Source organism: Chloroflexus aurantiacus J-10-fl (genome assembly GCF_000018865.1).
GTDB lineage: Bacteria > Chloroflexota > Chloroflexia > Chloroflexales > Chloroflexaceae > Chloroflexus > Chloroflexus aurantiacus.
This window is the reverse complement of the sequence record NC_010175.1, coordinates 4,383,033-4,844,405: the sequence shown is the minus strand read 5'-3', so window position 1 is coordinate 4,844,405 and position 461,373 is coordinate 4,383,033. Positions and strand designations below refer to the sequence as shown.

Annotated in this window: 357 protein-coding genes, 5 tRNA genes, 2 pseudogenes, 1 CRISPR repeat array and 1 riboswitch (1 of these 366 cut by a window edge); of the genes and pseudogenes, 177 read left to right on the top strand and 187 right to left on the bottom strand. The window is 57.1% G+C overall.

All coding sequences use genetic code 11. The features are described from left to right. Positions 1-489 precede the first annotated feature (489 nt). Both CAUR_RS18995 and CAUR_RS18990 read right to left on the bottom strand, forming a co-directional pair. On the bottom strand, positions 490-1,752 hold the full coding sequence (locus tag CAUR_RS18995) for a hypothetical protein (protein ID WP_012259455.1): 1,263 nt from the start codon (positions 1,750-1,752) through the stop codon (positions 490-492). A 315-nt stretch (positions 1,753-2,067) separates the two neighbouring features. Next, entirely contained in the window at positions 2,068-2,748 is a 681-nt protein-coding gene (locus CAUR_RS18990) for a CPBP family intramembrane glutamic endopeptidase (RefSeq protein ID WP_012259454.1), read from the bottom strand. Between the two features lie 570 nt (positions 2,749-3,318). Between CAUR_RS18990 and mtnP the strand changes: the two genes are divergently transcribed. The 4 genes from mtnP (at position 3,319) to CAUR_RS18970 (ending at position 7,776) form a co-directional block, all read left to right on the top strand. Continuing rightward, positions 3,319-4,185, top strand: a complete 867-nt coding sequence (mtnP, locus tag CAUR_RS18985) for an S-methyl-5'-thioadenosine phosphorylase (protein ID WP_012259453.1) — start codon at positions 3,319-3,321, stop codon at positions 4,183-4,185. Between the two features lie 6 nt (positions 4,186-4,191). Then, on the top strand, positions 4,192-4,947 hold the full coding sequence (cofE, locus tag CAUR_RS18980; protein ID WP_012259452.1) for a coenzyme F420-0:L-glutamate ligase: 756 nt from the start codon (positions 4,192-4,194) through the stop codon (positions 4,945-4,947). A gap of 4 nt (positions 4,948-4,951) precedes the next feature. Continuing rightward, positions 4,952-5,554, top strand: coding sequence for a nitroreductase family protein (locus tag CAUR_RS18975; protein ID WP_012259451.1), 603 nt, complete (start codon positions 4,952-4,954; stop codon positions 5,552-5,554). Positions 5,555-5,862: 308 nt separating this feature from the next. Further along, complete coding sequence (locus CAUR_RS18970) at positions 5,863-7,776, top strand: monovalent cation:proton antiporter family protein (protein WP_242604982.1); 1,914 nt, start codon at positions 5,863-5,865, stop codon at positions 7,774-7,776. Positions 7,777-7,788: 12 nt separating this feature from the next. Here CAUR_RS18970 and CAUR_RS18965 read toward each other — a convergent pair whose 3' ends face one another. Then, positions 7,789-8,706, bottom strand: a complete 918-nt coding sequence (locus CAUR_RS18965) for an ABC transporter permease subunit (protein WP_012259449.1) — start codon at positions 8,704-8,706, stop codon at positions 7,789-7,791. 387 nt (positions 8,707-9,093) lie between these two features. Further along, positions 9,094-9,993, bottom strand: coding sequence for an ABC transporter ATP-binding protein (locus CAUR_RS18960; RefSeq protein WP_012259448.1), 900 nt, complete (start codon positions 9,991-9,993; stop codon positions 9,094-9,096). Between the two features lie 157 nt (positions 9,994-10,150). On the opposite strand from CAUR_RS18960, the gene CAUR_RS18955 reads away from it, so the two are divergent. Beyond that, positions 10,151-10,993 carry a hypothetical protein gene (locus CAUR_RS18955; protein ID WP_012259447.1) on the top strand — a complete coding sequence of 281 codons (843 nt, stop codon included), beginning with the start codon at positions 10,151-10,153 and terminating at the stop codon, positions 10,991-10,993. A 516-nt stretch (positions 10,994-11,509) separates the two neighbouring features. Here CAUR_RS18955 and CAUR_RS18950 read toward each other — a convergent pair. Then, the gene (locus tag CAUR_RS18950) at positions 11,510-12,634 is read right to left on the bottom strand and encodes an NAD(P)/FAD-dependent oxidoreductase (protein ID WP_015909450.1); all 1,125 of its coding nucleotides are present in this window, start codon (positions 12,632-12,634) and stop codon (positions 11,510-11,512) included. Between the two features lie 260 nt (positions 12,635-12,894). Between CAUR_RS18950 and CAUR_RS18945 the strand changes: the two genes are divergently transcribed. From CAUR_RS18945 to CAUR_RS18925, 5 genes are read left to right on the top strand one after another with little or no spacing between them, the layout of a single operon-like run. Beyond that, complete coding sequence (locus CAUR_RS18945; RefSeq protein WP_012259445.1) at positions 12,895-13,926, top strand: lysylphosphatidylglycerol synthase transmembrane domain-containing protein; 1,032 nt, start codon at positions 12,895-12,897, stop codon at positions 13,924-13,926. Further along, positions 13,923-14,330, top strand: coding sequence for an HIT family protein (locus CAUR_RS18940; RefSeq protein WP_012259444.1), 408 nt, complete (start codon positions 13,923-13,925; stop codon positions 14,328-14,330). Before CAUR_RS18945 ends, CAUR_RS18940 begins: the two co-directional genes overlap by 4 nt. A gap of 10 nt (positions 14,331-14,340) precedes the next feature. Further along, positions 14,341-15,201 (top strand): hypothetical protein, encoded by an 861-nt coding sequence (locus tag CAUR_RS18935; protein ID WP_012259443.1) that lies wholly within the window; start codon positions 14,341-14,343, stop codon positions 15,199-15,201. A gap of 28 nt (positions 15,202-15,229) precedes the next feature. After that, complete coding sequence (locus CAUR_RS18930; protein WP_012259442.1) at positions 15,230-15,700, top strand: hypothetical protein; 471 nt, start codon at positions 15,230-15,232, stop codon at positions 15,698-15,700. Between the two features lie 29 nt (positions 15,701-15,729). After that, a complete protein-coding gene (locus CAUR_RS18925; protein WP_012259441.1) occupies positions 15,730-16,728 on the top strand; it encodes a ribose-phosphate diphosphokinase in 999 nt (332 codons plus the stop codon). A gap of 43 nt (positions 16,729-16,771) precedes the next feature. On the opposite strand, the gene radC is transcribed toward CAUR_RS18925, so the two are convergent. From radC to CAUR_RS21315, 3 genes are all read right to left on the bottom strand, one after another. Then, positions 16,772-17,461 (bottom strand): RadC family protein, encoded by a 690-nt coding sequence (gene radC, locus CAUR_RS18920; protein ID WP_012259440.1) that lies wholly within the window; start codon positions 17,459-17,461, stop codon positions 16,772-16,774. A gap of 71 nt (positions 17,462-17,532) precedes the next feature. After that, the gene (locus tag CAUR_RS18915) at positions 17,533-19,245 is read right to left on the bottom strand and encodes a universal stress protein (RefSeq protein ID WP_242604981.1); all 1,713 of its coding nucleotides are present in this window, start codon (positions 19,243-19,245) and stop codon (positions 17,533-17,535) included. A 797-nt stretch (positions 19,246-20,042) separates the two neighbouring features. Continuing rightward, a complete protein-coding gene (locus CAUR_RS21315) occupies positions 20,043-20,186 on the bottom strand; it encodes a hypothetical protein (protein ID WP_162015898.1) in 144 nt (47 codons plus the stop codon). A 1,316-nt stretch (positions 20,187-21,502) separates the two neighbouring features. Here CAUR_RS21315 and CAUR_RS18905 point away from each other — a divergent pair. Both CAUR_RS18905 and CAUR_RS18900 read left to right on the top strand, forming a co-directional pair. Continuing rightward, positions 21,503-22,387 carry an ATP-binding protein gene (locus CAUR_RS18905; protein WP_012259438.1) on the top strand — a complete coding sequence of 295 codons (885 nt, stop codon included), beginning with the start codon at positions 21,503-21,505 and terminating at the stop codon, positions 22,385-22,387. Then, entirely contained in the window at positions 22,350-24,146 is a 1,797-nt protein-coding gene (locus CAUR_RS18900) for a hypothetical protein (protein ID WP_012259437.1), read from the top strand. Before CAUR_RS18905 ends, CAUR_RS18900 begins: the two co-directional genes overlap by 38 nt. Positions 24,147-24,742: 596 nt before the next feature. On the opposite strand, the gene CAUR_RS18895 is transcribed toward CAUR_RS18900, so the two are convergent. After that, positions 24,743-26,341 carry a complex I subunit 4 family protein gene (locus CAUR_RS18895; protein WP_012259436.1) on the bottom strand — a complete coding sequence of 533 codons (1,599 nt, stop codon included), beginning with the start codon at positions 26,339-26,341 and terminating at the stop codon, positions 24,743-24,745. 623 nt (positions 26,342-26,964) lie between these two features. On the opposite strand from CAUR_RS18895, the gene CAUR_RS18890 reads away from it, so the two are divergent. The 3 genes from CAUR_RS18890 to CAUR_RS18880 all read left to right on the top strand — a co-directional run bounded on the left by CAUR_RS18890 (position 26,965) and on the right by CAUR_RS18880 (position 30,680). Then, on the top strand, positions 26,965-27,756 hold the full coding sequence (locus CAUR_RS18890) for a TatD family hydrolase (RefSeq protein ID WP_012259435.1): 792 nt from the start codon (positions 26,965-26,967) through the stop codon (positions 27,754-27,756). Between the two features lie 5 nt (positions 27,757-27,761). Then, positions 27,762-30,161: a transglutaminase TgpA family protein gene (locus CAUR_RS18885; RefSeq protein WP_012259434.1), complete on the top strand. Its 2,400-nt coding sequence runs from the start codon at positions 27,762-27,764 to the stop codon at positions 30,159-30,161. 93 nt (positions 30,162-30,254) lie between these two features. Next, complete coding sequence (locus tag CAUR_RS18880) at positions 30,255-30,680, top strand: DUF4129 domain-containing protein (protein ID WP_242604980.1); 426 nt, start codon at positions 30,255-30,257, stop codon at positions 30,678-30,680. A gap of 149 nt (positions 30,681-30,829) precedes the next feature. Here CAUR_RS18880 and CAUR_RS18875 read toward each other — a convergent pair whose 3' ends face one another. From CAUR_RS18875 to CAUR_RS18850, 6 genes are all read right to left on the bottom strand, one after another. Then, complete coding sequence (locus tag CAUR_RS18875) at positions 30,830-31,324, bottom strand: Crp/Fnr family transcriptional regulator (RefSeq protein WP_012259432.1); 495 nt, start codon at positions 31,322-31,324, stop codon at positions 30,830-30,832. A 28-nt stretch (positions 31,325-31,352) separates the two neighbouring features. Beyond that, complete coding sequence (locus CAUR_RS18870; RefSeq protein ID WP_012259431.1) at positions 31,353-32,402, bottom strand: lysylphosphatidylglycerol synthase transmembrane domain-containing protein; 1,050 nt, start codon at positions 32,400-32,402, stop codon at positions 31,353-31,355. Between the two features lie 121 nt (positions 32,403-32,523). Continuing rightward, a complete protein-coding gene (locus CAUR_RS18865) occupies positions 32,524-32,802 on the bottom strand; it encodes an acylphosphatase (protein ID WP_012259430.1) in 279 nt (92 codons plus the stop codon). A 177-nt stretch (positions 32,803-32,979) separates the two neighbouring features. After that, the gene (locus CAUR_RS18860) at positions 32,980-33,384 is read right to left on the bottom strand and encodes a hypothetical protein (RefSeq protein ID WP_012259429.1); all 405 of its coding nucleotides are present in this window, start codon (positions 33,382-33,384) and stop codon (positions 32,980-32,982) included. Between the two features lie 49 nt (positions 33,385-33,433). Continuing rightward, positions 33,434-33,508 (bottom strand) — tRNA-His (locus CAUR_RS18855). A 55-nt stretch (positions 33,509-33,563) separates the two neighbouring features. Further along, positions 33,564-34,391 carry a methyltransferase domain-containing protein gene (locus CAUR_RS18850; RefSeq protein ID WP_012259428.1) on the bottom strand — a complete coding sequence of 276 codons (828 nt, stop codon included), beginning with the start codon at positions 34,389-34,391 and terminating at the stop codon, positions 33,564-33,566. A gap of 199 nt (positions 34,392-34,590) precedes the next feature. Here CAUR_RS18850 and CAUR_RS18845 point away from each other — a divergent pair, with 199 nt between their 5' ends. After that, entirely contained in the window at positions 34,591-34,779 is a 189-nt protein-coding gene (locus CAUR_RS18845) for a hypothetical protein (protein WP_083772601.1), read from the top strand. A gap of 234 nt (positions 34,780-35,013) precedes the next feature. Here the strand turns inward: CAUR_RS18845 and CAUR_RS18840 are convergent, their stop codons facing one another. Genes CAUR_RS18840 through CAUR_RS18830 form a run of 3 tightly spaced genes read right to left on the bottom strand, consistent with a single transcriptional unit; the run spans position 35,014 to position 38,158 of the window. Next, positions 35,014-35,406 carry a response regulator gene (locus CAUR_RS18840; protein ID WP_012259427.1) on the bottom strand — a complete coding sequence of 131 codons (393 nt, stop codon included), beginning with the start codon at positions 35,404-35,406 and terminating at the stop codon, positions 35,014-35,016. Continuing rightward, positions 35,403-37,067 carry a sensor histidine kinase gene (locus CAUR_RS18835; RefSeq protein WP_012259426.1) on the bottom strand — a complete coding sequence of 555 codons (1,665 nt, stop codon included), beginning with the start codon at positions 37,065-37,067 and terminating at the stop codon, positions 35,403-35,405. Before CAUR_RS18835 ends, CAUR_RS18840 begins: the two co-directional genes overlap by 4 nt. A gap of 2 nt (positions 37,068-37,069) precedes the next feature. Then, on the bottom strand, positions 37,070-38,158 hold the full coding sequence (locus CAUR_RS18830; RefSeq protein ID WP_012259425.1) for a PstS family phosphate ABC transporter substrate-binding protein: 1,089 nt from the start codon (positions 38,156-38,158) through the stop codon (positions 37,070-37,072). Between the two features lie 214 nt (positions 38,159-38,372). Between CAUR_RS18830 and CAUR_RS18825 the strand changes: the two genes are divergently transcribed. The 4 genes from CAUR_RS18825 (at position 38,373) to CAUR_RS18810 (ending at position 42,785) form a co-directional block, all read left to right on the top strand. Beyond that, positions 38,373-38,756 carry an ArsR/SmtB family transcription factor gene (locus CAUR_RS18825; RefSeq protein WP_012259424.1) on the top strand — a complete coding sequence of 128 codons (384 nt, stop codon included), beginning with the start codon at positions 38,373-38,375 and terminating at the stop codon, positions 38,754-38,756. An 83-nt stretch (positions 38,757-38,839) separates the two neighbouring features. Further along, entirely contained in the window at positions 38,840-40,168 is a 1,329-nt protein-coding gene (locus tag CAUR_RS18820) for an FAD-dependent oxidoreductase (protein ID WP_012259423.1), read from the top strand. Further along, the gene (locus CAUR_RS18815; RefSeq protein ID WP_012259422.1) at positions 40,159-41,382 is read left to right on the top strand and encodes an MFS transporter; all 1,224 of its coding nucleotides are present in this window, start codon (positions 40,159-40,161) and stop codon (positions 41,380-41,382) included. The genes CAUR_RS18820 and CAUR_RS18815 overlap by 10 nt, the downstream gene beginning before the upstream one ends. A 62-nt stretch (positions 41,383-41,444) precedes the next feature. After that, on the top strand, positions 41,445-42,785 hold the full coding sequence (locus tag CAUR_RS18810; RefSeq protein WP_012259421.1) for an FAD-dependent oxidoreductase: 1,341 nt from the start codon (positions 41,445-41,447) through the stop codon (positions 42,783-42,785). 573 nt (positions 42,786-43,358) lie between these two features. On the opposite strand, the gene rpoD is transcribed toward CAUR_RS18810, so the two are convergent. The 3 genes from rpoD to CAUR_RS18795 form a co-directional block, all read right to left on the bottom strand. Beyond that, positions 43,359-44,555: an RNA polymerase sigma factor RpoD gene (gene rpoD, locus CAUR_RS18805; protein WP_012259420.1), complete on the bottom strand. Its 1,197-nt coding sequence runs from the start codon at positions 44,553-44,555 to the stop codon at positions 43,359-43,361. A gap of 71 nt (positions 44,556-44,626) precedes the next feature. Beyond that, positions 44,627-45,775 (bottom strand): acyl-CoA dehydrogenase, encoded by a 1,149-nt coding sequence (locus CAUR_RS18800; protein WP_012259419.1) that lies wholly within the window; start codon positions 45,773-45,775, stop codon positions 44,627-44,629. 26 nt (positions 45,776-45,801) lie between these two features. Continuing rightward, positions 45,802-46,974, bottom strand: a complete 1,173-nt coding sequence (locus tag CAUR_RS18795) for a carboxylate-amine ligase (RefSeq protein WP_012259418.1) — start codon at positions 46,972-46,974, stop codon at positions 45,802-45,804. Between the two features lie 372 nt (positions 46,975-47,346). On the opposite strand from CAUR_RS18795, the gene CAUR_RS18790 reads away from it, so the two are divergent. Both CAUR_RS18790 and CAUR_RS18785 read left to right on the top strand, forming a co-directional pair. Then, a complete protein-coding gene (locus CAUR_RS18790) occupies positions 47,347-48,531 on the top strand; it encodes an MBL fold metallo-hydrolase (RefSeq protein WP_012259417.1) in 1,185 nt (394 codons plus the stop codon). A gap of 182 nt (positions 48,532-48,713) precedes the next feature. Continuing rightward, positions 48,714-49,325, top strand: a complete 612-nt coding sequence (locus CAUR_RS18785; protein ID WP_015909445.1) for a biotin transporter BioY — start codon at positions 48,714-48,716, stop codon at positions 49,323-49,325. A 469-nt stretch (positions 49,326-49,794) separates the two neighbouring features. On the opposite strand, the gene CAUR_RS18780 is transcribed toward CAUR_RS18785, so the two are convergent. The 18 genes from CAUR_RS18780 to CAUR_RS18695 all read right to left on the bottom strand — a co-directional run bounded on the left by CAUR_RS18780 (position 49,795) and on the right by CAUR_RS18695 (position 67,048). Further along, a complete protein-coding gene (locus CAUR_RS18780) occupies positions 49,795-50,100 on the bottom strand; it encodes a hypothetical protein (RefSeq protein ID WP_012259415.1) in 306 nt (101 codons plus the stop codon). Next, entirely contained in the window at positions 50,097-50,348 is a 252-nt protein-coding gene (locus CAUR_RS18775) for a hypothetical protein (protein WP_012259414.1), read from the bottom strand. The genes CAUR_RS18780 and CAUR_RS18775 overlap by 4 nt, the downstream gene beginning before the upstream one ends. A 97-nt stretch (positions 50,349-50,445) precedes the next feature. After that, positions 50,446-50,970, bottom strand: coding sequence for a CRISPR-associated protein Cas4 (gene cas4 / locus CAUR_RS18770; protein ID WP_242604979.1), 525 nt, complete (start codon positions 50,968-50,970; stop codon positions 50,446-50,448). Then, a complete protein-coding gene (locus CAUR_RS18765; protein ID WP_012259412.1) occupies positions 50,955-51,182 on the bottom strand; it encodes a hypothetical protein in 228 nt (75 codons plus the stop codon). The genes cas4 and CAUR_RS18765 overlap by 16 nt, the downstream gene beginning before the upstream one ends. Further along, positions 51,182-52,348 carry a M50 family metallopeptidase gene (locus tag CAUR_RS18760; protein ID WP_012259411.1) on the bottom strand — a complete coding sequence of 389 codons (1,167 nt, stop codon included), beginning with the start codon at positions 52,346-52,348 and terminating at the stop codon, positions 51,182-51,184. The genes CAUR_RS18765 and CAUR_RS18760 overlap by 1 nt, the downstream gene beginning before the upstream one ends. A gap of 161 nt (positions 52,349-52,509) precedes the next feature. After that, positions 52,510-53,982 carry a cellulase family glycosylhydrolase gene (locus CAUR_RS18755; RefSeq protein ID WP_012259410.1) on the bottom strand — a complete coding sequence of 491 codons (1,473 nt, stop codon included), beginning with the start codon at positions 53,980-53,982 and terminating at the stop codon, positions 52,510-52,512. Between the two features lie 20 nt (positions 53,983-54,002). Next, positions 54,003-56,813, bottom strand: coding sequence for an alpha-L-rhamnosidase-related protein (locus tag CAUR_RS18750; RefSeq protein WP_012259409.1), 2,811 nt, complete (start codon positions 56,811-56,813; stop codon positions 54,003-54,005). A 15-nt stretch (positions 56,814-56,828) separates the two neighbouring features. Beyond that, the gene (locus tag CAUR_RS18745) at positions 56,829-57,800 is read right to left on the bottom strand and encodes an alpha/beta hydrolase (RefSeq protein WP_012259408.1); all 972 of its coding nucleotides are present in this window, start codon (positions 57,798-57,800) and stop codon (positions 56,829-56,831) included. A 14-nt stretch (positions 57,801-57,814) separates the two neighbouring features. Further along, positions 57,815-58,705 carry a phosphatidate cytidylyltransferase gene (locus tag CAUR_RS18740; RefSeq protein WP_242604978.1) on the bottom strand — a complete coding sequence of 297 codons (891 nt, stop codon included), beginning with the start codon at positions 58,703-58,705 and terminating at the stop codon, positions 57,815-57,817. Then, a complete protein-coding gene (locus CAUR_RS18735; protein ID WP_012259406.1) occupies positions 58,659-59,384 on the bottom strand; it encodes an isoprenyl transferase in 726 nt (241 codons plus the stop codon). The genes CAUR_RS18740 and CAUR_RS18735 overlap by 47 nt, the downstream gene beginning before the upstream one ends. 23 nt (positions 59,385-59,407) lie before the next feature. Next, positions 59,408-59,965, bottom strand: coding sequence for a ribosome recycling factor (gene frr, locus CAUR_RS18730; protein ID WP_012259405.1), 558 nt, complete (start codon positions 59,963-59,965; stop codon positions 59,408-59,410). Next, on the bottom strand, positions 59,965-60,699 hold the full coding sequence (gene pyrH / locus CAUR_RS18725) for a UMP kinase (protein ID WP_012259404.1): 735 nt from the start codon (positions 60,697-60,699) through the stop codon (positions 59,965-59,967). The genes frr and pyrH overlap by 1 nt, the downstream gene beginning before the upstream one ends. Positions 60,700-60,771: 72 nt before the next feature. Further along, complete coding sequence (gene tsf, locus CAUR_RS18720) at positions 60,772-61,299, bottom strand: translation elongation factor Ts (protein WP_015909444.1); 528 nt, start codon at positions 61,297-61,299, stop codon at positions 60,772-60,774. A 172-nt stretch (positions 61,300-61,471) separates the two neighbouring features. Then, complete coding sequence (gene rpsB / locus CAUR_RS18715; RefSeq protein WP_012259402.1) at positions 61,472-62,188, bottom strand: 30S ribosomal protein S2; 717 nt, start codon at positions 62,186-62,188, stop codon at positions 61,472-61,474. A 198-nt stretch (positions 62,189-62,386) separates the two neighbouring features. Next, positions 62,387-62,902 (bottom strand): thiol peroxidase, encoded by a 516-nt coding sequence (tpx, locus tag CAUR_RS18710; protein ID WP_012259401.1) that lies wholly within the window; start codon positions 62,900-62,902, stop codon positions 62,387-62,389. 264 nt (positions 62,903-63,166) lie between these two features. Beyond that, a complete protein-coding gene (locus tag CAUR_RS18705; RefSeq protein WP_012259400.1) occupies positions 63,167-64,426 on the bottom strand; it encodes an MFS transporter in 1,260 nt (419 codons plus the stop codon). Between the two features lie 535 nt (positions 64,427-64,961). Further along, the gene (locus CAUR_RS18700; RefSeq protein WP_012259399.1) at positions 64,962-65,681 is read right to left on the bottom strand and encodes an RNA methyltransferase; all 720 of its coding nucleotides are present in this window, start codon (positions 65,679-65,681) and stop codon (positions 64,962-64,964) included. Further along, a complete protein-coding gene (locus CAUR_RS18695) occupies positions 65,678-67,048 on the bottom strand; it encodes an ATP-binding protein (protein ID WP_015909443.1) in 1,371 nt (456 codons plus the stop codon). The genes CAUR_RS18700 and CAUR_RS18695 overlap by 4 nt, the downstream gene beginning before the upstream one ends. A 236-nt stretch (positions 67,049-67,284) precedes the next feature. Between CAUR_RS18695 and CAUR_RS18690 the strand changes: the two genes are divergently transcribed. The 3 genes from CAUR_RS18690 (at position 67,285) to CAUR_RS18680 (ending at position 70,364) form a co-directional block, all read left to right on the top strand. After that, a complete protein-coding gene (locus CAUR_RS18690) occupies positions 67,285-67,893 on the top strand; it encodes a metal-binding protein (RefSeq protein ID WP_012259397.1) in 609 nt (202 codons plus the stop codon). 105 nt (positions 67,894-67,998) lie between these two features. Continuing rightward, on the top strand, positions 67,999-68,493 hold the full coding sequence (locus CAUR_RS18685) for a nuclear transport factor 2 family protein (protein ID WP_012259396.1): 495 nt from the start codon (positions 67,999-68,001) through the stop codon (positions 68,491-68,493). Further along, complete coding sequence (locus tag CAUR_RS18680; RefSeq protein WP_012259395.1) at positions 68,490-70,364, top strand: DUF5671 domain-containing protein; 1,875 nt, start codon at positions 68,490-68,492, stop codon at positions 70,362-70,364. Before CAUR_RS18685 ends, CAUR_RS18680 begins: the two co-directional genes overlap by 4 nt. 695 nt (positions 70,365-71,059) lie before the next feature. On the opposite strand, the gene CAUR_RS18675 is transcribed toward CAUR_RS18680, so the two are convergent. The 3 genes from CAUR_RS18675 to CAUR_RS18665 form a co-directional block, all read right to left on the bottom strand. Beyond that, positions 71,060-72,244 carry an acyl-CoA dehydrogenase family protein gene (locus CAUR_RS18675; RefSeq protein ID WP_012259394.1) on the bottom strand — a complete coding sequence of 395 codons (1,185 nt, stop codon included), beginning with the start codon at positions 72,242-72,244 and terminating at the stop codon, positions 71,060-71,062. 1,480 nt (positions 72,245-73,724) lie between these two features. Further along, a complete protein-coding gene (locus CAUR_RS18670) occupies positions 73,725-75,881 on the bottom strand; it encodes a glycoside hydrolase family 2 protein (RefSeq protein WP_012259393.1) in 2,157 nt (718 codons plus the stop codon). 18 nt (positions 75,882-75,899) lie between these two features. Continuing rightward, positions 75,900-76,898, bottom strand: coding sequence for a glycosyltransferase family 2 protein (locus tag CAUR_RS18665; protein WP_012259392.1), 999 nt, complete (start codon positions 76,896-76,898; stop codon positions 75,900-75,902). 561 nt (positions 76,899-77,459) lie between these two features. Between CAUR_RS18665 and CAUR_RS18660 the strand changes: the two genes are divergently transcribed. From CAUR_RS18660 to CAUR_RS18635, 6 genes are all read left to right on the top strand, one after another. Continuing rightward, entirely contained in the window at positions 77,460-78,347 is an 888-nt protein-coding gene (locus CAUR_RS18660; RefSeq protein WP_012259391.1) for a DUF488 domain-containing protein, read from the top strand. 16 nt (positions 78,348-78,363) lie between these two features. Continuing rightward, positions 78,364-79,197 (top strand): hypothetical protein, encoded by an 834-nt coding sequence (locus CAUR_RS18655; protein ID WP_242604977.1) that lies wholly within the window; start codon positions 78,364-78,366, stop codon positions 79,195-79,197. Between the two features lie 491 nt (positions 79,198-79,688). Next, the gene (locus tag CAUR_RS18650; protein ID WP_012259389.1) at positions 79,689-80,972 is read left to right on the top strand and encodes a nickel pincer cofactor-dependent isomerase, group 22; all 1,284 of its coding nucleotides are present in this window, start codon (positions 79,689-79,691) and stop codon (positions 80,970-80,972) included. Between the two features lie 4 nt (positions 80,973-80,976). After that, entirely contained in the window at positions 80,977-82,017 is a 1,041-nt protein-coding gene (locus CAUR_RS18645) for a peptidase C39 family protein (RefSeq protein WP_012259388.1), read from the top strand. Between the two features lies 1 nt (position 82,018). After that, positions 82,019-83,227: a glycosyltransferase gene (locus CAUR_RS18640; protein WP_012259387.1), complete on the top strand. Its 1,209-nt coding sequence runs from the start codon at positions 82,019-82,021 to the stop codon at positions 83,225-83,227. A gap of 31 nt (positions 83,228-83,258) precedes the next feature. Further along, a complete protein-coding gene (locus CAUR_RS18635; RefSeq protein WP_012259386.1) occupies positions 83,259-84,011 on the top strand; it encodes an EI24 domain-containing protein in 753 nt (250 codons plus the stop codon). Here the strand turns inward: CAUR_RS18635 and CAUR_RS18630 are convergent. The 4 genes from CAUR_RS18630 to CAUR_RS18615 form a co-directional block, all read right to left on the bottom strand. After that, a complete protein-coding gene (locus CAUR_RS18630) occupies positions 83,984-85,231 on the bottom strand; it encodes a PQQ-dependent sugar dehydrogenase (RefSeq protein ID WP_242604976.1) in 1,248 nt (415 codons plus the stop codon). The genes CAUR_RS18635 and CAUR_RS18630 overlap by 28 nt on opposite strands. 176 nt (positions 85,232-85,407) lie before the next feature. After that, the gene (locus CAUR_RS18625; RefSeq protein WP_012259384.1) at positions 85,408-86,385 is read right to left on the bottom strand and encodes an electron transfer flavoprotein subunit alpha/FixB family protein; all 978 of its coding nucleotides are present in this window, start codon (positions 86,383-86,385) and stop codon (positions 85,408-85,410) included. Between the two features lie 19 nt (positions 86,386-86,404). Next, the gene (locus CAUR_RS18620) at positions 86,405-87,184 is read right to left on the bottom strand and encodes an electron transfer flavoprotein subunit beta/FixA family protein (protein ID WP_012259383.1); all 780 of its coding nucleotides are present in this window, start codon (positions 87,182-87,184) and stop codon (positions 86,405-86,407) included. 58 nt (positions 87,185-87,242) lie between these two features. Next, positions 87,243-88,412, bottom strand: coding sequence for an STAS domain-containing protein (locus tag CAUR_RS18615; protein WP_012259382.1), 1,170 nt, complete (start codon positions 88,410-88,412; stop codon positions 87,243-87,245). Positions 88,413-88,560: 148 nt separating this feature from the next. Between CAUR_RS18615 and argG the strand changes: the two genes are divergently transcribed. Beyond that, the gene (argG, locus tag CAUR_RS18610; protein ID WP_012259381.1) at positions 88,561-89,910 is read left to right on the top strand and encodes an argininosuccinate synthase; all 1,350 of its coding nucleotides are present in this window, start codon (positions 88,561-88,563) and stop codon (positions 89,908-89,910) included. 600 nt (positions 89,911-90,510) lie between these two features. Here argG and CAUR_RS18605 read toward each other — a convergent pair. Both CAUR_RS18605 and CAUR_RS18600 read right to left on the bottom strand, forming a co-directional pair. Next, positions 90,511-91,605, bottom strand: a complete 1,095-nt coding sequence (locus CAUR_RS18605; protein ID WP_012259380.1) for an STAS domain-containing protein — start codon at positions 91,603-91,605, stop codon at positions 90,511-90,513. A 108-nt stretch (positions 91,606-91,713) separates the two neighbouring features. After that, on the bottom strand, positions 91,714-92,826 hold the full coding sequence (locus CAUR_RS18600; RefSeq protein ID WP_012259379.1) for an STAS domain-containing protein: 1,113 nt from the start codon (positions 92,824-92,826) through the stop codon (positions 91,714-91,716). 711 nt (positions 92,827-93,537) lie between these two features. Between CAUR_RS18600 and CAUR_RS18595 the strand changes: the two genes are divergently transcribed. The 4 genes from CAUR_RS18595 to CAUR_RS18580 all read left to right on the top strand — a co-directional run bounded on the left by CAUR_RS18595 (position 93,538) and on the right by CAUR_RS18580 (position 101,640). Continuing rightward, positions 93,538-95,121, top strand: a complete 1,584-nt coding sequence (locus tag CAUR_RS18595; RefSeq protein WP_012259378.1) for a hypothetical protein — start codon at positions 93,538-93,540, stop codon at positions 95,119-95,121. A gap of 218 nt (positions 95,122-95,339) precedes the next feature. Beyond that, positions 95,340-98,015, top strand: a complete 2,676-nt coding sequence (locus CAUR_RS18590) for a flagellar filament outer layer protein FlaA (RefSeq protein WP_015909439.1) — start codon at positions 95,340-95,342, stop codon at positions 98,013-98,015. Between the two features lie 1,184 nt (positions 98,016-99,199). Further along, a complete protein-coding gene (corA, locus tag CAUR_RS18585) occupies positions 99,200-100,165 on the top strand; it encodes a magnesium/cobalt transporter CorA (RefSeq protein ID WP_012259376.1) in 966 nt (321 codons plus the stop codon). Beyond that, entirely contained in the window at positions 100,159-101,640 is a 1,482-nt protein-coding gene (locus CAUR_RS18580; protein WP_012259375.1) for a nuclease domain-containing protein, read from the top strand. The genes corA and CAUR_RS18580 overlap by 7 nt, the downstream gene beginning before the upstream one ends. A 142-nt stretch (positions 101,641-101,782) precedes the next feature. Here CAUR_RS18580 and CAUR_RS18575 read toward each other — a convergent pair whose 3' ends face one another. Then, positions 101,783-102,925 (bottom strand): TolB-like translocation protein, encoded by a 1,143-nt coding sequence (locus CAUR_RS18575; protein ID WP_012259374.1) that lies wholly within the window; start codon positions 102,923-102,925, stop codon positions 101,783-101,785. Between the two features lie 1,264 nt (positions 102,926-104,189). Between CAUR_RS18575 and CAUR_RS18570 the strand changes: the two genes are divergently transcribed. The 9 genes from CAUR_RS18570 (at position 104,190) to CAUR_RS18530 (ending at position 118,905) form a co-directional block, all read left to right on the top strand. After that, a complete protein-coding gene (locus CAUR_RS18570) occupies positions 104,190-106,109 on the top strand; it encodes a PAS domain S-box protein (protein WP_242604975.1) in 1,920 nt (639 codons plus the stop codon). A gap of 230 nt (positions 106,110-106,339) precedes the next feature. Continuing rightward, a complete protein-coding gene (locus tag CAUR_RS18565; RefSeq protein WP_012259372.1) occupies positions 106,340-106,804 on the top strand; it encodes a response regulator in 465 nt (154 codons plus the stop codon). 27 nt (positions 106,805-106,831) lie between these two features. Continuing rightward, positions 106,832-108,919 (top strand): putative bifunctional diguanylate cyclase/phosphodiesterase, encoded by a 2,088-nt coding sequence (locus CAUR_RS18560; protein ID WP_012259371.1) that lies wholly within the window; start codon positions 106,832-106,834, stop codon positions 108,917-108,919. A 1,094-nt stretch (positions 108,920-110,013) separates the two neighbouring features. Beyond that, positions 110,014-110,895 (top strand): alpha/beta fold hydrolase, encoded by an 882-nt coding sequence (locus tag CAUR_RS18555; protein ID WP_012259370.1) that lies wholly within the window; start codon positions 110,014-110,016, stop codon positions 110,893-110,895. A gap of 13 nt (positions 110,896-110,908) precedes the next feature. After that, a complete protein-coding gene (locus CAUR_RS18550; RefSeq protein WP_012259369.1) occupies positions 110,909-112,945 on the top strand; it encodes a S9 family peptidase in 2,037 nt (678 codons plus the stop codon). A gap of 16 nt (positions 112,946-112,961) precedes the next feature. Beyond that, a complete protein-coding gene (locus CAUR_RS18545) occupies positions 112,962-114,656 on the top strand; it encodes a fatty acid CoA ligase family protein (protein ID WP_012259368.1) in 1,695 nt (564 codons plus the stop codon). Between the two features lie 7 nt (positions 114,657-114,663). Then, the gene (locus CAUR_RS18540) at positions 114,664-115,659 is read left to right on the top strand and encodes an NAD-dependent epimerase/dehydratase family protein (protein ID WP_012259367.1); all 996 of its coding nucleotides are present in this window, start codon (positions 114,664-114,666) and stop codon (positions 115,657-115,659) included. Between the two features lie 52 nt (positions 115,660-115,711). Next, entirely contained in the window at positions 115,712-116,731 is a 1,020-nt protein-coding gene (locus tag CAUR_RS18535; protein ID WP_012259366.1) for a 3-oxoacyl-ACP synthase III, read from the top strand. A 380-nt stretch (positions 116,732-117,111) separates the two neighbouring features. Continuing rightward, a complete protein-coding gene (locus tag CAUR_RS18530; RefSeq protein ID WP_012259365.1) occupies positions 117,112-118,905 on the top strand; it encodes a carbohydrate-binding module family 20 domain-containing protein in 1,794 nt (597 codons plus the stop codon). Positions 118,906-119,155: 250 nt separating this feature from the next. Here CAUR_RS18530 and CAUR_RS18525 read toward each other — a convergent pair whose 3' ends face one another. Both CAUR_RS18525 and CAUR_RS18520 read right to left on the bottom strand, forming a co-directional pair. Then, on the bottom strand, positions 119,156-120,664 hold the full coding sequence (locus CAUR_RS18525; protein ID WP_012259364.1) for an ATP-binding protein: 1,509 nt from the start codon (positions 120,662-120,664) through the stop codon (positions 119,156-119,158). Further along, the gene (locus CAUR_RS18520; RefSeq protein WP_012259363.1) at positions 120,657-121,340 is read right to left on the bottom strand and encodes a response regulator transcription factor; all 684 of its coding nucleotides are present in this window, start codon (positions 121,338-121,340) and stop codon (positions 120,657-120,659) included. Before CAUR_RS18520 ends, CAUR_RS18525 begins: the two co-directional genes overlap by 8 nt. A gap of 161 nt (positions 121,341-121,501) precedes the next feature. Between CAUR_RS18520 and CAUR_RS18515 the strand changes: the two genes are divergently transcribed. The 7 genes from CAUR_RS18515 to CAUR_RS18485 all read left to right on the top strand — a co-directional run bounded on the left by CAUR_RS18515 (position 121,502) and on the right by CAUR_RS18485 (position 127,205). After that, the gene (locus CAUR_RS18515; RefSeq protein ID WP_012259362.1) at positions 121,502-121,975 is read left to right on the top strand and encodes a heme-binding domain-containing protein; all 474 of its coding nucleotides are present in this window, start codon (positions 121,502-121,504) and stop codon (positions 121,973-121,975) included. Positions 121,976-122,020: 45 nt separating this feature from the next. Beyond that, complete coding sequence (locus tag CAUR_RS18510) at positions 122,021-122,839, top strand: PepSY domain-containing protein (RefSeq protein WP_012259361.1); 819 nt, start codon at positions 122,021-122,023, stop codon at positions 122,837-122,839. A 185-nt stretch (positions 122,840-123,024) separates the two neighbouring features. Continuing rightward, the gene (locus CAUR_RS18505; RefSeq protein ID WP_012259360.1) at positions 123,025-123,453 is read left to right on the top strand and encodes a hypothetical protein; all 429 of its coding nucleotides are present in this window, start codon (positions 123,025-123,027) and stop codon (positions 123,451-123,453) included. A 13-nt stretch (positions 123,454-123,466) separates the two neighbouring features. Continuing rightward, positions 123,467-124,414, top strand: coding sequence for an FAD:protein FMN transferase (locus CAUR_RS18500; RefSeq protein ID WP_012259359.1), 948 nt, complete (start codon positions 123,467-123,469; stop codon positions 124,412-124,414). Between the two features lie 22 nt (positions 124,415-124,436). Beyond that, positions 124,437-125,204, top strand: coding sequence for a ferric reductase-like transmembrane domain-containing protein (locus CAUR_RS18495; RefSeq protein ID WP_012259358.1), 768 nt, complete (start codon positions 124,437-124,439; stop codon positions 125,202-125,204). Positions 125,205-125,234: 30 nt separating this feature from the next. Next, positions 125,235-126,467: an adenylate/guanylate cyclase domain-containing protein gene (locus CAUR_RS18490; RefSeq protein WP_012259357.1), complete on the top strand. Its 1,233-nt coding sequence runs from the start codon at positions 125,235-125,237 to the stop codon at positions 126,465-126,467. 111 nt (positions 126,468-126,578) lie between these two features. Further along, a complete protein-coding gene (locus CAUR_RS18485) occupies positions 126,579-127,205 on the top strand; it encodes a hypothetical protein (RefSeq protein WP_012259356.1) in 627 nt (208 codons plus the stop codon). Between the two features lies 1 nt (position 127,206). Here the strand turns inward: CAUR_RS18485 and CAUR_RS18480 are convergent, their stop codons facing one another. Beyond that, entirely contained in the window at positions 127,207-127,911 is a 705-nt protein-coding gene (locus CAUR_RS18480) for a hypothetical protein (RefSeq protein ID WP_012259355.1), read from the bottom strand. Further along, a complete protein-coding gene (locus CAUR_RS18475; RefSeq protein ID WP_012259354.1) occupies positions 127,908-129,149 on the bottom strand; it encodes a hypothetical protein in 1,242 nt (413 codons plus the stop codon). The genes CAUR_RS18480 and CAUR_RS18475 overlap by 4 nt, the downstream gene beginning before the upstream one ends. A gap of 82 nt (positions 129,150-129,231) precedes the next feature. Here CAUR_RS18475 and CAUR_RS18470 point away from each other — a divergent pair, with 82 nt between their 5' ends. Continuing rightward, positions 129,232-130,344 carry an STAS domain-containing protein gene (locus CAUR_RS18470; RefSeq protein ID WP_012259353.1) on the top strand — a complete coding sequence of 371 codons (1,113 nt, stop codon included), beginning with the start codon at positions 129,232-129,234 and terminating at the stop codon, positions 130,342-130,344. Positions 130,345-130,448: 104 nt separating this feature from the next. Here CAUR_RS18470 and CAUR_RS18465 read toward each other — a convergent pair whose 3' ends face one another. Then, positions 130,449-131,414 carry an AAA family ATPase gene (locus CAUR_RS18465; RefSeq protein ID WP_012259352.1) on the bottom strand — a complete coding sequence of 322 codons (966 nt, stop codon included), beginning with the start codon at positions 131,412-131,414 and terminating at the stop codon, positions 130,449-130,451. 200 nt (positions 131,415-131,614) lie between these two features. Here CAUR_RS18465 and CAUR_RS18460 point away from each other — a divergent pair, with 200 nt between their 5' ends. Continuing rightward, positions 131,615-132,727, top strand: a complete 1,113-nt coding sequence (locus tag CAUR_RS18460) for a sensor domain-containing diguanylate cyclase (protein WP_012259351.1) — start codon at positions 131,615-131,617, stop codon at positions 132,725-132,727. An 8-nt stretch (positions 132,728-132,735) separates the two neighbouring features. On the opposite strand, the gene CAUR_RS18455 is transcribed toward CAUR_RS18460, so the two are convergent. Both CAUR_RS18455 and CAUR_RS18445 read right to left on the bottom strand, forming a co-directional pair. Then, positions 132,736-133,323, bottom strand: a complete 588-nt coding sequence (locus CAUR_RS18455; RefSeq protein WP_012259350.1) for a TetR/AcrR family transcriptional regulator — start codon at positions 133,321-133,323, stop codon at positions 132,736-132,738. Between the two features lie 650 nt (positions 133,324-133,973). Then, positions 133,974-135,356, bottom strand: coding sequence for an MFS transporter (locus CAUR_RS18445; RefSeq protein ID WP_012259349.1), 1,383 nt, complete (start codon positions 135,354-135,356; stop codon positions 133,974-133,976). A 131-nt stretch (positions 135,357-135,487) separates the two neighbouring features. Between CAUR_RS18445 and CAUR_RS18440 the strand changes: the two genes are divergently transcribed. From CAUR_RS18440 to CAUR_RS18430, 3 genes are all read left to right on the top strand, one after another. Then, positions 135,488-135,563: transfer RNA gene (locus tag CAUR_RS18440), tRNA-Ala, on the top strand. A gap of 5 nt (positions 135,564-135,568) precedes the next feature. Continuing rightward, positions 135,569-135,644: transfer RNA gene (locus tag CAUR_RS18435), tRNA-Ala, on the top strand. Between the two features lie 71 nt (positions 135,645-135,715). After that, a complete protein-coding gene (locus tag CAUR_RS18430; protein WP_015909435.1) occupies positions 135,716-136,615 on the top strand; it encodes an isoaspartyl peptidase/L-asparaginase family protein in 900 nt (299 codons plus the stop codon). 831 nt (positions 136,616-137,446) lie between these two features. Here the strand turns inward: CAUR_RS18430 and mntA are convergent. Beyond that, complete coding sequence (mntA, locus tag CAUR_RS18425; protein ID WP_012259347.1) at positions 137,447-137,905, bottom strand: type VII toxin-antitoxin system MntA family adenylyltransferase antitoxin; 459 nt, start codon at positions 137,903-137,905, stop codon at positions 137,447-137,449. 693 nt (positions 137,906-138,598) lie between these two features. On the opposite strand from mntA, the gene CAUR_RS18420 reads away from it, so the two are divergent. Then, entirely contained in the window at positions 138,599-138,901 is a 303-nt protein-coding gene (locus tag CAUR_RS18420) for a nucleotidyltransferase family protein (RefSeq protein ID WP_012259346.1), read from the top strand. Positions 138,902-139,660: 759 nt separating this feature from the next. On the opposite strand, the gene CAUR_RS18415 is transcribed toward CAUR_RS18420, so the two are convergent. From CAUR_RS18415 to CAUR_RS18355, 13 genes are all read right to left on the bottom strand, one after another. Next, positions 139,661-140,146 carry a CHAT domain-containing protein gene (locus tag CAUR_RS18415; RefSeq protein WP_012259345.1) on the bottom strand — a complete coding sequence of 162 codons (486 nt, stop codon included), beginning with the start codon at positions 140,144-140,146 and terminating at the stop codon, positions 139,661-139,663. A 346-nt stretch (positions 140,147-140,492) separates the two neighbouring features. Next, positions 140,493-142,193 carry a collagenase gene (locus CAUR_RS18410; RefSeq protein WP_012259344.1) on the bottom strand — a complete coding sequence of 567 codons (1,701 nt, stop codon included), beginning with the start codon at positions 142,191-142,193 and terminating at the stop codon, positions 140,493-140,495. Positions 142,194-142,220: 27 nt separating this feature from the next. Continuing rightward, on the bottom strand, positions 142,221-143,075 hold the full coding sequence (locus CAUR_RS18405; protein ID WP_012259343.1) for a retropepsin-like aspartic protease: 855 nt from the start codon (positions 143,073-143,075) through the stop codon (positions 142,221-142,223). Then, positions 143,068-144,507, bottom strand: coding sequence for a cryptochrome/photolyase family protein (locus CAUR_RS18400; RefSeq protein ID WP_012259342.1), 1,440 nt, complete (start codon positions 144,505-144,507; stop codon positions 143,068-143,070). The genes CAUR_RS18405 and CAUR_RS18400 overlap by 8 nt, the downstream gene beginning before the upstream one ends. Positions 144,508-145,325: 818 nt before the next feature. Next, positions 145,326-156,869 (bottom strand): LamG-like jellyroll fold domain-containing protein, encoded by an 11,544-nt coding sequence (locus tag CAUR_RS18395; protein WP_012259341.1) that lies wholly within the window; start codon positions 156,867-156,869, stop codon positions 145,326-145,328. A gap of 1,313 nt (positions 156,870-158,182) precedes the next feature. Next, positions 158,183-160,801 carry a hybrid sensor histidine kinase/response regulator gene (locus CAUR_RS18390; RefSeq protein ID WP_012259340.1) on the bottom strand — a complete coding sequence of 873 codons (2,619 nt, stop codon included), beginning with the start codon at positions 160,799-160,801 and terminating at the stop codon, positions 158,183-158,185. Positions 160,802-160,883: 82 nt separating this feature from the next. After that, positions 160,884-161,573: a lysophospholipid acyltransferase family protein gene (locus tag CAUR_RS18385; protein ID WP_242604974.1), complete on the bottom strand. Its 690-nt coding sequence runs from the start codon at positions 161,571-161,573 to the stop codon at positions 160,884-160,886. A gap of 302 nt (positions 161,574-161,875) precedes the next feature. Beyond that, positions 161,876-163,351, bottom strand: coding sequence for an aminomethyl-transferring glycine dehydrogenase subunit GcvPB (gene gcvPB, locus CAUR_RS18380; protein WP_012259338.1), 1,476 nt, complete (start codon positions 163,349-163,351; stop codon positions 161,876-161,878). After that, positions 163,344-164,330: a phosphotransferase family protein gene (locus CAUR_RS18375; RefSeq protein ID WP_012259337.1), complete on the bottom strand. Its 987-nt coding sequence runs from the start codon at positions 164,328-164,330 to the stop codon at positions 163,344-163,346. Before CAUR_RS18375 ends, gcvPB begins: the two co-directional genes overlap by 8 nt. 40 nt (positions 164,331-164,370) lie before the next feature. After that, positions 164,371-165,705, bottom strand: coding sequence for an aminomethyl-transferring glycine dehydrogenase subunit GcvPA (gene gcvPA, locus CAUR_RS18370; protein ID WP_015909428.1), 1,335 nt, complete (start codon positions 165,703-165,705; stop codon positions 164,371-164,373). Positions 165,706-165,728: 23 nt separating this feature from the next. Continuing rightward, on the bottom strand, positions 165,729-166,118 hold the full coding sequence (gene gcvH / locus CAUR_RS18365) for a glycine cleavage system protein GcvH (protein ID WP_012259335.1): 390 nt from the start codon (positions 166,116-166,118) through the stop codon (positions 165,729-165,731). An 11-nt stretch (positions 166,119-166,129) separates the two neighbouring features. Continuing rightward, entirely contained in the window at positions 166,130-167,233 is a 1,104-nt protein-coding gene (gene gcvT / locus CAUR_RS18360; protein WP_012259334.1) for a glycine cleavage system aminomethyltransferase GcvT, read from the bottom strand. A gap of 15 nt (positions 167,234-167,248) precedes the next feature. After that, a complete protein-coding gene (locus CAUR_RS18355) occupies positions 167,249-168,391 on the bottom strand; it encodes a CpXC domain-containing protein (RefSeq protein ID WP_012259333.1) in 1,143 nt (380 codons plus the stop codon). Between the two features lie 382 nt (positions 168,392-168,773). Between CAUR_RS18355 and CAUR_RS18350 the strand changes: the two genes are divergently transcribed. Continuing rightward, positions 168,774-169,070 carry a nucleotidyltransferase family protein gene (locus CAUR_RS18350; RefSeq protein ID WP_012259332.1) on the top strand — a complete coding sequence of 99 codons (297 nt, stop codon included), beginning with the start codon at positions 168,774-168,776 and terminating at the stop codon, positions 169,068-169,070. 355 nt (positions 169,071-169,425) lie between these two features. Here CAUR_RS18350 and CAUR_RS18345 read toward each other — a convergent pair whose 3' ends face one another. The 15 genes from CAUR_RS18345 to CAUR_RS18275 form a co-directional block, all read right to left on the bottom strand. Next, positions 169,426-169,734 (bottom strand): ArsR/SmtB family transcription factor, encoded by a 309-nt coding sequence (locus tag CAUR_RS18345; RefSeq protein WP_012259331.1) that lies wholly within the window; start codon positions 169,732-169,734, stop codon positions 169,426-169,428. A 184-nt stretch (positions 169,735-169,918) separates the two neighbouring features. Beyond that, positions 169,919-170,932, bottom strand: coding sequence for a Gfo/Idh/MocA family protein (locus CAUR_RS18340; RefSeq protein ID WP_012259330.1), 1,014 nt, complete (start codon positions 170,930-170,932; stop codon positions 169,919-169,921). An 87-nt stretch (positions 170,933-171,019) separates the two neighbouring features. Then, positions 171,020-172,174 (bottom strand): molybdopterin-synthase adenylyltransferase MoeB, encoded by a 1,155-nt coding sequence (gene moeB, locus CAUR_RS18335; RefSeq protein WP_012259329.1) that lies wholly within the window; start codon positions 172,172-172,174, stop codon positions 171,020-171,022. After that, positions 172,171-172,455: a MoaD/ThiS family protein gene (locus CAUR_RS18330; RefSeq protein WP_012259328.1), complete on the bottom strand. Its 285-nt coding sequence runs from the start codon at positions 172,453-172,455 to the stop codon at positions 172,171-172,173. Before CAUR_RS18330 ends, moeB begins: the two co-directional genes overlap by 4 nt. Positions 172,456-172,502: 47 nt before the next feature. Further along, a complete protein-coding gene (locus CAUR_RS18325) occupies positions 172,503-172,988 on the bottom strand; it encodes a M67 family metallopeptidase (protein ID WP_012259327.1) in 486 nt (161 codons plus the stop codon). 13 nt (positions 172,989-173,001) lie between these two features. Continuing rightward, positions 173,002-173,928, bottom strand: coding sequence for a PLP-dependent cysteine synthase family protein (locus CAUR_RS18320; RefSeq protein ID WP_012259326.1), 927 nt, complete (start codon positions 173,926-173,928; stop codon positions 173,002-173,004). A gap of 1,128 nt (positions 173,929-175,056) precedes the next feature. After that, the gene (locus tag CAUR_RS18315) at positions 175,057-175,449 is read right to left on the bottom strand and encodes an iron-sulfur cluster assembly scaffold protein (protein WP_012259325.1); all 393 of its coding nucleotides are present in this window, start codon (positions 175,447-175,449) and stop codon (positions 175,057-175,059) included. A 274-nt stretch (positions 175,450-175,723) separates the two neighbouring features. Then, complete coding sequence (locus CAUR_RS18310) at positions 175,724-176,575, bottom strand: sulfurtransferase (protein ID WP_012259324.1); 852 nt, start codon at positions 176,573-176,575, stop codon at positions 175,724-175,726. Positions 176,576-176,662: 87 nt separating this feature from the next. Then, entirely contained in the window at positions 176,663-176,983 is a 321-nt protein-coding gene (locus CAUR_RS18305) for a non-heme iron oxygenase ferredoxin subunit (protein ID WP_012259323.1), read from the bottom strand. A 347-nt stretch (positions 176,984-177,330) separates the two neighbouring features. Continuing rightward, complete coding sequence (gene sufB, locus CAUR_RS18300; protein ID WP_012259322.1) at positions 177,331-178,746, bottom strand: Fe-S cluster assembly protein SufB; 1,416 nt, start codon at positions 178,744-178,746, stop codon at positions 177,331-177,333. A gap of 27 nt (positions 178,747-178,773) precedes the next feature. Then, positions 178,774-179,166 (bottom strand): Fe-S cluster assembly sulfur transfer protein SufU, encoded by a 393-nt coding sequence (sufU, locus tag CAUR_RS18295; protein ID WP_012259321.1) that lies wholly within the window; start codon positions 179,164-179,166, stop codon positions 178,774-178,776. An 18-nt stretch (positions 179,167-179,184) separates the two neighbouring features. Next, positions 179,185-180,423: a cysteine desulfurase gene (locus tag CAUR_RS18290; protein ID WP_012259320.1), complete on the bottom strand. Its 1,239-nt coding sequence runs from the start codon at positions 180,421-180,423 to the stop codon at positions 179,185-179,187. Between the two features lie 120 nt (positions 180,424-180,543). Beyond that, positions 180,544-181,758: a Fe-S cluster assembly protein SufD gene (gene sufD, locus CAUR_RS18285; RefSeq protein WP_012259319.1), complete on the bottom strand. Its 1,215-nt coding sequence runs from the start codon at positions 181,756-181,758 to the stop codon at positions 180,544-180,546. A gap of 11 nt (positions 181,759-181,769) precedes the next feature. After that, positions 181,770-182,549 carry a Fe-S cluster assembly ATPase SufC gene (sufC, locus tag CAUR_RS18280; protein WP_012259318.1) on the bottom strand — a complete coding sequence of 260 codons (780 nt, stop codon included), beginning with the start codon at positions 182,547-182,549 and terminating at the stop codon, positions 181,770-181,772. Between the two features lie 32 nt (positions 182,550-182,581). Continuing rightward, on the bottom strand, positions 182,582-183,259 hold the full coding sequence (locus CAUR_RS18275) for a helix-turn-helix transcriptional regulator (RefSeq protein WP_012259317.1): 678 nt from the start codon (positions 183,257-183,259) through the stop codon (positions 182,582-182,584). A gap of 221 nt (positions 183,260-183,480) precedes the next feature. Between CAUR_RS18275 and CAUR_RS18270 the strand changes: the two genes are divergently transcribed. Next, on the top strand, positions 183,481-183,744 hold the full coding sequence (locus CAUR_RS18270) for a DUF4177 domain-containing protein (RefSeq protein ID WP_012259316.1): 264 nt from the start codon (positions 183,481-183,483) through the stop codon (positions 183,742-183,744). A 130-nt stretch (positions 183,745-183,874) separates the two neighbouring features. On the opposite strand, the gene CAUR_RS18265 is transcribed toward CAUR_RS18270, so the two are convergent. The 9 genes from CAUR_RS18265 to CAUR_RS18225 form a co-directional block, all read right to left on the bottom strand. Next, a complete protein-coding gene (locus tag CAUR_RS18265; RefSeq protein ID WP_012259315.1) occupies positions 183,875-185,089 on the bottom strand; it encodes an AAA family ATPase in 1,215 nt (404 codons plus the stop codon). 194 nt (positions 185,090-185,283) lie between these two features. Further along, positions 185,284-186,132 carry a hypothetical protein gene (locus CAUR_RS18260; protein WP_012259314.1) on the bottom strand — a complete coding sequence of 283 codons (849 nt, stop codon included), beginning with the start codon at positions 186,130-186,132 and terminating at the stop codon, positions 185,284-185,286. After that, on the bottom strand, positions 186,125-186,913 hold the full coding sequence (locus CAUR_RS18255) for a class I SAM-dependent methyltransferase (protein WP_012259313.1): 789 nt from the start codon (positions 186,911-186,913) through the stop codon (positions 186,125-186,127). Before CAUR_RS18255 ends, CAUR_RS18260 begins: the two co-directional genes overlap by 8 nt. Before the next feature lie 45 nt (positions 186,914-186,958). Next, positions 186,959-188,113, bottom strand: a complete 1,155-nt coding sequence (locus CAUR_RS18250) for a glycosyltransferase family 4 protein (protein WP_012259312.1) — start codon at positions 188,111-188,113, stop codon at positions 186,959-186,961. A gap of 56 nt (positions 188,114-188,169) precedes the next feature. Continuing rightward, positions 188,170-188,244, bottom strand: a tRNA-Cys gene (locus tag CAUR_RS18245). Between the two features lie 279 nt (positions 188,245-188,523). Continuing rightward, positions 188,524-189,003 (bottom strand): aminoacyl-tRNA deacylase, encoded by a 480-nt coding sequence (locus tag CAUR_RS18240; RefSeq protein ID WP_012259311.1) that lies wholly within the window; start codon positions 189,001-189,003, stop codon positions 188,524-188,526. Continuing rightward, positions 188,969-189,964 carry a sensor histidine kinase gene (locus CAUR_RS18235; RefSeq protein ID WP_242604973.1) on the bottom strand — a complete coding sequence of 332 codons (996 nt, stop codon included), beginning with the start codon at positions 189,962-189,964 and terminating at the stop codon, positions 188,969-188,971. Before CAUR_RS18235 ends, CAUR_RS18240 begins: the two co-directional genes overlap by 35 nt. A gap of 158 nt (positions 189,965-190,122) precedes the next feature. Continuing rightward, positions 190,123-191,259, bottom strand: a complete 1,137-nt coding sequence (gene metX, locus CAUR_RS18230; protein ID WP_012259309.1) for a homoserine O-acetyltransferase MetX — start codon at positions 191,257-191,259, stop codon at positions 190,123-190,125. A gap of 66 nt (positions 191,260-191,325) precedes the next feature. Then, a complete protein-coding gene (locus tag CAUR_RS18225; RefSeq protein WP_012259308.1) occupies positions 191,326-192,621 on the bottom strand; it encodes a homocysteine synthase in 1,296 nt (431 codons plus the stop codon). A 101-nt stretch (positions 192,622-192,722) separates the two neighbouring features. After that, positions 192,723-192,834, bottom strand: a riboswitch (SAM riboswitch). A 404-nt stretch (positions 192,835-193,238) separates the two neighbouring features. Between CAUR_RS18225 and CAUR_RS18220 the strand changes: the two genes are divergently transcribed. The 4 genes from CAUR_RS18220 (at position 193,239) to CAUR_RS18205 (ending at position 197,971) form a co-directional block, all read left to right on the top strand. Continuing rightward, positions 193,239-194,039, top strand: coding sequence for an SRPBCC family protein (locus tag CAUR_RS18220; RefSeq protein ID WP_012259307.1), 801 nt, complete (start codon positions 193,239-193,241; stop codon positions 194,037-194,039). 125 nt (positions 194,040-194,164) lie between these two features. Next, positions 194,165-194,647 (top strand): (2Fe-2S)-binding protein, encoded by a 483-nt coding sequence (locus CAUR_RS18215; protein WP_012259306.1) that lies wholly within the window; start codon positions 194,165-194,167, stop codon positions 194,645-194,647. A 44-nt stretch (positions 194,648-194,691) separates the two neighbouring features. Continuing rightward, a complete protein-coding gene (locus CAUR_RS18210; RefSeq protein ID WP_012259305.1) occupies positions 194,692-197,055 on the top strand; it encodes a xanthine dehydrogenase family protein molybdopterin-binding subunit in 2,364 nt (787 codons plus the stop codon). Between the two features lie 55 nt (positions 197,056-197,110). After that, positions 197,111-197,971, top strand: a complete 861-nt coding sequence (locus tag CAUR_RS18205; protein WP_012259304.1) for an FAD binding domain-containing protein — start codon at positions 197,111-197,113, stop codon at positions 197,969-197,971. Positions 197,972-198,618: 647 nt separating this feature from the next. On the opposite strand, the gene CAUR_RS21655 is transcribed toward CAUR_RS18205, so the two are convergent. Beyond that, complete coding sequence (locus tag CAUR_RS21655) at positions 198,619-198,765, bottom strand: hypothetical protein (RefSeq protein ID WP_242604972.1); 147 nt, start codon at positions 198,763-198,765, stop codon at positions 198,619-198,621. 86 nt (positions 198,766-198,851) lie between these two features. After that, positions 198,852-199,625 (bottom strand): hypothetical protein, encoded by a 774-nt coding sequence (locus CAUR_RS18200; RefSeq protein ID WP_242604971.1) that lies wholly within the window; start codon positions 199,623-199,625, stop codon positions 198,852-198,854. Positions 199,626-199,977: 352 nt separating this feature from the next. Between CAUR_RS18200 and CAUR_RS18195 the strand changes: the two genes are divergently transcribed. Then, the gene (locus tag CAUR_RS18195; RefSeq protein WP_012259303.1) at positions 199,978-200,565 is read left to right on the top strand and encodes a DoxX family membrane protein; all 588 of its coding nucleotides are present in this window, start codon (positions 199,978-199,980) and stop codon (positions 200,563-200,565) included. A 149-nt stretch (positions 200,566-200,714) separates the two neighbouring features. Here CAUR_RS18195 and metG read toward each other — a convergent pair whose 3' ends face one another. Together metG and CAUR_RS18185 are read right to left on the bottom strand one after the other, a co-directional pair. After that, positions 200,715-202,517, bottom strand: coding sequence for a methionine--tRNA ligase (gene metG, locus CAUR_RS18190; protein ID WP_012259302.1), 1,803 nt, complete (start codon positions 202,515-202,517; stop codon positions 200,715-200,717). A gap of 478 nt (positions 202,518-202,995) precedes the next feature. Beyond that, positions 202,996-203,970, bottom strand: a complete 975-nt coding sequence (locus CAUR_RS18185; protein ID WP_012259301.1) for a cation diffusion facilitator family transporter — start codon at positions 203,968-203,970, stop codon at positions 202,996-202,998. Between the two features lie 259 nt (positions 203,971-204,229). On the opposite strand from CAUR_RS18185, the gene CAUR_RS18180 reads away from it, so the two are divergent. Continuing rightward, positions 204,230-204,766, top strand: coding sequence for a cob(I)yrinic acid a,c-diamide adenosyltransferase (locus tag CAUR_RS18180; protein WP_012259300.1), 537 nt, complete (start codon positions 204,230-204,232; stop codon positions 204,764-204,766). A gap of 743 nt (positions 204,767-205,509) precedes the next feature. On the opposite strand, the gene CAUR_RS18175 is transcribed toward CAUR_RS18180, so the two are convergent. Beyond that, on the bottom strand, positions 205,510-206,463 hold the full coding sequence (locus CAUR_RS18175) for a response regulator (RefSeq protein ID WP_012259299.1): 954 nt from the start codon (positions 206,461-206,463) through the stop codon (positions 205,510-205,512). A gap of 66 nt (positions 206,464-206,529) precedes the next feature. Here CAUR_RS18175 and CAUR_RS18170 point away from each other — a divergent pair, with 66 nt between their 5' ends. From CAUR_RS18170 to CAUR_RS18145, 6 genes are all read left to right on the top strand, one after another. Beyond that, positions 206,530-208,485, top strand: coding sequence for a tRNA uridine-5-carboxymethylaminomethyl modification enzyme MnmG/GidA (locus CAUR_RS18170; RefSeq protein ID WP_012259298.1), 1,956 nt, complete (start codon positions 206,530-206,532; stop codon positions 208,483-208,485). 339 nt (positions 208,486-208,824) lie between these two features. Next, complete coding sequence (locus CAUR_RS21310) at positions 208,825-208,983, top strand: hypothetical protein (RefSeq protein ID WP_157866485.1); 159 nt, start codon at positions 208,825-208,827, stop codon at positions 208,981-208,983. A 227-nt stretch (positions 208,984-209,210) separates the two neighbouring features. Next, positions 209,211-210,260 carry a HAMP domain-containing protein gene (locus tag CAUR_RS18160; RefSeq protein WP_012259297.1) on the top strand — a complete coding sequence of 350 codons (1,050 nt, stop codon included), beginning with the start codon at positions 209,211-209,213 and terminating at the stop codon, positions 210,258-210,260. Further along, entirely contained in the window at positions 210,257-211,198 is a 942-nt protein-coding gene (locus CAUR_RS18155) for an STAS domain-containing protein (protein ID WP_012259296.1), read from the top strand. The genes CAUR_RS18160 and CAUR_RS18155 overlap by 4 nt, the downstream gene beginning before the upstream one ends. Before the next feature lie 497 nt (positions 211,199-211,695). Beyond that, positions 211,696-211,771 (top strand) — tRNA-Gly (locus tag CAUR_RS18150). 161 nt (positions 211,772-211,932) lie between these two features. After that, positions 211,933-212,322, top strand: coding sequence for a hypothetical protein (locus tag CAUR_RS18145; protein WP_012259295.1), 390 nt, complete (start codon positions 211,933-211,935; stop codon positions 212,320-212,322). Between the two features lie 77 nt (positions 212,323-212,399). Here the strand turns inward: CAUR_RS18145 and CAUR_RS18140 are convergent, their stop codons facing one another. Then, a complete protein-coding gene (locus tag CAUR_RS18140; protein WP_157866483.1) occupies positions 212,400-212,576 on the bottom strand; it encodes a hypothetical protein in 177 nt (58 codons plus the stop codon). A 324-nt stretch (positions 212,577-212,900) separates the two neighbouring features. On the opposite strand from CAUR_RS18140, the gene CAUR_RS18135 reads away from it, so the two are divergent. The 7 genes from CAUR_RS18135 to CAUR_RS18105 all read left to right on the top strand — a co-directional run bounded on the left by CAUR_RS18135 (position 212,901) and on the right by CAUR_RS18105 (position 219,749). Next, positions 212,901-213,725, top strand: a complete 825-nt coding sequence (locus CAUR_RS18135; protein WP_012259294.1) for a CHAT domain-containing protein — start codon at positions 212,901-212,903, stop codon at positions 213,723-213,725. Continuing rightward, entirely contained in the window at positions 213,722-214,027 is a 306-nt protein-coding gene (locus CAUR_RS18130; protein WP_012259293.1) for an ATP-binding protein, read from the top strand. The genes CAUR_RS18135 and CAUR_RS18130 overlap by 4 nt, the downstream gene beginning before the upstream one ends. Then, positions 213,994-215,262 (top strand): tetratricopeptide repeat protein, encoded by a 1,269-nt coding sequence (locus tag CAUR_RS18125; protein ID WP_242604969.1) that lies wholly within the window; start codon positions 213,994-213,996, stop codon positions 215,260-215,262. The genes CAUR_RS18130 and CAUR_RS18125 overlap by 34 nt, the downstream gene beginning before the upstream one ends. A 506-nt stretch (positions 215,263-215,768) precedes the next feature. Beyond that, positions 215,769-216,179: a DUF2237 family protein gene (locus CAUR_RS18120; RefSeq protein WP_012259291.1), complete on the top strand. Its 411-nt coding sequence runs from the start codon at positions 215,769-215,771 to the stop codon at positions 216,177-216,179. A gap of 374 nt (positions 216,180-216,553) precedes the next feature. Continuing rightward, entirely contained in the window at positions 216,554-217,555 is a 1,002-nt protein-coding gene (gene argC / locus CAUR_RS18115) for an N-acetyl-gamma-glutamyl-phosphate reductase (protein ID WP_012259290.1), read from the top strand. Between the two features lie 45 nt (positions 217,556-217,600). Beyond that, positions 217,601-218,842, top strand: coding sequence for a DNA methyltransferase (locus CAUR_RS18110; protein WP_012259289.1), 1,242 nt, complete (start codon positions 217,601-217,603; stop codon positions 218,840-218,842). A 172-nt stretch (positions 218,843-219,014) separates the two neighbouring features. Further along, complete coding sequence (locus tag CAUR_RS18105; protein WP_012259288.1) at positions 219,015-219,749, top strand: Bpu10I family restriction endonuclease; 735 nt, start codon at positions 219,015-219,017, stop codon at positions 219,747-219,749. 111 nt (positions 219,750-219,860) lie between these two features. Here CAUR_RS18105 and CAUR_RS18100 read toward each other — a convergent pair whose 3' ends face one another. The 4 genes from CAUR_RS18100 to CAUR_RS18085 form a co-directional block, all read right to left on the bottom strand. After that, positions 219,861-220,967: an ABC transporter ATP-binding protein gene (locus tag CAUR_RS18100; protein WP_012259287.1), complete on the bottom strand. Its 1,107-nt coding sequence runs from the start codon at positions 220,965-220,967 to the stop codon at positions 219,861-219,863. A 54-nt stretch (positions 220,968-221,021) separates the two neighbouring features. Then, entirely contained in the window at positions 221,022-222,041 is a 1,020-nt protein-coding gene (locus CAUR_RS18095) for a LacI family DNA-binding transcriptional regulator (RefSeq protein WP_012259286.1), read from the bottom strand. Between the two features lie 423 nt (positions 222,042-222,464). After that, on the bottom strand, positions 222,465-222,746 hold the full coding sequence (locus tag CAUR_RS18090) for a hypothetical protein (protein WP_052303790.1): 282 nt from the start codon (positions 222,744-222,746) through the stop codon (positions 222,465-222,467). Next, a complete protein-coding gene (locus CAUR_RS18085; protein WP_179944192.1) occupies positions 222,739-223,020 on the bottom strand; it encodes a hypothetical protein in 282 nt (93 codons plus the stop codon). The genes CAUR_RS18090 and CAUR_RS18085 overlap by 8 nt, the downstream gene beginning before the upstream one ends. A gap of 269 nt (positions 223,021-223,289) precedes the next feature. Between CAUR_RS18085 and CAUR_RS18080 the strand changes: the two genes are divergently transcribed. Together CAUR_RS18080 and CAUR_RS18075 are read left to right on the top strand one after the other, a co-directional pair. Further along, positions 223,290-225,200, top strand: coding sequence for a glycoside hydrolase family 31 protein (locus CAUR_RS18080; protein WP_012259285.1), 1,911 nt, complete (start codon positions 223,290-223,292; stop codon positions 225,198-225,200). A 40-nt stretch (positions 225,201-225,240) separates the two neighbouring features. Beyond that, positions 225,241-227,934: a beta-galactosidase gene (locus CAUR_RS18075; protein WP_012259284.1), complete on the top strand. Its 2,694-nt coding sequence runs from the start codon at positions 225,241-225,243 to the stop codon at positions 227,932-227,934. 332 nt (positions 227,935-228,266) lie between these two features. Here the strand turns inward: CAUR_RS18075 and CAUR_RS18070 are convergent, their stop codons facing one another. The 8 genes from CAUR_RS18070 to CAUR_RS18035 all read right to left on the bottom strand — a co-directional run bounded on the left by CAUR_RS18070 (position 228,267) and on the right by CAUR_RS18035 (position 241,437). Beyond that, the gene (locus CAUR_RS18070; protein WP_012259283.1) at positions 228,267-230,303 is read right to left on the bottom strand and encodes a monovalent cation:proton antiporter family protein; all 2,037 of its coding nucleotides are present in this window, start codon (positions 230,301-230,303) and stop codon (positions 228,267-228,269) included. Between the two features lie 453 nt (positions 230,304-230,756). Beyond that, positions 230,757-231,980 (bottom strand): glycosyltransferase family 4 protein, encoded by a 1,224-nt coding sequence (locus tag CAUR_RS18065; RefSeq protein ID WP_012259282.1) that lies wholly within the window; start codon positions 231,978-231,980, stop codon positions 230,757-230,759. Positions 231,981-232,029: 49 nt separating this feature from the next. After that, positions 232,030-233,151: a glycosyltransferase family 4 protein gene (locus CAUR_RS18060; RefSeq protein ID WP_012259281.1), complete on the bottom strand. Its 1,122-nt coding sequence runs from the start codon at positions 233,149-233,151 to the stop codon at positions 232,030-232,032. Between the two features lie 3 nt (positions 233,152-233,154). Continuing rightward, positions 233,155-235,305: a hypothetical protein gene (locus tag CAUR_RS18055; protein ID WP_242604968.1), complete on the bottom strand. Its 2,151-nt coding sequence runs from the start codon at positions 235,303-235,305 to the stop codon at positions 233,155-233,157. An 89-nt stretch (positions 235,306-235,394) separates the two neighbouring features. Then, positions 235,395-237,050, bottom strand: coding sequence for an MATE family efflux transporter (locus CAUR_RS18050; protein WP_012259279.1), 1,656 nt, complete (start codon positions 237,048-237,050; stop codon positions 235,395-235,397). After that, positions 237,047-237,904 carry a class I SAM-dependent methyltransferase gene (locus CAUR_RS18045; protein ID WP_012259278.1) on the bottom strand — a complete coding sequence of 286 codons (858 nt, stop codon included), beginning with the start codon at positions 237,902-237,904 and terminating at the stop codon, positions 237,047-237,049. Before CAUR_RS18045 ends, CAUR_RS18050 begins: the two co-directional genes overlap by 4 nt. A gap of 10 nt (positions 237,905-237,914) precedes the next feature. Beyond that, complete coding sequence (locus CAUR_RS18040) at positions 237,915-240,296, bottom strand: hypothetical protein (RefSeq protein ID WP_012259277.1); 2,382 nt, start codon at positions 240,294-240,296, stop codon at positions 237,915-237,917. A 115-nt stretch (positions 240,297-240,411) separates the two neighbouring features. Next, a complete protein-coding gene (locus CAUR_RS18035; RefSeq protein ID WP_012259276.1) occupies positions 240,412-241,437 on the bottom strand; it encodes a GHMP family kinase ATP-binding protein in 1,026 nt (341 codons plus the stop codon). Between the two features lie 457 nt (positions 241,438-241,894). Here CAUR_RS18035 and CAUR_RS18030 point away from each other — a divergent pair, with 457 nt between their 5' ends. The 6 genes from CAUR_RS18030 to CAUR_RS18005 all read left to right on the top strand — a co-directional run bounded on the left by CAUR_RS18030 (position 241,895) and on the right by CAUR_RS18005 (position 247,502). Further along, a complete protein-coding gene (locus CAUR_RS18030) occupies positions 241,895-242,950 on the top strand; it encodes a histone deacetylase family protein (RefSeq protein WP_012259275.1) in 1,056 nt (351 codons plus the stop codon). Next, positions 242,947-243,696 (top strand): CPBP family intramembrane glutamic endopeptidase, encoded by a 750-nt coding sequence (locus CAUR_RS18025; protein WP_012259274.1) that lies wholly within the window; start codon positions 242,947-242,949, stop codon positions 243,694-243,696. Before CAUR_RS18030 ends, CAUR_RS18025 begins: the two co-directional genes overlap by 4 nt. A 284-nt stretch (positions 243,697-243,980) precedes the next feature. Beyond that, a complete protein-coding gene (locus tag CAUR_RS18020; protein ID WP_012259273.1) occupies positions 243,981-245,525 on the top strand; it encodes an acyl-CoA carboxylase subunit beta in 1,545 nt (514 codons plus the stop codon). A 15-nt stretch (positions 245,526-245,540) separates the two neighbouring features. Further along, positions 245,541-245,894 carry an OadG family protein gene (locus CAUR_RS18015; RefSeq protein ID WP_012259272.1) on the top strand — a complete coding sequence of 118 codons (354 nt, stop codon included), beginning with the start codon at positions 245,541-245,543 and terminating at the stop codon, positions 245,892-245,894. 6 nt (positions 245,895-245,900) lie between these two features. After that, the gene (locus CAUR_RS18010) at positions 245,901-246,362 is read left to right on the top strand and encodes a biotin/lipoyl-containing protein (RefSeq protein ID WP_012259271.1); all 462 of its coding nucleotides are present in this window, start codon (positions 245,901-245,903) and stop codon (positions 246,360-246,362) included. A gap of 18 nt (positions 246,363-246,380) precedes the next feature. After that, positions 246,381-247,502 (top strand): sodium ion-translocating decarboxylase subunit beta, encoded by a 1,122-nt coding sequence (locus CAUR_RS18005; protein ID WP_015909415.1) that lies wholly within the window; start codon positions 246,381-246,383, stop codon positions 247,500-247,502. 328 nt (positions 247,503-247,830) lie between these two features. Here the strand turns inward: CAUR_RS18005 and CAUR_RS18000 are convergent, their stop codons facing one another. The 4 genes and pseudogenes from CAUR_RS18000 to CAUR_RS17985 all read right to left on the bottom strand — a co-directional run. After that, a complete protein-coding gene (locus CAUR_RS18000; RefSeq protein WP_012259269.1) occupies positions 247,831-248,460 on the bottom strand; it encodes a response regulator in 630 nt (209 codons plus the stop codon). A gap of 34 nt (positions 248,461-248,494) precedes the next feature. Then, a complete protein-coding gene (locus CAUR_RS17995) occupies positions 248,495-249,754 on the bottom strand; it encodes a DUF418 domain-containing protein (protein ID WP_012259268.1) in 1,260 nt (419 codons plus the stop codon). 160 nt (positions 249,755-249,914) lie between these two features. Continuing rightward, positions 249,915-252,290 (bottom strand): sensor histidine kinase, encoded by a 2,376-nt coding sequence (locus CAUR_RS17990; RefSeq protein ID WP_012259267.1) that lies wholly within the window; start codon positions 252,288-252,290, stop codon positions 249,915-249,917. A 5-nt stretch (positions 252,291-252,295) separates the two neighbouring features. Continuing rightward, positions 252,296-252,514, bottom strand: a pseudogene (locus CAUR_RS17985) (DUF8108 domain-containing protein); the annotation flags it as partial. A 243-nt stretch (positions 252,515-252,757) separates the two neighbouring features. Here CAUR_RS17985 and CAUR_RS17980 point away from each other — a divergent pair. From CAUR_RS17980 to CAUR_RS17885, 20 genes are all read left to right on the top strand, one after another. After that, the gene (locus CAUR_RS17980) at positions 252,758-253,195 is read left to right on the top strand and encodes a CBS domain-containing protein (RefSeq protein ID WP_012259266.1); all 438 of its coding nucleotides are present in this window, start codon (positions 252,758-252,760) and stop codon (positions 253,193-253,195) included. A gap of 230 nt (positions 253,196-253,425) precedes the next feature. Continuing rightward, positions 253,426-254,328: a homogentisate phytyltransferase gene (locus CAUR_RS17975; protein ID WP_012259265.1), complete on the top strand. Its 903-nt coding sequence runs from the start codon at positions 253,426-253,428 to the stop codon at positions 254,326-254,328. Further along, on the top strand, positions 254,328-255,248 hold the full coding sequence (locus tag CAUR_RS17970) for a prenyltransferase (protein WP_012259264.1): 921 nt from the start codon (positions 254,328-254,330) through the stop codon (positions 255,246-255,248). Before CAUR_RS17975 ends, CAUR_RS17970 begins: the two co-directional genes overlap by 1 nt. Positions 255,249-255,443: 195 nt before the next feature. Continuing rightward, positions 255,444-256,949: a Ppx/GppA phosphatase family protein gene (locus CAUR_RS17965; RefSeq protein WP_012259263.1), complete on the top strand. Its 1,506-nt coding sequence runs from the start codon at positions 255,444-255,446 to the stop codon at positions 256,947-256,949. A gap of 49 nt (positions 256,950-256,998) precedes the next feature. Beyond that, complete coding sequence (gene nrdR, locus CAUR_RS17960) at positions 256,999-257,499, top strand: transcriptional regulator NrdR (protein ID WP_012259262.1); 501 nt, start codon at positions 256,999-257,001, stop codon at positions 257,497-257,499. A gap of 2 nt (positions 257,500-257,501) precedes the next feature. Next, positions 257,502-258,401 carry a restriction endonuclease gene (locus CAUR_RS17955; protein WP_012259261.1) on the top strand — a complete coding sequence of 300 codons (900 nt, stop codon included), beginning with the start codon at positions 257,502-257,504 and terminating at the stop codon, positions 258,399-258,401. A 5-nt stretch (positions 258,402-258,406) separates the two neighbouring features. Continuing rightward, entirely contained in the window at positions 258,407-259,159 is a 753-nt protein-coding gene (fabG, locus tag CAUR_RS17950; RefSeq protein ID WP_012259260.1) for a 3-oxoacyl-[acyl-carrier-protein] reductase, read from the top strand. Next, positions 259,159-260,526 carry an acetyl-CoA carboxylase biotin carboxylase subunit gene (gene accC / locus CAUR_RS17945; RefSeq protein ID WP_012259259.1) on the top strand — a complete coding sequence of 456 codons (1,368 nt, stop codon included), beginning with the start codon at positions 259,159-259,161 and terminating at the stop codon, positions 260,524-260,526. The genes fabG and accC overlap by 1 nt, the downstream gene beginning before the upstream one ends. 18 nt (positions 260,527-260,544) lie before the next feature. After that, positions 260,545-261,000 carry a transcription antitermination factor NusB gene (nusB, locus tag CAUR_RS17940; protein ID WP_015909412.1) on the top strand — a complete coding sequence of 152 codons (456 nt, stop codon included), beginning with the start codon at positions 260,545-260,547 and terminating at the stop codon, positions 260,998-261,000. 30 nt (positions 261,001-261,030) lie between these two features. Then, on the top strand, positions 261,031-261,279 hold the full coding sequence (locus CAUR_RS17935) for an acyl carrier protein (RefSeq protein WP_012259257.1): 249 nt from the start codon (positions 261,031-261,033) through the stop codon (positions 261,277-261,279). Positions 261,280-261,868: 589 nt separating this feature from the next. Beyond that, positions 261,869-262,714, top strand: a complete 846-nt coding sequence (locus CAUR_RS17930) for a twin-arginine translocase TatA/TatE family subunit (protein WP_012259256.1) — start codon at positions 261,869-261,871, stop codon at positions 262,712-262,714. Further along, a complete protein-coding gene (gene tatC, locus CAUR_RS17925) occupies positions 262,711-263,496 on the top strand; it encodes a twin-arginine translocase subunit TatC (RefSeq protein WP_012259255.1) in 786 nt (261 codons plus the stop codon). Before CAUR_RS17930 ends, tatC begins: the two co-directional genes overlap by 4 nt. A gap of 631 nt (positions 263,497-264,127) precedes the next feature. Beyond that, complete coding sequence (locus tag CAUR_RS17920; RefSeq protein ID WP_012259254.1) at positions 264,128-269,032, top strand: tetratricopeptide repeat protein; 4,905 nt, start codon at positions 264,128-264,130, stop codon at positions 269,030-269,032. Between the two features lie 29 nt (positions 269,033-269,061). Next, positions 269,062-269,556 (top strand): hypothetical protein, encoded by a 495-nt coding sequence (locus CAUR_RS17915; protein ID WP_012259253.1) that lies wholly within the window; start codon positions 269,062-269,064, stop codon positions 269,554-269,556. 923 nt (positions 269,557-270,479) lie between these two features. Continuing rightward, the gene (locus CAUR_RS17910; RefSeq protein ID WP_012259252.1) at positions 270,480-270,908 is read left to right on the top strand and encodes a zinc ribbon domain-containing protein; all 429 of its coding nucleotides are present in this window, start codon (positions 270,480-270,482) and stop codon (positions 270,906-270,908) included. 298 nt (positions 270,909-271,206) lie between these two features. Further along, positions 271,207-272,877: an AAA family ATPase gene (locus CAUR_RS17905; RefSeq protein WP_012259251.1), complete on the top strand. Its 1,671-nt coding sequence runs from the start codon at positions 271,207-271,209 to the stop codon at positions 272,875-272,877. 12 nt (positions 272,878-272,889) lie between these two features. Further along, a complete protein-coding gene (locus CAUR_RS17900; protein WP_012259250.1) occupies positions 272,890-273,891 on the top strand; it encodes an AAA family ATPase in 1,002 nt (333 codons plus the stop codon). Next, entirely contained in the window at positions 273,891-274,766 is an 876-nt protein-coding gene (locus tag CAUR_RS17895; protein ID WP_012259249.1) for a DUF58 domain-containing protein, read from the top strand. Before CAUR_RS17900 ends, CAUR_RS17895 begins: the two co-directional genes overlap by 1 nt. After that, positions 274,763-275,290 carry a ribonuclease FAU-1 family protein gene (locus CAUR_RS17890; protein WP_012259248.1) on the top strand — a complete coding sequence of 176 codons (528 nt, stop codon included), beginning with the start codon at positions 274,763-274,765 and terminating at the stop codon, positions 275,288-275,290. Before CAUR_RS17895 ends, CAUR_RS17890 begins: the two co-directional genes overlap by 4 nt. Positions 275,291-275,295: 5 nt before the next feature. After that, on the top strand, positions 275,296-277,194 hold the full coding sequence (locus CAUR_RS17885) for a vWA domain-containing protein (protein WP_012259247.1): 1,899 nt from the start codon (positions 275,296-275,298) through the stop codon (positions 277,192-277,194). 204 nt (positions 277,195-277,398) lie between these two features. Here CAUR_RS17885 and CAUR_RS17880 read toward each other — a convergent pair whose 3' ends face one another. From CAUR_RS17880 to CAUR_RS17860, 5 genes are read right to left on the bottom strand one after another with little or no spacing between them, the layout of a single operon-like run. Continuing rightward, a complete protein-coding gene (locus tag CAUR_RS17880; protein WP_012259246.1) occupies positions 277,399-278,067 on the bottom strand; it encodes a Crp/Fnr family transcriptional regulator in 669 nt (222 codons plus the stop codon). Then, complete coding sequence (gene argB / locus CAUR_RS17875) at positions 278,064-278,828, bottom strand: acetylglutamate kinase (RefSeq protein ID WP_012259245.1); 765 nt, start codon at positions 278,826-278,828, stop codon at positions 278,064-278,066. The genes CAUR_RS17880 and argB overlap by 4 nt, the downstream gene beginning before the upstream one ends. A gap of 23 nt (positions 278,829-278,851) precedes the next feature. After that, positions 278,852-279,802, bottom strand: a complete 951-nt coding sequence (locus tag CAUR_RS17870) for a hypothetical protein (RefSeq protein WP_012259244.1) — start codon at positions 279,800-279,802, stop codon at positions 278,852-278,854. Between the two features lie 40 nt (positions 279,803-279,842). Then, positions 279,843-280,988: a DUF4350 domain-containing protein gene (locus tag CAUR_RS17865; protein ID WP_012259243.1), complete on the bottom strand. Its 1,146-nt coding sequence runs from the start codon at positions 280,986-280,988 to the stop codon at positions 279,843-279,845. Then, positions 280,972-281,946 carry a DUF4129 domain-containing protein gene (locus CAUR_RS17860; RefSeq protein ID WP_012259242.1) on the bottom strand — a complete coding sequence of 325 codons (975 nt, stop codon included), beginning with the start codon at positions 281,944-281,946 and terminating at the stop codon, positions 280,972-280,974. Before CAUR_RS17860 ends, CAUR_RS17865 begins: the two co-directional genes overlap by 17 nt. A gap of 94 nt (positions 281,947-282,040) precedes the next feature. Between CAUR_RS17860 and CAUR_RS17855 the strand changes: the two genes are divergently transcribed. The 8 genes from CAUR_RS17855 (at position 282,041) to trhA (ending at position 291,942) form a co-directional block, all read left to right on the top strand. Next, positions 282,041-285,343 carry an efflux RND transporter permease subunit gene (locus CAUR_RS17855; protein ID WP_012259241.1) on the top strand — a complete coding sequence of 1,101 codons (3,303 nt, stop codon included), beginning with the start codon at positions 282,041-282,043 and terminating at the stop codon, positions 285,341-285,343. 44 nt (positions 285,344-285,387) lie between these two features. Then, a complete protein-coding gene (locus CAUR_RS17850; protein WP_012259240.1) occupies positions 285,388-286,941 on the top strand; it encodes an HlyD family secretion protein in 1,554 nt (517 codons plus the stop codon). Positions 286,942-287,051: 110 nt separating this feature from the next. After that, positions 287,052-287,648: a TetR/AcrR family transcriptional regulator gene (locus tag CAUR_RS17845; RefSeq protein ID WP_012259239.1), complete on the top strand. Its 597-nt coding sequence runs from the start codon at positions 287,052-287,054 to the stop codon at positions 287,646-287,648. Between the two features lie 87 nt (positions 287,649-287,735). Next, positions 287,736-287,924, top strand: a complete 189-nt coding sequence (locus tag CAUR_RS17840) for a hypothetical protein (protein WP_012259238.1) — start codon at positions 287,736-287,738, stop codon at positions 287,922-287,924. Positions 287,925-288,011: 87 nt separating this feature from the next. Next, the gene (locus tag CAUR_RS17835; protein WP_012259237.1) at positions 288,012-288,245 is read left to right on the top strand and encodes a hypothetical protein; all 234 of its coding nucleotides are present in this window, start codon (positions 288,012-288,014) and stop codon (positions 288,243-288,245) included. Positions 288,246-288,287: 42 nt separating this feature from the next. Next, complete coding sequence (locus tag CAUR_RS17830) at positions 288,288-288,476, top strand: hypothetical protein (RefSeq protein ID WP_012259236.1); 189 nt, start codon at positions 288,288-288,290, stop codon at positions 288,474-288,476. Between the two features lie 244 nt (positions 288,477-288,720). Continuing rightward, positions 288,721-290,520, top strand: coding sequence for a S8 family peptidase (locus CAUR_RS17825; RefSeq protein ID WP_012259235.1), 1,800 nt, complete (start codon positions 288,721-288,723; stop codon positions 290,518-290,520). 774 nt (positions 290,521-291,294) lie between these two features. Beyond that, positions 291,295-291,942 carry a PAQR family membrane homeostasis protein TrhA gene (trhA, locus tag CAUR_RS17820; protein ID WP_012259234.1) on the top strand — a complete coding sequence of 216 codons (648 nt, stop codon included), beginning with the start codon at positions 291,295-291,297 and terminating at the stop codon, positions 291,940-291,942. A 56-nt stretch (positions 291,943-291,998) separates the two neighbouring features. Here the strand turns inward: trhA and glnA are convergent, their stop codons facing one another. The 6 genes from glnA to CAUR_RS17790 all read right to left on the bottom strand — a co-directional run bounded on the left by glnA (position 291,999) and on the right by CAUR_RS17790 (position 301,280). Then, the gene (gene glnA, locus CAUR_RS17815) at positions 291,999-293,333 is read right to left on the bottom strand and encodes a type I glutamate--ammonia ligase (RefSeq protein WP_012259233.1); all 1,335 of its coding nucleotides are present in this window, start codon (positions 293,331-293,333) and stop codon (positions 291,999-292,001) included. Positions 293,334-293,911: 578 nt separating this feature from the next. After that, positions 293,912-295,906, bottom strand: a complete 1,995-nt coding sequence (locus tag CAUR_RS17810) for an acetoacetate--CoA ligase (protein WP_242604966.1) — start codon at positions 295,904-295,906, stop codon at positions 293,912-293,914. 678 nt (positions 295,907-296,584) lie between these two features. Continuing rightward, positions 296,585-298,771, bottom strand: a complete 2,187-nt coding sequence (locus CAUR_RS17805; protein WP_012259231.1) for a VC_2705 family sodium/solute symporter — start codon at positions 298,769-298,771, stop codon at positions 296,585-296,587. Next, entirely contained in the window at positions 298,768-299,955 is a 1,188-nt protein-coding gene (locus tag CAUR_RS17800; protein ID WP_012259230.1) for a sensor histidine kinase, read from the bottom strand. Before CAUR_RS17800 ends, CAUR_RS17805 begins: the two co-directional genes overlap by 4 nt. Then, positions 299,952-300,656, bottom strand: a complete 705-nt coding sequence (locus CAUR_RS17795; RefSeq protein ID WP_012259229.1) for a response regulator transcription factor — start codon at positions 300,654-300,656, stop codon at positions 299,952-299,954. The genes CAUR_RS17800 and CAUR_RS17795 overlap by 4 nt, the downstream gene beginning before the upstream one ends. A 207-nt stretch (positions 300,657-300,863) precedes the next feature. Beyond that, the gene (locus tag CAUR_RS17790; protein WP_012259228.1) at positions 300,864-301,280 is read right to left on the bottom strand and encodes an EVE domain-containing protein; all 417 of its coding nucleotides are present in this window, start codon (positions 301,278-301,280) and stop codon (positions 300,864-300,866) included. Between the two features lie 83 nt (positions 301,281-301,363). Here CAUR_RS17790 and CAUR_RS17785 point away from each other — a divergent pair, with 83 nt between their 5' ends. Continuing rightward, positions 301,364-302,590: a DnaJ domain-containing protein gene (locus CAUR_RS17785; RefSeq protein ID WP_012259227.1), complete on the top strand. Its 1,227-nt coding sequence runs from the start codon at positions 301,364-301,366 to the stop codon at positions 302,588-302,590. 284 nt (positions 302,591-302,874) lie between these two features. Here the strand turns inward: CAUR_RS17785 and CAUR_RS17780 are convergent, their stop codons facing one another. Further along, entirely contained in the window at positions 302,875-304,140 is a 1,266-nt protein-coding gene (locus CAUR_RS17780) for a TolB-like translocation protein (protein ID WP_012259226.1), read from the bottom strand. A gap of 551 nt (positions 304,141-304,691) precedes the next feature. Further along, positions 304,692-310,592: a CRISPR direct-repeat array (repeat unit 37 nt; unit sequence GTTTCAAACCCCTTCATTGCGGGGCAATGCTCTGCTG). Between the two features lie 327 nt (positions 310,593-310,919). On the opposite strand from CAUR_RS17780, the gene CAUR_RS17755 reads away from it, so the two are divergent. Further along, positions 310,920-312,857 carry a helix-turn-helix transcriptional regulator gene (locus CAUR_RS17755; protein ID WP_242604965.1) on the top strand — a complete coding sequence of 646 codons (1,938 nt, stop codon included), beginning with the start codon at positions 310,920-310,922 and terminating at the stop codon, positions 312,855-312,857. Here CAUR_RS17755 and cas2 read toward each other — a convergent pair whose 3' ends face one another. The 9 genes from cas2 to cas6 all read right to left on the bottom strand — a co-directional run bounded on the left by cas2 (position 312,858) and on the right by cas6 (position 320,993). Further along, the gene (gene cas2 / locus CAUR_RS17750; RefSeq protein ID WP_012259224.1) at positions 312,858-313,139 is read right to left on the bottom strand and encodes a CRISPR-associated endonuclease Cas2; all 282 of its coding nucleotides are present in this window, start codon (positions 313,137-313,139) and stop codon (positions 312,858-312,860) included. Then, the gene (cas1, locus tag CAUR_RS17745) at positions 313,136-314,131 is read right to left on the bottom strand and encodes a CRISPR-associated endonuclease Cas1 (protein ID WP_012259223.1); all 996 of its coding nucleotides are present in this window, start codon (positions 314,129-314,131) and stop codon (positions 313,136-313,138) included. The genes cas2 and cas1 overlap by 4 nt, the downstream gene beginning before the upstream one ends. A gap of 31 nt (positions 314,132-314,162) precedes the next feature. Then, the gene (locus CAUR_RS17740; RefSeq protein WP_012259222.1) at positions 314,163-315,467 is read right to left on the bottom strand and encodes a reverse transcriptase domain-containing protein; all 1,305 of its coding nucleotides are present in this window, start codon (positions 315,465-315,467) and stop codon (positions 314,163-314,165) included. 226 nt (positions 315,468-315,693) lie between these two features. Beyond that, positions 315,694-316,089, bottom strand: a complete 396-nt coding sequence (locus tag CAUR_RS21650) for a ribonuclease HI family protein (protein ID WP_273068553.1) — start codon at positions 316,087-316,089, stop codon at positions 315,694-315,696. A gap of 53 nt (positions 316,090-316,142) precedes the next feature. After that, on the bottom strand, positions 316,143-316,331 hold the full coding sequence (locus tag CAUR_RS21645) for a hypothetical protein (protein WP_242604963.1): 189 nt from the start codon (positions 316,329-316,331) through the stop codon (positions 316,143-316,145). A 536-nt stretch (positions 316,332-316,867) separates the two neighbouring features. After that, positions 316,868-317,593 (bottom strand): hypothetical protein, encoded by a 726-nt coding sequence (locus CAUR_RS17730; RefSeq protein WP_012259220.1) that lies wholly within the window; start codon positions 317,591-317,593, stop codon positions 316,868-316,870. Continuing rightward, entirely contained in the window at positions 317,590-318,606 is a 1,017-nt protein-coding gene (locus CAUR_RS17725; protein WP_012259219.1) for a helix-turn-helix transcriptional regulator, read from the bottom strand. The genes CAUR_RS17730 and CAUR_RS17725 overlap by 4 nt, the downstream gene beginning before the upstream one ends. A 33-nt stretch (positions 318,607-318,639) precedes the next feature. After that, positions 318,640-319,995: a TIGR02710 family CRISPR-associated CARF protein gene (locus CAUR_RS17720; RefSeq protein ID WP_012259218.1), complete on the bottom strand. Its 1,356-nt coding sequence runs from the start codon at positions 319,993-319,995 to the stop codon at positions 318,640-318,642. An 11-nt stretch (positions 319,996-320,006) separates the two neighbouring features. Continuing rightward, on the bottom strand, positions 320,007-320,993 hold the full coding sequence (gene cas6, locus CAUR_RS17715; protein WP_012259217.1) for a CRISPR system precrRNA processing endoribonuclease RAMP protein Cas6: 987 nt from the start codon (positions 320,991-320,993) through the stop codon (positions 320,007-320,009). Positions 320,994-321,200: 207 nt separating this feature from the next. Between cas6 and CAUR_RS17710 the strand changes: the two genes are divergently transcribed. The 4 genes from CAUR_RS17710 (at position 321,201) to CAUR_RS17695 (ending at position 327,508) form a co-directional block, all read left to right on the top strand. Further along, on the top strand, positions 321,201-324,872 hold the full coding sequence (locus CAUR_RS17710) for a GAF domain-containing protein (protein ID WP_012259216.1): 3,672 nt from the start codon (positions 321,201-321,203) through the stop codon (positions 324,870-324,872). Between the two features lie 8 nt (positions 324,873-324,880). Continuing rightward, positions 324,881-325,546 carry a response regulator transcription factor gene (locus CAUR_RS17705; RefSeq protein WP_012259215.1) on the top strand — a complete coding sequence of 222 codons (666 nt, stop codon included), beginning with the start codon at positions 324,881-324,883 and terminating at the stop codon, positions 325,544-325,546. A 652-nt stretch (positions 325,547-326,198) separates the two neighbouring features. Then, entirely contained in the window at positions 326,199-326,642 is a 444-nt protein-coding gene (locus CAUR_RS17700; protein ID WP_012259214.1) for a PH domain-containing protein, read from the top strand. Continuing rightward, positions 326,642-327,508: a serine/threonine protein kinase gene (locus tag CAUR_RS17695; protein WP_012259213.1), complete on the top strand. Its 867-nt coding sequence runs from the start codon at positions 326,642-326,644 to the stop codon at positions 327,506-327,508. The genes CAUR_RS17700 and CAUR_RS17695 overlap by 1 nt, the downstream gene beginning before the upstream one ends. A gap of 22 nt (positions 327,509-327,530) precedes the next feature. Here CAUR_RS17695 and CAUR_RS17690 read toward each other — a convergent pair whose 3' ends face one another. The 7 genes from CAUR_RS17690 to CAUR_RS17660 all read right to left on the bottom strand — a co-directional run bounded on the left by CAUR_RS17690 (position 327,531) and on the right by CAUR_RS17660 (position 338,378). After that, a complete protein-coding gene (locus tag CAUR_RS17690; protein ID WP_012259212.1) occupies positions 327,531-328,556 on the bottom strand; it encodes a helix-turn-helix transcriptional regulator in 1,026 nt (341 codons plus the stop codon). 813 nt (positions 328,557-329,369) lie between these two features. Continuing rightward, positions 329,370-331,235 carry an MDR family MFS transporter gene (locus tag CAUR_RS17685; RefSeq protein ID WP_015909408.1) on the bottom strand — a complete coding sequence of 622 codons (1,866 nt, stop codon included), beginning with the start codon at positions 331,233-331,235 and terminating at the stop codon, positions 329,370-329,372. Positions 331,236-331,354: 119 nt separating this feature from the next. Beyond that, positions 331,355-331,822, bottom strand: coding sequence for a MarR family winged helix-turn-helix transcriptional regulator (locus CAUR_RS17680; RefSeq protein WP_012259210.1), 468 nt, complete (start codon positions 331,820-331,822; stop codon positions 331,355-331,357). Positions 331,823-332,066: 244 nt separating this feature from the next. Then, the gene (gene bchH / locus CAUR_RS17675) at positions 332,067-335,876 is read right to left on the bottom strand and encodes a magnesium chelatase subunit H (RefSeq protein ID WP_012259209.1); all 3,810 of its coding nucleotides are present in this window, start codon (positions 335,874-335,876) and stop codon (positions 332,067-332,069) included. Positions 335,877-336,260: 384 nt separating this feature from the next. Continuing rightward, entirely contained in the window at positions 336,261-336,620 is a 360-nt protein-coding gene (locus CAUR_RS17670) for a SpoIIAA family protein (RefSeq protein WP_012259208.1), read from the bottom strand. Between the two features lie 667 nt (positions 336,621-337,287). Further along, a complete protein-coding gene (locus tag CAUR_RS17665; protein ID WP_157866481.1) occupies positions 337,288-337,431 on the bottom strand; it encodes a hypothetical protein in 144 nt (47 codons plus the stop codon). A 716-nt stretch (positions 337,432-338,147) separates the two neighbouring features. Continuing rightward, entirely contained in the window at positions 338,148-338,378 is a 231-nt protein-coding gene (locus CAUR_RS17660; protein WP_157866479.1) for a hypothetical protein, read from the bottom strand. A 412-nt stretch (positions 338,379-338,790) separates the two neighbouring features. Here CAUR_RS17660 and CAUR_RS17655 point away from each other — a divergent pair, with 412 nt between their 5' ends. After that, positions 338,791-339,249, top strand: coding sequence for a hypothetical protein (locus CAUR_RS17655; RefSeq protein WP_012259207.1), 459 nt, complete (start codon positions 338,791-338,793; stop codon positions 339,247-339,249). 80 nt (positions 339,250-339,329) lie between these two features. Here the strand turns inward: CAUR_RS17655 and aat are convergent, their stop codons facing one another. The 4 genes from aat to purL are packed head-to-tail and all read right to left on the bottom strand — an operon-like array spanning position 339,330 to position 344,397. Next, positions 339,330-339,926 carry a leucyl/phenylalanyl-tRNA--protein transferase gene (gene aat, locus CAUR_RS17650; protein ID WP_012259206.1) on the bottom strand — a complete coding sequence of 199 codons (597 nt, stop codon included), beginning with the start codon at positions 339,924-339,926 and terminating at the stop codon, positions 339,330-339,332. Beyond that, the gene (locus tag CAUR_RS17645) at positions 339,923-340,633 is read right to left on the bottom strand and encodes a hypothetical protein (protein WP_242604962.1); all 711 of its coding nucleotides are present in this window, start codon (positions 340,631-340,633) and stop codon (positions 339,923-339,925) included. The genes aat and CAUR_RS17645 overlap by 4 nt, the downstream gene beginning before the upstream one ends. A 33-nt stretch (positions 340,634-340,666) precedes the next feature. Beyond that, complete coding sequence (locus tag CAUR_RS17640; protein WP_012259204.1) at positions 340,667-341,476, bottom strand: DUF1444 family protein; 810 nt, start codon at positions 341,474-341,476, stop codon at positions 340,667-340,669. Then, positions 341,473-344,397: a phosphoribosylformylglycinamidine synthase subunit PurL gene (purL, locus tag CAUR_RS17635; protein ID WP_012259203.1), complete on the bottom strand. Its 2,925-nt coding sequence runs from the start codon at positions 344,395-344,397 to the stop codon at positions 341,473-341,475. Before purL ends, CAUR_RS17640 begins: the two co-directional genes overlap by 4 nt. Positions 344,398-344,522: 125 nt before the next feature. Here purL and CAUR_RS17630 point away from each other — a divergent pair, with 125 nt between their 5' ends. Further along, positions 344,523-345,041, top strand: a complete 519-nt coding sequence (locus tag CAUR_RS17630; RefSeq protein ID WP_012259202.1) for a YbaY family lipoprotein — start codon at positions 344,523-344,525, stop codon at positions 345,039-345,041. Positions 345,042-345,052: 11 nt separating this feature from the next. On the opposite strand, the gene CAUR_RS17625 is transcribed toward CAUR_RS17630, so the two are convergent. The 3 genes from CAUR_RS17625 to CAUR_RS17615 all read right to left on the bottom strand — a co-directional run bounded on the left by CAUR_RS17625 (position 345,053) and on the right by CAUR_RS17615 (position 348,695). After that, a complete protein-coding gene (locus tag CAUR_RS17625) occupies positions 345,053-345,658 on the bottom strand; it encodes a GNAT family N-acetyltransferase (protein ID WP_012259201.1) in 606 nt (201 codons plus the stop codon). 92 nt (positions 345,659-345,750) lie between these two features. Then, on the bottom strand, positions 345,751-347,094 hold the full coding sequence (locus tag CAUR_RS17620; protein ID WP_012259200.1) for an aspartate aminotransferase family protein: 1,344 nt from the start codon (positions 347,092-347,094) through the stop codon (positions 345,751-345,753). Between the two features lie 827 nt (positions 347,095-347,921). Continuing rightward, on the bottom strand, positions 347,922-348,695 hold the full coding sequence (locus CAUR_RS17615; protein ID WP_012259198.1) for an inositol monophosphatase family protein: 774 nt from the start codon (positions 348,693-348,695) through the stop codon (positions 347,922-347,924). Positions 348,696-348,955: 260 nt separating this feature from the next. Here CAUR_RS17615 and CAUR_RS17610 point away from each other — a divergent pair, with 260 nt between their 5' ends. The 5 genes from CAUR_RS17610 (at position 348,956) to CAUR_RS17590 (ending at position 353,964) form a co-directional block, all read left to right on the top strand. Further along, positions 348,956-349,447, top strand: a complete 492-nt coding sequence (locus CAUR_RS17610) for an ASCH domain-containing protein (protein ID WP_012259197.1) — start codon at positions 348,956-348,958, stop codon at positions 349,445-349,447. A gap of 87 nt (positions 349,448-349,534) precedes the next feature. Then, positions 349,535-350,875 carry an NAD(P)/FAD-dependent oxidoreductase gene (locus tag CAUR_RS17605; RefSeq protein WP_015909405.1) on the top strand — a complete coding sequence of 447 codons (1,341 nt, stop codon included), beginning with the start codon at positions 349,535-349,537 and terminating at the stop codon, positions 350,873-350,875. A gap of 232 nt (positions 350,876-351,107) precedes the next feature. Continuing rightward, positions 351,108-351,860: a zinc-ribbon domain-containing protein gene (locus tag CAUR_RS17600; RefSeq protein WP_012259195.1), complete on the top strand. Its 753-nt coding sequence runs from the start codon at positions 351,108-351,110 to the stop codon at positions 351,858-351,860. A gap of 9 nt (positions 351,861-351,869) precedes the next feature. After that, on the top strand, positions 351,870-352,832 hold the full coding sequence (locus CAUR_RS17595) for a 2-dehydropantoate 2-reductase (protein ID WP_012259194.1): 963 nt from the start codon (positions 351,870-351,872) through the stop codon (positions 352,830-352,832). A gap of 22 nt (positions 352,833-352,854) precedes the next feature. Next, the gene (locus CAUR_RS17590) at positions 352,855-353,964 is read left to right on the top strand and encodes a M24 family metallopeptidase (RefSeq protein ID WP_012259193.1); all 1,110 of its coding nucleotides are present in this window, start codon (positions 352,855-352,857) and stop codon (positions 353,962-353,964) included. Positions 353,965-354,081: 117 nt separating this feature from the next. On the opposite strand, the gene CAUR_RS17585 is transcribed toward CAUR_RS17590, so the two are convergent. Next, positions 354,082-355,269: an AAA family ATPase gene (locus CAUR_RS17585; RefSeq protein WP_012259192.1), complete on the bottom strand. Its 1,188-nt coding sequence runs from the start codon at positions 355,267-355,269 to the stop codon at positions 354,082-354,084. Between the two features lie 746 nt (positions 355,270-356,015). Here CAUR_RS17585 and CAUR_RS17580 point away from each other — a divergent pair. From CAUR_RS17580 to CAUR_RS17545, 8 genes and pseudogenes are all read left to right on the top strand, one after another. Next, a pseudogene (locus CAUR_RS17580) lies at positions 356,016-356,804 on the top strand (type II restriction endonuclease). Further along, a complete protein-coding gene (locus tag CAUR_RS17575; RefSeq protein ID WP_012259191.1) occupies positions 356,794-357,717 on the top strand; it encodes a DNA adenine methylase in 924 nt (307 codons plus the stop codon). Before CAUR_RS17580 ends, CAUR_RS17575 begins: the two are co-directional and overlap by 11 nt. A gap of 426 nt (positions 357,718-358,143) precedes the next feature. Then, the gene (locus CAUR_RS17570) at positions 358,144-358,842 is read left to right on the top strand and encodes a histidine phosphatase family protein (RefSeq protein WP_012259190.1); all 699 of its coding nucleotides are present in this window, start codon (positions 358,144-358,146) and stop codon (positions 358,840-358,842) included. Positions 358,843-358,848: 6 nt separating this feature from the next. After that, positions 358,849-360,066, top strand: a complete 1,218-nt coding sequence (argJ, locus tag CAUR_RS17565) for a bifunctional glutamate N-acetyltransferase/amino-acid acetyltransferase ArgJ (RefSeq protein WP_012259189.1) — start codon at positions 358,849-358,851, stop codon at positions 360,064-360,066. Positions 360,067-360,081: 15 nt separating this feature from the next. Next, positions 360,082-360,834, top strand: a complete 753-nt coding sequence (locus CAUR_RS17560) for a hypothetical protein (RefSeq protein WP_012259188.1) — start codon at positions 360,082-360,084, stop codon at positions 360,832-360,834. A 12-nt stretch (positions 360,835-360,846) separates the two neighbouring features. Next, the gene (argH, locus tag CAUR_RS17555) at positions 360,847-362,232 is read left to right on the top strand and encodes an argininosuccinate lyase (protein WP_012259187.1); all 1,386 of its coding nucleotides are present in this window, start codon (positions 360,847-360,849) and stop codon (positions 362,230-362,232) included. 49 nt (positions 362,233-362,281) lie between these two features. Then, the gene (locus CAUR_RS17550) at positions 362,282-362,803 is read left to right on the top strand and encodes an N-acetyltransferase (RefSeq protein ID WP_012259186.1); all 522 of its coding nucleotides are present in this window, start codon (positions 362,282-362,284) and stop codon (positions 362,801-362,803) included. A gap of 164 nt (positions 362,804-362,967) precedes the next feature. Beyond that, positions 362,968-363,327, top strand: a complete 360-nt coding sequence (locus CAUR_RS17545; RefSeq protein WP_012259185.1) for a hypothetical protein — start codon at positions 362,968-362,970, stop codon at positions 363,325-363,327. 97 nt (positions 363,328-363,424) lie between these two features. Here CAUR_RS17545 and CAUR_RS17540 read toward each other — a convergent pair whose 3' ends face one another. Continuing rightward, a complete protein-coding gene (locus tag CAUR_RS17540) occupies positions 363,425-364,324 on the bottom strand; it encodes an NAD(P)-dependent oxidoreductase (protein ID WP_012259184.1) in 900 nt (299 codons plus the stop codon). Positions 364,325-364,449: 125 nt separating this feature from the next. On the opposite strand from CAUR_RS17540, the gene CAUR_RS17535 reads away from it, so the two are divergent. Then, a complete protein-coding gene (locus tag CAUR_RS17535; RefSeq protein WP_012259183.1) occupies positions 364,450-365,625 on the top strand; it encodes a CaiB/BaiF CoA transferase family protein in 1,176 nt (391 codons plus the stop codon). Positions 365,626-365,690: 65 nt separating this feature from the next. Here the strand turns inward: CAUR_RS17535 and CAUR_RS17530 are convergent, their stop codons facing one another. After that, positions 365,691-366,518 (bottom strand): cyclase family protein, encoded by an 828-nt coding sequence (locus tag CAUR_RS17530; RefSeq protein ID WP_012259182.1) that lies wholly within the window; start codon positions 366,516-366,518, stop codon positions 365,691-365,693. 69 nt (positions 366,519-366,587) lie between these two features. Continuing rightward, the gene (locus CAUR_RS17525) at positions 366,588-367,124 is read right to left on the bottom strand and encodes an OsmC family protein (RefSeq protein ID WP_012259181.1); all 537 of its coding nucleotides are present in this window, start codon (positions 367,122-367,124) and stop codon (positions 366,588-366,590) included. A 497-nt stretch (positions 367,125-367,621) separates the two neighbouring features. Between CAUR_RS17525 and CAUR_RS17520 the strand changes: the two genes are divergently transcribed. Then, the gene (locus tag CAUR_RS17520) at positions 367,622-370,753 is read left to right on the top strand and encodes a histidine kinase N-terminal 7TM domain-containing protein (RefSeq protein WP_012259180.1); all 3,132 of its coding nucleotides are present in this window, start codon (positions 367,622-367,624) and stop codon (positions 370,751-370,753) included. Between the two features lie 9 nt (positions 370,754-370,762). Further along, positions 370,763-371,026 (top strand): hypothetical protein, encoded by a 264-nt coding sequence (locus CAUR_RS17515; RefSeq protein WP_012259179.1) that lies wholly within the window; start codon positions 370,763-370,765, stop codon positions 371,024-371,026. A gap of 110 nt (positions 371,027-371,136) precedes the next feature. Here CAUR_RS17515 and CAUR_RS17510 read toward each other — a convergent pair whose 3' ends face one another. Next, a complete protein-coding gene (locus CAUR_RS17510) occupies positions 371,137-372,594 on the bottom strand; it encodes a leucyl aminopeptidase (RefSeq protein ID WP_012259178.1) in 1,458 nt (485 codons plus the stop codon). Positions 372,595-372,748: 154 nt separating this feature from the next. Here CAUR_RS17510 and CAUR_RS17505 point away from each other — a divergent pair, with 154 nt between their 5' ends. From CAUR_RS17505 to CAUR_RS17490, 4 genes are all read left to right on the top strand, one after another. Then, complete coding sequence (locus tag CAUR_RS17505; protein ID WP_012259177.1) at positions 372,749-373,813, top strand: homoserine dehydrogenase family protein; 1,065 nt, start codon at positions 372,749-372,751, stop codon at positions 373,811-373,813. Continuing rightward, positions 373,810-374,850, top strand: a complete 1,041-nt coding sequence (gene add, locus CAUR_RS17500) for an adenosine deaminase (RefSeq protein WP_012259176.1) — start codon at positions 373,810-373,812, stop codon at positions 374,848-374,850. The genes CAUR_RS17505 and add overlap by 4 nt, the downstream gene beginning before the upstream one ends. A gap of 78 nt (positions 374,851-374,928) precedes the next feature. Continuing rightward, complete coding sequence (locus tag CAUR_RS17495) at positions 374,929-376,461, top strand: aldehyde dehydrogenase family protein (protein WP_012259175.1); 1,533 nt, start codon at positions 374,929-374,931, stop codon at positions 376,459-376,461. A gap of 163 nt (positions 376,462-376,624) precedes the next feature. Next, positions 376,625-377,803, top strand: a complete 1,179-nt coding sequence (locus CAUR_RS17490; RefSeq protein ID WP_012259174.1) for a radical SAM protein — start codon at positions 376,625-376,627, stop codon at positions 377,801-377,803. 513 nt (positions 377,804-378,316) lie between these two features. Here the strand turns inward: CAUR_RS17490 and CAUR_RS21300 are convergent. Next, positions 378,317-378,460: a hypothetical protein gene (locus CAUR_RS21300; protein ID WP_157866477.1), complete on the bottom strand. Its 144-nt coding sequence runs from the start codon at positions 378,458-378,460 to the stop codon at positions 378,317-378,319. 614 nt (positions 378,461-379,074) lie between these two features. Here CAUR_RS21300 and CAUR_RS17480 point away from each other — a divergent pair. From CAUR_RS17480 to CAUR_RS21040, 8 genes are all read left to right on the top strand, one after another. After that, a complete protein-coding gene (locus CAUR_RS17480; protein ID WP_012259173.1) occupies positions 379,075-383,403 on the top strand; it encodes an adenylate/guanylate cyclase domain-containing protein in 4,329 nt (1,442 codons plus the stop codon). Position 383,404: 1 nt separating this feature from the next. Next, complete coding sequence (locus CAUR_RS17475) at positions 383,405-383,623, top strand: Franean1_4349 family RiPP (protein ID WP_012259172.1); 219 nt, start codon at positions 383,405-383,407, stop codon at positions 383,621-383,623. 83 nt (positions 383,624-383,706) lie between these two features. Continuing rightward, positions 383,707-387,390 carry a HEAT repeat domain-containing protein gene (locus CAUR_RS17470; RefSeq protein WP_012259171.1) on the top strand — a complete coding sequence of 1,228 codons (3,684 nt, stop codon included), beginning with the start codon at positions 383,707-383,709 and terminating at the stop codon, positions 387,388-387,390. Positions 387,391-387,410: 20 nt separating this feature from the next. Next, the gene (locus tag CAUR_RS17465; RefSeq protein WP_012259170.1) at positions 387,411-388,304 is read left to right on the top strand and encodes a R2-like ligand-binding oxidase; all 894 of its coding nucleotides are present in this window, start codon (positions 387,411-387,413) and stop codon (positions 388,302-388,304) included. Beyond that, the gene (locus tag CAUR_RS17460; RefSeq protein ID WP_012259169.1) at positions 388,301-389,086 is read left to right on the top strand and encodes an SDR family NAD(P)-dependent oxidoreductase; all 786 of its coding nucleotides are present in this window, start codon (positions 388,301-388,303) and stop codon (positions 389,084-389,086) included. The genes CAUR_RS17465 and CAUR_RS17460 overlap by 4 nt, the downstream gene beginning before the upstream one ends. A gap of 162 nt (positions 389,087-389,248) precedes the next feature. Then, positions 389,249-390,337, top strand: a complete 1,089-nt coding sequence (locus CAUR_RS17455) for a M20 family metallopeptidase (protein WP_012259168.1) — start codon at positions 389,249-389,251, stop codon at positions 390,335-390,337. Positions 390,338-390,352: 15 nt separating this feature from the next. Further along, positions 390,353-391,489 (top strand): THUMP domain-containing class I SAM-dependent methyltransferase, encoded by a 1,137-nt coding sequence (locus CAUR_RS17450; protein WP_012259167.1) that lies wholly within the window; start codon positions 390,353-390,355, stop codon positions 391,487-391,489. A gap of 151 nt (positions 391,490-391,640) precedes the next feature. Continuing rightward, positions 391,641-391,787 (top strand): hypothetical protein, encoded by a 147-nt coding sequence (locus tag CAUR_RS21040; protein ID WP_207301193.1) that lies wholly within the window; start codon positions 391,641-391,643, stop codon positions 391,785-391,787. 318 nt (positions 391,788-392,105) lie between these two features. On the opposite strand, the gene CAUR_RS17445 is transcribed toward CAUR_RS21040, so the two are convergent. Beyond that, positions 392,106-392,504: a hypothetical protein gene (locus CAUR_RS17445; protein ID WP_012259166.1), complete on the bottom strand. Its 399-nt coding sequence runs from the start codon at positions 392,502-392,504 to the stop codon at positions 392,106-392,108. Positions 392,505-392,519: 15 nt separating this feature from the next. Continuing rightward, positions 392,520-393,410, bottom strand: a complete 891-nt coding sequence (locus CAUR_RS17440; protein ID WP_012259165.1) for a hypothetical protein — start codon at positions 393,408-393,410, stop codon at positions 392,520-392,522. Between the two features lie 253 nt (positions 393,411-393,663). Here CAUR_RS17440 and CAUR_RS17435 point away from each other — a divergent pair, with 253 nt between their 5' ends. Next, positions 393,664-393,852 carry a hypothetical protein gene (locus tag CAUR_RS17435; protein WP_012259164.1) on the top strand — a complete coding sequence of 63 codons (189 nt, stop codon included), beginning with the start codon at positions 393,664-393,666 and terminating at the stop codon, positions 393,850-393,852. A gap of 127 nt (positions 393,853-393,979) precedes the next feature. Here the strand turns inward: CAUR_RS17435 and ybeY are convergent, their stop codons facing one another. From ybeY to CAUR_RS17420, 3 genes are read right to left on the bottom strand one after another with little or no spacing between them, the layout of a single operon-like run. After that, positions 393,980-394,444: an rRNA maturation RNase YbeY gene (ybeY, locus tag CAUR_RS17430; protein ID WP_012259163.1), complete on the bottom strand. Its 465-nt coding sequence runs from the start codon at positions 394,442-394,444 to the stop codon at positions 393,980-393,982. Then, positions 394,441-394,899 (bottom strand): NUDIX hydrolase, encoded by a 459-nt coding sequence (locus CAUR_RS17425; protein ID WP_015909403.1) that lies wholly within the window; start codon positions 394,897-394,899, stop codon positions 394,441-394,443. Before CAUR_RS17425 ends, ybeY begins: the two co-directional genes overlap by 4 nt. A 10-nt stretch (positions 394,900-394,909) precedes the next feature. Further along, entirely contained in the window at positions 394,910-395,461 is a 552-nt protein-coding gene (locus tag CAUR_RS17420) for an inorganic diphosphatase (RefSeq protein ID WP_012259161.1), read from the bottom strand. A 705-nt stretch (positions 395,462-396,166) separates the two neighbouring features. Here CAUR_RS17420 and CAUR_RS17415 point away from each other — a divergent pair. The 6 genes from CAUR_RS17415 (at position 396,167) to CAUR_RS17390 (ending at position 400,771) form a co-directional block, all read left to right on the top strand. Continuing rightward, positions 396,167-396,586: a hypothetical protein gene (locus CAUR_RS17415; RefSeq protein ID WP_015909402.1), complete on the top strand. Its 420-nt coding sequence runs from the start codon at positions 396,167-396,169 to the stop codon at positions 396,584-396,586. Between the two features lie 120 nt (positions 396,587-396,706). Then, a complete protein-coding gene (gene glpX, locus CAUR_RS17410; protein ID WP_012259159.1) occupies positions 396,707-397,684 on the top strand; it encodes a class II fructose-bisphosphatase in 978 nt (325 codons plus the stop codon). Further along, the gene (locus CAUR_RS17405; RefSeq protein ID WP_012259158.1) at positions 397,674-399,152 is read left to right on the top strand and encodes an O-antigen ligase family protein; all 1,479 of its coding nucleotides are present in this window, start codon (positions 397,674-397,676) and stop codon (positions 399,150-399,152) included. The genes glpX and CAUR_RS17405 overlap by 11 nt, the downstream gene beginning before the upstream one ends. A gap of 3 nt (positions 399,153-399,155) precedes the next feature. Beyond that, positions 399,156-399,638, top strand: a complete 483-nt coding sequence (gene smpB, locus CAUR_RS17400; protein ID WP_012259157.1) for an SsrA-binding protein SmpB — start codon at positions 399,156-399,158, stop codon at positions 399,636-399,638. 15 nt (positions 399,639-399,653) lie between these two features. Next, positions 399,654-400,253 carry a class I SAM-dependent methyltransferase gene (locus CAUR_RS17395; RefSeq protein ID WP_012259156.1) on the top strand — a complete coding sequence of 200 codons (600 nt, stop codon included), beginning with the start codon at positions 399,654-399,656 and terminating at the stop codon, positions 400,251-400,253. Positions 400,254-400,330: 77 nt separating this feature from the next. After that, entirely contained in the window at positions 400,331-400,771 is a 441-nt protein-coding gene (locus CAUR_RS17390) for a PaaI family thioesterase (RefSeq protein WP_242604961.1), read from the top strand. A 75-nt stretch (positions 400,772-400,846) separates the two neighbouring features. On the opposite strand, the gene CAUR_RS17385 is transcribed toward CAUR_RS17390, so the two are convergent. Genes CAUR_RS17385 through CAUR_RS17365 form a run of 5 tightly spaced genes read right to left on the bottom strand, consistent with a single transcriptional unit; the run spans position 400,847 to position 406,374 of the window. After that, positions 400,847-401,632 carry an ABC transporter permease gene (locus CAUR_RS17385; protein WP_012259154.1) on the bottom strand — a complete coding sequence of 262 codons (786 nt, stop codon included), beginning with the start codon at positions 401,630-401,632 and terminating at the stop codon, positions 400,847-400,849. A gap of 37 nt (positions 401,633-401,669) precedes the next feature. Continuing rightward, a complete protein-coding gene (locus CAUR_RS17380; RefSeq protein WP_012259153.1) occupies positions 401,670-402,473 on the bottom strand; it encodes an ABC transporter permease in 804 nt (267 codons plus the stop codon). Between the two features lie 18 nt (positions 402,474-402,491). After that, positions 402,492-403,484, bottom strand: coding sequence for an ABC transporter ATP-binding protein (locus tag CAUR_RS17375; RefSeq protein ID WP_012259152.1), 993 nt, complete (start codon positions 403,482-403,484; stop codon positions 402,492-402,494). 35 nt (positions 403,485-403,519) lie between these two features. Beyond that, the gene (locus CAUR_RS17370; RefSeq protein WP_012259151.1) at positions 403,520-404,323 is read right to left on the bottom strand and encodes an alpha/beta hydrolase; all 804 of its coding nucleotides are present in this window, start codon (positions 404,321-404,323) and stop codon (positions 403,520-403,522) included. Then, a complete protein-coding gene (locus tag CAUR_RS17365) occupies positions 404,320-406,374 on the bottom strand; it encodes a serine carboxypeptidase (RefSeq protein WP_012259150.1) in 2,055 nt (684 codons plus the stop codon). Before CAUR_RS17365 ends, CAUR_RS17370 begins: the two co-directional genes overlap by 4 nt. Positions 406,375-407,272: 898 nt before the next feature. On the opposite strand from CAUR_RS17365, the gene CAUR_RS17360 reads away from it, so the two are divergent. The 3 genes from CAUR_RS17360 to CAUR_RS17350 are packed head-to-tail and all read left to right on the top strand — an operon-like array spanning position 407,273 to position 410,911. Continuing rightward, positions 407,273-409,072 (top strand): DUF1800 domain-containing protein, encoded by a 1,800-nt coding sequence (locus CAUR_RS17360; RefSeq protein ID WP_012259149.1) that lies wholly within the window; start codon positions 407,273-407,275, stop codon positions 409,070-409,072. 29 nt (positions 409,073-409,101) lie between these two features. Beyond that, positions 409,102-410,469, top strand: coding sequence for a DUF1501 domain-containing protein (locus CAUR_RS17355; protein ID WP_012259148.1), 1,368 nt, complete (start codon positions 409,102-409,104; stop codon positions 410,467-410,469). A gap of 16 nt (positions 410,470-410,485) precedes the next feature. After that, positions 410,486-410,911: a cupredoxin domain-containing protein gene (locus tag CAUR_RS17350; protein ID WP_012259147.1), complete on the top strand. Its 426-nt coding sequence runs from the start codon at positions 410,486-410,488 to the stop codon at positions 410,909-410,911. A 33-nt stretch (positions 410,912-410,944) separates the two neighbouring features. Here CAUR_RS17350 and CAUR_RS22050 read toward each other — a convergent pair whose 3' ends face one another. From CAUR_RS22050 to CAUR_RS17330, 4 genes are read right to left on the bottom strand one after another with little or no spacing between them, the layout of a single operon-like run. Beyond that, positions 410,945-411,142, bottom strand: coding sequence for an agmatine deiminase family protein (locus CAUR_RS22050; protein ID WP_083772594.1), 198 nt, complete (start codon positions 411,140-411,142; stop codon positions 410,945-410,947). Beyond that, the gene (locus CAUR_RS17340; RefSeq protein WP_012259146.1) at positions 411,139-412,194 is read right to left on the bottom strand and encodes an agmatine deiminase family protein; all 1,056 of its coding nucleotides are present in this window, start codon (positions 412,192-412,194) and stop codon (positions 411,139-411,141) included. The genes CAUR_RS22050 and CAUR_RS17340 overlap by 4 nt, the downstream gene beginning before the upstream one ends. Positions 412,195-412,199: 5 nt before the next feature. Further along, on the bottom strand, positions 412,200-413,087 hold the full coding sequence (locus CAUR_RS17335; RefSeq protein ID WP_015909400.1) for a carbon-nitrogen hydrolase: 888 nt from the start codon (positions 413,085-413,087) through the stop codon (positions 412,200-412,202). A 24-nt stretch (positions 413,088-413,111) separates the two neighbouring features. Beyond that, positions 413,112-413,522, bottom strand: a complete 411-nt coding sequence (locus CAUR_RS17330; protein ID WP_012259144.1) for a gamma-glutamylcyclotransferase family protein — start codon at positions 413,520-413,522, stop codon at positions 413,112-413,114. A gap of 86 nt (positions 413,523-413,608) precedes the next feature. On the opposite strand from CAUR_RS17330, the gene CAUR_RS17325 reads away from it, so the two are divergent. The 3 genes from CAUR_RS17325 (at position 413,609) to CAUR_RS17315 (ending at position 417,074) form a co-directional block, all read left to right on the top strand. Further along, a complete protein-coding gene (locus tag CAUR_RS17325) occupies positions 413,609-414,538 on the top strand; it encodes an LLM class F420-dependent oxidoreductase (RefSeq protein WP_012259143.1) in 930 nt (309 codons plus the stop codon). Positions 414,539-414,588: 50 nt separating this feature from the next. Then, on the top strand, positions 414,589-415,791 hold the full coding sequence (locus CAUR_RS17320; protein ID WP_012259142.1) for an MFS transporter: 1,203 nt from the start codon (positions 414,589-414,591) through the stop codon (positions 415,789-415,791). A gap of 560 nt (positions 415,792-416,351) precedes the next feature. Next, on the top strand, positions 416,352-417,074 hold the full coding sequence (locus CAUR_RS17315) for an SGNH/GDSL hydrolase family protein (RefSeq protein ID WP_012259141.1): 723 nt from the start codon (positions 416,352-416,354) through the stop codon (positions 417,072-417,074). A 16-nt stretch (positions 417,075-417,090) separates the two neighbouring features. On the opposite strand, the gene sfsA is transcribed toward CAUR_RS17315, so the two are convergent. Beyond that, positions 417,091-417,870 carry a DNA/RNA nuclease SfsA gene (sfsA, locus tag CAUR_RS17310; protein WP_012259140.1) on the bottom strand — a complete coding sequence of 260 codons (780 nt, stop codon included), beginning with the start codon at positions 417,868-417,870 and terminating at the stop codon, positions 417,091-417,093. Positions 417,871-418,004: 134 nt separating this feature from the next. Here sfsA and CAUR_RS17305 point away from each other — a divergent pair, with 134 nt between their 5' ends. The 10 genes from CAUR_RS17305 (at position 418,005) to CAUR_RS17260 (ending at position 435,589) form a co-directional block, all read left to right on the top strand. Next, positions 418,005-419,009, top strand: a complete 1,005-nt coding sequence (locus tag CAUR_RS17305; RefSeq protein ID WP_012259139.1) for a homoserine kinase — start codon at positions 418,005-418,007, stop codon at positions 419,007-419,009. Between the two features lie 456 nt (positions 419,010-419,465). Beyond that, the gene (locus CAUR_RS17300; RefSeq protein ID WP_242604960.1) at positions 419,466-422,945 is read left to right on the top strand and encodes an Ig-like domain-containing alpha-2-macroglobulin family protein; all 3,480 of its coding nucleotides are present in this window, start codon (positions 419,466-419,468) and stop codon (positions 422,943-422,945) included. Between the two features lie 2,156 nt (positions 422,946-425,101). Further along, complete coding sequence (locus CAUR_RS17295; protein WP_012259136.1) at positions 425,102-425,836, top strand: MIP/aquaporin family protein; 735 nt, start codon at positions 425,102-425,104, stop codon at positions 425,834-425,836. A gap of 55 nt (positions 425,837-425,891) precedes the next feature. Beyond that, complete coding sequence (dhaK, locus tag CAUR_RS17290; protein WP_012259135.1) at positions 425,892-426,890, top strand: dihydroxyacetone kinase subunit DhaK; 999 nt, start codon at positions 425,892-425,894, stop codon at positions 426,888-426,890. Between the two features lie 62 nt (positions 426,891-426,952). Beyond that, entirely contained in the window at positions 426,953-427,597 is a 645-nt protein-coding gene (gene dhaL / locus CAUR_RS17285) for a dihydroxyacetone kinase subunit DhaL (RefSeq protein ID WP_012259134.1), read from the top strand. 48 nt (positions 427,598-427,645) lie between these two features. Further along, entirely contained in the window at positions 427,646-429,142 is a 1,497-nt protein-coding gene (gene glpK, locus CAUR_RS17280) for a glycerol kinase GlpK (protein WP_012259133.1), read from the top strand. Between the two features lie 86 nt (positions 429,143-429,228). Then, entirely contained in the window at positions 429,229-430,899 is a 1,671-nt protein-coding gene (gene glpA / locus CAUR_RS17275) for an anaerobic glycerol-3-phosphate dehydrogenase subunit GlpA (protein WP_012259132.1), read from the top strand. A gap of 17 nt (positions 430,900-430,916) precedes the next feature. Next, positions 430,917-432,155 (top strand): glycerol-3-phosphate dehydrogenase subunit GlpB, encoded by a 1,239-nt coding sequence (gene glpB, locus CAUR_RS17270; RefSeq protein WP_012259131.1) that lies wholly within the window; start codon positions 430,917-430,919, stop codon positions 432,153-432,155. A gap of 22 nt (positions 432,156-432,177) precedes the next feature. Beyond that, positions 432,178-433,404, top strand: a complete 1,227-nt coding sequence (locus CAUR_RS17265) for an anaerobic glycerol-3-phosphate dehydrogenase subunit C (protein WP_012259130.1) — start codon at positions 432,178-432,180, stop codon at positions 433,402-433,404. A 292-nt stretch (positions 433,405-433,696) separates the two neighbouring features. Further along, entirely contained in the window at positions 433,697-435,589 is a 1,893-nt protein-coding gene (locus CAUR_RS17260; protein WP_012259129.1) for a WD40 repeat domain-containing serine/threonine protein kinase, read from the top strand. 689 nt (positions 435,590-436,278) lie between these two features. Here CAUR_RS17260 and CAUR_RS17255 read toward each other — a convergent pair. The 8 genes from CAUR_RS17255 to CAUR_RS17220 form a co-directional block, all read right to left on the bottom strand. Next, on the bottom strand, positions 436,279-437,487 hold the full coding sequence (locus CAUR_RS17255; RefSeq protein ID WP_012259128.1) for a glycosyltransferase: 1,209 nt from the start codon (positions 437,485-437,487) through the stop codon (positions 436,279-436,281). Position 437,488: 1 nt separating this feature from the next. Further along, the gene (locus CAUR_RS17250; protein ID WP_012259127.1) at positions 437,489-438,706 is read right to left on the bottom strand and encodes a patatin family protein; all 1,218 of its coding nucleotides are present in this window, start codon (positions 438,704-438,706) and stop codon (positions 437,489-437,491) included. Positions 438,707-438,894: 188 nt separating this feature from the next. Continuing rightward, a complete protein-coding gene (locus CAUR_RS17245) occupies positions 438,895-439,422 on the bottom strand; it encodes a polyhydroxyalkanoate synthesis regulator DNA-binding domain-containing protein (RefSeq protein WP_015909395.1) in 528 nt (175 codons plus the stop codon). Positions 439,423-439,597: 175 nt separating this feature from the next. Further along, complete coding sequence (locus CAUR_RS17240; protein ID WP_012259125.1) at positions 439,598-440,077, bottom strand: phasin family protein; 480 nt, start codon at positions 440,075-440,077, stop codon at positions 439,598-439,600. 670 nt (positions 440,078-440,747) lie between these two features. Then, positions 440,748-441,176: a GNAT family N-acetyltransferase gene (locus CAUR_RS17235; RefSeq protein ID WP_012259124.1), complete on the bottom strand. Its 429-nt coding sequence runs from the start codon at positions 441,174-441,176 to the stop codon at positions 440,748-440,750. A gap of 43 nt (positions 441,177-441,219) precedes the next feature. Beyond that, the gene (locus CAUR_RS17230) at positions 441,220-442,524 is read right to left on the bottom strand and encodes a phosphoribosylamine--glycine ligase (RefSeq protein ID WP_012259123.1); all 1,305 of its coding nucleotides are present in this window, start codon (positions 442,522-442,524) and stop codon (positions 441,220-441,222) included. Between the two features lie 185 nt (positions 442,525-442,709). Then, entirely contained in the window at positions 442,710-443,567 is an 858-nt protein-coding gene (locus CAUR_RS17225) for a bifunctional 5,10-methylenetetrahydrofolate dehydrogenase/5,10-methenyltetrahydrofolate cyclohydrolase (protein ID WP_012259122.1), read from the bottom strand. Continuing rightward, on the bottom strand, positions 443,564-444,202 hold the full coding sequence (locus CAUR_RS17220; protein WP_012259121.1) for a cyclodeaminase/cyclohydrolase family protein: 639 nt from the start codon (positions 444,200-444,202) through the stop codon (positions 443,564-443,566). Before CAUR_RS17220 ends, CAUR_RS17225 begins: the two co-directional genes overlap by 4 nt. 167 nt (positions 444,203-444,369) lie before the next feature. Here CAUR_RS17220 and CAUR_RS17215 point away from each other — a divergent pair, with 167 nt between their 5' ends. Together CAUR_RS17215 and CAUR_RS17210 are read left to right on the top strand one after the other, a co-directional pair. Beyond that, positions 444,370-445,494 (top strand): ArsA family ATPase, encoded by a 1,125-nt coding sequence (locus CAUR_RS17215; RefSeq protein ID WP_012259120.1) that lies wholly within the window; start codon positions 444,370-444,372, stop codon positions 445,492-445,494. Positions 445,495-445,534: 40 nt separating this feature from the next. Next, complete coding sequence (locus tag CAUR_RS17210; protein ID WP_012259119.1) at positions 445,535-446,353, top strand: SDR family NAD(P)-dependent oxidoreductase; 819 nt, start codon at positions 445,535-445,537, stop codon at positions 446,351-446,353. A gap of 152 nt (positions 446,354-446,505) precedes the next feature. On the opposite strand, the gene CAUR_RS17205 is transcribed toward CAUR_RS17210, so the two are convergent. From CAUR_RS17205 to CAUR_RS17180, 6 genes are all read right to left on the bottom strand, one after another. Then, a complete protein-coding gene (locus CAUR_RS17205; protein ID WP_012259118.1) occupies positions 446,506-449,043 on the bottom strand; it encodes a sensor domain-containing protein in 2,538 nt (845 codons plus the stop codon). Positions 449,044-449,085: 42 nt separating this feature from the next. Then, positions 449,086-450,621: a circadian clock protein KaiC gene (kaiC, locus tag CAUR_RS17200; RefSeq protein ID WP_012259117.1), complete on the bottom strand. Its 1,536-nt coding sequence runs from the start codon at positions 450,619-450,621 to the stop codon at positions 449,086-449,088. 36 nt (positions 450,622-450,657) lie between these two features. After that, positions 450,658-450,939, bottom strand: coding sequence for a circadian clock KaiB family protein (locus CAUR_RS17195; RefSeq protein WP_012259116.1), 282 nt, complete (start codon positions 450,937-450,939; stop codon positions 450,658-450,660). Positions 450,940-450,968: 29 nt separating this feature from the next. Further along, a complete protein-coding gene (locus tag CAUR_RS17190; RefSeq protein WP_012259115.1) occupies positions 450,969-452,177 on the bottom strand; it encodes a PAS domain-containing protein in 1,209 nt (402 codons plus the stop codon). Positions 452,178-453,262: 1,085 nt separating this feature from the next. Continuing rightward, positions 453,263-454,534, bottom strand: coding sequence for a cystathionine gamma-synthase family protein (locus CAUR_RS17185; protein WP_242604959.1), 1,272 nt, complete (start codon positions 454,532-454,534; stop codon positions 453,263-453,265). 33 nt (positions 454,535-454,567) lie between these two features. Continuing rightward, the gene (locus CAUR_RS17180; protein WP_012259113.1) at positions 454,568-455,809 is read right to left on the bottom strand and encodes a DUF445 domain-containing protein; all 1,242 of its coding nucleotides are present in this window, start codon (positions 455,807-455,809) and stop codon (positions 454,568-454,570) included. Positions 455,810-455,848: 39 nt separating this feature from the next. On the opposite strand from CAUR_RS17180, the gene CAUR_RS17175 reads away from it, so the two are divergent. Then, positions 455,849-456,874 (top strand): mechanosensitive ion channel family protein, encoded by a 1,026-nt coding sequence (locus tag CAUR_RS17175; protein ID WP_012259112.1) that lies wholly within the window; start codon positions 455,849-455,851, stop codon positions 456,872-456,874. Between the two features lie 115 nt (positions 456,875-456,989). Here CAUR_RS17175 and CAUR_RS17170 read toward each other — a convergent pair whose 3' ends face one another. Then, positions 456,990-461,373: the 3' portion of a M4 family metallopeptidase gene (locus CAUR_RS17170; RefSeq protein WP_012259111.1), read on the bottom strand. 941 nt of this gene lie beyond the right edge of the window; only the last 4,384 of its 5,325 coding nucleotides appear in the window; its start codon lies off the right edge, out of view — the gene reads right to left on this strand; its stop codon occupies positions 456,990-456,992.

Genomic DNA, 461,373 nt, shown 5'->3' with positions numbered 1-461,373 from the left:
ACCATTCCTGACAACACCCGCCCTCAGCGCACGATGTACTGCTGTGCTGTCGGGAATAGAACTTACTTCATAAAAAAAGCTATACTATCGTGTTATCAGACTGTCGCACAGATACACGAACGCTTGCCAATCACCGAAGCTGTCGTTATCAGACACAAAGCTCACCATGGAAGTGACAATTGAGTCGCACAGACGTATGAACGCTTGCCAATCACCGAAGACAGTTTATCCCGCTCCTATCTTGTTGGCAGAGAGCAGCTCTGGTCGTGCCATCACGCGCTGGATTGGTTGCCTTTGCCGCTCGTCACGCACGTGGTGCGCGATGTGGAGTGCGGCAGCCATGCTGCCGCAGCAGCCGTGCTCACGATCCGGTGCGTGTCATGCCGTTGACCATGCTGGTCGCGGGGATGCCGGATGTGCTCGTTACGATCATAGAGTCGTTCAAGAATGGGCTAACTCCTGGCAGACGTTTTTTGAAATAGGCTCCAGTCATTCAGGCGATAGTACAGCCTTATTGACTGACCCGAAGAGAGAACTAAACCACGGTTTTTCACGAATAAAATCGAACAAAGGCCATGAGAGTTTCGCTTGTCGTCGTAGATTAGGACTATTATTAATCATAATACGCCTGGCTGCATCATTCTCTCCGTTCAAGATATATGCAGCCATCTGAAAAAGCCATGCGTCACTCCGGCGTAACTGGCTAATAATGGATTTGAGTTCCTGCTTCCGTCCATACTTGCGTAGTGCAACACCTTTATTCACCAGAACGAGCATACGTTCACTCTGGTCGAGGTGGAATTTGATTGCAAGTTCTGCAAGTTCAATGACCAGTGCATATTGTTTTTGGCGTAAGAGTTCGTATATCAAATCAGACGCCATCTTATCGGCGTTTTGGTTCGTTTGGCCTATAGCAAGTCCTTTTCGCCACACCAACTGCGTAAGTGTGAAGAGTAATGTAAGTGACAGGTCGAATGCTTTTTGCAGGTAGGAAGGAGAAACAAGGACTATCTGTCCTGCCGTAATTCCTGGTGGTTGATGTGCTTTCGGTGCTTGGTCTAAATAATGCTCGTCAACTCTGCCACCGTTATGGACAAGTATATTGCGACGCTGGATAATTTCCGTGTACCCTTCCTGCCAACGCTTATATTTCTCCCTCAAATCCGTAGCCTCGTTGTCGGGCAATGATGTCCAAGGATCAGACGCAAAACACTCTGTGATAACTTTATCAAGTTTGTTCCAGCGCTGCTTCCAGTTATCCTTATCTTTGTATACGCCATAAGCGTACAGCAAATTATTGATAAAATCCTCAACAGCACTAACCAGCGCAATCAGACAGCTTTGCCGCAAATAGACAGCACTGATAGGTGGACGAATAAAGAGTTCTCTCAGTATTTCCATTAACACATCACTCTTCTGTGGTTCTTTTTGCTCCCAATCAGACAAAAGTTGTTTGAATGATGGATCGTTAATATGTTTTATGACATCATGAAATTCATCATTGTTACGGACATCGGGTAAGGTATCTTTGTCTTTCCAAGAGGTAAGGTAGTTGCGCAATCCTGCCAGTACTACCTCTCTACATTCACCGAGAGCGAAGGCCAGATCACTTGCCATTTGCTGGATACGCTCCTCGTCGAACTGATCAGCACGCTCACCGATCTTACTGGCAAAGATGGAGAGTGAGCTATACGTTGAGAAAAATCCTTGCCAAAGCGAGTGAAGATGCTCATCAAACGTCGGTGTTGTCATATATGCTCCAGTCGCAGTCAGGCACATCTGCTAAAACGTTACAGCGTATGAATGCGTTATTCCTTCCTCTTCCCGACCTCATTAGCCTCACTCCTGCACCGCGAGAGCGGAGTTGGGGATGAAGGCATCCAGAACATCTCTAAAACCTTACCTCTTGCATGCACTCGCGTATTCTGTCCACTCCTGAATCTTCATCTTCCCTTACAACACCCACCCCCGACGCACCCTGCACCTATTGCACTGTAGGACATTGCCCTTCGCGAGATAATCCGACACCCTATCGATAGCTCACAAATACGATCTAACCGATGCCCCTCACTGTGGCAGGTACTGCGCGAACAATTCCGGGAGCAAGATAAACGCATACGCATCATTCAACACGTGCATCACCATACAGGCCGGCAGATTTCGCCGCCAGACATAAAGACCGGTTACAAGCAGCGACCAGACCCCGATCTGGATAGTGCCACCCAATCCCCAAAAGGGAATATGGAGCAGCACAAAAGCGAGGTAGGCAATCCCTGCTCCCCAGTACGGCTTGCCGGTCATTTCGGTAAAGCGCTCAATCGGATAGCCGCGAAAGAGTATCTCTTCGGTGATCCCGGCGGTGATCACGATTGCCACCCGTAGCGCGATTGGGGTCTGCGCCAACTGATTAATACCGGTGGTAGTTGTTCCCAGCCCCAACGCCGTCACGAGCGGGATGGTAGTAACAAACGAGAGCGCACCGACCACGAAACCTCCCAGTCCCCACAAGACATCGCGCCACGTCGTGCGCACGATCCCGATAGACGCCAACGGTCGGCGCTCCCAGAAGATCACGATGCCGATCAAAATAATCGTAACGACCCATTCCTGAGCGATGATAAGTACGGTGCGCGGAGTGTCCCACAACACCTCCGAACGTCCACCTGACACCAGGGTCAGGATGAAGGGCAAACCCAGCGCCACACATAGGCCGACCAGGGTTGCGGGTGATGGTTGCTTGCCAGACATTGTTGCCGTCCTGTTGTATACCCAACGTTTCACTCGTATTGTAGCAACGGGAGAAACTTTCAGAATGAGTACTGATGTCTGTGGAGTCCTGCACTCACGGTGCCAAGTCAATCTCTGTGCGGAGACCCGAACCTAATTTCATAAAAAGCTGTACTGTCGTGTTCTCATAACCATCTCCGGTACTATCACGCGCTGCATAGGTTGCCTTGATCGCTCATCATCCGCGTGTGGCGTGGTTTGGCGTGCGGCAGCCATGCTGCCGCGCCAGCCGTGCTCACAATCTGGCACGTGTCACGTCGTTGACCCGGCTGGTTACGTGGGTGCCGGGTGTACTCGTCACGATCAAGGAATCGGTCGGCAATGAATGAGATACCTTCATAGGAGATGTTTTTGAAACAGGTTCTCGTCACAGGTACCACCCCCTCGTGCGCACAGCTTCCCTGCCACCCACAATCAATCGTAGCCCAGCACCACCCTGGTCACGGAGCTTCACCCCGTCACCTTGTCACCCCGCGCCCCCTGCGGTATACTGCTCTATGGCGTAGTCTGCTAGACAAAGGAGCATTCCCCATGCATAGCGCAACAATCGGTGTGATTGGTGGTAGCGGTCTCTATGCCATGCCCGACCTCAAAAACCCGGAAGAGGTTCGCCTGACTACACCGTTCGGCGATCCGAGCGATGCGTTTATCATCGGTGAACTGGAAGGGCGGCGGGTGGCGTTCCTACCGCGGCATGGGCGTGGTCATCGCCTGAACCCCAGCGAAGTGCCGGCACGGGCGAATATCTATGCGTTTAAGCTGTTGGGAGTGCGGGCGTTGATCTCGGTAAGTGCAGTTGGTTCGCTCCGCGAGGATTATGCCCCCGGCCACGCCGTGATTCCCGATCAGATTTTTGATCGCACCAAGGGCATTCGTCCGGCAACCTTCTTCGAGGGCGGCGTAGTGGCGCACGTGGCCTTTGATCGTCCATTCTGCCCGTATCTGAGCAATATTCTGCTGCATGCGGCGCAGGCTGCCGGCGCGGTTGTCCATCAGGGCGGAACACTGGTGGTCATGGAGGGGCCGCAATTCTCGACCAAAGCCGAGAGCGAAGAGAACCGTCGCCGTGGTCATAGCCTGATCGGGATGACGGCGCTTCCCGAAGCAAAGCTGGCCCGTGAAGCCGAAATTGCCTACGCCACCCTGGCTATGGTCACCGACTACGATGTCTGGCATCCCGAACACGATGCCGTGACCGCCGAGCAGGTGATAAAGGTGCTGAGCGCGAACGTAAACCTCTCGCAGCAGATTGTGCGTCACGCTGTGGCCCAGATTGATGAGAACTTTACCAGCCCGGCACACGATGCACTACGCTATGCTATTGTTACTCATCCCGATCATATTCCGGCAGCCGTGAAAGAGCGTTTGGCCCCAATCGCCGGACGCTACTGGTCGTGAGGCGTTATGCAAGGTGAGATACGGATTTTGCCGTTGCGCGGGATCGGTGAGGTGCAGCCGGGTGATGACCTGGTGGCAATACTGGCTACGGCTATCGATGCCGCAGGCGGCCTCGAACAGGGCGACATTCTGGTCGTCACGCAGAAGATTGTCTCGAAGGCCGAGGGTCGTCTGGTCGATCCATCAACCATCGAGCCATCACCCTTTGCGCAAGAGATCGCCCGTACCGCGAAGAAAGATGCCCGTTATCAAGAGGTGGTGCTGCGCGAAAGTAAGCGCATCGTGAAGATGGCGAATGGCGTCCTCATCACCGAAACCCGCCATGGTCTGGTGTGTGCCAACAGTGGTGTTGACGAGTCAAATGTGGATGGTGGGCGGCGGCTGGCGTTGTTGCCGCTCGATCCCGACGCCAGTGCCGCTGCCCTGCGTGAAGGGTTGGCCCGGCGCTACGACTACGCACCAGCCGTAATTATTACCGACACCTTCGGTCGGCCATGGCGCGAGGGACAGGTGAATGTGGCGATTGGGGTCGCCGGGATGCTGCCGCTCCACGATTTTGCCGGCGTCGCCGATCCGTATGGGTACACGATGCAGGCAACGTTAATCGCTGTTGCCGATGAACTGGCTGCCGCCGCCGAGCTGGTCATGGGCAAGATAGATCGGGTGCCGGCGGCGATTATTCGTGGCTATCACTATCTACCCAGTCAGACTGCTACTGCTCGTCAGTTGATCCGCGATCCGCGGTTTGATCTCTTTCGGTAAGCCAATGGATTTTTTTACGCTTGTTCAGACCCGGCGGACGGTACGGTCGTTCCGTCCCGATCCGCCGCCGCGTGCGGCGATTGAGCAAATCCTCCACGCTGCCAGTTGGGCGCCATCGCCGCACGGTCGCCAGCCCTGGCGCTTTGTAGTGGTTGAGTCGCTCGAACGGAAACAGCTTCTGGCGCAGGCGATGGGGGCAGCCTGGCGTCATCACCTGGCCCTCGATGGTCTTGATCCGGCAACTATCGAGGTGCGGTTACAACGCTCGCAAGAGCGCGTGCTGAACGCGCCGGTCATTATCGTGCCCTGTCTCTACCTGAACGATCTCGACACCTATCCCGACGCTGACCGTCAGGCTGCTGAGACGACGATGGCGATCCAGAGTTTGGGTTGTGCTGTCCAAAACATGTTGCTGGCCGCGTTTGCTCTCGGCCTGGCTGCAGGCTGGATGTGTGCTCCGCTGTTTGCACCGGCAGCCGTGCGTACTGCACTGGCCTTGGCCGACGATCTGCATCCCCAGGCGCTGATACCGATTGGCTACCTTGCGCAAGAACCAAAACGGCGTCCGCGGCGTCCGCTGCACGAGCTGATCGTTCAGTGGTTGTAATGCTCTGGCTGGTTACGTCGCGGTCTAATGAAGATGGGGATGATCGCAGCGTACAGCTCAAACATCGTCGAAATCAGCACTGTCTGGCGTAATCACACAAACAACGTGGTGAGCAGCCAGTTCCCATGGACGTGCTACGTTACGTCTCACGGCAGCAACCTGGGTTCTCCCCATCCTCTGTGTCCTCCGTGTCTCTGTGGTGACAAAGGTAGCAACTTGGGTTATGGTAGACGCTCCACCTATACTCACCCAACATCACACGTCTGATCGTGCCCGCCGTTCAGTTTATTGCAAAGGAGGTTACCGGATTGCAGACACTGATCTACCTGGCTGGCTTTGCCCTGATTTGTCTCGCATCGCACCGTATCGGACAGTGGTTTGCGCAGATACGCCTGCCGTACATTACGGGCTATCTCTTTACTGGTGTATTGGTTGGTTCATTTGGCTTACAACTCCTGCCCTCAAGCGCCGGCGAAAACCTGCGTTTCATCGATCAGATTGCGCTGGCGGTGATTGCATTTGTTGCCGGGAGTGAGTTATTCTACAAAGACCTGCTCAGCCGTCTGCGTTCTATTCTGTGGTCGCTGGGCATGATCATTGCTATCGCACTGGGTCTCATCGGCACCACGCTCTTTTTCCTGCTCGATATAATCCCATTCACGCAGGGGCTGAATATCGGCGACAAGATCGCCGTCGCACTCCTGGGATCGACTATTCTGTTGGCGCTCTCTCCACCTTCAACCATTGCGGTCATCAAAGAGCTGCGGGCGCGTGGCCCGGCAACCCGCCTGATCCTGGGCCTGACAGTGGCAATGGACGTTGCTATCATCGTGATCTTTGCGATCAGTTCGTCGTTTGCCGTAGCGCTGGTTGAGGGCAGCGGAGTTAATCTCGCCTTCCTCGCCTTGTTACTGCTCGATCTGATCCTGTCGGGTATTGCCGGCTATGGTGTCGGTCAGGTGCTGCAAGTTATTTTACGCCAGAGCTGGTCGCGATGGGTGAAGCTGACGCTTATTGTTGCCCTCGGTTACGGCATCTTTGCCGGTGCCGACTGGCTCAAGACGGTTTCAGCAGCGAGCTGGTCGATCAAAATCGTAATTGAGCCGCTTCTCGTCGCGTTAATCAGTGGTTTCCTGATAACCAATTTCTCGCCGTACCGTGATGAGTTTGCCGAATTGCTGCACGACATCAGTCCGGTTGTCTATGTTGCGTTCTTCACCATCACCGGCCTGGGGCTTAAGCTTGATATTCTCTTGACGGCGCTGATCTTTGCTGCGGTTATCTTCCTCGTGCGCGCACTGGCAATCTTTAGCGGGAGTATGCTGGGCCTGACGATTGCCGGTGAACCGTCACGCTTTCGGTCACTCCTCTGGCTGGGCTTGATAACGCAGGCAGGCATTGCACTGGGTTTAGCGCGCGAAGCCTCGCTGCTGTTGCCGATGTCGGGCGATGCCTTTGCCACGTTGATCATTGCTGTGATCGTGCTGAATGAAATCTTCGGGCCGCTTACGTTGCGTTTTGCCCTGCAACGCCTGGGTGAAGCCAACCTGCCTGAACCCGGCATTCGCGACGATGTTCGCGATGTCCTCATCCTCGGCGTCGAGCAGCAATCTATCGCCCTGGCTCGCCAATTGAGTGCGCGGGGCTGGCAGGTACGGGTGGCGGATACGGATCGCGATCACGTGCAACGCCTGGCAGCCGAGGATGTGGACGAGCGCTACATTCCAGAGGTTAGTTTGCAGACGTTGAGTGGCCTGATTACACGCGCTACTGATGCGGTGGTGGCTCTGTTGGAAAAAGACGAAGACAATCTGCGCGCCTGCCAGATCGCACTGGAAAAGTTTGGCGTACCGCGCCTGATCGTGCGACCCAATCGCTCTGAATTGCGCGAGCAGTTCCGCGAGTTGGGTGCGATCATCGTCGATCCAGCGACGGCGATGGTGAACCTGCTAGAGCAGGCGGTACGTGCGCCCCAATCCCTCTCGCTTCTCCTGCATACCGATCCGGTGTACGACGTGGTGCAGATGACCGTCACCAATCGCGAGATCGATGGTCGTCTGGTGCGCGATCTGCGGCTACCTGCTGATGTGTTGTTGCTTGAGATCAGCCGTGATGGTCAGGCAATAGTCCCTCACGGCTACACCCGGCTACGCCACGGCGACGAGCTAACCATTGTCGGTAAGCCTGATAGCCTGCGTGAAGTAGGTCTACGAATAGGTTGACATAAAATATTTTTAGTTCGCACCACCAATATCCTGCCGGGAGAGCGTGCGGTAGGCGCTGTAGCCAAAGATAGCACTGTAGACTGCGACAATGATCAGCGCCTGCCACTGCGATGGCAGCAGACTGAGGTCGAGGGCCGAGGTCAGCACACTTTGATCGAGGCCGAACATTCGACTATTCTCGACGACCAGTCGGTTGATATTAGGCTGGAGCAAGAGATTGACCAGCGTGCGAATAAGCGGATCGACCGCGCCGATGGTGTTGAGCGAACCGGCACTCACATCAAAAGCGAGAAAGATCAAACCGCCACCGACGCCGGCGATCACCGAGCGGCCAAAGATAGCGCTGGCGCCGGCAATCAGGGTGTAGGGCAACATCACCACTAATGCCCGCAAGATACCAACCGGCAAGAGAAGCACCTCTAAGAACCCGATGCGTTGTGGCAAACCAAGTACCGCACCGAAGAGCAGTGCCAGCAGGGTGCCGAGGACAAGCGTGATAAGAATGGCGACCAGCAATGCCAGTTGCAACGCTACCAGTTTAGCCAGCAAATAGGCACCTCGATGCGGCGCTCGCGTCAACAGAATACGCAGCGTTCCCCAGTTAAAATCGCTCCCAAAAATCCCGGCGGTGAGGATAATCGCCAGGATGCCACCGGTACCGTTAATCGCACTCAGCATCGCGCCGAACACACCGGGCAGACTGAGCTGGAGTTTGATCTGTGCAATCGCTGCGTCACTGAGCAGGCTAAAGGTGACCTGCCCACCACTGAACACGCCTTCTTGCAGAGCCACAACCAGAAACCAGAGGGTCTGTTGCAGCGCAGTCAGCAGCAGAAAGATACCTAACAACAGCAGTGCCATCGGTCGGCGTGAAATTTTGATCCATTCCGCCGCCAGCAGATTCACAAACATGGTACGAGTAGTCATAAGCGATGACCCAATGCTGTATCTATCTTCATCCCGTCACTACCTGTCGGTAACGTTGTGAAATTTCTCTGACAGATGAACCCCTGTCTGAGTCCGGGCAACGTCTTGCTTGCAGCGGCATTCTCCCGTGTTGCCGATATGATCTGCGAGCCGGATACTTGCATTATCGGCGGCAGCACTGGCAACCATCACAATCACTCGCCGGCTTGCCTGCCTTGCCTACCCGTTATGCGCCTGTCGCGTCGTGTGGAGTGCGGCAGCCATGCTGCCGCAACCTGCCGCGCTCACGATCCGGCGCGTATCACGCCGTTCACCATGCCGATCACGGCGATGCTGAGTGTACTCGTCGCGATAATGTCAATGCATGAGAGATTTGACATCACACCCCTACTCAGCTTTAGTCACAGTCAAGAAAAACTCCTCTAGCGAGCTGTGACTGGCCCCGATCTCGGCTACGACAATATCGGCCCGGATCAAGAGCGCATTGATCTCTGCTGTTCGATCCGCCGGGGCATCAATCAGGATCGCGTCTCCCTGCACGGTTACGCTATTGACCCACGACAGCGTGCGCAAGAGGCTTACTGCCGGCCCTGGATCGCCTTGCACTCGCAGCCGCACCCCTTGCCCACGGCGCAGCAACGTTGCCACATCGCCAGACGCGATCAACTTGCCCTCTTTCAAGATGGCTACCCGGCTACAGAGCTGCTCAACTTCGTACAGCAGATGGCTACAGAGCAGGATCGTGCGACCACCGGCGGCCAGTTCGCGGATCAGATTGCGAATTTCAACCGTACCTGCCGGATCGAGGCCATTGGTTGGCTCATCGAGCATGATCAATTCGGGATCGGGTAACATGGCAGCCGCAATCGCCAGCCGTTGCTTCATGCCCTGCGAATAGGTTGCCACCTTATCACGGGCACGGTCACTCAATTCAACCGTTGCCAGTACCTGACCAACCCGCTCAGCCGGGATACCGCCGGCACGGGCCAGAACACGGAGATTGTCGGCACCACTGAGGTAGGGATAGAACGCTGGAGCCTCGATCATTGCCCCCACCCTGCGCAACGCCTCCGCCGGTTCACGCTGGACATCGTGTCCAAGCACGATAGCCTGTCCCTTCGTCGGTCGCACCAGCCCCAACAGCATGGCGATGGTCGTGGTCTTGCCGGCACCGTTGGGGCCGAGAAAACCGAACACTTCCCCTTTGCCGACGGTCAAATTGAGCCGATCAACGGCAAGCCGTTTACCATACCGTTTGGTGAGTTCGATGGTTTCAATCGCATTCATATGACGTGTTCGTTTGCTATCTTGCTTTGTTGCATAATAACACACTCGCACCGGAATAGTACAAAAGTAATGTGTCCGTCGATTGACGATGGCAGTTCGCGAAAGATATACTTTGTCTCGGTTAGTGCTCCCGTCTATACATATAGAAAGGAAAAGCATGAAACCGGGGCTTATCCTGTCTCTCCTGTTCCTCTTGTCGTTCGGTTGGTTGTCGTCTCCGATCCAGTCCGCTTCTCCTACCTCAACGTTGTCTGCTGTCCTTCCCGGTGATGATCCCTGTGTTTATCGCCCCTCAGTTCTCCGTTTTTTCTGTGATACCAACCGTGGTGGTGGCGATGCTGAATTTGTGCTTGTGTTCGGAATTGCCGGTGATACGCCCCTGCTTGGTGATGTAAATGGTGATGGTCGTGATGACCCGTGTGTCTATCGCCCCTCGGTGCAGCGTTTCTTCTGCGATACTGCCCGTAATGGTGGTGACGCCGAGCAAATCATCATGTTCGGGATTGCTGATGACATCCCCTTACTCGGTGATCTCGACGGTGATGGTCGTGATGACCCGTGTGTCTATCGCCCCTCGGTGCAGCGTTTCTTCTGCGATACTGCCCGTAATGGTGGTGACGCCGAGCAAATCATCATGTTCGGGATTGCTGATGACATCCCCTTACTCGGTGATCTCGACGGTGATGGTCACGATGACCCGTGTGTCTATCGCCCGTCGGTACTTCGTTTCTTCTGCGATACTGCCCGCAACGGTGGTGATGCCGAGCTGATCATTGCGTTTGGAATAGCCAATGACATCCCTTTACTCGGCGATCTCAACGGTGATGGCCGTGATGAGCCGTGTGTCTATCGCCCCTCGGTGCAGCGTTTCTTCTGTGATACTGCCCGCGATGGCGGTGATGCTGATCTGGTCATTGCATTCGGAATTGCCGGTGATGTCCCGCTCATCGGGAGCGTTGCACGTCAGTTTGGGGTCTATGTACCAATCGTAACCCGGTGAACGTCTCTTGTGCGCTTGCTGATCGGTTGGGCCGGGTAGCGATCTCTCGCTGCCCGGCCCTGGCTCTACAATGAGGATAGCCGGTTCCGACTTTATCATGGTGCCCTGGGAGCGCGAGCCTCCGGCTCGCTCATCACCCAACACCGCTCGCCGTACCTGTTGCTAGCGGCGCAGTGCATCCCTGAACCAGCGCACGACAGTGGGTGCTTGCCGGGTAAGCGAGGATGGCTAACGACCATCTCCAGTGCCATCACTCGTTTGATTGGTTGCCTTGAACGCTCATCATGCGCGTGTTGCAGCGTTTAGAGTACGGCAGCCATGCTGCCGCACCAGCCGTGCTCACAATCCGGCGCGTGGTGGGCCGTTGATCCTGCTGGTCTCGGCGCTACCATGTGTTCTCGTCACGATCATTAATCATGCCAGCGCTGGCGTCCAGCAGTGCATAGTTATTCTTCCATATTTGAGAGTTGTAGGGGCGACGCATGCGCTGCCCCTACTGTCATGCCGGTGAGCGGATCAGCCATCCATCCCCAACAAATCCAGCAACTGCGTTTGTCCACGAATAGCGGCATGCGCTACAGCTCGACCACAGATCGCACCGATCACGTTGCCGGTACCGTTGTAGGCACCGATAGCCCAAACGCCGGGGCGAACCTGGCGGGCAATCGGCAGGATGCTATCGCGACGGTACGCCACCTGAGCAGCCCAGCGCCGTTCAATCGCTGCCTGGCTACCGATCCGTTCCCGCAGTATCTGTTCGAGCGCAGACTGGACTGCCGGTGAGGGTTGTGGCGGCGCATCCCATTCGCTCTCCGCAAAGCGGTCACGACAACCGCCCAGCGCAATGCGACCATCGGGAAGTTGCTGCCAGTAGTCGTAACCCCAGCGGGTGTACACGGGCCGGGGAATAGTGCAATGCGGATCGGGGGCTGTCGCCAGCATTTGGAGGCGAGTGGTGCGCACGGTAGCGCGGAGTTCGGGCAGTAATCGCTCAAGACCACCGTCAACGGCGACGATGACCTGGCGGGCATGGATGGTGCCTTGCGAACAGTGAACCGTTGTCCCGCTGATGTCTAACGCTGGCGTGTGCGTAAACAAGAGCGCACCGCCGCGCTCGACCTGCCGGGCCAGCCAGATGCAGCGGTGTAACGGCTGGAATGCGCCATCGGTTGGTATGAGCAGACCTTCGCCTTCTGGCCCGCGATACGCTTCGACCGGCAGATCATCGGCACGCATTGCTGTCATCTGCGCTGTGCAATCGGCAAGTTCTTCTGGCGATGCGGCGATACGCAACGACCCCACCTGGCGCACAATCGTCGGCATCAGTGCTGCCATTCGTTCGATTTCACTGATTGTCAAGCGATAAATAGCAGCCACCCGCTCGCGACCAAGTTTGGCTACTGCGTTGTGATAGAACGCGGCCAGACCGGCAAGCAAAAATCCACCGTTCCGCCCTGCCGCCCCACCACCGACAGTCGAGGCATCAATGCCGGCCACACGAACGCCAAGGGTCAGCAGTTCATAAATACAGCTTAACCCCGATCCGCCTAACCCAATCACGCATACGTCAACCGCAATCTCATCGTTGAGTGCCGGAAAAGTGGGAATTGTCCCATCATTCCAAATCGGTTCGTTGTGCATCAGTGGCTCCATTGCTTCCTGCGCAGGGGTACTTCTCCCTGAACCTGATGAAAAATTATACGCGATGATGACCTGGTGGCCCGGCAACGCACTCGGTCTGAGGGTGTGCAGGCTCACCGTGGCGCGGGTTTTCAGCCCGCGTGCAGCCATCCTCGCCACCGCCGTCAGGTAATTGAATCCCGATCAATCACCCCATTTGTGCGCGATGGTATGCCAACAGCACATGAACATCATAGCCTCTATGCTATAATTGAGCCGCTATGGAACAAAAAGCACCTGCAACTTCACTGCGCACCAGCCTGCGCAAATCAATTCTCACCTCGCTCGCCATCGGCCTGGCGGTCGTGATCGTGATCAGTCTGTTCAGCGATCTACGTGCCGTCGGTAATGATCTGCTGTCATTCGATTGGATGCTGTTGCCGCTGATCCTGGTTGGCACCATCATCAATTACTGGCTACGCTGGCTGAAATGGGATTACTATCTACGCTACCTGAAGCTTGACCGCAATATCGACCGCTCGACCAGCGGTCTCATTTTTACTGCCGGTCTGGTCATGTCGGTAACACCGGGCAAGATGGGAGAAGTCTTGAAGTCATTTCTGCTGCGCCAGCGCAACGGCACCGCGATCAGCCGGTCGGCGCCGATTGTTCTGGCCGAGCGTCTGACCGATGGCATTGCCATGCTTCTCTTAATGGGATTGGGGCTGACGCTCTACCCGCCGGCGCGACCACTGTTTATCGTGCTGGTACTGCTGACGATTGCCGGGATCGTGATTGTCCAGCGTCAGGCGCTGGCGCTCTCGATCATCAGGTTCGTCGCCTGCTTACCATTTGGGCAGCGCGTGGCCCCTCGTCTGGAAACAATTTACACAACCACCGCGCAATTACTGCATTGGCGCATTCTGCTGGTTTCCACCCTGATCAGCGTGGTTTCATGGGGTTTTGAGTGTGTTGCTTTCTTCTTCGTGCTGATGGGAGTAGGTAGCGATCCCTCGTGGTTGTTGCTGTTGCAGGCAACATTTATCTTTGCTGCCAGCACCCTCTTCGGTCTGGTCTCATTTCTGCCCGGCGGTTTGGGTGCATCAGAAGTAAGTAGCGTTGGTTTACTGGTGGCCCTGGTTGGCTTAAGCGCCAGTGCCGCAACGACGGCAACGATTGTGATCAGGTTCTGTACACTGTGGTTCGGGGTATTGTTGGGAGTGATCGCACTGGCCTGGCTGAGCCGTCGTTCGGCCACAGCAGGTGTGCAAGACGATGTAACTTCGTTGAGTGATGTTTCGGAGGTGCTATGACATCGGTCTTTACGCGAATTGTCCGCGGTGAAATTCCGGCGTTCAAGCTGTATGAAGATGATCTGACCCTCTCGTTTCTTGACATCAATCCAGCAGCACGCGGTCATGCGCTGGTGATTGCCAAACCCGAATTGCCTGGTCTCCTCGACTTACCTCCTGAGTTAGTTTCTGCTGTAGCTCTCACAACGCAGCGCGTTGCACGAGCAATTGTTGAGGCACTCAAACCGGATGGTTTCAACGTCATTCAAAACAACGGTGCAGCCGCTGGCCAGGTTGTTTTTCACTATCACGTACATATTATTCCGCGCTGGGAAGGGGATCGCTCGGTCAAGCTTTGGCGTCCCGGAACAATGAGTATGGACGATCTGCGGGCCGTTGCCGACGAGATACTCGCTCATATCTGAGGTGTGACCGATGAGCGAATCTGTTTCTCCTCCGCCACCAACGACGAAAACTGAGCCGAACAGTGCTACGCCATCGACACCGGCACCGGCGGCAGAGCCTGCGGCCACCAGGCCGTTGCGGCAGCGTCCGGCCCGTAACAATCGGTTACGCACCGGTATGGTGGTGGCGTTGGTTGTGCTCTTGTTCATCATTCTGGCACTGATTATCGCCGGGATTGGTGGCGTTCGCCGTCCATCCTCTGCCCAAAACCGGCTCACACCACGCGATCTGATTTTGCAACCGACGACCTTTGCCACCACTGTTGCTCTCCAATCAAGTGCATCAACTACCGTTGTTGACATTGCCCCACGTTTTGCTGATGCCTACGAACAACTTGGCGGTTTGCGCCGGCTTGGCCTACCGATCAGCCCCGCGCTGCTGTTAAACGGGCGCGAGGTGCAGTGGTTTGAACGGGCCAGAGTGGAATACTGGCCTGAGCTGGCCGGTACGCCCTATGAGTTTCAGATTGGCCTGGTGGGAGTAGAGTACGTTGCCGGGCGCACCTTCTTGCGCCCCGAACCGTTTGAGTCGCGTCCAGATTTACGCTATTTTCCCGAAACCGGCTTTGGTGTTGGTGGTCTCTTCCTGGAGTTCTGGGAAGAGAACGGCGGTCTGATGTCGTTCGGGTATCCTATCAGCGCTGAATTCGACGAGGTGCAACCAGATGGTCGGGCGTTTCGGGTCCAGTATTTCGAGCGTGCCCGCTTTGAGCTGCATCCTGAAGCTGCCGGTACACCTTATGTGGTGCAATTAGGTCTCTTGGGTTCGGCCCTCTACTTTGGTGAGCCGCGGCCACAGACCGTGCAACCTCGTCCGACACCGGTACCGTAATACCTCTACGAGCGGGAACGGAGCAGGTATGGCGTCAGCACAACTCGATCTGGCTATTCTGGCGGCTGTCGTGCGGCAAGTGGGTGGCGAATCGAGTCAGGTTGCGCATGTGTTAGAATTGTTTCGCCACCGGCTCATCGCCGATGGTCAACAACCAGTGCAGACGCTGTATGTCTATCGTTCTGCCGGTTCGGCAGAGCGTTCATCGGCGCCTCCTGGCCCTGATGCAATACCGTCTGCCCGGCCACGGCTGCTGCTCGCGTTTCTTAGCGCCGACGCTGCTGTCGGTTTTGCCCAACGCACCGGGCTGTCACGCTCACCGCGGTTGCTGACCATTTCACCAGCACGTGCATTGGCAGTTCTCCTGCAACAGTCGGGATTGAGTGCGTTGCATATCGCATACGATGATGTGCCGGCTTCTGATGGATTACCGGTAGGCTGGCGGTTGTCGCGGACTGAGCTGTTGGCGATGTTTGCAATCGACTCAGGCGTTGTTTGAACGGTACCTCGCAGGCTAAGGAGGAAGGAATGGGAAGCCGCTTCGACGAGATGCGGATTTTTGCCGGCAATGGTAATCTACCACTGGCCAGGGCCATCAGTGAGCGCCTCGGCGTTCCGCTGGGTGATGTTACCATTGTGAAGTTTAGCAATGAGAATATCTTTGTCAGGCTTAATGAAAGTGTACGTGAAAAGGATGTCTTCGTTATTCAATCACTGTCAATGCCCGATCTCAGTGATCGGATTATGGAATTGCTGATTTTACTCGATGCCTGTAAGCGTGCCTCTGCCGGGCGGATTACCGCTGTCATTCCTTATTACGCTTACGGGCGTACTGATAAGAAAGACCAGCCCCGTGTACCGATTACCGCCCGCTTGCTGGCCGATATGATCCAGGTTGCCGGCGCGCATCAGGTGATGACGATTGACCTGCACGCCGGGCAGATTCAGGGCTTTTTCTCGATCCCGATGGATGAACTGACAGCCATGAATCTGCTGGTGCGCTATTTTGCCGATAAGGGCTGGAACGATCTGATTGTCGTCTCGCCCGATGTTGGCTTTGCCAAACGTGCCCGCAACTTCGCCGAAGCCCTGAATGCGCCGCTGGCGATTGCTGAAAAGCGCCGGCTGCAACACTTTGATCGGAAAGACGGTTCACTCACCGTTCCGGAAATTCTGAATCTGATCGGTGATGTACGCGGCAAGCGTTGTCTGATTGTAGACGACGAGATTGCCACCGGTAGCTCGATCCTCGAAGTCGTGCAGTTGCTCGAAAAGGAGGGCGCGAGCGAGATTTATGCCTGCTGCGTCCACCCGGTGTTCGCCGGGAATGCTATCGAGCGCCTGCGGGCAAGTCCGATCCGCGAGCTTGTGGTGACCGATACATTACCGGTTGCTCCGGAACGACGCTGGCCCGGCCTGACAATCCTCTCGGTCAGTACGTTGATTGCTGAAGTCATCCAGCGCATCCATAGCGGTGTGAGTGTCGATACGATATTTCAACATCGTCGCCATCCAGCATTAAGCTAGATTACAGGGTGCGACCTCATATACCGGTGTCGCACCCCTGTGCCTACTCGAACCCCAGACCTCGTTCGCGCAAACTGACGTAGCGGCCATTGCCGATAATCAGGTGATCGACCACCTCAATATCCAGCAGACGACCAGCGGAAACTAGTTGCCTGGTGATCTCGATATCTTCCATAGACGGTGTCGGTTCGCCCGATGGATGGTTATGGACAACGATGATAGCAGCGCTGTTACGCCGCACCGCCTCTTTGAACACCTCGCCGACGCGCACATTTGCCGAGTTGAGGCTGCCAATATATACCGTGGTGATCTGCTGCACCCGATTTTTGGTGTCGAGTAAGATCGTGCGCAGATGCTCCTGATCGAGATGACTCATTTCGACTAACAGCAGTGTCGCCACATCAGCCGGTGAGCGGATGGGAAACCGCTCCTCGATAGCGCTTCTGGCCAGACGACGCCCGATCTCAAGCGCGGCTTTGACGCTGGCCGCTTTACTCACCCCCATCCCATGCAGCCGACAAAGCTCTTGAAAGTCCAGGCGCTGTAGTCCTTGCAGCCCACCACTTTCTGCAAGCAGTTGTTGCGCCAGTTGTAAGACGTTGGTACCGTTGGTGCCAACCCGCAACAGGATAGCCAGTAATTCGGCGTCGCTCAACGCTCCTGCCCCCTGGCGGGCCAGCCGCTCTCGTGGTTGATCGTGGATCGGTTGTTCGTGGATTCGTAGTGAGATCATGCATCCCTCGCGCTGAAATGACGGCTCTACTATATATACCGTTGAGAGATGCCAAAAGGTGCGCACGAATTTTACTGGCAGATAATTGTCGGTAGCCGGCGGCTGCGCAGCAGAGCTTCGGTGGTCGAGCCGATCACCAGATCACTTAACGGATCGCGATGACCGTAGCCTCCCATCACCACCAGATCACTGCGGGTCTGCTCGGCAGCATGGATAATCGCTGCCGCCGGTTCACCCCGTTCGAGGATATAACCGGCGGCAATGTTATACCGTTCGAGATAGCGAAATGCCCGTAATCGCACCTGTTCCGCTTCAGCTTTTCCTTCAAGGACAGTGACCACATTGAGTGACAATTGCCAGCGTGCGGCCAGGTACGTGGCCAGGTACAACGCTTCTTCAGCTTTGCGACTACCATCATACGCCAGCAACAGCCGCTCAACATGCTCTACCGCACGCGGCACCGTTAAGACCGGGCGTACCGAGCAGCGGAGAATAGTGCGCAGACCAGACGTCAGCCTGGCCAGTGGCGAGCGTCCGGGTGGGTGATTGACCTGAATCGCTACCAGATCGACCAGGCGTGTACGCTCGCGGATGATTCGGTCGATAGTACCGACGTCAATCGCACACTCGCCGTGGACACCGGCGGCAGCACAGCGTTCGATAAACTCACGGGCCACCGCCTGAGCGGCTGCTGAATTGCGTTGATTGACACTGCGTACCACGTGGATACCGAGCGGTCGTATCGGCTCGCGTTGTGCCCAGGCCAGAATCTGTTCGAGAACCTGCCACCCATCCGGCGTGCCGTTTACCGGCACCAGCACCTCGCGAAAGAGCCAGGATGCCGGATCGAGAGTACGGTTTCGTCGCCAGACACCGGCTGGAACCGCCGGTTCGAGGTTGTCGGGGATCATCCGGTCAAGCAATTGTTCAGCCCGTCCTGGCGCCTCTGTCAGGTCTTCGATTGCCTGGGTGAGGCTAATGTCCCAGCCCAACTGTTTGCTCAGCTCATCGCGGTGATCGCAGAGCCAGAGATAGAGATCGGTGGTGCTGCGCTGGGGAAAATCGCGCAGCAGACCGCGCTCGTGGATCAGTTCGGCTATTGGCCGATAGACCTGATCGTACCAGACGCATGCCGCTTCAGAGAGCGATGGTGTGTGATCGGCTGTCGTGAGTCGCTGCTGAATGTGCTCGATCTGCTGGCGTAATTTATCGTACTGACCGGCAACCGTGACCCGCAAATCACAGCCGGGGCGTAATTCATCGAGGCGGGTCGCTTCGAGAAAATCGGCGTATTCACCGGCAATAATGATCTCTTCCAGAGTCATCGACGGGTCAACTGGCGCTCGTGCCTTCAATGGCACAACATACGCCTGGATGTGATTCATCCCCATCTGACGGGCAACAGAGACGCGGTGATTGCCATCGATAACGAAGTAGGCGTCGCCAATCTGGTAGACTTCAATCGGTGGCCAGCCGTGCAAACTGTCAACGGCTGCCATCACCCGCGACCAGCGTTGCCAGTTATCGTCGCGGCGTGGCAAAAAACTGCGGTTGAAGTCGTGATAACGACCAACACTGCCGACAATCGCATTGAGTGGAATCTCGCGCAGTTGGCGTTCACCGGCCAGTTTTGCGTGTACACGTTGACGCACCTCTTCAAACGGCAACAAATCATCAGACCGGCCTTGCAAACGGGCCAGCAGATGCTCAATATCGGCACGCCAGCGCAAGCGCTGAAAGTCGTGTAATGCCGCAACAATGCGTCCATTGGTTGATTCTTCCATAGCAGGAGATACTATACCATAGAACGTTGCTGGAGCAACCGGGTGCCGCTTATTCAGAACGTAAAAGCTGTGCGGTTGTGCTCCCAGCCGGTCATCCAGGCGCATGCACGCCTGTCAATCGCCAACGACAGTATATCTTGCTCTCAGTCTGCCGGTATCGCAGCGAGAAGTGCTACCGACTATCGTCAGTGCCATTCCGTGCCGGACTGGTTGTCTTGCTCGCTCGTCATGCGCCTATCGCCCAGTATGGAGTGCGGCAGCCACGCTGCCGCGCCAGCCGTGCTCACGATCCGGCGCGTGGCATACCGTTGACCCTGCGGGTTGCAAAGATATTGTAGGTGCTCGTCACGATCATAGCGTCGGTCAGGAATGCGCGTAGACGTTTTGTTGCAATAGGTTCTCGCCTGCGTCCCAGCAGCCACAGCCACCCATGCCGGCGATAGAGAGATTCCTCCACGCAGGCTGGAAGCCCGCGCCACGGGGAGCGCGTGCAGTCTGGCCTAATGCAGCGTGACATGTGGGTAATGCATAGCATTGAAGGAATGAGGGGGAGTGTGCTTCCCATCCTTTGCCGGGCGCTGGGAGCGCGCGCCGGAGGCGCGCATGGTGCCGGTACCAGTGCTGAAGGGAGGAGCCAGGCGCAAGCTCCCGCCCCTGGCGGTATGCACGGACGGCCAGGACAGATGATCGAACCCAACGTCTACCCTATCAGGAAGCCCTCGATCAAACGTCTGCCCTCCCCTCTCCCACCCCCAGGGGCTACGCATTACCCATACCTGGTGTCAATCACGTGCGTATCAGCGGGGATGATCGCTATGGGTGCTGTTGTAGGCGACTGGGCCGGTGGCAGTGCGCCGCTCCAGCCGTGCTATCACGTGCTGGATGGATTGCCGTAGCCGCTCGTCATGCGCGTGTCGCGCAGTTTGGAGTGCGGCAGCCATGCTGCCGCGCCAGCCGTGCTCACGATCCGGCGCGTGGCATACCGTTGACCCTGCGGGTTGCAAAGATATTGTAGGTGCTCGTCACGATCATTGTGTCGGTCAGGAATGCGCGTAGACGTTTTGTTGCAATAGGTTCTCGCCTGCGTCCCAGCAGCCACAGCCACCCATGCCGGCGATAGAGAGATTCCTCCACGCAGGCTGGAAGCCCGCGCCACGGGGAGCGCGTGCAGTCTGGCCTAATGCAGCGTGACATGTGGGTAATGCATAGCATTGAAGGAATGAGGGGGAGTGTGCTTCCCATCCTTTGCCGGGCGCTGGGAGCGCGCGCCGGAGGCGCGCATGGTGCCGGTACCAGTGCTGAAGGGAGGAGCCAGGCGCAAGCTCCCGCCCCTGGCGGTATGCACGGACGGCCAGGACAGATGATCGAACCCAACGTCTACCCTATCAGGAAGCCCTCGATCAAACGTCTGCCCTCCCCTCTCCCACCCCCAGGGGCTACGCATTACCCATACCTGGTGTCAATCACGTGCGTATCAGCGGGGATGATCGCTATGGGTGCTGTTGTAGGCGACTGGGCCGGTGGCAGTGCGCCGCTCCAGCCGTGCTATCACGTGCTGGATGGATTGCCGTAGCCGCTCGTCATGCGCCTATCGCGCAGTTTGGAGTGCGGCAGCCATGCTGCCGCGCCAGCCGTGCTCACGATCCGGCGCGTGGCATACCGTTGACCCTGCGGGTTGCAAAGATATTGTAGGTGCTCGTCACGATCATTGTGTCGGTCAGGAATGCGCGTAGACGTTTTGTTGCAATAGGTTCTCGCCTGCGTCCCAGCAGCCACAGCCTCCCATGCCGGCGATAGAGAGATTCCTCCACGCAGGCTGGAAGCCCGCGCCACGGGGAGCGCGTGCAGTCTGGCCTAATGCAGCGTGACATGTGGGTAATGCATAGCGGGGAGGTTAGGAGGAGGGTCTCTCCTCCCCCCCAGCGGGGGGAGGAATGGTAATAAGGTGATTCCCCGCTGGGAGGAGGAATTGTAAGGTGATTCCCCCGCCGGGGCGAAGGAACGGCCCGAACCTAATCACCAACCCGCCGTCTGATGCATCAGAACGCTCCAGCGCTGCTTGCCGCTCTCCCCTCGCCCGCTTGCGCGGGCGAGGGGCCGGGGGTGAGGGCGTTCTCCCACCCCCAGCGGCTTATGCTATACTATATCATGTCACATTTCATATCGAAGCAGCCAATGCGCAACCGGCGGCGGGTAGCAGTCTGCTGCGTACCACCATCCGACCCAGGCACCATCACACCTGCCAGGAGCACGACCGATGAGCACGCCATCACCTTCGCCAGCCAATTCTGCACCGGGTGGTGAACGTTCAATACAGATTAAGGGTAATGTCACACAGAGCACCCTGATTACCGGTGACAACGTACAGATATTTCAGCGCTCACTGCCGGAACCGGTACGAACCGTATTCGAGGACTTCATCACCTATTACACCGATGATGTGTTTGGTGGTCGCGAGGCGGAACTCAACGCCCTCGATGCTGTCTTGCATGACCCCAACCCCTACACCCTGCTGGTCGCGCCGACCGGGCGCGGCAAGAGCGCCCTGCTGGTGCGCTGGGTGGCCCGCCTCTTGCAGCAGGGCGACTGGCGAGTGATCTTTGTTCCGATCAGTATCCGCTTCCAGACTAACAAAGAACAACTGGTGCTGCATACGCTGGCTTACAGCCTGGCCGACCTGCACGACGACCTGGCCCAGTTCCAGCAGTACGACCGCTCATCGCCCGATGCGCTGCGGGCATTGATCAAAGATTATCTGAGGCGCCCCTTGCCCGACGGAGTACGCTGCCTGCTGGTGATTGATGGTCTGGATGAAACGGTGGGCTGGGAGGTGAGAACGCTGTTGGTCATCCCGGCGAATAGCAGGCTAAAAGTGGTGGCGTCAGCCCGCCAACGCGCCGACCGTGGCTACGATGCGTGGCGTGAACATTTGGGCTGGCACGTTCACCGTTGTCGGCACTTCCCCCTTGCCACGCTCAACCGTGCTGCGCTGACCGACCTGCTGCGGGCGCAGGGAGAGCCATTCGCAACTCGGGCCGCCGACCCGGCGTTCATCACCCAGTTCGAGCGGGTCAGTGAGGGCGACCCGCTCGAACTGCAATCTGTTGATCAAAGCCCTGCGCGCCGGCACACTGACCCCTGAGAACCTGAGCCGTCGCCCGCCGGGGCTGAGCGCCTTTCTCCGCGAGTGGGTCGAGAAGCTACGCCGTCAGCGTCAGCAGAGCCAGGCCATCCGTGAGTTGCTGGCGCTGTGTGCGATTGCCTATGGGCCGTTGAGCAGTGACGACCTGGCAGCGCTGGCACCGACGGTTTTCACCGACCAGAGCACCATCGTTGATGCAGTATACAGCGATGAGGTGGCGCGGTTCATTATCACCGTCGGCGATCACAGCTACGTGTTTAGCCACCAGCGCTTGCGCGAGGTGTTTCTGGAAGAGATTTATCCGCCTGCCGAACGCGAGCGGCTGCACCGGCGACTGGTCGAATACGGCAGGGCCTGGTGGGCGAACCGCCAGCAATCACTCCCGACCTATCTGCGCCAGTTCTGGCTGGAGCACTGCGCAGCGCTGGGGGAATGGGCGCTGAACCGCGAGGTGGTGAGCGCGATAGTGCCGACCGCCGACGGGCGGGGCGTGGAGCAGCCCTGGCAGGTGGCGCGCTACGCCGCCGAGGGCAGCGACAGCGGCTACCTGGGTGACCTCGACCGCTTATGGCGGTGGGCGGAGGAGCGACGGGACTGGGGGCTGGCGCTGCGTTGCGCCGTGATTGCAGCCAGCCTGCGCAGCCGGAGCGGCAACCTGCCGCCGGCATTGCTGGTGGCGCTGGTGCAGGTGGGAACGCTGGCGGGCAGATGGAGCGCAGCGGCGGCACTGGAGCACATTGCCCACATGCCCGGCAGTGCGCGACAGGCCGACTGCATTGAGGCACTGCTTGAAGCCGGGGTGGAGCTACCGTGGGAACGAGCGCTGGAGGTGGCGCGGGCGATAGGGGGTTCAGGGGCACGGGCGCAGGCGCTGGCCTATCTCGCCCCCCACCTGCCGCCGGCGCTGCTGCCCGAGGCCCTCGCCGCCGCCCGTGAGATTGAGGACGCCGCTGACCGGGCAACAGCGCTGGCCGCCCTCGCCCCCCACCTGCCGCCGGCGCTGCTGCCCGAGGCCCTCGCCGCCGCCCGGACGATTGAGCGTGAATATTGGCGCAGCCAGACGCTGGCCGCCCTCGCCCCCCACCTGCCGCCGGCGCTGCTGCCCGAGGCCCTCGCCGCCGCCCGTGAGATTGCCGATGGGGTGTGGCGCAGCAACGCGCTGGCCGCCCTCGCCCCCCACCTGCCGCCGGCGCTGCTGCCCGAGGCCCTCGCCGCCGCCCGTGAGATTGCCGATGGGGTGTGGCGCAGCAACGCGCTGGCCGCCCTCGCCCCCCACCTGCCGCCGCCGCTGCTGCCCGAGGCCCTCGCCGCCGCCCGTGAGATTGCCGATGGGGTGTGGCGCAGCAACGCGCTGGCCGCCCTCGCCCCCCACCTGCCGCCGGCGCTGCTGCCCGAGGCCCTCGCCGCCGCCCGTGAGATTGCCGATGGGGTGTGGCGCAGCAACGCGCTGGCCGCCCTCGCCCCCCACCTGCCGCCGCCGCTGCTGCCCGAGGCCCTCGCCGCCGCCCGTGAGATTGCTGATGATTGGAGTCGCAGCAACGCGCTGGCCGCCCTCGCCCCCCACCTGGCTGCGTTACCTACACCAGACAACGAATTCGCGACTACCCTACGCATCCTGGCCCGCCGTGGCCGTCCTGCATTGCTTCACGATTTGAACGCCTTGCAGCCGTGGCTGGAGGCGCTGGCGAAACGGCACGATCCGACGCTGCTGTCAATGCTAGCGACGGCGATTATTGAGGCGGGGCGTTGCTGGCCGTGAGGGAACGCCCTCACCCCCGGCCCCTCGCCCGCGTGCGCGGGCGAGGGGAGAGCGGCGAGCATAGCTGGCGCGTTCTGATGGAATATACGGTAGGTTCGTTCTTGTGTTCTGTCCGTTCCTCCCCCTAGCGGGGGAATCACCGTACAATTCCTCCCCCCAACGGGGGGAGGTCAGGAGGGGGGCCGGGATTAAGGTGAACGGGAACATTACGGAGCGCACCCATCTCCACGCCCCCGCTGTGATGGAGACACCCCCCCACCCCACCCCGCCCCCGCTGGGGGCGGGAGTTTGCCTCCCCCCAACGGGGGGAGGCCAGGAGGGGGGCGGGATTGCGGTGATCGGGAACCAGTAAGGAGCACGCTCCTCATCACCCCCGCTCCTCTCCCCTGACGGGAGAGGAGCGGGGGCTGGGGGGTGAGGTGAGGGTCCGGGATTGCGGTGATCGGCGATCATTGCGGAGCATGCCCATCCCCACTCCCCCAACGGGGAGCGGAGAAACACTCCATAAAAAAACCACCCTCTCCCAGTGGGGTATCGCTACATAAAAAACACCCTCCCCCAGCGGGAGAGGGCAGGGGTGGGGGCGTAACGTACCTCTACCACCCATTCAACTGGGCTGCGGCCTGCACTGCCGGCGTCAAAGCGTCAACCAGACCCTGAACAGAACCGGTTGTACCACTCAGCAGCAGGTTGGGGAACAGGCCCAGAACAACCATTGCCGCCGCCAACACACCCAGCGTCAGCAATTCACAGCGCTGCAAATCCGGCAGATCGAGATGAGCGGTATTGCGGACTTCACCCATAAAGCCCATGTGGAACACCCGCAGCGCGTAAACCGCAGCCAGAATGATCCCAATTGCCGCCCCGATGGCAAACGGCCATCCCAACAGAGGCGAGGTAAAGATGCCCTGAAGCATCGTGAACTCACCGACAAACCCGCTCAGACCGGGCAGACCGGCCATCGCCAGCAGGGTCAGTAATGTCAAACCGGCGTAGACAGGGGTCACCTGCCACAAACCGCCAAGGGTGCTGAAATCGCGGCTATCGCGGCGTTCCTCAATCACAGCCACAATCAGCAAGAGCGCAGCCATCATAACACCGTGGGCAACCATCTGGAACAACGCTCCGTTGATACCAATGGTATTCAGTGCCATAACGCCGAGGGCTACAAAGTTCATGTGGCTGATCGAGGCATACGCGATCATTCGCTGCATGTCGCGCTGCGTGAAGGCGATCAGTGCGCCGTAAATGATCCCGATCACGGCCAGTACAGCGACAACCGGGGCTACCCAGGACATCACTTCGGGGAACAGGGTGGCATTGAAGCGGATCAAACCGTAGACGCCGAATTTTGCCATCAAACCGGCCAGAATAATTGCGACCGGCGTCGGGGCCACGCTGTATGCGTCAGGCAGCCAGGTGTGGAATGGCCAGAGCGCCAGTTTGATCGCAAATGCCACAAAGAATGCCCCGAACAGCAAACGGGCAACCAGCGGGTCAAGCGTGAAGAGACCGGCCCGCAGATCGGCCACAATCTGGTTCAGCGCGAACGTACCGGTGTAACCCGGTTCAACCGCTGCTATCGCGTTGCGATGCAGGATGTGCAGACCGATAATCGCCAGCAGCATCAGCAGTGAACCGCTGAAGGTGTAAAGGAACAGCTTCAAAGCCGCTGCGGCTCGACCGTGACCACCCCACATCCCAACCAGAAATACCATCGGGATCAGGGCCAGCTCGTAGAAGACGTAGAAGAGCAGCATGTCCTGGGCAAGAAACACACCCAGAAACGCAGTCTCGGCCAGGAGCAATAGTGCCAGAAGCAAGCGCAGGCTGCGCGTTTGTCGTTGCCAGGTCGCTGCAATCGCGAATGGCGCCAGAAATGCAGTCAGACCGACCAGCCACAAATTGATCCCATCAACGCCAATGAAATAGCTGGCGCCAAATGCCGGTAACCATGCGATTGAGTCGACGAATTGTAGTGGTGGGCCAACGACGACACCGGAGACCGGGCCGTATGGGCCGGTATAGAAGAGACCAATAACAATTCCCGCAACAACGAATGTCGCCAGAGCTGCACTCATCGCTGTCCAGCGATAAAGCGCAGGGCGACCAGCCGGCTGCAACAGGATGATAAGAGCGCCAAACGCCGGTAACCAGAGCAACAGTGACAGGATGGGTAGGCCGAGCAGGTTCATGACGCCAGACCTTCTTTCTTTTACATAAACAAAGTAAACCTACGCTGCGACCAAAGTACGATGTCGCAAGTCAACAGCTAACGCAGCTTCGTTACCTCTTATGACAGCTTCGTCGAGGGAGGAAATTGTGTTGTGTGTAGAACAGTGTTGTCAATCCGGTACTGCCATCGAGGTACCAGGCTCTTTGTTCTACCACCGTGACATGAGGCTACACCAAGGCAGTCACTCCCTTTTGTGATAAATATCACGTTTGCATTCTGCCTGTAGTGTTATACTCCAATTCTGCTTTCTTGTCAACTACCTTTTTTTCGGTTCTGTATGGTTCTTTGAGAAAGATATGGTGTCAAGACGTAATTTAAAGGGTCAGAACGGTTCATTAAATTGTGACCGTTGTCACAAAAATCTTGCGAAAGATTAATGTCTTTGTGAGATATACGCCACTGTCGCTGTAGCATGACTATACCGGCTATCGGTGCATCTGCTCACGTTCGTGTAATCATCACGATTCGGCGCAGTTGCTTATGTGCCCTGGGTCCGGCTGTGCTTCTGCACGTCTCACCGTCTCCCGTTATAATACACCTGACCTGGTATGGGCATGTATGCTACAATGATGTGGGATGCCTATGAAATCTACACTACGCTTAATTGACACCCATCTCCATCTCGCGTCGGAACAATTCAACGAGGATCGCAGTGCGGTCATCTTGCGGGCCATCGATGCCGGGGTCGCAGCGATGATCGAGATTGGCTACGATCTGGCATCCAGTCACGCGGCAGTCGCGCTGGCGAATGCGCATCCGGCGGTATTTGCGGTTGTTGGGATTCAGCCCAATCATCTGCACGATCTGCCAGGCGATTGGATTGACCAGATACGCAGGCTGGCCGCCCATCCGAAGGTGGTCGCGATTGGTGAGATTGGTCTCGACTACTACTGGATGAAATCGCCACCAAGTGAGCAGGATGCGGCGTTTCGTGCCCAACTGGCGCTGGCCGGTGAGCTGGGCTTGCCGGTTGTGATCCACTCGCGAGATGCGATGGCCGAGACGATTGCCGTGTTGCGCGATGCCGCCCGTGGGCCGGGGATCATGCATTCATTCTCAGGTGATTGGGCTGCTGCACAGGAGTGTTTGGAATTGGGCTTTTATCTCTCGCTGTCAGGCCCGCTGACGTTTCCCAAATCTGTAGCCTTACACGAAGTAGCTCGTCTGGCACCGGCGGATCGGCTGTTGATCGAGACCGATAGCCCCTACCTCAGTCCCCATCCACACCGTGGGCAGCGCAATGAACCGAGTCGACTGGTATATATCGGGCAGAAACTGGCTGAACTGCGTGGGCAGACGCTGGACGCTCTGGCACCACAGCTCTGGCAGAATACGTTACACGCATTTCCCCGTCTGTCCACTGCTTTAGGATAGCAAGTATGAACCGTTCTTCGTTGTCAGTTTCAACCAGTTCGCTGAACATCTGGTGGATGCTACCGGGTCTTGGGCTGATTGGGCTTTTAACCGGTGCGGTTATTCGTAGCCTGGCTATCTCCGGCTGGGCCACAGGTCTGTCGATTTTGCCCGCGGTCGGCACGATGGCGTTCGTGGTTAGCCTGGTGTTGGTAAACTGGCAACGTCTTCATCGCTGGGCGGCCCACACGGTCTCGTTCCTGTTGGCGTGGGTCTGGATTGTGCAACAGGTCGGCCCCTTGCTCGATGAGCGCCTGACCAGTTGGCGCGATCAGGCTGCCGAGCTGGTGATTCGGATTATTGGCTGGGTCCGCGTGCTCGCCAGTGGTGGTCGTGGCGAAGATATTGTGCTGTTTGTTGTTGCACTTGCCTTTCTTTCGTGGTGGCTGGTCTACGCAACAGTGTGGGCAGTCTTTCGCCAACGCCGTCCCTGGCTGCCTGTCATCGCGAACGGTACGGTATTTCTGGTTAACTATACCTATGTCCTGCCTAAACCGGATACAGAAGCACTGGTGTTGATTGCCTGTGCTTTGTTGCTGCTGGTGTATCACCACGTGATGCAGCGTCGAGCTGCCTGGGAAGCTCAACAGATCAATTATCCAGACCTGTTGCCCCTCCGCGCAATGTGGGCAGCAACAGTTGTGGGGGTAGTGCTCATCCTGCTAACGGCTTTTCTTCCCTCAACCATTACCAGCGAACGTGCAGCGCAGACATGGGAGACGCTACGCATCCCGTTTCGCATGGCTCGTGCCGCGTGGGAAGATGCCTTTAGCACCATTAATGCCCCACCCGGTGCCGGGAGCATCTCGTTTACTGCCCGCACGGCGCCGCTCGGTGGGGCGCGATCACCGGGTCTCGATCTAGTGATGACGGTACGCTCATCACGCCTTGAATACTGGCGAGCCGTTGCGTTTGATCGCTACGACGGTTCGGGCTGGGTTAATACGACGGGGGAATTGGCTCGTTCGGCCCTGGGTGTCGCTACTGCCGAACAGGCGCGGACGCCACTGGCTGCCGGTGAAACGCTGCCGGTGACTGATCGGCGAGCGCGGCGATTGATTACTCAAACGATCACGCTGGCCCAAGAGCGGAATGATGATCTGCTGTCTTTTGGTGGAACACCGGTGCAATTCAGCTTGCCGGCTCAGGTTGAGCACCTGGTTGGCCGTGACGAGAATGGCGGTATCACGCCGATTTACGATGATGTATCACTGGTCACCTCGCTGACGCCACTCAGTGCAGAAACGACCTATACCGTGACGGCGTTGGTTTCGGTTGCTGATGTGCAGAGCCTGCGGAATGCCGGCACCGATTACCCGCAGTGGGTTCGGGAACGCTACCTGCAATTACCGCCTGACTTGCCGGCACGCGTGCGGGCTGAAGCAGCGCGGGTGATTGCCGCAGCTAATGCCGAAACACCCTACGATCAGGCGATTGCGATTCAGGATTACCTACGCCGCCTGACCTACAGCGAGGACATCCCTCCTCCACCCAGCAATGTTGATCTGGTCGACTGGTTCCTCTTCGAGCAGCGAGCCGGCTATTGCGACTACTTTGCCTCGGCGATGGTGGTGATGCTGCGTTCGGTTGGGGTTCCGGCGCGGTGGGTGCGTGGCTACGCCAGTGGTGATTATGACCCAGAACAGGGTATCTACCTGGTACGCGAGAACGTTGCGCATAGCTGGCCCGAAGTCTACTTCCCCGGTATTGGCTGGGAACGGTTTGAGCCAACAGCGGCGAGTTATACCTCGCTTCCAGAGCGGCCTTTGCAATCAGCATTCGGTGAGGAAGAAGAGGGAGTTGCCGGCAGCTTCGGCGGCACCGTGCCCGACCCAGGTCGCTTCGAGGAGCTTGAGGACGATCTCACTGCCAGCGGTGTGAATAGTGGTGCTGCCAGCTCGACAGCAGCGAACAATCCCTCTGCGGCTGGCAGTAGCCTACTGACCGGCTGGTTCTCTGTGGTATTGGTTATACTGATGGGGATTGGCCTGATTATGCTCAGTGTCCGGTTGTGGCTTGCGCACGAATTGCGCGGTCTCCGCCTGTCTGCTGCGGCCTATGCAGAGATGGGCTGGCTGGCCAATATTGCCGGTCTGCCTCAACACCCCGCAGAGACGCCGGCGGAATATGCACAACGTCTGGCACACCTGTTTCCTGAACACGCAACGACCATTCACGGTATCGCAACCGCCTACATTGCCGAGCGTTATCGCCGTGGTGCGGTGACCCGCGTGCCAACCGAAGACCGTCGTCAGGCATTGCGACGGGCACTGACTCGTTACGCCATCCAAACCGCCTTCCAACGCCTCTGGCTGCCACTACGCCGGGGAGATCGCGTAGGGGCGGGTTCCAAACCTGCCCGGTAGGGGCGGGTTCTCAACCCGCCCAGGGTTCTAAACCCACCGTGGGGTCTAAACCCGCCCAGGGTTCTCAGCCCGCCCCTGACCGGCTGGTTTTCGGTGGTACTGGTTATACTGATGGGGATTGGCCTGATTATGCTCAGCGTCCGGTTGTGGCTTGCGCGCGAATTGCGCGGTCTCCGCCTGTTTGCTGCGGCCTATGCAGAGATGGGCTGGCTGGCCAATATTGCCGGTCTGCCTCAACACCCCGCAGAGACGCCGGCGGAATATGCACAACGTCTGGCACATCTGTTTCCAGAACACGCAACGACCATTTACGGTATTGCAACTGCCTGCGTTGCCGAGCGTTACCGCCGTGGTGCGGTGACCCGTGTGCCAACCGAAGACCGTCGTCAGGCATTGCGACGGACATTGACCCGTTACGCCATCCAAACCGCGTTCCAACGCCTCTGGCTGCCGCTACGCCGGGGAGATCGCGTAGGGGCGGGTTCTCAACCCGCCCCTACGGCACCTGTCTATCTGTAACATACAGGTGATCCCCATCATCGTTACGTTAGATTGGTGATCTTGCTCGTTTATCATGCGCACGTCGCAGTTTTTGGAGTGCGGCAGCATGGCTGCCGCACCAGCCGTGCTCACGATCCGGCGCATGTCATGCCATTCAACCATGCCATTCAACGCTTACCAAGCTCACCCTGCTGCCAGCGAATATTGCCGCGGAGAAGTAAATTCGATGAGCGGAGTTTATACGCGAGATCGGCAGCCATATTGCGCATCACCAGATACCCGATCCGCGGGTTGCGTTCGCATAACGCGGCAAAATCGCGTTCACGAATGACCAGTAATACGCATGGATCAACACAGACCACCGTTGCGGAGCGAGTAGCACCACCGAGGAGCACCATCTCACCAAAGCTCTGGCCGCTGTAGAGCAGATTGATGGTTGAAGGCGTGAATGTTCCGTCAGGGCCACGAGTGTTGATCACAATGCGCACACAACCCTCGTGAATGACGAACAGCTCGTCACCCTCATCACCTTCGTTAAATACGTGCTGGCCGCCGGCAAGCCGTCTCACCTTGCAGATAGTGGCAATCTGCAACAACTCTTCATCACTCAGACCGCTCAACAGCTCGACCCGTCGCAGATTCTCGACGACACTTTTGTTCATAACCCCCCCTTGTGCGTCGGCTGGTCATTTAGTCGTGCGACGATGCCTCTAACGAGCTGGTGCGCACTTTTGAACTGCGTACCAGTGGTGTTACCGGCTCGTGCATCAGCCAGTGGTAACAAATTGCGGCAATAGGAGCGGCCAGCCAGTAGTTGAAGAGACGGAAAATAATCGCAGCCGGCACTGCTGCCGGGCCTACTCCCATCTGGCTCAGCACGGCTACCAGCGCAGCCTCAACCGTACCACCACCACCGGGCAAAACATTAAATGTAGACGTTACCAGTGCCACCCCGAACGCTGCCAGCACCACCGCAAAACTGACATCAGTCCCCAGAGCGTGCAACACGATCAACATCGCCAGGCTATGACCGCTGAGGGCAGTTAACTGTATCAAAACCAGCATCATAACATCACGGCGACGATGAATGAGCAGGCTACGCCCACGGGCCAAATCGGCAACAATGCGATCAATCCAGGCACTACTCCACTGCTTACCGATGAGGCGGCCAACCCGAGATTGCAGACCACCGAGCCATTGGCGTAGCGTCTGCTCACTACGGCTCAGGACAAAGATCGCAATACCGATCACTGAAAGACCCACCAGACCGGCGATATAGCTGGCACCGGTCGCTTCAAGGCCACGCCAGGCAAAATAGCCGAGGCTAAACGAGAAGACCAGCAGCATGGCAACCACATAACTCAGCGTCTCCAGGGAAGCCAGTAATGCCGATTCGCCGGCACGAATGCCACGGCGATTGAAGTAGCTCATAAGAAACGCATAGCTACCAACGCCGCCGGCAGGTACCGACTGACTGATGATAATCGCAGTGAGAGCAGTTGCCCAAAGACGGAGAAGACCTATGCGGTAGCCAAGTGAATGGAGCACGAGATTAAAGACCTGTGCGCTCATCAGATAACTGATGGCTATCAACACCAGCGCCACCAGGAGCCAGCCATGTTTGGCTTCATTCAAAAGGCTGAACGCTTCTACTATCCATTCACGGTTAAGGATCGCCAGAGTAGCGATACCGATGCTAATCAGGGCACTGGTAATCAGTTTCCACCGTTTGACTCCCATATGTGTCCTTTCACGCCGCGGAGTCTCTGTTTCGATGCTGACAGGAGTAACAGCACTATGCGGAGAACGCTTTTGTTTCTGCACAATCGCTCTTCCCCGTTTTATTGTGCGGCGTTTCTCTCTACCAGACAATGGTAAAGATCCCTTCTTTACCAGTCGGCTCTTCCCAGTGAACTTCGACCCGTTCGACTTGCGCCTGACTGGGGCCACTGTAGCACCAACTGATGAGTTTTTGAACGGCTGGTCGTGTTCCTTCAAAGACTGCCTCCACGCGACCATCGCTCAGGTTCCGTACCCACCCTTTGACTTGCGCTTCCCGCGCCCGGTCGCGTGTGTACGCCCGGAAACTCACCCCTTGTACGCGACCGGAAATAAAGACATGAGCACGAACAAGATCCACAAGCCACCTGTCTATAACTATACGATACGCTTTTTACCGGCTATTGCTGAGTATATCGCACTCGCAGCCGCTACGCAACTGAACCTGGGTAAAAAGTTTGTCAGAGTGGGGTGTCTACAGGACACCATGACCGGTTTTGCCCGGGTTTCGTGCGTATCGCACAGTTCGCGCAACTGTTTATCTGACGTTGTCGGAGAGGATGCAGGTTGCAGCTTCCTGTACCGATAGGTGCATGCGTACACCACGTGCTGCCGCAGCCTGGTTGAAGGCACTGACCAGGCCATTAGCCCACGTGTCGGCAGCATCACCGATACGAGCGCTGGTGTGAGCAACCGCGATTGCCGGAACACCAGCGGTATCGAGTAGCTCCAGGCCGGCAATACCGGCCTGATCTTTGCCAATGCCGGCATCGTTGAAGACAACACCTCTCAGCGACACCGCGAGCGCGTAACGGGCCGAGCTGATACCACCGTGCGAGCCGCTCACCACGAATGCCCCCTGATCGTGTTCGTTGAGGTATGAGATGGAGTCCATTAATACGACCAGGGCATTCTGGAAAGGAATAACGGTTTTGTGGGCCATAGCGTCTGGTACAAAAAAAGCCGGGATAACTCCCAGCTTTTCATTCGTGTGGGGTGCCTGATGGGATTCGAACCCACAACTTCCTGATCCACAGTCAGGCGCTCTGCCGTTGAGCTACAGGCACCGTACAACGATTATGAATATAGCATAACCGGCCCTTCTCGTCAAATAGATGAGCATTACTGGAGCACACTAAACACCACAATCCCGTATTGCCACTGGGCGCGCAGACGCAGGCCGGCAGCGGTGAAGTAGTGGTTCAGTTCAGCAAGCGAAGGAAACTGAAGCCCACCACTTGCCAGGAGCTGCTGAATCCCCTGGCCAATCGGTGTGGATGCTGCAACCAGGCTCATCATTACACCGCGTCCTTGCGGACTCAAGAGCCGTCGCCATTCTGATAGTGCTGCCGGAATATCGCCGATTTCATTCAAGCTGCCCCCCATAACCAGCGCATCGACGGTTCCATCGGCAAAGGGCATGGCCTGGGCACTGGCACGAATAAAGCTGATCGACAGCCCCTCGTGGCGAGCACGCCGTTGTGCTTCCTGGAGCATTGCCATACTCAGATCAATGCCAACCACAAAACCACCGGCGCCACGCTGACGGCGGACATGTTCCAATGCACGTGCGTATAGACCATTGCTACAACCAACGTCAACCATCAGCCCTCCCCGCTCGGCACCCGCCAGACCGGTAATCAGTTTGAGTTCGCGGGTAAGGGGAAATTGCTCACCGCTGAGTAAGCTGAGCGCGAATGGTCGCCAGGTGCGTTCGTAAGCCCATGCGGCAACCGGCACCTCGTTGACCACCTGCGCAGCACTGGTTGGCCGGTGTTGACCGATCATGTCGAGAATACCGTCTTTGATCAGGTATGTCGTGGCGCATACCGGACAGCGTAGCCGTCCAGACACAATCGCACCGTTGACTACACGTTCAACCTGTTCTACTGTCAACGTCACTGTTGGGTGGCGTGGACAGCTAAGCAAAGGTAAGAGTCGAGGGTCCATAACTTCATCGTACCATAACTAGCCAACCGCTGGACGGCAGCATTCATCTGGATAGACTTCCTGAGTTTCGTATGCTAGAAGTTATCTCATTCATTATTGACAGACGACATGATCGTGACGAGAACACTCAGCATCCCCGTGACTGGTCGGGTACACAGCGTGACACGCGCCGGATCGTGAGTACGGCTGCTGCGGCAGCATGGCTGCCGCACTCCAAACGATGCGACACGCGCATGACGAGCGGGCAAGGCAACCAATCCAACGAGTGATTGCCCTGGCGATGGTATGGTTATTAGCGCTCCTCGTTTCCATACCGGCAGCCTGGGAACAGGAGATACTGTCGTTGGTAATGGGCGAGCGTTCAGGAGTCTGTGCGACAGGCTGGTAGCACGACAGCACAGCTTTTATGACATAAGCTCTACGCGCTACGTCGTATGGTGCCGGGGACGAACTGATGGGTAGGCGTAAGCGTGTCTTTGCCTACCTGTAGCCTTGAACGTTGTTCATGCCAGTTCACCGGCTTTCAGACTATCCCTAGAGCATGGCCGTGCAATAGGACGCTTGCAGGCCACGGCTCCGCCTCGTCGCGGTCGGTCAGGCATCGCCTGACCGACCGGTACGTTCATGATGTGTGTGAAGATGAACGAGATGCCTGCCCGGTGTAGCGACGGGCAACCTCAATCAGATGTTCGTAGTCAATCGGTTTGGCTAGAAACTCGACACATCCCGCGCGCTTTGCCCGTTCAATATCGTTGCGGGTGACATGACCACTCACGGCGACAATCGGGATTGAGTGTAATTCTGGATCACGCCTGACGTATTCAGTTGCCGTCCAGCCATCAAGACCGGGCATCGATAAATCCATCAAGATAAGACCTGGACGCCGCGTGCGGGCGATCTGAAGTGCAGAATGGGCATCAGCAACCAGCTCAACGGTAAAGCCACTGAATTGCAACATCTGTCCAATAATATGGCGATTATCGAAATTATCGTCTACAACGAGAATATAGCTCATGCGGGTTCTCCTATCAGGTGTGGTTGCGATGGTAACGATGTGGAGTCTGCCGCAGCAAGAGGTGCAGTGGGCAGCCAAACGGTGAAGGTTGAGCCAACACCAAAGTCGCTCTCTACGTCAATTGTGCCACCAAGGGCCAGCACGATCTGCTTACTGAGCGCCAGACCGAGACCGGTGCCTTCATAACGGCGGGTGACCGACTCGTCGATCTGGCTAAACGGTTTGAAGAGTTTGTCCTGCTTATCACGGGGGATGCCAATCCCCGTATCGATAACGTCGAAGCGAATGCCGTCGATCCCGTGGCGCTGCTCTCGCACAACATTAAGCCGAATTGTTCCCCGTTCGGTAAACTTAGCTGCATTACCGAGGAGATTGATCAAAACCTGACGCAAGCGGCGGTCATCGGTCTCGATAGAGCCAATGTCCGCCGGGTAACAGGTGATCACCTGATTGTGGTTGCGTTGCGCCAGGGGCAGCGTCATTGTTGCCACATCTTCGACCAGTGGTGCGATTGCAACCTGGCGGTACTCCAGTTCGAGTGCTCCCTGTTCAATACGGGCAAAATCGAGTACGTCGCTGATCAAGGTGAGTAAATGACGGCCAGACGAGAGAATGCGCTCCAGATAGTCAGCGTGCGGTTCACTCACGGCATTACTCAGATGCAGCAACTGCGCGTATCCGAGAATGGCATTGAGCGGAGTACGTAGTTCATGGCTCATTGTCGCCAAAAAGGCGCTCTTGGCCTGACTGGCGGCCTCTGCGGCAGCGCGCGCCCGTTCTGCTTCAGCTTCGGCCTGTTTGCCACGCACAATCTCTTCCATCAACTGCGCCTGACGCGAGAGACTCTCTTGCAGTGCGCGGTTGCGTTCTTCCAGTTCGGCACGTTGTGCCCGCAGGCTGCTCAACATCTGATCGAATGCGCGGGCCAGATCGCCAATCTCATCACGAGTCCGCTCATTGATGGAACCGACAAAGTCACCGGCGGCTACGCGATTAGAAGCATGGGCCAGTCGTCGCAACCGACGTGCAATGCGGGCAGACAGGAACAAGCCAATCGCCGCCGAGATGATAATCGCAACCGCTGTATCGAACAAGATGAAGGTACGCGCAGTCGCATAACTGCTGGCGACAACATCGAGTGATGCCCGTGCCTGTTGCTGATTCTCTTGCACCAGAAGGTTCATTTCCCGATCAAGCGTGGCGTAAACGGGGTTCATGCGTGAATAGAAAGGCTGCACACTGCCATCGCTCACCAGGCGTACAGCCGGAATGAAGCGTTCGTGATTGGCGCGCACCACCTCGTGCCAGGCTGCTTCAACAGCATTTAATTGACGACGTTCGCTCTCGGAGTCAACTAGGGCACGGTACGCCTGCACGTAGCCGGCCATTTCGGTTTCAATCACACGCATCTGATCAAGGATGCGGGCACGGTCGCCGTTGTTGGTATAAATCAGAAATTCGAGCTGGCGAGCACGATAGCGATTGATCGCTGCTGTCATATCGCCAACCGTGTCGAGCGATGGGATTGTGTGACGTTCAATGAAGACGGCACGTTCATTCATGACGGCCATCTGATGCATGGCAAAGACGCCAAGGATCATCATCAACAGGAGGTCGATGGCCAGTGCTCCCAACAACTTTACGCGAATCGGAAAGCGCATCGCTAGCGATCCTCTAGTTGCAACAGTTGCTCGATTGATAGACCGACCTGCGACCCGCCGGAAAAGACGGAACCGGTGATCCGTCGCTCCACCCGCTGTAAGGCAAGCTGATAGACAGTTTCCGGTAGGGGAACGTACAGGGCTTGCTCAGCAAACATGGCACCATTTTGTACGTAGAATCTGACAAATGCTGCAATCTCTGGTCGATTTAGACTGTCGGCGCGCACATAGATAAAGATTGGGCGCGAGAGCGGTTGATAGCTTCCATCAACAATTGTTTTAACTGTTGGCGCAACACAGCCCTGACCATTATCGATGGCGACCGCACGTAATTGATCGGCATATTCAGCGTAATAGGCATAGCCAAAAAAGCCCAAACCCAGCCGGTCGGCGGCAACATCCTGGGCCAGGAGATAATCGTCTTCGCTGGCAGTATAGTCGCTTCTACTCACTCCCTCTGCGCCAACAATTGCCGAGGTGAAGTAGTCATAGGTTCCGGAGTCAACACCGGCACCGTAGAGATGCAAAGGCTCAGCGGGCCATTCGGCGCGAATCTGATTCCAGCGCGTGATCCGGTTGGTTGCCTCTGGCGCCCACATCAGATTCAGCTCAGCGACGGTCAGACAGTCGACCCAGGTGTTTTGCGGATGCACAACCACCGACAGGCCATCGAACGCGACCGGTAATTCGATAAAGGTGATACCAGACGCCGCGCAGGCGTCGATTTCTTTCTGCTTGATGGGCCGCGAAGCGTTCGAGATGTCGGTCTCACCGGCGCAAAAGCGGGTAAATCCACCCCCTGTACCGCTCACTCCCAGGCGGATTGTAACATCAGGAGCCAGGTCGCCGAATGCAACTGCTACCCGTTCAGTGATTGGAAAGACGGTACTCGATCCGTCGATCTTGATTTCGCCGGCAAGCCGGGCGAGATCGGTATCCGGCAAGCGAAGCGCCGCTGTGGGCGAGAGCAGCGGCGCTTCGGAGGTTGGAGAAGGGGTAGCTTCTGGCTGTGCGGTAGGTGATAAACCTGTACCGCAGGCAACAAGCAGGAGCGTGATCAAACTGAAGTAGATGATACGCAATAATCGCATACGTGGCTGTGTTTATGCTTTAATGCCGTCATTCTGTTGTACCGCACAACCTGTCTTATTATAGCGTTCTGACGCTATGTCGTTGGTTAAGGAAATATTAAGAGTAGCTGAAGTTCTGGCACGCAGGCTTTACGCTAATATCACCACGCACAGTATATTGACAATCTTCAATATACTGCTATACTACCTGTGTCGAAGATTTCGGGGAGGTAGTATGAATGCACAGCCTACAGATCAGGAAACACCAGCCGTGCAGGTGATGTCTTGCTGTGCACCGGCGATCACGGTCACGCTCAGCGATGCTGAGGCTGCGCAGCTTGCCGATGCATTGTCGTTGCTTGCGCATCCGATCCGTCTGCGCTTGCTGGCCATTCTGGCCCGCAATGCCGGTCACGTCTGCGTTTGTGATCTTGAAGCGGCCCTTCCTGTCAAGCAGCCAACCGTTTCGCACCACCTGCGATTGCTGCGCGATGGTGGTCTGATCGAGGGCGAGCGGCGCGGGCAGTGGATTTATTACGCGATTCGCCAGGATGCACTGGCAACAGTGCGGTTGTTGATCGATCAGTTTTTTGCCTCTCTTACGCCGGATAAGGCTTGATCTGGATGGGGTGATGGAGAGGCGTTTTTTTGTGGTTTGTATATCGATGATCTTCGATATAATAGCTGAAAGGAAGACACGTCATGACTCTCCCAATCGCGATTATCGGTGCCGGTCCGGTTGGTCTGGCTGCGGCTGCCCATCTCGCTGAACGTGGTGCATCGTTTATCGTTCTGGAAGCCGGTGACCAGGCTGGTGCTTCTGTCTCACGCTGGGGGCACGTGCAGATGTTTACGCCATGGCGCTATTGCGTCGACGCCGCAGCCAATCGTCTGCTCTCTGCTGCCGGCTGGCAGATGCCGTCGGCTGATACATTTCCGACCGGTTCCGAACTGGTTGCGCACTATCTGATGCCGCTGGCTGATCTGCCGGCGATTGCACCGCATATTCGCTATCGCCGGCGGGTCGTGGCTGTTGCCCGTCGTGGCCATGACCGGCAGCGCGGTCGTGATCGCCAGCGTGTGCCCTTTCAGTTGACAATCGTTGACGATAACGGGCAAGAGTCGTTGTTGCTGGCACGGGCCGTGATCGATGCTTCGGGTACCTATCTCTCGCCCAATCCATTAGGTGCAGCCGGGGTACCGGCGCCTGGTGAACGCGACGCCGCCGACAATATCTTTTACGGTATTCCCGATGTGCTTGGTCGGGATCGGGCGCGCTACGCAAACCGGCGAGTGCTGGTAGCCGGGAGTGGGCATTCGGCGTTCAATACCCTGCTCGATCTGGTCAGGCTCGGGAAGACCGCCCCAGATACCCAGGTGACCTGGGTGGTGCGGCGTGATGCGACTACGCTCGAACGGATTTTTGGTGGTGGTGAGGCCGATGCGCTGGCGGAACGGGGGCGACTGGGCCAGCAGGTACGGGCACTGGTCGATTCGGGGCGGGTGAGTCTGGTCACGGGCTGGCACACCGATCAGGTTCAGCGTACTGCCGATGGGTTGATTGTGCGTGATGGCGAACGTACTCTGCCGCCAGTCGATGAGATTGTGGTTTGTACCGGGTTTCGACCCGACCTGGCACCAGTGCGTGAATTGCGGCTGGCGCTCGATCCGATTGTTGAGGCTCCGGTCGCGCTGGCCCCATTGATCGATCCCAACCTGCACAGTTGTGGGACGGTACCACCGCACGGGGTGACAGAATTACAGCATCCAGAACCGGACTTTTTCGTGGTCGGGATGAAGAGCTACGGGCGGGCGCCAACCTTCTTGCTGCTGACCGGCTACGAACAGGTGCGTTCGGTGACTGCGGCGCTGTGTGGTGATTGGCAAGCTGCGCAGCGACTTGAGTTGACGTTACCGGAAACAGGGGTTTGTAGCGGGCCAGATGCTGATGGCAGTGTGTGCTGTTCGCCAGTGCCAAATACGTTTTCCGCCACGATTGAATTGCAGCCAACATCACGCTCATGCTGTTAAAACGTTTACACTCCGGTCGTATCTACTACGGCTGGATCATGCTCTTGACCGTTTCGATCACGGAGGTTATTTCGTGGGGCATTTTGTACTATGCCTACAGCGTCTTTATCTTGCCGATGAGCCGTGATTTAGCGGTTGATCAACTGGTCGTCGCTACCGGTTATGCGGTGGCGCTGCTGACCAATGGTCTGGCAGCGCCACTGGTGGGCTGGTGGCTCGACCGGGCCGGTAGTCGGTGGTTGATGACGGCTGGTTCAAGTCTGGGATGTGGTCTGCTGGTCGTGTGGTCACAAATCACGACGCCAGGGCAGCTCTACCTGGTGATGGCTGGGATTGGTTTGGCGAGTGCTGCTGTGCTCTACGAGCCGGCCTTTGCGATTGTCGCAACCTGGTTTCGCCGCGAACGGGGTCGGGCCTTGCAGATTTTGACCTTTTTCGGGGCGTGGGCCAGTTTCGTCTTCATCCCGCTTTCCGGCTGGCTGGTCGATTGGCTGGGCTGGCGTTCGGCCCTGATCGTCCTGGCGCTGATACTCTCTCTGACAATACCACCGCACGCGCTGATACTGCGCCGCCGTCCGGCGGATCTTGGGCTGGAACCTGATGGTGTATCTCAAAACCCCCATCTCAATCATCCACCTGAACCTTCATTACAATGGCGAGCGGTGGTTGCCAGGTCGCGCTTCTGGCTGATCAGCCTTGCGTTTGCGATCAGCAGCTTTGCGACGGTCGCTATGACCGTTCATCTCATTCCGTACCTGATCAGTCGCGGTGAACAGCTTACCTTCGCCTCGGCAATGGCCGGCCTGCACGGTTTGATGTCGCTCCTCGGTCGGCTGTTGATCGGCCCTCTCGGCGAACGCTGGCCGCGCTGGCTGGTGACCGGCGGTCTGTTTGGGTTGCAGATGATTGGCCTGGCGATTCTGACGCTCTCAACCCACCCTATCGCTGTGCTGGTCTATGTGGCGCTGTTTGGAGCGGGGGCCGGTACCCAAACGATCATGCGGGCAGCGCTGATTGCCGAACAGTACGGGGTGGCAAACTACGGTGTGATCAGCGGGCTGCAAAATGCGCTGCTGACCGTGGCCCGCACGGTGGCGCCGGTGGGTGCAGGGGTGCTGGTGGGATGGATCGGGTATGATGGGATGGCGTGGTGTCTGATCGGGTTGCTGGGGCTGGGGGTGCTGGCGCTGGTGGGGAGCGGAAACGTAACCTGAGCGGTGACAAGTGCATCTTTATAGTCAAAGGTGTTTTCTGTTCAGCAACCCGGAGGATTTGAATGGGGCGACGGGTGGTCGTGATCGGTGGTGGGGCGGCAGGCATGAGTGCAGCGGCCAAAGCCCGCCGCACCGATCCAACGCTTGAAATTGTGGTGTATGAGCGGTCGGGATTTGTGAGCTACGGTGCCTGTGGCTTTCCGTATGCCATTAAGGGCGAGATTGCGCGGGTTGAAGACCTGATCGTGCGCACGCCAGAGCAATTCGCCAGGCAAGGCATTCAAGCCCTGGTGCGACACGAAGTGCTGGAGATTGATCCAGACCGGCAGACGGTGCGTGTGCGGGATTTGCGCAGCGAACGCGAGTTTGTTGACCATTGGGACGACCTGGTGGTGACGACAGGTGGGCAACCTGGTCGTCCGCCTTTACCGGGGATTGATCTGGCGGGTGTCTTTGCGCTGCGTCAGGTTGAGGATGCGCTGGCGATCAAGGAATGGTTGAACGAACAACGACCGCGTAGCGGCGTGATTATCGGGGGTGGGTATATCGGGTTAGAGATGGCTGAAGCGCTGGCCGCGCATGGCATATCGCTCACCCTGATCGAACGGTTGCCCCAGGTGCTACCGGCTATGGATGCCGATCTGGCGAGCCAGATCGAGGCAGAGCTGATCCGACAGGGGGTGGATCTGCGTTTGAACCAGACGGTGCAGGGGCTTGTCGGCGATGAACGGGTACGTGCGGTTATCGCTGAAGGGCAGACTATCCCGGCAGAGATTGTGATTCTCGCCGTTGGGGTCAAACCAGGTGTTGCGCTTGCCCAGGCTGCCGGGATCGGGTTGGGGCCGACCGGAGCGATTGCCGTCGATGATCATCAGCGGACCAACCTTCCGCAGGTGTGGGCAGCGGGTGATGTGGCTGAAGCGTGGCATCGGGTGATTCAGAAACCGGTATGGATGCCGCTCGGTACTACGGCCAACAAGCAGGGGCGTGTGGCCGGTGAGAATCTGGCGGGTGGCGATGCCCGGTTTGGTGGTATTGTCGGTACGGTAGCGGTCAAGGTCTTTGCGCTAGAGGCCGCAATGAGCGGGCTGTCACTGGCACGGGCGCAGGCCGAGGGGTTTGCCGCCGAGGCGGTGCAGGCCACAGCTGGCTCACGGGCACACTATATGCCGGGCCATCAGCCGATTACCGTTTCGCTGGTATTTGATCGGAATACACGCCGTTTGCTAGGCGGTCAGATGGTTGGTCGCGAAGGTGTGGCGAAGCGGATTGACACGATTGCGGCTGCGCTGCAAGCCGGCTGGACGATTGATGATCTGGCTGAGCTTGATCTGAGCTATGCGCCGCCATTTGCGCCGGTTTGGGATCCGATCCTGGTGGCGGCTAATCTGGCACGGAAGTAATCCGGCGGTGGCGGGGATGGCTGCGCGCGGGCTGGAAACCCGCCATTACTGACCGACCCCATGATCGTGACAGGCAAACACGGCATCCCTCAAACCAACAGGGTCAACGGCCTGACAAACGCCGAATCTTGAGCACGGCTGGCGCGGCAGTATGGCTGCCGCACGCCAAACGCCGCGCCACGCGCATAACAAGCGATCAAGGCAACCAGATTCAATACTAACCGAGTCTATGCTTGTGTCAACGGTGGGCTACGCGCTGGATCGTGAGCATGGCTGCCGCACGCCAAACGCCGCGCCACGCGCATAACAAGCGATCAAGGCAACCAGACTCAATACTGACCGACTCCGTGCTTGGGTCAACGGTGTGCCACGCACCGGATCGTGTGTACGGCTGGCGCGGCAGCATGGCTGCCGCACGCCAAACGCCGCGCCACGCGCATGATGAGTGGGTAAGGCACCCAATCCAGTGCGTGATGGTCATACTCTGCGCTGCCATACCGGCAGGCTGGGAGGTTCTAGCCTGTCAATAAAATATGGGCACGTCGCGACGTGCCCCAACGTACCCGCAAACCCTCAAATTTGATCGAGGTAATCCTTCAGCAGCTTGCCCAACCGTGGATGGCGCAACTTGCGCAGCGCCTTGACTTCAATCTGCCGTACCCGCTCGCGGGTAACGCCAAACGCTTTACCGACCTCTTCGAGCGTGCGCGGCTGACCATCAACCAGGCCGTAACGCAACTCAAGCACCCGTCGCTCACGTTCGCTGAGCTGATCGAGAGCAGCCGTAATCTGCTGGCGCAGCATGCCGCTGGCAGCAGCATCATCGGCATCGAGCGCGTGCGGATCGGGAATGAAGTCGGCCAGCGTACTGTCGGCCTCTTCGCCGACCGGTGTAGCCAGCGATACCGGGTCTTGGGCAGTACGGCGCAGCTCGCGCAGCTTCTCTTCGCTCATCCCAAGATGGTTCGCCAGCTCAGTATCGGTTGGTTCACGACCGAGCGATTGGGTGAGTTGCCGACGGGCCGACTGAATCCGGTTAAGGGTTTCGCCAAGATGCACCGGGAGTCGTACCAGGCGTGACTGATCGGCGAGGGCCCGGGAAAGTGCCTGCTTGATCCACCATGTGGCGTATGTACTGAACTTGTAGCCTTTGGTGTAATCAAATTTTTCGATGGCACGCAGTAATCCGAGGCTGCCTTCTTGAATGAGATCGAGGAGGGGCAGGCCACGGTCACGGTAGCGTTTGGCAATACTAACCACGAGGCGCAGATTAGCGGCTGCCATTTGCTGTCGCGCCTCTTCACCCTTCGCCTTCAATTGTTTCAAGCGGGCTGCTTCCGGGCTATCGGGTGGCAGCGTCGCCAGCTTGCGCTCGGCCTCCTGGCCCTGCTCGATCAACTGCGCGAGTCGCTTCTCTTGTTCTGCGGTGAGCAGGGGAACCTGACCAATTTCGCGCAGATAGAGGCGGACGCTATCGCTGAGCAATGCGTCTGACAACTCGTCATCGAGATCGAGGTCCATTGTGGCAGGTGATGACGGCTCATCGTCCAGAGCTGTTTCATCACCTTCCTGAACCGGAACACCGGCCTCGGCTAATGCGGCATAGATGGAGTCGATCAATTCAATCGACTCATCAGGGTTGGGAACCAGCCGCTGAATATCCTCAAATGTAACGAAGCCTTGTTGCCGTCCCTGCGCGATCAGTGCCTGCAAATCTGCGGGATTAATAGCAGGAGCGGCGCGGTCGGTCTCGGGCTGGCTCTGCGTCATACTACTTCCTCGTCTGAGACCTCACAGGCAATAGCAAGCTATCGTTCGTTCCTCCATTGTAGCACAAGCTGCTATCCGCGCAGGCCAAGAACGGAATGGGCGATAACTCCACGCAAGATTTCCGACGTTCCTTCGCCAATGGTCAACAGGCGGGTATCACGGTAGAGACGTTCCACCGGATACTCCTGGCTGTAGCCATAACCACCAAAGACTTGAATGGCATCGCGACAGATACGCTCTGACGCTTCCGAGGCAAAGAGTTTGGCAATCGCTGCCTCGCGGGTATAGGGGCGACCGGCATCTTTCAGGCGGGCCGCGCCGTAGACCAGCGCACGTGCTGCGGCCAGATCAACCGCCATATTGGCAATCATATTCGCAACCGACTGATGAGCGCCAATCGGTTTGCCAAACGCCGTTCGTTCGCGGGCATAGGCTACCGCAGCCTCGTAGGCGGCCTGAGCCAGGCCGATCGCCATCGCCCCGATCCCAATCCGACCACCGTCGAGAACCTGTAAAAACTGGATGAATCCGCGTCCGCGCTCACCGAGCAGATTTTCCCGGGGAACACGCACATCGTCAAGCATCACCGCAGTACTTACCGAACCACGTAACCCCATCTTCGGTTCGTGCTTGCCGAAGCTTAGCCCTGGGGTGCCACGGGGAACGATAAACGCCGAGATACCCTTCTTACCCAGATCGGGGTCGGTCACGGCGGTCACGATGATGTGGCCGGCGATGGGGGCATTCGTGATCCACATCTTCTGGCCGTTGATCACCCACTCGTCGCCGACCAGGCGGGCAGTGGTGCGTGTGGCACCGGCGTCTGAACCGGCGTGCGGTTCGGTCAGACCGAACGCTGCCAGATACTCACCTTTGGCAGCCGGTACGAGAAAGCGCCGTTTCTGTTCTTCAGTGCCGAACATCGCAATTGGGGCACTACCCAGACCGAGATGGGCAGCGTAGGCAAGCGCCGTGCTGCCACAGCAGCGAGCAACTTCCTCGATGGCGATAGCGGTGCTGACACTATCGGCACCGGCACCGCCGTACTCTTCGGGAAAAGGCAGCCCCATCAGGCCGAGCTGGGCCATTTTGGCGAAGGTTTCGCTTGGAAATGCACTATGCTCATCGACATATCGCGCTTTCGGCGCGATCTCTTTTTCGGCGAATTCACGCACCGTTTGCCGAATAAACTGCTGTTCTGGGGTTAATTCAACGTCCATGTTGAAATCCTCTCTAGTATGCTGGCCTAGCTATGCGCTGCCTGGCTTTGCACATCCGCCTCAAATGCCATCGCCGGCACACCTTCCATCGTCTCCACCATCAAATTATCAACCACTGCCTTGAGATCATTGGTTTCGGCGAAGACACGCAACTGTCGATCAGCACTGGTGCCGTTTTCGACGATCTTGAGCAGATATTCTACCTCACGTCGCGACCCCAGCATGTCAACCACATCGTCGACCAGTTCGACGATTTCGTGCACCAGCGCCTTTGCCTCAACCTCTTTTCGTTTGCCGAAATCGATCAGCTTCCCGTCTAACCCCCAACGCTGAGCGCGCCACTTGTTCTCGTTGATCAGGGCGCGGCGATAGACGCGGAAGGTCGTGTTCTCTTCAAACATGGTATAGAACTTCACGATCAGGGCCTGCATGGTTGCGGCAAGGGCCAGACACTCTTCGACTTTCGTGGCAATGTCGCAGACGCGGAATTCGAGTGTGCCAAAGAAGGGGTGCGGGCGGAGATCCCACCAGATCTTCTTGCCGTTATCGATACAGCCGGTATTGACCAGCAATTGAACGTACCGTTCAAACTCGCTGGCTGAGTGGAAGGTTGGCGGAATCCCGGTGCGCGGGAAGGTGCTGAAGATAACACTGCGGTAGGACTTAAAGCCGGTATTGCGTCCCATCCAGAACGGTGAAGAGGTGCTCAGGGCCAGTAAGTGCGGGCAGATGTAGCGGGCCACATTCATCAGCTCAATTGCAACCTCGTTATTTGGCATCCCGATGTGGCAGTGCATACCGAAGATCAGCAGTTGTAACGCTGCGTCTTGCATCTCGCCCACGACCATATGGTAGCGTTCATCGGGCGTGATCTCTTGCTGCATCCACGAGGAGAAGGGATGGGTACCGGCAGCGACAATCCGCAAGTTATGACGTGCTGCCAGGCCGGCAATCGCACTCCGCAGACGAACAATTTCCGCTCTTGCCTCACTGATCGTGCGGCAGGGACGTGTGCCTACCTCAACGATGCTCTGGTGCATCTCTGGCTTGATCTGCTCGCGTAGAATGGTACGGCCCGGCTCAAGAATTTGCGTAATGTAACTGCGTAACTCGCGTGTTTCGGGATCAACAATCTGGTACTCCTCTTCGATCCCAAGCGTAAACGCAAAATCGGCATCATTGGGATTATAGACGCTCACCGCGCACTCCTCACTGGTTATGAGACTGACCTCCGGTACTTTGTATTATATCGCGTCTTTGCGATATATGGGGTGACTGCGTGAGGGGCTGGCAGGCTCTAGGCTGGAACAGGTATAGGGTTGTGCAGCCATTCTGAGCGGTGGATTGTGATCAGGCGAGGTATGCGGGCGGCCTGAGTCGCAGTCTTGCCGGGTATGGTATGGCGACGGGTTCAAAACCTGCTGAGCCGGTGCGCCTGCCCAATGATATATTCGAGAAACAAACGACAACTCAGGTCACCTGGATTGTACTTGTTTCACCGTGTTGCAACCTCTACACTCATCTTAACGTTGTATTTGCCTGCACAATCAACCAACGCAAAGGAGCGTACAATGACAACTCTCAACTATCCGCCATCCGGGCTTAGTGTCTTAGAACCGGCGGAATTGTATGCCGAACTCCTGGCCGGACAACCCCTGTTTATTCTTGATGTGCGGAATGAACTGGAATATGCCCGCAATCGGATACGTGGGCGATACCCGGTACCAACCCTCAACATTCCGTACTTTGCGTTTATCGAAGATGAAGAGAGTGCGGTAGCCCAGGTGCCGACGGATCAACTCCTGACAGTTATTTGCGCTAAAGAAGGTTCATCGCAGTATGTCGCCGAACTGTTAGCCGCTCGTGGGATTGCCACCCGCTACCTGCGTGGCGGATTTCAAGCCTGGCTTGATTTCTACGATGTTCGCGATGTGGTTAATGCCGGTTGGGGACGCATTATCCAGATCATCCGCCCGGCGCGTGGTGATCTCAGTTATGTGATCATCAGTGCCGGTGAAGCTGCTGTCGTTGATCCTGGTCGCCATATTCACCTGTATCAGGAGGTGGCTGCTGCGGCTGACGCCGACATAACACGGGTATTGTTAACCCATCTCGCAGCAGGGCGGCTGTCGGGTGGAGCAGCGCTGGCCGGTGAGCGGAAGGCGTTACTGGCGATGCATCCCTACGATGCCCTTCATCCACGAACCCTATCGCCGGCTCATCTGACGTATGTCCCCTTGCTTGGCGGTGAACGGGTAGCACTGGGGCAATTATTGATCGAAGCCCACTGGTTCCCCGGTCACACACCCGGTCATCTGGTCTACCGCGTGATCTCGCCAATGGGTGATCGCTTCTTGTTGACCGGTGATGCCCTGCTTCTGAATGGATGTGGTCGTACCGACCTCGGTGGTCATGCCCAGGAATGGACAGCGTTGCTCTTCCGTAGTTTGCAGGAAGTTCTGCCGACGCTGGTCGATGATCGGACGCTGATACTACCATCTTCATTCCTGAGTCTGGCTGAAACCCGATCCGATGGTGTAGTAGCCGCACCGTTTGCTGCGCTGCGCGCACAGCATCCGGCGTTGCAGGTTGACAGTGCAGCGTCGTTGCTGCCAATGGTGACCACGCCATCATCAGAGCTGCCGGCAGCGGTCGATACCTTCTGGCGTGTCAATTTGGGGCTGCAACCTCTGACTGATGAAGAGGCTTTGGAACTGGAGGTTGAGCCATCATTGTGTGGATTAAGCGGGTATTGATCCAGGAACCTGATCTAACGCTTCTCTCGTGGTAGAACGCCTGTTACTGCACCGGTACAAGATCGGATATACTATCAGCACCGATGTGATGTACCTGGTTAGCGGTGGTCATGGATAGTGTGCCATCGGATCATCAGGTCTTTCAGAGAGGGAAGAAGTACGCTGTACTGAGTGGAGGTGTCATGAATCAGACATTGACCACAACGGGGACACTGGCGCAGGCGGTTTTACCACGTCGAGGCTGGCTGGCAAAGGCCTGGGTCGCTGATACGCTGCTGGTTGTGCTGGGAAGTCTGCTGGTAGCACTGAGTGCGCAGATTCGTATCTCGCTGCTGCCTTTCTCGCCCGTACCGATTACCGGTCAGACATTCGGTGTCTTGCTGGTCGGGAGTCTGCTGGGGCCGCGTTTGGGATTGCTGGCGCTCTTGCTCTATCTGCTTGAAGGTGTCATTGGCTTGCCCTTCTTTGCCGGTGGTTCAAGCGGGTACACGCACCTTGTGGGGGCGACGGGTGGCTATTTGATTTCTTTCCCGTTGGCGGCAGCACTGTGTGGCTGGCTGGCCGACCGTGGCTGGGATCGTCGCTTTATGCCGGCAGTGGCCGTCATGGTGTTAGCGAACTTGTTGATCTACGCGATTGGCGCAACGTGGTTGGGCTTCTTCATTGGGTTTGAAAATGCCTTGTTGAAGGGTGTATTGCCGTTCCTGCCTGGTGATGCGCTCAAGATCGTCCTTGCTGCGATTGCACTGCCGGGTGGCTGGCAGATGGTCAAGTGGCTCCGCAAAGGGGAATAAAGCTGTCTCGACGCTGTACCGGCTGTTACGCTGCTATGCATCGTGGTGATGGTATGACAGCAAATCTTGAGTGATAACATCACTGCCTGTCACCGAATATGCGGTGAATGATGACAATTCATCTTTTCCGCAACAATCCGTAGGTGTCATCTACATAATACGGATGAGCAGGTTTCCGTAGGGGGCGGGTTCAAAACCCGCCCCTACGGATTGTTCGCATTACCATACGAGAGATGTGGCGAACGAGGGAGTAGTGGAAGAGCACGTTTTGAATTGCGGGCCATGCACTGTATTTTTAGATTTGATACCAGGCAACCTTCGCTCACGTTGTGTTGGCATACGTGAGTTTGATGAGAACAATGCCAGATTCCTATACCCGCAATAGGGCAGGTATCTCAAGGACCGCAACCATGCCCACTCTGACGATGGTGCTGGTAGAGGGGTAGATTGCGGAAATACCGCGGCGTTCTCATTCTGCGTCAGGCGGCAAACACTGAACGCACACCCGAAAAGGAATGCCCCGGTCACTCACCACCCGCACACCGTCACGTGTACCACAGTAACGGCAAACCGACAAATTCTCGATTTCATCGGCTCGCCACAACTGTGGTGTGTGACTCAGCTCCATCGGTGATTCGGTGGAGAGGACACCGATCCGAACACAGACAGCGGCTGGAAAGATATCGGCTACTTTTGCAGCCAGATTGTAGTGGTATGAATAGACTTCGTCGCCGACCATCATGCCGCGTAAGCGGGGATGTGGTTGGATTTTCATACCTGTGCCAATCGTTCCATCAACTGTTGTAATTCATGGGCCGATAACGAACAAACATCGCTATCGGCAAACATCAGCTCGTCCAGCACCTCGCGGATAAGCGACTCCTCACCTGCCGGAACAGTCACTTCACCCTGTTCGAGGCTGTAAAAGTGATCGAACGCCCATTCAGCTAACTGCTCAATTGATAAACGTCCGGCAAGATGCTCGGCAATTGCCGCCATGACATTATCACTGGTGAGATACATAGGGTTACCTGCCATTGACTATATATACTGCGCTTCATGGTAGCACAAAGTCAGCCAAAAGGTGGTATCTGATTGTGAGGAATTAGCCCGCTATTCGTTAGACAAGAGCGTCCTCGCATTGTGAACGAAAACCGCATCCCCGACAACGAGCGGCATCATCGTGGTTGCGCGCAACATCGACCGCCGAAAGCAGATCACGCATTTCGGTCAGGGTGGCTAATACCTCTGCACGCACCGCCGGCGTGTAGCGAAGACTGAACGTTTCCTCTGCATAGCGGAGCAGGCCGTAGGGAGGCGCAACACCGGTTGTTTCTTCAAGTAATACCAGATACGCAGCCAGTTGCATCAGATCAGAGGGGTATGGTTGTGGAGCACGCCGATGAGGCTTCACTTCAACCGGGATGAGGTAATCTCCCTGTTGCAAGATGTAATCTGGCTTACCGGTCAAACCCAGGCGGGCACTGAAGAGCGGGCGAGTCAGCGTCCGTGTCTCGCCGACATCGGTGCTGACCACCCGCGCCCAGGGTAAGCCGCTGCGTTGACGCAGGATGATGGCTATCAGTAATACGCCCAGCGCACAAAGAATGAGAGCAATGCCCAATCCCATCATCGGATTGCCCACCAGACTAGACCTGCACCGCCGAGCAGGAGAACAACTCCTATCCAGAGCAGCCGTTGGCTGGCGTTCACCAACCGACCGTGTCGTATATGGCCTATCGTACCGAGGGCACGACGCTCTGCACCGTCCGGCTCAATGCCTGCCACCCGTCGCAGCCACCACGACCGTGCACAGTAGTAGTATTCACCTATTTCACTGGCCCGAATGATCTCCATCAGCGTCCAAAGATCGGCGTTCCCTGCACCGCATTCAACACATCATTCACTGTCAATAGCGCCATCAAACCCATCAGTGCCATAAACCCGAAGGCGTGAACCAGGGCTTCCTTTTCTGGTGGCAGCTTCTTCCCGCGCACCCACTCGATCAGCGCAAACAGAATATGGCTCCCGTCGAGGGCCGGGATTGGCAGCAGATTCAGGATAAAAAGGTTCAGGCTCAGCACTGCCGTGAGTGACCAGAATGAGACGAAGCCGTCAGGTTGCCGAATCACCTCACCGGTGGCACGGGCGATTCCAACTGGCCCTAGAGGCTCTCCGGTTGGGGGTGGTGTTGGACTGAATAGTCCGGCCAGGGCTGCCGGCAGGTCGGCCAGCATCATCACCATCCGACCGGTCAAATCAACGCTGTGCATCAAACCGGCACCAAATGCAGCAAGCGGATTGATCGGCTGATTCTCCACTTGTGGGCCGTAACTGAAGCCAAAACCGGCACTGAACTCTCGTCCGTCAGGAGCCGTCCAGGGGCCAGGGGTGACCTGTAGCGTAACCTCTGTCCCGTTGCGCAGGACAACAGCCTCGATTGTTGTACCCAGGCGGCGTTGGGCAACTGCACGGATGGTCGTTTCGTCGTACACCGGTTCACCATCAAGCAAGATCAGCTCATCCCCGGCCTGGAAACCGGCCACTGCTGCGGGAGTACCGGGAAAGACATTGCTAATCAGCATCCGACCGGTTGGCGTTGGCACACCTACGGTTGCGAAGAGGATGCTGAAGATCACAACGGCCAGCACAAAGTTCATCACCGGGCCGGCCAGCATGACCGGAATTTTACGCCACGGTGGGGCAGCGGCCAGACTGCCGGTACCGTACACCGCATCTTTCTCGCCATCCATTCCGGCAAAGCGCACAAAACCGCCGAGCGGGAGCCAGTTGAGGGTATACTTAATCCCGTTTCGCTCAAACAGCACCAGAGCGCGGGGTGGGAATCCGATCCCGAACTCCTCAACTTTGATCCCCATTCGCAGGCCAACCCACAGGTGTCCCAATTCGTGGACAATCACCAGCAGGCTGAGCATCAGGAGAAAGACTAACACAGTCAGTAAGGGGTCAAGAAAACTTCCTGCAACCTGTTGCCAGATAGAAGTCACATCTGCTACGAGCATAGTTCGCTCCAATGGTAGAGTAATAACGGCGACGAGCCAACCGCCCGCCGCCGCTCGTGTGCATAGGTAGTGTACCGGATCGATCTGGTCGCGTCAAGGGATTCGACCCTGTTTCAGCACACCCTAGCACGACAACCAGAGCAATAGATCCTCGCGTCTACCTATGGCTTTCGTTTCAGATAGATATTCTCAAAACCGACGTTAAGTGTTGCGGTACCACCTGATATGGTAGGTACAATTGGTGCGCCATCACGGGTATAGGCGGCGATAAACGAACTGGCCGGTAGCGTAATCTGGCGGAGCGTATCATCAACCGACCAGACCACATCGAGCACAAAGCCATTGCCGCTGAAGCGGTAGGCTTCAAAACCGGTGCCGTACCCGGTGAAGGCTTGCGGCGGAATGCGTACCTCATTGAGACGCTCAATGGCCGTTTTCATCGCAATATATGCCGGGCGTGGTTGTTGGCTTCCGTCGAGCAAGCCTGCGTGACGCCACCCTGGCCCTTGCAAGGTATACCAGATGTACGTCTCAACACCGGCCGCTATCGCACGCATTGATGAGCGGATCAGGTGATTGGCTTGTGCCTGCTGAAGGGTCGGGGCTGCTGCATTACAACTACCGGAAACCGGGACATAAGAGGTGTACCTGTCATCACACAACAAACCGGTTTCATTGAGGAACAGAGGTTTATTGATGCCATAACGCTGCATTACGTCGCGCAAGAAGTTTATCTTGCCCAGCGTGGCCCCGCCACGCGATGCCCATGCACCACCGAACGTTATCGGATGTTTGTCGAAATCGACATGGGCATTATTCACCCCAATTTCTTCAAAGTAGGTCGGGTAGGAGTGAAAAGCAAGGATATCGAAATAAGGTCCCGCACCCGCTCGTAATGCCCCTTCGAGAAAATTGAATGGCTTACCGTCGTTGTTATTTGGGCCGTTTTGCGGTCTTGCCAGTAATAAACCGCCAAAAACGACTTTGGCTCCCGGATCGGCAGCACGGATTTGTGGCGTCACTGTCATCAACATCCGTCCATACCGTTCACCGCCGTAGTATTCATCCTCAATGACACCCCAACAGCCAAATGGTGAGTTCTCGCCAACCAGTCTGGGATCGACATCTGGCTCGTTGCCCAACTCCCAATAGCGCACGTAGTGTGGTGCCTGACTGTATTTTGCAACCACGGCTCGGACAAAGGCTGCGAATTCATCATGATATTGATCGAGGATGGCGGCACAGATGTGATTACTCCCTGTCGCCCACGATGGATGGTCATCGATGATGGCCATAACTTGCAGGCCAAGGGCATTGGCAGCCGCTACTTCGGCTTCAAAGCGCGTAAAGCTGGGCGCACTCCAATTAATCGATGATCCCATGGTAGGCTGAGCTTCGCGCCAGCTCAGGGTATTGAGCCGAACCCAATGGGCATTGAGGTTGGCAGCCTGGGGATAGACACTAGATGCAGAGAGCCAGCCAGTGTTTGTTTCAAAACCGAGTGGACGAATGGTGTTTGCCGATACCAATGGGAGATAGATGGTTGAGATGTTGGTTGGGGTTTGGGCCGCTGCGGGTAATGCAATGGCGATCAACCACATTACCAGGACAAAGATGAGACGATGTCGATACAAGATGTCACCTCACTGTGCAGCTAACGTTGAATCATCGGTAACCAGATGTTCGTGCATGTCTGGCGCTGTTCGATTGTATAGATGCCTCCGTGTGAGATGGTGATTTGGAGACGATTGTTACTGTCTTGAGCAATGATAGGATCACGATATGTTGCAGACCAGATCTCAGCTCCATTCAGCGTGACAATAGTCGAAGCTGTGGGTGGGGGTAGCCAGATACTCCCCTGGGTTCCCGTCGGTGCCTGGATTGTCACTCGTCGTAGCGCGCAATCCGGCTGTTCCCATGTTACACTGAGAAACCCGGATGACAAGGGAATTTTTCCCGAAGCTGTGCTGACGCCTTGCCATGCCGGAATTACTTCCCAGGTTGTTGTACCAATCTGACGTGCCCCCACGATAACGGTGGAAAGAAACCAGGTGGGGGCACCACTCCAGCTATGTGATCGACTGGCAAACCAGTATTGGTCGGCGAACAGATGCTCCCACCATGTCGTTGCGCCCTGCGCCAGTTGCCAGCCGTAGAGCTGCTTGATTAAAGCAAGTGCATCCTGTATGCGTCCGGCATTGCTCAGTCCCTGCAAGACCCAGAACATGCCGTAGAGTTGAAGATTCGCTCGTGTTGGATCGCGAACAATGAGGGTAAGTAACGCATCAGCTACAGCCGGTACTTCACTGTCCGGTACTACCTCATAAGTCAGTGCCAGGGCCTGGACATGTGGGCCAGGAGGAACCGGTTGACCGGCAATGATGGTGGTAATGTACCGACGTGTGGTCTGGTCATAGAGGTAACGGTTGATCTGAGTGCGCAATGTCGCTGCTGTACGTTCCAGACGTTCGGCTGTTGCCGTTTCACCGAGAGCTGTAGCAATGGATGCAGCCGCTCGCAACGTTCCGTAGTACATTGCGTTTACCGCCGTTGATTGACCGTAACGGGCATTGGTCGCGCTGCTGTCAAGATAGGTGGTTTGTGACCATAGGCCAACCGGTAGATCGAGCAGTCCGGTGGTTGGGTTATGGTAGGTACTGAGATGATCGAGAAAGCGGGCAATGGTTGGCCATTCCTCAAGGGCCAGTTCCAGATCGCCGGTGAGGCGTAGATCATCGGCAATCGACTGCACCCACAACATGCCGTAGTCAAGCATTCGATTCGATCCCGGATTGGGGGCAAGCGCTGCCGGAACACCTTCGGCGGTAAACGCATCGCCTATCTGACGTATGCCACGTTGTCGTAAAGCGTGATCGCCGAACGCCACGCGATTGATATGATCGGCAACATACGCATCGCCCCACCATTGTCCCCGTTCACGCCAGGGTGTATCGGTGTAGGCGTCGGTCATGTTGGGGAGTAGACTATCAACACCTACCTGCCAGATGTGATTGAGCAGTGGATCATCGCTGGTGAAAGAACCGATTTGCGTAACCGGGTAGCGTTCTTCAACAACCTGAAGATTGTGCAATTCTACCGGTTCACTGCTCCAGACAGCAATGAGAATATAGCGTCCGGCTCGGGTATCAATGGTGGTGATGGTATGTGAACGGCCATCGAGCCGCCACGAGTCAACCTGGTTCCATTCTGAGTGTAATGGGCCGGGAAACGGAAGTGGTATAACGTTTTGCCATAACCGTTCGTCCCAACCGATATCGATGATACTGCCTGCCGCTCCCCTCACTCCGACGCTTAATCGCCCATGGACGGTGCGACCAAGATCGAGTACGAGATACCCACCTCCCGGTTGGAAGCGCACTGTTTGCCAAGACTGGCCGATCATGCTAACTACGTGTAGGTCTGGTTGAGGAGGTGCCAGCAACAATCGTCGTCCGGCGTGTGCGCCAAAGGTCAATGGTGGGATGTTCGTCAAGCCATCTCTGGAAATAAGGATCGTCCAGCCTTCCGGCTGGTTCTGTAACCCGTTCAGACGCAGGATATGGCTACCGGCTGAGAGCGGGTACTGGGCAGTGACGATACCCGGAGGGCGACCGATTGCCGGCTGCCAGCTCAGGGATTGACCGTTTACAGTCAGTTGTCTGGTAAGTGCATCGTCGAGACCCAGGAAGGTCAGTACGACCTGGCGATTGACGGTAAGTGGTACAGTCGCTGCTTCCACGCCACCCGCAAACTCTATTGGGATGAATGCAGGATCGAATCGACCAGTACCGATCACGTCAACCGGGACAGGAACATCAACCAGTTGCGGGATCGAGCGGGGAGCAAATGTGGCTGGTGATGGACTTACCGGTACTGCAGAGCGCCAGGTTCCGGTACCGCCGTTTATTTGCCAGTCGGGCGGGAGAAGGGCCAGATCAACCAGTTCGGTCGGACCGATCAGGTTCCAGCGATGAATCGGGGCGGCATCGCTGCGGTAGGCGGTGAGCAGTTGCGCCTGCCAGTCTGATCCGCTTGCAGTCAGGGTTCGGGTGCCGCTTTGTAACAAAGTCCAGAGAAAGGGTCGTTCCGACTCGCTGCGACGGTTGTTAGGTGCCCATTGCACGCGCACAACGAGCACATGCGATCCTGCTGATAATGTGCCGACCGGTAGCAGATCATACTCACGATGCTGGCGAGAGAAACGAGCCGGCCCGCGTCCGATAAGCTGACCATTGAGATACGCTTCATAGCGTGTGTCGGCAAAAATGGCGAGCGTGACATCAGTTGCCGATGTAGCGAGATCGAGTTGGCGGCGAAAGAGCGCGACTTCGTGTTGGGCCGGCGGATCAGTGTGAACCCAAATAGGGGTGGCCTGACAGAAACAAAACTCTGGCGGCAGTGGATAGGCTGGAAATGGCAACAGGCTGGTCAGGATAATCGTGAACGCGATGAGCCACTGCCGCATGAAGTACCCTCTGCTTTACGTTACCGGTTGACGCGCCGCTACCTCTGCCAGCCAGGCCATCATCTCACGAAAGTAGTGTTCGCGGACAGGTGGAGGAGAGAGGGCCAGATCGTGCAGTCCACCATCAATTGCGATCATGGTCACATCATCCCCCAGGCTTGGGCCATCACGACGCATATGGGCCACGTCGAGAACCACATCGGCGCGTCCGACCTCTGGACTGCCGGCGATGGGCCAGGCCGAGCGTGCTGAATGCGCGATCAGAATCGGGCAGCGAATGCCTAATCCACGCCGCAAGCGGCGTTGAGCCAGCAGGACGGCCCGGGCTGTGCCGGCTCGCATAGGAATTCCCTGCACCGGTTTCCAGCGTTGATCGAACTCCCATTCGCCACCGGCGCCGCGATAGATGCTCTCGCCATACACCGGGGAGAGCTTGCCGACGACGCGCGTTGGTTGGATACGCCCAAGCCACATCACCAACGGGATCGATGCCCGGGTCACCCGATCAATAAAAAAGTCGAAGAATGGACTATTGAGCACCAGGGCGCCGATCCGTTCACGCTGCTGACCTTCGGCGGCGTACAGGGCAGTGATCAGTCCTCCTGCCGAATGGCCGTGCAATACCAGCCAGGGTTGCTGCTGTTCGGCATCGATCAGGTTTATCGCGGCGTCGAGGAACGGGTAAAATTCGGTGATGTCGCGGTAGAAACAGGGAATCTGACCAGTTTCAATTGCACGACCGTGGCCGGGTAGATCAATGGCGTAGAATGCGTAGCCGTGGGCACGGAACACATCGGCCAGATGGGCCTGGAAAAAGTAGTCGGAGTAGCCGTGAACGTACAGCACGGCTCGGCCCTGGTTTGGCGGGTTGATCTGGCGGATCAACACTGCCCGGCCACTGCGCAGATTGATCGACCTCGTTTCAAAGCCGGCCAGTGCCGTATCGGGAGTCCACTGTTCCCGGCTGGTCGTGATGGTTGTAATCATGACCCGTTCCTGCCTTACCTTGTAAACAATACGATCATGTAGTAGACAACCGGCCCGGTGAAGAGGATGCTATCGATGCGATCCAGAATCCCACCGTGACCAGGAATAATATACCCTGAATCTTTGACGCCGACCTGGCGTTTGATCAGCGACTCGGCAAGATCGCCGAGCGGACCAAAAATACCGGCGATCACACCCAGAATAGCCGCTTCAAGCAGCGTAATGGGGAGTCCCAGCAGGGGAACGCAGAACAGGGCAGTCGCGATAGCGGCAACCATCCCGCCGGCAAAGCCCTCCCAACTCTTTTTCGGGCTGAGGATAGGTGCCATTTTGGTGCGTCCGAAGGCACGACCAACAAAGAATGCGCCGGTATCTTGCAGCCAGGTGATGGCCAGGGTGAAGAAGACCCAGGCCGCGCCAGGGGGGATGTTGGCGAAGGCCAGCCAGCCGTTCTGCAACGGCAATTCGAGTTGACGTAATAAAAGATAGCTGCTGAGCAGACCGCTCACGTAGTACGCACCGGCGAACGTCAATGCCCAGCTAAGCAGGCTAGTTTGCCGATCTCGGCGCGCAATTTCGGCGATCAGGGCACCGAGGATCGAAACGACCAGCGCCACCAGGACCAGATCGACAGTTGTGAGCGGTTGAAAAAAGGTTGCCGTGCAGATCAGCCAACCGATGGCAATTCCTTCTATCAGGCGCGGCTGATAACCACCCTGACGAAAAATGGCAAACAACTCGCTGATTGCCAGTGCAATGACGAGGCCGGCCAGCAATGCAGTGGTCGGCGGCCACCAGACACCGGCAATAATCAGTGGTAGCAGGACTACCACACTTGCCACACGAATTGCCAGCGTATTAGCCCGGCTTGGGGAGTCCGCCGAAGCGGCGTTCGCGCCGTCCATAGTCAAGAATTGCCTGATGCAGATGCTCGGGTCGAAAATCGGGCCAGAACACCGGCGTGAACCAGTATTCGCTGTAGGCCGACTGCCAGATCAAAAAATTTGAGAGGCGACGTTCACCACTGGTACGAATAATCATATCGGGATCGGGTAATCCATGCGTCGAGAGATGCGCACTGATCACCTCATCAGTAATCTGGTCAGCAGGGATACCACTGGCAACAATAGCCCGCACAGCATCAACAATATCGGCACGGCCACCGTAATTAAACGCGATTGCCAGGGTCAGGCCGGTGTTGTGGCGGGTAAGTTCAATGGCGTAGTTGACCTTTTCCCGCAAGTGAGGACTGAGGCCACTGAGACGACCAAGGTGACGCAGATGGACATTTTGGGCGTGCAAATTTTGGATCTCGCGGTCGATAAACTCGCCCAGGATTTGCATCAATCCCTGGACTTCGAGCGATGGCCGATTCCAGTTTTCCGTCGAAAAGGCGTACAGGGTTAAGACCCGTACTCCAATTCGGGCACATTCGGTCACGATTGGCCGAATATTTTCTGTTCCGGCGCGATGGCCGGCGATGCGCGGCAGACCACGTTGCTGCGCCCAACGTCCATTGCCATCCATAATGACCGCAATATGTTGCGGAATAGCTACGCCGGCCAGTACATTATCCTCGCTCATACGACAGTGCCTCTCAGTGATGGCTAAACTGCCATCACTTCTGCCTCTTTTTCCGCACCGATCTGGTCAAGCTCACGGGTGCAGCGATCAGTCAACTGTTGGATGCGTTCCTGACCACGATGTAGCTCATCTTCACTGATCAGCTTTTCAGCTTCCAGCTTCTTCAGATCATCAATGGCATCGCGGCGTTGATTACGGACTGAAATCTTCACCTCTTCGACCCGGTGTCGCACCATTTTTACCAGCTCACGGCGGCGCTCTTCGGTTAATGGTGGCACCGGCAGCCTGATCACGCGTCCATCGTTGCTGGGGTTCAAGCCAAGGTCTGATTGCTGGATCGCTTTTTCAATTGCCTTGATCATATTGGCATCGTAAGGCTGAATCACAATCAGACGTGGCTCAGGCACACTGATGTTGGCCAGTTGATTGAGCGGCATGGTCATACCATACGCTTCAACGTGAAGATGCTCAACCAGCGCCGACGAGGCGCGGCCAGTGCGAATCGATGCCAGGTGATGTCGCAATGCTTCAGTGGCCTTTTTCAGGTGCGCCTCATATTCAGAGATTACATCGTTCAGCATTACGCGCCTCCTCGCTGATTACTCACAAGCGTCCCGACATGTTCACCCATCACAATCCGCTCGATAGTACCGGGTTCAAGCGCATTGAACACGATAATTGGCAGATTATTGTCCATGCAGAAGGTCAATGCCGTACTATCCATAACCGTCAGCCCACGATTCAGAGCTTCGAGGTAGTGGATATGATCGAAGCGGGTGGCTGCCGGATTGCGACGGGGATCATCATCGTAGACGCCATCAACACCATTTTTTGCCATCAGGATGACTTCAGCGTGAATTTCGGCTGCGCGCAGAGCGGCTGCCGAGTCGGTCGTGAAATAGGGGTTGCCGGTACCGGCGGCCAGAATGATAACGCGCCCTTTTTCCAGATGGTGGGTCGCCCGCCGGCGGATATACGGCTCAGCCACCTCATCCATCTTAATAGCAGTCATTGCGCGCGTGTCGAGGCCATGGCGTTCGAGGGCATCTTGCATGGCCAGAGCATTAATAATCGTGGCCAGCATGCCCATGTAGTGCGATTGGGCGGCATCCATCCCGCGCTCAATGGCTCGATGACCACGCCAGATATTGCCACCACCGACAACTACGGCTACTTCTACACCGTGGCGATGAACGCGACCAATCTCCTGGGCGAGGAAGTCAAGCATATCGTAACTGATAACCTCGCCATCGTTGCCTTTGATCTGTTCACCGCTGAGTTTGATTAAAATCCGGCGATATTTTGGCTGCTGCATGGAACAACTCGCAGGTAGCAACGAGCCGGGCAATGCTGGTGTTGTCCCGCAACTGCCCGGCTCATCTGATTCTTATGCCCCAACCTCGTAGCGGATAAACCGCCGGACCACGATGTTTTCACCCAGCTTTGCGATGGCTTCTTTGATCTTTTCTTCGATGGTGCGTGCCGGGTCTTTGATGAACTTCTGTTCGAGCAGTACCGTCTCCTCAATAAACGCCTGGCGTGACTGACCACTCTCGGCGATCATTTCATCGGTCACTTCATTGACGCTGATAAAGCGCGGATTGAGCGCGACGATGTGCTGGGCCAGGTCGTTGGCCAGTTGGCCAAATTCAGCAGTGCGGGCAACAAAGTCAGTCTCGCAGCTCAGCTCAACCATTGCCGCAATGCGCGAGCCATAGTGCACATACACGCCAATCAGTCCCTCGTTTGCTTCGCGTGAAGCCTTCTTAGCAGCCGCCTCGATACCACGCTCGCGAAGAATCTCGATTGCCTTGTTAATATCACCGCCAGTCTGCTCAAGAATGTCCCGGCACTCCTTAATGCCAGCACCGGTACGCTCGCGCAATTCCTTCACCAATTCAATTGATACTGCCACAGTTGTGCTCCCTCTGCCTGTAAACCTGTATTTTCTGCTGTTGATCCAAATACAAGCGATGTGGATCGTGCGACGGAGGGGCATGCGCCCCCCCGTACACGTCGGTTTGCGCGCGCTCGACCGATAGTATTATGCCACGTCTCCGGTCAGGCGCCAGGCCGTCCCCAGGAAGTTACTCCTGAGACATCTCGCGTCGTCGTGTGCCTTCAATGGCGGCATCGGCAATCTTGCCCGCCATCAGGCGAATACCGCGGATCGCGTCATCGTTGCACGGGATCACGTAATCGATTGGATCGGGGTCGCAGTTGGTGTCAACCATTGCGACAATCGGGATACCCTCTTTGACGGCTTCGCGTACTGCCAGCTCTTCCTTGCGCGGGTCGATAATAAACACTGCACCCGGCAGACGATCCATACCCTTCAAACCGGCGAAGACCCGGTTGAGGCGGACAATCTTCTCTTCGAGCTTGGCAGCTTCTGCTTTGGTCAGGCGGGCAAAATCACCGCGATCACGCTGCTCTTCCAGATCGCTCAGCAGCTTGAGACGGCGTTTGATGGTTGCGAAGTTGGTGAGCGTGCCACCCAGCCAGCGCTGATTGATGTAGAACTGTCCAGAGCGCACGGCCTCTTCCATCACCGCTTCCTGCGCCTGCTTTTTGGTGCCAACAAAGAGAACCTTTTCGCCGCGCGCGGTAAGTTCGGTGATGAACTGATACGCCCGGCTTAGCCCGGTAACCGTCTTTTGCAAGTCGATGATGTGGATCCCGTTGCGGGCGGTGAAGATGTACGGCTTCATCTTCGGGTTCCAGCGGTTCGTTGGGTGTCCGAAGTGGGCGCCCGCTTCCAGCAATTCGCGAATTGTGACGACGCGCGGCAATGCCTGTGTCATACCTGTTTTGCTCCTTTTCTGGCTAAAACCACCTCCACCCGTCGTGTCTCACAGTCTGGGCCGGCAAATGCCGGAGGAGCGACTGTGCCTCAGGGTGTGCGTATTTGGCATTTTGCTATGCCGACGGGCAGTATAGCATAAGGGAGCGCTGGCGGCAAGCGCTCCCTTACAAAACAGTTGCGAGGGTTGATTGTCAACCTAGAGAAGTGATTTCAGTACTTCAAGGGCTGCATCGTAATTGGGTTCCTGCCCGGCCACCGGGACGTATTCGCTATATCGGATCACACCGTCACGGTCAACCACAAATACAGCCCGCTGCTCAATCCGATAAGCTGGTACATACGTGCCATACGCAGTGCCGAAGCTCATATCCCGGTGGTCGGAAAGGGTCTGAATTGCATCGGCGTTATTGGCGCCGCACCAGCGCGCCTGGGCGAAAGGTAGATCGGCGCTGACGGTGATGAAGTTGGCCTGGCCGGCCAGGCGGGCCGCCTCTTCGTTGAAGCGGGTTGTTTGTTTGCTGCACACACCGGTATCCAGCGAGGGAACCACACTAATCAGGAGGGGCTTGCCGGCAAAATCACCCAGCGTTACCTGCTGCATTTTGCTGTTGATCAGCGTAAAATCGGGGGCTTTGTCTCCCGGTTTTAATTCAGGGCCGACAACTGTTTGCGGGCCGAAGAAGACGAACGCATCCGGGCGCTCGATAGTCATAGTGATGTACCTTTCTATTTCAAGATAGCTCCTGCAAGAGATAGTGTAGAAAAAGGATCGCTGTCTGTCAATACGTGCAGGTTTACCGCACGGAGGTGATGTCAGGTTGGTGAGGTGCGATTTGTTGGATGTTGTTACAGGTAGCCGGGTTCGCTGCAAGCGGGTTGGCAATGGGCAGGCCGAAAGCCTGCTCTATAGAAATGATACCATCCAGCGCAACACACTGCCTGATTGACCAGATCTACTTCAATTGCCGCCAGTACGTTACGAAGCTGCCGCAACCGAGGTTGACTCTGCCAGTGAGCGCCGTCCGTTGGTGTAGTTGCGTAACACCGGCACCTTTGCTGCGACAATCCCGGTCATGATCACACACGCCAGGCCACCAAGGGCTACCGAGAGTTGGGTGCCGAGTAGGCGAGCGGCAATACCGGCTTCGATCTCTCCGAGTTGTGGTCCTCCGGCGAAGAAGAGCATGTTCACCGCGACCATGCGGCCTCGTAACTCGTCTGGAGTTTCCAGGTTGCGAATGTTGCCCCGCACCACCATGCTCACCGTGTCGGCAGCACCATTGATGGCCAGCATGAGGAGCGATAGGGCAAAATTGGTGCTCAGGCCGAAGATAACAGTGCTGAGACCGTAGATTGCCACTGCCCAGAGCAGTAGTGGCCCCTGGCGATTACCGGCACCCCAGATCGAACAGATAACACTGGCAATGACGGCACCTACCGATGGTGCGGCGTAGAGCATTCCCATCCCCTGCGGTCCAACGTTCAGAATAGATTGGGCGTAAATGGGCAGCAGGGTCGTGGCGGCACTGAAGAAGGTGGCGAGAAAATCGAGCAGCATTGTGCTCCAGATGAGTGGTGTGCGCCAGACAAAGCGCAACCCTTCAATTGCCGCCTGTAAGCTAATATCGCGCTTCTCGGCAGCAATTGGGCGTGGACGCATGAGCAGGAGCGCCAGCAAGATAGCAGTGAAGCTGACGACATCAACCCAGTAGACCAGTCCTACGCCACCATATTCGATCAGCAGACCACCAATCGTTGGCCCAACAATGGTTGCCAGTTGCCAGGAGACAATGTTGAGGCTGAGCGCACCGGCCAGGTGTTCACGCGGCACCAGCGATGGAATGAGGGCCTGGCGAGCCGGGATACCGAGGGTGTTGGCGGCTGCTGCCAGTGCAGTAACCGTGTAGATCGTCCAGAGCGCTGCCAGGCCAAGATTCGCTGTGAGGGCCAGGGCTAACGAGCAGAGCATCATGGCAATCTGCGCACCGATCATTAACCGCCGCCGATCAATGGCATCGGCCAGGACACCACTGCCGAGCGCCAGCAGCACCAGCGGGACCAGACGTGCCGCCCCGATAGCCCCCAAAGCGAGGGGATCACCACCTGACAGTTCGAGGATGTGCCAGCTTACCGCGGCCCGCGTCATTTCGGTGCCGGTAAGCGATACAAAGTTGCCAAACCAGAGCAGGCGAAAGTCACGTGAACGAAATGCAGCAAACGGAATGGTGGTGGTCATACAAGCGGGAACCCTGTTAAAAGTTGGTCGAGTACATATTTGATAATACAATAATACCAGAAAGTGAAACTATGCGCTCGTATTTGAGGTGGATAGCCGGTAAAGACTCTCCTGCTCTGCTTCCAAAGGGCTGTTATATCAATCTGGCAGAATAGAAGTCATGACACACCAGCCAACGATGATCCCGATACTGCATCTGAACGATGCACCGCTGGTCGTCAGTAGGGCGACGCATGCGTCGCTCCTGCCTGGTATGACAGGAGTCGTAGGGGCACGGCATGCCGTGCCCCCACGACCACGCCGACGATAATCCGCCAGCGCCTCGCCTGTGATCGGTGAATGCAAGCGTTGCACGTACCCGGAGTACGGTGAGTGCACAAGTATGGCTTCCACACTCCAAACCGTTCACGTAGCGACCCCTGCAATCTGTATCCCCCTCTTTCCTATCTCCTATCTTCTATCTCCTATCTCCTATCTTCTATCTCCTATCTTCTATCTCCTATCTTCTATCTCCTATCTTCTATCTCCTAACACCCTACCTCCTCTCCAACTTCCTCAGCACCTCGCGTAGCAGTGCCGTCAGCACGGCAGCATCGCGCTCGCTGAGGTCGGCGCGGGCAATGATGGTGCGCAGGCGCTGATGCAGTGCCTGTCCAGTGCCACTCTTGACAAAGTTGGTGGTGCTGATCAGATCTGCGACAGCGGTATACAGACTCTCACGTGCGGCCAGGGTAGCCGGGGGTTCACCAGGCGGGGGAGGTGGCGCAAGAGGAGTCGTCACCTGTTGTAGTTCATACAAGACAAGCAAAACAGCCTGCGCCAGGTTGAGGACGGGATAGTCAGACGCCATCGGCAGGCCGAGAATTTCTTGACATAAAACTAATTCGTCCCGACTCAGGCCATTCCCTTCGCTACCGAAAAGAATGGCGACCGGGCCGGTACTGGCAGCGCGTTGACGGGTTTCGTTGGCCCATTGCCGGACATCGTTGCGCCACGGCAGACCGGGGTGGGGGCGGTCGCTGGTGCCAACCAGGTAGCGTATATCGGCGATAGCTTCCGATAGATGTGCGTGGACGGTGAGATTCGCCAGCACGGGATCGGGGCGATGGGCAACTGCGCTAATCGTCGCGGGATCGAACGGGCAGGGATCGACCAGGCGCAGGTGGTGGCAGCCGGTGTTGAGCATTGCCCGTACCACTGCGCCGATGTTGCGCGGATCACGCGGTTGATGGAGAATGACAATAATGTCGTTCATTTGAGAATGTAGTAGGTGGCCCGTTTATCGCCGACTTTCAAGAGTAGGCCACGGCTGACCAGATCGGAGAGATCGCGGCGAATGGTTTCGGGGCTGACATCGGGATGCATCTCTTGCAAGTCGCGGTTGGTGATCCGCTCGTGTTCGACCACGAACAGCAAGGCATCAATCTGGCGATCATTAAGCCCCATGCGGCGCCAGGCTGCGGTATCGACACCACCGGGAACAGCTTCGGCCATCGGCTGCCCTGGTAAGATGACCAGAAAGCCGGCAGCAGTCTCGCGGAATGTGGCCGGTGGCAAGCCGGCAGACGCTAACTGGCGGAGCATGCGGTCGATGCCGTAGCCAAGCCGTTCGACCAGGCCGAGGTCGGCCAGTACCTGCACAATTGCCGGGTTGCGTGAGAAGCGTTCAGCCCGGATATTGTCGAGGGTGACGTGACCGGGCAGCCGGCCCGGCGAATAGACTTCAAGCCGGTCACTGAACATGGTGATGCGAATGCCCTCGCCACGTGTGGCATAGTCACGGTGGGCCACTGCATTGACCAGTGCCTCACGCACCGCGCCGGGTGGAAACTGCGTCCAGTCTTCGCGTTCGAGGCCGATCATGCGCGAACCTTTACGCATATGCTCGTTGAGCCAGCGTTCGGCGCGGCGGATTGCCTCTGGAAGGGGAGCGCAAATATCTTCGCGCTCGAAGGTGTCTGCCGGTTCGCGACCACGATAACTCACCAGGGTTAGTTCGGCCTGGGGAAAGCGGGCAGCGACATCGCGGCCAAACAGCAGCAGGCCGGCATTGGTTGGAATGCCATCGATCAGACAGCCGCGCCGGGTGAGTAAGGCGAGCGGGTCGTCGCCTGCCGGCGGGCCAACCCGGCGGGCATAGGCGGTGATGAGGTCGGAATCCAGTTCCTGCAACGACGCGCCGGGGGGCGTCTGCCGTTCCCAACCGACATCAGCCCGTTCGCTAAACAGACGATGCAGCGCCGCCGGCGACAGCGGTACATTATTTGCCCCCTCACGCCGGAGATACCGCCCCTGCACGGCGTAAACGTAGGGCAGGCCGCTCGGCACTTCAACGGCGAGCAGTGACATGCCCTGGTGTTCGATGATCTGGGGGAGGGGAATGATGAGTGGTGGCGTACACGAGAGGGCTGCCGCCAGCACCATTTCAATCGCTGCTGCCGGATTGTGGAGAGCCGCCAGGCTTGTTCCGCGTCCGCCACTGACGATCAGGGTACCACCGTGAGCGTTGGCCAGGGCGGCCAGGGTTTCGGCAAGCCCGGTAGTGCTCTCACGCTCGCTGGCATACGCGAGCCGCGACCCGGCTGGTTGACCGGGGAATCCGGTGAGGGATGGCATGTCCATACAAACCTCCGCCATGGCACGAACACACGTGCTATTATACCAGAAGTGCTGTGCGTTGTTGGTTGTGGGTGGGGCAAGGGTGGTCGTTGCTGAGTGTGCGCCGGAGACGCGCGTTTCCGGAGACTGCACCCGCGCGTCTACCGCACACAGGGAAGAAAAGGCTGGTAGAATGCGGGATGATACCATTCACCGACCCTTCAGCAGCGAATGTATCTTTTGTTGAATACAGGTTATCTATGCCGTCTGCGCGAACTCACGATCTGATAACGGTTGTCAGTGGTATAGCATTGACACCGGTGGTATACCATGCCTGTCTTGAGTATGCCCAATTTAGCCCGCCAACGGCACTTGCCTGTAGTCTCTGGTTTGGCGGTGCGCATCTGGTATCGGGCATTATGTTTTCACCCGATCTTGACATCGACTCGGCAATTGATAACCGCTGGGGCATCTTTTTCTGGATATGGCGTCCCTACATGTGGTTGATCCCGCATCGTGCCTTCTGGAGTCATAGTCTGATTATTTCCCCGCTCTTGCGGCTGGGCTACTTTGCGGCTGTTGTGTACGGCTTATTGCTCGGTATCGGGTGGTGTCTCGGCCAGCTCGGTTTTGCACCACCGGCCTATCACCGTGAACTGGCAACGCAGGTTAACGTTCTGATCGAGACCTATCCGCGTGAGACGTGGGCATTTATCATCGGCTTTTGCACCGGCAGTGCTGCTCACACCATTGCCGATTGGTTGGTGACGAAGGGGAACTGGCTGCTGGGAGGGTATGGTCGTCGGTTACGACGGCGCTATCGCAATCATGACCAGTGGCTCCCACGGCGAGAGCGTTTGCGGCAATGACCGAGAACTTTTCGCACCTGTCACACGTCTTTACATGGTGGTACACAACACAGGCTATGACGTGTCTCTTGAATGGCAATACGATACCAGAGAACAGGGTGCTTTATGCGTCTGCAATCAAGTGATCGGTTTTTACTCGCGATTGTTGGCGGTTCAATCCTCTTAATTCTTGTGGCCGTGGTGATAGTGCTAAGCCGTGCTGAGCCGACCTATCGTAGCGGTACTGAACCGGGTGATGTCGTCTTCAATTATCTGTTGGCTCTGCAGCGCGGTGATTACGAACAAGCGCATAGTCTGCTCTCGCCTACCCTGCCGGGCTATCCACGTGATGCACAGGTGATGCGTTCCCAGCTCAGAAGTCTCGCTGTCACGCAGGAAGAGATTAGCTATGCGGTAATCGATAGCCGGCAGAATGGTGATCGGGCAACAGTAACGGTACAGGCGACGACATTCTTTCGTACCGGCCTCTTCGGCAGCAGCACGTCGAGTTATACATTTACTGTTGAGCTTCTGCAACACGAGGGTAGCTGGAAATTAATTGCGAATGACGATTGGCGCACGTGGCAGTGGTGCTGGGGGCAAGAGGGAGGCTGCTCATGATAGCGGTGAGGCGCTGGTATCTGTTTGTGAGTGCCACGATTGGCCTCCAGGGCTTCACATGGTCGTTGATCTGGTTGCTCTACGGAATTCTGGTTGCCGATGAACAGCCGGTTATCGAGGCGACAGCGCTGCAACTGGCGGCCATACTGGTCTGTTTGCCGCTCTGGTTGGGGCATTGGTTGTGGGGTGAACGGCTGGCGCGACGTGATCGGGACGAACGAGCTTCGGCGATACGAAAACTCTATCTCTACGGCAACCTGACCCTGTTTTTGATTGCACTAATTGGAAGTGTTTTCGATCTGCTGACAGCAATACTGCGGTTTATCTTACGCATCCCAGGCGGCGACCGCGTTGGGCAGTTTGAATATGGGATCATTGCGTCATCGATCCTTGGTGTGCTCTTTGCCTACCACAGTGTCGTTGCCCGTAACGATCTCCATCAGGCACCGTTGACCGGTGGTGGTGCATTGGTGAGGCGTCTCTACCTGTTGTTTGCCGCCGGGGTTGGTCTGGCTGTCTGGGCAAGTAGTATTACGACGTTGGCTCAGCAAATAGCCAATGCCTTCGGCGGTTCCCTTTCGCTGCCGATCTTGCCCGAACTCATCGCCTCCACAATCATCGGTCTGGTCGTCTGGCTTGGTCACTGGTGGCGTGCGCAACAGCTTTTTGCCAGTGCGGAAGAAGATGAACGGGCATCAGTGTTGCGCAAGTTTTACCTCTACCTGGTGATTGTGGTGAGCAGTCTGGCAGCAGTGACAAATGCAACCATCCTGCTGGCCGGGGTGTTTCGCCAAATGGTGGGATTGACGGTAACCGGTAGCCCGCTAGATGTGCTGATCTCATCGGTTGTCTTCCTTGTCATCGCCCTGTATCACAGTCAGGTCTTGCGGGCCGATGCAGCGGTCATTCCCGAAGCTCCCCGTCAGGCCGGGGTGCGGCGTGTGGCATGGTACCTGGTGGCAGCCGTCGGGCAACTGGCTCTGGTTGGTGGTCTGGGTGGAATGTTGAGTGTGATCATTCGAGGTGTGGCCGGAGCCGAGACAACATCCGATCTCCGCGAACCACTGTCCTGGTTTGGGGCGATGCTGATTGTCGGGCTGGCAGTCTGGGCAGTGTGCTGGCGTCGGATACAGCGCATATCCAGCGCTACGGGTGAGGCAGGTGTGGCCGAGCGTAGCTCACTCACACGCCGTATCTACCTCTTCGGCTTCTTGTTCGTCGCCTCATTGACGCTTTTGCTGGCGATGATGTACATCCTCTTCCGCATCATCAGTATCGCACTGGGTGAGCCGTTTGCCGGTTCGCTGCTGGCCGACATTGCCCAGGCGTTGGCCTTCGCGCTGATTGCTAGTGGTGTGCTGGCAACTCACGGGCTTGCGCTACGATCTGACACGCGGGTGCGTGAGGAAGCAGCGCTGGCGAAACAGGCGCAGACGCGGGTCGCTGTTGTCGCCGATGATGGTCTGGCCAATCAGATTGCCACTGAATTGCGCGCACAATTTCCACAACTGGTCATCTACGTCAGGGATCAGTCTGCCGAAGCTGAACAGCAACTAGCGAACGCTAACCTGATCGTTGGCACGTGGCGCCAGACTGAGAATCCACAGTGGTTGAATCGCTATCCGGCGCGTAAATTGCTGGTACCGCTGACCGATACGAACTGGATGTGGGTGGGAGTGGAGCCGATGACGGGGACTGAGATTGCCCGTCAACTGGCAGATGCTGTGCGTCAGGTGCTGGCCGGTGAGTCATTGCGCCCCAAACGCGCAGTCACTGCCGGTACGATTGTGGCAGTAGTGGTTGGAGTAGTTTTGGTGGTTTCGTTGTTAAGCGGATCACTGGTATTTCTGATCGCCCTGTTCTCGTTTTGAGGAGAATCTGTGTCAACTATGGACACCGGGGCATGGGTAGGAGCGACATACGCTTCATCTCAATGCAAACGTCTGTCAAATGGTGAGGACGGAAGCAAACTTTCCACTCCCAACATCCTGTACGCCTGGGTAAGGCCGTTGCCCACCCTACGCGCAGGGTTGCGAGAGACGCTTAGGCCGTTCGAGCTGTGGCTCCAGCGGTGACGGACATAGATGGACATAAGAGAAGCGCTCATATCACATCGTGGCCTGTCACGCTCAGGCACAGTGCCAGCGTAATGGGTGACGAGCGTGTCGTGGTGCGGTGCCGGATGGCTCGCGCTGTTGCGAGCTGGTTATGGCTTGCGATGCCGCGCTGGACGAAGTCCCAGCAGGTTGTTGCAGGTAGTAAGTGCACCGGAGGTGCGCGCTCCCAGGTGAGCGAGCGAGGTAAGCGCGAGCTGGAGTCGTGCGCTCCCAGGTGAGCGCGTGAGGTAAGCGTGAGCTGGAGTCGTGCGCTCCCAGGTGAGTGCGTAAGGTGCGCTCTCACTGGTCTACCGGCGCTCGCGCACCGCAGCGTGGCGCTCAGGTGACACCAGATAGTGTACTATGACCTCTATGAAATCAGATTTGATGTAACGCTCCGGTGGTAGCGAGTGCCACCTCGCTCCTCTCTTCAAAGACGAGGAGCGAGGTTGAGGGTTAATTAGAGGACGTTATACAAATGCGGCAATCCCGGTAATCTCGCGCCCGACAACCAGGGTATTAATCTCGTTGGTGCCCTCGTAGGTATAGACAGCTTCAATATCGGCAAAGTGGCGTGCAATATGCCGGTCGAGCAGAATCCCGTTGCCGCCGAGTACTTCACGGCCCAGGGCAACAATCTGGCGTGCCTTGGCTGCACAGTATTGCTTGGCAAGCGACGCCATACCCTCGGTGATCTGGCTTTCGTCCTCGTCGCGGAGCTTGCTCAGCCGCCAGGCCATCAACTGGATCGCAGTGAGATCACCGAGCATATGAACCAGCTTCTGCTGCACCAACTGGAAGCCGGCAATCGGACGGCCAAACTGCTCGCGCTGGAGGGTGTACTCAAGTGCCAGTTCGTAGGCAGCCTGAGCGTGACCAACTGCTTCCCAGGCGACCCCATAGCGGGTGTTCTTCAAGATATTCGCCGTATCACGGAACGAGCGGGCCAACGGCAGGCGATTCTCTTCCGGCACGAAGACGTTCTCCAGGGTAATGTCGGCATTGATGACCGAACGCTTGGCAATCTTGCCTTCGATCTTGGTTGCCCGATAGCCGGGGGTGCCCTTCTCGACCAAAAATCCGCCAATCCGACCAGTCTCTTCATCCTGGGCCCACACCACGATCACGTCGGCAAAGGTAGCGTTCCCGATCCAACGCTTGGCGCCGTTGAGCAGGTAGCCGCCACTCACACGTTTGGCAGTGGTGCGAATGTGAGCCGCATCGGAACCGACGTAAGGCTCGGTGAGGGCAAACGCACCAATCTTTTCTAGCCGGGCCATCGCCGGTAGCCAGCGTTGCTTCTGCTCCTCTGAACCGCAGGCAGCGATGGCACCCATTGCCAGACCACTGGTTACGCCGACAAATGTGCCGACACTGCCATCACCGCGGGCCAGCTCGGCAGCGATCAGCCCAACTTCAACACTGGAGAATCCCGGACAACCGTAGCCCTGGATGGTGCCACCGACGATCCCTAATTCGGCGATCCGGGGAATCAGCTCGAAGGGAAATTCGGCTCGCTCCCAGTAATCGTTGATGATCGGCAACACGTGCTCGTTACAAAATGCGCGCACCTTATCGCGAAGTGCGCGCTCGCGCGGGGTGAGGAGTTCGTCGAAGTGGAAGAGATCGATACCGCGCTCGCTTGCGATCGTCATTGTTCGCCTCCTGAGATAATACGTGTATGACGCACTGCGTAATAATTATAACACAGAATATCATCATCGTGATCAAGTCTGGCCGGGCGCAATTCTGGTAGTATGCAATGCACGGCCCACAATCCAATGCCCATCCTTCAGCCCGCTCTGCCAACGACCGATCCGCGTTCATCCGCCCAATCCGCGTCTATCCGTGTCCCCGCCAAATGCTGCCCACGGCTGCTGGTGGATATGCCAATGGCCCTTCCTTCAACCTGCTCTACAGACAACCTATCCGCGGTCATCCGCCTAATCCGCGTCTATCCGTGTCCCCGCCAAATGCTGCCCACGGCTGCTGGTGGATATGCCAATGGCCCATCCTTCAACCTGCTCTACAGACAACCTATCCGCGTGCATCCGCCTAATCCGCGTCTATCCGTGTCCCCGCCAAATGCTGCCCACGGCTGCTGGTGGATATGCCAATGGCCCATCCTTCAACCTGCTCTACAGACAACCTATCCGCGGTCATCCGCCTAATCTGCGTCTATCCGTGTCCCCGCCAAATGCTGCCCACGGCCGCTGGTGGATATGCCAATGGCCCATCCTTCAACCTGCTCTACAGACAACCTATCCGCGTGCATCCGCCTAATCCGCGTCTATCCGTGTCCCCGCCAAATGCTGCCCACGGCTGCTGGTGGATATGCCAATGGCCCTTCCTTCAACCTGCTCTACAGACAACCTATCCGCGGTCATCCGCCTAATCTGCGTCTATCCGTGTCCCCGCCAAATGCTGCCCACGGCCGCTGGTGGATATGCCAATGGCCTATCCTTCAACCTGCTCTACAGACAACCTATCCGCGGTCATCCGCCTAATCTGCGTCTATCCGTGTCCCCGCCAAATGCTGCCCACGGCCGCTGGTGGATATGCTAATGGCCCATCCTTCAACCTGCTCTACAGACAACCTATCCGCGGTCATCCGCCTAATCTGCGTCTATCCGTGTCCCCGCCAAATGCTGCCCACGGCCGCTGGTGGATATGCCAATGGCCCATCCTTCAACCTGCTCTACAGACAACCTATCCGCGGTCATCCGCCCAATCTGCGTCTATCCGTGTCCCCGCCAAATGCTGCCCACGGCCGCTGGTGGATATGCCAATGGCCCATCCTTCAACCTGCTCTACAGACAACCTATCCGCGGTCATCCGCCTAATCTGCGTCTATCCGTGTCCCCGCCAAATGCTGCCCACGGCCGCTGGTGGATATGCCAATGGCCCATCCTTCAACCTGCTCTACAGACAACCTATCCGCGGTCATCCGCCTAATCTGCGTCTATCCGTGTCCCCGCCAAATGCTGCCCACGGCCGCTGGTGGATATGCCAATGGCCCATCCTTCAACCTGCTCTACAGACAACCTATCCGCGTGCATCCGCCTAATCCGCGTCTATCCGTGTCCCCGCATATGGAGCTGCAAGGGCGTGTAGACTTCAACGTCCAGATCACGTTTAGGGTGTCTTCTCTTCCGCAGTTAACCGATAGCGATTGGTAAACTCCGGCCCGGCTCCGATCAGGCGCAGCACAATGGTGTACTCGCCGGCACGGATTGGTGTGAGGCGCAGGCGATCAACTTCGGTTGCCAGAGAGTCGGCAGGGAGATCGAGGTAGCGAACAACGGTAGCCAGTTCGGTATCGGTGGGGTCGTACAGGCTGATGGTCAGTTGCGCACCAACCAGCGGCTCGCGGGCATCGTTGACGGCGTAGATAGGAAGATCAATTGCTTCGCCAATGGTAAATGTGCGCGGCTCGATCAGGGTAAAGACATATTGTGGGCGAAAACAGTCGCGCAGAGCGTAGTACGAACGTTTGGGCACCCGCCAGTAGTCGATCACGCTCCACAAAACAGCGGGGTACGGATCGACGAAGAGAAAGGCGATGATACCACCGGTTGGACGATATTTATGGTAGCGAAGGCGATCAATGTAGAAGCGATTCAGTTCGGCCTGATAGTTCTGTGACATCTCGATCACTTCGGCCAGTGATGTTGCCTGCCGCCAGGGATACCAGGCCGACATGATCTCTGCCTGTAGACCATGCCGTTCTATCAGGCGATTGATCGCAGCATCGTCGAGCGGATCAGGCATAAAGCGCAGGCTGCTCTCGAGGTTGGGAAAACTCTGCGCACCGAACTCGGTCACGAAGCGCAGGTTTCCCGGAAAACGCGCCCGTACCGCTTCTCCATCGGCCAGCGAACCGTAGGTGCGATACCAGCCGAAGTAGGCATGGGCGTCGGTGCCGGTACGCACGTAGGGAACATCTGGCTCACCCGACGAACGCACTACCGGTCGGGTTGGGTCTTCTTCTTCGACGATCTGCTTCAACTGCACATCCATCACATCACGGTTCCAGCTAAAGACAAATGCCGATTGATAGGTACGTAGCCGCGCCGGGAGCGATTCATCGGCAGTATCTTCGAGGTGGATCGCTTCGTTGTGCATGCACCAGATCGCAATACTGGGATGATTGCCGAGCAAGCGTACCATAGCCCGGGCCTGGTGACGGGCTGCCGGTAGCACGTCTGGTCGATACAGCCACTGGAGCGGAAAATCTTGCCAGAGCAGTATCCCGGCGGCATCAGCCGCATCGTAGAAGGCCGGATGGTCGATGTGGGCATGAACGCGGAGCATGTTCATGTGGCAATCGCGTGCCAGGGATAGATCGCGCTCAGCACGCTCGCGATTCATCGTCGCAATCCGCATATCGCCGGGCGGGTAGTTGTTTCCCTTGGCCAGAAACCGCTCACCGTTCAGATGGGGAATCCAGTCGCGCAATTCAAAGGTGCGCACACCATACGCAAATGATTGCTCATCGCTCAGGCAGTCATCAAGCCAGATGCGCACGGTCACCTGATAGAGATCGGGGCGGCCCAAATCATGCGTCCACCAACGACGCGGTTCGCGCAATTTTAAAAGACCCTGCACGGTTTGTTTGCCGCCCCGCAAGCGACGCTGAACGGTAAAGACCTGTGTTTCACCGTGGAATGTCAGCGGCGCGAAGATCAATTCGCTGCGGATGGTCACGGCCTGGGCAGCGTCGAGGTCAAGGGCAAAACGCAACTGCGCCAGCCGGGCGTCACAATGTTCGGTGCGCAGGCGAGCCTGGTGGAGGCGCACAGGGCCACTGTAGTGCATCTCGACCGGCAACCAGATACCTCCCGGATTAGCCTGGGGGTCGAAACAATCCCAATGCGAAAAGACCCCCGTAATCATCCGTTTGCCGATTTTGTTGTGTTCATCAGGACAATCGAGTTCGATGATTAAGGTGTTCTGGGCACGCAGCAAGGTAGTGATGTCGTGCTCAGTCGGCTCGAAATAGCCCTCGTGGGCACCCAGATCGATCCCATTAAGATAGGTGTGCCGATAGTAGAACGCGCCGTTAATGCGCAACCAGCGCCGTTCACCAGAGACACGACTCACTTCAGGCGGGTTGGGGAAGCGACAGCGGTAGACCACCTTGCCACTGTGGGTTTCCAGCCCTGGTAATTGTTGCCAGTGAGCCGGAACGATGGCTGGTAGCCATTCGCTATCGTGACGCGGGTAGATGCCGTGCGAAAATTCGTTCAGCGGGCGAATCTGCCAGTTATCCTGCAGGGTAACGAGATACATATGCTAATTCGGCAATGACTACCGGGTATTATTCAAGGTATACAACACCTGCTGATAGAGCACAATCCGCTGCCGCCGCAGCTCTGGCCGATGACCGAGCGCCAGTTTGAGTGCCTCGATGATCAATTCATACTGGTACCCCAGACAAATCAGACGACGCAAGAGGGCTGCGGTAACCCAACCGTACCACATGCGAGCCAGCAGGAGACGGCTCTGCTGAAAGTAGCGATGGCGAACGAGTGGCACCTGTTCGCTGCTTTTTCCTTCATGATGGATAACCACAGCATCAGGAAGGTACCAGATTTGACTGCACACTTCCACATGCTCGCGCCGGGATCGATCAGGTGCCGGCGCGACTGGGTTTTGCCACTGCAAACGCCACTGCCATTCGAGTTCCTCGCTGTACATAAAAAACCGCTCGTCGAGCAAGCCTGCCTGACGGATAGCCGTTGTCCGTACCAGCAGTGCGGCACCAACCAGCCAGCCCACCCGTTGCACCCGGTCGGCAGACCGGTCGGCGCAGTGGTAAGCGCGTGCCCATGGATTACGCGGCCAGAGGCGCTCCCACGGCGTACTCTCCCAGATCATGGTCAGCGGCGTTGGAAAGCGACGGCGCGAGGATTGTTGACTTCCATCGCTGTACAGTAAACGAGGGCCGACAGCGATAGCTGCCGGATGCTCTTGCAGAAAACCGACCAGGCGCGGAATCGCGTCAGCCTGTGGTTCGGTATCCGGGTTGAGGAACAAGATAAACTCCGGCCCGCCATCCGGTCGCGCCAGCAGCGTGCGCAGGGCCAGATTGTTGGCGGCGGTAAAACCGAGATTGGCACCGGCTTCGATCACATGCACGGCGGGAAATTCCTGACGGATCATGGCCGCTGTACCATCATGGCTGTCATTGTCAACCACAATGATCTCAGCAGAGAGATTGCCCGCAGCCAGCGCTGCCTGAACAGCGCTCAGGCAGCGTCGCAGCAGATCACGCACATTCCAGGATACAATGATGATTGCCAGCATAAGTTGCTCTGTATTCCTCACCCTTACTGTGCATAGTGTACCATAGCTGAGGCGTGGTGGTCATCGGCGAGAGAGAAACTCTCATTATGGCTCTCATTGAAGAAGAGGTATACAGGCTAGTATCAAATCCGGTTTACTAAAAATCATCGCTCAGCAGGGTTACCGGTGTGCCACGCCCCAGATCGTGAGCACGGCTGCTGCGGCAGCCATGCTGCCGCACTCCACACTGCGCAACACGCGGATAACGAGCGGGTAAGTTAACCAATCTAGCGCGTGATGGCATCAGAGATGGTCGTCAGCCATCCTCGCTGCTATACCGGTAGCCTGGGAGTAGGATATGCTGACGTTGGTCATTGGCAAGCGTTCGTGCGCCTGCGCGACCGTCTGGGAGCACGACAGCACAGCTTTTGTGAAATAAGTTCTTGTCCGTATGTGATATAATAGAAAAAACGTTCTGAAGAGCGCAATCACAAGAGTTGACGTAGAACAACCCCCATGCAGTGAGAGCACAGACTAGATACATTGCTATCGAGAAACTGAGGTCACTTTCAGGTGTAAATAATGCTATATCGTCAAAAAGTACTGCTCGCCTTAATAGACGTATTTGGTGGAACAATAGATAGGCTATACCTGCAAAAAATGCTCTTTCTGCTTAGCCAGCGCCAGGAAAAACCTATCTACGAATTTGTTCCTTACTATTATGGTGGCTTTTCGTTTACCGCTCAGTGGGACATAAACGCATTATTTAGAAAAGGTTTTCTGGCGGTAGATAAACATACAGTAACACTTGTACAAAAACATCCACAGTTGTTCGATAGTGTTACTGAGCGTGATATGCATTTTCTGCATGAACTTTGTCAGCAATATCGATATAAAGCCAGAAATGATCTGCTTAGAGAGTTATACGAGCAATATCCTTACTATGCTCAGCAGAGTAAAATCCTTGATGAGATTTTGGATGACGAAGCAAAACGACGAATAAAACAATGTCAGGATGAAGAATCAAGGATTGTATTATTTACTATCGGTTATGAAGGTCGCTCTTTGGAAAACTACCTTAATACATTGATTAGAAATGGTATTAAAATCCTGGTAGATGTGCGCAATAATCCAGTGAGTATGAAGCCAGGTTTTAGTAAGAGCCAGCTACGAACATATTGTGAGAATCTGGGTATCGGGTATATTCATATTCCAGAAGTTGGGATTGTCTCGGAACTGAGAAAGAATTTGAAATCGCAGGAGGATTATGAAGAACTGTTTGCCGCTTATCGTCGAGAGATTCTGCCCACGACCGTATCGTTTCAACAACGCATTTTGAACATTCTTCTGTGTTATCACCGTATCGCTCTTACCTGTTTTGAAGCTGAGAGCCAGCGCTGCCATCGCAGTCATCTGGCCGATGCAATCAGCAAATTGCCCGAATTTTCCTACGAAGTAGTACATCTTTGAGGTGAGGATAATGCTGATGAAGGTCTTGGTTACAGTTAAAACCTATCCAACCATTTCGGTTAAGTACGACGAACTGGTTTGTACTGCCGGTTTTCGTGAGGATGGCTCATGGATCAGGATTTACCCTATCCCCTTTCGTAAAAAGACCTATGAAGAGCGATACCGAAAATATGATTGGATTGAAATCGAACTTGAAAAAAGTCAACAAGATTTTCGTCCAGAGAGTTATAGACCAGTTCCTGGAACGAAGATAAGGGTTGTGGGAAGTATTGGTACAGAAAATAACTGGGAAGAACGTAAGAAAGTTTGTTTGAGGAAAGTGTATGATAATCTTGATGAGTTGATTGCCGAGGCTAAGAATCCAAATATTTGTACATCCCTTGCCACTTTTAAGCCTACCGCAATTCTCGACTTCTATGCAGAAGCAACTGAAAGAGAGTGGGATTTTCGCGAAGTGATGCAAATTCAGGCAAAACGGCGGCAACTGAAACTTTTTCCCGATGATGAAGAAGATTTGGGTGAAGAGTTTCGGATTGTAAGAAAACTTCCCTATCAATTCAAGTACCGCTTTGTAGACAGTGCCGGTAGAGAAAGTAATCTTATGATAGAAGACTGGGAAACAGGTCAACTGTTCTGGAATTGTCTTGAACGCCACGAGGGTGACGAGCAAAAAGCAATTGAGGATGTGCGTAAAAAATATCTTGATGATTTTGCCAGAACAAAGGATTTGTATTTCTTTTTAGGTACTACAATGCAGTACCACAAAAAAGCTCCTAATCCCTTCGTTATCATTGGAACGTTTCATCCAAAACGAGAAAACCAGTTGCGGCTTTTCCAGGAGCTGTCTTGAATATTGTACGTGTGTTAACGTATTTCGCACGAGAACCTGTTTCATTAATCCACTCGGCAATCACTCCATCGGATTGCAATCAGTTCCGTGCTAAGTAGTGCATATCGCTCATCACGGGTGATCAAACCAGACGCACGTGCTCTGTACGCACGTCGCCCACATAACCGGCGGGAAAGCCGCTCCAATTCTGTGCCTGATCGTGAGTGCGGCTGGTATGGCAACGTGGCTGCCGCACTCCCTACGACGCAACACAGGCAACTCTGGCTGAAAATGGTATCCTCTCCAAAACGTGATCCCGATGCATGCGTCGCGGCAACGCTGGTGTTGTGCATAAACACTCAGGTTATGCCCACTCTCTGTGTCCTCCGTGTCTCTGTGGTGACAAAGATAGCAACCTGGGGTATGACACCAGATTTGGTATGACAACCCACTACCGGCTTATGGTACAATCCAGCATGCCGTGATAGATTACTTCACAGCGAGGCTAGACGATGCAGATCACGCTCAACATTGAGCACATTCGGGCCGATACGCCACTTCCTCCGCTCTTTCGTGTTCGTCAGCGCTGGCAGACATCGCCCATAGCCGATGTCGCAGCAGTCGTCTATGCTGAACTCGACAAAATCGGGCTGGCCGGCCACATCCAGCCTGGTATGCGGATTGCCGTGACTGCCGGCAGTCGCGGGATTAGCAATATCGTGACGATTACAGCGGCGGCAGTGGCCTGGCTGCGTGCCCACGGTGCTGAACCCTTTATCGTGCCGGCGATGGGAAGTCACGGTGGAGCAACGGCGGAAGGTCAGGTGGCCCTCCTTGCGTCGCTCGGCATCACCGAACAGTCGGTTGGTTGCCCGATTCGGGCAACGATGGATGTGGTCGAACTGGGGCGGATCGCCGATGGTACGCCGGTCTACATGGATCGGTTCGCAGCCGAAGCCGATGGGGTGTTGGTGATCAATCGCATCAAGACCCACACATCGTTTAAGGCCCCGATTGAGAGTGGTCTGGCGAAAATGTGTGCCGTCGGTTTGGGAAAACGCCAGGGTGCCGAGATTGTGCATCGTACTGCGGTCTACGGCCTGAAAGAGCAGTTGGTGCCGATGGCGCGGATGGTGGTTGAGCGGGGGAGAGTGCTGGCCGGGCTGGCAATCCTGGAAGATGCCCGCGATCAGACGGCGGCAATTGTGGCTCTGCCACCCGCAGAGATTGGTGGCGCCGGTGAAGCTGAGTTGCTGCTGCGCAGCAAAGAGATGATGGCCCGCTTGCCCTTCGACCGTCTGGATGTGCTGGTGGTTGATCGCATCGGTAAGAACATCAGTGGTACCGGCATGGATACGAACGTGATCGGGCGTTTGCCTATTCCCGGTGAGCCACCACCTGATCGTCCGGTGATTAATGTGATTGTGGTGCTTGATCTTACCCCCGAAACACACGGGAATGCGAATGGGATCGGCCTTGCCGACATTACGACGGCGCGTCTGGCTGCGAAGATCGATTTTCACGCCACCTATGTGAATGTGTTGACGGCTGGTTTGGTTGGTCTGTGCAAAGGTGGATTGCCGATAACCCTGCCTACCGAACGTGATGCAGTGGCGATGGCGATCAAGACGTGTGGTCAGCCTGATCTGGCGGCAGTGCGGCTGGTACGCATTCCCGACACGCTTCATCTGGAAGAGTTGCTGGTCAGTGAAGCACTCTTGCCGGAGGTTACAGCTCACCCCAATCTTGAATTACTCGGCCCCGCTGAATGGGTTCTCGATTGCGTTGAAGGATAACTTCATGACACCCCACCATCTCCTGTACCATTGGGACGAGGCGGCCATTGACACCTGGGAACGGGCAGCACCTGTATCGGCTGATGATCCGCACGCCCGCATTGCAATGGTTAGCCCTCCACTCGTGACGCACGATGCGCTCTCGATCATTCCGAGCTGGATTGCCGATACGCCTTCGGCAAGCTGGATTGAGCTTCAGCTTCGCGTACAACAGCATGGCACCTGGAGCACCTGGTTTCGGTTGGCTGCCTGGGATAGCGACGGCACTCACCGTACCAGTTTTGCTGACCAACGACATGAGGCCGGCACTGTTGCTACCGATACGCTGCAATTGCACACACCAGCACAGGCTGTTCAGGTGCGTGTGTTGCTCTGCGGTCTCCCCGGTGCTGATATGCCGGCAATGAGTGAGCTGTTTCTTTGCATTACCACGACTGCGCAGCCGGTGACTGCTTCTACGCAACCATCCCTGTCGGCAATTAGTCTGCCGCTGCTACTGTGTCAGTACGATTATCCTGGCGGCGAGGGATGGTGCAGTCCCACAACCGTACAAATGGTGCTGGCATACTGGCATGCTCAGGTGGCCGATCCGCGTCTCGCACCGTTTGCCGAACGCACGACATTACCCGATCTGACGGTGGCCGGTATCTTCGATCCAGGCTGGGATGGCACCGGCAACTGGTCATTCAATACGGCGTTTGCAGCTCAATTCGGTTTGCGGGCATACGTGACTCGTTTCGACACCCTGGAACAGGTTAGCCGTTGGACGGCTGCCGGTGTGCCGGTGATTATAAGCGTGGCCTGGGAGCACGGTCAGGTTGATGATGCCCCCGGTCGCACCAGCGGCCATCTGACCATTGTCCGCGGTTTTACCGACACCCACGCGCTGATCGCCGAACCAGCCGGGCGCGAACGGATACTGCGCGCATATCCGCAATCCCAACTGGCAACAGCGTGGCAGGCCAATTCCGTCGGTACCGTGTATCTGATCTACCCGCCTGATTGGCCTCGTCCCGAACCCGGCCCGACTGATGCATGGGTGTGAGATGCAGATACTTGTCCTGGCTCCATACCCGCCCTATCCGCCACGGGGTGGTGGCGCACTGCGCATCTTCCATCTGCTGCGCATCCTGGCCCAACATCATCGGGTGACGCTCCTTACCTTTGCTCCTGATGCTGCCGCAGCTCAGGCGCTATCGTCACTGCGGGATTGGCTGGAGCTGCACATTGTCATGGGGCCGCCACACCGTTCGCTGCGTCAGCGTGCATTCACGACGCTGGTTAGTCCACTCCCCGATATGGCCCTGCGGAACGCCAGCCCGGCGTATGTCACCACCCTGAACAACCTGTTAGTCAGTGGGCAGTTCGATGTCGTGCTGGCCGAAAGTATCGAGATGGCGCCATATCTGATACAGGCGCAGCGGCATGGTCTACGAACAACCCTCGACGAGTTTAACGCCGAATACCTGCTGCAACGACGCGCAGCCATCAATGATTTGCGACACGTGTTCCGCCCCAAAGCGCTCGTTGGTGGCGTCTACTCACTCATTCAGTGGCTGAAACTGGCAGCTTTTGAGCGGCACATCCTTCAGACCGTGGATCGCGTGCTGGTTGTCTCGGCAGAAGATGAAGCTGCACTGCGTCGGTTGGCGCCTCGTGCCTGTCTACATCTCGTACCAAACGGGGTAGATTGTACGTATTTCGCGCCGCCTGTTGAAGCGCCGCACCCAACCAATGATCTGGTCTTTGTGGGGACACTTGACTATCGGCCCAACGTTGATGCGGTGCTCTGGTTTGTGCACGAGGTATTTCCGCTTGTCAAGCGGATGCATCCCGCTCTACGCCTGCGTCTCATCGGGCGGCGCCCTCATCGGAGTCTGCTCTCCCTGCACGACGATCGGCATATCGTGGTAACCGGTGAAGTTGCCGATACCCGTCCGGTGCTGGCGGAAGCTGCGGCGGTTGTGATTCCGATGCGGATCGGCGGTGGCTCGCGGCTGAAACTCCTGGAAGCACTGGCAATGGCCACCCCAATTGTCAGTACCTCGCTGGGGGCGGAAGGGATTCCCGGTCTGCGCAATGAGGAACATCTCTTGCTGGCCGATACCCCGTCCGCGTTTGCCCACGCTGTCTCGCGCCTGGTCACCGATAGGACGCTGGCGCAACACCTGGGTCGTAACGGCCGTCTATTCGTCTGTGCCGGGTACGATTGGTCACAAATCGCAGCACGGCTGGAAGCAGCTATCCGTTGGTAGTGACATCGGTATCAACAGGAATCTTTGAGGTATGCAAGCATTTATTGACGGTTTGAGTTTTCCACTGCGCGCCGTACGGTTCATCGCTAGCCAGCCGATGCTCTGGCGCTACATCGTCATCCCGATTGCGCTGAATATTTTGGTAGGGTTCGTGCTCTACGCCACCCTGTTATGGGCCGGCGTTCGGGCAATCGAGGCGCTGCTCGCCGATTGGCCGGAGTTGATCGCGTGGTTCGTCTGGCTCTTACTGATCATTGTCCTCTTCGTCGGAATTGGCTACCTGATGGTACGCTTTGGCGTTGTCATCGGTTCGCCTTTTTACAGCCGCTTATCGGAACTGATTGAAGAACAGTTGCGCGGTGTTGCCAGAACAACGTCACCGGCTTCCCCGGCTTCTATCGCATACGATCTCTTCCGCGCCTTGCTGTTCGAGCTGAAGAAGTTGATCTTCTTGCTGGCGTTTGGGATACCCGCGCTATTGCTCAATGTGCTGCCTGGCGTCGGCACGATGCTGGGAACGGCAGCCGGGATCGTCATTGGCGTCACCATTTCATGTCTCGACTTTTTCGATCCACCGCTTGAGCGACGCCGACTGTCGTTTCGCGCGAAACTCGGCTATATTCGCCACCATCTCCCAGCCAGTGCCGGTTTTGGTTTGATCTGTCTGGGACTGGTGAGTGTGCCGTTCCTTAATCTTCTCGCTGTACCGGTCTGCATCACCGCAGGTACGCTCTTCTTTTGTGAGAGATCGCCTGTCTATCTCGACGATGGCACAATGCGGTAGATATTTCCGTTGCGGTCGTCCGAGACAAAGATGGTGCCATTGGCGGCTACGGTGACTCCTGCCGGTCGGCCCCAGGCACTGCCACACTCCTGCTGGGGATTGTCGCGGAACCCAATCAAAAATGGTTCGGAACTCACCGGTGTACCATCACTGACCCGGATACGCTGTACCCGACAGTCGCGTGGTGTCTCGTCGGCATTCCACGAGCCGTGGTAGGCGATCAACACATCACCATCGGCCAATCGGGCGATACCGAGTGGTGCGTAATGGGCCAGGTCGGTAAAGCGTGCCGGTGTAGCCTGGGCACAACTGGAGAAGGTGGCGTCGAGCGGTACCCGTTCATCGCGAACCTCCTGCGCGCCGGCGGGCACTGCACCTATCTCTGCCGTATAGCAATAGGGCCAGCCGTAATGTCTGCCCGGCTCAACCTCGATAATCACCTCTTCGGGTGGGAGATCGTTCCCCAGCCCGTCGCTACCGTTGTGCGTTGCCCACAGCCGGCCATCGGGTAAAAAGATGAAATCAACGCTGTTGCGCAAGCCTTCAGCCCAGACAGCACGCCGGCGTGGATCGGGATCGTTAGCGAAGGGATTGTCGGCGGGAATACCGCCGTCTAACGTGTAACGGAGAATCGCTGCCCGTCGCGGATCGCCTTCGCTACAGCCAACGGTGATATTGCACTTAGAGCCAACGGCAACGTAGAGCATTCCGTCCGGGCCAATGCGGGCGGTGCGGGTTGAATGACCGCCATCGTTCGGAAGCCCATCAACCACAATCGCTAGTTCGGAACCGCTGAACTGACCATCTTCATCGCTATCCCGCAGCCGCCAGACCGTGGCATTACCGGCGGCGTAGAGATCGGTGCCGTACCATTCCAGGCTATGCACGCCGGGTAGATTGGTGGCAACAGCGATCACCTGATCGGCCTTCCCATCGCCATCCAGATCGGGCAGACGAACAATTCGGTTGGCACCACGCTCTGCCACGTAAAGGCTGCCATCGGGGCCGATAGCCATGAGCCGTGGCCGATTGAGGCCGTTTGCGTAAAGACGCACCGCGTAATCCATGGCTACCTGCAAACGAGTACCGGCATCGTCTTCCGGCGGAATAGCCAGTCCCTGCTGGACAACCGGCAAGAACAGGCGATAGGTGACCTGGGCAAGCCCTATCGTGGCAATGACAAGCGTTATCACCGACAGAAACAAGATGCGTTTGTTCATGTTGTTCATGATGGTTTTAGCGCGGCGACAGAGCATAGTCTGGTGGGGCAGGGATGCGGTAAAAGCTCAGTCGCAGGGGTAATTTATAAACCAGATGCAATCACGAATCCGTGATTGGCAGGTGGAGGAGGGAGATCAATGTTTGTTGCTCCCTCCCCGTGCGCATTCGTGGTAGCCTACCGATTGAGACGAGCCTTGATCTCTTCGGTAAGCAGCGGCAAAATCTCGTTCACATCACCAACCACACCGAGGGTCGCGATGCGGAAAATAGGTGCTTCGGGGTCTTTGTTAATGGCGACAATCGTGCGGCTGGTGCGCATGCCGGCCAGGTGTTGGATAGCGCCACTCACCCCGGCGGCAATATACAGCTTCGGGCTAACCGTCTTCCCGGTCTGCCCGACCTGATGCTCGTAAGGCACCCAACCATCATCAACAATTGCCCGTGAAGCGCCGTATGCGCCACCGAGAGCCTCGGCCAGCGGTGGAATGAGCCGGTAGTAGTTGTCCTTGTTACCCAACCCACGGCCACCGGTCACAATAATCGCGGCGTCGGTCAGATTGACGGCCCCCGCCTTCGGTTTTACCTCTTCCACGGTGGTGCGTGGATTGAGTTCGGCTACCGCCAATGCCGTCACCGGGGCACTGCGATCCGGCTGCGCTGCCGCTTCGGGGAAGCTCTGCTTGCGTACCAACGCGACAACCGGCTTCCCGGCGGCAAAGCGATAGGTATTGATAACATTCCCACCGTGCGATGGCCGGGTCGCCTGAATCGCGCCATCAACCACCTTAAGATCGGTCACGTCAACCGACAGCCCGGCATTGAGATCGGTTGCCAGTGCTGCCCCAAAATCGCGCATCTGGAAACTCGTACCGGCCATGATCAGAGCCGGGTTGAACGTCTTGACAGCCGCCATCGCTGCTGCTACATACCCATCGGTCGTATACTGGCTTAACGCTGGTGCTTCGACCGTAAAAATCTGGTCGGCTCCAAAATGAGCGGCGCGGGCAGCCACGGCTGTGGTCGGCCCGATAGCCAGTGCAGCCAGAGAGCCTCCCAGTGCGTCGGCCAACTGCCGCCCCTTACCGAGCAATTCGCGCGAAATAGCGGCCAGATCATCACCAACTGCTTCCAGAATAACCAGTACGCCGTTCATGATCTGCTCCTTTCCGCGCTTAAATCACCTGATACTCCATCAGCTTATCAACCAGTTTGCGAACTTTTGTGGCTGCATCCGGGCCATCAATCATCTCACCCTTGGGCCGGGGCGGTGGTGGTACCCGTTCGGCCAGTTGAGCAGTGGGAGTCAAATCTGCGGCATTCAACCCCAGATCGGCAGCCGTCCAAACCGGCGGCTCCACTTTGGCAACCCGCTTGATCTTCAAGAGGGATGGATAGCGTGGCTCGTTAATATCCTTAATCACCGACATCACTGCCGGTAAGCGGCACGAGACCGTCTCAATCACACTTTCGAGGTGGCGCTCAACCCGCAGCGTTCCACCGGGTTGCAGTTCCAGCACCTTCCCGACGTAGGTCACCTGGGGCCAACCGAGCAGGCGAGCCAGAGCCGGTGCAAATGCCCCGGTTTCATCGTCGGTGCTGTTACGACCGGTAATTACCAGATCAACATCACCGAGCTTGCGGATCGCCGCTGCCGCTACTCGTGCGGCGGCAATCGTATCGAGCTGCGCAAATGCCGGATCACTCAGCAACAAAGCATCAGTTGCACCCATTGCTAGTGCCCGGCGCAGTTGCTCGACCCACTCTGACGTGCCGATAGAAAGCGCTGTCACCTTCCCGCCGTGTTGCTCATTCCAGCGAATACCCTCTTCAAGGGCATACTCATCGAAGAGGTTAATAATCCGCTCAATGCCCTCGGCGTCAATCGTCAAATCCGGTCGAATCTTGACCGAATTATCGCGAGGGACTTGCTTCAGACACACAACAATGTGCATATGGCCTCCTTCGTACCACAAAGCGGTAACGCACTGCATTATAACAGACTGTTCGTGCTCATGTGTTCATTGTGAGGGCCGCCGGAATATCGCGCGCATAGGTGAACAGACCGGAGGGTAGCTGCGTGAAGTGCAACGCTTGATCGGCGCGCACGCCGACCAGAATGCTCTGGGCACCGAGCAGACGGGCACCCTGACCAACCCGGATCAGGGTTTGCAGGGTCTCCTCTTCAAAGGTAGCCAGACCGCTGACATCAATGACCACCTTGCGTGCACGCCGTTGCTGAATGGCATCGAGCAGGGTCTGTTCAAGTTGTTTACCACGTTCAGCGTCAAGATGTCCGACCAGCGGCAGAAAGATCGTATTTGCACCTAACGGTGTCACCGGCAGACTCAATGCTCTAATCGTTGCCTGCAATTCCAGCTCTCGCGCCAGTTGTGCCTGTTGTGCTTTCAGCGCAGTGGCAAGCTGCTGCTGTCGTTGACGGTTAACATCGAGTAAATGCTGAAACGCATCACGTAGACGACGAAGTTGATTGATCGATCCAACCGGGCTGAGTTGCCCATCAGTCTCGGTTTGGGTCAATCGTTCAGCATCTGCCGTCAGGCTATCAACATGCCTGCCAATCTGCCAGATGAGCGCTAAAGCAAGGGTGATCGCGATGACTGTAGCCACGCCGGTTACTGTTGCCCCAAGCCAAAATCCCTGGTTGACAATCTGCTCAAGCTGACTGATCGCTTGTAGATACTGTATCTCATACTCGCGTTGTGCCCCGATAACCAGGCTATGAATCGCCCGGATATTACGGTGGTAATCGTTGCTACTAATCATTGCTAGCGCTTCTTCACGATCACCACGATCAAAAACGGTCAGTGCCGCATCGTGCTGGGCAACCATCACCTCAAAACGGGCGGCCAGCTCAAGTTCAACGAAACTTCCGTTTCCTTGATCGGTATACTCAGACAGAAAGGAGCGGATAGTTGCCCGTTGCGGTTCTATCATGCTCCGATCACTCTGCCGACCGGCGATAATCTCGCTCACATTGTACTGTTCGAGAAAAATGAGCGACTCACTCTGCGCGACTTCTATCAGATCTTTGGATGCCCGATTCACCTCGTCGACAGCCTGAGTCACACGCTGTCGATTGAAGAACGCCACTAGACCAAAGAGCAGGAGCGCGATAATCAGTGGTGAGAGTGCAAGAATGAGACGAGTGCGCAAATCCATAGGCGTATGAGAGAACTAGGCTGTATCCCTGCTTACATATTACCGCAAGACTCGCAGATTGGCGAATTGAGCGATCCTGCGCTGTTCGTCACTACTCATCGTATAATACAACGGCAAAAGACACCCTTCCTTACTGAAGAGGAGTGCTATGGCTAAAATTCTGCAACACCTGCCGGTTGGCGAAAAGATCGGGATCGCTTTTTCCGGCGGCCTGGACACCAGTGCTGCAATCCACTGGATGCGCGCCAAAGGTGCTATTCCCTATGCATACACCGCCAATCTCGGTCAGCCCGATGAACCCGATTATGAGGATATTCCCCGCCGGGCACTGATGTACGGCGCCGAAGCAGCCCGCCTGATCGATTGCCGCCAGCAGTTGGTCGCTGAGGGACTGGCTGCCCTACAGTGCGGTGCATTTCACATCTCAACCGCCGGTTTGCCCTACTTTAATACCACTCCACTCGGACGTGCAGTAACCGGTACCATGCTGGTCGCGGCCATGCGCGAAGATGGGGTTCATATCTGGGGGGACGGCAGTACCTACAAAGGGAACGATATCGAACGGTTTTATCGCTATGGCTTGCTGGTCAACCCCGATCTGCGTATCTATAAACCGTGGCTGGATCAGGCGTTTATCGACGAATTGGGTGGTCGGGCCGAGATGTCTGCCTACCTGAGTCGGGCCGGTTTTGAGTATCGCATGCCGGCGGAAAAAGCCTATTCAACCGACTCCAATATGCTGGGTGCCACTCACGAAGCGAAAGACCTGGAGTTTCTCGACCGCAACATCACGATTGTCAAGCCAATTATGGGCGTGGCCTTCTGGCAGCCGGATGTGCATATCGAATACGAAGAGGTACGCATCACCTTTGAAGAGGGCTTCCCGGTTGCGATTAATGGCATGACCTTCCCCGACCACGTCGCCCTCATGGCCGAAGCCAACCGCATTGGTGGACGACACGGCCTCGGTATGAGTGATCAAATCGAGAATCGGATTATCGAAGCCAAGAGTCGGGGTATCTACGAAGCCCCTGGCATGGCGCTGCTCTACATTGCCTACGAGCGGCTGGTAACCGGCATTCACAACGAAGATACGATTGATCAATACCGTGAGTACGGGCGAAAACTGGGGCGTCTCCTCTACGCCGGGCGCTGGTTCGATCCACAGGCGATGATGATCCGTGAGTCGTTGCAGCGTTGGGTTGCCCGCCTGATCACCGGTGAGGTGACGATTGGTCTGCGGCGTGGTAACGATTATTCAATCCTGGACACGACCTCACCTAATTTAACCTACGACCCGGCCCGGCTGACGATGGAGAAGGGGGAAGCCAGCTTCACACCCCAGGATCGGATTGGGCAGTTGCACATGCGCAACAACGACATTGCCGATACGCGCAAGAAGCTCATGGTTTACCTGCGCACCGGTCTCCTCGGCGAGAGTGGCGTATTGCCGCAACTTGCTCCGCCGGATGATGAGGATGTAGGAGAGAGGAAATAGGGTTTAGGAGATAGGAAATAGGAACTAGGATTTAGGAGATAGGAGATAGTGAGGTAGGATTTAGGAGGTAGGAGATAGAAGGAGATAGGAAATAGGAGGTAGGATTTAGGATTTAGGAGGTAGGATTTAGGATTTAGGAGGTAGGAGAGCGGAGAGGGTAAGTGAAGTAAGAGATGAAGGCTCATGTTCAAACTCGGTGCAGTAGGGTACACTCATACGTGCCCTTGCGCCACAGTAAACCCCAATGATTGACCGGCTGCACCACTTTTGAACATGAGCCGAGATGAATAATTGTGCCTATTTCCTACCTACCTATTTCCTACCTACCTATTTCCTACCTACCTATTTCCTACCTACCTATTTCCTACCTACCTATTTCCTACCTACCTATTTCCTACCTACCTATTTCCTACCTACCTATTTCCTATTTTCTCCCTCTCGCTACCTTCTACGCTCCGATTTTCTCAGTCTGTATTCTCTACATTCTCCTGCCTCTATTTCCTATTTTTCTATCTCCTATTTTCTTCCTCTTTTCTCCGTCTCTATTCTCTACATTCTTTACCCCTATCTCCTACTTTTCTATCCCCTATTTTCTATTTCCTACTTCCTCCCTTCCCCCAATGCAGCCTGCAAGGTACTAAAAGTACGAATTGAGCGCAGGTCAATGCCCAGCGTGACCAGGGTTTGGGCGACTTCTGGTCGGATTCCGACCAGGGTGACCCGTGTGCCCATCAAGCGGGCAGCTTCGACTACCTGGATCAACCCCTTGGCTACCTGCGTATCAATCACCGGTACCCCGGTTACATCGATGAACAGGTCACGGGCATTGGTACGCGCAATCTGTTCGAGGGCCTGCTGTTGCATATCGGCCAGGCGGGCAGTATCAAGGGCACCAACCAGCGGCATCACCAGCGTCGTCTCGCGGATGGGCAGTACCGGTACACTCAATTCACGGATGGCCTGCCGTTGCTGTTCGTTTTCGGCCAGCAACCGGGCCTGTTCGGCAGCTCGCTGCTCAAGCTCGTGCAGGGCTTGTTGTAAGGCGGCGGTGCGCTGGGCGACCTGCGCTTCAAGGGTGGCATTCAGGGTTGCCAGTTGACCGGCGATCTGACGGGCTTCTTCGCGGCGCTGTCGTGCCTCGTGCAGGGCGGTTGCGGTAATCTGCCCGCCGACAAACGTGAAGAGCGCTGTACCAATCTGTAGGAAGATGGCAGCCGCACCGAGCGAGGTTCCCAGCGCATCGGCAAAAAGGTTGATCCCGGCAATATTCCAGGCAACAAACAGACCGACCAGATTGATGATCAATACTGCCCAGGTCAGGATCGGTCGCAAGGTTAATCCGGCCACTAACGTAGACAAAATGAGGTAGAAAGGCGACGTAAAGGGGCTGGTTGGTGAGGTTTGGGCGACAATCGGTGTCAGTATTGGTAGGGTAACAAAGCTGATCAGAATGAGGCCACCAATATTCACCCGGCCAGCCTTCGTAACAGCTATGGAAACGGTGTAAGCAATAATACCTACAGAGATTATGGTGATGCCGCTGGTGGGGTTGTTTTCAGCGAGAAAACTGATAGGAATCGCCAGTATTGCCAATATGATCATGACCAGTGAAACGATAATGTTGGTGCGGCCGCGACGGAGATCGTCTTCATCAGTGGTCTGAATCTGAAACAACCAGGTGGTAAATGCTCGCATGACCTCTCCTATGATCAGAAGGGGTGATTGCTTTCTTCAGTCTTGATTATATACATTGCAGACACAACATGGGGCAGAAGTTATAAGGCAATCGGGATCTTTTTTGCGTCACTGCCCGGATGCCTGTCGTTCACTCCTCAATGCAGCCTGCAAGGTACTAAAAGTGCGAATTGAGTGCAGGTCAATACCCAGCGTGACCAGGGTTTGGGCGACTTCCGGGCGAATGCCGACCAGGGTGACCCGTGTGCCCATCAAGCGGGCAGCTTCGACCACCTGGATCAACCCCTTGGCTACCTGCGTATCAATCACCGGTACCCCGGTTACATCGATGAACAGGTCACGGGCATTAGCACGGGCAATCTGTTCGAGGGCCTGCTGTTGCATATCGGCCAGGCGGGCAGTATCGAGGGCACCAACCAGCGGCATCACCAGCGTTGTCTCGCGGATGGGCAGTACCGGTACACTCAATTCACGGATGGCCTGCCGTTGCTGTTCGTTTTCGGCCAGCAACCGGGCCTGTTCAGCAGCCCGCTGCTCAAGTTCGTACAAGGCCTGTTGTAAGGCGGCGGTGCGCTGGGCGACCTGCGCTTCAAGGGTGGCATTCAGGGTTGCCAGTTGACCGGCGATCTGACGGGCTTCTTCGCGGCGCTGTCGTGCCTCGTGCAGGGCGGTTGCGGTAATCTGCCCACCGACAAACGTGAAGAGTGCTGTACCAATCTGCAGGAAGATGGCCGCAGTCTGAAGTGTTTGTTCAAGCTCACCACTAAATAATGGTATTCCAGCCAGCCACCAGCTAACCAGAAGACCACTTACGTTGAAGATCAGCACCGCCCAGACCCAGATCGGTCGTAATACCATTCCGGCAACGAGAAGTGTAAAAATGAGAAAGAAGGGGGAAGTATAAGAAGTGATTCGGTCTGTTTGGATGCCAAAGGGGATTGTAAGAATCAGACTGGTAATGGTAATAACAAAAAGCGCACCACTCCAGTAGACTTGACCGATTCTGCTGAGAACGATAACGGCGGTATAGATAACGAATCCGGCTATATTGATGAATAAGAGCGGTAACGCCGATTGTGGGGTGACGATAAATACCAGCGGTGTTGATAATATGGTGATGATATTTATGAGTAATGCCAGCACTATAATCACCTGCCCACGCCGCTGCTCATCTTCATCAACGTTGGGGATGTGTAATAGCCATGGTACGAGTCCGCGCATAATTTCGTCCTCCGCCTGGTTTCCGTTCTAAACCCACTAGAATCTGTTTCAAACAGCATCTACCAGAAGTTATCTCAATTCATTGCCAACCGTTTTCAGGAGCGTGACAGGCACACACCGTATCCGCGTGACCATCCGGGTCAACGGCGTACCACGCACCGAATCGTAAGTAGTAAGCATGGCTGGCGCGGCAGCGTGGCTACCGCATTCCACACGCTGCGCCACGCGCATGCCAGGCGGATAAGACACCCAATCCAACGTGTGATGGCGCTCGCGATGGTCGACAACCCTCCTCCCTGCTATCGGCAGCCTGCGAGCCAGATGTTCTGTCATTGGCGATTGGCAAGCGTTCATGCGTCTGTGCAACAGCCTGGATCACGATAGCACGGCTTTTGTGAAATAGGCTCTGCATTCTATACTCCTACCTCCTACCTCCTACCTTCTATCTTCTATCTTCTATCTTCTATCTTCTATCTTCTATCTTCTATCTTCGTATCTCCTATCTCCTATCTCCTATCTCCTATCCCCTGTAAGAGTTATCCGGGCCAACTCTTAGTACAACGTTCCTACCTATCATAGTTCCCATCTAGTTATACCGGTCTCGCCACAACGGGACTCTTTCGCCCCTGGGCATATACCCCTTTCCGATGTACCTTGACATTGAGAGAACGGCTTTGCTCTTCATTCTCATCCTAGCCAGGCGAGGCCGCTATGCGTACCAGATTTCTATTCAGCCTTCTATTCTGCCTGTTGGTAGCGCCACTGACTGCACTTTACGCAGCTCCTGGCCCTCAGCCAGAATTACCATTACCTGCAGGTGATGCGCTGATAGCTCCGCCACCGGCTACCCTATCATTTGCGGTGGACGATGACCAACTCTCGCCTCGTTTGCCGAGTCAGTATCTGGCCGGACGGGTTGCTGTTCAGCTTATCTTGCCGGAAAGCACCGGTTCCTTCGATCCTTCCACCGAAGACTGGAACGCTGCGCAAGTAGATCAGATTGTGAATGAGGCGCAGGCCGCGCTCGACTGGTGGCGCGAACGATTGCCGGCTGCCCGGTTGGAGTTTGACCTCTCCGTGCGGGTTGTACCAACACGATATGAGCCAATTCGCTATGGACTGGCGCAGGAGGGTCTCTGGATTAGTGATGTCTTAGGTGAGTTAGGTTATATCAGCGCAAACTATTTCGAGCAGGCATACATGGCCTTGTTCGATGTGCGTGAACAGCGTGGCACTGACTGGGCAGCAATCTTCTTCATCGTCAACAGCGCAAACGACGATGGCTACTTTGCCGATGGCCGCTTTGCCTATGCTTACCTGAACGGCCCGTTCAGCGTCATTACCTCCGATGGTGGGCCATATCAAACACATTGGCTCCGCTCGGTTATCGCTCACGAATTTGCCCATCTCTTCGGTGCGCTCGATCAGTACAGTGTTGCCGGGGTTAGCTGTGATCAACGCAGTGGCTACCTGTTTACCCCAACCACGAACAGTATGTTCAACAATTGTGGCACCAATGAGCCAAGCATCATGCGCGAATTGATCAACAGCTTTGTCACCGGTGCAGTTGACACCTCGGCCCGGCATCAACTCGGTTATCGCGACAGCGACGACGATGGCGTGATTGATGTGCTTGATACGACACCTGCGCTTTCGCTAACGGTCAATCTCCAGGCGGTCAGCCAGCGACCGGTTGTTGAACTGACAGCCCGTGATCTGCCATACCCTTCACCGGTCCAACCTGATGCAAGCGTTAATCAAATTACGGCCATTGAGTATCGGGTTGGCGATGGCGAATGGCAGTTGGTATTGCCGACCGATGGGAGCTTCGATAGCCGCCGCGAAACAGCGCAGATCGAGTTGCCGTTGTACGATGGAACGTATGAGGTTGAGTTTCGTACGTTTAATACGGCGGGTAATGCCGCAACCCCGATCACGCAGACCTTTACTGTCAGCGGATTAGGGCCGATGCCCGACTATCACATTCCGGCTCCCGCTCAACTTGATGATACAACGCTGATGATCCAATTGCAAGCACCGGCGGACACTCAAGCCATTGAATTGAGCATTGCCCGTGATTTTCACAATGCACTCCGATTGCCGTATCAACCAACCCTGGTACTGCCGCTAAGCAGCGAATTGTCACTCATGACAGTGACGACAACAACGACGACGCCAGCGATGTATGTACGTTTTGTTGATAGTGCCGGTCGCCTCTCGCTGGCCTACACTCTCCCCGTCGAGATTCCGTCACCGTCCTATCATCAGGTGATGGTACCGCTGGTATTACGCTAAACCGAAAACACACTCTCCGCCTGGTTAAGTACTGGGAGAGGGAACACTACCGTCCCTCTCCCGATTTGCATGTGTAGTTTGCTCTGGACAAATCCCTGATCTGATTAGCTGCGTCCATTACGGCGCAAAAATAGTGGTAATTTTTTACCATTTTGGGTTCGTCAACCATGTATACTGCTTTCGTCAGGTATGTTTTGCTTAAAAGGGAGAGTCTTTGTATGCATCATGCCCGTTATCTCCACCTTCTCCTGTTGTTGAGCCTTTTCCTGGCGGGTTGGCCCTCTGTACCAGCAGCCGTGCAATCGGCCAACCCCTCAGCTTTTGGCGCTAATACACATATCGCCACGACCTACCCATTCCCCGACTCCCTGCACCAACCGGCAGACGTAATCGCTCAAAGTGCGCTGGGCTGGGTGCGTGAGGAGTTTCAGTGGGGACGCATCGAACCGCGTCCCGGTCAGTATGACTGGACGTTCACCGACCGGGCGGTCAATGAACTGACGCAGCGCGGGATCAACATTGTTGGTCTGTTTAATCCGGCAGTCGGCTGGGGCACGCCAAGCCCGGCAGATGACGGTATTCCACCAGAGCAGGGCAGTTTCTACCCGCCAGACCCACAACTCTTTGCCAGCTTTGTGGCGACAGTCGTAAATCGCTACAAAGATCGGATACGTTACTGGCAGGTTTGGAATGAACCTGACAATCCGGTCTACTGGCGTCCGGCACCCGATCCGGCTGCGTATGCGGCGCTGCTCCGTGCGGTTTACCCGGCGATCAAAGCCGCCGATCCCGGTGCAACCGTGCTGGCAGCCGGGATCGTCTCCCCCGAACCTGCCGGATCGTTCTTACAGGCACTGGCCGATAACGGTGCCTGGAATTCGTTCGACATTATTGCCCTTCACCCCTACACCGATCCACTCGGTCCTGAAGCCGGTTCGATTGATAGTGTTGGAATTGGTGCGATCCAGACCCTGGCTGCCCGCCTGGGGCCAAAGCCGATCTGGGTCACTGAGTTCGGCTGGGCCGATAGCGAGAGTGATCGTACCGGTGCGCAGTCTATTGATGGCGAGACGCAGGCCAATTATCTGATCCGGGCGATGGCGCTGCTGCGTCAGGCCGGCGTCGAACGGGTCATCATGTTCCGCTTTAAGGACATGCAACTGCGCAATGGCGTGCCGTACAACGCTTACGGTTTGCTTCGCTACGGCAATGGTCAGGCCGACTACAGTCAGTTCAAACCGGCTTTCAACGCATTCCGCACGCTCAACCAGCAGGTAGGTGGACGCCAGCCACTCGGTGTGCGCAGATTGAGCGAGGCACGGATTGCATTCGATTTTGAACGGTCGCTAAACTGGCAGACCTTCCCGGTTGGCAATGGTTCGATTGGACAGAGCAGTGCCCAGGTACGTAGCGGTAGCGGTGCAGCCGAGGTGCGCTATCGCTTTACAACCGGAGGGAATGACTACGTAAGTTTTACCCCTCGTGAAGCTATCAGCTTTCCCGCCGGCACAACCCAGATTGGCGTCTGGGTGTACGGTGACGGAAGTAGTTTCGATCTCAAGGTGCAACTGCGCGATATCCAGGGCGAGATTCTCCAATACCGGTTGGGGAAGATTGGGCCAACCGGCTGGCAACAGCTTGTTGCCGCCATCAATGGCCCGGTTGAGCCGGGGAACCGCATCCGTTTTGTTGATGGCAAGCTCGATGGCGAGATCACCTTGCAGGCAATCGTGATCGACGATGATCCAGACAGTCGTACCGGCGAAGGGGTGATCTATCTCGATGATCTGACCGGCTACAGCGGGCCGGAAGCCTACGCAGCTCGTTTTGCTAGCGACAATGGCGTAGTCGAGGTTGTCTGGGCAGTCGATGGTGGTCAGGTACGGATTCCCAGTGCCGATGCCGTTGTGACGGTTATTGACCGTGATGGTACACAGCGACAACAGGCTACGTCAGGCGGTTTCTTGACACTCGATGTTGGGCCGCGACCGGTCTACCTGATCTACCGTCCAGGAGCTGAACAGCCGGTATCGCCATCGCAACCAGCGGCCAGCGGTGGATTCGTACCACCCAACGGTGCCTTCGCCGACGATGCGATGCGCAATGTCTGGCAGCGCACCGATCAGCCGGTGGCCGGCGGCGCACCCGGCTTGCGACCACGCTCGTGGATCTGGGGGCCACAGCCGATCAGCGGTGCGATGCGCGAACCGTATGCCCAAAGCCCCGGTGGGAGTCGACTGGTACAGTACTTCGACAAGAGTCGGATGGAGATCAACAACCCAAATGCACCGCGCAATCAGTGGTATGTCACGAACGGCCTGCTCGTGGTTGAAATGCTTACCGGACGAATACAGCTTGGCGATGCCCAATTTGAAGATCGCACCCCGGCAGATGAAGCTGTTGCCGGCGATCCGGCAGCGGTGAATCCCAACGCGCCGACCTACGCCACTCTGCGCAGTGTAGCCTTCCCGGTACAGACGAGCCGCGCCCCAGATCGGAGCGGGCAGGTAGTGACCGCCTTCCTCAACCGCGACGGAAGCGTGAGCGAACGTCCTGACCTGGGACGGTACGATGTCCGCATTGGTAGCTACGAATCAACCCTCGGTCACAACATTCCCCAGGTCTTCCTCGACTACTTTGCCCAGCAAGGGGTCGTGTTTGAAAATGGCCGCTACGTCAATCGCCAGATCATTGACTGGGTCTTCGTCATGGGCTTACCGATCAGCGAACCATACTGGGCCAGGGTAAAAGTTGGCGGGGTCGAAAAAGATGTCCTGATCCAGGCCTTTGAACGGCGTGTACTCACCTACACCCCTGACAACGATCCCAACTGGCGGGTCGAGATGGGCAATGTCGGACAGCACTACCTGCGCTGGCGGTATGGTGGGCAATGAGCATGAGACCTCGTTGAGAGGGTATCTGCGCCAGGGCCTCCGAAAGGGTGCCCTGGCGTATTGGAGATGAGTATGCTGCGCAGAATCGTGTTTCTACTCCGCACGCAGTGGTCTCACGTTTCAGCGCGAATACCGTTGACAGGCAGGATTATTCGGGTCGCGAGGTAATACAGCAGCGTGGCTGCCGCAGCAGCCGTGCGATAGAGGCAACCCCCTCACTGGACTGATGAACACCTATGAGGCCATTCACGACAAACCGTAGGGGCAGGTTCAAAACCTGCCCCTACAAAACCCACCAGCCCGTCCGTAGGCTATGCATTACCCACATGTCACGCTGCATTAAGCTGGACTGCAAGCGCTCCCCGTGGCGCAGGCTTCCAGCCTGCGTGGAGGCATTCCTCTCCACTGCTGTCAGGTGCTGACCGTGGCCGATGGTGTGCAGGCACGAACCTGGTACAACTAAACATCTACGCGCAGGTATCGCATGCATGCCGGACCGACTCGATGATCGGGATGAGCACATTCAGCACCCCCGTGACCAGGATGGGTAACGGTATGCCACGCGCCGGACGGTGAGCGCGGCCGGCGCGGCAGCATGGCTGCCGCACGCCATACGAGGGCAATCCGGGCTGGAAGCGGTATCCCTGCCGGTGTGCGGGATGGGAACGAGATATAGCTATTTGTTCGTGCTATGACCATCCGGGGCACCGCTCCGCCACGCGCCGGATGGTGAGCGCGGCTGCTGCGGCAGTGTGGCTGCCGCATTCCACACTGTGCGACACGTGCATGATAGGCGGGTACGGCAACCCATCCAGCACATGCCGGCACGGCTGGGTCGGCGCACTGTCACCGGGCCAGTCGCCCACAACAGCACCCATGGCGATCATACCCGCCGATACGCACGTGGTTGACACCAGGTATGGGTAATGCACAGGTCCGTGGGGGCGGGTTCACAACCCGCCCATCTGTATCATGCAGGCGACACCCACGGATCGTTGCGGAGAAGACGAATGATCACGATTCACCACATATTCGGTGACAGGCAGTGATGCATTGTATCAGTCAAGATTTGATATTATACTTATCAAGCGATCATTCTCGCAAATACAAACGTTCATCTCGCTGTTCACTGTGCATTTTTCGGGGATGCGAAAATCTCTTTATCTAGGAAAGACCACAAATCGATGGTAACACTGCACACCTTTCAACGTCAACAGGTGCAACAGCTCACCGATTTCGATCAGATCAGCGAACTCCTTCTCCAACCACGCACCATGATCTGGCTCGATCTTGAACAACCGACAGACGCAGAGATTGCCCTGTTGCGCGAAGAGTTCGGTTTTCATCCGCTCGCGATTGAAGATGCGCTACAGATGCACGAACGACCGAAGATTGAAACCTACCCCGGTTACTACCTGATCATCTTCTACAGCGTTGAATACGATGCGAAGCAGCGAACATTACAGTTTCTGCCGGTGGCGCTCTTTGTCGGGGCAAATTATCTGGTCAGTATCCGCAGCGGCCCGGTGCGCCATGTGCAAGAGACGCTGGCGCGCTGGCAGAGTAATGGCTATATGCCGGGCTATCAGGTGAGCAGTATCCTCTACGCGCTGATTGATGCGATTGTTGACGATTACTTCGTCGCGCTGGATGCCCTCGGTGAACAGATTGATGACATCGAAGACGAGATTTTTCAACGCGGTCGCCACGAAGTAGCCAGTGACATCTTCACCCTGAAGAAAGACCTTCTGTTGCTACGGCGCATTGTCGCACCTGAGCGTGACATTCTGAATGTCCTATTGCGCCAGGAAGTGCGTATCTTCCACCCCCGTGAGTTAACCTACGTTCGCGATGTCTACGATCATCTGGTGCGGATCACCGAGTCGATTGATCTCTACCGCGACCTGCTCTCAAGTGCGCTGGATAGCTATCTTTCACTGCAAGGCAATCAACTCAATCAGTTGGTAAAGGTCTTAACCCTCTGGTCGATTATTTTGATGTCCTGTTCACTGGTTGCCGGTATCTACGGGATGAACTTTGCGCTCATGCCCGAACTCGAACAGCCGTGGGGGTATCCGTTTGCACTTGGTTTGATGCTAACTATTGCCGTTGGACTGGCAATTTACTTTAAACGGAGGCGCTGGTGGTAGATATACCACTACTGCTAATCGACGGTGTGCCACCGTCTGCCGCCATTATCATCGAACACCAGATAGTAGAATGGTCGTGTTCTGTACCGGTCAATGCGACAGCACAACTAACAATTGACGGTACCGTTCTGGAGCCATTTCTGCGACCAGGAGAAACTGTCTGGCGCTGGCACTGGCAGGTACCGGCAGGTGCCGGCGAGTATGAAGCTCATCTCACTATCACCTCAGCGACGACGCACAGTGAATGGCGTGACCTTATCCGGGTGGCCCCGTCGCTCCTCGATGCTCGCCGATATGCCATGTTGCTCAGCGATCTAACCCGCATAGCTCCGGCACTTGTGCATGCGCTGCGTGGCGGAAGGCAGACGGCTGGCATAATTGGCCCCGGTCATTCAGACCCGGCGGCACTACTGGCACTCTTAACCGGATCAGCGACGCAACGTTTTATCACCGTGCTCGAACAATATCTGCGCCGTCCGCCGAAGCACCGTCTCCAACCAGATCGACCGCAGGAGCTGGGAGCCTGGCGTGAGCGACCCGATCCGGCCCGCTGGTGGATTCCTGCCGATGCCCATCCCATCCCAAAGACCAACTGGCCAAATCGAATTCGCCCCCTCCGTCCGCGATCTGATCCTGCTGAACGAGGTCTTCACGTAGCGGTTGCCGTGCTGGATCGGCTGATCGTCACTGTGCAATGGCTCTTATTCGCCGACCTGCCATCTGACACCCGCACCCGCCTCGTGGCTATCAGTGGACGCTTGCGCGCCTTGCGTGCTGACATCCCTGTTCCACAATCCTCTCCGCCAGTACTGGCATCCTGGACGCCACGTACTCGCGAAGAGCGGATCATCCTGGCTTACCGGCGACTCTTGCGCCGCCGTCTGGGTGTCGGATGGGAACCCGACCTGCTAACCATCCCGGTGCGTGATGTCGCCAGGTTGTACGAAGTATGGTGTGCTGTCCAGGTTGCGCTGTGCCTGGCACAACACCCAACCTGGCAACTCAACGCACAATCGTTGTGCGAGGACGATCACTATCTTCGTCTGCCAACCCAGCGCCCACTGCTGTCGTTCACCAACTCTTCCGGTACAACCGTGCAACTTCGCTACCAGCCACGGTACGCACCCGACAGCCGGCCTTTTTGCTCACTCGACCATCGGGTGCGCGTTCCCGATCTGGCGCTGGAGATAACACCAGTGTATGGTCAACCCTCGCTGATCTTGCTCGATGCCAAATACCGTAGCAACTCCGACGAATTACCGGCAAGCGCACTCGATGAGGGCTACAGCTACCTGGCCGGTATCGGCGATAGCCACGGGCGGCGGGTGGTGACAGCCATCGCCTTGCTCTTCCCAGCTACCGGTACACCGGTTACCTACCCCAGTGGCGTGACGCTCTTACCCCTGTTGCCGGGTGAACCGCTGACAGCGTTGCGCGACTGGCTGGTGGGGTGGGTGAGGGAGGTGAGCGTTTAATGTGCTACCCGGTTCGTTAGGCTTTCTACTAAGCAAAACCGGGATTGCATACGTGCAGGTAAACGTACCTGCTCTGCTCCTCTGTACCATTGTTAGGCATTGGCTGATAGATCATGTGGCGAGTTACCACATCCCCTACACCCTACCCCCGCTCCGGTATCACACCCCAAACCAGCCATGAAACTCCTTCGTCGGTTTGTGGCAGGGCGACGGCTGGTTGATTGCCGATGGGGTACCAGCGCAATGCGGTGCCGCTGTTGGTTTGGACAACGGCAACAATGCCGCTGCCATCAGGTGCCCAGCGGATGAGAAGCGGTATCTCGCGGAATGGTGGCCGTAGGGGGGTGCGGGTGCCATCGGGTGATTGGCGGGTCAGGGTGAAGCTGAAGCCATCGTTGACCCGCTCTACGGCAACAAATAGCAGGTCGTTGCCAATCAGAAAGGGGGCACGAGCGAGGATGCCGTCATTGCTCAGCGCTGTGGCCTGGCCGGTTTGCGCATCTACCTGCCAGACGCCTGGGCCAGTGTCTGGCCCGATCAGCAAGAGCGCGGCACTGCCGTCACCACGCCAGACGGCCTCGCCGCAGAAGCTGTGCGTGCCTTCAGGGGTAACAGGACGGCGGAGGGTTTTGTCCTGTGGATGCCAGAAAACCAGTTCACAATCATCGTAGAAGGTGGCAAATGATTCGATAAGGAGTGTGGTGCCGGTCGGATCCCAGAGAAATGGGGCGTAACTGCGTACTGACCGGCTGGGATTTAGCGGATCGTCAACCGGATCGTCGGCGAGTAGTAATTCGAGTGTACCGCCGCTAGCGGGTATACGGTAGAGACCATCAGGAAGATCGCGTGGCTCGCGGTTGTTTTGGAAACGAAGATAGATGGTGCTGCCGTCAGGTGACCAGCGCACGGCACTGAGCTGATGTCCGGTCTCGCTATAGATGACTTGTGGATTGCTACCGTCGAGGGCAGCGCGCACCAGCCGATCTCCGGTAGCTGCACCTACGACATAAATCAGCCCGGCAGTAGGATGCACATCCATATCGCTAATTGGGGGAATACCGGTCTGTTCAATCCGTTCACGGGTAAGCTGGCGGCGGGTTGCACCATCACTCTCGATCCGGGCAATCTGACCACGGTCGAGAACGTAGAGTGGCGCCGGTAAGACGCGCAGACCCGGTGTTGGTTGCACGACTGCCGGCAGCGGCGATGGTGTTGGTGGTGGGAGAGGAGTGCTACAGGCGACGAGGCTGAGAATGAGCAGTGTCGAATAGAAGAGATGGCGCATAGCGATTTCACATTTCATGTAGAACTGGGAATTGCTGGTTGGACTGAAACTTGCTTCGTGTATCAAGAACAAAACCCTACGCCAGATAGTGAGGAGTCTCATATATCCAGTGCAAATGCTCCCTGTACACTTACAGAGAATGACAGGTGCATTGTAGCTTGAATTTCATAAAAATCTCAATGGCAACACTTCACAATGACTAATGCGGCGACGACACATCAATGAGCCGCCATCTTGGGTCTTAAGCTTGCATAGGACGGTGCTTATCAATCCTGGTATGTATACAGCCAGATGATCGTCTGGTCGATACGCACAACATGCTTACTAGAGCCTGTTTCAAAAACGTCTACTAGAAGTGATCTCATTCATTCCTGACCGAACTCTATGATCGTGACGAGCACACCCGGCATCCGCGTGATTGTCAGTGTCAACGGCGTGCCACGAGCCGGATCGTGAGCACGGCTGCTGCGGCAACCATGCTGCCGCACTCCAAACGGTGCGATACGGGTATGACAGGCGGGCAAGGCAACCAATCCAGTGTATGCCGGCACAACCAGAGCTACTCTCTACCAACAGGCCAGGAGCAGGATAGGCTGTCTTTGGGGTAATTGGCAAGCGTTCATGCACTTGCGCGATAGTCTGGAAGCACGATAGCACAGCTTTTATCAAATAAGTCCTATTGTACAACTTTTCACAGATGTAAGGTTCATTCTTCACTCTCTACGCACGTTCGATGTTCCATAGCGAATTATCTGAGGTGCACACGTCATGCTTTCATACCTGGTAGGTTCATTACTGGTAGCGTGATAATTATGCCATCCCTGACATGATTGAGGTGTTTGTTAAGCGATGGATGCTATATGTCAGGTCATATCTCATACGTACTGGTAATGGCTATCGGATATGCTGGTACACAATGTACTATCGAAGCAATTCAGCATCGCTTCTGTGCGCTACCCTGATACGTACAATATACATCATTTCAGGTTTTGCATTGAGGATGGTCTGGACAGGTTATAATACTTTCTATCTGGAATATCATGTATTTTAGGCCACTTCAAAATGTATGAATCTGCACCGGTTTCTATCAACGATCTGGCCGGCTGACCGACATCTTGAGTTGCTGTCTGGCAATGAGCGACAGCGAGTGGCTTTTCTTTTATCCCCGATCTTTGCCGTTTTTACTATTATTACAGCCATATATAGTATCATCACACCCTGGATTTACAGTACACCTGCCATCCCTTTAATAGCTTCTGCGATCATGATCATCGTTTTTGCCACCGGTGCGTGGCTGGTACAACGTGGTGCTATCTACGTCGCAAGCGGATTGGTGTGTAGTGTGATCTGGCTGATTGTTACCTTCATAGTATTTTTCACCGGCGGTTTACAGAGTTCTGTACTTTTGAACTACGTGATTGTCATTTTATTAGCCGGGGTAGGATTTGGTTGGAGAGGCATTATTAGTGCTGTGCTGGCAAGCGGGACAGCTATCAGTGCAATATTATTCTTGACGATCACCAATCGTCTGCCAACAACAACTCCGCTTTTAGAGTCACCACTGGCGTATGCAGTAACGATGCTGGTTATTCTTCTGCTGGCCGGTACTATTCTGTCGGTTGCTGATATTCAACTGGTCACTGCAATAAAGGCGACTCGCGCGAAGAATATTGAACGTGAGCGCGCCGAGCAACAACTTCGGCAGGCGTTGCTGGCCGCACGGGCCGGGGCCTGGGAATGGGATGCAGTTAACCGTACTATTCGCTGGTCGCCGGAAAATTATCCACTGCTTGGGATGAATCCAGATCAGGATAGATTGAACTTTCGCACCTGGATTGAGCGGGTGCATCCCGACGACCGGCAAGCCTTGCAGGAAGCTATCGACCGCGCTATCCATGGTCGCCAGGAGTTTGCTGTCGAGTTTCGTGTGATCTGGCCGGATGGCTCTATTCACTGGTTGCGGGGAATTGGTCAGCCGTTAGTGCAACCAGATGGCTCCGTTCAGGGAATGTATGGTCTTCAGATTGACATTACTGCACAGAAAGCGATTGAAATTGAACTTGCACGCAGCGAACTCTACTACCGTACACTGGTCGAAGATTTACCGGCGCTGGTGTGCCGGTTTCGGGCTGATGGCACATTGACATTTGTCAACGATCTGTACTGTCAGACCTTTCAACGTTCGCGGGATGAGTTAATCGGTTTTAACTTCTATGAACTGATCCCGCCTGAACAACGTGAACGGGTAGCGGCAGATATTGCCCTGCTTAGCCGTGAGCAACCGACGATAGAACACGAGCATGAGGTCATTCATCCAGATGGCTCGATTGGCTGGCAGCGCTGGGTCAATCGCCTGCTCTTCGATGAGTATGGGGAACCATTTGAATATCAGGCAGTGGGGATGGACATTACTGTACGTAAGAGGGCGGAAATCGAGCGTGAGCATCTGTTACGCGAGCTGACAGCCAGAAACAGTGAACTGGAGCAATTCACGTATACAGTGTCACATGATCTGAAGAGTCCGTTGATCACGATCAAAGGCTTTGCCGGATATATTGAGCGTGACCTGGCTGCCGGTCGTTTGGAACGAATACCGGCGGATATTCAGCGGATCAAGGTCGCTGCTGATCGGATGTATCAGTTGCTAGAAGATTTGCTCAACCTGTCACGAGCCGGACGCCAGTTAAATCAGCCCTCGCGGATCGGATTAGGGTTACTGATTAGTGAAGCCGCAGCCGCGGTGAGTGGTCGCTTGGCCGAACGGAATGTCTATCTCCATCTGCCGCCCAATCTGCCGGAGATTTACGGTGACCGCACACGTCTGCGGGAAGTGTTTCAGAATTTGATCGACAACGCAGCCAAATTTATGGGTGATCAGCCGAACCCACAAATCTGGATCGAAGCACGTCGCGCCGATCTGCCTGGATTTGTACTAGTGAGTGTTCGTGACAATGGAATTGGAATAGAACCACGTTATCTCCAGCGGGTGTTCGGTCTCTTTGAACGCCTGAACGCTCAGGTTGATGGTACCGGCATTGGGTTAGCCCTGGCGCGCAGGATTGTGGAAGCACACGGTGGTAAGATATGGGTGGAATCGGAAGGTCTGGGCAAAGGAACCACCTTTTATCTGACGTTGCCGGAACCTCCGCGCCATGAAGAGAGGGTGCAAGGTCTTATTGAGTAGAATGTATCGTATCCGTCAAAGGCTATGTGAATGAGTTGCATATAACAAAGAGAGATCATCTCATGAACGTGTTCGCATGATAGACTTATGCTATACACACTGACCGGTGGTGGTTGCTCAATGTACACGTGGCAGCGATGACGGTTGGGTAAGGAATGATAGATGTAGTGATGCGCTTTCTGCCTGTCTAACTTCCGGTGCTTCACGAATTGATATACAAGAGGTGTGACATGTCAACCAGCCCTGATCCGGTCGTTGTCTTGCTTGTGGAAGACAATCTCGATCACACCGAGTTAATTACTCGTGTCTTGAATGATCACCGTATTCCTAATCGAATTATCCATGTTGCCGATGGTGAAGATGCGCTGAACTATCTGCGCCGACAGGCTCAATTCGCCGATCCGGCAATCAGCCCGCGCCCACATGTAGTATTGCTCGATTTGAATCTGCCGCGTTTGAGCGGTCTGGAGGTGCTTCAGGCGATGAAGACAGACGCAGCCATTAGCCATATTCCGGTGGTTGTGGTCACCACCTCGCGTGCTGAGAGCGATCTGCGCCTGGCCTATCAATTTCATGCCAACAGTTATCTGGTGAAACCGGTTGATTTTGAACAATTTAGCCGAATGCTGAACGATTTGGGTGACTACTGGCTGGAGTGGAATCAGCTCCCCTACAGCCCTCAGTATGTCGCCTGATAACATATTCTATACAGGTGGTTGTGCGTGACTCTCCAAATCCTACTCATCGAAGACAATCCAGATCATATCGAGTTGGTGCAACGGGCATTTGAGCAAGGTAATCATCAACTTATTGTCGTGGCATCGCTGACAGAAGCACGACAACGCCTGGACGAACGGTATTTTGATCTGATCATTTGTGATTTGCTCTTGCCCGATGGACGGGGTGATGAGCTGTTGGTTACCGATGCCGATGGCTTAACGTTACCGGTTGTGTTGATGACGGGTTACGGTGATGAGCGGGCTGCAGTATCTGCCCTGAAAGCGGGTGCACTAGATTATGTTGCCAAAACGCCGGCCACGCTGCTCGACCTGCCACGTATTGCCGAACGGGCATTACGTGAACGACGACTCATCATCGAGCGGCAGCAGGCTGAACAGGCCCTACGGCGGAGTGAGCGCCTCTTTCGGGCGATGATTGAACGGAGCAGCGATGCGATTTCGATAGTGGATCGCGATGGCTTTATTCGCTATGCCAGTCCCTCAACGCAGACGTTGCTCGGTTATCCGACTGAAGGCTTTCTGACCCAGCCCGTCGAGGGTTTCGCCTTCATTCATCCAGCCGACCGTGAGCGGGTTCAGCGGCTATTTTTGGATATTATCCAGCAATCTGGCGCCTCGGCAATGGTTGAGTTTCGCGCACGCCATGCCAATGGTGGTTGGCGTTGGATTGAAGCAACGGCCTCGAACTGGCTCGATGATCCGGCAGTGCAGGGGGTGATTGTTAACTATCGTGACATTACCGAGCGCAAGCTGATGGAATTACGGCTTCAGCACGGGGTGTTGCACGATGCGTTGACTGGCCTGCCTAATCGGGTTCTGTTGAGTGATCGTCTGGCCCAGGCGATCAAACGCAGCCAGCGTAACCCACAGTATCACTTTGCTGTGCTCTTTCTTGATCTTGACCACTTTAAGGTGATTAACGACAGCTTCGGGCATCCGGTTGGTGATCGCTTTCTGGTAACCGCAGCTTCGCGATTACACAGTTGTCTGCGTTCGATAGATACCTGTGCCCGTCTAGGTGGCGACGAATTTGTTATTTTGCTCGATGATATTCACTCACTTGACGCTGTGGTGCAGGTCGCCAGACGCATTATTCAGCAATTGAGTTTGCCGGTTGAAATTGATGGTCAGATGCTTCACTCATCGGTCAGTATTGGGATTGTGTTTGGTTCAGCGGAATACAATGATCCGGCGGAAGTATTGCGAGACGCCGATATTGCGATGTATCGGGCAAAAGCGAGTGGTAAATCGCGTTACGAGGTCTTTCATCCGGCAATGCGTGAAGCAGCTCAGGCGCGTTTAGCACTCGAAAATGAATTACGGCGAGCGGTTGCCCAGCGTGAGTTTATCGTCTATTATCAACCTATTATGAACATCAGTTCAGGAGGTTTGATCGGGTTTGAGGCGTTGGTGCGCTGGCAACATCCAACACGCGGTATCCTGACCCCAGCCGCTTTTCTTGATGTGGCTGAGGAGGTTGGGTTGGGAGATGCTATTGGCTGGCAGGTGCTTGAACACGTTTGCCAGCAATTGGCCACGTGGCAACACACCTTTTCCCACGCTGCCCATCTGTCGGTGAGTGTCAATCTCTCGGCGCGCCAGTTCATGCAACCCGATCTCTATGCGCGCATTGTTCAGTTGTTGACGCAATACAACATCCCGCCGAACTGCCTGAAGCTGGAGCTAACTGAGAGCGCCTTGATGGAGTACAGCCAGGAGGCTGCCGCAGTGCTGGCGCGTTTGCGGTCATACGGCATTCAGATTGCGATTGATGATTTTGGAGTGGGCTATTCTTCTCTGAGTTATCTGATCCAGTTGCCAATTGATCAAATTAAGATTGATCGCAATTTTATCATTCAGCTTGACCAGGCCCATCATTCGCAGGCGATTGTGAGTGCTATCGTCAATCTGGCCCGGAGTCTTAATCTTGAAGTGGTAGCCGAAGGGCTAGAGACTGCCGAGCAGGTTGACCGTATGCGTACAGTCGGTTGTCATTATGGGCAGGGGTATTTGTTAGGGTATCCATTGCCGGCAGCGGAAGCGAGTCGGTTGTTGCAAGGAGGCGGGTAAAGGCTTGAACTAACGACATAGCAGATCCGGTAAGGCTGAAGGAGTATTTCGGTAATGAAGAAGCTGGTACAGTAGAACCTATTTCAAAAAAACATCTACGAGAAGGTATCTCTTTCATTGCTGACCGGTTCCATGATCGTGACAAACACACACCGTCCAGCCGGTTCAACGACGTGACACGCGCCGTATCGTGAGCACGGCTGGTGCGGCAGCATCGCTGTCGCACTCCACACGCTGCGACACGCGCATGACAAGTGGATATGGCACCCAATCCAACGAGTGATGACACTGACGATGGTCTTCATCCCTCCTCGCTTCCATACCGGCAGACTGGGAGCAGGGCATAATTGCTGATACTATCAGTGTACGGTCATACATCTAGTGCCTCCTCGCTTCCATACCGGCAGACTGGGAGCAGGGCATACTAGAGCCTGTTTCAAAAAACATCTACTATGAAGGTATCTCATTCATTGTCGACCGATTCCTTGATCATGACAAGCACATCCGGCATCCGCGTGACCAGCCGGGTCAACGACGTGACACGTGCCAGATCGTGAGCATGGCTGGCGCGGCAGCATGGCTGCCGCACTCCAAACTACGCCACACGTGGATGATGAGCGAGCAAGGCAACATATTCAGCATGTGATGGTACCGGAGATGGTTATTAGAGCGCGACAGCACAGCTTTTTATGAAATAAGTTCTAGCTTGCCCCGTGCTGACCAGGTAGAAGTTTCAACCCGCTGGGTTGTGGGCTGAAGCCATTCCTGGCATCGTGCACGCCCCGGTAGGGCAAGAGGATCACTCCCGCCGTCAGCCAGCCTTATAGAGGCTTCCACACCGTGAAGCAGGTTTTCAACCCGCCGCTGTCATGCGGGCTAACGCCCTGCCTGACAGCGTGCACGCCCCTGCGGGGTTAACATCAACACACCCGACACCCACTCCTCGCCGGCAGGTCAGCCCCGGAGGGGCTGCTACACCGTGAGGTAGGGGTTCAACTCGCCAATGAGTCGTCCCCGAAGACACAACGCACAATGCGTAATCGGTGTATACTCACATATAGGCAAACGCTGTGTTATTGGAGCACGTGTCTCGCATGGTGATACATACCGAAGTACCGGCACCGATCCGCGCACTCTTCCCGTTTCACGTACACGAATATGCTCTGCCTGCCGGTGTGATGCGCTACGTGGATGAAGGCAGTGGGACACCGGTGGTTTTGCTGCATGGCAATCCGACATGGTCGTTCTTCTATCGTCGCCTGATCCCGCTGCTTCGCACACAACGGCGGGTGATTGCGCCTGATCACCTGGGATGTGGATTGTCGGATAAGCCGCAACATTATCGCTACTCGCTCGTCAATCATATCGCCAACCTGGAGAGCCTGCTGACCTGGCTTGATGTTGGGCCGGTTGATCTGGTTGTGCATGATTGGGGTGGTGCGATTGGAATGGGGTGGGCGGTACGCCATCCCGATTTGGTGCGGCGGATCGTTGTGCTGAATACGGCAGCATTCCTCTCGCCCCATGTGCCGTTGCGAATTGCCGCCGGCAAGTTGCCCAGGCTGGGAGAATGGGCCATCCGGCAACTTAATGCGTTTGCCATCGCAGCAACCACCATGGCAGTTACCCGCCCGTTACCAGCAGCGGTGCGCGAGGGCTATCTCTGGCCTTACCGGACGTTCGCCGACCGGATTGCGATTGCTCGTTTTGTACAAGACATTCCACTGCATCCCGGCCATCCAACATGGCCTGTAGTTGATGCGATTGATCGTGAGCTGGTACATCTGCGTGATAAACCGGTGCGAATTTTTTGGGGTGGACGGGACTGGTGTTTTGATGATCGGTTTCTGGCCGGCTGGCTACACCGGTTTCCCTCTGCCCACGTTACCCGTCTCGATGATGCCGGGCATTATGTGTTAGAAGACGCTTCCGCTGAGATGATTGCGCTGCTGGCGCACTGGTTGTTGTCAGAGTAAGAGGGGAATGTGTATGCGCGTAGAGTTACCTCAACCTCCCGTGGCTGATCGTAAGCCGGTGGTGATCCGGATACAGGGTGATGAGATTGTTGATGAGTTTGCCTGGCTGGAAAACCGTGATGATCCCGCAGTGATTGCCTATCTTGAGGCGGAAAATGCGTATGCCGAAGCAGTGATGGCGCCAGCCGCCGCCCTCCGTGAGCGCCTCTACCACGAGATGCGTGGTCGCATCAAAGAAGATGATCGCTCGGTGCCGGTGCCGCATGGTCGTTATCGCTATTATTCACGCACGGAAAGTGGTGCCGAGTATCCACTGATGTGTCGTACTGAGGGTGATGAGGGGCCGGAAGAGGTGCTGCTCGATCTGAACGCGCTGGCTGTCGGGCATGCGTTCTGTCGGCTTGGCCCATACGAGCCTTCCCCGGATCATCGTCGTCTCGCCTATGGTATCGATACCACTGGTGCGATTATTTTTACGCTCTACATTAAAGACCTGACGACGGGTGATCTTATTGATGCGCCGATTGAACGGGTTGACAACGTGGCATGGGCTGATGAGCAGACACTGTTTTATACGGTATACGATGAGGCGCATCGTCCATACCGTCTCTATCGCCACGTTGTAGGTACGTCTCCCGCTGATGATGTGCTGGTGTACGAAGAGACGGACGAGCGTTTCAATGTGAGTCTGCGCCGGAGTCGTTCGGGTGCGTATCTGTTTCTGACGTGCTACAGTCACGGTGGCACCGAGGTGCGGTATGTGCCGACGGCGACTCCGTTTGCTGAGTGGCGGGTGATCTATCCGCGCCGACCGAAGATTGAGTACTTTGTCGATCATCACGGGGATCGGTTTTATATCAGGACGAATGATGGGGCCGAGAATTTTCGGCTGGTGAGTGCGCCGGTAGACCATCCGACAGATGTGGTTGAGATTCTGCCGGAACGTGCCGATACGCTGATCGATGGTGTTACCTGCTTCGCCGACTATCTTGTCGTCTATGAGCGACGGGCCGGGTTGCGTCAGATTCGGATTAGTGATCCGGATGGAAACAATCCGCGGTATGTTTCATTCCCCGAACCAGTCTATACCTGTACACCTGATGCAAATAAGGAATTCGTTACCGACCAGCTTCGGCTATCGTACAGCTCGTTGGTCACGCCGCCGTCTATCGTCGCCTACGATATGCGTCGGGGAACCTGGCAGGTGCTGAAACAGGAAGAGATTCCTTCGGGCTACGATCCGTCGCTCTATGTCAGTGAGCGGCTTTGGGTTTCAGCACCGGATGGGGTGCAGGTGCCGATGTCGATTGTCTATCGTCGCGACCGACCGCGGAACGGTGGCCCCTGTTTGCTGGTTGGGTATGGCGCGTATGGCTACAGTTACGATCCTGCGTTCGACAGTAAGCGTTTGAGTCTGCTTGATCGCGGCTTTGTCGTGGCGATTGCCCATATTCGTGGTGGGCAGGAGTTGGGGCGGCAGTGGTACGAACAGGGACGGATGCTCCACAAGCCGAACACGTTTAGCGATTTTATTGCCTGTGCGGAACATTTGATCAACGAGGGTTACACCTCGCCGTCACACCTGGCGATCAGTGGCCGCAGCGCCGGTGGGTTGCTGATGAGTGCCGTGGTGAATGCCCGGCCTGACCTCTTCCAGGCCGTGGTAGCCGGCGTGCCCTTTACCAATGTGATTATCGCCATGCTCAAACCCGATCTGCCGCTGACCGCTACCGAATGGGAGCAATGGGGGAACCCGGCAATTGAGGAAGAATATCGGGTGATGCGCTCGTATGATCCGTACCTGAACCTGAAACCGGGTGCGTACCCGCATATCCTGGCGACCGCTGGTCTGCATGACCTTCAGGTGCCGTATTGGGACCCGGCCAAGTGGGTGGCAAAATTGCGCACCGTGAAGACAAATGACACGATGCTGCTGTTGCGCACCAACCTTCAGGCCGGGCACAGCGGTCATTCGGGGCGGTTCGCCCGACTCGAAGAGTTTGCCTGGGAGTATGCGTTTATCTTAACCGCATTGGGCATCCATGCGTAGAGAAGCAGAGGTCAGGATGCGCAACGAAGAACAGACCGCTGCGCGCGTCACCTTCACAGTGGTGGCCGGCGCGAACGTTGCCCGCCACCTGCCCTTGATGGCCCGGGAGCGTCCGGATCAGACCGCTGTTGTCAGTGGGGTTGGACGGGATCGGGCAGGGAAGGTCATCTACCGTAGACAGAGCTTTGCCGGTTTACACGCGGCCAGTGATCGGCTGGCGTGGGGGCTGACGGCTTATGGGTTACGGAAGGGAATGCGGGTTTTGCTGATGGTTCCGGCGGGTGTGCCGCTGATCAGCCTTACCTTTGCGTTGATGAAGGCCGGTTGTGTGCCGATTCTGATTGACCCGGCAATGGGGCGGCGGAATCTGGCTCAGTGCATTGCCGAAGTCGAACCAGAGGCATTCATCGGGGTACCGCGGGCGCATCTGTTACGGCTGATCTTTCCCCGCTCCTGTGCGACCATTAGATATGCCGTCTCGGTAGGGCCAGCCTTGCCCGGTGCTGCTGCCTTACGCGAGCTTGACATACCGATGAAGACAGCGTTTCCGCTGGCGGATATGCGATCTGATGATCCGGCAGCAATTGTCTTTACCAGTGGTAGCACCGGTACCCCGAAAGGTGTGCTCTATACGCACGGGATGTTTGAGGCGCAGATTCATACGCTGCGCGATCTGTTTGGGATTGCCGCGGGTGAGGTCGAGATGCCGGCCTTCCCGCTCTTCGCCCTGTTCAATGTTGCCCTGGGGGTGACATCGGCAATTCCGCCCATCGATCCGACCCGACCGGCGCAGTGCGATCCGGCAGCCGTGGTTGAGTTTATCCGTGATCTCGGCGTAACATCGACCTTCGGTTCACCGGCAATCTGGGAAAAGGTGACAGCGTATTGCCTGACCCACGGTATTCAACTACCGTCGCTCCGGCGGGTGTTGATGGCGGGAGCACCGGTGCCAATCCATCTGCACGAGCGTTTGCATCGCATTCTATCACCTACGGCTGATAGCTTTACCCCTTACGGAGCCACCGAAGCGTTGCCGGTAACTTCAATCAGCGGTCGTGAGGTACTGGCAGCGCATACCGAATACCCCTCACCACTGGCCGGGACATGTATTGGCTATCCGGTTCCCGGCGTTGAGGTCGCGATTATTCCGATCACCGATGAGCCAATTCACGCCTGGCAGGATACGCACCGCTTGCCGCCCGGCGTCATTGGCGAGATTTGTGTGAGTGGTGCCACCGTCACCCATACCTACGTCGGGCGGCCCCAGGCGACCGCGTTAGCCAAAATCAGTGATGGCAACCGCATCTGGCACCGCATGGGTGATCTCGGTTATTTCGACGAGCGAGGGCGGCTCTGGTTTTACGGGCGTAAAAGTCAGCGCGTGATTACGGCGCATGGAACGCTCTTCACCGAGCCGGTTGAGCGCCTCTTCAACCAGCATCCGGCAGTTGCCCGTTCGGCGCTGGTGGGGATCGGGAAGCCCGGCACACAATTGCCGGTCGTCGTTGTCGAACGGCGGCGTGATCGGGCCATTTCAACCTCACAACTGATCCGTGAGCTGCGCCAACTGGCGACCACAACCGAAACCACAGCAATCATCCAGACCTTTCTGATCCATCCGTCATTTCCAGTAGACATTCGCCATAACGCAAAGATTTTTCGCGAACAACTGGCCGATTGGGCCGCACGTCGCCTGTGTATACCTGTGTGAAAAAGCTATGATTGCATTAGTTACCGGGGGGAATGGGTTTGTCGGTCGTTACATCGTCGAGCAACTGCTGGCACGTGGTGATCATGTGCGCGTGATTGGACGTGGTGCCTATCCTGAATTGCAATCACTGGGGGCTGAGACCTATCAGGCCGACCTGACCTTACCTGAGTCGGCGCCGGTGCTGGCACGGGCAATGCGCGGGGTAACGACCGTATTTCACGTTGCTGCGAAAGCCGGATTATGGGGTAGCTACGACGACTTCTACCGGGCCAACGTCAGTGCCACCCAGCGGGTGGTCAAGGCGGCCATTCGGGCCGGCGTGCCAAAACTGGTCTATACCTCAACCCCTTCGGTTGTGATTGGACACGAGGACATCCACGGTGGGGACGAACACCTGCCATACCCCAGGCGGTATCTTGCACCGTATCCGCACACCAAGGCGATTGCCGAACGGTACGTGCTTGCCCAGACCGACATTGCGACGGTTTCGTTGCGTCCACATCTGATCTGGGGGCCACGCGATCCCCACATTCTGCCGCGGCTGCTCCGACGCGCACGACGGCGAATGCTCTTCCAAATCGGTGATGGAACAAATCTAGTTGACGTATGTTACGTCGAAAATGCTGCCACTGCGCACATCCAGGCAGCTTCAGCGCTGAACGAACGCTCGCCGCTCCGTGGTCGCGCCTACTTCATTGGTCAGGAACGTCCGGTCAACCTCTGGCAATTTATCGGCGAAATTCTGAAAGCGGCCAACTGTCCACCGGTACGCGGTCGGATATCAGCGTCAGCAGCAACAATCCTGGCTACCGGCTTAGAATTGCTTTACACCATACTCCGCCTTCCCGGCGAGCCACCACTCACGCGCCTGATGGTACACGAACTCAGCCATTCGCACTGGTTTAGCCATGCTGCTGCTGAACGAGATTTTGGGTACACGCCGCGGATCAGCATTGAGGAAGGTTTAGAGCGCACGTTTGCCCTGACAGGCAGCCAGCCGTAAACGAGAGCACCGTTTCAGCAATCTCCAATCATTACCGAACAGGGAGGATTTCGTGCTATTCAGGCATGTCATGATCGAAGCAGTCAGTTATGTGTTAGCTCCTCATCGGATCACATCCGATTGGATCGAGGATCAGATTGCCGAAACAATGGAGCGTTTACGCTTCCCACGCGGCAAATTAGAGGCGCTATCGGGTATTCGCGAGCGTCGCTTTTGGGATGAAGGAACGCTGCCCAGCACGGTTGCAACTATGGCGGCTGAGCGTCTCCTCGATCAGGTGGCGATTGATCGCGAACGCATCGGGCTGCTGATCAATACCTCGGTTTGTCAGGATTACCTCGAACCATCAACCGCGTGCTTCGTGCATCGTAATCTTGGCCTTTCGCCGCGAGCAATTAACTACGATGTGCGCAATGCGTGTCTGGGTTTTCTCAACGGCATGGCGATTGCCGGTATGATGATCGAAGCCGGAACCATCGAATATGCGCTGATCGTTGATGGCGAGGGTGCGCAGGATGCAGTCATGGCAACGATTCGGCGACTGCGTCGCCCAGAGACAACCAAACAGGATTTGCGCGATAATTTTGCGACCCTGACGTTGGGGTCTGGTGGTGCAGCAATGCTGCTCACCCACGAACGCTTTGCCCGGAATGGTCACCGGTTGAATGGGGTGGTGACCCTGGCGGCAACGCAATACAACCACTTGTGTTTGGGGCAGCCGGACTATATGAAAACAGATGCCGGCGCGCTGATGCATGCCGGCGTAGAGCTGGCCGTAGATACCTGGCGTCTGGCCCAAGAGGTCTTGCCGAACTGGAGTGACCGGCAGATTGCCCTCTACGCACCGCACCAGGTTGGTGCACGCCACATGGCGGCGGTGACGAAAGCGCTCCACATCACACCTTCCAAGCTCTTTCTCAATTTTCCGACGTTGGGCAATGTCGGTCCGGCAGCATTGCCGATTTCGCTGGCGCAAGCGGCAGAAGCCGGACGGCTGCGTGCAGGAGATCATGTCGGGCTGCTCGGCATTGGTTCCGGCTTGAACTGTTCAATGATGAGTGTGACGTGGTGAGAGCGATCCTTGAGTGATGCAGTGCATCATTGGCTGGCACCGGATATGTGGTGAACGGGGCGGGTTCTAAACCCGCCCCTACACGTTCATGTTGCCATAGAAGGCGGGTTTGGAACCCGCCCCTACACGTTCACATTGCCATACAACGTGGCGAAGGCACAGCCCATACAACATCATAGTGAGCATCATCGTATAGGGGGGTTGTGATCGGTTGATTGTAGATGCTCTCAATCCCGGCACTTGACATCTCGTCAAAACCTGCTAAAATAGTTCTATCAGCAACAAATGCAAGAAAAACAGTTCGGTAAGCATCATTCCACTACTCACTGTTGTTGAGTCTGGTCAGCGTTGGCCGCTTCCTGGAGCAAAGGAGCCTGTTTATGCCCGGCACTCGCTTTCCCTCGCTTCGTCGGCTCGTCCTCGTTGTCGCCCTTCTCATGGTGGTAAGTAGTCTTCCGTTCGGTCCGGTGCACCATTCAACCGCACGTGCCCAAACCTCATCACCACGTACCGTATTTGTTCATCTCTTTGAATGGAAGTGGACGGACATTGCCCAGGAATGCGAGAACTTTCTGGGGCCACGCGGCTTTGCGGCAGTGCAGGTGTCGCCACCGCAAGAGCACGCGATTGTTGCCGGTTATCCGTGGTGGCAACGGTATCAACCGGTCAGTTATCAATTGACCAGTCGTAGCGGGACACGGGCTGAATTCGCCAATATGGTTGCCCGTTGCAAAGCGGTCGGTGTTGACATTTATGTTGATGCGGTCATCAATCATATGACCGGCGTCGGCAGCGGTGTCGGATCGGCTGGCTCAACGTATAGCCCGTACAACTATCCGGGCATCTATCAATATCAGGATTTTCACCACTGCGGCAGAAATGGCAACGATGACATCCAGAATTATGGTGATCGGTACGAAGTTCAGAACTGCGAACTGGTGAATCTTGCCGATCTCGATACCGGATCATCGTATGTGCGGGATCGCTTAGCTGCCTATTTGAACGATCTCATCAGTCTGGGAGTTGCCGGTTTTCGGATTGACGCAGCTAAACACATTGCTGCCGGGGATATTGCCGCAATTTTATCCCGTGTGAATGGGAGTCCGTACATTTACCAGGAAGTGATCGGTGCGGCTGGCGAACCGATTACACCGTGGGAATACACAAATAATGGTGATGTCACTGAATTTAAGTATAGCAACGAGATCGGGCGGGTCTTTTTGAATGGTAAGCTGGCATGGCTGAGTCAGTTTGGCGAAGCCTGGGGGATGCTGCCAAGCGACAAAGCGATTGTCTTCGTTGATAATCACGACAACCAGCGCGGGCATGGCGGTGGTGGGACTGTGGTCACATACAAGAATGGTGTGCTGTACGATCTGGCAAACGTGTTTATGCTAGCGTGGCCGTATGGGTACCCCCAGGTGATGTCAAGTTATGAGTTTAGCAATGATTTTCAAGGGCCACCGAGTGATGCGAACGGCAACACGCGCAGCGTCTATGTTAACGGCCAGCCCAATTGCTTTGGCGAATGGAAATGCGAGCATCGCTGGCGACCAATTGCGAATATGGTAGCGTTCCGCAATGCCACAGCGAGTACATTCAGTGTGAGTGATTGGTGGAGTAACGGCAACAACCAGATCGCCTTTGGTCGTGGCGATAAAGGGTTTGTCGTTATCAATCGTGAGGATACAACGCTGAATCGCACGTTTCAGACGAGTATGGCGCCTGGGGTCTACTGCAATGTGATTGTTGCCGATTTTACAAACGGTACGTGCAGTGGGCAAACCGTCACCGTGGACAGTAATCGACGGATAACGGTCTCTATTCCGCCTTTCAGTGCTCTTGCCATCCATGTAGGAGCGAAGTTGTCTACGCAACCGGCAACTGTTGCGGTTACTTTCAACGTGAATGCGACGACCTACTGGGGGCAGAACGTGTTTGTGGTTGGGAATATCCCGCAATTGGGCAACTGGAACCCGGCGCAGGCTGTGCCCCTTTCAGCGGCTACGTATCCGGTCTGGAGTGGTACCGTTAATCTGCCGGCAAATACCACCATCGAATACAAGTACATTAAGCGTGACGGATCAAATGTGGTGTGGGAGTGTTGTAATAATCGCGTTATTACGACGCCAGGTAGTGGCTCGATGACGCTGAATGAGACGTGGCGTCCGTGAGGTGATGCCAGTATTCGCCGAGAGAGGGGCAAGTATCGCTCCTCTCTCGGTTTATTTTGCCGTTATGTCGCCGCTTACTCCATGCGGTGCATCGTTTGGGATGCAACCTGTACTGATCACCACCAGCGGACATCGAGTGAGTTGTCGCAGGTGCAAGAACATTGGTGTGCGCATCCGTGATCAGATGCGGTGTCGGGGTGATTGGTATAAAGCGGGTTACGATACCCCTGGCGATGTTCGTCATGCCACATCACCCGGTTGCCGCCACCGGTAACGTAAACCAGACCCGCGTGCCGCGATTGACCTCGCTCTCAATACCGATGGCGCCGCTGTGTGCTTCAACCAGTCCTTTGGCTATTGCCAGCCCAAGGCCGGCATGCCCATCACTCCGATTCCGTGCCACATCAACCCGATAGAAGCGCTCGAAGAGGTGAGGGAGGTGTTCCGGGGCAATTCCGCAGCCGTTGTCGCTGACACTCAGACGAATCTGTTTTCCTGCCGGTTCGGTGGCGATGGTAATAACGCCTCCAGATGGGGTATAGCGCAGGGCGTTGTCGATCAGGATTAATAACACCTGCCGTAAGCGATCCGGATCGGCGAGTACAGTGCCGGTGATTGGCGCAAGCTGAATTGCGATGCCCTTTTCCTCTCCCAGGCGCCGTACCTGCCGGTGGAGATCGGCGAGGAATGATGGGAGCGATACCGGTTGGCGCTGTAAGACCAGGGCACCGCTGTCGAGACGTGAGAGGGTCAGCAGATCATCGACCAGACGCCGCATGTGATCGCTTTCACTCAGCACGTCAGACAGGAGTTCGCGTTGATCTGGATCGTCGGCGTGGCGCAGTGCAACTTCGGCACTGGCCCGAATCAGGGTGAGGGGCGCCCGCAATTCATGGCTGGCACTGGCAATAAAGCGCGTCTGGCGCACCCAGGCTTCTTCTGCCGGGCGGAGTGATCGTCCGGCCAGCCACCAGCCGGCAAAGCCGATAATCACGGCGCCGAACAAACCCAGGCCGATGAGTCCTGATACCAACTGTCGCAATACCTGTTCCTGATCGGTCAGGAGACGCCCCAATTGCAGGGCTGCCGGGCCGTCAGGTCGGGTGAGGCGATAGGTGAGCAGACGGACGCGCTGGCCGGTGGTGGTCTCGATGGTGCGGATGTCAGAGCCGTTACGTAACGCAGCGGCTAACGCTTCTTGATGGGCCGGCATCGGTAGTGCTGCCGGATTGGGGTTGAATAGAATCCGACCCTGCTCATCGAGGGGCAGAACAAAGATTGATGCCAGCTCGGCATCATACGCGGATGGCAGAGCTGGACTGGTAGGGATGGTCGTCGTCGCCTCGCCTTTGAGCTTGATTTCGATGATCTTGCCGCTGTATGCATCAATCTCGATCTCGCTGCCGTCACGCAGTTTGACTTCGTAGTATGAGTCATCTAATTTGACCTCTCTGATCTCGCCACCACGCACGCTCAAGGCAATCTGCGCCGCCTCATCTGCGGACAGTCGCCGGTTGCGGTTCGTGGTGTTGGCCGACCGCAAAAGTGACCAGTCGGCGTCGGCGTGGGCCAGTTCTGGTGGCAATGGGGCATTGAGCGCATGAAATTCGTGTACCATCTTGTGCTGGAGGGCCAGATCGGTGATGCGCTCGAAGTAGCCGGCAACGCTCACGTAGGTGCCGCCGCCGATCAATGCGATGATAGCTACGGCAGCACAGGCGTAGAACAGGGTAAATTGCCAGCGTAGTCCCCTAAACACGTTCAGCCTCCAATCGGTAACCGATCCCTCGAATGGTGTTGATCGGGTCGGTCTCGCCCGACGCATTGAGCTTGCGGCGCAGGTATGAGATGTAGACATCGACCATTTGCGGTTGTACGTCGTGTTCAAATGACCAGACATAATCGAGAATTTGCTGGCGAGTCAAGGTCTGGCCGACGTTACGCATCAGATATTCCAGCAGACGCCACTCGGTGGGGGTCAGATCAAGCCGACGCTCGCCCCGGCGTGCCGTGTAATTTCGTAGATCGAGCACAATGGTGCCGACCCGCAGTTCATCGTTCGCGCTAAGATTGGGGTGGAACCGTCGCCCCAGCGCTCGCACCCGTGCCAGTAGCTCCTCGAAGGCAAAGGGTTTAACCAGGTAATCATCAGCACCACTCTCGAAACCGAGGACTTTATCTTCGATCTGACCACGGGCCGTTAAGAGGAGGAGAGCGGTTGGCAGGCGAGCAGCGCGGGCTGCGCGACACAACGATGGCCCGTCGCGTCCCGGTAGCATCCAATCGATAATTGCCACATCGTAGACCCCCTGCATCAGCAGATCAAGCCCGCTCTCACCATCCCAGGCCACGTCAACCGTGTGTCGTTCTTCACTCAAGACCCGTTCAATCAGTCGGGCCAGGCGCTTGTCGTCTTCGACAATCAAAATCCGCATCGCTGTTGTCTCTCCCTCACCTGACAGGCTATGCCTCTGATGTTTGTTATACCTCAAGAACCTTGGAAAAAGATTGGAATGTTGCGCGGCGGTTTTAAGGGTGTTTTGAAAAAGCCACTGTACTGTTGGATGCGAAGGCACGTACTGCACACGGAGGCGTTATGCTGAGACGATTATTGAAGCCGCGCACAATCGCGGTTGCGCTGATGGTTCTGTTTGTCGGTATGCAGGCCGTCCCGGTCTGGCTGCGCCAAACCAATCCACCGGTTGTTACCGATGTGGCCTGGACGACGCCGGAAGCGGCGAGCATTGCTCGTCGCGCCTGCTACGACTGCCACAGTAACCAGACGAACTGGCCCTGGTATAGCCGAATTGCCCCGGTCTCGTGGCTGGTGACGTATGACGTGGTGAAAGGACGGGCAGAACTCAACTTCTCGCTCCCCCTGCGTGAGCCAGAGGAGCTGGCAGCCGAGATTGCTGAAGTGCTGCGTGAGGGTGAGATGCCGCCACGGGCGTATGTTCTGCTCCATCCAGAGGCCAATCTGACACCCCAGGAAATGGAAACCCTGATTGCCGGCACCCCCGGCGCTACCGGCCTACGTTCAGGAGAGGGGTACGGTGACGACGATGACTGATTCGATGTGAGGTTCAATCTTCGAGATAAAAAAGGAGACGTTGCTATGAATCGCACCATGTTTCTGATTTCAGCCGCATTGACCGCTTTCGTACTGGTGGTGATTGGCGGAGTCGCGAGCAGGTTAAGTGTGAGTGAACCGGTAAGCGAGGTGCCAACTGAGATCGTGATCGAGTCAACCCCAATTACTGTCCCAGCCATTGATCCAACCGTCGAAGCCCTGATTCGCGAGCGGGAAGCGGCGTATCAGGCGGCACTGGCCGAAGCGCAACAGCGACTGGCGGAAGCGAATCAGCGCTTGAGCGCTGCTCAGCAGCAGCTCGATGAGGTGACTACGGAAGCGCAGGCTGCACCTGCTGTGGCAGTGCCGGCGGCGGCGCCAGCGGCGGTGCAGGCACCCGCAGCACCACCGGCACCAACCTACGCTGTTTCACCGGAACAGGCACAGGCGATTGCCCAGGCCGCCGCCGGCAACGCGACTCTGATGCGAGCACCAGAACTGGTGAGTATCCAGGGCGCACCGGCCTACGAGGTGATCTTTGATCGCGGTGCGATATATGTGGACACCCAAACCGGGGCGATCCTGGCGAACACAATCGCCGAGATTGCGCAATCTGCTAATCCCATCAGTGAAGAGCAGGCTATCGCGGCTGCCGTAGCGTATCTGGGCGGTGGTACGGTCAGGGAGGTTGAGCGGGAATACGAGCACGGGGTAGACGCTTATGAAGTGAAGTTCAGCGATGGCAGTGAAGTCTACGTCGATGCCTACACCGGTCAGGTGGTGTACGCGAAAGTGAAAAATGTGTATGGCGATGATGGTGATGAGCACGAAGATGAGAAGGAAAAGGATGATCACGACGATTAGGCGTTATCTCACCTTAGTACGCCGGTGCAGGTATTAGACATACATCTGTGCAATAAAGAAGCACTCCCGCAAGGGGAAACAGGAATCTGCGATGGGTGTGGTTTGAGTAATTGGTATAGGTTCGCATTGTCTTGACGTGTAGCACTACCATCTCGCTCAGGCCACACCACAAAAGGAGAGACGTTATGGAGAAACAGAAGCGCAAACCAGGCCGTTCCGACGTTTCCGGTTTGAAATGGGCAATCAGCACTGCGGCATTCGCGGTAACGATTGGCGGATGGGGGTGGCTGGCGGCGCAGAACCCGCCAGAGGTTGCTGCCGGTGAGCCGATGATAACCATTGTCCCACCCTCTGTTGCCTATCAACCACTCCCGGACTGGTTAAGCCAATCACCGGCGTTGCCGGTGTTGCCGACCGTGGCACCACTCAATGTTCCAGATATGCCGGCACGTCAGCCTGCGGCTCAACCAGCCCCAGCAGCCGCTCCGGCTCCAGCAGTCGCTCCGGCTCCGGCAGCCGCTCCGGCTCCGGCTCAACCGGCCCTGCGTGAGGTGACCGTACCGGCACCGGCGCCTCGTCCGGCACCCGTCGCGCGTACTCGTTCATCGCGTTGATACGGAGACAGCTATGCAGCAGATCAGTTTTCGGGCGATGGGTTCGACGATCACCATTATCGTGGATAGTGCCGATCCAACCGCCCGCAGTGCGCTTACATCGGCACGAAAAATCTTTCTGCACCACGAGCAGATCCTCAGCCGGTTTCGTCCGCAGAGCGAATTGAGTGTACTCAACCGTGCCGCCGGGCAAGGGCCGCGCCGGGTTGGACGGACACTCTGGCAGGCGGTTTGTCACGCCCTGCGGATTGCCCGTCTGAGTCAGGGCCTGGTGACGCCAACGGTCGGTGCAGCGTTGATCGAGGCCGGCTATGACCGTGATTTCGGTATGCTTATTGCATCGCACAGGCAATCTATTCAGACCCCGGTTGCGATCCCCTCCTGGCAGCGTATCACGTGTGATCCTTACCGACGTACCATCGCGTTACCGGCAGGGGTACAGCTTGATCTGGGTGGCAGTGCCAAGGGTTGGACGGCGGCCATCGTTGCGCGCCGGCTGGGAAAACGTTTTCCCTCCCTGGTTGATGCCGGTGGTGACATCGCACTCAGCGGGCCGCGCCGCGATGGTACACCCTGGCCGGTAGAAATTGCCGATCCACGGCAGCCTGATACCGGCATCGAGCTGCTGCTGGTTCGGCGCGGAGGAATTGCGACATCGGGGATAGATTATCGGCGCTGGCAGCACAACGGGCGCTGGATGCACCATGTGATTGACCCATGTACCGGTGCACCGGCGCAAACCGACGTGCTGGCAGCCACGGTCATTGCGTCCAGCCTGCCGCTTGCCGAGATGGCGGCGAAGATGGTTGTGATACTCGGAAGTGACGAGGGTTTGCGCTGGTTGAATGCCCGACCTGATCTCGCCGGCCTGCTGGTAACTACCGACGGTACAGTGATACGCACTGCTACCCTCACCCGCTGCTGCTGGCGTCCGGCTGTTGAATCGGCTGCAAGCCTCTAGTATCAACTTAGTGAGGTGTTCCATGACAAATCCAGCTTCCTCATCTGAACTCACAGAAGCCAAAAAGGTGGCTCCTGGCCGTCCTGCGCGGATGGTGACACCGATCACCGAACTCGCTAATCTCCCCCCGGCAATGCCGCTGGGTGCGGTGTTGACCCTGCTGCTCGGTGCGATTCTGGGTGCCTTTGCTGCGGTGATCGTCCTGCCCACGTGGGCACCAAACCTGAGCGCATCGCTATTGGGTGATGAACCGAAAGCCTACTGGTATCTCTCGCGCAGCAGTGCGGTGGTCGCGTATGGGTTGCTCTGGCTGTCGATGATCTTTGGCCTGCTGATGACCAATCGCATGGCGCGCTTGTGGCCGGGTGGGCCGGGGGCGTTCGATCTCCATCAACACACCAGCCTGCTCGGATTGGCCTTCGCCATCTTTCACGCCCTGATCCTGCTCGGTGATCGCTATATCAGCGCCACCCTGCCGCAAATACTCGTACCTTTTGCGTACACCGGCTACGAACCGCTCTGGGTCGGCCTGGGACAACTGACCCTGTACGGTATGTTCATCATTGCCTTCAGTTTCTACGTCAGGCAGCGGATTGGACAGACGATGTGGCGCCTGATCCATTTTCTCAGTTTTGTCATCTGGCTGCTCAGCCTCCTACACGCGCTGTACAGTGGGAGCGATACCGATCTCCTGACCGGATGGTACTGGGTGAGCGGCGGCAGTGTGCTCTTGCTGACGATCTATCGGGTGCTGGTGACGATGGTGCTGAGGAAAAAAGAGCGATTGTAATCATTTCCTTTAGATGTGGAGGTGCCATCCATGAAAGCGTTCCATCACGTGTCAACCCCCACGCTCATTGAAGAGAGCATTTATGGTACGTTTCGTGCCCGATTTGCACTTGAGCTGTTCAACAACACATTGTATTTTCCTATCACCAATATCCTGTACGAATTGCTCATGGGGCACCCCCTTGACTATCTTCGATCATCAGACCCTTACATCATCATCGTTGCTGCGCTTATACAGGCCTATTGGCTAACCTGTCAGGCCGAAAAACGGCTTCATCGACTGTTTGGACATTTAATAGGGCCAGCTATTTATACGTTCATCGAAGCATCTCTGGAAGGTGCCCAATTCTTTACCGAGCCTAACCACCTGGCGTATTGGTTCTTTTCGATAGCGATTGGGATTGTGCAGGAATTAAAGCTTTACCTGCCGCGCTTTTCTTCGCTATTTACCATCATCGAAAATGCTACTCGTGTCTCTATCCTCTTTTTTATGTATGGAATATTTGAAACCCATGTAAATCATGATCAGACACTGTCGTTAATGTCGTTCTTTGCCGATCCCAGCCATGTGTTTGTTGGCATGTCGGTAATGATCATTGGTTTAAGTATTGGTTTGGCTAATGTTACTGCTGATACCTATCTGAAAAAGCTACGGCATACGTCGCAGATGCTAAAAACGTATTCTGAATGGCTTCTTGGAAGAGACCTTTTGGTGCGATCCCTGAGTGATCCAACAGCTTTACAAACTACACGTCGTGAACGAACAATTTTGTTTATGGACATCCGGGGATTTACTGCCTGGAGCGAAGTTCATACACCTGAAGAAGTAGTTGATCTTCTCAATGAGTATTATCGTCGATCCGAGTCGATTCTTCTCCAACACTCGGCAATCAAATGGAAATTCACGGCTGATGAAGTCATGGCTATTTTTCCCCACATCCAGGCAGCAATTGCCGCTGCGAACAGGATGATCGACGAAATCCATCGATTTTTGACCGATAAACAACTTGGCGTAGGGATTGGCATCGACGTTGGTCCGGTTGTTGAAGGGTTGCTGGGTGGTGCGAACGTGCGTTTCTACGATGCCATGGGTGATACTGTAAATACGGCCAAACGAATCGAGAATCACGCTCAGGCAGGTGAAATTCTGATTTCCGAACGAGCGCAACAATACCTTACTGCGACAATACCAGTGGCAAATCGTCGTGAACTGCGTGCTAAAGGTAAGTCACAAGCTATTATCACCTACTTGCTGAATGCCTGAACGTAGCCGTAGACAAGAGATCGACCTTTTTCGGCTACACCCTGGTTGCCATCGTTGTCAGACTACGGTACAATCAAGAGGTTAGATACCGAACTTTAAGGAGTGGCATTGATGGTAACCTACGACGATCTCGTGATGGCGCTCGAAGATGCGTGGCTGAGTGTTGGCCTGCACGAACATGCGCTGGTAGAGAGCGTCATCCCGGCAACGCATGATCGCACGTGTAAAATAGAACTCTTTCCCGAACACGCCGAGCCGTTGACGCTGGCAACGATGCCGCCGTGGCTGGAGCTGAATTTTACCTGGTCACCGGTACATCAATTAATTAGCGAAGGGCGCGATTTGCCGGCTGACCCGCTTGAGTTAACGCTGACGTACACGGTTACCCTGGTCAACCATCGTGATCGGAGCGATATTGAGCTGGTGCGGATGTTTCAACGTGCGGTTCGCAGCGCTTTCGAGCGCCTCTTTCCGGCGGATTTGATGGAAATGGAGTCGGTATCGGTTGAAGTGCGCCGAATTTACCAGCCTGTTGGGCAAAAAGTGGAGCTGGAAGCGGTGCAGTTGGTTAGCTCGACTATGGTCGATCTGTTTGAGCAGTGGGAAGATCGGGATGTACAGAGCCTGCGCCAGCTTCTACGTTCGGAGATGAATCTGGCCCGCACGATCATTGCGAACCTGAGTGAGACCTTCCATCCACACGGGAATGGTGGTTATCGCTCGGTCGATGCCGCATAGCTTATCCTATCGCCAGACCACTCGCCAGCAGTGTTGCACCGGCTATCAGATAGCGTATCCAGCGCGGAAGATAGCCGGCGCCGATGGTGATAACCATCGCGATAACCACACTTGCGAACACAATTCCCCATCCCGCTATTTCGCCAGGAACAGGCAGGGCCTGCAATCCAGCACTCAGCGGCAAAACACCGACCATCACGAACCCCAGCTCGCTACAGGCGGTTGCCAGATTGGGCCTTGTTGACATAATTTGAGATGATCCAACAAACCATGCCACGATGCCCAGACTGTAACCGATCTGCGGCAGTGGTTCTGCCGGCCAGCGGAGCAGGCCACTGAGGCTGAGGGTGTTAGTGATACTGGCAAATACCATGGCCGCCATGATGATGGGGAGATATTGATTGATCACGTCGCGGGGATCACGCCGTTCCTGAGCGGCCTGGTGCATAACCGGCCACATGAGCAAGAGTAATGTGGTCGCCAGATCAAGACCGTAGGCAAATGAAGCTGCCGGTGCCAGTGGGAGAAGTGTGAGGACGCACAGTGGCGGCAAGGTGTCGATGAGCGTTGTGATATGACGGTCGCGAGTAATGGTCACACCCCGCAGACGAGCAAACATAACGACGGCCAGCATTGCACTGAGGCCACCTGGATAGAGGAGTAGCCGTGGCCAGGCCTGACCCAAAGCACCGAGGAGATCACTCATACACCTCTCCGCCAGCGCAACATCAGCCAGGCCAGAGCACCGATCAAACAGATCAGGGCCAGCAGTGCCAGACCGGGTGCAGTCGCAGCAGTTCGTGATCCGGCATCGAGGGCCAGCAGACCGGCCCACCCCCACGGCTCGATTGCCCCGTAAGGTGTCAGCCCGCCTTGCAAATGATCGCTCAGCGGACGCAACAACCAGCGTGCCAGCCACGGCGATGCAAGTCCTCCGCCCAGACTTATCAACGCGACGATACTGCTCCGCTGGTGATGCTGACCAGCGATGTTCCTGCCGGCAGCCAGGATAAGCAACAACGCAACCGTCCAGACCACAATCGCCAACACGGCAATCCTGGCGGCCATCGCAGCGGCACTGACCGACCAGAAGGCGATAAATCCCAGCGTTCCCGGTACCGCTCCACTCAACATCCAGCCGGCCCAGGGCGCTGTGCCGGACACTGGATTGCCCAACCGTCGTACAACCAGATGGAGTAAGAGCAGACCGGCAGCCACAACGCCGGCTGGGGTGGCGCATCCGACCGCGACCATCGCCAGACCACTGATAGCGCGTTGTAACCACGACTCGGCGATCTGCGCTGCTTCAGCCGAAACCGCACGCCACACTGCCCCCAACGCCAGGGCACTACCTGCCAGCAGGGTCGCGAATTGCCAGCCCAGGTTCCACGGCCCAACCGAGTACAGGCGTAGCAGGGCAGTCAAGCCGATCAAGGCGATCAGTGGATCAAAAGGAGATTCACGCCGGCTTATAGTCTCGATACCACCCACCGCGATCACAGCGCCGGCCAGGAGCAGCACGAAACTGATACTATTCAGACCGGTACCACTGAATTCGAGCCACCACGAATCGGCACCGGCCCCGATCAGCAGATAGCCGGCAGCCATCCCTGCTCCGCTAAGGTAATAGCGGCGGTCTTCAGACAGCAGCGTCCCGATCAGCGACCCCAGCGCCAGCCCGATCAGATGCCCGCTCAGGAGTGCGATGCACAACGCACCCAGTTGACCTATTCTTCGCCAGGAAGGCGGAACCGTTAGCCCGATCAGACCGGCCAGCACCATTGTCAGAGCACTCAAGCCGTCAATGCGTAGGAAGCCATGGCCGACAATAAGGGGGCGTTGCTGGATCAGGCCGAGGAGACCTATCCCGGTCAGCATGACAATAGCTGCGCCAAGATAAGGCAAAACAGATCGAAACGGGATCGGTTGTGGTTGATCTGACATACTGCGATTGATGAAAGTTGTCAAAAAACCGTTAACCTATTATAATCATTGTCTGGTCAAAGATACAAGCAACGGTGTTTCTATGTTCAACTCGATACGCACCCTGCTCAATGTCCGTCACCCTGATGAAGAGGTACGCCAGCGTGGGCGAAATATCATTGTTATTGCGCTGGGTTTGCTCGGTATCAACCTGGTGGTGGTAATTTCGCTGCTGTTTAATCTTTCTCAAGTCACAAGATTGTTTGCTACTTCTGCGGTCAGTGTTATTCTATACATTTTTGTGATCTTTATAACGTTTAGGGGTTTTGTTGAGCTTGCCGGATGGCTGACGGTCATGATCTCGCTGGTCGGCACTTTAGCCGCACTGTTTGTTACGCCCAATGGGTTAACAATCATTTTTCTGGCAGTTCCTCTGGTGCTGGCGGCAACCGTTTTAAGTCTGCGTAGTCTGATCCTCGTCTTCTTGCTTACAGCATGCAGTTTAGCAGGTATTGCTTTTTTTCTCGAACCGACGCCACTCAGCCTTACCACACGCGACTTTTTAATTCCTGTGAGTTTGCTCTGTGCCTTTCTCGGCATTGTCAGTTTTGTGCAGAGTGCCGGGAATGAGGCACTTCATCGGCGGTTGCAGGCGGCGCTCCAACAGGCAAAGCAAACTGCCGATCAGTTGCGGTTGTTGAACGACGAGCTTGATCGACGGGTTGATGCACAGACAGAAGCCTTGCAGGAGGCGCTAAGCGAGTTAGAGGAGCGTACTTTACAACAAGATCGCCTGCTCGCCGAGGTAATTGCACAACGTGACGTGATTCGGAACCTGAGTGTTCCGGTGTTGCCGGCTGGAACCGATCTGCTGGCTATTCCATTAGTAGGAACGATTGATCAGGAACGGCTGGCAACCATTCAGCAACAGGCCCTGACTGCCGTCGAACAGCGACGGGCACGCTGGTTAATTCTCGATGTCACCGGTGTACCATTCATCGATACCGGGGTGGCTGGTGGATTGATTCAGTTGGTACAAAGTGTTCGCCTGTTGGGTGCCGATGTGGTGCTGGTCGGTGTACGCCCGGAAGTTGCGCAGACGATGGTGAGTCTAGGTATTGAGCTGCCAATTACCCATGTATACAGCGATCTGGCCGGTGCGATTGAAGATTTGCATCATCACACAGACCACTCTCGCCAGAATAATCGACGGTGATTGCTGTACGCTATGTTATTACCGGCGTCAGTCCGGTCAGGGGGTATTGCCAGAGCTTGCTGGTGAACGTATCACTCGTAGTACCGGGTGGGTATGGGTGTTATCTACGGTTCACCACGGATTAGCTCTTGCCGGCGATACCGGCAGTTGGTGCAGTAGGTAATACGATAGCCGGCGACGGTAGCACGCTGGAGCCGATGGTTGCAGTTGGGGCAGGTGTCGGTTTGTACCTCTCCGCCCCCCGTTACCAATGGTGCAAGTGGTGAAGCCGCTGACGATACGGTCGGCGATTGTCCTGCGTTTGGGGTGGCAACCAGGCGAGCCGGGCGAAAATCCCAATCCTTACTCAATAGTTCAACAATCTGGGCATAGTCGAGAGCACCGCGTGAACGAGGATCGTGCTCGTAGATCGTCTTACCAACGGCAGAGGCTTCGGAGAGCCGTACATTCACGCGCACCGGTGGCAGAACCAGTCGTCCGTAGGTGCGATTCAGGTAGGCAAGCAGTTCTACCGATTGCCGCATACGCGGGTCTACCATGGTTGGGATGATGGCCCGCACCACGGCGGTGCCACCTTTCACTCGACCGATCTGAGCGATCAGCTTTTCCAGCCCTTTCACCGCAAACGGCTCAACCGTCGTCGGGATAATCACATCAGTGGCTGCGATCAACGCATTTTGATTGAGCACAGTGAGAGAGCCACCGCAATCGAAGAAGATAAAGTCGTACTCGTTGCGTAGCGGGCGTACCAGGTGTTCAAGCACCCGTACCCAATCCGCACGCCCGGCAATGGCCTGGTGCGCCAGCAACAGCGTTTCGTTTGCGGCAACCAGATCGAGATTGGGACGGGCAGTGATGCGCAAATCGGTGAGCGGCTTATGTTCAACAATCGCCTCGTAAAGGGTGCGGCGCGGTTGGACACCGAGCGCCATCGCCAGGTTGCCCTGGGCATCGATGTCAATGAGCAAGACGCGCGCACCTTTCAATGCCAGACCGGCACTGACATTGACGACGGTTGTGGTTTTGCCAATACCACCCTTCAAGTTGATAACGGCGACGATCCGCGCCATGCCTTGCTCCTGATATTGACGCTCTTTAATGCGTTGCCAGTGTAGTAGAGCAGCGATTGCTTGTCAAGCTGAGGCACTATGAAGTTCTTCAATCGGGTGTTCCTTCAATTATTGTGACAGAATTGGATTTTCGATCACATTTGTGTTTTCTTATACAATATCTACAGGAGACAGTCTATCCCCCGCTGAGGTTGTAACTGATGACTGAGGAACAGCCAGACAATACCGATGATCAGATCGTTCTACCCCCAATCCCGCCGAATGAAGAAGAACGCCTGCGTGAACTGGAGAGCTTTCAGATCCTTGATACACTCCCTGAGCAGATCTTCGAGGACATTGTACGCATCGCGGCGTACATCTGCCAGACCCCGATTGCCCTGGTGAACCTGGTTGACCGCCATCGCCAGTGGTCGATGGCGCGGTTGGGGTTCAGCGATGGCGAAGTCGAGCGTACTCTCACGTTTTGTGCATTCACAATCAATGATCCTGATCACGTGATGGTAGTGCCAGATGCAACCCGTGATCCGCGCTTTGCCAGCAATCCCTATGTGCGCCGCGAACCGTACATTCGCTTTTACGCCGGTGCGCCACTCGTAACTTCACACGGGTATGCCCTTGGCACGGTTTGTGTTATCGATCTTCAGCCGCGTCAGCTCTCGCCGGAACAGCTTGAGATGCTGCGCTTACTGTCACGGCAGGTTGTGACTCAGCTTGAAATCCGGCGTGATCTGTTGCGCCTCGAACAGCGTCTGCTACAGCGCGAACAGGAGTATCTATCGCTGAATGCGTACCTTCAGAGTCTGGAAGACAAACTGGCAGCCGCACAACAGCAATCGCTCACCGATCCGTTGACCGGTGTGTTCAACCGGCGTGGCTTTGCGTTGCGCCTCAGCGAAGAGATTGAGCGGGCGCGGCGTTACCAGGTAACTCTGGCGCTGCTGTTGATCGATGTCGATCATTTCAAGCAATACAACGATACCTTTGGGCATCTTGCCGGCGATGAAGTGCTCCGCATGATTGCCCAACTTCTCAGTGAAGGTTGCTGCAAACACGACATTGTCGCCCGGTATGGTGGTGAAGAATTTGCTGTTATCCTACCGGCAACTGCCGGCGACGGCGCTCAGGTCTTGGGCGAGAGGTTACGCCGGTTGGTGCAGATGGCGGCCTGGCCGCTGCATCCATTGACAATCAGTGTGGGTGGTGCAGTCTTACAACCTGAGATGACCGATGAGCATGACCTGATTGCACGTGCTGACAGTGCGTTATACCAGGCAAAAGCACAGGGTCGTAATACGTGTGTCATCATTGCCTGACCCGCAGGCTATGGTTGCGCTAACCCATCGAAAAAGGTCGTAAGGATCAGGTCTGCAATTACGTGACCCTGCTCGCCAGCCGGTGCCTGATCGGTGTGAAAAAACGGGTAGAGCATCCCCAGCAGCAACCAGGTTGCAGCGTGCGGATCAACCGGTCGTAACTCCCCACGTTCGATACCATTCCGAATCATTGTTGAGATTGGTTCAATCAACCCATTGGCATAACAGCGCTCGACGCTGGCGCGAGCAGTTGCGCTCAGGCGAGGGAGATCGTGATTACTCAACCGAACCAGGGCGCGTTGAGCCGGCGCTTTTGCAAACAGCCCGTGGATCAGCGTGGAAAGCCGGCTACGGGTGTCAGGCTGACGTTCCGCAGCCGCTACCAGGGCAGCCATCTCATCGGCCCAGTTGGTGAGCACTGCCACCAGCAAATCTTCTTTGTCGCGAAAATGGTGATAGAGACCGGCCTTCGACAAACCCACTGCTTCAGCAATCTCGCGCATAGCAATGCCATCGTAGCCGTAAGCCACAATCAGGCGTGCTGCCTCATCGATAATGCGATTGCGAATCTGTTCTGAATGTTGTTGTCGACTCATATCATTGTCCGTAAAGCTGACACCAGGGTTTCCTTCATCTTAGCGCATCCTGGTGGCAGCGTGTGTAGAACTTATTTCATAAAAAGCTGTACTGTCGTGCTCTGATAACCATCTCCAGTGCCATCACGCGCTGCATTGGTTGCCTTGCTCGCCCATCACCCGCGTGGTGCGTCGTTTGGAGTGCGGCAGCCATGCTGCCGCGCTGGCCATGCTTACGATCCGGTGCGTGGTCCGCCGTTGAACCGGCTGGTCACGCGGATGCGGTGTGCCTGTCACGATCCTGGAGTCGGTCGGTAGAATGAGATAACTTCTGGTAGCTGTTTTTTGCAACAAGTTCTAATGTCACATCTTGATCGATACCGGCTGCTGCGCTGTCAGCGAGGCAGCGATGCTGCTCTCCGTGGGGCAGGCTTCCAGCCTGTGCTGGTAACAGACAATGGTGATCAGGCTTCCAGCCTGCCCTATCCTCACATCCCTCAGCCATCTCCGATTCATGCGCCACGAGCAACCCTGTCTGTAACCAGCGTCTACTCCGTCGGATCATCCGCAGCAGAAATGCCGGTGCTGCGCAGCTATACTCAGAGACGATGCCGGCGTGATCGGGGGATAGCATACGATGACCACGATCACGCCAGATTGGATAAACCTGATCAATGGGCGTGCGCCATCGCAGTTGCCCGCTCGGCACTACGGCTCTTGAGGGCCAGTGCGAACGGTGTGAGCAAGAGCATCACAATCCCGATCACGAAGAAGGCCAGCGCATAGCCGGCAACAGCGCCACCTCCGGTTGCAGCCAGCACACCTACCAGGACGGCTCCCAACAATTGACCACTCCCCATCGTAACGGTGAGCAGTCCTTGAGCGGCAGCCCGCTCGTTTGCCGATACTTCATTCAGCAGAATATACCGCAAGGCGGCCCCAAGCAAGATCGCCAGACCTAAACCGCTGACGACCGCTGCGAGGTAGAATGCCACCAGACTCGTTGGCCATGTGCTCAGGATCAGCATCCCGATTCCACTCAGCGCGACACCAATACTCACCACAATCCGCGAGCCGAAGCGGTCGAGCAGGCGACCCGAAACCGGTGACCCAATCGCCATCGCCAGCACCACCGGTAGCAACATGAAACTGGCCGTCGAACTGCTGACACCGTAGGCCGCCGTGAGCAGTGCCGGCACAAAGACAACGGCAGACTCGGCAATCCCCGCGCCGATTGCCAGAACTGCCGTTATCCAGATTTGGCGTGAACGAAAGATGGCCGGTTGCAGGATGGGTTCACCGGCCCGTTGCTCGATAGCAATGAAGATCGGTGCCAGCGCGAACGCCACGATCAATGCACCAATTGCCGGCAGCGGTAGCGATCCGTTGCTCAATCGCGCCGGATCGAGTTCGGTCAAACCATACGCCAGACCGGTGAGCATCAGTCCGAGCACAATAAGGCCGGCCAGATCAAAGGTTGCCGCAGACTGGCGCGTGCGACCCGGCAAAAGGCGCAGGCTGAAGATGATCAGCACTGCGGCCAGCGGCAGATTGATCAGGAAGAGCCATTGCCAGCCGATCAAGAGGAGCAATCCACCGATAATTGGCCCGATCAAGAACGCAATCCCAAACACAGCCCCGATCAATCCCAGGGCCGAGCCGCGCCGTTCAGGGGGAAACGTATCACCGATAACGGCACTGGCAACCGGAATCACGCCACCGGCACTTACCCCCTGCACCAGACGGCCTAAGAGGAGCATGGGAAAAGAGGGGGCAATGGCAACGAGCAGTGACCCCAGTGCAAAGCCACTCAGGCTCACGACGTACAACGCTCGCCGACCAAACCGATCCGATAGTGCGGCAATGGTCGGGGTGCCAACCAGGTTGCCCAGGACATAGATCGAAAAGACCCAGGACAACGCCCGCTCATCAACCCCAAAGACGCGCTGGATCGCGGGCAATGCCGGCCCGACAATCGCAATATCGAGCGCGGCCATCAAAACACCAACAAAGAGAAGACCCAGGATTTGATTCCGCCGACGTTCATCGCTCATAATCAGCGCTCCTTGACGTACTTTGTAATACCAACCGACCGGTCGGTAAGTATTATAACACAGTCGAGTGACAGCGTTTCTGGTTTGACATTCCTCTCTATTCGTGGTAAGATAACGCGGCGTGAGGGCGCGGGGGTGTAGCTCAGTTGGAAGAGCGCGACAATCGCACTGTCGAGGTCAGGGGTTCGAATCCCCTCACCTCCACCAGAGAAGGGGCCATAGCTCAGTTGGAAGAGCGCAACACTGGCAGTGTTGAGGTCAGGGGTTCGAATCCCCTTGGCTCCACCAGGTATCAATCGCCGCCGAAATGGCGGCGGTTTTGTTTTCGAGGTCGTTGTAAGATGTGCAGCAGGTGAATGATGACAGCAGAACCAGTGCAGGCACTTATCGTCCACGGTGGGGCGTGGGCCATTCCCGATGATCAGGTCACCGCTCATATTGCCGGTTGCATCGCAGCGCGGACTGCCGGATGGCAGGTGTTGCAGAACGGTGGTAGTGCGCTTGATGCGGTGGAGGCGGCGGTGCGGGTGATGGAAGACGATCCGATCTTTGACGCCGGCACCGGATCGGTGCTGACCAGTGCCGGCACTGTTGAATTGGACGCGGCATTGATGGATGGTCGCACGCTGCGTTACGGTGCAGTTGCCGGTCTCCAGCGCATTCGCAATCCAATCACACTCGCCCGCCACGTATTGAACGGGCCGGCGACGATGCTGGTTGGCCCCGGTGCTGAAGCATTTGCGGCGACAGTGGGTATACCTTTCTGCGATAATGCAGAGTTAGTCGTAGAACGTGAACGCCAGTTGTGGCTGGCCTGGAAAGCACAGGGATCGCCACCACCACCACCGGCCAGCGGTCACGACACCGTCGGGGCGATTGCCCTTGATCAGTCCGGCCAGCTTGTGGCTGCCAATTCAACCGGTGGCACACCTTTCAAATTGCCTGGCCGGGTCGGTGATACGCCGCTCATTGGTTGTGGTCTCTACGCCACTGCAGATGGGGCAGCGGTATGTACCGGTTGGGGCGAGTCTATTACTCGTGTGGCATTGGCCCGACGGGTCGTCGAATTGCTTGAAGACGGTATGCACCCCCAGGAGGCTGCCGAACGCGGGATCAAACTGTTGTCTGAACTGGTGCCAGATGGACGTGGCGGCGTGATTGTCCTGACACCCCGTGGTGAGGTTGGCCTGGCCTGGAACACACCACGGATGGCCTACGCCTACATCACCAGTCGCGGTGCCGCCCAGGCCGGGGTGTGATAGCAAATCTTGAGTGGTACTGTCGATCACCTGCGGAACGCGGATGCACGCGGGTCTGGCGGATGGACGCGGATGGATATATGTGCTGGTGATCCGTCCCTGACGGGGCATATCGCTGCGAAGGCGAGGTTAAACCTCTGCCACACACACCGTACACTTGCCAACGGGGCAATCGTTGAGGGTGGTACTGTCCCTCACGACACGTCACTGGTAGGGTCGATCACCTGTGGCACGCGGGTCTGGCGGATGGATGCGGATATGCTATGTACACTGGTGATCCGTCCTTGACGGAGCATATCGCTGCGAAGGCGAAGTTGAAGCTCTGCTACACACACCGTACACTTGCCAACGGGGCAATCGTTGAGGGTGGTACTGTCCCTCACGACACGTCACTGGTAGGGTCGATCACCTGTGGCATGCGGATGCACGCGGGTCTGGCGGATGGATGCGGATATGCTATGTACACTGGTGATCCGTCCTTGACGGAGCATATCGCTGCGAAGGCGAGGTTAAACCTCTGCCACACACACCGTACACTTGCCAACGGGGCAATCGTTAAGCGACGATCAAATCAACGTCGGATGGGGGCAGGCACAGGACCTACCCCCATTCCTGATGTCTGGTGAGCGGTTAGCAGGTAATATCAAATCTTGATGAGTGCTACGAATCTGCGCCCGGCACTTGACCGTAAGCACGGCTGGTGCGACAGCAGGGCTGCTGCACGCCAGAGAGGTACTAACAGGGTAACAGGGTGGCGTGTTAATTTATGGACTGATTGAACGGCGATTCTGTGACTGTACAATGTCGCGTAAGTACGGATCACTCAGAAACTCAGTCTTCGTTCGAGTACGGAGTGGCGTCAGACGTGCCAATTGTTCGCAGAGTTCGTTCAAGCGCCACTCGATACCGCTGAACGCGACGTTCATTACCGGTTCCTTTCAAAATATCTTGTTGCTGGGACTGCAAGAACGGGAGGTAATCACCGTAGCGACTCATGACCTCCGCTTCATACTCAACCCGTTCGGCAAGAGAACGCTGGTAGATGATCATGCCCTGTGCGATAACGGCATAGGCCAGTTCAATGTGTGCTTGATTGAGGATGACCAGATCGACCTTTCTCCCATCCAGGATCACCGCGAAACGATGTTCAAGTTCAGCCAGCGCTTGCAGTGTTGAAGTACCGTGCGTCAACAAGACAGCCAGATCAACGTCGCTGAGCGGATCGGTTGTGCCGCTCACCTGTGACCCAAACAGGTAGACGAGGCGCACGTTGGGGCGCGTGGTCATCATTACTTCGACCTGCTGCCGGAGGTGTTGTATATCCAGTTCTGATATGATCGTCTCCCGGCTGAACCCGCCGGCCCTTCAGGTTCGCACGTTGTGAGGAGCAGAGAGTGTGCGAATCACCATATCGTCACCGGCCAGAGAGTTGCTCCTCTGTACGTAAGTGCGTGAATTATATCAAATCTGGTAGAGTAGAATCCACGACACACCAGCCAGGGAATACCCTGATCTGCCCCTGAACGATGCACCGCTGGACGGTAGGGTGACACATGCGTCGCCCCTACTGATGCTAACGACAACCAAACGACTCGCTGGTGGTACGCTTGAACAATGCACGGGTGGTCAGGCCAGTTGCAAACGACGCAACTGCTTGTCATCGCCATCAGGTTGACCTCTGCCATCAGGCGCATATCACGCTGTTTATTCTTCTGGTCACGGAGATGCTGTGTGTACTCGTTATGACATACCTGCTTAATCTGAAAACACTGTTGTATTCTGGCCGGAAACCAGATATACTAAGACACAGGCTCAAACGCATTGTGAATGTCAATGATCTGGGATAGCTGTCTTACACCGACCGATAGTAGTGGGAGTATGTGCTGAGAGCCTGGCGCACCATCAAAAAAGGCTTCCTGCAATCGATCTCTATGCTGTCAGATCATACCCAGAACTACTCGAAGAGTCTCAAGGTTCGCGGATATGCTCACCCAGGAACAAATTCTGTCTTTGCTCAGACGAAACAAAGCCTATCTTTGTCATGAATATGGCGTAAAAACAATCGGTATATTTGGATCGTATGCAAAAGGTTGTGCCACCGAAGAGAGTGATGTTGATGTTCTCGTAGAGTTTGAGCGACCAATCGGCTTTCGATTTGTTGAATTTGCTGAGTACCTTGAGAAGCTGTTGGGTCGGCATGTGGATGTACTGACACCGGCCGGTGTTCAAGGTATCAGGATGGCCGCCGTTGCCATGGACATTGCCGGGAGCGTTGTTTGTGTCTAGTATCAAACAAATGCAATGCATGGCACGCGATTCAAGACCTGTCCTTCCGCCCCCCCCTCGTTCATCACATCCCTGGTATGGCAATGTGAACAGGCATGTGTATCGTCCGTAGGGGCGGGTTCTAAACCCGCCCCTACGCAACCATCGTTGCCGCGACGCAGATAATGAGATCACGTTTCGGAGAGGATTCTGTTGCCAGACAGGGTTGCTCCTGGTGCGCGGTGTGGAGTGCAGCAGCCACGCTGCCGTAGCAGCCGTGCTCGTGCCTTAACCGTACCGTAACCGTACCGTGATGCGTGGACAGTGCGTGAGCAACGGTGCGGATTATGGTGCAGGCTTCTAGCCTGCCCATCATTTTCCGTCGCCAGCACCCAGCGGTTGCAGAGGTGCGTTACAAGCGCGGGCCGGAAGCCCGCTCCACATGGTATGGTACAGGTACCTCACTGCCGACGCAGTATATAGAGCGCATGACCTATCTCACCCGCTGTCGTGCGCTGGTGCAGGGTGTACGACACTCCTGGTAGCAGGTACAGCAGGCGGTGTCAGGTGATGAGCGAGCCGGAGGCTCGCGCTCCCAGGGGATGCCAGCACGTATGCAGCACGACGGAGCACTAACAGGTGCTGCTTGAGGGTAACGGTTGAGCGCGGGCGATGATTGAACCAGATTTGACATAATGCTGCTGACACGGCACCCGCATCCTTCAAAACCAACACACAGTCAGCACACCCACATACTCCCTTCTCCCTGTCTCGTATGAGCTATTCTCCCCCAATCACCAGCCACGCATTCGGGTGCGCGTAGAGGCTGTAGGCCAGCCAGGTCGTATCTTCGGGGAAGGCATTACGGGTGGCGACACGCGCCTGCCAGACTGCTTCGCCCAACGTCATCCCCGCTTGCTGACAGGCAGTGTAGAACGCTTCGGCGAAATGGCGGGCAGCGCCGTCGTGTACCGACCAGAGCGGCGCAATGAGCGCACCGATCCGACAATGACCAACCAGCGTGGCCGCCCAGCCCCCCAGTCCGGTCAGCGTCAGACCACCCTGACCGACCCGGCAGGCGTTCAGAAAGACCAGTGGTCGGTCGGTGCGCAGGCGGGTTTGCGCCCTCCCAACCAGATCGTCGGGCCGCAGGAAGTATCGGTCTTGCAGGATGAGCGGTGAGTTGTTGGGGGCCTGAGTGTCGAAGTTGCCGTGGCAGGCAAAGTGCCATAGTTTGATCGCCAGCACGGCTGGTGCGGCAGCCATGCTGCCGCACTCCAAACGACGCGATACGGGCATCTCTCGCGGGCAATGGTAGCCACGCCGAAACGTGTTTGTGTGACCACATGCCGGTAAGGGAGTGCGCTGCACGCCGCGCCTGATCGCCAGCACGGTTGGCACAGCAACATAGCTGCCGCACTCCAAACGACGCGATACGGGCATCTCTCGCGGGCAACGGTAGCCACGCCGAAACGTGTTTGCGCTGCCATCAGGGTCGCCTGGCGGTTATGAACCCTATGACACCAGATTTTGATATAAGCTGTAGTCATCAAATGGGAGCACCCTACTCCCCACTCCTCACTCCCTACTCCACACTCCCCCTCCCCACCCCTCACCGGCACCAGCGCGCCATCGCTGCATGCCAGTCGGCTTCGGCGGTTGCCAGGTCTGGCCAGCCGGCCAGCCGAGGCCAGTCGCTTAAGCGGTAGGTCTGGTTGCGCCACGCATCGGCAAGCGCGGCCACCGCCTGTGGACGTTCGCTGAGCAGGAAGTGCAGCAAGGCCCATGCCGCCGGGTAGTCGAAGGTGCCGTAGTGGTCGTAGCCTTCGCGCCGGGCCAGGAGATCGGCCAGCACCGGTTTGTAGGGTGCTGCGCAGAGGGTTGCCAGGTGGCGTTCGTGGAGCTGGAGGGGGCCGTTAGGGTTGCTCTGGGCCGTTACTACCTCGGCCAGTCCTTCGTCGAACCAGCCCTTTGGTTCGTTGTGGTAACCGGGGCTGAGCCAGTGGCCCGGAAAGACGTAGGCGGCAGTCACGGCATGACTCGTCTCGTGGCGCAGGGTTTCGGCGAGTGTGTTGGCAGTCTGGCCAATGCCTCGCCGGAAGCTGTAGAGGGTGCCCGTCTGCGCATCATAAATCCCATCAACGTCAACTGTGAACGGGGTGAAGGCGCGCATGTAGTCGCGATAGGCGGCTTGCGAGGGGAAGATCAAGACCCGTAAGGTGGCCGGTTCCTCGCCGGGAATGGCGGTTTCGCCACTCGCTCCCAGGAACTGGCGTGCCTGCCGGTACGCACTGGCAACGATTGCCAGCAGCTCCTGGCCGTCGGTCACGTTCGCTGGGCCGGTACGCAGGGTGATGGTCGTCGTTGTGATTTCAACCGGCAAGGCCAGCTCTTCATACGCCGTTTGCAAGGCCTGGAAGCGGGGCGCCGCTGCCCATTCGCCGGCCAGCCGGTCGGCAGCCCGCGCCAACGCCGCCCGTGCGGTCAAAGCGGTTGGACTACTCTCTACAAAGGTGAACAGCCGTGCCCCACGCGGGTCGCCGTCGTCGGCAGCGACGGTCAATGGCGGGGCGGCAGCGATTGCATCCTCTACCATTTGTTGCCAGAGTGCGAGTGCGCCAAGTTGTTCATCACGCAGGAAGCTCAGCGCCTCGGCGGCGGCAGTGCGGGCACCGGGATCGGTGCTGTGCAGAGCATCGATCAGGAACTGTCGGGAGTCGGCACGCAGGTAGCCCGGCTCAGCCGCGATCAGGCGGGTACGGGCACGGGCAGCCCGGTAACGCAGGGCCGGTGCGTAACTGTCGCTGAGGGCGATGTGCGCCAGCGCCGGTGCCGCATCCCAACTGGGGTAGTAGAGGCTGTCGAGCAGCCAGACGGCATCCTGCAGGAGAAAATTGTCGGTTTCGCGTTCGAGCAGGTTGATGGCCAGCGTCCTGGTGGCGACTGCCTGTTTCTGCTGCATCAGCTCGCCGGCGCGCGTGGCCCGGCCACTCTCGGCCAGCCGACCCAGGATGCGCAGCGCATTGCGCCGGGTGCGGGCATCGAAGCCGGTGTCGGCAGCAATCGTCAGCAGGTGATCGATATGCGATAGCTCGACCCGTGGTCTGAGGGCGACCGCGATCTGTTCCGTGCAGTCGTAGCCGGCCTGGGGTAAGATGCTCAGCAGCGCATCGGCATCGGGGTATGTCGGCTGAGGACAGTCCGGAGTGCGGATCGGCGGAGGCTGCGCCGGGTTGACGGCCAGCTCTAACCGTGAGCCGGTCAGCGTGAGGAGAAGCAGGCTGGTAAGCACAATGGCGATCCACAACCGCATACATTCTCCGGGCAATGGTCTCGCGCCTCAACGATCCAGGATACACACTTCCCGCCGGTAGTCGAGCGTAAGCCGTCGGAAGCGGGAGAGGAGCCGGTTGCCGACATTGGCCCGTCCCTGTCGCCCCAGATCGCCGTGGCTGGTCGCCGGCACATCAACTTCGACTGCCGGCAGGCGGAATGGCCCAAGCTGGAGATCGACGGTGAATCCACGGCTCACCGGTGTTGCAGCAGCGAACCCGTGGCCGGTTGCCGCCTGGACGGTGTGCAGATCGAGATGCAGACTGGCGGCAAGATCACGGCTCACGGTCAGCGCACCGTTGGAACCGGTGTCAATTGTCAGGATGACGTCGTGCGTGGCTCCGCTCGGCGCGATGATCTGGGCTGGTAACGCGGGAAAGTGCTCAAAGAAGCGGAGTGGCACGCTTGCGCCCTCCGCGCCCGGCGGCGGCGGGGCCAGGTCGGGGTGGCACAATCGTACCGTTTGACCAGCATAATCAATCGTTAGATTGAGACGGTGCAAAACGTTGTATCCCAGCACCAGATCAACCGGAAACGGCATCTGCCGCAAATCAACGGCCATCAGATAGAGATTGCGCAGCATCACCTCACCGAGGCGCAACCAGGGCAGCACGGTTTCGGTGAACGGCACAGTGTCGCAGGTTGCATCAGAACCGAGCGCAAAGTCGCCGAGGCGCAGATCGAGCCGCCGCGCCAGCGTCAGATCAATCGCCGAGGGGTCGGTACCGGTGTCAAGTAAGACGAGCAGCGGGCGACCACCAGGGCCGGCAGCCTTGCAGCGGATCACCTGCGGTTGCCAGATGAGCGGCAGTTCCGTCATGCCACTGGCCGGAAATTCCAATTGGGTGTGATCGTCAAGCATACTGTTCTGCTGATGAGTCGTTATGGCGCGTTGCCGCCCGATAGAGTTCGAGCGCTTTGGTGCGCTGCGTGGCGTGATCGACAATCGGCGCCGGATAGTCCCGCCCGATTAACACCCCGGCTTTGCGCTGTTCGGCGAGCGACATCTTATGCGGTTCGTGGATGTAACGGGTCGGCACGTTGACCAGTTCGGGCACGTAACGCCGCACATACGCACCTTCGGGATCGAACTTCTGCCCCTGACTGACCGGATTGAAGATGCGAAAGAAGGGTTGAGCATCAGTGCCGGTACCGGCTGCCCACTGCCAGCCGCCGTTGTTGGCCGCCGGATCGCCATCAATCAGCAGATGCATAAAATGGCGTTCACCCCAGCGCCAGTCAATCAGCAAATCTTTGGTGAGAAACGAGGCCACAATCATTCTGGCCCGGTTGTGCATCCAGCCTTCGCGCTGCAACTGACGCATCGCCGCATCAACGATTGGGTAGCCGGTCAGCCCCTGTTGCCAGGCGGCGAACAGCACCGGATCGTTCGGCCAGTCAATCCGGTTATACGCCGGTTTGAAGCTGCCGCGCAGGGCGTGCGGAAAATGGTAGAGCACCTGCACGTAGAAATCACGCCAGATCAATTCACCGATCCAGCTCTCCGGCCCCGGCCCTGGTGGCGCTGCGAGGGCTGCGGCGACACACTGACGCGGTGACAACACACCCAGACGCAGGTACGGCGAGAGCCGCGAAGTCCCGGCAACGGCCATCAGATCACGCCCCTGCGCATAACTGGCCAGTGGGCCACGCACGAATCGTTCGAGCGCTTCCAGCGCAACGGCTTCACCGGCGGGAAAGCGGGGGAGTGTCGCCGGCGCATCCGGCAGCAGGTCGGTCAGATGAGGCAGCGGCTCACTGACCGGCAACGGAATCGTCGCTAGCCGTGGCATATCCTGCACTGTAACCGGTTCGGCGGCCAGGCGTGATCGCCAGCGTTTCGCATACGGGGTGTAGACCGTATACGGACGGCCATCGGCAGTCGCCACTTCCTTCATCTCAAAAATGACCGTATCCTTGAAACTATGCGCTTCATAACCGGCCTCACGCAGCGCCTGCTTGATCGCGGTGTCACGGCGAACCGCGTATGGCGTATAGTCACGATTCCAGGTCACCCCGCTCGCACCACTCTCGCGCAGCACATCAAACAGCGTTCGCAGTGGGTCACCCCGGCGCACCACCAGATGCAACCCAAACGTGCGCAGTTCTGCGTCGAGCGCCGCCAGACAATCGAGCAAGAACTGCGTGCGTGCCGGGCTGGCAAAGCGCCCACGCAGAATAGCGTCATCGAAAATAAAGACCGGCACCACCGCTCCACCAGCAGCAGTTGCCGCTGCCATCAGTGCCGTGTTATCGCGCAAACGCAAATCACGGCGAAACCAGTGAATGTACATATGGTTTGGTTGAGTTATAGCTTCATATCCACACCTTACATTATACGCCGGATACGCCCCTGGCCCGTATGATACCGCCTTACAGGTAGAGAGTGTTTGATCGCGGTGATCCGCATCCACTGGGGGGCGTGGGGAATGGGGCGTGGGGAATGGGGCGTGCTCCATATGGCTTCCGTACACCTTATTCTCGCCCCCTCCTGGCCTCCCCCCGCTGGGGGGAGGAACCGAGCGCGATTCCCTGCCCCCACTCACACCGGGTGAGAGGAGTAGGAAGTGGTGTACCCAATCCTTATTCTGGAACGCTGGGTGCGCGCGCCTCTGGCGTGCACGGTGTCGGTACGATTCCCTCACGCGCCAGCCATGCACGTGCTCGTGGTATGGAATGCGGCAGCCATGCTGCCGCACCGACTGCGCTTATCGCCCCACCGCTGAGGAATCGGTTAGACTGCCGGTCGCTGGCGGCGGGCAGTGCCCTCCAGCTTCCGATAGCACAGCGTGCTGGACACGGCGCATCGTTCATCACGCACACCAGGCGGTCATGCGCTCCGCTGCGTCCTGCTGCGCTATCAGCACAACCTCGCTACCGTTCCCGTGGCACGGGCTTTCCGTCCACGGGCCGGCATTCCCGTCACCACTCCCCGCCATCAGGCCAGCTCCGCAAGGGGCTTCCACGAATTGAGGCAGGGTTGTACCCGCCAACTCGCCGGCCATCACCCCCGGTTCCTCTCCTGCACGCGGGCTATGCAGTATCCGAGTTATGGGTAATACATAGCCGCTGAGGGGAGAAGCCGAACGTGATTTCCCTCCTCCTCTTTGATCTAACGTTGAATGATCGGCAGGTGAATGCGGTATGGGCCACCCACCACAATTGGCCCGATAACCCGCACGTTCCCTGCCGCGTCACGCGCTTCGACATACACGCGATGTGTACCAGCTCCTATCAAAGGCACTATAAAACGCCACTGACCGGATTGCAATTCGGCAGCACCATTTGTTACCAAACCATCAGGGCGCTCGACCCGTACTGTGATGGCTGTGACGCCTACCGCATCGTTGTATGTACCCCCAATCAGTACACCATTGCTCAAGAACACTGGAGTCTGCTGCGGTATTGCCTGCAACTGTGTCGGTTGCAACAGGCTATTGCTCAGTGTTGGGGCAATAGTGTCGATCACATAATCGAACTGTTGAGTGCTGCCACGATTACCGGCCTCGTCAATTGGCGTCAGGCGCAAGCGTTGTGTGGATTGGGCTGTTTGCTCGCGGATGGGTAGGGCATAGCTCCAGCCATTTGTTTCGTCTACCGGTACTTCCGTACATTGGAAGCCTCTCCCGTCATTTTGATCAACACACACCTCGACCGCAGCCGCAGATCGCTCATCATTGACCTGCCCATCCAATTGCAGAGTCCCCACTCCTACTGACCCCAGACCCAAACGAGCGATAGTTGCATCGCTCAGGATGAGCTGTGGTGCCTGAGCATCAACAATCAGGTTCAGAGGATCGCTCCAGGTGCTGGTCAATCCGGCTCGATCCGTGGCCCGTGTCCGGATGGTTACCGGCGTATCATGCGCGGGCGTACCCAGATTGACCGGACACTGCCATTCACCATCATCGGGGGTTGTGTCGGTACACGAGACAATGGAGGGCAATGCACTACCAACCGTTACCTCTAGCTCTATCTGTGGCACATCCGACTCGTCCCAGACCAGCCCGTACAACGTTGTTGTTCCCGGCTTGATGTATGAGAGTGGTTCATACACCTCGACATACTCCGGTGGTGTAATATCAACCGGATGATCGATGAAGAACCAGTCCAGGGCAGCATCGAAACCGGTCGTGTCATCGTGGAACGAAATATCTACTGTTGCCCAGTCTTCGTCTTCGCCGGCATCACGGGCGATTTGCCGATCAACCACACCGGTAAAGGTGGCTGTGCCACTCGTCCCAGGGTTAATCGTCCCCAGGTTAATGAACTGCTCGTAGTACGGCACTCCACCTGTGATCAGTGTGCCACCCGGCAACATCAGTGAACCCCAGTTGATGATCCATGCCTGTACATTGGTTGCCGGCGCTTCACCCACATTCTCGTAGTGAATCGTGTAGGTGATCGTCTGGCCTTCAATCAACGGTGGGTGGTAGTTATCTAGTTCCGCTATCTGCTGTCCGTCAACCTGGCTGTTATCATCGAGCAGTTGAGATTGATCGTCAATCAATTCATCAGTGAATATCGAGTAGACGGCCCCAACCGGTTCAACGGTAATGCGGAAGCGTACATCGGCGATCAATTGTCCCTGGCCCGGACAGCTATTTGCACCAAGGTTATCCCAGGCAATAACGTTTGTAAGCGCAACTGTGTTGTCGATACCCTCACCGCTCTGGCTGTTGAGGACTTTTGGACTGGTGAGCGGATTGTTGGCCGGCATCACAGCCCAGGTTCTCAGGCTGTCCTCGTCAGTCGCGTATGCCAGCATCTGTACAGGTGTTGTCGCCGGCGCAGTGATGTTGAGTATCGTAAATGGGATGTAGATTTCGAGCAGTGTCGGATCCATCGGATCGCTCCACACCTGCCAGTTACCACTCACAGATGTCCAGCTTGTGCCGTTCCAGCTCAGCAGGCTCATAGTCGTGCTGTCGTCAATACGTATCAGGTAATTGGGCGAAAAGCCGGTTGGTAAGCGCAAATCAGGCTGGCCACTGCTCATCCCCTGGCTATACGGTGCAGTGGTACCACCAGTTGCGGTGTCGAGGTAGAGGTATAGATCGTTGCTGTTATCCCAGATCGCGCCGTGCCATGCGAGACGGATTGCCCGGTCGCCCCAGGCTGCGTAGAGCCGTTGTATATCGTTGATGGCTGCCAGCTCACTGGCACGTCGTGACAGCGCACTGTTTTGACCGACCAGGCTGCACGCACCATTACGCCACTGGCTGTCGATGGCGCGCTCTGGTTCGTTAGCACCGGTTTGCGAAATGACAGCCGGCGTCAGTGGTGGATCGTAGATGATCGGTCCGAAGGTCTGGACTTGACGGTTTCCGTTCGCATCTTGTTGTACCAGATGAGCGTAGAGGATGGAACCGTCTGTCGGTGTCAGATCATGGCTGCCGGCACCAGCTCCATACCCGGTTAAACCGGCAATGTTCGGTTCGGCGTCGGTATTCCATCCGGCGAAGAAGGTGACTGGTCCGGCACCATCGCTGCCGGCATTCCACTCCATCCGTAGCGATAATCCGGGCGTCACAACCACTGTTCCATCGCTCAGGATATGACCGCCAACGATGCGTAATGTTGCATTCTGCACTGCCGGCGGCACCACATCAACGGTGATTGTCTGTGACGATGCTATGATCTGGCGTCCGGCAGCATCAGTGGCTCGCAATACCATCGTGAAGAGCTGGTTGTCGAGGTTACCGTTGTCGTCAGTAACAGGCAACCACCAGCGTCCACTGACCATCGGGTCGGCATCGGCCTCAATCCAGATGCTGCCATCAAGTGACGCTTGCACACTGGTTATCACGCCGGTATCGGTGACCTGAACAGGTAGCGCCAGCGTATTTGTCAGCGTATTGCCGGTTGTGATGACTGCGCTGGCAAAGCCGATTGCAGTTGGTGCTGCGGTATCCACGAACAGGGTCATCTCTTCGACAAGCAGTTGTCCATTCTGGTCCTCAACCCGGAATTCCAGCTCGTAACGTCCTTCACCCGGTGTCCAGGCCGCCAGACTGAAACTGGCGTTTGGTGTGCCTGACGGCCAGGTCTGATTATGAATTTCACTACCGTCTCGTAAAACGCGCAAGCGCTGTAAGCCGGCGTTAGCACTAACTTCACCCGCCAGTACAATCGGATCGAGCGTCGTTCGTATGTTGCCGGACGGCGAGGTAATAAGGATGTCAATCGGGCGTGTCGATGGTGTGACCGACTGTGGGGTGCCGCTACCATTGCGGCCCAATGTATCGGTAGCAGTGGCGGTAGCGCTGTAGCTGATATGCCCTGCGACAACATAGGTAATATCGCGACCGTTCAGCAGCTTCAGATCACTGCTCTGTCGCCGCCAGGCAGCCGGTTGGTAGAACACCGACAGGTCGCTACGTTCGAGGATAGTCCCGGTTGGTTCTGGACACACGACAGTTGGATAGTTCAGGTTGATGTCGCGAATCTCACAGGTGATTGTCGTGCGGGCCAGCGAACCGCTCCCTTGTTGTGTCACACGCACAGTGACTTGTGGGCCACGAGTATCTACCAGTCCACGCCAGATCAGCTCGCCGTCGCGCACAGTGCGATTGGCAAGCGCATCGCTTGCCCGCATCATCAGCGCATATATCCCGTCGAGATCGTTGGGAACGGTCAAACTCCAGGTGGTATTCGTTGCGCCGGGTGTCGCCAGTGTGACTGCCTGCCAGGTACGGTCTGCGGCGGCGCGTAAATTGTCTACTTCGTCGGCTGCCAGTGCATAGTCGTAGAGATACATCTCGTCTATCCCACCGGTAAAGCCGCCACCAATCCGGGCTGTTGCGGCGGGCAGATGTCCGGCGCTGCAGGGAGTTGATACAATGGTAACTCCTTCACGATACACGTTCAGGGTTGTACCGTCATATGTGGCGGCAAGATGCTGCCATCCGCTACCGGCAGGGGTAAACGATGCCGTGCAGGTTGCACTGCTACCCTGCAACTGCACGCTGTTTGTGGTTAATTCGACATAACCGGGCTGACCGGCCAGTCCACGCTCGTACCATCGACCACTACCGCTAATCCAGGCAGCAACGCTGAAGCCACTGCTCAACGTTCCCATCGTATCGGTGATACTCAGCGTCTGGGTTGCATTCAATATGATACCTTGTTCAACGCGACCACCGGCAAGTTGTGGACAGCCTGCACCGCTACACGTTGCAACCAGTGCAGCATCAGCCGCATTGGCAAAGACCTCGCTGCCGTTCGCCTCTTCAAACAGGAGGCGAACACGTGCGGCGGCCAGCACATCAGCCTGCGCTTGCGGTACCCAGGCTGCTGCCATTGCCTGAACACCACTCGCCACCGAGCCAGTATCAGTGACAACGCCAGACAGTGTGAGCGTGGTGGTGATCATGTCGCCGGGATTGCTATTCATCTGGAACGATGGCGAAGTGGCGTCGAGATGGAGCAGGGTCGGATGGGTCATTGTCGCCAGATTGCCTGCCAGATCAACGGCTCGCAGGGTAATAGTGTACACACCGGTTGGCGGTGTAATCCGGCCATCAACGCCACCACCAGTAGTCAGGCGATAGCTGTGCTGCCAGTTGCCACCACTGGCGGTAATCTCCTGTGGTATGCCGGTTACAGCGTCGCTGCTCGCCGGCAACAATTCGAGCGTGACCGTCGTGCTCCCACTACCCGCACTTGTACCGGCTACTGGATCGGTGAGTGTACCGGTGAATGGGAAGACCCATCCACCGCGGGTGTCGAGACCAGGTCGCACAGGGGAGGCAGAGAAACTGCTGATGGTGATCGCTGGTGACTGTCGATCAACGATGAACGTCACTGGTGTGCTCGCCGCCCCTTGATTGCCGGCAACATCACGCGCTCGCGCTCGTAACGAATGCTGCCCTTCTGCCAGTGCGCTTATATCCAGTGTCGCTGCCCAGGTTGTGCCAGACAGAGTCGTCGCTTGCCAGGCACCACCATCCAGACTGATCTCCACCAGTTCGATTCCATTCGTATCGGTCACGATCCCGCTCACAACTAGGCCACTGTTGACATTGGTTGCCGGTACATAGCTCCCATCCACCAGCGAAACAATCTGGGTCGCTGGCGGAGTGTTATCTACTATCAACCGCAACGGCGTTGGCAACGTGCCGCTATCGAACAATCCATCCGCTTCGCTGACGATCTGCGCCGATAGTGTGCCGATTTGGGTGCCACTGCTGCCACTGAGTCCGGCTGGGGTGGTAACACATGGTTGACCACTGGCACAGGCCAGGCCAACCGTCAGTGTAGTTGGGGCGTCAACCAGCCAGGCGAAGCGTTGCGGACTGCCGAGTAGCCGGCTATTCCCATCTATTGCCTGATATAGCAGGTTAGCGCGATTGGCTACTCGTGTACCAGCAGCAACGATGAAGTGATTGCTGGTAGCAGCAACGGCAGGTCGATATATATTCGCGCCACCATCCGAGAGCAGCAACATCTCCTCAAGTGGGTTACTACCGGTCAGCAGCCGACCGAAGACCGAACCATCGCGCAGATAGGCGATCAGGGTGCGGCCAAAGGCAGGGCTATACGCCAGTGCCGGCCCCGACTCATCGGTGGTTGTAGCCGTCAGTTGGACTGGTGCTGTGTTGCCGGCATCATCAATCCGTACACTCCAGATGTCGCGCTGGCCGGTTGGTCCGCGCTCGTATACAGCGAGATATGCCGTTCCCACGGCAGCCAGTGCAACCGCGCTACCGGCCTGTATCGCATTGTCAAGGGTTAACGACGCACCGGAAAGTGTACCGTCAGCGGCCACCCGTTGCGCACGCAAGATACTGCCATCCAGCCAGGCGATCAGGAAATTGCTACCGTTGCTCGCTACTGCCGGTGCTGAGCCGGTGCCGACGTTGATTGCCGGGGCGACTGTGTTGCCGGCAACGCGCGTGATACGAATTGTGGAACCGTCCTGCCAGGCCACCAGACATGCAGCGGAGAGACAGGCTAACGTCGGGTTCGTTCCTGATCCTACTAGCAAAGGTGTGCCGGGTGTTGCAGGTTGTGTGGGTAGGAATTGCACCTGACCACCACCGGCTGTGACGATGGCGTATGGCGTGGTTGCACCCGGTGTAGCGGCGAGTGCAACAGCACTGACATCGGCGCTGGCTCGTTCAACGAAGGTTGGCTGTGCCCAACGTGCTGTGAAGTCAGCGCCAGGGCTGTACTGGGTGACAGCGTTGAGCACGAATGGCCCTTCTGGGGCGCTGGCCGGAATGGTTAGATTGGTAACAAAGCTCTGGGTCTGGCCCGGCAATAACTCAAAGGATGTGGATGGGAAGCCAGTCTCAGGTGTATTGAGCCAGACTGCTCCACGCAACGGACGGCCCTCTGTGAGGTTGTGTTGCAAGGTAACCGTGTACGTCAGCGATTGACCTGGCTTCACCGTCAGATCACCGTCGTTAATCTGGGGGAAGACCCCAATCGGGGTAACCGGCGCAGAAAGTTCGTTTGTCGTACTGCTCAGGAATGTGCCAGTATCTCCCATACTAAGACTGGCTGGTGCCGATAACAAGCTGGCAATGTCGCTCGCCGACAGCGCACGGGTGAAGATACGGGCCTGAGCCAGGACACCGGTAAATGGCTGCGGGAATGAGCGATTGCCAAGCCGGAATTCGTTATTGTACGGATCGATGTCGGTGATCGAACCACTCCCGTTGTAGGTGTGGATGGGATTGCCATTGATGTAAGTCACGACAACGCCGTGCTGATAGGTCACGGCAACGTGGGTCCAGGTATTCAGGGGGGCAATGTAACCAGTGTTGACCCAGGCCCAGCCCGGATGAGCATTACTAAATGCCCATTGAATAGAACCATCGGGAAAGCGCGCAACTTCGTACTCACCTTCACGATTAACCAGAATACCGCCGCTGTCGGCAGTTGGATACATCCAGACCGCAAATGTCATAGCATCGCTCATTCGGAAGCGCTCATCGGTACCGGCGCTAAGATAATCGTTGCCGTCAAAGCGTACACCGGTACGACCGCCGATGGTGATCCCGGCATCGGGACAGTTGGGGGCAACACAGGTCAGAGTCGTGCGATTGATAGTGTCGTAGAAGACACTGCCACTGACTTCAGTGAGCGGCCACGAGGCCAGTGCTGAATATGCAGTTGTCGGCCCACTCTGGTAGAGCCAGACCGCATCTGCGCTACCGCTCCCACGCGAGTCGACAGCCAGTGGGCTGGTGCGCAACCAGAGACTCTGGCCCTGCACACTGACCCGAAAACCATCTACCTCTTGTTTGTCACTCAAGCCGTCGCCATCAGTGTCGCCACGGGTAGGATCAGTTCCCCACAACCCCTCATCACGGTCGTTCAATCCATCACTGTCGGTGTCGGCGCTGCGAGGATTCAGGCGGATGCCTTCACTGGCCCGCTGGATCTCAAATGCGTCACTCAACCCATCGCCATCAGTATCCCAGGTGGCATCATTTGGATCACTATGGCGGGCAACACCATCTAAATCGCCATCTGATCGGGCGGGGAAGGGAACATTGCCGCCCCAATCCATCCGTACAAATTCGTTGAGTGTTGCCGGAAAAACATCAAACACGATGCTATCGGCCAGGCGCGTGTTATGGCGTTGCACATCGTCATACGCCCCACACCAGAGAAAGATGCAGCGTTTGTAGGGGAGATTGAAAGCCGTATTTAACCAGAGCGAGGTGGCCTGATTGACCCCGGCGGGGAAGCTGAAATCGAGCCAACGGCTATAACTGCCTTCGATGGGTGGCCAGCCGGGCCAGGTGTCCAGTCTCTGTTCACCTGTTGCCAGCGCAACCACACCGGAAACGCGCTGACGGGCTTCCCAATCGTTCCATGGCCGACCAAACCAGCGGTTGCCGATCCGATTGGGATTCCACTCCAGATTCGGGTACACGATGGCGCTGAAGCGGAGTGTACTCCACGCCGTCATCCCGGCTGCTGGATCGAGTAAGCCAAGACTGGTATTGCCAACCGAGGGTTTTACAGTCAAATAGCGTGACTCGTCGACGATAAAGCGTGCTATCTGCTGGAAAAGCCAGGTTGAGAAGGTCGTGGCGCGGCCCAGAATAATTGAGAGGAAAATTGAGAGGACGGCATCAATGATGGTCAGCACTGCTACAATAATCGGGCCAACCTTCGGTACAAAGGCCATTGCGGTTAAAAAGACAATCCATGCCACCTGTAGCACAGTGGTGATAATCAATTGCGCCAGGGCCACGCCGGACAACTGGTTGGCAACCGCCTCGTAAATGGCCAGGCCAACCGTTGCCAGCACCAGTACTCCCCCAACGAAGATGGTGAAGGCGGCTGAGGCAGCAGTGATCTTTTGCAGGCCGAATTTCGCAATCAGGATCAGGTCAATCCCGTTTTTAATGATAGTGGCTACCGAACTGGTCACCTGTTGCACCAGCTCCATCCCACCGGTTTGTAGCCAGCGATTGAGTTCAGGGGACAACGCACCGATCTGCGCAGTAGCCGCCAGCACCAGACCGGCGACCAGCGCACCAATGATCGCTCCTCGAATCGCATCACCGGCTTTTGCTTTAAAACTGGTGACAAATTGAGCCGAGATGGCCCAGGCTGATCCGCCGCCGCGTGCCGCGCTGATCCCCACTGTTTTGATTACCTGCCCCATCTGCTTTAGCACTGCACCGGTCTCCGATCCCTGCGCCGGGCCTAGTGCGTTCAGAGCATGCTTCAACGCACCGCTGCTCTGCGCGGCAAGCGCACTATTGATCTGCGCCATTGATGCATCAGGAGCTGCCAGATCGACCGTCGGTTGTTGCTGTCCGTTGGTAACCGTCGTAACGATACCCTGGATCAAAACGGCCAGGTAGTTGCGCAAGATCGTAAGCTGAGCCGTTTTCAGCTCATCGTCGGTACTGGCCTGCGACTGGTGGCGATCTACGAACCGTTGCACCGTCTGCTCGGCGGAGAGTGCCCGCCAGTCGCCACCGGAAAATTCGTAGCCGGTCAAACTGAGGTGGGCGGTTGTTTGGAGGTGAACGGCGTTGGGGCCTCCATTTGCCAGATTCAGACTAAGCACTGTATCTGACCACGAGGCATTACTCCCCAGACTGTCAAAATTGAGCGCCCGGAAGGTCTCGTTCCGTACATTCAGAATCAGTGGCTGATATTGCGCAGGTATCCAATCAGACAGTACCGAGCGATTCCGGGTTGCCGCATTACGGGCCAGGCTCAGGGTGTCGGGATCGCTGTAGGTGCGCACCCGGAAGATGTCGGGGAGTCCCCAACGCTGCTGATCGGGAACACTGCTATTATTCGGGTGATCAAACCGGTTCGCGATGGCAGCAGGTGAGAGATCGGTACGTCCTCGCAAAAATGTTTGATCAAGGTTATTGATCAACGCAAACAGGCCATCATCACGCGCAACGGCATCGCTCTGAACTGCCGGGTCGGCAACCACCAATGCCCCGGACACACCGTGATCTTCGCGTATCTGCAAGCCGGTCAGTGTCCAGCTTTCACCGGCATAGACATGAATGACACCGGCTTTGTCAAATCCGTCCACATCATTTTTCATCTGGACGGCCCACACCAGGCGTACCCGATGGGCATTCCCCCATGAAGGCACTCCCTGATAGAGCATCCGACCTGAGAATGCCACCCGTTCACCGGTCTGCTGGTCGGTCATCAGGCTCAACGGCACATACGCGACAATCGTACTGGCATCTGCCTGGCGCAGCGTAATTCCCTGCGCACTCAACACTGGTGAGGAGAGGTTGCCATTGCCATTGTTGGTGTATGCTGGCAATGTTGCGAAAGAATTGGCCGGAATACTGATTTCAAGCAGCGGAATGAGCTGGAGATCATCAGTAGTGGCATTCCGATCCTGCACCTGACCGGCCCCGTCATTTGGCCAGTCGAAGCGACTCTGGGTATACCAGAGCTGATTTGCGTCTTGCGGACGAACCTGAAAATCGACTGCAACCAGGGTATTGGCGTACAGATTGTCCAGTTTCAGCCAGAGTGCGCGATTGCTGTTGAACGCTCCCTGACTGCCCGAATGTGTCAGTGGCGAGAGATCGAGGGCATCGGCAACACCATCATTGTCATTATCGCGGTCTAAAGCATCGGGCACCGTGTCGCCGTCAGTGTCGCGTGCTTGTAGCGTATTGCCGTTCCGAATGACTTCCAGACTATCAATAATCCCATCACGACTGCTATCCAGGGCCAGTGGATCGAGGAACCAGTCCCTTCCGCCGTAGGAAAAGCCTCTTGCCTCGGCGAAATCACTCAGACCGTCGCCATCGGTGTCACTCTCAAAACGGCTTGTGCCCAGGAACAGCTCTTGAAAATCGCTCAAACCATCACCATCAGAGTCGCGACTGTCATGCACCAGGCTGGTCGGGGCGATGGGTAAGGCCGGTGCCGCTTGCGCAATCAACGACTCCAACCGCGCTTTGCCATCGTTTGTGTGGTATGGATCGGTACCCAGCATGTGCTCCTGCACGTCACTCAACCCATCGTGGTCATAGTCATGGGTGCTTTGACCACGTGCTTCGCTGAGTAAGACATCAGCCACAACCCGGGCGGCGGCAAACTCTGCCGGCATTTGTGCGTCACGTTCTGATGATGTCTGGGTTGTGGCCTGTATCTGTTGCCACGCAGCACGCCGCTCCGCTTCAGATGCCTGTGTTGCCTGAACACGCTGGGTAGTGAGGAGAGGGCCGCTAACCAATGTCACCATGACAACCATCGAGATCAGGCTGTTGAAACGTAATACAGCACGTCGCTGCATCAACAGCACAATCGCGATTAGAGCAGAAACACATGCGCCTGACCAGATTGCGAACGGCGCCACCATATTCAGCGCATTCAAGATGTTCCAGAGCAAGTGTTGCCAGGTAAACGGTAGACTAACCGGCAGCGGCCCGAATCCGAAAAAGTCCATCGCAATCTGGGCGCGACTGAGCCGTTGGGTACTCCCTGTCGGCAGGGTCAGGTCGATAATCTGACGTGCCGGCAAACCGTTTTCATCGATCCAGACCTCACCGCTACCCCGTAGATTGACATACTCTTCGGCAGGTTTAAGTTCGGCACCAGGTGGTAGCCGGTTAGCACGCACCAAAGCCTCTTGCTGGCGTTCTCGCAAATAGCGTTCGAGCGCCGGGCCATCCAGACGAAAACGATAACGGGTCACCGTTAGGCCATTCACTACGTGCGTACCCAGCGTCTCTACATCGCGCACCGCTGTCAGGTACCCCATCAGATCGCCACCAGGAGCGTAGAGATCGGCCAGTCCAGGATACTCTTCCCATTCACCGCCTGCCTGTCGCACCCAGGTTTGACCATCGGTGAGTCGCATCGTAACGCTGCCTTCACCGTTGGCCACTGTGCCACCCTGCGTCCACAAGCGCAACTCAGTCGTATTAGCCTTCACATCGGTCTGTCCGTCCAGGAACATCTCCTGACGCTCAGGAGCCTGTCCAGCAGTAAGTGGTGAGGGTTGCGGATCGGTGAGCACCGTAACACTGGCGCTAAACTGATACGCACCAGTACTGATGGCGCGTTGCCAGGCTGCCCGTAGGGGATCGGGGGCAACCATCGGCTGAATCCGCACCACGATTAACAGCAGGAAGATACCGGCGAGTACGATGGGTAGGAATGTCCTCAAGAGGCGATGTCGGTACTGCATCGGAATGATTCCTTCCGGACAAACAAAGCTTCAGGCCACGACAAGCACGCGAAGAGTGAAGAGAGTGGTTAGATGTGAGGTGCAAATACGTCACTTACCTGAAGACAGCCTGCGTCGGAGGAATTCATTCCTGAGCAGCAGGTGTAGTGTGGTAAGAAAATGTTCTGCTACTCCTAAAATCTTTCTTTCCGATAGCTCAAAACACACTCGCATGTTTGATTGACCATCATATCATACCCGTGACCACTTGCCAAGGCTTTGTGTCTGACGAATCCGAACAACTCACTAATCAACTCCTATCGGGGAAATTGGGAATGGGGGAGCGTGCTCCCTACCTTCTCCGCGCGAGCTGGGAGCGCGCGCCTCCGGCGCGCTCCCGGTGCCGGTATCATTCCCTCACGCGCCAGCCATGCACATACTCGCGGTATGGAGTGTGGCAGCATGGCTGCCCCACCAGCCACGCTCATCGTCCCACCTCTGAAGAATCGGTTAAACTGCCGTTCGCTGGCAGCGGGCAGGTCCCTCCAGCTCTCGCTCCGCCCTCACCGCTATGCATTCCCATAACTGGTGTCAACCACGTGCGTATCAGCGGGTATGATCGCTATTCGTGCTGGTTTGAGCGACTGGCCCAGTGGCAGTGCACCGCTCTAGCCGTGTCAGCACGTGCTGGATGAATTGCCTTACCCGCTCATCATGCGCGTGTCGCGCAGTTTGGAGTGCGGCAGCCATGCTGCCGCAGCAGCCGCGCTCTCGATCCGGCGCGTGGCATACCGTTACCCATCCTGGTCACGGAGGTGCTGGATGGGATCGTGCCGATCATCGAGTCGGTCAGGCAGGCATGTGATACCTGCGCGTAGACGTGTTGTTGCACCAGGTTCGTGCCTGTACACCAACGGCCACGGCCAGCACCTGACGGCAGTGGCGAGGATGCCTCCACGCAGGCTGGAAGCCTGCGCCACAGGGAGCGCTTGCAGCCTGGGCCTAACGCAGCGTGACATGTGGGTAATGCATAGCCGGGAGAGTGGTACGTGCTCCCCTCTCTGGAATCGCTGGGAGCGCACACCTCCGGTGCGCACAGTGTCGGTACACACCGGACGCTGGGAGCGCACGTCTCGTGCGCACGTCTGTGCCATTCCCTCACGACTGGAAGCGTGCGTCTCCAGCGCGCACGGTGCCGGTACCACAGCGGACGCTGGAAGCGCGTGCTTCCGGTGCGCACGACACCTCTCCTATCTCCTCAGGGAGCGCACGCCTCCGGCGCGCATGGTGCCTGGCACCATCCTCTGCACGCGGAAGCCACGTTTGCCCAGACCTCAACTACCGTGGATACGCAATGCCGCTACTCGCTGTAACAACGTGCTCATTTTTTCCAGCAGATCGCGTGACCGGTACGGTTTGGGTAAAAAATCGGTGTAGTGATCCAGAGGCAAGTTATCTTTCGTCACTTCGCCGGCATTCCCGCTCATCAGCAAGACCGGTAATTGGGGCATACGGCGACGAATCGCTGCCAGCAGTTCCAGCCCATTCATACCCGGCATTGCCAGATCAACCAGGGCAATGTCAATGCTCAGCGCCGACTCGGTCAGCATACTCAGCGCTGCCTGACCATTGGCAGCCTCCGTGGTGACCATGCCGGCCCGTTCCAGGATGCGGTTCAGCGTGGCCCGTATTGCCGGATCGTCATCGACGATCAGCGCGGTGCCGCGCAGTACAATGGGCATCGTTGCATTGGTCGTGACTACCGGGGTAGCCTGGTGGGCTGCCGGGAGATACACGGTAAAGGTTGACCCCAATCCTGGCGTACTCTCAACCCGAATCGCGCCATTGTGGCGTCGGACGATTCCCTGTACAGCCGCAAGGCCAAGACCATGGCCCTTCGGTTTGGTACTGAAGAAGGGATCGAAAATGCGCCGCAGGGTTGCTTCGTCCATACCTATGCCGGTATCGCTCACCGTTAGCGTTACGTAGTCACCCGGTGGAATTGTCGGCATTAGCCGCAGCCGGCGCAGGTCTGCTGCACTGAGACTCGCGACCCCAGTCCGCAGCGTAACCGACCCACTACGCTCACCAATCGCCTCAATCGCATTGGTGAGCAGATTAAGCACAACCTGCCGAATCTGACTCGCCTCAACCAAAATCGGTGGGAGATTGGTGTCCAAATCGTAGTGAATAGCGACCTGATGACTCCGGTTTGTCGGTAAACGTAGAATATTCCCCATTTCGCGCACCAGATTCGAGAGGTCTACCACTTCAAGCGAGCGTTGGCCGCGTCCAGCATAGACCAGTAATTGATGACACAGCTCAGCCGCTCGCTGTGCAGCCTGGTCGATGGCCGCCAGATGCGGTTGTAGCTCGTGGTTCGGAGGGAGATCGATCAAGGCCAGACTGGTATGTCCCATAATGCCGGTTAGCAGATTGTTGAAATCGTGGGCAATCCCACCGGCCAGCAAGCCTAGACTTTCCAGCTTTTGCGTCTGAAGCATCTGGCTCTCGATCTGACGTCGCTCCTGTTCGGCGTGGAAGCGCTCCAGGGCAACTGCCAGCACATTTGCCACGCTGCGTAAGAAGAAGATAGCCTCAGCATCAAGCGCCGTCGATGTGTACACCAGCAGAGCACCAAAGAGACGCTGGTGCCCGCCGATCAGCATCACAGCACCGTGCTGCGCGACATCGGCAGCCCGTTCCGCTAATGGAGCCGGCAGATTACTCCAGCCCGGATGATCCACCGTCAGCCCTTGAAAGAATCTCTCCGGTACAGGTTGGGCGGGTACCTCGCCCCAGGTGTTGCGGATGGTGATGTTTCCATCAATATCGACATCGATGAATTCAACACCGCTTATCGGCAACGCCTGTACCATTTGTTCGGCTGCCACCGCAAAGAGAGTATTCAAATCGGTACTCGCGAGTGCTTCTCGTGCCAGCGTTGCCAGTTGTTCTTGCTGGCTTGCCAGCTCAATCAGTCGTTCATTGGCACGACGCAACGGTGTTACGTCTTGAAATGCGACGACCGCACACAACCCTTCCTGTAATTCGACAATCTCGGCAGTCAATTGGGTGTAGCAGGTTGAGCCATCGCGCCGACAAAAACTGAATTCAACCTCACTAACCGTTCCTTCCTGGCGTAATGTATCGGCGATAGCCTGCCAGCGGCTGGGTAATTGTGACCAATCGAGGCGGTTAATGTGTTGCTTAATGATTTGATCACTACTTAACTCAAAAAATTCGCGGCAAGCGGCGTTAGCATTCAGGATCAGATTGTCATCCAGCCGTACAATAAGCATCGGAAACGGTGCTGAATCAAACAAGCGGGCAAATTTTTCTTCTGATAGACGCAATTGCTGCTCGACAGCCTTTCGTTCGCTCAGTTCTTTATCCGTCTCTTGCATAGACTGATAGAAGTGAGTAACAATCTGGCTAATCATGCGGGTTGCCAGCAGTAGGTAGAGAGTATAGGTAATAAACCAGACCAGAGGAGAATGGAATACCGGTGGTGGTGGCAGGAGATCGGCAAAGCGCACGAAGAGGGCACCGGTACCGATTGAAAGTAGCGCAATAGTCAGAGCACCACACCAGCCGAGTAAAATCCCGGCCATGATCACCACCAGTGGGATGCCGGCAAACGCCGGTGCTTGCAGACCACCACTGATGAACGCCGAGAATGCCAGTACCAGCCAGAGTATGCTAATCACCAGGATACTTGCCAGTCGCAGGTATTGGCGTTGGATAAGCCACCAGGCCCCCAACAAGCCCAGGATCAGCGGTACCACCACAACCATCCGCTGTGGCATCAATGATGGGTCAATCGGGCTGAAAATGGTGTAGGCTAGTGCGGCTATCAGACTTATCCAGATAAGATCGCGCAGGAGCTGGATTGAGTGATCGCGAAGGTAGGTCTTCGCGGAAGGTGAAGGTGGATCGGAAACGGCAGCCATGAATACCCTCCTGCATGAAGCAGCGGAATATCGTGATGCAGACTGCCGTCGATCCACCTTCAGTGGTGATCGGTTGGGTAACCTACGTGTCTTGTTCAGAGACCGGATTCAGGTTGTGCGCAACATCCATACCACTCAACTGAATAATTGCGTCACGAACCTCATCGGCGGCAGTCTGCCAGGTTGCTCGCAGCTTCGGGTGCGCTTTCAAATACAGCGGTTCGCCGAAGCGCACGGTCACCCGATACGGGCGCGGAACAACTTTCCCCTTCGGCATGACCCGGTTGGTACCGCCTACATACGTCGGGATTACCGGTGTACCGGGAAATTCTGCAATCAGACGACCAACGCCGCTGCGGAATGGGCCTATTTCACCAGTTTTGCTGCGGGTTCCTTCAGGGTATAACAAGAGTGCGTACCCCTCACGCAGCGCACGGGCAGCATGGCGGAGTGGGTCTTGACCACCACGTCGGTCACGGGCAACCGGGATGGCGTTAAACAAGATGCGCGAGAGGAATTGCATCACTCCACCCTGAAAGAAATAGTCCTGTGCAGCGGCTGCAACGAACCGTTCACGAGCTTCACGCGGCAACACCGAATAGATTACCGCAGTATCGGCATGGCTGGTATGGTTGGCGGCAATAATGAACGCACCTTCTCTTGGAATGTGTTCGATACCTTCGACCCGCGGTCGGACGTAGAGACGGACAAACAATCTGAATAGCGTCGGCGCAAAGCGGGCCGCGACGTGGCGGCTGCGGTAGAGACTCATAGCCCCTTCCCCGTACCTTAGTTGTTCTTGCCCCATGGAGCAAGAACTCCTGATATTGAGAACAGGTATTCAATTCTTTCCGTTATTATACCGCTCTCCGCTCTTCTTGGCGAGAGGATTTGTTCATGGTTTCAGACACCTTTTTGTGGTACGAAAAGAGGTTGATTTTCCTTGAACCTGCTTCGGGCATGCCTCTCACTCCCAAAAACCCGGAACAGTGCGCACTTTGACAGGACAAAACGCTGTAGCACAGGTCTGGGCCTGTGCTACGTGTTTAGAGCGAAGGATAAGTATGATGCGTCCTACTCACCCTGCAACCGTGCAATTGCGGCGGGATCGTAACGCAGGATCGGCTGGCGCGCCGCCCGTACTTCGTCGAGACGACGTACCGGCGCTTTGGTTGGTGCAGCATGCAGCACGTCCGGCGTTTCGACGGCTTCGCCGGCGATTCGGCGCATGGTGGCAATGAAGTGATCGAGCGTCTGCTTGCTCTCGGTTTCGGTCGGCTCGATCATAAGCGCTTCCGGTACGATCAGCGGGAAGTAGATCGTCGGCGGGTGGAAACCGTAGTCAATGAGCCGCTTGGCAATATCGAGGGTGCGGACATCTTTGGGAGCGCCGGCAATCTGTCCACGCAATACCACTTCGTGCATGCAAATGCGATCAATCGCCTGTGGGTAGATGTCTTTGAGCATCACCCGCACGTAGTTGGCATTCAAGACCGCAGTTTCACTCACCTCTCGCAATCCGGCAGCCCCCATTGAGCGGATATACGTCCACGCCCGTACCAGCATCCCGAAGTTGCCGTGGAATGCCTTCATGCGCCCGATGCTCTTTTCAGGGGTGAAGAATTCGTAGCCGCCGTCTTCCCGCTGCCGTACCCGCGGGCCGGGCAGGTAGGGGGCCAGTTCTGCTGTACACCCCACTGCACCTGAACCAGGGCCACCACCGCCGTGCGGGGTGGTGAAGGTCTTGTGCAGGTTGTAGTGCATGAAGTCGAAACCCAGCTCTCCCGGTTTGGCAATGCCCAGAATCGCGTTGAAGTTCGCGCCATCGCCGTACATCAGGCCACCGGCATCATGAACGAGACGGCAGATTTCGACGATGTGCTCTTCAAACAGGCCCAGGGTGTTCGGGTTGGTGAGCATCATGCCGGCTGTGCGCGGCGACAATTTCGCCTTCAGGTCGTCAAGATCGACATTTCCGCGTGCGTCGCTCTTCACTTCAACGACCTTCAGGCCGGCCATGGCCGCAGTGGCGGGATTGGTGCCGTGCGCCGAGTCGGGTACCAGCACTTCGGTGCGCTGGGTGTCGCCACGGTCGAGATGGCACGCCCGGAACACCAGGATACCGGTCAGCTCACCCTGGGCACCGGCTGCCGGTTGCAGACTCACTGCCGCAAAGCCACTGATTTCGCCAAGATAGTTTTGTAATTCGTACATCAGTTGCAGCGCCCCCTGGCTGAGCGCTTCATCTTGCAGGGGGTGGGCACCGGCAAAACCCGGTAGCCGGGCCGCTTCTTCGTGTAGCTTCGGGTTGTACTTCATCGTACACGAACCGAGCGGGTAGAAGCCGGTGTCGATGGCATAGTTGCGCTGACTGATCCGGGTAAAGTGACGAATCACTTCCGGCTCGGTGAGTTCGGGAAAGCCGGCCAGATCGTCTTGCCGTAGCAGATCGTCGGGTAGCGGGGTTGGTGCCACGCCGGCTGCCGGTAGATTGACGCCAATCTTGCCCGGCTGCGAATAGGTAAAAATCGGTGGTTCCTCGTTATTCATCGCTGTTCTCTCCAGGTGTATCGGGTGTCGCTACGATAGGTGGTGCCTGTACGGTATCCAGACCGGTGGCGATGTTGAGCGCCAGATCGACACATTCACGTTCGATCAACAGGGTGAGCCGGTAGGGAAGGAGGGCAAACTCGCGCACCTGATCGTAGCGACGGTCGGTGGTTTCGTTGTAGGCTGCGCCGTAGCCAACGCGCAGACCGAAGTACTCAGGGTCGGCAAAGTTGAGATGGAGCGTCGCGTGATCCCAGGCGGGTCGCCAGGTTTGGGCGAATCCCCATCCCACCACCCCAACCAGACGCCAGTCCCGTTCGCGCCGGCGCACGATCAGCCGCCGCGGGTGCAGATCGCCGTGAACCAGGCAGGCCGGGCGGGCGGTGGTGGTCAGCCATTCGCCAAGCCGACGCTGGAGCCAGTCGCTCTGGTCGGGTGTCATGCGGCCCTGGGCAACGGCGGCATCGATGGCAGTGGCTGCCCGCTGCCGCAGATACGCCACGTCAGCCCCAGGGGCAGGTGATTGTGGGGTCAGCGTCGGCAGGTTGTCGGGGTGGATTTGACCGTACTGTGGGGCCTGATAGCTGTGGATACGAGTCATTACCGTTGCCAGCGCCTCGCCGATTGCAAAGCGCGCGTCCTCCTCAACGGCGGTGATTATTTCAGAGAGTGGGGTACCGGCAAGATAACTCAGGGCCAGTGCCGGTGGATCATCGGCAACAGCAGGGGTCATCCCCAACACTGATGGCAGGGGAAGATCGATCTCGGCCTGTAACGAACGGAGCGCGAGCGCTTCAGTTTGCAACGCTTCCCCTGCCCACTGATCTACCCCGACCGGTAACCGTAGCACAAACTGACGGTCAGTCGCCGTGATCAGCAGGCTCCGCGCACCGAGTGGTGCAGCATCGCGTACCCGCGTTCCCGGCAGGATGCGGGTGACAATGCGTTCGATTTGGGGGAGTGACAGGTCGGTGACCATACGCTTCAACTCAGTCGCACACAGGCCAAAGCCTGACCTGCTATATGGCAGCCAATGCGGCTACAAACCGATCAATCTCTGCCGGTGTATTCATCTCGGTCACGGCAACCAGCATGGCGTGGCCCAGATGTGGTTCATCGGCGCTGAGATCATAGCCGCCAATGATTCCCTGTTCACGCAGGGCAGCATTGATCTCGGCGACCGGTCGCGGGCATTGCACCACGAACTCGCGGAAGAAGGGTTGGTCGGCAAGTACCCGATAACCGGTCAGTTCGCTGATCCGCTGCGCAGCGTAGTGTGCCCGATGGTAGGTAATCTCGGCCACCGCACGCATCCCGCGCTTCCCCATCAGCGACATGTACACCGCCGAGGCCAGTGCCATCAGACCCTGATTCGTACAGATATTGCTCGTTGCCCGCTCACGGCGAATGTCTTGCTCGCGTGCGCGCAGGGTCAGCACGTAGGCCATTCGCCCATCGACATCTTTCGTCACTCCAACAATCCGTCCGGCGATCTTGTGGACGTACTTCTGGCGTGTGGTGAAGATACCGAGGTACGGGCCACCGAAGGCCAGGCCGAGACCCAGGGGTTGGCCTTCACCGGTTGCAATATCGGCCCCGGCCTCGGCTGGGGTCTGGAACAGCCCCAGAGCGATGGGGTCGAAATGCACGGCGAGCAGGGCACCTCGTGCCTGCACCTGGGCACCCAGGCCGCGTAGATCGTGGATGCGACCGAGGAAATCGGGATTCTGCACGATCAACAGCGCCGTGTGATCGTCAACCTGGGCCAGGGCGTCGGCGATAGTGGCACCCGGATTCTCATCACCGACAATCTCGACATCCAGACCTTGCATATAGGTGCGCAGCACTGCCCGGTACTGCGGATTGACGCTACGTGCCACCACGATTTTGCGCCGGTTACGCACCACATTGAGCGCCATAATGGCCGATTCGGCGAGTGCGGTTGCGCCATCGTAATGCGAAGCGTTCGCAATCTCCATGCCGGTCAGGGCACAGATCAGGCTCTGATATTCAAAGATGGCCTGCAACGTTCCCTGGCTGATCTCCGGCTGGTAGGGGGTGTAGGCCGTGTAGTACTCACCCCGGCGAATAATCTGATCGACTGCTGCCGGTACGAAGTGGTTGTACGCACCGGCGCCAAGAAAGATACTGTACTTGCGGTTATGGGCATTGGCTTCACTCAGCCGATTGAGTTCGGCCATCAGCTCCGGCTCCGACAACGGTGGTGGCAGTTCGAGCGGCGGAAAGCGATGACTGGCCGGAACATCAACGAAGAGGTCTTCAATTGTTTCAACACCGATTGCCTGTAGCATCGCCTGGCGGTCGGCATCGGTAATCGGAATGTAGTGGGTCATACCAGCTTCCATCTAGCTAACGTTTAATGATCGATTTCGGCAACAAACGCAGCATACGCCTCGGCATCGAGCAATTCAGCCGATTCGCCACTGGGGCGCACGCGCAACATCCAGCCCGCACCATACGGATCACTGTTGATCGGCGCCTGATCGCTTTCGAGCGCAGTATTCACCGCCACCACTTCGCCACTTACTGGGGCGTACAGATCTGAACTGGCCTTCACCGACTCGACAATCCCGAAGCTCTCGCCGACGGTAATCGTCGAGCCGACTGCCGGCAGTTCGATGTACACCACATCGCCGAGCGCGTGCTGGGCATAATCGGTAATCCCAATCACGACCTCATCACCCTCCTGTCGTACCCACTCGTGGGTTTTGCTGTACCGTAGATCGGATGGAGTGTTGTAAGCCATGTCGAACTCCTCTAGCGCTTGTAGCGCGGCTTATAGAAAGGCATCTTTACCACGCGCGCACGTACCGGACGCTCGCGCACGATGACATCAAATTCACTACCTTCGCTACTGAGATCGGTTGGCACATACGCCATTCCCAGTGGACGACCGAGGGTCGGTGATGGCATACCACTGGTAACAAACCCGACCGGCTCGCCGTCTGGCCGATGTACCGGATAGCCGGCGCGGGCGATTCCCTTTCCAACCATCTCGAAACCAACCAGTCGTCGGCTTACCCCATTCTGCTTGATCGCCTGCAACGCTTCCCGACCGATAAAGTCGCCCTTATCCAGTTTGACCACCCATCCCAAACGGGCTTCGTAAGGATTCGTCGTCTCGTCAATTTCATGACCGTACAACGCCAGACACGCCTCAAAGCGCAGGCTATCACGTGCCCCCAGGCCACAAGCCTGCACCGCATTGCCGCCGAGCGCGAGCAAACCGTGCCAGAACTGTTCGGCGTGGACAGCCTCAAAAAAGATTTCAAACCCGTCTTCGCCGGTGTAGCCGGTGCGGGCAATCAGTGCATTTTGCCCGAAGATCGTCGTCATGGCCACCCCGTGAAACGGCAACGAGCCAATGTCAGCGGTTGTTGAACTCTCTGCCCCAGCCAGCAGTTGTTCAGCCTGTGGCCCCTGGAGCGCCAGCATCGCCCAACGCTCGGAACGATCTTCAATCTCCACCTCAAATCCAGCCGTATGCTGCTGGAGCCAGTCCCAGTCTTTTTGCCGGTTGGCCGCATTCACCACCACCATAAACTCGTCGGGGAGATGGTACAGGAACACGTCGTCCACAATCCCACCATCAGGCCGACAGAGCAGACCGTAGCTGGCGTGGCCGAGCGGGATGGCCCGCACGTCACAGGTAACCATCTGCTGGAGAAACGCCTCGGCATGCGCACCACGCACCATAAACCGCCCCATATGACTGATGTCGAACAGACCGGCCCGGTTGCGCACAGCGTGGTGCTCTTCGATGATGCCGCGATACTGCACTGGCATCTCCCAGCCGCCAAATTCGACCATGCGCGCGCCCATTGCCAGGTGCGCATTGTAAAGAGGAGTTCGTTTCAGCATACCCATTCCCATCAGCTATGAATGGCCTTCTTCCAATCCGGCGCGCACACGGCGCAACATTTCACGACAGGCAATCGCGTGGCGAGCCAGCTCGTCATCGCCACCGGCCCGTGCTTCAGACGCAAATTCCCAAAGTGCCTGTTCGGCAGCCTCGCTCAACAGCAGCGGATATTGATCGAGCACCTGTGCTATCGTCTCTTCGTCGTCGGCAACCAGCAGCGCCTCAATCGCTTCCTCCAGATCGGCATCCGGCGTTGGTGCAGTACGGAATGCCACCAGCATCTCGCGCCGACTCGCCAGCAACTGTGCCAGCCGATCCGCACCGGATGCCAGGGCTGTTTCGATCTCACCTTCCAGCAACTGATCGATTTCGGGGCGCAGCAACAGTGGATGGCGGGCAATCACCTGTTCGAGTTCGGCATCGCTGTGCGCATTAAGCAGCTCTTGCAGCGCAGCAGGTGGGATCGCCGTCAACTGTTCAGGTGCCGGGCGTGGCTGCATGCGGGCCAGCAACTCACGGGCGTTGCGTAAGCCCTGCGCGATCTCGTGCTCACCCTGGGCAACCGCAACCTCGGCCAACTGGGTGAGCGTCGCCAGGGCCGACGGTTCGAGCAATTCCGGGTGCTGCGCCAGCACTCGTTCCAGTTCGGCATCGGTGTCGGCGGCCAGCAAGGCTTCGACCGCAGCGAGGAGTGGTGGCGGCTCTGCCGCTGGCGATGGTGGCGGTGTTGGCGGTGTTGGCGGCGGTGGCGTCGTAGCACGACGGGCATCGAGGCGTCGCAGCAGCAGGGCCAGGCCGCTCATATCCTGGGTAATATCAACATCGGTGAGGTACGGACGGCGCTGCTCCTGGTCAATCGAACCGACCAGCAGGGCGTGCAGATCGCGTGCCTGATCGCGAATCTCATGATCGGTTGAGCCGGGGGCAGGTGTAAAGATCACCCGGCGGGCACGGGCATCGTGGTACAGCAGCGGCGCTCCCGCCGGCCCACGCGCACCGCAATGCGGACACTCCACCAGATTCAGCTCTTCGCGTCGCAGCGCCGCTGCCGCTTCCGGCTCCTCATCAGCATCAACAATCAACCAGACTTCAGCATCAAAATCACCGCCACAGTGTGGGCATGTTAATTGGGCCTGCTCGCGGTACGAGATGGGCATAATCTTCTGCACCCTTGCCGATCAGCACATATCCTTCTCGCTGTATTGTACCATCAGTCACGCAGTCGAATGGCGAGCAGGCGCCTGCCGTTTTGCGGTGCGAACATGTGTGTTGTTAGAGAGGGTTTTTTCGGGGGTATGGCGTGTCGGTCAGATAGACGGTTTCCGTAGGGGCGGGTTCTGAACCCGCCCCTACGGACGGTGCACGCCGTTCACCCTGCTGGTCATTGGGATAGTGACAAAACACACCTGGTAGTCATCCATACCACGTATCCTGAAGTAGCCCGAAGAATATCGTCTTTTGGTAGAATAAGAGCACGTCCAACACGTGCTTGCACCTGACGCCACTCCGCTCCTGCCACGACTCCAGTAAGAGGAAGAGATGATGATGACCGCAAACGACATTGTGTCCAGGTTAAGAGAATTGAAACCTATCATCTCAGCTCATTACAAGGTAAAGGAGCTGGGTCTCTTCGGTTCTTTTGTTCGTGGAGAACAGGGTGCGAATAGCGATATTGATATCCTGGCGGAGTTTGATGACGAAGCCGATCTGTTTGATTTGGTTGGTTTGACGCTGTATCTGGAAGAGATGCTCCAACGCCAGGTGGACATTGTGCCTAAACGTGCTCTGCGGGCAGAGTTGCAAGCAGCGGTTCTCCGCGAGGTCATTACCGTATGAGAGACTATACCCTCTACCTGAAAGACATCCTGGCGGCGATAGACAGCATTGAGAGATTTACCACAGGACACATTTCAAGCCGATGATAAGACCAGCAGTGCTGTTCCCGAATAGACGTTCCGTAGGGGCGGGTTCTGAACCCGCCCCTACGGGCGGCACATGGGCTGTTCACATTGCTTACGAGGGACATGGTGAACAAGGGGGTGCGGAAGGATGCGTCTTGAGCGGTCGCCAGTCCACCAGATTTGATATTACATCTCAACCCTTCGCAAATGAGGAGTACCCCGACAGTCGCTATCGGTAAGCATAAGTGCAGGGTCATCTCCCAACAGACATCTTGCTGGCTGTTACCCCCTCACAACTGCTCCAGGTACTCGCGTAACCAGACCAGACTGTCAGGGTTGACATAATGACATACGGCGGCACCGTCGTCATACGTCTCAAGCAGGCCGGCCTCGCGCAGGACACGCAGGTGCTGGGAGATGGTCGATTGGGCATGGGGGCCGTCTTCGGGCATATGGAGGACAATCTGGTTGACGATGCAGCCGGGGTGGCGCAGGACGTAGCGGAGGATTTGCACACGCACAGGATGGCTTAACGCCTTACAGATCAGGGCCAGTCGCCTATCATCTTGTTCGAGAGCGCGTTGGTGTGCCGTGGCCATCGTTGGCCTCCTTTCCGCGTGTGCTCTACTGTACGATAAAGAGGGGATACCTGTCAAGAGGGGAGATGAAAACTGTTGAGGCGATAACAGCCACTCTGGTTTTGTCGGTCAACGCCGGTGTCGCCATGCACGTTGGCGTGCGGCAGCCATCATACTGCCGCACATACCGATCATTCACCAGGTTCTAACCGGCAATTGCGTCAATCACGCGCTGAATCGCCAGGCCATCGCTGAAGGTCGCCGCCGGGCTGATCGCGTCGCGTTCACCGGAAAGCGCGGCGCGCAATGCATGCCCAAGATACACGGTACCCTGCGGAAATTCGCCGCTCAGTGTGGCCGGTATCTCAACCGTGTGCGGCGGCGTGATGTCGCGAAAGGTGTCACCAGTCCCGATGGCAAGCTGTCCACCACTGAAGCGCAAGGTACCCTCACTGCCGTACACTGTGACGGTCAGTGGTTCGTTGGTGCGGGCAACGACAGTTGCGGTCAGGGTGGCTACAGTACCGCGGGTGAAGTGGAGGATGGCTGCGGTGTAATCGTCACTGGTGACCTGGCGTAGGGTTCCAGTTGCGTCTGGACGCTGGCCGATCAAGGTGCGAATAGTGCCCTGCGCCGTTGCGACCTCGTCGGCCAGGATGTAGCGCAGCAGGTCGATCTGGTGCGAGCCGATGGCACCTAGCACACCACCGCCGGCGGCCCGATCACTCCACCAGTCCCAAACCCGCTGCGGATCGGCCCGCCCGGCAGCGAAGAAGCGGACTTCGGCGGCCCGAATGTCACCAATATCGCCGGCGGCTACCCGTGCTCGCGCCGCCTGCACTGCCGGCAAGAAACGCAACTCGTGGTCGATCAGAGCCAGCCGGTCGCGGTAGCGCTGTGCCGCTGCCAGCATCGACTCCGCCTCGGCTGCGTTCAGCGCCGTTGGCTTCTCGCACAACACATGCTTGCCGGCGGCCAGCGCAGCTTCGGCCATCTCGCGATGGAGGTACGGCGGCGTCACGATGCTCACCAACTGCACATCCTGCCGTTCGAGAATCTCACGCCAGTTGGCGGTAGCGAATGGTACGCCCAACTCCTGAGCCACCCATGCCGTTTTGTCGGGATTGCTGCCGGCCAGTGCCGTCACGGTCAGCCCTGCCGCCCGAAAGGCCGGAACCTGTACCCGTGCCCCCCAGCCGGTACCGATAATACCAATCATCACGTCCTCCTGATACTACACAAAGCACCGCCAACGCCGGTTCATCGCAATCGATGCCAGCGGGTGACGATGCTTTGCTTCGGCATGTCAATACTTCGGTAGCGACGGATCTACGTCGTCGGCCCAACGTAAAATACCGCCGACCAGATTTTTCACTTTGCGAAAACCGGCTGTTTTCAGCAGTTCTACGGCCCGCCCGCTGCGCACACCGCTCCGGCAGTAGACCACCATCTCGCGTGCCGAATCGAGTTCGTTGATTCGTTCTGGCAACTGATCGAGCGGGATCAGCTTGTCGGTGCCGGGGATAGAGGCAATCGCCACTTCGTAGGGATTGCGCACATCGAGCAGGAAGGGACGGTCAGGCCGTTCCAGCCATTCCGCGAGTTCGCGCGGCGTGATCTCAAATTGGTTCGACAATGTCGGCTCCTCTGGTGCAATGCCACAAAATTGTTCATAATCGATCAGTTCGGTGATCGTCGGATGATCACCACAGACCGGGCACGACGGATTGCGGCGGAGCTTCAGCTCGCGGAAGCGCATGCTCAGCGCATCGTAGAGCAGGAGGCGCCCAATCAGTGGTTCGCCGATCCCGGTAAGCAATTTTATCACTTCTGTGGCTTGAATGGTACCGATCACCCCAGGGAGCACGCCCAGCACGCCACCCTCCGCGCAGCTCGGTACCAGCCCTGGCGGTGGTGGTTCGGGGTAGAGACAGCGGTAGCACGGCCCGCCATCACGGGCCGAGAAGACCGTAGCCTGACCTTCAAAACGGAAGATGCTGCCGTAGACGTTGGGCTTGCCCAGCAACACACAGGCGTCGTTGGTGAGGTAGCGGGTCGGGAAGTTGTCGGTGCCATCCACAATCACATCGTATGGCCGCATCAGATCGAGAGCGTTCTGCGAGGTGATCTGCGTTTCGTAGGTTGTGATCTCAATATACGGATTGAGATCTTGCAACCGCCGCTTCGCCGACTCGGTCTTCGCCACACCGACGGTGCTCGTACCGTGAACAATCTGACGCTGGAGATTGGACGCATCCACCACATCAAAATCAACCAGGCCGATATGCCCGACCCCGGCTGCGGCCAGATAGAGGGCCAGCGGCGATCCCAGACCACCGGTACCGATCAGCAACACACTGCCCTGTTTGAGCCGGCGCTGACCGGCCATCCCCACTTCGGGCATAATCAGATGACGCGAATAGCGGGCGATCTCTTCATTCGAGAGGGTCACCTCACTCATGGCTGTCCTCCTCCGGCGATTGCCGGAATAATGCTCACCGTATCGCCATCGCGCAGGGGTGTCGCCTCGCCATCGAGATAGCGAATATCCTCATCGCCAACGTACAGATTGACAAAACTGCGCAAACGGCCCTGATCATCGAGCAGATGGCGACCCAACGCCGGATACAGCTCGACCAGACCACGAATCAGGCCACCGACATCGCTGGCCTCCAGACTCACGCTCGCATTACCGCCGGCATACTGGCGCAGAGCTGTTGGAATTGTCACTGTCACCGCCATTGCAAGACTCCTTTGCACATAGATAAAGAGACGCAATACTTCAGATGTTATTTGCCATTCCCGGTCGTGATGATGCGCACCTCTTCTGCAATAAATCGTGTTCCTTCATTCACCAGCAACCAGGAATGTAAGGCCGTTGCCACACCGTTATGTACCGATTGGATGACAAATGAAAATCCTGACCCACCGATAGCCTGGGCGCCTATGCGATCTCGTTCCGATGGCACGGCCTCGGCATCGGGGTGAGAGTGATAACAGCCGATAATTTCATAACCGGCGGCACGTGTTTCGCGATCCACCCGCAAGTAATCACGTGGATCGAGGTAAAACCGATCCCGGCGCGAATGCGGATTATCGGTTGCAGCCAGTTGAACCTGGCCGCTCCAGCGATTTTCCAGGGTTACAACCTGTAGGACAGTTTTCTTTTCGCCATTGAGGGTGCCCACCAGCAAGCCCACACATTCATCGGGATACGTTGCTTCAGCGTGGGCAGCGATTGCTGCTGCGGCCTGATCAGGAATAATGAGTGTCATACGCACCTTAAACCTAAATACCGGCGCCTTCGGCGAAACCCGGTTCTTCCCAAAAGCGCTCACTGAGATAGCGATTCGCACTATCGCAAAGAATGGTCACAACCACACCCTGACCGACTTCACGAGCGACCCGTGCTGCGGCCACCACATTTGCGGCTGCTGAAATTCCCACCAGCAATCCCGCCCGGCGCGCCAGATGCCGGGCCATGGCAAAAGCGTCTTCGCTCCGCACTTCCACAATTGCATCGGCCTGTTCGGGCCGGTAAATCGCGGGCACGATCCGAGTGGAAGCCATATGCTTCACTCCCTCCAGTGCGTGGTACGGGCTATCAGGCTGAACGGCGATCAGACGAATGGCGGGGTTATACTCGCGCAATCGTCGACTGGTACCCATAAACGTACCACTGGTGCCCAATGCTGCCACAAAATGGGTGACACGGCCATCAGTCTGTTGCCAGATCTCCGGGCCGGTTGTCTCGTAGTGCGCCTGGGGATTGGCCGGATTGCTGTATTGATCGGGGTAAAAGTAGCGGTCAGGATGTTCGGCCACCAGTTGCCGGATGGTCGTGATCGCAGCATCCATTCCCTCAGCCGGATCGGTCAGGATCAGTTCAGCGCCAAGCGCACGGAGAATCCGCCGTCGTTCGATGCTGGCATTGGCCGGCATCGCCAGCGTCACCCCATAGCCGAGCGCTGCGCCAATCGTAGCGTAAGCGATCCCGGTGTTACCGCTAGTTGCATCGGCGATGCGAACCCCCGGTCGCAACAAACCGCGCCGCTCGCCGTCGCGAATCATCCATAGCGCGGGCCGATCCTTTACCGAACCACCGGGATTGTACCACTCCGCCTTGCCGTACAGCTCAACGCCAGCCGGCAGATCGAGCACGTGGTGGAGCGGCAACAACGGTGTTTGACCAACAAGATCGAGCAGAGTCGTCATATATACACTCGTTGGATATCAATCCTACGGATTGGCGATAATGTCAAATCTGGTTTAATAACAGTCATTGCACCCTATCATCCCCGCCCCCGGCGATGCGGGTAAGTGTGGGGTCTATCCCCTGGAAGCGTGCACATCCGGCACACTTCACCACCTGCACCAGCTCGCGCCAGCGGGAGCCACCCTGCACTGGTGATCCCCGCCCCCAGCGGGGGCGGGTGAGGGTGGGGGCTATCCCCTGGAAGCACGCGCTTCCGGCGCGCCCCACAGCCCACCGCGCCTGCTTCCACCCGTGTACCGCAACTTTGCACCAGCTCGCGCCAGCGGGAGCCACCCTGCACCGGTGATCCCCGTCCCCGGCGGGAGCGGGTGAGGATGGGGCTATCCCCTGGCAGCGTGCGCTTCCAACTCGCTTCACCCACCACGCCTGCTTCCACCCGTGTACCGCAACTTTGCACCAGCTCGCGCCAGCGGGAGCCACCCTGCACCCGTGATCTCCGCCCCCGGCAAGGCGGGTGAGGGTGGGGGCTATCCCCTGGAAGCATGCGCTTCCGGCGCGCTCACCACCTGCTACGACACCCTGGGAGGGCGCACCTCCGGCGCACTTTACCACCTGCACCAGCTCGCGCCAGCAGGAGCCACCCTGCGCCAGTGATCCCCGCCCCCAGCGGGGGCGGGTGAGGGTGGGGGCTATCCCCTGGAAGCATGCGCCTCCAACTCGCTTCGTCCACCACGCCTGCTTCCACCCGTGTACCGCAACTTTGTACCAGCTCGCGCCAGCGGGAGCCACCCCTGCACCGGTGATCCCCGCCCCAGGCGGGGGCGGGGTAGGGTGGGGGCTATCCCCTGGAAGCATGCGCCTCCAACTCGCTTCGTCCACCACGCCTGCTTCCACCCGTGTACCGCAACTTTGTACCAGCTCGCGCCAGCGGGAGCCACCCCTGCACCGGTGATCCCCGCCCCCGGCGGGGGCGGGGTAGGGTGGGGGCCTGTCAGCATCCCCTGGGAGCGCGCGCCTCCGGCGCGCCCCACAGCCCACCGCATCTCCTGGGAGCGCGCGCCTCCGGCGCGCCCCACAGCCCACCGCACCTGCTGCCGGTAATGCACAGTGTCAATCAGGATGTCCCATTACGCCTGACGCTCGACCAGTCGTGCTGCGGCCTTTAACGTTCTGAATATCAGGGTAGCACAATGGGGCCGGGCCTGAAAGACCTCACTTCCCACAATCTGCACTGCTGCTGTTTCGTCGAGTGCCAGCAGATCGGCTACCGTTGCCCCCTGCAACTGCTCGATCAGGATTGATGCTGTGCCAACACTGACACTACACCCCTGACCGGTAAATTGCAAATCGGTAAGCCGGCCGTTGGGCGCAACCCGCAGATAGACGGTGAGCGTATCACCACAATCAGGTACACCACCGCTGTAGGTTATCGCATCGGGCAGCTCGCCGTAGTGACGAGGCTGGCGGTAATGATCGAGCAGACGTTCGATTGCATCCTGGTGTGAAACTGGTTCAGACACCGATTGTCATCTCCATGGTAGCAGCGATTTCACTCTGCCGTTACTCTTCATTGTACGCCGATTACGACGTGGTGTCGTATCAATAACTCCGGCGTGCGTACTCTCATTGCGCGAATAGCCTGTGAGTTGCGGGGACACGCCGGTCATTCTTGTGGTTGCCTGCTGCAACTTTCGTTGTGCGACCCTTACACCTACCTGAGACATTGCAGGGGCGACACATGAGTCACCCCTCACCCGCTGAGACGATCTTTAGTAGAGCTGTTTACGCTACGCTCTACACATTCTTCTCGATGGGCAGACCAACGCTGTTGCCCCACTCCGTCCAGCTCCCATCGTAATTGCGGACATTGGGGAAGCCCAGCAAGTAGGTCAGCACAAACCAGGTATGGCTGCTCCGCTCACCAATCCGGCAGTAGGCGATAACCTCTTTGTCGGGGGTAACACCCTGAGCGGCGTACAACTCGCGTAGCTCCTCGACGCTCTTGAAGGTGCTATCCTCATTCACCGCCCTGGCCCAGGGAATGTTGACCGCGGTGGGAATGTGGCCGCCGCGTAGCGTGCCCTCTTGCGGATAATCGGGCATATGGGTGCGTTCGCCGGTATACTCTTGCGGGCTACGGACATCGACCAGAACACCTTTGCGCTGACGGACAAACTCCAGCACCTGATCGCGAAATGCCCGAATTTCAGCGTCATTGCGCGGTGGCGCGACATAATTTCCTGGTGGATACGAGGGAACTTCGCGCGTCAACGGACGACCCTCAGCAATCCACTTCGCCCGCCCACCGTTCATAATGCGCACATCACGATGACCGAAGAGTTTAAAGACCCAAAAGGCATAGGTTGCCCACCAGTTGTGCTTATCACCGTACAGAACGACCGTAGTATCGTTACTGATGCCCTTTACCCGCATCAGTGCGGCAAACCGATCAGAGTCAAGATAATCACGAACAACCGGATCGTTCAAGTCTTGCACCCAGTCAATCTTCACCGCGCCGGGAATGTGACCGGTATCGTACAGCAACAGATCTTCATCGCTCTCGACGATGCGAACATTGGGATCATTGAGGTGATCGGCGACCCACTGGGTCTCGACCAGTGCTTCGGGATGGGCGTAACCGCTCATAGAAACCTCCACCTTAGCAAATAGCAGTGCCTGTAGCGACCTACCGACACTGCCATTGTAGCGTGTTTTACTCCATTAGTCAAGTTGTTAATCAGAAAACTCAACAAATACCCGGTTGTCACGTACCTCACTGCGGTAAGTGGCGACCGGGGCAAACGCGGGCAGGGTGCGGGGTTTGCCGGTGCGCAAATCAAACAGTGAACCGTGCATCGGACACTCGACGCACAACTCTTCCGTATCAAGGTCACCCTCGCTCAACGAAGCTTCGTCGTGTGAACAGAGATCGTCGAGCGCGTAGACATCGTGCTCTGCCACCCGAAAGATGGCGATCCGGCGCCCGCCAACGGTAAATGCGCGACCACTACCTACCGGGACATCGTCGAGTGTACAAACCTCAACCAGTTGCATGGCCTACTCCGTGTTGGTTCAAAGCAGGTGAAGGTTCCAGGTATTTGACATAACCCAAGTTGCTCCCTTTGTCACCACAGAGGCACAGAGGATTGGTACAATCCGGGTTGTTACCGCGAGGCGTGACGTAGCACGTCCATGGGGAACTGGCTGCTCCCCACATCGTCCATGCAGTTACGCCATACGATGTTGCGGACAACGTCGTGCTGTGCATCCTGACAGTCAGTCTCTATGGTCTGCTCACAGCATAGGTGTCAACTTGAGTTGACATAATTGAATGTTCGCGAAACAATCTGAGCGCTCCCGATGAAGGGGAGCGCTCTTCTCCACTCATCTCACCCAGTCAATTAGCCGACCGACCCTTCCATTTCGAGCTGGATCAGGCGGTTCAGCTCAACCGCGTACTCCATCGGCAGTTCGCGGGTGAATGGCTCCATGAAGCCGAGCACGATCATCGAGAGGGCATCCGACTCGGAGATACCGCGGCTCATCAGGTAGAAGAGCTGTTCGGCACCGATCCGACCAACGGTTGCCTCGTGGGCCAGCGTGCAGCGATCCTCTTCAATCTCGATATACGGAATCGTATCCGAGGCTGAATGCTCGTCCAGGATCAGCGCGTCACAGTTGACGTTGATCTTCGCGCCGTAAGCGCCGGGTGCCACCTTCGCCAGCCCACGGTAGGTTGTCTTACCACCATCCTTGCTCACCGACTTGTTGGTAATGCGTGAGGTGGTTTCCGGGGCCAGGTGTATCATCTTGGCACCGGCGTCCTGATGCTGACCACGTCCGGCATACGCTACCGAGAGCACCTCGCCGCGTGCCTTGCGTCCCATCAGGTAAACCGACGGGTACTTCATGGTCAGCTTCGAGCCGATATTACCGTCCACCCACTCCATGCTGGCCTCTTCGTAGGCCACCGCTCGCTTGGTGACCAGATTGAAGATGTTGTTGGCCCAGTTCTGAATCGTGGTGTAGCGGAACTTGCCACCTTTCTTCACAATCACCTCGACCACTGCCGAGTGGAGCGAGTTGGTGCTGTAGATCGGTGCTGTACAACCCTCAATGTAGTGCGCCTCGGCTCCCTCATCGATAATGATCAGCGTTCGCTCGAACTGCCCCATGCGCTCGGCGTTGATGCGGAAATAGGCCTGGAGCGGAATATCAACCTTCACTCCCTTTGGCACGTAGACGAACGAGCCACCCGACCAGACCGCAGTATTGAGCGCAGCATACTTGTTGTCTGCCGCCGGCACAATCGTCCCGAAGTACTCTTTGAAGAATTCGGGGTACTCTTTCAGGGCTGTGTCGGTATCGAGGAAGATCACACCCTGCTTTGCCCACTCCTCACGCAGCGAGTGATAGACCACTTCCGACTCATACTGGGCACCGACACCGGCCAGGAACTTCCGCTCGGCTTCGGGAATACCCAGACGCTCGAAGGTGTTCTTGATCTCCGGCGGCACGGCATCCCAGTCGGTCTGTGGACGCTCGTTGGCGCGGACGAAGTAGTGAATATCGTCGTAGTTCAGTTCGGCCAGTTCAGGATTGGCCCAGGTGCCCACCAGAGGTGTAGGCTTCTTGTTGAAGATCTCGAGTGCGCGCAGACGGCGCTTGAGCATCCACTCCGGTTCACCCTTCATCCCGGAGAGTTCGCGCACGATCCGCTCGTTGAGACCTTTCGGTGCTTTATAGACATAGCGCTCTTCCTGACGGAAACCATAGCGCGAGTAATCGAATTGCAAATTGACTGCTTCAGCAACCACGGTGCTACTCCTTTTCCAGGTATCTGACTACATATCTTCATCCATCTGGCTCACCCCGTAGAGGCCGGCCTTTAAGGCTTTCAGCGAAAGCAAGGCGCATTTGAGCCGGGTTGGGTTGTGAGCCAGCGGTATCCCGATTAAATCGAGTAGATCATCCTTACTAAACTGTTTGGCGGCAGCGACCGGCATCCCCTTGATCGCTTCGGTCAGGAGTGACGCACTGGCCTGGCTGATCGCACACCCTCGCCCGCTGAAGCGCACATCGGTAATCACATCATCGGTAATCGCCAGTTCCAGCCGGATTTGATCGCCGCAGAGCGGATTACGCTCCTCGCGGATAACCGTCGGTGCCGGTAGATGACCGAAGTTGCGCGGATGACGGGCATGTTCGAGAATTTGTTCGCGATAAATGTCATCCATGGTCGTTTCCTGCCTCTATCAGGCAAAGAGCTGTCGTGCCTTGTGCAACCCGGCAACCAGCCGATCAATCTCTTCGGGCAAGTTGTACAGGTAGAAGCTGGCCCGCGTGGTTGCCGGTACCCCTAATACCCGATGCAGGGGCTGGGTACAGTGATGGCCGGCACGTACTGCAACCCCTTCCTGATCCAGAACCGCCGCCACGTCGTGCGGATGGACGCCTTCAAGGCTGAAGCTGATGGCACCGCCGCGATCTGGCCCGGCCGGCGGCCCATAGATCGTTATGCCGGGAACGGCGGCCAGCCGTTCAAGTGCATACGCGGTCAGTTCCTGTTCGTGCTGATGAATGGTCGCCAATCCCACCTCTTGCAGGTAGTCGGCTGCTTCGCCGAGAGCGATTGCTTCGCCGATTGCCGGTGTTCCTGCCTCAAACCGTGCCGGTATCGCGGCGAAGGTACTGTGATCAAGCTCGACCAGGTCGATCATTGAGCCACCACCCAGAAATGGCGGCATCGCCTGCAACACCTCACGCCGGCCCCACAGCACGCCAATCCCGGTTGGGCCGCACATCTTGTGGCCGCTAAAGGCCAGAAAATCAATACCCAACGCCTGTACGTCAACCGGCATATGCGGCACACTCTGGGCAGCGTCGAGCAAGACCCGTGCTCCGACTGCTCGCGCCCGGGCGACAATTGGTGCCACCGGGTTGATCGTGCCCAAGACGTTCGATTGGTGCGTAAAGGCAACCAGCTTTACCCGTTCGTCGAGCAGACGGTCGAGATCATCAAGTACCAGTCGTCCCTGCCCATCGAAGGGCAGATAGATCAGCTCGGCACCGGTACGTTGCGCCAGCAACTGCCAGGGCACAATATTCGAGTGGTGCTCCATCATAGTCAGCAAAATGCGATCACCAGCGCGAATATTTGCCCCACCCCAGGCATAAGCAACCAGGTTAATCGCTTCGGTGGTATTACGAACAAAAATGATCTCGCGTTGACTGGCAGCATTGATAAAGCGTGCCAGCTTTCCCCGTGCTCGCTCGTAGGCAAAGGTTGCCTCTTCGCTCAAGCGGTAGACACCGCGATGAACGTTGGCATTGTAGCGCCGGTAATAATCTTCCAGCGTCTCAATCACCCGGCGTGGTTTTTGTGACGATGCGGCACTGTCGAGAAAGGCCAGTGGCTTGCCGTGAACATGCTGTTGCAAGATCGGAAACTCTCGTCGCAGTGCAAGCACATCGAACTGAGACAGGATAGCCATATTCTATGACCTCATCTGTCACCGCCAGGATTGTCGGCGACAGTCTATACGGCAAGGCGCTCTCCGACGACCGTATCCGGGGGCTTGCCGCAGGCTAACCCAACCTGCGGCAAGATCACCCTAGATTTTGGCTGCAATCTCTGCCGTCAGCTCAGCCCGCAGCTCTTCCAGCGGCACCGTTTCAAGTGCCGGCTCGAAGAAACCCATCACGATCATGCGTTGCGCTTCTACCCGTGGAATACCGCGGGTTTGCATATAGAAGAGCTGCTCTTCGTCAATATCACCGCTGGTTGAAGCATGGCCACCCTTCAACACGTCATTCGTGCTAATCATCAGGCCGGGAATACTGTCGTTCCGTGCCTTGGGACTGAGGTGAAGAGCATGCTCTTCCAGCCGGGTACTGGTAGCCGCCGACTCGTGCTCGATCTTGATCATGCCGTCGAACACACTGTACGCGGTATCGTTGACCACCGTCTTAAACTGCATAAAGCTCTCGCAATTGTGTCCGACGTGGCGCATCCAGGGCGCGATAACCAGATGCTGACTATCGGCAGCAAATGTTGCCCCAAGCCAGTTCAGCCGCGAGCCATTGCCCACCAGTGTCGTTTCAGCTTCTATATGCTGCACCTGCCCGCCGAGTTGAATGGATGTCCACTCCAGGCTGGCATCGCGCTGCAAGATTGCCCGCTGCCCACCCAGATGGTACACACCGGTGCCCCAGTGCTGAATGCTGACAAAGCGCACACTGGCGCCATCACCGACAAAGATTTCGGTAATGGGGCCGGCAAACGAACCGGCACGCAGATCAGGCGAGGTAAACTCCTCGATGAGGGTAACACTTGCCTGCGGTTCGACAATCACCAGCGTGCGCGGGAAGATTGCCACCCCGTCAGCGCCCAGCGTGTAGATCAGACGCAGTGGCACTTCGATTGCCACACCTTTGGGCACGTACAGCAACGCACCGTCTTGCCAGAGCGCAGCGCGCAGGGCGCTAAACTTATGCTTCAACGGCTCAACCGCCGTATCCATGTAACGCTGAATCAGTGCCTCATGGCTGTGCAAGGCGGCAGCCAGCGTGGTGAAGATGACACCCTGGCTACTCAGGGCCGGGTCCCACTGGATCGCAGTTGCATGCGCGCCATCGGCAGGGGCAATCGTCGTCGGATCGAGCTTGCTCAGATCGGTACGTCGCCACTCTGGTGGATTCATCTGCGCGAATGCAGCCCATGCCTCACGCCGGCGCTCGGTCAACCAGGCTGGCTCGCCGGCCGCTTGCGAGCGGGCCACAACAAACTCAGCACTGATTTCGTTTAGGGTTGGGAGTGTTGTCGTCATCTACATTCCCCCTATGCTGCACCGGTCAGCTCTTCGCGGAGCCAATCGTAACCCTTCTCTTCCAGCTCCAGCGCCAGCTCAGGACCACCCTCGCGGACGATCCGGCCATCCATCATCACCGAGACCACGTCGGGCTTGATGTAATTCAGCAGGCGCTGATAGTGGGTAATCACCAGGACCCCCATGTGCGGCCCTGCCAGCCGATTGACACCATTGGCAACGATCCGCAACGCATCAATATCAAGACCTGAGTCAGTCTCATCAAGTACAGCCATTGTTGGCTTTAACAACATCATCTGCAAAATCTCAAGCCGCTTCTTTTCGCCACCGCTAAAGCCATCATTGAGATAACGACGGGCGAAGCTCTCGTCCATATCGAGCAGATTCAAGCCCTCACGCAACAGTTTGCGGAACTCGGCGGCGGGAATTGCCGTCTCTTTGGGGTCTTTGCCCTCCTCGGCACGGTGCGCGTTAATGGCCGAACGCAGGAAATTCGCCACCGTCACACCCGGCACCGCTACCGGATACTGGAATGCGAGGAAGACACCCAGGCGGCTGCGCTCATCCGGCTCGAGTTCGAGCAGATTGTGGCCTTTGTACCAGATTTCGCCCCCGGTCACCTCATAGGATGGATGACCGGCGATGATGTATGACAGAGTGCTCTTGCCACTGCCATTCGGCCCCATAATGGCGTGAACTGTGCCCTGGCGCACGGTCAGATTGACACCGCGCAGAATCTCTTTGTCGCCAATCCGGGCGTAGAGATCTTTGATGATCAGATCGTTGCTCATGGACTCCTCGATACAGATTTACTACAACAGGCTTATACCTCAGTCGTCGGATCAGCAGCCGGAGGTGTCATGGTCAGCGGAATATCTTGTGGACGCAGGACGAAGCGGCAATTATGCGCTCCGGCTCGAATCGTATCTTCGAGCACCAGCTTCTCGCCCAGGACATACTCGATCATCCGCCGCTCCATTGAACAGACCTCGGGATAATCGGCTGCCACATCGTAGTACGGGCAGGCGAACAGGCGTAACACATCGCCTTCCGGATCAATTTCCGCCGGCACGCCACGCTGTTCAAGTAATGCCCGCAGCTCATTCAGGCGTGCAGCTACATCTGAGCCTGCCATACGGTCGGCATACTCACTCGCCAGGCGCTGGCTGACCCGATCAAGCAACTGCTCGACCTTGCCCTCCCCTTCCAGCTCGATCAGCTCGCGCAGCAAGGTGCTGATGAGCCGATCATACTGCTTGGGGAAGGATTTTTGAGCCTTTTCAGACAAGCTATACACCAATCGCGGACGACCCGGCCCACTTCGCTCACTGGTAACCTCGACCATGCCTTCGGCCTGTAAATGCACAAGATGATCGCGAACGGCTGTCGTACTGACACCGATCAAATCAGCAAGTTCTTTTACTGTGGCCCTGGCATGACGCTGTAAGTAGCGTAAGATGATGCCGGCTGGACTGTCGGACGGGTAACGTGTGGTATCCATAGTCGCACTACTCCGAACTACTACTGTACAGTCTACCAGCATTTCAGTCTATTGTCAATAAAAAAACCAAAAACCTTTTTTATTTCAGATGTGTAATTGTGTAATTGACATTACGTGAAATCAGTACTACACTGCATGTGTGCCCGACAGACCGGGGCACGTCGGACGCAACGGGCGACCGGCGCCACGGTCACCCGTTGCCTAACACAGGAGCAGATAGTATGCGCTGGGAGTACAAGGTGGTGTTTGTCGAGGCGTGGCAGCGTGTTTCCGTTGAAGGTCAGGAGAGTTACCCGGAAGCAGGCGAGCGTAATACCGGGTTTGCCCGGCGTTTCCTCAACGGTTTGGGCGCTGATGGCTGGGAGGTGTGTGGGGTACAGGCAGTGATGCCGGGACGCAGTTACGTCATTCTCAAACGACCTCTGGCCGATGGTGCTGAACCCGATCTGTCAGTCGCCCGTCGTCCTAATCCGAATGCGCCGTGAAAGTGGACGTTTATCGGTCGGCGCGACGGGGTGTATCGGTGATCTGAACCATACGGTGTCGCTCAAGCACGGTTGTACTGAAGAGGGCAGGTTGTCAGCCTGCCCTCTTCAATGTGCTGCGATACTGGACTCATTTGTCGCCAAAGTGAGGATCGCGGCGTGGTGTGACTCGTGGGCCGCGTGTGGTGAAAATACCCCCTTCGGCTGCATTACTGCGTTCGTGGGTCAGGCTGATACTTGGTGGTTGGGGGCCGTCACTCTGCCCAACAGCGATCCGTTGCAGGTCGCGCTGACGCAGTTCTTCCGCACGCTCAATCAATTCTGGTGCTTCGGTATAGTAGAACTCCAGCGCCTGCCCGTGCTGATCAATGCCGGTGTAGCGCAATTCGACCAGGCTACCGGCAGGGATACCGCCCGAGGCAAGAAGATCGGACAGGGGCGACTCTATGTCTTTCAAGATGCGTTGTCGCAGTGGCCGAGCGCCAAAACGCGAATCAAACCCTTTATTGAGGAGATACTCCTTTGCTTCGGGTGTGACGCGCAATTGAATGGCATAGCGGAGATATTGTTGATTGCATTCGGCAATCATCCGGTCGAATACATGGCTGAGTGTTTCGGCAGAAAGCGGGCGGAATGCAATAATCTCATCGAGCCGGTTGATCCATTCCGGCTGAAAGACCTTTTGCAAGGCTTCAAACCCGATTTGATAGATTTCACGGCCGGTCGCTTCAACATCTTTATGGGGGGTACGGAATCCAATTGTGCGCCGATCAAGAAAATCAACCATCTCTTTAGCACCGACATTGGTGGTGAAAATAACAATACTCTGCTGAAAACTCACCCGTCGGCCACCATTGAGCAGAAGAATCTCGCCATCTTCCATCACTTGCAACAGGAGGTTCCACAGTTCAGGTTGTCCCTTCTCGATCTCATCGAATAGGACAACACTGTTCTCTTGTTCGATAATGTCGGGATTGAGCAACGGTTTCTGGTCGCGCCCTACATAACTCGGCGGCGCACCAACCAGTGCACTCACCTCGTGGCCCTGGCTAAAGAGCGAGCAGTCAATCTTGAGAAATGCACTGCCATCCGGGCGGAGCAGTTCGGCCAGTGCCCGGGCAGTAGCTGTTTTGCCAACGCCCGTCGGGCCAAGGAAGAGGAGTGTCGCCCGCGGACGACGGCTATTGCCTGCTGAAAACCCGAACCGTGAACGGTTTAAGACGCGAATCACGCTTTCGATGGCGCGTTCCTGGCCAAAAATCTGTTCGCGTAGACGTTTCTCTACCAGATCAAGAGGATTTTTATCACCGCGGATGGCCAGTTTCATGGTGCGCTCTTCTGTCATAACGCCTCCCCTGACAGCTACCGGCTTTTGCTGATGCACCTGTGCCAGTGCCGGGTGAAGCGCTGCCTTGTGCCGCGCAATACTGGGAATCGGCTCTCACCCGCGCAGGGCCAATGTTCCTACTCTTAAACGATAATATGTAGCTTTATTGTACCACTATCCCCTGCGTTTGGTTGATGATGAGGAAATTGTTATCAACGCAGCCACGCCAGCGCTGTGGTTACCACAATGATCGAGTAGAAGAGCAAGACGAGTGGAAAACCTCCCAATAAGATGATCAGTCCAATGTACGGCAGTGAACCGCACGAGTAAGCGACGCTTACCACAACCATGAGCAGGCGGCCTCGCTTACGTCCGGTCGCCCAGTCGATCAGGCGAGCAAGCGCATTGCCGGTCATCGGGCCGAGCAGGAAGGCGACAATGAAGCCAAAAAATCCAGCCCAGCCAATCACGACCCCGGCAACAAAGGTGACGATCACCCCGTACAAAAGCGCAACAATTCCGGCGATCAGTAACTGTATGGGAGCTACCTGATAGTTCACCGGCATCCGCTCTCGGGCACAGTCCGGGCAGATCTGGCCGACCGGCGTAGCGCGGGCACACTCTGGACAAATCGGACGACTACAACTAATACAGCGCAACCCGGTTTCGCGTTGCGGATGGCGATAGCAGAATAGCGTCTCCGTTTCAGGCGGTGCTGGTGATTCAGAAGGTTCTGTAACGACCGCGGTCTCACTCTGCTCACGCACCTGTACGCCGGTGGGTGCGAGTAATTCACCCGCTGCCAGTCTTGCCTCTACCTGTTCCAGAGTTGCTCGTGCTTCGGCCAGGTTGGGATCAATTGCCAGTGCGCGCAGAAGGTACTCACGCTTGTCGCGATATGGCCGCACGGCGGCGGCCATCCCCAGAAGCGCTTCCACGTAGTTGGGATCAATTTCGAGCGCTTCGCGAAACCGCAACCGTGCAGTTACGGTGTCGCCGGCGATTAATGCCGCTCTTCCGGCAGCAGTCAATTCAGCAGCCGTCATCGTCGATTCAGTCATGACGCCTCCGCAGAACAAAAAAGTAGCATGGTGCATCGGCTGGCGCAGGTGCCTCATAAATCCGACGCAGGATCGGTTCCCACAGGAGATTAGGCGTAAAGGGTGGTGCTATCAACCAGCGCCCCGTTAGCGCACGTGTGATCAGGCTCGGCGCACCGTAGTAGTGACTGAGATCAAACAACTTTAGGGCTGCATCACTCATATATGGTCGGCAGACCTCTACGGTGAAGCCTGCACGGGTAAAGCGTTCTGTCCATTCAGCTCTGCTGAGCGTGTTGTAATGATATGAAATACGGTTGAACCAGCGTCCATAGATGCTACTACCATCAAATCCCAACCGATCAAGCAGCCACGTGCCGAGTAATTCCCGTGGGAAACGATCACCCACGACTGAGGCAACAAACGGGGCTCCAGGACGAACAACTCGTGCCACTTCCCGTAGGGTTTGATCAAGCGGCTGTACGTGTTCAAGCACACAATTTGAGATTGCCGCAGCAAACGATTGATCAGCGAACGGTAGGGCAGCACCATCGGCCACACACAATGCTGCATAAACACCTCGCCGTGCCGCTTCGTGCGTGTCGGCTTTGCGTGGATCAATACCAATGATCCGCTTGTTGGGCAGAGAAATCTGAACAAATGTTCCGTCACCGGAGCCAATATCAAGGATGGGTTCCGGCAAATCAGGTGCCAGTTCAGCAAACAGTCGTGCTTCTATAGAACGGATCATCGCCCGATGTATGGGCAATGTGAGCAAATGTGGTCGTAAGTAGTCAGGCATATCAGCAACCTTCATCGAGAGTCTATCGAAGGTATTGTACCGCGTTCATACCCGGTCGGCGACTCCTAACTGGCGGAAGAGGTTCTCGTATTCAATGACGGTACGCTCTGTACTGAAGAGCGCTGCTATTTCTTCGCGTGGCCGTACATAAGCGGTGCGATTACCAATAATCTCAAGAATAGCTTCGGCCAGCGCAGTTGCATCGCCAATTGGGACGACCTTCCCCATACCGGTCATCAGTGGTGGCTGGCGTACACCGGGTAGGTTACTGGCAACCGTTGGTGTGCCGCAGAGCATTGCTTCGACCTGTACCAGACCAAAGGTTTCGGTTGAGTTGAGCGATGGCACGACCAGTACATCGAGATTTGGAAAAAACGCTGCCATCTCCCGTGGATCGAGGGTGCCGAGAAATGTCCAGTGATCGCGAAATTGGGCAAATAGCGGTGCCAGCCGTCGAGCGTATGCCTCTTCGCCGAGGACATGTTCGTGCGGCCCGGCAAAGAGAACACGTGCCGTCGGATACACGGCCAGGATGCGCGGGAGTGCTGCCAACAGCACTTCAACCCCTTTTTCAGCCGCCAGGCGGGCAGCCATGCCGATCACCGGCCCCTGAAGATTCCAGCGTCGGCGAAATGCGTCAATCTCTGACTCCGGAATCTCGGCTACCTCAACCGGCGGCGGGATGATAGTCACTTTTGTGCGCCAGCGCCGAAGATACGGTGAGTGATCGGCGAAGTCCTGCGTATACGCTACGATGCGAGTTGCCAGTGCAGCAGCCGCCTGATTGGCAACGTCAACCACGCGATTGGCTACCCGGTTCAACATACCGGGGGGTAATTTCAGGTCACTGTGGTATGTCAGCACAACCGGCTGTTTCAAGAGACGACCGCGTAACGCCAGTCCCGGTGCATCAAACTGCGGCAAATGGAGACTCATCGCATCATGTTCGAGAGCGAGTCGGGTTGCCAGCCAGCCAAATGTTGGCATCAGCACACCCTTGCTAATCCGGGCCAGGACTGGGGCACGAATCACACGCACACCATCGAGCCATTCAAGCTTTGGCAGACTCGGATCGTACTGCGAGGTCAGCACCGTCACCTGATGACCACGACGGGCCAGGCCACGAGCCAGTCGTTCAACATAGATGGTAAGACCACTGGTGTAGGGACGATAGTAGGTCAGGGCACAGAGTATTCGCATGTTCTGTCGTGAAACAAAGAACGAGAGGCAATTAACCTCTCGTTACGGACTTCATCTGGAGGCGACGGCGGGAATCGAACCCGCGAATGGCGGTTTTGCAGACCGCTGCATTACCACTTTGCTACGTCGCCATCGCCCGTATTCTAGCACAGGCCGGCTATCCGTGCAACTCGGACATCAGTCCGGCAAAGACTGTTCCAGTGTACCAGGGTGATTTGGAACTTGTATAGGACTCTACGCATCACCACGCAGCCGACGCAGTTCTGTCTCGACCAAAGCCCCAGAGAGACTTGATAGAATTGAGGCGGCATCGTAGCCGATTGCCCCGCAGGTATCAACTATCGATACCAAACACATCCTCTTCTGCAAGGGCCTGAACCAGACCGAAGTTCCGGCAGGAAACTCCCTCCCTATCCTCGTTCAGCAATTGCACCAACCTTTGCCCCTACCACGCGCACCAGTTCGGTTGGTGCTAATCCGAGAAGTATGCCCCGCTTTCCGGCATTGACATACACGACCGGATATTGCAGTGCAGACTCATCGAGGTACGATGTCCACCCTTTTGCGGTTAACGCCAACGCACCAATCCCGCCAATTTGTAAGCCGGTCAGACGCTCGACGTCGGCGCGCGGGAGTAGATCAAGCGATTTGACGCCGATCAGCGCTGCCAGGCGCTTCAGTGACAGTTGTGCGTCAGCCGGAACCATTGCCAGAATTGGTCGCACACCGGCACCACCAACAACGAGGGTCTTGAATACCTGACTTGCCGGCACCCCGATCATCCGGGCAATTGTTTGCGCGTCGTATGCATCGTTGTATTCGTACTCATGCACAGTGTACGCGATGTGATGACGTTCAAGAAGACGCATTGAGTTCAGTTTGGTAGTCATAGGTGTCACTCAGGGTGTCAGTCTGATCAGAAGGCAGGGGAAGCGTAATCAAGAACGTTGTACCGCTACCGGGCTGACTGGTAACGGCAATCGTTCCATTCATTAGGAGACATAACCGGTGAGCAATGGCCAGACCGATACCGACACCACTGGATCGCTGCGTGAGTGGTTCATCGAAGCGGGTAAACGGTGCAAATAGCAGATCGAGTTGTTGTGCAGTCATGCCGACACCGGTATCACTGATGTTACAGATCAATAATTCAGTTCCATCATCACTTCGCCGAATTGTAACGATGAATTTGATTTCGCCCTGCCGGGTGAACTTTACGGCATTATCCAGGAGGTGCAACAACACCTGACGAACCTTTTTACGGTCGATGTGAACAACCATCTCAGGGTCTGGTTGTACATCAACCACGAGGCGATTCTGTTGCTGTTCTACCAGTGGCTCAATCGTGGCGCAAACCTCTTTAATCAGTAACCCGATTGGCCATGGTTCATAATTCAACGGAACATCACCGGCCTCCAGCCGCGCCAGTTCGATGATGTCGTTGATCAGGCTCAACAACTGCCTGGCCGCAGCCTGAATGCGCTCCAGCCGCTCACGCACCTCATCAACGGCGAGTCGCTCATCAAGCACATCTTCATGTAACAATTCACTATAACCAATAATCGTGTTTAACGGTGTCCGTAACTCGTGGCTGATGTTTGTCAGAAACGCACTTTTGGTACGGGTTGCGAGAGCAGCTACAGCCTGAGCATCTGCCAATTCTTGCTCAAGTTCGCGGATGCGCTGTTGCTGGATTGTGATCCGATGCTGGAAATATTGCCACAACCCGATCATCAGAATGATGGTAAGGATTGTTAGTACTACACCCCACCCTCGATATTCCCATACCACACCATACACGAGAAATAACATAATGAACGGCGTTCCTGCAATGAGGAGCCGTTTAGCCACAGGCAACCGCAACCACTGTGTCAGCAGCCTTCTGGAACGTTTCAAGGGTGCCCTCTATCCGGTGCCGATGACGCCTATACATTATATGTAGTAGATCAGTGCATGCGCAACCGGATGAGTCATAAAAAAACTATTAAAAAAACAACCCATACGCCATACTATTCTGTCATCAGTCTGTTCAGAAAATCGCGGATCAGCTCGCTCTGCGCTGCGACATCGGTCAGGAATGCGTCATGCCCGGCATCGGTGGTAATCAGATGGGTTGTGAATGAACGACCGGCAGCTTGCGCGGCTGCCGCCATCTGATACGTTTCTGCCGGTGGGTAGAGCCAATCGCTGCTGTACGCCAGGGCCAGAAAACGGGCACGGGTCAGATCAAAGGCGGCTGTCAGCGATCCATACCGTGCTGTCAGATCCCAGTTGTCCATCGCCCGCGTGATCACCAGGTACGAGTTGGCATCGAAGCGGTCGTTGAAGCGCGCCGCCTGATGTTCGAGGTAGTGTTCGATAGCAAACCGTGGCCCTAAATCGAGCGCATCACCATCAACCCGACGGCCAAACCGCTGTTCCAGTTTTTCTTCGCACAGATAGGTGATGTGACCGAGCATGCGGGCTACTGCCAGCCCATCACGTGGCGCATCGCTATCGTAGTAATCACCGCCTCGCCAGCGCGGATCGGCCATAATTGCCCGCCGACCGATATAGTTCCAGGCCACAGTCTGGGGGCTAGAGCGGGCACTGGTAGCCAGCAGGATGGCGCCACGCACCCGTTGCGGATACTCTACTGTCCAGGCCAGTGCCTGAAATCCACCCATCGAGCCACCCGCCACGGCAAGCAGGGTATCAATGCCCAGCGCATCGATCAGACGCTGTTGCGCATGCACCATATCTTCAATGGTGATAAGGGGAAAGCGTGAACCGTAAGGTCGTCCATCAGACGGGTGTGGACTTGACGGGCCGGTTGAGCCACGGCAGCCGCCGATCACATTTGAGCAGATCACGAAGTAACGATTGGTGTCAAACGGACGACCCGGCCCGATCATTGCGTCCCACCAGCCGGGTTTGCGGTCGGTTGGACTGTGAAACCCGGCAGCGTGGGCATCGCCAGACAGAGCGTGCAGAATCAAGATGGCATTCGAGCGATCCGGAGCCAGTTCACCGTAGGTTTCATACGCCAGAGTGATCGGACCTAACGTCGCTCCGCTCGTAAGGGTCAGGGGGGTTGTCCAATGCATCCGTTGAGTACGCACAATGCCAACCCCCTCTGGGGTTGGCGCCTGCACAATTGCTTCCATATTGTCGTTGCTCCTTGCCGGTATCAGAGAGCAGCGACGCCGTTGTCGTTGCTCTCTGATCCAACACTATGATGGGGTTCCTGCCAGGGCATGATCAAGATCGGCCAGAATATCGTCAATCGTCTCCAGGCCAATCGAGAGCCGGACATAATCGTCGGTCACGCCGGTCAGCAATTGTTCTTCCGGCGTCAACTGGCTGTGGGTGGTGGTTGCCGGATGGATCGCAAGGCTCTTGGCATCGCCAATATTGGCGAGGTGCGAGAAGAGCCGTAACCGCTCAATGAAGGTACGTCCGGCGGCACGCCCACCCTTCAGGCCGAAGCCAACAATCCCACTCTGCCCACGCGGCAGATATTTCTGAGCCAGGGCATAGCTTGGATGGCTGGGAAGACCGGGGTAGTTGACCCACGCCACTTTGGGATGCTCACTCAGATAACGGGCCACTGCCAGCGCATTCTTGCTGTGTCGTTCCATCCGGAGTGGCAACGTCTCCAGCCCTTGCAGGAACAGGAAGCTGTTAAATGGGCTAAGCGCAGCCCCAATGTCGCGTAGCCCTTGCACTCGTGCCTTGATAATGTACGCCAGGTTGCCGAAAGCCTGGGTATAGATCAGGCCGTGATAGCTCGGATCGGGATTGGTAAATTCGGGAAAACGGCCACTGGCTGCCCAATCAAACTTACCACTGTCAACAATGATGCCTCCGATAGCCGTGCCATGACCACCAATGTACTTGGTTGCCGAGTGAATCACAATATCGGCGCCGTGCTGGATCGGTTGCCACAGGTACGGTGTGACCGTGGTCGCATCGACGATGACCGGCACACCCTGCGCATGCGCAATTGCGGCAATGCGCTCCAGATCGAGCACATCAAGCCGTGGATTGCCGACTAATTCGAGGAAGAAGGCTTTGGTACGCCCATCAATCGCAGCGGCAAAGCCATCGTAATCACGGGCATCAACAAAGCGAGTCGTAATGCCTAACTTTGGTAATGTATGACGGAAGAGGTTGTAGGTGCCGCCATACAGGTCAGAGGATGCGACGATATTGTCGCCACTTCCGGCCAGGTTGAGAATAGCCAGCGTTTCAGCGGCCTGCCCCGATGCCAGCGCCAGCGCACCTACTCCGCCCTCCAGTGCCGCCATCCGCTGTTCAAAGACATCGGTGGTCGGATTCATAATGCGAGTGTAGATATTACCAAACTCTTGCAGATTGAACAGGCGTGCTGCATGGTCTGTGTCTTTGAATTGATAGGATGTGGTGGCGTAGATAGGAACAGCTCGCGACCCAGTGGTCGGATCGGGGGTTTGGCCGGCATGCAGGGCGAGAGTTTCAAAACCGGTGAAGCGCGGAGCATCAGACATAACAACCTCCTCAAAACAGATAAGCCAGATTGCAGGCAACAAAAACGCCCTCAACGTGCGATGAGGGCGTGAAATCGTTGCACTAAGCCGTTCTTCCACGTCGCTCATCTTCCAGAACACCTCTGCCGGACTTAGCACCGTTCGTATGCGGCGACGCATACGAGGGTTGCTGCGGTTTCAACGGGCCGGTCCCTCCACCGCTCTGGATGAGTGCGTGTGTGTTGTTGAGGTACATTGATGGTGTCGCCTGCACCATACAACGGTATCCAATATAAACTATGCGACGTATCTTTGTCAAGTATTTTGGGGAGCGTATTCCCGATGCGCGACCAGATAGTTTTTGGACGATGCGTGGTTCACGGTTTTGCAAACCGTATCACTTCGTAAGCAGGCACCAGCATCGCCATTCTTTTGCCTTGACAAAGCATTTACTATTAGGTAGGATAGATATGGAACCCATATCTGAAGCTACATATAGTCACCGTTGCACGTATACCGAATTATTGCTGCAACCCTGATCGCCGTCACTGTGTCTGTTGTGAGGTGATCAGCAGGGATCGCTCTTCGATAGAGGTTGTCCGGCTTGGTGCATCTGAACCGGTCAACAAGGAGTGAGTGTGAAGATCGCCGGTAATTACACATTTGCCGCCAGTCGTGAGGAGGTGTGGGCCGCACTGAATGATCCAGAGGTATTGGCTCGCACCATCCCCGGTTGTCAACGTCTCGAACAGGTCGGCGAGAATGAATATGAAAGTACGTTGAAGATCGGTCTGCAAGCCGTTCGTGGTGTGTACAGTGGACGGGTCAAGATCGACAATCTGCACCCACCTGAGTCATACGAAATTCATGTTGATGGAAAAGGAAGCAATGGCTTTCTGAAGGGTTCTGGTAGTATTCAGCTTCGCGAAGAAAACGGCCACACGATCCTTGACTACGGTGGCGAAGCACAGATAGGTGGCACAATTGCGAGTGTTGGTCAGCGGTTGCTCGATGGTGCTGCCAAGACGCTTATCTCGCAGAGTCTGAAGGCGCTGGCAGCGCAGATCGAAGCTCGCCGCGCCGGTGGATCGGGCAGTGAAGCTGTTGCCGAGCCGGCGGCAGCACCTGCTGCACCTGAGACACCTCCGGTGGCAGCACCTGTCGAATCGGCGACGGAAACGTCAACCACTACATCTGCACCGGCTTCAGCGCCTGCTGCATCGACATCAGCACCTGCCGCCGAGGTAAGGGAAGCACCGGCCTCAGCCCAACCGGAAACACCATCGTTCCGCCGCACGATTCACGTGCCGGCAGGAGAAGGGCTTAGCGAAATTGATGTCGCTCTAGGAGTAGTAGAGGATTTTCTGAAAGAGCGCCCATGGGTGCCCTGGGTGATCGTCGCCTTCTTACTCGGCTATCTACTCGGTCAACGACGCTGACCAGGTGACACCATCACAATAGCTTACCTGATCGGGCGGCACCACTCACGACGCTGTCCCGCCGTTTTCGCCCGTCATAACATTAGTCTGGTTGTTCGTTTCGCAGACAACGAGGAGGTTGGAGAGTGACAACGATTACGGTCACGGTCAATGGTGTTCGCCATACCAGCGAGGTCGAACCCCGCCTGCTGCTGGTTCATTACCTGCGCGAGCATCTGAATCTGACGGGTACCCACATTGGGTGCGACACCAGCCAGTGTGGTGCGTGTGTGGTTCACATTAACGGGGTCAGTGTGAAGTCGTGTACAACGTTGGCCGTTCAGTGTGATGGTGCCGAGATTACCACCATCGAAGGTCTGGCTCAGGATGTTCAGTTGCACCCGTTGCAAGAAGGTTTCTGGGAGAAGCACGGCTTGCAATGTGGTTTCTGCACCCCTGGCATGATCATGGCTGCTGCCGATCTGCTCAAACGTAACCCCAATCCCTCCGAAGAAGAGATTCGCCACGGTCTTGAAGGTAATCTCTGTCGCTGCACCGGGTACGAGAATATTGTCCGTGCCGTGCGCTACGCTGCCGAGAAGATGGCAGCAATGCAGGCCGCTGATTAATCCGTCCGACAGAAGTTCACACAGAACCTAGTGAGGAGTCAAGGATGACCGCTACCGAAATGAAGGAGCGATTGGTTGGACGGGCGCTCAAGCGCCGTGAGGATCCGAAGCTGATTACCGGCCACGGCAATTACCTCGACGACATCAAGCTGCCGGGAATGCTCCATATCGCGCTGGTGCGTAGCCCACACGCCCACGCGAAGATTGTCTCGATTGATGCCAGTCGCGCTCTGGCAATGCCGGGTGTTGTTGCGGTGTTCACCGGCAAGGATATGCTTGACATAAATCCAATGCCGGCAGCATGGCAGGCGGCTGGGGTGAAGAATTATCCGGTTCCGCCACGTGCCCTGGCAGTCGATAAGGTAGCACTTGTCGGTGATCCGGTGGCGATGGTGGTTGCCGAAGATCGGTATATTGCACGTGACGCTGCTGATGCAGTTGAGGTCGAGTACGAGCCGCTGCCGGCAGTTGTCGATGCGCGTAAGGCGGTTGAACCCGGCGCCCCCCAGATTCACGAAGCAGCTCCCAACAATATTGTGTTTGAATGGGAGTGTGGTAACAAGGCGGCAGCCGATGCGGCGATTGCCAGCGCTGAGGTGGTTGTTAAGGAAGAGATTATCAACCAGCGCCTGATTCCCACCCCGATGGAGACTCGCGGTTCAATTGCCCGTTACGATGCTACGACCGGCGAGTGGACCGTCTGGATGACGTCGCAGGCTCCCCACGTGCACCGCCTGCTCTTAACGGCGTTTGTCTTCGGGGTGCCGGAGACCAAGCTGCGCTGTATTGCGCCAAACGTGGGTGGTGGCTTCGGTCAGAAGATCTTCTGCTACAACGACATGGCCTTCACCATGTGGGCTGCCCGTAAGCTGGGCCGTCCGGTGAAGTTCGTTGAAGATCGCTCTGAGAACTATAAGTATTCAACCCATGGTCGTGACCATATTACTGAAGCTGAGCTGGCCGGTACGCGCGACGGTAAGATTACCGGTCTGCGCGTGAAGACCTGGGCAAATATCGGGGCGTACTTCTCGACCGTTGCCGCCGGTATTCCAACAACGCTTTACGGGCGCATTATTACCGGTGTCTACAAGATTCCTGCCGCGTATGTCCACGTGACCGGTGCGTATACCAATACGGCAATGGTGGACGCTTACCGTGGTGCCGGTCGCCCTGAAGCCAGCTATCTGATCGAGCGGATGGTTGACCGCTTCGCCGCCGAGATCGGGATGGATCCGGCTGAAGTGCGCCGCAAAAACTATATTCAGCCTGAAGACTTCCCCTACGATAACGGTCTCGGTCTGCTACCCTACGACAGCGGCAATTACGAACCGGCCTTGAACAAGGCGCTCGAAATTGCCGGTTATGCCGAGTTCCGCAAGCAGCAGGAAGAGTTGCGCAAGCAGGGCCGGTATCTCGGTATCGGCATCTCATCGTATGTTGAAATCTGTGGCATCGCCCCCAGCGCCTGGATGGGTGGTCAGGGTTGGGGCGCCGGCCTCTGGGAGAGTGCGAATGTCCGTGTCCATCTGACCGGCAAGGTCGTGGTTACGACCGGTTCTCTCCCCCACGGCCAGGGTCTTGAGACCACATTCGCCCAGATCGTCGCCGATGAGTTAGGTGTACCCTACGAAGATGTTGAAGTGCAGTGGGGCGATACGCAAGGAACGCCATTCGGGTACGGCACCTACGGCTCACGCTCGCTGGCAGTCGGTGGGGTGGCGATTAAGCGCAGCGTCGATAAGATTAAGGAGAAGGCGCGCAAACTGGCTGCTCACCTGTTGGAAGCGAATGAAGCGGACATCGTCTTTGAAAATGGCCGGGCTTACGTCAAGGGTTCACCCGACAAGGCCAAGACGATTGGCGAACTCGCTGCGGCAGCGGCGGTTGCTTACAACTTGCCACCTGGCATGGAGCCGTTCCTCGATGAGACCAGCTACTACGATCCGCCGAACTGCACCTTCCCGTTCGGTACCCACGTGAGTATTGTCGAGGTCGATCCGGAGACCGGCCATGTCAAACTGCTGCGTTATATCGCGGTCGATGACTGTGGCAATCAGATCAATCCGCTGATTGTCGAAGGGCAGATCCACGGCGGTATTGCTCAGGGGCTGGCCCAGGCGCTCTATGAGGGTGCAGTCTACAACGAGGATGGCCAGTTGCTGACCGGTACGTTGATGGACTACGCAGTACCGACCGCGGCGATGGTACCTCATATCGAAACCGACCACACCGTAACTCCGTCGCCGGTCAATCCACTGGGCGTCAAGGGTGCGGGTGAGGCCGGAACGATTGCGTCGGCGCAGTGTGTGATGAACGCCATCATTGACGCACTGGCACCGTTTGGGGTGAAGCATCTCCAGATGCCGGCAACGCCGGAACGCATCTGGAAGGCAATCCACGGGAAGTAGGTGTATGCCGGCAGGTGCAGGATTCCCCTGCGCCTGCTCACCATAAGGAGTAGCTATGATTCCAGCCCCATTTGATTACTATGCGCCAACCAGTCTGGCTGAGGCGCTGACCCTGTTACAGCGCCATGGTGATGACGCGAAGATTCTGGCCGGTGGTCACTCGCTGCTGCCGGCAATGAAGCTACGTCTGGCATCACCGGCTGTCCTGATCGATATCAACAAGGTTGCCGAGTTGCGTGGCATCAAAGTCAACGGTACCGTCGAGATCGGTGCCATGACCACCTGGAGCGCGATTGAACACGATGCAGCGCTGGCGAAAGCATGCCCGGTGATGGCCGAAGCGGTCAGCCTGATCGGCGATATTCAGGTACGCAACCGGGGCACGATTGGCGGATCGCTGGCCCATGCCGACCCGGCTGCTGATATGCCGGCGGTGGTGCTGGCGCTCGATGCCCAGATTCACGTCGAAGGCCCGAACGGCCCTCGCGCAATCGCGGCTGCCGATTTCTTCACCGATATGCTGAGCACGGCGCTGGAGCCGGGTGAGATTATCACCTCAATTACCTTCAATAGCCTTGGCGCCGGTGAAGGGGCTGCCTATGCGAAATTCCCCCACCCGGCCAGCCGCTACGCGATTGTCGGTGCAGCCGCCTACGTCAAGATGGAGAATGGCCAGGTAACCGCCTGCCGGGTTGCTATTACCGGGGCCGGCCCCAAAGCCGAGCGTCAGCCGGCAGTCGAGCAGGCCCTGATTGGTACCGATGGCAGTGCTGATGCCATTGCCGCTGCTGCTGCGCACGCCGGCGAAGGAATGGACATGCTCGGAGATATTCACGCCAGTGAAGAGTACCGCCGGGCAATGTGCAAGGTGTATACGAAGCGAGCATTGCTGAAGGCGGTTGAGCGGGCGCGGTGAAGTAAAAGCTGGTCAGCCTTAAGAAGAGTGAGGGGTAGGTTTTTTAACCTTCCCCTCACTCTGTTTTAGAAGTTATCTCTTTGTGATCGTGACGAGCGCACACCGCATCCCTGTGACCAGCAGGATCAACGACGTGATATGCACCTGCTTGTGAGTATGACTGCTGCGGCAGCCACACTGCCGCATTCCAAATGAAATATGTTTTAACGTATCAAAGGATTGCTTTACCTGAGCATAGATGTGCAGAGTCGGCGTTCCCGCTGCGTGCGCAGTAGAACCTGTTTCAAAAAACATCTACGAGAAGGTACCTCATTCATGCCGACCGACTCAATGATCGCGACGCGCACACACAGCATCCTCGTCTCCAGTCGGGTCAATGGCATGACACGTGCCGGATCGTGAGTACGGCCAGCGCGGCAGCATGGCTGCCGCACTCCAAACGACGCACCACGCGGATGATGAGCGAGCAAGGCAACCTATCCGGCGCGTGATGGCACTGGAGGTGGTTATGAGAGCGCGATAGTACAGCTTTTTATGAAATAAGTTCTAGTCTTACACACTGAGTGGAGACCATCCTGCCAATACATCAAACACTCCCCACGCACCGGTCGCCTGCGTGGGGAGTATGAAGGCTACAACACTACCGGCTATACCCGCTTGAAGTAGACGATAACCTTAAAGCCCGACTGTACCCCTTCCATGGTGAGCGCATACAGTCCCTTCGGTAACAGGTTTGGCCCGAGGATTATCAAACCGTAGAAGCCATCGGCATCGGCTGTGTTATCGCCTACCACCTCAAGGCCAACTACCTGACCGGTTTCTACCTGCGTGATATACGTGCCTACCCGTTCACCGGGGGTAAAGCCAAAACCACCGGCAGCTATCTCGGTAACGTTATCCGTAATACAGGCAGTGGTGATCTCGCCATTGATCGGTGCCGGAATATCGGCGCAGGGATCGGCTGGAGCCGGTGGTGGCGCTGGTTGTGGGGTTGCGGGGCAAATGCCTCGCGGCCCAACAAACCAAGCAGGACAACGTCAGGCCCAAGATTGGTGTGTAATTCAAAGCGCGCCCGCTCGAACCACTGGGTCAAGACCGTATCGCCGGAAGAGTTGGTCTCCAGGCGTGGCTCGGTGAGCGGCAATCCAAACAGGGCCAGACTCTCAGCTTCGCTAAAGCCACGCCGTCCGTCGAAGTCCAGGCCATGCGATTGCCAGTAGCGCAGGAATGCATCGCAGACCAGGTGTTGTGTCTGTGCGAAGTAGCGACAACCGGCCTGTGATGTGGTTGGAGCTTTGGGTTCGTTTTGCCAGGGTGTGCCCCTCCGCTGCAAGAGATCGTCACCCAGCCGACCGAGCAAAACGTCATATGGGCGCGCGTTCTCTGGATGCAGCTCAAAGCGATTGCGCTCAAAGATTTGCACCAGCCGCACCTTGCCTTCAACCTCTTGCTGGAAAGCCGGTGTTATCGGAAAACCAAACACTGGCAACCCACCGTTCTGCTGCCAGTATTCGGCAAATCGTCCCTCAATACAATCGGGAACTTCATTAAAGCAGATGCGGTTCTGCGCCTGAGCTGGCACAGCCGGCATCAGCGCGGTCAATAACGTCGCTACAACTGCCATGAACAACAGGTGCAGCCAGCGCGACCTCATAAAAACCTCCATGCAGTTTCAAGAGCATACAACGGTGTGACCGGCTCTTGTATTATACCTGAGGCAGGTTGTACAGTCAAACATGTGTTCACTAGTTAAAAATTTGTTAATAATGATTAAAAAATAAAATGTTTTTATTGTATTGAAAACCACTTAAACAAAGCAAATGCCTTGCGGTAAGCCGGCATAGTGGGTTCGCAATCCGGTGCTGTTAGTCTCGGACAGGTGGTGAACAGACCCTGCGCAACTATCTCTTAACCGACAATTGTCATGTGTTTCGTTTGTAAAGCCGTCTCTTTTGTTATAGTAATTACAGGAAATATTTCACAAGTAACAGGCAAGGAGGCCAGTTATGCTACCCAAAACCCCGGTTAACGAGCGCGGTGAAGTACAATTTCCCGATCCACCGTTCGTGCAAGCGCTCTTCAGCAGTACGAAGTTCGCGTGGTTGTTCCTGATCATTCGGCTCTTCTTAGGCTATTCGTGGTTGACATCCGGTTGGGGTAAGTTGAACAATCCTGCCTGGATGGAAAGTGGCGCGGCTATTCTGGGTTTCTGGAAGAATGCAGTCGTTATTCCCGAAACCGGTCGCCCGCCAATCGCTTATGACTGGTATCGCTCGTTTATTCAGTTTCTGATCGATACCGAATCGCACACCTGGTTTGCGAAACTGATCGTCTACGGTGAGATTCTGGTCGGTATCGGGCTGATCGTCGGTGGTCTGGTCGGCTTCTCGGCCTTCTTCGGCGCACTGATGAACTTCAACTTTATGCTGGCAGGTACGGCCAGTACCAACCCGGTGATGTTCACCCTTGCCATTATTCTGATGCTGGGTTGGAAAGTTGCCGGTTACTACGGCCTTGACTATTACCTGCTCCCACTGTTGGGTACGCCGTGGGGACGCAACAAACCGGCACAGGCCAGTCCGGCGTCTGCGTAAGTCCATAGCACTCGTCGTAAGCGAAAGAGCAATAGGAGCACTGGTGTCAACCAGTGCTCCTGTTTTATGGTGTAGCGAACGATAGTTATCGATCCAGGGGTTAATGCTCTCTCCAATGGCGACGTGCGTTGTAATGGCGACCACGCCGCCTATGACGCCCGACTCTGCATCCGCGCCAGTTCTTCATCAACAACCTTTTCATCAAGTTTCTTGAAGAGTGGCTGCGGTTGGCGGAGCGCCTGCCCCACCGGTAACGCTGATGGTTGCCAGCGCCCAACCCATTCGGCATAATTGCCGGTCAGTACGCGATGAACGCGGCCATCGGCTTCGGTGACATCGCGGAAAGAGAGCGGGCCGGCGATGTAACCGTCATACCCCAAATACTCGTGCAGGCGCTGGCTGGAGAAGGGCAGGAACGGTGTGAAGATGATCTTGAGTGTGTCAACACAGCGCAGCGCGACGTACCAGATGGTTGCAGCACGCTCGCGATCACTCTTGATCACTTTCCACGGCTCCTGTTCGCTCAGGTAGATATTCACCTGCGCGGCCAGCCGCATCGCCTCGCTCAGCGCGGCTTTGAAGCGAGCTGTAGCCAGCAGATCGCCCACGGTCTCCAGACCGCCGTTCACCTCTTGTATCAACTGCTCGTCGGTTGCGGTCAGGGGGCCGGGTTGGGGGACGCTCCCAAAATTCTTGTAGACATTGGTCAGCGTGCGGTTGACCAGATTGCCCCACGTTGCCACTAATTCGTCATTGTTCCGGCGCACAAACTCGGCCCAGGTGAAATCGGTATCCTGGTTTTCAGGCCCGGCGATGGTCAGAAAGTAGCGCAGCGCATCGGCATCGTACCGGCTGAGAAAATCGTTGACGTAGATAACAATCCCACGCGAGCTTGAGAACTTCTTCCCCTCCATCGTGAGAAATTCACTCGATACAACGTTGTACGGCAATTGGAGGGGAACGCCCTGGTAGGTTCCACTCGGATCGGTACCAAAATCACCACCTGCACCATAACCGAGCAGCATCGCCGGCCAGATAACCGTGTGGAAAACGATGTTATCTTTGCCCATGAAGTAGAAATGGCGGGCAGCCGGATTTTGCCACCAGGTACGCCATGCATCAGGTTGACCACTATTGCGTGCCCATTCGATGCTGGCCGACAGGTAGCCGATCACCGCGTCAAACCAGACATAAATCTTTTTATCGTCACGATGGACATATTCCGGCAGGGGAATGGGTACACCCCACTCCAGATCGCGCGTGATAGCCCGTGGCTTCAGTTCTTTCAAGAAGTTGAGCGAGAAGTTACGCACGTTTGGGCGCCAGTGGGTTTGCCGATCAATCCAGGCGTGCAACTGTTCGGCAAATGCCGGCAGATCGAGAAAGAAGTGTTCGGTAGGTTTGAACACCGGTGGCTGTCCATCCACCTTCGAGCGCGGATTGATGAGGTCGGTTGGATCGAGCTGGCTGCCACAGTTATCACACTGATCGCCACGTGCTTCATCGTAGCCGCAGATTGGACAGGTGCCTTCGATGTAGCGGTCAGGCAGAGTACGGCCAGTCGTGGCCGAGAACGCACCCAGTGTCTCCTGGCGAATAATATAGCCCCGCTCGTAGAGCGTGCGGAAGATGTCCTGGGTTACCGCATAGTGGTTTGCGGTTGTCGTGCGCGTGAAAATATCGTAGCTCAACCCAAGATTGTAGAGATCGTCGCCGATGATTTTGTTGTAGCGATCAGCAATCGCCTGGGGCGTGGTTCCTTCTTTGTCGGCAACCAGCGTAATCGGCGTACCGTGCTCATCAGTGCCCGAAATCATCAACACGTGGTTCCCCCGCAAACGGTGGTAACGGGCAAAAATATCAGCCGGGACACCAAATCCGGCAACGTGGCCGATGTGACGCGGCCCATTGGCATACGGCCAGGCAACGGCAACCAGGATATGTTCAGGCATTGTATCACCTCAAACGTCAATCAATAACAACTGACGAACGTGCTTCCAATGAATCTTGCGGCAGAACACTGTGAGTATATCTGTGGTAGAGGGGAAAGGCGGTCAGGCCGCCATGTAACCGCGTGCAGTCAGGCGTAAACCGCACCAGCGGGCGGGGAAAAAACCGTTTTGCGTTACAGGGTCGCGCGATTGGTATACCATGGTAGCTCCACGTGCAATGATTGCTGGTAATCTAGTATAACAGATTGTAGCGCGTCTGTTGTGCGTTATGCGTTCGTAATGTACGCAAAACGTGGAACGCTGTTGTGACTCCGGGCCGGGCTGGTGGGGCAAGTATACACAATTGACGTAGGGAGCTGATGAGGATGAGCAATCCCACGTACCAGGCATACTGGTGTTAGCTGTGTTCTGCAAGGGGTGGCCAAGCATCTCTACTGGTGGGAAAGATGAGCAAGCCGGGGAAGGTGGTGCAAGCGATTTACCACCTTCCCCTCTCTGCCTGCTCAGCCGCGAGGAAAGGAGAGTGAGAGTCGGCAAGCACACACGCTTCATCTCGATCCAGCCCAACATCGGCAAGTGCGGTTGGATCGTTGCGCGGTTCGAGATGGGTGAAGACCGTGCTGTTTGGCACCGCAGCCCGCACTGCCGCTTCGACCTGCTCGGCCATCGCGTGCGCCTGTTGGATACTCCAGGTGTCGGGTACAAGAAGGTGAAACGAGATAAAGCGCCTTGCGCCTGATTGACGGGTACGCAGAGCATGGTAATCGCACCCGTAATTGTTGAGATCGGCGAGCGCATTGTGGATTGCCGCCAGCTCGCTCGCCGGCAAAGCGGTATCCATCAGCCCCAGGACAGCACGGCGTACCAGCCCGATTCCGGTGAAGGTAATATTCACCGCTACTGCCAGTGCAATCAGCGGATCGAGGACATACCAGCCGGTGAGAGCGACCAGACCAATGCCGGCCACCACTGCCAGCGATGTCCAGACATCGGTCAGCAGGTGTTGACCATCAGCTTCGAGGGTGAGCGAGTCGTGGCGCCGTCCGGCCCGCAACAGAACGATGGCTACGCCACCGTTGATCAGGGTAGCAATACCGGCGACCAGCAAACCGGCGACGGTATGATCGAGTGGTTGTGGAGATAAAATGCGCTGAATGGCTGTCCAGCCAATCCCCATGGCGGCAATAATGATGAAGACACCTTCCAACGCACCGGCAAAGTATTCGGCCTTGCCGTGCCCGTAGGCGTGCTCTTCATCGGCGGGGCGCGCGGCAATCGTTAACATAATCAATGCAATAACAGCCGCAGCCAGGTTCACCAGCGATTCGAGGGCATCGGCCAGAATACCGATTGAGCCGGTCAACCAGAATGCGCCTGATTTAAGACCAATGGTCGCGATGGCAGCGCCAATTGCGAGCCAGGCATAGCGGGTTAGCGTTTGTCGTTGACTCACCGTTGTGCTCCGCGTTAGTTCCACGTTTCACCAACCAGAATAGCCGGATCATGGCGGTTTTGGCAAGATCGCAGCCGAATCTTCGGGAAGCGCAATCGGTAATTTTGTGAAGGCGAAACTTTCAGATACGGGGCGACATGCACCTCTGTGGCCTCTGTGTCTCGGTGGTGAAACATCCTCTCGCGCTATCACGCTCTCGTGTATACTACGAGTAGTATGGACAACAAGAGTGCAATACCTGGCATAAGTGAGTAACGCTATGAAAATCTACACACGCACCGGGGATGCCGGTGAAACAGGTCTGTTTGGCGGTCAGCGGGTTCGGAAAGACGATCTGCGAGTGCAGGCGTATGGCACAGTTGACGAGTGCAACGCAGCGCTTGGTGTGGCCCGTGCAGCCGGCCCTGATCCGGCACTCGATGCTGTACTGGCTGTTGTGCAGAATCAGCTTTTTGTGGTTGGGGCAGACCTGGCGTCACCCGGTGAGTCGCCGTACATTCCGCGCGTCTCTGCTGAGCTAACCTCGTTTCTGGAAGAGCAGATTGACGCAATGGAAGCCGAATTGTCGCCGCTGAAGCAGTTCATCTTGCCCGGTGGGCATCCGGTAGCAGCGCATCTCCATCTGGCCCGCACGATCTGCCGGCGGGCCGAACGGGTGGTGGTGACGCTGGCTACCGAGGAAGAGGTGCGGCCTGAGATTTTAACCTATCTCAATCGTCTGTCGGATTTTCTGTTCGTGGCAGCACGGATTGCGAACGCCAGGGCTGGAGTGAGTGATGTGCCCTGGCAGAAGTGATGATGGGAGCAAGAGGGTATCTCTGCTCGCGGATCGTTGGCGTGGGTGGTAGTGGGGCGGGTTGAGAACCCGCCCCTACGGTAGCCGGGTACGCCGGGTGGGTTGCGATACACCCCCACCCTAACCCGCCCCCGCTGGGGGCGGGAATGTTCATCAGGACACGGGCACGACATGCGGTCATGGATGACGAGCGCGCCGGAGGCGCGTGCTCCCAGGGGATACCCCGGCAGCAGGTGTGGTGATAGGGGCGGGTTGAGAACCCGCCCCTACGGTAGCCGGGTCTGCCGTGTGGGTTGCGATACGCCCCCACCTTAACCCGCCCCCGCTGGGGGCGGGAATGTTCATCAGGACACGGACACGACATGCGGTCATGGATGACGAGCGCGCCGGAGGCGCGTGCTCCCAGGGGATACCCCGGCAGCGGGTGTGGTGGTGGGGCGGGTTGAGAACCCGCCCCTACGGTAGCCGGGTCTGCCGTGTGGGTTGCGATACGCCCCCACCCTAACCCGCCCCCGCTGGGGGCGGGAATGTTCATCAGGACACGGACACGACATGCGGTCATGGATGACGAGCGTACCGGAGGCGTGCGCTCCCAGGGGATACCTCAGCAGCGGGTACCAAACCGCAGACAATTCACTCCACCCGTTGTAGACATAACAAATGGACGGCGCAAACCGTCCATTTTCCTCCCTCCTACCTTCTCACTTCTATCTTCTATTTTCTATCTTCTATTTTCTATCTTCTCACCCACCCAATATCCGACTAAAAAACATCGGATCGAACAGATAGATCGCTCCTCCCGCAATGGCAAGCGCCAGCACAATCGCCAGCACGACGATCAACCAGCGCGGCGGCGTTCGACGCAAGACACGGGTGTTGACATTACCAACGGTAAATGAAAATGAGGGCGACTTCTCGTCAACCTGATACCGTTTCCGATATTCGGCTTCGGCTGCCGACGAATCAATGCCGAAGAAAGAGGCGTAGGCGCGCATCATCCGAACTGCTGCCGGGCCGCGCGGTAGCAGCGACCACTGCTCATCTTCAATGGCCTGCAGGTAGTACATACGAACCTTAATTTCATTTTCGACCTGCACCAGCGTCAGGTGTCGCCGCTGACGTTCGGCGCGTAGGCGTTGCCCAAAGCTGGCCTGCTCTTCACTTTCAGTAAGCTGGCGAATGTCAGCCGTGCCTTCAGTGCTGCGCAACAGAGCCAGCTCTTCCGCTTCGCTCATAAACACCGATTCGCTCTCCTCATCGGCAGAGCGACGTCGTGTTGGTTGGGACATTGTTTGGGTTGCTCCTTCTGTATCGATTTTCGGTTGGGGTGGCGTCAGCACCGGCGCTTCCGGTAACATCCGCGCCTGAATCCGGGCCAGTAGTTCGCCAGTGCGGTATGGTTTGGCGACGTAATCGGTCGCGCCGGCGGCAAATGCACGCATCACGTCTTCTTCCAAACCGGCCTTACTGAGAACGATAACCGGTTGCAGTGCCGCCAGTCGCGGCAGGGCATCCCAGCCGGCCCCTTGTTCTGTGCGAACCTCTAACAGCACCAGATCAGGCTGCTCACGAACGCAGGTGTGCTCTGCCGATTGCAGAATATTGCTGGTCAAGACCCGATAACCGGCCTCTTGCAATTGCTCTTTCAATTTTGCCATGAAGGCAACATCATCGTCTATAATAAGGATGGTGCGCATATGATGATGAGTGATCAATAGCGAACGAACGTCTTCGCACGTTGCGTCATTATACCACGTCCGCCTATGCAAACACGTTACGATGTCATTGTGGTGGGTGCCGGCCACGCCGGATGTGAAGCCGCGCATGCTGCGGCCCGGTTGGGTTGCCGGACCCTGTTGTTGACTATTGATCTGGACAAGCTGGCCCATATGTCGTGTAATCCGAGCATTGGCGGGCCGGCGAAAGGCCATCTGGTGCGCGAGATCGATGCGCTGGGTGGTCTGATGGGTCGTATTACCGACCGTAGCGCAATTCAGATTCGGCTGCTCAATGAGAGTAAAGGGCCGGCGGTGCAATCGTTGCGGGCGCAGTGTGATAAGCGGCTGTACGCCCGCCTGATGAAAGAGACGCTTGAACGGGTGCCCAATCTCGATCTGCGCCAGGCGATGGTTGAACGGATCGCCCCACCGAACGCCGACACCCAATGTTTCACGGTGACGACCCACACGGGCTGGCGGTATCTGGCACCGGCAGTGATCCTGACCACCGGTACCTTTCTGCGGGGCCGGGCAATCACTGGTGAAGCGATGTGGGGTGCCGGTCGCGCCGGTGAAGCGCCGGCCATGGCGCTCAGTGAAGACCTGGCGGCACTCGGTTTTCCGCTGGTGCGCCTCAAGACGGGGACGCCACCGCGCCTTGCTGCGGCGACGATAGACTTCTCGCTGACCGAATTGCAACCCGGCAGTGACACACCGTTGTCGTTCGGCCACTACTATCCCGAACTTGGTGAAACAATTCCGCCCCCTGAATACCACGGCCCGCCAGCACCAGTCTACCCGCACCCACAGCTCGACGGCTGGCGACCGCAGTTACCCTGCTATCAGGTGCATACGACGCCCGAATTTCACGCAATCATCCGCGAAAACCTGCACCGTGCCCCCCTCTTCAGTGGGATCATTGAAGGCGTCGGGCCGCGTTATTGTCCGAGTATCGAAGATAAGATTGTGCGCTTCGCCGACAAGGAGCGGCACGGGCTGTTCCTGGAGCCGGAAGGCTGGACAACGTCAGAGGTCTATGTACAGGGGTGCAACACCTCGCTGCCTGAAGACGTACAGTGGGCAATGCTGCGTTCGATCCCGGCGTTACGCAATGTCGAATTAATGCGGATCGGCTACGCTATCGAGTACGATGCAGTCGCGACCGGTGAGATTACTGCCGACATGCAGACGCGCCGGCTACGTGGATTGTTCTTCGCCGGGCAGATCAACGGCACCACCGGCTACGAGGAGGCGGCAGCGCAGGGATTGATGGCAGGGATTAATGCGGCCCACTATGTGCAGGGTAAGCCGCCGGTGATTTTGGGGCGAGCCGAAGCGTACATTGGTGTCTTGATCGATGACCTGACCACCAAAGAGATTCGTGAGCCGTACCGCATGTTTACCTCGCGGGCTGAGTATCGGCTGCTACTGCGTGGAGATAACGCCGATCTGCGCCTGACGCCACTGGCGTATCGGCTTGGACTGGTTGACGGTGAGCGGGCAGCGGTCGTGGAAGCGCGACGACAGCAGACCGAGCATGCATTGCAGCAGATGCGTGAACGTCGCATCTTCCCTTCAGCAGCGGTTAATGCCAGCCTGGAAGCACACGGGATCAAGCCGATCAGTCAACCGGTTACCGTTGCCGAAGTTCTGGCCCGACCCGAAGTCCGGTACACACAATTGCGCGATGCACTTCCTGACTTACCGGCGCTCAGTGATGCGGTGATCGAGCAGGTGGAAATCGGTTGCAAATACAGCGGCTACATCGCCCGTCAGGAGCGTGAAGTGGCACGCATGCAGAAGATGGAGCATCGGCGGATTCCACCTGATTTTGACTACACCTCATTGCCGGGTTTACGTAATGAAGCCCGACAGGTGCTGATGCGTTTCCGTCCGGCGACGTTAGGCCAGGCCGGGCGGCTGGCCGGAATCAATCCGGCAGACGTAGCCATTATTCTGTTCGCGCTTGAGCGCCGGCAGGGAGATCAGGTGGCGAGATGATACCCTCCCCCTGACACCCCACCCGTGTCGTGCTATGCATTACCCACATGTCACCCTGCGTTAGGCCGGACTGCAAGCGCTCCCCGTGGCACGGGTGGCGTGGCGCAGGCTTCCAGCCTGCGTGCAAGCATCCTCGCCACTGCCGTCAGGTGCTGGTCGTGGCCGCTGGTGTGCAGGCATAAATCTATTGCAACAAACCGTCTACGGCAGGTAGCTCATGCATGCCTGACCAACTCGATGATCGAAGCGAGCACATCCAGCTCTCCTCCAGCTCTCCCGTGATCAGGATGGGTAACGGTGTACCACGCGCCGGATCGTGAGCACGGCTGGCGCGGCAGCATGGCTGCCGCACTCCAAACCTTGCGCCACGCGCATGAAGAGCGGGTACGGCAATCCATTCAGCATGTGATAGCACGGCTGGTGCAGCGCACTGCCACCGAGGCGGTCGCTCACAACAGCGCCAATAGCGATCATACCAGCCGATACGCACGTGGTTGACACCAGTTATGGGTAATGCATAGCGTGTCGTAGGAGTGGGAATTGCACCTCAGAGACACTGAAAACACAGAGATATTCTGAGTCCTTGCACTGGTGATCATTCCCGGCGCAGTGTGGTGAGGGAATTGCACCACAGAGCCACAGAGAACACAGAGATGTTCTGTATCCTTACGCTGGCGGTTATTCCCGGTGCAGTGTAGTGAGGAATTGCACCACAGAGACACTAAGTGAACAGAGATAGTGAATGTGAGCATTGTTTCCGTAAGGAACTGCTCAGCAATGTCGAGTCGCTGATCCGATCTTTACGTAATGCGCATGAACGCTACAGTCTGCTTCAAGTATCCGATCAAGATATGATTGTCCGCCAGACCGAAACCCTTCTGAGTCTGACGCAAGCATTGCAAGAACAGATACCCCCTGACGTCCAATCACTGACTGAAGCGCAAGCCGACGTCTTATACGAAACAATTGAGACGATTGAAGAGCAACGTGAACAATTCTCAGCCCAGGCAATGGAGTATATTGCGGACATGAAGGCGGCTACACAGCGCCAGATAGCCATCGAAGTGATGGCAACGTTTACCGGTATTGGGGTAGCGCTGGCAGGCATGGGGGTACTTACGCTGTTCCTGCTCTGGCTGATCGAGCGCTCGATTGTCCGCCCCTTGCGGCATCTCTCTGCTGCCGCAGCAGCGCTGGCCGAAGGGCGCTCTGATCAACCAATCACCATTACCAGTGAAGACGAAGTCGGTGCACTACAACGAGCGTTCAACCAAATGACCGACACAATCCGGCGGCAAACTCGCGATCTGGAACGGCTCTACCAGCAGGCAATTCAGTCCCGCGATGCAATCGAAGCCGCACACCGACAGGTGTCGGAACAACTGGCAATTATTCAGCAGCAACGCGATGCTATTCGCGAACTAAGCGTACCGGTGCTACCGATCAATCGCGACACCCTGGTGATGCCGCTGGTTGGAGCGCTTGATACGGCACGCTTGAGCCAGGTACAGGAGCAGGCGCTTGGACGGCTTGCCGCGACCGGCGCCCGTCGATTGTTACTCGACGTTACCGGTGTACCGGTGATCGATACCCAGATAGCGCAGGGGTTAATCCGGGTAGTACAGGCTGCACGCTTGCTTGGGGCACAGGTCGTCCTGGTCGGTATCCGCCCTGAAGTTGTGCAATCAATTGTTGGCCTTGGTGTGCATTTGAATGGTATTCGTTCGTTTAGTGACCTGCAGAGCGCTCTGAAATTGTCAGGAGATCAGGGATGATCCGCCTCACACAGCAACAGATCAACCACGGCGTTTTTGGCTTCCTTACCGGATTGGCCGTCATTGCACTTTTTCTTGCATTCTTTCCCGAACCACTATTGTCAACCATTGTGTCAGTGCTTGCAGGTCTGGTTATTAGCGGTGGCCTGTGGTTTGCCTACTGGCGTGGGTGGGAGCCGGCACGTCCATTGCTGATCATTCTACTCACGGTGATTGTCGCATTTGGAACCGATGAAATATTCATTGATGCACGATTCCATCATTTGCTCTACACTATTCCGGCACTGGCACTGGTGTTGACCAGTCCATTCTGGATTGCAGCAAGCGCACTAACACTACTGGTCACATTTGCTTACCGGGCGGGTGGTGGTCCCTATGTCAATCCTTTCGAGCTGGTAACGTTTGCGTTTATCGTCGGCGGCATGATCTTCAGTCGTTTGGCGATTGATAATGCTCAGCACCTGGAGGCGGCAAGACGCGAGGCAGAAGAAGCCCGTGCGTGGGCTGAACAACGGGAACACGAACTGGCTGCGCAGGCGGAAGAGCTGGCGCAACGTAACACCGAACAGCAACGGTTGCTCGAACTGGTATCCGTGCTTGAGACACCAACCATCACGCTGGCGGAGGGTGTGCTGATGGCCCCGATTGTGGGCGCACTCGATAGCCGACGTGCTCAGGCGCTAACGACGCGCCTGCTTCAAGAAGCCAATGCCCGGCGTGCCCGTCGTGTCATTCTCGACATCAGTGGGGTGAGCGCAGTTGACACCCAGGTTGCGCAGGCGCTGATCCAGACTGCGCGGGCGCTGCGTCTGCTCGGTTGCCAGGTGATCCTTACCGGTATTTCGGCCACGGTAGCAATGACGCTCACGCATCTGAATGTGGCTATGGAAGGTATGATAACGACCCGCTCGCCGCAAGAGGCGCTGGCAATGCAGTAGCAGCAACATCTGGAACGCGAGGGGGGCGCTGAGGTCATTGCACCACAGAGGCACTGAGAACACAGAGATGGCGGATGTATGCCTTGTTTCCGTTCGGTAGGGGCGCACGGCTGTGCGCCCCGATCCTGTTAACTTACAGAACATGCTCGTCCCTGGGAGCGCGAGCCTCCAGCTCACACGTAACAAGTTGCACATACGCCAAGAGCTATACAGCCGCTGTTATACACCAGCACTGCCCTGGGAGCGCGAGCCTCCAGCTCACACGTGATAAAATGTACATACCCTAAAGTCTCCTACATCCTATACCCTAATATCCTATATCCTATTTTCTCTATCCTATTTTCTCTGTCCTATTTTCTCTGTCCTATTTTCTCTGTCCTATTTTCTCTGTCCTATTTTCTCTGTCCTATTTTCTCTGTCCTATTTTCTCTGTCCTATTTTCTTCCCTCCCCTCACCACTTGCAGACTCCGCCATTTTGTGCTACATTAAAGGCCGTGCGGGCGTAGCTCAGGTGGTAGAGCATCTGCCTTCCAAGCAGATGGTCGCGCGTTCGAGTCGCGTCGCCCGCTCCACTGGCGAACTGTCCCACCTGTTGCGGTGGGATGTTTTATTTGCGGTGATAATCCGGTTGTCGATGTGCGACAACGGAATGAAGACGGACGGTGGTTCCCTCGTGTAGCAGGCACTTAATTTGACATAAAACTCTGTTCTATTCTCAATTGTGGAGGTTACAATGAACCGAACTCAGCAGAGCCGACTATTTCCAATCATTGTTGGTGGGTACGGCGTGCTGTGGGCAATCTTCGGGCTGATCGCTCTTGTTTTTGGCCTGATTAACCTATCAGGGCGTGGGATGGAGGGGCTGGCTGCACAGGTCGGGATTGTGTTCTTCGGTGTGCCTTCGCTGGTCTTCGCTACTCTGCTGCTGGTGTGTGCGGTTGGTCTCTGGCATGAACGACGCTGGGCGTTGATGATGGCGCTGCTGCTCGCGGTTATTCAGTTGCTGGTTGGTGTTTTGATCAGTTTCGTACCTGCTGAGATAGCGTATGCCGGTATCGCCGGCGCACTGATGGCCGCGGTAGCACTGTGGTATATCGTCAGACGGTTGCGGGCTGGTGGGTAGGATGCAGCACGCCCTCCTGGTCACGGGGATGCCGGATGTGTTCGTGACGATCATCGAGTCGGCCAGGCATGCATGAGCTACCTGCGCGTAGACGTTTGGTTGCCCCAGGTTCGTGCCTGCACACTATCCGACGACCACTTACCGGCTCCTGGCCCGGCGGCAATGTGCCGCCCCAGCCGTGCCAGCACGTGCTGGATGGAGTGCCGTACCCGCTCGTCATGCGCGTGTCGCGCGGTTTGGAGTGCGGCAGCCATGCTGCCGCGCCAGCCATGCTCACGATCCGGTGCGTGGTAGGCCGTTACCCATCCTGATCACGGGAGAGCAGGATGTGCTCGTTTCTTATTTCGCCCCACCACCACCCTGCACTGCGCCCCGTGATGTGATATACTTGTATTACTCGCTTCGTGTATCTCACTGTTGACATAACAACAACGATGCCTGCCGTCCTGACCCTTGAACTTACGCCGACCACCGATCAGTGTTACGAGCTGCGGTTGTAACTGGAGAGCGATGACCAACGTCATCGTCCACCTCAGACCTTCCCCTGTGGGCCGCTCGATGCCGATGCGCTGCGTGCCTTGCTGGGCAGTGACCCCGATGCCTACGGTGCAGCACTGTGCCAGGCGCTGTTTGCCGACCCGCAGGCGGTTGCCAAATACTGTGAGTTGCGGGCGGCAGCGCTGAATCGGAACAACAGCCGCGCCGTGTCGGTGCAGCTCATTGTGCCCGCTGCGTTACAGGGGTTGCGCTGGGAGTTGCTGCGCGACCCGGTGAGCGGGCAGCCGGTTGGGTGCGATGCTAACGTCTGGTGGTCGCGCTTGTTGCCGGTTGACCACACGATACCACTCCCACCTGCCCCGACCAGTGTCCGGCGGGTGTTGCTGGCAGTGGCCGACCCGGTTGATGTGGCGACCTATCGCCTGCCAGGGATTGACGCGGAATACACCGACCTGCTCCGCAGGGCACTGGCCGATTGGGAGACGTCAGTGATCAGCGCACATTGGGATGAGGTGCGGTACCAGTTGTACGCCGGCTACGATGTGCTGGTGCTGGTGGCCCACGGGACGCTGGTTGAGGGGCAGCCCTGGCTGTTCCTGGTCGACGAGCAGCAGCGGGTGGCACGGCGATCCGGTGCCGATCTGGTGGCGATGCTCAAGAGTCTTGGTGAGCGTTGCCCACGGCTGGTGGCGTTGATCAGTTGTGCCGGTGCCGGCGACGATGACCGACAGCCGTTGACGGCGCTGGGGCCGCTGTTGGCCCGCAGCGGCCCACCGGCAGTGATTGCCGCGTATGGTAATCTCTCACTGGCGACGGCTAAGCGCAGTACGGTCAGATTGACCGTGCCCTCAACGCCGCCCGCCTGGCCGCCCGCAATGATGACCGCTCCGACTGGTGGGCATTGACCCTGTTCAGCCGGTTGCGCAACAGCCGGCTCTGGGTGTCTGCGCCGGCCCACCAGCCCGACAGCGCACCGTTTATGGTAGCCTACCAGCGCAACCGACTCTTCCGGGGGCGGGATAAAGAGCTGGCCGACCTCGAACGATGGCTGTGCGGGGATGAGCAGGTGACGGTAGTGATCAATGGCATGGCCGGCGTGGGCAAGAGCCAACTGGCCAGCGAGTGTGCCTACCGGCTCCGTGACCACTTTCCCGGTGGGTCTTCTGGCTGTCGATGGCTAACCCTGAGGACATCCAGGCCCAGGTAGCACTCTGCGGCGGGCCTGAGGGGATGAACCTGCCCGGCTGGGACGGGTTAAGCCTGGAGGATCGGGTGGCTACCGTCAAACGGGCGTGGGCGATGCCGGTACGTCGCCTGCTCATCTTCGATAACCTGGAGGACAGGGAACTGCTGGCGCAGTGGCGGCCAAAAACCGGTGGTGGGCAGGTGCTGGTCACCAGCCGGCGCGGTGACTGGCGGGCAACTGATGGTGTCACCGAATTGCCGTTGCGTCCGCTGGATCGGTCGGCGAGCTATCAGGTCTTGCTGGGACCACGGGCGTATGAACAGGAACGACCGGTTGAGGCGTTGCTGGCCGATCCGCAGCAGCAGGCGGCTGCCGATGCGATCTGTGACGAACTGGGAGACCTGCCCCTGGCGCTGGCGCTGGCCGGTGCTTATCTGGCTGACAATCCCCGGCTGGCGCTGGCCGACTATCACCGGCGGTTGCAGGAATTGTTACTGGCCGACCCGGCGCTGACTGACGCGATGGCGGCTGAAGCTGGCCTGCCAACCAGATATCAGCGCGGCGTTGCTGCCGCACTGACCCTGAGCTATGCGCAGCTTACCCCAGAGAAGGATGCCGCAGCGCTCAGCCTGTTCCACCGGCTGGCCTGGCTGGCCTCGCTACCGATTCCAGAGGCGCTCCTGACCGCGCTGAGCGATGGTCAGGCCCCCGATCCGGCCCTGCGTCGGCTGCGGGCAGTTGGGCTGATCGACCGCCGCGAAGTACAGCTCCACCGCCTGATTGTTGCCTTTGGCCGTGAGCGTGATCCGGAACTGGCAGTGACTCTCAGTGACACTGTGACGGCAGTGCTGGCGGCGATGGATGACCAGGACCTGGATCGGATGCCGCTGGCGGGGACACCCTACCGGCCACATCTGGAGGAGCTGTGCTGGCATACGGATCGGCTGGCGGATGTGCTGGCGGCCCGGCTGCTTATGCAAACAGGCCGGTTGCTCGATATTCAGGGGGAGTACGCGGCAGCCCGCCCGCTGTTGGAACGGGCGCTGGCGATCCGAGAACGCAGCCTCGGCCCCGACCACCCCGATACGGCCACCAGCCTGAACAATCTGGCACTGTGCTTACAGGCGCAGGGGGCGTATGCAGAGGCCCGCCCGCTGTTGGAACGGGCGCTGGCGATCCGAGAACGCAGCCTCGGCCCCGACCACCCCGATACTCGCATCATCCGAAAAAATCTGACAGACCTGAACAAAGAGTAAGCAGAACTTGTTATCACATCCCTGGCGGTAATAGCTCTAGTGCAACATAGCATCCGATATGTTGCACTGAAATATACCCGACAGAACAGCCAGAAACCTGCGTTTGTAGAGTTACTGTTTCACTTTTTTTGGTGCCTTATCTTGAGCAGCGTAGGGCGAAACGCTAGAACCTAATCCCCGTGACCAGCACAGTCAGCGGTGGCCACGCGCTGGGTCGTGAGCACGGCTGGCGCGGCAGCATGGCTGCCGCACTCCAAACTTCGCGACACGTGCATAATGCGCGGGTAAGGCACCCAATCCGGCGTGCGCTGGCGACGGCAATGGTTGTCAGTTCTTCCCACAGCTTTTAGGAAATATGTTCTACAGCGCTGTTACCTGCTCTGCTATTGAACGACCGGCTGGTGGGCCACACGCACGCTGTTTGCTGGTACCATGAAGGAAACGAAGGTATTGCGATATTCACCCTAACCATACAGCAGATGCTCATTGTTATCCAGGAGTTGTTTATGTCAACAAATGGCAGGGAACCAGCAGCGGCTCGAAATGTGTTGGGTGGCCCGCTGGTACTGTGCAGTCAGCAACCGCTGACCGGTTTTTTCCGGACAGGCTGTTGTGACACCGGCCCGCACGACGCCGGTTTGCACGTCGTCTGTGCGCAGGTCACGGTGGAGTTTTTGCATTTTAGCCGTGCCCGTGGCAATGACCTGATCACGCCCCGACCCGAATATCGCTTTCCAGGGCTGAAGCCGGGTGATCGCTGGTGTCTCTGCGCGCTGCGCTGGCTGGAAGCCTATGAGGCCGGCGTTGCGCCGCCTGTGATCCTCGCGGCAACTCACGAAGCTGCGCTGACGGTGATTCCACGCGCAGTGCTGCTGGCACATGCGTTGGATGTGCAGGAAGACGCGGGCACGGTGTAGTCTGATCGCCGCGTTAACACATCTCTACCTTTCGGCTGATGCCGGTCTAACGGAGCTATGCTATGCTGTAAATGGCGCATCAGCAGAGAAGATGACCGTCCATCCGCCGGTTCTGTCCGGCTTGCGGCTGCGTGAAGCAGCGTGTGCGAGCGATGACTTCCCGTTGTGGATTGATGCGCCTTGGGGAAGCGTCACGCACAGATGTACGGTTGTCGGTGAGAGGAGCATGTGTATGTTTACCCGTTTTCTGAAGTTCTTGCGTCGGCTTGGCCAGATTCACCCGGCTGTGATCGCTATCGCGCCTGATCGCACGTGGTAGAGAGTACGGTACAATGAACGAGATGGTATTCGTTCATTGAACAAGGAGCGCACCAATGGCCCGTGTCGGTATCTATGGCGCAACCGGGTACACCGGGATTGAGCTGATCAAACTGCTCTCCCGCCACCCGGAGGTTGAGATAGGCTTTGCAACCGCTCGCTCTGCTGCCGGGCAGCGCCTGAGCGAGGTCTTTCCGATCCTGAGCGATCTGCGATTGACCGCGGTGGAGGAGGTCGATCCGGCGACGGTTGATCTCGTCTTTACCTGTCTCCCCCACAACACCCCCGATTTGATTCCCATCGTGCAACGAGCGCTGGCTGCGGGTGCCAGAGTGGTCGATTTCTCCGACACCTTTCGCATCAGTGATCCGCAGGTCTACGCTGCGCGGCGCGGAAAGGAACATCCGGCACCGGAGTTGCTCGCCCAGGCCGTGTATGGATTGCCTGAGCTGCATCGCGAGCGAATCCGGCAAGCGCGGTTGGTTGCCAATACCGGCTGTTACCCATTGACCGCCATTCTGCCGCTGGTGCCACTGGTGCGCGCCGATCTGCTCGCCGACTCGACGGTGATTGTTGATAGTAAGTCAGGCGTCTCTGGCGCCGGTCGCTCGCTGTCGCTCAAGACCCACTTCGGCGAAACCCACGAAACGTTCAGTGCCTACAATGTTGGGCGTGTCCATCGCCATCTGGCCGAAATGGAGCAGGAGACCGGCCTGCATATCATCTTCGCCCCCCATCTCCTGCCGGTCTTCCGTGGCATCCTTTCGACAATTTATGTCAACTTAAAGCCGGGGGTTGACGAGGCAACGCTGGCCGCAGTCTATGCCGATGCCTATGCGGCTGAGCCTTTCGTCCATGTCTTGCCGGGCGGACGGTTGCCGGAGCTGCGCCACGTGCAACACACGAATCACGTGGTGATCGGTTATCAGATGGTTGAGCCAGGGCGGGCGATTCTGGTGGCTGTGATCGATAATCTGGTGAAGGGGGCCGCCGGTCAGGCAGTGCAGAATATGAATTTGCTGCTGGGGTTTGCTGAGACGGTGGGGTTGATGGGGTAGGGGCAGGTTATATGTCTACCTGCCCTGTACAGCGACGCTGAAACTATGAAGACACCGATAGCATACCATCCACAACGGAGAGAGGTCCTGCCGTTCGATGCGCCACTCCCGCAAGAGGTTTTGAATATTGCTACCAGATCGCGAAAAAACCTTCTACCATGGCGTGGTCAGTTCTCCCCCCAACTCGTGGAGGTACTGTTGCAGTCATACGCTCCCCAGGGTGGAACGGTTCTCGATCCCTGCATGGGAAGTGGAACTGTGTTGTACGAAGCTGCTCATCTAGGGTCACCCGTTTACGGTATTGACGTTAATCCTGCGGCTTACGTACTTGCCCGGCTTTACGAGTGCTGCACACTGCCGGTGGCTGAACGATATAATCTTGTGCGTAACGCAGAAGACCTGCTCGCACGGGCGCATCCGAACGCTTTTGTGATGCCGTTGTTCAGACACCCTACTCATCAACAGATGCATAGTTTCGATTGGGTGCGGACAATTCCAGATGTTCAGATAAGAATTCTGCTCGACGCTCTTGTTGTCATGCTCAATGGGGATGCATCTGATGAGAATGCACTTCACCAGGCATGGACATCGGTCCGTCGCATTATTCTGAACCTACCTTACAGTAAGACGCCGATCAAAGCGCTATTTGGCGACGCTCGCCGAATAGACCTTCCCGACGAATCGGTTGATTTCGTACTCTCTTCGCCGCCCTACTTGAACGTGTTCAATTATCACCACAACGCCCGGACCGGTATCGAGGTACTCGGTTGGAATCCATTGGTTGCTGGACAATCAGAAATCGGTGCCAATCGGAAATTCAGGCAAAATCGTTTTTTAACGGTCGTCCAGTATTGTATTGATATAGCGCTCATGCTTGCCGAGATATGCCGTGTGGGCAGGAGAGCTGCTCGCATTATTCTTGTCCTCGGACGGGAGTCACGTGTGCAAAAGACCCCCTTTGCTAACGGTTACATTGTCGAGCAGATTGCGGTTCGTGCACTGGGCATGCATATCCATTTGAAGCAGGAACGTTTTTTCAGTAACAGATTTGGGCAACGAATCTATGAAGATATTCTCCATCTCACCCCGCCTTCGGATCGGAAACTACCCTCGCAAGACCTGCTCATCCAACAGGCACGTTCCATTGCCGGTGAGGTTCTGAATGAAGCGCTTGAGCGTACTCCCGCTGACCGGAGGATATTTCTCGCTGATGCAATAAACCGCCTTTCTGAGATACTTCCATCACCAGTGTTGGATCCAACGAGAATCAGAGAAGTACCGTTATGATGTATCCTGCTCCGCATGGCAATAAGTTACGTGCTCTTTTACAGAATGAAAAGTTACCATCTGGTGACAGAGATCGCATTGAACGAGCTATTAGTCGTTATCAGACATGGCGCCAAACTCTGATTAACTTACCTCGCGGTACCAGCGATGTTGTGAAAGAACAGTTCGCTTATTGAATGAATATCGGTTATTTCTTGATCTCGATATTGTATTTGATAGCGAAAATGACTTTTTGTACCGACAAAAAGGTCAGCTTAAGCTTGACAACACTGTTATTGAAGAGTTTTTGCCGGTTTTGGTATCGATAGCGTTTCCTGATTTTCCAGATACTCTCGATCTGGGAATGAAATCGTGCTTTGGCGCAATATATTTTACATCGACCGCAGGAATAATAAGCACATCACCCAAAGCAAGAATACGAACGAAGGATCATGACTTTACTATTTCCAGGCAAATGTACCTGAAAGCATCATTCGATCCTCGCTACGCTCAGGGGGTTGATCAACTTGAGGTGAACCTTGCTTATCTCTGTGCTGAATGTAAGACAAATCTGGATAAAACAATGTTTCAAGAAGCCTGTGCCACAGCGCATGATGTCAAAACGGTGGTTCCAGGCGCAAAATACCTGATCATTTGTGAATGGCTTGACATGATCCCGGTAAGTACAGCGGGTACAGACGTTGATGAAGTTCTTATTCTCCGTAAAGCCAGACGTTTGGGAGCGCAGACTCGTAGTCTCTTTGCGTCATATGCAGGACGTGTAGCCGGACGGGAGTTGTATGCCAGGTATCTCAACGATAATCCCTTCGCTGTGGATGTGTTCGAGCGATTTTTGACACATGTGAGGTTGCTCCTTGAAGACCGCAGTCCCGATGAACGTGATGTGCTTGAGCGCGGATGGTTTTAACGCAGTGTAGACACAAGAACTGCCCCGTCGGGCACAGAGGACTGTTGTGAGGTAGGGGCTGCGAGGTAGGGGCAGGGACAATCCCTGCCCCTACCAGATTCTTCAGTACAATTATGTCAACGCCTTCTCGGTTTCGCGGTCGAAGATGTGCATCTTCTCCATGTCGAAGACCACTTCGATGGTATGGCCGGTGCGAGCGTTCGAGCGCGGATCGAAGCGACCGATAAACTCTTTGCCGCTGTTCTCGACGTAGGCGTAGATTTCTGCTCCCATCGGCTCAACCACGTTAACCGCTGCGTGAACCTTCGCCCGTTCGTCAACACCACGGGGCACGAAATGCGCATCGTGCAGGTCTTCGGGGCGGATGCCGAAGTAGACGTTCTTGCCGATGTGGCTGCTGACGTGATCGAGCTTGCTTGCCGGCACCGGCAAGACGAAATCTTTGCCGACGACCACACTCACGCCGCCATCGGTGCGCTCCAGGCGCGCCTCGAAGAAGTTCATCGCCGGGCTGCCAATGAAGCCGGCCACAAACATGTTGGCCGGGTGGTCGTAGAGGTTCTGGGGTGTGTCGAGTTGCTGCAAGATACCATCACGCATGACGGCAATCCGTGACCCCATGGTCATCGCCTCGGTCTGGTCGTGGGTCACGTAGATGAAGGTGGTCTTGAGGCGCTGGTGGAGCTTGCTGATCTCGGCGCGGGTCTGCACGCGCAGCTTGGCGTCAAGGTTGGAGAGTGGCTCGTCCATTAAGAAGACGGCGGGATCGCGGACGATGGCGCGGCCCAACGCAACACGCTGGCGCTGACCACCCGAAAGCGCTTTGGGTTTGCGGTCGAGGAGGTGGCCGATGCTCAGCATCTCTGCCGCTTCCTTTACCCGGCGGTCGATTTCGGCTTTGGGAACGCGACGGAGTTTGAGACCGAAGGCCATGTTGTCGTAGACGCTCATGTGGGGGTAGAGCGCATACGACTGGAAGACCATCGCGATGTCGCGATCCTTGGGTGGAACGTCGGTCACATCACGGTCACCGATGAAGATGCGGCCCTCGGTGATCTCTTCCAGACCGGCCAGACAGCGGAGAGCGGTTGACTTTCCGCAGCCCGAAGGACCCACCAGCACCAGAAATTCACCGTCGGCAATGTCAAGGTCGAGATTCTTGAGCACGGTTACTTCGCCGAAGCGCTTCCAGACGTGGTCATACTTAATCGAGGCCATTTCCTGACTCCTTTTGTGAGGCGAGACGCCTCGCCACAAGAACCGATATATTCCTCAACCGGCTGCACGCACCGGCGCAGCGGTGGAGTGACGAACGATCAGGCGTAACGGCAGGAGGGTTACATCCGGCACGTTGCGCCGTTCAACCAGCCCGATCAGATGCCGGGCAAGCACCGTACCAAGCTCGCGATGTGGAGCGTGGAGCGTGGTAAGCGGCGGATAGGTGTGGGCGGCCAGGGGTAAATCATCACAACCAACAACCGAAACATCCTTCCCCACCGTCAAACCGGCATCGCGGATGGCGTGCATGGCTCCAAAGGCGAGCGTATCAGACGCCGCCAGCACTGCTGTCGGTGGTGTCCGCATTGCCAGCAGCTCCTGCATCGCATTGACGCCATCGTCTTCACTGCTTCCGGCTTCGATCACCAGCGCCGCTTCACGGCGGAGGCCATGGGCATGGAGTGCTGCCCGATAGCCAGTGTAGAAATGTTCGCTCACACTGAGATCAGAGGCGGCAGTGATGAGGGCAATGCGACGATGACCGAGCCGCGCCAGGTGATTGACGGCCTGTTCAGCGCCGGCACGGAGATCAAAACCGGCAACCGGGCAGGAAAGACCGGGGGTCGGCGCGCCGATGGCAATGGTGGGAACGCCGGCAGCCGCCAGACGCGCCGGTCGCTCGTCGTTGCGACGGAGATCGAAGATGACCAGACCATCAACCCGACCACTACGGGCCAGCCGCAACGCCAGTTCGTCTTCGGATTCGGCAGGAGTGGGGGATGCGATCAACAGGCAATAACCGGCGGTGGTAGCTGCCTCGCTCAAACCGGCCAGGAGTTCGGCGGTCGCCGGGTCGGCCAGACGACCGGCAATGCCGGGAGCGACAATGCCGATGGTGTGCGAGCGGGTGCGCAGGGCACGCGCGCTGTGGTTGGGCTGATACCCCAGCTCGGCGACCGCAGCCAAGACGCGCGCCCGGGTTGGTTCACTGATCACACCGGTCCCGTTGAGGACATAGGAGACGGTTGCGGTTGATACCTGTGCCCGGCGCGCAACATCTTTGATCGTAGCCACGGTCTTCTCGCTCGTTAGTTAAACGATTAAGCGGTTAATCGATTAAGTGGAGTATAGCACGCGGATGTGTTGATGTCAAGGGATGAGTTCACCACAGAGACACGGAGGACACAACAGAGGATGTGGCGGTAGAAGTTATCTCGTTAATCATCTCATGATCGTGACGAGAACAAACAGTATTGCCGTGACCGGCAGGGTGAACGACGTGATACTCGCCAGACACCAAGCACGGCTGCTGCGGCAGCATGGCTGCTGCACGCCAAACGCCGCGACACGTGCAGGATGCGCGGGAAAGGCAATCCATCCCGCACGTGCTGGCGCGGCTGGAGCAGCATACTGCCGCCGGGCCAGGAGCCGGTAAGTGGTCGTTGGATAGTGCGCAGGCACGAATCTGGTACAATCAAACGTCTACGCGCAGGCAGCTCATTCATACCTGACCGACTCGATGATCGTCACGAACACATCCGGCATCCCCGTTACCAGGATGGGTAACGGCCTGCCACGCACCGGATCGTAAGCACGGCTGGCGCACGCCAAACGCCGCGACACGTGCAGGATGCGCGGGAAAGGGAATCCATCCCGCACGTGCTGGCGCGGCTGGAGCAGCATACTGCCGCCGGGCCAGGAGCCGGTAAGTGGTCGTTGGATAGTGCGCAGGCACGAATCTGGTACAATCAAACGTCTACGCGCAGGCAGCTCATTCATACCTGACCGACTCGATGATCGTCACGAACACATCCGGCATCCCCGTTACCAGGATGGGTAACGGCCTGCCACGCATTGGATCGTAAGCACGGCTGGCGCACGCCAAACGCCGCGACACGTGCAGGATGCGCGGGAAAGGCAATCCATCCCGCACGTGCTGGCGCGGCTGGAGCAGCATACTGCCGCCGGGCCAGGAGCTGGTAAGTGGTCGTTGGATAGTGCGCAGGCACGAATCTGGTACAATCAAACGTCTACGCGCAGGCAGCTCATTCATACCTGACCGACTCGATGATCGTCACGAACACATCCGGCATCCCCGTTACCAGGATGGGTAACGGCCTGCCACGCACCGGATCGTAAGCACGGCTGGCGCACGCCAAACGCTGCGACACGTGCAGGATGCGCGGGAAAGAAGTACCCCCTCACCTTGTGCTCTCTGTGCCTCTGTGGTGCAACCACCCCAGCGCTCTTCGGAGTTTGCCCCATACTTGCCGCTATCTGGTATCATCAGTGCGTGTACTGAAGTGATATGGAGATACGGTCATGCAACATGTCATTCACAGCCCAGCCGGTACCGCCACGTTCGATGGTCACGGTCAGATCGTTTTTACTCACGAAGGCCGCACGGTCTTGTGCTGTCGAGGGGCGACGGCGTATGCCTACGGTACGGATATACCGACTACCGGCGTTGTAAGTGCTGATGTTACCGACCATCAGGCTCGTCTTCACTACGCGACCACGCGCCCAGAGGTGATACTGCGCCTGACAATTGAGACGACTCCCATCGGCTTTCGCTTGAGCTGGTCTGGCCCGCCCCATCTGCCGGCACTGCGGGTTGAATGGCAGCTTGAACCAGGACGCCCCTGGTACGGTATGGGTGAGCGCGTGTTTCAGCATTGGCCGCTCGACCGTGGTGTGGTGATCTCCGATCCGTTCGAGCCAATTGACCATGGTCGTGACGGTACGCTGAATATCGCGACTCCCTTTTGGGTAAATGCTGCCGGGGCTGCGATTTGGCTGGAAGAGGGTGATGGAGAGCTGGCAGTGACGATGAACCGCGACGGTGATGGGTTGTTACGTATCACTGCGCGCGAGGCACCACCGCCGCCTACGCTCGGCTTCGATGAACGCTATGCCGCGCCTGGCCCGGCCCTGGTTGCCCAGGTGATCCTGGCAGCCAATGCGCCGGCTGCGTTTTACACGGCACTGCCACTGTTGGGCCGACCGTCCGCTGCGCCACCGCTGGAGTTGTTTAGCCGCCCGATCTGGACGACCTGGGCACATTATAAGATGCCGGTCACGCAACGGGATGTGTCCGATTTTGCAGCTCAGATCGTTGCCCGTGGTTATCCCTACTCGGTGCTGGAGATTGATGATCGCTGGCAACGGGGCTATGGGGCGTATGTGTTCGATCCGCGGAAGTTCCCCGATCCGCGGGCGATGGTGGATGAGCTGCACGCAGCCGGTTTTAAGGTGACGCTCTGGACACCAACGTTTTTCGATCCGGCTGACCCAGCCTTTGCGGTCGCGGCACGGCGCGGCTATTTGATCCGTCATCCCGCCGATAATGCACCTTATCTGGTGCGGTGGTGGCAGGGCTACGGCGGTGTGCTCGATATGACCAATCCTGAAGCGGTGGCGTGGTGGCTCAGTGAACTACGTGCTCTTCAGGCAGAGACCGGGGTCGATGGGTTTAAGTTTGATGCCGGTGAAGCCAATTTTATCCCGCCCGATGCCATCTGTTACGCGCGCGAGCCGCGCCGTCGCTATGCCGACCGCTACACCGAATTTGTGGCCGATCACTTTGCCTATACCGAGGTGCGCGTCGGTTGGCGCGGTCAGCGGCGTGGCATTCTCTACCGCGAGTGGGATAAGTGGAGTCGCTGGGGGATTGATAATGGTCTGCACAGTGTGCTAACACAGGCGCTGACGCTCAGTCTGTGTGGTTATCCGTTTGTGCTGCCGGATATGATCGGCGGGAATGCGTATCAGGATGAGGTGCCGGATGGCGAGCTGATGGTGCGCTGGACGCAACTCTGTGCGTTGTTGCCAACGATGCAATTCAGCGTTCATCCGTGGCAGTACGGCGCCGAGGTTGACGCTATTTGCCGCCAGTATGCGCAGCTCCACGTTGATCTGACGCCGTATCTGGCAACGCTGATCGAAGAGAATCTGCGCGACGGCACACCACTTGTGCGCCCCCTCTTCTGGTACGCGCCAACGGATACGCAGGCATTGCATTGCGATGATCAGTTCCTGCTCGGTGCTCGCTATCTGGTGGCACCGGTTGTCCGCCCTGGTCAGCGCCGGCGCGATGTCTACCTGCCGGCAGGCGTCTGGCGTGACTACTGGAGTGGTGCGATTCATCAAGGGCCAGTCGCTCTCACCGATGTACCGGCGCCGCTTGAGCAGATGCCGCTCTTCGAGCGACAGGATGAACGGTCGGGCCAATGAACCGGTCAATCCCATAAAACAACAGAGCTGTGAGGTGTATATGCAGCACTCCGTTCGCGTTCATCGTAACGGCATCGAGCTTGATGGAAAACCCTTTTATCTGCTCTCCGGTTGTGTCCACTACTTTCGCTGGCCGCGGGCCGAGTGGCGACCGCTGCTCGAACAGGCGCGCTGGGCCGGTCTCAATACCATTGATACGGTGATCCCATGGAACCGGCACGAACCACAACCCGGTGAGTTCGATTTTAGCGAGGAAGCCGATTTGGGGGCGTTTCTCGATTTGTGTCACGAATTGGGCCTGAAAGCGATTGTGCGCCCCGGCCCATACATCTGCGCCGAATGGGAGAATGGTGGTTTGCCGGCCTGGTTGACGGCCAGCGGTGATATGCGTTTGCGCAGCGATGATCCGGCGTTCCGCGATGCGGTGTTGCGCTGGTTCGATACGCTGATGCCGATCCTGGTGCCGCGCCAGTATCCGCACGGCGGCCCGATTATTCTCTGCCAGATCGAGAATGAGCACTGGGCGTCGGGGGTGTACGGAGCCGATACGCATCAACAGACACTGGCTCAGGCCGCCCTGGAGCGCGGTATCGTCGTTCCCCAGTACACCTGTGTGGGGGCAATGCCCGGCTATCCAGAGTTTCGCAATGGCTGGAGTGGGATTGCTGAGAAGCTGGTGCAAACCCGCCAGCTTTGGCCCGATAATCCGCTGATCGTGTCGGAGTTGTGGAGTGGCTGGTTCGACAATTGGGGCGGCCATCGCCAGACCCGTAAGACTGCGGCCAAACTCGACATGACTCTCCACCAGCTTACCGCCGTGGGATGTGCCGGTTTCAGTCACTGGATGTGGGCCGGCGGCACCAATTTCGGTTTCTGGGGTGGGCGTACCGTCGGCGGTGACCTGATCCATATGACGACCAGCTACGACTATGACGCTCCGGTGGATGAGTATGGTCGGCTGACCGCAAAGGCGCTGGTTGCCCGCCGTCATCATCTCTTCCTAAGCTGTTTCGGGGCCGAGCTTTCGGCAGTGCTGGCCGATGCGATTCCCGGCGGGATGACGGTGATAGCGCCGATGGCTGTTGCCGGAAGGAGTGAGGGCGGTGCCCAGCCGTACCGTACCGTGCGCGCCGGCCCTTCGGCGCCACCCGCGTGGCAACAGTTCTGTGCCACCTTCCTGATGAATCCCGGTCTGGAAGCGACCAGTTACGAGGTCTTTCTGCCCGATGGCGAACACCTGAGTGTTGAAGTTGAGCCAACGAGTATCCGGCCTATCTTTGCCAATCTGCCGTTGGGTGAGAGCGGGATTACCATCACCGGCCATACCGGGCGCATCCTCGGTTACTGGCCCGATCAGGGCACGCTGGTTATCTACGGCCACGAGGGTGAGCAGGGCAACCTGACCTTGCAGCTTCCCAGTCCACCGGTTGGCATTCACGCCGATGATGCCGGACTGACGGCCAGAGTGCGTTTACGCGATCAGACGCTCCAGATCGAGTACTGGATTACGGCTGACGGACGCCGGATTGAAGTGGCCTGGGAAGATCACGCTTTGTTGATCGAGTTGCTGCCACAACGCCTGGCCGAACGCTACGGTAGTCAACCGTTGCCGGCAGCCGCGCCGGTTCAACGCACGATGTTGCCTACCCGCGCCTTTGCAGTGCTGGAAGCGACTGCCGACACCGACTGGCAGCCGATTCCCGGCCCTGCCCCTCTCGAACAGATCGGCTGCCCGTATGGCTACGGCTGGTATCGAGCGGAAGTAGACTTGACCGCGCCGTTAGATACCGTCCTGGCTGTACCCGAACTCAACGACCGCGCCCTTGTGTTGCTCAACGGCGAATTTATCGGCGTCCTCGGTGTGCATCCGCATGGGCCACGCTACACGCTGCCCCTCAGCCTGCCTGCCGGTCGGCACGATCTGCGGCTGCTGGTCGATAATCTGGGCCGTTTCAATTACGGCTTGAATCTGGGGGAACGAAAAGGATTACTGGCGCCCCTGTACCTTGATGGCGCTCAGGCCGACATCTCGGACGGTTGGGCGGCCTACTGGCAAGAGGTGCAGTTCGCCGGTGAAGCCGTTGCCAACGTCAAGCCATGGGCGGCCCGCCCCGATGCAGTCAACGTACATCTCGGTCGCTTTGCCTGGGCGGGGCCGATGGTCTGGCTGATTCGCACCATCGAAGTTGTTGCCGGCAGACGCTACCGCGTCCACATCACCGGCGACCGCAATTCGGGTGCATTCTTCGTCAACGGCATTGCCGTCGAGCGTTTCAGTCGCCACCGCAGCGGTGGCTTCATCGCCACCGACATCACCGACCTGCTTAGACCAGGGATCAACACGCTGGCCTTGCAGATTCTCAACTACGCCGGTGCGCCGTGGCGAGCGACCCTTATCAGCTACGACGCTGAGCGGCCCCTACCGGCGCGCTGGAGTTTCCGGGCCGGTGTGACGGTGAGCGATCAACCGGCGCCGCCAACCGGCCCCGCTTTTGTACAGGCTGTGTTTGCGCGCAGTGACCTGCCGACGAACCTGCGCCGACTGGCGGTGCGCCCCGGCACGCTCGACAAAGGCCAAATCTGGCTCAACGGCCAGAATTGCGGGCGTTTCTGGCAGATTGGGCCACAAGAGGAGTATAAACTGCCGGTGTCATGGCTGACGGCCCAGAACGAATTGCTGCTCTTCGTCGAACAGGCGCGGAGCGGTGCGCTTGAGCTGGTGTATGAGGGGTAAGCCCTCACCCCCGGCCCCTCTCCCGCGTAGCACGCGGGAGAGGGGTGTATATCCCCCACCCCAGCCCACCCCGCTGGGGGCGGGGTGTCGGGGCCATCCGTCGGGTTGGTGGCCGGTGGCACTGAAGGATCACCCCCACCCCAGCCCGCCCCCGCTGGGGGCGGGGGAACACCTGCGCCGCTTCCCCCCGCTGGGGGGCACTCGCTCGGCTCCTCCCCCTAGCGGGGGGCTAGGAGGGGGGCCAGGATCGCGGTGACCGGAAGCCATACGGAGCATGCCCATCTCCTCTCCCTACTCCCCATTCCCCACTCCCCCCGCAGGATATGCCCCCCTCACACGGTACGCTCCTCGGCCAGCGCCAGTGCTGGTGCCGGGGTGTCGGCCAGTAACTGCTCGGCAGCCGCGATCTGATCGCTCTCACCGATCAGACCGAGCAGATCACCGGGGCGGAAGATGGTACTCGACTTGGGGTTGGCAATGAGCTGTTGATCGCGGATCAGCGCGATCACCGAGGCGCCGGTGCGGGCACGAATATTCGCTTCGGCCAGCGATTGGCCGACGATTGGACTGCGTTCGCCAACCAGCCGCCAGGCAATCTCGATCCCGCGTGCAGCGCGTACCATTTGATCGAGCGCCTGGTGCTCGGCAGGGCTGGAGACCGAGGTATCATACTCGTCACGCCGCACGGCATCGGTATAGCCCTGCACCTGAGTGGCCGGGTACCCCAGACAGAGCAGCGTATGGCGCATAACTTCCAGACCGCCTTCCAGTTCGGGGTGAATGACATCGTGCGCACCGAGATTGAGCAGCCGGCCTACCCCCTTCGTTGTCGCCGCACGGGCAATGATCGGGAGATTCGGCGCGATCTTGCGCGCCGCTGCCACCACCATCTCGGTTGCCGTCTCGTCGGGCAGGGTCACCACCAGCGCCCGCGCTCGTTCCAGACCCGCATGGATTAGCACGTCGGAATTGGCAGCATCGCCGAAGAGCGTGGGAACACCACGGGCATTAAATTCGGCAGCCCGCCCCGAATCGATCTCAACCACCAGGCGCGGAATCCCCAGCCGTTCAAGGACGGTAACGATGTGTTGACCAACCCGCCCATAGCCAACCACTACCACGTGCCCCTCTTTGGGGAGGGCCAGATCGGCGGGCTGGAGGGGATGGCTATCGAAGCGCTCCCAGAGGCGCGGCGACAGTCGCTGCATGAGTCGTTCGATGGGTTTGATAGAACGAAACATCAGCGGATTCACCATTATCGACAGCAGCGAGCCCGCGAGTATCAGCGAGTACTGGTCTTGCGAGAGCAAACCAAGCCGCATCCCGGCCTTTCCCAGAATGAAGGAAAACTCGCCGATCTGACTGAGACCGGCAGCGACGATCAGCATCGTGCGGCCACTGGCCGGCAGCATAAAACCGAGCAACTGAGTGAAAAATGCCTTGCCCAACACAATCAGGGCGGTTAGGGTCAGCACCTGTGCAGCGTTTGCCCACAGGTACAGCGGGTTCACGATCATTCCTACCGAGACGAAGAAGATCACAGCAAATGTCTCGCGGAAGGGAAGCACATCGTCGCCAATTTGATGGCTAAACTGTGACTCGCTCAGCACTACACCGGCCAGAAACGCCCCCAGGGCCAGCGAGACATCGAAGAACGCAGCGGCACCAAACGCTGTCCCCAGAGCAATGGCAACCGCGGCGAGAATGAACAACTCGCGGGATCGGGTGCTCGCAATTATGTCAAGTAGCTTCGGCAAGAGTCGTCTGCCGATGAAGAGCATCACGACCACAAACAGGGCGGCCTTTAGCAGCGAGAAGGTGCCGGATAGGAATGATTGCTCTCCCTGACCACCAAAGATAATCGGCAACAACACCAGGATCAACACCGTTGCCAGGTCTTCCAACACCAGCCAGCCGACGGCGATCCGTCCGGCACTGGTGCTCAACAAGCCGTTATCCATCAATCCCCGCAATAGCACCACCGTACTGGCAATCGAGATGGAGAGACCAAGGATCAGACCCGACAACGGGTTCCATCCCCACACCTGGCTGAGCGCAAACCCCAGCGCAGTGGCAATCGTCATCTGCAAGATTGCGCCCGGCAATGCCACCTGGCGCACAGCCCACAAATCTTTCAGAGAAAAATGGAGACCAACCCCAAACATCAGAAAGATCACGCCAATTTCGGCAAGCTGGCTGATGTCTTCAACATCACCGACAAAGCCAGGGGTAAACGGGCCAATCGCCATCCCGGCCAGCAGGTAGCCGACGATAGTCGGCAGGCCAATTCTGCGGGCCAGCAAGCCACCGGCGAAGGCCACCATCAATGCAATAGCCAGATTTGCCAACAATGAAATATCTTGATGCATTGCTCTACTCCAATTGCGAAAAGCAACATCTTTTTCAGATCAACGGGGAACGGGAAACATGTACGCAGCATGGCGTAGATTCAGGAGAGTGTTGTTATGATAAAGAATACGGCGCTGTCTGTCAAAGTGGGAGGGGAAAATAGGAGTGAGGAAATAGGAGTGAGGAAATAGGAGTGAGGAAATAGGAGTGAGGAAATAGGAGTGAGGAAATAGGAGTGAGGAAATAGGAGTGAGGAAATAGGAGTGAGGAAATAGGAGATGGGAAGTGGGCTAGAAGAGATAGATATAGGCGAGGATGTTTCGATGCGGGTGTTATATCAAATCTGGTTCATACGGTGTGTCATCGCCGAGACAATCAATCATTGACCAGCCCTTTCACCACGTGTTGCTACTACCCGCCTGCTTCTGCATACTGGTAATACAACTCCCACGAAGCAATCATTGACCAGCCCTTCACGACGTGTTGCCACTCCTGACCACCTGCTCATAGACTGCCAACACCTGAGTAACCAGTCGCTGTGGTGCAAACCGTTCGGCTATTGCTCGCCGCCCACCAGCAATGATCCGGGCCCGCAGTGCCTCATCATCGAGCAGGCGAAGGATTGCGTTCGCCAGTGCAGCCGCGTCGTTGTAGGGGACAAGCAGACCATCTTCTCCGTCGCGGATAAGTTCATTAATGACCGGAATATCGGTGCTGACGACCGGTACACCGGCGGCCATGCCTTCCAGAACAGGCAGCCCGAATCCTTCGTAGCGTGATGGAAACGGTAAGACGGCACTGGCGCGCAGAAGGGCGAGCTTTTGTTCCTCACTCAGCGTACCGAGAAAGTGGAGATTTGCCGCGACACCGGCCTCGGCGGCCAGCCGTTGCAGCTCGGCACGTTGCGCAGGGTTATGGGTGACGAAGACGAAGCTGGCCTGTGGATAGCGGGCAATGATCGTCGGCATTGCGGCAACCAGCAGATCATAGCCTTTGCGGGGGGTCAGTTGGCCGATGTAGGGAATGATCGGATAGGTAAAGGTCGGTTCCAGGATCGGTGCCGGCCCGTTCATAAAGTGCATGTCGAGCCAGAGCGGAACGACTGTCATCGGTTGATTGAAACCGAGTGAGCGCAACACCTGCGCTTCGTGGTGTGAACAGGGGATGAAGGCAGCGACATCGCGCAACGGGCGGTGAATGGCGTAGTTGCGCCAGTGATCACGCCACTGCCAGTCGCGTAAACCACGCCGAACGATCTGCGGTAACGAGTAGATTAAGCGTTCGGGATGGATGGAAGATTCGTAAGGCCGTTCCCGGTCGGCAACCAGCCAGCGATCATGGTAGGGGCCGAGCCATGTCCACACGATGGGGATGTTGTGTCTGCGCAGCCAGCGCACGGCCTGCAATGCCAGGACGTTGCGCGGATGGATGATGTGGGCAATGTCGGGGCGCGGTAACGACTCAAGCGCAGCAATCGTTTCACGTCCGGGCCAGATCTGCGGTCGTACCCGCCGTACCACAATGCCATCAATCTCTTCCCTGCGAGCCGTGAGGCCGAGATGGGGCTGATCGGGTTGCCAGTACGTAAGTGCCATCACCTCATGCCCGGCGGCCACCAGTGCCTGTCCCAGGGTGCGTTCGGGCCAGTTACGAAAATGACGACTGATACCGCCAAGTCCAATGATCAAAATGCGCATGGCTTGTCACACGTTGTTGTAGAGTAACGATAACCGGTAAACCGTACCGTCAGTTAGTTTGCAGGACAGCCCGATAGACCGCCTCGATCCGATCCACTACCGCCGGCCAGGCAAACTGGGCTGCCCACGCCGGCGCAGCCGCGGCCAGCGCTGCCCGACGTGCCGGATCGGAGAGCAGACTATTGACAGCCGCAGCCAGCGCCGCCGGATCGCGAGGCGGTACCAGTAGCCCGGTCTGACCCTCGGCGACGACTTCGGGAAAGCCTCCGAAACGGGTTGCTACAACCGGTAATCCGCACGCCTGCGCTTCGACCGGCCCAATGCCAAACGTTTCGCTGGCATAGCTGGTTGCCAGCAGCAGATCGACAGTAGCGTAGAGCGCCGGCAGATGCTGGCGCGGCACACTCCCCAGAAAGCGAACCCGTTCACTCACTCCGAGTTCACGCGCAATCGCCGCCAACCGTGGCCGATCTTCGCCATCACCGGCAATGACCAGGATTGCCTGATCGATGTGACAGAGTGCCCGAATTGCCGTCTCTACCCCTTTCCACGGTTGGAGCCGACCAACAAAGAGGAGCAGGGGCACGGTCGACGACACGCCAAGCCGTTCGCGCAGAGTTGGATCAGGTGGCTGTGGACGGAACAGACTGGTATCAATCCCGTTGAAAACCACCTCCGGCATGAAGCCGTAGCGACCGGCAATCGTCTGCGCATTGAAACGCGAACACGAGACCGCAGCGTCCACTCGCCGTGCCAGCCAGGTATCGCCACGGTAAAAGTCTTCACCGTGGCAACCAAGGATGACGCGCGCTCCGCTAAGCCGGCGTGCCAGTAGCGCCGGTGCCAGATCATACGGTTTTTGCAGATGGATAATCTGATACTTCTCGCGCACCAGGGTGGGGAGTGCGGCAACCGCCATCGTCAGCCGCTCCAGCAGCTTTGCTTCGGCATAAGCCCGGCGCAGCAGCGGGAACGCCTGCCAGAAGCGACGCGAAATAAATGGGAAGGTAAGCACACGTACTCCCGGTGCCGTTTCGCGTCGATTCCCGACCCCACCCAAAATATCAACCGCATGACCGCGCTGGGCCAGTTCACGAGCCAGGTCCCAGACAAAACTCTCTACCCCACCGATTTTGGTGGTGGTGGTCAGGTTGTAGAGGGCGATGCGCATACCTTACCAGATGGTGTAGAGCGTCAATTTCATCACCACAAACAAGGCCAGGGTCAAACCCAGATAGATGGCCAGCCGCCACCGTTGCCGGCGTTCCGTTCCATCACCGATCTGGTATGCCACCAGAACTGCTGCCAGCGGGTAGGTAAACATCCAGATTCGTTCAACCTCGCGGTTGAACAGGCCGCTCAGCCACATGCCAAGGACAAAGACCCCCAGCGCTCCCAGTAAGGCTGCCCACTGTGGTTGCCAGCCGACGCTACCTGCCCGCAGATAGAGCATGCTGAGTGCAGCCAGTGCCCACGGGGTCAGAAAGACCAGATACGAAACCAGGTTGGCTGCCGCAAACCGCAGGTAATAGTCGTAGCTGGGGGGCAGGAACGGCGTTGGCGGTGGCCCGTATTCGCGAAAACGCTCCATCATCTCGCCGTTGATCATTGTTGCGGTTCGTGATGCACTGATGACATTGAAACCGGTGGTGACGAAGATGATCAGGTAGATGACAATGATAATCCCGGCGGTCACGACACCCTGGCGGATAAGTGCAATCAGCGTCGTGCGCCATCCCTGGTGCGGTGTATGACGCACCAGCGCAAACCCGACTGCGGCAACGCCAAAGAAGAAGAGCTGGGTGGCCGCGTAGGTCATAAAGAGCGCAGCAGCAATTGCGAGGCCGGCAACAACCGCCAGCCACAGTCGATACGGTGGTTCAAGGGCGAGAAAGAAGGCGGCTGCACCGGTGGCGATCAACAGACTGAACACGCCATCCAGCGAGGTGACACCGTACACCATCTGACCGGGAAGCACAACAGCGATCATGCCCGCCATCAGTCCCAGCCGCCCCCCTCCCAACTGCCAGCCAAGCCAGACCGCAATCAACGGCAGGCAGGCGGTGAGAACAATCGTGATCCAACTGGTTGCCACTGCCCCCGCGCCGAAAAGCTGCTCTATCAGCCACAAGAACAGGATCGCGCCCGGTGGGTGAGTGCTGCCATGCACCGAAAGGCCAGGGGCAATCGTCTCGAAGTTGGCCAGAAAACCGAGTGGATCGCCGGCCACCTGCGGCGTGTCGCGCAGGTATTCGTAGGGGCTGTCACGAAAGAGAGCAATTGGCGCATCCAACCCATGAACAATTATGTCAAATAATACCGGCAAACCGAATGCACCGATCAGGGTATACACCACCACCGGTACCGGCGCGAGCGGACGGTGCAGCCAGCGGAAGCCGACTACGAACCAGATGATAGCAACCGCAATCGGCAATACCACCCACCACGTTGGTGAGGGATCGATCCGCGATTTGAGTGGCCAGACTCCGCTGTGGCCACTGATCCGTTGCAGCAGCCAGAATGCGCCGAGAATGGCAATACTCCAGAAGAGGATGGCAGCCAGTTCATTGAGCCAATCCTGACGCAGCGGCCACCGGCGGGCTATTGCCAGGCCGACCACACCCATCCAGATACCGCCGACCGTTGGCAAGGCCCAGCGCAGGGTACCGGCACCGAACGGCACCAGCCCAGCGGCCAGGCTGTACCCGATCAGACCACTGCCAAGCGTTACTATGATGGTTGCCAGCAAGAGTGGCACACCACTCAGATGCAAGATTGCCAGCCAGCCAATCGCCAGCGCGAGGCCAACGGCCAACGCCTGTGGTGCCGGCATCACGGCACCTGCCGCCGCAAGTGGCTGGACGGTCAAGCCATGGAAGGGAACGCCAAGCCAGCGCGGATTGTTCGGATCGCGAACTGCGTTGCTCTGAATAGTTAAACACACCGCTGCTCCCGGCTGTTGATCAGAACCGGTCAACAGGGTGTAACGACGCAATTCTGGTGCCAGGGCGACAGTAACAGGCGCTGCCTGCCCGACGTGCAGACTGGCGGTTTCGGTACCAAGCGCGCGGGCATAGCCACCCGCCAGTCGTACATGGACCAGACTACGCGGGGCATAACCAACCCCATCAATGCACACCCGACTCTCGCCATCTGTCCAGCGAAAATCACCAAATTCGCTCGTTTCGACCTGGTTCAATCCGGCCAGCAGCCAGCGGCTGGCACTCGCCGGGGCGAGAGTCAACGGTTGGCTAACGTTCGCCAGCAACCAGTTGATCCCGATCACCAGGAACGTGATCGCCAGATACGCTGCTCCTATCCGCATAAGAGCTATTTTGTGCGTATCGCTCAGGAAATGCCACGGACGAACAGAGGCTGTCAACAGGCCTTGGTGCTCTCGCATCACAGAGTCCCTCAGATCAGGCGCCGAATCACGCTGCGGAACGGGAGTCGCCATTTCAACACCTGATCGCGGTCTGCCGGTTCCAGACCGCCGACCAGCCGCAGTGCGACGAGGAAAATCAGCGCACCGGCTCCAGCTAGCATTAGCAATTGCAGGGCCAGTCCCAGACGTGTCAGGAGGTCAACATCACCCGCCGGCAGGGCGATCAGGTTGCGCAGCACGGCGACCACCAGCCCCATCAACGCCGTCGCAATACTCACGCGCAGCGTGAAACGCCACGGCCAGCGCAAGCCCAGCCCTCGCATACCGGCAAGCGTTACCCAGAGACCGGCTGCGATGCGCGCCAGGCCAAACGTCAGCGCCATGCCCAATAACCCAAACTGCGCCGGTAGCCAGAATCCGAGCATTACCACGGTCAGTAAGGCCACCAGCCGGGCGGTAAGCACCGTTCCCAGGCGCTCATTGACCATGAGTGCATTATGGGCGGTGGTAAGCATGCTCTCGCCAAACAGGCAGGGCGTCAGCACCCACACGATTGGTGCAGCGTCGAGATACTGGGGACTGATGACCAGCAATCCTGGCCCGGCCAGTAGCATCAACCCAACCCCGCCCGGTGCCATCAGCAGGAGTTGCAGGCGGATCAGTGACTGGTAGGCGCCGTTGGTGGTGCCGCCCTCACCCTGGCGTACCCGCGTGAACAGCGGTACCTGCACCCCGACCAGTGGTGTGTAGAGATAGCTCAGTGCCATGCGTACCAGCAACGCACCGGCAGCCAGCAACGAGACATCACGAATATCGCTGTTGAAGAAGTTGATGAACTCGAAACTGGCAATAAAATCGGTCGCCGTCATGACATACGAAACGCCGGCATAGCGGACAAAACCGGGGGGGAGTGCCCGGCGCAGATCGCGTAGACTGTCACGCAAATCGGTCAGGATACCGGGAGCAGACTCTTCAGTTAACCCGGCTTGCAGGCGCCACACCTGCCAGCCTGCCAGCGCCACGGCAATTGCCGGCGCGATGACCATTGCGATCAACACCCCCAGAATATCCCAGCGTTCGGGTAGGGCCAGAATAGCGACGACGACCAGAATTTGGGGGAGCAACCCGGCAACCAGCGCAATACTGTTCCACGCCTTTTGCCGGAAGAAGCTACTCAGAACTGCCATGAGTAGATCGTAGAGTGCCCCCAGCCCCAAGAGAATGATGATCGCGCCAATAATCAGCCAGTGAAACTCAGCCACAAACTGGCTCAGTTCGGCCCGGGCTACTGCCTCGACCGTCATGTCACCGCGCAGGAGTCCTTGCAGGTAGCCCTCGATCTGCCGGTGGGCAACGATCAAACCAATGGCAATGATCACCAGGATCGCCAGTTGTAACGTGGTGACCAGCAGAAACAGCCGTCGAGCGGCCCGTGCGCCACCGATACGCTCGGTTTCTGGAATATATTTTGGTAGTGCACGGGCGATCCCCAGATCAAGGGCCGTCCCGAACAGGTTGCTGGCTCCGCGCACCAGCGTGATCAAACCGAAACCGGCCTGCGAGAGCTGGTTGAGTTTGACCAGGGTGGCTACAACCTCGGCCAGCAACCGTAACGGCGCAAAGAGGGTATTCCACAACACCGCCCGCGATACCTGGGTCGCCAGCGACGGACGCTGCGCCGTCATACACCCTCCTTGCGCAGGTCCAGTTCAAACATCCCGGTGTAGAAGCGTCGCTGCCAGCGGTACGCCGCCTGTTCAAGCCCGATCTGGCGCAAGACGCGCCGGATTGCCCGCCGCAAGGGGCGACGACTCGGTAAGTTGCCGGCCAGTAATGCCTGTTCACGGAGGTCGGTAACGCGAAAGCCTAGTCGTTCACAAATGCGCACCAGTTCGTGGTAGTGAAAGTAGTGCATTGAACTGAGCCGTTGCATATCGCGAAACGCCGCCCCGCGCTTGGTTCGTCCGCGCAGTTCGATCACCAGTTCAGCCACCGGCCTGGGCAACCAGTTAATACCGCGCATGTGGTAGTGCGGATCGATCCATGCCCGCCGGTTAATGGCGGTGATCAACGCATGTCCACCCGGTCGCAATACCCGCGCCAGTTCGCGCAACACGGCGATGGGGTCCTGGACGTGTTCGAGCACGTCCCAGGCAACCGCCAGATCAAACGCTGCATCCGGCAACGGCAAGGCTTCACCGGCTGCGTTGATGATTGGCAGGCGCAACTGATAGCGGGCTGCCCGCAGGCGAATAATCCGACAGTACGCCGGATTGTATTCGCAGGCGGTGACCTGTGCTCCGGCCAGTGCTGCCGCCACTGCAAATCCGCCCATTCCCGCCCCCAGATCGAGGATACGGAGGCCGGACACCAGGCCCATCACCTGCTGCACCTGCGCCAGGCGTTCGGCCTGGTACTGTTCCTGATGCAACCGGCGCTCGCGCCAGGCGGCAAAATCGCGTCGCCAGGTCATGTGTTGCAGCCACGGATCAATCGCCGCAGCCAGTTGTTCATCAATCCGTTCAATCAATTCACTCATACCGACGAACCTAATTCTGCACCGGCGAAATACTGATCCGCATCACCCACAACCAGAGCGCACTCCCCAGCGAGAGGACAAGCATCGCCAGTACGAATAAGCGACCTGGCCAGCGCACCCACAACCGATCAGCCATGATTGCCCAGGCCAGACAGATCAGCGGAATGAGATAAAAGAGCTGCTTATCGACCATCGAAATGCGATAGCCGGCAATTAAGAAGAGCAGCGCGACGGTCCCCCAGGCCGACGCCACCAGCCAGAGCAGCGGCTGTGAGCGCATCGCCCAATACCCCGGCACGAAGAAGATCAGCGGAATCGCCAGACCGTAGTACAGGTAGTGGTTGGGCCAGATATGGTAACCAAGGTGGGGCACGAATGACCAGAGATATTCCAGAAATGGTGGCCGTGACACACCGACCGTCTCTGGGCCACGGGTAAAGACTGTCGCCATGTACGGCAGTGTTCGCTCAACGATAGGCTGGAAATATTGCCCATAGTAGATCGCAATCGCCAGCCCGATTGCCGCTGCCGTCGCCACCCAAAGCGGACGTAATCCCGGCAGCAACGCCTGCCACGCCGGGCCACGCCGGGCATTGAGCCAGATGAGCAGAGTCAGCACCACCAGGAATATCCCGGTGAAGACCCCGGTAACCGTGTAGACCAGGAAGGTTAGCAGTAGTAGCGGTACAAACCAGACCTGTACCTTCCACTCACCCAGCCGATCCCACGCCAGCAGGATCGTCGTCTGCACCAGCAGGCTGAGCCACAAGCCGGCGGCAGTTGGCACATTCCCCCAGATATGGAGCAGATAGGTCACCGGCAGCACCGCATACGTCACACTTGCCAGCAGCGCTGCTCGCTGTGACAACCCTGCCTTCAACGCAATCGCCGCGATCAGCACGACCCGCGACATATCCATCAAAAGGCTCACGAAGTTGGCCGTCATTTCCATCGGCCATGGAAAGATGGCATAGGCTGTCGCCAGGATGTGGAACCAGGGTGAATACGGAATCACCGGCGGGTTCCGGCCCCACTCAGCCACAGGCATGGTCGTCTCATTCAGCGGGCTGTTGGTACTGTAGTAGAGTGGTAAAGCGCCGTCAAACAAAATCCGTCGCACCTTGTCCATGTGCCAGAAGACATCGATCCCGACAAAGTAAGGATAGAGCATGCCAATCGCTTTGAGCCAGAATCCCACCAGAAAGACGATTAGCAGCGTTGCCGTGAATGCAGGAGTGACGCTGACGCCGGTTTGTCGCAACAACCAGCGCGTGAGCGGTCGCATCAGCAGCGTTAGAGCCAGACTTAGCACCGTTAGCGCAGCGAGACGGTCAATCATCTGACCGCCGGGGAAGCGATAGACCACCAGTGCCCAGCCTGCACCAACGACGACCAGCGCCATTGCCACTGCAGCCCAGCCGGTAGCATCGAGCCACCAGCGTCGTTGCAAGTCTACGGTTAGCAGGGCCAGACAGGCAAACATCCCGATAACAACAAACAGTCCCAGACCGAGGGCCATCGGTGGTGGCATCACTGTTGCCAGCAAGGAACTGGCGGCCGGAGCCACGGCAACATCGGCGATCAACACGCCAAGTGGACGGGGATCGCGAAACGGATCGGCCTGCAACGATACAGTCAGATCGCCACTCCCCATCAACGCTGCTGGCACCAGCAATTGCAGACGGCGTAACTGTGGTTGTTCCGGTAAGCGTGCCAGCTCGACACCGTTGATCTGGATACGGCCATTGACCGGTGAACCGTCAGGGTGAGCGACGACCGCATCAAGCCGTACAATCCAGGTACCCTGTCCAAGGCGCGGAAAGTGAATCTCGCTTTGATCGGTACTCCAGCGATAGGTACGGGCCGGTGCCAGCTCGACGGCCAGCGGTACTCCGGCAGGCGGCGTTTCACCGCCGACCAGTGCCGAAACCAGCTCAAAGGTGAGAGTCGGTGCCGCTGCAATATGGGAGGGAATTTTGACGAACATCTCGTTCCCGTTACGGCGCGGCATCTCGACGCGCACGCCATTCACTGCCGCCGCCGACTCGCGCTGCAAGATGATCGGATCGGCATCAGGTCGGGCTACAATGCGCGCCAGCCAGACGCCCTGGCGATTGCCGGGGATAGTAATAGAGGCCGCGCCCACCGGCCAATCAAACCGCTCGAATGGGCCGGCTGCGTCGATCTCGCGAGCATTGAAGTTTTCTAAAAAGGCACCATCGCGGTTATCGCCCACATCAACGACAACCAGTGGGCGCACTGTGTAGCTCACAATGAGCACCACGACCGTGAATACCGCCAGCCAGAACGCCGGTAGCACAACACCCGACAGGCGGCGCGTCTGACTATGAGCAGTTGTCAGATGAACTCGTTTCCAAATAGAAGTTGCCATCGTTAACGATACCTGATGAGCGCGGGTACCGCGCCTGACATTGTTACATCATCGCCGCATTGTACCACGCTCACCGAGTCGCCTTGCAAGGCCGGGCATGGTTACAGTGTCTCACCTACACATCCGGCTCTTCAACCACCCACGACTGCACACCATGAGTCACAAACGAGAATGGACGGACAATCACGCCAGCCTCGGTTAAGGCCCGCTCAATAGCCAGTCGCCGGTCGAAGGGACAGGCAAAGACCATGAACCCACCACCGCCGGCACCCGAAATTTTACCGCCCCAGGCCCCGTGCTTACGGGCCAGGGCGTAAACCTCTTCAACGATAGGGGGCGCAATATGGGGTGAAAACGCCTTTTTAACTTCCCATGCATCGTGAAGCAGTCGCCCGAAATCAGCAATCCGCTGTTCACGCAGCAGACGGGCCGCCGTATCGACGAAGGCTTTGGTTTCGTGATGCAGACGCAAGGTATCGCCCTTGACCAACCGTTGTACCTGATCGGTCATCAGGTGACGAGTGAGCAACTGGCGATCTCCAATATATCCCAGGATCAGACAGCTTTCTAGCTCAAGCAGTGCCGTCTGGTCGCTGAGCACCGGCTCAACGATCACCCGATCCCGGCCAAAGTGGTACACACACATACCGCCAAACACGGCTGAATACTGGTCTTGCCGACCACCGGGAATACCCAGATCGACCCGTTCAATCCGGTACGCCAGTTCAGCCAGTTGATGTGGATCGGCATTTTGTCCGGCGACTGCGTACAGCAGCTTCAGCATACTGACCACCAGCGCCGACGACGAGCCAAGGCCGGAGCCGGGTGGTGCATCGCTGAACATAGTAATCTTGTAACCGGCTGTTGTCGGGCGCAACTGTGGTAGTGCATCGAGCACCGCCTGCGGCAACGCCAGCTTGCCATCCCATTCACGATCACTCACCTGCCGGCTGACCTCTTGCAAATCGAGCGAACGGATCAGAATGCCAGGCGTGGTGCTGGTGGTCAGCATACAACGGACATAGAGATTGATGGTGCAATTCAACACCTTACCACCGTGCTCTTCAGCGTAAGGACTGACATCAGTACCGCCGCCGAAAAAGCCGATACGCATCGGTGCGCGAGCTTTGTAGATTTTCATCACTTCCTCCGGCCATATCTGAATGCCGCGGCGTCAGTATAGCAGAAGACGGGATAGTAGGATGTAAGGGCGGTGGGTTGAAACCCTGCCTCAATGCATGCACGCTCCTCCGGGGCTGGCCTGCCGGCGGGGAAGCCGGGGGCCGGGTGTGTTCCTGGATAGCCCCAACGGGGTTATCATCGGCAGGTTAAAATCCTGCCTCAAGCCGTGGAAGCCCCTCCGGGGCTGGCCTGCCGGCGGGGAAGCGGGGGCCGGGCGTGTTCCTGGCTGGCCTCCGGCGGGCAAGAGCAGACTCTCTCTTCCTATCTCCTATCTCCTATCTCCTATCTCCTATCTCCTATCTCCTATCTCCTATCTCCTATCTCCTATCTCCTATCTCCTATCTCCTATCTCCTATCTCCTATTTCCTATTTCCTCTTTCCTCTCTCCTCCCCCCAAGTTGCGTTACAATATAGCTATGAACATCTTTCTGAGTGCTGACCATCACCATCACAACCCGCCGTTCGAGATACTCGACGGTCGTGTCGTGCCCTATGCCGAAACACCGCAGCGGGTCGCGATCATCCTGGCTGCACTGGCAGAGGCAGGTTTTGCACCGCCGATTGTAGCGTCACCTGCTACCATTGCCGATCTGGCGGCAATCCATACCGCTGACTACCTGGAGTATCTGGCTAATGGCAGCGCACGCTGGCAGGCTGCCGGATTGTCGGCGCCAGTCTTCCCATCGGCATGGCCATTGCCGGGGTTACGGTTGCGCAGCGACTGCCCGCAGGCGGCTGCCGGACGCTACACCTTTGACCTGAGCGCCCCCATCACCGCCGGCACTTTCACCGCTGCCTGTTCGGCGGCGGGAGCAGCGTTGGCCGGCGCGGCGGCATTGCTCGCCGGTAATACTAGTGCGTATGCCCTCTGCCGTCCGCCGGGCCACCACGCTGCGGCGGCGATGGCCGGTGGCTACTGCTACCTGAATAACGCTGCGCTGGCTGCCGACTACCTGGCACGTAGCCAGACGAGCGGTGATGCAACGTGGGCATTGCGTTCACCGACTGTTGCTGTGCTCGACATTGACTATCACCACGGCAACGGCACCCAGAGCATCTTCTACGAACGCAATGATGTGCTGACCGTCTCGCTCCATGCCGATCCGGCTTACGAATATCCGTACTACCTCGGCTACGCCGACGAGCGCGGGGCCGGGGCCGGTGAAGGGTACAACCTCAATTTCCCGCTACCGGCAGGGATTGATGATGCCGGTTATCTCAAAGCGCTCGATCAGGCATTGCAGGCGATTGCCGATTACGGCCCGCGCTACCTGGTGGTTTCTGCCGGCTTCGATACTTTTGCCGGCGACCCCCTGGGCGGGTTTGCACTGATCACCGAAGCATATCGAACGATTGGTCGATCAATTACCCAACTCGGTCTGCCAACACTGATTGTGCAAGAGGGTGGTTATGCGCTCGAAGCCCTGGGTGCCAATGTCGTGGCATTGCTACAAGGAGTTTCCACAGCATGATCAACGATAATTCACTCGACCAGCCACAACCGTCGCTGACGCCGGGGTGGGGCTGGCGTGATCTGTTCATTACCCTGTTAGTCATCGGAGTTGGCGGCTCGCTTACGATACTGGGCCTGCGTTTTGTTGCCGACATCGCCAACTGGGATACATCACGCGGTTTCATCAGCCTACCGGTTTACCTGGCGGGTATGCTGCTCTACCTGATTATCGGCGGTGCAATTCTCGCCGTGATCGGGCCGCGTGCCGGCTGGCGCGATTTGGGTCTTCAATGGCCGCACTGGATGTATCTGGCTCTCGTCCCGCCGGTATTCATTTTCGGGATGGGAATGATGTTTCTAACCAATCTCGGTGTGGTTTTGCTCTTCGGTGAGTTCCAAAACCCTCAGATCGAAAGTCTCTCTGGGGGGCAACCATTCGGCCTGAGTGAGTTACTGGCACTCCTGATCCTGGTGGCCGGGATTGTGCCCCTGGTGGAAGAACTCTTCTTCCGCGGGGTGATCCACCACCTGCTACGCCGCCGCTTCAGTGCTGCGGTCACGATTGTGCTCGGCGCCGCGATCTTCGCCGTCGTCCATTTCATTCCGGTGCTGGTACCCGGTCTCTTCGTGGCCGGATTGTGCCTCGGTTATCTGCGCGAGCAGAGCGGCTCGATCTGGCCCAGCGTTTTGTTTCACATGCTGCAAAACACGCTGGCACTGCTGGCAATGGCGTTTGTGCTGGCCACAGGTGGAGGTGCCGGGTAGACCGGGCTTGCATACAGAAATATAGCGCGGAAACGCTTCGACGTGGCACAGGATTCAACCTATGCCACGTCGCCTTTTCCAGAACAGCCAGAGCCTGACGTCTGGGCGGCGTTATAATCGTTCGTCTGTCCCGCGTGTAACGCCAACCATTTCCCTCATCTGACCACGACGATACTGTTCGTCACTAAACATTTGCCTGTAGTAGTGAATTCTTTTCCTCGCCACACCTCAATCTCTTCTATACTGCCTTTGCCTGCAATAACAGCATACAAAGAGGTGTGGTAGTGGAAACTCCTGAAGAACAGCTCGCAACACTCTTTCGGCTACGCGAACGAGCGTTGCAAGGTGGTGGCCCTGAGCGCGTTGCCCAACAACATGCCCGCGGGAAATTGACGGCTCGTGAGCGACTGGCATTGCTCCTCGATCCCAACTCCTTTCAGGAGATTGGTGCCCTTGCCAGCAGCCCTCTCGGCGATGAGGATCAACGGGTGCCCGGTGATGGGATCGTGACCGGGTTCGGCAAGATCAATGGTCGCCGTGTTGCCGTGTTTGCGCAAGATTTTACCGTGATGGGTGGATCGTTCTCGGCTGTGCAGGCGAATAAGATTTGCCGCATGCAAGACCTGGCTATCGAGAGCGGTATTCCCATCATCGGGTTGAACGACTCTGGTGGTGCCCGCATTCAAGAAGGTGTTCGCTCCCTGGCGGCGTATGGTGAGGTCTTCGTGCGCAATGTTATGGCGTCTGGCGTTGTGCCGCAAATATCGGCAATCCTTGGCCCCTGCGCCGGTGGCGCTGTCTATTCGCCGGCTTTAACCGACTTCGTGATTATGTCGGAGTCAACCGGGTATATGTTCCTGACCGGGCCTGATGTGATCAAAGCAGTGTCCGGGCGCGAACTTTCGACGCAAGAGCTGGGTGGCGCGGCGGTACACTGCGTGCGGAGCGGTGTCGCGCATCTCTCGGCAGCCGACGACCGGGCCGTGATTGAGTTGATCAAGCGGCTGCTCAGCTATCTGCCGCAGAACAACAATGAAGACCCACCCCAGATCATGCCCTACGACCGCGCTGATCGGATTGAGCCGGCCCTCAATAGCCTGGTACCGGCAGACGAGCGGCAGGGATACGACATCCATACCCTGATCAACCTGATCTGCGACTACGATAGCTTTCTCGAAATCCAGCCGCTCTTCGCGCCCAATGCTGTGGTTGGCTTTGCCCGTCTTGATGGCTATGCCGTCGGGATTGTTGCCAACCAGCCGGCAGTGATGGCCGGTGCGCTTGATATTGACGCCAGCGATAAAATTGCCCGCTTTGTCCGTATCTGCGATGCCTTTAATATCCCGCTCATCACCTTTGTTGATACACCGGGATTTCTGCCCGGCGTAGAACAAGAGTACGGTGGTGTGATTCGCCACGGCGCGAAAATTATTTACGCCTATAGCGAAGCCACTGTACCCAAAATTTCGGTTGTCGTGCGCAAGGCAATTGGTGGAGCGTATGTCGCAATGTCAAGCAAACAGTTGCGCTGCGATCTCAACTTTGCCTGGCCCTCGGCCCAGATTGCGGTGATGGGGGCAGAAGGCGCAGTACGCATTTTGCGCCGTGAAGAATTGCGCACCGCCGAGAATCCTGCTCAACTGATGGAGCAGTTTATCGCTGATTACCGCCGCCGGTACTTCAACCCCTATCACGCCGCCGATCTGGGTCAGATTGACGAGGTGATCGAACCGGCTGAAACCCGACCACGGCTGATCCGTGCGCTTGAGATTTTGCGCACCAAAGTGCAGCAGAACCCACCCCGTAAACACGGGTTGTACCCATCATAAGCTGGGGGCAAGGCGATGAATGATTTCAGTTTTGGCCTGACCATCACCGTCACAGGGATGAGTCTGGTGTTTAGTGTCCTGGCATTACTGTGGGGCATTCTCAACCTGCTCATTCGTTTCGATCAGCCAGCCGCCGCAGAATCGCCAGACCTGACGCCAGAACCCGAACCAGAGGTAACGACTGCCGGCTCACTTTCAGCGGAAGAACTTGCCGCTATTACCATTGCAGTGCGGCTCCACGCCGCAACCTTACGCCAGGAAGCTGCACCAACTGTTCGCAGTTACTGGCCGGGGAGTCTGCTCTTTGCCAGTCGTTGGGTTGCCGCCGGTCGCACGCGCCAGAATCAGAGCTGGCAGCGAAGGAGATAGAACGCTATGCGCCGTTATCAATTAACAGTTAACGGTAAATCCTACACGGTGGCTGTCACCGAGACGGGAAGTGACCGCTTTATCGTCCAGATCGATGGCCGCGAATTCGAGGTGCAACTGACCGAGAGTGGTGAGGTAAGTGAACCCATACCCCGTTCGGCACCGCTACCGGCTGTATCACCACCGGTACCAAACACTCCAACACCGCCGCCCGCATCGCCCGCACCGTCCATTCCGCCACCAACGACCGTTAGCGATCAGCTTATTCGAGCACCGATGCCGGGCACAATCTTGCAGATCGTAGTCACCCCTGGTACACGGGTCAAACGCGGTCAACCGGTCATCGTCCTGGAAGCCATGAAGATGAATAACAGCATCGGTGCGCCACGTGATGGCGTCATTTCTGCCATCCTGGTCAAAACCGGGCAAAGTGTCGGATACGGTGAACCGCTGGCTCAGATTGAATAACAGAGAATGGAACGATCTATGAGTGAATTGATCGCCAGCATCTTCGCCGGCATTGGTGCGCTTTCCTGGCAATCTCTGGTGATGATAGGGATTGCCGCCCTGCTCTTCTATCTGGCGATAGTGCATCAGTATGAACCGCTTCTACTCCTGCCGATTGGTGCCGGTGCGCTCCTGGCCAATCTCCCACTCTCGCCGTTAGCAGGTGAGGATGGCTTGCTGACTATTCTCTACAATGCCGGTGTTGGTAATGAACTCTTCCCCCTCTTGATCTTTATCGGCATAGGTGCGCTAACCGACTTTAGCCCACTCCTTTCCAACCCACGCATGGTGTTAACAGGGGCTGCCGGGCAGTTTGGCATCTTCGGCACGCTCTTGCTCGCGCTGGCACTGGGATTTAGTCGTGAAGAGTCCGCCTCGATTGGGATTATCGGCGCCATCGACGGGCCAACCTCAATTTACGTCTCCAGCCTGCTGGCCCCCCACCTCCTCGGCCCAATTACGGTTGCTGCGTATAGCTATATGTCGCTGGTGCCGGTGATTATGCCGCCGATTATCCGCACGCTCACCACACCGGCAGAACGACAGATTCGGATGGCATACGTCACCCGTCCGGTCAGCCGCCGCACACGTATTCTGTTTCCCATCGTGACCACCGTAATTGTGGGTATTCTGGTACCCTTCGCCATTCCGCTCATCGGCATGCTGATGCTGGGCAACCTGATGCGCGAATCGGGTGTTGTACAGCGCTTAACCAACACCTCGGCCCAGGAGCTGGCGAATATTGTCACCCTCTTCCTCGGCCTGGCGATTGGCTCAACCATGGAGGGAACCCGTTTTCTGCAACCGGCAACGCTGGCGATCCTGGCCCTGGGTATGCTGGCCTTTGCCCTCGACACAGCCGCCGGTCTCCTGTTCGGCAAATTCCTGAATCTCCTGAGCCGTGGAAGGTTCAACCCCATGATCGGTGCCGCCGGAATCAGCGCCTTTCCGATGGCGGCGCGGGTGGTGCAGAAGCTGGCAAACGAAGAAGATTTTGAAAACTTCCTGCTGATGCACGCAATGGGAGCCAACGCCGCCGGCCAGATTGCGAGTGTGGTAGCTGGTGGTGTGCTGTTGGCCTTGATGGGGGCGGGGAGGTAGGAGGGAGGAGGTAGGAGATAGGAGATAGAAGATAGGAGATAGAAGATAGGAGATAGAAGATAGGAGATAGAAGATAGGAGATAGAAGATAGGAGATAGAAGATAGGAGATAGGAGATAGAAGATTAGGAGATAGGAGATAGGAGATAGGAGATAGGAGATAGAAGGTAGAAGGTAGAAGATAGGAAATGGGAGGTAGGGGGTGAATTTGTTGTGCACAGGTAGCCCAGGATTCAGGCTGGACTACATTTCCGCTACGATGGAGCGCATTGATGCGGCAGGGGCACGGCATGCCGTATCCCTACCGCTGCGTACCACCACCGGTATCCATCAACTCACCAATCCATGCCGTAGCGCATAGATCGCTGCTTGCGTGCGATGAGCCAGACCGAGTTTGCGCAGAATGCTGGCGACGTGGGTTTTGACTGTCTCTTCACTTACGGTCAGCCGACTCGCGATTTCGGCATTGGTGAGACCTTCGGCCACCAGTTTCAACACCTCGCGCTCGCGTTCGGTCAATGTATCAGCGGCTTTGGACGTTTGAGCTTCGAGAATCCGTTGCATCAATGCCGGTGCCAGCACTGCTTTCCCCGCCATCGCACCCCGAATCGCTTCGAGAAGCTGCTCTGGTTGACTCTCTTTTTCGATGTACGTGATTGCACCGGCGCGCAAGGCACCAATCACCCGCGCATCATCGGCATACCCGCTCAGAATGATAATGTGCGTGTGTGGAATCAGGCGCTTGAGCTGCCGGGTAGTCTCGATCCCATCGATTCCACCCGGCATGAGTACATCCATCACAATCACATCCGCCTGCCAGGTCGATGCCATCTGCAGGGCACTCTCACCATTCGCCGCCTCACCCACAACCACAATATCGGGTTGAGCGGCAAGATACGCACTCAGTCCACGCCGAACAATGCTGTGATCATCAACCAGGGCAACGCGAATCGGACTCATCTGGTCTCTCCCTGTTACCTGCCAGAACCGGCTATCAACCCACCGACGACTGCTGTGGCTGAGGGGTCATCCGTTGTGGGACACCGTAGGTCAGACTACGCCACACCCATTCGAGTGGCCCGTACTGGAAGAAGCGCAACCACACCACGCTTAGCCCCAATTGTACAATCCAGATCACGAGGCTGAGAAGCAGGCCGTTGAAGGCACCAACCTGACCGAACAATCCCAGCCCGTAACTGTAGAAGATGAAGGTACAGATGATCGATTGCCCAATGTAGTTACTCAACGCCATGCGTCCGGCTGCTGCCAGCGGCTGCAACCAGCGTCGCCAGGTATCGCTGCGAGTAAGGCCAATGATCATTGCTACATACCCATACGTAAGGATGGGGGCGGCGATAAGTAACAACTGTTGCAGTAAGCCGACCAGGATGCTGTCGAGGTTGCCGTACATTACCAGCCATGCCAGTGCGAGGTTAGCCACCAGACCGATTGCCAGACACATCCCACCAAACGGCAGTCGCCGCTGCACAGCCGGTTGTTCGTACAGGTGCTGTACAAGTCGCCGCTTTCCGACATACATCCCGATCAGGAAAAAGGCCAGGATTTGCAACACATTCCCGCTGAAGAAGTAGAACACCGTTGCAGCGATCCACTCAAGCGCACGCCAGCCAAAGATCTCTCCCCACGAGCCGCTACCGTAGATTGCAATGGCCCGTTGTTCGAGATCGCTTATCATTGCCATGAATTGATCGGTCTCACCACTTACGCCAGCAGTGGAGCCACCGAGCAACAGGCTGAGAGCTGTGAATCCCAACCCAAGCACAATTGGCAGCCCAAACAGCACTGCGGCCCAGATCAACAAGGTACGTGGTTGTAACCGCCGAAACAAGAGCGCCACCAAACCCACCAGTGCATATATAAAGAGGATGTCACCGTTCCAGATCAAGAGCGCATGCATCAGTCCCAGGCCCAACAGGATCATCAGGCGGCGCACCATAAATCGCCCCGGTCTGCCCCCCGCTGCTTCCACCCGCTCGATCTGCATCCACATACCCAACCCGAAGAGAAACGAGAACAGTGGGTAAAACTTACCGGTTGCCAGCGCCAGAATGAGAAACTCGCTCACGCGATCAACAACACCTTCGCCACGTGGTGTGCCGGTGAACAGGGCAAGGAACGGAAAACTGAAGATGCCCATATTGACGAGCAGAATGCCCAATAGTGCGAAACCGCGTAACATATCGAGAAGATCGATCCGGTCATGCTTTCGCGTCGGTTGAATGACGTGTGCCACCGTACTACTCCTTTGCCTGTGATCTGCTTGCCAGAGAACGCTTCATCCTGCTCACCACTGATGTGACGAACCAGATGAAGAGAGCGTTGCCCTCCCACAAAACCCGATCTGCGATATGTGGATGCAGAAGCAAAGCTTCCGCATCCATATCCACATCTCGTTATCCATCTGACAGTGATTGTGCCGTGTCCGCTTGCTCTCGCGCTACGATCTGCAAACGACGCAAGGTGTTGATGGTCTGGAGCAACAGGTACGGGAAGACTCCCAGCCACCAGGTGCCAAAACCGACGATCATCCACGGCGCTGCGGTTGGCAGGGCGGCAAGTGAACTATCGATCACAGCATCCTGGATCGATGCGTCAATCCCGCCCTGGCTCATCGCAATCGCCGCACCTATCAGCAACCCCAGGAAGCTAAAGATGTAGGTGAAGAGAAACGTACCGTACATTGTCAATGCCGACAACTGACTATAGCGAGATGACCATTCGGCAATTCGTGCGGTCAGTGAACGTTCGATCCACCACTTGCCGACCAGTATCACCAGCGCAACAAGCGCCGCTACGCCGCCGAATGGCACCTGGAATTCGATCAGTACCCCGACGCTGATGCACAGGATGTGGTAGGCCAGTGTGAGTAGGATGGCTGTACGACGCAGACGGCGCAATCCGCTATCCACCACCGGTTCAGCCACAGACGACTTACCTTCAAGTGCTGTTAACCGGCGGAGGTGGTGATAACTGATAACCAGACCGATAACACTGTACGGAATCATCACCAGCGGATAACCAATCGCCAGGAGCGACACAAACCAGCTTCGATCAAGCGTATCGTGGAACAGGTACACTGCCTGCATCGAGCCGAACAACCCGCTGTAGACCAGCACTTGAAAACCGATCACAAATCCCAGAAAGAACCAGCTTTCCCGAACCTGCGTGCGCAACGTAGATTGCGTTGCCCATTCTGTGATGCGGTCGTTGAGGATGCGGTGTGTGCGGATGAGTGCAATTGCTACACCGACAATCCCGACTCCGAGCAGAAACGTGAGCGCAAACGCCTTTATGGAGAATGTCACCCAGGCAATGATCGACAGCAAGAAACCCACCGTCAATAGGTCGTAGAAGCGCAGCAACGTTTGCCAGATCGAATGCGTTGCCCAGGGACGTGCCCGCCGCCGCCGGTTCATCATCACCGGCAACAGCCCAACACCGATCAGCACACCAAGAATACCGATACCTGCAAAGTACAGCGGTGCGTTCTGGAGTGCTAGCGTCAATGATAGCCCACCGATAACGAATGCTATACCGGTCAAGGAAGTCAGACCACTGATGGTGAAGATGTGCTGGAAACGCTCCTCGCGCATACGTACCTCCTTCTCGTGTTGACTCTCCTGTTCGGCAAGCGGAATCCGAAACTGGATTGTCGTTCCGGCATGTGGCGCTGAGCGCACTGCCAGCTCGCCACCGAGCGCTTCAATTCGGGCACGCATATTGGTCATTCCCATCCCCAATGTACTGGTTGCCGGATCGAAGCCCCGCCCATCATCGGCAACGGTCACCGTCAGCCATGATCTGCCGGCAACCATCTCTTGCCCAAATGAGACCTGCACATGACGGGCACGGGCGTGACGGGCCACGTTCGAGAGTGCCTCCTGAATAACCCGAAATACCGTCTCCTGAGTACCGGGGAGCAGCAACGCTTCATCCGGGAAGCCATCGTGGTGCAATGCGGTGCTGACCTCTGCCCGAAAATGGAGTGCTTCAAGCTGTTCGCGAATTGCCTCGATCAGGCCAATGGTTGCCAGGGGTTGCGGGCGCAGTTGGGTAAGCAATGCTTTCATCTCGGCCATCGCCGCCTGAGACAGGTCACGCACGTGTTGAATATGCTGGGCAGCACCAACCGGATCGCGCTCATACAGACTTTGAGCGGTTGCCGCAGCGATATTGATGCTGAATAATTGCTGCTTGATCGTATCGTGCAGATCACGCGCCAGCCGGTTCCGCTCCTCTTGCGCTGCCGCCTCGCGCAGTTGGGCCAGCAAGAGCGATTGCCGCTCACTGAGTTGTTGTGCTCGCTCCTCAATCTCCTGTTGCAACCGCGGCAGGATCAGGCGTCGCATGAGCATCAGGATGCTTAGAAACACCATGCCAACCACCACCACCACACCCAGGGCGGTGTAGTGCAGGGCATATTCCGTCCAGCCGAGGTCGCTGAGCGCACGCGGGCCGAAGATGATCAGCAGGGTGGCAATGATGGCAACCAGCCCGAAACCGGCTGCGATCAGTTGCGTGACCAGACTGGTAAATTGCTCACGGCTTGATTGCCCTGCTAATCCGTCTGCTCTCCCCGCAGACGGCGAGCGAAACGGGTTGGCAGCGGGGATACCGGCAACGCCTAGCATGATCAACGCCGTCCCAAACACCGCATCACCTGCCAGCAGTTCACGTACTCCCATCACCATCAGGAGTAGCGCTGTCACCACGACGAGCACGCGCGACACCCGGCGCACCCACCGCATAACCGTCTCGATCCGATCCATAGCGCTCACTCCGTTCCCCTACCTTCACCATCGTTCGACGGCGAGCGAAACGGGTTGGCAGCGGGGATAACGGCAGCGCCTAGCATTATCAATGCCGCCCCAAACAACGTATCACCCGCTAGTAGCTCACGTAATCCCACCACGATCAGGAATAGCCCTGTTAATGCAAAGAGTACCCCCGTCCCCCAACCGATCCATTTCCTGATGCGCTTGCGATCCATAACGTTACTCCATTCGCGATTCCGCTTGCCGGCACATCTTCAGCATAGTGACGGCGACCAGATCACGCTACCCTGCAACGAGCGATTCTGGCTCACTCTTTCGAGGGAGTGTGCTGCTTGCAGCGCCTCACATCCACCCGTCGCCGGAGCTACCCCCGAAGTGAGCATTTCTTTTCTGTGTGGCGATACCCGGACAGCTATACTATAGACGAGAAGACGAACGGAGTCACTCCGAAGGAGCATCATATGCCAAAGACCGAGCGTGTAGCCGAGTGGATGACCGAAAATCCCGTCACCGTCACGCCAGATTTCTCTGTCTTAGCCGCCTACGAGCGGATGCGCGCCCGCGGAATCCGCCGGATGCCGGTCGTGGATAAAGATGGAGCGCTGGTCGGCATCATTACCCGTAGCGACATCGAGCAGGCCATGAGCCACCCGCGCAGCGAGGAAGAGCGCCGTATGGCCCGTTTCAGCCTGGCCGGACAGACGGTTGCCGAATACATGACCCCCAACCCCATCACCGTCGCCGCCGACGCATCGATTGGCGAAGCGGCAGCCATGATGATCCGCGCCCGCGTCAGTGGTCTACCGGTGATGGACAACGGACGGCTGATCGGGATTATCACCGAATCGGACATCTTCCGGCTGGTCGCCAGCACCTGGGCCGCAGAGGAGAGTGGGTAGGTTGATGGCAAGACAATGCTATCTCCATCATTGCGGAGTAGCCAATCACTGGCAGCAAGGTTTGCGTTTCTTCTCCCCCCAGGGGCGACTTACCGGTCGCCCCTTCTACTCACTATTGACGATGTTTCTTCTTCAGCGTATTATAGAGATAGCAGAATCTTTAGATTTCAAGTTTTTATCTAAAACATTATTCGTTCGGTTTGCAACTGAACGAACACGACGGTTCTCGCATGCGCAAACAGCTACGCCTGCTCATTGAATTTGCCCGTCCCCACACCGTCATTGCTACCAGCGTCCAGGTTCTGACCATGCTGATCATCGTGATCGGCTGGCACCCACCAACGCTCGAACTGGTGGGACTGGTCGGGGTGACGCTCGTTGTCTGTCTGGCGCTCAATCTCTACGTAGTCGGCGTGAATCAACTGACCGATGTGGCGATTGATCGGATCAACAAGCCATGGCTACCGGTTGCTGCCGGTCAGCTTTCATCGGATGCTGCGCAACGTATTGTTATCAGTGCCCTGTTTATTGCCCTGACCGGTGCGGCTATGCTCGGCCCACCGCTCTGGTGGACGGTGAGTATCATCGCGCTGATCGGTTCACTCTACTCGCTCCCCCCGCTGCGCTTGAAGCGTCATCCCCTCGCTGCGGCCCTCAGTATTGCCGGTGCCCGCGGGGTGATTGCCAATCTCGGCCTGGCCTTCCACTATCAGTACTGGTTAGATAGCGAATTGCCGATCACGACCCTGATCCTGGTGGCAACCTTCTTTTTCGGTTTCGCTATGGTGATCGCGCTCTATAAAGACTTGCCCGATGATCGCGGTGATCGGTTGTATCAGATCGAGACCCTGACCACGCGCCTCGGCCCGCAGCGAGTGCTGCACCTGGGCAGAATCTTGCTCACCGCCTGTTATCTGCTTCCGATTGCCGTCGGTCTCTGGTCGCTGCCGACTTTTGCCGCCGCGTTCCTGGCCCTCAGCCATGTGGTCGTTATCAGTGTTTTCTGGCTGGTCAGTATGCGCGTTGATCTGCAACGCCGGCAATCGATTGCCAGTTTTTATATGTTTCTGTGGGGGATTTTTTATACCGAATTTGCCCTGCTTAGCATTTATCGTCTGACGTATACCCTCTGATGATGAGATGGCTTCACCCAATCCTGGCGCTGATCCGGCTTGGCCGCCCCCTGCATCTCATCGGCGGTGCGATCTTCTACGGGGTGGGTGTTGCTGCCGCTGGTCTTCCCATCACCGATCCCGGTCTGGCGCTCCTCGGTCTGGCGGCCACCCTGAGTGCGCAGTTGATGAACCACTACAGCAACGATTACTTCGACCATGAGGCCGACCGGGCCAATCCTACCCCAACCCACTGGTCGGGCGGGAGCCGGGTCTTGCCAGAGGGTCATCTGCCGGCGCAGGCCGCGCTGATCGCAGCCATCGGCTGGGGGTGTATCGCCCTGTTGCTGGCTACGCTCAGCACCCTCTCTGCACCCCAACCGCTCCTATCCGGCACACTGTTCGCTCTTGCGATTGCTCTGGCCTGGGTCTACAGCGGCCCGCCACTCTACCTGCATCGGCGCGGCTGGGGCGAAGCGGTTGGGGCGTTGCTGGTGCCGGGCGGAACCGCCCTGGTCGGCTTCAGTTTACAAACCGGTACGCTCCGCCCGTCCATCTTCTTAACCATCATCCCGCTCTGCCTGCTTCAGTTCGCGATGCTAATTGCCGTCAGTCTGCCCGATGTCACCGGTGATCGGGCGGTCGGCAAACGCACGCTGGCCGTGATCTTCGGCCCCCAACGGGCAGCGCAATGGCAAAGCTACGCCATCGGCGCGGCGCTGATCAGCCTGCCGTTACTGTTCGTCGCTGGCCTGCCACCACTCGTTGCCGCAGCACCGCTCGCCACTGCACCAATCGGGCTATGGCTGATCGCACGTCTTCGCCGCAACGCCTGGGCTGATCCCACCGCCTGGAACAGCCTCGGCTTCTGGAGTATTGGTCAGCTTGTTGGCAGTGCCGGTATGATGCTGCTGGCCTGGCTCGGCGTGGGAAGTGGATGACACAATCAACGCCATAGTTGCGTTCATAAAACCACATCAGCACGGAGAACACAACGCCTCTCAGGTGCTGACCAGGGAATCAGAGCATCTGGACGCTTGTTTCGTATCTCGCTGGTGATGCTCCCCTTGCCCTTTACTACCAGCAGTTTCGTGTATACTTATCCTTGATATGGCAACACTCACAGGATCAATCCTATGCAAAAACTCGGTGTGATCGATCTCGGTTCCAATACCACTCGTCTGATTGTGATGGCGTATGAACCGGGACACTGTTTTCGCCTGACCGACGAAGTGAGCGAAACTGTCCGTCTGGCCGAGGGCATTGGCCCCTCTCGCATGCTGCAACCGGCACCGATTCGGCGTGCCGTTGAAGCCCTGCGCATGTTCTATTCACTCTGCATCTCGACCGGCGTCAATGAGGTGATTGCGGTCGGCACCAGTGCCATCCGCGAAGCAGCGAATCAGGCTGATTTCTGGGCAGCGTTGCGCACGGCAACCCCGCTCGATCTGCGCATCATCTCTGCCGAGGACGAGGCGTATTTCGGCTACCTCGGTGCAATCAATGCCTTGCCGATCCAGCACGGTGCGCTCTTTGATACTGGTGGTGGTTCGACCCAGGTGATGGCGGTGGCTGACCGGAAACGGACGCGGAGCTTTTCGGTGCAGGCCGGTGTGGTGCGCTTCACCGAGCAGTTTGTGCAGAGCGATCCGATCAGTCGCACCGATCTGCGGCGGCTGCGTGCGGCTGCGCGTGATGCCTTTGCTCCCCTTGACTGGCTGCCCGACCTGAGCAATGGCCGTTTAGGTGGGATTGGTGGTACGGTACGCCAGTTGGCCCGCATCGATCAGAAACAACGGGCCTACCCGCTTGAACGTGTCCACGGCTATCAGCTCACCCGCGAGGCGGTAGAGCGCATTACCGAAGAACTCGCCCGCCGTTCCCGTCGCGAACGATTGCAAATTCCCGGTATGAAAGAGGAACGGGCCGATGTAACGCTGGCCGGCGCCGTGATTATCGCTGCCCTGATGGATCGCGGCAATTTCCCGTACCTGCTGGTCAGCGGTCAAGGCGTGCGCGAAGGCATCTTCTACCAGCACTTTCTGGCCGATCAACCGCAGCCCCTGCTGAACGAACCACGACAGTTCAGTGTACTCAACCTGGCCCGGCTGACCCACTACGAACCGGAACACTGTGCTCGCGTCGCTCACCTCAGTCTGTCGCTGTTCGACCAGTTGGCACCCCTGCACGGCTATGGCGCCTGGGAACGCGAACTACTCGGCTACGCTGCGATCCTGCACGACATTGGCATTAGCGTCGGCTACTACGACCATCACAAACACGGCGAGTATCTCATTCACAATGCGACCCTGCTCGGCTTCAGCCATCGCGAAATTGTGATCATCGCCAGCCTGGTACGCAACCATCGCAAAGGATGGGGCGATCTGACCGCCTACTCCCCCATTCTCGCCACCGACGACGAAACACGCATCGCCCGTCTGAGCGCAATGCTCCGCCTTGCCGAATACCTGGAACGGAGCAAGAGCCAGATCGTGCGTGACGTGCGCGTCCAGATCGGCGACGAGATCGTGATTGATGTCATTGCCGATGGTGATGCCCACGTCGAAATTTGGGAAGCCTCACGCCGCAGCGGTCTGTTAAAACGCAGCTTTGGCCGCGAGGTGCAGATCAGAGCAACATGAGCCTGTGCTATAATGCCACATAGCAAGAAGTGAGGGATAGGCTACACGCATGCGGTGCCCGTTTTGCCATTTTGTCGAGACCGATGTTATCGATACGCGCAAACTGTACGAAGGCGAGGTGATCCGTCGCCGTCGGCGCTGCCGTGCCTGCGGTCGCCGCTTCACCACCTACGAACGTATCGAGTCGGTCAGCCTGATGGTCGTCAAAAAAGATGGCACACGCGAACCGTATGACCGCGAGAAGATTGCGCGCGGCGTGCGCACCGCCTGCTACCGTCGCCCGGTCTCGGCGGCGGCCATCGAACAACTGGTCAATGATGTCGAAACCGCTATCATGAACACCGACGAACACGAAATCAGTTCGCAGGCTATTGGTGACGCGGTGATGCAGCGCTTGCGCGATCTCGATGAAGTAGCCTATATTCGCTTCGCTTCAGTCTACCGTGCGTTTACCGACATTGGCAAGTTGCGCGAAGCTGTTGATGAACTCCTTGATCGGGAAGGTGTCCGCAATGGTCACCTCTCGCCTAAACCAGCAGAGGACTCATGAGTATGAGCGTTGAAACGACACCTCAGCCGGTGTCTGAACAGGCAACCAAACCATCATTATTCCAGCGCATTGTTCATTCGATACGATCCATCGAATGGACGCAAGTCTTGTTGGTCAGTATTCTGACCGCTATTGCCTGGTGTTCGCTCTTCCTGGCCAACAACATCTTGCAAATTCTGGCCGGTGTTGTACCGGTGATGGCCGGCATCTATCTGGGGCGCAAGGTACGCGGTGAGTACCTGGCCAACGGCCTGGCCCTTGGTCTGCTAACCTTCCTCTTCGGCCTGGCGATTATGATCGGCTACGGCCTGGTTGGTGAAGCCGGGATTGCGCCGATGCCGGTTATTCAGCTCGATCCTGACCAACCGCCCGCACCGGCAACCTTACTTGACCTCATTTCCATCTATTTTATCTTTTCGGCTTTCGCATTAATCCCGTTTCCCGCTTTCGGAACGGTGATGTCAGGCCGTGCCGAAGAGCGCAACCGGCAGTTGCAGAGAGAGATTGCCGAGCGCGGCGGTCGTCTCGAACGTCCCGGAGTGGTGCGCACCCTCGAAGACCTGCAGGGTCTCTCGCTGCCCCAATTCGGCTCGTATGTGCTGAACCTCTTCCGCAAAAAGGGCTTCGAGTTCAAAGACTATCGCTTCATCGACAAAGATAAGCATCTCGATCTCGAACTGACCTACGAGGGAGTAACCTACCTGCTGCGCTTATCGGTCGCCGACAAGGTGCGTCCAGGCACACTTGAAAGCCTGTTGCAGGATATGAAACGGGCCGGTATTCCGAAAGGATTAGTGATTACGTCAACCGAATTCACGCCTGATACGATCAAGGCGGCGAGTGGCCGGCGCAATGTGCTGATTATCGATGGGAAGACGTTGTTTGCGATGGCAGAGGGGTAGCACACATGCTGCTTGATTTGAGTGGGCGAGTCGCAATTGTCACCGGTGGCAGTCGTGGGATTGGCCGGGCGACTGCCGAGCGGTTGGCCGGCAGCGGCGCCGCCGTAGTCGTCAATTATCGCGGGAACGCAGCGGCTGCCGAAGCGACGGTGGCCGCCATCACTGCTGCCGGCGGCACCGCCATCGCCGTGCAGGGTGATGTCAGTCAACCGGCAGATGTAGAGCAGATGGTCAAGACCACCCTTGAACGGTTTGGTCGGATCGACATTCTGGTCAACAATGCCGGCATCACCCGCGACACGTTACTTCTCCGCATGAAGGAAAGCGACTTCGATGAGGTGATCGCCACCAATCTGCGCGGGGTCTTTCTCTGCACCCGCGCCGTTCTCCGCCCGATGACCAAACAGCGGTTTGGTCGGATCATCAACATTACATCGGTGGTTGGCTTGACCGGTAACGTTGGTCAGGCTAATTACGCTGCGGCAAAAGCCGGTATTCTCGGCTTCACCAAATCGACAGCCCGCGAAATGGCGAGTCGGGGGATTACCGTGAATGCCATTGCGCCGGGCTTCATCGAAACCGAGATGACCGAGGCGCTCAACGAAGAGGCGCGCAAGGCGATTCTGGCAACTATCCCGCTCGGTCGGTTTGGCCAGCCGGCTGAAGTTGCGGGACTTGTCTGTTTCCTGGCCTCTGATGCCGGCGCATATATCAGCGGTCAAACGCTGACTATCGACGGTGGAATGGTGATGTCCTGATGATTCGCAAAGTATTAGTAGCCAACCGCGGTGAAATTGCTGTACGTATCATTCGGGCCTGTCAGGAGTTGGGCATTCGCACGGTAGTCGCCTACAGCACTGCCGACCGCGACTCACTGGCCGTTCGTCTGGCCGATGAAGCGGTATGTATCGGCCCACCACCGGCAGCAAAGTCGTACCTCAACGCTCCGGCTCTCATCAGCGCTGCCCTCGTATCGGGATGTGATGCGATCCATCCCGGCTACGGTTTTCTCTCAGAAAACCCCTACTTTGCCGAAATGTGCGCCGACTGCAAACTGACCTTCATCGGTCCGCCGCCTGAACCGATCCGGCTGATGGGTGATAAGGCGATTGGACGTGAGACGATGCGCAAAGCCGGCGTCCCAACCGTCCCCGGCTCTGATGGCGAAGTTCGCTCGCTCGAAGAGGCCATCGATGTCGCCCGCCAGATCGGGTATCCGGTACTGCTCAAGCCCTCTGGCGGTGGTGGTGGTCGCGGCATGCGCGTCGCTTACGACGAAGCCGATCTCCAGCGCGCCTTCCCCACTGCGCGTGCCGAAGCCGAGGCAGCGTTCGGGAACGGTGCGCTTCTACTGGAAAAATACCTCACCCGCGTGCGCCACGTCGAAATCCAGGTCCTGGCCGACCAGTACGGTCATGCCATCCACCTCGGCGAACGCGACTGCTCGGCGCAACGTCGTCACCAGAAAATCGTTGAAGAGGCGCCATCACCGGCAGTCACCCCCGAATTGCGCGAGCGGATGGGGGCCGATGCTGTGCGTGGGATCAAATCGATTGGCTATGTGAATGCCGGCACGCTCGAATTCCTGCTCGATCAGGACGGCAACTACTACTTCATCGAAATGAACACCCGCATCCAGGTTGAGCATCCCGTCACCGAACAGGTGACCGGAATCGACCTCGTGCGCTGGCAGCTACTCATCGCCAGCGGCGAGCGCTTGACGCTGCGCCAGGAAGACATTAAAATAACCCGGCACGCAATCGAGTGCCGGATCAATGCCGAAGACCCGGAGCGTGACTTTTTACCGGCAAGTGGTGAAGTTGAGTTCTATTTGCCGCCCGGCGGCCCTGGAGTTCGAGTCGACTCCCACCTCTATTCCGGGTACACACCACCCGGAACCTACGACTCATTGTTGGCGAAAATTATTACCTTTGGCGACACACGCGACGAAGCGCTCAACCGGATGCGGCGAGCGCTCAACGAATGCGTGATTACTGGTATTAAAACAACCATCCCGTTCCAGTTGGCGCTGATCGACGATCCGGAATTCCGGGCAGGTCGCATTCATACCGGTTACGTGGCTGAATTACTGCGCCAATGGAAAGAAACACTCAATCCGGTATAAAACGGTGACGGGATGCGTATGGGGAGGGCAAGATTGGCAAGTCAGCGGCATCGGGTACGGATCGCAGCATTGCAGATCCTCTTTGAAGTTGATGAAACCGATCATGCGATTGATCAAGTGCTCGAGCGCCGGCTCACTGATGAACCAATGTCGCAGGAGAGTGCTGAGTTTCTCCGGCGACTTGTGTTTGGCGCATGGGAGCATCGCTCGTATCTGGATCGGATCATCGAGGAGGCAGCACCAAACTGGCCGGTAGCTCAGATGCCGGGAGTTGATAAAGCGGTGCTACGGATTGCCCTCTTCGAGTTACTGATTGATGATGTCGAGCGCACACCGATAAAAGCTGTGATCAACGAGGCGGTCGAACTGGCGAAACAGTTCGGCAGCGACAATTCGAGCCGGTTTGTCAATGGCGTGCTCGGTACGGTGGTAACGCGCTACCTGGCCGACCGCGATGATACTGTTGAGGAATAGCCGTCTTTGAAAGGAAGGAATGTAACTCGTATGGCTTCGCCTGAGATGGAAGAGCGCCTGCGCAAGATTATTGTCGATCAGCTCGGTGTCGAGCCAGAGCAGGTTGTACCTTCGGCATCGTTCACCAAAGACCTGAACGCCGACTCACTCGATCTGGTTGAATTGATTATGTCAATTGAAGAAGAGTTCGGCGTTGAGATTTCGGATGAAGAAGCCGAGAAGATTCAGACCGTCGCTGACGCGCTGAATTATCTCGAAACCCACCAGAGCAACGAGTAGCGGTATCACCGTACCTGCAACCGTAGCACAGGCCAAACGCCTGTGCTACGTTCGTTTTTGATCGGCCCTCACCCGCGACTCCTCTCCTGCGCAGCGGGAAGCCCCGGTTGCCCCTGGGAGCGCGCACCTCCGGCGCGCTCCCAACCTGTACCGGCATACTGTGCCTGCATCCAGCGGGCTATCGCAACCCTATCCCTGTGCGCAAAAGCGGAACCTGTCCTGTATCGGTAGTTCCTGCCCCCTCACCTCACCCCCCTGGCCCCCGCTCCTCTCCCACTGCGGGAGAGGAGCGGGGGAGGGACAACGGGCGTACTCCACAATGACTCCCGTTCACCGCAATCCCGTTCCCCCCTCCCAACCTCCCCCCGCTGGGGGGAGGAGCTGAGAACCTGCTCCTGCCGGGGCGGGAGCGGGTTAGGGTGGGGGTGATCCCGTCCCCCTTACAATCCACAGCTCCCGGAGCAAAACAGCACCTTCAGCGATCACTATCTCGATGTGGGGGTGATCCCGTCCCTTCCACAATCCACAGCTCCGCTTCCTGTGGTAAGATATGACTAGACGGATCGGCACCGACATAGCACGGGGTCGTATGGAGATATTTAACGTTCATCTCTTTGAGTTCATCCTGATCGCCGGCCTTGCTCTGGTGCTCTTCGGGCCAGAACGCCTGCCGGAGTTAGGGCGCTTTGCCGGCAAGCAGGTGGCAAAGTTTCTTGCCTGGCAGCAACAGTCACCCGAATTGCAGATGATCAATGAAATGCGCAGCGAGTTTGAACGCGAGATTGCCCAGTTGCGCGATGAGCTGGTGCGTACCCGCAATCAACTCGATGTGCGTAATGATATGCAGGCACTCGCCGATGAGGTGAAGGCCGCCGGTCAGCAGGTGCAAAGTGCGCTGGACGAAGTTAAGACCGTCGGTCAGCAGGCGCAAAGTGTACTCGACGACGTCAAAACCGTTGGGCAACAGGCACAAAGTGTGCTCGATGACGCCGCAACCACTGCCAGACCGGTGATTCGCCCGCCGGCCCAGCCAATTGTGCCCGCAGCGACACCGATGGCAGCCTCGCCATCAGCCTCGGCGGTGGTGCAAACGATTACTGAGGAAGACCGTGCCTTGCTTGCTGAACCGGCACCTGCACCGGCTGAGGCGGGGACAACCTCTGCAACGCCATCGCCTGCGCCCCAGGAGCAGCCGGTGCTGTCCACGACAGCGGATCACGCTCCGGCGCAAGAGGTGCCTTTTCTCGACCCAAACGGTACTGCGCCGGTATCTGTCTCTGCCGATGAACTGCATAACCTGCTCAACCGGCTGAACAGTCTGGCGGCTGAATTGCAGGCCATTGTCTTTCAGTTACAGGCTCGTGGTTTGCTTGATGAACACTGGCAACCGCAGATACCTGCATCACCTGCAACAGAGGAGACGGTAACCTCATGACCACACGACCGGCAAGAGCTAATCGGGCCGACGATGCCTCAATGACCCTGGTTGAGCACCTGATCGAGCTGCGGAGCCGGCTGATTAAGTCTGGTATTGCCGTGCTGATCGGGATGGTGCTGGGCTTTGTCGCTGTCTGGCCACAGGGGCCGATTAAGCTGATTGACATCCTGATCCTGACCTTTGCCCCGATCAACGACCGGTTTGCCCCGATTCAGTCGGTCGGTACTACCGAGCAGTTTACCAGCTACATGAAGGTAGCTTTGCTGGTGGGAGTGATTCTGGCCATGCCGGTGATTGTCTATCAGATTCTGGCCTTCATTATCCCCGGCCTTACCGACAGCGAGCGCCGCCTGATCTATCGCGCACTCCCCTTTGTTACCCTCTTCTTCCTGGCCGGGATCGCCTTCGGCTGGTTCGTTACCACACCGGTTGCGCTGCAATTCCTGATCGGTTTTTCCGATTCGCCATTGATCCAGACCCAGCCGACCCTATCCGACTTTTTGGAGACGGTCTCGATGCTGCTGTTGATCAACGGGATCGTGTTTGAATTGCCGATCATCATCTATGTGCTGGCCTATCTGAACGTGACCACCGCCCGCCAATTGGCCGGGTACCGCCGATATGCGCTGGTGATTGTGATTATTATTGCGGCCTTTATTACCCCAACCGGTGATCCGGTGAACCTGATGCTGCTGGCCTTGCCTATGTATCTCCTCTACGAAGTGGGCATCATTCTGGCCCGTTTCGTGCCCAACGCGAAACCGAAGACGGCAGCGTAGCCTGATGAGAACGTATTGCATACCCAGGTTGCTACCTTTGTCACCACAGAGGCACGGAGAATACAGAGGATAGACATAACCTGCGTTGCTACCCTCTTCCAGACTGCCGGTAGGCAGCGCGGATGGCTGACAACCATCTCCAGTGCCATCACCGCCGAATTGGTTGCCTTGCCCGCTCGTTATGCGCGTGTCGCGTGGTATGGAGTGCGGCAGCATGGCTGCCGCAACAGCCGTCCTTCGTGCCGGGCACGTGGTACGCGGTATGGAGTGCGACGTTTTGCAGATTTTGCAGATGCTGTAACACGCACGTCTTGCGCGTGTCGCTCGGTATGGAGTGCAGCAGCCATGCTGCCGCAGCAGCCGTCCTTCGTGCCGGGCGCGTGGTACACCGTAGACCCGGCTGTCACAAGGATTCGGTGTCGTTCATCATGCTCATAGCGTTGGTCAGGAATGAATGAGATAACTTCCAGGAGCTATTTTTTGCAACAGGTTCCAGTCAGAACTTACCCGGAAATCTATGCCGCGCTACGGGTGACAGGTACTTAACAATTGGCTATAATGAACATGTTTCTCCGCCACTCACAGAGAAACTGACATCGCCGAACGATCTGGCTGACATCACGGACTTACCATGAGTGATCTGCAACCGAAGATTGCGCTGGTGATTGGTGTCAATGGTGGCCCGGAAACGGGGCTGGCGCCGCTCCGCTACGCCGAGGAGACGGCGCGTCAGGTTGCCGATATGCTGGCCTCATCGGTGTGCAATTTCACCCTGCACGGTGGTGGGCCGTTACTCGGCGAAGCCGCCACCACCGATGCCGTGCGTAGGGCCATCTTTGACGCACGGCGGGCCGCCGGTCAGCACGGCACGTTACTGATCTATTTTATCGGCCACGGGCGGTATGTCACCGACCACCACGGCCACAGCGACGTATACCTGGTCACCTCCAATTTCCGCACCGACGATGCGCGTGACGATCCGCACGCGCACCTCTCAATGGAGTGGCTGCAAGAGAAGGTGCTGCGCCATCACACTCCCGACCGGCTGCTGATCGTGCTCGACTGTTGCTACGCCGGTGCGGTCGGCGATGCCGCCCCCGATCCGGTCGTAGCCAATCTGCGCCGACGCCTGGCCCAGGCGTTAGATATTCAAGCTCCCGACACCAACCGGGGTGTCGTCAGCTCAATGCGCAAAACCCTGGCTGCTGTCAGCCCCTGGCAAAAAGCCTACGAACGCGATGGTGCGACCTGCTACAGCGCCGCCCTGCTTCATGGCCTGCGCGGGGCTGCCGTGCTCGAAGATGGCCGGGTGACCTGGCAAAGCCTGCACGCGCTGCTCCAGCGTGAACTGGCCGACTATCAACCAGGCGAGTACGGATTTGACCGTTCAGAGGGAGTGGTGCTGGCGTACTACCCTGATCGCGCCCGTGTGCGTACCCCCAACCATCAGCCGTTTGTGATTCCCCACGTTCCGCTGCCCGACGCTGACTTTGTCGGTCGCGAGGAAGAACTTCAGCGCCTGGCCGCTATGCTGATCGGCGCCGATGCCGGTGATGTCGCGCTGCTACCCGCGATTACCGGCATCGGCGGCATCGGTAAAACCCGGCTGGCGATTGAGTTTGTGCATCGCTATCGTCATCACTTTCCTGATGGCATCTTCTGGCTCACGATGGAGCGCCCTGACACCATCGAGGCTCAGATAGCGGCGTGTGGCGGGACACGCGGGTTGCAACTCTTCGACGATGACCAGAGCGAACTATCGAGTCGCCAGAGTACGGATTTCGACGGTGGGACGCGCAACACTGAGCGGCTGAGCCTGCACCAGCGGGCCGAACTGGTACGGACGATCTGGGAGCAGCCAGGGTGCCGTTTGATTATCTTCGACAACCTGGAAGACCCGGCATTACTGCACCAATGGCGTCCACGCGGCGGTGGTAGCCGGCTGCTGATCACCACTCGTCGCCAGACCTGGGCAACTACCAGCGGTGTACGAACGTTCTCCCTTAACACCCTCTCCGATGCAGCCAGTCAAGCGTTACTGCTGCGCCCGCGCGCCGCAGATCGCGGCTGTACCATTGATCAACTACTGGCCGACCCGGCTGAAGCAAAGGCTGCCCAGGCCATCATTCAAGAACTGGGTGGACTGCCCCTGGCCCTGACCCTGGCCGGCGGGTATCTGGCGAAAAGCAGCGTGACCCTGACCAGGTATCGTGAGCTACTGCGGAGCGAAAGTATCAGGCACCAATCGTTGAACCAGGAACTGAGCGAAGGGCTACCCCAGGCCGAGCGGGCAAGTATTGTCGCTGCCTTCGCCCTGAGCTATCAGCGCCTGGGTGATGATCCCATCGACAGTCTGGCCAGAACCATCTGGCTGGCAGCCGCCCAGCTTGCGCCGGAACCAATCCTCGAAGAAGTGCTGATGCGGGCAGCCGCGATTGATCCTGCCGATGAAGACAGGTGCGAACAGGGGACACAGGCCCTTCAGCGCCTGCGCGAGCTGGGGTTGATCGAGCGATCCGCAGACGGTTACCGTCTCCACCGGCTGTTAGGCGCCTACGCCCGCAGTGTCAGCCCCGATTGCGCTGCCGACTGGCGGCGGGCAGCGCAGGGATTGGCGCAGACGATCCAGCGCCTCGATGATGAATGGGAATTGTCGGCACCACCCTTTCGCGATCATATCCGCCGGCTACTCGACGCACAGATGGCAGGGCGCGATGCCGACAGTGCTGCCCTGTTCCACGCTGCCGGCCTGGTCATGTACGCCGACGACAACTACCCCACTGCCCGCTGCTACTACGAAGAAGCGCTGGCGATTAAGGACGACGTGCTGGGCCGCCGCCATCGTGAGACCGCCGTCACCCTGCACGAACTGGGGAAGGTCGCGCAAGCCGCAGGCGACTACCCCACCGCCCGCCGCTACTACGAAGAAGCGCTGGCGATTAAGGACGACGTGCTGGGCCGCCGCCATCGTGAGACCGCCGTCACCCTGCACGAACTGGGGAAGGTCGCGCAAGCCGCAGGCGACTACCCCACCGCCCGCCGCTACTACGAAGAAGCGCTGGCGATTAAGGACGACGTGCTGGGCCGCCGCCATCGCTCCACCGCCGTCACCCTGCACGCACTGGGCAATCTTGCACAGGAAGAAGGCGACTACCCCACCGCCCGCCGCTACTTCCTGGAAGATTTGGAAATTACCGAGGCCGTGCTGGGCCGCCGCCATCGCTCCACCGCCGTCACCCTGCACGCACTGGGGAAGGTCGCGCAAGCCGCAGGCGACTACCCCACCGCCCGCTGCTACTACGAAGAAGCGCTGGCGATTAAGGACGACGTGCTGGGCCGCCGCCATCGTGAGACCGCCGTCACCCTGCACGCACTGGGGAAGGTCGCGCAAGCCGCAGGCGACTACCCCACCGCCCGCCGCTACTACGAAGAAGCGCTGGCGATTAAGGACGACGTGCTGGGCCGCCGCCATCGTGAGACCGCCGTCACCCTGCACGCACTGGGGAAGGTCGCGCAAGCCGCAGGCGACTACCCCACCGCCCGCCGCTACTACGAAGAAGCGCTGGCGATTAAGGACGACGTGCTGGGCCGCCGCCATCGTGAGACCGCCGTCACCCTGCACGCACTGGGGAAGGTCGCGCAAGCCGCAGGCGACTACCCCACCGCCCGCCGCTACTACGAAGAAGCGCTGGCGATTAAGGACGACGTGCTGGGCCGCCGCCATCGTGAGACCGCCGTCACCCTGCACGCACTGGGGAAGGTCGCGCAAGCCGCAGGCGACTACCCCACCGCCCGCCGCTACTACGAAGAAGCGCTGGCGATTAAGGACGACGTGCTGGGCCGCCGCCATCGTGAGACCGCCGTCACCCTGCACGCACTGGGGAAGGTCGCGCAAGCCGCAGGCGACTACCCCACCGCCCGCCGCTACTACGAAGAAGCGCTGGCGATTAAGGACGACGTGCTGGGCCGCCGCCATCGCTCCACCGCCGTCACCCTGCACGAACTGGGGAAGGTCGCGCAAGCCGCAGGCGACTACCCCACCGCCCGCCGCTACTTCCTGGAAGATTTGGAAATTACCGAGGCCGTGCTGGGCCGCCGCCATCGTGAGACCGCCGTCACCCTGCACGCACTGGGGAAGGTCGCGCAAGCCGCAGGCGACTACCCCACCGCCCGCCGCTACTTCCTGGAAGATTTGGAAATTACCGAGGCCGTGCTGGGCCGCCGCCATCGTGAGACCGCCGTCACCCTGCACGAACTGGGGAAGGTCGCGCAAGCCGCAGGCGACTACCCCACCGCCCGCCGCTACTTCCTGGAAGATTTGGAAATTACCGAGGCCGTGCTGGGCCGCCGCCATCGTGAGACCGCCGTCACCCTGCACGAACTGGGGAAGGTCGCGCAAGCCGCAGGCGACTACCCCACCGCCCGCCGCTACTTCCTGGAAGATTTGGAAATTACCGAGGCCGTGCTGGGCCGCCGCCATCGTGAGACCGCCGTCACCCTGCACGAACTGGGGAAGGTCGCGCAAGCCGCAGGCGACTACCCCACCGCCCGCCGCTACTTCCTGGAAGATTTGGAAATTACCGAGGCCGTGCTGGGCCGCCGCCATCGTGAGACCGCCGTCACCCTGCACGCACTGGGCAATCTTGCACAGGAAGAAGGCGACTACCCCACCGCCCGCCGCTACTACGAAGAAGCGCTGGCGATTTTCGAGGCCGTGCTGGGCCGCCGCCATCGTGAGACCGCCGTCACCCTGCACGCACTGGGCAATCTTGCACAGGAAGAAGGCGACTACCCCACCGCCCGCCGCTACTACGAAGAAGCGCTGGCGATTTTCGAGGCCGTGCTGGGCCGCCGCCATCGTGAGACCGCCGTCACCCTGCACGAACTGGGGAAGGTCGCGCAAGCCGCAGGCGACTACCCCACCGCCCGCCGCTACTACGAAGAAGCGCTGGCGATTAAGGACGACGTGCTGGGCCGCCGCCATCGTGAGACCGCCGTCACCCTGCACGCACTGGGCAATCTTGCACAGGAAGAAGGCGACTACCCCACCGCCCGCCGCTACTACGAAGAAGCGCTGGCGATTTTCGAGGCCGTGCTGGGCCGCCGCCATCGTGAAACGTTCATAACCCGGTTTGCACGAGGCTGGCTGGTCTGGCAGGCGATCTGGGAAACTGCTGCCTGCGCTGTGCTGACCTGGTTTGTGCTGCCCGATCAAATCGCTCTGATCGGTGCCGGGTTGGTGCTTGTACTCGGTGCCGTCGGCTATTTCCGCTGGCGGCAGGCAACCGGCGTGGTACGGGTGCTCTGGCGCGTTCAGGTCGGCTGGCTGGTCACGCTTCTGCTCCTGAACCTGCTAGACCCTGCGCCTGTTGATCTGTCGCCCGTTATGGTGTATGCGCTGGCTGCCGGCGGTGCAGCACTTGGGCTGCTCTGGCCCAGGATTATGGCCCTGCCGGCGCTTCGCACTGCCCGGCTGCGCGGACGACGATGGTTGTATCGAGGTTTGCAGCGATTGCGGGCGCTCAGGCGTCGCTGATGGTTGGTGATTGAGCGAGGAGCTTTGATATGTCCGATCAGGTTACGGTTCAGGTTGAGTTCGTAGACAGCGATCCGGCCAGCCCCGATCCGGCGAGTGTCAGTGCCTTTGCCGATCAGGTTCTCGCCGATCTGCGCAGTCGGGGGGTTGTTCTCCAGCCGGTCTACACCGGTGCAATGGGTGGTGATGTTTACGAGCTGATCCGCCAGATTGCTGAAGGTGCCGCAGCCAATAAGGATATTCTGGTGGCAATGATCAGTGGGATTATTGCGCCTATTGTCAGCGTTATCGCTGAACGAGTCAGGCAGCGCGATAAAGCATCGGCAAATCCACCTGCTCCTGCCCCGCCGGTTGTGGTGATTGTGGTTGAGGGTGCCAGGATCGAGGTCGCTGATCCGGATATTTCCGCTGACGAACTACTGCGCCGTCTGCTCGCGGCTGATCCGCAGCTTGCAGAGAAGATTTCACCGGAAACGAAACCGGTGGTGCAGGTGCGGGTGGCGGGGCGAAGGGATCGTCGGTAGGTGGTGGGCGGCGGGGTAGGGGCGGGTTCCAAACCCGCCCCTACCCGGTGGTGTCATTCGTCCCCAGGAATGTTCGTTACGTTTTGGCGTGAATACCGTTGCCGGTTAAGGTTGAGTGTGGTGCGTGGCGGGGTAACGCCCCCACCCTTACCCGCCCCCGCTGGGGGCGGGAATGACCGGTGCAGGATGGTTTGCGCTGTCCCACACTGATTCAGGGTGGTGATACCTGGCGGGAAGCGGGCACGGTGGGCGGTTGCCGGCGGTGTTGCGCACCGGAGGTGTGCGCTCCCAGGGATGTATTGGGGTAACGCCCCCACCCTCACCCGCCCCCGCTGGGGGCGGGAATGACCGGTGTGGGATGGTTTGCGCTGTCGTGTGCTGGTGCAGGGTGGCGATACCCGGCGGGAAGCAGGCACGGTGGGTGGTTACTGGCGGTGTTGCGCGCCGGAGGCGCGCGCTCCCAGCGATGTGGCGGGGTAACGCTCCCACTCTCACCCGCCCCCGCTGGGGGCGGGAATGACCGGTGGGGGATGGTTTGCGCTGTCGTACACTGGTTCAGGGTGGCGATACCTGACGGGAAGCAAGCACGGTGGGCGATTGCCGGCGGTGTTGCGCGCCGGAGGCGCGCGCTCCTAGCGATGTGGCGGGGTATCGCCCCCACCCTCACCCGCCCCCAGCGGGGGCGGGAATGACCGGTGCGGGATGGTTTGTGCTGTCGTGTGCTGGTTCAGGGTGGCGATACCTGGCGGGAAGCAGGCACGGTGGGCGATTGCCGGCGGTGTTGCGCGCCGGAGGCGTGCGCTCCCAGCGTGGCGTCTGTTCCCTGCCACCGCAGCGTAAAGTTGGTATAATACAAGCACCGCGACATACAAACGTCGCTGCTGTGTTGCCGACGATTGATTCACGGATGACGAGGTGAGCGTATGGTTGAACGGATCTGTCCGGCCTGTCGCCATGGCAACCCGCTTGAGAATCGGTACTGCGGCGCGTGCGGCGCGGCGCTCACCGAACCTGATGCGCTGGCTCCGCGTGAGCAGGCGGCGCTGGCTCCGCGTACCTTTCCCCTGGCATTGACGCCGGCGCAGGTACGGCAGCTCGGTACGGCGCTGGCCCTCGGTGTGGCGACGCTGGCCGTTGAAGCCGGGCGGGCATGGCTCCGACGCCGGATGGGGAGTGCGCCGACGGCAGCCCCGATTACGACGGTGACGACGCCGACGATCACGACGCCGGCTGTTTCGGCGCCGATCAGTGTGACAACGACGATTATCAGTCAACGGGTCGTTGAAATCTGGGAACGTGGCGAACTGGTGCGTCAGGTGGTTGAACGCCACGTCTGGCGCCGTGAAGAATAGCTGTCAATGCTTCGCTCAGGGTGATGCTGGATGCCGGTGAACCGCTCGCAGCGGCTACCGGTATTCCGTTCAGCCATCCCGATAGTGGTGGTTATAGAGCGACGGTTCCCCGACGACGGTTGCCCGGTAGAATGCAGTGGCATCCAGGCTCCATGTGACGTAACCAGTGAAGGATGATCCGGGAGAACGCTCCAGGTGGGAAAGAAATCCCAAACCCGGAACCGGCGCGGGGGCTGCGGCGTCATACGTGTGTGGTACGATACTGGTATGACCTCTACCGCCGCAGGAAGGATAGACAATGACGCAGGCAATTAATCCGTTGCCCTATCAGGTATTGCGCCGGCATTTGCGCCCGCTGAGCATAAAGTTGCGGATTAACGATGGTTTGGTGCTGGCCAGTCGCACGCTCTGGCTGGCCTTGACCGTCGGTGCGCTGGTGGCTGCTGCCGGCTGGATAACGCCTATTCCCCATCTGGTCTGGTGGTCGTTGACGCCACTTGTGATCTGGTTGGTGGTGATGATCGGCTTTGTGTTGTTGAAGCCGCTTCCCCCACGCCGGGCAGCTCAACGCATCGATCTCCTGCTCAATCTGCGTGAACGCCTTTCCACTGCAATTGAACTGCACGAAACCGGTGCCGATACGCCGCTGGCACCCTACCAGCAGGCCGATGCCAGCGCTTTGGTCAGACAACTGCATCCGCGTCAGATTCGGTTCACCATCCCGCGCCGTCCGTTGTTGTGGGCGTTGCTGCCGGCACTGGTCATGCTGGCCCTGTTGACCTTGCCGAACCCGATGGATCGGATTCTGGCCGAACAGGCGGCGGTTGCCGAGATGATTGAAGAGGTGAATCAGCAACTGGCTGCGCTCGAAGAGGAACTGGCGAATCGGCAAGATCTGACGCCGGAGCAGCGTGAAGAGCTACAACAGATTCTGCGTCAGTTGCAGGAGGAGCTGGCCCGCAATCCCGGTGATCGCCAGGAAGCTCTGGCCGATATTGCTCAGGCTGAAATGCGGCTCCGCCAGCAGCTCGATCCGCAGACCGATCTGCGCCAAGCGGCGCTCGAACAACTGGCCCGGCGGCTTGAGCAGCTCTCGAATGATCAGACGACGCCACGTCCGACTCTCGATCAGTTGCGTCAGCAGCTCGAAAGTCTGGCCGATAGCCTCAATCAGATGAGCGCGGCGGAGCGTGAAGCTCTCGCCCAGGAACTGGCCCAGCAGGCTGCCCAATTGGCCGCTGCCGATCCGGCAACAGCCCAGGCCCTGCAAGATGCAGCTCAGGCCCTCGAACGTGGCGATACCCAGGCCGCAGCCCAGGCGTTGCAGCAAGCCAGCCAGCAGGTCGCTAATGCGCAAAATGCCGCTGCCGATCAGCAGGCCGTTCAGCAGACGCTTGCCAACACCCAGGCCGCCCGTCAACAGATTGCCCAGGCCGGACAGCAGGGGCAGGGCCAGCAGGCACAGCAGGGTGAGGGTCAGCAGGCACAGGCCGGTCAGAACCAGCAGGGCCAGGGGCAGAATCAGCAGGGTCAGGGCCAGGGTCAGCCCGGCCAGGGCCAGCAGGGTCAGCCCGGCCAGGGTCAGCAGGGTCAGCCCGGTCAGGGTGGTGGATCGACCGCCGATAATCTCGGTCAGCAACAGAGTAATGCGCCGGGGAATGTCGATCCCAACCGCCCGGCGTCGCAACAGGGGCAGGGCAGTAATGGCGATCTGGTCTACCAGCCCTTCCGCCCATCCGGGCAGACCGGTGATCCCGACTTTATTCCTGGTCAACAGGGAAGTGGCGGCAGTAGTGAGATACGACCGGGCCAGGGCCAGCAGAGTGGCATGAATAACCCGTCTGTGGTGCCCTACGAGCAAATCTTCCCCGAATATCAGCGCACTGCTACCGAAGCGCTTGAGCGTGGCAGTGTCCCGATCTATCTGCAAGACCTTGTCCGCGAGTATTTCTCGCGCCTTGAACCGTAGAAGGAGAACTGCATGACTGTTGCTCCCCAGGCCACGACAACCCTCTCGCCGGAAGAGTTTCGGCAGCGTGCTCAGCAGATTGAAGCTGAAGTTGCTCAGGTGATTGTCGGCCAACACGATCTGATCCGACAGGTCATTATCACGCTGCTGGCCGGTGGCAATGCGCTGCTCGAAGGCGTGCCGGGCCTGGCGAAGACTACGCTGGTGCGCACGCTGGCCGATGTGATCGATTGTAAGTTTTCGCGTATCCAGTTTACGCCCGACCTGATGCCGGCGGATATTGTAGGAACGACGCTGATCAGTGAAGACTCCCACGGTCATAAGTCGTTCCGCTTTGAGCCGGGGCCGATCTTTGCCAATCTGGTGCTGGCCGATGAGATTAACCGGGCCACTCCTAAAACTCAGTCGGCGCTGCTCGAAGCGATGCAGGAGCGCACGGTGACCGTTGCCAAGACGATCCATCAACTGCCGAAGCCGTTTTTCGTACTGGCGACGCAGAACCCGCTCGAAATGGAAGGCACCTATCCCCTGCCGGAAGCGCAGCTCGACCGCTTCTTCTTCAAGATTAATGTTGCCTTCCCTTCGGCGGCGGAACTGGTTGAGATCGCCCAGCGTACCACCGGGGCGCGCCAGCCAACGGCACGCCACGTCGCCGATGGGGCGACGATTATCCAGATGCAGGAGTTGGCCCGTACCGTCCCTATCGCCAGCCATGTCTTGAGCTATGCCGCCCGCCTGATTACGGCCACCCACCCGGAGAGCAAGGATGCACCGGCGATCACAAAGCAGTATGTGCGCTACGGTGCCTCGCCCCGTGGTATGCAGACCCTGATTCTGGCCGGTAAAATCCTGGCCTTGCTCGATGGCCGATACAACGTCTCCTTTGGCGATCTGCGCCTGGCTGCGCTGCCGGCACTCCGCCATCGCGTGGTGCTCAACTTCGAGGCCCAGGCCGAAGGCATCAGCCCTGACGACGTGGTGAAGGGGGTTCTGGAAGCGGTGAAGGAAGAGTGATGGCCGGGCCGTTGCTGACAACCGCGTTTTTGCGCAAGCTGGATCGCCTGTCGCTGCAAACCCGGCGGGCAATGGCGGGCGATCTGCAGGGTGAACGCCGTAGCCCCAAACGCGGCTCGTCGGTCGAGTTTGCCGATTTTCGTCCTTACACGACCGGCGATGACATCCGGCAGATCGACTGGAATCTCTACGCCCGGGCCGAACGGTTCTACCTGAAACTGTTTGTGGCCGAAGAGGAGCTGAATGTTCATCTGCTGGTAGATACCAGTCGCAGCATGGCCTGGGGCAATCCAGAAAAACTGCACTACGCCCGCCAGATTGCCGCGACCTTCGGCTACATTGCCCTGAATAATCTCGACCGGGTGAATGTGACTGCGTTTGGTGGCCGTCCGGCGGCGGTGAGTGGCATTCGCGGCAAGCGCGGTGCCATTACCCTGTTTGAGTTTTTGCAGCGGCTGGAAGCCGGCAGTACGACCAATCTGACCCAGTTCTGCCGCACCTATCTCCAGACCGCCCGGAGCGCCGGGCCGCTCTTGCTCTGTTCTGATCTGTTTGATCCAGGCTGGCGCGATGCGCTGCGGGCACTGACGGCACGACCGTTTGAGATAACCATTATGCACATCCTGTCGCCGCAAGAGATTGATCCCCCGATTGAAGGTGATATTCGCCTGGTTGATAGCGAAGGGGGGCCGGCGGTTGAAATCAGCGCCGATCTCGATGTGCTTCAGCGCTACCGTGACACTTTGCGCGACTGGCAACACGAAATCGAAACCTTTTGCAGTGGACGTGGCATCCGCTACGTGCCGGTCAATACGGCTGTACCGATTGAAGAGTTTGTCTTCGCCCAACTACGACGAGCTGGTATTGTGCGATGATTGAAGTGTGCCTGATCAAACCGGCAAAGGGTCAGATCATTCGCTATCCGGCGACTGTGATCGCCTGCGATGATCAGAGTGTGACCGTGCAGGCCGAGTGGCGGTTGGGACGGGTCGATTTCGGTCTGTTCAGTATCGAGCCGGGGGATGTGATGATCGAGACATTTTATGTCAATCGCTGGTATAACATCTTCCGCGTACAGCAGCCCGACGGCACGACGCGCGGCTGGTACTGCAATATGGCCCGTCCCGCCCGTATTGACGGCACCACCATCGAGACCGAAGATTTAGAGATCGACCTGATTGTCAGTGCCGACCGCCGGCACGTCGAACTGACCGATCTGGGTGAATACGAAGCACGGGGGATTGCCCAAACCGATCCCTATGCCGATGCCGCGCTGCGCGCAGCGCTGGCCGAATTGCGTGATCTGATTGCCCGTGGCGAGGCTCCGTTCACTCCTGATCCGCCGATCACGGATCACGGTAGCACAGCGCACAGGCCGCATACCACTACGAACAGGTAAGGTCTATGTCGTTTCTGGCACCATTAGCGTTAATCAGTGCAGCAATTGTTGGCCCAATCATCGTGGCCATGTATCTGCTCAAGTTACGCCGGGAAGAGCGCGTCATCTCGTCTACCTTCCTCTGGCAGCGGATGGTGCGTGACATTGAAGCCAATGCACCGTGGCAGAAACTGCGTCGGAATCTGCTCTTACTCTTGCAATTGCTGCTGATGATATTGCTGGTGCTGGCCCTGGCCCGCCCCTTCCTGCCCGTAACCGGTATCAGTGGCTCAAACCTGATCATCATCTTCGACCGCTCGACCAGCATGCTGGCGACCGACGAGCTACCGACGCGCCTGGAAGCAGCCCGTCGCCAGGCTATCGCATTGATCGACCAGCTTCCCGATAATGGCCGGGCCACGATTATTACGGTTGGCGGTCAGATGGAAGCGCCTATCGCCTCGTCAAACGACCGTCGCGAGCTACGTCGGGTTATTGAACAGATTCAACCCAGCTACAGCAATCAATCCGACTTGACCCAGGCCCTCACCCTGGCCTCAGCCCTCGCGGCCCGTGAACCCGATAGCGAAGTAGCGATCATTTCCGACGGGAATGTCACTCTTCCTGATGGCTTGCGCGTCCCGGCCCGAGTGCGCTACTTCCCGATTGGCCGGGCAACCGATAATGTGGCAATTAACGCGATTGCACTCCAGCCCGGCCCCTTCGAGCAAACCCTGTTCGTCCAGGCCACAAACTACGGTGACAGTCCGGTGACCCGGCGGCTATCGATCTATCTCGATGGTCGGCTCGATTTTGCGATTGACCTGACCATCGATCCGGGTCGTGAGCAGAGCCTGACTCAACCTATCCCGTCTACCGTCACGATTGTTGAGGCACGGCTCGACGAAAACGGCGATGCCTTGCCGGTTGATGATCGCGCCTTTGCCGTTAGCCCACAACGTGAAACGGTGCGCGTGCGGCTGGTCAGTGACGGCAATCGCTTCCTTGAAACCGGTCTCTCTCTGCTGCCCGGCATCGAGGTCGTGAAAACACCAACGACGACCACCACCTTCCCGGAAAGCGCAGCAGAAATCCCGCTCACCATCTTTGACGGCGTCACACCCGCCGAACTGCCACCGGGGAACCTGCTCTTCATCGGCCCTCTCCAGAGCACAGAACTCTTTTCGATCACCGGCGAATTTGACTTTCCGCTCATTCGTCCGGCGTCGCTTGAAGACCCTCTCTTGCGCAACGTGCGCTTGAACGACGTCAACATCTTGCGCGCACCGCGTATCGTTCCCGGCACATGGGCGCGGATCATCGTTGATAGCGATGGCGGCCCGCTCCTGCTGGCCGGAGAGCGTGAAGGGCGGCGGATTGTGGTGTTGGCCTTCGACCTGCACCTGTCAGACCTGCCGCTCAACATTGCCTTCCCGTTACTCCTCTCGAACATGATCGAGTATCTCTTGCCGGTGAGTGGCGTCCAACTGACCACCGGGCAGCCGATTGTGGCGCCGGTTGATCCGAGTATCGAAGAGGTTCGGATAATCCGCCCGGATGGGCGCGTCGTCAGCTCACGCGACGGCCAGGTGCAGGTGCAGACGAATCAAACCTTTTACACCAATACCGACGTTCCCGGTGTGTATACGCTGGAGGAACGGCGCGGAAATGAAGTCATTGCCAGTCGCCGCTTCGCGGTCAATCTCTTTGCGCCCAATGAATCACGGATCGAACCGCGTCGTGACCTTGCCATCCCCCAGATTAGCGGTGCGCAGAGCACGGTCGTGCGTGAGCGAGATGGCCGGCAGGAAATCTGGCGCTGGCTGGCGTTGGTCGCGTTGATCGTGCTGTTGATCGAATGGCTCTACTATCAACGCAATACGCTGACCATGCTCCGCGAGCGCTGGCGGCGACGGACGGCTTAGGTGCGATTGGGGTCGGGCGGGCTAAAGCCCTGCCTCATGACGGGCAAGCCCCTACGGGGCTAGAGGTCACCCCCGGCTCGTGCGGGTTGAACGCCGGCAGGCGGGCTAAAGCCCTGCCTCACGACGGGCAAGCCCCTGCGGGGCTAGAGGTGCCACCCCCGACTCGTGCGGGTTGAACCCTTACACCAAAGCGCGAGCGGTGGCTCACGACGCCAGCCGACGCAACTGAGCCGGGTCGGTCAGAATGATGGCATCGTCGATGACCTGGATCAGATTCGCTTCGCGCATATCACCCAGGGCTTTGGTGACCGTCTCTCGATAGGCACCGATCATCTCGGCCAGTTGCTGGTGGGTATAGCGAACAATCTTCATCGGTGCAGTATCATCCGTCGGATCACCGGCCAAATCAAGTAAGAGTGCGGCCAGACGTTGGGGTACGCTTTTGAAGGCAATATCGGCCAGGCGTTGCTCCATTGTGCGCAGGCGCGACCCCATCAATTCCATCAGATCAATTGCTGCGGCAGGGTAGCGACCGAGAAAATTGCGCAGTGCTTCCCGCTCGATGCGGGCCACGGTACAATCGGTCATCGCCTCGGCACACGTGTCGTGCATCCCGGCCCCGATCAGGGCCATTTCGCCAAACAGACCGGGTGGATGCAATACCAGCAGCGTAAGCGCTCTCCCTTCAGGCGACACCTTGTAAATCCGCACCCGCCCCTGCTGTAAGAAAAACACGTGCGTACCGGTTTCGTTCGGAAGATGAAAGATATGCCCGGACGGATACGAGGCGACCTGCAACAGCGCCGTCAAGTCTGCCCGTGCCGCCGGCCCCAGATCGTGAAAGAGCGAGAGGACATCGCGCGTGTCACTCATTCAGACAATTCTCCGTGCGTAAAACGAGTACCACCGTCGTGCAAACCGGCCAGATTGACGATGCGCACACTGCTGGCACCGCGTTGGAGTGCTGCTAATGCCGCACGTACTTTGGGGATCATCCCGCCGGATATGACACCATTTGCAATCAGTTCTTCGACCGCCGCCGGGGTGAGAGCCGGCACTACCCGACCATCAACCAGTACGCCAGGGACATTACTGACGAAGACCAGTTCAGCCCCCGCCAGCGCACCGGCTACCGCTTCGGCAACCATATCGGCATTGACGTTGTAGCTGAGACCGTCAGTAGCCCCCAGCGCGACCGGGGCAATGACCGGCATCCAGCCCAGAGCCAGCAGATGAAGCAATGCCGCGCCATCGACTGCGGTTACCTCCCCGACACGTCCGAGATCGCGCCCTGCCGGGCGGTACGGTTCACAACGCAGCAATCCCAGATCGAGACCGCTCAGCCCTATCGCTTTGACCCCGGCGTTCACCAGCGCCGTGACGATCCGCTTATTGATGGTACCGCAGACCACCATCTGCATAATGTCCATCACTGCCGGCGATGTCACGCGCAGGCCATCAACAAACTCAATCTGCAAACCGGCCCGTTCGACTGCCGCACTGATCTCTTTGCCGCCGCCGTGGACGAGGACGAGCGGTTGCTGGAACCCACGCAGCGCCGCAGTCAGACCGCCGAGAAAGGTTGGGTCATCCAATTCGTGACCGCTGACTTTGATCACACTGATTGTTGTCATAGAGACATATACCACCTGTACTACTAGAATGCTTTCTCAACCAGACCCGCCTGTTGTATTTGTCGAGCCAAATCGCGGCCCTTGTACCTGTTCAAACGCCACCGATAATGCAGAGTACTCCAGATCGGCAAGAGCGGCATTGCGACGGCCAGCCCAATCACCCAGGCCACCGCACTCAACCCGCGTGTCAATGGATGATTGGCACCGAGGATCAGGCCAAACGGTGCGGGTAATAGCACAGCCATCGCAATGGTCACAATCAAAGAAGCCACACTGAAGATCAGTGCCGCACACACGAAGACGAGCAGATTATACCCGATGCGCGCAAAGAGCAGACTCCACGAGAGCCGGAATGCCTCTGCCAGGGGGATGGTGTCATCGATCAGCGGTTGCACATTGTATAGCGCAGCCATCAGACCGGCACCCATGAAGACGATATACAGCAGATAGGCGATCAGCGTAGCAACGATCAACACCGGTAACAGCAAAAAACCAAGCGCGGTGTTAGCCATAACGCTGGCGAAGACAACGACATATGCGGCAAGGCCGATTACCCCACAACACATGCCGAACAGAATGCCGGAGACTGTAGAAAAGAGCATCAACCATACCGGAATCAGGCAGCCACCGTAGGCAGTAGCGAGCAGCCAGCGATCAAGGCGGGGCCAGCGCCAGAGCACGCTGCGCAGTGATGGCACTTCGTCCTCAAGCGCAATCCGCGTCGCTCGTGTCAGGGGTGGGATCATGAGCAGCGAGGTCAGAAACAGACTGAGACCCAGCAGCGAGATTTCTTCGATGCCGGCCTCAGCAATATCGTCTATGGCCAACAACAGATTAAATGTAGCGACCATCGCCGGCAGGCTAAAAAGGCCGGCCAACACCAGAAAGCGGGCCAGGTGCCGTCGGTAGAGTGCAACACCCGCATCGAGCAGGATCATCACCTCATCAAGTGTTGAGCGTAAGGTACTTCGCATAGACTGCCCCGCAATTGGTAAGACACTGCCCCGTATCCAGTTACCTCATCAATTGATCCCCCTCAGCAACCAGGCGGAGCAGGCCGGCCTCGTCGAGATCGGGGCGGCGCAGGTCGGTGAGGAGACGAAGGAGTTGTTGCTGATCAGCCGGGCGAATGGTTGCCAGTTGATCGACAAAGGCCGCATCATCGAGCGTGAGCGGTATCCCGTAAGACTGACCGAGGCGGCGCCGTAGCATGTGACGGTAGTGTTCGGCTGCATAGGAGATTTGTCTGGTACGGCGCAGCATACCGGCAATGCTGTCGATATATTCAACACTACTCCGGCGAGCGGTTTCACTCCGCAAGGGTAACGGACGCACAAACCGCCGACTCCCGGCCAGGATGTACAAGCCGATGACGGCCACGCCGTAGAGGATAGCCCATCCAAACGGATGGTTCAGCAGTAACGAGCGCAGATCGGCGTTGGGGACAAAGCCGTGGTGAAATTCATCAAACACGATCTTCTGGTTGAGTGGCAGCCAGCGCAAGAGATTGAGCATGAACGCTGCCGATTCCGGCTGGCGTAACCCGTCATTGGTGAATGGGTACAGGCTGGAAACCACAATCACGTAACCATCGCCAAAGCGCTGACCGGCAACGATTGGATGGGTGTCGGCAACTGCCAGTGGTGCCAGCGCTGGCTGCGGTGCCGTACTCGCGATGGCAACCGCTGTGTGAACCGGCAACGTTGTAAGCGGCGGTGAACCCAGTGCCGGATGCACAGGGGTAGCAGTGGACGTTTGCGTAATAATCTTCAGTTCGAGATCAAACGCTTTCAGCAAGGGAGAGAGAGTACTACGCGGTGAAGGGCGGTTATCGGCCATTACCAGCACGCCACCATCTCGCACCCATTCGGTTACGGCAGCTACCTGGGCCGGTTCGTAACGCTCGGTTGGCCCCAACACGAACAGCATCCCTTCAGCAGCACTCAAAGCAAAGGGGCGGTACGCCAGACGATCCACCCGACCGGGAACAATCCGCTCTAGCCAGCGGTACAGCGCCAGCGCACCATCATCACTGCTACTGAATGATGTGGTGCGTATCCCTGCTGCCTGTTGACCGCGCTGATCGGCATAATACGCCGCAATCACACCGAGGCCGATAATGAGCGCAAGCAGCAACACTAATTCAAGACGCAGCTTCATTGGGCGACCTCACCTGTTTGAACAGTGATGTGGCCTGTTGTTCGTATCCGGCAAAGGTAGCCTCATCAATGGCTTGCAAACCGTACCAGGTCTTTTCAAACGTGGTCATCAGCGGCAGCAGTTGATCGCGGAGCGCCGGCCAGTCTTGCAGACGTTGGAGATGCTCGCGATTGGTGAGCGAGGGCTGATACGGCAGAATCTTCTGATCATCGAGCCAGAGCAGCACCGCCAGATAGAGATAACGCACCGCATTGCGCAGGTCTCCCGCCTGGCGGGCAGCCTCGGCCAGGCGCTGGGCTGCGGCAAAGGTAACCGGATCGGTTGTCGGGCTGGCCGCTGTGGTAACCGGCTGAAATACCCGACGGACACCGCGCACCCAAAACAAGAGTAAACCAGCGAACAGCAATGCTACCACTGCGAGCATCACCCAGATAATCCCGCTGATCGGTGAGCTATCGCCGGCAACCGGGGCTTCTGGTACATCAGGCAGATCAGGCAAGAGATCGGCAAGACGCTCGAATAACCAGTTGAGGAAGCGAGTCAGCCAGCTCTCGGATTGGCTGCGGTTGAACGGTGGCTCGTTAAAGACCGCTTCCCAATGCTGCAAGGCATCGGCAGCGACCGCACTACCGGTCGGTTCCAGCGCATCAATCAAGGCTCCCAGCCGGGCAGAGATAAGCGGCAGGTCAGGTGTCGGCTGAGCCAGCATCTCGGCCAGCCAGGACTGATCGACCGGCGCGATCTGACCATCGGGCATACGCACCTGGCGGATCGTTGTCAGATCATCTGCCAGTGCCCTCACCTCAAGCAGATCACCCCGTTGGGCCGCAGTGTAGGTAGCCCGTAATAGACGGTCGTACTCGGTGAGAGACACCTCAACCGGCTGCGCAGATACGTCTGCCGACCAGATCAACCAGGTTATCAGCCAGCACCCGATCAAGCTTAATCGAAGCCTCATTATTTCTACCCTTGACCGTCAGAAAACTTTACGGTATAGTAAAAACAAGTGTGTGACAAACCCTGTGCAACGCCGTCTCGTGGGAGGAAGACCAATGGCCCCGCAACGCCGGGAAAAACTGAACGGAATCTGGATTTCTGACGTCTCAATTCGTCAGCCCGTCTTCATTACCATGGTGATGCTTGCTTTCATCACCTTTGGTATTCTCTCATTTCGTTCGACCCCCGTCAACTTACTGCCGGAAATTGATGTCCCCATTATTGCTGTCAGTGTCTCCTACCCTGGCGCCGGCCCGGAGAGCGTGGTTGATCAGGTCGTGCGCCCAATTGAAAATGCGGTCAACACCCTTGCCGGTTTACAGCATATCACGTCGCAGGCCAGTGAAGGCTCGGCGCTGATCATTCTCGAATTTGAAGCCGGTAACGACGCGAAACAACTCGAAGAGGATGTGCGGCAGCGGGTGAACAGTATCTTGCCCCAACTGCCGCGTGACGTGCGACAGCCGGTCTATCAACGCTTCGATCCCAATCAATCGCCGATCATGCAGATCGCCGTTGCCGACACGTCTGGCCGGTCGCCGCTTGAATTGCGCACTCTGATCGAGGAAGAGATTGTGCCGCTCATTCAGCGCGCATCCGGCGTTGGCTCGGTCACGGTGAACGGTGGTCAGCAGCGCCAGATCAACGTCTGGCTTGATCTGGCCAAGCTTCAGGCGTATGGCCTGCTACCGGCTCAGGTCAGCCGGTCGTTGCAGCAAGCCAATGCCAACCTCGGCCTGGGCACTATCGTCGAAAATAATACCGAGATCAGCCTGCGGGTGCCGTCGCTCTTGCGCAGCGCGGCTGACATCGCGAATGTGCAGATTTCGGGTACGCCGTATCGGGTCGGCGATGTTGCCGTGGTGGAAGAGGGTGTCGCCGACGTTACCACTATCTCCCGGTTGAACGGGAGCGAGGCGATTATTATCAATGTGCTTAAGCAGTCGGGAGCCAACACCGTCACCGTAGCCGATAATGTCTACCGGGCGATGGATCAGGCTTTCGCCGCGTTTCCTGAACTGACCTACACCATCCCGCTTGACGCCTCAGAGGCCGTGCGCTCATCGGTGCTCTCTTCGCTGGAAGAGCTGATGTTTGCCTCGGTGGCTGCGTTTCTGGTGGTCTGGTTCTTCTTCGGCAACCTGCGCAGCACGATTATTACGATGTCTGGTTTGCCGGTCATTCTGATCGGTACCTTTATCTTCATGCCAATTTTTGGCCTGACGATTAATCTGGTGACACTGCTTGCCCTCTCGCTCTGTGTCGGTCTGGTGATCGACGACGCCATTGTGGTGCGCGAAAATATCTTCCGCCACCTTGAACGGGGTGAGAGTGCGCGGGTAGCCTCATCACGCGGGACGTGGGAAGTTGGTTTGTCGGTCGTGGCGATGACGCTCACGATTGTGGCGGTGTTCGTGCCGGTGACCTTCGCCGAAGGTGTAGCCGGGATTGTCTTTAAGTCGTTCGGGCTGGTGGTGTCGATTGCGATTCTGCTCTCGCTGGCGGAAGCCTTCACCTTCGCCCCCATGCTCTCGGCCAACCTGTTCCCCAATATGAAGGTAAAGCCCAAGACGCACCATCAGCAGCACCAGCCAATTGTGGAGGTGCCGATTTCCGATGAGGTTAGCGAGCGCGATATTGGGCTGTTGCAAGAGGCCAATGAAGACCCCGGACGGCTGGGGCGCTGGTATGGCAAGCTGCTGGGGTGGACGCTGGCAAGTCTGCGGAATCGGTTGATCGTGGTCGGGATCGCGATTGCGGTGCTGGTGCTGAGTGTGTGGGTCGCCAGTGGGCTGAAATTGACCTTCTTCCCGGAGCAAGACCCGCACGAGTTCGTTATGCGCTTTGAGGCTGCGCCGGGCACGACGCTGGCCGAAACCGACCGGTTGGCCCGCCAGGCCGAGCAGATTCTGCTGAACGATCCGGCAGTTGAGAATGTGATTGCCAGAGTCGGTTTCCCTGGCTTCCCGGAGCGGGCCGAGTTTGCGGTGACGCTGGTCGGGCGCACGCCGACGTTGCCGACACAAGAGCAGCTACGCGAGCAGTTGACCTTCTTGCCCCGCCTGAGCTTCTCGGTGCCGAGCTTCCAGCCTTCGAGCGCCGGTGTTGAAGGGCGCGAATTGCAGGTCAGTCTCCAGACAACCGGCCCGGCTACCGAGCTGGCGCCACTGGTTGAGGCGATTAAGCGCGAGATGGCGGCTATTCCGGGGCTGGTTGATATTGATAGCAATTTGCAGGTCGGTAAGCCAGAACTGCGGCTTCGCGCTGATCCGGCTCGCATCGGTGAACTGGGTATTACCAACGAAGACATTGCGACTTCGGTGCGGGCGCTGATCAACGGTGACCGGGCGACGGTGCTGCGGACAGACAACACCGACCTCGATGTGGTGGTGCGGCTGGCACCCCAGGATCGGGCCGGAATTGAGACATTAGGTGCGATTAGTATTCCCACCCGCGCCGGTGTGGTGCCGCTCAGTTCGCTGGGTACGGTTGAACTGGCATCCAGCCAGGTTTCGATCCGGCGGTACGACCGGCTCAATCAGGTGTTGATCGGGGCCAACCTTGAAGGTATCAATCTAACCGATGCGCAGGCGGCGTTGCAACAGCGGATCGAGGCACTCAACATTCCGCCGAATGTGGTTGTCAGCTACGTCGGTACCTTTGCCCAGACTAACGAAGGCTTCTCGTCGCTCTTCCTGGCGATGGGTCTCTCGGTGCTCTTCGTCTATATGGTGCTGGCCTCGCAATTCGGTAGCTTTACGCAGCCACTGGTGATTATGATGGCGATGCCGTTCAGCTTTATCGGCGCCTTCCTGGCTCTGCGCATGGTCGGGATCGACCTCGACATCACCGGAATGATCGGTCTGATTATGCTGCTCGGTCTGGTGGTGAAGAACTCGATTCTGCTGGTCGACTTTACCAACCGCTTGCGCGAACTGGGCCTGGATAAACACTCGGCACTGAAGCTGGCCGGCGCCATCCGTTTGCGCCCGATCCTGATGACGGCCCTCTCGCTGGTGGCCGGTGCCATGCCGACGGCGCTCGGTCTGCACCTGCTGGCAACCGGTGAAGGCAATGAGTTCCGCAAAGGGCTGGCCTGGGTCTTGATCGGCGGTATGCTGACATCAACCGCGCTTACGCTCCTGGTGGTGCCAACCGTCTATAGTCTGATGGACGCCGCCGTGACCTGGGTGAAGCAGCGCTTCGGATTGGGTCAGGAGCACGAAGGTTTCGAGTTGCCGGCCCCCGGCCCTGCCGTCGCCGGCGTGACGCCGGCGGCGAGTACGGGCACACCGGCGGCACGACCGGTCGCACCGACGTCGTCACCAACGCCTGCCGGCGAACCATCGGCTGATTAAGGACAGATTTTGAGTGAACCATACCTGACAGGAGCCAGTAGACAATGCGACGCATCATTATCGGAACATTACTGGGTGGGCTGTTCACCATACTCACTGCCTGTGCCGCGCCGGCACCGGCAGCAACGCCGGTGCCAACGGCAGCACCCGCAGCCCAACCAACGGCGGTGCCCCAACCGACCACCGCCCCGCTGACGATTGAACTGCCCAATCAGCCCACCATCAGCCTCGGTGTTACGGCCAGTGGTGAAGTGGTAGCCCGCAGCAGTGCGGAATTAAGCTTCCGCATTCCCGGTGTGGTTGCCGAGGTCTTCGTGAATGAAGGAGACACTGTTCAGGCGGGTGATCCGCTGGTCGCCCTCGATGCCCGCGAGCTAGAGCTACAGGTTGCGCAGGCCGAAGCCAGCCTGGCGCAGGCACGCGCCAATTACGAACGGTTGCTGGAGGGGGCAACACCTGAAGAGATAGCGGCGGTGCGTGCGCAGGTGGCGCAAGCCCAGGCCGCTTTGCGCCAGGCCCGTGGCAGCGTTACCGAGGCTGATATTGCTGCGGCTGAAGCGGCGCTGGCCCAAGCCATTGCCCGCCGCAACGATCTGCTCGATGGGCCGAACAACGCCGAACTCACTGCTGCACGGGCGGCAGTTGAGCAGGCAGAGGCGAATCTGAACATCCAACGCACCAACCTCTCGGCGGCGAAGAGTAATGCCGAGCTTCAGATGTTGCAGGCCGCCAATGCACTGCGTGATGCGCAACAGGCGTACTCCGACCTCTACTGGGAAAACCGTGAGCGTGAGCAGCAACTGGCGAAATTTGGCTTAGAGCTGCCGAAAGAGGCGAAAGATGCCGAAGAGCAACTGCTCCGTGCCGTCGAGTCGGCAGAGGCGCGTTACAAGCAGACGCAATTGGCCTATGAACAGGCCCGCCAGAACGAGATTGACGGTATTGCGGCGGCTGAAGCCCAGTTGCGTTCAGCGCAGAGCAATCTGCAACGACTGCTCGATGGGCCAACGGCTGATCTGATCGCAGCGGCTGACGCTGCGGTAGCCCAGGCCCAGGCAACGCTGGAACGTCTGCGTGGCGATCAGCGAGCCGGTGCGCTGGCCGCGGCTCAGGCCGGCGTGGCCGCAGCCCAGGCCAACCTTGAACGGATCACAGCCCCACCAACGGCTCAGAATCTGGCTGCTGCCGAAGCTGCTGTGAAGATCGCCGAGGCAGCGCTGGCGGCGGCGAAGCTCAACCTTGAGAAGGCAGTCTTGCGGGCGCCATTCGCCGGTGTGGTGGCGCAGGTGAACGTTGATCCCGGTGATCTGGCCGGAACCGGTGCCTTGCCGGTGGTGCAGATTGTTGACGCCAGCGAGCTGTATGTCGAGGCTGCAATCAGCGATACCGATATTGCGCGGGTGCGTGAAGGGCAAAAGGTAGAGGTTCGGCTCGATGCCCTGCCCGGCACGGTCTTCACCGGTACGCTTGATTTTGTGGCACCGGTAGCAAATGCGGTCGGCAATGTGCGCACCTTTACCGTCCGGGTCAAGCTCGACCGCCAGGAAGAGCTGCGAGCCGGGATGAGTGTGCGCATCACCATTCTTACCGATAACTAATATCATTCCACTGCCGCAGCCGGTTTCGCTATCGGCTGCGGCATATTTTCGCAAATTGTGGTATATTGCCGGGTAACACAACCTCGTTAGCCGGCTGATGAGAAACAACTATGAGCATGACGCTCCGTGAACGCCGCCGCCAAATGCTGCGCGATGAAATACTCGCCGCAACTCAGCAACTCATTGCCGAGCGAGGATTTGCTGCACTGGCGATGGATGAACTGGCGGCGCGCGTCGGTATCTCGAAACCAACGCTCTACAATCAGTTTCCTACCCGCGAAGATTTGCTGGCAGCGATGATTGCGCGCTTGATCCGTGATCTGTTTACCGCTGCCGCAGTTGGTGAACCAACGGATCGTTCGCCACTCCAACAACTCTGTGATCTGCTGCACGCCAGTGTTGAGTTTCAGATCAGGCATCACGCTGCGGCCTTTCAGCTCTGGTTACCGGAAGTTGCCGAGCTGCTTGAGAAGCATCCGCAATCGCGTGACGAGCTACTGAAGGCGCAGCGGCGAGTCTGGCGGTTGGCCGAAGCGGCGATTGCGAATGGTGAGGTGGCCGCCGATCTGCAACCGGTTGATGTGATCCGCACCTTCTCTTCCTTGCTCTGCTTTCCGTTTGTCGGTGGGCGTAACCTGCCACCGGCAGCCGATCCGGGAGCGACAGCCGATCTGGTGGTACGCATCTTCCAGCAGGGGTTGCAATAAATTGCCCGGCTAGATCGCTCTGCGGCTGACGGGCAGGTGGGGTGAGGAGAGGTGCCTGCCGGCGCTTACCGGGATGGAACCTGATTGATGCCGTCGCCAGGCAAAGGTCGAAAAGGGGAGGCTGAGACCGCCGATCTGCAACCGATTGATGTGATCCGCACCTTCTCTTCCTTGCTCTGCTTTCCGTTTGTTGGTGGGCATAACCTGCCACCGGCAGCCGATCCGGGAGCGACAGCCGATCTGGTGGTACGCATCTTCCAGCAGGGGTTGCAATAAGTTTCCCAGCCAGATCGCTCTGCGGCTGACGGGCAGGTGGGGTGAGGAGAGGTGCCTGCCGGCGCTTACCGGGATGGAACCTGATTGATGCCGTCGCCAGGCAAAGGTCGAAAAGGGGAGGCAGAGACCGCCGAACTGCAACCGGTTGATGTGATCCGCACCTTCTCTTCCTTGCTCTGCTTTCCGTTTGTCGGTGGGCGTAACCTGCCACCGGCAGCCGATCCGGGAGCGACAGCCGATCTGGTGGTACGCATCTTCCAGCAGGGGTTGCAATACGTTGCCCGGCTAGATCGCTCTGCGGCTGACGGGCAGGTGGGGTGAGGAGAGGTGCCTGCCGGCGCTTACCGGGATGGAACCTGATTGATGCCGTCGCCAGGCAAAGGTCGAAAAGGGGAGGCTGAGACCGCCGAACTGCAACCGATTGATGTGATCCGCACCTTCTCTTCCTTGCTCTGCTTTCCGTTTGTCGGTGGGCGTAACCTGCCACCGGCAGCCGATCCGGGAGCGACAGCCGATCTGGTGGTACGCATCTTCCAGCAGGGGTTGCAATAAGTTTCCCAGCCAGATCGCTCTGCGGCTGACGGGCAGGTGGGGTGAGGAGAGGTGCCTGCCGGCGCTTACCGGGATGGAACCTGATTGATGCCGTCGCCAGGCAAAGGTCGAAAAGGGGAGGCAGAGGGCAACGCCCGTCCTTGTCCCGCCTGTTGCCTGACAATCGGTAGCAGCGGGGAGCAAAACCGGTGCTGATCGGGTACAATACGATCAGGTATGTATCGTTGAACACAAGGGACTCTCCATGCCTGCTCGTTCTGGATTATTGCTGCTGATCATCTTCGTCGTTGTGGCAGGATTACCACCGGTTACCCCAGTTCAGGCGGCTCATCCTACCGATCTGATCGTGAAGTTTGCCGTTCCCCAGGATACAACCGACGTTGTGCGTGCGCTGAAGGCGTTGAAGGTGGAACCGCTCGGTGAGCAGACGTATCTGGTGCGCTTGCCGGCTGGTATGTCGGTTGAATGGGCGGGCAACCGCATTCGTCAGCACAAGAACGTTGTCTATGCGGTGCCAGACTACGAGCGTACTATAACCCGTACCCCGAATGATCCGCTGCGCGAACGGCAGTGGGCATTAGGGACGATTGCGGCCTACGATGCCTGGGACATCACCACCGGCGGGCCGATTGTGGTGGCGGTTATTGACACCGGCATTGATGCGAGTCATCCCGAACTGGAGGGTCGGGTGTTGGGGGGCTTCAACGCGATTACCGGTAGTACCGATGTCAGCGACGATAACGGTCACGGGACGGCGGTGGCCGGTCTGATTGCGGCCAGCGGCGATAATGGCGTCGGTATTGCCGGCATGTGTTGGGGATGTGTCATTCTGCCGATTAAGGCGTGTCTGAGTAGTGGCCGTTGTCGGGATTCGAGTGTGATTAGCGCCATTCGCTGGGCAACCGACAACGGAGCACGGATTATTAATCTCAGTCTGGGTGGCACACTGGCTTCGCCCGCGCTGCACGAAGCCGTTCGCTATGCGACCGAGCGGGGGGTGTTGGTGGTGGCAGCCAGTGGCAACGAGCGGGCGGAAGGGAATGCGCCGAATTATCCGGCGGCCTACCCGGAAACGGTAGCTATCGGCGCGAGCGGTTATAGCGATGAGGTCACCGGATTTTCAAATACGGGTGAGTTTATCGATCTGGTGGCACCAGGGGTTGATATTGTCACCACCACGCCGGGAAATAGCTATGCGCTGGCAACCGGTACCTCGTTCGCCAGTCCTTTTGCGAGTGGAGCGGCAGCACTGGTGATGACGATACGCCCTGATTTGAGCAGTGCTGATGTGCGCTGTATTCTGTCTGTGGCAGCCGATGATCGGGGTGCGCCGGGCCGTGACGGCGAGTATGGCTATGGGCGCCTGAATGTGCTGGCCGCCATCCAAACGGCTACGACGTATGGCGGGTGTCCGCTGGGCACGCCCACAGTGGGTGGTAACCCTGGGTTCGATCCCTTTGCCCGGGTGGAACCACCGGCTGATGACCGCCTCTACTTCCCCGAAACCGGTCATACGCTGGGTGGTGGATTTCGGACTTACTGGGAGCAGAACGGTGGTTTACCGATCTTCGGCTTTCCGGTCAGCGAGGAGTTTACCGAGATCGGGAGCGATGGCAGGCCGGTGACCGTTCAGTATTTCGAGCGTCACCGTTTTGAATGGCGACCGGAGAACCAGCCGCCGTACCATGTTTTGCTGTCGCGCATCGGTGATACGATCTTGCAGCGGCAGGGGCGCGACTGGACAACGTTTGAGCGCAGTGGGCCGCTCGCCGGTTGTCTCTACTTCGCTGAAACCAATCAGTCATTGTGTGAACCGTTCCTGAGCTACTGGCAGCGCAATGGGTTGGAGTTTGATGGCCGACCCGGCAAGAGCTATGCCGAGAGTCTGGCCTTGTTTGGCTTACCCCTGTCGGCGCCGCGAGTCGAAGAGACGCGACCGGGCACGGTGGTGATCGTGCAGTGGTTTGAACGGGCACGTTTTGAGTTGCATCCCGACGGTCAGGTGCTGCTGGGGCTGTTGGGGAATGAGTTGTTGGGGCGGTAGGTTGGGGCGAAACATATCCGGCTGGTTTGACCGTCCGGTGGGGCAGGCTGCCCGCCCATGTTCATGCATTCCAGTCACGCGGGTTACGTGCCGGTACGGGTCTGCGCTGCAACCTGCGCCTGCCGGTGCGCACGGTGGATGCGGCAGCGTGGCTGCCGCACGCCAAACCAGGCGTCACGGGTAACCCGAACGGGGAACTGTATCCACGTATGTATTCGGCGGGTTAAAACCCTACCTCAATTTGTGGAAGCCCCTTCGGAGCTGGCCTGGCGGTGGGGAGTGGGGGCCGGGCGTGCTGCCCCCTGCCGGGACTTACAGGTCGCGAGGCAGGGCGTCAGCCCGCGCGACCGCAGGGCTGCCTGCCGGCGGGGAGGAGGATGCTGTGGAACCTATGACCGCCTGGTGTGCATGACGAACGATGTACTATGAGGGGTCATACCAGGTGTTGGGTGACTGTGGGTAATGCATAGCCTGTTGGGAAAATCCCTCACCTCAACCCGCCTCCGCATGGGTCAGCGGCGCGTGTGGTGTCAGGCTGGTAGGAGTAAGATGTTTGCACTTCCAGTGGATACCAGCGCTTACGTACCACAATGAAGCAATCAGGGGTGCAACGTAAAGTTGACGACAGATAGCGTTCCATGATGTTTATTAAGCCAGATTTGACATGACCGGCGTCATACTGCAAACATGACGGGCGACACTTGTCAATGATCAACGAAGAGTGCATACTGGCAGTGGAACGTCACGCCTGCTGTGCTGAGTAGATAGAGTACCATGACACCAACACACCAACCTGAACACTTCTCACCTGCCGAAGAGCGGATCAATGTGATAACCCACGGCTTCGGCGCTATCGCCAGTGCAATTGCCGGTGCCATCCTCATCGGCGTGGTCTGGCAGCGGGGTGATGGCTGGCAGATTGCCGGTGCTACAACCTTCTGCGTGACGCTAACCCTGCTCTACCTGGCTTCGACCCTCTACCACGCCAGCCGAACACCACGCCGACGGGCCATCCTCGAAATATGCGATCACAGTGCGATCTTTCTGTTGATCGCCGGTACCTACACCCCCTTCACGCTGATCAGCCTGCGCGGTACGTGGGGCTGGCTCTTGTTTGGGCTGGTCTGGGGATTGACGCTTGCGGGCGTAATCATGAAACTGTTTCTCACCGGACGCTTTCGCCTGCTCTCGACGCTGGTCTACATCGGGCTGGGATGGCTGGTGGTGATCGTTGCCGACCAGGTATTGACTGTCCTGAGTCCGTTTACCATCGGTCTGCTGGTAGCGGGCGGCATTGCGTATACCCTCGGCACACCGTTCTATATGTTGTCGCGACTGCGCTACATGCACGCCATCTGGCACGGTTTTGTTTTGATCGGTAGCCTCTGCCATTTTATTGCCGTCAGCTCGATTGTGATCTGACGACCACACAAAAACGGAGCGCATGGTCGTGCGCTCCGTCTCATTGCATACCCATCCTAGAAAATTGCCAGATAGCGCTCAATCTCCCACTGCGAGACATAGGCGCGGTAGCTTTCCCACTCCTGCTGACGGGCATCAAGAAACCGCTCGGCGATTGAGGGGCCAATGGCTTCGAGGATAACTTCATCTTCGCGCAGGGCGTCAAGTGCCGAACCTAGTGACGTTGGCAGCGTGGTCAGCCCACGGGCACGCGGATCGACGTGGAAGAGGTCTTCTTCGGTTGCATCGCGCAACGGCAACTTGCGCCGAATCCCATCGAGACCGGCGGCCAGCATCGCGGTGTAGGCCAGATAGGGATTACAGGCTGGATCGGGGCAGCGGAGTTCAATCCGGGTTGCCTGGTAGCGTCCGGCAGTAATGCGTGGCACACGTACCAGTGCCGAGCGGTTGGTACGACCCCACGAGATATAGACCGGCGCCTCAAATCCAGGAACCAGGCGCTTGTACGAATTGACTAGCGGGGCAAGCAGGGCGCACATCCCACGGGCGTGCGCCAGCAGACCGGCGATAAAGTGGCGAGCCAACGCCGAAAGGCCGTAGGGATCATCTGGATCGGCGAAGAGATTCTTCCCCGTATCGCGGTCGAGCAGACTCTGATGGACATGCATCCCGCTGCCATTGACACCGGCGATAGGCTTGGGCATAAAGGTTGCGTGGAGACCATTCATTTGGGCAACCGCCTTCAGCGCCACCCGTGCCGTCACCAGGTGATCTGCCGACTGCAAGGCATCGGCGTAGCGCAGATCGATCTCGTGCTGGCCGGGCGCCACCTCGTGGTGCACCGCTTCAACGGCAATCCCCATCGCTTGCAAGGTACGGGCCATCTGGCGGCGAATATGCGTCGCCAGATCGGTGGATATATCGAAATAGCTGGCCTTATCGTGTGGTTCAAGAATGTTGCCGTTCGGATCGGTCTTGAAGAGAAAAAACTCTAGTTCAGGCGCAACCATAAACCGATAACCGGCGGCGGCAGCCTGATCGAGCATCCGTCGCAGCACATTACGCGGATCGCCGGCAAACGGTTTGCCATCGGGAGTATAGACCGAGCAGATCAAGCGGGCGGTGGTAACACCCTGATGCTGATCCCATGGCACGACGGCGTAGGTCGAGATGTCGGGCACAAGATACATATCACTCTCGACCATCCGGGCAAAGCCTTCGATAGAAGAGCCATCAAACCAGACGCCGTGGTCAAGCGCATCGGGCAGCTCCTCAACCGGAATGGTCACCGTCTTCCCGATACCCAGCACGTCGGTGAATTGCAGATTAATGAATGCCACCTGATCGGCCTCGACGCGATGCAGGAGCGCGGTGCGCGGATCATCACTCATGAGCGATGCTCCTTACTTGTGTTTCGTCGTACAGGTATTTTCTGTACTATACCATACTACGGGCCAGGATGGCGACGGAGCGGGGGAGGCAATTGGGTTCGGCTGCCCGTGGCGCGGGCTGGAAGCCTGCGCGTATCCATCCCCTTGACCAGGTTACGTATCGGCACAGGTCCGCGCTACAACCCACGCCTGCCGGTACGCACGGTGGGCGCGGCAGCATGGCTGCTGCACGCCAAACGATGCGTCACGGGCGATCCAGGTAGGGAAGCGGTATCTACAATGGTGGGTGATCCTGCGACGGGCAGTCCACCAACTCGCACGCTTCCATCCTCTTACGTATCGACAACGGTCCGCGCTGCGACTTGCGCCTGTCGGTGCGCACGGTGGATGCGGCAGCATGGCTGCCGCACGCCAAACGATGCGTCACGGACAACTCAACCCGAAAACCGTATCCACGCCGGACCCGCAGTGCAGTTACCACTGACGTAATGGTGAACATAGACAAAACATAGATGTACAGAGGGCATAGAGAATGTCTAAATCCTCTGTGCCCTCTGTGTCTCGGTGGTGAATATTGCTCACCCGGCCACTTTGTCGCTATTCGCCAGCGTGCGTGCCAGTTCAACGAAGAACTGAAGCGATTCGGGGTTGCGCAACGAGTCGGGATTGGCCGCCCGCTCGACCGGTACACCCATCAGAATCTTCTTCACCGGCACCTCCAGCTTCTTCCCGCTCAGGGTCAGGGGAACCGCCGGAATCTGGAAGATGTCGTCGGGAACGTGGCGGGGCGAGAGGGTCTGGCGAATGACCTGCTTAATCCGTTGACGCAGATCGTCGTCGAGGGTGACCCCTTCGCGCAAGACGACGAAGAGCGGCATGTATGACCGTCCACCCAATCCTTCGAGATCGATGACCAGACTGTCGAGCACTTCGGGGATCGTCTCTACCGCCCGGTAGATTTCGCTGGTGCCCATGCGCACACCCTGGCGGTTGATCGTGCTGTCCGAACGGCCATAAATAATCACGCCACCCCGCTCGTTAATCACGATCCAGTCGCCATGCCGCCAGACGCCGGGATAGTGCTCGAAGTAGCTGGCCTTGTAACGAGCGTTGTCGGGATCGTTCCAGAAGTAGATCGGCATCGACGGCATTGGCGCGGTGATGACCAGTTCGCCCATGACGCCGGTAACACTCTGCCCATCGGTATCGTAGGCTTCTGCCCGGCAGCCCAGGATGCGGCATTGAATTTCGCCGCTGTACACCGGCAGGAGAGGACAACCACCGACAAAGCCGCTGCATACGTCGGTGCCGCCACTGTACGAGACCAGCCAGACGTCGTGTTTGATGTGTTCGTAGACCCAATCAAACCCTTCTGGCGGTAAGGGTGAGCCGGTCGAGCCGATGGCTTTGATGCTGCTCAGATCGAACTGAGTGCCCGGTTCGACCCCACTTTTCATCAGGGCGGTGATGTAGCCGGCGCTGGTGCCGAAGTAACGAATCCGTGTCTGTTCGGCCAGGCGCCATAGGACGCCCATATCTGGATAGGCCGGGCTGCCATCGTAGAGGATCGGTATCGCGCCGATCAGCAGGCCACCGATCAAGAAGTTCCACATCATCCAGCCGGTGGTGGTGTACCAGAAGAAGGTATCACCCGCTCGCATGTCGAAGTGGAGATCGAGGGATTTGATATGTTCGAGCAGGATACCGCCCTGGCTATGGACAATCGGTTTGGGGAGGCCGGTTGTGCCCGATGAATAGAGCACCCACAGCGGGTCGTTGAATTCCACCGGGGTGAAGTGAAGTTCGGCTTCCTGCCGTAAGGCGTCTTCCCAGCGGATGACGCGCCCTCGCAGGCCGCTTGCTTCGGCGGTTGGATCGAGGTAGGGGATAAAGATGGTCAGCTCCAGATCGGGCAGGGCCGCCTGAATCGCCGCAACTTCGGCCCGGCGGTCAAATGCCTTGCCACCATACTGATAGCCGTCAACCGCGATCAAGACCTTCGGCGCAATTTGACTGAAGCGGTCGATGACGCTGGGGCTGCCGAAATCGGGTGAACAGCTCGACCAGATCGCGCCCAGACTCGCGGTTGCCAGACAACCGATGAGGGCGTGTGGCGTATTCGGCACATAGGCCACGACGCGATCCCCCGGCCCGACTCCAGCCTCGCGTAGGGTCTGTGCCAGGGCCGCCGTTTGCGCACGCAGACTCGCCCAGCTCAGAGGTGTTGGTTCCTGGCGTTCGGAAGCGAATATCACTGCCGGTCGCTGATCGGTAGCGTGCCGAAACACGTGTTCGGCGTAATTGAGATGGGCACCGGTGAACCAGCGTGCGCCGGGCATCTCGCGACTCGACAGCACCGTCGTGTAGGGTGTATGAGCCTTGATCTGGTAATACTCCCACAATGCTGCCCAGAAGTCCTCAAGGCGATCGACCGACCAGCGGTACAACTGGTGGTAATCAGCGAAGTGTAAGCCGCTGCGCTGCTCTAACCAACGCATAAACGCACGCATCGTGCAATTGGCGCGCAGGTCTTCCGGCGGCTCCCACAACAACTTTGCTGCGGTGGTCATCATTGGCCTCCGTTTGGTATTGACTGGCGTTTGTAGCGATTGTAGTGGAAGGAGCAGGGAGGAGTCAAATGTAGGAGGTAGGAGATAGGAGATAGAAGATAGAAGATAGAAGATAGAAGATAGGAGATAGGAGGTAGGAGGTAGGAGGTAGGAGGTAGGAGGTAGGAGGAGCGATGGTCTGCGATCACGGGATGGGGATGGCTTGCTGACAACATCCTGGAAGCGTGCGCCGCCGGCTTGCAAAGTGCTGGGAGCGCGCGCCTCCGGCGCGACAGGGTGTTGTGTGGTCAGCGCTGGGAGTGTGCGACGCCGGCTTTGCAAAACACTGGGAGCGCGCGCCTCTGGCGCGCCAGGGTGTCGCGCTGGAAGCGCGCGCCTCCGGCGCGACAGGGTGTTGTGTGGTCAGCGCTGGGAGTGTGCGACGCCAGCGCGCAAAGCACTGGGAGCGCGCGCCTCTGGCGCGACAGGGTGTCGCATTGGGAGCGCGCGCCTCCGGCGCGCAAGTTGGTATCGTGTGACCAACGCTGGGAGCGTGCGACTTCGGCGCGCATCCCCTCCCCGCTACCAGTCCCACCCTGCCGGCCTTCCACGAATTGAGGCAGGGTGTTAACCCGCCGCTCCGCAGAACCCCCGACGCTTTAACCCGCCGTTCTACGCCAACCTGTCATCTCCGCAGCGTGATCACGGATAGCGCACGTAATCCACCAGTGCGGTTACTTCTGGATCAGGTGGTGGCCCATACCGGCTGACCAGCCAGGTGACCAGGAAATTGACGGGGAGACCGAAGATACCGGCTGCCGAGCTGGAAATGCCAAAGAGTGTCCATTCGGGGAGAATGTACGTAATCGCCATATAACTGGCCGTTACCAGGAAGCCGCTGATCATACCGGCCACTGCGCCACGACTGTTCGTGCGCTTCCAGAAAATGCCCAGCACCAGCACCGGAAAGATCGTCGCTGCGGCGAACGAAAAGGCCCAGGCCACCAGTTGTACGATAATGGCCAACCGTTGCAATGCCGTCAGTGCCGCCAGGATTGCGACGACCAGGATCGCCAGTCGGCCAAGCAACAGGCGTTCACGGGAAGAGGCGCGTGGGTTGAGGGTACGATGGTAGATGTCGTGTACCGTTGCCGAGGCGATCACCATCAACAGACCATCGGCAGTACTGAGCGCTGCGGCCATACCGCCGGCAGCAACTAATGCCACGACGGTAGACGGTAGTTCGGCAATCTCCGGCGTAGATAACACCACCAAATCCTGGTCGATCTGTAATTCGTGGTACTGCAAAATACCATCACCATTGCCACCCACCTCAGGGGCATCGGCAATCTTGAGCAGACCGGTACTTGCCCACCGGCTGGTCCATTCAGGCAACCCGGCAACCGGTCTCCCCACCACCGAGCTTAAAATCTCCCAGCGTGAGAAGGCAGCGTAGGCGGGTGCAGTCAGATAGAGCACACAAATCCAGACCAGTGCCCAGGCTACACTACTGCGACTGTCACGGACAGTGGGTACGGTGTAGAAGCGCACCAGAATGTGCGGCATGCCGGCTGTTCCCAGCATCAAACAGAGCGAAAGGGCCAGATAGTTCCAGATTGACCAGTCGTTGAAGGGGGCAACATAGCTCGCAAGCCCCTGCGCCTGTTCCAGACGATCAATATTGCTGAGGGCTTCACCGTACATAACCTGCGGCAAGGCTACGCCGGTCAGCTTGAAGGCCAGCCAGGTCACCGGCACCAGGTAGGCAAACACCAGAATAATCCCCTGCACGCCTTGCGTCCAGGTGATCGCCTTCATCCCACCAAGGTACGAACAGAGCAGGACGGCTGCCAGGCCAACGATCACGCCGACCATGTAGTTGAGACCGAGAAACCGGCTCATAATGATCCCGATCCCCGTTACCTGTGCCGTGACATAGGTGAAGCAGATGATGATGCTGAGGACGGCAGCGATCACTCGTGCGCCGGCGCCCGGATAGCGGGCACCAATAAAATCGACGAGTGTGTACTGACCGAATTTGCGTAGATAGGGGGCAAGGAGCAATACCAGCAACACGTAGCCACCCGTCCAACCGGTGATATAGGCCAGCCCTTCAAACCCCAAAAGATAGAGGGCGCCGGCCATACTGATAAACGACGCTGCGCTCATCCAGTCTGAACCGGTGGCCAGGCCGTTGAGAATACCGGGAACTTTCCGCTCGGCAACATAATAGGCATCGAGGGTATCGGCGCGTGAACGAATGCCGATCACAGCGTAGAGACCAATCGTCAGGGCAAGAAAGCTCCAATCGATGAGAAACGATGGCAGGCGAAACTGTGTCTCAAGAATGATAAAGACGATCAACAGAACCAGCAATCCGATGGTGAATCCCAGATAGCGGAGCGAGTAGCGCCGGCGTATCTGCTGTGCATCTGGCGTTTCGGGAGGATCGACGCCGTACCGCCGATCAAGGATGTGCATGCGCCAGTTGTAGACGAAGATGAGCACAACGAAACAGATGAGCGTTCCCTGCGCACTCATGTAATAGCCGAGGGGGAAGCCGGTCAGAATGCTGATCTGGTTGAGTGGTGCTGAGAGCACAACCGGTAGCACAAAGCTCAGCAACCAGATGACGAGGAGTGGCCCGACCAGACGCAGGTTTTCCTGCCAGTATTGCGGCAACCAGGCCGGTGCCAGCGGCCAGCGTAGTGGAGGAGGGACAGCGGTTGAAGCGGGGCCAATCCGCAGTCTGCGGACATTAGCCGTATCTGATCCTGTCGTCTGCCGTACCGGAGGGAAGAGCCGATCAATGATGAAAAGTGACACGGCCAGCGCGCCACCGACGACCAGAAAAAGTTGAAACAGACCAAGCCAGAATTGCGCGCTCATAGCGTGTCAACTGCCTCAACCGTGACGGGATGGTCTACGCGCACGAACGCCATCTGCGGTGCCAGCGGTAGGGTAAAGATGAAGCGTGCGCCTTTCCCGATCCCATCGCTTTCCGCCCAAATCTCGCCACCCTGAGCATAGATCAGGTGACGGGCAATCGCCAGTCCGATCCCGCTCCCACCACTGTTGCGGGCACGTGATTTATCAACCCGGTAAAAGCGCTCGAATACGTGAGGCAGATGCTCGGCGGCAATCCCGATCCCGGTATCGATCACTGCTACCCGCACCTCGTGATCATCGGTCGTCACCTGCACTGTTACTGTTCCTCCTGCCGGTGTATAGCGGTAGGCATTGGCCAGGATATTGATCAGCACCTGCGCCACCCGATCCGGATCGGCCCATACTTGCGGCAACTGTGCGGGCGCATCGAGCTGCAACGTCACCTGATTGCTGCTGAAGAGCGGTTCAAACTGCGCGAGCTGTGCTTCCAGCACCGGCAGGAGATCGATTGCCCGGGCGACGACCGGCAACTGACCGGCTTCAACCCGCGATAGCAACTCTAAATCTTCGATCAGGCGCTGAAGGCGACGGGTTTCACGCAAGATCAGATTGAAGGTAGCCGGATTCGCCGATACAACCCCATCCAGCAACCCTTCCATGTACCCGCCAATCGTCGCCAGCGGGGTACGCAACTCGTGCGTCACATCGGCCAGTAATGCCAGACGACGCCGCTCCGTCTGATCGAGGGCTTCGGCCAGTTGATTGACACTATGCGCTAACTGAGAAATCTCATCATCGGCATGAATGCTGGTACGTTCGCGGTAAAACCCCTGTGCCAGCCGTCGGCTCACATTCGAGAGCGTTTGAATCGGTTCAACAATCCGCCGCGAAACGAAGAGGCTCACAATCACTGCTGCCGCCAGCGCGGCAAAACCGCTGATCAGCAGCGCCTGCTGAATCACCGATTGAAACTGCTCTTGCAACTCGCCAGCCTCGGTGGTGAGGCCAGCCTGCAACTGACCAGTTTCGGCTGCTGCGGCACCAAGGGTCAGCGGGGCAAAGCCAGTCCAGCCCAGACTTGCCAGTACATTGGCAGCGGCCAGCAGTACGACGTAGGCCATCAAGACGATAATCAGATGGGAAATGAATAGCTTCCAGCGGAGCTGCCGCAGCCACTTCATCATCGCGTACTACCAACAAACTTATAACCAACGCCACGAACCGTCTGCACCAGAGGCGTGCCGTGATGATCATCATCGAGCTTGCGCCGCAGAGTACCGATATGCACGTCAACCACCCAATCAATACCGGCAAAATCTGGCCCCCACACACGCTGAAGCAACTCTTCACGGGTGAACACGCGCCCCGGATAGCTGGCCAGTGCATAGAGCAGATCAAATTCACGCGGGGTCAAATCAACCCGCACCCCGTTGCGTTCAACTTCGCGCCGTTCGGGGTCGATCAACAGCCCTTCAAATTGCAAAATCGGGCGCTGGTTCACCTCTATCGCACGAATAACCCGATTACGGCGGAGAATAGCCTTCACCCGTGCGACCAACTCACGCGGACTGAATGGCTTGGTCAGATAATCATCAGCACCGACCGACAAACCGATCAGCTTATCAATCTCATCGGCGCGTGCCGTCAGCATCAGTACAAACACCGAGGTGTCGCGGTGCAACTGCCGACAAACCTCAATCCCGTCCAGCCCCGGCAGCATCACATCAAGAACAACCAGATCGGGCTTCACACTCCGCGCCAGCGCCAACGCGCCAGGGCCATCGTAAGCCCGATGCACAACAAAACCCTCGTTTGTCAGGTAACTGCTGACCAGATCAACAATTGGTTGCTCGTCATCAACAACGAGAATTGTAGCTGCTTCCATTGCAGCACTCCTTGCTTCCTTCAATGGATGCAATGGACGCTGTTATACGGGGATATACGGCGTTTTCTATCCGTGATACTCGTGACCGTTAACGACAGGTACGCAGAACGTAACGACAGGTTTCGTCTGCGCGTAGCGGTCAGGTATCAGGATGGAACATTTCCTATTCGTATCGTGAAGTATACCATAATTTTGTGTTCGTTATTATCACCCACGTCCTTCTGCCATCGCCAAAAGACGCTCCCACTGTGCAGCACTCACCGGTACAACCGAGAGTCGCCCCTGGCGCACCAGGGCAAAATCGGCAAAAAAAGGATCAGCTTTGATATCATTCAGTGAAACCGGATGAGGCAACGCCCGCAACGGTACAACATCAACCACGATCAGACGCGGATCACTCTGTTTGGGGTCGGGATAGGGATCGCTGACGACTTGCGCCAGACCAACAGCCTGCCGTTCATCGCCGGTGTGGTAGATCAGCGCCTCGTCACCGCTGCGCATCTCGCGCATATGTTTCAGAGCAACATTATTGCTCACCCCATCCCAAACGGTACGACCTTCACGCACCAGATCGGCAAAACTGTAGACCGTCGGTTCCGTTTTCAATAACCAATAGTTTGGCATTGATCTCCTCTCCATCAATCGGAATAGCCTGCGTACTCTGCTCACTACCTCATGCTATAATACCCCGCGCGAAAGGGGGACGTGTGAACGACGATTTTGAACAACTCGATGACTATGCCATCCTCGGTGTCCAACCCGGTGCGACACCGGCAGAAATAAAACAGGCGTATCTCAAACAGATCAGCATCTACCATCCTGATCGGTTTGCCGGCGCTTCACCTGACGAACAGGCTTACGCAGCACGACGGGCGAGGCGGATCAATCAGGCATACCAGAATCTGCGTCGGCGACGGCCATCGCCTGTTATTGCGACATCAACACCACGTAACTATCAGGCTGAATTATACGCCAAAGCGCAAGAGCATCTGGCAGCCGGACGCCGTTTGCAGGCCCTGGCGACACTGCGTGAACTGCAACGGATCAACCCCTGGTACCGCGACTGTGCCGACCTCATTGCCGGCCTGGAAGCAGACCTGAAGCCGACAGCGGTTAGCACCTCGCGCACATTCTCGCGGCGCAACGTTCTTACTGTGGCCTTCGGCGGAGTGGCAGTAGCTCTACTGGGCTGGTTTGGTTGGCGACAATTGCAAGAGGCGGAAGCTACCCGTTCACCAGTTGCCACAGCAGTCGCCGAAGAAGCGACAGCAGTGCCGTCACCGACCGTGGCACCATCGCCGACCACTGCTCCATCACCGACAGCGGCGGCGTCGCCGACCGCAGCGCCATCGCCGACTGCGGTGCCATCGCCGACTGCGGCGCCCTCACCGACGACAGGGATAACCGGCGGGACGGTAGTCTATCAGGCCGATTTTGGCCCTAACAGCGACTGGCCGATAACCAACGGCAACGGCTGGAGTGTTGGGGCACGCGATGGACGTTATATCATTCAGGCTAACGCCGGATTAGGCGACATCTGGGCATTTCAAACATCGCCAATTGGTAGCGAGATGGTGATCGAGGTAGAGGTCAGCGTTGCCGGCGACTGGGCCGGGCTAATGTTCTGGTTCAACAGCCCGCAACGATACATCAGTTTTCTGATCAACCCTGCGCAGGGGCAATACCGCTGCGACGAACGCAACAACGAACAGCGCAGCGTTCTTGCCGAGGGAACCATTAGCCTCGCACGATCAAATCGCTTAACAGTACGGCTTACCGATCAAACCATTGCCCTCCAGATCAACGATCAGGTCGTTGACACACTGACCATAACCTCCCTGAACCCTGATCCGCGCTATGGCTTGCTGGTACGGGCTGAACGCAACCCAACTACTGCAACATTCAGCACACTCACCCTACGCACAATCACCTAGATACATCCTGCATGCGCAGCCTTAAACCGACTTCAATCTGTACCGGCCCTCACAACATCAACAACAATACCATGACCGCGCACGCTTCACCTCTATTACCTCTCTCCTCCCTCCTGTCTCCTCCCTACCTTACTATCTCCTATCTTCTCCCTACCTTCTATCTCCTCTCTCCTCCCCACCTTCTATCTCCTATCTTCTATCTCCTATCTTCTATCTCCTATCTTCTATCTCCTATCTTCTATCTCCTATCTCCTCTCTCCTCCCCACCTTCTATCTCCTATCTTCTATCTCCTATCTCCCACTTCCTCCCTCCCCCCAATCCACATCCCCAGCACACCATCACTCCGCCGCACAGCGGTTCCGCGCCGAATATCGAACACATACACACCATCATTCGTGCCATACACCAGGGCATGACCATCGCTCGACCAGAGATCGAACGACAGGGCATAGGCATCGAAAAAATTGATCTGAGCGAGAAACTCCTGACTGGGGGTAAAGGTGGTCAGCGTGCGCGGATTATTCCCTTCCCGTCCGACCAACTGCCAGCGTAACTGGGTCAAGCCACTGTCCGAACGACCGGCTGGCGTGAGGTAGGCGATCTGCTGACCGTCAGGCGACCAGAAAAAGGCCACCACATCATCATCGGCTGCCGAAAGCGTGCGTACCGAACCATCCAATGCCACCAGCTTCAAAGGACCGAAACCATCGGGACCGACCGTCGTATACGCAATCTCATCGCTTTGTGGTGAACGACCGAAGATAATTGCCGCCATCGGTTCACGGGCCAACACCTGTGGCTGCATCTCACCAACCTTCACCCGCGTCAACACACTCTCAACCTTATCCACCGTTGGTGGCCCCTCAATCGGTGGTTGAGCGACATAGAAAAAACTCTCGCCATCAACACTCCAGGCCGGCACTTGGAAGAAACCTGGGTCGGTCACCTCGTGTAGTGGCTGCTGCCGACCGGGCTGCACCGTAATCACACGGCCATCTTCAAATATCGAGCCACCGATATGAACCAGCAACGAAGAGCTATTGGGCTGCCAGGCGACGTAGAGCGAACTGGGTGAAACACTGATCAACTCCGCATCTCTGGAACCATCGGACGGCACAATATGCACCCCCAAACCACCGACACCACGATTCGAGAGAAACGACAGATACCGACCATCGGGAGACCAGACCATGTAGAGTGGTGGATTGGTCGTTGAGCGATACAACTCAGTCCGTGTACCACTCTGCAAATGTATGACGCGGAGAACGCTCGTATTCCCCTGTTGACTGATATACGCCACCCGGCTTCCATCAGGGGCCAGCGCAGGATAGCGAAACAATTCGGGGCTGGCATCCTCGGCCAGTACCTGAGCCACACCCTGGCGATCAACAATAGCGAGACGGCGGTTTGGCCCCAGTACCAGTAACTTCTGATCGACAGGGCGATTGGTTATGAGCAGAAAAGCAACCACCCCGGCGCTCAAACTCCCTATCAGGATCACCACACTCAACAGCCCGATAATCGTCAGCAAAATGCGACGAGCGGCCATGCCCGGCTCCTTTCCAACGCGATCTATGTGTTATGTAGTATAGCAAGATTTGAGGTATCGCGCAGGAGAAGTGATCATTTACTGTACAAAAGAAGGAAGTAGCAAGCTACGTCGCTACTGATAGTTTTCTCCACTCCAATGCCGCAGGCGACTCAAAGTGTGGGGTTGCATAGCGCAAGTGGAAGCAGAAGAAGAACCACATCGGGTAACATCGGCAGAGGCACAGAACATGCGCCCTACCGGGCATTGTGTGACGTTTCAAACCCCTTCATTGCGGGGCAATGCGCTGGTGAATTGGGTCAACATTTTCAATGCAGACACACGGACGGGTTTCAAACCCCTTCTTGGCGGGGCACTGCTGCGGCCTCTAGGGGGCACACCGCGACCACGACAGAGAATTGGGTTTCAAACCCCTTCGTGGCGGGGCACTGCGCTGCCGGGAAGGGTATACGACGGATGTTGTGTAGGCTGATCGGGTTTTAAACCCCTTCATGGCGGGGCACTCGTGCTGCTGATGATCGTAACTTCGACCATCATTATATCTTGGATCAGTTTCAAACCCCTTTATTACGAGGTACTGCGCTACTGGGGCATGTAGGGGCGACGCATGCGTCGCCCCTACAGACGTTTCAAACCCCTTCATTGCGGGGCAATGCTCTGCTGCGGCCGCCACGCTCGACCAGGGCAAGGTGCAGATGATGAGGTTTCAAACCCCTTCATTGCGGGGCAATGCTCTGCTGCTCGTCAGCGAGTACGACCGCAGGGGCCAGGACTTCGCGTTTCAAACCCCTTCATTGCGGGGCAATGCTCTGCTGAACGAGACGATGGGCGGCTGCGACCAGAAGTAGCTGCTGTTTCAAACCCCTTCATTGCGGGGCAATGCTCTGCTGATCTCGGTCGTGGTGGCGGGGGCTCTGCTCCTCGGCATGTTTCAAACCCCTTCATTGCGGGGCAATGCTCTGCTGTCGGCCTCTGGTTCTACGACAACGACAGCGACGGCAAGTTTCAAACCCCTTCATTGCGGGGCAATGCTCTGCTGGTCCGCCGCGGCCGAGCCCACCGCGGCCCCGGTCGTGTTTCAAACCCCTTCATTGCGGGGCAATGCTCTGCTGGATCGCGACGCTGATCACGCTCTTGCTCTTTGTCGTGTTTCAAACCCCTTCATTGCGGGGCAATGCTCTGCTGGTTGTGTCCGGCAGTAGGTTCACCCACATCCTCCGGGATGTTTCAAACCCCTTCATTGCGGGGCAATGCTCTGCTGGCCTCGCTCGCCAAGACCTTCTAGCCACGTCCGTCGTGTTTCAAACCCCTTCATTGCGGGGCAATGCTCTGCTGATACCCGGGTAGTCCACGCCGTAAACGATGCTCCGCAGGTTTCAAACCCCTTCATTGCGGGGCAATGCTCTGCTGATGGCGCCGCCCAGCTTCTCGGGGTTGTCCTGATCATTGTTTCAAACCCCTTCATTGCGGGGCAATGCTCTGCTGGTTGTGTCCGGCAGTAGGTTCACCCACATCCTCCGGGATGTTTCAAACCCCTTCATTGCGGGGCAATGCTCTGCTGGCCTCGCTCGCCAAGACCTTCTAGCCACGTCCGTCGTGTTTCAAACCCCTTCATTGCGGGGCAATGCTCTGCTGCGACGTGTCGAACTCCGACACGTGCCCCGAGTGCTTGTTTCAAACCCCTTCATTGCGGGGCAATGCTCTGCTGGCACGCCGGCACGGTGTACGTCTACGCGGACGGCGAGAAGTTTCAAACCCCTTCATTGCGGGGCAATGCTCTGCTGACGACATCAGGACGTTCGGCTTCTACGATGAGGCGGAGTTTCAAACCCCTTCATTGCGGGGCAATGCTCTGCTGGAGGCAGAAAAGAATAAGAAAAAAGAAAGGCGGACCCGTTTCAAACCCCTTCATTGCGGGGCAATGCTCTGCTGCAACGGCGACCGCGACGGCTACCCCGGTAGCGTCGTGGGTTTCAAACCCCTTCATTGCGGGGCAATGCTCTGCTGGAGATCCCGGCGATGGTAGAGAAGTACGAGGTCACGGGCGTTTCAAACCCCTTCATTGCGGGGCAATGCTCTGCTGTAAGTAGCGTGGCGAGGCCATCGCACGCACGTAACGGGTTTCAAACCCCTTCATTGCGGGGCAATGCTCTGCTGTTGCCAAACGCTAGTTTTGGGGCATAGGCACTCCTTAGTTTCAAACCCCTTCATTGCGGGGCAATGCTCTGCTGCGGCGACTTCGGCATCCTGGATCGCCCCACCGTTGAGGGTTTCAAACCCCTTCATTGCGGGGCAATGCTCTGCTGTCTAGCACACGCACGCGCACGCGATTGGACAATAAAGTTTCAAACCCCTTCATTGCGGGGCAATGCTCTGCTGGGGGGTCGCGGGGTTTGGCGAGATGATGCCTTTCGAGTTTCAAACCCCTTCATTGCGGGGCAATGCTCTGCTGGCATCCTTCCAAGGATGCGGCGAGTTCGCAAGACGGTGTTTCAAACCCCTTCATTGCGGGGCAATGCTCTGCTGCCCTCGCAACGGCGAGACACGGTGCGCGCATGAATCATGTTTCAAACCCCTTCATTGCGGGGCAATGCTCTGCTGGCAGCGCCACCAGATCGCCACCGTCACGCTGCGTGGTTTCAAACCCCTTCATTGCGGGGCAATGCTCTGCTGTTTATGAAGGGCGTGATGGCCGACGTGCTCGGCAACGCGTTTCAAACCCCTTCATTGCGGGGCAATGCTCTGCTGAAGCGGCGTGTGACAACAAGTCGTCGCCCGTGGCGTCGTTTCAAACCCCTTCATTGCGGGGCAATGCTCTGCTGAGTCTCCCGTGGAGGTCTCGGTTATGAGCATCGTCAGGTTTCAAACCCCTTCATTGCGGGGCAATGCTCTGCTGATCCGCGGGGGTTTGTTTAAACCCCCTCAGTGACAGGAGTTTCAAACCCCTTCATTGCGGGGCAATGCTCTGCTGGCTAGCCACGTCCGCGTCCTCCGTCCATCGTCTTTTGTTTCAAACCCCTTCATTGCGGGGCAATGCTCTGCTGTTCCGTCACCACTTCCTTCCCATGCACTACAACGTCGGGGTTTCAAACCCCTTCATTGCGGGGCAATGCTCTGCTGCCGGAAGTCCGGTTCGTAGTTCTGATGGAACCAAACGTTTCAAACCCCTTCATTGCGGGGCAATGCTCTGCTGTCGTCTCTCCCTTTGGGATTCACTGCGATACGAGAGGTTTCAAACCCCTTCATTGCGGGGCAATGCTCTGCTGCTTCTCGAGAGACGCCGAGAACTACGGCATTCTCTCGGTTTCAAACCCCTTCATTGCGGGGCAATGCTCTGCTGGCAGCCAACTGGGTGCTGAACAACTTCACCGCCACCGAGTTTCAAACCCCTTCATTGCGGGGCAATGCTCTGCTGACCGTGGTGCTTCTCGCCGCGCAGTTCCGCATCTTCGGTTTCAAACCCCTTCATTGCGGGGCAATGCTCTGCTGATTTATCTGGCTGCGGACTATCTGTTTCGCCGCCGAGTTTCAAACCCCTTCATTGCGGGGCAATGCTCTGCTGCTCGTGTGTTATCATCGATAAGGAGCAAAGACCGCTGTTTCAAACCCCTTCATTGCGGGGCAATGCTCTGCTGCGGCCCCGGTGTACTGGACGTCGGCAAGCCTCCTATAGGGTTTCAAACCCCTTCATTGCGGGGCAATGCTCTGCTGCCTCGAGCGCGAGCTGCCCACGGTGCTCAACCTCGATGTTTCAAACCCCTTCATTGCGGGGCAATGCTCTGCTGTCTTCCCTGCCCCGCCTCTTCATTGAGCTCGACAAGGTTTCAAACCCCTTCATTGCGGGGCAATGCTCTGCTGCGGGGGACGACGTCTGTGGGCAGCGCCGCAGCCGCAGGTTTCAAACCCCTTCATTGCGGGGCAATGCTCTGCTGTCGAGGCCGCCTAGTTCCGCGTCCGTCGTCGGTCGTGTTTCAAACCCCTTCATTGCGGGGCAATGCTCTGCTGCCGGCTGCACCGTCGTACGCCGGAATTGCCGCTACCTGGGTTTCAAACCCCTTCATTGCGGGGCAATGCTCTGCTGCACTGATCGTAACATCAAGCGCAAACTGCACCTGCGTTTCAAACCCCTTCATTGCGGGGCAATGCTCTGCTGGGTACGCTAGTGCGGTACTCTTGCGACAAGATCGCCGCCAGTTTCAAACCCCTTCATTGCGGGGCAATGCTCTGCTGGCCCATCACCGCGCGCACATCATCAGCCACTTTGAGGTTTCAAACCCCTTCATTGCGGGGCAATGCTCTGCTGCTCGCCGTTCGTTTGTTATCCATAGGTATCCGTAAGTGTTTCAAACCCCTTCATTGCGGGGCAATGCTCTGCTGCCGTTTGAAAGCCTTCAAGGCTAGAGACAAGGAGAACGTGTTTCAAACCCCTTCATTGCGGGGCAATGCTCTGCTGACCATGCCCGGCGACGTCTGGGACGTGATCAAGAAAAGTTTCAAACCCCTTCATTGCGGGGCAATGCTCTGCTGGGTTCACCCGCGTCCACGGAGGCTTATGCCCCAAGGACGTTTCAAACCCCTTCATTGCGGGGCAATGCTCTGCTGAGTTGCCCGCAGTTCATTGGCGCGTTCGTGGGGCTGTGTTTCAAACCCCTTCATTGCGGGGCAATGCTCTGCTGTCGACCTCCGGCTCCAGCAGATCGGCACGGCCCTCGTGTTTCAAACCCCTTCATTGCGGGGCAATGCTCTGCTGGTCGCTCTCCGCCGCCCCGGTCTACGCCGAGGTCGCGTTTCAAACCCCTTCATTGCGGGGCAATGCTCTGCTGCCTGCTCATGCCGCTGGGTGTGATGCTGGTTCTGGCGTTTCAAACCCCTTCATTGCGGGGCAATGCTCTGCTGGAAAAGGCCTGCCCAACGGCAGGCCTTTCGGCATCGATGTTTCAAACCCCTTCATTGCGGGGCAATGCTCTGCTGCCGCCGCAACGCGATTGTCGAGGCCGCCTAGGTTCCGTTTCAAACCCCTTCATTACGGGGCAATGCTCTGCTGCTATACGGGGTGGATGGTGAATGGCGAGGTTGCGTGGGTTTCAAACCCCTTCATTGCGGGGCAATGCTCTGCTGCTCAACAGCGTCACTGATGACCTGCGCGCGATGGGGGGTTTCAAACCCCTTCATTGCGGGGCAATGCTCTGCTGTCGACAAGCGTCGGAGTCGGAGGAAGAGTTCGATGGCACGTTTCAAACCCCTTCATTGCGGGGCAATGCTCTGCTGGTGTTCGCCAACGGCGAGGAGATCAAGACCTTCAACGGTTTCAAACCCCTTCATTGCGGGGCAATGCTCTGCTGAAGCCGATGATCCTGCTTCACGGTGACGTCCAGCGAGTTTCAAACCCCTTCATTGCGGGGCAATGCTCTGCTGCGGTGATCGTCAACCTGGTCTGCGGCGGCGACACGCGTTTCAAACCCCTTCATTGCGGGGCAATGCTCTGCTGCCAACGCCGCGCCCAAGACCATCGACCTGGACTGCTTGTTTCAAACCCCTTCATTGCGGGGCAATGCTCTGCTGCTGGAACACCAAGAAGCTCGTCAAGTACGCCATCAAGTTTCAAACCCCTTCATTGCGGGGCAATGCTCTGCTGAGGTGCCGGCCAAGCTGTTCTACATGCTGGCTGGTAAGGTTTCAAACCCCTTCATTGCGGGGCAATGCTCTGCTGCGCCATGTACGCCATCGTGCTGCTGGTCGCCATGGTTAGTTTCAAACCCCTTCATTGCGGGGCAATGCTCTGCTGCCAGTTCGAGGCCGCCGCCAGCGACAAGTAGTCTCAGGTTTCAAACCCCTTCATTGCGGGGCAATGCTCTGCTGCGCCATGTACGCCATCGTGCTGCTGGTCGCCATGGTTAGTTTCAAACCCCTTCATTGCGGGGCAATGCTCTGCTGGCAGCGCCACCAGATCGCCACCGTCACGCTGCGTGGTTTCAAACCCCTTCATTGCGGGGCAATGCTCTGCTGGAGGCGGCTGACGCGGTAGACGCGAGCCCGCGCTCAAGTTTCAAACCCCTTCATTGCGGGGCAATGCTCTGCTGGATGGCGCGTCACGATCCGGGCGTGTGTGTGGTGTTACGTTTCAAACCCCTTCATTGCGGGGCAATGCTCTGCTGCAACGGCCAGCCGGCTGAGTAACACCACACACACGCGTTTCAAACCCCTTCATTGCGGGGCAATGCTCTGCTGTCGTATGCCCGAGAACGTGGGCGACTTCGGCGTTTACGTTTCAAACCCCTTCATTGCGGGGCAATGCTCTGCTGTTCGTACAGGCAAGTTTTAGCTACGCTAGAAAGTGAGAGTTTCAAACCCCTTCATTGCGGGGCAATGCTCTGCTGACGGATTACCGATCCGCCGAGAACTAATCTTTGAACCTGTTTCAAACCCCTTCATTGCGGGGCAATGCTCTGCTGTCCGTCTCACACCAGGGGGGCAGGGTTTCAAGCAGATGTATGCGCTTTTTCCCAGATAACCGATGCCCACCTTCATTGTACACAATGGCAATGGCCGGCACTTTTGTGTATGATGGTATCAGTACTGTCATTGTATCAGGTCATTGGTTGAAAGGCAAGACTATGCTGCGCTGGGCGTGTTACCTTGCAGATGTGCCTGTTGTCCTGCAACGTTTGATCGCTGCTACGCATCGTGTGCCTCTTCCCCGTCAGGCTGAGGCTGTGTGTTGTCTGAGTGTACTGAGACGAGCAATTTGTCGCCCTGAAGCTGTACGGACACGCTATTTTATGCTCACAGCCGAAACGCAACAGGCTCTGCAAATGCTCCGCCTACGCCGGGGTACGCTTTCCCCCACGACGATTGAACACATGCTTGGCCCTATCCGTCCACTACGCGAACTGCGTTTGGACCGCCGACCACGAACGGTTGGTGAAACCCTGGTTTTGTTGGGATGGTTGTTGCCTCGCCCCGCACGACCACACCATCCGGCAGGTTGGGTACTGGCACCTGAATTACGCCGCTGGTTACCAAAACCATTACCGGCGCAAGCCGGCCCTGTTCCAGATCTGTCAGCAGTAGCGACTGCACCAGCCCTGATCGCAACCTATACCATTTTAATCGCTTCTGCTCAACGTCCGCTCTCCATACGACACGATCGTTCTTTTACCGGTCCGGCACTGCGGCGGTTACGCGACCTGGCACCTGGATGTGATCCCGAATTGTGGCAGTGGCTGTTACCGCTCCTGGTTGATCTGCGTCTGCTACAACGCATCGGTGCCACGGTTGCTCCCAGTCCTGCTTTCCAGCAGTTTCTCCGCATGACCGTTGCCGAAAAACTGTCACTTCTCCGCACAGCCTGGGAATGTCAGCCGCGAACAGAGCGCTGGTTGACCCGGTTACGTATATCTGTCCGCGGACTTGACTGGCCTGCATTACGCCGTCGATTATTGCACTGGGGAATGATGGTCACTTCATCAGGTATTCCTGTTGACTCTTCGTTCGTTACGTTGCACGCATCATTTGGTCCGCTGGTTGATGGTACAACACATTGTCTGACACCGATCAGGCGGATGCCCTGGACATACCGTAGTCAGCAGCGAGTGTGGTATGCAGCTGTTGCCGGTCCACTCACGTGGTTAGGCGTGCTTCCCACAACGTGGGCACCGACAACTACGATGTCGTGGCATTATGATGACCAGAACCGTTTGATAACAACCCCTATAACAGATGTTGATGATGATCTGAGGACAGTACAGTCCTGGCTGACATTCGTCGGTGTTGATCAATCTGTTCTACGCTGGCAGATTGATACGGCTCGTATACGGCGATTACTAGCCGGTGGTCAGGATCTGTCCGATCTTGCCAGAGTCTGGCAACGGCGACTCGATGATCAACTGCCAGGTTGGGTGCCAACCGGTGTTGTACCGTGTGCTCGTTTGATCACACGCACTGTTCTGGTGTGCGATACACCGACCGTGCTGTCTGCCGATGGATGCCGGTCGGTTGTCCATCGTTCACTGGCAACCCAGATTGCACCCGGTATCGCATTGGTAACACCAGGACGCGAGCAGGCACTTATCCGTACATTAGAGCGAACAGGTGTCCTGACGATTGCTGAGCCGGAAGGCCAAATGCCGCCCCCCGCGCCTGCGTCATTCCCAGCGGAAGCGCATGTACTCCCTCCGCCGACGCAGGTGAATGCATCTTCGCCACCTTTTGTATCATTGCACCCAACGCAAGCGGCAGCGCTTACACCGGTAGTTGATGCTGCGGTGAGCAGCGACGAACATTGGTGTATATCAGATCGATTACAGGAAGAGGGTAATCGGCCAGCAGTGGTTCCAGCGCCCGATCCAGCCCGATTGAATGACACGTTACAACAGGTGCATACCGCTATCCGTCGCCGGGAAGCTCTCCTGCTATCCTACCAGCCACCACAGCAACTCGCTCACGAGCGGCTGGTCCAACCACTCCGTATCGAACGCCACGGTGAACGGTGGTTACTCTATGCCTACTGCACAACGCGACAGGCCGAGCGTTGCTTCCGCATTGATCGTATCCTCAATTTAACCAGGCTTTCTCGTAACAGATCAGCTCGTCAGCCATCGGCGAAAGGAAGGCCGCAATTACAACGAACCGGAAACGGTGGTGGACGGCTATCGCCATCACAACCACCGTCATCTCCTGATGGTCGGTTGCTCCGTATCTGGATGACAGATTCGTAGCTATACCATGTAATGTGTCGGATCGGTTGTGGTAAGGCCAATACCGTAGATGACCGTGCGTTGAGCAGCTACCTGGTCCAGACGATAGCAGCGTATACTATCCTGGCCTGGATCAATAATCTTGCGAAGCTGGTTGCTCAGGTCGTGAAACTCGCGTGCGTCGAGAATGGCTTCGAAGACGCTGTACTGAACGCGCACACCGTATCCTTTCAGCACCTTCATCACGCTGGTGCGACGCTGATCATCGACGATATCATAACTGATAACTGTGAACATTTTCATCGAATGACTCCTTCGTAGGCAGCCTGTTCGCCACGAATCATGCGGGCCACCATTTGGGTTTGTAAGAGAATAACCCGCCTCATGGCCGTCTGCGTGCCGTCAGACAGGCGGAATGGCGCCTTCATGAGGGCTTCATAGCGACTGACCACCAGTTTGCGGGCATCGGGAGTCAGGTAGATTGCGTTTGGCTGCTCAGATTGAGTACGCACGAATTGACTCCGCGTTATTGTGCCGGTTGTGATCAGGCTGAGTACCAGGCGATCAACAACCAGTGGTCGAAATTCTTCCATGACGTCAAGCGCTAATGATGGCCGACCGGTTTCAACGGCATGAAAAACCCCCAGATACGGGTCGAGGCCGGTAAATTGAACTGCGCTCAGGACATCGTGCAACAAGAGGGTATATCCAAATGAGAGCAGGGCATTGATAGGATCGGGTGGCGGATGGAAGGCGCGCCCCTGAAATCCCCATCCTTGCTGAAAGACATTGCGCCAGGCACCGAAATAGGCTGCGGCGGCTGCCCCTTCAAAGCCCCGCGCTATATCAAGGGTCGTGGCAGCGGGCAATCGCTGAAGAGCCGTATCGATCTGAGCAATGGCCCCAGCAGCAGACGGCCAACCTGTCCCAGAAAGAATGAGGCGTTGCGCGGCCAGTTTTGCAGCCACAATCCCACGAACCAGTTCGAGTGACCAGACCGGATCGATAATCAGTTGACTCTGGCGTAGACGTAATGGGCCAAAACGCGACGGACCCGCACTTAGCGTTGCATAATGACGGCTACCGTGTTGATTTGTGATCATCACGGGAATGCCCCGTAGCAACAATTCGACCAGGAGAGCCGTTGAGATTTGGACTCCACGCCCCATGAGGACGATCTGATCGACTTTATTCAGCGGTATTTCTTGCAGGATACTACCGTCACGGATGATGATGATCTGATTGTCCCGTTTGCGCACGGTCGTCCCCTGTTCCTGAATGTATAACGTAGCCATCCACTACCTCCTGATTGGCAGAATATCCGTCTTATCGATCAGATGTCGGTGGTTTGTCTGGTCTGCGTAGTCGTTCAACGTGTTCGCGTAACCGCTGTTCAGCGCTATGAAAATCGCTGATTCCATGGAGAAAACCTTGCCGACGTCGCGGTGCTAATGCCTGACCGAGAAATTCAATTCCACCAGCGTAAGCCACAATCCGGGTCTTCTGGGGGTTGAGCGTTAAGCGCAACGTGGCCAGTTGGCGTTCTACCAGAACGAGGGTGTGTTCAGCAGTCGTGCGATCAGGACACATCACGACAAAGTCGTCAACGAAGCGTACCATCCTGGCTCCGTGCGCGGTCATCGCCAGGTCAAATGGATGGAGGTAGATGTTTGCCAGCAACGGCGAGAGTGGTCCACCCTGCAAGGTGCCACGCCGATCATGGCTGGCCTGTGCTCGATGGACAAGCTCGCTCAACAGAACTGTCCCCACAGCCAATGCGCCGCCTACTGCCAGGCGTTGGGCACCGATCCGCTTCAGTAGAGGGGTCAGTTGGCGAGCGATCTCGAATGCCGGTTGAGCGAGGCTGAGTGCAGCAAATAGACCGGTTGGTATACCGGAATGAGGCGACGCCGGCCTGGAGAGATCGGGATAGTCATACGCTGTCGGTAGTGGATCGGATGGGGCGTTTAATGCCTCATGGATCAATTCGCCACTCCGACGCAGCAGCGCAACGAGAGGACTATCAGGCAGGGTCTCGTCTGGGGTCTCAGTATGGACAGAGCCAACGGCCAGCCATTGAGCGATGAGATGCAGGATCGCCGGTTCATCAATCCGTTGTCGTAACAGGCCTAGGAGAATCCCGTGATCGATAGAGTCAAAATACGCACGAATATCACCATCAATAACCCAGATCAACCCTTGTTCGGTATAGCGAACCACTCGTTCAATTGCCTCCGGGACACCAACTGCCAATCGCGACCCATACGAACAGTCGAGAAATAGTGGTTCAAAGAGTGGCGTTAAGACCTGTTGGACGGCCCGTTGCGCAATTCGATCACGGATGGTCAGAATCGCAATGGCCCGTTCACCGCCACTCGCTTTGGCAATCGCTACCCGCCGTGGCGGTAATGGACGATAGCTCCCATCACGTAGCTCCTCGGCCAGCCGAACCATTTGATTCGGCCAGTCGGCGGCAAAATCGTGCAGCGTTATCTGATCAATCCCGGCACTACGAGTACGCCGCGACACTTTGATGTTCGAGCGCACACGTCGCCAGGCATTGGTGAGATTTTCAACCGTGCAAACCTGTTCAATCAGTGATGGGCCTGAATAGCGTGGAAAGACCAGCATGGTTGTACTCCTTCACTTTCATATTGTGGTATTCTGCTGCCCGGTGTCTGATACATGCCAGCCCCGGATCGCAGAGCTACGGTCGTTTTCGTGGCTAGTAGCAGCATGCCTGTTGCTATCACCCTCTCGTACACTCCGGGACACGACTCTGGATGGTAGCCGGCACGCCTGCTGCGCCGGCGTGCCGGCAGATGACCATCCTGGCGCGCTTCACCTCAGCAGAGCCTTATTCAGCCAATCCTGTCAACCGATCAAGGATGGCTCGCCGTCCTTCTAACGCATCCCACGCAAGCGCATCGGCCAACCGATTAAGCTCACGGGGAATAGCTACCAGTTCAAGCGATTGTGGTGGAAATTGGGCGACCAGGGTGCGGGCAGTGTAATAAAGAGTGCGCAAAGGTTCACGCCGCACCGCGGCAGCACCGCTAAGCTGATCGACCACGAGCCGACTATCGGTCAGACAGCGTACACGCCGATTTGGAAAGTCGCGTTGCACCAGCCGTAACGCGACGATGAACGCCCAATACTCAGCTTCATTACTGGTATGAGCAGGTGCACATTCATCGTACAAACGTATCACGTCACCGTGCTCATTTCGCACCACAATCCCCAAACCGGCCATACCACGTGCGGGAAAGCCCAGCGTGCCATCGATCTGGACAACGAGCCACCCGGTTACGTGATCAGCAGGTAGCTCAAGAGCGCGAAAATGGCCGCTGCGGCGAGAAAGGTGGTAGCCAGACAACCGCGCAGGAGACGACGGAGTGTGAGCCGGGGCAGCCGAATCCGTTCTGGTTTGACGGTTAAGGCTAACACGGCCAATCCACTGCACAAGGTAGCGAACGAAACGAGACACCATACCATACCCCCCTCCTTCTGAGAAAACTGTTGGCCGCCGGCGTGTGGCTTGATGTGCTGGAACATTGACGCTGTAACCTTAGCATGCCAGAAGAGGTTTTCACAAATGCGCGAAGTACCGGAATAACGGCGAGGATGTTAAAAGCAGAACCCGGATGACGTAGTCACCCGGGTCTCCAGACCGAGATTCAACCCTGGCCGGCACAGATGTCGTCATCACGCTGTCCTCTGCGCCAAAACACCAGGATGTTCAGATCGTCAGAACCTGTCTCAACAATAACGAGAAGTCATTGTTGCAAAGCCAGATAGTCGTACCTTGATCGCACATCATGACCGTGAGCTGCCGGTTGATCGGTGTGCCCCGATCCTGGTATGGAGCACAGGCGATGCGAAAGCAACGTTTCCGCGCTCCAACCAACGCACTACGTGCAGTACGGCACGTGGAAGGCATCCCATTCAGCGGCGTGATTGCTGCGTAGGTGGGTGAAATAGCTTCGACACCGGCCGGTGGTGCCGATAGCCGTACCCGCCACCCACCACCATTACAGCAGTACTTTCATCAATTCACCTTCACTCCCTTCATCAACTTTGCCACCCTTTAAATCACCCAAAACGTATTGCATTGGCACCCCATATTCACGACAGGCCAGCACTGCACCGGCACTCATCTGCTTGGTACCACTTGTAATGTCAACAATTGCCTGATCGATCTGATCGACAATCAGCTCGAAGATTTGTGTGACAACCCGGTACGCCTGGGGAATATCGTGTGCACTGGCAATCGAGAGAATTGAAATGCGTACTGCTTGGTTATACCGCTGCTGCACCTGTTCGCGAAGCTGTTGTGCTTTTTTCTCGGCTTCGGCACTGGCAATCAGCCATAGTTGTTGGAGTTTGCTATCGCGAAAGTGGTGTTGAATGGCTGTCCATTCGCTCCCGCGCGGATTAGCACTTACAAAGAGCACCAAAACCGGATAGGTCTGCGTCAGCTTGACCGTATCGCTCAACCGGGTTCTGCGGCGGCGACGCAGGTTGTACCAGACCCAAAGGATGATGACAATCCCCAGCAACGCTAAGAACGCAAAAACGGTAATGATCACGTAGACAACATCGCCGGTACTGCCGGTTTGACCCTGGATCGTGGTGACGAGCAAATCGTAGAATGCATTGCCGAGCACGGCAAAAATCATCGTCCCAAGTAGAAAGAGCACCGGTACGCCGGGATTGTTTATAGTCTCGAATATTTCAGACCAGCTTCGCCTGTTCATTGATAGTACTCCTGCATCTTTTGGAGACTGGTGCGAATCATGTCCACCAGTTCTGCCGGTTCGATCACCTGGCAATGTTCACGATAGCGAAGTAACACCTGACGTGCCTGCCAGAGATCGGTTGTTTGCGCAGTGATCTCGGCACTCCCATCGGGGAGAAATGTGACGGAACTGTTGGTGAACCAAAGGGCTATATCGCGCTGCCGGGCGACGTGAGCAGCCAGGCGATAGCGGATCTGCCAGGTCTTACGTGGCGGTGCAATTGGTGGCAATCGCTTCGGTTCTACCAACAGCGATCCTGCCACGATCCGATCAACACGATAGGTAACGTAATGGTTAATGATCGCGCTGTGCGGTGCAGCCAGGCAGAAGGCTTCGAGATATGTATGGCCATCGCGTACCAGTAAACGATAGGGGGCTACCCGATGATCTTCTTCGATCTGTGCCGGGCTATGGGTAGAACGGTAGCGGAAGCGGATATAATGCCGGCCAAGCGTGGTTTGCAATCGTTTCAGCAATTCTCCATCGGGTGACGTGGTTGTGGCAGGTGTCTCGATCTGAAGGTGTGCCGTAGTGCGCTCCAACACTGCCCGCCGCTCGGACGGTAAGAGCGCAATGATCCGTTGTAGCAGGTGCTGAACGTCATGCGCATTGGGGGTTATGTTGTCGGAAAAAAGTGCTACCAGAAAGCTGAACGTAGCCAATTCCTCATCACTCAAATCGAAGAGGGCAAGATGTCCATAATCGACCAACGCATACCTGCCGTGGTGGGTGCGTTTGATCGTGCAGTAAAACAGCTCACGGAGGGCGTCAAAATCGTGGTGTAGTGCAGCCGTGGCGTTAGATGGGTAGATCTCATCATCAAACGCACGGCGGGCATCGGCAATTAGTTCACGCGCTGTAGCCGCCCCTCGTACCAAACGACGCACCAGCCAGAGTCGACGGTAAAAGGTCAGCAGCGAACTACGTCGTGTACCGCCACCACGCCGTCGCCGATTCTCCTCTGTTGCCATACTCCCCCCTTAACGAGTGGTTGCCCTATCCAGCTATGTTGCGGGCAGCTCGATAAACCGGTACCGCTCTTCCCAGGACGACCGCTGCTCCTGGGCGATGGTGAAGAATTGATCCAGAAGCTGTTCCACCACCCTGGCAAATTCACGGTATTCGGCTTCGGTAATCTGCCGGAAGCCGTGGGCCAGAATACTCTTATTCCGTACATTCACCCGTTGCCGGATGTCGGTGAGCGTGATGGTCTGGATCAGGGGATCACTGAGAGCCGTTAATAACATATAGCCATTGAGCAGGGTGATTGAGCTGTATTGACCGTCGCGGTTCGGTTGGAGTCCTCGTTCGCGAAAGCCGAGTGTCCGTTCAACTGCACGATAGCTTCTATCGAGGTCTGGGATTTGTGCTTTGAGCTGATCGAGGTCGGGTTTTTCTACCCACACCCCACGGGTTGCCAGCCGGTGCTGGCTCATCAATTCCAGACAGCGGTAGCGCAACAGCGCTGCGGTGTCGTAGCGGCGCTGAGTTTCGCGACGTAGAGCATTGGCGTAGAGCGAACCGAGCAGGGGCAGGATCGCTTGCCGATTGGCTAAGGTTGTCAGTGCCTGCTGCTGATTGCTCATTGCCTTGATCGTGGCATCCAGGCTGATCAGGGCCTGATAGTGATCGTGCAAGGTGGATTGATACAGTGCCAGCCTGGCCGGCAGCGGATGCGCCAGCAGATCGGCCATTGTCTTCACCGCGGTCGTTATGTCAAACGACTCCCACTGTGTATACGCGCGTGCCAGTTGCGCCATGCACGCATAGAAGGTGCCATCTTCTGCCGGCACCCGTCGGGCCAGATCGGCGTAGATTCGTTCAGCACTGACGTAGTCGTGGGCGTTGAAGAAACGCCTGGCTTCCCCGGCTTCCAGATCACCAAAGACCTCGTAGGGGTCAGATGGTTCGATCAGTCGCTGTGTGCCGGGGATGACGCGATTCTGTGCGTAATCACTCTCAATGTAGACCGTACCCAACCCCAGGACGTAAGCTGCCTTCGCCAGCCCTACCGTCATCGGTTTGGTGCCGCCGGTCAGATCAACCAGAATCTGCTCACGCTCCAGATCAGACCACGCTTCAATCACGGCCCGCAATTCGCGGTATACTTGATTAATGTCGGTATAGCGAGCCGTTTTACAAAGCCATCCAGCGTCGGGCTGGCGTCCAAGCCTTTCTGCCATCTGGGCGGGAAAGTTGGTTGTTTCCGGCGTCAGCAAGAATGCGACTCGTTCCGGTCGCAGGGCGGCAATCAACAATGCGGCGGTATCGGCCTGCCGGCTACCGGGAATGATCAAGGCCGGCGTGCGCCGCTTGTCAACCCGTGCGATGAAGCGTTCTAATTGCTCGCTGAAATCCATGGTGACACTCCTCAAAGGGCATGATCTAGTTCCAGTTGACCGTGACCAAACACGCATGCCTTACCCACGTGAACCACACTCGCCGCCAGCAACAGACTCTGAACTGCCGGCGGTACATCATGCAAGGTGACCGATCCGATGAGTCCACCGAGTATCATTGACTGGCGCTTACCGGGGCGAGTACTCGAACGTTCCCAATCAACCCAATGCGTTGTATCGTGGGCAATCGTGATCTGGCGGGCTTCATCGATCACCGGTCGGTAATCAACGTTCCAGGGTTCACTCCCGTAACAGTAGTTCAGCGCATGCAGACGCCAGGCAATTGCCTGAACCAGTGCCGGCATCTCAAACCGCTCCATCAAGCTACCGCGCGTCTTAATCCGCAATGGCGTGCGTAAGACTAAACGGACCCGTGGTGATTGTCTGGTAGCACGGAGACGTAACTCGGCCAGATTAAAGATCGGCAATGCATGCGCCGAAAACAGACGCTCGCCATCACGATAGATCGGCACCCCGAACGGTTGTCCATAGGCCAGGGCTTCCACCTGTTCGAGACGTGCCTGCACCTGATAACGGCCCAGGCCGGTGCGGGCGACATCGGCGAAGGCCAGGATCACGTGTGCCAGCAGGTTGATCCCCTGCCCAAACAGCAGGATATTCGCTTCCAGGACATCACCGGCTGCATACTGCCGTCGCTGATCGAGCGGTAGCTCGATAACGAAGGGACGGGGGGCATCGCGCAAATCGTGTAGTACGGCCTTGTCAGACGGCAATGCGACTTCAAACAATTCACGGTACGCACACAACGGAATTGCCGCCGGACAGGTGCTACCGTGTCCCCAACATACCGGGGGGCATCCGATCCGCTGCAACGCATACCCCAGAGCACCGCGGAAGAGTGCCCCTTTGAAGGCGGGAAGGCGTGCTGCACTCGCCAGACGCAACGAAATTCTGAGTCGTAAAACACTCAACGCCGGCAGACAGAACTGATCTTTCATGAATGTGTCCTGACTTTGGGTGAAAACAACGGGAAACAGACTGCCCCTGAAGGCAAGTGGCAGCAAATATCAGGTGGTGTCGCCAGGTATTGTATCAAATGGATCACATAATGGGGCAATAAAAGATCCCTTCAGCTCTTCGCAGTACCGCTCATCAACGATACAATACAGTATACCCATCGTTGGTTTGCGAAAGGAGCAACGTCTGTGACCGAACTCCTGGCAATCATCAAGCTGTTCTTCAGCGACCGCAAGCTCGCTGTGCGGAAATTTCGGGCCTGGATCGGTCGAGAACAACGAGCAGCGTCTGTGGCCGAACTCCTGGCAATCATCAAACTGTTCTTCAGCGACCATAAGCTCGCTATACGGAAATTTCGGGCCTGGATCGGCCAGGAGCGAGGCGCACTCATCTGGATATGGTTACTGCGCTTTGGTGGATTGTTCCTGTTTACTATCTGGACATTCCTCCGCTTTGATAATTTAAATACCAATCAGCGTTTCTATGGCACTCTTTTTGTACTGTTCATGTACACGTTCCAGATAGGAACAGCTATTGGTGGCTTCTGGAAGCCAGAGACATGGAAACGTCCACAAGTTAAATTGCTGCAAAATATTATCGAAACACTTTTACTAAGCATGGCGATCTATTATCTTGGTTCAGCAGATGGTATTTTCTGGACATTGTACCTGATACCGATTTTAAGCGCAGTACGCTTTTTGCAAAACCCTTACAGAACTGCTTCTATCCTGCTCACCCTGGGTAGTTCAGCAATCACCGGCCTGTTTGTCTACCCATCCCCCTTCGGTCCCTTTATCCCACTCACTATTAATTCGCTGGGTATTGCTATCATCTTCGTCACCCGTCGTACCAACCTGAATCCCGATGCATTGATCGATCCGCGTTCGGAGGTTGCGCAGATTCTTGATCACTACCAGTCAGGTATCTGCATTATCGACCGCAAACGACGGATTCAGTTTGTCAATGCCGGGCTGCGCCGATACTTTGGTGAATGGCAGAACGACAAAACCTGTTATCAGTATCTCGGCTGTGTGGGAGAAAATTGCACAGCCTGTCTGGCACCAGCCGGCGCAGCCAACAGCACCTTCCGCCACACAATGATTGATAGCAGTGGGCGCAAACACGACTTTGAGATTACTGTACACCATCTAGCCGAAGACAATTACGTGCTGATGTTTCTCGACCGTCCCCGGGCTGTTCAGCTTGAGCTATACGAACAGCTCCTGGATCGGATTGTGGAGCGTGATGATGGTGGTTTTAACGATGCCCTCAAACAGTTCCTGGATTCGATCCGTGAGCAGTTTTGCGCCGAGTCTGTGGCGCTCTTCTGGTTGCGTGATGGACGGTTGGAACGTGACCTTACCAGCGGGCCTCCCCTCCCGTTTAGCGAGACCTATGAACCAGGGCAGGGTGTAACCGGTCTCACCCTGCTGAGGCATCCCAATTCGCGCTTTGGATGTACCATACGGGTTAACAATCTCGATGAACACCCCAAAGTCCTGCACGCCAACGTATCGCGGTACCAGCAGGCATTACCGAGCGGCAAGGTGCGTCATCTGCTGGCGGTTCCGATCAACGGGCGCCACCGCATTCTGGGCGTCATTCGGCTGGTCAATTATCTTGACAGGCAGACACTCGATCTCCATCCCCACGGTTTTAACCGCGCCCATGAATTTGATCTGAACATCATTGCCGAACGTCTGGGACGGGCGCTCGAATACCGCGAACTATCGCGCAAGCAGGAACAACAACTGGCCGAGACGCGCCGCTTTTATCGCATCTATGCCGCCAGTGCCGAAAAGCGGAATGTCTTCGAGACGATTGTCGAAGAGGCAATGGCCGCTTTTCCTGAAGCCAGTAAATGTGAAATTCGGCGGCTGAACCGCTCTCAGCAGACATTAGAGTATGTGTATGCGCGTCATCGACGCGGTTTTGATTACGGGACGCCGCCCAGCCCAATTGTTGGCATCAATGCCCGTGCGCTGCGCGAAGGCCGGATTCAGTTTGTGCCGGATACCGGGCAGGACGCTGATTTTATCCCAGGTACGGCCCCCATCGGGGCCATGATGGTTGCACCGCTGATCGGTCATCTGGGAATTGCCGGCATCCTCGCGCTTGACTACCCGTCGCCACGCCAGTTTACACCTGCCGATCAAGAGCGTTTCTCGGCATTCGCTACCCACGCCGCGCTGGCAGCCGAGGCGTTCTGGCGCAAAGAGCAAGAAGAACGCTTACGTCACCATATTCAGCGGATCGGTGAAAACATTAGCCATGGTGTCGAAGGGGTGTATCAAAATACACTCGATGCTTTGCGCGATCTGATCGGATATGACAGTGCCTCAATTCAAATCCGTTATGGTGACTATCTGAGAATAGAGAAGCATGATGGGTTCGCCGACCCGGATGCGCTGCAACTTATTTCGTTCGATATCAACGATCAGCGGCTACCCAATCATTATGTTATGACGTGGAACGACCCATTGTGTGTGGCTGATGTCCGCCAGGACTATCCGCACTTCTACGAAGAGGCTGATCGCTATCAAAGCGAGCATATTCGGAGCATCCTGTACATTCCACTCATCGCTCACGGTCAATCGATTGGCATGATCGCATTGGATAGCCGGACGGTGAATTTTTACCGGTTCGGCGATAGCATCATCGGTATTCTGGTGGCGAGCGCTGCGGCATCAGCAATTGAAAATGCCCGCCTCATCGAGGCCCAAGAGAAACAACGGGTCAACTTAAGCCACCTGCTCAAGCAGAGCACCAGCCTGGTCGGTATCAACAATCAGTCAGCGCTGCTTGATACGTATGCCCGGCTGGGCTTCCAGATGTTTGAATGCGAGCACTGTGCGATCTTGCTCTTCCCGGCCAATGAGCAACCCACTATCGTCTCATCGTTGCGCCAGGAGCTTTCACCCGAATATGTCAATCTGGCAAGACAAATCATGCATGAACCGGAGATGGTTCACCTCAGCGGCGAGCAACTCACCGTCTATTACGAGCACTACGGCTTGACCGATGATACGTTTGATCACCTGCCGAGTGGGCGGAGTCGTTCGCTACTGGCTGCACCGCTCTGCCGTAACCATCAGCCGATTGGCGTGGTAGTGTTGGAAAATTATGCGTATGAACACGAAAACGGTTTCCCCGATACCACGAAAGACCTGTTCGATCTCTTCCGACGCCAGATCGTGCATAGCCTGGAGAGTGTCAATCTGCGCCAGAGTGTCCGCGATCAGTTAGGGATAGATGTTCACGATATGGTCAATTTTTTGCAGGGGGCTGTTATTTTCCGCAATAACAGGCTCATAAAACAACTGGAACAAGGGTGCGACTCTGATCAGGTCAGTCCCGCATTGCAACAGATCAACCGTGCCGCTCGCTACCTCTACCAGGAATTGCATCATATCCAGGATGATCTGCGCGGTACAGTAAATCTTGAACGTCCGTTTCGCGAAATTCTCACCGAACATATTGACTTCGTACAGGAACGGATCGGTCATCACGTAGAGATCAGGCTTAATCTGCCCGATCCCGTCAATCTACCCCCTGAAATCGCAACAATCCTGTTCCGTATTTGTCGGGAAGCGCTGGCCAATATCGCCAAGCATGCCGGTTTGCAAGAGCGAACAGATGGCAAGGTCTGGATCGATCTGCACGTGCATGAAGCGACCTTCACTCTGTGTATCGCCGACAATGGTCGCGGCTTGCCTGCTGATCGCGATATTCACAACGCCGAGCAGGCCTATGGCATTTACAGCATAAAAGAACGGGCAAAGCGCATTGGCGCTACTGTCAACATTGGTAATCGTCCAGATGGAGGGGTTATGATTGTTGTGGAAGGTGTGCTGAAGTAGGAGTTGTTATGGGAGCAACCATCCGCGTCTTGATTGCCGACGACATCTTGCCTTTCGTCAAAGGTCTGAAGGAGATGCTCGCCGAATTGCCGACGATTGACTTGATCGGGGAGGCGTTTACCTCTACCGAGGCAGTAACGAAAGCCATCTCATTACGCCCGGATGTGATCATGATCGATCTGCACTGGAAAGAGGAACGTACCGGTGGCTTAAGTATGCGCCAGCATTACGAACGTGGCCTGGAAGCGATCCGGCGCATCAAGCAGCAAGCGCCGGAGGTTGCAGTACTGGCGATGACTGCTCACGCCGAATTGGTTGAGCAGGCCCGTCGGCATGGAGCGGATGTGGCAGTGATGAAGGAGCAGCTTAACGATTTCGATCAGCTTGAACAACTCTTACACCATGCGATTGAGACGGTACGTTCGCCTCAGATTCGGCGTGATGCGTTCGAGCAATTGTCTGTGCGTGAACAGCAGATTCTGGAATTGATGGCAAAAGGATTAACCGATCAGGAGATTAGCACCCGGCTGGCCTGGGGCATTGGCGTCATCAAGCGTGACGTGCAGGCAATCTTCGAGAAACTGCGCGTTCGCAGTCGAGCACACGCCGTTGCCAGAGGGTATGACCTCGGTCTCTTGCAGAAGGATAGTAGTTTCGATAGCAATGAGTCATAACCATCACGGGTTGCCACATCGTCAGATTCCTCGCGGCGCAGCGGATGCGCCGCTTTTTCTTTGCCCCGAACTGGTAGGAACATTGGCATTATCTTGAAGGACGCCTGTTTTGTCACGCCTGTAGGGGCGGGGTCACAACCCGCCCCGGGTTCCCAACTCGCCCGTTGTGTCGCACCCGTAGGGGCGGGTTCCCAACCCGCCCCGGGGTCACAACCCGCCCGTTGTGTCGCACCCGTAGGGGCGGGTTCCCAACCCGCCCCTTGAATCGCGTGCCATACATTGAATTTCTTCAGGTTTGATGTCAATCCTGCCACAACCTATCGTCTGACCGAGGCATGGGCAGACAACTCTGAAGATTTTACCTCTGTTTGTGCAAAATTTCTCGCGTAATAGCATCTCTTCATGATGAATGAATGATCCGTTTGATGATCAAATATCAACCGATCATGAGTCTTCCGATTGATGACATAACTCTCAGGTATACGTAGAATACTAGTAACCAAATGATCATCAATTGAGTATAGAAGGTAATAAAAAAAGGAGGTGAACTGCAACCAGTTTTTAACATCATAGATGCCTGACGGATACCTGCACGGCAGCACCAGCCTGGCATAGTTAACCGGCTACTACCAACTGGTAAAGGAGGAGACCTATGGCGAGAATTCTCCATCCGTATCCCCCGACCACGTTCCGTCGGCATCCACTACGACAATCCTCCAGGTGCCTCGCATACGCCGCACTCTCTGGTGGCATGCTCGCATTGGTATTCAAGACAGCGAAGCTGGGGCCGTTTCTGACCATCATCTTTGCTTCAGGTAGCATCTTTGTCTTCGTTATCGCAGTCTTGCTTGCGTTACGAGAGGCTCAGTTCACGCTCTCAATCACCCATGATCGGCTGATCATTAGCGAGGGATTTCCATTCAACCGGCGCCAGGCCATCGAGCGGATCTATATCAGCCAATGGAGTTCGCATCAGAGTCCGTTTGAGTGGCTGCTTGATTGCGGCACCCTGACCATCACGGTCGGCGATAAAATCTTCACCTTCCCCGGTTTGACCTCGTACCGGCAGTTACTCAGAACCCTGGAGGAATCGTGATGAACTATCGGGCTGTGGAACGATGGATCGGTCATCGCTTCGAGATCACGCGCCAACTAGCCCGTACCGCACATAGTATCGTCGATCTGGCATTCGACCACGAAAGTGGCAAACCTGTCGTCATTAAGTGGTTGGCACCTACTGCCCGTAGCCTGTCACCGCGTGCCGCGGCCCGCATGTTCTACCACGAGATCATGATGACACTGGCAATCTCGGCGTTGTCCTCAGACAATGGAAAAAACCCGCGTTTTCCGCAGTTCATCACGATGGGCAAAATCAAAGACATACCACCAAAATACTATTTCGTGATGAGCTACATTGCTGGTGAAACGCTGGCCCAAATTCTTGCCGCCGGTCGTCCGCATGATGCCGTGCGCATCGCCCAGAATCTCTGTCAGAACGTGCGCATTCTGCACGCAAACGGGATCATTCACGGCGATCTGCATCCGCAGAATATTATCGTTCACTCACAGGGTGAGGTGTCGTTAATCGATTTCGGCCAGAGCCGGTATCGTTACCAGACTGTCGCCGATCTTGCCGGTATTGGCCGACCCGGCTACACGCCACCTGAACAACTGGCCGGCTATCCCATTGACGAGCGCAGCGATCTCTTTGCCCTCGGCCAGATTCTCCACGATCTGCTCGACGTGAAAAATCTGCCATCAACTGCACGGCACCTGATCACACAGATGTGTCAACCGATACTCTCCCAACGGCGAGTAGATCTGGCTGCACTTCAAGCCGAGCTGGCCGACCTGTCGTCCATCTCATTGCCAAAACCGTTGCCCAGACGGTATCTGACCGTGCTCGTGGTGGCAAGTATGATTATCATTGCGCTCTTCTACCTGGCCTTTTTCTGGCGTTAGTGAACGGCACGTGATGTCTGTCTCATCCCTTGTGCACCGGCTGATCCTGCGCGTATAACAGCCGCATGCGCTCGATAGTTTGCCGCATCTGCTCGATCAACTCTGGCGGTTCGAGCACCTGACAATGATCGCGATAGCGCAGGAGGATCTGTTCAGCCTGCCAGAGATCGCCGGTCTGAGCCGACACCTCTGCGCTGCCATCTTCAAGATATGTCACCGTGCTTTGCGAAAACCACAGCGAAATATCCCGATTACGTGCAACCTGCGGTGAAAGGCGGTAGCGAATTGACCACATCCGGCGTGGTGGCAGCTCTGGTGGTAAGGCCCGTCGTTCAACCTGGAGTGTGCCGGGAATGATCCGATCAACGCGATAGGTTATGTATTGCCCAATCGTTACCTGCTGGGACGAATTGTAGCAATAGGCTTCAAGATACGTATGCCCATCGCGAACAAACAGCCGTATCGGGGCAACCCGGTGCGACTCAGGCTCATCGCTGTAGTTCGAGCGGTACTGAAACTGCACAGCGTGGCGACGCAGATTCCGTTGCAGGCGCATCAGCAATTTCTGATCAACGGTTGTACTACTCTGGGGCAATTCAACCCGAAACGTGATCGGTTGCTGGATCGTTTGCCGTTGTTTATCAGGTAGCAGGGCAATAATATGCTCTAAGAGTGAACGTATCTGCAACCGGTTCGGCCAGCTTCCCTCGCTAAAGAACGAGACGAGAAAAGCCAGGGCTTCCATCTCCTCATCCGGCAGATGCAGTAACGTCAGACGGCCAAAATCGGTCAGGGCATACCGGCCATCAAGCTGGCGCTTGAGCGTACAACGAAACTCATTACGAATAGCGTGGAAATCGCGACGAAGCGCAGTTAAGGCATTCGATGGGTAGACCGACTCACCAAAGACGCGACGCGCATCGGCAATCAACTCTTCAGGAAGGGCCGCTCCCCGCCCAAGACGGCTGATCAGCCACAACCGACGCTGGACGGTCAGCGCTGAACTGCGCTTGCGGCCACGACCACGACGCGGACGTTGAGTCGTCACAGTGACACCTCGTTAAAACAGGGCAGCGGTTCCTTGGGCGTATTATATACCTGGAGTTGCCAGATTGTGCATCGACACGGAAATACCGTTCGCTATAGCTACGGCTGATCGTAGCCACCCGCCCGTCATTGGTAGAGAGTGTTGAATTCGGGGAATATGATTATTCCCCTCTCCCTTTCCCTGAACCTGGGATTTCCCGCTCCTTTCCTGGTGGAAGAGAAGCGGGGGCTAGGTGAGGTTAATAAGGGCAACCCACCCCCACCCCACCGACCCTGCTGGACTATACATTACCCACATGTCACGCTGCGTTATGTCGGGATGCAAGTGCTCCCCGTGGCGTGGGCTTCCAGCCCGCGTAGAGGCATCATCTCTACCGCCGGCAGGGGCTGGCCGTGGCCGATGGTGTGCAGGCACGAACCTGGTGCAACCAAACGTCTACGCACAGGTATCGCATTCATTCCTGACCGACTCTATGATCGAAACAAGCACATCCAGCATTCCCGTGACCAGGATGGGGAACGGAGTGACACGCGCCGGATCGTGAGCGCGGCTGGCGCGGCAGCATGGCTGCCGCACTCCAAACCGCGCGACACGCGTATGGCGAGCGGGTAAGGCAATTCATCCAGCACGTGCTGGCACAGCTGGGGCGGCGCACTGTCACCGGGCTAGTCGCCCAAAACAGCACCCATGGCGATCATAGCCGCTGGTACACCCGTGGTTGACACCAGTATGCATAGCCCGCTGGAGGCGGGTGAATACCCTGGAGCACATCCATCCCCACTCCCCCAAATGGACGAGGTAACGTCCTGAAACTCACTCCATCAGTGGCGGCAAATCCTGGCCATAGCTGCGCTGAAGCGGCAGTTGGGGAATGAACAGCGCCAGGATCAGTCCAATAACGGCGAGCCAGACTGCGTACCGGTAGATAGTGGTGACGCTGTCGGTAAAGGCGTTCTTCAAAGCAGTACTGATCTGTTGACCCAGCGCACGACCTTCGGCACGTGCCGTTTGTTCCGCTTCGTCCAGCCGGGCAAGCACCTGCGTGAGCGCCTGTTCGCGCGCAGCCGCCGGTAGTGTCTCTACCATCTCCAGCATCGCCTTCTGCTGCGCCGGCAATTGGGGATCGCTGCGCAACGTGGCAATCGCTGCCGGATCGGCATCACGCAGCGCACGAGTGATAAGATCGCGTCGCACGGCAAACTGTTCGGCAATGGCTTGCTCAATACGAACTGCCGGATCGACCACCTCGCCACTCGCACCCTCACCTGCACTCATGCCGTTCCGAAGTGCGCTGCTATCGAAGCGGGCTGCCAGATCGGGCGGTAACTGAGCCTGAATTGGGGCCAGACTCGTGCTCAGGCTCGTCGTGAGGACACCGGTAAGCAGTGCGCCAAAGACCGCCGACCCCACCACCTGGCCGATTTGTTGAAAGAACTGTCGACTGGCAGTGGCTGCACCCAGATCGGTGCGCGGCACTGCATTCTGCATTGCCAGATTAAGGATGGGCATTGATGGCCCCAACCCCAAACCGAGCGCAATCATTCGCAGGCGCACCATCCAGATCGACGTGTCCGGTGTGAGCGTCGTCAGCCACCAGAGTGACCCGACAATGATCGCCATCCCGACAATGATCACCCACTTATAGTTGCCGGTGCGCTGCACGATTTGCGATGACACCATCGCCCCCACCACCAGACTCAGCGTCAGGGGAATAAGCGTCGTCCCGGCAGCCGTCGCACTTACCCCCAGCACATTCACCAGATAGAGCGAGAGAAAGAAGATCGCCGCAAACAGAGTCGCTCCTACCGTCACCCCAATCAACGCCGTCAGCGTAAAGGTGGGAATGCGGAACAGATGCAACGGCAGAATCGGCGACTCGGCACGCCGTTCGATCAGGAGGAAGAGAACGAGGCCGACGGCACTGACGGCAAACATGCTCAGAATAAGGGGCGATGTCCACGGATAATCATTCTTGTCGAGCGTCAGTGCCAGCAAGAATGGGATCACGGTCAACAACAGAGTCGCGGCACCGGCGTAATCAATGGCCGGCATAAGCCCACTGTGCAGGCGTGGCAATTTGGCAACGATAAACCCAAGGGCGATCACACCCAGCGGGAGGTTGACGAAAAAGACCCAATGCCAGCTCAGATTGTCGGTCAAGAGACCACCAATGAATGGGCCAACCACACTCGACAACCCGAACACTGCGCCGAACAACCCCATGTAACGTGCCCGTTCTGCCGGCGCGAAGAGGTCAGCCGGAATCGCAAATGCGGTTGAGGTGAGGGCCGCAGCCCCGAAGCCCTGCAAGCCACGAAAGACGACCAACTGCGTCATATCGGCGGCCAGCCCGCATAGTAGCGAACCGAGCAGAAAGACCACGATCCCGAACAACAAAACGTACTTGCGCCCGTAAATATCGGACAGTTTGCCATAGATCGGCACCATCGCCGTTGAGGCCAGCAGATAACTGGTTGAGACCCAGCCGATCAATTCGATCCCCTGCAAATCGGCAACGATGCGCGGGAGTGCGGTGGAAACAATCGTCTGATCCAGTGCCGAGAGAAACAGACCCAGCAAGACTCCGATCAAGATCAGCACCTTGCTCCGTTGATCGAGCATTACAGCGTAGTCAATGCGGACAGTTGTAGCAGTCGGGGAAGAGGTTGTGGTTGTCATAGGTTTGTTCATGCTCCTGCGTCGTCATAACAAGTCAAAATCGGGCACAGGCAGAGCCGCCCCCACACGCGCAGGCACGTTGGGGGTAACACGTACCAAAGCGTGGTAAGTCGGCAAGCCTACGTGGTAGTCACAAGATTCCACTCGCGACAGGCGGCGTGCAGCGCCTGTCCCAACTGCGCGAGCAATGCAGGTGGCAACCGGCTGAGATGACGGCTGGCCTCATGCAATCGAATCTGGCGCGCTTCGGCGACAATCGCTTCACCGGTTGCGGTAAGGGAAACCAGTTTCTGGCGGCGATCATGCGGCGCTTCAGAGCGCTCAACCAGGCCATCCTGCACGAGCTGCTCGATCATCTGACTGGTCGTACCGAGAGTCAGATTGAGATGTTCGCTCAAGGATGAAATAGTGGTTGCGCGCTGCCGCTGAATGTACATCAGCGAGACCAGACGCGGCATCGAGAGATTGGAGCGCTGAAGAAATTGCAGGAGCGTCTCCATACTCTGACCCATGAGTTCACTGTGTACAAGGTTGAAGAGTTTGGCAACCTGTTCGGCGGTGTAGGGCGGATCAAGTTCGTGATACATGATTTGAATCTCCAAATAGTTTTGTTTTTCAAACTATTTGAAGTGTATAACCGTTTTGTGGTTCTGTCAAGGGGTATAGATGGCGCAAAGGAAGGTAAGAAAGGGAATGATCAGAAGGCTGCGCAATGGTGCCCTGGCCCATACGTTCCGACAGCAAGAGTGATCTCAAGAGCAAACAATGTAACTCCCCCGCTCCTCTCCCCGGGCGAGAAGAGCGGGGGGCGGGGGTGAGGTGAGGGATCGGTTACCCAACCACACCCTCTAAACGGTCTTCCAGGTCGGCGTGTAGTTCGCGTAGCCGTTCGAGGGTTGCCTCATCGGTCTGCCACATCCCTCTTGCGTTCGCTTCCAGCAAACGCCCTACCATATTGCGCGCTGCCGCCGGGTTGAGAGCTTCAATTCGGGTTCGCATGGCATCGTCGAGCACGAAGGTTTGGGCTGCTTCGTCGTAGACCCACTGATCGACCGCATCGGTGGTGGCGCTCCACCCCAGCATGTAGGTGAAGCGGCTGGCAATCTCGGCGGCACCATTGTGGCCGTGGCGCAACATGCCCTCGTACCACTTCGGGTTGAGGAATTTCGTGCGGTATTCGACCCGCAGCGTCTGCTCCAGGGTTTGCAGTTTGGTCTCAGCCGTAAAGCTCTCAACAAAATTGAGCGGTACGCGCTGACCGGTGGCCCGTTCGGCAGCCGCTTTTAAGGCTCCTGAATAACCGTAGTAGTGCTGCATGTCGGTGAGACCATATTCGACGCTGTCGATCTCCTGGGCCACTCGACTCACCGTGCCGAGCAAGGTGCGCAGGACTTCGGGACGTGCCTCACCGTTTTGCCGTCCACCGAAGGCATACGCATTCCGCTTGATAAACAGCTCCTCAAGTTCTTCCCGTTTTTCCCAGGCGCTGCCTTCAATCGCCTCGTCAACATCAGTCCCGTAGGTACCGGCGGCCTGGGTAAAGATGCGGGCGGTCGCCTGATCGAAGGTCTTCCCGGTAGCCATCATCTCTTGCACGTGTTTGCGGATGTAGTTCATGGTCGGTGGTTCATCAGCCGACGCAGCCTCACGCACCAGGCGATCAAGCATATCCATGGTACCGGCAAAAATATCGCGGAAGATGCCGGAAGCGGTCATGAGCACGTCGATCCGTGGTCGCCCCAGTTCAGCTAGTGGGATCAGGGCATAACGACCCACCTTACCCTGACCATCCTTGACCGGTCGCGCTCCGATCAGGCCGAGGACAATCCCAATCGACTCGCCTTTGGTCTTGATCGCATCCAGCCCCCACAGCACCTGGGCAATCGTCTCCGGGTACTGACCGGTCTCGGCGCGATGAGCAGCAATGAGCGCCTCGGCAATGCGAACACCGCGCTCATAGGCACTATCTGTCGGCACGCGGAACGGATCAAGGCTGTGAATGTTGCGTCCGGTCGGCAACACGGTCACACCATCGCGAATGATGTCACCGCCGGGGGCTGCCGGAATGTAGCGTCCGGCCAGACCATGCATCAGAAAATCCAGCTCCTGTGTGTTGTCGCGCAATGCAGCCAGCAAGGCCCGCCCGTGCTGTACCAGACCTGTAACCTCCGCTACTGGCAGACCAAAGGTCTGCGCAGCCCGTTCAGGGGTCATCTGGCCGAAGACAGTCTGCTGCACCAGCTCAGTACAGCGGGTTTCAATCTCTTCGCGCAAGGCTAATGCGGTGGCATCACCCTGACGCGCCTGTGCCAGTAATTCGTTGTAGCGCAAACCGGGCTGCCGTGCCGACAACAGCAGATCGGCCAGGCCGGGCAGTTCGCCCCGTGGCACCTTCAGCGTTTCGACGATTAGCGTAAGCTGTTCTTCCGGTGGTGGTGCGCTACCCAGCACATGCAGCCGATCCGTGATCATGGTGGTTGCCAGATCGCGCAGATACGCATACGCACGCGACGCAAAACGGCTGAACGGTTCATCGGGCTGGCGCACCAAATCCTGATCCAGATTGAGCAGAGCGATCTTTTGCATAATCGCTACCGCTTCAGGGCTTTGATCATCATCGGCCAGAGCTGCCGGACGCTCGCGATATTCAGTCAGCAGGTCTTGCAGGGCCTGCAATTCGCGGTACAACCCGGCACGACCATACGGCGGGATGGCGTGACCGATGATCGTGCTGTAGCCGCGACGCTTGGCAATATTGGCTTCGGCGGGGTTATTGATGGGATAGACGTAGAAATTGGGCACCTCACCCAACAACACATCAGGCCAGCAGCGGTCGGTCACACCGAGTTGCACGCCGGGCATCCACTCGGCGGTACCGTGCATACCGAGATGGATAATTGCATCGGCTCCAAACTGCTCGCTGAGATAGCGGTAGAAGAGCGCGTATTGATGGTGCGGTGTGTTTTCTTTGTCGAAGAGCAGACGCATCGGGTCACCGGGCATACCGATCACCGGTTGCACACCGATAAAGATATTCCCAATCTGGGTACCGGCCAGCCGCACCTTGTCGCGACCGAGCGGTGCAATATCACCGGGAAATTCGCCCCACCGTGCGTTGATCCGCTCTTGATCGATTGGCCGGAGCCAGCGATAAAAATCCTGGCGGTCGGCGCTGGTACCAATCACTACCGGCGGATGGCCGGGTGGCAGCGGCTGATCGCTCACCAGACCCTCAAGGCAGCGGGCAAAGACAGCCGGATCGCGGGGGTAACGGCCCACATCGTACCCTTCAGCCGCCAGCCGGTCGAGGATCGCAATCAGACTGGCCGGCACATCAAGCAGGGCAGCCGTGGCCACCTTCCCCTGACCTGGCGGATAGTTGTAGACGATGATTGCCACCTTCTTGTCCCGATTCGCTTTCTTGCGCAGCCGGACAAACCCACGGGCCATGCGGGCCAGCCGCTCAAGCCGATCCGGAACAGTCGTGATCGTACTACCCCGCATCCCGCCGAGCACAACCGGGGCGACTGCCCCATCCATCTCCGGCAAACTGAAGAGAAACGTACTCTGCAACGGCCCTACGCCACGCTCACGCCAGTCATCTTCATCCTGCACGAACAGTGGTTGAGCCACGATATAGGGGGTATCGAGTTTACTCAACAGCTCGCGAGCCACATCAACCGTTAACCCGGCCTTGGTCGAACCGGCAGGTCCACCAACGAGGGGAAAGCCCATCGTATTAATCACCAGATCAACCTTCATATGGCTTAGCCACTCGCGCACCACGATATGGCTCTCGATACCCATTACAAAAATCGGCAACACGCGCAATCCGGCAGCTTCCAGAGCGCGCACAATTTTGTGATGATAGTCGGCGCCAGACAGGATATGAGCGCGAAATGACAACACTGCCACCGTGCCGAGCGGCGGCGGCACATCTTTGCGTGCGCGATTGCGCTCCTTCTCCCAGCGTTCGTACTCGGCGGGACTGGCAAAGAGACGCGGCGCATCAGGGTGGGCAAAGCCCATATTCGGCATCTCAACCACGGGGTCAACCCGCAAATGGCTCATCCCGCCATACTCGCGCAGGATCAGCTTAAACATATTGGCAGCATTCGCCACACTGCGATGGTTCCAGTAATTATTGACATTCGTCCAGTTACGAAAATCGTTCAGACGTTTACCGGGCAAGAAATTGATCAGTTTAGACGTGATTTTTTGCAATTTGACGTAGCCGTAGAATGCATCTTCCTCGCGCCCACCAACCAGCAGTCGGGCAATATTCTGCACGGGCTTTGGCATGCCTTTACCGGCTTTAAGGTTGTAAGAACCAACCTTATTCAAACGCATCACTTCGGGCAAGCCCTCAAACGAAAAGACGACCGGCGGATCGTGACGTTCGACCATCGGCACCAGCACCTCTGCCGTTTCGTTGAGGGTGATTAGCGAGAGGATCAGACACTGACAGCGGGCAATTGCCGCTTCCACCTCAGCAGGACGAGCAGTGACATCACGATCTTCAAAGATATGCAGGCGAAAATCGGGAACTTCTTTACGTACTTCGGCTTCAGCACGACGGAAGAAATCCTGGCTGTAGCGCTGTAAGCCGAGCACCATCACAAACTCAAGTGGCTGGCTCATAGCTCCATTGCTCCTTGCCTTTAAACAAATGTCCTGTGTATATTATGCGGTGGTGTGACGTAAAATACAATCTGGACATAAAATTAACAAAGCCTGTGCATATAAGCAAAGACTCTTGTGGCGATCATTAAACCAGCGGCGGGAGATGGTCGTCACCGACCTGACGCAGATGGGCATGCCCAACGGTGAGGATGCTATCAACAGAGCAACCATGAGGATTGGTACACCAGGATCGTGACCGGGCAGCATGCCGGACGAGGCGTGTGGAGAGAGAAAGCTACTGTTTTGCGGGACGCCTGCAAGAGGCATCTCGCCTGCCGGGCGACCCGCGACCAGGCAGCGCATTCGTTGTTGCAGCGGTTGCGACACCAGAGACAGACGTGATCAGTCACCGTATTCCATCACCGTACCCAGAAAACGCAGCGCCTCTTGTTCAGTGGCAAACAACCCGATGCCACTGACAAAACGTACCAGTGGAGCAAATATCAGCAGATGATGCTCAGACACGATAAAGGCAATCCGACCAAGATGCTTATGGTGAACGATAGCCTCAGTACGCTGCCGTGCGCCGCGATCAGCGCCAGAGATACGACGACCATCGACCAGCAAATCCGTCGGCTTTGGACACTGATCGAGCAAGCGCCACATTTCGTGATAATACCGTTCCGCTTCGGCCAGGTGCAGATGTTCCTCCATCACCACCCAGATCAGATCGTGGGCACGGCGACGAATGCGGTAAGGCATAACATGCTCCCTTTTTTCATTATTTGTAATCTTTTGCACATTATACATATTTTTGCTGTATATGTCTAGCGAAAAGGTTTGTGAATTTCCCACGGCTCGTATCAAACCTTGATCCATACGGTGCATCATCAGAACTGGTGTGCCCTGGAAACACACGCCTCCGGCACACCCCCACCTGCCCCGGCCCGCAGTGCCTTCGTCCGGTAGAGTAGCGCAACCCAACCCCAACTCGCGACAGTGAGAGACAGCCGGCAGCGCTGCGTCCCGCCGCCAGCGGAAGCGGGTGAGGGTGGATGCTTCCTCCCCAAGCCCTGCAAAAACAGACGGAATGTATGAGCTATAGGAATACCTACTGTCTCATACCGAATCTTGCTCGATAATGTGCATTGTTCGGATGTAATCCTTTTGCAAAAGCGTCACCGGGTGTGCTCCTGGTGAGTCGCTCGTGGATTGTCGTTGGCGTCGTAGGGGCACGGCATGCCGTGCCCCTACAGATGTCCAGCGGTGTATCGTGCAGTGTAGTACCGTGGTAGGGGCGACGCATGCGTCGCCCCTACGCATGTGTTGCCCCGCGACGCCCCCTGGAGGAGGGGCGGGTTCAGAACCCGCCCCTACCCTGTGTCATGGACCTATGCATTACGCACAACTGGTGTCAACCACGTGCGTATCAGCGGGGATGATCGCCATAGGTGCTGTTGTGGGCGACTGGCCAGGTGACAGTGCGCCGCTCCAGCCGTGTCAGCACGTGCTGGATGAATTGCTTTACCCGTTCGTCATACGTGTGTCGCGCGGTGTGGAGTGCGGCAGCCATGCTGCCGCGCCAGCCATGCTCACGATCCGGCGCGGATTGCAGCGGACTCCCGTGCCGGTACGTGACTCTGATGATGGGGAGGGCTGAACGCAGGTTGATCGCCTGCCCCACAGCGTGCTGGTGCCGGTGGTGTGTAGAGGCGGGTTCCGTAGGGGCGGGTTCTCAACCCGCCCCTGCGGACGGTACCTGTACCGTTCACCTGACCATCCACGGGATGCGGTGGATGGGAATGTCTTGCATCGTGTGCCATGGCGTGCCATGGATGGTTGTTCAGAGGTGATCACAGCCGCTACGCTCCCCGCTCCCACGCAGTGCTATGCATCATCCATACCCAGGTTGTCACCTTCTTCGCTCATGAGCAGCACCTATCTCTTTGTGCGCGATCCTGGGCACTATCGTGTTGCATCGCTGTCGCGTGGGTCTCACGTCACGCATGGGCAGCGGATGGTCGCAGTGGTAGCGGCGGGAGACAGTGTATCCGACCGTGGGGCATGGCCAGCCCCTGCCGGCGGTGGCGATGATGCCGGCACGCGGGCTGGAAGCCAGTGCCACGGGGAATGCGTGCAGCCTGGCATAACGCAGCGTGACAGGTGGGTAATGCATAGGTCATGGACGGAGGGAGGGCAAGCGCCGTCGTCAGCGACTGGTGCCTCGCAGCGTTGGACGAAATTAATTTCGTCCAACGCCTGGACGGAGAGCAGGAGTGAGCGCTGGTATTAACCGCTGGTGCATCCCGGTTGCGTGCCGTGGTACGTTGCGCTGAGCGTCAGCAGGGTTGCGATCACCACAGGCACGTAGGGGTAGGGGACTGCTGCGTCGGATACTTCCTGGCTGGTCATTGCTCCGTTTGATGATGGCTCATACCAGTCTGGCACGCCACATCGCACGTCCTGCTCGACAAGGGCCAACGTCCAGGCCAGGCTGAACGCCTGCGCCACGCCGGGCACGATGTTCCCCGCCCCTATCCCACCCGCCGAACGGTGCTCCCCCGCCGCCGGCACGCCCTGCCGGAACCAACCCGCTCCCCGCCTGCCCCGGCCCGCAGGTCTTCGCCCTGGGAGCGAACGCATCCCCAGCCCACAGTAGCGTCACCCTGGAAACACACGCCTCCAGCGCGCCCCCACCTGCCCCGGCCCGCAGTAGCTTCGTCCGGCGGGGTAGCGCAAGCCAGCCCCACCACGCGACAGCGGGAATCATTCTGTGCCGGTAGCTCCCGCCTCCAGCGGGACTGCACGCCAAACGACGCGACACGTGCATCGTAGCGTGGACATTGTTGACGATCATTCACGGCGCTGCTATAATCGCCGCTACAATCAATCTTGAGAGACGCTCTGCGACCGTGAGGAGAGGCTTGTTCTTATGGGTTTCTTTGACTACTTCATTACTGTTAGCCCTCAATTTGGCTCATATGCGTGGACTTTCTTTATTGTGCAGATTATTTTGGTCGCGAGCGGCGCCTACTTCATCTGGCTACACACGGAGCGAAACGTTGCACGAGCAACATTTTTTCGCCAACTGGGGATCGCTCTGCTGATTGTAGGTGGGTTTGGCGTAGCATTGGGCGTGGCCCGTATGCTCAACGTACCTACATTTAATCAGCGCTTTTGGTTTTACATTCAGCTCGTGATCGAGCTGATTTTGGGCGGTTACGTCGTATACTACATGCGCAATGTCTTGCCCGAACTCGTACGCAATGCGCGTACCCGCACCCCGGCCCCACGCCAGAATCCAGCCGCCGCTGCACCGGCTACACCTCGCCCGGTTGCGACGACCGGTCGCCGTGAAGCCCGTCGCGAACGCAAACGAAAGAGCAAGTAGGGTTTACACCAGACACAAACAGCATGCGACGTACCGTTCTGGTACGTCGCATATTTCTTGTGTCGATGCTTCAACGGCGTTTACCATGTCGCCGGGACGGTCAATGCCTGGCGCAGGAGCCGGTGATATTCGGCGCGCGGTATCTCGATGGCGCCAAATTGCAGCATGTGCGTCCCGGTGAGGAATTGTGAGTCAAGAAGCACAAAGCCGCCACGGCGCAAGCGTTCAACGAGGTGCACCAGGGCGACTTTGCTGGCATCGCGCATGCGATGAAACATGCTCTCACCGGCAAAGAGACCGCCAAGCGCTACCCCGTATAGCCCCCCGGCCAGTTGACCATCGCGCCAGCACTCTACACTATGCGCGTATCCCAGACGGTGTAATTCGGTGTACGCACGAATGATCTCGGGCGAAATCCAGGTTGTTTCACGGCCCGGCGCCGGGGCTGCACACGCTTCAATCACATCTGCAAAGGCCGCATCAAACGTCACGGTATAGAACCCCGAGCGCACGGTGCGCGCCAGCCGTCGCGGAACGTGAAACCGTTCGTCGAGCGGAATAATCGCCCGTCGAATCGGTTCGTACCAGCCAATCTCGCCACGTGCGTCTGCCATTGGGAAGATGCCCTGCGCGTAGGCAGACAAGAGCAATTCTGGAGTGAGTACAGTTTTGCTCATCGCCAGCGATCCAAGCGATTAAGCGCACTACTGATGATGTAGACACACCAGCCAAGCAGGGCGAGGGTTAAGATCAGCCCGATCCGCCCAGGCCACTCACCATCTGGCAGCAAGCGCCCGATAAGGAGCGGCGCACCGATGACGCCGTAGATCAGGACGCTGAACAGGGTCGGCATCGGCAAAATGGCGACTGCCATACTTGGCCACGAGTAGTTCTGGACGGTGAGAAAGACGTAACAGAGACCGTAGCTAATGGTTGCACTCATCAGCGCGGCGAGTAGCTCCACGCGCACACCAAACGGGAGTGTTTGTAAGAGCAGTGGCGGCGTGGCCGGTCGCAGATTGAGGATGCTGATGAGCAACTGAAAACTTACAAACACAACAAACGTGAAGAGACCACTGCCCAGACCTGGTGTCCACCAGCGGTACAGGTAAAGGCCAACGATGATCAGGGCCGGTAATGGATCGGGCCATGCCGCCGGTAGCGAGCGGATCGGATCAAAGGGTGTCGCGAGGGCTGCGATGAGCGATCCGAGGCCGGGCACTGTCTGGAGTGTGTAGAGCAAGCGCCACAACGGATCGAGCCAGGTACTCAGTTGACCCGCCAGCAGCGCCAGAATGTACAATGGGTTGCGCTGCTGCCACCAAAGCCATCCCGCCGCAGCGTAGAACACAAGGGTTATGATAAGCGCGAACAGAACTCCCACTCCTTGCACGCCATCACACAACGGCGCACGCTACTACACCCAATGATATTCACGTACCTGACCATCCTCAATCGTGAAGAGTTGGTCGGTTAAGCCATTGTCACGCTGAGCAGCATCGAGCTGAATCTGGTGCGCGACGCTGGTCAGAATGCTTTCGTCGGCATCGCTGAAGGCGATGAGAAAATCGCGATTGGGAATGCCGATCACCATCGTTCCCGGAAAGTGGGGTTGCCAGCTTGCCAGGAGGTTGGGCAGTAAGATGCGAGTAGCGTCATACCCATCTTGCGAATTGGCGATAATCAGGCGCTGTGCCCCTTCTCCGGTCACCAGAAACCTGGCCCGCTCCTGAGTGCGGGCAGCCAGGTTGGTCAGCGCTTGCTCGTGAAGCACGTGCTCGCCAATTCCCCACCGTTCGAGATGCCGTTCGTTGATGTACGCCACCGTCTGCGGTTCGTCGATGACGTAGGTGATAATGAGATCGGCAAGAAATGGACGATACGCCAGCATCGGCAATTTTTTCTCGAAGACGGCGTTGAGTAGCACAATCGGCTTGAGCATGGGGAGAACGCGCTGCGCTACTTCGCTAAATGTTTTTGCTTCACGAGCAGGTACCTGTTCATACAGGACACGGAGCAGCGTCGCATACACCAGATCAAAGTGCTCTGGAGCCTGCGTATAGGCATTGTAAAAGGGTTTTATGTCGATCCGCAACCGACGCTGACCGGCGCGCACCTGGATCACTTCCCCTTCACGACCGAGAAAGTCGATGGCAGGTTCGGCCTGCAACCGTTGTTCGACTTCGATCACAAATTCAGCACAACTTAGCGGAGACTGCCCGCTCATAGGTCGCTATCCTTTACATTGATCACATCGAGGCTATGCTGCCAGACATCACGCAGGGTTGTTACCGGTACGTTGATCAGCGATCGTTCCTGCCACTCGACCCGTAACGCCGGTGTACCAGTCACTACACCTAAGCGCACGAGCGGCAGGCCGGCGAACATGGCCTCGAACGCTGCTGTATGGGCTGGATCAACTGCAATTAAGAATCGGCTTGGGGTTTCACTAAACAGGGCAGTGATTGGATCGACATCCAGTTTATCGAGCACGAGATGCAGACCCAGTTCACCGGCAATCGCCATCTCGGCAGCGGCTACTGCCAGCCCACCTTCGCTGAGATCGTGGCAGGCGCGCACCAGGCCGGCGCGGATGGCCTGATGCAAAGTACGGAACGTCGTGCGTGCCGCCACCAGATCAACCCTGGGCAAGGCGCCAACGTCGTCGATCATACCGACTGCCGCCAGATGACTGCCGGCAAATTCAGATCGGGTGGCACCGAGGAGGTAGATGACATCGCCGGGCTGCTTCACGTCCATCGTGACACACTGTCGGATGTCCGGCACCTCGGCCAGCGCCGAGATCAGGAGGGTCGGCGGGATGGCAACCCGGCGGCCTTCGGCGTCGCGATATTCGTTGTTGAGCGAGTCTTTCCCGCTGATAAAGGGGGTGCCGAAGGCAACGGCACCGTCGTAACAGGCAGCGGCTGCCCGTACCAGGCCGGCCATGCGATCAGGTTGCTTTGGATCGCCCCAGCAGAAGTTATCGAGAATAGCCGTCCGCTCAGGATCGCCCCCCACTGCGACAACATTACGCAGTGCCTCATCAATTGCGGCCAGGGCCATCCAGTAGGGATCGTGTCGTCCGTAGCGCGGGCAGATGCCAAAGCCTAACGCCAGCCCGACAGTCTCACCAGGGAGAGGCTGCAGAACGGTCGCATCGGAAGGCCCGGCCAGGCTGGCACCAACCAGCGGTTTGATAACCGTACCACCACCGACTTCGTGATCGTAGGTGCGGATGATACGCTCCTTGGAGGCGATTGAAGGATGGGCGAGGAGGGCCAGCAGGGCCTGCTCTGGATCGACGTTGGTCAGGTGTGGTGATTGACTCAACGCCGGTGAAGGCTGCCATTCGGCATTCAGCACCCGCTGGGGGCGGCCTTCGTGGAGGAAGTGCATGTCGAGATCGACAACTGCCAGATCGCGATAGAAAACGCGCAGCCGCTTATCGTCGGTGAAGCGGCCAATCGGGGTCGCCTCCACCTCCTCAGCCGTACACAGCGTGAGCAGAGCGATCAGGCGGTCGGGCGGTACTGCCAGCACCATCCGCTCCTGCGCCTCGGAAAGCCAGATTTCCCACGGTTGCAAACCGGCATACTTGCAGGGAACGTGTTCGAGATGCACTTCGGCACCCAGTTCAGCCCCCATTTCGCCGACTGCGGACGATAAGCCACCTGCACCACAATCGGTAATTGCCGAATAGAGGCCGGCATCACGTGCCTGCAAGAGCACGTCGAGCATTTTCTTCTCGGTGATCGGGTCACCGATCTGTACCGCACTGCCCACCTCACTGGCAGTCGTGTGCGTCAGTTCGATGCTGGAGAAGGTTGCACCGTGAATCCCATCACGCCCGGTGCGGCCACCCATAACCACAATAATGTCTCCCGGACGCACGTTTCGCGGGTGGAGACCACGCGGGGCGAGGCCAACGGTGCCACAGTAGACCAATGGATTGGCGGTATAGCCGGGATCGAACAGCACTGCACCGCCAACAGTCGGAATACCGAGTTTATTTCCGTAGTCACGAATCCCGGCGACCACCCCGCTGGCGATCCGGCGCGGATGCAGCACGCCTGCCGGTGGTGGCGGTGCGTCGGGCATGCCGAAACAGAGCACGTCAATATTGGCAATCGGGCGTGCCGAAACCCCCAGCACATCGCGGATGACACCACCCACACCGGTATTCGCGCCGCCGAACGGTTCGAGGGCGCTGGGATGGTTGTGGGTCTCGACCTTGTACGAAACCTCGTGACGATCCCCAAAGGCCAGAATGCCGGCGTTATCAACAAAGGCACTCAACACCCATTCATCCTGACGCCCAGAGAGCACCTCTTGGGTTGCCCGCATCAGAAAGGTGCGGATGAGGCTATCAATGGTGCAGTTGCCGACGGCAAGTCGGGCAAGCATCGGATAGTGCTCGCTGTCAACCGATAGATCTTCTGGTGGTTGAGAATACTGTACGCGGGCTTTGAACGTCTTATGGGAACAGTGTTCACTCCAGGTCTGGGCGATAGTCTCAAGTTCACCATCGGTCGGATCGCGGCCCTGGGCAACAAAATAGGCCTGTATCGCACGCATCTCGGCCAGATCAAGCGCCAGCACACCACGTTGACTGATCGCCATCAGCTCAGCGTCATCGGCAGTACGGAGAGGAACCATCGCCACGTGCGGGGTAGTGGGATGTGGCTCGGCGACCAGCAGTGCGTAAAAAGCGGCCCGTGCCGTCGTCTGGTCACCGGGATGGTAGGCAATAGTGGTTTGGACGACATCAATTGCAAGATCCGCCGCTGCCTGCGCGGGATCGGTCGTCGCAGGTAGAATATACCGGCGCAACGAGCGGGCATGTTCCAGACTGCGAATGCCCAGCCGACGCGCCCCTTCAACTACACTCTCACCTTCACTATCGGTTACACCGGGACGGTAGGCAACTTCAATCACCAACGCATCAGTTGGCGGTAGAAACGGATCGGTGAGCGCCTGACCGTCTTCAACGACTTGCCAGTGAACCTGTTGCACCACCGGATCGTGTAACAGTTGATCGGCTAACGATGTGACTGCTGATGGCATAAGTTCAGCGCCGGCCAGCAGGTAGAGGTGCTGTGGTGATCTGATGGCAGATGACGCCACCGTAACCAGATAGAGTGGCATAACTTCTCCAGCGTCGTGTCATGTGAACGCGCAATGTCCCGCATCGGTAACTTTCGCGCATCTCTATCGTTTATAATCTTGAGTATACCATCTTCTCTCGCCTGTTTTGCAACATGGAGAACGCTATGCTGGATATGCGGCGGACAATCTATACGCTGATTGGTCTGCTCCTGACATTGATACCCGCCAGCGCAATCGCCCAACCGACGGCCAGTCTGAGCGGGATTATTACCTATCGCGAGCAGATTGCACTGCCTGCCGATGCACTGGTAACACTTCAGATTGCTGAGGTGACATCACAGGGAACCGGTGGGCGGGTGGTGGTTGAACAGACCTTCACGACAAATGGCGCTCAACCACCGTTTCGCTTCAATCTGGCCTACAATCCGGCTCTGATCGACGCAGGGCGAGTGTATACGCTGCAAGGTCGGATTCAATCCGGCGGACGCACGCTATTCTCGACCAACACACTCATTCCGGTCATTACCGGCAATGCTCCGCGTACCGATATTCAGGTGGTGATGGCGGCCACTGCCAGTACCAGCCTGCCTGCCGCCGGCAGTGAATTGTGGCTGATCGGCGTGGCACTGGGTTTAGGGTGTATCGGTGGCATCGTGCATGGCATCCGCCGCAGGATACGATGATGCGCAGAGGGTCACGGTTCCCAGACAATGAGCGCGGCATGCGGCATATTGCTATCACGAATATGGTTGTAGATAATGCCGCGCACCGTAAACCCATTCCGTAACTGAGGGGTGAGGGTCGGATCGGTCAAACGCCCTGCCACAACCGCATCCACATACTCTTCGACCGTCATCTGGTCACGATAGGCAGCGTAGCCGGGCAGCATGCCACCGGCGACCATACCTTTCAGGCCGAGACGCCGAATAAGTGCTTTGCGCGCATCGTACAACATCCGGCTGATACCGCGTCCCCGGTAATCGGGATGCACACTCATATCAGCGCCATACAGCCATTCACCTGCCGGATCGTGGTTGCCAAAATTGCCGTGATCGACGATCTCTTCAAACGTGTGGTGATGAAAGACTTTCTCACCGCTGATCCGGAAGGTGCTACTCTGCCCGACGACGCGATCACCATCGAGGGCCACATGTTGCCCTTCGGGAAACAGGCGTAAATGATTGGCAAAGTTCTCGGCGTCAAAGTGATCGTCGGGATGCAGGTGAGGAAAACAGACTTGTTGGTGAATGACTAGCTGCGGAATATGTTCAGGTCTGGTCTGAACAACGACAATAGTCATGAGATATTCTCCTTTGGAATAAGGCAGCACGTGATCACAGCGAGCGCACAGGGTTCCTGCACGCTCACCCTTCACGGCTGCCTCAATGCTCTTCAGTGGCGCATTGCCCCTATCAGCACCTCTAACCCTTCATCGAGCTGATCATCGGTGATAACAAGTGGTACCAGCAAGCGGATACAGTTCACATACAGACCGGCCCGCATCGCCAGCACACCACGTTCAAGCGCACGCCCCAGGATCGCCAGCACCTCTTCGGCGGCGGCTGGCGTGCGTTTGCGGCGATCCTTGACCAGCTCGATCCCGATCATTGCCCCCAGACCACGAACATCACCAACCAGTGGATCGAGTGAATCATCGGTCAGTAATGGTTCAAATCTGGCCCGAATCTGTTGGCCGATCACCTTTGCCCGTTCCAGCAAGCGCTCGCGTTCAATCAGATCGATAGTGGCCAGCGCTGCGACACAGGCGAGCGGATTGCCGCCGTAGGTACCACCGACACCGCCGTAGTGGGCGCAATCCATAATGCGGGCACGACCAATTGTGGCAGCCAGTGGCATACCGGCAGCAATACTCTTGGCCGCTACAATGATGTCGGGTTCAACCCCAAACTGCTCAATCGCGAAGAGCGTACCGGTACGGCCAAAACCACTCTGCACTTCATCGACAATCAACAGTGAGCCGTTGCGCGTGCAGAATTCGCGTAAGCGCCGCATAAATTCGACCGGCACCGGGATAAAGCCACCTTCACCCTGCACCGGTTCAATCAAGACCGCAGCCACCGTTTCGGGATCGACACCGGCAATCTGCATGCGTTCAAATGCGGCCCAGCACTGCTCAACTGCCTCCGCTTCACTCATGCCCATCCGATAAGCGTAAGGAAAAGGTGCGCGGTAAATCTCTGGGGCAAAGGGGCCGAATTTCTTTTTGAAGTAGGTGCGGGACGTGAGCGAAAGCGTAAGCAGCGTTCGCCCGTGGTACGCGCCATCGAACACGATAATGGCCGGACGACCGGTCGCAGCGCGGGCAAATTTGATCGCATTTTCCACCCCTTCGGCGCCCGAATTCGATAGCAACGTCTTGCACGGCTCGCTGATGGGTGCCAGCGCATTTAACCGCTCGCAGAGGGCGACATACGGTTCGTAGGTGCCAACTAACGCCGAAAGATGGATCAACTGTTCGGCCTGAGCCTGAATCGCCTGAACCACTTCAGGAGGACAGTGGCCGACGGCGAGCGTCCCAATCCCACTAACAAAATCGATCAGGGTATTGCCATCAACATCGGTCACCAGCGCACCCTGGCCGGAGGCAATCGCTATCGGCGTTGCCCGCCCCAAACCGGCAACCACCGCCGCATCACGCCGCGCCAGTAATGCGCGCGAACGCGGGCCGGGTATTTCAGTGACAAGACGAATGTGGCGCACAGCAGGCGCAGTCATGATGGTCACTCCTTTGTGTATTTGCTGCCACAACTGATACCGGTCATTATAATACGAAATGCTGATGGTTGGCGAACAGGGGAAACAGGAGAACGCATTCCAGGCTCATACGAGAGGCGATCAGCGAAGATGCGGAACGCGGATACACGCGAATGACGCGGATCGGCGCGGATGGGGGTGCGGAGTGGAGCCGAGTATCCGCCCAAGCCGCGTTGTTCCGCGTGCATCCGGCGCATCCGGGAGTAGGCACGGGTGATGCGGAACGCGGATACACGCGAATGACACAGACCGGCGCGGAGGGGGGTGCGGAGTGGAGCTATCCACGAGTATCCGCCCAAGCCGCGTTGTTCCGGGTGCATCCGGCGCATCCAGGAGTAGGCACGGGTGATGCGGAACGCGGATACACGCGAATGACGCAGACCGGCGCGGATGGGGGTGCGGAGTGGAGCTATCCACGAGTATCCGCCCAAGCCGCGTTGTTCCGGGTGCATCCGGCGCATCCAGGAGTAGGCACGGGTGATGCGAAACGCGGATACACGCGAATGACGCGGATCGGCGCGGAGGGGGGTGCGGAGTGGAGCTATCCGCGAGTATCCGCCCAAGCCGCGTTGTTCCGGGTGCATCCGGCTCATCCAGGAGTAGGCACGGGTGATGCGGAACGCGGATACACGCGAATGACGCGGATCGACGCGGAGGGGGGTGCGGAGTGGAGCTATCCACGAGTATCCGCCCAATCAGCGCATATCCGCGTTCATCCGCGTAGTCGCCCATAGGTGTTAGTTCAAGTTCACACACCTCTGAAAGGCGCTTGAAGTGCTCGTGCCAATTCAAGGCTTAATGCGCCGCACAACCGCACACACCTGAGTTACCTGTTGTGGGTGTCCGATCACGACCGGCGCCGGCAAGCGAATCGTTTGCAGCAGTGTCATCCAGTCGGGCAGGGTTCCTTCCAGCGGACAAACCACCCCGCCGGCTGCCTGTACAATCACCCAGCCGGCAGCAACATCCCACACCTTTGCTTTACCGATAATAGCGGCTTTGGCCTGACCACGGGCTACATAACAACAATCGGCAGCAACCGATCCCAGCACCCGTACTTTACCGGGGTAGTGGATGGTATACGCCCGGTGGAAGGTCGAAGGAATGGCAATCCAATCGTTGGGGCCAGGCGGTTGAGGGGGTGCAACCTGTATCGGCACATCATTCCAGAACGCCTGACCACCGGCAACTGCCCAATAACAATCGCCCAAGACCGGCAGATAAATCACACCAGCCTGCGGCTCGCCGCGGCGCAGAATACCGATAGAGACGGCCCACATCGGTAATCCTGACACAAACGAGCTGGTGCCGTCAATCGGATCGATAACCCAGATATACTCACGGTCGAGGCCAACCGGATCGCGCTCCTCACCCAACACACCATGATCGGGAAAGCGAGCGTGAATTGCAGCGCGTAACCAATCCTCAATCGCACGATCTGCCGCCGTCACCAGACTCTTGTCGAGTTTTCGTTCTGGCGACACCTGATTGAAGTACGAGCGCAAAAGCATATCACCGGCTTGTTGCGCCCATGCGCGCACGAGCGCAATATCGATCTCCACACAAACCTCCGCCGGTCGTGGCCACAACGTCTGCCTGCTGCGGCGCGTTATTGTATTGTACTACCAATCTGTACAATCAGTACACCCTCAATCTAGCCGAGCATTTGCTGCCGGAACATATACTCCGCCAGCCACCTTACTATCAGGCTGCGTAGATGCAATGTTCATTGAATACCGGTATTGCGGTGGACAATACTCCTAACCTGGTCATCCTGTGTTATGATACGTATGTCGTATGAATTCCCCATCTGGCAACAGGGATGCAATTATCACCACAACTCTGGCAACAGATCATCGCGGCAACCCAATCCCAACCGACGTGGCACGAGCGTCTGAGCCGGTGGTACCATACACAAAGCAACCCAACCATCCACCTGGTCATTCTACGTGAACCGTATCTGAGTCGCATCCTTAGCGGACAAAAACGGATCGAAAGCCGTTTTGCACACGACCGCCGTCCTCCATTTGGTCGTGTTGCAGTCGGCGACATCCTGCTTCTCAAGGGTGCCGGTGGGCCACTGGCCGGACTAGCGCTGGCGACAGAGGTAATCAGTCGCCCACTTTCGGCAGGCGAGATACACGAGATTCGTCGGGCATACGAGCACGATCTCGCCATCGCCGATCCAGACTTCTGGTCGGCTCACGCCACGGCTCGTTATGTCACGCTCGTCTGGATCGATGATGTCTGGCCCTTGCCACCGCTGCCACTTCCGCGACGTGACCGACGGGGATGGGTGATCGTACAGCGCTGATCTAGCGAGGTTCGTTCTGGCGACGGATTGACGGGGTTGGGTGCTCGTGATATTTTGTGAATGATTTCACTAGAAAGGAGGCAAATCGTGTCTTCGCCGCATATCATATCCAACCAGCCTGCTCAGTCCCGTCGCCCACGAGTTGTGATCGTAGGTGCCGGTTTCGGCGGTCTGGCCGCAGTTCGTACTCTGGCGCAGGCGCCGGTGGATGTGCTGCTGATCAATCGTACCAACTACCACGGTTTCTGGCCGTTGCTCTACCAGGTCGCAACCGCCGGCCTGGAACCGGAGTCGATTGCCTATCCGGTGCGCGCCATTCTGCGCCGTTACCGTAATGTGAACTTTCTGCTCGCCGAAGTTCACAGCGTTGATTTTACCCGTCAGCTTGTGCATACCAATACCGGTAGTGTGCAGTACGACTATCTGATTCTGGCAGCCGGCAGCACCACCAATTTCTTCGGTAACGAGCGGATTGCCCGTCATACCCTGGGGATGAAAGACCTGAACGAAGCCCAACGGTTGCGTAACCACGTCTTGTTGTGTTGTGAACGGGCTGCTGCCGAGAGCGATCCGGATAAGCGGATGGCGTTGTTGACGTTTGCTGTGGTTGGCGGTGGCCCAACCGGTGTTGAACTGGCCGGCGCCTTTGTCGAGCTTATCCGCCATGTGATTCGCCACGATTATCCGATGCTCGATGTCCGCCAGGCCCGGGTTGTTCTGATCGAAGCTACCGACCGTATTCTCGCCTCATTTCCAGATTCGTTGCAACAGGCTGCGTTGCACCGTCTGCAACGCATGGGTGTTGAGGTTCGCCTGAACACGCCGGTCGCCGATGCAGATACAAACGGCCTCCGGTTTCGCGATGGCTCCAGCCTCGCCGCGAAAACCGTTGTCTGGGCCGCCGGAGTACGGGGTGCGCCATTGGCCGATGCGCTGGGGGTAACACTCGGCCGTGGTGCGCGTGTGGTGGTAACTCCTCAGCTTACCTTGCCAGACGATGATCGCGTCTTTGTGATCGGTGATATGGCGTACCTGGAAGGCTATCGCCCCGGGGTTGCCTACCCAATGGTGGCGCCGGTAGCCATCCAGATGGGTGAACAGGCTGCACGTAATATACTGGCTCAGATTGACGGGCGACCGATGCAGCCCTTTCAGTACCACGATAAGGGCCAGATGGCAACAATTGGCCGCAGTGCTGCCGTACTCGACGCCTTCGGCGTGCGACTGAGCGGCTGGCTGGCCTGGGTTGGCTGGCTGTTTGTCCATTTGATGGCTCTGGTCGGTTTTCGCAACCGGGCGTTAGTCCTGCTCAATTGGGCGTATAGCTATTTCACGTATGATCGAGGGGTGCGGCTGATCTTTGGGATTGGTGCTGAAGAGCACGAGGAAGCGCTGCTGGATGTCGGCAAACGGCAGGACTACAGGTGAGGTGCTGCCATCGTTGATCCGAATCTTGTGCTATAGTGGACATATCAACAATATGCATGAATGGCATGGAGCAACGCTGCAACTTCATCTGTTGTACACGAGTCGTATGAGAAACGGCGAGTCGAAAGAGTGAATGGAGATGGTACCATTCGCGACTCGTGACTACAGAATTGGGCGATCCCGGCCTCGCCCACGTGACGAAGAACGTCTTAGTCAGATACGGAGGAACGTTGTGCCATTCTGTCCACAATGTGGTGTTGCCAATCCCGATAGTGCCCGTTTCTGTGATCAGTGCGGTGCGCAATTGATTCCGGTTCCGGCTGCTCCACCCCAGGCTGCCACACCGGTACCTGTTGCACCGCCTGTAGCAGGTGGCGGTACGGTAAGTGCCGGGCCAACCACCTGCCCGCAGTGCGGTACCAGCGTTATTCCAGGTGAAGCCTTCTGCGATAGTTGCGGTGCCCCGCTCTTCAATCGACCTGTGGCTTCGCCGCCGGGAGTTGGATCGCCATTCCCCGGTGTTCCACCACAACCTGTCTATCCACCGCCGCAACCGGCCACCATCCAAATGCCGCCACCGGCCCGGCCAACCTCTGTACCACCAGTTCCACCTCCGCCGGTTCCATCTATTCCTGCGGTAGCCCCACCGGTACGTAGTTCGCTGGCCGGGGTACGGTTACGGCTTGAAAATGGCACGGTGCTCTCATTACCGGCCACCGGCCAGGCCACCGTTGGGCGCGCCGATCCGGTAAGCAATTTTTACCCTGATATTGATTTGACCGCTCACGGCGGTCTGGAACGTGGCGTTGGTCGCCGCCATGGGCGCTTTCTGGTACAACAGGGCCAGGTCTACTACGAAGACCTTGATAGCACAAATGGGAGCTTTCGGAATAACAGCAAGATACCACCCCGTCAGCCGCAGCCGATCCAGCACGGTGATGAGTTGCGGCTGGGAGCGCTAAAGCTTATCGTTGAATTGTCGTAAGAGTGCTGTATGAGTGTCGAAAACCCAATGCGGATAGCGATTGTTGGTGTTGGTGGTGTCGGCGGCTACTTCGGTGGTCGTCTGGCCCAGGCCGGTCACGACGTTTTCTTTATTGCCCGGGGCGATCATCTGGCAGCTATGCGAAGCCATGGCCTGCGCGTGCAGAGCATTGCCGGCGATTTCTGGTTACCGGACGTGAAGGCAACCGATCAACCCGCCGAGGTAGGCCCGGTTGATCTGGTGATTGTGGGTGTGAAAGGCTGGCAGGTGCGTGAAGCGGCATACGCGATGCAACCGCTGATCGGCCCAGAGACGGCTGTGCTTCCGCTGCTCAATGGGGTCGATGCGCCGACCGAACTGGCAGAGGTACTCGGCGCCGAACATGTGTTGGCCGGCTTGTGCCGCATCATTGCCTATCGGGCTGCACCGGGTGTGATTGTTCATGCCGGAGTCAATCCGCCCTCTATCGATTTCGGTGAACTCGACAATCGCCATACCCCTCGCCTGGCGCGGATTCAGGCCGCACTGGAGGGGGCCGGTATTCGCGCCTTTATCCCCGAAAACATCCACGTTGCGCTCTGGCAGAAGTTCATGCTGATTTGCGCCTGGAGTGGGTTTGGCGCTGCTACCCGCGCCCCGATTGGGGTCTGGCGTTCCCTGCCTGAAACCCGCCCCCTGGTCGAACGTTGTTTGCAAGAGGTGGTTGATGTGGCCGCCGCTCGCGGTGTGATGCTGCCGGACAATGCGGTGAGCACAATGATGGCGTTTATCGATAGCATGCCTTACGAAGGGACAGCCTCGCTGCAGCGCGATATTATGAGCGGCCAGCCTTCAGAACTGGCCAGCCAGAATGGAGCGCTGGTACGCCTGGCGCGTGCCGCCGGTGTTCCGGTGCCGGTCAACGAGATGCTGTACGCTATCTTGCTGCCGCAAGAATTAGCCGCCCGCGGCCAACTACCGACCCAACGTTGAATGCGCTAGAGAGGAGCGCCGCATGTCTGCACGTCTGTCCCGCCTGGTAGAGCGTCTGGTTGCCGCAGATTACGCCGGTGCCGCCTTGATGCCGGCTACCAATCTCGCCTATCTCACCAGCCTGCGCTTTCATCCCGGAAAACGGCTCACCCTGCTCTTGCTACCGGCGAACGGTAACCCACCGGTTATGGTGCTGCCCCAGCTCGAACTCGAACGGGTGCGGGCAAGTGTTCCTTTCGCAACCCAATTCTTTGCCTGGAGTGATGCCGAAGGGCCATTGAAGGCATTGGCAGACGGCATCACAGCCGCTTTTGGCGCCACCGTACCAGATAAACCGTTGGCCGTTGAGCACACCGTCATGCGGGTGATGGAGCTGCGGGCATTGGAGGCTGTTGCGCCCGGTCTGCGCACGGCTGATCTTGATCCGCTACTGAGTGAACTACGGATGGTTAAAGATGCCGAAGAGCTGGCGCTTATGGAGCGCGCCGTAGCGATTGTCGAGCAGGCATTGCATACCTTCATCAGACAGATTCGTGCCGGACTGAGCGAGCGAACCCTCTCGCGTATGCTGAGCGACGCCATCCTGGCAGCCGGTGCCGACGGCGAGAGCTTCGCGAATATGGTAGCCAGTGGTCCCAATGCTGCCAATCCTCACCACGAAAACAGTGATCGCATACTGCAAACCGGTGATCTGGTGATTATCGACTGCGGTGCCGTCTACCAGGGTTACCATTCAGACATTACCCGCACGATAGCGATTGGCGATCCCGGCCCCATGGCCCGCCACGTCTACGACATCGTGCTGGCAGCGAACACGGCTGGCCGCAACGCCTGCCGGCCCGGCGTGAGCGGCGCCACGATTGACGCCGCGGCGCGCAAGGTGATCGAGGATGCCGGTTACGGGGCAGCATTTGTTCACCGCACCGGCCATGGCCTCGGCCTGGAAACCCACGAACTGCCCAACATTGTTGCCGGCAGTGATGCACCATTGTTGCCAGGCACCACCTTCACCGTTGAACCAGGCATCTACCTGCCCGGTCAGTTCGGTGTGCGTATAGAAGATGATGTGGTCATCACCCCCGATGGTAGTCGCTCACTGACCACCTTCCCCCGTGAGCTGATTGTGGTGTAGAGTGGATGGATTGACAGCCAGCGGCAGTACACTGAACTGTATGCCGAAGGGGCACCCACAGGTGGTGCCCTGTGCAATTTCTCTGTATGAATGTTCTTAAAAAGGCGCCTACCTTATTCACAAACATTGGCTCGTTTGCAAGGGAAACGCAGCCCCTCCGGTCGAGCGATTGACCACACGTGCAACCACATCGCCCACGTTGGCACTAAATTCCGTTAATCCACCCCAACCAGACTCATCACCATCCTCTGAACCCGGATCAAGGCCAGAAATATCGATCACATTTCCATCGCGCTTGAAGAAATAGACCTTTGAACCTTTTGCTAACGCACTTGAAGCAAGTTTTCTTGTCTCCTGATCTACGGAGAGATGGAGCATATCCAGGACATCCTGTGCTGTTCCTTGATGCTTTTGCATAATCTGCAATGCCCAAACGATATCCAGAATATGCGGCGAGTGGGTCGAAATACAGATTTTGTAGCCACGTGCAAGCAGCTCTAGCACCAGGGCCAGCAGAGCAGAGATTGCCCTTGGATGCAAACCCATTTCAGGTTCTTCAATAACAACCCACTCCAGCGCATTGCGACGCATGCGATTAGGCGGCAACAACCAATAAAGTCCCAGTAGTAGTGGTACAAACTCGCGCTGACCTGCTGACCACACTGAATACGGTAGCTTTACTTCCCCCTCTCTGCTACTAAGGACGATGCGTTTTACTGAGTGCTCTGTATCAATCTGTAACCCAAAGCTACCAAAAACATGTTCCAGCAGCATAGTTCGTAATTGCTTTTTGAGGCGATGTTCCGGTGGGAACAGTTGCGAAGATACTGCGAATTCTGATTGGAGCAGGTTATGTACTGTTTCGCTAAACTCACGCAACACAAAGGGATCACCTGAACGGTACTCAGTAAATGGTCGGGTCGATCCATCACGCAAACTCATCACTCGTTGCGCAGGGATGTAGAACATCTTCTCTTTCTCTTGCCGATGACGACTGTTTTCAGAAATGACTCTTTCTAGTTGAACAGCGATATTATTACTGAGAATCTGTGTTTTCTCAGGCTGGTACAGATTAGCCATGCCTTCACCAAAATACAACTCAAGGAAATGACTCGTCTTTCCCGCCCAATCGACATTGAAACGCTTGAATCGATTGCGAATCGGAACAATATCCAGCAGTAATTTGTGCAACTGGAGAAAAATACTTTTACCTGTAGCCTGTGGACCAACAAAGACTGTCAAATCTGAAAAGGTAACACTTGCTGATGTTATTGGGCCGAAATTATACACTGTGAGGGTGTTCATGTTCGTGCTTTCACATTATTGGGAATAGAGGACAGGCATATTCTATACGATTTAGAACCAGGACGGTTTTAATCAAGCTGCTTCTGATCAGTTTGTATCACTCTCAAAGCCGTCTGTGGGTGTGATTGGGTGTGTGTGCACGTATGGTACAACGAAAACTTCTTTCAGGCAACCTTATGTTGAGACAGGTTACTATTGATTGATATGGATGAAAGATTGAGGCTCATGTTCAAAATCAGTGCGATATAGTATACTGTGACAGAATTGTTGTATCAAAGGAGAGCTATGGAATGTCCAATTGATGACCTGTTCGATGATGAACGCAGTGACCAGTGGTGATGAACGATGTCCATCCCAATGGGTTGCCATGGCCAGGCGGTGGGCGTGGCACCGATGAAGCACAGCGCGTGGAGCACTGCACTGAGCACAGGCGATGCTCGGCACCGATGCATAACGAAGATATGCGCATCGTGCCTGGGTGCATCGCACGTTGGACCATGGCCACCGGGTCCGGACACACAAAGAGATAGGAAACGAGTGGTGCATGTGACCACCTGCGAGGGATGATGGATAACGGTGCGCACTGGTCTGCACCCGTTTCGTGGCGTACACAAAACGTATCTGGCTGCATTTGTGGCGATAGGCGAAGTTCGTATCAATGAGCAACGGATCGCTCTTGGGTGTATCGCTCAGTGGTTAGGTTGGACTACTTTTTTGAACATGAGCCACTTTTGACGGACGAAAACATGAATCGCAGCCAATTCCTGGAAGCTCTGCGAAATGAAGTAGCAACATTCAACCCGGTCGTTTCAACACAAACCGGTGACTGGATTGTCAAAGGTTTTATTGACGTAGCCAGGAATATTTACACGATTTCGGCAGATACGAAAGTCATCTCAAAACTTTTGGAAATCCTTCTTTTTCCCCGATTAGCACAATTCGCCGAACAAAACCAGCTTAAAATGTTCTTGTCTGAATAACAGAATTTCTATCCAGATATAAGTTTCGTGGATGTTGACGGTAATCGCTTTGCGCTTGATCTGAAAAGTACTTACCGAATTGATAATGATCGCGTTAACGGCATGACACTGGGCAGCTTTACAGGATATTTTCGCGAGCGGCACAGCACAAAGAATGTGACTTTCCCCTACGGTTCGTACAGCGGACACTTTGTTCTGGGTATCATTTATTCAAAGGCAGATACATCTATTGACGAACGAAGAACATATAACCTGGAAGATATTGAAAGAATTATCTCGGTTATCAGAGATTTTCAATTCTTTGTGCATGAGAAATACAAAATAGCCTCTGATCGTCCAGGCAGTGGTAACACAAAGAATATAGGTTCCGTTACAGAAATCAGCAGACTTTTAAGTGGAACAGGCCCTTTTGCATTACTCGGTGAAGACATTTTTGATGACTACTGGATGTTTTACCTGACTAAAGATATGGCAAGAGCAGCAGAATTGGTCAGACCACCATATACAGATCTACGAAGCTATTTGCGGTATAAAGGTTTACAATATGAACACTAGAGGTTTACCACGTACAGTACAACGAGTCATTGTTCCACCAATAAAGTGTCAAGGAATTAAGACTAAACTGACTAAGTTTATTCTAAGTAATATCTCCTGGCACGGTCAGGGACGATGGATTGAGCCATTTTTAGGTTCAGGAGCTGTACTTTTCAATGTTCAGCCCGATTATGCAATTGTAAATGACATCAATCCTCATATCATACGCCTGTATCAGATGATATATGAAGGAAAAATATTTCCTGAAACTGTACGAAAGTATTTGACAGAAGAAGGAAAGAAGCTATTATTAAAAGGCGAAGATTACTACTACTTTGTCAGGGAACGTTTTAACAAAAGTGGTGATCCCTTGGATTTTATTTTCTTGAATCGGTCATGTTTTAACGGTGTCATGCGTTTTAATAAAAAAGGTGAATTTAATGTTCCGTTTTGTCGAAAGACAGATCGCTTTCGTCAGGCATATATCACGAAAATCGTTAATCAAATAACTCAGATTCGTAATATTATGAAAGGCAAAGCGTGGGAGTTTCGGATTGGAGATTGGCGAGATTGCCTGCACCATGTTACGCCGGACGACTTTGTCTACCTTGATCCGCCTTACATTGGCAGACATACAGATTACTATCAACAATGGACTGAACATGATGCGGCTGAGTTAGCAACGGTGACGCAGCATCTGCCTTGTGGCTTTGCGTTGTCTATGTGGAAAGAAAACCGATATCGTCAAAATCAGCACATCGCTCAATATTGGAACGGATTGATCGAGCGGACAGTTTCTCATTTTTATCATGTAGGTTCGACAGAAGACTTACGAAATGAGATGGAAGAAGCATTATTGATAAAACCAGGCTTTGCAACAGCAATTACACCATCAGTAGAATCTGACAAACCACTACAATTGACATTTGTATAAGCAATAAATACCATAACAGAGATAGGTGTATCTGCGTGCATTAAGCGTTGTACATTGCATCACCACGTCCACAGCATCGCTGGATCGTATTCATTACCCATCAGAAGGCACCATAGTGTGGACCCTCACATACCCAATCAGCCTCCCGTCCTGCCGCGTAACAGCGTATCAGCATTCGATCAATCTGTGGTATACTACTCACGTTGATCGCAGCAGGTGAGGAGACGATGTTTACGACGTTTACTGTCTGTATTTGTTCTCACAGCCGCACGGCTGTATTTTATGACCGTCGTCGTCACCGTCGTCAGCCAGTCACACGCACTGGCTAGCCGCGCCTGCACTTCTGGAAGGAATGTTCTCAGGCCAGCTTGCCAGCGCGCAGGCTGGCTTCTTCTATGTATTCGCCATTACAGAGCACAGGGGACTATGACACACTTATATCTGATCCGTCACGGTGAGTCGGTCGCTAATGTTCAACCAATTGTTGCCGGCATGCGCGGAGATGCCGGGCTTACCAAACGTGGGATCGCGCAGGCCGAACGACTGCGTGACCGGCTGGCAACCAGCGGTGAGATCAAAGCCGATGTGCTGATTTCATCCACCTTGCCGCGTGCCCGCCAGACTGCCGAGATTATTCAGCCTGCCCTGGGGCTGCCCATCATCTTCGATGATGACGTGCAGGAGTTGCGGGTTGGTGAAGCCGATGGCATGACGAACCAGGAAGCCTGGGCGTTGTTTGGAGTACCGGATTTTGATCGGTATCCGTTGCGTCCGATTGCCCCCGGCGGTGAAAGCTGGGGCGATTTCACCTTGCGGGTGAGCCGGGCGCTGACCCGCATTACCACCGAGTATGAGGGTAAAACGATTGTAGTCGTCTGTCACGGTGGGGTGATCGACTGTTCGTTTATCCACTTCTTCCGTATGCCGAGTCTGGTGGTGCCGCCCATTGATTTTCACACCCGCAATACCAGCATTACCTGGTGGGAGCGCGTGAATCGACGGCATCAACAGCTCTGGCGGCTCAATTCGTACAACGACATCGCCCATTTGCAGGGGATTGGTGCTGTGGAGTCGGTGCGCTGGGAAGACACCCATCCCGCTTCACCGGTACCAACCGAGGAGTGATCTGGTATGGTAACGTTTCTCGCCGATGGTCATGTGACCAGTCCACGCGGCTGGCGTGCCGGGGTGGCAGCGTGTGGGATCAAATACGCCAATCGCGACGATCTGGCGCTGCTGGTGAGCGATTATCCGGCGACGGCGGCAGCCGTCTTTACCACGAATGCGGTTAAGGCTGCACCGGTGCGCTACGATATGGCGCTGATGGCGCAGGGCCACGATCTGCGTGCCGTTGTGATTAATGCCGGTAATGCCAATGCCTGTACCGGGAGTGATGGCGATGCCGCCGCCGCTGCGATGGCTCAGGCTGTCGAACAGGCGCTGGATTTGCCGCCCCAAAGCGTTTTTGTTATGTCTACCGGAACGATTGGCGTTCCCATGCCGGTTGAGAAGATTGTGCGCGGGATCGCCGTCGCTGCTTCCCACTTGAGTCAGGATCACGGCCCGGCGGCTGCGCGGGCGATCATGACCACCGATACCCGCCCCAAGTATTGCGCAGTGGCGGTTACGCTCCCTGATGGTCAGGTGATCACAATTGGTGGGATGGCTAAGGGGGCCGGGATGATCCATCCCAATATGGCGACAATGCTGGCGGTGGTCACAACCGATGCGACCGTACCACGGGCGGTACTCGACCAGGCGCTTCGCCGGGCGCTAGAGGTGAGCTTCAACAGCATCAGCATTGATGGCGATACCAGCACCAACGATACGCTGCTGGTTATGGCAAACGGTGCCAGCCCGGCACCACCCATTACTGACCTCGACTCCCCTGCCGGTTCGGCCTTTTACGCCGGTCTGGTCGCAGTGTGTCAGCATCTTGCCCACGCGATTGTGCGTGATGGCGAAGGAGCCACTCGTTTTGTGACTATCACGGTGCGAGGGGCGGTGAACGATGCCGAAGCAAAGGTGGCGGCTATGACTATCGCCCGCTCGCCGCTGGTCAAGACGGCGCTGTTCGGCGCCGATCCCAACTGGGGGCGTGTCTTGTGTGCGATTGGCTATTCAGGGGCGACCGTAGACCCCGACCGGGTGGTGCTGTCGTTTGGGGGGATGCGCGTGTTGGAAAATGGTCTGCCATTACCTTTTGATGAGAAGGCAGCGCATCAGTTGCTCGATGTCCCTGAAATTACTATCGACGCCGACCTCGGCCTCGGTGATGGGCAGGCGACCGTGTGGACGTGCGATTTTAGCTACGACTATGTGCGGATTAATGCCGAATACCGCACGTGAGAGTGGAGCGACGGTATGGAGTACACCACCCGCCAATCGATTGCCCGTGAGTTGTGTGAGCGCCTTGCCCGGCTAGCGGGCGCTCCGCTCGTGGTGGGTGGTATGCTTGCCCCGGAAACACCGCTCACCGATTTCGATCCGCTGGAGCTGCTGGTAGTAGCCGACAGCACCGTTCAATATACGCAGCAGAGCTTTATGCTGCAAGGAATACCGGTGACGATCCACACGATTGGACTGGCTGCCCTGGAGAGTCTGTTGCGGGAACCTGATTTGCGCTGGCCGCAGTGGTTGTGCTGGCTGGACCTGTTACAGCCGCTGGTCGGCAATGCTGATCGCGTACAGGATTGGTTAGCGCAGGCCAGGACGGTACCAGAACCTGCCTTCTACCGCAGTATTCTGCCTTACCTGCCGCAACTGGTCTTCCCGCGCTACAGCGAACTACGGGCGGCTGCTGTTCGTCGTGAGGAGCAGGTGGGAATGCTACTGGTACCGACCATCCTGACCGAAATGTATACGGCGCTCTGCCTGATCAACCGGTGCTGGCCGACCCGCCGGCTGGCGGCGGGTCTGGGCGAGAGTTTCGCTTTCTCCCTCCAGCCCCGTGACTGGCCGAGTCTGGCGATGGCGCTGATTGCAGCTCGCGAACTTGAAGAGATTGGCCGGCTGGCCGGTACGCTTGTCGGCAACTACTGGCAATTGCTGATACGTTGTGGTCTGAATATCGAACATCATCAGACGGCGGCCAGTGCACCGTTGTCATTGCGATAGAGGAGTAGAGAGATGGAACACCGGCTTTGGGGTGGACGTTTCAGTGAACCGACAGCGGCGGAGATGCGTCGCTTCAACGACTCCTTCCATTTTGATGTCCGTTTGGCCGAGGTCGATATTGCCGGCAGTATCGCCTGGGCCGGTGCCCTATTGCAGGCCGGTCTGATTAATGAAACCGAACACGCCGACCTCGTGCGCGGGCTGGAACTGGTGCGGGCCGAATTCGCGAACGGGAGCTTCGTGGCCGCAGCGGGTGACGAAGACATTCATACCGCTGTTGAGCGGCGCCTGCGCGAGTTAATCGGCGATGCGGCGCTCAAGCTACACACCGGGCGCTCACGCAACGATCAGGTGGCAACCGATATGCGCCTCTACACTATCGGGATTGCGCGCCAGCTTGATCGGCGTCTGCGCGATCTGCAACTTGCTCTGCTGGCCCAGGCCGAACAACACACTGCCACGGTGATGCCGGGTTATACCCATCTTCAGCGTGCGCAACCGATCACCTTTGGGCATTGGTGTCTGGCGTATGTTGAGATGTTTGCCCGTGACCGGAGTCGTCTGAACGATGCCATCCGCCGGATGCGTGTACTGCCTCTCGGTGCCGGTGCGTTGGCCGGTAATTCACTCGGCGTCGAACGCGAGCGCCTGACCGAGTTGCTCGATGAATTTGATGAGCTGTCCGCCAACTCACTCGATGCAGTCAGTGATCGTGATTTTGTTGCCGAAGTGCTCTTTGCCTGTGCCTTAATCGGTGTCCACCTGAGCCGATTGGCCGAAGATGTGATCCTCTACGCCAGTGCTGAATTTGGCTTTCTCGAACTGGCTGATGCCTACAGTACCGGCTCAAGTCTGATGCCACAAAAGAAGAATCCCGATAGTATGGAATTGCTGCGCGGCAAAAGTGGTCGCCTGCTGGGCAACCTTGTCGCCTTGCTGACGGTCCTGAAAGGGTTGCCGCTGACCTACAACAAAGACATGCAAGAGGACAAAGAACCGCTCTTTGACAGTTTTGATACGCTCGATCTGGGTTTGCAGGTAGCCGCAGCGGCCATTGCGACCATGACAGTACGGCCTGAGCGCATGGCAGCAGCGCTCGACGATGCCATGCTGGCCACCGATCTGGCCGACGAGCTGGTGCGGCGTGGCGTACCGTTCCGCGTTGCCCACAGCAAGGTTGGTCAACTGGTACAGCGCGCACTGACCCGTGGGGTAAGCCTGCGGCAGCTTCCCCTTGCGGATTACCAGGCCGTCGAGCCATCGCTCGATGCGAGCATTTATGATGTGTTCGACATGCAGCGCAGCGTCGCGCAAAAAGCCAGTTACGGCGGGACTGCACCACAGCGGGTTCGCGAACAGTGTGCTCGCTGGCGTGACAGTTTGTTGAATGATGAATAGTCGTTCGGCATCAGCATTTTGTATCATTGAAGAGGAAAACAGCACAGCTATGACCAGTCCACTCTACGCACCGCCGGTAAGCCTGCCGGTCCTTCACATTCGCCCTGACGCTGCCGTCACAATTCGCCGGGCACGGGTCGGTGATGTGCCACGGCTCTACGAGATTATCAACTACTACGCCGCCCGTGGCGATATGCTGCCCAAAACCCTCGATCAACTCTACAATCGGGTACGGAACTTCAATGTTGCCGAAGCCGATGGTGAGGTGATCGGTTGTGCAGCGCTGCATATCACCTGGGCCGATCTGGCCGAAGTGGTAAGCGTTGCCGTCCATCCGTCGTTTCAGGGCCGTGGCATTGGGCGCCGTCTGATCGAGCCGCTCTTCACCGAAGCATTGGAACTTGGCATTCCAACGCTCTTCACGCTGACATTGCAGGTAGGGTTCTTTAGCTCATTGGGATTTCGCGAGATTCCAAAATTACGCCTCCCGCATAAAATCTGGCAAGATTGCGCCACCTGCTTCAAGCAGGATCGCTGTGATGAAGTGGCAATGATCCGGCAATTACCGTAGGATGCGTCATTGGGCAATGTATAGAATACTGTTTTATCAACGTTCTCTTCATAAACGAATATGTATATGTTTAAGAACAGCCATATATACATTGCTTTCGCATCCAACATGACAATTACTCCGTATCAATCAGTGATGGTTTAACCTGTAGACGGAGTGACGATATGCCTGTTAATAGCACCATTGCTGCTGCGATCCTGCTTATTGTTCTTGGCATCGGCGGTGTTTTCGCTACTGCTGCCATCACCTCAACCATTCCTGCACTGTTTGGCCTGGTTCTGCTCGGTCTGGGAATAGCAATTGAGCGCTCCAGTAACTCTCGCCGTTTTGAATGGCTGGCTGCACTGGTAGGGCTGCTCGGTGTGCTGGCACCAATCGGGAACCTGGTACGGATTATCGGTCAGACCGGCCTGATCATCAATGCTGCGGTGTTCGCAAATGTGGTGATGCTCGGTATCTGTGGGCTGTATTTGCTGGTCTGGCTGTGGGAGCAGTGGAGTGGTGAGCGGATCAAGATTAAGTAGACGAGCAGGGTGATGGGCGGATCGACAGTCCGCCCATCAATAACCCGCACCTGTGATGACGAGCCGTGCTATTGCAAATGTTATCCAATCACCATCCTCACTCACTCCGCTGCCCCACCTCAATCCCTGCCAGGCGCTCTATCGCTTTGATCAGGGCATGATTCCCCTCGTGACCTAATCCGGCCTGTTGCAGGGTGCGGTAGAGATGAAACACGGTCGAAGTGGTCAGCATTGGCGCGCCGACCGCATCGGCAGCGGCCAGCACCAATCGTAAATCTTTTTGCTGGAGGTCGATGGTAAAGCCGGGCCGCCAGTCGCGGCGAATGACCTGCGGCCCACGGTTCGAGAGCATCCAGCTTCCGGCGGCACCACCACTCACCGCTGCCAGCGTCTTCTCTAAATCGACGCCGCTGGCCTGGGCGAAGACCAGTGCTTCGCTGATAGCCAGCATCGTCCCCACCACCAGAATTTGATTCACCAGCTTGACCGTCTGGCCGGCACCGTGATCGCCGACGTGTGTGATCGTTTTGCCCATCGCCTGAAAGACCGGCATCGCCCGTTCCACCAGCGGGGCCGGTCCACCAACCATAATGCTGAGCGTTCCGCGTGCGGCTCCTTCACTGCCACCGCTCACCGGCGCATCGAGAAAGCCAATCCCGTGATCGTGCAGGCGAGCGGCAAACTGCTGTGCGCCTTGCGGGCTGATGGTACTCATATCAATGACCAACATTCCGGCCCGTGCACCTTCGATCACCCCTTGCGGTCCAAACAGAACGGCTTCTACATCGGGGGTATCACTCACACAACTGATCACAATATCACTGCGGGCAGCCAGATCGGCCGGTGAGGTTGCTAACTGAGCGCCGGCAGCAACCAGTTCATCGGCCCGCCCCGGCGTGCGGTTCCACACCGTCAACGGGAACCCGGCTCGCAGAATGTTGGCCGCCATGCCACGCCCCATGATCCCCAGCCCAATGAAGCCAATTCGTTCACTCATACCTCACTCCTCAATTTTGCTGAGAACAACGCTGATACAAAGGATGGTATCATACCTGCCGGCATTGCAATCACAACGCAATGACATACTCGCTGTACCGCTAACAGTGCTAAAGGTGCTCGCCTATGCCAACTGCACTTGCTGATCTCCTGATTCTTGATTTCAGTCGGGTTCTGGCCGGCCCATATGCGACAATGGTTCTCGCCGATATGGGCGCACGGGTGATCAAGATTGAACAACCGGGTACCGGTGATGAAACCCGCCAGTGGGGACCACCCTTCGCCGATAATGGCCTGAGTGCCTATTTCATTGCCGTCAACCGCAACAAACAGAGCATCACCCTCAATCTCAAGCATCCTACCGGCCAGGCGATTGCCCGTGAACTCGCCCGACGTGCCGACGTGCTGATTGAGAATTTTTTGCCTGGAACAATGGCCCGGATGGGATTGGGATACAACGATCTACGTCCGCTCAATCCGCGACTCATTTACTGTAGCATTACCGGCTACGGTCAGTACGGTCCTGATGCCGACCGTCCTGGTTACGACACGGTGATTCAGGCCGAAGGCGGGTTGATGAGTATCACCGGTGAACCGGATGGCCCGCCAATGAAGACCGGCGTTGCCGTTGCGGACATTACTACCGGCCTGTACGCCGCAACCAGCATTCTGGCGGCATTGCACTACCGCACCCACAGCGGAGAAGGGCAGTATATCGATCTGTCCCTCTTTGATGTGCAACTCAGTTGGCTGGCAAACGTGGCATCAGCCTACCTGGTTTCCGGCAAGCCACCACGTCGCTACGGCAATGCCCACTCCACCATTGTTCCCTATCAACCGTTTGCGGCTGCTGATGGGTATGTTATGGTGGCGGTGGGGAACGATCAGCAATTCACCCGTTTCTGTCAGGCGCTTAACCACCCCGAATGGGCCACCGATGAGCGTTTCGCAACCAACCCGGCCAGAGTAACGAACCGCGAACAGATCATTACGGCGATTGCTGAGGTCATGGCCGGCGAGTCGGTGGCCTTCTGGATCGAGCGATTGCGAGCGGCTCAGGTGCCGTGTGGCCCGGTCAACGACATTCCAACGGCTCTGAACAGCCGACAGGCGCAGGCCAGAGGCATGGTTCGCAGTATTGACGGTATCCGGATGGTTGGTCCGGCGCCGGTATTCAGTGCCACTCCTGCAACCATCCGCTCTGCCCCGCCCGCGCTCGGTGCAGATACCGCAGCGGTATTGGCAGAGTTGGGCTATTCGGCCGATCAGATTCGTCACTTCTACGATCAGGGGATTGTGTAGAGAAGAACGGAGGTAGCACAGGCTTCAGTCTGTGCTACCCCGGCTATGTGCGCATATACCCCTGATTACCACAGCGCGAACACCCGGCTCGGTCCACCGGAGCCGGCAGCGATTTTCGGTGCCCCAACCACCAGCGTTGCGCCGCTTGGTGGGATCGACTCCAGATTCGCCAGATTCTCCAAACCCCAGCGGTTCGTCGGTAACAACGTATAATGCACGGCAAAGGTCGTCGAGGGGCCGTGATCGAGACTCAAGGTATCAACCCCGATACCGCTGATACTCCGCTCGGTGAGTAGAAAATCAATCGCATCCTTCCCGAAACCGGGGAAGTGCATCACCCCACTCGAGTCGGTATTGCGGAAGAGTTCAACCGAATGGGCACGTGCCCCCCAACCGCTTGCCATCAACACGGCGGCATTATTGGGTATCCGGCCGTAACGCCGCTCCCACGCCCGAATATCGTCTGGGGTAACGACCGTATCGGGATCGCGGGCTGCCCGCTCGCTAATGTTAATCACCACTGCCGGCACCACCAGCGAACTGACCGGAATCTGATCAACAAACAAACCATTGGGAGCAAAATGCACCGGCGCATCCATGTGTGTACCGGAATGCTCCCAGTAATTCAGAATGCTGCCATAGTAGCCATCGCGCTCGTGAAAAACCACCGGAGTAATCTGAAATGGTGCCGCACCGGGGAAAAGCGGAAATTGCGTGCCCAACAAATGAGTTAAATCAGCCACATTTCGGAAACTGGCCCGCGTAGCCGTCGCCGCTTCCGCCGTTAACGGTGCGGCAACGGCAGCAACCGCTGCTCCCAAACCAAATTTGAGCAAATTGCGCCGACTGATTTCAGGGGATTGAATCGACTCGATAAAGCGTGGTGGACACATACAACCTCTCCTTTTGCTCACCAGACGAACCAACTATCATCAGAGCCAGGAAAGCATTATCCTGATACGCTATGCCTCAAGCCGCTGCACCTGACCGGATAACGGTTGCGGTTGCAAAACTGCCAGCAACACCGGACAGAGACGTTCCAGATCGGCTTGCAGTGCTGTCATCTCGGCATCAGTGACTTCGCCTCGATACTTGAGGGTATAATGCAGGCCGGTTGGGGCTACCGGAGCATCGGCACTGACGGACAGCGCACCACGATAGTCTATCTGACCACTGACTTCTACCTGAAGATCGTCAATCGCCAGTTCACGGTCGGCGGCAATTGCCAGCGCCGAATGAGCGATACAACTGGCCATTGCCGCTAACAGCAACTCTGGCGCATTTGGCCCCAGATCGTACCCACCGAGGGCCGGCCCTGAGTCACTGATCACCGTATGATCGCGCACCCGCACCGGACGCAGGCCGGTACCGGCAGCGACAGTCACTGCGGCACGCAACGTCACCGGTGAAGGGGGCTGATCACGTAGACGCGAACGGAATGCGGATAGTGCCTCGCGCTTACGTGCCAAAAACTCTCGCAAACTCCAAATTGGAGCCATAGCTGCCTCCGAACGCTTCCAGGCGGGTCATTCACTTTTACCTTAAACCAGGCGGGAACTGGAATTATTATCGTCTTGATCTGGGGTGCTGTCAATCAGATGCATGTTTCAAAAGTGGAACATGATCGTCGTCACAGTATTGACTACAATGACGTTCGATATGTTTAATGTAGAAGCTACAAATTCATGAAGCGTTTACGTTTTACACTCAGCGATGCGAGTATCACGTGACTGGGGTACAGGAAGCACGACCCTGTACCTATTATGCCCGTTACCAGGCGCGCGGCGCAGCGGCCAGCGCACGATCATCTGGCCTGTCAATGACTGATGATCTGACTTCTACTCTGTAGTGGTTTGAACACGTCGACACAACGTATCCAGGAATTACACCATGATGATGACTCCACACGCTTTACTTTCCGGCTACAATATCATTGCACAGTGAAGGTGCGTTATCAATTCAGCTCCAATGTTCGGCGCACCGGAGGTTACAAACTATGCCGCCAGTTGCCATCGACATCTCCATATACATCGGCCTGCTCTGGTTTGTTTGTCTGATTACCGTAGGCGTCTCCATCTATCTCTGGCCACGCCGCGACAGACCGGGGGGGAGAGAGTTTCTCGCCATGCTGGCGGCAATTGTCGTGTGGGCCGGTGCTGATGCGTTGGAATTGATGGCATCTACGCTGGAGAGCAAAATCTTCTGGCGCACTGTTCAGCAATTAGGAACAACCCTTCTACCACCTATCTGGTTGCTCTTCGGTTTTGCTTACCTCGATTTTCAGCCGTGGAGTCGCTCGCGCGCACGCTGGCTGATCTTCGTTGTACCGCTGATAACTATTACCATTGTTCTGACGAACCAGTGGCACTTCCTCTTTTTTCACGAATTTCTGCTGAGTGACACAACGCCGGCTAATCTCGAAGTGATCCCTGGCCGGTGGTACTGGTTTCACATCGGCTATTCATACCTCTGTCTCACTACCGGTCTGGCGCTGATCGCCGGTGCATTCTGGCAGGCTTCGCCCCTTTTCCGTCGCCAGATGCTTTGGCTGGGGATGGGTTTTATCTTTCCATTTCTCTCAAACTGGACATATCTCAGTCAGGTTACACATCTCGGTGTTGATATAACACCGATTTCTTTCCTCTTCTCAGCTCCGTTCATTCTGCTAGGTTTGTATCGGCATAAATTCCTGAATCTGGCCCCAGTTGCCAGAAACCGGCTCATCGAGGCAATGTCAGATGCGATGATCGTTCTCGATGAGGGGGGGCGTATCGTCGATGCCAACCCGGCAGCCGAACGCCTTTTCAGAGTCAAACAGTACACAAATAAGCCACTGGTAGAGGTACTGAACTGGCCGGCATTGTTGAAAGCCACGCAGACAACTGAGGCGCTGCGGATCGAACTCAATTGCCCATACCATCCTGATCGGTTTTTTGATATTACGATTAGTCCAATTGATGACAGGACTGGTAAACCTGGCGGTCGCCTGCTGGTCTTTCGCGAAATTACCGAGCGCAAGAAGGTTGAACAACAACTGCAAGAGGCGTTACGCCGCTTTACCGACATGATCGAACAGACGCCGCTGGTGGCTATTCAGCGTTTCGATCAGCACGGAATCATTCTGGAATGGAACCGGGTGTGCGAGCAATTTTACGGGTACACGGCTGCCGAAGCATGTGGCCGCCGCTTGCAAGATCTGATCTTGACAGGAGATGAGGTCGCCGAATTCGAACATCTCATTCAACAGATCTGGCGAAGCGGCCAGGCACCACCACCGCGCACATGGCAGATTCAGGCCAGGAATGGTGATATACGCTGGGTCTACTCAGCCATGTTCCCCTTGTTCTTTCAGGGTAACGTCAGCGATATTGTGTGCATGGATGTCGATATTACCAATATTCGCCAGGCCGAAGAGAGTCTGCGCCGACAACGCGACCAACTGGCAGCCCTGCACCGTCTCACACTCGATTGGTTTAATCGGCGAGAGATGGATGATCTGTTGCAGGCCATTACCGATAGCGCTTACAAGTTGCTCAATGTCAGTTACACAGAATTACTCCTGGTGGAGGATGATCAAACACTGGTCATTCGTGCCTGTACACCACCTTTACCGGAACACGTATCGCGGCAAAAAACGGTATCTACAGCACCGCTGTCCTGGCGCGCATTTCACACACGACAACCGGCTATCATTCTGAATTATACGGATTGGCCCGAACACGCTATTGACTATGAGCCATTCCATTTTGGGCCGGCGATGACCATTCCGATCATCGTCAAAGATGCCTGCCTGGGTGTGCTTGGCCTGGCGCGAAATCAACAGGGTACCCCCTTCACGCCTGACGAAATTCAGCATGCCATGCTGCTCACCCAACTGGCTGCGCTTGTGCTCGACAATGCCAATCTCTATGCTGCGGCGCAACGCGAGATTGCCGAACGAAAACAGGCCGAACGTGAACAGGCCCGGCTTCAGACTCAACTGTTGCAGGCGCAAAAAATGGAAGCTATCGGTCAGCTAGCCGGTGGGATTGCGCACGACTTCAATAATATCCTCACGGTGATTACCGGTAATGTCGAGCTGGCGATGCTGGAGATTGCACCAGATCATCCGATCTATCCTGAACTCGAATCGGTCCGGCAGAGTACGGCCCGTGCCAGCGAGCTGGTGCGTCAGTTGTTGACGTTTGCTCGCCGCCAGCCCGGACAGCCAAAGCCGATCAATGTCAACCACCAGATTAACGATATTATGAATATGCTGAAGCGAATCATTGGTGAACACATTCATTTACGATTAGAACTGTGTGAACCGATTGATTCTATCAATATCGATCCACATCAATTTGAACAGGTATTAATGAATCTGGTGGTTAATGCACGAGATGCTATGCCCAATGGTGGCGAATTAACCATTCGTACCTCGATGCAGTATGTCGAGGCCGGTAACATTCCGGCATTTAGTCAGGCAAAAGCCGGCAAATATGTGTTACTTTCAGTGTGTGATACCGGTATCGGGATTGATGAAACAATCCGTGGTCATATTTTTGAACCCTACTTTACGACCAAGCCAATGGGCAAGGGCAGCGGGTTAGGATTGGCGATTTGCAGCGGCATCGTGACCCAACACGGCGGCTTTTTTACCGTCGATAGCCAGCCCGGTGCCGGCAGTTGTTTCACCGTTGCCCTACCGGCAATGCCTGCCGGAACGATGACGCCTGCACCAGATACGCTGTCCACGCCGACTCCACTCGTCGAGCGGTTTGGGAACGAGACAATCCTGTTGGTTGAGGATGAACCCGGTGTACGCCAGATGGCTGCCCGCTTGCTTCGCGAACAGGGCTACACGGTGCTGGAAGCAACGCACGCGCAAGAAGCAATGGCGCTTGCCCAACAGCACGGTGATGAATTACACCTTTTGATAACAGATGTGGTATTACCACATACTGATGGAATCACGCTGGCCTATGAGTTGCAGGCTTCATTCCCCCAGTTACGGGTTATTTTGATGTCAGGATATCTGCAACGAGTGATGGCCAATGGCAGTGAACCACCATATCCGGTCTTGAATAAACCCTTTACCCGGCATCAGCTTTTTGCGCTGATCCGACAGACAATCAGTCAAGCACGCTGAGAGGCGCCTATGGAACAGATTGGTGGTCTCGTTGTCGCGATACTGGTCACGCTGATTCTGGGAGGCATTGGTATCATTGCATGGCGTTACTGGCGTGAGCAGGTGAATATTTCACCCGAAGATGAAGAGCTGTTACGCGAGATTGCCGAACTCAATGATCGGCAGGCCAATCGGATCAGCGATCAACGATTGCGCTCCAGGGTTGATCCCGATGAGGCCTGGCAGATCATGGTGCAACGCGGACGTAAGTCGTCCCGCCGTCGTTCGCAATAAACGCGACTTCATTCGTTACCCGCCAGAAATGAACCAGGGGCGACGCCTGCGTCACCCCTGGAGTCCGCTCCAGCGGGGCAGATGTACAACCTGCCCCGCCGTTATTCAGGTTATGACTGCTGACCCACGTACCCTTGCAGTAGCTCAACCAACAGCCGGACACCAACCCCGGTTGCCCCCCGTGACTGATAGGTTCGGTTCGGCTTTTCTACCCAGGCAGTACCGGCAATATCGAGGTGCGCCCACGGATAATCACCGACAAACGCGGCCAGAAAACCGGCTGCGGTAATCGCACCACCATAGCGGCCACCGGTATTCTTGAGATCGGCGATCTCGCTCTTCATCGCATCGCGATACTCGTCCCAAAGCGGCAACTGCCAGACGCGCTCGGCGGTTGCTTCACCGGCAGCAATCAGCCGATTGGCCAGCTCTTGATTGTTCCCCATCATCCCAATCGCGTGGGGGCCAAGGGCGATCATAATCGCACCGGTGAGCGTCGCCAGATCGACAATCGCAGCGGGTTGGTAGCGCTGCGCGTAGAAGAGACCATCGGCCAGCACGATCCGCCCTTCAGCATCCGTATTCAGCACTTCAACCGTCTTACCGCTGAGGGTACGGATAATGTCGCCGGGGCGATACGCCGTCGCGCTCGGCATATTCTCGGCAGCACAAACAATACCGACGACATAGAGCGGCAGTTGCAATTCGGCGACGGCCTGCATCGCGCCGAACACCGCAGCCGCACCGCTCATATCCATCTTCATGTCGTCCATCTTCTCTGCCGGTTTGATACTGATCCCACCGGTGTCGAAGGTAATGCCTTTACCGACCAGGCAGATCGGTGGCCCTTGATCGGGTGAGCCATACTCCATCACAATAAAGCGCGGTTCATTGGCCGAACCCTGACCGACGGCGAGGATGCCACCGAAGCCCTGTTCGATCAACTGCGCCTTATCGAGCACCATTGTCTTCAAGCCGTACCGCTCGCCCAAGGCAAGAGCGGTTTGACCAAGGAACGCTGGAGTGACATCATTACCGGGGCCATTGGCCAGATCGCGGGCAAACGCTGTGGCCTGAGCGATGATCTGACCACGGCGTACTCCGGCTGCCGCTGCATCAGCGTCAGTAGCGGCCTGCAAAACGGCTTTCTGCGTCGGTTGCTCTTTGGCGTCACTCTTGTAGCGGGTGTAACGATACGCACCCAGAACACTTCCCTCGGCAAATGCCTGCCCGAACACCGCCGGTGTCAGTGGTAGATTGCCGTTGTAGCCGATATGGAATGTTGCCACCTTCGCATCCTGGGCATAGCGAACAGCCAGCGCCGCCGCCTGACGGACTGTGTCAGCCGTAATGGCCGAACGCTTCCCCATCCCGATCAACAACAACCGACGGGCCGGCAATGCTCCTCGCGGATAGATAAGTGTCTGACTCTGCCAGCGTCCGGTGGTATCTTCAGGCTCACATAGCGCTGCAACCGCTGATGGTAGAGTCTCATCCTCAGCGTAGAGCAACACCGCCAGATCCGCTGTAACCCCCAACAGATCACCGGTCTGTACTTCGCACTGCATAGGAACCTCAAATAGGTGACAAGTCATCTTTTCCGGTTCTTCATTGTACGTCGAGCGCGGCAGACCGTCAAATCCGTGCAACCGATCAGGCTGCCAGACAGCAACACACCCTGTGGTACAATAGCCGCACATTGGACGGAGACCAGGGGAAGCTATGACACCGATTATTCAACTTGGTCTTGGTGGTGTTGGTCGGGCACTTGTCCGTCAGATGCTGGCTGTGGCACCGACCATTCGCCGACGCTATGGCATCGACTTGCGCTACACAGCCCTGGTGGACAGCCGTGGCGCACTGGCCGGCGATCCGGCACTCACCGATGATCAGATTCAGACTGTGCTTACCGCCAAAGCGGCGGGTCATCATATTGATAGTCTTGCCCACGCTATTACTGATCGACACTGGCTGGAACTCTTACCGGCAACGATGGCTATCGTGGTTGACGTCACGGCGGCGGGGAGTCACGCGGCACCGCTTGCTGCTGCTATCTCTGCCGGACACCGGGTGGTGCTGGCCAACAAACGACCGTTGTGTGAGAGTTATGAACTCTTTGCCGCGCTGACTGAACGTGGCGCGACCCGCTACGAAGCAACCGTCGGCGCAGGCTTACCGGTGATTGGTGTGCTGCAAAGCCTGATCGATAGCGGCGACGAGGTACGCGCCATTGAAGCGGCCTTGAGTGGAACCCTCGGCTTTCTCATGAGTGAGCTTGAACGTGGGGTTGGCTTCGCCGATGCAGTACGCACGGCCCACCAGCTCGGTTACACCGAACCCGATCCTCGCGACGATCTGAGCGGTGCGGATGTCGCCCGTAAAGCGCTCATTCTGGCCCGTACCTGTGGCATGCATCTGCCGCCTGATGCTGTAATCGCCGAGCCACTCTTCCCGGCGACCCTGAAAGAGATCAGCGTCACCGAATTTCTCCAACGGCTTGAGGAAGCAGAACACGAGGTGATGAACCGTTTGCAGGTGGCCAGTGCTAACGGGAAGGTGTTGCGCTACATCACCCGCATCAGTCCTGACAATGGGGTCGAGGTTGGCCTGCGCGAATTGCCCACCGATCATCCGCTCGCCAGTCTGCGCGGCCCAGATAATATGATCAGTTTCACGACGAATCGCTACGCTGATCGCCCGCTTGTCGTCCGTGGCCCCGGCGCCGGCGTAGAAGTGACCGCAGCCGGTGTGTTGAGCGATATTATTGCCACCGCACGAGAGTTATGACCCTGCAAGCACAAGCTGACACAGCTCCCATAGCCCGTGATGTGCCATTGATCGACTTGCATCGCCATCTCGATGGCAATGTGCGGCTCACCACTATCCTCGACGTTGCCCGCACGTATGGTATTCGCCTGCCTGCCGACACCGTCGAAGGATTACGCCCATACGCGCAGATTCAGGGTGTGGCAGCTTCAGTAATGGATTTCATCGCGCGTTTCGATCTTCTGAAGCTGATCTGCGTTGATGAAGATGTAGTGGCGCGCATTGCCGAAGAGAATGTCGAAGATGCAGCCAATGAAGGAATCGACTACATCGAGTTACGCTGCTCACCGGCATTCATGGGCGAACGCTACGGTCTCGATCCGACCCGCGTGCTGGCGGCGGTTTGCCGGGGTGTGCGTGCCGGCATGGCCCGCTACCCGGTTCAGGCACAGATCATCGGGATTATGTCACGTCACATGGGTGAAGAGAGCTGCTGGCGCGAATTGGAAGCAGCCATCGCGCTGATGAGTGAAGGTGTAGTCGGGATCGATCTCGCCGGCGATGAAGCCAATTTTCCCGGTACCCGGTTTGTGAAGCACTTTGCCCGTGCTCGCGCCGCCGGTCTGCGCATCACGGTGCATGCCGGTGAAGCCGCCGGCGCGTGGAGTGTCCGGCAAGCGATTGAGGAACTGGGTGCTGAACGTATCGGCCACGGCGTGCGGGCTGTCGAAGACCCGGCTGTTTTGCAACTGATCGCCGAACGTGGGGTTGCCCTGGAGGTATGCCCGACCAGTAACGTGCAAACCCAGACGGTCAGCGGCTACGAGAGCCACCCGCTACCACAACTATTGCGCCGTGGCCTGCTGGTCACGCTCAACACCGATGACCCCGGCATTAGCGCCATCGATCTGCCACACGAATATCGCATTGCCCGCGACCGGCTTGGTCTCACTACCGAAGAACTACGGACATTGCAGGCTCATGCCCTGTCCGCTGCCTTTATCGATGAAGCCACCCGCGCTGCTTTGCTGCACAAAGCACGTTCACGCACCACTTGAGTTTTATAACGCGGCGTGTTACACTATTGACGCAAAGCAGCAATGTAATCACTCCCCACCAGATGAAGGAGTCTGGCAATGACGCACGAACACTCCCCGACCGGGTTACCCCACTATGACCTGTACATTGATGGTGCGTGGCAACCGGCAGAGAATGGCCAAACCTTCACCGTCTATGATCCGGCTACCAGCCAGCCCATTGCCACCTGTGCCAGTGCTACCCACAGCGATGTTGACCGGGCAGTCCGCGCCGCCCGCGCCGCGTTCGATCACGGCCCCTGGCCGCATACATCCCCGGCCCAACGTGCGGAAATTCTCCACGCAATTGCCGATGCCCTCGAAGCACGCAACTTTGAGCTGGCCGAGATTGAGTCGCGCGATGCCGGGGTACCGATCCGCAAGACAACCTACAACGATATTACCCTTGGCCTGGAAATTCTGCGCGGTTGTGCCGAAATGGCGCGCAAGCATCCTTACGAGCCACTCCCGTGGAACGATCTGCCGAGCGTGTCGTGGAATTTTGTCTGGCGTGAACCAATCGGGGTGTGTGCCCAGATTATTCCCTGGAATTACGCCTTTTGTATGGCAGCCTGGAAGCTTGGCCCGGCGCTGGCAACCGGCAATACGGTCGTCTTTAAGCCATCCTCACTCGCACCACTGAGCACGCTGGCGATTTTCCAGACCATTCACGATCTCAATTTACTGCCGAAAGGGGTGATCAATCTGGTGTTGGGGCCTGGTGGCGATGTTGGGGAGTATCTGGTTACTCACCCGGCGGTCGACAAAGTCGCCTTCACCGGCAGCACCGAAGTCGGACGCAAGATCATGGCGCTGGCGGCACCGCACATCAAACGGGTCACCCTGGAACTGGGCGGGAAGAATGCGATGCTGATCCTGCCCGATGCCGACCTCGATCTGGTCGTCGATGGAGTGTTGTGGGGAGCGTTCTACCACTCCGGGCAATTGTGCGAGGCCGGTTCGCGTTTGCTGGTACCGCACGCCCTCCACGATACGCTGGTCGAGCGGCTGGTCGAACGGGTGCGCGGGATGCGGATCGGTGACCCCATGGATCTGGAGACCGACATCGGCCCGCTGATCAGCGAACGGCAGCGCGAGAAGGTGGAGTACTACATTGCAGTTGGTCGTGAAGAGGGAGCAACTGTCGTTATCGGTGGTGGCAGACCGATAGGCGAAGCCTTTGCCAATGGCCATTATGTCGAGCCGACCATTTTTACCGGTGTGCGCCCTGAGATGCGGATCGCCCGTGAGGAGATCTTTGGCCCGGTGCTGTCCGTCATTGCCTACGACGAGATCGGTGAGGCGATTCGGATCGCGAATGATAGCATCTACGGCCTCGCCGCTTCAGTCTGGTCACGCGATCTCCAGCATGCGTTGTCGGTAGTGCGACGCATCCGTGCCGGTACCGTCTGGATCAACGAACACCACGTCCTGAACCCACGGGCACCGTTTGGTGGCTATCGCCAGAGTGGTTTTGGCCGCGAAATGGGGCGCTACGGCCTGGACGAGTATACCGAAGTCAAGCACATTCACGTCGATCTGATGCAGCGACGGCAGGGCCGGTTGTGGTGGGATACCTTGCTGCCAGAGTAGGACGTATCTCAGCAGACGGGGTTATGTCGCTCTCTTCTGAAGTGCGGAAGCCTGACTTCCGCACTTCCCATACGCCATACCGGAGGCGTGGACAACCTGCGACCGACCGGGCGACCGTCGGTCTTTTCAACACAGATGAGACGACTGTCGGTGCCGGTGCCTTATGCCGACAAAACCTGCGATCACGATTGCCTTACAGCCACAGTACCTGACCCTCGCCGAGGAACTACGAACCATCATCTCATTTGATCGGGAGGGCCGACCAATCGTTGCCTTTCTCCACGGAACCAACTATGTTCGTGGACTGAGCGGTGATGTACTGCTGAAGCGGGTGGTATCTCGCGGACACAAAGAACGACGCAAACTGTCTGCTGCCGAACGGCGAGCCGTTCTCGGCGATCTGCTCAATCACGCCCACCGCATGATCGACCGCCTCGAACCACAAGCCGCAGCAGAGGCACGGGCCTGGTTTGATCGCATTCGGCACTGGGATGTAGATCGTTTGGAAGCCGAACGTGAACGCTTTCTGACCGTCTATAAACCGATCAGCATTCTGCCGCCTGATCAATACCGGGCGCTTGTGCTCCAGGCGACAGAGGGATGTAGCTGGAACCGGTGCCATTTCTGTACCTTCTATCGTGACCGGGCGTTTCGCATTCACACACCCGCCTCATTTCGTGAGCACATCCAACAGGTGAAAACATTCGTTGGCGCCGGCCTGGGTCTGCGCAAGGCCATCTTTCTCGGCGATGCCAATGCGCTGATCATCCCTCAGCCACGTCTGCGCGATCTCTTGCAGGTGGTGCATGAAGAGTTCACCATCGGGCCAGATGCCGATTTCAAAGGCATCTACGCCTTCCTCGACATCTTTGGCGCCGAGCGCAAAACACTGGCGGACTATCGCGAACTGGCGGCAGCCGGAGTACGCCGCGTCTATCTGGGATTGGAGAGTGGTGATGAGACGGTCTTTCGTTTGCTGAACAAACCCGGCTCACCGGCAGAGGCTATCGAGGCCGTGCGCACGATCAAAGCTGCCGGTATCGCCGTTGGTATCATTCTGCTGGTTGGTGCCGGCGGTGAGCGGCTGGCCGCCGATCATGTGCAACATTCGCTTGCCACCATTGCCGCGATGCACCCTGGCCCGGAAGATATTATCTACCTGTCACCGCTGATGATCCCACCCGACACCCCCTATCTTGCCCAGATGCAGGCGATTGACAGCCCTCCGCTCAGTGAGGCGGCGCTGGCGGCCCAGCTTGAACAGCTTAAGCAAGGTGTGCGGGCAATCGTGCCGGCGGGCACGAAGGTTGTGTTATACCACATCGAGGAGTTCGTATACTGAGGCAACAGCCGGGTGACAGGCCGGTCAACGATTGCCTCGACACCGAACCTGAACGGTAATGCATAGCGCCACCCGAAAGAGAGGAGCGTAGAGGAATGAGATCACATCTGGATACATCCGATACACTACATGCGATTTAGACATTCTCTTCTCTCATTCACCGCATCCCTTGTATAGTTAAGGTTAATGGCACAGGCACCATCCGTAGGCTATGCATTACCCATAACGCGAATACTGCATTGCCCGCGTGCCGGAGCGGGTCGGGGGAGTGATGACGGGCGTGCTCCCCAGCCGGGAGCTGGGAGCGCGCGCCTCCGGCGCGCATGGTGCCGGTACCAGTGCTGGAGGGAGGAGCCAGGCGCAAGCTCCCGCCCCTGGCGGCATTCACGGACGGCCAGGATAGATGATCGAACGCAACGTCTACCCTATCAGAAAGCCCTGGATCACACGTCTGCCCTCCCATCACCCGCCCCCGCTATGCATTACCCACAACTGGTGTCAACCACATGCGTATCAGCGGGGATGATCGCCATAGGTGCTGTTGTGGGCGACTGGCCCGATGGCAGAGCGCTGCTCCAGCCGTGCCGGCACGTGCTGGATGGATTGCTGTACCCGCTCGGCATGCGCGTGTCTCGCAGTTTGGAGTGCGGCAGCCATGCTGCCGCGCCAGCCGTGCTCACGATCCGGCGCGTGGCATACCGTTCCCCATCCTGGTCACGGGGGTGCTGAATGTGCTCATACCGATCATCGAGTCGGTCCGGCATGCATGCGATACCCCTGCGTGTAGACGGTTATGTTGTAAGAGATTCGTGCCTGCGCACCAGCGGTCACGGCCAGCACCTGACAGCGGTGGAGAGGAATGCCTCCACGCAGGCTGGAAGCCTGCGCCACGGGGAGCACTTGCAGCCCAGCCTAACGCAGCGCGACATATGGGTAATGCATAGGTCCGTAGGGGCGGGTTCTAAACCCGCCCCTACGGAACCCGCCCCTGCGGAATCTACCCTTACGTACCACCAGCACGCTGTGGGGCAGGCTGCCGGCCTGCGTTCGGCTATGTAACACCTGGGCCACCGCTTTTCAACGACGCACAAGACAACGCCTTACAAAACTATCATCCCCAACCCCCCTACACCCTTCCCTCCTCTGCTATAATGGAAGCGATGTATGTCTCCAACAACAATGTATGAAGTGTCAGTTACTCCTGCACAACAGTACCGGCTCATGGTGTAAGACTGCAATCTCACCATTCAGCGTACAGGAACGATCAGCCAATGTCTGAATATAGTGCTTACCAGATTGATCAGCAGCGCATTGCACGCTATCTTGGCAACGAGCAGGCTAACGCGCTCTGGCTTGATCGTCTACGACCGCACGAACTCTATCAACTATGCGCCCTTCTTGCCAGTGCTCAGTATACGCTCTCGACATACCTGCCACGCCGTCTGGTGAACCATCGCCTGCGTACAACCGACAATCAACCATGGGTGGAATGGGTTGACGGCTCGTTACTATTTGCCGACATTAGCGGCTCGACGGCGCTGGCCGAACGCTTGAGCAGTATTGGTCGGGAAGGCATCGAGATTGTTACCGATACGCTGAACACGTACTTCGGTGCGCTCATTCGCCGCATCCAGGAAGCCGGCGGTGATCTGATCACCTTTGGCGGCGATGCCCTGCTGGTCTTGTTTACCGATCCCGATCACGCTTACACTGCCACGGTGGTTGCCCGTGACCTGCTACAACGTCAGGCCAATTTTGTACGTGACGTGCCGGGGATCGGTTCGTTCCCGTTGACTATGCACATCGGCGTTGAAAGCGGGCGCATCGCTATGGTCAGTGCCGGACGCTCCGAGTCGTTGCGCTACAGCGCCATGGGTTCCTGCGTCGAGCGGGTAGCACGGGCAGAGGAGCTGGGGGGACGTGGTGAGATTGTGCTGGGGCCATACGCCTGGTCTGCCCTGGCCGGGCGTGCCCAGGGTGAATTACTAACCGACGGTTATGTAAAGTTACAAACGATAGAAGGCCAGACTCTAGCGACGAGTCCGGCCGCTCCGTTCAAGACACCACCACCCGGTCGCGACACCGCATTTCACCTGATCTGGACTCTGGAACGGCTCAGTCCCTACCTGCCGGCAACGCTGGTCGACCGGATCATGAGCGACCCGCAGCGGCCACGCCTGGAAGCTGACCTGCGTCCCGTATCAGTCCTGTTTGCCCAAATCGAAGGACTGGCACCGCTAGTCGAGGATTTGCCACCCGAACGCGCCGCCCAGATCATTGATGCCGTATGGCGGGTCTGTTTTACCGCAATTGAGCATTACGGCGGGTACGTCAACAAAATCGACCTCGCGGCAGAGGGTAGCAAAATCCTGGCGATCTTTGGTGCCCCTATCGCGCAAGAGGATCACGCCGAGCGGGCGGCACGCGCAGCGCTCGATCTTCAACGTGCGTTTCATTCGCTCATCACGTCCCAACCGGCAGGGATCAGCCTTGCCCAACTGCGGCTCCGCATCGGGCTAAACAGTGGCAATGTCTTTGCCGGCAACGTCGGTGATGCCGAACGCAAAGAGTACACCGTTATGGGAGACGCCGTCAATGTGGCGGCGCGGGTCATGAGCCACAGCGATTGGGGCGAGATTCGGGCAACCACGACCTTTGCGGTTTCCGTTGGTACGACCATTGCCTTCGCCGACTCGCGTACCGTTACTGCTCGCGGGAAACGTGAGCCACTCGAACTGCTGCGAGTGGTAGGGTTGCGGGAAGCATCGTCACCGGTTGCCCAACACGCGATTGTGGGGCGCCGGTACGAGCTAGGCTGGCTGCAAGAACGGCTGGCCATTGCGTTGAGTGGGTATGGGCGTGTTGTCCGCATGAATGGCGAAGCCGGGATTGGCAAGACCCGTCTGGCTGCCGAGTTATTGATTACCTCTGTTCCCCGTCAGACCCGGATCGTGAGTGTTCGTTGCCTCGCCTACCAGCAAAGCACCCCCTATGCCCCCTGGAGCGATGCCTTGCAGGCGCTGTGTGGTATGTCGAGTCATGACGATCACGCGACCCGGGCTGCCAGATTACGCCAGATGCTGGATGCAGCGGCGATCAGTGACGACTGGGCGCCAATTATCGCCGATCTGGTGAAGCTCGATCTCGACGATAACCCTGTTACTCGCGTACTTGATCCGCAGCAACGCCAGAAACGCCGCTTCGAGATTATCCGTGCTCTTATCCATACCGCCGCCCTCGGTCACGGCCTGGTCATGATTTTCGATAATCTGCAATGGGCCGATCACATTTCACTCGATCTCTGGCGCTACATTGCCGGATCGATTGCCAGTAAGCCAATCTTTCTGCTTGGCCTGCACCGAAACGTGCTGGACTGGAACGGTGATCCACTCGGCGATGGTGCTGAATTGCTGACGCTAACCGAATTGCCGGCAAGCGACAGTGCCGATCTGATTGCTGCCATCCCTGCCGGATCACGGCTTTCGCCGGAGGTAAAAGCGCAGATTATTGAACGCGCAGCGGGCAATCCCCTCTTCATTGAGGAACTGGTGCGAGTCGTCCAGGCGGGTAACACCTCGCTCGCTGAACTACCGGACAGCCTGAGTGGTCTCCTCTTGACACGACTCGACCAGCTTGACGAGCGTTCGCGGGCTATGTTACGAGTGGCAGCGGTAGTCGGTCAGCGTTTTCCCGTCCCTGTGTTGCAGGCGGTATACGGTGAAGATACGACTCGCCTCATTCAGACCATTGCTCAGCTCGACCATCAAGAGTTGACGTTACTCGAACGCGAAGCTCCTGAACGGGTTCATATCTTCCGTCACGCCTTACTGCATGAAGTTGTCTACCAAAGTACCCTCTTTGCCCGCCGACGCGAACTGCATCGACGGATCGGCGAATATCTCGAACAACGCTATGCCGGCGAGCTTGTCCGTCTCCGCCGGGAATACACGGCTGCGCGCCAGCACCAGATCGTGCAGATTGGGCGTAATGGCCCGCTGACCAACCGTGCCGTGCGATCACTGGCCACCCCCATCTTTCTGCTGGCCCATCACTATCGCCTGAGTGATGCCTCAGAGCGCGCTATCCAGTATTTGCTGCTGTCCGGTCATCTGGCCCGTGATGAGTATGCCAATCAGCAGGCAATCACCTATTACCGTTGGGCGATTGACATCATCGGCGAGCGGGGCAACGATCCGCGGCTGTGGGAAGCGATGGAAGGGTTGGGCGAAACCCTGGCTGCCATCGGCCAGTACGATGAGGCGCAGGCAACCTATCAGCGGATGCTTGCCCTGGGTGGAAGCGACCTGCCACCGGTCGTACAGGCAGAGGTGCTACGCTCGTGGGGAGCCGCGCTCGAAAAGCAAGGGCGTTATCAGGATGCACTGACTCAACTTCGCCAGGCCGAAGCAATCGCCACCACGGATATGTATCATACGCCCCCGTTGTTGCTGGCCGCAATTGCTGCCGACCTTGCCCAAACCCTTACCCGTCTTGGCGCCTTCGATGAAGCACTGGCAATGTGCGAGTCGGGATTGGCCCGCATTCGCAATGATCAGCGTAGCATTGAAGATGAGCGGATCGCGGCTGAACTTCAGCAGCAATTGGGGATGATTTACGGCATGCGCGGCCACTATGATCGTGCACGCTATCACTTCCTGAATGCCTTGAGTGCCCAGGAAGCGATTGATGATCTCTACGCTCAGGCCCGCACGCACAACAATCTCGGTTATCTGGCCCAATTGCAGAGTGATTATGCTGTTGCGGTTGAACACTACACTCAGGCCGAAACATTAGCCCGTAAAGTCAGTGCAAAATATGCGCTATCGAGCGTTCTACTCAATGCAGCGTATGCTCATTACCGATTAGCGCATTACGACGAGGCCGAAGTGGCCTGTCGTGATGCCCTGGCCTTGTGCGAAGAGATGGGAGATCGCCTTGGTGTAGCTCAGGCCGACGATATGCTAGGGATCATCGCCTATGCCCGTGGCGCATACCAGCAAGCGTTGCAAGCCTATCAGCAGGCATTGCCGATTTACACCGAACAGGCCAACAGATACCAGTATGGCAATACGCTAGCGCTGATGGCGTTAGCAACCACCGCGGATGGTGATCCCTCGACTGCACTCGCCTACGCCGAAGAAGCCCGCCAGATCGGCGAGCAGCTTCAGGTGCCGCAATTGACGGTCGAAGCTTTGTGGGCGGCAGCCGAGGCACTCCTTGCCCAAAGTACGCAATTGACCGACATGGCACAACGTTCTGCATTACTTGAAGCCGCAGCGACAAACGCCAGGCAGGCAGCCGATCTGGCCGAACATATAGGGAGCCAGTTTGATCGGGCAATGGCGCTACGACTGGCCGGTGAGATCGCCGCCGAGCGCGGTGAGCCGTTTGCCGAGTACTTTACGCAGGCTATCACCATCTTCAACAAGATCAATTGTCGGTTTGAACACGCATGCACCGCAGCCCGTTTTGGACGAGCGTTGTATCGGTGTAACCTTCCCGAAGCTACAACGTATTTAGAATATGCCAGGCAGGAACTGGCTGCTATCGGTGCACAAGGTGAGTTGTCTCGATTGACGACAGCTATGAAGGAGGGGTAACATGTCACAGTCAGCCGTCGAACAGATTATTGGTCGTGCCGTTATTGATGCGGAGTTTCGTGAAAAGCTGATCGCTGATGCTCGCGCCGCCTGCGCCGGCTACGATCTGACCGATGAAGAGCTGGAGGCCCTTGAGCGTTTAGATGCCGAGAGTCTGCAATCCTTCGCCGGCAAGCTCGATCCACGCCTGACGAAGAGTGCCGGACGCGGCTTCTTCTAAACCAGAGTCTCACAGTAAGCCGGCACTCATCTTGAAGAATAGTAGTCTATCGTGATGCGTCTACCGGTAGTTGGGAAACGAATATGAGTGAACGGAGCGCCAAACGTCCTGAACTTCATTTCGTGCCGCGTGCGCTCCGTGATATTTTCTTGCCGCGCCGACTACCCCGTGAAGTACGCAGCACAATCGAGCAGTGGCTGGATGCAGAACCGCTGCATCGGGTGTTGCCGGGGGCACTCGATTTGCCGTTTGCCATCGATCTTGAGCCGGCTTCTATCCTGGCCGACACCCGCCATCTGGCGCTGCTGGGACCACCGGCCAGTGGACGGAGTCTGGCCCTGGCTCAAATTGCTCACCGCTGGCTTGCCGGTCAGACCACGGTGCCGCTGATACGTCTACTCCTCAGCGAGATTGATACACCGAGTCTGACCCCGCGGGCTATTGTTGTCCGCACGCTGGCCCGACGGAATCTGGCCCCAAATCCGTTAGAACACAACCTGCCCTGTCTCCTCCTTGTCGATGATTGGGAAGACCTGCCGCTGGCTCGTCGTTCTATCTGGCAACGGTTTCTAACGAGTCTTTCTGAACGCTGGCCGCAGGCGCGAGCCGTCATTACGCTCCCACCGGGAGAGTTGTGGCCTGGCTTCCGCCACCATGCTCTCACACCATTGCCATCGGAACTGCTCAGTTCATGGCTTCAGGCACTCTTTCCACATACCGACACCCAAACCCTGCTACCACTGTTTGAGCGCGATCCGCTGATTTTGCTACGCGAACGTCCGGCAGAGCTTATCATGCTGGCGTTAACGCAGCCACTGAGCGGCTGGCCGGTCTCTCGTGCAGCACTCTACGAGCGGATAGCCGCTTTCGCGGCACCAATTCTGGCGACAAGTAATGATCAGGCCGGCTGGCGGATTGGATACAGTGCCTATCGTGCGTATCAGCAGGCACTGACACTGGCAGCCCAACCGCAACTCGACGCCACGAGTATTCGCAATGCCGGTACGCAATGGCGTGCCCTATGCCTGCCCTTAACCTTTGGGATCATTCCCGATCCCCAACCGCTGATCACTGCCCTCGCCGAAGCCAATATCCCAACCGGCGAACGACTGTTTCTGATCGCCCGTGCGCTACGGGAACGACCTCGGCTTGATCCGGCCCTGAGTCGCCCAATTCTGGAAGAGCTTTGTCAGTACGGAGGAGAAGCACTCAATACCCTCGTACCGGCACTACCCATCATTTTGATCGACATCGGTCGCACCCAGCCGGCTCAGGTAAACACCTTGCTGGAACGAATTGTCGGTCAACTGGCACCGACTGCCGCTATCACATTGCTAACCGACCTGCTCGATGCCGGCGACGCCCCACCCGCGCTTCGCTGGCAAGCGATAGATTTGCTCTGTCAACGACGGACGCTACCACCACCGTTACCGCCACACACCGACCTGATAGGTCAGGCCGGACGCTGTTTACTGGCTGTGGTGCATAACGATACCCTCTCCTGGCTGGCACATCCGTCGCTACAGCTTGGCCTGCGTCTGCTGCTCAGTGGCGCCGCAGGTGAAGAGCGTCAGCAGACTATCGCTCATCATCTGCTCCACCACCTCGATCTACCACCATCAGTTCGCGCCCTGGCACCGGCTGCGCTGCCCCTTGCCGATCTGGTGCAAGCCGCTGCCGACCCTATGGCCGAAGTCCGACAGGCGGCCCGTTCCGTCTGGCTAAGGTCGGGGCACGTGGATCAACTGGCTCGTTTCGTAACACAACCCCATCAGCCATGGGTGGCTCGTGATGAAGCATTGACCGATCTGGCAGCCCATCCTGCCGGCGCTACCTTTCTTGCCGGTTTTGCGTTGAGTCAGCGATTGACGCTTGATCTCAGACTTCGGGCAATCCGGTTACTCCACCGCCTGAGCAATGGTCTCTCCCTGCTCAAGCGGTTGTTGCAAACCGAAACAGAGCCGGTGATCGTGCGTGCAGCAGCGGCCTATCAACTTACCCACTACCCACAGGCAGTATCGGTTCTGACACCGTTTCTCAGTCCTCATCACCCACCGCTCCTGCGGCGCGCCGCAGGATACGCCCTCGGTCAGATCGCTGCGCAGAACCATCCCGCAGCAGTGGCAGCACGTACCGCTCTGATCCAACACCTGCATCAACCCGACATCGATACCGGCTTTACCATCACCATCATCACTGCGCCTGGCCTGTGCGGGAGCCGTCAGGCGTTATCGGCACTCGGTCACCTGATAACCCCAACCTTTGGTGTTCAATTGCTGGATGCCTGGCTCAGTGCTCTACCGGCGTTGATCGGCCCTGTCGAACAGTGGTTCCAGGAAGCCGACGATATACGCCGTGCTGTACTGGCCGATCTCTTTATCACATCAGGTACAACTATCGATAACGGTAACAACCTGCTAGATCGACCTTCAGCACTGATTGCCTTGCAGGTATTGCAGATCAGGAGCGCGGCAGTACGAGCGATTAATCTGATTGGCAGGCAACAACCCGCCCTTGAACCGGCCGTGCGCGCTTTGTTCGACGTTACCCTGCTGGATAGTAGCGCACCGCGCCCGTTCGCCGATCTGCTCGGTATCTATGCAACCAACGATCTTGTGCACATTGCCCGCAATGCGGCTGATGATCCGCTACTCCGGAGCGCTGCCCTGAATACGATTGCCGAACGTCCAGACGGTACGCAAGCTCTCATCCAACTGGCCAGCCAGGCCGATACAAACCTGGCGTGTGCGGCACTCGATCAGGTACGGCCACCATTTTCGGCAGAGACCATCGAAATCCTATTGACTATGGCCGGCGCAGAACATTCTGAGCCGATTCGTTTTATGGCCCTGCACGTGTTGGGGCGTGGTGCTGATCCTTCAACAACCCCGCAATTGATGAATATTGTCAACAACGATCAGGAGTCACCCGCACTCCGGGCCGCAGCGCTTGACGCGGTTGCCAGCGCACCCATTGATCGGGTGATCGAACTGATGACCACCCAGCCTGATCCACTGCGGAGTGCCGCATTGCGCGCCCTGAGTCGCAGTGATCGCCCCGCGCCGATCAATCTTCTGCATCGCATGGCATTTGATGCTGACCGGGCTTGTGGATTGGCCGCCGTGAATGCACTCGCCACCCAGATCGATACTGCTGCACCGATCCTCATGCGGATTATTCGCAGCCATCCCGATCTGACGATTCGACTGGCCGCGGCAGCAGCGTTGCGCGATATGGCCGGCCCTGAAGCAGTTACCGTGTTTGTTGAAGGACTGCTCTCGCCCTACCCGGCATTGCAAACACAGGCATTTGCCCTGCTGGCCGCAGCCGATCCGCAACATCCGCTCTTACGACAACTTATTATCGATCCAAAGATGCCTGACATTCTGAGACTGCTGGCATTGCAGCATCTTTGTACCGTAGCTCCGACCGATGCCATGATCCGCGAGATCGCCTGCGATACCAGCACCTCTGAACGATTGCGCTGCTTTGCCATCAGGGCGCTCGCGCAACAAACCGATAAAGAGACTATAGCGTGTCTGGCTCAGTTGGCAAACGAGCCTGGTGAGCAATCATTGGCCATCCGCTACGCGGCGATTACGGCGCTTACCCAACAATGCCAGGATTTCAACACCTGTGCACGTAGCGCACTCACAACACTAGCCACTTCCCCCATCCCCGAAGTTGCGCTGTGGGCCGGTACTGCGCTGCTCGATTGTCTGACGTTGCCGATCAGTGTTGATGCGAAGGATAGGTTGCAAGGTTGAAGGTTTGCAGGAGTTTATGTATGTCCCACACCGATTTTGTTACCACCAGCCGTGGCCTGAATCGCAACAGTCCGCCAATGCGACTCTTCGAGAAGGCCAAGCGGTTTGGCATCTGGAATCCCTCGCTCATCGATCTGAGCCGTGATATTCGTGATTGGGAACAGCTCCGCGACGAGGAACGCGATCTGTTGTTGCGCCTCACTGCGCTGTTTCAGGCCGGTGAAGAGGCGGTGACGCTCGATCTGCTTCCGCTGATCCGCACGATTGCCAGGGAAGGTCGGTTAGAGGAGGAGCTGTATCTCACCACCTTCCTCTTTGAAGAAGCCAAACATACCGACTTCTTCGCTCGCTTTATCAGTGAAGTCGCCCGTGTCGATCCCGATCTGAGCCGGTACCACACGGCCAGTTATCGGGCGTTGATTTACGAAGCTCTACCGGCTGCCCTGCATCGCCTCGATCACGATCCATCGCCGCTCAATCTCGCCGAAGCATCGCTTACCTACAATATGATTGTCGAGGGTGTGCTGGCCGAGACCGGCTATCACGCCTATTTCACCATCCTCGATAGCCAGGACATCATGCCGGGCACGCGCGAGGGGATTCGCCTGCTCAAACAGGATGAGTCGCGCCATATTGCCTACGGCGTCTACCTGCTCTCGCGCCTCATTGCCACCGATCCACAGGTCTGGGATCACATTGTCGAGCGGATGAATGAGCTGGTACTGTATGCGATGGGGGTCATCGACGAAATCTTTGCCTGCTATGATCCGATGCCGTTTAATTTGCAGATCGAGACGTTCAGTACATTTGCTCTGAACCAGTTTCAGCGTCGTCTCAACCGGCTCGAATTAGCCAGCCGGCAGAGCATGAACGAGATCGATAACCTGGCAACCGACGATGAGGAAAGCGTATGAATGCCTTTGCCGGTCGGGTCGTGCTGCTCACCGGTGCGGGTGGCGGATTGGGGCGAGAGTTTGCCCGCCAGTTACTGGCCGCAGGAGCCGACCTTATCCTCAGCAGCCATAATCCGCAGCGGCTGAAAGCCGCTGCCGAATTTGCCGCCCAGTCGCCCAACCGGTTCGGTCGGATCAGATCGCTGCTGCCGGCTGATCTGAGCGACCCGGCGAGCTGTGACCACCTGGCCGAACAGGTGTTACGGATTGCCCCTGACCTCGATCTGGTCATTCACAATGCGGGGGTCGGGTTGTATGGCCCCCTCGAAGCACTACCGGTCGAGGCGGCTGAACGCCTGCTGCGCATTAACCTGCACGCCCCGATTCGACTGACCGCCAGGCTGCTCCCTGCCTTGCGCAACCGGCCCCGCAGTCAGATCGTTTTTATCTCTTCTATCCTTGGCTGGGCGGCCTTGCCCAACATCAGTGTCTACAGCGCAACCAAATTTGCGCTGCGGGGCTTTGCCGATGGTCTCGCCGCCGACGGCTATTGTGTCAGTACCGTCTACCCATTTTTCACCCAAACCGACATTCTCGAATCACCGCAATACGGCACCACGACCCAACGCCGGGTGCCGGGCTGGATGATCGACCGGCCACGACCGGTGGTGAGAGCCAGTCTTGCCGGCATCGCCGCTCGCCGTCACCACATCTATCCCAGTTGGAAGGCTCGCCTCTACGCCGTTACCGCTGTCGTTGCCCCCAGTGTCTTACCGCCATTCAGCCGTCTGGTTGCAGGATAACGGAGCAACCAGACGAAGGCAATCTACCTCAAGCGCAGAACTGGCGAATAGAGCGCTCTGCCGTCTCTCTCGCCAGACTCGCGATGTTTCACAACGTGGTACACTAGGAAGCAGTTAGTAGCGATTGCCTGTAGCAATCGCCATCACACCGAGAGCAAGCGTATGACTGAACTTCGTGATGAATTGATTCGTCTCACCTGCGACCTGATCCGTTTTGAGACGATTGCCGACCGTCCCGATCAGTTACAGGCGGCGATAGATTATGTCGCCGATTATCTTGCCGACGTTCCGGGCATCCAGATCGAAAAGAGCTGTGTAGCCGACAAGCCGGCGCTGGTCGTTACGCTGCAACCCACGCGCTCGCCGCGTCTGATGCTCAACGGACATCTGGATGTCGTGGTTGGACAGCCGGCACAGTTCGTACCAGAGGTGCGTGATGGCCGCATCTATGGCCGTGGCAGTCAGGATATGAAGGGCAGCATTGCCGTGATGATGCGCCTGATCCGCGATCTGGCTCAACGGCCCAATCCGCCGGATGTCGGTTTTCAATTCGTCACCGACGAAGAGATTGGTGGACGCCACGGCACCGGTCGGTTGCGCGATGAAGGATGGCACTGCGACTTTATGCTCTGCCTGGAACCAACCGACCTGGGGATTATGTTCGAGCACAAAGGCGGGATGTGGGCACAGTTGCGCATTCCCGGTCGAGCTGCTCATGGATCACGGCCCTGGGAAGGCGATAACCCTGTCTACCGACTGATGCAGGGCATTCAAGCGATAAGCGAGCGCTACCCACCACCAACTGGCCCTCACGATTGGCGAACGTCGGTAACACCAACCGAGATTCGCATGGGGGCAGGTTCGCGGAATCAGGTGCCGGCAGAGGCGCTGGTTACGTTTGATATTCGCTGGACGGCTGACACCACACCGGAGACGATTCAAGCCGATCTGGCGGCAGCGTTTCCCGACGCCGAATTCATCAGTGTCATGGCCAGTGCCGGCCTGCGCACCGATCCCGAACACCAGGAAGTCGGGCGCATTGCCGACATCGTCGAACGGCATATCGGCCACACCCCCCGTTTCTACCGCGAACATTTTGCGACCGATGCCCGTTACTATTCGCACATTGGCATCCCTGCCATCTGCCTCGGCCCGGTTGGGGCCGGCCTGCATTCGGCAGAGGAGTGGGTAGAGATTGCCAGTCTGACGAGCCTGTACCAGATTATTCTCGATTATATCGACACCATGTAGGATGACGACCTTCATATGCTCTACGTATTACAAACCATTCCCGGCCTGGCTGCGCTGACCTGGCGCGAAGTCGAACAGACCATTCGCCCGGAGACAGACCGTCCCGCACCACGTCAGATCGGCGTGCGTGCGGTGCCGGCGCGCAACGACCTGATCTTAACCGACTATCGTGGCTCACCCCGCTCGTTGCTAGCGCTGCGTACCATCGAGGATGTCTTCGTGGTCGCTGCACGCGGCTTCAAAATTGCTCCCGACGAACGGGGACTACGCCAGATTCACGCCGCCACCCGCAACGAAGAAGCGATTAAGCCGGCGCTAGAGCTATGGCGACGTTTCAACGGCGGCAAACGAAACGGCAGTTTTCGGGTTGTGACCCGTATGGTCGGAAAACACAGCTTCCACCGCCGCGATGTGGGTAGGGCTGTCGCCGACGCTATCCGCGATGGCTGGCCCGGACGCTGGCAGCCGGTTGATGAAGACGCCGATCTGGAAGTCTGGGCGACGCTGTTCGAGCAGGAGTTGATCGTCGCGATTCGCCTTTCAGACGCTTCAATGCGTCTGCGCGACAAGGCTGCACACCTGCCGGCCTCGCTGCGCCCGGCGCTGGCAGCCGCAATGGTGATGCTCACCTATCCGCAGGCTGATGATATTTTTCTCGATCCGATGGCCGGTGCCGGCACACTGCTCCTCGAACGAGCGGCAGCCGGGCCATTTACTGCGCTCTACGGTGGTGACATCAGCCCGGCGGCGGTCTCGGCAATGAACACCAACCTGCGCCAGATACGCGGCCAGATCCAAATTCGGCGCTGGAACGCCGCCAGACTGCCATTGCCCGATGCCAGCGTCAACAAAGTAGCCGTCAATTTGCCGTTTGGCAACCAGATCAACGAAGGCGACGACCTGGCCGAACTGTACCGCGATGTCTTGCAACAGATTGCCCGCGTGCTCAAACCCGGTGGCCGTCTCGTTACTCTCGTTGCGGATCAGCACCTGCTTGATCGGGCACGTGCCCACGCTGCCCCGACCCTACGCGCCACCGCCCGGCACCGCGTCTTTGTCCTCGGCCAACGGGCAACCATTTGCGAGCATATCCGGGTTGCCGGCCCGGCGACACATCCACCGCTACCGGCAGAAGAAGATGATTGGGAGTAGGCGCGCAGTTTACGTGGGCGAATGACCTGACCACTGCAGGGAACCTGCATTCGCACGACTGGTGCGGCAGCGTGGCTGCCGCACGCCAAACGACGCGACAGGCCCATAATGGGCGGAAAAGGCAATCAATCCAGCACGTGATGGCACCGCGGTGGCCCGTGAGCTGGCCTACCGCCTGTACAGCATCTGCGAGCGCAAGAAGTGGGCTGATGAGGCGCTGTCGTACAATGCGCTGGTGCAGAGCTGGGGCGAGGTGGTGCGGCTGGCGGGGGAGCGCACGGAAAGGATGGAACTGTAGCGGAAGTGAGCGGGGATGATAACGGGGGTTGAGGTGCGTTGGTCACCACAGAGGATGTGGCGCAGCGTATGGAGTGCGGCAGCCGTGCTACCGCGCCAGCCGTGCTCACAATCCGGCGCGTGGCCCGCTGTTGAACCGATTTGGTCACGAGGATGCCGGCTGTGCTCGTTACAATCGTAGAATCTGCCGGCAATGGTAGATGTTTTTGAAACCGGTTCTACCTCACGAGCAGCATGAACGACGCCAGGGGGCAATGGCTAATGTCCCCTGGCGTCATACATTCATCTCTCCGCTGCCGGTCGCTCGCCGGAAACACAATCACAATTCAATTATAAAATCCGGGCGCGCCATACACTTTTTGAACGTCTCAAAATCACGTAGCGGATTGTCTTGAATAATGCCAAGAATACCGGTGAGCGCAGCATCGATACTCGCCGTATCGTGGTGGGTGACACCGTAATCCAGCAGGAGAAAGAAGCGGTCAAGGGCTTGCCGGCGCTCGGCGAAGCGCTGCTCAAAGTAGGCCAGCATAACCTCGCGCTCGATCTCAAGCGCCTCGATCAACACATCGCGCTGCGCCGCAATCTGCGCACGCTTTGTCTCTTCGGCCTGGATAATCTTAAGTGTCTCGGTAAAGGCGGTAATGACCGAGATGGCGTCGAGCGCGGGCACCTGGCGAGCGGCGTATCGAATAATATGCTGTGCAGGATTGCTCATAGTTATTCCTCTGTCTCAGGCTGCCTGTGGTAATGTCTTCACATCAATGGCCTCAGCCAGCCCCTTCGCAACCCTTGCTATCTCAAACAGGTCTTGATCACGGTTCGGATCGGCAGTGGCGAGCATGTCGGTCAGGGTAGCGTTCATCTGCTTGATCGTCATCTCCAGCTCTTCGATACGGTCTTGAATAACCTTGTATTCAGCAATGCGATTTTGCATCTCCTCTTCAGCGGCTCCCATCTCTGCGATCTGTCGTTCGACTTTAGTTTTAATCTGAGCAACTGTTCCCTGGGCGAAGAAACCGGCAGTCAACAGGGCCGGACCGGCAACCAATCCGCCGAGCACAGCCGTACCGAGTGCCATCCCGCCACCACCGGCAGCCAGCGCACCTCCACCCAGCCAGGCCAGTGTCGCATTGGTGGCAGCGGCTCCACTCAACGTGCTGATCGCTGTACCGGTTGAGGCGACACCCAAAGTGCCAACAGTGCTGTAGACCGTTGCGGCTGTTGCTGTGCCGGCCCCACCCGCTTTAAGCACAGCCTGAAATGCCTCGATGGGATCAACGTGGGCACCTTGCCAATTGTCGGGTTGTTCCAGACGCGGCCTGGCAATTCGTTCAGCAAGATGTCGCTTCTTGACTTTTGCCCGTTTCAGAAACTCAGCAGCTTCTTTGATCGTATCATATGCACGCAGGCGCAGATCGTTGAGTTCATTCATACGAACAACAAGGCGATTGTGAGCTTTTTCGTACTCTGCTCTACGTTCTTCGTATTCAGCTCGTCGCTCGTTGTACGCCTCTTGTAGTTCGTTGATCTGTTGAATGGCAGAGAAAGTATCAACGGCGCCCTTGATGCCGGCAATTACCGAGCCACCCAACAAAATGAGAGGGATGAAAGGCAGTGGCATTGGTCTCCTCCGCAACAATGAAAACTGAACGAATACTGGTCATAATGTATCTGCCTGAAAGGATGGTTAGCAATAGGCTATTAGTATCAAAATAGCGTAGTACTACATGATGCAAAAGATGGGGAATAATTCCCTTGAAAACGCATGTACAGATCATGTGACATACGCCAGCAGGTTGAATGAGGTACACCAGGTTTCGGCGGCAAACGGCAAGCACTGCCACGGTAGTGGCACCAGAGCAGGATCGGAGCTTATGACACGTCAGATTCGTTCACTCATCAGTACGTTGATCATCTTGTTCGTCTTTTGGTTGATCTGGTCGCGCCTGCATATTGTGATCTTTTTGCAGATGCCGTGGTGGGGATTACTGCTGCTGGCGGTTGGTCTCTATCTGGTAATCGACTACGGCGTTGACATGATCTTTGGCCGACACCGGCGCTAGGCAGGTGAATTGGCGGGTTTGATCGGTCAGCGAACCGCAATCAGCGATAGGCGAGTGACATGCAATGAGGGCGGAAGGAATGCCTTCCACCCCCATTCCAACACAAATATCATCCGTGAAACAGATACTACTCGCGTGGCAGACCAAGGATAGTCATGATCTCTTCTTCGCGGGTACGCATGCGTGCCGCTTCAGCGGGGCCTTGCTCGTGGTCGTAGCCGAGCAGGTGCAGAACGCCATGCACTGTCAGATACGCCAGTTCGCGAGCCGGACTGTGGCCGTACTCGGCGGCCTGGGCCAGGACCCGCTGGTACGAGATCGCAATATCGCCGAGGTAGCGTGGCTGATCCGGTGCGACCACAAAGCGGCTATCGTGCCCATCATCGGCAAACGAAAGAACATCGGTTGGCGCATCAACCCCGCGAAAATCGCGATTCAGACGGTGAAGCTCATCATCGGTGGTGATGCGAATTCCAACCTCACAGCCTTCCGGCATCTGCTCGGCGGCCAGCACTGCCGCCGCAGCGCGTTCAACCAGCTCGCTATCGGCGGTGATACCTTCATCCAGTTGCACTTCGATAGTGTAGATCATACCTTTGCATTACCGCTCGCATCACAGAGTGCCTGCCGGGCCAACAACAGCACATCACGTTCCCGCTCGAATGAAACCCGCTGGAGCGCTTCATCGAGCGGGAACCAGCGAGCATCGTCAACTTCGCCGATCTGTGGTCGCACCTCACCCCGTTCATAGCGGAGCAGAAACAGATCGACATACTTGTGGACCCGGCCATGACCGGAGCGAAACCAGTACTCAATTGTCGCCAGATGCCGCTCCACAACGCCCTCAAGCCCGGTCTCTTCGGCTATTTCGCGCACAGCCGCAGCCTCCGCGGTTTCGCCCCGGTTTACGTGCCCTTTGGGCAGCCCCCAACGCTCACCACGATCGGTTGCAATCAGTGCCACTTCGATCTGCGTGGCAACAATCCGATAAATAACACCGCCCGCCGAATAGGCTGTGCGATGCGAAAGTGAACGGCGTGAAGTCATGACCATCCGATCAGGCACGTTTGAGCACGCGACCGGCGCGCATATCCCAGTAGCGATCTATCGAGTACTGAATCCGCTCGCGAGCCACATCCGCCGACTCCCAGCCGACCGGTTCGACCCGTGAGCCCTCCAGGTCTTTGTAAACGGTAAAGAAGTGCTCGACTTCGCGCAGATAGTGCGCCGGCAGTGCCGTGTAGTTGTGGTAGTCGGCGAAGAAGGGATCGTACTGTAGCACGGCGAGCACTTTGTCATCCGGCTCACCCTTATCGAGCATACGGAACAACCCCAGTGGCCGTGCTTCGACAATACAACCGGGGAAGGTGGGCAGGTTGGTCATCACCAGCACGTCGAGCGGATCGCCATCATCGTAGTACGTCTGCGGCATAAAGCCGTAATCGCCGGGGTATTGCACGGCAGAGTAGAGCACGCGATCAAGGCGGAATGCCCCAATCCGCTTGTCAAATTCATATTTGTTGCGTGATCCCTTTGGAATTTCAACTACAACATGAATGACATTCGGAACGTCTGGACCGGGTTCCAGATCGTGCCATAGGTTCTGCATCGGTAGCCTCACTTGTACATCAGCATCTTAAGCCCTATTACCGCAAGATTATAACATGTAAAATAATCACACGGTGACTGGATGCAGGCAGCGTTCGCTGGAACCTGGTGGCGACATGAAAACCACCAGGCCACAGAGGACACGACGGCGGGTCGCAACCGACGTGGCGGGTGTATGCTAAAAGTTATCTCATGCTACTGACGGACTCTATGGTCGTGACGAGCACACACCGCATACCCGTGACCAGCACGGTCAATAGTGTGACAAGCGCCCGGCCCGAAGCACGGCTGGTGCGGCAGCATGGCTGCTGCACTCCAAACGCTGCGACACGTGCATGATGAGCGAGCAAGGCAATCAATCCAGCGTGTGATGGCAGCGAAGATGGTTGTCAGCCCCCTTGCTTAGACGTTATCTCACGTTTACTGACGGACTCTATAGTCGTGACGAGCACACACCGCATACCCGTGACTAGCACGGTCAACCGCGTGACAAGCGCCCGGCCCGAAGCACGGCTGGTGCGGCAGCATGGCTGCCGCACTCCAAACGCCACAACACGCGCATGACGTGCGGGCAAGGCAATCGATCGGAAAGAAGTTCTACCTCTATCGGACAAGATCACGGTTTTTCTTGCCGCAAGCCGCGATAAAAGTAGCTATAATGAATCATCATCGTATCTGCCAACTGAAGGAAGCACAGGAGTCGTCCGTGGATCCACAAGCGCTGCAACAACTGGTCGCCTTTCTAGCCCCTTTTCTCCCCTATTTACTCAAAGCCGGTGAAACTGCCGCCGAAGAGGCGGGTAAGAACCTGGGTACCGAGGGATGGAACTGGGCGAAAGCGTTATGGCAGAAGCTGCAACCGAAGATCGCCGGTAAAGCTGCTGCCCAGGAAGCAGCAGAAGATGTTGCCAAAACACCCAATGATCCTGATGCGCAGGCTACATTCCGACAACAACTCAAGAAACTACTAGCCGACGACCCTACATTAGCGGCGGAACTGACAAGCCTGTTGGGTCAGATTCGGCCTGCCGGGGTGAACGTCATCGCCTCCGGCAACCGTTCGGTTGCGATTGGCGGGAATGTCAGTGGCAGCACAATCATCACCGGTGATCAAAACCAGAAATAGCAGAGGCTCTACGCTTCGCAGGTCACCAGTTCTTCTATGCTACAATGCAGGACAACAGGAAGGCGCAAGCCGGCGCGCCTTTGCGAGGGGATTGCCGGTGTGTGAGGATGGAGGTGCGCGATGGAGCGTAACCTTGGGATGGATCTGGTGCGCGCAACTGAAGCTGCTGCTCTGCGCTCCGGACGCTGGATGGGTCGCGGTGATAAAAACAGCGCCGATCAGGCCGCGGTTGATGCCATGCGCATGGCGCTGAATAGCGTGCCAATGAACGGGATTGTGGTCATCGGCGAGGGGGAGAAGGACGAGGCACCGATGTTGTATATCGGTGAGCGGGTAGGAAACGGCGAAGGGGAAGAGATTGATGTAGCGGTTGATCCGGTCGAGGGTACGACCCTGCTGGCTGAGGGTATGCCCGGCGCTATCGCGATTGTTGCCGTCGCTGAACGCCATTCGTTCTATAACTGGCGCGGTATCCCGTATATGGATAAGCTGGCCGTTGGCGAACGGGCAAAGGGAGTGATTGACATCAATGCTCCGGTTGCCTACAATATCCGCGCCGTTGCCCGTACCCTCAATAAACAGGTGGAAGATGTGACGGTAGTCGTGCTCGACCGTCCACGTCATAAGGATTTGATCCGTCAAATTCGTGAGATCGGTGCTCGCATTAAGTTAATTCCCCACGGCGATGTGAGTGCCGGTATTATGACAAGTATTGAAAATCCGCCCGCAGATATTCTGATGGGAATCGGTGGTGCTCCCGAAGCGGTGTTGACTGCCGCCGCGCTGAAATGTCTGGGTGGCGAGATTCAGTGCAAGGTCTGGCCCCGCAACGATGAAGAGCGGGCGCGTCTTGCTGAACTGGGTCTTGACCCGAAACAGGTGCTGACAACCCGCGATCTGGTGCGCGGCGAAAATGTGGTTGTCGCGGCAACCGGTATCACGTCGGGAGAGTTTCTGCGTGGTGTAGAATATTTTGGTGGCGGTGCCCGCACGCACAGCGTGGTTATGCGTTCTCGTTCGGGAACGGTACGCTATATCGAGGCAACCCACCGCTGGGATAAGCTGATGCGCATCTCTGATATGCCGTATGCTCGTTAATCCTTCTGCGCAACCCGTATCGTTGCGCGACCGTATTGTTCAATCGCCTCTGCTCACCGCCGGTCTGGCCCTGGTCACCGGCGGTATTATTGGTGGTGTCACGGCCTTCGGACCGCTCTACGCCATCGCCGGTCTGCTGGCACTTTTTGTTGCCACAGCCCTGCTGGTCAGTGTCCAGGCCGGGCTGATTGCAGCGCTGGCAGTGGCGACGATCATTCCGTTCGGTACGCTGCCGTTTAAGGCGATCATTACACCCAACTTTCTGACCCTGGTGTTGGTGGCCCTGAATGCGGTCTGGTTTTTACGTAGCCTGGCCCGTTCCGATGCCTATGATGTACGCTTCGGTTCGCTCGGCCTGTCCCTGATTGGCTTTCTTGGCCTGACGCTCTTTTCACTGGTGCTCGGTGCTCGTGGCTTACCAGACCCGCAAACACTTCACAATTATGCAAAATTTGTCCTTGGTGTGATCTGCTACTTCACCGTGATCAATTGTGTGCGCGACCGCGCTACTGCCCGGTTGATCGTCCGTACCCTCATCATTGTGGGCGGTATTTCGGCACTGATCGGATTGATCCTGTGGGTGTTGCCCGACGCGATGGCCCTCCAACTGCTGGTTGCGCTAGGGCGGATCGGGTATCCGACCAGTGGCCGTGTGTTGCGGTATGTGGAAGATGATCCGAATGGGCTGGAGCGGGCCATCGGTTTCGGCGTCGATCCGAACAGCTTTGGTGGGATGCTGGCCCTGGTAGCAGTGCTCACCCTCACCCAACTGGCAGCGCCGCGCCCCATCTTGCCGCGCTGGATGCTGGCAATGCTTGGTGGCGTGCAGGTGCTGACTCTCCTGTTAACGTTTTCGCGGGCAGCCCTCTTCGGCCTGATCATTGCCGCCGCCTTTCTGGCCACTGTGCGCTACCGACAGCTCTGGCGTCATATGCTGGCAGTCAGTATTCTCGGTGCCGTGCTGCTCTTTGGGCTGGGTTATGCCGATGAGTTTATCAACCGGGTACTCTCCGGCGTCCAGTTCCGCGATCAGGCACAACAGATGCGGCTCGACGAATACGCCAATGCGATTGCGATCATTCAGCGTTATCCGGTGTTTGGCATTGGCTTCGGTCAGGCTCCCGATCTTGACCTCTCCGCCGGGGTGAGTAGCATCTACCTGGCGATTGGTCAACGGATGGGTCTGGTTGGACTGGCAGTGTTTCTTGGCCTGGTCGCGCTCTGGTTTACCCGTAGTCTGCGCATTCTGCCGGCCCTCGATGAGGAAGCATCGAGCTGGTTGTTGGGCTGCCAGGGGGCCATCGTCGCCGCACTGGCCGTCGGGCTGGCCGACCACTACTTTTTCAATATTGAGTTTAGCCACATGGCGGCTCTCTTCTGGGCTACGATTGGCCTGGGAAGTGCGATTGAATGGCTGATCAACGATCCCCAACCGGTACCGTCGTCAGTTTCTGTTCTGAGTGAGTGAGACGTGACAGCAACAAAACACAAACACCCTGGTGTGGTCGCCGAGAACCGTAAGGCGCGCCACGATTACGATATTGAAGAGACGATTGAAGCGGGCATTGTCCTCTCCGGCAGCGAAATTAAATCGGTGCGCGCCGGACGGGTCAACTTGCGCGGCAGTTTTGCCCGTGTGATCGATGATGAAGTGTTCCTGTATGATGCCCACATTGCGCCTTACGAGCAGTCGGGCAAATACTTCAACCACGATCCGATGCGTCCGCGCAAACTGCTGCTGCACCGACGTGAAATCAACCGCCTCAATGGCCTGGTGCGCATGAAGGGGATGACCCTGGTGCCGCTGAAGGTCTATTTCAAAGGACGCCGGGCTAAAGTTGAGCTTGGTGTAGCACGTGGGAAGAAGATCTACGATAAGCGCGAGGATATTGCCCGGCGCGATGCGGCCCGTGATATTGATCGGGCCTTGAAACGGGCAAGACACGATCTGTAACAGAGGTTTTGTACTATGTCTGACCGTTTTCAGCGCATGCGTGAGCGTTATCTGACCGGTGAGATTCCGTGGGATCACCCCGATCCACCGCCTGAGATCATTGCGCTCAGTCAGGAGTTACCACCAAGCCGGGCTATAGACCTCGGCTGTGGCACCGGGCGCGCTTGTGTCTGGCTGGCTCGCGCAGGCTGGCAGGTTGATGGGGTCGATTTTGTCCCTGAAGCCATCGCCATGGCGCAAGAGCGCGTAGCGGCTGCCGGTGTTGGTGACCGGGTACGTCTCTTCGTGGCTGATGCCACCAATCTGGCATTTCTGAACGAACCCTACGATCTGGCGATTGATGTCGGCTGCGGCCATGGCTTTAGCGAACCGGAATTGTACGCTTATCTCGATGAAGTGCGCCGCCTCCTCAAGCCCGGCGGCCTGTTCGTGTTCTTCGTTCATCTCAGCGACGCGACAAAGCCTGATGCACAGATGCTGAAAACCAGAGTCGATCAAAACCTGCTCATGACAGCGCTCCAGGAGCGGTTTATTATCGAGCAGTTTGTCCCCGGTGAAACTGTCGTCATGGGGCAACGCGGCCCCTCAGCCTGGATCTATCTCCGCCGACCGTAATCTACGATGTTGTACAGGACAGGTCATGCAAGCTATTCAAGACACCTACCCCGATGAATTGAGCCACTGCTACGGTTGTGGTCGTCTCAACCCCGATGGGTTGCATATCACATATCAAGAGTGTATGGAACGGCAACGAAGCCATCGCCCGTTTCACGCCCCGTTCATACCATACGGCAATACCCGGTTATGTCTACGGCGGGCTGCTCGCCTCGCTGATCGACTGCCACGGCACCGGCACCGCAGCCGCCGCGGCCTACGCTGCCGCCGGACGTGAACCGGGAACCGCGCCATATCTGCGCTTCGTAACCGCATCGTTACGGGTGAATTTTCTGCGACCCACCCCGCTCGGCCCTGAGCTGATCATTCACGGGCGCGTGAAAGAGATGGCGGGACGCAAGGTGGTGATCGAAGCCTGGATCGAGGTTGATGGCGAAACGACGGTGCAGGGTGAAGTGGTTGCCGTGCAGGTACCTGAACGTATGCTTGCCGACCTGCGCGATCAGCACAACAGGTAGACCATTACAAACCAGCGTGATACCGTTGTCCACACGGGCATTATTGCCGGCAACCGTATCACACTGGTGATGGCTTCAGGCACTGGCACCACTATAGCGACGGACACCCCATCGCCATAGCAGACGCGCCAGCAAGAAGAGGGTGAAACTCACGCCAACCGCTAACGCCAGCGTTGAACTGTTCAAACGAGCGGTAAGCGCTTCTGCCGGAACGGTGACTGCAAACGCAACCGGCACCAGAAAGGTCAGGATTGCGCGCAACCAGCCAGGGTAGATACTGGTCGGCCAGCGTCCGGCGGCAAAAATACCTTCAAACAAATTGATCAAACTTTCGATCTGAATGACCCAAAAACTGGTCGTGGCCAGAATCAGCCAGAAAGCATAGAGCGCCACTACCCCACAGCCCAGCATAAGGACAAAGAGCACGATCTGCCCTAAACTGACACTTGCCTGCAAAGAGACGAGCGCCCATCCGACGACCAGCAAGCCCAATACGACATTGGTAAAGCGCCACGCCTGCCATTCCCGAATACTCACCAGCAACTGGCTATCGACCGGTTTCGTGAGGGCATAATCGAGCTTGCCCTCAAGCACATCCTGCGCCAGCCGCAACATATTCGGCTGAATCACCGCCTGCACGATGCCACTCATCAGCACGTAAATCCCCATCACGACCAGCAATTCCGCCGGTTGCCAACCGGCCAGAATGGTGGTGTGTTGAAAGACCAGCCCCAGACCGATCAGTCCGGTCGCCAGACTAATCGCCGACTCCAGCATCTGGAAGAAGAAATTAACCCGGTATTGCATCTCGTTGAGGATGCCAACCCGGGCAAAGATGGCAATTAAGCGCACCAGCTCCATACCACGCCCTTCATCTCTCTGCTATACAACACCTTGCTTAACCACCAACCGCCGTGTAGCGTTGCACAGCACGACGCCAGACCAGTAGCACCAGTCCCAAACCGAGGAGTATCCAGAATGCCTGCATCGCCAGGCCACCGATCAAGCCGGCGACACTTAATTGCCCAATCAGAGCCTCGATGGGAAAACCAAACGTCCAGCGAAATGGCAGCCAATCGGCCAGTGTGCGCGCCCACTCAGGGAAGAGCGCCAGCGGTGCGATGCGCCCGGAAAGAAACAATTCAAAGGCAAAGAAGAGTTCGTAGATCGCCGCCACGCGGGTCGTCCAGAAGGAAATCAGGCCCAGCAACCAGAGAAACATCATACGGATGAGAAATGCACCCCAGATGGCGACGGCAAATACTGCGATCTCAAGCCAGGTTGGGGCAAGGGTTGGCCGGAAGAGCCACGCCAGCACTGCGGCAATCGGCAACCAGAACAGAATGACGACCACCTTCCAGCCGGCAAAAAAGGCGATGTCGTAGTGCAATGGATGCAGTGGACGCAAGAGCACTGCCGACAACTCACCGGTGCGAATCCGCTGCTCCCAACCGTATGGCGTAAAGACGATATTCATATTGCGTACCAGCGTCCAGACGATATAGTAGGCGGCGAAAGCACCGGCATCGTACCCGCCGACCGTCCCACCCTGCGCAGCCGCAACCACACTCCAGACCACCAGATAGATGATCGGCTCGCTGATCATGCCGATTATGTAGAAATAGTTGGCCGCCCGATACTGAAATTGCACCAGGATTGCCTGTTTCATCGCGGCCCGATAAAAATCAATAATTCCAGACATATGTCGCCTTTGCCGGTCTTAATGACTCGCACCTACCGCAAACACCTGCTCAATAACATCATCAATCGGCGGTTCCTCAACCGTCACATCAGCAACGGGTACTTCAGCCAGAATCCGGGCCGTCACCGCCGGAGCTGTCGCTTTCGGGATGCGCAAGGTGTACCGCAGGCCATCCTGATCGATCACCTCACCGAAGCGGGATAGATCGCTCCCACTTTCGCTGAGGGTCACAATCAGTTTGCGATAGGCAGCAAACTGATCGACCAGATTGTGCAGTGGCCCGTCGAAGAGGACTTGCCCGTGATGGATCACAATTACCCGCCGACAGAGAGCCTCGACATCCGCCATATAGTGACTGGTGAGCAATACTGTTGCTCCGGTACGCCGATTGTATTCGGCCACAAACGCCCGAATCCGCCGCTGCATTGTTACGTCGAGGCCGAGGGTCGGTTCATCGAGAAACAATGCCTGTGGACGGTGCAGCAGCGCGCCGATAATCTCCATCTTCATACGCTCACCGAGCGAAAGATTACGCACCGGTTTGCGCACCAGATGGCCAACTTCGAGCAACTCAATCAATTCATCACGAGTCGCCCGAAATGCTGCCGGTGGTAAGCGATAGATTGCCCGCAGTAGCTCAAACGAATCGAGTGCCGGAAGGTCCCACTGTAACTGATTGCGATTACCCATCACCAGCGTAATCCGGCGCAAGAAAGCCGGTTCGCGGCGAGACGGAATGTAGCCGAAGACACGCACATCACCGGCGGTTGGATGGAGCAGGCCGGTCAGCATCTTGAGGGTGGTAGTTTTCCCGGCCCCATTCGGACCGAGAAATCCAACCACTTCACCCGGTTGAATGGTGAAACTGACAGCGGACACCGCCGGGATGGCACGCACCCGTCGCCGAAACAGGCTACGCACTGCGGCCAGTAAACCCGGATCACGCTCAGGAACCTCGTAGATTTTGCTCAATTGATGGACAACAATGGCCGGTTCGGTGGCTACGTTCATACAATATCTCCCGATGCCTGATTGGGTATCGTCTTTTACCTTGCAGTTGAGGGTACGGATCGGTGAAGGGTAGCGGCAAAATGCGCAATCGCGGCACCTGCCAGCGGCCAGGCCGGGTCAAGCATCAGGTCATGCGCAGCTTCAGGGATCACGATGAGTTCGGCGCGATACGCCGCCGCCAGCTCCTGCTGAGCAGGCACATCGAAGATGGCATCACACCCGGCAGCAATCACCAACACCGGTACCTGCACTCGCAGCGGGCGGGGGCGAATAACCATGCTGGTTAAGGTTACAAGTGGCGGTTCGCGCACCAATTGCCGGCGGTAACGTTCGAGATCGGCTGGCGCAATATCCGCTCGAAACAGCGCAGCCCGTACCGCCTCTGCTTCCCGGCGTAGCAAGGCGCGAATGTCAACCATTGGTGCTCGCTCACGCAGACGGCGCAAAAAGTAGGTGGGACTCGACACCGGCGAGCTGCATAGCAGCACAGCCCCGGCCAACGGCGGCGCTGTTCCACAACGCCCACTCATTAGCAATTGCACAACATATCCACCAGAGCTATGGCCGACAACAAGCGGTGGTTGAGGGAGTTTGCGCACCACCGTTTGCACATCGCGCACATAATCACAGATCGTCGTCAACGGGCCGGCAGGCGCACTACGGCCATGCCCACGAAGACTGATCGCGTGTACCGTCAGGCCACGTGCTACCAGATCAGGGATGGCTTGTTCGGTCCAGCACCAGGCCCCATGCCAGGCACCGTGGACCAGCACGACAGGTGGTGCTGGTCGTGGCGATGATGGCTGTGTCGTAATCCATTCAAGTTGTACAGTGCTCACGATGATTGATCCAGCACCTTCTCGGCAGGCAAGCCCAACTGGCGACGACGCTCTTCGGCCAGGCGGCGCTTTTCGGCGATCATCTCATCGGTAACGTAGACCCCAAACGAGCGCAGGCGGGCTAGTTCAAGGCCATGCTTCTTCCACAGCCGATAGACCTCCTTAACCCGTTCGATCTCGATATTACGGCCTAGCGTGTAGTCTTCAAATTTACCTTCCATCGCCAGCAGCGCCGTCTCTGACAAACAGGCGTAGGCTGTACCAGGCGGCATATCTATATCGAAGCCAAAATCCGGTTCGCCCGGCAATACAATCTCACCACTTTCAATCACCAGCACATCAGGGCGCCGCCGGGCGTCTTCCTCCTTCACGTCTGGCGGACGGGCCACATCACAGACCACTGCACCAGGTTTGAGTTTGTCGATGTTGATCACTTTACCGGTCAGGGCGCTGGTGGTTGTGATGATCAGATCGGCATCACCAATGTAGGCATCGGCGTAGGTCGCGGCCACCACCCGTGCGCCCGGCGTCTCGGCCTCGATCTGCTTCTTGAGCGCGATCAGACGTTCGGCGCGTGGTGCCACCAGGACTACATCGTGGACGGCCTGGGCCAGCAAGCGGGCACAGACTGCGCCAATCGAACCCGTGGCGCCAATCACGACTGCCCGTACCCGCTCAGGGCGTCCTCCCTTCATCAGCACTACCGCCTGCTTGGCCGCTTCCAGCGTCGCGGCTACCGTCAGCGAGTTGCCCGATGTAATGCCAATATCCACCTTCTGCGCCACCGTAATACCGGCATCACCGACAACCGACGTGAAGGCTCCCAACCCCATAATCTGCGCTCCCATCCGTTCGGCCATTCGGGCGGCTTTGATCAGGCGGCGGTAGGTAAAACCGGGCGGACGGCGCATCATCTCGCGCGGTGTCGTTCCCAGCGTCAACAGAATCCCCTCAACCTCTTCACCGGTGGCCTTCGAGCGAATGCCACGGATGCGCGAGAGGTAAAGGGGCGGGAAATGAGCCGCCACCAGCTCCACCAGGCGCTGTGGCATATAGCGTGTCCAGCGGAACCATTTGTGATTGGCGATCAGTTCGGTACGCAGCGGGTGAATGACAAATGCGAAGCGCGGCTTGGGGCGCGGGTTCAGGTCTTGCACCGTCGGCCCCCAACCGGCTGCCGTAATAAAGTCGATCACCTCAGCGTCTCCCGGTTGGCGCGTGCTCTCGGTAATCGCCGTAATCACCGCCTCCAGCGCATCGGCGGCGAGGAAGGGCCGCTCATTACTGAGAGGTGGCGTCATCGTCACCAGCGTCGTTACGCCGCGTCGCCGCAGATCTTCGATCTCGGCAGGTGAGGGGTCATCGGTGATAATCGTCTTGCGCGTCAGATCATTGGGGGCAAAGCGCCGAATGAAGGCAAAATCGCCGGCAATCACATCCGCCCAGCGGAATAGTTCAACTGCACGGCTGTCAAAACCTTCCTGGCCGAGCGCCACCGGATGGATAAAGCGATAGGGGAGAAGGGCGAGGATCGGTAACGCGGTTGCCGCGTAGAGTTCAAGCTGTTCGAGCGAGCGTGGTGGTGGCAGGAAAGGAATCCCGGCGTGAATGATCGGATCGGCGAAGCGCAACTCCGGTTCGTACTGACTGATAGCAGCAGCCAATTGATAACGTTCAACGCCGCTGGTAATCAGCACCCGCTTGTAACGCAACAATGAAGGAAGCTGGCGCACTGCCTGCGCAATCGCCCAGCGCTCAAGCGTCGCCTTGACCACACCCCCATCAACGACCGGTGTTCGCTGGGCCTGAGCTGCGATATGGATGGCTTCCTGATGGGGATAGCGTGCCCGACCGATGCGAAAAACCGGTGTTAAACCACCGAGTCCGATAGCGTCCACCTTGCCATCAAACTCGCGTACCAGCGCCATGGCTTGCGCAACATCGCCGTTCGTACCGATGCGACGCACCTCGACATGCTGCCCCAAAACCTTCACCGTGATCTGATAATCACGGAGTGACGAGCCAAGACTGATACTGACAACTCGCTTCATAACCGCCTCCTCGCGCTATTGGCGTCAGTATACCAGATTGTCACGGCCCGGCGTTCAGAATCGCGTGATGGCGTTGTGATCTCTACACCCGCAATGCCGTCTTCCCTGGGAGCGCACACATCCGGCGCGCACCTCCCGCCGCCCCTGGGCAAAGCACTGGGAGCGCGCGCCTCTGGCGCGCACCGCTAATGTGGCAAAAGGGACACAGGTCATACCGTCGGTCTGATCCTGCACCACGGTACCCAGGGAACGCACATATCCGGCGCACACCTCCCGCCGCCCCTGGGCAAAGCACTGGGAGCGCGCGCCTCTGGCGCGCACCGCTGATGTGGCAAAAGGGACACAGGTCATACCGTCGGGCTGAACCTGTCCCACGCTACCCTGGGAGTGCGCACATCCGGCGCGCACCTCCCGCCGCCCCTGGGCAAAGCACTGGGAGCGCGCGCCTCTGGCGCGCACCGCTGATGTGGCAAAAGGGACACAGGTCATACCGTCGGTCTGATCCTGCACCACGGTACCCTGGGCGCGCACACATCCGGCGCGTACCTCCCGCCGCCCCTGGGCAAAGCACTGGGAGCGCGCGCCTCCGGCGCGCACCGCTGATGTGGCAAAAGGGACACAGGTCATACCGTCGGTCTGATCCTGCACCACGGTACCCTGGGCGCGCACACATCCGGCGCGTACCTCCCGCCGCCCCTGGGCAAAGCACTGGGAGCGCGCGCCTCCGGCGCGCACCGCACCTCCAGCAACATCTCTCTATCCGGGCCAGCGTCCTACTGAAACAACGTACCTGTTGCCGGCTAAAGATAGTACCTTCTGGTGATGGTAGTAGTTTTTTGGTAAAGATTACAATTTTCTCAGGTAGATCGGAAGCAACAACATATCAGATCAAAAGCATATGGAACTAACTCGACGTGACGTGCTCGAAGGCGGTGTTGCCCTGATTGCCGGGCTAGCCGCTGCCGGACTGGCAGCCGTAGGCACCTCACCTGCACCGGTTGCCGCCTGTTCGTACACTCAGCCGGCTTCGCTACGCACGATTGCGATGCGTCGGCTGGCTTTCGGCCCCAGCCCTGAATTGATGGCGATGTACGATGCCACTCCTGGCGCGAGTGATGAAGAACGGTTCAACAATTGGGTTCGGCAGCAACTGAACTACACTGCAATTGACAACACCCCTTGCGCTAATCGCATTCTGTCCGCCCAGCTCAAGATTCGCTACACCCACAACAGCAGTACCATCAATGAAGTTCGGCCACTAAGCTGGTTATCAGCCTCGCGAGAAACCCTCTGGCAACAGCGGGTAGTGCCTGATCTGCCCTGGGCGGAGCGCATCCGGCCTTACGAAGAGGTACGAGTGGCGACGTGGCTGCGGGCTGTGTACAGTCGCCGTCAGCTCTTCGAGGTGATGGTTGATTTCTGGCACAACCATTTCAATGTGCGGGCTACTGCCGATCAGCGGATCGCTGCAACCTGGCCCGACTACGACCGCATTATTCGCACGCATGCCCTGGGTAATTTTTACACCATGCTGGTTGAGGTCACCAAAAGCGTTGCCATGATGTACTACCTCAACAACGTGAGTAATAAAGCCGGCGGCGGCGAAGGCGGCAACGAGAATTTTGCCCGTGAACTCTTCGAGTTGCATACACTGGGAAGCGACAACTACCTTAAGTTCTACAGTCAACGCGGCAATATTCCGGTTGTAGAGTACGGCAGCGAGCGCTATGCATCTGCTTATATTGACTACGATGTCTACGATGCCTCACGCTGCCTGACCGGCTGGACAATTGCCAATGGCCGTGATGGGCGACCTAATACCGGTGCTTTCTACCTCATGGAGTCCTGGCACGATAACTATCCCAAGACTGTGCTGGCACCAGCCCCCCTGCCCGGCATCGAACCTGCCCCCAACTTTCCCTTCAACAACGGTGCAGAACGTGACGGTATGGAAGCTCTACGCCTCGCAGCCCGTCACCCGGGTACAGCCCGCCATCTCTGCACTAAACTGTGCCGACGGCTGGTAGCCGACAATCCACCGGAGTCACTCATCAACACGGCGTGGAGCGTCTGGATGCAGCATCGTGATTCGCCCGATCAGATTCGGCGCGTCGTTGAAGCTATTCTGCTTTCCCCAGAGGCAAAAAGTGCCTTTGGTGCCAAGATATGTCGCCCCCTTGAGGCAATGTGGGCATTTTTGCGCGCCACCAACGCTGCCTTGCCCAACGACGTTCCAGCCGTGAACGGCGATGCAACGCAGGGTGGTTATTGGTCAAGTTTGTTCTGGAGCGCGGATCAGACCGGTCATCGCCTCTTCGGCTGGGACACGCCTACCGGCCATCCTGACCGAGCCGATTACTGGGCGAATACGAACGCCTTGCTTAGAACATGGAACATCTTTTACACCATGGCTCAATCCTGGGGTGGTAATGTAACAATTGATATTGTTGGTCAAACGCCGCCTGGCCTCTCATGTGCAGGGATCGTTGACTTTTGGCTCCAGCGCATGCTGACCTACATTCCCACCGGAGATCTCCGTACCCTGCTCATTAACTTTCTGGCACAAGGTGGCGATCCGAACCAGCCACCTCAGCCGCTGCGCGGTGCTCCAGATTGGGGATCAGCGGACGCCGTTAATGACCGGATAGTTGCCATGGTACAGTTACTGGCTACCAGTCCTGAATTCTGGCTGCGATAATCAGCGCCACACCAGAGGAGAATACACCAATGCAATGGACTCGTCGCGAATTTCTGATGGGATGTAGCGCTGCAATTGCAGCGATGGCTGCGGCTCGCGTCGGCCAACTGGCCTTCGCCGAGCCGGCCCAACCCCAGGCAACGAATGAGATTTTCGTGCAGATTTTTCTGCGCGGTGGCTGCGATGGGCTGAGTCTGCTCAGTCCATACGATGATCCGCATTATCGGAACGCCCGCGGAACGCTGGCATTACCTTTGAGCGGAGCGAATGCGCCGTTGCGTATTGATCAGAACAACCCGTCATTCAATACGTCCAGCTTTGGGCTAAACAGCAGAATGCCCCATCTGCGCGATCTGTACAACAGTGGTCACCTTGCGTTCATCCACGCCTGTGGCCTCGATGATGATACGCGCAGCCATTTTGACGCCATGGACTATATCGAACGCGGGACGCCGGGGAACAAAACAACCAGCAGCGGCTGGCTCACCCGTCATTTACAAAGCCAGGGTGGGGTCAGCACGCTGTTGCCGGCAATCGCTGCCAATAGCGCACCACCTGCTTCGCTGTTGAACTATGCAGGCGCGGTTGCCGTCACCTCACCCAGTAGCTTCAATATCAGCACCGGCTGGCGCTACAACCGCTCCCAAGAGAACTACCCCTTTCTCAGCACGCTCCGCGAAATCTACAACCGGAGTTCGATTAACCCACTGGCACCGGCTGGCCGCCGGGTTACGCAGGTGATTGATGTGATGCGGAGCCTGGGCAGCTATACCCCGGCCACTGGTACCACATATCCTTCGGGATCGTTTGGCGATGCCTTGAAGACGGTGGCGCAATTGATCAAAGCTGATCTTGGGCTGCAAGTCGCAACGATTGACTTCGGTGGCTGGGATACGCACGAAGCGCAGGCCAACAGTGACGGAACCGGCTATCTCCCCGACCGGTTAGGCATTCTTTCACAGGGTCTCCATGCCTTCTACAACGACCTCGCTGCCTATCACAGCCGGTTAACCATTGTCGTGCTCAGCGAGTTTGGCCGTCGCCTGGGACGCAATCAGTCGAATGGTACCGATCACGGTCACGGCAATGTGATGATGGTATTGGGCGGTAACGTGAATGGCCGTCGCATCTACGGTACCTGGCCGGGATTGCATCCCGATCAGCTCGATAAACGGCAAGACCTGCAAATCACGACCGATTATCGTCAGGTGCTGAGCGAGATTCTGGTGCGTCGGCTCGGTAACCCGAAGCTCGGTACCATCTTCCCCGGCCTGTCGGCATATAATCCACTGGGAATTGTGCGCGGCCCCGATCTGCCACCCGATCTGTCGGCCAACGCTACGCCGACCGACACCGGGTATCAGGTCTTCGTACCGGTGATTCACCAGTGTCGCTAGCCGGTCAATTGTGACTATGAGCAGATGGCTGATCCTTTTCGTGTTGCTATGCAGTGCCTGCGCAGCCCCAACACCGACGGTTGACCTCACGGTTACCGGTCAAGGCTGCTCACCGGTGAGCCTGACCCTGCCGCCGGAACATGAACCGGTGCTGAAAGTGCGGAATATCGCTGATGAGGCAATGGTCGTCAGCATTCCAACGATGGATCGCTGGATTGAGCTGGCACCCGGTAGCGATGACATTTTTGAATTGCCGCGCTACATCATGGGGACATTCGATCTGTTCTGTCTCAGTGCTGCCGATCATCGTGCGCTGGGAGGCGATAATCCGTTCCTGTGTGTCCTCGAACCGGCTGAACTGGTGCCGGTGGCCCGTTCAGCCGGTGTCTTGCACATCGAACCGCACAACCGCATCCGCGAGGTTTTAGAGCAGGGCCGGTAGGGGCGACACATGCGTCGCCCCTACTGATGCTTATCATCCAACATTGATCAATCCCGCCGGCACCTGCTGGCTGAGACAATGCCACGATCCCAGGCCCCAGATGACATCGGTCGCTTCGATCCCTACCACGCGCCGATCAGGAAAACATCGAACCGCACAACCGCATCCGCGAGATTTTAGAGCAGGGTCGGTAGGGGCGACGCATGCGTCGCCCCTACTGATGCTTATCATCCAACATTGATCAATCCCGCCGGCACCTGCTGACTGAGACAATGCCACGATCCCAGGCCCCAGATAACATCGGTCGCTTCGATCCCCACCACGCGCCGATCAGGAAAACACTGCTGTAAGACGGCACATGCCCGCTGATCGTTGGGATGATTGAACGTAGGTACGATCACCGCGTGGTTGGCGATGTAAAAATTGGCATACGAGGCTGGTAAGCGCTGACCCTGAAACACCACCGGCGGCGGCATCGGAATGGTCAGCACCGTGAGCGGCCTGCCGGCAGCATCCCGCATCAGTTGCAGCCGGCGGAGATTGTCCTGGAGCACGTGATAATTCTCGTCAAGTGGATCGTCCTCGACAACGGTCACCACCACTCCAGGCGCAACAAAGCGGGCCAGATCATCAATATGACCATCGGTATCATCACCGACAATCCCTTCACCCAGCCAGAGAATGGTGTGAACACCGAGCATCTCGCGCAGACGCTGCTCGATAGCCGCCCGATCCAGGTGCGGATTACGGTTGGGGTTGAGCAGGCACTGCTCGGAGGTCAGCAATAAGCCGTTCCCATCCACATCAATCGAACCACCCTCCAGCACCATCCCGCCACAGAACCGTGGCACTCCCAGATACGCGGCCATCCGCGCCGGAATCTGGTTGTCGAGATCGTAAGGAGGATACTTCCCGCCCCAGGCATTAAACTCCCAATCGGTGGCGGCCAGCTCGCGCCCGGCAGGCGTATCACGCACCACGAAAATAGCACCGTGATCGCGGCACCAGGCATCGTTGGTTGGAAATTCGTGCAAGCGAATATCGCCGACAGCTCCTGCTTCGGCCAGGAAGAAGCGCGCCTGATCGGCCATGGCAGCATCGTTCACATTGATATGCACCGTCTCGCCACGCGCCAGTTCGGCGACAAAACGGGCGTACACCGGCCAGATACGGTCAATAATACCCGGCCAGCTCTCCTCTTTATGCGGCCACGAAAGCCACGTAGCCTGATGCGGTTCCCATTCGGCGGGCATCCGGTAACCCAGTTCGGCAGGGGTTGCCATAACGCTTACTCCTCATCAAGATAACGGCGCGTAATCTCACCGTAGGCATCAATCCGGCGGTCGCGCAGAAATGGCCAGTGAGTACGCTGCACATCAATCTTTGCCAGATCGATGGGGGCGACCAGCACCGCCGGCTCATCAACCGGCGCCCGCACGATCACCGTTCCCGAAGGATCGGAGATAAAGCTCTGCCCCCAGAACTCGATCCCACCGGCAGGATCACCTTCGTGACCGGTACGATTGATGCTCACGACGTAACAACCGTTGGCAATCCCGTGTGAGCGCTGGATAATCTCCCAGCTCTGATGTTGCGCTACACCGTACTCAGCCTTCTCGGCGGGATGCCAGCCAATTGCCGTCGGATAACAGAGCACATCGGCTCCGCGCAGCGCCGTGAGCCGGGCCGCTTCGGGGTACCACTGATCCCAGCAGATTAGCACCCCGATCCGGGCGTAGCGTGTTTTGAACACCTTGAACCCCAGATCACCCGGCGTGAAATAAAACTTCTCGTAGAAGAGCGGATCATCGGGAATGTGCATCTTACGGTACTTCCCCAGATACCGGCCATCAGCATCGATCACCGCCGCCGTATTGTGGTAGAGACCTTCCGCCCGTTTCTCGAACAGACTGGCCACAATCACCACCTGCAACTCAGCAGCCAATTTACTGAGCCGCTCGGTACTGGGGCCGGGCACCGGCTCGGCCAGAGCGAAGAAAACATGATTCTCGCTCTGACAGAAATAGAGCGAACGAAACAGCTCCGGCAGACACACAATCTGCGCCCCCTGCGCCGCCGCAGCCCGAATCCCGGCTTCCGCCGTCGCCATATTGAAGTCAGGATCGGCGGTACAGCGCATCTGCACCAGACCGATATTGACAATTCGTTGCGTCATGGTCTTCTCCAGGGTCATGTGGTATCACCACTCACCATTACTAATCCAGCGCAATTCGCCACGTCGGATCGCTGCTTCCGCAGCTCGACCGGCGACGTACACCCACGCTTCCCGCGCACCGTCAGCCGTCTGCACCGTCACCACAATCCGTTCGTACAGATTACCGGCCCGCCCGGGAACATAATCTTCCAATCCATCGAGCAACTGCAACAACCGCTGGTAGTGGTCAGGCTGCACCTCGATCAGTTCGCCAAACACAATCGCACCAGCGGGCACCAGATCGGCAGCCTGCACCAGAAACGGGTACGGCCCGGCAGTGTAGATCGCCGCCGCCGGCAACCAGGCCCGTACCTCGCGCAGCGTATAGCCGGCCAACAGCCGGGCATAGTTTGATTGTCCCCGTTTTAACGTTCCGTAGACAAAAAATGGACGCATCAACTATTTTTCGCGGTATACTATCCACACGCCGCAACGCGGCCCGTTCATACTATAGCAGGTTTCGCCGATCAGGAGTACTGAAGATGACAATTGACGTAGCCTTGATGATTGAAGGCCAGAATGGACTGACCTGGTCGCGCTGGCAGCGGCTGGCGCAGGCGGCTGAAGATTTAGGGTTTGCCGGTCTCTACCGCTCCGATCACTTCACCAACGCCAATCCCCCAGAGAAGGAATCGCTCGAATTGTGGGTTTCCCTGACCTGGCTGGCCTCGCATACCAAACGGATCGAATTCGGGCCGTTGGTCTCACCGGTCTCATTCCGCCATCCGGCCATGACCGCCAGAATGGCCGCCGCCGTCGACGACCTGTCCGGTGGACGGTTACAGCTCGGCCTGGGTGCGGGCTGGCAGGAACGCGAACATACAATGTTCGGCTTTGACCTGCTGGAAGTAGCGCCGCGCTTTCAACGCTTCCGCGAAGGTCTCGAAGTCGTGACCCGCCTCCTGCGCAGTGACACACCGGTCACCTGGATCGGCGAGTACTACCAGTTGCGCGAAGCCATTCTATTGCCCCGCCCCCAGCGACCGGGCGGCCCGCCGATTGTGATCGGCGGCAATGGAGAGCAGCGCACATTACCCCTCATCGCCCGCTACGCCGACGAATGGAATGCCGTCTTCGTACCGCCGGCCCGCTTTGCCGAACTCAACGCCAAACTCGACAACCTGCTGGACGCAGCCGGTCGGCCACGCGAGGCGGTACGGCGCACACTAATGATCGGGTCGGTGTTTGGGCGCGACAAACACGAAGTGGAGCGGCTGCTGGCCGGACGCGACCGCCAGCAATTGCGTGCCCGCGGCATCCTGGTCGGCGTCGCCGACGAGATTGTCGAACAGATTCAGGCATTTGCCGCTGTCGGCGTGCAACGGATCATGGTGCAATGGCTTGATCTTGATGATTTGGATCGACTGGAATCCTTTGCCACCAGCGTATTGCCCAGCCTGGGACAGGCTTGACCGCATCAGCCCTGCCGTTATAACGAGAGAGATATTCCCTGAATACGATCATGCAAACACGCTGGCAAACAACCCTCTGGATCATGTTCGTCGCCCAGTTTCTTTCGGCAATCGGGTTTTCGATCATCTTTCCATTTCTGCCGTTGTACGTCGCCTATCTGGGCGTGGTGACCATCGGCGACGTTGCCCTCTGGTCAGGTCTGGTCTTCTCACTGCAAGCCCTGACCATGGCAATTGCCGCACCGATCTGGGGATCACTGGCCGACCGGCTCGGCTACAAACTGATGGTCGAACGGGCCATGTACGGCGGTGCCATTATCCTGCTGCTCATGGGTTTTGCCCGTTCCGCCGAAGAATTAACCCTGCTACGCACCATCCAGGGCATGATCACCGGCACCATCTCGGCTGCCAATGCCCTGGTAGCAACCGTCACCCCCCGCGAACGCATGGGCTTCGCGATGGGGACGCTCCAGATGGGCTTATGGAGTGGCACCGCAGCCGGCCCGCTAATCGGCGGCATCATGGCCGAAACCCTCGGCTTTCGGGCGACCTTCATCACCACCGCAGCACTCCTGCTCATCTCCGGCATCCTGGTCACGGTTGGGGTGCGCGGCGTGCGCCAGACGGCCTCTGCCACCAAACGGCCGTCGTTGAGCATGTGGCAAAGCTGGTTGAGCATCTTACGCACACCCGGCATCAGACCGGCCTACAGCATGCGCTTCCTCAGCAGCCTGTCCCAAACGATCCTGCTGCCGTTCGCACCGCTATTCATTGCCAGCCTGCTCTCCCCAACCGATCCGGTAAGCGCCTACACCGGCCTGATAGTTGGCATTTCATCAGCCGCCGGCACAGCGACCGCCATCTGGCTGGGGCGCCTCGGTGATCGCATCGGGCATCAGCAGGTGTTAATGGTCAGCGCCCTGGTGGCGGGAATCGCACTTCTGCCGCAAGGCATCGTCACCAATATCTGGCAGCTCCTGATCCTGCAAGCCCTGAGTGGTGCGGCAATCGGCGGTATCACCCCCTCGCTCAGCGCACTCCTCGGTCGTTACACCGCCGAAGGGAATGAAGGCGCAGTATACGGCCTCGACAGCTCAATTGTCTCAGCAGCCCGCGCCGTCGCTCCCCTCATCGGTGCCATGGTGGTTACTCCTTTTGGGCTGGGGAGTGCCTTCTTCATAAGCGGCTGTGCCTGCCTGATCATCGCCGCAGGTGCCGCCCGGCTACCTGCACTGGTGGTGGCACCCCGCTGAGCAGGTAACGTCGCGGCAAGCATTGGTGGCGTGGGGAGTGGGGAGTGGGGAGTGGGGAGTGGGGAGTGGGGGGAGCGTGCTCCCCATCCGGGAGCTGGGAGCGCGCGCCTCCGGCGCACATTACCCATACCTTGGATACTGCATAGCCCGTGTGCAGGCGCGTGTCCGGGGGCGGGAGTTTGCCTCCCCCCAGCGGGGGGAGGTCGGGAGGGGGGCGGGATTAAGGTGATCGGGAACCAGTATCGAGCACGCCCATCACTACTCCCCCGCTCCTCTCCTGCCAAGGGAGAGGAGCGGGGGCTGGGGGGTGAGGTAAGGAGACACACTCCCACCCCGGCCCGCCCCCGCTGGGGGCGGGAGTTTGCCTCCCCCCAGCAGGGGAGGTCGGGAGGGGGGCGGGATTGCGGTGAGCGGGAACCAGTATCGAGAACGCCCATCACCACTCCCCACTCTACGGTGCATTTCCCAACCTCCGGTTCTTGCACGTGCGTTTCAGTATTTGTTGTGGTAAAAAAGATTGTGCAGTACGCAAAGATGATGACGACTTCGGAGGCTCGCAATTGACACGTTGGCTCTGGCTTATCTGGCTCGCTGTGCTGGGGGTAGTCTGTCTAGGGGGATTGCTGGCCTGGCAGCGCGCCCGTCATTTTGAACGGCTGTTTCATCTGACTCGGCTTGATCCGCTGGGTTTGACCGCTATCAGCAATGATCGCTCGCCATCAGCGCGTATCGTGATGTTCGGTGACTCGCGAGCCGCAGCATGGCCACCACCGGACGGCTTTACGATGGTCAACCGCGGTGTTCCCGGCCATACTAGCGCCCAGGCGCGCCTGCGCTACCGGCTCCATGTTAGTCCGCTCAAGCCAGAACTGGTGATTATGCAGGTCGGTGTCAATGATCTGGCGGCGCTGGCAATTCTGGACGACGACGATGACAGCGAGGCGATTACGCAGGCAACTATTGCCAATCTGCGCGAGATGCTGACCCTCGCCCGCAATGATGGCAGTCGGGTTATCCTGACCACCATCTTTCCCCTTGGCCCAAATGCGCTTGAACGGCTCGATCCATCAACCAGTCGGATCACGGCGGCGATTACCCGCGTCAATCAGGCAATCCATGCTATGGCAGCCCCAGATGTCATTATCTTCGACAGTGCAGCGATCCTGGCCGATGAAACGGGGTATGTGGCTGAGCCGTTTCGTGATGATCTGCTTCACATCAATGCAGCGGGGTACAGGTTGTTGAATGAGCGGTTGGTCACGCTCTTGCGCGAACTGGAGTGAGTGCAACACGGCTTCATCAGTGTTGCCGCAGCTCGAACGGTACGGCTGCAAACGAGGCGAAGACCGGCACCTCCTGGCCCAGCGTGATACCAGACGGATCGACCGGGCAACGGTAGGCGTATATCTCAACACCAACCGAGCGTGCTTCTCGTAACGACCGGCTGAACGCCGGATCAACGGTCACATCGGGGGCAAATGCGCAACCACGCGAGCGTTGAATGATGAACACTACAGCCGCCCGCTGACCATTCCGGGCAGCATTGATCAGTAGCTCCAGATGGCGCCCCCCACGCTCAGTCGGTGCGTCGGGAAAGACGGCAATCCCATCAACCAGCCGGGTCACCGACTTGACCTCCAGCAGACAGGTATCCAGTCCTTCACTTAAGCGAAAATCGATGCGATGCGGGCCAAGCTGTACTTCTCGCTGTACCCGCGAATAACGCGCGAATTGGGGAAGCGCACCGAGCGACAATGCTGCCGCCACCAGGCGATTGGGTAATTGGGTGTCAAGCGAGACCAGGTCGCCATCCTGATAGACTGCTACCACCTGAAATGCCGTCTTCCGCCCAATTTCCTCGCGTGAGGCGAGCAACAGGCGCGCTCCTGGTGTTAGCAAATCGGTTAATCGCCCCCGGTCGGCGAGATGCGCACGCACCATTCGCCCACCCATCTGGGCTTCGACCAGAAACTGGCTCGGACGACTGGCAAACGTCGCCTCAACCAGTGGCGCTCCACTGGAAAGCGGAACCCGTACTGGCGATTGTCCGTGATGTCCTGTTCCGTGCCCTGTCACCATATCCTAAGTATAACACGGCTTGTATCAAATCATGCACATTCCCAGTGAATGCTATCACAATATGCAACGCAGTCATCGAGGATCGTTCCTCGCAATGGTAGAATAGAAACGGTGTACTATGATGAGGTTACTCCATGCTGACACACGACGAGATTTCCCGTGTATTGGCCCACTATGATGTAGGTGAGCTACGGTCGGTACGGGCTGCCGGCCGGGGGATGATCAATGAAACAGCGTTTATCGAAACCAGTGTTGGCCGCTTTGTGATCCGTCGCAATCGTCGTGTCAGTGGTCTTCAATCGATTACATTTCGCCATCGGTTGCTCGATTGGCTTCGCCAGCGCGGTTTCCCGGCGCCACGTATCCTGCCGGCCCGCAATGGCGAGACGATGGTTATCGTTAATGACCGAGTCTACGAGCTGAGCATCTTTATCATCGGCGACGAATTTAATCCTGCCCGCCCTCAACAGTTGAGCGATATTGGCCGTGTGCTGGCCAGTTATCACCGGGCGGTTGCCGGTTTTCCCGATCTCCCCCCTGCATTAACGCCCCGTTACCTGCCTTCCAGTCTACGTAGTCTGACCGAACGCCTGATCACGCGTGACATCCTGGGTGAGTTGACCATCCCGTTACACTGGTACGAACGACGGATCGCCGATTTGTGCCATAAACTGAGTGACGAAGCCTATACCGCTCTCCCACATCTGCTTATCCACGGTGATGTGCATCGCGACAACCTTATCTTTCGTGGTGATGCAGTAGCGGCGCTGATCGACTACGATCAGGTCTGTGTCGATGCCCGCCTGGTCGATGTCGCTGATGCCCTGGTAGATATGGCGATTGGCTCACCACCCCCAGGCTGGTCAACGTGGGGGGTATATCGCGCACCACTTGATCTCGAACGGGTTCGACTGCTGCTCCATGCGTACAATGCAATCACGCCCCTGTCACACCAGGAAGCTGCCGCACTCACGGTCATGCTCGAAGTCGTCTGGCTCCAGGGGAACCTGCGGCGTACCCTCAGCACACCAGATGCTGAACCTGAGTACCATTTGGAACTGTTGGGACAGGGACAATGGTTTTCGGAATGGATGGATCGTCATCGCGATCAGGTGCTGTCGGCAGGTTTAGCAACGTGAGCACAACCAATACGCGCTGACGGAAAACCTTCGCATATTAAATCTGATACAATCCAAAGCATGGCCCGCGATTCAAGACGAACCCTTTCGTTACCACTGCTTGCTCTGACGTGAATACATCGTCAATCATCCATCGCAATGGCAATTTGAACGGGAACATACAATGTCTATCGTATCGGGGCGGATGCTATCGAGACAGATTCGTTCGGCAGGCGGGTAGGGGCGGGTTTAGAACCCGCCCCTACCCTCTTCCGAACAGTCGGCACGGGTAGCCTGGGCGTGGAATATGAATTATGAACACGTAATGCCGGCACTCACAAACACACCAGCCCATTGACTACGTCGGATAGCATCCGCTCCCCCCTTGGATGACAATGGTATACTAATAGGTGTTCTGAAGCATTCACGACACGCGATCAGCGTGCAGCGTCGGTCGAAGCCAGCATGAACGTGAGCATGCAGCGCGGGATACAGAGACTGGCCCGCCTCTGGACAATTCTGTTGGTCGGAGTAGTTGCGAGCTTACTATGTGGGCTGGCAATGCGCTGGCTGGTACCGTTGTCGCCGTGGGTAGAGACACCTACGGTTCAACTCCGCGATCCATTGCCCCAAAGCCGAACTGTACCACCACGCAGCTCCATCACGCTCGCCTTCAGTACGCCGATGAATCCATTTACGGTGATACGCGCTCTCCGCATCGATCCGCCGCTGGCCGCTACTTATCAGTGGTCGGACGATATGCGCGTGTTGCAGATAGTGCCTGCCCAACCCTTACAACCGGCAACTGTGTATCGCATTCACGTGGCAACGAACGCGCAGAGTCGGTGGTGGCGGCCATTGTCGCAGCCGCTGGATGTCACGTTTGTCACGGCAGCCCAACCAACGATTCGCACGGCCCTGGCCCCACGCCGGCTCGATGCACCGATTGCGCTCATCTTTAGCCAGCCTATGGTGGCTGAGGATGCAATTGGTCAACTGGTGTCTCTCGCGCAGATACGCCTCTCTCCGCCCTGGCCACTTAACGGCGAGTGGCTCGATCCACAGACCCTGCTGCTACAACCGATGATGGCGTTTACTGCGGCAACCACCTACACGTTGACCATTGATGCCACGCTCCGCGATGCAAGGGGCATTGAATTAGGGCAACCGTTTCGCTGGCAGTTCAGCACACCCTGGCCGCAGCTCATTGACCAGACCCCACCGCCAGAAGCGCGATGGGTAAACCCGCAACAACCCCTGGTTCTGGTCTTCGATGCGCCAATTGATACGCGCTTGCTCAGCAGTGTGCTCGACATTACGCCGCCGATTAGCGGCGATATGACCGGCGTCATGGATGATGGACGCTACGTCGTATCGTTTACCCCCTACACCGGTTGGGTACCTGGTCAAACCTATCAGGTACGTCTCCGTACCGGCGAAACCGGAGCAGCGTTGTCCAGTTGGCGATTTTATGTTGAGCCGGAACCGGCATTAATTGCCTCTTTCCCCGGCCAGGGTCAATCGCTTCTACCTGATCAAGAGATTCGCCTGATCTTCAGTACACCAATGGACGAGACTGAACTGCGAGCCGGATTGCGTTTTGATCCTCCGGTGAACGACGTTCATCTGACCGTTGATGACAATCGGGTCAGTCTCCGCCCGGTTGTGCAGGCAGCAACGACCTACACCATCACCATTGCCGCCGGCACCCGCGACCGCAGCGGGGTACCACTCCAAAACGATATTTCACTGACGATTCGCACCGCCAGCTCCCCACCGACACTACGGGTTGTCGGCGATCTGCTGCAACGCTTCCCGGCCAATGCAACGCCGGCTATTACCATCGAGCGAATGAACCTCAATGCCCTGAATGCACAACTGTACCAGCTCGATGCCACAACTCTGATCCGTGCCATCTCATTGCGCTCTGACGAATGGCCAGGATTTATCCCGGAACGGTACGGGCAGCCATTAGTCCGGGCCTGGCGCGAAATACTCAACGATCCGCCTGATGAATTGGTGCGTAGCGTCTTTTCCCTTACCAGCAATAGTGAAGGAGCATTGCTCCCCCCCGGTGCCTACTATCTACGGCTAACAGCCGACAATGGTTTGCGCGTTGATCAATTATTACTCGTCTCCGCAATCCGTCTGACAGTCGTCCCCAACGGTGATGAGTTGCTGTTGTGGGTTACCAGCAACGGCAACGGAAAACCGCTCGCCGACATCCCGCTCACGATCTACCTCGATGAAGCTCTGATCAGTCGCGGTACCAGCAACGAGCAGGGGGTGTGGCGCGTGCCACTTGCCGGATTGGGCACTCTGGTTGGCAGTATCGCCAATCGGACGATCATCGCTATTGCTGAAGGGGAAGGTATTGCGCTGGCCCGTACTGTGCTTGCGCGATCAACCGGCTCGGAAACTCTTGCCCTGCTGGCACCTGATCGCCTGAGTTATCGCCCAGGCGGGATTGTGCGTATCAGCGGCATCGTCCGTGAACGTCAGCCTGATGGCCGGGTGACGCTACCCACTATCAACTCCTGTCGGCTCAAGCTGGAGGGTCCAAAACTCGCCGGTGAACCAACTGCCGTTACCTGCACAATCAACGATACCGGCCAACTTGACGGAAGCCTGCGCCTCGATGCCCGTACAGCACCCGGCACCTACACGGTGCAGGTAAGTATCGGTGAGACAACGTATGCAGTGCCGATTCAGGTCTTTGTGCCGACGACCACCACAACTATTCGCGTGACACCGACCCTCACCAACAGTCTCGCCATCGATGTGGTTCGCGCCGGCTTACCGGTCGCTGGTGTCGCGGTGAGCTGGACGCTCCGGCTCGAAACACTATCGACACCTGAGCTTGATGGGACAAGCGGCGACGTGTTGGGTTCAGCCGCTGAAACGCTGGCGAGTGCTATTACCGATCAGAGCGGGCGGGTGCAGATTACACTGCCGGCAGCCGAAGCCCTGATTCGCCCGCTTCGCTACCGCCTAGAGCTGACTGCACAGTTACCCGACGGCGAACAATTACCGTATAGCGCGGAAGGGATCATCGCGCCACGCAGCCCACGGCTCACTATCGAGGCACCAGGGGTTATTGAACGCGATGAACGGGCCAGAGTAACTATCTCGCTGCAACAGGTGGACGGTCCACCCATCCCCAACAGCCTGGTAGAACTGGAAGTACGGCGCACCAGTAACGATCCGCCGTTGCTGGTACGGCGAGTGCGTACCAACGCCGGTGGCACAGCCAACACCGAACTGGTTCCGCTCGCCCCCGGTCGCTACGAAGTCACCGTGCGCTCTGGGTTAAGTGTGAGTCGTCGCCAATTATGGGTCGCAGGGTCCGGTATTGCCACCGCTGAACCAATGCTGGTTACTGATCGCACTGCCTACACTGTTGGTGAGACAGCACGGCTGTTGATCAGTGGTCCAACCGGCGGTGGCACTCTCTTGCTGATTGCAGGGCAGGGTGACACAGCCCGTACTATCCTGACAACGTTGCAGCCCGGTACGATTATTCCATTTCCCATCACCAACGACTTACCACCAACGACGCTCATCACAGCCTTGATCGACGATGGCACCCGGCTTTGGGTACATACAGCGGTGCTCCAGATCGATCCACCGGCGTCGCCATTACTTTCCCTACCACAAACCGAGGTCGTGCCGGGAACGACCATCACGCTAACCGTTACCGCGCCGATGAGTACATTCCTGACAACGCTAACTCCTATCCATGCCCCGGCGATCAACCTTGATCCCTGGAATCAGCCACTGGTTGCCAGGCGAACAACTGAGCGGTCTACCCGGCATTGTTGTACCCTCAACCGTGCAATCAACCGGCGATCAGCATCAAATCTCGCTCCGCCTACCACAACAATCAGGGCGCTGGCGCCTCGACGTGATTGCCATCGCCGACTCTGGAACTGCTACAGCGACCGGCATACTCCTTGACACATTCCAACCGGTTGAAGCTATTGCCATTCCTTTACCACCACTCCGGAACAATGACACCGCCGTTGCCACGCTTATCTTGCGCAACATCGACGCGCAGGCGCGTACAGTACGGGTGCGCCTGTTGACCAGCGGCGGTACCCTGCTTGATCCGCCTGAGCAGACGATAACCATCCCGGCCAGTACAACCGTTAATGCATCCTGGCGATTGCAGACCCAGGCAGACGTGTCTATCGTGGGTTTACGTTATGAAGTGATCGATAGTATCCCATTACCACCCATCGAATATGCCGTACCGGTTGTGCGTGACGAGCGTATTGCCACTAGCTCACAAACCCGGCTGGTAAGCGACCCCCTGGAACTGACCATCCCCGACGGTGATACTGAGATTGCCGTTGCCCCTAACGCACGTTCAGCGCTGGCAGATCAGGCGCAACGCCTGCTTCAATCACCTACACCTACGGCTGACATGCTGGCTGCGGCCCTCATTATCGGACACGAATTGCAGCGTACCGCTCCCACAGCCACCGACGCCGAACGCTGGCAGGCAGCAGTAGAGAGCATACCCGGCCAGTTGCGTGCCCTGCGCAATCCCGATGGTGGTTGGGGATGGTGGCCGAATCAGCCATCTGATCCATTCATCACTGCCTTTGTCCTTGAAGCGATTGCCCGGATCGATAATCCTTCCAATCAGACGAACCCACTGAGTGATCCGGGAATCCTCTATCTGCGCCGCACCCGAACGACCGCAACACCCGATTTGCAGGCGTACATTGATTACGTCTTGTCGCTGCATGGGGTTACCGATGGGTCAGCCGGCCTGACTGATCCTCCAGGCCCGACCGGGCGGGCGTTCAGTGCGTTGCACCGTACCCAAGACCGCAGCACACTACTGGCACAGTTCTGGTCAACTGCCGGCGGTGGTCTGCCCTGGGCCGGTGCCGAAGGCATGCCATCGAGCGCCCTGGCAGTAAGTGCCAGCGTCGTGCAGGCGCTCAGTAGTGATCGCCCCACCGATCCCCGTCTGACCACCTGGCGCACTGCTCTCTTACGGCGTTGGGATATTGATGGCTGGCCGACACCTTACGAAGCTGCCCGTGTCGCGCTTGCGCTGGGTGATACGCTTAAGAACGACAATGCCGGCGTTCGGGTCTGGTACAACAATGACCTGCTGACGACAACCTCACCAAACGACGTAGCACGCTGGCAAGTACGTGGCGGGGTGGTACGGATCGAACCCCTGCGTGGCCCGGCACTCATTGCAATCCGTAGCCAAAAGATTGAACGATCACCGATTGAAGACCTGCGCGTCCGCCTGAGCTATCGTCCGTCCAGCATCCCCCTGGCGGTAAATCAACCGGTGCAGATTGAGGTATTGTTGCTGGTCAGAACATCCCTGATCCGCTGTGATGTCACCGTCCCGCTGCCGGCGGGGCTGACACCGGTGCGCGTCGGCAACCTGGCCGAATTCTCCTATGTTCAGATAGATCGTGAACGGCGACGTGTGCGCCTCAGCGGCGTCAATCTGCCACCCGGTGTCTACCGCTTCACTGTGACTGCCCAAAGCACGACTGCCGGGCGCTTCTATATCCCGCCGATTCTGATTGCAACCCCCGGTAGTGGTCTACCACTCCTCGTTGAACAGAGTGTTGATCAGGTATTGGACATTGAACAGTAATCGCGTCGGGTGCGAAACGGTTCGATGTTTCAATATTGAAACACTTTTGCACACTGCACGGCTTTTTCACAGCTTGACGCCCCTCAGCGCAATTTGTTACGATAATTGCGCAGCAACTCAATGAAGAGGGGCAACTTCCCAACAACGAATTAATGCCCCACCAAACGGACACATCAATATCTTATACGCCCAACAAATGGGACAGGCCATTGTTTGCGCATTGCACGGTGCAATGCATCGTGTTACCGCATAGTTCGGTGAGAAAGGAGGTGCGCAGGGCGGGTCGCCGGGTGCTGCGATGTAGACGGCGCGCACGCCCAGTTCAGATGCGCCGGCACGCCACGCAGCGCGTGCATCGCAACGTGCTATGTTGCGGGTAAGAATCGGCGCGCATCACGTTCTCTGTTTGAACGCTGGATCAAGGGTGATTCGTAGGAACTGGTTCCGCCTGTTTTGTGTTGCAAGGAGGAGACCCTCTATGCCTGCGTCCTTTCTGGGCGAAGTTTTCGGCACAATGGTGCTGATCCTGTTTGGCAATGGTGTTGTTGCCAACGTTCTGCTGACGCAATCGAAGGGGAATGGTGGTGGCTGGATCGTGATTACCACGGGCTGGGCCTTTGCCGTGATGAGTGGTGTGTTTACCGCAGCCGCGTTGGGTAGCCCAGGAGCCGATCTCAATCCGGCAGTCACGATTGCCGTGATGATCCGCGGTGGCTACGATGTTGGTACTGCGGTGATGCACATTATTGCCCAGTTCATCGGTGCCTTCATTGGGGCAACCCTGGTCTGGCTGACCTACCTCTCGCACTGGGAAGTTACCAAAGACCCCGGTCTGAAGCTGGCCTGTTTCAGCACCGGCCCGGCAATCAACAATCCGGTCAACAACATCATCACCGAAGTGATTGGCACCTTCGCTCTGGTCTTTATCATCTTCGCCATCTTCAGCGGCGATGGCGCTACGGGTGGTAGCCCGGCCAGTGGTCTCGGCCCGTACCTGGTTGCGGCACTGGTGTGGGGCATTGGTCTCTCACTCGGTGGACCAACCGGCTACGCAATTAACCCGGCCCGCGATCTTGGCCCGCGCATTGCCCACTTTGTGTTGCCTATCGCCGGCAAGGGCGACAGCAACTGGGGTTACTCGTGGGTACCGGTTGTTGGTCCAATCATTGGCGGTTCCATTGCAGCTCTATTGGCGAATGCGTTAGGTATGTGATGTGCTACGCATCGTTGCGAACGGTTAGCAGTCATCGCTTCAAGGGAGGAAGCCTGTGAAGAAGTTGATCAACGCACCGGAGAATGTCGTAAAAGAGGCATTAGCCGGAATGGCAATTGCCCATGCCGACCTGATTCAGGTTCACTACGATCCTGATTACATCGTGCGCGTCGGCGCACCACACAACAAGGTCGGTGTCATCTCCGGTGGCGGCTCAGGCCACGAACCGATGCACGGTGGTTTTGTCGGCTACGGTATGCTCGATGCTGCCTGTCCCGGTGCCGTCTTTACCTCGCCGGTGCCGGATCAGATGCTGGCGGCAACCAAGGCGGTGAACGGCGGGAAGGGTGTTTTGCACATCGTCAAAAACTACACCGGTGACGTGATGAACTTCGAGATGGCGGCTGAACTGGCCGCTGCCGAGGGCATTGAAGTTGCCAGTGTGGTGACAAACGATGACGTGGCGGTCGAAAACAGCACCTGGACGGCAGGTCGTCGTGGCGTGGGTGTGACTGTTCTGCTCGAGAAGATCGTTGGGGCTGCGGCTGAGGCCGGTGCCGATCTGGCGACCTGTAAGGCAATTGCCGAGCGAGTCAATGCCAGTGGCCGCAGCATGGGGATGGCGCTAACACCCTGTACCGTACCCCAGGCCGGGAAGCCGGGTTTCGAGCTGGCCGATGATGAGATGGAAGTTGGTATCGGCATTCACGGCGAACCAGGCCGGCGCCGCGAGAAGTTGGCTCCAGCACGGGATATTGCTGAGATGCTGGCTGGCCCGATCCTGGAAGACCTGCCCTTCAAGAGCGGTGATGCGGTGCTGGCGTTTGTCAACGGTATGGGTGGCACACCGCTGATTGAGCTGTACGTGATGTACAATGAATTGGCACGTATCCTGAAGGATCGCAATATTACGATTGCTCGTTCACTGGTGGGAAGCTATATCACATCGCTTGAGATGGCCGGTGTCAGCTTTACGCTTCTCCGCCTGGACGATGAGATGATCAAACTTTGGGATGCACCGGTGCATACACCGGCGTTACGTTGGGGCATGTAAGGGCAATTAGCGGTATTGTGGCGGGGTGATTACCCCGCCACCAGATTGGACAAAGAGGGGCCATGCAGATCACCGCCGATCATGTCACAAGTTTTCTCCAGTTGGTTGCCGAACGGGTCAAAGAGCAGCGCGAATATCTGACCAGGCTCGATGCCGCAATCGGTGATGCGGATCACGGTGTCAACCTGGATCGTGGCTTCAGTACGGTGATGAGTAAGCTGCCAACCGCGAACGACCGTAGCATCAGCGGTTTGCTGAAACTGACCGGGATGACGCTGATCTCTACGGTTGGTGGTGCCAGCGGGCCGTTGTACGGCACAGCATTTCTGCGGGCCAGCACGGCGATTGGTGATCGCACAACCATCGGCGCAGAAGAATTGATCGCCGCACTGAGCGCTGCCCTGGAAGGTATTCAGACCCGTGGCAAAGCGACTCGTGGCGAAAAGACGATGATCGATGCGATCGCGCCTGCAATTGATACGTTGAAAGAACAGTATGCAGCAAGCGGTGATCTGCTGGCAGCAATGCGCGCCGCAGTTGCCGCCTGCGAGCAGGGCATGATCGCAACCGAACCGATGCTGGCAACTAAAGGCCGCGCATCCTATCTTGGTGAACGTTCGATTGGTCATCGCGATCCCGGTGCAGCATCTGCTTATCTGATGGCGCAGGCGCTGCTTGAGGTAGTCGAACAGGCTGCCAAAGGGTGATGTCGTTCCAACCGGATCGTGTGAGCGTAGACAAAGGAGTCTTCAATTATGGCAAAGTACGCCGCTGCTATCGACCAGGGCACAACCAGTACCCGCTGTATGATCTTCGACCATAGCGGGAATGTCATTTGCTACGATCAGAAAGAACACGAGCAGATTTATCCCCGCCCCGGCTGGGTAGAACACAGCCCTGATGAGATTTGGGAGCGTACCCAAAGTGTGATTCGTGGGGCACTAAGCAAAGGCGGCCTGAGCGCAAGCGATATTGTCGCCGTCGGCATTACCAATCAGCGCGAGACAACGGTGGTCTGGAATCGCAAAACAGGCCGACCGGTGTACAATGCGATAGTCTGGCAAGACACCCGCACCGACCAGATTTGTAATGAACTTGCCGCCGACGGCGGTCAGGATCGGTTCCGCCCCAAGGTTGGCTTGCCACTGGCAACCTACTTCTCCGGTCCCAAGATTCGCTGGATTCTCGACAATGTGCCCGGCGCCCGTGAGGCGGCGGAGGCCGGTGATGTGGTGTTTGGTAACATCGATACCTTCCTGACCTGGTGGCTCACCGGTGGGCCCAACGGTGGTGTCCACGTTACCGATGTGACCAACGCCTCACGCACGATGTTGATGAATCTCGAAACCCTTGATTGGGATGATGAGATTCTCGGCATTATGGGGATTCCGCGCCAGATGCTGCCCAAGATCGTACCCTCCAGCATGGTTTACGGTACGGCAACAGGTGAACTGGCCGGTGTGCCGGTGGCCGGTATCCTGGGCGATCAGCAGGCGGCTATGGTCGGACAAACCTGCTTCGATGTCGGTGAGGCCAAAAATACCTACGGTACCGGTTCGTTTATGCTGCTCAACACCGGCACGAAACTGGTTCCATCCAAGAGTGGCCTGCTGACCACCGTCTGTTACAAGTTCGGCGATCAACCCGCCGTCTACGCCCTCGAAGGCTCAATCGCTATCACCGGTGCTCTGGTGCAGTGGCTCCGCGATAACCTCGGTCTGATTACATCCTCGGCAGAAGTCGAGGCGCTGGCAAATCTGGTCGAAGATAACGGCGGTATCTACTTCGTGCCGGCCTTCTCTGGACTCTTCGCACCCTACTGGCGCTCGGACGCCCGTGGTGTGATTGTCGGCCTGACTCGTTATGTCAACAAAGACCACCTCGCCCGCGCCGTGCTCGAAGCCACTGCCTACCAGACGCGCGAGGTGCTCGACGCGATGGAGCAGGACTCAGGCGTCAAGCTGACCGCCTTGAAGGTCGACGGTGGTATGGTGTACAATAATACCCTGATGCAATTCCAGGCCGATATTTTGGGTGTGCCCGTTATTCGGCCCAAGGTTGCAGAGACCACATCGCTCGGTGCTGCCTATGCAGCCGGTTTAGCAGTCGGCTTCTGGTCAAATACCGATGAGATGCGGGCCAACTGGGGTGTTGATCACACCTGGACACCACAGATGGATGAAGCAACCCGCGAGCGGCTCTATCGGGGCTGGAAGAAGGCAGTTACCCGTACCTTCGATTGGGTGGAGTAAACCACCCTCACCGCACCCGAACAGACCATTGTGGCAAGACCGGCGGGACATCTCCTGCCGGTCTTGCTGCCCGTCAGGAGTTCATTATGCAGACTATCTCCACCGATGTGCTGGTTATTGGTGGCGGCGCTACCGGCACCGGTTGCGCACTCGATCTGGCAATGCGCGGTATCCGTTGTGTGCTGGTAGAAAAGGGCGATTTGACACACGGTACCACCGGTCGCTATCATGGCCTGCTCCACTCAGGTGGGCGCTACGTAACCAAAGACCCCCAGTCAGCCAGCGAATGCGCCCACGAAAATGCGATTTTGCGGCGGATCATGCCGCATTGTATCGAGCAAACCTCTGGCTTCTTTGTGATTACACCGTGGGACGATGAGAGCTATGGCGATGTCTTCGTCGCCAACTGCCATCGTACCGGTGTACCGGTCCAGGAGATCAGCGTCGCCGAGATGCTGCGTCGTGAACCACTCCTTAACCCCCGTATTTCCCGCGTCTTTGAAGTTCCCGACGGCTCTGCCGACTCGTTCCTTGCTACCCATTCGGTCGCACTGGCGGCACGTGAATATGGTGCTGATATTCGCACCTACCATCATGTTGTCGAACTCATTCGGGTCGGGGATCGCGTCGTAGGCGCAATCGCCGAGGATTTACGTAGCGGTGAACGGGTGCGGATCGACTGCGCGTATGTGCTCAACGCGGCAGGTGCCTGGGCCGGGAAGATTGCCGCCCTGGCCGGTCTAACGGTGAATGTCGTGCCCGGTAAAGGTACCATGGTTGCGATGAACCACCGTATGGTGAATACTGTGGTCAATCGCTGTAAGCTGCCGTCTGATGGTGACATTATCGTGCCAATTCACACGGTTGCTGTGATCGGTACGACCGATGTGCACGTTCCCGATCCCGATGTCTTTGGGATCGAACCCGAAGAGATACAGTTTATGCTCGACGAAGGCGAGAAGCTCATTCCCGGCTTCCGTCAGTATCGTGCTTTACGAGCCTGGGCTGGCGTGCGCCCGCTCTACAAAGATAAAGATGTGGCTAGCGACCGCGATATTCCCCGCACGTTCAAATTACTTGACCACGAAGAACGTGATGGCGTGAGTGGTATCTTCTCGATTGTTGGCGGTAAATGGACAACCTATCGGCTGATGGCCGAACAAACAGTCAATGAGATTGCTCGCCGCCTGGGTAATACTCAACCCTGTCGCACGGCAAGCGAGGTCTTGCCGGTGCCCCGTTTCGAGCACAGTAGCCGCGCGACGGTCACTGTTTCACCCAATCCGGCTGCGCAAACTCCTCACTACTGGTTGGGGAAACCATTGGCGCTCGTTGAGAGTCACCACGCGGCTGGTGATCTGATCTGTGAATGCGAGCTGGTAACACGCGACCGGATTCAGGCTGCAATTGATGCTGGTGCGCATAATCTTGACGATATTCGCCGCGATGTACGTATGGGCATGGGGCCGTGTCAGGGCGGCTGGTGTATCTACCGCACTGCCAACCTGCTCTATGAACAACGCTGTGCAGCAGGTCTCAGCCATGTTCATACCAACGAAGCGATCATGCACTTCCTCCAGGAACGCTGGAAAGGTCTGACGCCGGTATTGTGGGGCGACCAGTTGCGACAGGCACGCCTCGATGAACTGATCTACGTGGGTGTGCTGGGCATTGATCGCCTGCGTACACTGGCCGAACCGGGTGGTGGATTGGTGACGCAACACCCGGCAATTGCAACTGAGTATGTGCAGGCATAGGTTGCCGGGAGAGTGATATGTACGATACGATTGTCATTGGTGCCGGCCTGGCCGGCATGATGGCCGCCATCGGGCGTGCCGAACGGGGGGAAAAAGTTCTGGTGCTGGCGAAGGGCCACGGAACGACCCACTGGGCCAGCGGCTGTATCGATCTGCTGGCAGCGGCAGATGATCCTTTGGCCGGGATTACCCAACTGGCAGTAGAACACCCTCACCATCCCTACGCGCTGAGCGGGCCGACTATGATCGAGCAGGGAATTGCCCGGCTGCGGGCAATCTGCGAGGCTGCTGGCTATCCGCTTGCCGGCAATCTCAACCGTAACGTCTTTCTCCCCACCGCACTGGGAGCATTGCGCCCTACCGCCTTTGCCCCGGCAACGATGATCGCCGGCGACGCCCGCCAGTTGCGTGATGGACGGCCTACCCTGATCGCCAGCTTCGGCGAACTGCGTGACTTCTTCCCGCCCCTGATCGCGGCCAACCTGCGTGCGCAGGGCATTCATGCTGAAGCAGCGCAGCTTACCCTTCCTCCAACCGGTCGTCAGCGTGACTTTAACCCGGTGACGCTGGCGCGCCTGTTCGATCAGCCCGCTTTTCGGGCCAGTGTCGGCGACCAGCTCGCAGGTCTGGTGCGCAAGGGAGGGTATGCACGCATTGGGATGCCGGCTATTCTCGGTTTGAAACATGCGACCGAGGTAGTACGTGATTTGCAGAATCGGTCTGGCGCACTGATCTTTGAAATTCCTACGCTTCCCACCTCTGTGGCCGGGATGCGGCTCTATCATATGCTGGAAGACGAATTGATCCGCCTGGGCGGCAGGGTGCAGTTAGGCGGTTTTGTCCAACGCGGTGAGCATATTCAGCAGACACTGGTTGCTGTTTTCAGTGAGGCAGCTGCTCGTGAGCAACGGCACACTGCCCGCCGTTGGGTACTGGCTACCGGTGGCATCCTCGGTGGTGGGGTGCGGGCAACACCGGAAGGTCAGCTCCGGGAAACTGCGCTTGACCTTCCCCTCCAGACTCCCGCCGGGAGAGCGGGCTGGTTTGCGCCCCGTTTCCTTGCTGAAGACGGTCATCCTGTCTTCCAGAGCGGAGTGCGCGTTGATCGTGATCTGCGCCCCCTCGACGCCGGTGGTCAACTGGTCTACGACAATGTGATGGTTGCCGGCAGTGCACTTGCCGGTTTTGACCCGATTCGGGAAGGATGCCTTGAGGGTGTCGCTATTGCCACCGGCTGGAAAGCCGGGCAGCAGTAGTCGGCCAAGAGGAATAAACGCTATGGATCACATCGAGCTATCGCTCACGCAATCGCTTGATCACTGCATCAAGTGCAACATCTGCACGTCCGCCTGTCCGGTGGCAGCAGTGACCGATGCCTTTCCTGGCCCGAAATACGTTGGGCCACAAGCGCAACGTTTTCGCCATGCTGCACAGCCCGTTCCCGACGCCTCGGTTGATTATTGCTCAGGTTGCCGGGTATGTAACCAGGTCTGCCCAACCGGGGTGCGCATTGCCGAATTAAATGCCCGTGCCCGCGCCCAGATCGTGGCCGAACGCGGTATGCCGCTCCGCAATCGAATCATTGCCCGCTCTGGCCTGGTTGGACGGCTGAGCTGCGGCCCGCACGCCCCACTGGTGAATTTCACGCTTCAGTTCGCCCCGGCCCGCTGGCTCATCGAGCAGGTGATGGGTATTCACCGCCATGCGCCACTGCCTAAAGCCAGCACCTACACGTTTCGGCGCTGGTTCCAACGTCGCAAAGCGACAGCGGCCGGTCGCCGTCCACAGGTGGTCTACTTCCACGGTTGCAGCACCAACTTTTACGAACCACACGTTGGCAAAGCTGCCATCGCCGTCCTCGAACACCTTGGCTTCGAGGTGATCATTCCATCCCAACGCTGTTGTGGTTTGCCGTTACTCTCCAACGGCGATTTTCCGGCGGCGCAGAAGCATCACGAATACAATGTTGCGCAACTCTTACCGTATGCACGTGCCGGTATTCCGATTGTTGGCACCAGCACCAGTTGCACGCTCACCCTGAAAGAAGAAGCGCCAGAACTGCTCGGATTACACGGTGATGATGTGCGAGCAGTAGCTGCCGGCACCTACGACATCTTTGAATTTCTGCGCGATCTGCACGAACAGGGTCGGTTGCGTACCGATTTTCGCCCGCTGGAACGCAGCCTGCCCTACCATCCACCGTGCCAGTTACGTGCGCACCGGATCGGACGCCCGGTACTCGACGTGTTGAGTCTGGTTCCTGGTCTGCGCCTGCACGAAAGCCGCGCCGAGTGCTGCGGTATTGCCGGAACGTATGGGTTGAAACGCGAGAAGTACCAGATCGCAATGGATGTTGGCAAGCCGCTGTTCGAGTTTGTGCGTTCAAGCGGTCAACAGCTTGCGCTTTGCGATAGCGAGACCTGTCGCTGGCAAATTAGCGGCGCTACCGGCGTTACCACCCGCCATCCAATCGAGATTCTGGCCGAAGCATACGGCCTTATGTAGAGCCGTAAAGCCGTATCACGAACTATCGCCTGGTTTGAGGTGCGGAGTCCACGCTTCCGCACCTACCGCATTTACTGCCGGACATTGGGCTTAACGTGCGTGAGCGTTGCAATCTTTGGGACTGACGCACTATGAGATAGTGATCAACATCCTGACTGGAGTATACGGTCTTTTATAGTAGACTCGTACATAGTATTTTACTTTTATCTGGAGCAGTGGTATACGTACCGCTGCTCCGACATTTTGTTATAATAAGGGATAGTTTGGTTTAAAACAGAGCAAGGGTTAGTGGATGCTTACGCCGGAAACAGTCTTACAGGGTCGGTATCGTGTCATCTCTCAGATCGCAAAAGGTGGGATGGGTGCTGTCTACCACGCCCGCGATCTGCGCCTGCGCATCGATGTTGCCCTCAAACAGACCCTGTTCAACGACGATGCGTACCGGCAGGCATTTGAACGGGAAGCGCAAATTCTGGCCCGGCTGCGCCATCAGGCGCTACCCCGAGTTATTGACCATTTCATCGAGCCACAGGGCCAGTTTCTGGTGATGGAATTCATCCACGGCGAAGACCTGGGCAATCAACTGGCTCGCCTGGGACGGCGCTTTGCATCGCCGCAAGTGTTGCCGCTGGTTGTGAAGTGGACCGATCAACTACTTGATGTATTACACTACCTGCATACCCGTCCAGTGCCTGTCATTCATCGTGACATTAAGCCGAAAAACCTGAAGTTAACGCCAAATCATGATATTATCCTGCTCGATTTTGGCCTGGCGCGCGGCGGTATGACGGTTGTCGCTGATATTGATGGTTCAGGCACCCGCAAAGTCTACGGTTTTACCCCTCCCTACGCACCATACGAACAAATGCGTGATGGTGAACCCGATCCGCGGAGTGATATTTACTCGCTATCAGCAACGCTGTATCACTTGCTCACCGGCGTTTTACCCCCTGATGCAATGACCCGCATGGCCAGCCTGGTCAATGGTCAACCCGATCCACTCCGCCCAATTCGGAGCCTGGCTCCCCATGTGCCCGAAGGGTTAGCCCAATTGATTGAGCAGGGAATGGCGACGCTGATCAATCAGCGACCACAATCAGCGCGCGAAATGCGCGAGGCACTACACCGGCTGCGTGGCCGACCAACCACGAGTGGTTCACCCGCTGCAATCCGGCCTATTGCCCAGACAGCATCTTCTTCATCTAACGACACGACCGCAACACCCGCCTCATCAAAGCCGGCCACTCCCACCCAGGCTGCACCTGTTTCCCAACCGCAGACCTCATCACCAACACCGGTTGGCACCCTGCTCCGTCGTATGATCACCGGTTCACAGGTACGCAGCCTATCCTTTGACCCAAACAGTCGCTGGTTACTGGCCGGCTACGACGATTATACGGTTGGGGTGTGGAACCTGAGCAGCGGCGAGCAAATCCACACGCTGCGCGGTCACGAGAGCACCATCCGCGCTGTTGCTGTCAGCCCTGATAGCACACTGGCTGCAACCGGCAGCGATGATGAAACGATACGACTCTGGACAACAGACAACTGGCAGATGGTGCAACTCATTCACCAGACCGGTTGCCCTGTCGAGAGTGTCTGTTTCAGTCCTGATGGTCGTTATCTGGCGGTTGGCGGTTGGGGAGAAGCGATCACCCTCTACGAAATTCGGAAAGGAAAGATAGAACCAATTGGTTTGTTCACCTGTCCATTCGTACACTCGTTGAGCTTTTCGCCTGATGGATCGATGTTAGCTGCCGGTTGTTACGATGGCGCGATCTACCTCTGGCAGATTGCCGATCACCAACCCCTGAAACCAATCGAAGGATTCAATACCTTTATCTACAGCGTCGCCTTTAATCCAGCCGGTACGATCCTGGCCGCATGCAGTGGTACCACTATCCGCCTTTGGCGCGTAAAAGATTTTCACGCCCTTGACACATTACACGGCCATACGGCACCGGTACGCGGTCTGGCCTTCAGTCCTTGTGTACCATTGCTTGCCTCAGCCAGTGAAGATCGTAGTGCTCGCTTCTGGCTGGCCGAACAGGGCCAACCTCACCCGCCGATCCTCGAACATAGCGCTGGTGTCAGTTGTCTGAGCTTTAGTCCCGATGGGCAATTACTGGCTACCGGCGCCCACGACGGTCGCATTTGCCTCTGGCAGGCACCGGTTGCAATCTGATGCCAAATCTGGTACAGGCCAACGCATGGCGCGCAATCCAAGACGCACCCTTTCGCCACCCCTCGTTCGCCGCATCCCTCGTAGTAGGGGCGGGTTCATAACCCGCCCCTCCAGAACCCGCCCCTCCAGAACCCGCCCCTCCAGAACCCGCCCCTCCAGAACCCGCCCCTCCAGAACCCGCCCCTCCAGAACCCGTCTCTGCCCACCATCCGTAATCCTGCAGGTGATACCACGGATCGTCGCGAATGGGACGGATCATCACAGAACATCGCATATCTGGTGATGTCCGGTAATGCACCGTATCACTCAAGATTTGCTATGAGCGATGCCGACAGCCTGGCATAGACACAGTAGGGGCGCAGCTGTGCACCCCTACTGATCGTGCTTCATAAGTCACTTATATCTGGTTTAATAACTGTCAAGGTACGCTCTCTCCCGGCACCTTGACGCAGCGGTATTGAGCGCTCCATCGCGGTGTGCAAGTATGGGGCTAAACAAGAGCGCGCCCGCAAGCCTAACCCGCCGGATCGTGCGGGTTGAAACTCTCCCTCACCACGTGCCAGCCCCACAGGGGCTGCGATCAAGTACGCTCACCGGACCAGCCCCGCCAGCCTTCCACGAATTGAGGCAGGGTTTGAACTCGCCGGTTAGCAGTACCTTGCCGTGCAGACATAGCCGCACATCCACGCTCATGCCGTTGCCCGTACCCGATCCACCAGGGCCAGAATCCGCTCAGCTCGCCGGCCATACGTATGGTCGGCGGCAACTACCCGGCGGGCGGTTGCCAGTGCCGGATCACGTTCATTGAGGGCTGCGGACAGTGCTTCCTGTAAGCCGGTCAGGTTGCGCCGAGGGAAACTGTACGCCAGATGAGGCGGAACGATCTCGTGTAGAGCTGGAATCGCCGGCAACACAAGCGGCAAACCCAGGGCCAGATACTCAAACAGCTTCAAAGGCGACGCAGTAACATCGGTGACGGTATCAGGAATAACCAGCACATCAGCCGCACCCAGGCAACGTACCACGTCGACTTGTGGACGGGGTGGCAGGATGTAGAGATCAGCCGGTGTCGTTGTTGTGTCGGCCACGCGAAAGCCCTCACTCACTGCGTGGGCAGTCAGCGCAGCCCGTTCACCAGGACGGCCTCCAAGAATCAGCCCCGTGAGGGTGGGGTAGGTTGTCTTGAGTGAACGAAGGGCGCTCAAAAGACCATCGAGCCAGCGATGGGCAAAAGTCATACCGGCATACGCAACGATTGGCAGATCTGGAGGTAAGCCGAGTTCGGCCCGACACTGCGCACGATCCTGCGGCGTAAAGATCTGCTCATCGTAGGCATCGGGAATGACAGCGACATCTGCGGGATCGCGCCAGCCGATCTGGGAGAGCAGACAGCGAAAATCATTGGTAAGCGAAGCCACAGCAGTTGCCCGACACAGCGCAGTACGGTCGATCAAGTCGAGTAAACCTCGTGCCCAACGTTCTTTTGCGCGTGAGGGATTACGTGATTCGAGATCGTGAGCCTCGTAAATCACCGGTATGCCCAATTGTGGACCAAAGCAGCCGGCCCACCACGCAGCAATGATCGGTTGACGAATATAGACTGCTTCAACCTGACGACGCTGTGGAGCAACAAAGGCTGCGGTCATCGCCGCAAATACCGAATGTTCGAGATAATACAACAGCGTGCTCTTATACAATCGTGACAGCTTACCAATGGCCGGTCGCGGTAAATGGACGACATTCAATTCTTGAAATCGACTCGGTTCAAATCCCCATCTTGGAATGAGTGCCAGTGTATCAGGACGACGGGCGCGCAATTCACGGAGCGTCGTAAAGGTTTGCAGCGCATTCGCCGATTGCAAATTCAGGCTGGTTGGGTAGGCAATATAGACTATCATCTCAGCGGGTTACCTCAAGGCGCGACAGTAAACGGTCGAGTTCAGCCAGGGTCGAGGCCAGGCCGGCTGGCGCTGTATGCAGTGAACCACCTGTCACCAGGGCTGCACGTACCAGATGTGGATTATCGCCGGCCATTTGCAAATTGCGGAGATCCTGGCGGATGCGCTCATCGCTGATGGTAATACCGTGACGAGCCAGCATTGCACGATAGTAAGGATAATGTTCGCACAACTGGCGGGCCACACTCTCAAAGCCATGCCGGGCAATCGTCATCCGGGTATGAAAGCGCATCGTATTCTCGGCAAACATCGTCCGATCCTGACGGGACGGCTCAATCAAGATAATATCAACTTCAGGATGGCGTCGGCGCACCTGTTTGATATGGTAATGCAGGCCGGCATGGATAAAAGTACGAAACACCTGATTGCCAATACGCTGGATTCCCTGATCACTAATGGCCGCACCGGGTGGATGCCGACGATTATCGAAAGGCACCATCGGGTTGATACAGACGATCAATTCTGCACCGCGCTCAATTGCCACATCGAGACTGGCTGTACCTCGCAGACCGCCGTCGATATAGTCGTGATCTCCAATTCGTACCGGTCGATAAAAAATGGGGATAGCTGCCGAAGCACACACTGCGAGCGAGATTGGCACATTATCAAGAGGTGGCAAACCGAAAATCGCCCGTTCACCCGTATCAAGATCGGTAGCGACAATCATTAACTCATGATCAAGATCGGCGAAACGATTCGAGCGACCGGGCTGCTCAAGGGCTGCGCGCAAGTACTGCTCAAGGGATCGCGAGTCGTAGAGGCCGGTCGGCAAGCCTACCGCCACAGTTTCAATCAGATCGAGTAACGAAACTTCACCACCCTCACGGACCCAACGCTGTATCGCCTGTACCAGGGCACCGGGTAGATGAGCAGCCCGATACAGAAGATCGGTGATATTCAACTGATAGAGATGGTGTGGCTCAAGCTGATCAATCCCGAGCAGCGAGCTTTCAAGCACGCTAATTAACGTGCGTGGTGACATATTGTTCGCCAGACAGGCACTGATCAACGCTCCGGCACTGGTGCCGACGTAGACATCAAATTCATTAACAGAAAGATGTTCGAGCACTTGATCAATGGCACAGAGCGCTCCAATTTCGTAAGCGGCGCCAGCAACACCTCCGCCGGCGAGGACCAGAGCAGCCTTGCTACGATGCATACCATGCCTCTCTGCACTAACGCGCACCCGGCGCACAGGAATGACGTGGAGTGTTTAGAAGAGTAAACAACCTGCTGACCCACAAGGGTACATCAGGCTCGTTGTAACCTGTCTGGCCCTATCTGTCATTGCACCACGTAAACCAGCCGAACCGCTATACAATTGCGTTTAATACCAAAATGAACCCTTTAGCGCCGCCGCAATAATTGTTCGACCGTACTGGCCAGCGCATCGATTTGCGCATGCAGCCGTTCGACATCGTTACGAGTGGGAACATCAGCAATCCGGTCGGCCAGCCGGTTACGGGCGTCGTGCGCAAACTCCTGCCGCAATAGCAGTTTGCGCCAGCGATCAGCTTCCTCCGGTGAGAGTTCACCCTCATCCACCAGCACATCGATCCGCCGCCCAATTTCGGCTTCGATCAAATCGTCGCCCCCAAGCGAACTGAAGAGGGCACGGCGCAAATTGGCAATCGTGTCACCACCCACCTGAATCAGATCGGTCAGCAAATTGGTTGGTAACGGCGATTGACGACCGCGGGCATGCAACACGACCTGGGCCAGAATGTTAGCGGTAATATCGTCGCCGGTCTCGTTGTCGAGTACCTGAACAGTTTCACCCTCCTGCACCAATCGGGCAATACCATCGAGGGTAATGTAACGTTTCTGATTCGTATGATACAGTTTGCGATTCGCGTATTTCTTGATCAGATGCATAGAATTGCCGCCTTGTGCCAGACGTTGCTGGTGTGAAACTGAGAGCGTTCCGGCTACACTATCCATTACTCCAGACGAACCTGATAGTCTCAGCGGCAATTATAACACGCTGCGCCAAAACGCCGGCAACTACGGGCATCACCGTAGCGCCGGCGTTCAGTGAATATCAGAAGAATTACTTCTCGCTGCTCTCTTCCTTAGCCTCGCTGCGGCCACGGGTACGGGCCGGCGCCTCCTGTGCACGGCGCAGCTCTTCGACGCGCACGGCCAGTTGCGCAATCTTGGCGCTCAGCTCATCAATATCCCGCTTCGATGGAATATTAAGCCGATTGAGGAACTGCTCGAAGCTGGTCTCGACCTGGGCTGTGAGGTTGTTGAGATTGGTCTGTACCTGATCTGTCTGCGGCAGCGCCGTCTTGCGGAAGCGCTCCATCGCCTCATCAAACAGCTTCTGCGCATCCTTCTGCGCCAGCTCACCACGCTCAACCAGCCGGTTGAGGAAAGCCTCGGCCTCTTCGCGGCTGAGCGCGAAAGCGCCGATCCCGGCCAGCATCAACTTGCGAACGACCTCAAATACCTGAACGCTCGGATTGACCTGCGGTGGCGTCTCGTCGATCTGGCGCACGTTAACTTCAATCTCTTCTACGGTTGTCATGAGTAACCTCCTGCTTTGTGCGAGTAACTGGTGTTCAGACTGTCTGTATCATAGCATAGTCTGAGCGATTTCGGTAGTCACATAACGCATTGCGTTATCCGATTCGAGTATAACACACTGCGTCATGAAAGTCAATCAACGAGGTTATATCAATTTGTTATCAGACCTGGATGGATTATATGTGATGATGACCTGTGTCCACGCGCTCACAAGCACGAAGTCATCACTGGTCATTTCTCCATCACCCCGGCGGCAACCTGATCAGGGAGACGAAGAACGGTACTTCGGCTGTCCACGGTATTACACCGAGTGGATACGGTTGCCCGTGGCGTATCGTTCAGAATGCGGAAACATCCATCGTGCGTACCGGCAGACGCGGGGCGCACCCATCCAGTACGCGACTCTGGCGAAGGAGAGAGCGTTCATAAACCTGTGCGATGGTCGGATAGCACGACCGCACAGCTTTTATGCAATAAGACTTGATATGACACAGGCCACAATGAGCGCGAAACTACGACTTCCGCACACTCAGGCAACACGTGAATCACTGCGCATAGTCATTACATCCAGCACGTATTTGCGTAGATTAACAAAATAACTCCTACCCTCAATATCCACCTTTCTCTCCTCTTTTCTCTCTCCTATTTCCTCTCTTCTTTCTCATTCCCAATCACTCCGCCCGCACCGCACTCACAAAATGAAAGCTGCTCAACCGCATGCCTTCCCGCTCGTAGAACCGGTGAGCATCTTTACGCCAGGTACCGGAATCAAGGTGTAGCTGATCACAGCCGGCAGCCGCAGCGTGCTGTTTCAACCAGTTCAGGAGTGCGGATCCGTAGCCACGTGAACGCCGATTGGCATCGGTCACCAGATCGTCAACGTAAAGAAAGCGGCCCCAGGCCAGATTCTCGCCGAACCGAAAGCCGGCGACCGCGACAACTTCACCCTCGTCAGTAAGTGCTGCCAAACGGTAGCCCATTTCCATCAACCGACGAATCCGTGGAACAAATTCAGATTGAGTAAGATGCGGTCGCAACTGGTGCATGATCGGATAGCAGGCGGCAATTTCGTCATCAGTAGCAGCAATCGAGATGTTCATCGACAATTATCCTCATAGATCAAAGCAGGAACCCTTAGTGCGATCAACGCTCACCAGCCCCTACATCGTCGCGATACGTCCGACCGGGAAAGCGAATGCGTTCGGCGTTAATGAGTGCACGACCTCGTGCACCGGCCAGCGTTGCCCCCAATGCTACTACGGTTACCACATGACCACCGGTCAAGTAGAGACTACCGCTCTGACTACCCAACAGGCGCTCACGACGAGACGGATCGTAGCGCAAGATAAACGGCGACTCGGTCTGGTCGTGAAAGACCAGTACACCTTCGTCCACATCGCCAATACCCTCAACTGCTGCATTGATCGGATAATGATGAGGGTAGCCTTGCGTAACCAGGGCCAGCGCTACACTCGCCTCATCGCGCCAACGCAGTGGCGGTAGACGCTGTAAACTACGGGCAATGGCGGCTTCGTAGTATGGCACCAGATCATCAATCAGGCGTGGCAAAACAGCCTGTGCCTCCATATCGCGAAGACTGCAACGCAGGCCAACGATGCGTGGGCCGTGATCACCAATAATGCAATCAACGCCGATAATCCCCCAGTAGGGCAATTGTTCGCGCGCAATTGCCGCGATAAGGGGCTGCATGATGTGTCGTTCAAGATAGCTCGTCAAGCGCTGGGCATAGGTTGAATTACCAGTAATTGCCCCCATACCGGGTGCGGGCGGGCTATCTGGCTGTGGTCCCATCCCTTCGTAGATACGAGCCGGTAACAGCGATACCAGATGACTGCCATCGGTAATAGCCGAAAAGCTGACCAGTGGCCCTGCCACATATTCTTCAATCACAACCCCGTGACTGCTCCCTTCCACCGGGCGGGTAACAAAGAATGACCGCAACGCCTCAAGGGCTGTGTAGCGGTCGAAGTAGACACCTTCACCGGTAGCCGGGTGATCGCCACGCAGCACCACCGGTAATTGCTGAGCAGCCAGATATTTTTCCGCCATCGGTAAGCTAGCAAAACAGCGTCCGTTCGGTGTTGGGAGCTGATAGCGCAAGAGCAATTCCTTGGCGTAACAGCGACTCCATTCGATGCGTGTGCTGCGCTGTGAAGCACCACATACGCCAATATGCATACTCACGACCTCATCAACCAAACCGGCCCAGAGCGGTTCACTTCCGGCAGGAACGATGAGATCAATCTGTTCGTTAAATGCCCATTGCGCTACATGCGCCGGTTGGAGTGGATCAAGATCAACCTGGGGGGCAATCTGGCACGCACCACCGTTGCCCGGCGCCACCAGGACGTCAGCCGTCGGGCTGGCAAAGAGTTTCCAAACCAGCGCGTGAGCGCGTCCATCATTACCGAGAACCAGAATCTTCATACCGGCGCATTCCTTCACTCGTCCAGGACTGTTCCGTGGCACATATCCCAACGAGTCAGCGAGACGAGTTAGACAACCTTTGGGCTGGTAACACCTGACGGCCAGAGTGATTTGTTACGTGCGAGATTGTCACCTCGCACGCCAACCTATATGTCTCGTCCTTGCTCGTGAGTAGCTACAGGTGGTTAGATGCCGAGACGAGTGCGCGTTGCCGTGATCAGATTCCGCATCAACATGATGTTGGTCACCGGCCCGGTACCACCGGGTACCGGCGTAATTGCCCCGGCCACCTCGGCCACGGCAGCAAAATCGACATCGCCAACCATACTTCCATCGGCTAACACATTGGTACCGAAGTCGATTACGGTTGCACCGGGTTTGACCATATCGGCAGTGATCAGACCAGGACGACCGGCAGCCGCAGCGATAATATCGCACTCGCGCAAAACTGCACCGAGATCGGGTGTCCGGGAATGACAGATTGTCACTGTCGCATCGGCTTGTAGTAGCAGGAGGGCCATAGGTCGACCAACAATTGCCGAGCGGCCAACCACTGCGGCACGCCGCCCGCGAATGTCGATACCATAACGCCGCATGAGTTCAATGCCACCAGCCGGGGTGTTGGGTGTGAGGGTTGGCCGCCCCTGCGCCAGCAAGCCGGCGTTGATCGGGTGAATACCATCGAGATCCTTTTCCGGGGCAAGCCGGCTTAGCACACCATCGAGGGTTAAACCCGCCGGTAACGGTAATTGCAGTAAGATACCGTCAATCCGATCATCTGCACTCAGCGTCGCCACGGTCGCTTCCAGGTCGGCCTGCGCCGTTTCTGCCGGAAGTGCAATTGCCCGGCAGGCAGCTCCCAACGACTGACACAGGCGGTCAATGCTCCGCACATAGCGGGTTGCCGCCGGATCATCACCGACCTGCACCACGGCGATTGTAGGTGGACGATCAATCTGAGTGCGCAATTCAGCAATCTGGGCTGCGGCTTCGGCCCGTAGCTCTTGCGCCAGTGCCTTACCATCGAGGATGCGTGCGCTCATCCCGCCATCCTTCCCCGAACAATGGTGACGATACCATCAACTTCATCACCAAGTCCGATCAGCAGGTCTTGCAACTGCGCCCGTGTCTCGCGCACGAACAATTGATCTTCCAAGGCGGCCAAATTAATTTCAACGTTCAGCGCAGCACTCTGCACGGCGGCCCGGATCAGAAATGCCGCTACACCGACATCACTGACCACCAGGCGTGCACAGTTATTGGCCAGCGTTGTACAGAGCGGCAGCAGCGCCGTTGCCGCCTGTGCTGTGCGTAGTGGCACTTCCGCTGCCAGCCTGGTAATCTGCTGAATCGCTGCCTTCCGCGTTGCTGCATCAGCTTCCGTCGTTCGCGGGAGCTTGTAGGCAGCCGCCAGTCGGTTGAATACGGTGATGTCTTCATCTGCCAGTCGCTGCAATTCACTACGCAACTGCTCGGCCTGGGCATGAATAGCGCGTAGTTCACCTTCAAGAGTGGCAAATTGCGGCTTACCAATAGTCAGCTCGCACACCATACTCACTAACCCGGCTGCCATAGCGCCGGTTAAGGCCGCAACACTCCCACCACCGGGGGTAGGGGCACGCGAAGCCAGTGCATCGAGGATGGCGCCGAGCGGTTGTTGCATCAATGACTCTGCCATGTCGCCTCCCTGAACAGAACGAGATACGAGAACGCACTGTAGCGTTTGACACGACTCATTATAGCGGATAGCTGTGACCAAAGCGGCAGCAGGTATCGGGCATTCCCGCGTTATAATAGCCGATAAGCAACGGATATATTTCCCGTTCAGCAGGCAGGATCAATACAATGTGGCCGTCACACTCGCAGATTATTCTTTTCAGTGGTGAAGCCAGTGCATTGGCTGCCACTGCTTCGGCTGTCGGTTTCGCAGCGCAGGGGCAAGCGACGCTGCTGGCCAGCCTCGTACCGACGCACCCTGCCGCTACCCTGTTGGGTGTCACACCAGCGTCCGAGCCAATGACGCTTCGTACCAGCCTTGATTTCTGGGCATGCAACACACTGAACGAGTTGAACGGTATCTGGAATGATCTGCGAGCACGGGTTCAGCTTCCAGGCCCACCGGTGAACGGTGAAGATTTGCCGTTGCTGCCCGGTATCGATCTGTTTCTGGCCGTGTATCGCCTGGCAATTCACGCCCGCCGTAACTATGCTGTGATTTGCGTCGATGCCGGCCCTCCCGATGGCCTCATTCGTGCGTTAGCCATTCCCGACACCTTTCGCTGGCTTATGCGTCAGCTTTTCGGGCTTGATCGCGGCCCCGGTCAGTCGAGTGAGTCGCTGGCCCGGGCTGCCTTGCCCGCCAATTTACTACCCTTTGAGCAGATTGGCCGCCTGCAAGATGCGCGGGTTACGTTCGAGCAACTTCGTGATACAGCCCTCGATCCGGCACATGTGCGAGCACGGCTGGTCATTCGGCCTGATCAAGCCGGCTTGCGCGCAGCCACTATCTCTGCCCCGGCATTTCCACTCTTCGGTATGAATCTCGATGCCCTTATTATCGGGCCTTTGTTGACGGCATTGGATGCCGGACACCGGTTAGCGTCTGTCATCCACGAACAGGAAGACGTACTGGCAGCAGTGAAGGCCCGCTGGCCGAACCTGCCATTGTTGCGCTTACCCTTCGGCGCCACACCAGGCGCTATCGATCCCGTCATCGATGTCGCTCAAGACCTGATGCTATCACCGATGCCACAACCGCCACCCATTACCATTGGCCCAGCCGATGATCCATCTCTACGCCTGCGCTTACCCGGCGTGGCCCGTGACGATCTGAGCATCAGCGTCAGTGGCGATGAACTCGTCGTTTCACTTGGCCCATACCGCCGCCACCTGCTCTTGCCGCCAGGACTGCGTGGCGTGTCAATTCGTGCTGTCCGGGAAGGTGATCACCTGACTATCCGACGCCGTTAACCTGTTTGGAGTTCGCTTGTTTTGTGCCAGTGAGGAGATCATGGCTCGTACACCATCCGACTTACGCGATCTGAAAGCCGTCGTCACCGGCGGCAGCCGTGGGATTGGCCGGGCAATTGCTGAAGCGCTGGCCCGTGCCGGTGCGCAGGTTATTATCTCATCAACCAATCCAACCAACCTTACTGAAGCTGAACGCGCGTTGCAGGCTGCTGGTTTGAACGTCACCGGTATTCGCTGCGATGTCGCCAATCGCAACGAGGTTGAAGCCCTGGCAAGTGCCGCTGTGGAAAGGATGGGACGGATCGATCTCTGGGTCAACAACGCCGGCATCTCAGGGCCATTCGGCTATGCACTGGACATACCGCCCGATGCCTGGGAACAGGTGATCAGGGTCAATCTGCTCGGTACCTATTACGGTTGTCGGGCAGCATTGCCGTACATGATCAAACAACGTAACGGTCAGATCATCAATCTCTCCGGTGGTGGGGCAAAACGTGCCCAGCGCTTTCTCTCGGCATACAGCACATCAAAAGCGGCGATTGTACGTCTGACCGAAGCCTTTGCCCGCGACTATCAAGACCACCCCTACCTGCGCTTCAACGTGCTCACCCCTGGGATGGTGCCGACAGACATGATCAATCATTTTGAAACGGTTGGCCCCGGTGGTGAGGCGATCAAGCAATTGCCCCGCGTCCTCCGCATCTTCGGCACGACAGCCGAAGAGACAGCCGAACTCGCCCTACGCATTGTGCGCGAGGGTAAAAACGGTCAGGTCTTCGAGGTCATGCCACGTCATCGAACAATCTGGCGCCTGCTCAAGGCAGCCCTTGCACGGCGTAACAACGGTTCAACAGGATGAACGAGTAACGGGATGACGAGAAGCAGGACTTCGCTATCAATGCGTGGTACGCGATTCAAGGCGTAACTGTTCGCCGTATCTCTTAGATGGCAATGTGAACAGGTACATGCAACGTAGGGGCGGGTTTGGAACCCGCCCCTACGTTTCTCCGCTCACCCTGTACCTGCGTTCTGTTCCAGCCATCCTCGTACCACACCGGCAGGTAATGGACGACTGATGTGATAGCCTTGAAACACATCACAACCGGCGTCAAACAATATCTGACGTTGACCAGCCGTCTCGACCCCTTCAGCAACGATCTGCACCCCAAGATGATGACCGAGGGTGATAATCGTGGTGATCAGGCTTCGTTCAACTCCGGCATCGTCCTGGTCGAGACGCGCAACAAATGACCGGTCAATCTTCAGCACGTTGATCGGTAAACGGTGCAGGTAGGACAGTGAGGAGTAACCGGTACCAAAATCATCAATCGCCAGCGTCACCCCAAGCTGGCGCAACTCACCGAGCTGGCGACGTAAATCATCAATCTGGCCCATCAGCATACTTTCGGTTAATTCAAGTTCCAGCCAGGAAAATGGTAATGCAGTCTGCGCTACCGTGTCGGCAACAGTCTGCGCAAAATCGGCTTGCGTAAACTGGATCACCGACACATTCACGGCAACAGGGACAACCTTCAGACCATCGCGCCACCATTGCGTCACCTGACGCGCCACCTCACGCAGCACCCATCTGCCAATGGGCACGATCAGACCCGTTTCTTCGGCAATTGGAATAAACCGCGCCGGAGAAACCATTCCCAATTCAGGATGTTGCCAGCGCAACAACGCCTCTAAACCGACCAACTGCCCCGTGCGGTCAACTTTTGGTTGATAGTAGAGCAACAGCTCGTGTCGTTCAATCGCCCGTCGTAGAAGGTTCTCGATCTGTAATCGTTCGATAGAGACATCGGTAATTGCCGCATCAAAAAATTGGAAACTGTTGTGCAAAAGCTGCTTGGCACGATACATTGCAACATCGGCAGCCCGTTGTAATGCAATCACATCGGTACCGTCAATCGGATACAGACTGGCGCCGATACTGGCACTCACAAAAATCTCGTGGCCGTTGACGAAGAAGGGCTGGTCGAGCGCCTCGTGGAGACGACGCACAACGTGTGTCACTTGCTGGGGCGACGTAATGTCAGACAACACCAGTAAGAATTCATCACCCCCATGACGGGCAATAGTATCGGTTGCGCGTATGCATGCTTCAAAGCGACGAGCAACCTGGATCAGGAGCATATCACCGGTTGTGTGACCAAGGGTATCATTGACGTGTTTGAAACGGTCGAGATCGATGAAGAGCACAGCAACCATGGTATTTGCCCGCCGGGCATGCTCAATCGCCTGCTGCAAGCGATCCTCGAACAGCAGCCGGTTCGGTAAGCCGGTGAGTGCATCGTGATGCGCCTGATAGGCGAGTTTATGCAGTGTAGCGTGCTGTTCGAGCGCGATAAGGCTCAACTGTTCAAACTGTTCAATCAGAAGCTGTTCTTCGGCTGTCAGTGGGTTATTCTGCTGTCGGCAAACGAGTAGCCAGCTATCGACATCGCGGTTGGTTCGCAATGCCATCATCCACGTTTCGCTCACCGCGTATGCTTGCAGGATGTAATCAACTACCGGCCACCGGGAAGGGTCTACCCGCAGCGATAACATCCGCTGCTGCGGACGCAGCTCGGATGCCAGCACCTCACCAGCCCAGGCGTCAAGATGTTTGATCGCCTCTTCCGGTAACGATGTGCTATAGCTAACAAACAGATTACTCGAACGCACAACACAAGCAGCGTAGATCAGATCAGGAACTTGCTCTCCAATCAGGTGTAACAATTCGCGGGTAATTGTTCGTAAATCGTACTGGCGAGCTATCAATTCCAACACCCGGCGACGAGCGAGGGCGATCTGCTCAGCCTTCCGTCGGGCCGAGATGTCGTCAAGCACCACCACGGCCCGCACCCGCTCGCCAGAACCAAAGCGCACCACCCGTATTTCCAGCCAGCGTCGCGCTTCTTTCCCTACCGCAAACTCATCTTCGTATCGCGTCACATCGCCATGTAACAGACGTTCAATGGCCTGAGCGATGACACCTGCCGTTTTACCTCCCAAATGGCACGCCGCCAGAAACGATGCGCCGACTGCACAATCGACCGTCTCAACACCAAGCAGAGGCCCCAGTTGCAACCAACGGACATTCGCGGCTAAGACCTGACCGTACTGATTGAGGATAGCAATAGCGGTTGGCAGGGCGTCCAGCGCCGAATGCAAAAGCTGCTGCGTCTCGATCAATTGCTGTTCGGCCTGCTTTCGATCAGTAATATCGTGCAGCACGGCCAGCATTGCCGGCGTACCCTGCCACTCTATCGGCTCAACCCGTAGATCGACAATCACGACTGAGTTATCAGGGCGCACAATCTCGGCGTCCACTGTCAGGCCGGGCTGAAGTGGAAAACCAAATGGACTGCCGGTCAGTTGAGCAGACTGCCGACCAAACAGACGCTGGGCTGCTTCATTGGCGAAGAGTACGACACCGCCGAGATCGAGAATGAGCAAGGCATTAATATTGTTGGCAAGAATCGCATAGAGAGCCTGTCGATCCAGATTCGACGACTCGAGATCGGCAGACTGTGGATTGCGTTCAGAGTGGTCTTGCCGCACTGTGAATAGTCTCCTCTTACCGGCCAGGACTCCGAAAAGCCTTCAAGATGATTGATCGCGCGCCTCGCTACTTTCTTCGTCGCGAAACATCGCACTCAGGCGATCAATTTCACTTGGGGCAATGTGGGTGAATTGACCTGACAAAATGCCTGAAATGTTGCGGAATGGACGACCGATGTGCATTCCACGACTATCAATCGTAAACTCACGAATATCCTTATCGTGACCAGAACCGCGCATTTTCAAGACCGTTAACCCGCGGCGCATCTCGCCAAACAGCTCAACATACCGCAACAGAATGATCGAGTCGGTGATGGTCGAAATATGTGCCTCTGTCACCGACGAACCGCCGAGCAGGGTTGGGGTAGTCGCCGTGTAGAGACCGGCCATTTCTTGATGCTTGATAAATGACGTCAAACCGATCACAAATTCGCGAAACCCTTTAATTGTGGCTACCCGCTCTAGTGCCGAGAGGCTATCTACCGCTACCCGTTGTGGACGAAAGCGATCAATTTCGGCCTTCATAAAGATCAACTGATCTTCCAGACTGGTTACTTCGGGATAATTGCAGATCACACGCAACAAACCATCGCGCTCCATCTGCTCGAAATCGATCCCCCAACCAATCGCATTACGGAAGAGCTGATCGCGACTCTCTTCAAAAGCGAAGAGTAGCGAGCGTTCCTGCTGGCGAACCCCGGCAGCCATAAAGGTTGTGGCCATAAGCGTTTTACCGGTTCCGGTAGCACCGCTCACCAGCACAATCGAATCGCGGAAGAAACCACCGCCACACATGCGATCCAGCTCAGCGTTTCCCGATGTAATCCGAACATTGGAAGATCGTTGCTTCAGCTCAATCGCCGAGAGCGGAATGACATGAATCCCTTCGCCGGGGATAACGGTGAAGGGAAAGCTACCCTTTTGGTGCGACGTACCACGAAACTTGAGAATTTCGACCGTGCGCCGCCGCTTCTCATCTTCGAGCACATTGCGCAAAATGACCACATCGTCGGAGACAAACTCCTCGACCCCGTAGCGCGCAATCTCTCCGTATTCTTGCGTTCGTTCAGCGGTCAAGACTGCTGTCACTTCCAGCCGGCGTAGGGTACTGACAATCCGCAGCAGCTCGTTGCGTACCACTCTGGTATCGCTTAAGCGGGTGAAGATGGCGCCGAGCGAGTCGAGGGACAGCCGAACGGCCCCGATGCTACGTACCGCATGCTCAATGCGGGCCAGTAATGCTCCGAGATCGTATGAACCCAACTCGACAATCTCTTCGTCAGGTTGAGGCGACACATCAACAAAAGCCCACTTCCCTTCTGCTTCCCAGCGGGCAATATCCCATCCAAAACCCAGCATATTACGGCGCAAAGCATCTGGGGTCTCTTCAAAGGTCACAAAGACCCCTGGTTCACCACGTTTGATACCAGCCGCCAGAAACTGGGCAGCAAAGACGGTCTTTGCGCTACCGGCGGTACCCGAAACCAGCGTTGTGCGACCCTTCGGCAAACCACCGTTAGCAATATGGTCAAAACCGGTAATTCCGGTAGGCAGGCGTTCGATCTGATCAGCGCACACCAGATTGCTCCTTGTTGGTACCAATGAATAGCAAACTCACGATTTTGGAGGTAAGTTCAACACTTGCAACAGATCGGTGACACTGGAAAGATCGCCAATCACCCGCCGGTATGGTGGAGGCGAACTCTTAATCAGTGTCGGAGTGGCCAGAATCTTCTGATCTTCTGCCTGCTGCGGGTTGGCAAGAACATCAATGATCGTCAAATCACACTCGTAACCGGCCAGTTCCGACTCAATCATACGACGCAACGTGCCAATTGCACGTTCGGCACGAGGTGTGTGACCTGCAATATAGAGCTGCAAAACAATTTTACTCACAGACTCATCCCGCCAGCAGTCAACTCTTACTACTTATCCTGATCACGCAATTCACCCGCCGCTACTGCTCGATAGTACGATGCAAGATAACCCATTAGCTCTAACAACAGCAGACGTCCTTCTTCAAAGTAGGCCTGAATCTTTTTGGGCGCATAAAACTGACTACGTTCACGGATCGCTTGCAAATGGGTATCAATTAAATCACGCGGCGTAGCCCAGACCGCCCCCAGCCACTCGCCTAATTCGCGGAGAGCCTGTGAAGGCATTGGCGTGCGATGCACCCGACTGTGTAGAGCTTCTTCCAGAATAGCGCCGTAACGTTCCAGCGCATGCGCAAAGAGATCGGGAGCACGCTGGCGAAGCGGTGCCAGTCGCGAACGTTGTACCTCTTCTGGACGAGAAATAGCTTCAACGTTAACCAGCTCTCGTTCCATCTGCCGCAACTGTTCGCGCAACATCTCTGCTTCAGCCGCGATCTGGGCTGCCCGACGCTGATCGGTAATATCCTGATGAGAAATCACCAATCCCCGACGTGTCCCACGCAGTGGTACTGCCCGCAGCGCAAACCAGCGGGTTCCCTGCGGGCCAGTACACGGGTACTCGTGCATGAATTCGGTTATTTCACCACGGAGCACTGCCTTCAAGCCACGCAAAATCTCAGCAGTATACACATCATCGCTGACTGCGGCACAAACCGCAAAATAATCTACCCCAATTCCAATCGCTGACAGATCGGTAATACCGTTGCGCCGACCGAAATCCAGCCAGGCTTCATTCACGGCAATAATCCTGCCGTGCTCGTCAATCACCGCAATCTCGCTGGTCAATGAATTCAAAATCGCAATACTGAACTCTTCTGCTTCGCGGAGCGCTGCTTCTGCCTGACGCTCGGCGGTGATGTCGCGCAACGTAATTAAGATTGCGTCTTGACCCTCCCACCGAATCGCCAGCACCCGCATCTCGGCGACCGAGAAATCGCCATTCGGACGCAAAACCTCCACTTCCGCCCGCTCACCTACTACGAGCGGAAAACCAAAGACCTTGCCGTGCAATTCTGCGCCATGACGATTGAGCAGTCGTTCGGCAGCACTATTCAAAAACCGTACAACACCGCTGCGATCAACAATAATCGCTCCATCGGTGTCATGGCTGACAATCGCACGCACTGTATCATCGGCTGTCAAAGGGGGCAATGATTCGATGGTAGTCTCCTCGTTTTCCCGGTATTGTTCCGACATACGAAAAGAACACCGACATAACCGCGTTCTACGTTGCCGATGTATCGTATCGCTTTGAGCAAATGTGATAGGTGAGCGAGGGCAATGCCTTCGCCTATCCCGGTATGATTATTCGGATACGTTCTTTCTTGCGAAGATGGAAGCGTTGTTCTTATCCTACCGAAACATCAAACAGAGATATATATGCATGATGCTGCGCTTTTGTGTACATGTCAAGCTTTCTTATGTGAAAAAGAGTGCAATAAGGATATCAATTTCTTCATAACATCCAGACCTTAGCAAAGGCAGATAACCCCGTGATGTCGGTCATAAAAGCAAAGCGTTCACGTGCGAGACAGGGAAGGTGTAGCGTTGGCCAACAGTGCAACCAGCACAATTATACCGCATCTATGGACAGGTAATAATCGTACTTATCGCGATGGATGATGGATAATTGACAATGGTATCGAGAATGCGGTTCTGGGATTCCTGATGGTATCGAGCGAGAGATTTCTATCAGAAGACACGATCCTTCATATGGGGACTATCGCTGAACACCTGTCCGCATAGCCTATACCTGGCCAATCTGCGAGGGTAGGCAAAGGCAATACCTTCACCACCCCAACCAGCCCTGATAACAGCCCCAGGTAAGAGAATGTTTTCCCTATACCCGACCTCCACTCCCTCTTTCCTACTCCTATTTCCTAACCCCTATCTCCTATTTTCTAACTTCTGAAAATCCCATCGCACCTGTCTGCATAGCCTGTACCGGGCCAATCTGCGAGGGTAGGCAAAGGCCACACCCTCACCTACCCCAACCAGCTCCATAACAGACCCAGGTAAGAAAATTTCTTCCCTACACCCGGCCTCCACTCCCTCTTTCCTATCTCCTATTTTCTAACTTCTGAAAATCCCATCGCACCTGTCCGCATAGCCTATACCTGGCCAATCTGCGAGGGTAGGCAAAGGCAATACCTTCACCTACCCCAACCAGCCCCAATAACAGACCAAGGTTCGAGAATGTCTTCCCTACACCCGACCTCCTCTCCCTCTTTCCTATCCCCTATTTTCTAACTCCTATCTCCTATTTTCTAACTTCTCGAAAATTATACCGCCCGCAACGCCTGATTCAGATCGGCGATCAGATCATCAGGATGCTCCACTCCTACCGACAGCCGGATCATGGCCGGGCCAATCCCAAACTCGATGCGCTCTTCGGGATCGACATCCGAGTGGGTCATCGAAGCCGGGTGCTCGGCCAGCGACTCGGTACCACCCAGACTCACTGCCAGGTGGATCAATTGCAGATGGTTGAGAAAGCGAAACGCTTCCGCCTCACCACCGTGCAGATCAAACGAGATCATTGCCCCCGGTCCCAAACATTGCCGCCGATAGATGTGGTATTGGGGGTCATTACTCTCAAGATGGCCGAGATAGTAGACCCGCGCCACTTTGGGATGGGTTGCCAGAAAATCGGCTACCCGACGTGCGCCGGCTTGCTGCGTCTCCATCCGAATCTTGAGCGTCTCCAGCGACCGTAGCAGGAGCCAGCCGGTATGCGCACCCGCCATCGTTCCCATAATGGTGCGCATCCCCTTCACCTGGGCCAGCAACTCACGACTGCCCAGACAGACCCCGGCAATCACATCACTGTGGCCACCGATATACTTGGTGGCCGAGTAGAGCACCAGATCGGCACCATGGGCCAGGGGATGTTGCCAGAGCGGGCCGAGAAATGTATTATCAACTGCGGTTAAGACTCGTCGTGGCATCCGCTTCGCCAGCGCTGCAAAGCCGGCAATGTCTACCAGCGCATTTGTTGGATTCGCCGGCGTTTCAAGATAGATCATCCCTACCGCATCGAACAGGCCGGCTCGTCGCAGTTGAACTTCAACCTGTTCGGGTGAGACACCCGACATAAAACCAAATCGTCGTATCCCCAATGACGGTAAGACGTGCTTCAACAGGTAATCAGTACCGCCATAGACCGGTTCACTATGCACAATGACATCGCCGGGCCGTAAGAAGGTGAGCAGGGTGGTGGTGATAGCCGCCATCCCGCTGGCAAACACTGCTGCGGCCTCAGCCTGATCCCACAGCGTAAGCCGGTCTTCCAGAATTTCAAGATCGGGGTTGTTAAGCCGGCTGTAGATCAGGCCAATCTCTTCGCCCTCACGGGGATGGCGTAGACCGTAGGCCAGCTCGAAGAAGGCTTTACCCTCTTCAGCGGTCTGAAACACGAAGGTTGAGGTCTGAAAAATCGGACACTTGATCGCACCTTCAGAGAGTGCCGGCACATACCCATAACTCATCATCAGACTTTCGGGATGCAGACGATGGCCGTCGATGGTCGTTCGTTTACTCTGCTTCGTCATCATGCGCCTCCTCGCGTCACGAGCAGCATCGCTCACTCAGGAAAAGAGAAGAGAAACACTGTAAATAATCAGGCCAACCAGGCCACCTACAATGGTACCATTAATGCGAATAAATTGCAGATCACGCCCGAATTGCAGCTCGATTTTGCGCGTTGTTACCTCCGTATCCCAGTTATTGACCGTCTGCGTGACAAATTCACCTATCGCGTGCCGGTAACGCCGGACAATGGCCACCACCGCCGCCGCGATCCAGGTGTCTATTTTGTCACGCCATTCCGCATTGTGTTCGAGAAGATCGGCAAACCGCGTCAGTGCAGTGGCAATCGAATGGCGCAACGGTGACGCAGGTGATACACTCTGGGCAAGAAGGGTTAGCTTCAGGTCACGCCAGCTTGCCTGAACCAGCTCTCGCACCATCGGGTGTGCCATCAGCTCACGCTTCAATGCTTCACCCTGCTGCTGAACCTGGGGGTCAAACTGTAAATCGACGATCCAGCGATCAATCAAGTTGGTAAACTGCTGGAAGAGCGGATGATCCGGCGTATCACGCAATTCACGCAACAAGCGCTGCACTCCTTCCAGCAACCGTTCGTAGATACGCTGATCGACAATACGGGGCACCCACGGTGGTAGCTCACCGGCAATCCGGCGCCGGATTTCCGTTTCATTCTTAGCAATAACTTCTGCCAGCAAATGGATAAGCTGCATCAGCGCATCGCGCTGTCTACCACCGGTGAGAAAGATCCCAAGCAGACGACCGGCCAGCGGTGCCGCCGGGATGCTTTCGAGACGTTGATTCAGCCCTCGTGCCAGCGCCTGGCTCACGTCATCATCGTCAATGACCCGCAACAGACCACTGATTGCGTCGGCCACTACGTCTGCCACCTGCTGTGAGTGTTCAGGCTGGCGTAGCCAGTGCGCTATACGGGTAATCGGATCATGATGGCGAATTCGTTTGGTAATCTGATCAGGGTCAAGAAAATTATGTTCAATAAAACGACCGAAGCTAACAGCAATGCGTTCTTTACGACGGGGAATGATCGCTGTATGTGGGATCGGCAACCCAAGTGGATGCCGAAAAAGTGCAGTAACCGCAAACCAGTCGGCAAAGGCGCCGACCATTGCTGCCTCGGCAAATGCCCGCACGAACGGCACCCACGGTGCGACATCACGCCAGATACTCGCCAGCACGAAGACAATTCCCGCTGCTACGAGTAAACCGGTTGCAACTCGCTGCATGCGACGTAAATCGGCAATTCGCTGCTCATCGTCCATCATCTGGTTTGTACTCCTATCAAAGTTGGCTATAATACCTGTATGATTACGAACGAAATTGAACGTACCGAAACCATTATTCTCGCCGTAGTGCTCCTGGCCGGCAGTCTCATTCTCGATTGGCTGGTGCGTCCATACATCAAACGCTGGGCCGATGCTCGCAACGCGATTGTGATCGAAGCCATCGCCATCGCGCTTGGGGGACAGTTTACCTTCTGGACGCTCGTACTCTTGATCAACCTGGTCGGCGATCAGGTTATCGCTCCGCCCTTGATCGAGTCCTGGCAACCTATCCTCAGTATCGCTTCGACGCTGGCACTTGCTATCTTTATTGTGCGGTTAATCACCAATCTTGTCGATAGCTATCTCCGCCACCGTCAGATCGGAAACATTTCACTCATCAATAACCTGTTGCGTGTTCTGGGGGCATTAGCGATTGGTGGTACCCTGCTGGTCAGCTACGGTGTTCCGCTCGGCCCGGTGCTGACTGTCATTGCCGGATCGAGTCTCGGCCTTACCCTTGCCCTCCGCGAGCCGTTAGCCAACTTTTTTGCCGGGGTACAGATTATCGTCTCTAATCGGGTACGACCCGGCGACTACATTCGGCTTGCCTCTGGCGAAGAGGGATTTGTCACCGATATTCGCTGGTCTGACACCTACATCCAGCAACTGGCGAACAACATTATCATCATTCCCAACGCCCAAATGATCACCCAGATCGTTACCAATTTTAGCCGACCTGAACCGGAACTAGCAGTCCTGGTCGACTTTGCGGTCGGACCTGATGCCGATCTGGAACACACCGAAAGAGTGGCCCTTGAGGTCGCCCGTGAGATTCTGACCACCACTACTGGTGGTGTAGCGACCTTCGAGCCACTCATTCGCTTCAACGGAGTCGATCCATCAGGAACGCGCTTTACCGTCGTCTTGCGCGGTCAAACCTTTACCGACCAGTTTCTCCTTCGCCACGAGCTGATCAAACGGCTGCGTGCACGATTGCGGGATGAGGGTATTACGCCGCCAACTCAGGTTGTGCGGTTGTATGATGGGTTAGCGCAACACAGTTAATCTGTCCACACTTGTATAACCTAAAGCTCGATCATTCTACAAAACCGAAGGGGACAGTAGCAAGCTGACTGTCCCCTTCGGTTTTTAGTTCCCTACACCCGGATCGCAACGATCCCTACCGCAGTGTTGTCGGGACGTACACGTTGTAGACTCGCTCACCCGGCGATAGGAGACGCACTATCACCTCTGAGAAGACCTGGCTTCCATCCGCCAAATCAAGCCGCACCTTGTAGAAGCCTGACTTGAAGGAAGGATCAAACGAAGCGATGAGTGTATCGTCCGAACCCGGTGCGTATGAAATAGCGGCGAATTGCTGCTCGTTCTGCCCATTCATATCAACGAGATATGCTTTTGGCAGTTCACCATTCAGACCACTCACCCGAATACTCAGCGTTGCGGTCGAGGAAATGGTAACGAACGTTGGTGAAACCTCATCGATCTTGGCTGCACCGGCGACAGTTGGTACCGCTACAGCGACCTGGCTCTGCCAGAAATCACCACTTCCATCAGTGGCCAGCACCTGGACAGGCAAGACGAGCAGTTTTTCGTCAAGAGTTGCCCGCAGCCGCCAGCGCAACCGCACAAAGTCGGTTGGTTGGTCGGCACTCCAGGCCGTCATAATTACCAGATCGCCAGTGCTCAACTCCTGAGCAAGCCATCCATTCTCTGCCAACGGCTGCCCATCCGCAGCGAGTGGCTCGATGGCAAGTAAGTCAACCAGACTGCTCTTCGGCGTGATCACGAGTTTGACACTCTCAGCCGAACCTACAGCCCGGATAACCGTCGTAAATTCCTGGCCGGGACGCGGAGTAGTATCAACGGTAACATCCACTACACGCAGGCGATTACCACTTACCTCCTCATTCTGTGTTGTGACGAGTGGTGTTAGCGCATGGCCTGCTTCGTCTTCGTTACTCAATGTAGTGCCGGTAATAATCCGGAACGAGTAGGTTGATGTTGGCCGTCCACCGGTTGAACCGTAGGGCCGAATCTTAACGAAGTAACTACCGGTAGCCGATGCTGTCCAGACAATCCGTGATGCCCAGCCGCCACCACCATCATCGTTATACGCGATCATTGTACCATCGCTTCGGTACAGTTCCAGGACCGTATCGGCTTCGGCTCCTAAATTGTAGGTGTAGATGGTGTACGTTGTGCCGGCTGTAGCCCCGAAGACAACCCAGTCTAGATCAGTTGGTGTATGGAAATTCCGGTTTTGACCACTGCCATTGACGGTGAAGAGACGTGCCTGAGCAGAAGTATCATCGGGTTCATAGGCATCAGGGGTAATTCCTGCGATTCTGGTCACCTCCAGATCATACTGGGTACATGGACCACTCGCCGAAGCGCTATAGTGGCGAACTTTGAGGTTAAGTCTGGTATTGGTTAAGGCAATGAATTCAATCCGTGATGCCAGACCACCGCCACCATCATCATCATACGCCAGCCTGGTGGTACCACTGCTATCATACAACTCGAGCACTGTGTCGCTACACGAACCCAGATTAAAGGTACGTATATTGTAGCGATAACCAGAACTGATATCGAAGTAGACCCAGTCTAGATCACCGGCAACGTGGAAATTATGCCTTTGTGCAGTTCCATTGACAGTGATCGGGCGAGCAGTTGCAAGGGTATTATCCGGCTCATAACTGTCACCCACGGACCCACTACTAGTCACCCGAACCTCATATGCAGTACAGGCACCGTAAGCCGCAGAGCTATAGTGACGCACCTTCACATAGAAATTCCCTGAGGAAGGCGCCGTCCAATCAATTCGCGATGCCCAACCGCCACCACCGTCATCGTTGAACGCCAGCAAGGTGCCGCTACTGTTATACAACTCAAGCACCGTATCACTGCAGGAAGCCAGATTGAAAGTTTCGATGCGATAAAGATAACCGGCAGTGGCCCCAAAAACAATCCAGTCTTGATCGCCGGCAGCATGGAAGTTATGGCTCTGTGATCCGCCATTAACGGTAATTGGGCGAGCAGCACTGAGTGTGTTGTCTGGTTCATACGCATCAGGCGTTGCGCTAGAGATTCTCAGACGATAATTGGTATTGGCACCATACACATTACCGTTATACTGGCGTACTTTCAGATAAAAGCGACCGGTTGCAGGGGCTTGCCAGACAATCCGTGACGCTAACCCACTATAATCATCATTGAACGCCAGCAAGCTACCACTGCTGCTATACAACTCAAGCACCGTGTCAGCACGGGTACCAAGATCACTGGTGAGCATCGTGTACTCGACACCATTTACTGCATCGAAGTAAACCCAATCCTGATCACCAATGGCGTGGAAGTTGTGGTCTTGAGTTGCCCCACCGGTTGAAATTGGTTTGGCAGTAGCCAGCGTATTATCAGGCTCGTAGGCATCAGGAGTAGCGGGAGTATAATATGCTCCAATACGTAGCCGGTATCCAGTTTGCGAACCGCCAATACTACTATTGTAATGGCGAACGCGGAGATAGTAGGTTCCATCACTTGGCGCATACCAGGTTAGACGTGATGCCAGACCTTCGCCACCATCGTCGTCTTCAGCCAACAGCGATAGCGATGAGTTGAAGAGTGAAATGACGGTATCGGCACGTGACTCAAGGCTATCGGTTTCAAAGCGGTAGAAACCACCGGCAACCGCAGTAAGGCTTACCCAGTCCTGATCACCCGCGACGTGGAAGTTATGAATCGTTGTATTGGGCGCATCGAGTGTCCCTGGTGTAATTGTACGAGCTTCTGAAGGGGAGTTGTCCGGCTCATACGAGTCAGGAGTGGCGCTATCGACTGTTACAACGCGTAAATCATACCGCAAATGCGTACCACCGGCACTACTGCTGTAATGCCTCACCTTCACACACAACTGTTGCGCCACAGGTGAGGTGTATCCAATACGTGATGCCAGAGTACCGCCGTAATCATCATTGTAGGCCAGCAGGGTTCCGCTACTGTTATACAACTCGAGGACAGTATCATTACCAGAGGCCAGATTCAACGTCTCGATGACATACGATTGTCCGGCTACGGCATTAAAGCATACCCAGTCCTGATCGCCTGGAACGTGGAAGGTATGGGTCTGCGTTGCGCCATTGACCGCAATTGGCCGGGCCGTACTCTGGCTGTTGTCAGGTTCATAGCTGTCACCAGTTACCGGTATACCTAGAACTCGTATATCGTAACTGGTCGTTGTACCATACGCAGCAGAGCTGTAATGTCGTACTCTTACGAAGAAGGTACCACTGGTTGGCGCATACCAATCGATTCGTGATGCCAGAGTACCACCGTAATCATCATTGTAGGTCAGGCGTACAGCACTCCCATTGTACAGTTCAAGCACAGTGTCAGCGGTTGCACCGAGATTAAGTGTCTCGATACGATACGTAGTACCCGCTGTTGCACTAAACCGCACCCAATCTTGATCACCGGCGATATGGAAGTTGTGACGCTGTGCTGCACCACCCACTGTAATTGATCTGGCAGTGCTAAGCGCGTTATCAGGTTCGTATGCATCGGGTGGCGTTGTTGGAGCAGATGATGTCACGGTCAGGCTGTAGCCAGTATTCGCACCACCCCGGCCACCAAAATTGGTAACCCGCACGTGCAGAGGTGCATTGGCTGTTGCCGTCCAGACAATCTGTGATGCCAGGCTACCGCCGTAATCGTCATTTTGGGTCAACAGGAGAGACCCATTATTCGCAAACAATGCCAGAACGGTATCAGCACTGCTCTGCAAACCGCTGGTCCGAATTGTATAAACGGTTCCACTCGTTGCATTGAATGTGACCCAGTCCTGATCACCGGCTATATGGAAGTTGTGGTTTTGTGCCGCACTGTTAACTGTGATCGAGCTTGCTGTAGCTGGACTGTTATCGGGTTCATAACTATCAGGTGTAGCCGAACCACCACAAGGAACCGGTGTATTGAGCCCTACTGCCTGAGCAGCATTAAGCGTTGCCTGATACTGCGATGACGATGAGCCATACAGCGAAGATGCCGCTGCCAGCAAAGCGTTATACAAGTCTGTGAATGTGGATGCCGAGGTTAAGTAACCAGTAAGCGCACGGTAAAAAATGCGCGCAGTAGCAAGACGACCAATCGCGGTGATCGTGCGTCCGTTGAACGTTCCACCCTCGGCCATCAGGTATGCCGCTTTATTGGGGATACCACTATTAATGTGTACTCCGCCATTATCACTGGTGGTACACACATAATTACTCACTCGATCAGGTTGATTGTACGCAGGGGGATTAGCTAGACTACGGATCACACCAATTGGTGTGTCTTCACCCATCAGCCAGTCGTCGCTATCAACCATCGCCCCAAACACATCAGAGAACGACTCGTTTAGAGCACCCGATTGACCGTTATAAATGAGACCGGCAGTATACTGCGTTACCGCATGCGTCCATTCGTGGGCTACAACATCGCGAGTAGCAAAGCCTGGTCCATACGCTGTTAGCGACCCATTCCAGAAAGCATTTGCAGCCGTGCCATAC

What these genes read in the sequence shown, in the direction of transcription:
- CAUR_RS18290 (WP_012259320.1), bottom strand. Translation starts at nt 180,423, where the DNA reads ATGGCTATCCTGTCTCAGTTCGATGTGCTTGCACTGCGACGAGAGTTT.
- CAUR_RS18205 (WP_012259304.1), top strand. Translation starts at nt 197,111, where the DNA reads ATGATTCCAGCCCCATTTGATTACTATGCGCCAACCAGTCTGGCTGAG.
- CAUR_RS17970 (WP_012259264.1), top strand. Translation starts at nt 254,328, where the DNA reads ATGATGAGATGGCTTCACCCAATCCTGGCGCTGATCCGGCTTGGCCGC.
- CAUR_RS17355 (WP_012259148.1), top strand. Translation starts at nt 409,102, where the DNA reads ATGCAATGGACTCGTCGCGAATTTCTGATGGGATGTAGCGCTGCAATT.
- CAUR_RS18390 (WP_012259340.1), bottom strand. Translation starts at nt 160,801, where the DNA reads ATGGCTGCCGTTTCCGATCCACCTTCACCTTCCGCGAAGACCTACCTT.
- CAUR_RS17395 (WP_012259156.1), top strand. Translation starts at nt 399,654, where the DNA reads ATGTCTGACCGTTTTCAGCGCATGCGTGAGCGTTATCTGACCGGTGAG.
- CAUR_RS18155 (WP_012259296.1), top strand. Translation starts at nt 210,257, where the DNA reads ATGATCCGCCTCACACAGCAACAGATCAACCACGGCGTTTTTGGCTTC.
- CAUR_RS18650 (WP_012259389.1), top strand. Translation starts at nt 79,689, where the DNA reads ATGCAGATCACGCTCAACATTGAGCACATTCGGGCCGATACGCCACTT.
- CAUR_RS18965 (WP_012259449.1), bottom strand. Translation starts at nt 8,706, where the DNA reads ATGACTACTCGTACCATGTTTGTGAATCTGCTGGCGGCGGAATGGATC.
- sufC (WP_012259318.1), bottom strand. Translation starts at nt 182,549, where the DNA reads ATGAGCAACGATCTGATCATCAAAGATCTCTACGCCCGGATTGGCGAC.
- CAUR_RS17965 (WP_012259263.1), top strand. Translation starts at nt 255,444, where the DNA reads ATGCAAAAACTCGGTGTGATCGATCTCGGTTCCAATACCACTCGTCTG.
- CAUR_RS17325 (WP_012259143.1), top strand. Translation starts at nt 413,609, where the DNA reads ATGACAATTGACGTAGCCTTGATGATTGAAGGCCAGAATGGACTGACC.
- CAUR_RS18195 (WP_012259303.1), top strand. Translation starts at nt 199,978, where the DNA reads ATGCTACCCAAAACCCCGGTTAACGAGCGCGGTGAAGTACAATTTCCC.
- metG (WP_012259302.1), bottom strand. Translation starts at nt 202,517, where the DNA reads ATGCCTGAACATATCCTGGTTGCCGTTGCCTGGCCGTATGCCAATGGG.
- CAUR_RS18120 (WP_012259291.1), top strand. Translation starts at nt 215,769, where the DNA reads ATGTCAACAAATGGCAGGGAACCAGCAGCGGCTCGAAATGTGTTGGGT.
- CAUR_RS18815 (WP_012259422.1), top strand. Translation starts at nt 40,159, where the DNA reads ATGCTGTTAAAACGTTTACACTCCGGTCGTATCTACTACGGCTGGATC.
- frr (WP_012259405.1), bottom strand. Translation starts at nt 59,965, where the DNA reads ATGCTGAACGATGTAATCTCTGAATATGAGGCGCACCTGAAAAAGGCC.
- CAUR_RS18510 (WP_012259361.1), top strand. Translation starts at nt 122,021, where the DNA reads ATGAATCGCACCATGTTTCTGATTTCAGCCGCATTGACCGCTTTCGTA.
- cofE (WP_012259452.1), top strand. Translation starts at nt 4,192, where the DNA reads ATGCAAGGTGAGATACGGATTTTGCCGTTGCGCGGGATCGGTGAGGTG.
- CAUR_RS21300 (WP_157866477.1), bottom strand. Translation starts at nt 378,460, where the DNA reads ATGGCTGCCGCACTCCAAACTGCGAGACACGCGCATGCCGAGCGGGTA.
- CAUR_RS18270 (WP_012259316.1), top strand. Translation starts at nt 183,481, where the DNA reads ATGCGCTGGGAGTACAAGGTGGTGTTTGTCGAGGCGTGGCAGCGTGTT.
- CAUR_RS18930 (WP_012259442.1), top strand. Translation starts at nt 15,230, where the DNA reads ATGGCGTCAGCACAACTCGATCTGGCTATTCTGGCGGCTGTCGTGCGG.
- CAUR_RS18005 (WP_015909415.1), top strand. Translation starts at nt 246,381, where the DNA reads ATGAGTGAATTGATCGCCAGCATCTTCGCCGGCATTGGTGCGCTTTCC.
- CAUR_RS18250 (WP_012259312.1), bottom strand. Translation starts at nt 188,113, where the DNA reads ATGCGAATACTCTGTGCCCTGACCTACTATCGTCCCTACACCAGTGGT.
- CAUR_RS18485 (WP_012259356.1), top strand. Translation starts at nt 126,579, where the DNA reads ATGGTAACCTACGACGATCTCGTGATGGCGCTCGAAGATGCGTGGCTG.
- CAUR_RS18615 (WP_012259382.1), bottom strand. Translation starts at nt 88,412, where the DNA reads ATGGATTTGCGCACTCGTCTCATTCTTGCACTCTCACCACTGATTATC.
- CAUR_RS18575 (WP_012259374.1), bottom strand. Translation starts at nt 102,925, where the DNA reads ATGCGCCATCTCTTCTATTCGACACTGCTCATTCTCAGCCTCGTCGCC.
- CAUR_RS17655 (WP_012259207.1), top strand. Translation starts at nt 338,791, where the DNA reads ATGGGTTTCTTTGACTACTTCATTACTGTTAGCCCTCAATTTGGCTCA.
- CAUR_RS18835 (WP_012259426.1), bottom strand. Translation starts at nt 37,067, where the DNA reads ATGCGCTTTCCGATTCGCGTAAAGTTGTTGGGAGCACTGGCCATCGAC.
- CAUR_RS17210 (WP_012259119.1), top strand. Translation starts at nt 445,535, where the DNA reads ATGGCTCGTACACCATCCGACTTACGCGATCTGAAAGCCGTCGTCACC.
- CAUR_RS17800 (WP_012259230.1), bottom strand. Translation starts at nt 299,955, where the DNA reads ATGATGAAGTGGCTGCGGCAGCTCCGCTGGAAGCTATTCATTTCCCAT.
- CAUR_RS18570 (WP_242604975.1), top strand. Translation starts at nt 104,190, where the DNA reads ATGATCATCGTTTTTGCCACCGGTGCGTGGCTGGTACAACGTGGTGCT.
- CAUR_RS18545 (WP_012259368.1), top strand. Translation starts at nt 112,962, where the DNA reads ATGCGCAACGAAGAACAGACCGCTGCGCGCGTCACCTTCACAGTGGTG.
- CAUR_RS18350 (WP_012259332.1), top strand. Translation starts at nt 168,774, where the DNA reads ATGATGATGACCGCAAACGACATTGTGTCCAGGTTAAGAGAATTGAAA.
- CAUR_RS18180 (WP_012259300.1), top strand. Translation starts at nt 204,230, where the DNA reads ATGAAAATCTACACACGCACCGGGGATGCCGGTGAAACAGGTCTGTTT.
- CAUR_RS17455 (WP_012259168.1), top strand. Translation starts at nt 389,249, where the DNA reads ATGACTGAACTTCGTGATGAATTGATTCGTCTCACCTGCGACCTGATC.
- CAUR_RS18445 (WP_012259349.1), bottom strand. Translation starts at nt 135,356, where the DNA reads ATGAGCGATGAACGTCGGCGGAATCAAATCCTGGGTCTTCTCTTTGTT.
- CAUR_RS18565 (WP_012259372.1), top strand. Translation starts at nt 106,340, where the DNA reads ATGTCAACCAGCCCTGATCCGGTCGTTGTCTTGCTTGTGGAAGACAAT.
- CAUR_RS17450 (WP_012259167.1), top strand. Translation starts at nt 390,353, where the DNA reads ATGCTCTACGTATTACAAACCATTCCCGGCCTGGCTGCGCTGACCTGG.
- CAUR_RS18600 (WP_012259379.1), bottom strand. Translation starts at nt 92,826, where the DNA reads ATGCGCGGACTCGTACCATGGCTATTACACATCCCCAACGTTGATGAA.
- CAUR_RS18065 (WP_012259282.1), bottom strand. Translation starts at nt 231,980, where the DNA reads ATGCGCATTTTGATCATTGGACTTGGCGGTATCAGTCGTCATTTTCGT.
- purL (WP_012259203.1), bottom strand. Translation starts at nt 344,397, where the DNA reads ATGCCACTCTATCTGGTTACGGTGGCGTCATCTGCCATCAGATCACCA.
- CAUR_RS18345 (WP_012259331.1), bottom strand. Translation starts at nt 169,734, where the DNA reads ATGGCCACGGCACACCAACGCGCTCTCGAACAAGATGATAGGCGACTG.
- CAUR_RS18635 (WP_012259386.1), top strand. Translation starts at nt 83,259, where the DNA reads ATGCAAGCATTTATTGACGGTTTGAGTTTTCCACTGCGCGCCGTACGG.
- rpsB (WP_012259402.1), bottom strand. Translation starts at nt 62,188, where the DNA reads ATGACACAGGCATTGCCGCGCGTCGTCACAATTCGCGAATTGCTGGAA.
- CAUR_RS17520 (WP_012259180.1), top strand. Translation starts at nt 367,622, where the DNA reads ATGCCGCCAGTTGCCATCGACATCTCCATATACATCGGCCTGCTCTGG.
- CAUR_RS18310 (WP_012259324.1), bottom strand. Translation starts at nt 176,575, where the DNA reads ATGAGCGGTTACGCCCATCCCGAAGCACTGGTCGAGACCCAGTGGGTC.
- CAUR_RS17905 (WP_012259251.1), top strand. Translation starts at nt 271,207, where the DNA reads ATGACGCAGGCAATTAATCCGTTGCCCTATCAGGTATTGCGCCGGCAT.
- CAUR_RS17840 (WP_012259238.1), top strand. Translation starts at nt 287,736, where the DNA reads ATGCCGTCGCCAGGCAAAGGTCGAAAAGGGGAGGCTGAGACCGCCGAT.
- glnA (WP_012259233.1), bottom strand. Translation starts at nt 293,333, where the DNA reads ATGAGTGATGATCCGCGCACCGCGCTCCTGCATCGCGTCGAGGCCGAT.
- CAUR_RS17850 (WP_012259240.1), top strand. Translation starts at nt 285,388, where the DNA reads ATGCGACGCATCATTATCGGAACATTACTGGGTGGGCTGTTCACCATA.
- CAUR_RS17935 (WP_012259257.1), top strand. Translation starts at nt 261,031, where the DNA reads ATGGCTTCGCCTGAGATGGAAGAGCGCCTGCGCAAGATTATTGTCGAT.
- CAUR_RS17835 (WP_012259237.1), top strand. Translation starts at nt 288,012, where the DNA reads ATGCCGTCGCCAGGCAAAGGTCGAAAAGGGGAGGCAGAGACCGCCGAA.
- CAUR_RS17890 (WP_012259248.1), top strand. Translation starts at nt 274,763, where the DNA reads ATGATTGAAGTGTGCCTGATCAAACCGGCAAAGGGTCAGATCATTCGC.
- CAUR_RS17360 (WP_012259149.1), top strand. Translation starts at nt 407,273, where the DNA reads ATGGAACTAACTCGACGTGACGTGCTCGAAGGCGGTGTTGCCCTGATT.
- CAUR_RS18060 (WP_012259281.1), bottom strand. Translation starts at nt 233,151, where the DNA reads ATGCGCATCGCCCTCTACAACCTGACCACCACCACCAAAATCGGTGGG.
- CAUR_RS18945 (WP_012259445.1), top strand. Translation starts at nt 12,895, where the DNA reads ATGGAACAAAAAGCACCTGCAACTTCACTGCGCACCAGCCTGCGCAAA.
- CAUR_RS17335 (WP_015909400.1), bottom strand. Translation starts at nt 413,087, where the DNA reads ATGACGCAACGAATTGTCAATATCGGTCTGGTGCAGATGCGCTGTACC.
- CAUR_RS17990 (WP_012259267.1), bottom strand. Translation starts at nt 252,290, where the DNA reads ATGGATCGGATCGAGACGGTTATGCGGTGGGTGCGCCGGGTGTCGCGC.
- CAUR_RS17640 (WP_012259204.1), bottom strand. Translation starts at nt 341,476, where the DNA reads ATGAGCGGGCAGTCTCCGCTAAGTTGTGCTGAATTTGTGATCGAAGTC.
- CAUR_RS18960 (WP_012259448.1), bottom strand. Translation starts at nt 9,993, where the DNA reads ATGAATGCGATTGAAACCATCGAACTCACCAAACGGTATGGTAAACGG.
- CAUR_RS17880 (WP_012259246.1), bottom strand. Translation starts at nt 278,067, where the DNA reads ATGAGTGACACGCGCGATGTCCTCTCGCTCTTTCACGATCTGGGGCCG.
- CAUR_RS17680 (WP_012259210.1), bottom strand. Translation starts at nt 331,822, where the DNA reads ATGTATCACGAACTTGATCCGCCCTACACCGCCGAACAGGTTGCCAAA.
- CAUR_RS18925 (WP_012259441.1), top strand. Translation starts at nt 15,730, where the DNA reads ATGGGAAGCCGCTTCGACGAGATGCGGATTTTTGCCGGCAATGGTAAT.
- CAUR_RS17340 (WP_012259146.1), bottom strand. Translation starts at nt 412,194, where the DNA reads ATGGCAACCCCTGCCGAACTGGGTTACCGGATGCCCGCCGAATGGGAA.
- CAUR_RS17460 (WP_012259169.1), top strand. Translation starts at nt 388,301, where the DNA reads ATGAATGCCTTTGCCGGTCGGGTCGTGCTGCTCACCGGTGCGGGTGGC.
- CAUR_RS18550 (WP_012259369.1), top strand. Translation starts at nt 110,909, where the DNA reads ATGCGCGTAGAGTTACCTCAACCTCCCGTGGCTGATCGTAAGCCGGTG.
- accC (WP_012259259.1), top strand. Translation starts at nt 259,159, where the DNA reads ATGATTCGCAAAGTATTAGTAGCCAACCGCGGTGAAATTGCTGTACGT.
- CAUR_RS17235 (WP_012259124.1), bottom strand. Translation starts at nt 441,176, where the DNA reads ATGAACATCTCGATTGCTGCTACTGATGACGAAATTGCCGCCTGCTAT.
- CAUR_RS18355 (WP_012259333.1), bottom strand. Translation starts at nt 168,391, where the DNA reads ATGCCCATCTCGTACCGCGAGCAGGCCCAATTAACATGCCCACACTGT.
- CAUR_RS18475 (WP_012259354.1), bottom strand. Translation starts at nt 129,149, where the DNA reads ATGTCAGATCAACCACAACCGATCCCGTTTCGATCTGTTTTGCCTTAT.
- fabG (WP_012259260.1), top strand. Translation starts at nt 258,407, where the DNA reads ATGCTGCTTGATTTGAGTGGGCGAGTCGCAATTGTCACCGGTGGCAGT.
- CAUR_RS18645 (WP_012259388.1), top strand. Translation starts at nt 80,977, where the DNA reads ATGACACCCCACCATCTCCTGTACCATTGGGACGAGGCGGCCATTGAC.
- CAUR_RS17380 (WP_012259153.1), bottom strand. Translation starts at nt 402,473, where the DNA reads ATGTCTGGAATTATTGATTTTTATCGGGCCGCGATGAAACAGGCAATC.
- CAUR_RS18420 (WP_012259346.1), top strand. Translation starts at nt 138,599, where the DNA reads ATGCTCACCCAGGAACAAATTCTGTCTTTGCTCAGACGAAACAAAGCC.
- radC (WP_012259440.1), bottom strand. Translation starts at nt 17,461, where the DNA reads ATGATCTCACTACGAATCCACGAACAACCGATCCACGATCAACCACGA.
- CAUR_RS17385 (WP_012259154.1), bottom strand. Translation starts at nt 401,632, where the DNA reads ATGGAGCTGGTGCGCTTAATTGCCATCTTTGCCCGGGTTGGCATCCTC.
- CAUR_RS17420 (WP_012259161.1), bottom strand. Translation starts at nt 395,461, where the DNA reads ATGCAGAACCTATGGCACGATCTGGAACCCGGTCCAGACGTTCCGAAT.
- CAUR_RS17425 (WP_015909403.1), bottom strand. Translation starts at nt 394,899, where the DNA reads ATGACTTCACGCCGTTCACTTTCGCATCGCACAGCCTATTCGGCGGGC.
- CAUR_RS18100 (WP_012259287.1), bottom strand. Translation starts at nt 220,967, where the DNA reads ATGGCCTCGATTAAGTATGACCACGTCTGGAAGCGCTTCGGCGAAGTA.
- CAUR_RS18665 (WP_012259392.1), bottom strand. Translation starts at nt 76,898, where the DNA reads ATGCTGGCAATCATCATTGTATCCTGGAATGTGCGTGATCTGCTGCGA.
- argB (WP_012259245.1), bottom strand. Translation starts at nt 278,828, where the DNA reads ATGACAACAATCAGTGTGATCAAAGTCAGCGGTCACGAATTGGATGAC.
- CAUR_RS18405 (WP_012259343.1), bottom strand. Translation starts at nt 143,075, where the DNA reads ATGCTTGACGATCACACCCAATTGGAATTTCCGGCCAGTGGCATGACG.
- CAUR_RS18740 (WP_242604978.1), bottom strand. Translation starts at nt 58,705, where the DNA reads ATGGACGGCGCGAACGCCGCTTCGGCGGACTCCCCAAGCCGGGCTAAT.
- CAUR_RS17975 (WP_012259265.1), top strand. Translation starts at nt 253,426, where the DNA reads ATGCGCAAACAGCTACGCCTGCTCATTGAATTTGCCCGTCCCCACACC.
- CAUR_RS17955 (WP_012259261.1), top strand. Translation starts at nt 257,502, where the DNA reads ATGAGCGTTGAAACGACACCTCAGCCGGTGTCTGAACAGGCAACCAAA.
- CAUR_RS17465 (WP_012259170.1), top strand. Translation starts at nt 387,411, where the DNA reads ATGTCCCACACCGATTTTGTTACCACCAGCCGTGGCCTGAATCGCAAC.
- CAUR_RS17300 (WP_242604960.1), top strand. Translation starts at nt 419,466, where the DNA reads ATGCAGCGCGGGATACAGAGACTGGCCCGCCTCTGGACAATTCTGTTG.
- CAUR_RS17445 (WP_012259166.1), bottom strand. Translation starts at nt 392,504, where the DNA reads ATGAGCAATCCTGCACAGCATATTATTCGATACGCCGCTCGCCAGGTG.
- CAUR_RS17480 (WP_012259173.1), top strand. Translation starts at nt 379,075, where the DNA reads ATGTCTGAATATAGTGCTTACCAGATTGATCAGCAGCGCATTGCACGC.
- CAUR_RS17570 (WP_012259190.1), top strand. Translation starts at nt 358,144, where the DNA reads ATGACACACTTATATCTGATCCGTCACGGTGAGTCGGTCGCTAATGTT.
- CAUR_RS17930 (WP_012259256.1), top strand. Translation starts at nt 261,869, where the DNA reads ATGGAGATATTTAACGTTCATCTCTTTGAGTTCATCCTGATCGCCGGC.
- CAUR_RS18540 (WP_012259367.1), top strand. Translation starts at nt 114,664, where the DNA reads ATGATTGCATTAGTTACCGGGGGGAATGGGTTTGTCGGTCGTTACATC.
- CAUR_RS18990 (WP_012259454.1), bottom strand. Translation starts at nt 2,748, where the DNA reads ATGTCTGGCAAGCAACCATCACCCGCAACCCTGGTCGGCCTATGTGTG.
- CAUR_RS18490 (WP_012259357.1), top strand. Translation starts at nt 125,235, where the DNA reads ATGAAAGCGTTCCATCACGTGTCAACCCCCACGCTCATTGAAGAGAGC.
- CAUR_RS18640 (WP_012259387.1), top strand. Translation starts at nt 82,019, where the DNA reads ATGCAGATACTTGTCCTGGCTCCATACCCGCCCTATCCGCCACGGGGT.
- CAUR_RS17910 (WP_012259252.1), top strand. Translation starts at nt 270,480, where the DNA reads ATGGTTGAACGGATCTGTCCGGCCTGTCGCCATGGCAACCCGCTTGAG.
- CAUR_RS17585 (WP_012259192.1), bottom strand. Translation starts at nt 355,269, where the DNA reads ATGAACACCCTCACAGTGTATAATTTCGGCCCAATAACATCAGCAAGT.
- corA (WP_012259376.1), top strand. Translation starts at nt 99,200, where the DNA reads ATGGTAACACTGCACACCTTTCAACGTCAACAGGTGCAACAGCTCACC.
- CAUR_RS18385 (WP_242604974.1), bottom strand. Translation starts at nt 161,573, where the DNA reads ATGAGTCTCTACCGCAGCCGCCACGTCGCGGCCCGCTTTGCGCCGACG.
- CAUR_RS17885 (WP_012259247.1), top strand. Translation starts at nt 275,296, where the DNA reads ATGTCGTTTCTGGCACCATTAGCGTTAATCAGTGCAGCAATTGTTGGC.
- CAUR_RS17620 (WP_012259200.1), bottom strand. Translation starts at nt 347,094, where the DNA reads ATGACTGCGCCTGCTGTGCGCCACATTCGTCTTGTCACTGAAATACCC.
- argC (WP_012259290.1), top strand. Translation starts at nt 216,554, where the DNA reads ATGGCCCGTGTCGGTATCTATGGCGCAACCGGGTACACCGGGATTGAG.
- CAUR_RS18840 (WP_012259427.1), bottom strand. Translation starts at nt 35,406, where the DNA reads ATGAGCTATATTCTCGTTGTAGACGATAATTTCGATAATCGCCATATT.
- CAUR_RS18210 (WP_012259305.1), top strand. Translation starts at nt 194,692, where the DNA reads ATGACCGCTACCGAAATGAAGGAGCGATTGGTTGGACGGGCGCTCAAG.
- CAUR_RS18080 (WP_012259285.1), top strand. Translation starts at nt 223,290, where the DNA reads ATGCAACATGTCATTCACAGCCCAGCCGGTACCGCCACGTTCGATGGT.
- CAUR_RS17495 (WP_012259175.1), top strand. Translation starts at nt 374,929, where the DNA reads ATGACGCACGAACACTCCCCGACCGGGTTACCCCACTATGACCTGTAC.
- CAUR_RS17215 (WP_012259120.1), top strand. Translation starts at nt 444,370, where the DNA reads ATGTGGCCGTCACACTCGCAGATTATTCTTTTCAGTGGTGAAGCCAGT.
- CAUR_RS17240 (WP_012259125.1), bottom strand. Translation starts at nt 440,077, where the DNA reads ATGACAACCGTAGAAGAGATTGAAGTTAACGTGCGCCAGATCGACGAG.
- CAUR_RS18240 (WP_012259311.1), bottom strand. Translation starts at nt 189,003, where the DNA reads ATGACTACCAAACTGAACTCAATGCGTCTTCTTGAACGTCATCACATC.
- CAUR_RS17895 (WP_012259249.1), top strand. Translation starts at nt 273,891, where the DNA reads ATGGCCGGGCCGTTGCTGACAACCGCGTTTTTGCGCAAGCTGGATCGC.
- CAUR_RS18820 (WP_012259423.1), top strand. Translation starts at nt 38,840, where the DNA reads ATGACTCTCCCAATCGCGATTATCGGTGCCGGTCCGGTTGGTCTGGCT.
- CAUR_RS18695 (WP_015909443.1), bottom strand. Translation starts at nt 67,048, where the DNA reads ATGGACATGCCATCCCTCACCGGATTCCCCGGTCAACCAGCCGGGTCG.
- CAUR_RS18035 (WP_012259276.1), bottom strand. Translation starts at nt 241,437, where the DNA reads ATGAAAATCTACAAAGCTCGCGCACCGATGCGTATCGGCTTTTTCGGC.
- CAUR_RS18455 (WP_012259350.1), bottom strand. Translation starts at nt 133,323, where the DNA reads ATGAGTCGACAACAACATTCAGAACAGATTCGCAATCGCATTATCGAT.
- CAUR_RS17980 (WP_012259266.1), top strand. Translation starts at nt 252,758, where the DNA reads ATGCCAAAGACCGAGCGTGTAGCCGAGTGGATGACCGAAAATCCCGTC.
- sufD (WP_012259319.1), bottom strand. Translation starts at nt 181,758, where the DNA reads ATGACGACAACACTCCCAACCCTAAACGAAATCAGTGCTGAGTTTGTT.
- CAUR_RS18030 (WP_012259275.1), top strand. Translation starts at nt 241,895, where the DNA reads ATGAACATCTTTCTGAGTGCTGACCATCACCATCACAACCCGCCGTTC.
- CAUR_RS18515 (WP_012259362.1), top strand. Translation starts at nt 121,502, where the DNA reads ATGCTGAGACGATTATTGAAGCCGCGCACAATCGCGGTTGCGCTGATG.
- nusB (WP_015909412.1), top strand. Translation starts at nt 260,545, where the DNA reads ATGGGGAGGGCAAGATTGGCAAGTCAGCGGCATCGGGTACGGATCGCA.
- CAUR_RS17795 (WP_012259229.1), bottom strand. Translation starts at nt 300,656, where the DNA reads ATGGAAGCAGCTACAATTCTCGTTGTTGATGACGAGCAACCAATTGTT.
- CAUR_RS18070 (WP_012259283.1), bottom strand. Translation starts at nt 230,303, where the DNA reads ATGCATCAAGATATTTCATTGTTGGCAAATCTGGCTATTGCATTGATG.
- CAUR_RS17530 (WP_012259182.1), bottom strand. Translation starts at nt 366,518, where the DNA reads ATGTGTCCACCACGCTTTATCGAGTCGATTCAATCCCCTGAAATCAGT.
- CAUR_RS18375 (WP_012259337.1), bottom strand. Translation starts at nt 164,330, where the DNA reads ATGGTCACCGACCTGTCACTCCCCCAAATCGAACGCATTGTCACCCGC.
- CAUR_RS18765 (WP_012259412.1), bottom strand. Translation starts at nt 51,182, where the DNA reads ATGGAGATCATTCGGGCCAGTGAAATAGGTGAATACTACTACTGTGCA.
- CAUR_RS17375 (WP_012259152.1), bottom strand. Translation starts at nt 403,484, where the DNA reads ATGAACGTAGCCACCGAACCGGCCATTGTTGTCCATCAATTGAGCAAA.
- argJ (WP_012259189.1), top strand. Translation starts at nt 358,849, where the DNA reads ATGGTAACGTTTCTCGCCGATGGTCATGTGACCAGTCCACGCGGCTGG.
- CAUR_RS18000 (WP_012259269.1), bottom strand. Translation starts at nt 248,460, where the DNA reads ATGAGTCCGATTCGCGTTGCCCTGGTTGATGATCACAGCATTGTTCGG.
- CAUR_RS18495 (WP_012259358.1), top strand. Translation starts at nt 124,437, where the DNA reads ATGACAAATCCAGCTTCCTCATCTGAACTCACAGAAGCCAAAAAGGTG.
- CAUR_RS17855 (WP_012259241.1), top strand. Translation starts at nt 282,041, where the DNA reads ATGGCCCCGCAACGCCGGGAAAAACTGAACGGAATCTGGATTTCTGAC.
- CAUR_RS17700 (WP_012259214.1), top strand. Translation starts at nt 326,199, where the DNA reads ATGGCGAGAATTCTCCATCCGTATCCCCCGACCACGTTCCGTCGGCAT.
- CAUR_RS17685 (WP_015909408.1), bottom strand. Translation starts at nt 331,235, where the DNA reads ATGACAACCACAACCTCTTCCCCGACTGCTACAACTGTCCGCATTGAC.
- CAUR_RS18760 (WP_012259411.1), bottom strand. Translation starts at nt 52,348, where the DNA reads ATGCTCGTAGCAGATGTGACTTCTATCTGGCAACAGGTTGCAGGAAGT.
- metX (WP_012259309.1), bottom strand. Translation starts at nt 191,259, where the DNA reads ATGGAAGCAATTGTGCAGGCGCCAACCCCAGAGGGGGTTGGCATTGTG.
- CAUR_RS18790 (WP_012259417.1), top strand. Translation starts at nt 47,347, where the DNA reads ATGACAACTCTCAACTATCCGCCATCCGGGCTTAGTGTCTTAGAACCG.
- CAUR_RS21315 (WP_162015898.1), bottom strand. Translation starts at nt 20,186, where the DNA reads ATGGCTGCCGCACTCCAAACTGCGCGACACGCGCATGACGAGCGGCTA.
- CAUR_RS17260 (WP_012259129.1), top strand. Translation starts at nt 433,697, where the DNA reads ATGCTTACGCCGGAAACAGTCTTACAGGGTCGGTATCGTGTCATCTCT.
- CAUR_RS17470 (WP_012259171.1), top strand. Translation starts at nt 383,707, where the DNA reads ATGAGTGAACGGAGCGCCAAACGTCCTGAACTTCATTTCGTGCCGCGT.
- CAUR_RS17255 (WP_012259128.1), bottom strand. Translation starts at nt 437,487, where the DNA reads ATGATAGTCTATATTGCCTACCCAACCAGCCTGAATTTGCAATCGGCG.
- CAUR_RS17575 (WP_012259191.1), top strand. Translation starts at nt 356,794, where the DNA reads ATGAACACTAGAGGTTTACCACGTACAGTACAACGAGTCATTGTTCCA.
- CAUR_RS18860 (WP_012259429.1), bottom strand. Translation starts at nt 33,384, where the DNA reads ATGGCCCACAAAACCGTTATTCCTTTCCAGAATGCCCTGGTCGTATTA.
- CAUR_RS17250 (WP_012259127.1), bottom strand. Translation starts at nt 438,706, where the DNA reads ATGCATCGTAGCAAGGCTGCTCTGGTCCTCGCCGGCGGAGGTGTTGCT.
- CAUR_RS18685 (WP_012259396.1), top strand. Translation starts at nt 67,999, where the DNA reads ATGCGTCTGCAATCAAGTGATCGGTTTTTACTCGCGATTGTTGGCGGT.
- CAUR_RS18520 (WP_012259363.1), bottom strand. Translation starts at nt 121,340, where the DNA reads ATGCGGATTTTGATTGTCGAAGACGACAAGCGCCTGGCCCGACTGATT.
- CAUR_RS17180 (WP_012259113.1), bottom strand. Translation starts at nt 455,809, where the DNA reads ATGATGGACGATGAGCAGCGAATTGCCGATTTACGTCGCATGCAGCGA.
- CAUR_RS18735 (WP_012259406.1), bottom strand. Translation starts at nt 59,384, where the DNA reads ATGAGCGAGGATAATGTACTGGCCGGCGTAGCTATTCCGCAACATATT.
- CAUR_RS18955 (WP_012259447.1), top strand. Translation starts at nt 10,151, where the DNA reads ATGAAACCGGGGCTTATCCTGTCTCTCCTGTTCCTCTTGTCGTTCGGT.
- CAUR_RS17560 (WP_012259188.1), top strand. Translation starts at nt 360,082, where the DNA reads ATGGAGTACACCACCCGCCAATCGATTGCCCGTGAGTTGTGTGAGCGC.
- tpx (WP_012259401.1), bottom strand. Translation starts at nt 62,902, where the DNA reads ATGACTATCGAGCGCCCGGATGCGTTCGTCTTCTTCGGCCCGCAAACA.
- CAUR_RS18885 (WP_012259434.1), top strand. Translation starts at nt 27,762, where the DNA reads ATGAACCGTTCTTCGTTGTCAGTTTCAACCAGTTCGCTGAACATCTGG.
- CAUR_RS18305 (WP_012259323.1), bottom strand. Translation starts at nt 176,983, where the DNA reads ATGCAACTGGTTGAGGTTTGTACACTCGACGATGTCCCGGTAGGTAGT.
- CAUR_RS18975 (WP_012259451.1), top strand. Translation starts at nt 4,952, where the DNA reads ATGGATTTTTTTACGCTTGTTCAGACCCGGCGGACGGTACGGTCGTTC.
- CAUR_RS17305 (WP_012259139.1), top strand. Translation starts at nt 418,005, where the DNA reads ATGCTGACACACGACGAGATTTCCCGTGTATTGGCCCACTATGATGTA.
- argH (WP_012259187.1), top strand. Translation starts at nt 360,847, where the DNA reads ATGGAACACCGGCTTTGGGGTGGACGTTTCAGTGAACCGACAGCGGCG.
- CAUR_RS18275 (WP_012259317.1), bottom strand. Translation starts at nt 183,259, where the DNA reads ATGGATACCACACGTTACCCGTCCGACAGTCCAGCCGGCATCATCTTA.
- aat (WP_012259206.1), bottom strand. Translation starts at nt 339,926, where the DNA reads ATGAGCAAAACTGTACTCACTCCAGAATTGCTCTTGTCTGCCTACGCG.
- CAUR_RS18055 (WP_242604968.1), bottom strand. Translation starts at nt 235,305, where the DNA reads ATGCGGATAGGAGCAGCGTATCTGGCGATCACGTTCCTGGTGATCGGG.
- CAUR_RS18660 (WP_012259391.1), top strand. Translation starts at nt 77,460, where the DNA reads ATGCTATATCGTCAAAAAGTACTGCTCGCCTTAATAGACGTATTTGGT.
- CAUR_RS18895 (WP_012259436.1), bottom strand. Translation starts at nt 26,341, where the DNA reads ATGAACCTGCTCGGCCTACCCATCCTGTCACTGTTGCTCTGGTTACCG.
- bchH (WP_012259209.1), bottom strand. Translation starts at nt 335,876, where the DNA reads ATGAGCCAGCCACTTGAGTTTGTGATGGTGCTCGGCTTACAGCGCTAC.
- CAUR_RS18995 (WP_012259455.1), bottom strand. Translation starts at nt 1,752, where the DNA reads ATGACAACACCGACGTTTGATGAGCATCTTCACTCGCTTTGGCAAGGA.
- CAUR_RS17350 (WP_012259147.1), top strand. Translation starts at nt 410,486, where the DNA reads ATGAGCAGATGGCTGATCCTTTTCGTGTTGCTATGCAGTGCCTGCGCA.
- CAUR_RS21645 (WP_242604963.1), bottom strand. Translation starts at nt 316,331, where the DNA reads ATGGTATGGTGTCTCGTTTCGTTCGCTACCTTGTGCAGTGGATTGGCC.
- CAUR_RS18700 (WP_012259399.1), bottom strand. Translation starts at nt 65,681, where the DNA reads ATGAACGACATTATTGTCATTCTCCATCAACCGCGTGATCCGCGCAAC.
- CAUR_RS18595 (WP_012259378.1), top strand. Translation starts at nt 93,538, where the DNA reads ATGCGTACCAGATTTCTATTCAGCCTTCTATTCTGCCTGTTGGTAGCG.
- CAUR_RS18075 (WP_012259284.1), top strand. Translation starts at nt 225,241, where the DNA reads ATGCAGCACTCCGTTCGCGTTCATCGTAACGGCATCGAGCTTGATGGA.
- cas2 (WP_012259224.1), bottom strand. Translation starts at nt 313,139, where the DNA reads ATGAAAATGTTCACAGTTATCAGTTATGATATCGTCGATGATCAGCGT.
- CAUR_RS17505 (WP_012259177.1), top strand. Translation starts at nt 372,749, where the DNA reads ATGACACCGATTATTCAACTTGGTCTTGGTGGTGTTGGTCGGGCACTT.
- CAUR_RS18225 (WP_012259308.1), bottom strand. Translation starts at nt 192,621, where the DNA reads ATGTCTGATGCTCCGCGCTTCACCGGTTTTGAAACTCTCGCCCTGCAT.
- CAUR_RS17780 (WP_012259226.1), bottom strand. Translation starts at nt 304,140, where the DNA reads ATGGCCGCTCGTCGCATTTTGCTGACGATTATCGGGCTGTTGAGTGTG.
- CAUR_RS17610 (WP_012259197.1), top strand. Translation starts at nt 348,956, where the DNA reads ATGCAATTATCACCACAACTCTGGCAACAGATCATCGCGGCAACCCAA.
- CAUR_RS18780 (WP_012259415.1), bottom strand. Translation starts at nt 50,100, where the DNA reads ATGAAAATCCAACCACATCCCCGCTTACGCGGCATGATGGTCGGCGAC.
- CAUR_RS17540 (WP_012259184.1), bottom strand. Translation starts at nt 364,324, where the DNA reads ATGAGTGAACGAATTGGCTTCATTGGGCTGGGGATCATGGGGCGTGGC.
- CAUR_RS18530 (WP_012259365.1), top strand. Translation starts at nt 117,112, where the DNA reads ATGCCCGGCACTCGCTTTCCCTCGCTTCGTCGGCTCGTCCTCGTTGTC.
- CAUR_RS18110 (WP_012259289.1), top strand. Translation starts at nt 217,601, where the DNA reads ATGAAGACACCGATAGCATACCATCCACAACGGAGAGAGGTCCTGCCG.
- CAUR_RS17405 (WP_012259158.1), top strand. Translation starts at nt 397,674, where the DNA reads ATGCTCGTTAATCCTTCTGCGCAACCCGTATCGTTGCGCGACCGTATT.
- CAUR_RS18085 (WP_179944192.1), bottom strand. Translation starts at nt 223,020, where the DNA reads ATGAATGAGCTGCCTGCGCGTAGACGTTTGATTGTACCAGATTCGTGC.
- CAUR_RS18905 (WP_012259438.1), top strand. Translation starts at nt 21,503, where the DNA reads ATGAGCACGCCATCACCTTCGCCAGCCAATTCTGCACCGGGTGGTGAA.
- CAUR_RS18605 (WP_012259380.1), bottom strand. Translation starts at nt 91,605, where the DNA reads ATGCGAGCATTTACCACCTGGTTGTTTCAGATTCAGACCACTGATGAA.
- CAUR_RS18325 (WP_012259327.1), bottom strand. Translation starts at nt 172,988, where the DNA reads ATGACACTCATTATTCCTGATCAGGCCGCAGCAGCAATCGCTGCCCAC.
- CAUR_RS18470 (WP_012259353.1), top strand. Translation starts at nt 129,232, where the DNA reads ATGTTCAACTCGATACGCACCCTGCTCAATGTCCGTCACCCTGATGAA.
- trhA (WP_012259234.1), top strand. Translation starts at nt 291,295, where the DNA reads ATGACACCAACACACCAACCTGAACACTTCTCACCTGCCGAAGAGCGG.
- CAUR_RS17320 (WP_012259142.1), top strand. Translation starts at nt 414,589, where the DNA reads ATGCAAACACGCTGGCAAACAACCCTCTGGATCATGTTCGTCGCCCAG.
- CAUR_RS17550 (WP_012259186.1), top strand. Translation starts at nt 362,282, where the DNA reads ATGACCAGTCCACTCTACGCACCGCCGGTAAGCCTGCCGGTCCTTCAC.
- CAUR_RS18915 (WP_242604981.1), bottom strand. Translation starts at nt 19,245, where the DNA reads ATGGAAGAATCAACCAATGGACGCATTGTTGCGGCATTACACGACTTT.
- CAUR_RS18045 (WP_012259278.1), bottom strand. Translation starts at nt 237,904, where the DNA reads ATGAGTGAATTGATTGAACGGATTGATGAACAACTGGCTGCGGCGATT.
- CAUR_RS18410 (WP_012259344.1), bottom strand. Translation starts at nt 142,193, where the DNA reads ATGCGGTTGTGGATCGCCATTGTGCTTACCAGCCTGCTTCTCCTCACG.
- CAUR_RS17625 (WP_012259201.1), bottom strand. Translation starts at nt 345,658, where the DNA reads ATGACTATTGTCGTTGTTCAGACCAGACCTGAACATATTCCGCAGCTA.
- CAUR_RS18415 (WP_012259345.1), bottom strand. Translation starts at nt 140,146, where the DNA reads ATGGCTGCCGCACCAGCCGTGCTGGCGATCAAACTATGGCACTTTGCC.
- CAUR_RS17790 (WP_012259228.1), bottom strand. Translation starts at nt 301,280, where the DNA reads ATGCCAAACTATTGGTTATTGAAAACGGAACCGACGGTCTACAGTTTT.
- CAUR_RS18340 (WP_012259330.1), bottom strand. Translation starts at nt 170,932, where the DNA reads ATGATTGGTATTATCGGTACCGGCTGGGGGGCACGGGTACAGGTTCCG.
- CAUR_RS17920 (WP_012259254.1), top strand. Translation starts at nt 264,128, where the DNA reads ATGAGTGATCTGCAACCGAAGATTGCGCTGGTGATTGGTGTCAATGGT.
- mntA (WP_012259347.1), bottom strand. Translation starts at nt 137,905, where the DNA reads ATGATGACCACGCGCCCCAACGTGCGCCTCGTCTACCTGTTTGGGTCA.
- CAUR_RS17225 (WP_012259122.1), bottom strand. Translation starts at nt 443,567, where the DNA reads ATGAGCGCACGCATCCTCGATGGTAAGGCACTGGCGCAAGAGCTACGG.
- CAUR_RS17670 (WP_012259208.1), bottom strand. Translation starts at nt 336,620, where the DNA reads ATGCCTTACCGCATTCGTCGCCGTGCCCACGATCTGATCTGGGTGGTG.
- CAUR_RS18555 (WP_012259370.1), top strand. Translation starts at nt 110,014, where the DNA reads ATGGTGATACATACCGAAGTACCGGCACCGATCCGCGCACTCTTCCCG.
- glpX (WP_012259159.1), top strand. Translation starts at nt 396,707, where the DNA reads ATGGAGCGTAACCTTGGGATGGATCTGGTGCGCGCAACTGAAGCTGCT.
- CAUR_RS17435 (WP_012259164.1), top strand. Translation starts at nt 393,664, where the DNA reads ATGACACGTCAGATTCGTTCACTCATCAGTACGTTGATCATCTTGTTC.
- CAUR_RS17830 (WP_012259236.1), top strand. Translation starts at nt 288,288, where the DNA reads ATGCCGTCGCCAGGCAAAGGTCGAAAAGGGGAGGCTGAGACCGCCGAA.
- CAUR_RS18750 (WP_012259409.1), bottom strand. Translation starts at nt 56,813, where the DNA reads ATGCGGCAGTGGCTCATCGCGTTCACGATTATCCTGACCAGCCTGTTG.
- CAUR_RS18330 (WP_012259328.1), bottom strand. Translation starts at nt 172,455, where the DNA reads ATGGCGGTGACAGTGACAATTCCAACAGCTCTGCGCCAGTATGCCGGC.
- dhaL (WP_012259134.1), top strand. Translation starts at nt 426,953, where the DNA reads ATGCAGATCACCGCCGATCATGTCACAAGTTTTCTCCAGTTGGTTGCC.
- CAUR_RS17545 (WP_012259185.1), top strand. Translation starts at nt 362,968, where the DNA reads ATGCCTGTTAATAGCACCATTGCTGCTGCGATCCTGCTTATTGTTCTT.
- CAUR_RS17725 (WP_012259219.1), bottom strand. Translation starts at nt 318,606, where the DNA reads ATGGCAACAGAGGAGAATCGGCGACGGCGTGGTGGCGGTACACGACGT.
- CAUR_RS18460 (WP_012259351.1), top strand. Translation starts at nt 131,615, where the DNA reads ATGACTGAGGAACAGCCAGACAATACCGATGATCAGATCGTTCTACCC.
- CAUR_RS17695 (WP_012259213.1), top strand. Translation starts at nt 326,642, where the DNA reads ATGAACTATCGGGCTGTGGAACGATGGATCGGTCATCGCTTCGAGATC.
- CAUR_RS17590 (WP_012259193.1), top strand. Translation starts at nt 352,855, where the DNA reads ATGTCTGCACGTCTGTCCCGCCTGGTAGAGCGTCTGGTTGCCGCAGAT.
- sufU (WP_012259321.1), bottom strand. Translation starts at nt 179,166, where the DNA reads ATGGATGACATTTATCGCGAACAAATTCTCGAACATGCCCGTCATCCG.
- CAUR_RS17190 (WP_012259115.1), bottom strand. Translation starts at nt 452,177, where the DNA reads ATGTCGGAACAATACCGGGAAAACGAGGAGACTACCATCGAATCATTG.
- add (WP_012259176.1), top strand. Translation starts at nt 373,810, where the DNA reads ATGACCCTGCAAGCACAAGCTGACACAGCTCCCATAGCCCGTGATGTG.
- CAUR_RS18025 (WP_012259274.1), top strand. Translation starts at nt 242,947, where the DNA reads ATGATCAACGATAATTCACTCGACCAGCCACAACCGTCGCTGACGCCG.
- sfsA (WP_012259140.1), bottom strand. Translation starts at nt 417,870, where the DNA reads ATGGTGACAGGGCACGGAACAGGACATCACGGACAATCGCCAGTACGG.
- tatC (WP_012259255.1), top strand. Translation starts at nt 262,711, where the DNA reads ATGACCACACGACCGGCAAGAGCTAATCGGGCCGACGATGCCTCAATG.
- nrdR (WP_012259262.1), top strand. Translation starts at nt 256,999, where the DNA reads ATGCGGTGCCCGTTTTGCCATTTTGTCGAGACCGATGTTATCGATACG.
- CAUR_RS21310 (WP_157866485.1), top strand. Translation starts at nt 208,825, where the DNA reads ATGGCTGCCGCACTCCAAACCTTGCGCCACGCGCATGAAGAGCGGGTA.
- CAUR_RS17630 (WP_012259202.1), top strand. Translation starts at nt 344,523, where the DNA reads ATGCTGGATATGCGGCGGACAATCTATACGCTGATTGGTCTGCTCCTG.
- CAUR_RS18775 (WP_012259414.1), bottom strand. Translation starts at nt 50,348, where the DNA reads ATGTATCTCACCAGTGATAATGTCATGGCGGCAATTGCCGAGCATCTT.
- CAUR_RS17185 (WP_242604959.1), bottom strand. Translation starts at nt 454,534, where the DNA reads ATGATGACGAAGCAGAGTAAACGAACGACCATCGACGGCCATCGTCTG.
- cas1 (WP_012259223.1), bottom strand. Translation starts at nt 314,131, where the DNA reads ATGGCTACGTTATACATTCAGGAACAGGGGACGACCGTGCGCAAACGG.
- CAUR_RS18675 (WP_012259394.1), bottom strand. Translation starts at nt 72,244, where the DNA reads ATGACGATCGCAAGCGAGCGCGGTATCGATCTCTTCCACTTCGACGAA.
- gcvT (WP_012259334.1), bottom strand. Translation starts at nt 167,233, where the DNA reads ATGCTGAAACGAACTCCTCTTTACAATGCGCACCTGGCAATGGGCGCG.
- CAUR_RS18690 (WP_012259397.1), top strand. Translation starts at nt 67,285, where the DNA reads ATGCCGTCTGCGCGAACTCACGATCTGATAACGGTTGTCAGTGGTATA.
- CAUR_RS18125 (WP_242604969.1), top strand. Translation starts at nt 213,994, where the DNA reads ATGGCTAACCCTGAGGACATCCAGGCCCAGGTAGCACTCTGCGGCGGG.
- CAUR_RS17845 (WP_012259239.1), top strand. Translation starts at nt 287,052, where the DNA reads ATGAGCATGACGCTCCGTGAACGCCGCCGCCAAATGCTGCGCGATGAA.
- CAUR_RS17755 (WP_242604965.1), top strand. Translation starts at nt 310,920, where the DNA reads ATGCTCACAGCCGAAACGCAACAGGCTCTGCAAATGCTCCGCCTACGC.
- CAUR_RS18430 (WP_015909435.1), top strand. Translation starts at nt 135,716, where the DNA reads ATGACAGCAGAACCAGTGCAGGCACTTATCGTCCACGGTGGGGCGTGG.
- CAUR_RS17705 (WP_012259215.1), top strand. Translation starts at nt 324,881, where the DNA reads ATGGGAGCAACCATCCGCGTCTTGATTGCCGACGACATCTTGCCTTTC.
- CAUR_RS17525 (WP_012259181.1), bottom strand. Translation starts at nt 367,124, where the DNA reads ATGGCTCCAATTTGGAGTTTGCGAGAGTTTTTGGCACGTAAGCGCGAG.
- CAUR_RS17825 (WP_012259235.1), top strand. Translation starts at nt 288,721, where the DNA reads ATGCCTGCTCGTTCTGGATTATTGCTGCTGATCATCTTCGTCGTTGTG.
- CAUR_RS21650 (WP_273068553.1), bottom strand. Translation starts at nt 316,089, where the DNA reads ATGGCCGGTTTGGGGATTGTGGTGCGAAATGAGCACGGTGACGTGATA.
- rpoD (WP_012259420.1), bottom strand. Translation starts at nt 44,555, where the DNA reads ATGACGCAGAGCCAGCCCGAGACCGACCGCGCCGCTCCTGCTATTAAT.
- glpB (WP_012259131.1), top strand. Translation starts at nt 430,917, where the DNA reads ATGTACGATACGATTGTCATTGGTGCCGGCCTGGCCGGCATGATGGCC.
- CAUR_RS18810 (WP_012259421.1), top strand. Translation starts at nt 41,445, where the DNA reads ATGGGGCGACGGGTGGTCGTGATCGGTGGTGGGGCGGCAGGCATGAGT.
- CAUR_RS17730 (WP_012259220.1), bottom strand. Translation starts at nt 317,593, where the DNA reads ATGAACAGGCGAAGCTGGTCTGAAATATTCGAGACTATAAACAATCCC.
- CAUR_RS18395 (WP_012259341.1), bottom strand. Translation starts at nt 156,869, where the DNA reads ATGCAGTACCGACATCGCCTCTTGAGGACATTCCTACCCATCGTACTC.
- CAUR_RS17245 (WP_015909395.1), bottom strand. Translation starts at nt 439,422, where the DNA reads ATGCATCTGATCAAGAAATACGCGAATCGCAAACTGTATCATACGAAT.
- CAUR_RS18010 (WP_012259271.1), top strand. Translation starts at nt 245,901, where the DNA reads ATGCGCCGTTATCAATTAACAGTTAACGGTAAATCCTACACGGTGGCT.
- CAUR_RS18830 (WP_012259425.1), bottom strand. Translation starts at nt 38,158, where the DNA reads ATGCGATTATTGCGTATCATCTACTTCAGTTTGATCACGCTCCTGCTT.
- CAUR_RS17740 (WP_012259222.1), bottom strand. Translation starts at nt 315,467, where the DNA reads ATGCTGGTCTTTCCACGCTATTCAGGCCCATCACTGATTGAACAGGTT.
- CAUR_RS18480 (WP_012259355.1), bottom strand. Translation starts at nt 127,911, where the DNA reads ATGAGTGATCTCCTCGGTGCTTTGGGTCAGGCCTGGCCACGGCTACTC.
- CAUR_RS18590 (WP_015909439.1), top strand. Translation starts at nt 95,340, where the DNA reads ATGCATCATGCCCGTTATCTCCACCTTCTCCTGTTGTTGAGCCTTTTC.
- CAUR_RS17295 (WP_012259136.1), top strand. Translation starts at nt 425,102, where the DNA reads ATGCCTGCGTCCTTTCTGGGCGAAGTTTTCGGCACAATGGTGCTGATC.
- CAUR_RS18170 (WP_012259298.1), top strand. Translation starts at nt 206,530, where the DNA reads ATGCAAACACGTTACGATGTCATTGTGGTGGGTGCCGGCCACGCCGGA.
- CAUR_RS17535 (WP_012259183.1), top strand. Translation starts at nt 364,450, where the DNA reads ATGCCAACTGCACTTGCTGATCTCCTGATTCTTGATTTCAGTCGGGTT.
- CAUR_RS18845 (WP_083772601.1), top strand. Translation starts at nt 34,591, where the DNA reads ATGGCTGCCGCACTCCAAACGATGCGACACGCGCATGACGAGCGGGCA.
- CAUR_RS18505 (WP_012259360.1), top strand. Translation starts at nt 123,025, where the DNA reads ATGGAGAAACAGAAGCGCAAACCAGGCCGTTCCGACGTTTCCGGTTTG.
- CAUR_RS17865 (WP_012259243.1), bottom strand. Translation starts at nt 280,988, where the DNA reads ATGAAGCTGCGTCTTGAATTAGTGTTGCTGCTTGCGCTCATTATCGGC.
- CAUR_RS18825 (WP_012259424.1), top strand. Translation starts at nt 38,373, where the DNA reads ATGAATGCACAGCCTACAGATCAGGAAACACCAGCCGTGCAGGTGATG.
- CAUR_RS18890 (WP_012259435.1), top strand. Translation starts at nt 26,965, where the DNA reads ATGAAATCTACACTACGCTTAATTGACACCCATCTCCATCTCGCGTCG.
- gcvH (WP_012259335.1), bottom strand. Translation starts at nt 166,118, where the DNA reads ATGGCTTACAACACTCCATCCGATCTACGGTACAGCAAAACCCACGAG.
- CAUR_RS18940 (WP_012259444.1), top strand. Translation starts at nt 13,923, where the DNA reads ATGACATCGGTCTTTACGCGAATTGTCCGCGGTGAAATTCCGGCGTTC.
- CAUR_RS18800 (WP_012259419.1), bottom strand. Translation starts at nt 45,775, where the DNA reads ATGGACGTTGAATTAACCCCAGAACAGCAGTTTATTCGGCAAACGGTG.
- CAUR_RS18400 (WP_012259342.1), bottom strand. Translation starts at nt 144,507, where the DNA reads ATGTACATTCACTGGTTTCGCCGTGATTTGCGTTTGCGCGATAACACG.
- CAUR_RS17810 (WP_242604966.1), bottom strand. Translation starts at nt 295,906, where the DNA reads ATGATGACCACCGCAGCAAAGTTGTTGTGGGAGCCGCCGGAAGACCTG.
- CAUR_RS17720 (WP_012259218.1), bottom strand. Translation starts at nt 319,995, where the DNA reads ATGGATTTCAGCGAGCAATTAGAACGCTTCATCGCACGGGTTGACAAG.
- CAUR_RS18465 (WP_012259352.1), bottom strand. Translation starts at nt 131,414, where the DNA reads ATGGCGCGGATCGTCGCCGTTATCAACTTGAAGGGTGGTATTGGCAAA.
- CAUR_RS18705 (WP_012259400.1), bottom strand. Translation starts at nt 64,426, where the DNA reads ATGACCACCACCATTCCGTTTGCTGCATTTCGTTCACGTGACTTTCGC.
- CAUR_RS17510 (WP_012259178.1), bottom strand. Translation starts at nt 372,594, where the DNA reads ATGCAGTGCGAAGTACAGACCGGTGATCTGTTGGGGGTTACAGCGGAT.
- glpA (WP_012259132.1), top strand. Translation starts at nt 429,229, where the DNA reads ATGCAGACTATCTCCACCGATGTGCTGGTTATTGGTGGCGGCGCTACC.
- CAUR_RS18870 (WP_012259431.1), bottom strand. Translation starts at nt 32,402, where the DNA reads ATGGGAGTCAAACGGTGGAAACTGATTACCAGTGCCCTGATTAGCATC.
- CAUR_RS17220 (WP_012259121.1), bottom strand. Translation starts at nt 444,202, where the DNA reads ATGGCAGAGTCATTGATGCAACAACCGCTCGGCGCCATCCTCGATGCA.
- gcvPB (WP_012259338.1), bottom strand. Translation starts at nt 163,351, where the DNA reads ATGAATAACGAGGAACCACCGATTTTTACCTATTCGCAGCCGGGCAAG.
- CAUR_RS17230 (WP_012259123.1), bottom strand. Translation starts at nt 442,524, where the DNA reads ATGAAGATTCTGGTTCTCGGTAATGATGGACGCGCTCACGCGCTGGTT.
- CAUR_RS18265 (WP_012259315.1), bottom strand. Translation starts at nt 185,089, where the DNA reads ATGACAGAAGAGCGCACCATGAAACTGGCCATCCGCGGTGATAAAAAT.
- CAUR_RS18655 (WP_242604977.1), top strand. Translation starts at nt 78,364, where the DNA reads ATGAAGGTCTTGGTTACAGTTAAAACCTATCCAACCATTTCGGTTAAG.
- CAUR_RS18090 (WP_052303790.1), bottom strand. Translation starts at nt 222,746, where the DNA reads ATGAATGAGCTGCCTGCGCGTAGACGTTTGATTGTACCAGATTCGTGC.
- CAUR_RS22050 (WP_083772594.1), bottom strand. Translation starts at nt 411,142, where the DNA reads ATGATAAGCATCAGTAGGGGCGACGCATGCGTCGCCCCTACCGACCCT.
- CAUR_RS18040 (WP_012259277.1), bottom strand. Translation starts at nt 240,296, where the DNA reads ATGGCAACTTCTATTTGGAAACGAGTTCATCTGACAACTGCTCATAGT.
- CAUR_RS18620 (WP_012259383.1), bottom strand. Translation starts at nt 87,184, where the DNA reads ATGCACATTGTTGTGTGTCTGAAGCAAGTCCCTCGCGATAATTCGGTC.
- CAUR_RS18015 (WP_012259272.1), top strand. Translation starts at nt 245,541, where the DNA reads ATGAATGATTTCAGTTTTGGCCTGACCATCACCGTCACAGGGATGAGT.
- gcvPA (WP_015909428.1), bottom strand. Translation starts at nt 165,705, where the DNA reads ATGACCCACTACATTCCGATTACCGATGCCGACCGCCAGGCGATGCTA.
- cas6 (WP_012259217.1), bottom strand. Translation starts at nt 320,993, where the DNA reads ATGAAAGATCAGTTCTGTCTGCCGGCGTTGAGTGTTTTACGACTCAGA.
- CAUR_RS18260 (WP_012259314.1), bottom strand. Translation starts at nt 186,132, where the DNA reads ATGACTGAATCGACGATGACGGCTGCTGAATTGACTGCTGCCGGAAGA.
- CAUR_RS18175 (WP_012259299.1), bottom strand. Translation starts at nt 206,463, where the DNA reads ATGCGCACCATCCTTATTATAGACGATGATGTTGCCTTCATGGCAAAA.
- CAUR_RS18320 (WP_012259326.1), bottom strand. Translation starts at nt 173,928, where the DNA reads ATGACGACTCTGCTCGATCTTGTTGGTCAAACACCGTTGTTGCCGCTC.
- CAUR_RS17365 (WP_012259150.1), bottom strand. Translation starts at nt 406,374, where the DNA reads ATGAAGCGAGTTGTCAGTATCAGTCTTGGCTCGTCACTCCGTGATTAT.
- ybeY (WP_012259163.1), bottom strand. Translation starts at nt 394,444, where the DNA reads ATGATCTACACTATCGAAGTGCAACTGGATGAAGGTATCACCGCCGAT.
- CAUR_RS18850 (WP_012259428.1), bottom strand. Translation starts at nt 34,391, where the DNA reads ATGGACCCTCGACTCTTACCTTTGCTTAGCTGTCCACGCCACCCAACA.
- CAUR_RS18785 (WP_015909445.1), top strand. Translation starts at nt 48,714, where the DNA reads ATGAATCAGACATTGACCACAACGGGGACACTGGCGCAGGCGGTTTTA.
- CAUR_RS17515 (WP_012259179.1), top strand. Translation starts at nt 370,763, where the DNA reads ATGGAACAGATTGGTGGTCTCGTTGTCGCGATACTGGTCACGCTGATT.
- pyrH (WP_012259404.1), bottom strand. Translation starts at nt 60,699, where the DNA reads ATGCAGCAGCCAAAATATCGCCGGATTTTAATCAAACTCAGCGGTGAA.
- CAUR_RS17175 (WP_012259112.1), top strand. Translation starts at nt 455,849, where the DNA reads ATGATTACGAACGAAATTGAACGTACCGAAACCATTATTCTCGCCGTA.
- CAUR_RS17595 (WP_012259194.1), top strand. Translation starts at nt 351,870, where the DNA reads ATGAGTGTCGAAAACCCAATGCGGATAGCGATTGTTGGTGTTGGTGGT.
- CAUR_RS17330 (WP_012259144.1), bottom strand. Translation starts at nt 413,522, where the DNA reads ATGCGTCCATTTTTTGTCTACGGAACGTTAAAACGGGGACAATCAAAC.
- CAUR_RS18145 (WP_012259295.1), top strand. Translation starts at nt 211,933, where the DNA reads ATGAACCGAACTCAGCAGAGCCGACTATTTCCAATCATTGTTGGTGGG.
- CAUR_RS17490 (WP_012259174.1), top strand. Translation starts at nt 376,625, where the DNA reads ATGCCGACAAAACCTGCGATCACGATTGCCTTACAGCCACAGTACCTG.
- CAUR_RS18625 (WP_012259384.1), bottom strand. Translation starts at nt 86,385, where the DNA reads ATGAACGGCGTACTGGTTATTCTGGAAGCAGTTGGTGATGATCTGGCC.
- CAUR_RS17440 (WP_012259165.1), bottom strand. Translation starts at nt 393,410, where the DNA reads ATGCCACTGCCTTTCATCCCTCTCATTTTGTTGGGTGGCTCGGTAATT.
- CAUR_RS18935 (WP_012259443.1), top strand. Translation starts at nt 14,341, where the DNA reads ATGAGCGAATCTGTTTCTCCTCCGCCACCAACGACGAAAACTGAGCCG.
- glpK (WP_012259133.1), top strand. Translation starts at nt 427,646, where the DNA reads ATGGCAAAGTACGCCGCTGCTATCGACCAGGGCACAACCAGTACCCGC.
- CAUR_RS17805 (WP_012259231.1), bottom strand. Translation starts at nt 298,771, where the DNA reads ATGAGCGCGCAATTCTGGCTTGGTCTGTTTCAACTTTTTCTGGTCGTC.
- CAUR_RS18500 (WP_012259359.1), top strand. Translation starts at nt 123,467, where the DNA reads ATGCAGCAGATCAGTTTTCGGGCGATGGGTTCGACGATCACCATTATC.
- CAUR_RS17900 (WP_012259250.1), top strand. Translation starts at nt 272,890, where the DNA reads ATGACTGTTGCTCCCCAGGCCACGACAACCCTCTCGCCGGAAGAGTTT.
- CAUR_RS18680 (WP_012259395.1), top strand. Translation starts at nt 68,490, where the DNA reads ATGATAGCGGTGAGGCGCTGGTATCTGTTTGTGAGTGCCACGATTGGC.
- CAUR_RS18255 (WP_012259313.1), bottom strand. Translation starts at nt 186,913, where the DNA reads ATGCCTGACTACTTACGACCACATTTGCTCACATTGCCCATACATCGG.
- CAUR_RS17915 (WP_012259253.1), top strand. Translation starts at nt 269,062, where the DNA reads ATGTCCGATCAGGTTACGGTTCAGGTTGAGTTCGTAGACAGCGATCCG.
- CAUR_RS17860 (WP_012259242.1), bottom strand. Translation starts at nt 281,946, where the DNA reads ATGAGGCTTCGATTAAGCTTGATCGGGTGCTGGCTGATAACCTGGTTG.
- CAUR_RS18875 (WP_012259432.1), bottom strand. Translation starts at nt 31,324, where the DNA reads ATGAACAAAAGTGTCGTCGAGAATCTGCGACGGGTCGAGCTGTTGAGC.
- CAUR_RS18950 (WP_015909450.1), bottom strand. Translation starts at nt 12,634, where the DNA reads ATGCACAACGAACCGATTTGGAATGATGGGACAATTCCCACTTTTCCG.
- mtnP (WP_012259453.1), top strand. Translation starts at nt 3,319, where the DNA reads ATGCATAGCGCAACAATCGGTGTGATTGGTGGTAGCGGTCTCTATGCC.
- CAUR_RS18200 (WP_242604971.1), bottom strand. Translation starts at nt 199,625, where the DNA reads ATGAGGTCGCGCTGGCTGCACCTGTTGTTCATGGCAGTTGTAGCGACG.
- CAUR_RS17665 (WP_157866481.1), bottom strand. Translation starts at nt 337,431, where the DNA reads ATGGCTGCCGCACTCCACACCGCGCGACACACGTATGACGAACGGGTA.
- CAUR_RS17475 (WP_012259172.1), top strand. Translation starts at nt 383,405, where the DNA reads ATGTCACAGTCAGCCGTCGAACAGATTATTGGTCGTGCCGTTATTGAT.
- CAUR_RS18670 (WP_012259393.1), bottom strand. Translation starts at nt 75,881, where the DNA reads ATGTATCTCGTTACCCTGCAGGATAACTGGCAGATTCGCCCGCTGAAC.
- argG (WP_012259381.1), top strand. Translation starts at nt 88,561, where the DNA reads ATGGCTAAAATTCTGCAACACCTGCCGGTTGGCGAAAAGATCGGGATC.
- CAUR_RS18745 (WP_012259408.1), bottom strand. Translation starts at nt 57,800, where the DNA reads ATGATTACAACCATCACGACCAGCCGGGAACAGTGGACTCCCGATACG.
- CAUR_RS18140 (WP_157866483.1), bottom strand. Translation starts at nt 212,576, where the DNA reads ATGGCTGCCGCACTCCAAACCGCGCGACACGCGCATGACGAGCGGGTA.
- CAUR_RS18050 (WP_012259279.1), bottom strand. Translation starts at nt 237,050, where the DNA reads ATGACGGCGCAGCGTCCGTCGCTGGCGACCCAGGTATCGCGGGCGGTG.
- CAUR_RS17870 (WP_012259244.1), bottom strand. Translation starts at nt 279,802, where the DNA reads ATGCGAAGTACCTTACGCTCAACACTTGATGAGGTGATGATCCTGCTC.
- moeB (WP_012259329.1), bottom strand. Translation starts at nt 172,174, where the DNA reads ATGAGTGAGGTGACCCTCTCGAATGAAGAGATCGCCCGCTATTCGCGT.
- CAUR_RS18630 (WP_242604976.1), bottom strand. Translation starts at nt 85,231, where the DNA reads ATGAACAAACGCATCTTGTTTCTGTCGGTGATAACGCTTGTCATTGCC.
- CAUR_RS17265 (WP_012259130.1), top strand. Translation starts at nt 432,178, where the DNA reads ATGGATCACATCGAGCTATCGCTCACGCAATCGCTTGATCACTGCATC.